A 461373-nucleotide genomic window follows, 5' to 3' on the forward strand; every position below is an offset into this window, starting at 1 on the left:
CCCCTCGCCGCCGCCGTGAGCAATGCTCCGTGCCCCGCTCCCATCAGCGCCCCGGCTCGAGGGGGCAGGTCGAGCGGCCCATCAGGGCATAGCCGAAGCAGGTCCCGGCCAGGGCCGAGAAGAGCATGTACCCTCCCAGCACGCCGAAGGTCCCGAGCCGGACGGGCAGCGGCAGGGGCACCATCGCCGCGCACGTGACCAGCACCAGCCCGCCCAGGGCCCTGAACAGCCGCTCCAAGTTCCCGACATTCCGCTTCATGACAGCCTCCTTGCACCAGGAGAAGTCACGTCGCGCCAGAAAGGATTCACGGACCCGGGCTTTTTCTCCGCCCGGCGTCTTCGTCACGAGGGCGCGAGTTCGGGGGCCCGGGACGGCCTGCGCGAGAGGAGGTAGGCCACGCCGAGGTTGGGGACCCAGCAAAGCCAGGCGACGATTCGATATGCCGGGATGAAATCGCCCAGGGCATGCATCAGGACAGGCATCCAGAGTCGCAGCGTGACCGCCGCGAAGCAGACGGAATAGCTGTAGGTCATCATGAGCCGGTGTGCTTCGAACCGCCGGCGCATGACGAGCCACCAGGCGGAGGCCGTGGTGGAGAGCCAGACGGCCCCCAGGCTGACGAAGCCCGCCGCGGCGATGACGCCCCCCGTGGCGAAGAAGCCGACGTAGACGCCCGCGAGCCCGCTCAGGAAGACGGCGCCGACGTAGACCTTCCCCAGGAGCCGGTGTGCGCCCGGGCGCGCGAGTCGCAGCCTCGCGACGAACTGGGTCCAGCCGATGGCCAGCGCGAGCCCTCCCAAGGCGATGTGCGTGTAGAAGGCGGCGTTCCATGCGGGGTCGGCCAGGAGCTCGCCGCCCTTCATGGCACGAAGACCGGAGACGTTCGAGGCCTCGAGGAAGTAACAGCTGGGATAGAGGCCCACCGCCAGACAGAGGGCGGCGAAGAGGACCCAGCATGCCTTGCTTGCCATCGTGGAGACTCGGGGTTCGGAGTGGAGCGGCGCCGCGCGGGAGATGAGGCTCCCGCGGTAACGGACCGTGCGCCTCCCGATTGCACCCGGAAGGGCCGGGAACGGCGGCCCCTGTACGCCTCGACGGGCGTCGGGTGGCTTCGCCGAGCGCTCCCGTCCCCACGCGGGCCGACCCGACGGGCTACGCCGACCGGGCCAGCGCCACCGCGTCGGGCCCCGCGGGAAAGCGGAGCGTCCCCGACTCGTCGTTCGCGGCGCGCCAGACGGCCTCGGCCACGTCGGACGGACGCGTCACCGCGCCCAACTGTCCGAACGAGGCGAAGATGTGCTGGGCGAAGGGCGCATACGGTTCGGGAAACAGCCCGTCCATGCGGGAGCTGCCGTTGCTCGTGAAGCGGGTGTCCGGGCAGTAGCCCGGCTCGACGAGCTTCACGCGCAGGTGGAAGGCCTCGAGTTCGAACGCGAGCGACTCGGTGAACCCTTCGATGGCGACCTTGCTCGCGGTGTAGACGGCCACCAGGGGCATCGGCGCCAGCGTCGCGCTGGAGGTCACGTTCACGATGACCCCCGACCGTCTGGCACGCAATTGCGGCAGCACCGCCTGCGTCACCGCCATGGAGCCGAAGACGTTGGTCTCGAACACCTCGCGCACCGTGGACATCGGCGTCGCTTCGAAAGCGCCCATCAGCCCGATGCCCGCGTTGTTGACCAGCACGTCGATGGGGCCGCTCGCCTCCAGCGCCGCGGCGATGCTCCCGGGCTTCGTCACGTCGAGCGACACCACCCGCAGCCGGTCCGAACGAGGGAGGACCTCCTCGCGCGGCGTCCGCATGGTCGCGACCACGTTCCAGCCCTGGGCGTGGAAATGGCGCGCGGTCTCGAGTCCATAGCCAGACGAACACCCCGTGATGAACACCGTCTTCATGCCGCCTCCTTGCCGCGATTCGCGCGGCGTCGATGGTCTCAAGGTACGCGCGGCCATCAGGACTCTCCACCCTGCGGAGTCCGTATTTCTTCTGCTAGAGTCCAGCCATGACCGACCCTCTCTCGGAAGTCATCGCGCTCCTCCAACCGAGGGCCGTCTTCTCGAAAGCCATCAGCGGCGCTGGCGGCTGGGGCGTCCGCTACTCGGACTTCGGTCAACCCAGCTTCTGCGCCGTGCTCGAGGGGCGTTGCCGGCTGGCCGTCGCGGGCCAGTCCCCCATCACCCTCGAGGCGGGCGACTTCGTCCTGCTGCCCGCGACGCCGGGCTTCACCATCTCCGGCTTCGAGCCGGTGACACCCGAGCGCATCGACCCCAAGGTCGCGCCCTCCGCCAAGGGGGAGGTGCGTCACGGCAGGAAGGGCGGCCCGCCGGACGTGCGCCTGCTCGGGGGCTACTTCGTCTTCGACTCGCCTGACGCCGCCCTGATGGTGTCGCTCCTCCCCGCGCTGCTGCACGTGCGCGGCGTGGAGCGGCTCGCCACGCTGGTGCGCCTCGTCCGCGACGAGACGAGCGAGCAGCGCTCGGGCAGCGACCTGGTCCTGACGCGCCTCGTGGAGCTGCTGCTCATCGAGACACTCCGGTCGACGGCGAGCGAGGACACACCTCCGGGGCTCCTGCGGGGACTGGCGGACGCGCGGCTCGCGCCTGCCATCCGGCAGATGCACCGCCACCTCACGCGTCCGTGGACCGTGGCGCAGCTCGCGAAGAGCGCGGCGCTCTCACGCTCGGCGTTCTTCGACCGCTTCACCCGCACGGTGGGCCTGCGGCCCATGGAGTACCTGCTGGGCTGGCGGATGGCCGTCGCGAGGGGCCTGCTGCGCGACCGCGAACTCAGCATCACCGAGGTGGCCGAGCGCGTCGGCTACAGCTCGGCGAGCACCTTCACCACGGCGTTCAACAGGCACGTGGGACAACCTCCGGGGCGCTTCGCGCGCGCGAGCTGACACCGCCCCCCGCGTCCCCGCCCCCCCAGGAGATGAAGCACTCCCGGGTGGACGACGCGGGGGCCCGCCGGTGAGCGGGCGCGTCCGTGAGGTCGAGCCCTCGGGGCCTCCAGCGCGAACCGTCGCGACCGAGCGCCACGCTCACGGCGGGCGACCCGGGAGCACCGCGCGCCCCGGCTTCACGGCCGGATGCCGGTGAGCGCGAGGCGCAGCACCCGGCGCGCGGTGAGCGGATCGTCTTCGTTGGCGATGGCAATCGAGTTCGCGAGCACCATCAGGTCCTCCGTCGCGACACCGGAGTGGATCGCGCCCGCCGCCGCCGCCCGCGCCACCAGGACGCGCAACACGTCGAGCAGCATGTCGGTGCAGCAGATGTCTTCGGCCGAGAGTCCCTCCGGACCGGCCATCAACGCCGCGGCGAGCCCACGGTGCGTCGCGGTGTAGACCGTCACCTCCTCGAGCCATGCCGCCAACTCGGCGGCGGGCTCGACGCCGGGTTGGGCGGCGGCCCGCGCACAGAGCTGCGCCACACCATCCCGGAAGACCACCTCCAGGAGTGCCTGCCGCGACGGGAAATGGCGGTGCAGGGTCGCCGACCCCACGCCCGCCTTCCGGGCAATCTCCTCCAACGACACCTGCGCGCCATCCCGCGCGACCAGCTCCATCGCGGCCGCGACGAGCCTCTCGCGGTTGCGCCGCCCATCCGCTCGCAACGGCTTCACCTTCTCCACTTCACGCCGCTCCTCGGCCCACCTTCCTTGACAAGTGGGGGCCCCCTCCGTATCTAACCACGAAACTAAACGGTGGGGTCCCCCACTTACAAGAGGAGCTGCCCATGAGCAGCAAGCAGACCGTTCTCGTCACCGCGGCCACGGGGCGCCAGGGCGGCGCCACCGCCCGGACCCTGCTGGCCGAGGGCCTCACCTCGGTGCGCGTGCTGGTGCGCAATCCAGACGCGCCGAACGCCCGGGCCCTCGCGGCGGCGGGCGCCGAGGTGGTCGTCGGAGACCTCGACGACGCGGCGTCGTTGCGCGCCGCCTGCGTGGGGGCGCAAGCGGTCTTCTCGATGCAATCCCCCATCATCTCCGCGACCGGTGTCGACTACAGCAAGGAGCGCCAGCAAGGGAGGAACCTCGTCGAGGCGGCGCTGGCCGAGGGCATCGAGACGTTCGTGCACACCGCGACGTCCGGCGTCGGGGACCACCGCCACATCGAGGGCTGGGCGGAGGGGCGCTGGAAGGCCCACGAGGTGTACTGGGAGAACAAGCTCGCCACCTGCGACCTCGTCCGTGGCGCGGGCTTCCGGAGCTGGACCCTCATCCTGCCCGCCACCTTCATGGACCATCCCATGTTGGACCCCGCGGGCTTCGTCGATGGACGCTGCTGGGTCACGGTGCTCGACGCGGACCGCCCCATCCCGTTGATTGCACCGGAGGACATCGGCCAGGCGGCCGCGGCGGCCATCCAGCGTCCGGCGACGTTCCACGGCGTGACGCTGCAACTCGCCGGGGACATCCTCACGCCTCCGCGGATTGTCGAGGTCCTCTCCCGCGTCGACGGCAAGGAGTACACGGCTCGGTCCGCCACCGTGGAGGAAGCCATCGCGGCGGGGCTGCATCCCGGCATGGCGCGGGGCCTGACGTACATGAACGTCGCCCCGGTGCTGGCGCGCCCCGAGCTCGCGCGCGCCTACGGGCTCTCCCCCATGAGCTTCGAGACCTGGGCGAGCCAGCGGCGCGAGCGGCGCTGACGACCCTGGGCGCCTGTTCGCGGGACCGCGGAGCCATGCCCGCCCGCTCCACCCGGATGAACGTGTCTACCCGAACGACCCGGAGGCCATCCCAGCCGCGCTTCGCTCGGGGCTCACCCAGGAAGAGGTCGTCGAGCTGCCGTGGCGCGGAGGGAGCGTCCCGGAGTGGATGGACCTCGCGGTGCGGAGAGAGGACGATGACTCGCAGCTGAGGACCGCGGTGAACCACGAGGGACTCGCGCCCTTGAAGAAGCTCCCAGGGCTCCAGCACCTCGTCCTCGACCACACGCGACTCGGCGACGAGATCCTGCCGGACCTGTCCCGACTGGAACTCTCGTACGTCTCCTTGCCCGGGACCCAGGTGACACAGGAGGGTGTCGCACGGCTCCGACACCGTTGTCCCACGTTGAAGCTCCAGTCCGCGTTCAAGCAATACACCGCGCCCCAGCCCGAGAAGACGAGGCGAGGGGGCCTTGGACGGTTCGTCCGAGCGCTGCTGAAGCGCGGATGACGCGCGAGGGCTCGACCTTCGAGGCGCCCTCGACGTCAAACCTTGCGGCGCACGCCTGTCGCACCCGCGAGGAGCATGTCGCGCAGCGGCTGCGCGCGCTCACGCGCGACAGGCACATGGATACCGCGGCCGTCCTTCACGAGGCCCTCCCCCACCCACACCCGGGTCTCGCTGTCGCGTTCGAGTTCCTTGATGTGCGCCGCGTTGACCAGCCAGTTGCGATGAACCCGAGTGAACGCGCGGCCGAATGACGCCTCGATCGCGGACAGCGACAGGTCGACGTCGAAGACCCCCTGGGACGTGTGGACCCGGGTCAAGCGTTCCGCCGCCTCGAACGCCCACACCTCGTCGCGGTCGAAGAAGACCAGACTCTTCTGCCGCCGCGCGGCGATGCGCGGAGGCCCCGGTGGCCGTGGGTGCGGACCGCGCGCGCGAAGCCTGAGCAGACACTGCTCGACGCGCTCCTCGGTGAAGGGCTTGAGCAGGTAGTCGGCAACGCCGAGGTCATACGCCTCGAGCGCGTGCACGGTGAACGCGGTCGCCAGCACGACCCATGGCGCCGTGGGCAGCGCCGCGAGCGCGCGCGCGAGGTCCAGTCCCTCGTTTCGACCGCCCGACAGCCGGACGTCGAGGAACGCGACGTCGAACGCGAGGCGCCCGTCGCCGAGCAGGAGCTCCCGCGCGTCCTCCGCCGACGCGACGGCCCCCGTGACCTGGGCCAGGTGGGACTCCTCCAGCAATTCGACGAGGTAGTTTCGCGCGGCCCACTCGTCGTCCACGACGAGGGCACGCAGCTTCTCGCCACTCCCGGTGCTCATGCCGCGCTCCCTGGCGTCATCGGGAGCTCGATGACCGCCGAGGTCCCTTCGCTCGAAGACTGGAATCGCAAGGCCGCCCCAGGGCACCGGAGCTCCAGCCGCCGACGCACCACGCGCAGACCGAGCGCGCCAGGACGCGGCTCGCCGGTCGAAAGCCCGGGGCCGTTGTCCGACACCATGAACACGAGCCTCGACTCGGCACCAGCCCCTCGGAGGCCGGCACTCACCGCCACCCGGCCGCCGCCAGCTCGACACAACGCCCCATGCTGGACCGCGTTCTCGACCAGCGGCTGCAGCAGCAGCTTCGGCAACACCACGCTCCCCACCTCCGGAGGAATGTCCCAGTCGAAGCGGAGCGCGTCACCGTGGCGGGACTCGAGGATCTCCGCGTAACGCCGGAGCCAGGTGACCTCCTGGTCGAGCGTCTGCATCTCCTCCTGTCCCTGCAGCACGTCACGCAACAGGTCGCCGAGACAGCCAATCAGGCGCCGGGCCTCCCGGGGATTCTGCGTCACCAGTCCGGCGATGGTGTTGAGCGTGTTGAGGAGGAAATGTGGCTCGAGCTGCGAGCGCAATCGCGCCAGCTCCGCGGAGACTCGGAGCTGCTCGGCCTCGATGCGGAGCTGCTCCGTCTCGAGCGCACGCAGCTGGGCCTGCTCGGACACGTGCGGAGACACGAAGGCAAGTCCCCAGACACCAGCGATGGCGACCCCCACCATCGCGCCGAATCCGCCCGCGAGCGGAAGCGAGAGCGGCCCCTTCTCATCGAGTTCGAAGCCCAGGAGCCCTTCCACCACGAACACGAAGGCGAGGGCGAAGAGCACCCCGATGACCACGGCGACGAGAAGGCTGGCAACCACGCCCCTCGTCGTCCCCAACCGCCGCTCGACGCAGGCATTGAACGTGACCGACAGCGCGACCAACTGCAGTGGAGTCTCGACCACCCAGAGCAAGAACCGGAGGGCGATGCTCGCGACGCGCTCGCCTTCACGGAACTCGGGGGCGGTCTGCAGCAACCCGATGCCCACGACCAGGGCCATGCCGACGAGCCAACGCCGCCACGCGAAGAGCATCGGATGTTGCACGGCTGAGTCTTGCAAGAGGCATCCAGGCTAGCCACCGGCCACGCGGATTGGCAAGGTCACGCCCGCAGCCTCCGGTTCGTGCGCACGCCGCGACAGCTCGTCGCACGCGCACGACGGTTCGTCGGGAGTGAATGGAATCACGCCACGCCCGATGCGAAAGCCTGTCCGCCACACTCCTCCCTCACGCAGGCGGACGCCGGATGCTCCCACCTCCATTTCGCAGACATTCCCGGAGACCCGCCGGCGCACGTCGCCGGCACCTCGTCGGTCCCCCTCCCTCCCGCGCCATCACGGTCATCGCGTTGGTCACGCTGGGCGCTTGTCGCACCGAGAAGGAGGAGGAGCCGCGACGCGGCGACCTCACGGGGAAGCAGCTCTTCGAGCAGCCCTTCCCCGGAACCAACGGTCGCTCCTGCGCGACCTGCCACGTGCCGGAGGACCACTTCACCCTCACCCCCACGCACGTGGCCCGATTGCTGGAAACGTCTCCGGACGATCCACTGTTCAACGCGATCGACGCCGACGACCCCACGGCCACGACCTTGACCTTCGAACACTTGAAGAAGGGCCTCGTGCGCGTGTGGCTGCCATTGCCGGACACCATGGACTTGATCGACGACGAGGGCCACGTCACGACGCCGCCCGACCGCAGGCTGTTCGTGTGGCGGGCCGTTCCCTCGATTGCCGACACCGCGATGAGCGCGCCCTTCCAGCTCGACGGGCGCATGGCGACGCTGGAACAGCAGGCGCAAGCCGCCCTCACCTCGCACAGCGAAGGCGGCACGGCGCCCGCGAGCGAGCTCGCGCGCATCGCCACCTTCGAGCGCGACGTGTTCTCCTCGGACCGGGCCCGCACCATCGCGGCGCGGCTGGCGCAGGGAGCCGACCCGACGGGCTTGCCCGACGTGGAGGACGGGCTGAGCCTCTCGCCCGCCGAGCAGCGGGGCCGGGAGGTGTACGCGGCCGCCTGTGCGGCGTGCCACGGAGGGGCCACCAAGCAGACCCTCACGAAGCGAGAGGTCCACGATTCGTTGTTTCCCGCCCTCAGGCCCGACGGCACCGTGCAGTACGAGGTGCCCGCGACCACCCCGCCGACCCCGGTGCTCGCGTCCACTCCGGGCAACGGGTTCATGAACATCGGCTCGGCGTTCGTCACGTACCTGGGACAGGTCGACCCCGAGTCGGAGATCTTCACCAGGACGGTCCACTTCCCCCGCTACCGATACCGCTTCTACACGGACGGCTCTCGTACGCAGAAGGTCGTCGATCTACCGCCCAAGCCTCCGCCCTTCGCCGGGGGAGACCTGTCGGACTTCGAGCCGGAGATCGACGCCGATGGCAACCCCATCGCCGGCCCCAACCGGGTCCCCCAGTTCTTCTCGTCGGACCCGGGGCGCGCCATCATCACGGGAGAGCCCAACGACTTCGAGGCCTTCGACGTGCCCACGTTGCGTGGGATAGGCCGCACGGCGCCCTACTTCCACGACAACAGCGCCGTGGAGCTCCACAAGGTGGTCGACTTCTACAGCCAGTTCGTCCTGGGGAGGTTCGCCAGCCTCGACCTGCCTCCCGTCCATCCGCCGGAGCATGAAGGCCCGCCGGAATCCCTCACGCCCGACCAGAAGAGCGATTTGATCGCCTTCCTGCGTCGACTCTGAGTCGTCCGGCGCGGCCGAGCGGGCCATGCCCTGGAGCGTCGTCGAGGGCTCGAGCAAGGTCGTTGATGGATGGGCGCTTTCTGTCCGAGACATCCGTCGGCTCTCCCCTGAAAACCTGAAAGGCTGTAATGGGGGAGCCATGACGACTCGCTCGAGCATCTTCATGGCGGCAGTGGGATGGGCTGTCCTGGTCGTGGGGTGTGGAGGGGACACGGAGCGCCGCGCGGACACTCCCGGAGACGCGGGACAGGAGTCAGACGCGGGGCAGGTCCCCGACGCGGGACACGAGCCCGACGCGGGGCCCCTGGCGGACTCGGGGACGCCCGAAAACCCCGGGCCGACGGTGGGGGTGTCGTGCTCGCCGGGCGGCGGGTGCTCGGAGTTCATCGGCTCGGGCAGCGGCTACATCTGGGTGGACGGCACCAAGGCAGCGCCGGACCGCTACGCGGGAAAGACGTTGTGCATCAGGCCCGGGACGTATGAGTACCTGGCCCTGCACGGGGTCAAGGGGACGGCCGAAAAGCCCGTCACCATCACCAACTGCGATGGCCAGGCCGTGTTCAACAACACGAAGAGCAGCCCCGTGGGAATCACCGGGGCCAGCCGCTACCTGCGGCTGACCGGGACGGGGAGCACGAACCTCTACGGACTGGTGGCGGGGACCGCGGGCGGCAACCAGGCGCACATCGACCTGCGCGAGGGTACGTCCGACGTGGAGATCGACCACGTGGAGGTGCGCGGCAATCCCCAGGGAGGCGTGGGCATCGCCTTCCGCACCTATCCGACGTGCGCCGGCGTCTGGGCGCGCGGCACCTGGGCCCAGTACAACACCCGCATCCACGACACGTACGTCCACGACACCGTCTACGAGGGGCTCTACATCGGCCCTTCGCACCATGGCTGGGAGAGCGGGCTGTCGTACACGCCGGGAGTCGACTGCGGCGGCGGGAAGCGGGTGTTCGAGGCGGATGTGATTGGCGTCGAGGTGGTGGACAACCAGGTGGAGAACACCGGCAACGACGCCATCCAGGTGGGAGGCGCGCTCCAGGGGATGACCATCCGGGGCAACGTCATCCGGAACTACGGCTTGAACAACAACAGCAGCCACTCCGGCGGCATCACCGTGAACCCGGGCAGCATGGGCGTCATCGACGCGAACTGGATCGAAACGGCGCAGCCGCGCTCCACCCAGGGCATCCTGTTCCAGGGCCTGGGTGGCACCCTGATGATGAACAACGTCATCCTCGGCGCCAACACGGGCACCCTCTTCAATCGCACCACCGACGTGAACCTGCAGCGCGCGAGCCCGCCGCCGGTCGCCTATCACCACAACACGGTGGTGAGCTCCGCGACCGAGGGCATCTACGTCTTCTGCAACCTCATCAAGGACAACACCGTCACCTTCTCCAACAACGTGGTGGCGGGCGCGCCGGTGACACACGCGGGCAATGGAAACAACACGGCGTGCCTCAGCCTGTTCGCGACGACGAACCTCGTCTCCACCCAGGTGGCGGCCGCGGGCTTCGTGGACGCGGCGGCGAAGAACTTCCACCTGCGGCCCTCGTCGCCCGCGGTGGACAAGGGCGTGAACCTGGCCGGGGTGGTGGACTTCGATTACGACGGAGCCCAGCGCGTGCCCCCCCATGACCAGGGCGCGTACGTGGCGGCCGCCGGGCTCCCCTTCGCCCCGGCGCGGCCCGAGCCCGCGCGCTGACGGGCCGGGCCCGCCGCTGGGACGTGGACACGAAGCAGCCCCGGTCCCCTCTCACGGGCACCGGGGCCACGGGCTCGTCCCAGCGGTGGGGTCACTTCCTTGCGGGCACCGGGCTCCCCGAGGTGGCCTCCATTGGCGCCTGGAGCGGAGGAAGCGACGCGGTCAGCGCCCCCAGGTAGAGCCGGCCGTGGAAGCCGTCCGGCCGCGGGGAGGTGAAGAGCACCAGCCCCGCGGCCTGCTTCGAGGACTGCCGCGCGTCGAGCGTCGGGCTGATGCCGAAGACGTTGCACTCCACCTCCTCCTCCCAGACGCTGTAGCGACAAGCGAACTGGGTGCCTCGCTGGAAGCCCACATCCAGGACCCGCACCGCCGACAGGGCCCGCGCCACGCGAGCGCCCATGGGCTCCAGGTCGCCATCCCAGCCCACCTCCGTGGTGCGCGCGTGGACGCTGCCCGTGAGCACCAGCGTCCAGGCCTGGGGGCGCTCCGCCCGGGCCTTCAGCAGGTGCTGGGCCATCTGCTCCTCGCGCTCGTTGCCGTGGGCCTTGTCGGAGTCGATGGCGGCCACGGCCACGTCCCCTCCGGAGACGCGCAAGCGGCGGACCTGCTCGACGAGCCACAGCATGGCACCGCTGCTGCGCCCGTCCTGGTAGGCCCGGCGCCAGAACGCACTCTCCGAGAGGAGCTCCTGGACGGCCATGGCGCCGCCGTCGCTGGCGAGGTAGCGCTCGAGGAGCGGCTGCTCCGAGGCGGGAATGGACAGCCCCAGCGTCACCGGCAACCGCTGGGATGCGGCCTCGCACACCATCCGCAGCGCCGCCGAGGGGACCTCCTGCGTGCCCAGGGGGTCCGCGACCAGCACGACGCCTCCCGCGGCCAACAGGGACGAAGCCCCCTCCAGGGGCGCACCACACGCGGGAGCGAGGGCGGGGGCCCCACCCTCCTCCCGTTGGCCATCCATCACCACCGAGCGCATGGGGACGGGGGGATTTCCTCCCACCAGCTCCAGCGAGGGCGCCATCTCCAGTCGCTCCAGGAGCTTCTGCTCGACGTCCATGTCGCGATAACCGAACGCCGGCCGGTAGCTCTCCAGCCCAGGAACGTTGAGGAAGGCATCCGCCACGTTGAACAGCGGCGTGTTGGCCCACTCGGGTGTCTCCGCGCTGGAGGTGCCCCCGTGGACGTACCGGACGCGAAAGACGCGAACGAGCGCCTGCCGGGGCCCGAGCCGCTCCCCCTTGATGTAGTAGCGCTCGGGGGGCGCGACGTCCGGAATGAAGGAGGAGTACATCTCCAGGCCCCCCTCCTTCTCCATCACGTCGAGGCGGCTCTTCCCCAGGAGGTAGCGGACCGTCATCAGCGCGTCCTCGACGGGCACCTGATAGACGAGCTCGTGCGTGGGCGCCTCGTATTGTCCGGTCTCGGGATTGTACCGGGTGTAGAGCCCCTGCGTGACGCTGGCGCATCCCACGCACCCCAGGAGCCCCAACGTCATTCCAAGCCGTCGCATCACATCCTCCATGCGCCACAGGCCTGGAGGAGGGTTGGGGGCCTCCGGGCCGCGCACCGCGGAAACGATGGGAGCGCGGAGGACATATCCCCCCACCCCGACGTTTCTCGAGCCACCGCGAGGAGATGTACTCGCCAGGGAGGGTCCGTCAACGGGCCGCGCGTCGCTGCGACTGATGCGGTGCCCTTCTCGTCCTGGACTTCGTCACCAGGGTGGGCACGGGCAGGGCGCCCCGCACGGGCTCCGCGCCGAAGCCTCGTCGGTAGAGGCTCGGCGCCACGCCGAAGCGGCGCTCGAAGGCCCTGCGGAAGACGTCCGCGCTCTGGAACCCCACGGCGAGCGCCACCTGTTCGATGCCGCCATCGCCCTCCACCAGCCTTCGACGCGCCTCCTCCATCCGGAGCTGCTCCACGTAGGCGGCCGGCGTCTGTCCGAAGGCGCTCCGGAACTGGCGGGCGAAGTGTCGCGGGCTGAGGCACGTCCGCTGCGCCAGCGCCTCGACGGAGAGGTCTCCCGCGAGATTGACCAGCATCCAACTGGTCAGGTCCCCGAACCGGCTCCCACTCTCCTCCTGGAAGCGCAGCGGTTCGGAGTACTGGGCCTGTCCTCCCGGGCGCTTGAGGTACATCACCAGCTCGCGCGCCACGGTGAGGGCCGCGCGCGGCCCGTGGTCCTCTTCGATGAGCGCGAGCGACAGGTCGATGCCCGCGGTGATGCCCGCGGACGTGTAGAAGGCGCCGTCCTTGATGAACAAGGCATCCGGCTCGAGGCGGACCTTCGGAAAGCGCGCCGCGACGTCCTGCGCGAACTGCCAGTGGGTGGTCGCGCGCCGGCCGTCGAGGAGCCCCGACGCCGCGAGTGCGTAGATACCCGTACAGACGGAGACGACGCGCCGGACCGTGTGTGCGCGGGCACGGAGCCAGCGCACCACCTGCGCATTCGTGTCCGGCACCCGCAGGCCCGCACCTCCGCAGATGACGAGCGTGTCCAGCCCCCGGGCGTCATCCAGCGAGAGGTGAGGCCTGAAGACGAGCCCCGACTCCGACCGGAACTCCCCTGGATGCAGCCCCACCATCACCGCCTCGTAACGGCGCTGCCCGCCCGTCTGGACCTTCGCGAAGGCCTCCAGCGGCCCCACGAGGTCCAGGGCCTCCACGCCCTCGTAGCCGAGTACCCCCACCCGTTGCGTCGACGCGGTCATGTGTACCTCTCGACGCCGCATCGTAGTCCTGGAAGCCGGCTCGCGGGGCTCCACCGCGGGGCGCCAGGGGGCCGCCAGGCTGGCGCTCACGTGCTCCGCAGCGCGATGGCCGGGTCCACCCGCGAGGCGCGCACCGCGGGTATCAGGCACGCCACCGCGCCAGTGCCCCCGAGCAGCACCACCACCCCCACGAGCGTCACCGGGTCCGCGGGCGCCACGCCGAACAGCATCCCCTCCAACAGGGAGGACAGCCCCAGCGCGCCGGCCGTCCCCATCACGAGTCCGGAGAGCACCAGCGCCATTCCCTGGCGCAGGACCAGGCCGAGCACGCGGGAGGGCTCGGCGCCGAGCGCCAGCCGGATACCGAGCTCGCGCACCCGCTGGCTCACGGAGAAGGCCACCACGCCCGACAGTCCCGTGCAGGTCAGCACCAGCGCGAGCGCCGCGACGAAGCCGAGCAGGAGCGTCACCAGCCGTGGCGCGGCCAGCGACTCGCTCCGCAGGCTCGAGAGGGGGCGCACGTCCGTGACGGGCTGCACGGAGTCCAGCTCGTACACCAGGGCTCGCACGCGTGACGCGAGCGCCATCGGATCCCCGTCCGCGCGGAGGAGCAGCCGCACGTCGCGCAGGGGCTGCAACGTGAAGGGGAGATACACCTCGCGCGGTGGCTCCTCCCCGAGTCCGCGCTCACGCACGTCCCCCACCACGCCCACCACCGTCACCCAGCTCTGCCCGGCATCGAACGAGAGGCGCCGGCCCACCGGGTCCTCACCGGCGAAGTACGCCCGCGCGAAGGCCTGGTTCACCACCACGACCGGAGCGGCCCCCGGACGATCTCCCGCCTCGAAGAGGCGGCCCTTCATCAGGGGCACGCCCAGCGCGCGGAAGTAGCCCGGGGTCGCGCTGCGCAGGTCCGCCTGCGGACGCACCTGGCCCACAAGCAGCTCCTGCCCCTCGACCTGGAGCGAGGTCGTCCAGGGGCTGTTCCCTCCCAGCGGCAGGTCGTTGGCGAGCCCGACCGCCGTCACCCCCGGCAAGCCCTCCAGGCGCGGCACCAGTTGCTCGGCGAAGGCGCGGACCTTCTCCTCCTCGCGGTAGCGGTCCCACCCGAGGTCCACCCGCGCGGTGAGCACGTTCTCCGGGTCGAACCCCGGGTCCACGCGATGGAGCCTCGCCATGCTGCGCAGCATCAACCCCGCCCCCACCAGCAGCACACACGAGAGGGCCACCTGCGAGACGATGAAGAAGCCGCGCAGGCGCGGGCTCACCCGGGAGGCGCCCCCTCCCTGCGGACGCCCCGTGCCGAACACCGTGCGCGAGGGGAGCGCGGGCAACAGCGAGAGCACCAGGCCCGTGCCGAGCGACAGGGCGAGGTTGATGAGGAGCATGGGGGCCCCCACCTCCACCTCCACCGCGCGCGACGTGTAGCGCGCCACGAACGCGACGAGCAGCTCCATCCCGGAGACCGCCACGGCGAGCCCCAGCAGGCCCCCCAGGAGCGACAGCAGCAGGTGCTCCGTCAACAGTTGCCGGACGAGCCGCCCCCGGCCAGCGCCCACGGCGGCCCGGACCGCGAGCTCGTGCTCACGGCGGGACAGGCGCGCCAGGGTGAGGTTGGCGACGTTGGCGCAGACGACGAGCAGCAGGAAGACGGCCGTGGCGAACAGGAGCAACAAGGTGGGACGCGCGCGCGCCACCAACCGGTCCCGCATGCTCGACGCGGAGGCGGAGAACCCCTCGGTCGCGGGGTAGGCATCCGGGTATGCCTGATGGAGGCCCGCCGCCACCATCGCCAGCTCGGCGCGGGCCTCCGCGAGCGACACGCCGGGCGCGAGTCGACCGAGGACGGTGAGCCCACGGCTGGTGCGGGTGTGCGTCCACTGCGCCCCCGAGCGGAACGGGCAGGCGGAGACGGGCATGTACACGTCGTTCTCGCCCGGGTACTGGGGGACGGGGGGAAGCACCCCGATGACGGTGTGCGTGCGCCCGTTCATGGTGAAGGTCTTCCCCACGATGGCGGGGTCCCCACCGAGCACGCGCTGCCAGTACGCATGGCTGAGGATCAGCACCGGCGCGGCGCCGGGCTGCTCCTCCTCGGGGAGGAAGGTCCGACCGAGCAGCGGACGGACGCCCAGCGTGTCGAAGAAGCCGGAGGACACCACGGCCGTCTGGACCCGCTGCGGCTCCCCGTGCCCCACGATGTTGAAGGGCATGGAGTGGTACTCCACCAGCCCCCGGATGCGCGTGAGGCGCTGACCGTAGTCCTCCAGCTCGACCGGGGAGAAGCCCGCGTTCTCGATGTCCGCCCGCGCCACGGGCTGCTCCAGGTGCACCAGGCGCTCTCCGTCCGCATAGGGCAGCGGCCGCAGCAACACGCCATGGATGACGCTGAAGATGGCGGTGTTCGCGCCAATGCCGAGCGCCAGCGTCACCAGGATGGCCGCGGTGAAGCCCGGGCTGCGGGCGAGGATGCGCGCGCCATAGCGGAGGTCCTGCCAGAGGGTCTCGAACATCGCCTGCCTCCTCGGCCGGGGCCCCCCGGCGCGGCGGCGGCCTCCCCTCGTGGAAGCCCATGAGCCGGAGGCGCCGAGGCTCCAGGGATAGGTGGACGCCCGGGGCGGGACAAGGACGTTGTCCCGACGTTTCCGGCCACCCGGGGTCCACCCCCAGCCATCGCCTGCCGGGTCGCCGTGGCGTCCCCGGACCGCAGGCGTCGACGTCGCTACACGGCCACCGTCGACTGCGCTCGCTCCCGGGCCACGGCGTTCTCCCGGGTGGAGGCGCTGATGAGGCCCTCGAGCGTGGACGCGATGGCGGCGCGGTACCGGTCCATGGCGTCGACGCTCTTGGGCACGTCGCAGAAGATCGAGTTGAGGTAGAGCCCGTCCGCGTTGCGGAGGAACCACATGTTCGCGGTGTTGGAGTGCGAGGTGTTCGGAATGGTCTTCGACTGCCAGACACCGAACTGGTCGGCGCCGGGCAGCTTCCGGTAGTCGAGGAAGGAGAAGAAGTTGACCGGGTACGGCCAGGTCCGCAGGTGGAAGTACTGCGGCGCGAGGAGCTCCCAGACCTTCACGAAGGGCACGTCGACGTTGCGGATGAGCTCCTTGAAGCCAGACTGCACGCCCTCGACCACCTGCGGGAACGACATGCCGTCGGCGATCGGGAACGTGATGGCCAGGGTGTTGACGAACCAGCCGAACGACTTCTGCCAACGGGGGTCCTGACGTTCGCTGACCGGGAGGAAGCCGTGGTACTTCTGGCACCCGGAGATGTCGCGGAGCGACATGCCGACCACCGCCAGCAGGCCCATGAACAGCTTCGTGCCGTGCTGCCGGCAGATGCGCTCGAATTCCAGGGCGCTCGCATCGTCGAGCAGGCGGACGGTGTGGTTGCGCGCCGGATACATGTGGCCGTACTCGAGGCCCAGGTCGAGCGGGATGCGCGGAAACAAGTCGCCCGCGTCGGAGATGAAGGACCGCCAGTACTCCAGGTCCGGGCTGTTCGCGGCGAGCGTCGCATAGCGGTGGCGCTGCGCGTCGCCGAAGTCGAGGTAGCTCCCCCGCTCCGCCAGGTCCAGCGGTTCGCCCGCCGCCAGGGCCGCGTAGTCCCGCTGCACCTCCTCGACCGCGATCACCAGGGAGAGCCCGTCACACAGGATGTGGTCGAACCCCATGTAGACGGTGGACTGCGTCGGTTCGATCACCACGCCCATCAAGAACAGGGGCCACGACAGCGTGTCGATGTCCCGGTTGAACGTGGTCCGGATATGGGTGGTGACCTCCGCGGCTGAGGAGAACGGCCCCAGGTCGGTGTGCACCAACCGGACCTCCTCCGGGGTCATGACGTCGCAGCGCAGATCTCCCGCGATGAGCTGCTCGAACCCGCATCGCAGCACCTCGTGCCGCTTCACGAACATGAGCAGCGCGTTCTCCAGGGCGGGCAGGTTGAGTCGGCCGGGAATCTTGAACGACAGCCCGATCCAGTAGTTCTCCGCGACGTGCTCCTTCCGTGCGGACACCGCGGCGGAGAAGTGCTTCTCCTGGTTGTAGGACGCGGGCCTGTCATCCGCCGTGAGGCTGTCGAAGGTGTTCGGCGGCGGGCTGAGACGCCATTCGTGGATGTGACCGGCGTTGAAGCCCGCCTCTGCGAGGGGAATCTGGTGCATGAAGACAATCCTCTATGTATTTTTCCGTATGGATATGTTCTCGACGAACTCGACGAAGGGATTGGAGCCTCCCCGTCGACTCGTCCGCTGCCAGCCCTGCCCGCATACCGGCGGCATGGGTACAAGCTCGCGAACCGCGCGGCACAGGGTGTATCTGACCCCAACCTTGGACAAGCCCCACTGGGGCTTCTGTCCATTGAACGGAGCTGACCGAGACGCTGGCACCACGCCAATGATTGCCATTGCGTCCGTGGAGCCGTGGCATGGAACCCCAGACCAGGGACACTGTGGTGAAGCCTCCATTCCGGGCTGGCTCACCACCGACGCTCGCCGGCAATGGCAGCCATCGACATGGACCTCCGCCCCCCCTTGGGATTGGCGGTGCGCCCCAGCGGATGTGGGTCCCCGGCCGCACCTGTGGCCGCCCGCCCGCGCGAGCCCCCCTGGAGAGGCGGCATGCCGCTTGCTTTCTCCGGCGGCCCACGCGCCCCCTCGACTCATGGGGCGCAGCACCCCGTTCGAGGAGAACCGCATGCTTCGAGGTACGAGCCGACGAGAGGTCCTGCTCCAGGCGCTGGCGGGCCATGCCCTGGTCCGAACGCTCCTGTCGCGAGACGCCCTCGCCGGGCCCGTGAAGGCGGAGGCACAGGCCTGGCTTTCCCGCACCCATGAACTCTGTGCGGACGTCCGAGGACGGAAGCTGGCGCCACGGGAATGGCAGCGGCAAGTCGAGGCGCTCTTCTCCCACGTCCCCCTCCCAGACCTCCTCCGGGCCATCGACGCCGACCGGCTGAAGCCGAGCCTCGAGTTGCCGGATGACCGCGCGGGCGCGATGTCCGCGCCGCTGCCCAGAATCGAGGGGCTGCCGCGCGTGTTCGGCTCGAAGCTCTTCGGACTGGCCCAGGGCCGGGCCGTCGTCCCCCACGGGCACCAGAACATGGTGTCCATGCACGTGGTGCTCGCCGGAGCGTTCCACCTGCGCCACTTCGAGCGGGTCGAGAGCCAGCCGGAGCACCTGGTGCTGCGCCCGAGCATCGATCGCATCTCCGGCCCCGGGGACCTCTCCAGCATCTCGGACCAGCACGACAACGTGCACTGGCTGGTGGCCACCAAGGGCCCCGCCTACACCTTCGACCTCATCGTCGACCGCATCGACCCGGCGCTCGGCTTCGCCTGGAAGATCGACCATGTGGACGTCGACGGAGCCGAACCCCTGGCGGGAGGGCTGCTGCGCGCACGCCGGATCGAATTCGAGGAGGCCCTCCGCCGCTACGGAAAGACCTGACCGCCTCCGGTCGCGTCGTGGGAAGCCCGTAGTCCTGGTGGGCCGAGGCAGGGGCGGCGGTGTGGAGCCCGGGCAATGCCTCGTCGCGCCCAGCGTATGGCCCCCTGTCCTGGGACATGTGAGTCACGGGACGAGCCAGGGGACATCCCATGCGGGCGCGAGGGGGCAAGATGAGGACGGAGTCGTGGCTTTCGCTGGCGGTGCTGCTCCTGGGGAGCCTCCAGGCACGGGCCCAGGAGACACCGGGCCCCCGTCACCGGACCGAGGCCACCCAGGTCATCGCGGAGCTCCGCAGAATCGTCGCACCCGAGGGGGCGGAACGCACCGAGAAGCTCCGCATCGGAGGCATCGACCAATGGGTTTCGGTCCGCAGCCGCGACCTGCGCAACCCCGTGCTGCTCGTGCTCCATGGCGGCCCCGGCTGGGTGGCGATGCCGACGAGCTGGTATTTCGCGCACGGCTGGGATGAGTTCTTCACGGTCATCCAGTGGGACCAGCGCGGCGCGGGCAAGACGTATGTCGCGAACGATCCGGCCACGGTCACCCCGACGCTCACCGTCGAGCGGATACACGCCGATGCCGAGGAGCTCGTCCAGTGGGCGCGCAAGCGCTTCGGCAAGGAGAAGGTCTTCGTCCTCGGCCATAGCTGGGGGAGCCTCCTCGGGCTCACCCTCGCGGAGAAGCACCCCGAGTGGCTCCATGGCTATATCGGCGTCGGCCAGGGCATCGACGCGCGGGAGAGCGAGCGGCGCGGCTGGGCCTGGGCCATGGCACGGGCGCGCGAGACGAAGAACGAAGCAGCCATCCGTGACCTCGACTCGATTGCGCCCTACGCCGTGGGCGAGAAGCCCTTGTCGCTCGAGGACATCCTGGTCCAGCGGCGCTGGCTCAACTTCTTCGGGGGTGCCGCCTACCGGCGCCCCGACGCGAGCTTCGAAGGCGCGGCGGTGCTCCTGTCACCCGAATACACCGAGGAAGACGTCCGCCAGCGATGGAAGGCGGAGGAGATCTCCGTCGAGAAGCTCCTTCCCACCATCCTGACGACGGACCTGTCACACGTGAAGCGGCTGAAGACGCCGCTCATCCTGTTCCTCGGACGCCACGACTACAATGTCTCGGCGACGGTTGCCGCCGAATGGTTCACGGGTGTCAAGGCGCCGTCGAAACAGCTCGTCTGGTTCGAGCAATCCGCGCACGAGCTGATGGCCGAGGAGCCAGGCAAGGTGCTGCTCTCCCTCGTCCGTCATGCCCGTCCCCTCGCCGAGCGTGTCGGCGATGTCGCCCCGTCCAATTCCAGATAGAGCAGACCCCGGCGAGCGAATTCACGGGCGTGGCAGCTCGCGCTGTTCGCGCTCGGGGAGGTGTTCTACAACCGTGGAGACAACCCAGGATTCACCCGACCATCGCAGCGGGTGTCCCCCTCCACGATGGAATGAACATGACCCGCCCGACCTCGTCTCAGCACTTCGACCCGCAGCTGGCGCCCCTCCTCGCTCCCCTGGCGGGATATGTCCCCTTGCAGATGACGCTGGAGCAGCTCGAGCACTTCCGCCGGCTGAGCCATGTGACACGGGAAACCCTCATCGGGGACGCGCAGGTCACCTGTGTCGACTACAGCATCCCCGGGTATCAGGGGGCCGACATCGTCGTCTCCGTCATCGCGAGGAAGGACCACTCGACACCCGGGCCGGCCGTCTATCACATCCATGGTGGCGGCATGGTGATGGGGACCCGCTTCGCCGGGGCCAGGCCGCTGGTGGACTGGGCGCTCCGCCATGACGCGGTCTGCGTGACGGTCGAGTATCGACGGGCGCCCGAGCACCCCGCCCCGACCCTGGTGGAGGACTGCTACGCCGGGCTCAAGTGGATGGCGGCGCACGCGGACATGCTGCGGTTCGACCCGGACCAGCTCGTCATCTTCGGAGGGAGCGGCGGTGGAGGGCTCGCCGCGGGAACCACGCTCCTGGCGAGGGATCGGCAGGGGCCTCGGCTGCTGGGCCAGCTCCTGCAGTGCCCGATGTTGGACGACCGGAACGAGACGGACTCCGCGCATCGCTACGAGGGCGTCGGGGTCTGGGACCGGACCAGCAACCTGACCGCCTGGCGGGCCGTGCTGGGTGACCGCCAGGGCGGACCCGAGGTCTCGCCCTACTCGGCCCCCGCGCGGGCCTCGGACCTGGGCCGCCTGCCGCCCACCTTCATCGACGTCGGGGGCGCGGAGACGTTTCGGGACGAGGCCGTCGCCTACGCGCGCGGAATCCTGGCGGCGGGGGGCGAGTGCGAGCTGCACGTCTGGGGCGGCGCCTTCCACGGCTTCTATGACATCGCCCCGCAGTCGGAGCTGGCGCGGGCCTGCATCGCCACGCGGGACTCGTGGCTCGCGCGGATGTTCGCTCGCGGCGCCATGAGCTCACGCGCTCCGTGACGACGGCGCCCCGTCACCCGCCGCGAGTCAGGGTGTGGGCGTCCCCGTGCCTGCCTTCGCCGCGCCCGCCGCGGGTGGCGCGAAGGAAGGCAGGGGGAAGCCCGGCAGCGGCAGGGTCACTTCGTGCGGGAGGCCCGCCGTCTTGCCCGTCCTGAGGAATTCGTAGACGGCCGTCTTCGCGGCCGGCTCGTTCCGGAGCAGATAGAACGTACCGTCATGGCCGCCCCGGTGGATGAGGATGGCGTGCCCCTTGGGGAAGTACGGCAGCAGGCCGAGGGTGTTGTCGACAGGGGTCGAGGTATCCCAATCCCCATGCACGAACACGACCGGAATCGCGCTCGGGACAGGCTTGCGCAGCGCATCGCCCATGTCCCGGGTGGGCCAGTCCGGCGCTGACGCGATGTTCGCCTCGAAGTTCCAGGTCCCCAGCAGGTCGACCGCGGGGTCGGTGCGCAGCAGGTGCTCGCGCTCCGCGGTGACGCCGAGGCTGCTGTCGACCAGCGGGCCAATCAGCTTGGACTTGCTGGCCGACCGTCCCTCGATGACCTCGCGCGCCCAGGCCTCGTAGTGCCCGTAATAGAGCGAGAGGATGAAGGCCGGCCATTGCTCGCCCTCCTGGGTGTGTGAGGCCAGCGCGAGCTGGAGGTCCTCGGCGCCCAGGACCACGGTCTGGCTCCGTCCCGCGTCGTCACGGACCTGGACTCGCACGGGCCCCACGGCGAAGCGGCGGTGGAGGGCGCGCACGGCCTCCATCATTCCGCCCGTGGGAAGGTAGGGCGCGAGGCCGGGGTCGCGGTCGGCGTCGTAGGCGATGCGCTGGAGCGCCGCGAAGACGTGCGACGGCAGGTCGTAGCCATTGTTCAGGGGCTCCACCCCCGACAGCACCGCGCGCGCCACGATGTCCGGGTGCAGCCTCATCACCGCCAGGCTCCACTGAGACCCGAAGCTGCCACCGAACAGGCTGATCTTCGGGTACCCGAGCGCGCGTCGCAGGGCGTCCACGTCGGCGGCGAACTCGGTGATGTCGTAGCCCGCCAGGTCCTTCCCCGCGTTCTCCGCGATGGCCTTCCGGGCCAGGGAGCGCATGGCCTCGGCATCCGCCCGTACGGAGCCGGGCCGGTCCAGGGGCATGGCTTCATTCGAGGACTCGAGCATCTCGCCCCGCCGGGTGAAGCCCCGCTGTTCGATGACGACCAGGTCTCCCACGGCACCGAAGGTCAGCCAGGAGCGCAGTCGCCCCTTGCCGGCCGCGTCATCGTCGAGGAGCGAGCCGAGGACGCTCAGGCCGGGACCTCCCGGCAGCCAGAACACCGGCGGCGCGCCCGTGGGCTTCGGCGCCTTGAGGCGAGCGAACCCCACCCCGATGAGACGGCTCCCCGGCTTCTGCCGGTTCTCGGGCACGTAGAGCGTCCCCAGCTCATAGGAGACCCGGGTGCCGGGCTCGAGCTCGACGGTGCCGCGCTCCAGCACCACCTCCCCTGGCTTGCGCTGGGCCCATCCCTCCGTCGGAGCGGCGAGCAACAGCCCCAGCAAGGCACACCACCACGACGACTTCGACGAGAGCACGCGCATACGTTGGATCCAGCCCGGAGATGGCACATCGCCTCATGCTGCCGGCGCAAGAAAACGCCAGCGCCCGGAATATTCCGAACATCCTGGGGTCAGGCGAGCGGGCCGGAATCCGGGGCGGACGCGGCGGAGCCGGAGAGGCCCCGCCGCGCCCCGGACGGGTGGGACTCAGTACGGGCTCGCGGTGGGCCGGATGATGATTTCGCTGACATCGACGTCCGCGGGCTGGCTGATGGCATGGCTGATGGAGCGCGCGACGGCGTCCGCAGGGATGGCCACCTTGCGGAACTCGCGCATCACCTCGCGCGCGTTCGCGTCACTGATGCTCTCCGCCAGCTCCGACGTCGTGACGCCCGGGGAGATGACCGTCACGCGGATGTCCGCGCCCACCTCCTGACGCAGTCCCTCGGAGAGGGCCAGCACGGCGAACTTCGTGGCGCAGTAGACCGCCGCCGTCGGGCTCACCGCGTGCCCGCCGATGGAGGACACGTTGATGAACTGCCCCGCCTTCTGGCGCTTCATCACGGGGAGCCCCGCCGCGATGCCGTGCAGCACCCCCCGGATGTTCACGTCGATCATCCGGTCCCACTCATCCACCTTCAGCATCTCCAACCGCGACAACGGCATCACGCCGGCGTTGTTGACGAGGACGTCCAGCCGTCCGAACGCCTCCAGCGCGAAGCCCACGAAGGCCTCCACGTCGTCCCGCTTCGTCACGTCCACCGCGCGCGCCCGCGCCTCGCCGCCCGCGGCCTCCAGCTCCGCGGCCAGCACCTTCAGTCGCTCCTCCCGGCGCGCGCCCAACACCACCTTCGCGCCCTGCTGGGCGAGCAGACGCGCCGTCGCCTCTCCGATGCCGCTGCTCGCGCCGGTGATGGCCACCACCTTGCCCTGGATGTTCGTCGCCATGTGCATGTCCTCGAGGGATTGCCCGGTACCGGGGGGAACCGGGGACATGCGCACCCTCTCAAGCCAGGGCTCGGGGGCGGTATCCGGATACTCGCGGACTCTTGCCCATTCCTGCGCGGGCGCGCCGCGCGCCCCGGCACTATAACCGACGCCGCATGAAGCCCCCCCGCCCCCCAGCGCCCACCCCAAGCCCGAACCTGGACGCGCTGGCGACGCTCCTGGAGCGCCACACGCCCTCGGACGGCATCCACGCCACGGCCATCCCCCGGCTGGTCCTCATCCGCGCCTCGGAGCCCACCACCCCGCTTCATGCGCTGCATGCGCCCGCGCTCTGCATCGTCGCGCGGGGTCGCAAGCAGGTGCTGCTCGCGGAGGAACTGTATGTCTATGGGCCGGACCAATGCCTCGTCGCGTCCGTGGACCTTCCCGTCACCGGGCAGGTCGTGGAGGCGTCCCCGGACACGCCCTATCTCTGCTTCCGGCTGGACCTGGAGCCCGGGCAGTTGGGCGACATGATGATGGAGGCGGCGTTGGAAGCCCCCCCCGACGGCGAGCTGGCGCGCGGGCTGGCGCTGGGCCCGGTGGGAGAGCCGCTGCTGGATGCGGCGACGCGGCTCGTGCGCCTGTTGGACACGCCACGCGACATCCCGGTGCTGGCACCGCTCGTCATCCGCGAAATCCTCTACCGCCTGTTGGCCGGAGACAACACCGCGAGGCTCCGGCGGATCGCCATGGCCGACAGCCGCCTGCACTCCGTCACCCGCGCCATCCATTGGATCAAGGAGCACTACGCCGCGCCCATGCGCATCGACCATCTGGCGCGCACCGTCCACATGAGCCCGTCGGCGCTCCACCACCACTTCAAGTCCGTCACGTCGATGAGCCCGCTGCAATACCAGAAGCAACTGCGGTTGCAGGAGGCCCGCCGCCTGATGCTCGCGCAGCCCATGGACGCGGCGATGGCCGGGCACTCCGTGGGCTACGAGAGCCCGTCTCAGTTCAGCCGCGAGTACAGCAGGATGTTCGGCGCCCCGCCGTCCCGCGACATCGCCCGGCTCCGGGAGTCGCTGGGCGCCACGCCCTGACGTGCGTCGAGGACGGTGCCCATGAGTCCCTGGGTGAAGACCTTCGAGGGCGGCAGGCCGAACATCCCCCGGAACAGGCGGGAGAAATGGGCTGAGTCGTAGAAGCCGGCGGTGTGCGCGACCTCGGTGAGGCTTCGGCCCCCGAGCGCGAGCGCGGTGGCCGCTTGCATCCGGTGCCAGGCGCGGAATGCCCCCATGGGGACCCCCACCTGGTCCCTGAAGCGGTGCTCGACGAGCGACGTGGAGGCGCCCACCCGCCGCGCCACCCGCACCGCATCCGCGGGTTCACCGTCGGGCGTGGAGAGGAACGCGGCGACGCGAGCGATGCGCGTGTCGACCGTCAGCGGACAGGGGCCCAGGTTCAGGGCGTTCTGGAAGAGCTCGGTCCAGGGCTCTGGCTGGCGCGCGACCAGGGCGGTCTCGATGGCACCACGCACCACGCCCGCGTCGACGCGATGGCGGAGTCCCACGCCAGGCTCCAGGAACAACACGGCGGCGCGTCCACCATGGAAGTCCAGCGAGTGCCACTGCCACCCGCGCACGAACGCGGCTTCGTGCTGTTCGACACGGCCTTCGTCGTCGACGACGTCGAACGCATCATCGAGCCCCACGAGGACGGCGTTGGCGGCGAACCGATGCCTGGGCAACACGTGGAAGCGTCCGACGTACAGCGCTCTTCCTCCGCCCAGCAACAAGTGGCTCCGCATCTGCAGAATCATACAAGCGGGGACGTGGCGCCGCACCTAGCGTGATGTGTCGAAGCCCACCCCTGTCCCATCCCATCCCCGAGACGCTTCGTTCACCCAGAGGAGGCCGCATGGCCGATGAGCACCCGTCCCTCCCCCAGATGATTCTCGACCGGGCGCGCGACACGCCGCACCGCGCCGCGTTCCGCGTGCGACGAGACGCGGCCTATGTCGACGTCCCCTGGTCGGAGTTGCCCGCACGCCTCGGCGCCCTCGCGGCGGGGCTGTTGAGCGCGGGGCCCCTGGACGATGGCGCGTGTATCAGCATCGTCGGAAACACCACGATGGAGTCGTGCCTCGTCGACTTCGCGGCCTTGAGCGTCGGCCTGGAGACGGTCCCCGTCTACGCGAGCCTGCTGCCGGAAGAGGTGGGCTACATGCACGCGGACACCGCGACCCAGCTCATCGTCGTGGACGACGGGAGTCAGCTCGACAAGGTGCGCGCCTTCCGAGCGGGCTTCACGTTCTTCGGAAAGCACTACGCGCCCGCGGAGGTCGCGCCCCGGGCCAAGGTGGTGGTCATCCGCCCGGAGGGCCTCGCGCCCGCGGACGACTGGGAGAGCCTGGAGAGCCTCGAGGCCCGGGGGCGCGCCCGGCAGACCTCGATGGAGGACGAGATGCGGCGACGCGCGTCGCGGATCCGACGCGAGCACGTCGCGACCTTCACCTATACCTCGGGGACCACGGGCCCACCGAAGGCGGTGATTCAAACCCACGACAACATGCTGGCGATGCTCGAGGACGTCGCGGACGCGGGGCTGTTGGATGACGACGTGGTCGAGCACGGGTTGTTCCTCTTCCTGCCCGCCGCGCACTCCTTCGGGCGGATGGTGGAGTTCGCGGGCCCGTTCTTCGGCGCGCCGCTGGTCATGTCGTCCGTGCCCACGCTGGCGACGGATCTCCTCGCCGCGCGTCCGGGGTTCGTCCCGGCGGCTCCGCGCGTCTTCGAGAAGATGATGGCGAAGGTCACGAGCGCCATCGAGAGCGAACACGGGTTGCGGCGCTGGGTCCTGGACTGGGCCGTGGGGGTGGGCCGTCGAGCCGCGTCCCATGCCGCCACGGGCAAGCCCCTGCCAGTGCTCCTGGAGCTCCAGCGTGGCCTGGCGGACCGCCTCGTCCTGGCGAAGCTCCGCGCCCGGCTGGGACTGGACAACGCTTCGGTGCTCCTCTCGGGGGCCGCCGCGCTTCGCGTGGACGTCCAGCGGTTCTTCCTCTCCCTGGGACTGACCATCCTGGAGGCCTATGGGCTGACGGAGACGTGCCCGGGATTGACCATCAACCGCAAGGAGGACGTGCGGCCGGGGACCGTGGGCAGGCCGTTCAAGCGGTGCGAGCTCAAGGTCGGGCCCGACGGCGAGCTCCTCGCGCGCGGGCCGAACATCTCCCGAGGATACTTGAACCGTCCGGAGGCCACGGCGGACGCCTTCGATGACGACGGCTGGTTCCGGACAGGGGACCTCGGCTCGATCGATGCCGAGGGGTTCGTCCGGATTACCGGGCGGAAGAAGGAGCTGCTCAAGACGAGCGGCGGGAAGTACATCGCGCCGCTGAAGATAGAAGCCCGGCTCAAGCGACATCCCCTCGTCCAGGAGGCGGTCGTGCTCGGCGACGGGCGGAACTACTGCACGGCCTTGTTCGCGCTCGACGCGGAGATCCTCGCCGCGCTGGCTCGACGTGAGGGCATCCCGGCGGACCCGGCACACCCGCGAATCGGCCACGTCCTCCGAACAGTCGTCGCGGAGGCGAACTCGGGCCTGGCGTCCTTCGAGAGCATCAAGACCTTCCGCGTGTCGCCGGGACCGTTCACGGTGGAGGGCGGCGAACTCACGGCGTCGCTCAAGGTCAAACGCCACGAGGTCGTTCGGAAGTACGCGGCGTTGATCGAGTCGATGTACGCGCACTCCGAATGACGAGGCGAAACCCAGGGCGGGTCATCCCTGAACCCGCCCCTCGAGGTGACAGCCTATCGACAGCCATGGCACGCTCCCAACGACAGTCGGAGGCAGTGGTGCATCCACGACGCGCCCACCTCCGCGAGGGGAAAGGAAATCGCCATGCTGGCAACGCTTCTCGTCATCGTGCTCTCCGCTGCCCGCTGTTCTCCGGGCGAAGCCCGTGATGCCTGTGATTGCAGACAGGGGAAGGCCGCCGCATGCAAGGCCTTGCGCAAGTCCGACCCGAAGCTGGCCGCGGAGTTGGAGAAGGCCCACGCGAAGCAGGCCAAGGAAGAGGCCCGCGAGGAGGCGGCGGCGAAGCAGGTGGCCACGACGGGGCAGGAGCACCACGTCATCTCCAAGAAGATCGCCAAGGCGTTGGACGACCACCCGACCCTCAAGGGGCACTACAAACCGCGAGACTCCCGCTTCGTCACGAGAGCTGTGGACTTGCCCGCCCATCGCGGCTACCAGGACTGGCATCGCAAGGTGGACGACGAGGTCATCGAGTGGATCCAGCGAAACCCGAAGGCCACCCCGAAGCAGTTCGAGGCCTATCTGCGCGCGGTCTACGCACAGCCGAAGTTGAAGGAGCGATTCCCCGATGGATTCTGAGCCGCACGCCTCCCCGGCCTTCTTCGTCCTCGGAAGCCAGCGCGGCTCTCACCACGACGCGGAGTTCTCCACGGTCGAGGACCGCGAGCGCGCGGACGCGAAGCGGTGCCCGGAGTGTGGGGGCGTCATCGGGATGCGGACGTGGCTCCCCCCCTACCGGGTCGAGCTGCGGCTGCTCGGCGCGACGCCCGGCGATTTCCTCCAGTCCCACGGCGCGGGCGCGGACCTCATCGTCTCCCAGCGCCTCGCGGATGCATTCCGCGCGGCGGGGCTCGTGGGCCTGAAGGGCTTCGACCCGGTGGAGGTCGTCCGCGTCCGGGGCAAGCGCGGCACGTCCAAGGACGCGGACGTCGCCATGCCCCGCTACTTCGCCGTCACCACGACCTTCGGCTCGGCCCTGGTGGACGAGGCGCGAAGCCACATCCTCCGACCAGGCCCGTTCGACTGCGACTACTGCCGCGCCGTGGGGACGGACGGCATCAACGGCTTCACCCTGGAGCCAGGGAGCTGGAACGGCGACGACGTCTTCGAGCCCCGTGGCCTCCCGGGCGTCCGCGTGGTCTCCGAGCGCTTCGCCCGCTTCGTCACCGAACACGGCCTGACCCACATGACGCTCACCCCCACCGAGCGCTACGTCTGGGACCCGCTGGGTCGCTTCTCCCCGGCCTCCGGCGAGTAGCGGCCCGCCGCGAGCCCGCGTCCTCAGGGAATGAGGACCTGCGTATCCGTCTTGACCCGCTCCAGCGCGATGAGCGTGCGGTACCTGGCGACGGCTTCGTTCTGTTCGAACAGGCGGCGCGCCGTCGCCGCATAGGCCTTCATGTTGGGCGAGACGATGACCAGCGCGAAGCTGGTGCCGCCCGTGACGTAGTAGCACTGCTGGACTTCCGGGTCGTCGCGGAACTGGGCCTTCACCCGGTCGATGGTCGCGGCCTTCTCGTCGTGCAGGTAGACCTCCACGATGGCGGTGATGGTCAGGGGAATCGCATCGGGGTCGACGATGGCGGCGTTGCGAAGGATGACCCCGTCCTTCTCCATGGCGGCGATGCGGCGCTGGACCGCCGCCGTGGACAGGTGCACCGCCTCGGCGATGACCCGCTGGGGCGTCCGATTGTCTCGCTGGATGATGCGGAGAATCGCTCGGTCGAAGGAGTCGAGCTCGCGCGGAGGCTGGGAGTCCTGGTTGTCCATCGCGTGAGAAAATATTGCATTCGCACGGGCCATTGCGGGCGTTTTTCTCGCCTTCGCGATGCTAGTTCTCGCCACCGTCCTCGCTCGTCAAGGATGGGGCCACGTGGAACGCAAACCAGACAACGGAGCAACAGGGCTCGGTATCGCGTGCGGAATCGGGGCCGGCGCGATGTGGGGGTTGGTGTTCCTGGCCCCGGAGCTGGCGCGCGCGTTCGGCCCGCTGCATCTGGCGATTGGCCGCTACCTTTCCTACGGAGCGCTCTCCGCCGTCCTCATCGCGCCCCGCTGGCGCACGCTCGTTTCCCGACTCACCCGTCGTGAATGGGGGGCGCTGGCCTGGCTGGCCCTCGCGGGCAACACCCTCTATTACGTCTTCCTGTCCAGCGCGGTGCAGTGGGGTGGCATCGCGACGACCTCGCTCGTCATCGGACTCCTGCCGGTCGCCGTGACAATCATTGGGAGTCGCGACCGCGATGCGGTGCCGCTGCACAAGCTCGCGCCGTCCCTGCTGTTGTGCGCGGCGAGCGCCCTCTGCATCGGCTGGCAGAGCCTGGGCGCGCCATCATCGGGGACGTCCGGGCCGCGCATGGCCGGCCTGCTCTGCGCGTTCGGCGCGCTCGTCTCCTGGACCGCCTTCGCCGTTGGCAACAGCCGGTGGTTGCGGCGCCTCGAGCACGTGTCGGTCCACGACTGGAATCTGCTGACCGGGCTCGTCACGGGTGCGCAAGCCCTCGTCCTGCTCCCCGTGGCGCTCGCGCTCGACACGACGTCACACGGCCGTGCCGCCTGGGTGGGGCTCGCCGGTGTTTCGATTGGCGTCGCGGTGCTGGCCTCGCTCGTCGGCAACGCGCTCTGGAACCGGATGAGCCGTCTGCTGCCGCTCACCCTCGTCGGGCAGATGATCCTGTTCGAGACGCTGTTCGCGCTGCTCTACGCCTTCCTGTGGGAACGCCGACTCCCGGCCCCCCTGGAGGTCGCCGCCTTCGTCCTCGTGGTCTCGAGTGTCTTGGCGTGCATCGCCGCGCATCGGAACGCGCGCGCGTGACGCAGGCCTCCCGGGTCAATCAGACACATCTGCGGGGAGGACTCCCGGGAAAGCGATCATCCTCGCCAGCTCCACCGCCCCTGATGAAACAGGAGAGCCAGCTCGAATCGCGGGCCGTCCCAGTCGAGACACACTGCTCGTGACTTGTGCTCCGGGACCCGCCGCCACCGAAACATGCTGGGGGGCTTCGGGAGGGGCCTTCAGCGCGTCACCACTGTCGGCCCCAATGAAACAAGGCTCATCGATGACGCAGCGAGTCGGTTCCTCTCGCATCCGTGTAAAGAACCGGTGACAATCCCCGAGATGAACCTGCGACGCTCGATTCTCTCCCTGTTGGTTGTCTCCCTCGCAACCGTTCACACTCTCGCTGGCTGTGGTTCCGACGACGATACATCGGCGCCGACCACGGGCCCGGATGCGGGTATCAAGCCCGACGCGGGCACCACGCCCGACGCCGGCTCCGAGCAGGACTCGGGCACCACGACTGACGCGGGCTCCGAGCAGGACGCGGGCTCCGAGCAGGACGCGGGCTCCGAGCAGGACTCGGGCACCACGACCGATGCGGGTTCCGAGCAGGACTCGGGCACCACGACTGACGCGGGTTCCGAGCAGGACGCGGGCACGACGACCGACGCGGGCTCCGAGCAGGACGCGGGCACCACGACGGACGCGGGCTCCGAGCAGGACGCGGGCACCGGAACCGACCCGTTCACTTCGTGCGAGGGGAGCTGCCAGGAGACCGGTGTCACGGTGGAGATGAATGGCGCCCAGCGGGTCCTGACCAGCGCGTACTTCGGCTACGAGGAGCCCGCGGTCCCCGGTCAGCCGTGGGAGCTGTGGATCGAACTCAACAACGGTGCGCCGGGCCAGTGCCCGAGCCCGGACTCCGACGTCCCTCCCCAGCTCGTCAACGTCTACTCGGTGAAGGTGCCGGTGGACACGACGCCGCAGAGCGGCTCCCTTCCGGGTGAGCCCCGCGCGACGCTGGTCGACTTCGAGGGCGTACTGACCACGGCGTTCTTCCTCCACAGCACGGGCCTCACCTTCACGCCCGTGGCGGCCTCGCTCTGCCCCACGTGCGCCAAGGAAGGCTCCGTCCCGACCTCGCACTTCGTGGCCTTCGATGTGAATGGCACCTACGAGGACGGCGCCATCGCCGGGCACGGGTACGCCACGTATTGCCCCGACCTCAACTACTTCCAGGACCCGTGAGCATGACGGCCTGGCCCGTGTGACCCTGGGCCAGGCCTCACTGGAAAGCACCGGAGCCGCCGTGATGCCTCCCCCGGGGCACACGGTGGCTCGGGAGTCCTACGGTGGACGACCGAGCCCACTGTCTGGCTCGGGCCACCAGCGTCGCTCGTGAGAGCAGCGTCCCGCGAGGATGGCGGGACGCGCCATCGAGACGATGGCCCTCGTCAGGACTGCGTGGACGTGGGGGCCGTCTGTCCTTGCGAGGCCAGGCCGGCTCCACTTGGCACCCCACCGGGGCCGGACTCATGGCGGCCCATGCGCCGTTGGCTCTCACGACTCACGCTCCTGCGCCTCGCGCTGCCTGGCTGCCGGAGCCCTCCCAACGCCGACGCACGTTTCTGGCATTGGTTCGAGCGCAATTCGGCACGTCTTCTTCAGTCCGAGGCAGGCCAGGATCCCCTCCTGGATGAACTCCATCAGGAGCTGCTGAAAGCGCACCCCGGGCTCACGTTCGAACTCGGTCCTTTGTCGGATGGGCACCGCGAGCTTGCCATCAGCGTGGACGGCACCGGCAGGCGCTTCACCTCCGTGAAGACGCTCGTCGCCGCCGCGCCCGCGCTCCCCGGATGGCGTGTGGTCGCCTTCCGCCGGAGAAAGGGCGCGGACTTCGCCATCACCCTTGGCAAGGTGACCCTCAAGCCCGAGGATGTCTGGTTCAGGGCGGAGACGCAGCCACGTCAGCCTGTCGAGGTCTCCGTCTACCTCAACGGCTTCACCGAGGACGACCGTCCGTATTTCTCCTTGGCGGCGTACCTCGTACTGGACGACGTCCTGGGGGAATACGATGTCGAGACGAAGGTCGGAGGCATCGGATTCGAGGCGTTCCCGAAGAATCCCGTGGAGAGCGGCTTGCGGCCGATTGCCGAGCTGGCCGCCGTGGTCGACGGGAACTTCGCGCCGGAGCCGTAGTCGCGGGGGCTCGGAGCACCCGCTCCGGTGAGTCCCCACGACCTCGTGAACCAGGCCGTAGGGCGGAGCCTCTTCGGACACGCGCGACGAGGGCTACGGACACTGGCCCTGCCGCTGGTGCTCGTGACATGGGTGACCTTCGTGGTGGCCCCCGTCTGGCTCCAGGCTTCGCATGCCTGCTTTCCGCACTTCGACCTCGGCATCTACACCCAGGCCCTGGCGCGCATGTCCCTGGCGGAGCCGAATCCCTGGCTGAGCGCCCGGCGGGTCTCCATCTTCAACGACCACTTCGACCCCATCCTGTGGACGGCGCGCCTGTTCGTCACGCTCGTGCCCCCGATGTGGGCCGCCCTGACGACGGAAGCCCTCTTCCTCCTGTTGGCGGTCCTTCCCCTGCTCTGGCTCCATGCGCGCGGGATGATGAGCCGCACCGCCACGGTGCTGCTGGCCGCGTTCCTCCTCCTGACCCCGAGCGCGGTGGAGGCGCTTCGATTTCCTGTCCATCCCACGACCTGGTCCGCGCTGCCATGGGTGCTGGCGGGCGTGGCCTTCCACTTGCGCCGCCGGGGGCTGCTCTTCTGTGCCTTGCTCTTGCTGTTCGCCTGCAAGGAGGAGTTCGCCTTCGCGGGCATCATGGTCGCCCTGGCGCTGGCGCTGCGCGGAGAGCGCCGCTTCGCGCTGGTCGTGGGGACACTGTCCCTGGTCTGGCTCGTCGGGGTCTACGGGGTACGCCCCTGGCTGATGGGGCCGTCCGAGGACTATCGCGTCCGGCTCACGCAGGGTCTGGACGAGGGGCTGGCGCACTATCTCTCCCTTCGCCTGGCCCCCACCCATCTGTCACGCATCGGCACCCTGCTGGCCCTTTTCCTTCCCCTGGGCGTCTGGGCATGGCGTGAGCGCTTGAAGCCAGACTGGACGTGGTTGCTGGTCCTGCTCCCGCTGCTCGGCATCCGGTTCCTGGGCATGGCGTGGCGATTCCACTATGGGGTGCCGCTGATGACCGCGGCACTGATGGGTTTCCTGCCCGTCCTGCGTGCCCGCCGTCTCCCCGCGTGGGTCATCGTCTCCAGCGGAGTGATGCTCCTCGTCAGCAATGAGCCGAACCTCCGCAAGCTCACGAGGACGCTGGTGTCCTCGCGAACGTATCCGGACCATTGCCCCGGGGCGCCCGAGCGCCTGGCGAGCATTTCGCGCGGAGTGGAGACCCTGACGAGAAACCCCGAGGGCCTCGCGCTGTTGGGCAGCAACTTCGTCTCCCTGCTCGCGGCACGGGACGAAATCTACGCCGTGGGTGGCCCCCAGCCGGACGATGGCCGCATCTACACGTGGGTGCTGGTGGAGAAGCCACCGCATGGCGACGCCTGGCCGCTGACCTCCACGCGGCTGTCGGAGCTCATCGACGTCTGGCGCGGGGATGCCGCCACACACGTCCTCATCGACGACGCGAACGTCTTCATGGCGCGCGGCCGGTTCACCGCGCATCGCTGACCCGGCCACCCCCTCCGAAGAAGTCCGTCTCCACCCATCCCCACGGAAAAATGGCGGCGGTGTCGATCCCCGTGCGCGTCGTTCGTCGTCCGCGTGAAGGCCCCTTTTCCTTCGCAGCAGACGAACCCATTCCCCCGGAGGGGAGACCCCATGTTCCGCACCATCCTCGCTGTCGCGATGCTGCTTCTCGCCGTCCCCAACCTGGCCAGCGCCCAGGCGAAACCCAAGGGTGCCCGCGTCACCGTGAACGGGATGCAGATGTATTACGAGGTGTCCGGCAAGGGCGACCCGCTCATCGTCCTGCACGGCGCCTATATGAACATCCCGTCGATGGGCGCCATCATCACCCGGCTCGCCAAGACCCATCAGGTCTACGCGCTCGAGTTCCAGGGACACGGGCGCACCACGGACATCGACCGGCCCATCACCTACGCCCACCTCGCGGATGACGTCGCGGCCTTCATGAACGCGGTGGGGCTCGAGAAGGCAGACGTGTTCGGCTACTCCATGGGCGCGGCCGCCGGATTGCAGCTCGCCATCCGCCATCCGGAGAAGGTGAACAAGCTCGCCGCCGCCTCGGTCGCCTACGACATCGAGGGCTGGCAGCCCGAGTTCAGGGCGTTCATCCCGCAGATGAAGGTGGAGATGTTCCTCGAGATGCCGTTCGCGAAGGAGTACCGGAAGCTCGCCGCCAATCCCGAGGGGTTCCCGGAGCTGGTCCGGAAGCTGATCGCGCTCGAGAAGGAGCCGATGGCGTGGGCCGAGCAGGTGAAGGCGCTGAAGACCCCGGTGCTCATCATCACCGGTGATGCCGACGTCGCGACCCTCGAGCACTCCGTCGCGATGCTCCGGCTGCTCGGCGGTGGTGGCGCGGGCGACATGGGCGCGCCGCTGCCGTCCTCGCGCCTCGCGGTCCTGCCCGCCACGTCCCACACCGCGGTCATCACGCAATCGGAGCTGCTGCACGCCTTCATCGAGCCCTTCCTGAAGGGCAGCGCGCCGAAGGGGATGTTCGCGTCGCCGTAGCGACGTGCGGCCCCCTGCCCTCGCCACGTGCCGCTGGCGAGGGCGGAGTGGCTGCCCGCGAGCACTCGCGCCCGGAGGCCCCTCAGGCCCCGGGCAACACGAAGATGCGCACGAGCCCGAAGTTGTCGGAGACCTGGCTGTCCGCGAAGCGCACCTGCAGCGGGACCTCCTCCCCCGTCACGTCATAGGTGTACCGGTGCTCGGTCGCGTTGAAGGCCGCCGTGGACGCCGGGTGCTTCCAGGTCTTCCCTCCGTCCAGGCTGAGCTCGATGAGACTCGCTCTCGATGGCGCGGTCCCCGGGGCCTTCACACCGGCGAAAGCGAACTCGGGGTCGAGGCCGACGTTGCGGTTGGCGATGTTCGGGTTGGGAAACATGGGCGCGGGCTCCGGTTGACCGGACTGCGCGCCGGCGACGATGTCGTTCTTCCAGACGTTGAAGGTGCCCTGCATCGTCACGCGGTAGGGCTTGCCCTTCTGGAGCACCAGCTTGCTGGGAACGGCGGTAGCGCTCCGGGTGTCGAGCCACAGCTCCTCGGCGGGTACCACGACGACCTTCAGGCGGCCCGTGTTGTCCGTGACGGGCTTGTCCGCGATGCGGACCTGCAGCGCGGCGCTCGCGCCGGTCACCTCATAGCCATAGGCGTGCTCGGTGGCGTTGAAGGCCGCCGTGGACGCCGGGTGCTTCCAGGCCTTCCCTCCGTCCAGGCTGAGCTCGATGAGGCCGGACCGCTGCGCACCAGGCTCCGGTCGCTTCTCCAGCGCATGCCCCTTGGACCAGGCGAAGACGAACTCGGGGTCGAAGCCGACGTTGCGGCTGGTCCCCTTGGGGCTCGGAAACATGGGGGCGGACTCGGGCTGGAGGGATTTCACGCCTGGAACGATGGTGTTCCCCCAGACGTTGAAGGTGCCCTGAATCGTGACGAGGTAGGGCCACCCGGGCTTCAGCACGGTCTGGCCGGTCACCGGCGCGGCGCTCTGGGTGTCGAGCCACAGCTCCTCCTGCTGCGCCCAGGCGGGAGATGCCGCCAATACCCATACCCCTGCACACCCGATGGCCCATCGCGAAAAACCTCTCATACCAGCTCTCTCCATTGCCTTGAACAGGAACGCGGGTGCTCCCACAGCACGACCGCGATGACTTGGATTGCAAGCGGAGGACCACGCAGCGCATCTTCCGCGCTTTCCCTGTCAGCCCCCCGCCCATGAATGGATGTGAATGCGAGGCGCTCACGCCGAAGGGGGCCTGACATGTCAGGCGGCACCGGCTGACACGAAGGCTGACGCGTCAATGACGACCATGGGCGAGCACCACGCCCGGCATCCCACCGTCCGTCCTCCTACCCGAACGCCTCCTGGGGTACGGTGCCGCGCATGTCGATGCATGAAATCGAGGACATGGTGGAGGGGGCGGTGCGGGTCCTCGACCGTCGGGCGCCCGCTGGCGACGACGCCCCGCGCAGTCAGTTCGCGCGCCTCCTCGCGTTCCAGGGAGAGTGCGACTGTTCGTTCACCCATTTCCGGATGATGGACATCCTGCTCGCCCGTCGCTTCACGTACCGGTTCGACGTGGCCGACCACCCCGACCATGCGACCCGTCGCGAGTTCTTCCAGGGCATCACGGAGTTCACGTACCTCCACGAGGACCTCACGGACGACCCGGACGCCTCCGAGGGTGAGTCCCGCCCGCTGGCCGGGTACATCGAACCGCCCGACCTCTATTGCGACGCCGGCAGTCCGCTGTGGCGCCGCATGGTGGAGGCGGGGAAGCTGACGGGGCCAGATGCCGAACCGCCCGCGAAGCTCCTCCTCATCGACGTCGTGCTCGAGGTCCTGCGGGGCGCCGAAGCCGCGGGAGACGCGGAGCTGATCGCCATGTGGTTCAACCTGGGGCCGTCCACCTTGTTCGGGGACCTGTTCACGCGCCAGATTCGCAAGGGAGACGTCCTGGCCAGGAACCCCTTCACGGGCGAGGACGTCGTCGCCAAGGAGGACTTCATCGCTCCGGGCCGGTTCACCCTCGAGGAGCTCCAGGCCACGCCGCAGGCCTCGAGCGTCCGCGACATCGTGCGTCGCACGCGGGCGCTCGCCACGGAGCTCGCCTATGACGAGCGCCCCTCGGAGGAGTCCCTCGCGCGCAACCCCGCCAACGCCTGGTGGTGGGAAGGCCTCTGAGCACCGGTGCGCGGCCGGCGACGGAGGGATGGCGTGCACCGGTCCGGCGGCATATACGCGCGGCATGACGTCCCCCGAGCCTCGACCGACGACACCGCTGTGGTTCGGGCTGCTACCCCTGCCCGCCATCCTCCTGGGGGCCTTCGTCGCGTGGCGAAGTGACGTGCCGGTCACGGCGTTCGCCACCAACGCGATGGCGACGGTGCTCGGTGCCGGGGTGGCGGCCCTGGTGGGTCGCCTGTCGGGCACGGCGCTCCAGCGCGCCGCCCTCCCCATCGCCGTCACCGCGGTGCTGCTCACCGCCTCGACGCTCGTGTTCCCGGGACTCGACGGGGTCCATCGCTGGATCCAGGTGGGCCCGGTCCGGCTCCTCGCATCCGCCATCGCCGTTCCGTGGGTGCTGCTGGGGATGAGCGTCGCGCGCCCCCAGCGCTTCGCCAGCTCCGTCGCCCTGGCCCTCGGGCTGGCGGCCGTCCACGCCGCGCAACCCGACGCCGGTCAGGGGACCGCCTTCGCGTTGGCGGCGAGCGTCCTGTTCGTCCGCGCGCGCTCGGGGCCCTGGCTCCCGCGCGCCCTCGCTTGCGCCGGGGTGCTCGCCCTCGGCTTCGCGGCCTGGCTCCGGCCCGACCCGCTCGACGCGGTTCCCCACGTCGAGCGCATCGTCCAACTGGCCACGCGGCTGGACCCGGTGCTCGGCGTCGTGGCCGTCGTGACGCTCGTGCTCCTCCTCGTGCCGGCCGCGCTGGGCGCCACACGGGCACGGACAGGAGGGGGCGACGACGGGGGCTTCTCCATCAGCCTCCTCGCCTACCTCGCCGCGACGCTCGGCGTGACGGCCCTCGGCAACTTCCCGGTCCCGGCGATGGGGGCCGGGGCTGGTCCCCTCCTGGGGTGGTATGCGGCGACAGGCATCCTCGTCGCGACCCTGCGACGTCGGGGCAATCCCTCCGGAGCAGCCCTGTAGACTGGAGCCATGCCCTCCCGCGTGGGCGAGGCGGGCCTGGAGGAGCGGCGCTCCGCGTGAGTCACCAGGCGTCGGCCAGCATGTGGAGCAGCAGGTCCGCACAGCTCCAGCCCATGGCGCGTGCGGCGATGGCGCTGAGGCTGTCCTGGTCCTCGCGCCCCGGGCGTCCGGCGCCGGTCATGTTCGGCTTCAGGTTGAGGTCGAACAGCCGGAACACGCCCTCGGCATCGGCGCGGCAGTCGATGCGGATGGGCGCGCGCGCTTCGACGCACCTGGCGGCCTCGACGCAGTTCGCGAGCAGCGCGGCGACAGCGGGCGCCTCGCGCTCCTCGGGGCTCAACGCCCGGCTGTTCTGGACGACGGCGACGACGCCATTGTAGGACCCGCGTCACGCCCTGGCTGCCGCGCCCGCGCACCGGCTTGACGACCAGCGGGAACTCCAACCCCAGCGCGGCGAGCCGCGCCCTGGTCAGCGACGACCACGGCTCGATGCCGGGCCGGGCGTCCACCGCGGCGAGCACCGCGCCCGGTGTCGGGAGTCCGCGACGACGGAGGAGCGCGTTGGTCGCGAACTTGTCGTCGAACCGCTGCACGGTCGACGGCAACTGCCCGACGACCGCGAAGCGGGGGATGAAGGCCTCGAGAGGATGCCCCGAGAACAGCACGGTGTTGGCCCAGAGGACGGTCGCGCCCCGCGCCCCCGCCAGTTGGATGCCCTCGTCGGTATCGGGGAAGACCCAATCGAGCGCGACGCCAGGGTCCGGACGCGCGGTGGGCGTCACCACCCGCACCCCGGCGTTCGCGAGCGCATACGCGATGTCGGCGCCGCTGTCCGAGTAGCCGCCCGGTTTCGGCTCCTTGCGCAGCCCCTCGACGGGGGGTGGAGCCACCGCCTGGAAGAGGACGGCGACGACGGGGTCTCGGGTCGGGTGCGCCATGGGGGTCGCTCCTCGCAGTGGCCTCACGGGCGCCCGCGCGACCGGCGGCGCGGCGAGCACGGCGGGAAGATACCTCGCCTGCCCGCTCTCCTGTCTCCTGGAGAGCGCCACCCCAGGTGCGGGAGAACCACGGAACCAACGTAACTCCACGTTCGGCGTAGTAGGTTCCCGCGCATGGTACGTCCCCCAGTCCTGATGTTGTTCGGGTTGCTCACCCTCGCCTCCGCCCAGGCGGTCGCCGCGCCTCCCGAGGCAGGCGCCGCGAAGTCCGTCGCCGAGGCCTCGAAGCGCGTGGAGAGCGCTCGCGCCACCCTCACGACGGCCGTCCAGCGCATCGAGAAGGAGCCGCCCAGCAACACCGACCTCGACGCCGCCCTCGCCGCGGTGGAGGCGCTGAAGAGCGCGCTCGATTCGGGCGTGAGCTTCGAGACGGAGGACCTCGACTACGCCAAGACCGTGCTCGCCGCGCGCAAGCAACTGCGCACGCAGCGCGAGTACGTCGAGGAGCGCCGGGCCAAGGTCCACATCCACGACTTCCGCCGGCGCATCGACGGCGCGCTCGCGGGCCTGAACGAGCGCATGGCGAAGGTCGCGGACAAGGACCTCGACCCCAAGGCCATGGACGAGAGCCGGGCGGCGGTCGACGCGGTCAAGAAGCTGGCGGAGGAGGGCCGGCCCTTCGCGAGCCAGGATCCGAAGTTCGCCGCGTACCTCACCGAGGTCGACGCCACGCTCACCCGCCACGGGAAGACGCTCGACGACCGGTGGCTGCAGCAGTCGGCCCAGAAGCAGCGGGGGCTGCTGGACGAGCGCCGCAAGGCCCTGTCCACCGCGCTCGCCGAGCTGAACCCGGGGTGGTCCGACGAGAAGTTCGGGGCCGCCGACAAGGCGGTGACGGCGCTGCAGAAGCAGCTCGACGAGGGCAAGCCGCTCGAGGAGCGCGACCGGGCCTACCGCGCGGAGACGGAGAAGGCGCGCGCCGAAATCACCCAGGCCCGGCGCCGGATGGAGGAGCTGGTGGTCCAGGCGGGTGTCTCGCGGGTCAAGGCGGAGATGGGCCCCGCCCACGACGAGCTCGTCGTGGCCGCCAAGGCGCTCCGCGCCAGGAAGCCCACGCCGGAGCAGTTCGCGGAGGCCAAGACGGCCGCGTTCGTCGTCCGGAAGCTGGTCGAGCGGTACGAGCCGCAGGCCGCGCGCAGCCAGCCCATCGGCCAGTACATCGCCGAGGTCAAGAACACGCTCACCGAGGTGGAGGTGGCCCTTCAAGTCAAGGGCCTCGACACGGCTCGCGCCGACGTCACCCAGGCGCTGCGGAACGTCGAGCGACGGTCCGCCACCGCCGAGCAGTTCGAGGAGGCGAAGACGGCGCTCGTCGTCCTGGAGAAGACGCTCGAGACGGTCCAAGCCAAGAACCCCGCCGTCAGCCCGTCCGCCGCCGAGGCGCGACAGTTGCTGAAGGACGGCCGGGCGACGCTGGAGCGCCGCCGCTACGAGGTCGACCTGCAGCAGCAGCGCGCGAAGGTCGACGAGGCGCGCAAGAAGGCCGCGGCCCTGGTCACCCAGGTCCAGCAGGAGAAGCCCTCGGAGGCGCTGCTCCAGGAGGCCGACAACGCCATCCAGCAGATCGGCGCGGTGCTCGAGGCCGGCGCCGCCTTCGTCAAGAAGGACCGGGACTACGCGGTGTACGCCAAGGAGACCAAGGAGCGCATGGCGGAGCTGGGCGACCGCGTCAACCGGCGCAAGGTCGTGCTCGCCGCGGCGGACGCCCGCGTGCAGATCGCCGAGCGGCTCGCCACGACGAAGCAGACGCTCGAGTCCGCGAAGCTCGTCACGGCGACCGACGGCGACGTCGAGACCGCCTCGAAGAGCGTGGACGAGGTCATGAAGCTGTTCGAGACCCGCGCGGAGCTGGAGCGGCAGGACGCGGGCTATGCGGCGTACGCGGAGCGGGCGCGCGCGGAGTGGCTGAAGCAGGTGGAGGCGCTCGAGTTCGCGAAGCAGGCGCGCGCCCTGCGCCGGATGACGGGAGAGGCCCTGACCGCGGCCGGCGCGGCGGCGGAGGCGGCGGCCGCCGCCGGGGACCTGCGCAAGCGCAAGGACCTGTACGCGAGCGCGCTGGAGAAGCTCAAGGCCTGCCAGGACGACGGCGCCCGCATGGTGAAGGAGAACGCCAGCCTCGCCGCCATCGACGTGCTCGTGGCGGGTGCCCCCGCCCGGCCCCAGGAGGTGATGGCCCAGTGCGCCCAGAAGGCGGAGACGCTGCAGGAGCCGCAGAAGCGGGCCGACGTCCAGCTTCGCTTCCAGGACGGCCCGAAGAAGGCCTACGACGCGGCGAAGCCGCTCATCTCCAAGGGGCGCAAGGAGGACGCGCTCACCAAGCTCAACGAGTGCATCGCCGAGGGCCGCATCCTCGAGAACCGCTACCCCGACTTCAAGGACCAGAAGTTCGACGTCGAGGGGACCCGCATGAGCGTGCTCGACCTCATCCAGCTCTGCGTGAAGGAGCGCAAGCCGCTGCAGTCGTCCCCCTGAGGTCCCTCGACTCCGCGCGGACCTGCTCCACCCTCATGGAACTCTGACCGCCCAGGCGGACTTCGCGAGGCCCGTCCCCCGCCGTGACCTTTCCGTCACCTGGGGACGGCGCCCTCGTGGCGGGAAACGGCAGCGCCACCGCCGTTCCTGAGAACATGCTTTCGATGTAATACGAGACTTCACCGTCAGCGCTCACGCTCCCCCAGTGTCCGCGTGAGCCTGTCCAACCGGGAGAAGTCACGATGACGTCACAGCCCAGAACAGGTGTACGAGCGGGGTGTCCCCAACCGCGCTTCGTCGTGTGCGCGATGCTCTCCGTCGTCGTGGGCTGCTCGGGGGGGGCGCCCCCGCAGCCCCCGGAGCTGGAGGCGGAGCGCGCGGGCGCGGTCATCCAGGACGCCAACTTCGCGGACTCCGTCTTCGTCAGCGGCCTCCAGGGCCCGACGACCATGACCTTCGCGCCCGACGGGCGTTTGTTCATCTCCGAGAAGAACGGCGCGCTGCGCGTCGTCGCGAACGGCCAGCTCCTGTCGACGCCGTTCGTGACGCTCACCGTGGACAACGGCAACGAGCGCGGGCTGATGGGCGTCGCGTTCGACCCCAACTTCGCCAGCAACCAATACCTGTATGTCTATTACACGTCGACCGACGGCAGCATCCACAACCGGCTCAGCCGCTTCACCGCCAACGGCAACGTGGCCGTCGCCGGAAGTGAGCTGGTGCTCGCCGACTTCCCGACGCTCGACGCCGCCAACCACAACGGTGGGGCGGTGCGCTTCGGGCTCGACGGCAAGCTCTATGTCTCGGTGGGGGAGAACGCGGTCTCCTCCAACTCGCAGAGCCTGAGCACGCCGCTCGGCAAGATGCTGCGCTTCAACCCGGACGGCAGCATCCCCACGGACAATCCGTTCTACGCGACCGCCACCGGGCTCGCCAAGGCGACCTGGGCGATGGGGCTGCGCAACCCCTTCACCTTCGACATCCAGCCCGGCACGGGGACGATGTTCATCAACGACGTGGGTGAAGGCGGCTGGGAGGAGATCAACCGCGGACAGGCGGGGGCCAACTACGGCTGGCCGATGACGGAGGGCTATTTCACGAACCGCCCGGGGCTGACGCAGCCGTTCTTCGCCTATCCCCATGGCTCCGGCACGGCCGCGGGCAACTGCATCGCCGGCGGCACGTTCTACAACCCGCCGATTCCGGCGTTTCCCGGCGCCTACGTCGGGCAGTACTTCTTCGCGGACTACACCAACGATTGGATCGCCCGCATCGACCCGGACTCCGGCGCGCGCTCGCTGTTCGCGACGGCCGTCGCGGGGCCCGTGGACCTCGACGTGGGGCCGGACGGGGCCCTCTACTATCTGGCGCGTGGCACGGGCCAGGTGGGTCGCATCGCCTACACGGCCTCGCTGCCTCCGAGCATCTCCCAGCAGCCCGCGAACACCCTGGTCTCCGTGGGGACTCCGGCGACCTTCACGGTGTCTGCGAGCGGCGAGCCCCCGCTCACGTACCGGTGGCAACGCAACGGCGTGGACATCGCCGGCGCGACCGCGTCCACCTATGTGCTGAACGCCGCGCAGCTCGCAGACAGCGGCGTGCGCTTCCGCGTGGTCGTGAGCAACGGGATTGGCTCGGTCACCAGCGCGGAGGCGGTGCTGACGGTGACGTCCAACAAGCCCCCGGTGGCCACGATTTCGACGCCGGCCGTGGGCGCGACCTACACCGCGGCCACCGAGCTGCTGTTCTCCGGCTCGGCCAGCGACCAGGAGGATGGCGCGCTCCCCCCGAGCGCGATGACCTGGAGCATCGTCTTCCACCACGACACGCACACGCACCCGGCGATGCCCGACACGTCCGGCATCGCCAGCGGGAGCTGGCCCATCCCGAACATCGGCGAGAGCTCGGCCAACGTCTGGTATCGCGTCTACCTCACGGTGCGCGACTCGGTCGGCCTCACCCACACGACGTCCCGCGACGTCTTCCCGGTCACCGTCCCCCTCACGGTGACCAGCGTGCCGGGTGGACTGCAGGTGCTGATGGACGGGCGACCGTTCCCGGCGCCGCACGAGACGCTGGGCGTCGTGGGCGTCCTCCGTTCGGTGGGCGTCGAATCGCCGCAGTACGCGAACGGGAAGTTCTGGACGTTCTCGTCGTGGTCGGACGGCGGCGCGCAATCGCACGCCTTCACCACGCCCGCCAGCGCGGCCACCTTCACGGCCCAGTTCGTCGAGACCTCGGGAGGGAGCTGCTACCGCATCCAGGCAGAGCGCAGTGACAAGTGGCTCACCGTCGACGTCGCGGGCAAGGTCGTCGCCGGCAGCACGACGCAAGCCGGAGGGCAGGTCTTCCAGCTCGTCCCGACCGGCACCCGGTTCAAGCTCAAGGGTTCGGGTGACGCGTTCCTGGCGGTCGCGGCGAACCAGCTCTCCATGAGCGCCAACTTCTCGAGCGCGGAGACCTTCACGCAGATTCCCTGCGGCTACGGTGGCCGCAACCGGTTCGGCTTCCAGGCCGCGTCCGGGAGCGCGCCGCATTGGAAGGAGACCGCGCTGGGCGAGCCCATCCAGAGCGGCGACGGCGGCAACGGCGGCGCGTGCAACCCGGCCGATGGCGGCGCCTGGGAGGGGTTCTACCTCGAGCCGGCGACCTGCCCGGACGGCTCTTCCGGCCCGGTCTGCGGCAACGGCACCGTCGAGGCCGGCGAGCAGTGCGACGACGGCAACACCCAAGCCGGTGATGGCTGCGACGCGACGTGCCGCGTCGAGAGCGGGGTCAGCGTGGGGTGTTTCGTCATCCAGAGCGAGCGCAGCGACAAGTGGCTCACCGTCGACGGCGCGGGCAAGGTGGCCGCCCTCGGCACGGCGCAGGCGGGGAGCGAGGTCTTCGAGCTCTTCACCAGCGGCACGAGCTACAAGCTCAAGGGCGCGGGCGGTGCCTATCTGGCGGTGGTCACCGACCAGCTCACCCTGAACGCCACGCTCGCCACGGCGGAGCCGTTCACACGCCATGACTGCGGTGTCTTCGGGGGCCGCAACCGCTATGGCTTCGCGTCGTCGACGGGGACCGCGCGCAACTGGAAGGAGACCACCACGGGCGCGCCCATCCAGAGCGGGAACGGAGGCAACGGCGGCGTCTGCAATCCCACCGACGGTGGCTCCTGGGAGGCCTTCTACCTCGACCCCGTGAGCTGTCCGGTGACGGCGCGCTGAAGAGACCGGAGCCTGTCTCCTCCGACCGGTGGAGAGCGCCTCGCGGGACCCGCGAGGCGCCTCCCTATCCCCGGTGTCCTTGACAGCGTGAGACACGCAAGCTCCAGTGACCTCATGCACTTGTCACCGCTGACCCCCGCGCCCGAGAGGCTGCCCGCCGGGGCGCCACCACCGTGGCCTGCCCCCGCGCTGCTGAAGCCGCCGCCCGCCCCCAAATCCCACAGACTGGGGCTCATCCTGACGGGGTTGGTGATCGCGGCGGGCCCGCTCATCGCGGGCGTCGCCATCTGGATCGGCACGAGGGGGGGCGAGTCCATCGGTGGCGCCGTGATGACGTTGCTCTCGGCGGGTTTCCTGGTGGGCATGGTGGTCTACGCACAGCGGCAGCAGAGCACGCTGCCGGCCCGACAGGGCGAACACGAGGAACTCCTCGAGCAGCTGACGACCTGTTGGGCACGGGTGCTGGACTGCGCCATCGTCGGCTCCGAAAGCGCTTCGGAGGGGGGAATCACCCACTACGTGCTCGACCTCGAGCTCCAGCCCTGGTGCGACGAGTTCGCGCTCACCGCGGGGCACGCGCCGGACACGTCTCAGCACTGGCGCGTGAAGTGGCGGATCCCCGCCGCGGTGGCCGCGAGCGTCGTACCGGGGACCTGGTTCGCCGTCGCCTATGACACGCGAGCCCCGGAGCGCGGTGAGACGCAGTTCATGCAGTTCCTGGTGAGCATGCCGGGCGCGGCGCTTCCCCTGGAGTGAGCGCGGCGACCTCGGGACTCGGCGGCTCCCGCCCCCCGGCTCAACGCCGGAAGCACACGACGCGCACCTCGAGCCCGCTGGACTCCGCGTCCAGGACCTGGCGCATCAACGCCAGGGCCCGCGCCTCGTCGAACCCACCCGAGCCCGCGCCGATGACGGGGAAGGCCACGGAGCGCACGCCCAGCTCGCGCGCCCGCGTCAGGGCATTGCGGACGGAGTCCTGGATGGACCGCGCCGAGGCCCGCCAGAGCATGTCGATGCCCGCCACGTGGATGATGGCCTTGAAAGGCAGACGCCCGGCGGACGTCACCACCGCCGAGCCCAGCGGCATGGGGCCGGCCTTCGCCACCTCCCGGAAGGGTCCTGTCCCGCCCCTGCGCTTGATGGCCCCGGACACCCCCTGAGGCAACAGCAGCCACCAGGGGATGATGTTCCGGTTCCAGGCGTTGACGATGGCCTCCACGGGCTGGTCGAGCAGGTCGCCTTCGACGACGGAGATGGGCATGTCCCCACTCTACCGCCAGCCCTCCACGGAGCGCCCCGCCTCAGTTCTCGAGGAAGACCGTGTTGGGGCCGGTGGGGGTCCCCGGAAGCTGCGGGAAGGAGAGGTCGTTGAGCTGCTGATAGGTGCCGAACGCCAGGTAGGGGGCGTTGCTGTAGCAGGCCATCCGCGTGGTGTCACAGGTGGCCAGGTTCCCCGCGTCCACGCCGGACCACAGGCTCCGGACCGCCGCGGTCCACGTGTAGATACGCGGCAGCGGGCTGCCCGGCACGATGTACCGGATGATGGACCCCAGGTTGATGAAGGCATACGTATCGACCGGGTTCTTGTAGAGGCACAACTGCCGCCCCAGGCGATTCGGCTGGTCGAAGAGCCACAGGCTCGAGCCGGCACAGCCGTCGTCGATCACCAGGCTCTCCATCATCTGCTGGGGCATGCCGCTCCGCAGGCGCCGGGCATACTCCTCCCGCGCGTCGAACTGCGCCTGACGCTCCTCCGGCGTGATGTAGCGCGTCTCCTGGGTGACGGTGCCATCCGGGAGCTGGCGGAGGATGGTCTGCGAGATGAGCCCCTCCTGCTCCTCGGGTGCCCCTTCCTGCCCCTGCTCCTCGGGCGGCCCTCCGCACCCCATCCACAGACCGACCACACCCGCCAGCATCCACGGCAACGAGCGCTTCATGAAAGCCTCTCTCGACGCGAGTCATACGCGAACAACGGATGGATGAACCGCGAGGATTCTGCGCAATCCCGTCCTTTGATTGCAAACGCCTTGGATTCACATTGGCAACAGCCGCGTCTGGTTCGAATTTTCGGCGGCCATGGGAACGTCCATGCCGCACGGGGGGCCCGGCGCCGAAACGGCCCGCGCCGTGGAGAGGTGTCCGCTAGCGGAGCACTGGCTGGATGACGGCGCCGTCGTCCAGTTCGGCGGGCAGGTCGCTGGCGACGAGCTGTCCGGGCTTCAGGCCGTCCTTCACCTGGGTCCGGGAGCCGTCGCTCGTCCCCACCACGATGGGGACCAGGCGGATCTTGTCGTTCTCGACGACCGCGGCGCGCACCTGTCCCGAGCGGACGATGACGGCCGCGTCCGGCACCGACGGGAACGGCGGCGTGGGGACCTCCAGCTCCACCTGGAGGAAGGTGCCCGGCAGGATTCCCACCTCGCGGTTGTCGAGCCAGATCTCCGTCAGCATCGTGCGGGTGCTGGGCTCCAGTTGCCCCGCGACGCGAGAGACGCGGGCCCCGAGGCGGCGGTTCGGCTGGTCATCCGTCCACACGGTCGCCTTGTCGCCCACGCGAACCGACGCGGCGGCGTTCTGTCCCAGATACACGGTGATGCGCAGCGTGCTCGTGTCCGCCAGGTCGACGATGGGCTGCGCCGCCTGCGTGGAGCCCGTCGCGGCGGGGATGAGCGCCCCGGGGTCCGCGTAGCGCGCCGTCACCAGCCCGGAGAAGGGCGCCTCGATGACCTGGTAGCTGTGGATCTCCCGCGTGCGGCGGAGCGTCTCCAGGGAGGTGCGCAGCTGGGCATCCGCCACCTCCCGGTCCTGGCGCGACATCACCCCCACCTTCGACAGCGCGTTGGCCCGCGCGGCCAGTTGACTGCGCAGCTTGTAGTCCGTCTCGGCCGCGCGCACGTCCTGCTCGGTCTCCGGCGACCAGAGGATGGCGAGCACCTCCCCCTTCTCCACCCGCATCCCCTTGTCGATGTGGATCTCCTGCAGGAAGCCCGGAATCTTCGCGTAGAGGGTGGTGGACAAGAAGGGCCTCGCCTCGCCGGGGAGCGTCACCCTTTGGGAGGCCTTGCCCTCCTCCACCTTCGTCACCAGGACGGTGGGGCCCCGGTCCACCGCGCGCCTGCGCGCGTCGGCCCCCGCCTGGTCCACGCTCCGGCGGTGCAGGGCCAGCAGCACCACGGCGAGCACGGACGCCAGGACGAGACAGACGCCCACGACATGCACCTTGCGGCGGCTCATGACCGGGGCTCCATCTCCTGCTTCAGGCGGACGTCATGGAGGTGCTTCGAGGGCTCCTTCTTGCGCAGCCGCGAATAGACGAGCGGCACGACGAACAGCGTGATGAAGGTGGCGACCAACAACCCGCCGATGACCGCCCGCCCCAGGGGCGCGTTCTGCTCGCCCCCCTCGCCGAGCGCGAGCGCCATGGGGAGCATGCCGAGGATCATCGCGAGCGCCGTCATCAGCACCGGGCGCAGCCGCGTCTGCCCCGCCACCACCGCCGCCTCCTGGGGACCGAGGTTGCGCTCCACGCGCAGGTCGTTGGCGAAGTTCACCAGCAGGTTGGAGTTCGACACGGCGATGCCAATCACCATGATGGAGCCCATCAGCGACTCGACGTTGATGGTGGTGCCCGTGGCCGCCAGCATCCACACCACGCCCATCAGCGCGCCCGGAATCGCGACCATGATGATGAACGGGTCCAGCCAGGACTGGAGGAGCGTCACGAGCAGCAGGTAGACCAGCGCGATGGCGACGACCATCCCGAGCCCCATGACGGAGAAGGAGTGGAACATCGCCTGGCTCTGCCCACGCAGCGTGATGCTGGCGCCGGGCGGGAGCACCTTGCGCGCCTCCGCGATGACGCGCTCGACGTCCCTCGCGACGTTGCCCAGGTCCCGTCCCTCGACGGTGGCCAGGACGTCGACGAGCGGGCGCGTCGTATACTGGTCGAGGCGCGCGGCGTTGGTCGTCAGCCGCGTGGTCGCGATGGACCCGAGCGTCGGCGCGATGCCCGCGGTGGACAGGACGTTCGCGTAGCTCCCCGAATTCGACGTCATGTTCGTCGTGGAGGCCGCCGTCTTCGGGTTCAGCGGCGTGGCCGCCACGCCATCGACGTCCCGGATGGCCAGCACGGGCGTCTGCACCACCACCTGGTAGTTCACGTTGTTCTTCGGGTCGACGAAGAAGTTGGGGTTGGCCAGGCTGGTCCCCGTCAACGAGGTGAGCAGGCTCGACGCGGCGTCCTGGATGCTCAGCCCCACCTGCATCGCCCGGGCCCGGTCCACGTCGACGGCGATCGCCGGGTGCTCCAGCACCTGGGGGATGCGGACGTCCTCGATGCCGGGGATGAGGCGAATCTCATCGAGCATCTTCCGGGCGATGGCATACAGGGGCTCCACCTTCGGCCCCTGGAGCTGCACGTCGATGATGGCCGCGGAGCCGAAGTTGAGGGCCTGGGTGACGACGTCGCCGGACAGGAAGTAGAGGACGGTGCCAGGGAACCGGGGCGCCACCTCCTCGCGGATGCGCTTGCGGTAGAGGGCGCTCGGCTGGTGGTCCGGCTTGAGCTGGATGAGGATGTCCGCGTCCTGCTCGCCGATGTTGTCGCTCTGCACGTACGCGAGGTTGATGGGGATGGGGACGCCGATGTTGTCGTTGATGGTCTCCAGCTCCTCGGCGGGGATGACCTTGCGGATCTCCCGCTCCAGCTCGGCGACCATGCGCTCGGTGTCCTCGATGCGGCTGCCGATGGGCGCTCGGAAGTGGAGCTTGAGCTGGCCGGTGTCCACCGTGGGGAAGAAGTCGAGCCCCACCAGCGTGGCCAGCGCCCCCGACGCCAGGCACAGGAGCAGGAACGCCACCAGGACGAACACCGGCATGCCGAGCACCGTCCGCAGCAGCGACGCGTAGCCGTTCTCCAGGCGCTCGAAGTTGCGGGTGCGCCAGGCGTTGAAGCGCTGCCACCGGGTGTGGGCCTTCGTCGGGTCCCATTCGCCCGTCTCCGGGGGCTCCTTTCCCAGCAACAGGTGGGACATGGAGGGGACGAGCGTGCGGGAGAGCAGGTAGGACGCCACCATCGCGAAGACGACGGAGAGGGCGAGCGGCACGAAGAGGAAGCGCGCCGGCCCCGTCAGGCCGACGACGGGACAGAAGACGATGCAGATGGTCAACGTGGTGGCCAGGGCCGGCATCGCGACCTGGCGGGCGCTGTTGAGCACCGCCACCGCCAGCCGGGGCTCGTGGACGCGGTTGCGGTTGATGTTCTCGATCTCCACCGTCGCGTCGTCGACGAGCATGCCGATCGCCAGGGACAGCCCGCCCAGCGTCATCAGGTTGAGCGTCTGGCCGGTGAGGAACAGGCCGATGATGCCGCAGAGGATGGACAGGGGGATGGACGTGCAGACGATGAGCACGCTCCGCCACGAGCCGAGGAAGCCCAGCGTCATCAGCGCGACGAGCAGCGCCGCCGTGGCGCCCTCCCGGACCACGCCCCACACGGCCGCCCGGACGAAGACGGACTGGTCGAAGTCCAGGCGGATCTCCATCCCCTGGGGCGCGGCGGCCTTGAGCGCCGGAATCATCTCCTTCACGGAGTCGACGACCACCAGGGTGGACGCGGTGCTCTTCTTCAGGATGGCCAGGTAGGTGGCGCGCCGTCCGTTGACCCGGACGACGTTCTCCTGGACGGCGTAGCCCGAGTGCGCGAGCGCGACGTCGCCCAGATAGACGATGGCCCCGTTGACCTGCTTGATGGGGATCCGGTTGAAGTCGGCGTAGTCGGACGGGCTGGAGTTGAGCAGCACGTCGATCTGCCGGTGGCCGATGCGGGCCGACCCCGCCGGCAGGATGACGTTCGAGACCAGCAGGGCGTTGACCACGTCCTGCGGCGACAGGTGCTTGGTGGCGAGCTTCACCGGGTCGATGTCGATGTTCACCTGGCGCAGGGCGCCGCCATAGGGCGGCGGCACCTGGAGGCCGGGGATGGTGAACAGCCGCAGGCGCAGGAAGTTCTGCGTGTAGTCGAAGACCTCCAGCTCCGACTGGGCGGCGCTGGAGAGCGTGAGCTGCGCGACGGGGATGTTGGACGCGTTGAACTGGAGGATGTTGGGGGTGGTGATGCCGGGGGGCATGAACCGCAACTGCTGCTGCGTCTGGGCGGTGATCTGCGCGATCGCCGCGTTCACGTCCACGTCCCGCGTGAAGTAGAGCTTGATGATGCCGATGCCGAGGATGGACTCGGCCTCCATGTGCTCGATGCCGTCCACCGTCGTGGAGTAGCCACGCTGCGCGACGAGCAGCACGCGGTTCTGCATGTCGGACGCGGTGAGCCCCGGGTAGTTGAAGACGACGATGACCACCGGGATGTCGATGGGCGGCAGGATGTCCGTGAGCATGCTGCGCACGGACAGGACGCCCAGCAGCACGATGACGATGCAGAACGCCGCCACCGAGTACGACCGCCGGAGCGCGAGGAGGACCAGCCACATGCACCGCCTCCTAGGGCGCCAGCTCCGCGGGAGGGAAATGCCCCGTGGCGATGAGCAGGTCCAGTTGGGCCTGCCGCGCGTCGTTCTCCGCGAGCGCCGCGGAGATCTCCGCGTTGCGCGACGCGAGCTGCGCGTCGATGACCTGGATGTCGTTCGACAGGCCGCTGCGGTAGCTCACCGTCGTCAGGTGGAGGACCTCGCTGGAGAGGCGCGCGGCCTCTCGCGCCAGCCCCACCGCGGCGCGGGCCCGCTCCAGCTCCGCGAGCGCGGTGCGGACCTCCGAGCGGACCTGCCTCAGCGTGGCGTCGAGCTGGATTCCCGCCTCGCCCTCCAACGCCCGTCGCTCCCGGACCAGGCCGAAGCGCAACCCTCCGTCGTAGACGGGGAAGCCCACGTTCAGCATCAACTGCCAGCTCTCCGTGGGGAGGCTCTGGGTGGGCGGCGTCTGGTAGATGAGCTCGAAGCTGGCGGACGCCGACGGCATGAAGTCGGCCCAGGACTCCCGGTACACCTTCTCGGCGACGGACAGGCGCTCGCGCGCCAGGCGCAGGTCGCTGCGCAGCCGGTCCGCGTCCTCCAACGCCGTCTTCATGTCCCCTGGCACCCCCGGGAGCTCGACCTCCATCACGGCGTCGACGGGCGCGCTCTCCCCCAGGAGGACGCCGAGCTGCTCCTGCAGCCGCACCAGGAGGAAGCGGGTGCGCTCGAGGTCGGCGCGGTCGCTGTAGTAGAGGGCGGAGGCGCGCTGGAAATCGACCAGCGTCCCATTGCCGGCGTCGAGGCGGGTGCGGGTGTACTCCACGTGCGCGGCGGCGTTCTGGACGGCGTTCTCGTCGGCCTGCACGAGCTTCCGCTGCACGGCCACGGACAGGTAGACCTGCCCCACGGTGACGGCGAGCTGCCGGCGCACGTCCCGGGCCGACAGCCGGGCGACCTTCACGTTCTCGCGGGCCTGGGACCACTGGACCCAGCGCCTGGGGTCCAGCGGGAGCGCCAGGGTCCCCGAGGCGTTGAAGCCGATCCGGGGCAGGATGACGGAGGGCGGGGCGCTGGTGGTGAGGCGGGCCGTGTTGAGCTGGGTGTACGCGGTGGTCGCGGTGGCGGTGGGCAGGGACCCGGCGCGCACCTGCTCGACGATGGCGCGGGCGCGAGCAATCTCCTCGGAGGCGATCAGCGCGTCGGGGTTGCGCGTGAAGGCCCGGCGCATCGCCTCGGGGAAGGACAGGCGGAGGGGCTCGTCGGAGGGCTCGGGGAGCCCGCGAGCGGGCGCGAGCAGCGCGAGGACCGCACCGAAAGCCGCGATGTGCCAGTGCTGGCTCGCTCCGCCCCCTGACCCGCGCATCTGCGCACGCCGCTCCCGCCCGCTGGCGCTCCCTTGACGGAGCCACCCGCGCCACATCGCCCGAATGACCGCATGAACCCGCGCCGCCTGGGGCTTCGCCCGGTACAGGGTCAGCAGGAGGCCGCGGACATGTTAGTCCCGCCCACGGGGGCGACAATCGACCCGCGCGGGCTGGAGAGTGTCCGCGAGGCCGCAGAGAAGACTCGGGCCATCCCCTCGCCGTCGAACGCGGGGATGGCCCGGAGAAGCGCCATGGCTCAGAAGAGGTTGGCGATGTCCTTCACCGGCTGCGGGGCGGCTTCGGTGGCGCCCAGCGCGCCCATGGCGCCGCCGAAGAGCAGCGAGGCCGGGTTGGGGCGACCGCTCGTGATGGCGCCGACGACGCCCTCCGCCGCGCCCTTCAGGGTCTTGAGGTAGCCGGTCGCCGCGCCCTCGAGGACGCCCTTGAGGCCCCCCTCCGAGTTGCCGATGCCCGTCAGGACGTTGCTGACGGCCGGCACGAACCACAGGTGCTTGCCCGCCTCACCCGCGAACCACTGGAAGTTGTCCTTGTTGCTCCCGTCCGCCTTGACGTGGGTGTCCTTCGTGGTGGGCAACTGGTGCGAGCCCAGGAAGGAGTAGCCCTGCTCGGCGAAGTCCTTGACCATGCCGGCCTCGGTGCCGTGCCGCGCGTCCCCGCTCTTGGTGATTCCCTCGATGTTGCCGTCGCCCTGGCCGTTCTGGACCTTGTTCGAGCGGTCCCCGCCAGTGGAGGCCTTGGCGCTGTCGATGAACTCCAGCACCTTGGCCAGCCGGTAGACGGCGTCCGGGTTCTGCTTCGCGTCCTTCAGGTCGAGCTTGGGGTCGATGCCCGTCTGCTTGCAAAGCTGGTCGAACTTGATGTCCTTCTGGCGCCCCAGGTTCTTCAGCACGGGGCTGTCGTCGACGATCTGCGCCGCCGAGCGCTTGTCACCCGCGGGCCGCTTGTCGTTGGCGCTCGGGATGCCGGAACCGGAGGCCTGCGCGGGCTGCGCGAGCTGCCCGGGCTGGGCGGACTGCGCGGCGGGCGTCAGGTTCTGGAGCTCCGGCGGGAGGCCGCGCGGCGCGAAGGTGTTGACCAGCTCGCCGGCGGTCCCCATCACCCCCAGCGCGTTCTCCAGCCGGGACGAGGTGCTGGACTGCCGGCGGTTGGCGCCGCTCGCGTCGAACGCATCCGCCGGCTTGCCCCCGCGCGAGGGCCCAGGCTGGACGCCCTGCGAGGCTCGACCGCCCACGTCCTGGACAGGCCCCGCCGAGAGCGGCTGCTTCGGGTTGGCGGACGTGGTGGACTGCGCGGTGCCCGAACGCATCATGGGGTTGGAGCGGGCCGTGGCCTTGGCGTTGATCATGGGGATCACCTGGTTCTAGACAGCGGTGGAGGACTGCTGCGGCGAGACCATCCCGCCCGTGTCCACCCTCCACTGCAGCGCACATGCCATCCCCGGCGGCCACGCAACCCCTGGATTTCCCAGGGAGGAAGTGGAGAGGGCGCCCCCCATCAGGCGCCCCGCCGATGACCGCAGTCATCAGGGAGGATGGCATCAGTCATCAGCCCGCGGCCCTCGCCGGGCGGGCCGCCGCGTCCCTGGCGCGGCCGCCCCCGGGTGAACGCGGGCGGCTACTCCAGCGTCATGTACTCGGGCTGGAACACCGACCGGCTCCTCAACGGCGAGGGGCCACCGCTGTTCACGCAATAGCCCGTGGGGTTGTCGCAGCCGCCCTCCGGGTTGCCCCAGTACGCCGTGAGGTTCATCCAGGACAGCGAGCCCGTGTAGCTCCCCGCCGGCTGCCAGGGGATGGACACGAGGTGGTTCCACGTGTCCCACGCGAGTCCGGCCCCGGTGTCGTCGGCCAGGAAGTCCCCGTTGAAGATGGTCTCGTAGATGTGGCGGGCCGCGTCCGGGTAGAGCCCGTGGGAGCCCTGGGCGGAGAACACCTCGGGGTGCCACCCCGCGAGGAGGAGCGCCTTGTCCCCGAAGGCGAAGGCCTGCCCGTTCGCGTGCTGGCTCAAGTAGACCTGCGCGGGGCGTCCGTCGACGAAGCGCACCGTGAGGTGCTCCCAATCCCCCACGTGGTTGCCGAAGGTGGAGTAGCCCCCCACGCAGCCCCAGGGGGAATACCAGCCGATGCACACCCGCTTCCCGTTGTTGTAGGGATAGAAGGTCCAGTACAGCACGTCGGTCACGTTCGTCGGCTGCCCGCCCTGGGTGCGCGGGATGATCGACGCGTAGACGGGGACGGACGTCTGGTTGGGGCGCTGGCCATCCAGGAACTGGGGATCCGTGCAGGAGTCACAGCCCAGCGGCTGGTTCGTCACCAGGTGCCCGTTCTCCTCGTGGACGTTGGCCAGGTGGAACTCGGTGGAGGACGGGAAGTAGGCCTCGTCCGGGTGCAGCCACACGCGGGGCGCGAACGCCGCCACCGTCCACGCCTCCACCGGCCCGCCCCGTAGCTCCGCGTTGGAGGTGGTGCTCTTGTTGAGCACCCAGTAGCGGCTTCCGCCGGTATCGCCGTGGCTGGGGCGGGAGACGAAGGTGGAGGCCGGCAGGCCCCGGTGGTCGCGGGCCACGGCCTGCCATACCCCGATGTCATCGTTCGCGCCGGAGCCACTGTCGTCCCAGACCCAGGCGGGATTGGCGGGGAGGACATACTCACTCCTCACGCAGCGGATGAGGTCCGTGGACGGCTTGGAGTAGCCCAGCACCGCGACGTGCCCCAGGCAGGTGTAGCCCGAGGGGGCGACCGGCTCCCAGAACGAGACGTCGTGCGTCCCCCCCGAGCCGGTGTCGCGCCAGGTGCGGAGGTAGTCGGTCGGCCGCGCCAGCAGGTCGCCCTCCCCTCGCACCAGGAACGTCGTCACCGGAGCCTGCCCTCGGTTGGGCATCGCGACGTCCCCCAGGGAGAAGAACCCCGGCGACTGGGAGAGGTCGGGACGCCAGACGGAGACGTCGTTCGTCGCCCCCGTGCCATGGTCGTCGTAGATCCACGAGAACCGGCTCGTGGGCTTGACCTCCAACGCGCGCGGCGGACGCAGCATGGCCCCGTCCGCGTTCAGGGTGAACTCCGCGCTCTGCCCCGACACCGCGGTCGCCGCGACCAGCTTGTAGCTGCCCGGTGACAGCGCGACGGACAGCCGCGCGTTCGTGCCTCCGGCGCCGTTGTCGTCCTGCGCGAGCACCGTGCCGTTCGCATCCAGCAGGTACAACCACGCATCCGCGGAGGACGTCAGCGTGAAGGTCATCGGCTGAGCGGCGGACGAAACGTCCAGCAGGAACTGCCTGTTGTTCGGGCTGGAGGTGCTCTGGCCACCCGACCCCATCCAGGCGCCATAGAGGGTGTTGGCCCGGGCGGGGTTCACGACGGACGACGTCACGGCGAGCACGAGAAGGAATTTCCGGAGAGTCAAGAATGCCTCTTTGAACGAGGAACTCATGAGCCTACCCCGCTCCGTGGTGCGCGATGGGCATGACCTCGAGGGGACACGGGAGCCACCGTGATTCGTGGCGGGAAGCAGGTCGGTGGAGGACCAGGCTGTCTTCGAAGCGGCTCCCGCCGGCGTGAGTGCCGCCCGTGGGGCAGGTGGAGCCAGGGTTGCCGCCATGGAACAACCCCTGGCACTGGCTGCACCACCGCCAGCCGGACCCGGGAAGCAGCGGTCTCGCGCTCCCGAGGACACGTCCTCCTCGCGGTGACGAGCGGCGTGCAGGCCCCCTCCCGAGCCGCTCCGACCGCTGTCCCGGCGTCACGTCGTCGCGACCAGGAACTCCTCGGAGTCCTTCGGCGGGCGGAGCCCATCGCTCCTCCCGGCGAAGTAGCGCTCGGCGAGGGCCTCCGCGGAGACGTGCCAGGCGTCTCGGAAGTGGGCTTCGCGGGCCAGCGCGAGCAGCTCCTCCGGCCTGAAGAAGCTGATGAAGGGCGTTCCGTTCGCGCGCGCGCCATCCGCCGCGCGTTGGACGCCCGGGCGGATTCCGGGGTCGGTGAGGGCGAGCGGCCACATGAACGTCATCGCGAGCGTCGAGCCGCGCGCGAGCGTCGCGACCTGACGGAGCGTGGCGGAGATCGTCTCCTTCGTCAGGTACATGCTGACGCCCGCGGAGGCCACGACCGCTGGCCGCGAGGCATCGAAGCCCGCGTCCACCAGTCGCACCCACCAGGCCTCTCCCGCCTCGAAGTCGACCGGCACGAGCTTCAAGTTCGGCGGGACCCCGAAGCCGAGTTCGAGCAATCGCCTCCGCTTCCACTCCTGGGGACCGGGTCGGTCGACCTCGAAGATGCGCAGGCCGGAGGCGAGGGCCGGCTTTCGCTGAGCGAACGTGTCCAGCCCCGCGCCCAGGATGACGTATTGCGCGACACCGCGAGCCGCCTGGTCCACGACCAGGTCTTCGATGAAGCGCGCGCGCGCCACGATGGAAGCCCGGAAGGGCCGCGTGAACGGGCTCATGTCCGGCCGCTCGCGCCACCCCTCCCCCGGCGACACGAGCGCGAGGCCGACCTCGTCCTCGAGCACGTGCGGCGGCGGGTCAGCCTGGACGTGCAGGGCCCGCCACAGCGCCACACGCACCGCCGTGTCCTCTGCCTCGACCTTCGACCGCTCAACCATGGCGTTCGCGCTCCCTGTTCACCGTGGCGATGCTAGTGCGCGTCCGCCAGGCAGGCGACGACCCACCGGTCCGGACCCCAGGGGTTCCCGCATGTCCCACCCGGCGGTGATGTGTGGTGGCGGGGACACCCGCACGGGTCCATTGGTCGGTCAGGACGCAGCTTGCGTCGGGTTGGGACGCAGCCGCGCCACCGGACGGCGCATCTCCCGGAGCCTGGACATGGCACATCCGTTGCTCTCGGGGGGTGCCCACACACGAAGAGGCACGGATGATCTTCTTCATCGTTCCCCGGTTCGAAGCGGAGGGCATCCCCCGCCCGCTGGAGCCCATCTCCTTCATCGACCCTCGCACCGAACCCCTGGAGGGGGCGACGCCGGAGGACCTGTGCTTCGTCGCCTGGATGGAGGTCTACCCGACCCTCCGGGAGATGCTGGAGCACATCCTCGCGGCGGCGCTCGAGGACCCGGTCTGCCTGGGGATGCTGGGCACGTTGGAGCAGGAAGGTGGACTGGCGCTGCTGCGTCCGGGGTTCCTGGGTTCACGCAACCATCTGCGGCGCACGGCGGCCCTGTTCTGGGAGGTGCTCGCGGACTGGTCCGACCCTCGCGTGGGCAATCCGCAATCCCCCACGCCCGCGCCCCAGGACCCCCAGAAGCTGGTGGGCATGTGGCGGGAGTTCTTCAACCTCAAGGAGGAGTCCGTCAAGGCGATGGGGCAGTACCTCAAGGACCAGCGGGGCGTGTACCGCCACTCGGCCGCCCCACGCGCCCAGGTGCGGGCGTTCCACAACATCATCGACCTGGCGCGCGCCATCCTCGGAGAGGTCACCACCCAGCCGGTGAAGCGGCTGGACAAGCTGCTCGCGCTCAAGCTGAGCCAGAGCCGCAAGCTGGCGGAGCGCCAACGCGTGCTCATCTCCCTCTACTGGATGCGCAAGGGCGCCGCGCTCCTGAAGAAGGTGGACGAGGGCAAGGCCACGATGCTGGGGACGCAGTACCTGCGGTACTACTTCGGCACCCAGCTCTCCAAGCTCGTGGATGGCGACCCGAAGCGGGTGAGAGCGCTGCTCGAGGCCCTCATCGACATCGCGCTCGGAAAATCTCCGGCCTCCTCCGAGGACGAGGCGCTGCGCCGGTGCCTGGACATCTTCCGGAGGCTCCCGCCGACCGTGCGCTGCACCATGTTGTTCAACGACCTGCGCAAGTGGATGGAGAGCAAGGAGGAGCAGACCTTCGTGCGCGCCAGCCTCGTGCTCGGCGGCCCGCTGACGCCCAACAGCCAGGGCTTCCCCCACCTGTGGCCGCTCGACTACCGGGCGATGGACCCGGGTGGCAATCCGCCCGTCTATCCCGTGAACAAATCCACCTTCCTGCGCGCCTGGAATCCGGATGAGCGGGCGCCGTACGCCATGGCCTACCGGATGAACCTCTGCCCCATGTGGGCGGGGCCGTCCGGGCACACGGTCAACGCGCTCATCCACTGGACGGACTCGCTGGGCGACGACGCTCCCGCCGACACGGCGACGGTGGTGGCCTGCAGCCTGTTCCTGTTCTGGCGGCTCTATTACGACAAGCGCGTCAGCGCGGCCCATACCCTCACCGAGACGTTCGAGGCCACCATCGTCGCGGCGCTCGACAAGGAGGAGCGCAAGCGCCTCAAGGAGGGCTTCGTCGTCGAGCCCGCGCCTCCACAGCGCCGGCCAGGCCGCTCCAGCGGCTCGGACGGAGACGAGCTCTCCGGGGTGTCCCTTCGGGGCTCGGACGGCCCTTCGTCCCAGGGAATCGTCCTCCCCGACTTCGATGACGCCTATGACCTGGTCCGCGCCTGCGCGCTGACCTCGGGGAGCGCGAAGGGGGCCATCCATCCCATCGGGCTGGTCCGGACGCTCTTCCGCGCGCTCTGGCGAAGCTCCGCCTTCGCCGCCTACGACGACCTGAGGTTCCAGGTCGACGAGGAGCGCGAGCGACTGACGCGCGCGGGCTACGTGCTCCAGCAATGGTCCCACGACGGCTCCACGGAGAGCGGCATCGCGGTCAAGAGCTACGAGCCCTCCGACGACGAGGACCTGCGGCCCGTCCCCCTCGAGATGATGACCCTCGCGATGGAGCAGTTCGGCGAGGTCTTCGCGGGGATCCGGGACGAGGAGGATCGACTCGGGCCCGGGAAGTCGACCTGGCACCACCGCGCCGCCCTCCTGGAGGTCGTCCCCGAGCTCCCGACGATGCGGGACATCAACCGGGGGAACAGGCTGATTCAGCTCGGACACCAGCTCGACCAGTTCGCGCTCCTGATCCCCCCGCTCCTCACGGATGTGCAGGGAGCCTTCTTCTCCTGGAACCGGGGCGCGCTCAACGCGTACGTGCCCCAGGGCATGGAGGAGCTCGTCGCGCGGCTCATCGCCCAGACCGGGCAGTGCCGCAACCTGGTGCGCACCGCCACCCTGGAGCGCGCCGCGCGGGCCATCGACCAACTGGAGCAGAGCCTCGCCGCCGTGACGGCGCCCCTCTGGCGGAAGATCCGGAGCCCGCTTCGCGAGAACGTCCCCCAGGCGACCCGGAAGCGGATGCTCGCCCATGTGAAAGGGCTCGACGGGGCCTGGGCGCCCATCCGGACGCTGCTGCCGACACCGCCGAGGGCACGCGCGCTGCCCTTGCCCATGGCGTCCTCCGTGAAGCGGGCCCGGACCCGAGGCCTCGCGCTGGTGCTCGACCTGGAGGGGCTGTTCGACTACCTGCTGAAGGACCTCAAGGGCAAGCGCGTGGGCACGTTCTTCTCCGAGGAACGGCGGGCCGAAATCCGGGAGATATGGCGCAACCTCAAGGAGGACGCCGCCTACCTGCAGAACATCACGCAGCCCTTCCATCAGGGCGGCATCCGGATGGAGCTGACGGACGAGGCCTACGAGCTCGCCGTACGCCAGCTCGCGCGTGCGCTGCTGGCGGGACTCACGACCATCCGGGAGATCCTCCGCGCGGTGTACTCCGAAATCCCTTACGAGAAGGAGGCGCGCAAGGAGATCGAACGCTACGTCAACCTGCTGGCGGGAAAGCTGGCCAAGGCCAAGGACGTGGGAGGGGACCTCCAGCCGCCCTCCATCGACGTCCCCGACCAGCGCATGGTGCCGCCACGCGCCCTCACCCACGGCCCGCTGACACCGCAGCCGCTCCCGAGCCTGAAGGGTTCGAGCAAGCCTTCCCCCGTGAAGAAGGAGAAGGTGTCGAAGGAGCCGCCCCCCTCCTCCTCCCTGCGGCCCCTGCGCGCCCTCGCGGATGACGAGGACGACGACACCCATTGGTACTCCGGGGACAAGATTCGCCTCCTCTTGCGGCTCTACTTGCGCACGCAGCGCCACCGGGTCGAAATCCTGGAGGGCATCAATGCCCACCAGCACGGAGGACTGACGCTGGAGGACAACCTCCATGAAGCCACCGTGCGAATCCTCGGCACCGCGGTGGAGACACTCCTGCTGCCCGTGCATGTCGGCGGAAACCACTGGACGGCGCTGTCCATCCACTTCGACCTGACGCAGGTCGCGCCCTACGTGTCACCGACGATTGTCTACGCAGACCCGCAGGGCACGCGGGACATGCCCACCACGCTGCGCAACACGCTCTCCACGGAGTTCCCCCAGGCCACGTTCCGCCCCCGCTCGACACGCGTCTACCAACCCAGGGGCGACGGCCACAACTGCGGTCCCTGGACGGTCGCCTTGCTGGAGCACCTCGCGACGAACCAGGGCGTGCTGCCGGCGGTGAGCGACATCGACATCCAGCAGCGCCGTCGGGCTGACACCCGCCACGTCCTGGGCTCGCTCTAGCAGGGGTTCGCGGCCCCGTCGCACCGCGTCCGCGAGTTCAGGGTCTTCTCCGGGGCGGCGCCCACCGCCTACGAGCCCCGGGCGGAGGAGGCTCGCCACCCCGTGCCGCTCGACACGCGGCAATTTTCCTCGAGACAGCGCGGCGCCTGCACGGCACCGTGCGCCCATGACTTCCAGCCAGGGGTACCCGTCGTGAAGGTCCTGCGCATCGTCGCCAATGTCGGCACGCCAGCGCCCGATGAAGCCAGACGCTTCTACCGGGACGTCCTCGGGCTCGACGTGCTGATGGACATGGGGTGGATCCAAACCTACGGCTCGGGAGAGACGATGGCCGTGCAGTTGAGCTTCATGTCGCAGGGGGGGTCGGGCACGCCGGTGCCGGACCTCTCCATCGAGGTCGACGACCTGGACGCGGCCATCGCCCGGGTGAAGAAGGCGGGAATCCCGTTCGAGTACGGACCGACGGACGAGCCGTGGGGCGTGCGGAGATTCTTCGTGCGCGACCCGTTCGGCAAGCGGGTGAACGTGCTGTCGCATCTCCGGTGAGAGGAGCACGCCCGCCCCGGTGGGCAGTCCCACCACGAGACATCGCTGCGCACCGCTCGTCCGCGAGGTGTTGGTGCTAGGGGTTCCGGGTCGAGAACGGCAGATACGCATCGACGTCCCGGGTTGCACGGGACCGGAGCAGGAGCATCGGCATCTCCGGTCCCAGGTCGAAGCGCTCCGCGGCGAAGAAGAAGAGACGGTCCTTCGTCCTCGCCCGGATCTCCGACCAGGGAATGCGCAGCGACGGATGAAAGGCTCGGAACAGCCACATCGGGACGAGGTAGAGCCCGTGCTCATCCACGCCCACATTGAGGCAGGCGCGATAGGACATCACCCCGAGCTGGGCCGACGCGAAGCGCCGCAACGAGCGGGGAGCGGGGCCCGTCGCCCGGTAGCGGCTGGCGAGTCGTATCCAGCCGCCCCCGTGGGCGATGATGTAGCTGACGAACAACCACATCCCGAAGAACAACACGAGAACGCCCCACCCCATCCAGCCGTTCGATGCCACCCGTACGCTCATGGTCCGAGACAGTATCCGACCGCGACGGGCCCTCACACGGGAACGAAGCCCCCAGCCCCTTCAGAACCCGCCGACGACGTTGATCACCTTGCCGTCCCGCGCGACCACGCGAAGGTGGCTGAAGCCCCAGACCCTGCTCGTCTGGACGGCCTTCACGTACAGCACGCCGTCCTGTTTGCTTCCCGAGCATCTCGGCGACGGCGTCATCGGCGCGAGACTGCGTCTTCCCCGAGAAGAAGAAGCCGCCGCGCACGGGCGAGCCCAGCGCCTGGACCACCTGGTGGTGATTCACCACCCGCGCCAGGGCCTCCTCGTGCGGAAACTGGCCCCGGAACCACAGCCCCCGCAGCCACAGCACATCAACGGAAGTCCCACCAACGCCCCGAGCACCCACTTCATCGTCGGCGACCTGTCTGGCCTCCCGGCCCCCCTGGGACTGACAGCACGGCAGGCTTCACGCCAAGTGCATGCCGGCCTGGGCAAAAGCAGACCTGGACCGCCGTGGCGGAGACGCCGGTGTTCGGAACACGCGTGGAGAGGGTCAGGGACGCAGGCGGAAGGGCACCTTGACCACGCGGTAGACGGAGATGGGTCGTCCGTCCAGCATCGCCGGCTGATAGCGCCAGGTGCGCACCGCGCGCAGGGCGGCGGAGGCGAAGGGCTCCTCTCCCCGCATCACCGTGACCTCTCGCACCTCGCCACGCTCCGTGACGACCAGCTTGAGGACGACCAAGCCCTCCCGGCCCGCGGCCCGCGCTTCCTGGGGGAACTCCGGCTGGAGGTTCCCCGCGAGCTCCACGGGGGCCTTCGCGTGCTCCGGCAGTTGGACAGGTCCCCCCTCCACCACCGGCCTGGGCGGCTCCGTGGAAGGCTTCGACGCGGCCGGGACCTCCAGGGGCATGGGGGCGCTGAGCGAGTCACCCGTCGACCACTCGGAGTCCTCCACCGGCTCCGCGCCGGGTGACGCCGCGCCCGAACCCGAGGACGGGCGTCCGCCACGCTCGCGCTGCAGGCGCTGGTTCAGGATCACCTCACCGGAGCCGCCCGCGAGCACCCGGTCAGACCGGTACCCGTCTCGCACGAAGGTCAGCTCCGCGGTGGCCATGCCTCCCGTGTCTGGCGGCACCTCCAGGACGAACGGCGTGGTGCCCCGCTCCACGCCCTTCCAGAAGACACGTGCCCCCGCCGGCTGGCTGGAGACGTGGAAGCGCACGGGCCGCGTCGGCGGCGGTGACGCCACCGGGGGCGCCTCCTGGCGCACCGGCACGGGCGACGGAGCGGGCGCGGCCACCGGCGGCGGTTCCACGGGCGCAGGAGGGCGGCGTGCGCCGAGCACATAGGCCCCTCCCGCGAGCACGAGCAGCGTCCCCACGCCCAGTCCCACCATCGCGGCCCCGCGCCGGCGTTTCGCTCCCGAGGCGTGCGCGGAGGCGTCGTCCAGACTGATGTCGAGCACCAGGGTGCCCTGGGCGCCGCTGGGAGAGGCCTGCGCCGACAGGGACGGAGGCACGCTCGCGGGGCCGGTCAGGACCTCACCCGGGCCCGTATCCGGAGAGCCGCCCGTGCGCCGCCCCGTGGCCGCGCGCAGCGCCTCCAGGAGCGCCTCCATGGAGTCATATCGATGCGTGGGCTGCTTCTCCAGGCAGCGACGCACCACGGCTTCCACGGACTCGGGGATGACCACGTCCGGGCGCACCTCCTGGAAGCGAGGGGGCACCTCCTGGTGATGCGCGAAGATGAGCTCCAGCGGGTCCTTCATCAGGAAGGGAGGACGCCCCGTGAGCATCTGGTACAGCAGGATGCCCAGCGCGTAGACGTCGCTGCGCGCATCCGCCATGTTGCGCGCCTGCTCCGGGGCCATGTACGTGGGCGAGCCCAGGAACATGCCGCCCTGGGTGATCTCCGGCATCGACGCCAGGTGGCCTGAGCCCTCGACGACCAGGGGCTTCACCAGACCGAAGTCGAGCACCTTCACGTGGTCGCGCTCCGCGCGTCCCTCCTCCGCCAGCAACATCACGTTGGCGGGCTTCAGGTCGCGATGCACCACCCCGAGCCGGTGCGCCTCCCGGAGCGACCGACACACCTGCTGGGCGATGTCCACCGCGCGGGGCCAGGGCATCGCTCCGGCGGCGAGGTGCTCCCCCAGCGTGCGCCCCTCCAGGTACTCCATGGCGATGTAGAACGTCCCGTCGTCCGTCTTCCCGTAGTCGATGATGGTGACGGTGTTGGGGTGGCGCAGCTTCGCCGTGATGCTGGCCTCCAGGAGGAAGCGCCGCTGGAACTCCGGGTCGTTGGCGGTGGGGAACGTGGGGCTCAGGACCTTGAGCGCCACCACCCGCTCCAGCGGGAGTTGGAGCGCGCGATACACCCGGCCCATGCCTCCCGCCCCCAGCGGCGACAACACCCGGAAGCGCTCATGGAGCACCTGGCCGAGGAGCGGGTCCACCTGCGAATGCGGCGAGGTCGAGGGGCGCGGATCGGTCTGCATGGCGAACACCTGGCCCGGACCGTCGCATGCAGTCGTCACGACGGCGTGCCGGCCACATCACGTCCCGGCCAACACCCCGTCACAGCTCTCCGCACGACGCCCCCAAGGATGCGGCACGCGAGCGAGTCCCCGGAGGCCACGACGATGGAGCCTCCTCAGTACTCCTGTGCCGTGGCCGTCGCGCCCGTGTCTCCCGCGAGGAGCCAGGTCACCACGGCGCCGGCCACCGCCAGCCCCGCCGTCCCGAAGAGGACGTTGGCCGTCGTCGCGTTCCGCCGGGCCTGCGCGTGTGAACCCGCCATCTCGTCGACGAACCGCATCCCCCGCCCGCTGTCGAGCTGGCTCCGGGACGTCAGGCCGTAATACGTCCCGACACCGCCCGTGGCGGCGCCCACGCCCAGCAACACCATGCTCAGCACGGGCACGCCGCGCGTCGTCGACCGCTCCTCCACCGCCATCTCCGCCATCGAGGTCCCGTCGGGGCGCACCGGCATCAGGTCCACGCGCGCGACCTGCGCCGGGGCCTCCGACGAGAACGGGGCAACCGCGTCGGACTCCGGAGACATCAGGTGCTCCGGCACCGGAGGCCGCGTCTTCGCGAGTCGGGAGGTGTCCGTGCGCTTCCGACCTCGCTCCGCCCGGACCTTCGCGAGCTGCGACTCGAACGCCGCCACCACCTTGGGCGCGGTGCGGACCGGCAGCCGGGCATCGAGGTCGAGGATGAGCGCCGCGCGGAACGCGGCCCGGGCCGCGGCCCACCTGCCGAGGTCGGCGCTGATGAGGCCCTTGTAGAGCGAACGGGTGACCTCCTCGTCCGCGCCATGACTCACCTTGCCGGCGAGTTCGAGTTGCTCCAACGCCAGTTCGTACTCGAGCTCCTCGTAGAGGCGCACGGCCTCTGCGAGATGGCCTGCGAACGCGGCTTCGGCTCGGGCGGCGCGCGAGGGCAGGACCACCAGCAGGCCCACGACGAGCGGAAGGACTCTCATCCAGGTGCGAGCGTGTGACATGGGCAGTCATCTCCAGACAACGGACTCCAGGGACAGCAGGGGACGGGCGCGCGTTCGAGCGCGTCAGTCATTCCCCATCGAGTAGTTCAAGGCAGGCACCTCGGTGGGAACCGTTCGGTCGACCTTCGTTCCGTCCCCGACCTGTCCGCACTGATTGCGGCCCCAGGCCCGGAAGGTGCCATCCCGCTTCACCGCCAGGGTGTTCGACCCACCCGCGGCAAGGGAGACCACGTCAGCGACGCCGGTCAACTGCATGGGCTTCCAGCGACTGGAGGACGAGCCCGACCCCAGTTGGCCGAACGCGCTGCTTCCCCAAACCCAGACGTTTCCGTCTCTATCCAGGGCCACGGAGTGCCGGCCGCCTCCGAAGACGGCGGTGAACTCGACGCCCGTCGGAATCAAGACCTGCGCGGCGCCTTCTTCTACGGGCATGTTCGTCCCGTTCCCCAGTTGCCCCGAGTCGTTCCGCCCCCAAGCCCACACCGTGCCATCCCACCGCAGGGCCAAGGTGTGGTCGCCGTGGGAGTCCACCGCGGTGACCCCTCCCATCAGTCCCCAGACCTCTCCTGGCACGGGGCGGTCCTCCATCATCCAATCCCCGAGCTGGCCCTCCCCATTCTCCCCCCAGGTCCACACCATGCCGTCCCGCAGCAGGGCCACGGAGTGGGAGGAGCCCGCGGAGATCGACACGACGTCCGAGAGGCCAGTCACCCGCAGGGGCTTGAAGCGGTGGGTCAGGGTCCCGTCCCCAAGCTGTCCGCTGGCGTTGTACCCCCACGTCCAGACCGTGCCGTCGCGCTTCAGCGCCATCGAGTGGGAGAGCCCCGCGGAGATGGCCATCACCTCCGTGAGTCCTGGAACCAGGGAAGGCACACTCGCCGAGGACACCGACGTCCCCAATCCGAGCTGTCCCCAGGTGTTGCTCCCCCACGTCCACACCGTGCCATCCTGCTTCAACGCCACCGTGTGGTAGCGCCCCGTCGCGACGGCGATGACCTGGGAGAGTCCGGGGACCGCCATGGGCACCTCACGGCTGACCGTGGTCCCATCCCCCAGTCCGCCCGAGGTGTTGCATCCCCACGAGAGCAACGTCCCATCCTGGCGCAACGCCACTGCGTGCTCGTCCCCCGCGGAGAAGAACGCCTCGTCCACCGTGCCCGAGCAGTTGTTGTCCAGACCATCGAGCCGCTCGAACTTGCCAGGGGCCCGCCTCGAGTCGTTGTCGTCGCAGTCCCCCGCGACGGCGACATGCGCCGTGGGTGGAAAACAGGCCAGCACCGGCGCCCCCGCCCCCACGCCGTCGCCGTCCTTGTCCGGGTAGAAGGTCTTCATGACGCCCTCGTCGACCCGGCCATCACAGTTGTTGTCGACGCCGTCACACACCTCCTCGACACCCGCCAGGCCCTCGTCGACCTGACCATCACAGTCGTTGTCGAGGCCGTCACACACCTCCGCGACGCCCGACAGCCCCTCGTCGACCTGCCCATCGCAGTCGTTGTCGATGCCGTCACACACCTCCGCGATGCCCGACAGCCCCTCGTCGACCTGCCCATCGCAGTCGTTGTCGACGCCGTCGCACACCTCCTCGGCGCTCGACAGGCCCTCGTCGACCCGGCCATCACAGTTGTTGTCGAGGCCGTCGCACACCTCCGCGACGCCCGACAGGCCCTCGTCGACCTGACCATCACAGTCGTTGTCGAGGCCGTCACACACCTCCTCGGCGCCCGGATGGCGCCGCGCCCCCGCACCGGGCTGGTCATCGCAGTCGTCCGCCACCTTGGAGTAGCCCTGGGGCACGCTCCCGCAGACCTCGCGTCCCTGCGAACCCACGGCGCCATGTCCATCTCCGTCCGCGTCGGGATAGACCTGGATGACCGCCTCCGGGCAGAGGAAGGTGGGCACCACACAGCCCGTCCCCAGCAGGAGCAGGGCGCCTGTCAGCCATGCGATGCGGGTCATCGCTCAGCCCTCTCCATCCAACATCTTCAGGGTCGGGGTGTGGACGTACTTGAAGTAGTCCGGGCTGGGCAGCGGACGGAGCTTGGCGCCCTTGCTGCCCGAGTTGTCGTAGATGTAGTGGACCCCGTTGATCTTCCCGGCGTACAGGCCCCCGTGCCAGTTGGCGCCCCAGGCGTGCCCCTTGGCCGTGGAGAGGACGGCGCCCGGCTTGAGCTTGTCCCAGTCGATGCGGCTCCAGTTCTTGCTGCCCACGTCGTTCACCGGCAGCTTGGACTTGCCCTTCGCCTGGAGGATGGGGTCCCACACCCTCCGCACGAACCCGTAGCAGTCATTCTTGCCGTCGAAGCGGTAGCCGCCGGTGCGGTTGATCTCCGCCGCCTCCTTCTTCGCGTGCTTCATCACGTCCGAGCTCTTGATCGCCCCCGCCTTCCCGCCCTTCTTCGCCGGAGAAGACGTGTCGGTCTTCGTGGCCCCGTCGACGAAGGTGTCCTCGGTCGCGCGGCCCTTGGACGTCCGCTTCGCGGACGCTCCCTCGAAACCATCCGTCTTGCCCGGAATGCGCAGCGAGTCGCCCGCGCGGATGAAGTTCGCGTCCTGGATCTTCGGGTTCGCCTTCATCAGCGCGCTGACGCTGGTCTTGTGCTTCGCGGCAATGCGAGACAGCGTGTCCCCTGGCTTGATGGCGTAGCTCATGCGTGACTCCCAATGAGTTGCGGTTCAAAGCAACGCCCTCGCGGAAATCTCTCTTCGCGTTGGAATTGCATTGGGGTCCTCAGCACCTGGATGAGGGCGGCCCCTGGCTTCTGGTGGGAAAAGAGGGAGCCCGGCGCGCCGCGTCCCAGAAATCTTCGATCGCCCACGGAGCCCTGCCCCTACACTTGAAAGGAAAGGGTGCCCCGCGGAGAGGGACATGGACGCGTGCCCGCAAGAAACGACGCTGAGTGACTTCCTGGCGGGTGTGCTCTCCGACGAGAACCGAAGCCTCGTCATGGCCCACGTGGAGCACTGCGCCGACTGCCAATGGGTGCTGGCGGCAGGTGATGGGGCCCGCGCCCTGACCGGCCCCTCCTCGGTGCTGCCGCTCCCGCCGCCGCTGGAGCGCGGCACCCAGGTTTCCCGCTACGTGGTGCGCGAGCGGCTCGGCGCCGGGGCCATGGGGGTGGTGTACGCGGCGGACGACCCGGAGCTGGGCCGGCAGGTGGCGATCAAGCTGCTGCGCCCGGAGGGACGCCAGCGGGAGGACCTGCGGCAACGGCTCCTCCGGGAGGCCCAAGCCCTGGCCCGGCTGTCCCACGTGAACGTCGTCACCCTCTACGACGTGGGCCCCCACGGCGACGGCATCTTCCTGGCCATGGAGCTCATCGAGGGCACCACCCTGGCCGAGTGGATGAGGACGCCGCATCCCTGGCCCGAGGTCCTGCGGGTCTTCCTGGCGGCCGGTCGCGGACTGGCGGCCGCGCACGCCGCGGGGCTCGTGCACCGCGACTTCAAGCCCGCCAACACCCTGCTCGGACGCGAGGGGCGTGTGTGCGTCACGGACTTCGGCATCGCGCGGCTCCTCCACCAGGACGACGCCCCCGTGACGCCGGCGAGCCTCGACGCGCCCACGGGAGGCCTCACGCGGACGGGCCTGGTCCTGGGCACCCCGGCCTATCTCGCCCCGGAGCTGCTCCAGGGCCAGCGCGCCGATGCGCGCTCGGACCAGTTCAGCTTCTGCGTGGCGCTGTACGAAGCCCTCCACGGCGTGCGCCCCTTCCAGGGCGAGACCCTGAAGGAGCTGGCGGAGTCCATCCAGCGGGGACAGGTGCATCCGCCGGAGCGGGAGGTGAAGGTCCCCGCGCGCATCCGCCAGGCGGTGCTGCGGGGGATGCGGGCGGAGCCGTCGGAGCGGTTTCCCTCCATGGCGTCGCTCCTGGAGACGCTCACGCCCCCGCCTCGCCGGGTGCTCGCGCGGGTGGTGGCCGCGGCGGCGGTGGCCTCGGTGCTGGGAGCCCTCATCGCCTATGGCGTGACGCATCGGCGCGAGGCGCGCTGCGAGCAGGAGGCCGACAAGCTCGCGGCGGTCTGGAGTCCCACGCGGCGCGAGAAGGCGCGCGCCGCCTTCCTCGCCACGGGGTCGCCGTACGCGACAGCGGCCTGGGAGCGGATCGCCTCGGCGTTGGACGACTACGCGGCCCAGTGGCACACGCTGCGGACCGAGGCGTGCCTCGCCGCGAACCACGACGCGCCGGAGCGCACCTGGCAGACCACCGCGTGCCTCGACACCCGGCTGTGGCAGCTCGCCGCGATGACGGCGGTGCTGGAGCAGGCGGACGTGCAGACCGTGCAGAACGCGCCCCAGATGGCGGTCTCGCTCGAGGGACTCACCAGTTGTCGGGACTCCCCCGAGCTGACCAGCCGTCCGCAACCTCCCGACGCCCTCCGTCCCCGAGTGGACGCCGCGCGCCACGAGCTGGCGCGGGCCCGCGCCCACCTCGTGGCGGGCCGAGTCACCGACGGCCTCGCGGTGACGTCGGCGCTCCGCGAGGAGGCGAAGCAGCTCGACTACAAGCCGCTGGAGGCGGAGGTGCTGCTGGTCCACGGGGAGTTGCTCTCCCGGGGCGACCGTCCGAAGGAGGCGGAGACGTTCCTCGACCAGGCCCTCTGGGCCGCCGAGGCCGCGCGGGACGACGAGACGGCGGCGCATGCCTGGCTGGAGCTCATCTGGGTAGTGGGTGAATCGCTGTCCCGCCACGAGGAGGCGGAGAAGCTCGTCCAGCACGCCCGGGCCGCCGTCGAGCGGTTGGGGAGGGAGCGCTTCCCCGACATCACCGAAACCATGCACCTGCGCATCGCCTCGCTGCGGGACCAGCAGGGACGGCTCGACGAGGCGGAGCAGGAGGCGCGGCAGGGCCTGGAGTTCTCGCGTCGGAGGAACGCCCCGGACAGCCTCCGCACGGCCAGCCTCCTCCACGAGTTCGGCCGCATCCGCTTCGTCCAGCGTCGCTTCCAGGAGGCGTTGGAGTTCCACCTCCAGGCGCTGGAGATACGCAAGCGCCTGCTGGGCCCAGACAACCCCTCGCTCATGGCCTCCTACGAAAGGGTCGCCTCGGCCTACTCGGAGCTGGGCCTGCGTGAAGAGTCCACCAACGCCTTGCGCACGGCGCTGGCCATCCAGGACGCGGCCTCCGCCCCGGAGACCACGCCCCTCGCGACCGTCCTGATGAGCCTCGCCATCGACCTGCGCACCCAGGGGCGACTGGAGGAGGCACGTCCCCTGCTCGAGCGGGCGCGCGCCATCTTCGAGCGGGCCCGTGGCCCCAACCACGTCACCGTCGTCCAGGTGCTCACGGAGCAGGCGATACTCCACGGTGAAGCGGGCGACCACGTGAAGACCATCGACCTCACCACCGAGGCCCTCGAGCGAATCCAACGTGCGATGGGCCCTTCCACGCCCCGCGCCAACCACCCGTTGACCATCCGGGCCTATGCGTACCTGTACTCGGGCCGCTACGCCGAGGCGCGCGGAGACCTGCTGGACGCGCTGAAGCGCCTCGAGACCGCACACGGCCCGGGCACCGCGAGCCTGGTCCAGGTCCTGCTGCCCCTCGCCGAGGTGGCCATGGCGGCGCGGGCGCCGAAGGAAGCCATGGAGCACTGCGAGCGTGCGCTGGGGCTCACCGAGAAGGCCCAGGGCCTGGAATCGGAGGATGGCGCCAGCGTGCTGAGCTGTGCCGGAGAGGCGCACCTGGCGCTCGGGGCCGCGGAGAAGGCGGTGCCGCTGCTCGAGCGCGCCCGAGCCATCCAGACACGGAGGGGTGAACCTTCGGACCCGTGGGTCGCGGGCAAGACGGTCTTCGCGCTCGCCCGGGCGCTCTGGGAACGACGCTCCCCATCGGACCGCACGCGGGCGCTCGCGATGGCGGACGAGGCCCAGGGCCGGCTGAAGCCCCTGGGTCCACGGGGGAAGGACGACCTCGACAAGGTGCTCGCCTGGCGGCGGCGCGAGACGAAGCAATGAGCGACGAACAACCCCCGGGAACATGGGTCGCCCTGCTGCTTCGGCACGCCTCCCGCGAGCAGCGCGGGGAGTGGGCCGGCATCGAGGGCCTGGAGGAGCTGCTACGTCAGCACGTCGATGCGGCCCGCGCCGCATGGCCCACGTTGCAGCTCCCGGCCGAGACCTTCCTGGGCCACCTGGCCCGGCACCTGCCCGCGGGCAAGGCCCTGGAGATGCTGCGCATCATCCACGGCGCCGACCTGTACCTTGCTTGCGCCTGCGCCACCGGGGAGCCCACGGCGCTCCGGGCCTTCGAGCAGCACGTCGTTCGCCATGTCCCCGGTCGACTCGGGGCCCTGTCCCCCAGCATGGTCGACGAGGTGTTGCAGGTGCTCCGCGAACGGCTGTTGGTCGGCCACGAGCAGACGCCGCCTCGAATCGGGGGCTACGCGGGCCGGGGGCCCCTGCTGACGTGGGTGGGCATCACCGCCGCGCGCATCGCCGGTGAGCTGGTGGAGCGCAACGGCCGCGAGGTCCTCGTCACCGAACCCCAGGAGGCGTTCGCCCGGATGCTGGCGACGAGCACGCCCGAGCATGACGTGCTCCGGGAGGACACGCGGCAGCTCCTCGGAGAGGTGCTCCAGAAGGTGGTGGCCTCGCTCCCCGAGCAAGAGCGCGCGTTGCTGCGCCTGCACCACTTCCACGGCTTCACCATGGACCGGCTCGCCCTGATGTACGGCGACTCGCGCTCCGGCATCGCGCGCAAGGTCGCCCACGCGCGAGAGCGGCTGCTCAAGCGGGTCCACACCGAGCTGGCCACCCGGTTGAAGGAGGACCCCATCACCCTGGAGAGCCTCCTGGGCGTGGTGCGGAGCCAGTTGGACCTGAGCATCCAACGCATGCTGGGGTGAGGGCCCCGCCCCCAGCCGGCATCCTCCTGACCGTGCGCCCCGTCAGGGACTCCCGGCCCTATTCGAGTTCCACCCTCAGGTTCGCCCCCTCGTGCAGGAAGCGCACGGGGCGCTGCATCCCGACCTGGAACAGCGGGGCGTCCATGGGACGCACGAGGCGATCCGCCGTGGCCTGGAACTCCGAACCACCGCCCCGGGGGCGAATGGCGAGCGAGAAGCGGAGGATGTCGTTGCCCCCGTGGCTTGCCCCCGTCCGCTCCCAGCCGAGGATGCGCGCCGTCCCCTCCGCGCCCTCGGCGAGCACCTTGTCGCGACGCGCGTCGCTCCCCACCGTCCAGCGGAGGAAGACCACGAGGCCCACGACGACGACCAGACCGACGCCACCGAGCATGACGATGAGGGACACCATGACCGGACACTACCAAACGCGACTCCCGGAACTCGAAAGTCGCCCGGGTTCGGCGACGCGTGAAATCCCTCAGGGCGCCTTGGGCCCGGACGCACCAGGGTCGACCTGGAGCCAGCGACGCACCTCGTCCAGGGACTCCCGTGGGAGCGCATGGCCGCTGTCGAAGGTCTTGTGCGCCTTGCGGCGGGACGGGGCGGCCTCGAACAGGGCGCGGCTGTCCGCCACCGGCGCGAAGTCGTCCTGGTTCGCCGTCAGGAGCAGCCAGTCCTGGCGGACCGTCGACATATGCCGCGAGGGAGCAACCTCCTCCATGACGAGCCAGGGGCGCATCGTCATCCACGTCGAGCCTGCTGGAGCATCTCCGACACAGGCGTGGGCTTCGGCCAGGGGGAGCCCGCGCAGACGGGCTTCGGCATCGGCCTGTCCCTGGTGGAACGACTGGCGCTCCGGTTCCGCTGGGCCATGACCATCCAGCCCAACGCGCCGCATGGGACGCAGGTGCGTCTCACCTGGACTCCGTGACGCCCCCGTTCCCACGGGGATGAGTGCGCGCGGGAGCTGGTAGAACGCGGCCCATGGGATTCGATGCGCTCTATCAGGCCATTCCCGGCGATTTCCCGCTCGTGGAGCTGGCGCGACGGGACCGGGGCATGGGCGAATGGCTCTCCTCCCTCCCCTGGCTGCTCCAGGACCCGCGCGTGGAGAGCCTGGCCCCGGGTGAGCCAGAGCCCGGCGAGCTCCGTCTCCTGGAGCTCTCGAAGGAGCTATCGAGGGCCCGGCCCGACCTCGCGACGCGACAGGTCCTGCTCCACCGCAGGTGGGACCACCTGCACTTCGTCCTATCCGCCCGGCGCAGGGAAGCGCCTGACGCGGAGGACGGCTCCCTGGCCAGAATCGCCATCCGTGGAGAGACGGAGATTGCTCCACACGTCGTCGCCGGCCAGGGCGTCCCCTTGCGCTTCACACGACCGGAGACGGTGAAGGACATCGCCAGGATGCTGGACGCACTTCACCTCGAGCCCCTCCGGACGCACTTCACGTTCGAGCGGCTCACCCAGGCCCACGTCTACAAGTGTCCCAGCGAGGATGCCGTCGAAGCGGACTGGGAGTGGCTCCGCGAGCACTTCGAACAGTTCCGCGCGTTCCACGCCACCGCGGCGGCGCATGGAGATGGCGTGCTCGTCCGTATCGACTGAGACATCCACGCGCGGCCCCGGCAATTTCCGCCAAGTCGCAAGCAGCCCTTCTCTCTACAGGTGGAGGAATCAACCAGAGGGAGAAGGCGTGCGAGCGAGCGAATTCGGGGTGCGTGGAGCAGGAGCGGTCGTCGTGTTCGGTGCATACGGACACACGGGGCGCTTCGTGGTCGACGAGCTGCGACGACGAGGCCTCACGCCCATTCTCGCGGGGCGGGACGTCGCGAAGTTGAACCTGCTCGGCGCACGACATGAAGGGCTGGAGGTCCGGCGGGCATCGGTGGACGAGCCGGAGTCGCTGGTCCGGGCCCTCGCGGGCGCCAGGGCGGTTATCAACTGCGCCGGGCCGTTCGTCCGGACGGCGGAGCCCCTCATCGCTGCGGCCCTCTCGGCACACGTCCACTACGTGGACGTCGCGGCGGAGGTCGAGGTCGCCGCCACCACCCTGGAGCGATACGCCGCTCGCGCGCGAGACGCCGGCATCGTGGTCCTCCCGTCGATGGCCTTCTATGGGGGACTGGGTGACCTCCTGGCCACGGCTGCCATGGGGGACTGGCCGGCCGCGGACGCGCTCTGCCTCGCCATCGCCCTGAGCAGCTGGAGACCCACGCTGGGAACACGTGTGACGGGCCAGGTCTCGAGGCAGCGGCGCAACGGCCAGCGCCTGGTCTTCTCCGAGGGCACGTTGAAGCTGAGCGGGGATGTCGCGCCGATGCGCCAATGGAACTTCCCCACGCCGGTCGGCCCCCAGACGGTCGTGGGCGAGTACACCACGGCCGACAGCGTGACCATCTCGCATCACCTCACCATCAAGGCGCTGAGCACCTATCTGACGGCGGCCTCGCTCCGGGACCTGGCGGACCCCGACCTCCCGCCCCCGGTGGCCGTCGACGAGCGCGGGCGCTCGGACCAGACGTTCCTGGTCGAAGTGGTTGCCCGGTCCGGTAATCAGCTCCGCCGCGCCATCGCCCGGGGGCAGGACATCTACGCCGTCTCCGCGCCGCTCGCGGCAGAGGCCGTGAGCCGCATCCTCTCGGGGCCGCGGCGGGCAGGGGTCTTCACCGCGGGCCAGTGTTTCGACGCTTCGGACTTCCTGACGTCGCTCTCCCCGGTGCACCTCTCGTTCGAGACCGCTTCCATCCACCTCACCGAGGCTTGATACGTTTCCGACCATGGAGACTCCCCAGGTCGAGTTGACGGAGCCGGGCGTCGTGCTCACCACGGCGGTGTTCGACGCGCCGCGCGAGCGGGTGTTCGACGCGTGGATTCATGCCCCCACCCTCGCGCGCTGGTGGGGACCGAACGGCTTCACCAACCTCTTCGAGCAGCACGAGCCGAAGCCGGGCGGACAGTGGCGCTTCGTGATGCGCGGGCCCGACGGCAAGGAGTTCAAGAACCACTGCGTCTACCGGGAAGTCTCCCCGCCCGAGCGGCTCGTGCTCGAGCACGTCAATGGCCCGGCCTATCTGGCCACCGTCACCTTCGAGGACCTGGGCGGGAAGACGCGCGTGCATTGGCTCACGAAGTTCGAGAACGAGAAGTTCCTCGCCAGCAACCAGGCCCTCATCCTGACGAGCAACCGGGAGAACCTCGAGCGGCTCGGGGCGCTCCTGTAGCCCCCCGAGCCCCGGGCACGACTACTCCGAGCGCAGCACCTCGGCCGGGTCCACGCGCGCGGCGCGGCGCGCGGGCCCATAGCTGGCCAGCACCGCCAGCGTGACGAGCAGGGCGCACACCCCCGCCAGGACGAAGGGGTCCGTCGCGCTCACCTCGAAGAGCAACGCGCTCAGCACCTTGCCCATCGCCAGCGCGCCCAGCAGGCCGAGCACGAGGCCCAGCCCGGTGAAGCGCAGCGACTGGAGCACCACCATTCCAGCCACCTGCGCCGCCCTCGCGCCCAGCGCCAAGCGGATGCCCAGCTCCCCCCGCCGCTGTCCCACGATGAAGGAGATGACGCCGTAGAGGCCCACCGCGCTCAGCAGCAGCGCCATGCCCCCGGCGATGCCGAGCAGGAACAGCGTGAAGGACGCCCGCGCCACGGAGGGCGACTTCGCCACCACCCGCTCCATCGTCTGCACGTTGGCCAGCGGCACCGCCGCGTCCATCTCCGCCAGGATGCGGCGCACCTCGGGCGTGAGCGACTCCGGCCGCGAGGTCCCCGTGCGCACCACCACCGTCGGCGAGCGGCGCGGACCCCACAACGGACGGCCCTCCGCCGGAGCGAGCGGGAAGAACACCGCCTCCGAGGGAGGCTGGTCCAGCCCATCCGCCCGCAGCGCGCCCGTCACGCCGACGACGCGGTAGTACGGCGGCGCCCGTCCGTTGCCCCGGATGCCCTTGCCCAGCGGGTCCTGTCCTGGCCACAGCCGGTCCGCGAGCGCCTTCGTCACGACCACGCCGTCCGCCTTCTGCTCCAGGTCGTCCCACGTCAGCTCGCGCCCTTGAATCAACGGGACGCCCAGGGCCTTGAAGTACCCCGGCCCCACCGCCGGTGACGTGATGCAGGGCTGCTTGTCCGTGTCCAGCGACATGCCCTCGGCGAACATCGCCGCGCACCCGCCGAAGCGCCGCAGCGGGAGGTGGGTGGACACGCTGGCGCTCGTCACGCCCGGCAACGCCTCGAGCCGCGCGAGGAACTCGCGGTGGAAGCGGTTCACCTCGTCGTAGCTCGTGTACCGCGTCCGGGGGAGCACGATGTCGAACGTGAGCACGTTCCTCGGCTCCAACCCCGGGTCCACGCGGTGCAGCGTCCAGTAGCTCCGCAGCATCAACCCCGCGGCGGCCAGCAACACCACCGCCAGGCCCACCTGCCCCACCACCATCCCTCCACGCACCAGGTTGCGCTGACGCGAGGACGTCAGCCCCCGGCCCGACTCGCGCAACCGCGCCAGGTCCTTGCCGCTCCACAACAGCGGCAGGAGTCCGAAGGCCGTGCCCGCCAGCACCGCCAGCCCTCCGGCGAACACCACGCCATGCCACCCCAGGCCCACCTCTCGCAGGCGAGGCAGCCCCGACGGCTCCAGCGCCACCAGGAGGCGCAGCGCGCCATACGCGAGGAGCAGCCCCAGCACGCACGCCACCAGGCACACCAGCAGGCTCTCCGTGAGCGCGTGCCACGCCAGGTCCCAGCGTCCGGCCCCCAATGCGGAGCGCACCGCCAGCTCGCGCCTGCGCGCGTCCGAGCGCACCAGGAAGAGGTTGGCCACGTTGGCGCATGCGATGAGCAACACCAGCCCCACCGAGCCCAACAGGATCCAGAGCATCCGGTCCACGTCGCCCACCACGTGGCGCGCCAGCGGGGTCGCCTGGGTCCGGAACCCCGTCTCCCGCATGAAGCTCTCCTTGTACGCGCTGGGGAACAACTCCGGCAGGCGCGTGGTCAGCGCGGCGAGCTCGGCCTGGGCCTGCTCCAGGGGAACGCCCTCCTTCAGCCGGCCGATGGCGCGCACCCAGTGGGAGTTCTCCGGCGGGCTCGACGGGTCCAATCCCAGCGGCCTCCAGACGTCCACGGCGTCATCCGGGAGTTGGAGCCCCTGCGCCATGACGCCGATGACCTCCGTGGGCTCGTCGTCCAGGCGCACCATCGTCCCGATGACGCGCGGGTCCGCGCCGTACTGCCGCACCCAGAAGTCGTAGCCCAGCACCGCGACACGCGGCGCCCCGGGCGTATCGACGTCCGGGGTGATGAGCCGGCCGAGCGCCGGCCGGGCCCGCAGGACCTCCATCAGCCCGGCCGACACCAACGCGACGTCCACGCGCAGCGCGCCCTCGTCGGCGACGAGGCTGCCGTTGTACGTGTCCAACGCGCCCAGCGCGGCGAACCCCCGGGCCTCGCGCGTGAAGTAGAGGAAGCCCGCCTCGGACAGGTCCCACCGCGCGTCCGGCGCCAGGCCGGGCACGGGGCTGTCGAGCCAGACGAGCCGGTCCGGGGCCGCGTACGGCAACGGGCGCAACACCACCGCGTCCACCACCGAATACAGCGCCGTCGTCGCGCCCAGCCCCAACGCCAGCGTGAGCACCGCCATCACCGCGAAGGCGGGGCCACGCGCCAGGGAGCGCAGCGCCTGACGTGTCTCCCGTCGCACCATGTCCCAGAGTTCCGTGAGACGCCGCTGACTCGCCATCGCCTCGTCGATCATCCGTGTCTCCTCGCGGTAGGCCTCCACGCAACCGAAGCGCTCCAGCGCCTCCGCGCGCGCCGCCTCGGGCGTCATCCCCTTCGCGATGTATTCCTCGGTGCGCATGGCGAGGTGGAACTCCAGCTCCTCCGCCACGTCCGCCTCCAACTGCCCGCGCCGCAACAGGGTGCGCAGCGCGTGGTAGCGATCCTTCATCCAGCGCATGGCGTATCCCCCCTCAAGCGCCCTGCGCCACCGGACGCGCGTGGAGCACCTTGGACACGGCCTCCGTCAGCCGCGCCCACGACGAGGACTCCTCGTTGAGCTGCCGCCGCCCCTCCGCCGTCAGCGTGTAGAACTTCGCGCGGCGGTTGTTCTCCGACACGCCCCAGTCCGCCCTCACCCACCCCCGCCGCGTCATCCGGTGCAGCGCGGGGTACAGCGAGCCCTCCTCCACGCACAGCGCGTCGTCCGTCGTGCGCTGGAGCCAGCTCGCCACCGCGTAGCCGTGCATCGGCCCGCCCGTGAGCGCCTTGAGGATGAGCATGTCCAGCGTCCCCTGCAGCAGGTCGATCCGCATCGAGTCCCCTAGATTGTCTAGGGGAGAATGCCGGCCCTCCCCTAGAACGTCAAGGGGAGAGGTGGCGGGGTCGCGGGGACTCCTCGCCAGGCAGGCGGGCACGGGGCCTTCATCCCAGACGCAAATATCCATCGCGGCTCATGATTGAGCAGACATTGGACGTCTGAGCTTGAACGCTCCGCCCCGCCGCGTCTGGCCAAGCATTGACAGGACACGCACCCCGAACCCCAATCCGCGCCGCCGTTCGCGACAGTCCTTGCAGAGGAGCGTTCCCATGCCGAAGCAGAATCCGTCCGCGTCGCCCCGCACCCATCGTTGGTCGTCCGTCCTCGCCGGCCTCGCCCTGGCCCTCGCCGCGCCCTCCGCCCGCGCGGACTCGGCCATCTACGGCGGCGGCCCGTTCTACTCCGGCGGCACCGCGGTGATGGACGACCTGCGCGGCTCGGGCTTCACCACCATCATCCTGTGGAGCTTCCACATCGAGGACAATGGCGACCTCGTCTACAACGACATCCCGGTGGTCAGGAATGGCGCGTACATGGGCGACGCCGGCTGGCCCACCCGGCTGGCCACGCTGAAGACGCCGCCGACCTCGGTCAACCGCATCGAGGTGTCGATTGGCGCGTGGAGTGTTCCGGACTTCGAGCGCATGGCCCGGCTGGTGAATGGCACCGCCGCCGGCTGCGGCACCACCCTCGTCTGCGGCACCGGCACCAACAGCATCCTCTACCGGAACTTCCAGGCCCTGAAGGGCGCCACCGGCGCGGACGCGGTGAACTTCGACGACGAGAGCGCCTACGACCTGGCGCCGACCACGGCGTTCGGACAGATGCTGGTGGGGCTCGGCTACAAAATCACCTTCGCGCCCTACACCCAGCAGGCGTTCTGGCGGAGCCTCAAGGACAACCTCGGAGGCGCCGTCGACACCATCTACCTGCAGGTCTACGACGGCGGCGCCGGCAACAATCCGGCGAGCTGGAACACCGCGATGGGGATGACGGTCGACCCGGGGCTGTGGTCCAGACATGGCACGAGCTGCGCGTCGGGAGACAGCCCCGCCTCGGTGCAGACCCGGATGAGCGCGTGGAAGAGCAGCGCCGGCATCAGCGGCGGCTTCATGTGGCTGTACGACGACATCCAGAAGTGCACCGCGCAGGGGACGACGGCGCAGTACGCGGCGGCCATCAACGCCGCCGTCAGCGGCAACTCCCCGCCGGTGGCGAACTTCACCGTCACCGTCAGCGGCCTCACCGCCGTCTTCGCCGACGCGTCCACCGACGCCGACGGCACCATCACCGCTCGCAACTGGAGCTTCGGTGACGGGAGCGGCTCCACGGCCACCAACCCCTCACGCACCTATGCGGCCGGCGGCAACTACGACGTCGCCTTGACGGTCACCGACAACGGCGGCGCGAGCCACACCCGGAGCCAGACGGTGTCGGTGGGCGCGGGCTTCGTCAACCTGGCGCTGAACAAGCCCACCACCAGCTCCACGGCCTGCAACGCCAACGAAGGGGCGGCCAAGGCGGTCAACGGCAGTGTCTCCGGAGGCACCACCGACAAGTTCTGTTCCCTCGTCTCACCGGCGTGGATGCAGGTCGACCTGGGCTCGGCGCAGACGGTCAGCAGCTTCACGCTCCGGCACGCCGGCGCGGGGGGTGAGTCGACGAGCTGGAACACCCGGGCGTTCACCCTCCAGACGTCGACGGACGGCCTCGCCTGGAGCACGCCCGTCACCGTGACCAGCAACACCGCCAACGTGTCGACCCACGCCATCAGCCCGGCGGCGGCGCGCTACATCAAGCTCAACGTGACGACGCCGACCCAGAACGGCGACCCGGCGACCCGCATCTACGAGCTCGAGGTCCGCTGACGCCCCGCCGACGGGGCCGGCCCACGCCACCGCGCGGGTCGGCCCCCGCCGCTCATTCCCGGGCGCGCGGCGGCTTCAACGCCGACACCAGGTCCCCCGCGGCCAGCCGGGCGACCTCCTCCGCGGACGTGTGCTGGAAACGCAGCGCGTAGCCCTCACTGCCCGCCGGGAGCGCGGGAGGGTCCGTCAGCCCCGCGAAGAACGTGGGCGCCGTGCCGGGCGAGAAGGCCTGACGGGTGGCGTCCGCCTGGATGCCGCGGAGCCTCCGGAGGAAGGCCGCGGTCTCCTCGCCCGGTGCCCGGTTCAGGACGGACACGGTGCCGTCCCTGCGCCGGACGTGGACCGTGCGGCTGCGCGCGGCGGCGTGGAGGCAGGCCAGCTCCCAGAGCGTGGGGCGGGCGCCCGTGCCGAAGTAGGTCAGGGTGTCCTTGCCCAGGTGCGCGAGGTCTCCCCGCGAGCGGCGCACGGACAGGAAGCCATCGTCGGGAGGAATCTTCACGTCCACCCAGCGGAGCTGCTTCGCCACGAGGTCGATGACGAGCGGGACCGATATCTTCGCGCTCCCCTGCAGGTCGAAGCGCTGCTCCACGGCGCGCGCGTCGAAGTGCGGCCCCTCCACCCCGTCCCGGACCATGAAGCCCGCGAACGCGTCCTCCATGCGGTCGAACGGGACGCTGTTGTAGGAGAACACCACCGGGATGGCGTAGCGGACCTTCTGCGCCAGCAGACGCGCGGCGTGGACGTCCAGGAACTCGGCGCCCCCCAGCGGCGGCGCGCCGGAGGTGACATCCCCCGAATGCACGGCGGCATCGTCCGGCAGCCGCAGCTTCGTGAAGTCACACAGGTTCACCAACCACCAGTCCTCGTCGTAGAAGGCGACCGACAGGTCCAGGTCCACCCGGGTGTTCTCGGGCTCCGTCCAGTGGACGAAGAAGCGCAGGGTCTGTCCCTCCGGCAGCGGCAGCACGCTGCCTCGCGGCACCGCCACCAGCGCCCGCGACGCCGTCTTCTCCGCCAGCGGCACCAGCAGGTCGCCCAGGGCCTCGTCGAGCACCGCCTGGGGGAAGGGCGGCAAGCCCTCCGCCCGGCGCAGCAGCTCTCGCTCCAGCGGCGCCACGAGCTGTCCGATGACGTCTCCCGACAGGAGGGGGCGGTGGTCCTCCATGCCCCACGCGTGCGTGGCCTCGCCCTTGGGGAAGAAGACGCGCTTGCCGAAGGGCTTGTGCCGCTGGCGGAGGTGCGCCGCCGCGGTGAGCAGCAGCGCGGGCGCGGCGCGGGGCAGGACGGCGTCGAGCGTCGCGAGCAGCTCCGGGTCCAGAGTGGCGGAGCCGGAGCGGGACACCACCAACCGGCTCACGTGGTCCAGCCGGCGCAGCATCTCACCGGGCCGCTGCCGCAACAGCTTCAACGCGCCATGGACCTCCCGCGCGGCCAGCGCCGATTCGACGTGCGAGCCCCACGAGCGGAACCGCAGGCGGACGCCCCCCTCGGCCTCTTGCGTGGAGAAGGCCGCCGGGTGTTCGCGGGCCTGGGTCAGCAAGGCCGCTCCGAACGGCGTCCCCGGAGACAGCACCGTGCCCCGGAGGACGGCGAACGCGAGCGCGACCTTCGGATGGGTCCGCCACTCCTCGAAGACGTGCAGGAGCCCCGCGTGGGCCTTCCACAGACCGGGGTGGCGCCGGAGGTCCTCGGTGAGGTTCAGGACGGAGAAGCCCTCCAGCATCCGCAGCACGGCGCGTCGCACGCCGCGCGGAGGGCTCCTCAACGGGACCTTGACGGAGAGGTCGGGGTTGCCGCCCGCCCGGGCCACCAGCACCCGGAGCACGTCCGTGGCGGTCTTCACATGCGTGGCGGCGCTGGCCAGCACGTCTCCCGCCACGCGCGCGTCCCGCAGCAGCAGCCCCAGGACGTGCGCCAGGGTCTCCTTCACCGGGATGCGCGGTGGCAGCCAGGCCAGCACGCGCACGCCGAACGCGGCCACCAGCATCGTCAACAGCTCCACCTCGTTCGGGCGCAGCACCGTGGCCCGGGACACCAGGCGCCGCAAGACGCTACTCGCCGCGGCCTCCGGGTCGGAGCCCAACGACAACCGGGTCAGCCTCCCGGCGCGCAAGCCATACACGGGCCCGGGGACCTTCAACTCCCTCGGCTGGAAGAAGGGCTCCGAAGGCGACAGGCGGCGATGGCAGATGGGGCAACCACTGTAGTCGCTTCCGTCGAAACACCGGGTGCAGACCAGGTGCGCGCACGGAGACACCGCGACCACCGTCTCTTCCGCGCCACAGTGGATGCACGGCTGCTGGGGCCACTGGTACAGCCACCCCAACATCCGCTGCACGTACAACCGCTGGGTGTCGCGCGGCACGCTCGCGGGGAAGTTCCGGAACAGGGGGACGAAGGGCCGGTTCTGGCCCAGGCTCGCCGCGCAGGTGTCGTAGAGGAAGCGCCCGGACGCGGCCAGGGCCTCCGTCGGAAGCGCGAGCAGCGCCTCGCGCAGGGGACTCGCCAACAGGTAACCGACTCCCGCGAGGTCCGCCTCCAGGGCATCCAGGGCGGCCTCTCGCTCCCCGGCGTCACCGTCCGCGGAGAGCCCCGTGGGAAGGAAGACGAGCCCCGTGGTCCGCAACAACAACGCGGCGGTCGCGCCCGTGAGGTCGAGCGAAGCGGCGCCCATGACGACTCCATGGAAGGAGGAAGAATGGGGCGGAGAGCGGATGCACTACCCCTAGAGAGTGAGAAGGAAGCACACCCAGAGCCGCCCCGCGCAGACCCTATCAGGGCCCACGCTGGACCGCCACCGAGGCGCGCGTCCGGGACCTGCTAGGCTCCCCGCCGCGAACTCCAGACAGGAGCTGTCGATGGCCACGAGGTCCGCTGTGTTGGCAGGGGTCTGTTGCGTGGGGTTGTCCGGCTGCGGCGTGGAGTCCGACACGGTCCATGAGACCGTCTCCAATCTCCAGGAGGCGGGCTTCCCCGCCAACGACATCCAGGTCGTCGACGGCACCGTCTATGTCGGGCAGGACGTGGTGGTGAGCCTCCTGGCCTCGCGCGAGCTGCTCGACGAGCCGTCGGATGCCCCGGAGCTCTACCGGACCTCCAACCTGGTCTCGACCTCCATCCAGACCATCTACGTCCGTCCTGTCAGGCCCCTGGCGGCGACGGTCGTGGCCCAGCTCCACGAAGCCATCGCGAACTACAACGACCTGGGGCTCACGTTCGACTTCGTGTTCGCGCCCAATCCATGTGAGCTGGACCCCAACTGCCCGCCCCGCCCGCCCTACGCGAACATCGACCTGGTCATCAACCCGGTCCTGCCGGCTGGCGCGAGCGCGACCAGCTTGTTCCCCTCCGGAGGCAACCCGGGCGCGAGAATCGAACTGGGCCCTGGCGTCGCGCAGCTCGCGCCCAACATCCTCAAGCACCTCCTCACCCACGAGCTGGGCCACACCATCGGCCTGCGCCACGCGGACTACTTCAACCGGGCGATCAGTTGTGGCGGGACCAGCGTCAACGAGGGCAGCGGGAGCGTGGGCGCCATCCACATCGCGGGCACCCCGACGGGCGCATCACCCGGTGGCTCGATCATGAACACCTGCATCCCGGCGAACACCCCCGGAGAGTTCACCTCGACCGACATCACGGCACTGAACTTCTTGTACTGACAGATGCGTCCCCGTCCCCCCGGGGCGGGATGTGCGCTGCGTCCGGAGAGGACGCCACCGCGTGCGACTCCGACGCGGGCCTGGATGTGGTGCGCCCGGAGCCCCTGAGAACGAGGCTCCCGGGAGCAGGCGCGCGGCGGCGCGGAGACGAGGCGCACCGCTTGCAAAGTGGGGGCTCGACCTCGCCGAGGTGTGCCGGGTCGGGGCCCGTTCCCGAGGCCCGCGACACACAGGGGTCAGCCGGTCGGGGCCGGCCCTGACACGCCCGCGCGGAGCCATGCCCATGTCATGCATCTGGTGTGACCGAGGTACCTGCATCATCCCTGGACACGCCATCGTCCGGGAGTATCGCGTTCCCGAACCCGACGACGACCTCCCGCCCCTCGTCGACGAGCCCGAAGCCGAGCCCACGCCCATCCCCATCTTCGACCTGAGCGGGCGGAGCATGCGCCGGTTCCTGGGCCCGCCGCCCACCACCCCGCCCGTTCTCGAGCCGCTGCTCCGGCCACCGGCCTACACCCGGTTCTGGGACCTGCATCTGACCGACAGCAAGGGCTGGTACGACTTCGCCCTGAACATCCTCCCGGAGGTCCACTACCAGGAGCGCAAGAACCAGGACCGGCCCGGGTGGGTTCCCGGTGACGGCCGCATTCGCGTGTCGTGGCGCCTCGCGCACGCCTTCCGCGCCAGCCTCCGGGAGCAAATCCAGGCGCTACAGCGGATGATCGACTTCTGCCAGGCGCGACTCGACGAGGTCGCGCTGCTCGACAACACGCCCGCCCGCCGGCTGACCGTCTATCTCCAGAACGACTTCGCGAAGGCCCTGGCCGCGCTCACGGAGCTTCCCAAACAACCCGAGGTCCAGAAGCAACTCTCGGTGTTCGGCCAGGCCATGGGTGACTTGCAGGCGCTGTTGCAGGCGTGCTGGAGAAACCCCCAGAGCAGGGCCCTGGAGATCACCGCCATCCGGCAGCGGCTCGATACGCAGGGCTTCCTGCTGCGGGAGTTCCGCAACGAACTCACCCGACTGGAGGGGCGGCTCGAGGACTTCGACCCGGACGACGACGACGCGCCGGCCTCGAGCTACTTCTCCACCATCATGTCGATGGAGGACATCGCCCGGCGGATGCCCTCCGGGCTCGGCGCCAGCATGGTGCGCTGGATCTCCGACACGAATCACCGCTGCAAGCTGCGCGTGAGCTCCCATGGAGATGGCAAGGGCAACCTCTTCATGGAGAACGACAGCATCCGGGGCGCGCTCGTCGGGGAGTGGCTGTACCAGAACGGCCTCGAGCCGGACCGCCAGCCCACCGGTCAGCGCCAGGACCGGGCGGGCACGAAGGGCATCCTGGGACTGGTCACCATCAACCTGTCCATCTGCATGGGCGGACTCGGCTACGACACCCAGTCGAGCACGCACGTCGCCGGAGCACTCCAGGTGCCCACGCAATACACCCGGCCCGGCGCGGGCTCCGCCGTGGAGCAGCTCGCCCAGTCCCTCGCCCACCACGGGGTCCACGGCATCGAGGTGACGGGCAGCAACCTCGTCGTCCGTGACGAAGGAGGTCGCCTGGGCGAGGTCGAAGGCGACAACTGGACGCCCCTCGCGCATTCACCGCGCAAGGTCCGAGCCATCACCTGACGCCGTCCACTCCGTGGGCGATTGCCCTCGGCGTCCCAGGACGCGCGGCCTATCTTCCCGCGGTCGAAGACACCTCGCTCCTGGAGTGGACGGATGCCCGGACAGACGACGAAGAAGTCGGCGAAGGTCGCGAAGAAGGCGGTCGCGAAGCGCGCCGTGCGCAAGGCCCCGAAGGTCGCGGCGTCCAGGTCCGCCACGACGAGGCGCAAGGCCCCGAAGGCCGCCGGGGGCGCCGTCCTCCTGTCGGGTGGCAATCCGCAGATCGCCAAGGGCTACGGAGATACGCCCGTGCAGGCGTACATCGCGGCCATGCCGGGCTGGAAACGCGACGTCGGGCTCCGCCTGGATGCGCTCATCTCGGCCGCCGTCCCGGGCGTGAGCAAGGCGGTGAAGTGGAACTCGCCGCTGTATGGAGTCGAGGGCCAGGGTTGGTTCCTCGGCATCCATTGCTTCGCGAAGTACATCAAGGTGGCGTTCTTCCGCGGCACCTCGCTGCGTCCCGTCCCACCGGGTGAATCCAAGAGCCAGGACACGCGCTACCTCGACATCCGCGAGGACACCTCGCTCGACGCGGCGCGGTTCACCGCCTGGGTGAAGCAGGCCAGCCGCCTGCCCGGCGAGCGGATGTGACCGCCCCCCCACCGACGACCTCCGCCGCGCGGGCGGGGGCTACTTCACCCGCTTCCGGCTCGCGCTCCGCGCCTTCGGCTTGCTCTTCTTCTCGACGTTGAGCGCCACCGCGGCGCGGATGAGCGCCTTGAAGGCCGCCTCGTTGACCTTGCCGCCTTCGGGGATGTCGATGGCGCGGCGGACGTTCCCCTCGAGGCTGGAGTTGAAGAGCCCGGAGGGGTCCGGGAGCGCGGCGCCCTTGGCGAACGTCAGCTTGACCACGCTCTTGTAGGTCTCACCCGTGCAGAGGATGCCGTCGTGGGACCAGACGGGCGTCCCCATCCACTTCACCTCTTCGACGACCTCCGGGTCCGCCGCGTGGATGAGCTTGCGGAGCTTCGCGAGCGTGATTCCACGCCAGTCCCCCAGGGCCTGGATCTTCTCGTCGATGAACGCGGATGCGGATTCAACGGGGGCGGGGCTCTTCATGGACTGCTCCAACTCTCACAGGGGGGTGGACGGACAACATCCCCACTCCGACCGCCTGACGCAACCCGCGCGGTGGCGTCAGGACAGGCCGTGTGGAATCACGCGCTCGCCGTCGTGGTCTGCAGGCGGCGCCAGAAGAAATACGAGAGGCCCCAGAGCACGCTGGTGCCCACCACCCAGCCCCAGGCCTCAGGCCCGTCCCCCACCGCGACATGGGCGATGAACGCCGAGGCGAGGTTGATGGCGAAACCGGCGTAGGCCCACTCCTTGAGCCGCGCCGGCACGGGCGCGAGCACCAGCACCACGCCGAGCAGCTTGGCCCACGAGAGTTCGACCCGGAAGTAGTCGGGGAAGCCGAGGTGGGTGAACGCCTGCGCCACCTGCGGCAGGTTGAGCTGCGCGTAGGCCGTGAAGCCCATCTGCAGGCAGAACAGCGCGGTGACGATCCAATAGGCGACCGTCATCCCCTTGGCGGTGGGCTTGGTGGCGACGAGGGCCGGATTGCGCAGGGTCGATTCCATGGTCTTGTTCCTTCAGTCGTTCGAGGTGTTGGACGGCGTCGGGGACTCCGAGCCGAATTGGTGGGCGTACTCGGAGACCAGGCGCTGCCAGCCGCTGGACTTCATGGCCTCCGCGCCCGCGATGCGACCGAGCGGCTCGTGCGCCAGGAACGCCTCCAGGACGTCGAAGCAGATGTGCCATCCCGCGGCGCCCCACGAGATGAAGCCGCGCTGGATGTTGTGCCAGAGCGTCAGGCGCGTGCCGTCGCCGAAGGGCTCGAGCTCCCACCGGAGGTCTCCACCTCCCCAGCTGAACTCGAGCAGCTTCGGCGCCTCGGCCCGCTTCACGGTGGTCTCGGTCACCTGCGGCGTCGGCGCGCCGAGGGTCGACAGCGCCACCGGCCCCACGAAGGCCAGGCTCCGGCTGGCGTCGAAGGGCGCCCACTCGGACAGGTGCTCGGGCTCGGTCAGCGCCTCCCACACGAGCGCGGGCGGATGACGGAGGTCCCGCACGAGGACCAGCGTCCACTTCTCCCCCTCCTTCTGGACCCTCGCGCCCTTCGCGGCACCGGGGGCATACCTCTCACGGAGGCTCCTCGACTCTTTCTTGGTCTGGCTCATCGGCTCCCACCCTTCTTGGGGGTCTGCGCCATGCGATCGAGATGGCGTTCGAGTGCGTCCACGTGCGTCGCCCAGTAGCGCCGGAAGGGCGCGAGCCAGGCGTCGACCTCCATCAGCGGCTCCGGTCGAATCCGGTAGACGCGCCGCTGGGCTTCGACTCGCGACTCCACGAAGCCCGCGTCACGCAACACCCGCAGGTGCTTGGACACCGAGGTCTGCGGCATCCGCAGCTGACGCTCGATCTCCCCGACGGACTGCTCCGACGCCGCCAGCAGGCTGAGGATGGCCCTGCGATTCGGCTCCGCGATGATCGCGAACGAAGATTCCATGCCTTCATATATACTCATCGATTCATATGACCGTCAATTCATATGAAGGGTCCGGCCTCGCTCCGGGGGTGGCGTCGGCCGGAATAGCGGCGGGCGGGCAGCCGTTCGCCCTGCCCTGTTCCGGGCGACGCTGGGGGCCGTCCACGCCCGCCCCTGGCGAGCCGCCCCCCCACACCCCTTGGAGCCACACGCCATGAGCGAGCGCCTGCCTTCCGCCAGTCCCCGTCCGCACCCCGCGGACAACCACGACCTGATTCGCGTCCGCGGAGCCCGGGAGAACAACCTCAAGGACGTGAGCGTCGACATCCCCAAGCGACGGCTCACGGTGTTCACCGGCGTGTCGGGCTCGGGCAAGTCGTCGCTGGTGTTCGGGACCATCGCCGCGGAGTCGCAGCGGATGATCAACGAGACCTACAGCACGTTCGTGCAGGGCTTCATGCCGACGCTGGCGAGGCCGGAGGTCGACGTCCTGGAGGGACTGACGACGGCCATCATCGTCGACCAGGAGCGGATGGGCGCCAACTCCCGCTCCACGGTGGGGACGGCGACGGACGCCAACGCGATGCTGCGGGTGCTGTTCAGCCGCCTGGGCAAGCCCCCCGTGGGCGCCTCCAACGCGCTGTCCTTCAACGTCCCCTCGGTGCGCGGGGCCGGACAGATCTCCGTCGAGAAGGGCGACGGGAAGAGCGAGGTCCGTGAGTTCTCCTCGGCGGGCGGCATGTGTCCACGCTGCGAGGGCATGGGGTCGGTGACCGACATCGACCTGGCCCAGTTGTTCGACGACACGAAGTCGCTCGCCGAGGGCGCGCTCACCATTCCGGGCTACACCGTGGATGGCTGGCAGGTGCGCATCTTCGCGGCCTCGGGCTTCCTCGACCCGAACAAGCCCATCCGGGAGTACACGAAGCAGGAGCGCCAGGACTTCCTCTACCGGGAACCGACCAAGGTGAAGTTCGAGAGCCTGAACCTGACCTACGAGGGGCTGGTCCCGCGCATCCAGAAGTCCTTCCTGTCGAAGGACAAGGAGGCGATGCAGCCGCACATCCGTGCCTTCGTGGAGCGGGCGGTGACCTTCACCCCCTGCCCCGACTGTGGTGGCACCCGGCTCAACGCGGCCGCGCGGGCCTGCCGAATCAACGGCCTCAACATCGCCGACGCCTGCAAGATGCAGATCAGCGACCTGGCCCAGTGGGTGCGTGAGCTGAAGGAGCCGTCGGTCGCGCCCCTGCTGGCGACGCTGGGACAGACGCTCGACTCGTTCGTGGAGATTGGCCTGGGGTACCTCAGCCTCGACCGGCCCGCGGGGACGCTGTCGGGCGGCGAGGCGCAGCGCACCCAGATGGTCCGCCACCTCGGGTCGTCGCTCACCGACGTGACCTATGTCTTCGACGAGCCCACCGTGGGTTTGCACCCGCACGACATCCAGCGGATGAACGTCCTGCTGCTGCGGCTGCGCGACAAGGGAAACACCGTGCTGGTCGTCGAGCACAAGCCGGAGGTCATCGCCATCGCCGACCACGTCGTGGACCTCGGCCCCCGCGCGGGGACCGCCGGCGGGCAGGTCGTGTTCGAGGGCACGCTCGACGGGCTTCGCGCCAGCCAGACGCTGACCGGACGCCACCTGGATGACCGGGCCACCTTGAAGCCGTCGGTGCGGACCTCGACGGAGGTGCTGAAGGTACGCGGCGCCAAGGCCCACAACCTGCGGAGCGTCGACGTCGACATCCCGCTCGGCGTGCTGGTGGTGGTGACCGGCGTGGCCGGTTCGGGGAAGAGCTCGCTGATCCACGGCTCGGTGTCGGGCCGGGAGGGCGTGGTGTCCGTCGACCAGAGCGCCATCCGCGGCTCCCGGCGGAGCAACCCGGCGACGTACACCGGCATGCTGGAGCCGATCCGCAAGGCCTTCGCGAAGGCCAATGGCGTGAAGCCCGCCCTGTTCAGCGCCAACTCCGAGGGCGCCTGTCCGACGTGCAATGGCGCCGGGGTCATCTACACCGACCTGGCGATGATGGCCGGCGTCACGACCGTCTGCGAGGAGTGCGAGGGCCGGAGGTTCCAGGCCTCGGTGCTGGAGTACCGACTGGGTGGACTCAACATCGCCGAGGTGCTGGACCTGCCCGTCACCGACGCGCTCACCTTCTTCGGCGGCGCCAAGGCGCGGACGCCGGCCGCACACGACATCCTGAAGCACATGGCCGACGTCGGGCTCGGCTACCTGCGGCTGGGGCAGCCGCTCACCACGTTGTCGGGCGGCGAGCGGCAGCGGCTGAAGCTCGCGACGCACATGGGCACGGAGGGCGGCATCTACGTGCTCGACGAGCCGACCACCGGCCTGCATCTGGCGGACGTCGAGCAACTGCTCGGCCTGTTGGATCGACTGGTCGACGCCGGGAAGTCGGTCATCGTCATCGAGCACCACCAGGCGGTCATGGCGCACGCGGATTGGCTCATCGACCTGGGGCCGGGCGCTGGCCACGACGGCGGGCGAATCGTCTTCCAGGGCCCGCCGGCCGACCTCGTCGCGGCCCGGTCGACGGTGACCGGCGAGCACCTCGCGGCCTACGTCGGGGGCAAGGCCACCGCCGGAACGACACCGGCACGGGCCGAGACACCGAGGAAGCGCGCGAAGTGAGGCGGACGCCCACCCACCGCGCCATGCAGCTCCGCCACGTGCGTCCCGCTCGATGACACGGTGACCCTCGCGGCGGGGCGTGCGCCCACGCCCCCATCGAGGACACTCACGGGGACCTGGAGGGGCGCCGGGACGATTCCACGCCCCTCGGACGTCGCTCGACGCGAAGGAACACGGTGGAAGAGAATCGCGCCATGTCCACGCCCCCGCCACTGGAACGCCCACCCCGCAGGTGGCCCCTCGTCCTCGCCCTCGTCCTCCTGGGCGTGGTCGGCACGTGGCTGTTCAGGAATCGCGAGGCGATGAGGCGCATGGGGCGAATCACCCAGGAGTCCCAGCGCATGGCCCGCGAATCCGTGAACGCGCCCGGGGCCGCCGAGCTGCGCGCGCTCGGTTGCAACCGCGCCGACATCATGGACATGCGGCGCATCTACGACATCGTCGGCATCGCCGACGCGGGCCCCGGAGGAGAGCTGGCCATCACCTGCAACCTCCGCGTCGGAATGGGCGAGCCTTCGTGTGCGCGGGTCGCCGCGGTGTACATCCAGGCCGTGGGAACGGCGGCCCAGCCTTTCACGGCCCGCGTCCGCCGGGAGGAGACGAACCAGGACCTCTGCAGTGAGGTGTATGCGCGCGACGGCTCGCGGCTGTAGCCGCGGCGCGTCTTCCGTCAGCCACGCCAACGGGCCCCTGGGCCGCCACCCATTCGCATCGCCCGGCAGACTTCACTCCCAGTCCGTCATAGTATGAAGGGGTGTCCCGCCTTCGCCCCTACCGCGATGTGGCTGACCTCGAGGCCATGGCCCGCCTCGTGACACGGGCGTGGGCGGAGCGTGGCCCCCACGTGGAGTGCACCGTGGGAGATTTGACCTGGCGACTGCTGCGCAACGCCCGGGTCCTGCCCCAGGAAGACATCGCCCTGTGGGAGCAGGCCCCCGGGGAACTCGCCGGCTTCGCCTGGGCCTACGGGAACGGAGATGTCGACCTGCTCGTCCACCCGCTCTCCCATGCGGAGGCCTTCGCGCAGGATGTGCTGCCCTGGGTCCGTGCCCGACATGGACAGACCTCGCGCCCGACCACCGTGTGGGCCCTGGAGAGCAGCGAACCCTTGCTCATGGCGCTGCGACAGCGAGGCTGTCGGCGTGCGACGAACGGGTGCTATCTGCACCTCGCGATGCCATTACACGCCCCACTCGCTCCAGCACCGCCGCTCCCTCCGGGCTACCGGATACGCGAGGTGCTCGGCCCCGACGAGGTGGCCGCGCGGGCGCTCGTGCACCGGCGAGGCTTCGGCTCCGAGCGGGTGACGACGGAGGTCTATGCGCGGCTCATGGCGGCACCGCGCTATCAGCGCGCCCTGGACCTCGTCGCGGAGGCGCCCGATGGGAGCCTCGCGGCCTGCGTGCTGGGTTGGCTCGACGACCCCCACGCCGTGGGCGAGTTCGAACCCGTGGCCTGCGCCCCGGAGCACCGGCGACGCGGTCTCGTACGCGCGCTCCTGCACGAGGGGCTGGAGCGGATGCGGAGGATGGGCGCCCGCCAGGCCATCGTGTACGCCTTCGAGGGCACCCCGGCCTCCGTCGCGCTCTACCGGTCCGCGGGCTTCACGGTGGTGGACCGCAACCTCGGCCATATCCCCGAGGCCGCCTGAGCCCGCGCTCCGTCACGGCGCGGGCCCGGCGCACTCAAAGCGCCAGGAGGACCTCCACCTGGGCCTTCAGGACACGAGCCTCCTCGTGTCGGCCGAGCCCGGTATAGAGGGCCTCCGCCGCCCGCCGCTCCCGGACCTCTTTCTGGATGAGGGCGTCCACCGCCTCGGGTGACAGCACCAGGCGTGGCACTTCCCCACTCCCGAGGCCGCCCGCGCTTCCTGCAATCACGCCCCCCACCTGGGCGGGGGCGACACTCACGTCGGGAGCCTCCGCGTTGTCGAGGGCCGCCAGCGTCTCACGGAGCACCGCCGCGGCAGGCGCGTTTCGCGCCTTCATCGCGTCCTTCATCGCGGCACGCAGCACCGACTTCCATTCATGAATCGTCCTCATGCGGCCACGATAGGGACACACACCCCACCAAGAAAGTCACGAGCATCACGCCTTCCCGGCGAGCAACCGCTCGGCGGGGCCACCCGCCATGGTTCGTGTACCATTGACACCAAGCAGCGACCTTGCGAGAGTCGCCCAGGCATGGAGACCGCTTTCGTCGCATTCATCCCGCTCTCGAACTGGCTGCGCGGGTTCGATCGCTACCGCATGCGGTATTCGAAGGCCTCCATCTCGGAGTCCACCTTCCCCGACGCGTTCTACATGCTGAAGGAGGACGAGCCCTGGGCACCCGGGCTCGCGAAGGCGCGGCGGTTGGTGGCGAAGCTCGGCCGCGCGAAGGACCGCGTCGTCGCCTTGCGCGCACAACTGCCGACCTCGGGCGCCCAGGCGATGCGCCCCAACGACACCACCGGGACGGGCATCGGCTGGCGCTGGCCCGCCCCCGAGGTGCCCCTGAGCGGGGTCGCCTGGGTGGGCGACGACGACACGCTGCGGCCCACGTTCCACGAAGAGGTCACCGCCCAGGCCTTCCTGCTCGACGACACGGGGCTCGTCCCGTGGGCCGACTGCCGGCCCCGCTCCTTCTCCGTGCTGCCCGTGGCGAAGGCCTGCCAGGCGACGTGCGCGTTCTGTTTCTCGAAGGCCAGCGTCTCGGACCTCGCGCGGCAACGGAGCGCCTCGCTCGAGCAACAGCTCGAATGGGCGGACCTCGCGCGGGAGCGTGGGGCGGAGCGCGCCGTCATCACCGGCGGAGGCGAACCGACCCTGCTCCCTCCCACCACGCTGCGCTCCCTGGTCCGAGGACTCGCCGAGCGGTTCCCGAAGACGCTGCTCATCACGAACGGCGCGAGGCTCGACGCCGGGCACCTGCGGGCCCTGCGCGACGAGGGGCTCACCACGCTGGCCCTCAGCCGCCATGGCGTCACCCCCGAGGACGACGCGCGCATCATGGGGTTGTCCGTCGACGCGGGCGCGCTCGCGCGGGCCTTCGGCCTCCGCAGCCGCGCCATCTGCGTCCTGCAGCGCGGCGGCGTCGATGACGTCTCCAAGGTCCTGGCCTACCTCGAGCGCAGCGCGCGCGACGGATTCGACGAGGTCTGCTTCAAGGAACTCTACGTCTCCAGCCTCTCCGAGAACCCCTGGGCCCCGAGCGCGGTGAACCGCTACTGCGAGACCCACCAGGTGCCGCTCGGGGTCGTGCTCCGAGCGATGGACGCCGCGGGCTTCACGAAGGTCGCCGAGCTGCCGTGGGGCAGCCCGGTCTTCGAGGGCGAGGTCGCCCACCGCGTGCTGCGTGTCGCGGCCTACACGGAGCCGTCGGTGGGCTGGGAGCGGACGCATCGGCTGGTGCGCTCGTGGAACCTCATGAGCGACGGGACCTGCATGGCCTCGCTGGAAGACCCGGCCTCGGAGGTGCGCCGATGAGGCTCGACGCCTTCCTCGCGCTGCGGGACCCGTTGCGGAACGAGCGCCCCGAGCTCGTCGACCTCTCGGAGCTCAACGTCTACCGCAGCCTGGCGCCGACGTTCGCCGCCATCGCGCCGTCGGCCCATCCCGAAGCGCCGTACCGGTGCCACCTCGCCGAGCGGTTCCTCTCGCACCTGTCGCTCGACGCCGGCCTCAAGTCCCGGACGCAGGTCAGTCACGGCGTGCGCCGCTCCCTCCGCGCGTTGTTCGGCTGGCTCGCCTCGCGCAACGCGCGTGTCGGGGTTCCCGACGACGTGTACCCGGTGTACCTCCAGCTCGCCGCCGAGGCGGGCGTCGACGTCGTGCGATTCCCCGCGCGACAGGGACTGCCGGAGCTCGAGGCCTGCGACGCGCTCCTCCTCTGCGAGCCGCTCAAGCCCTGGGGGCGAACACTGACGGACGAGGAGACGACGCGGGTGGAGGCCTGGGTTCGCGCCGAGCCCTCCCGTCGCGTGCTGCTCATCGACTCCGCGTATGCGACGCCTCCGACGCCCTGGGCGCTCCGACTGCTGCGCGAGGAGCTGGCGTTCGTCCTCGTCTCGCTGTCCAAGGGCTGGCTGCTCCCGGACCACGCGGGGCTGTGCATCGCGCCCTCGCGCTGGAGCCAGGAGGCGCGGGCCGTGTTCGCGCCGCTGCCCAAGGATGAACAGAGGCTGCGCATCGGCTACGCGGCCCTCACGGAGCACGCGGCCCGGCCCCGGCGGGTCGGCGAGGTCCTGACCGGACGAGCCCTCGCCCTGGACGCCTTCACCACCCGCCGCCCCGAGCTGCGCGCCGCCCCCTGCATCGGCTACTTCGCCACGTCGCGCTGCTCGTTCGACGCGCTCCTGGCGCAAGGCATCCTCGGAGTGCCCGCGTCCGTCTTCGGAGGCCCCGAGCACCTGAGCGTCCTCTCCAGCCTGGAGCCCGTCATGCGCTCCGCCGGGCAGTCCTCGAAAGAAGCGAGCCGACCATGAACGTCGTCATCACGGGTACGAACCGGGGCATCGGCCTCGAGCTGGTGCGTCAGTGCCTCTCGCGCGGAGACACGGTGCACGCGGGGGTCCGCGCCCCCGCGCAGGCGACGGACCTCACCGCGCTCGCCGAGGGCGCCGGTGGGCGACTCCGGGTCCACGCGCTCGACGTGGCGGACGCGGCGGGCGTGCGCGCCTTCGCGGAGTCACTCCCCGAGGTCATCCACCTGCTCATCAACAACGCGGGCGTGCGCACCCGCCCGGACGACCTCGCGGACCTCGACGTCGACGACCTCACGCGGACCTTCCAGGTGAACGCCGTGGCGGCGCTGCGCATGACCCTCGCACTGCTGCCACGGTTGCGCGCGGCGGGCGGCGCGAAGGTCGCCAACATCAGCTCCAACCTGGGCTCCATCACCGACAACAGTTGGGGTGGCGCCTACGGCTACCGCATGTCCAAGGCGGCGCTGAACATGGCCACGCGCTCGCTGGGGCACGACCTGAAGGACGCCGGCATCCTCGCCTTCGCGCTCAGCCCCGGCTGGGTGAGGACCGACATGGGCGGCAGCGAGGCCCCCACGGCGGTGGAGACCTCGGTGGCGGGGCTGCTCGCCGTGCTCACCCGCCTCGGCCCCGACGAGACCGGCGGCTTCTTCGACTTCGAGGGTCACCGCCTCGACTGGTGAGCCGCGTCCCCCGCGACGCCCCGGACTCGGTCCAACGCGAGGTCCGGGGCGCGGCTCCAGGACACCTCAATCGTCGTTCTGGGTCCGGGCATCCGGCTTCTTGCAGCCGGGCGTCATGCACAACTGCCCCACGACGAAGGTCCCCCCGACCCCGGACTGGACGCCCAGGTTGAGCGCATGGAGCCGGATGCGGACGAAGGGATGACGGCAGCGCAGCGCCATGTCGGTGCGGGGGTCATGGACCTCCGGAGACAACGGCAGTCCTGCCACCCGGAGCGCGGGCCGGACTCCCTCCTCCTGTCGTTCGAGGAAGTGGCTGTATCGCCACGGGACGAAGCCCGAGGGGAGAGGCGCCGCCAGGGAGGACGCCGTGGGGTACTCGAGGAACGCCCGCACGGGCGTCTTCGTGGCCCGGACCGGAGTCACCGCGCGGGCGAGCAACGCGGGCCCGTCACACGACCCGCACTCATAGAGCCGGAGCGTGCGCGCCTGCATTCCCTCCTCGAGGGTGGGGAGGTGGAACACGGTTCTCGGCGTCAGCCGCCTGTTGCACTCGGGGCAGGCGACGCGGGCCTCGAGGTCCTCCGCGGAGAGCCGCCCAGGCTGGACGTCCCAACACGGGGCACCGGCGATTCCGAACGGCGCGGGCTGGCGGCGCGCCTCCTCCGCGCGCTGGAGGATGACCTCGGGAAAGGCCTTCGCGCGCCGCAGGGCGTTGAACTGGCGCACCAACCCACCCGCCTCCACGTCCGCGACCTCCGGCGGACGCGCATCCACCAGCCACTCGACCGCGGCCCGCGACAAGCTCTTGAGCGTGCTCCGCGAGAAGTCATCCACGTCCGGGTCACCCGCCTCTCCGAGCACCGAGGAGAGTCCCTGGACAGGTGACTTCGCCTTCGCGGCCCGGCGGCCCAGGAAGTCTCCGAAGCCGGTGCCATGCTTGATGGCGCGTGCATCGACGTACCCCTCGCAGTGCTTTCGCTCCTTCGCGGTGAGCAGGTCCGGCGCGATGCGCTGGAGGGTCGTCAGGTATTCGTCCACCAGCGCCACGCGCGCTCCGGCGAAGCGACGGATGCAGTCCAACGCCGGGCCGACGTCCGCGGGACTGAAGTAGCACGGCAGCGAGCTGCCACTCACCTCTCCCGCCGCCAGCCACCCCGGGGATTCGGAATCCACGGCCAGGAGGTCCTGGAACCAGTGCCCCTGCTCCCGGGCCAATCGCTCCAGGACCTTCCGCGCCGCAGGCTCCGCATCCTCGAGCCCGTACCTGCACCAATGGTCGAAGCGCTCGCCGGACTGGGGCTTCGCCCTCCTCGGGAAGGCATAGCGCTTCGGCCACGTCTGGACCTCCGACAGCAGCTCCACACGGCGGCGCAGCTCATCGGGCTCCAGCGCGACGAGCCCCGCCTTCGGCATGAGCGCGTCGTACGTCAGGGCGTCGAACGCGTGGCGCGGGTGGAACACGTTCGCCTCGAAGACGTCTTCCTCGGGGAGTGGAATCTTCAGCTCCATCAGGCGGGCACGCAGCGGACGCAGACGCGCGAGGTCCCGAGGCCGGCGCTCGATGGCGATCGGCGCGGTGAAGTCCCGCTCACAGTCGGCGCACGTCGTGGCCTCCGGCGTGACGGGCGCGCCACACGAGCAGCGCAGCGCGGCAGTCTTGGCGGGCTTGTACTTCCGCCCCGCCTCCTGGAGGCGTCGCTGGAAGAGGAGGAAGTCGGTCTTCACACGCGGGTCGGAGGGACGCGCCGCGAGCGCGCGCTTCTTCTTCTCCCACAGGAAGCATCGCACCTGCCCCTCGAGGGCGAACTCCGCCAGCTCCCCCCGTCCGCCCAGCTGCACGGCCAGGTCGAGGAGCGCCTCGAACAACACACGCCGCTGCGCCGCTTCGGCCTCGGGGACGGCGCCGTAGAGTTCGAACGGGTAGTGCGCACTCACCATCTCGTGGAGCGGCCGCTGTCGCAGCGCATCGATCAACCCGGCGACGGACTGCGTCTGCCCCTCCAACCGGCTGCGCAGCCACTTCTTCCGGCCCGCATCATCGAGATCGATCCGTACCGCCAACCCTGACAGCCCCTTGATTCGCACGCACGAGCCCCCGCTGAAGACTTCGGCGACATCCTCTATCCGATGGCAAATGCCACCGTCCATCATCAACCTCTCGACGCCGGTGCCCACGCGCCCTCCCGCCGGGTGGCCCACCGACTCAGGCATTCCGGGACCTCCCGGCCAACCGCACGGCGACGTCGGCCGGTTCGTCCGGTTCCCAGGAGAACCGCGCGGGCGATGAGCGGGCCTGGACCTAGACTGGCGCCTGAACTCGCAAGCCACGGAAGCATCCGCACATGAAGCCCACGCCTGGAGACATCTTCGCGGTCTACAACCCTCGGTTCGGCGCCTATACCGCGGTCCAGGTCACCGCCCTGAAGGTCGACGGGAAGTCCGAGATGGCCTCCGTGCTGGTGCTGGACTGGCTGGGCTCCGCCCCGCCGGATGCCGCCGCGGTCGCGGCCATGGCGCCCGCCCGAATCAACTTCTTCTTCTGGAAGGAACACCACGTCCACGACTGGGTCCCCGTCGACGTGCCCCGTGGGTACACCCACGTGGGCCACCGCCCCCCCCTCGTCGTCGAGGGCACCAACAGCTACGGCGGCTGGCCCGACGGCAGCCCCCTCCACGCGCAACGCCACTGGGAAGCCATTCCCCAGGCGCAGCGCGACCTCTTCAAGCAGATGGACGCGGAACGCGACAAGAGCGTGGTGTTCGCGCGAGGCGACGTGGAGGTGCACCGCTCGACCCAGCGTCTGGACACGGCGCAGCTCACCGCCGCCCCCGTCCTGTCGGTGTTCGAAGCCCTCCCCATCCTGACCTCCGTCAACGCCGACGCTCCGGTGCCAGGCCTGTTCGACTTCATCCGCCGCCGCCCCTTCGTCTACGAGTCGGTGGTGCTCGGCCATGGCGAGCGCCACGTCGACGTACGGGGAGCCGCGTTGACCCGCTTCACGGTCGACGTGACGGGGGTCCACGAGCTCCACCTGAACGAGGGCCTGGATTTCCTCATCCTCGTCGGCAAGGCCCGCCCTGGACTGAGGATCCACGCCGAGGCCGGAGGTCGCTGGCTGACGTTGACCACGAGCGAGCCGACCCTGACGGGGACGGGCCTGGACGACCTGGGCAACCTGCACGTGACCGCCGCGCGGGAGGTGGACGTCGCGGGCATCGTCCGACGATTCCCTCGGCTGACGGAGCTGCGCATCTGGGGCGCCCCCGGCTACCTGCGCAACGTCGCCGAGCTGGCGGCGCTCCCGGGCCTGGACACGCTGACGCTCAGCGACATGTTCGGCATGGCCCCCGACGAGTTCCCCGGTCCGGAGCGCCTCCCCGCCCTGGGGAGGCTCTGGCTGACGAGCATCCCCGCCGATGTCGCCGCCCAGGTGAAGAAGGTCTACAAGGCCGCCACCCGCGCGGGCCTCGACCTGTCCGTGAGGCAGCCTCGCAAGGCGGACTGGCTGGCGGAGAACCTGGACAACCCCTTCCGCGTCTGGGACGGGGCCGACCACATCACCGCGACCCAGGCCAAGAAGGCGGCGGCGCTGTATCGACAGGCGCGCTCCGCGGCGCTCCAGGCCGCCGCGGCACACGCCTCCCCCACCGACCTCGCCTCCGCGCTCGAGCCCATCGTCAGGGCCTATACCGAGGGCTTCAACAAGCTGGATGCCCGGCAGACGTTCATCTACACGGAGGAGCGCGAGCACATCCACGAAGCGCTGATGACCGTCCTCGACGCGGTGGACGAGGAGCGCGGGGCCACCGGCGCATCCATGGAGCCGGTGGGACGCGACGCGTTGATCGAGGTGATGGACTCCATCCGCGACTTCTAGCCGCTACTTCGCGCTCGGCTTCTTCTTCATGACCTTCTGGCCCAGCGTGAGGAGCAGCACCAGCACGGCGCCAGCGCCCAGCCCCACCGCGCCGTTGAGCAACATGGGAGCCAGGCCGCCCAGGACGCTGCCCACGCCGGGCACGGAAGCGGCCCATTCGGAGAAGGACTGCTCCGCGTGGTGCAGGCCGGAGACGCCGTGCACGAGGATGCCGCCGCCCACCAGGAACATGGCGGCCGTCCCCGCCACGGAGAGGAACTTCATCAGCCACGGCGCCGCGCGGAGGATGCCCGCGCCCAGGCTGCGCTGGAAGGCGCCGGACTGGCGGCTGAGGTACAGGCCCGCGTCATCCAGCTTCACGATGCCCGCCACCAGCCCGTACACGCCCACGGTCATGATGATGGCGATGCCCACCAGCACCATGACACGGGTGGTGAAGTCCGCCGTCGCCACGGTGCCCAGCGAGATGGCGATGATCTCCGCGGAGAGGATGAAGTCGGTGCGCACCGCGCCCTTGATCTTGTCCTTCTCCAGGGCCACCAGGTCCACGGTCGGGTTGGACAGCGCCTCGCGCAGCTCCGCGCGGTGCGCGGTGTCCTCCTCGGCGCCGTGCAGGAACTTGTGCGCGAGCTTCTCGAAGCCCTCGAAGCAGAGGAAGGCGCCGCCCACCATCAACAGGGGCGTCACGAGCCAGGGGGCCAGCGCGCTGATGGCCAGCGCCGCGGGAACCAGGATGGCCTTGTTGACCAACGACCCCTTCCCCACCGCCCACACCACCGGCAGCTCGCGGTCCGCGTTCACGCCCGTCACCTGCTGCGCGTTGAGCGCCAGGTCGTCTCCGAGCACGCCTGCCGTCTTCTTTGCCGCCACCTTCGTCAGGATGGAGACGTCATCCAGGATGGTCGCGATGTCGTCGATGAGCGCAATCAGACTGCTGCCTGCCATGAAGGTCTTGTCCCGCGGGAGGGTGGTGAACCGCCTTGCGACCCGGGCGGATTAGCACAGCGGGACCCACGGGGCACGGCTCGCGCCATGCGACACCATCCCACCCCTGAGAAGCCCCGGGCCGTTCAAGGACAGGACGGGACGCAGTCGACCGCGGTGAATCCCCACGTCCCACCGGAACAAGACCAGCAGCCCCGCGCGGAGCAGATGTCTCCGCACTGGTGACCGCAGCGGTAGTCGCAGCCCTCGCGGCACGAGGGAGCGCTCGGGGAAGCCGGAGGCCCGCCGGCACAGTCGCCTGTCCCGGAGTCGCCCCCCGTCCCAGGGGTCGAGGCATCCAGCGATGCGTCCATGCCCGAAGTGGAGGCATCCGGTGAGGCGTCCTCGCCAGGGTCGTCGTCCGTGCAGGAAACACACAGCGTCACGGCGCACCAGGCCCACCAGGCCGCCCTGCGGGTCCTCGTCATGGTCGTCGTCCTCTCTTCCAGGAGGTTGCCACCGCGGAAACCAGACACGTCTCGCGTTCGACTCTCGCCTGGGAGACAGACACGACGCAAGTCATTGCCAGACACCGCCAGGGGCGGCACGAGGCCCCTGGCGGCGGACCCGCTCAACTCACAGGATGCCGGTGACGAGCTGGGTCTTGCAGGAGACCTGGTCGATATAGGACAGGGCCGCGTCGATGGTGCAGGTGGCGCCGCCGAACGACGCGACCTGATAGGCCGTCGCCGAGCAGATACCGGCCGCGTCGACGACCTCCAGCCGCCAGATGCACGTCTTCACGCCACCCGGGTTCGCCGGGTCGACCGTCCAGTAGTACTGCTGGACCGCCGGAGGCGTGGGCGCGGCCACCTGGTACCCGCCATAGGAGCCAGAGGTCAGGGGATAGGGGGCGTATACGCCGTTGAGCGTCCCGGTCAGGATCTGGATGCCCAGGGAGACGTTCGCGCCGGTCTGGTTGAGGACGAGCAAATCCTCCGTGGCGGGACCGATGGACTGCACCGGCTCCCCATTCCGGACGGGGAGCGGGATTCCCTCCGAGCGGAGGGTGACATACTCGCCACGCTGGGAGAGCACGTCGGGGAACCCGAACTCAGTCTGCCCGGCGAAAGCGATCGACGGAGCGAGAGACAACAGCGAGCCAGCCAGGAAACGCTTCACGTTCCTCGTCATGGACTTCTCCTGTGTTGTTTGTACGGGATTGGCCGAAGCCAGGAATTCACTAACACTCCCGGCAAACCCTTTTCAAATCAAAACTTCCTGACATTGAAATACAATACACGCAAACCTTTGCACCCGGGTGGGCCGCGCCCTCATGCATTGCATTTCGCCATTCCGCGCGGTGAGACGTGCGCGAGGGTTCCATCCCGTCATGAGGCGGTGCTGATCCACCGGACCGAACGCCGCACCCCACGCCCCGTCCCCTCAGGATCCACAGGGAGTGGATTCTTACAGTTCTGTAAACACTCCTAGAAAGTGGGAACGGGGCAGCAACTCATGCGGGGAAGCCCCGAGAATGGGGCAGGAGCTTTCATGTTCAACTACCGCACGCGCCCCTCCGACCGCCGCACCCCTCCTGGTGAGTACCGCATCCGTCCTGGCGACACCCTCACCCGGCTGGCGGCCCGCTTCGGCACCACGGTGAAGAAGCTGGCCCAGGACAACAACATCTCGAACCCCGACCTCATCTACTCGGGGAACACGCTGCGCCTCGGGCACTCCACCCGTGACAGCTTCGAGGCAGGCGGGGCCCGCCGGGGCTTCCGCCACGGGGGCCGGACGGGCGACACGACCGGTGGGATGGACGTGGGGGGGCCGAAGGAGGCCGGCCCCAGCAACGCGAGCGGTGCGATGCGGCGGCTGGCGCAGGCGGCCCGCCAGGCGGCGCTGGGCATGGGCGGCTACAACAGCCAGGGCCTGTGCGCCACGGGCGTCAGCCGGGCCCTCCGCAACGCCCTGGGCATCAGCGTGTCCGGCAACGGGAACCAGATCGACAACAACCTGCCGCGCAACAAGTTCAAGCAGGTCGACATGTCCCTGGAGCAGGCGCTGAAGATCCCGGGCCTCGTCCTCACCTGGGAGAGCACCTCCACCCGCCTGGGCAGCATCTACGGCCACACGGCCATCACCCTGGGTGACGGCCACTCCTCCGCCAGTGACTTCATCGAGCGGAACACGACCAACAACGGGCGCCGGGGCTTCAAGGTCTTCATGCCCATCTAGCGCCGTCACGTCCCCGTGACGTCCCCGGAAGCCCTCGGCCCCTCGAACGGGTCGGGGGCTTCGTCGTTTCCAGGCACCGGCTCACGGCCGGGTCCCACGCGACACACCGCATCATGGACCCTGAGAAAAACGCCAACACGGCGGGTGCGTCCCCACGGAGCGGGGCCTAGCCATGGCGGTAGCAGTCCTGGCAAAGCGGCTTCGCCAGCGAGGTGTCACTCTCCTCGCCACAGGCATGGCAATACTCTTCCATGTACGAGGGGTCCCCATAGCGTCGCCAGACGCCGTAACAGTCCAGACACAGGGGCTTCTCGACATCGAAAGCCAGGTCCTCTCCGCACCGGATGCAGTGTCCGTCCTCGCCAAAGACAATCACTTCGTCCCGCTGGGAGCGCTGACGTCGCGGCGCCTCCCTCGGGGCAACTGTCGGTTGCCGGGGGGCCGGGGACGCCACCTTGACCGACATCGGGAACACGTCTGTGTTCAAGACCTCGACGAGCCGCAGGTACTCGGGCGTGTTCGCGGGGAGCCAGGCGCTCACCTCGATGCTGTTGTTGATGGAGGACTCGAGCAGGTTGAGCGAGGTCAGGAGCGCGCACTTCTCCGAAAGGTAGACCTTGGCATGGAGGTCCGCGAGCAGGCGCACCTCCATGCCCGCGGCGCGCAACCCCTGGAGCGCCTCCGAGGCGAGCGGCTCTCCGGTGCCCGTGCTGACATCCTTCGCACGCAGCACCAGCTTGACCTCCACCTTGCGGGCGAGTGCGCCATGCAAGGCGCGCACGAGCGAGCGCAGCTTGTCGATGCTCAGATAGGGGCTCACCAGCACCAGTTGCCGCTCCGCCTCCTCGATGAGCCGATGGAGCTGGGAGACCGTCTCCCGGTGGCCCAGGATTCCGATGCGCGGCGACTCCGCACCCGCTGCTGCCAAGGTATCCCTCCCGTTCGTTGGCGGCAGCCACCCTATCAACGACCCGTGAGGCATTGCAGCCCTTCTGTGATGGCCGCCTGCGTCGCGTCACTCCTCCGGCACGAGGATGGTGACCAGCTCCGGCGTCGCCGACACGACGAGCTGCTGCAGATCATCCGTCGCGCCTCGTTCGTTCGGCCCGATCCAAGGACCCAGGCGCATCCTGCCATCCAGGTCGAACGTCGCGCCGTGGCCTGAACAGGCCAGGTGGTCTCCATTTCGCGACACCTTGAACCCGGCGTGCGTGCACAGCGCATTCACGGCGACGACGCTCCCATCCCCCCGCCGGGAGACATAGATGGGCGTCTGACGTCCACGAGGTGTTCCCGCCACGCCGCCTCCAGGGAGGCTCAACTGCGGATACGCGTCGAGCCCCAGCGCCAACGTGCCGTCCACGATCGCGGGCAAGCGCGCGTCGGCGACCTGGATGGTCAACACCCCGGACAGATAGGTCACCTTCTCGGCGCCGACCACCTGGAGCGCCGTCCTGGCCGGCCGCAGCGTCGCCTCGCCCGTCGCCGAATCGAAGCGCGCGGCATGACAGGGACACACCACGTCGCGGCCGTCGTAGCCCAATGGACACCCCATATGCGTACACGTGGCATCCATCACGGAGAACCTGCCCTCGCTCCGGTGCATCAACAACAGCGGGTTGATGCCCGGCCCACGCAGCGTCACCGCTCCGCCCACTCGCGCCAGGTTCGGATGCTGGGCCACCTCCAGGGTGACGGCCCCCGTGTCCTCGTCGGGCGTGACGTCCAGCACGGGGGCCGGGTCCACGTCCGGAGCACAGCCCGACGAGGTCGTGACCGCCACCCCACTGCCCAGGACTCCCGCGAGGAAGCCTCTTCTCGATGTGCTCACAGCTCCTCCGGTTCAAGCCATGACGTCGGGGACGGAGTACGGGCTGTCAGGAGATGTCGCGGTCGAGCTGTCGCCCAGCGGTGCAATCAGGGCCCCGTCTGGCGTCAGGGTAGCCGGCCTCGACGTGGCGGATGACACGGCCTCGTCAACTCCTCGCAATCACCGGGTGACACGCTGACGGGCGGCGACCGCCGTCAGCCGGGTGGCTGACCCCGGCCCTCGCCTCCGGGGCGCCGGCTGATGACACCAGACATCACCGTTGATGCTCGTGAACATCAGGGACGAGGACGGTGGAGCCCCCTCGCCGGGAGCGCTTCAGAGGGAAACCGAGGCGAGGGACCCGCCGCGAAAGGCTGGCATGGGCCGTGCTCCAGGGAAGCCACATCACGGGCCGGACGAACTCCGGCCCCTCCCCTACCGACCCCCGCCGTCTCCCGGAGCACTCCCATGCGCGTCTCCAACCGCCCCACGTCCACGCCCGCGTCGACTCCGCCCGCGACCCAGTCGGCCTCCAGCACCGACAAGAAGGGCGGCGTCATCGACAAGAACCAGCCGGAGACGAAGTGGAGCCAGCAGTGGGGACAGGACATCTTCCTGGACCCGCGCAAGGGCGACAAGGCGGAGAGCAGCGCCGCGAAGAAGGACGGGCGTCAGGTCACCCAGGGCAACACTGGCCCCGGCCAGGTGGCGGGCAACGAGAGCGGCAACTACGTCTCCTGGCAGCGGGACCTGGCCGAATTCAAGACGGGCACGGGCTTCAACGCGGAGGGCACCGGCGCGCAGTTCGAGGCGAGCGCGGCGGAGGTCCAGGGTGATGCGTCCTACCGCATCATGCCGTGGGAGATTGGCGGCCGGGCCGGCGCCGAGGCCAACCTCGTCAGCCTGCGCGGCGACGCTGGCGTCGGCAAGGACCTGAAGGACATCAAGGGCCTCGACAAGGTCGACGGCAAGGTCTACGGCGGCGTGCACAGCGAGGTGCTGGTGGGCGCCAACGCGGACGCCAAGGCCAAGGCCGACCTGAACCTCAAGGACGGCGACGTCGGCCTCGAGGCGGGCGCGGGCGCGCTCGTGGGCGCCGAGGCGAGCGCCACGGCCCGCGGCGAGTTCGGCCCCGTGCAGGGCTCCGTGACGGGCAGCGCCATCGCCGGCGTGGGCGCGTCCGTGGACGGCAAGGTCGCCTTCGAGGATGGCAAGCTGACCATCGGCGGCAAGGCCAAGGCGGCGCTCGGCGTGGGGCTCGGGGTCGGCACGTCGTACACCATCGACTTCAACAAGCTGAAGAACACCGTCGACAACGTCACCCACGGCAAGGCCTCCGAGGTCGTCAAGGAGGCCAAGGACAAGGTCGCCGAGGGCGCCAAGGACGTGACGAACAAGGTCGCCGAGGGCGCCAAGGACGTGGGCAAGAGCATCAAGGACGGCGTCTCCAGCCTCTTCAAGTTCTGACGTCCGGCACGAGGCCCCGAACGCCGAGCGACTGGACCGCCTGCGTCGCGAGGAGTCGGTCCGCTCTCTATGCCTTCGCCAGGAGGGGGCCGAGCGCCTTGAGCAGTTGCTCGGGCGCTCCGGAGACCCAGTCCGGAGAGACCTCCACGTATTCCTCGCGCAGCACCTTCACGATGCGGTCCGCCAGCGCGCGGTCCTCCGGCCAGGCGGGGACGAGGTACTCGCGAACCAGGAGTTCCACCGCGGCCCGCTGCCGCCAGATGACCGGCGCCAGGTGCTCGACGACTCCGGGCGGCTCCACCTTCATGCCCCGCGCCATGGCGCGGTACGCGACCGGGTCCTCCACCTTGGACAGGCAGGCGTAGATCCGCCCTCGCACCGCGTCGTCCTGCTCCGTTTCGAGCCCGGCGAAGAGCAGCGGCCGGGTCTTCTCCGGCCAGCGATGGAACAGCTCCTCGTAGAGCGAGTCCCGCACCGAGGCGAATCCAGCCCCCGCGTTCTCCGGGCCCCGCAGCGCGGCCTCGAGCTGCTCGAAGGCCCCGGGCGTCTCCACGAAGGTCCTGTTGCCATACTCGGTGCGATTCATGACGGCGGCAGCCCAGACGCTGCCCAGGCGCGCCTTCAGCGAGCCCGTGGTGAAGGGCCGCTGGAGGTCCCGCTTCGAGCCGCTCTGGGCTCGCGCCACCTTCGGACAGGGCTCGAAGGTCGCCGGCGGCGGAGTCCCCACCGCCGCGCGCAGGTGCTCCCGCACCTCGCCCCCCTCCACCCACTCGCCATCGCCATCCCCCACCCAGGGGTAGAGCGGCGCCAGGGCGACCCCCTTCTTCCGCTCCAGCGTGGCCAGGAAGTAGTGCCCGGCGATGTCCACGATGACCTTGAACTGCTCGGGCGCGAGCACCGCGGCGACCTGCGCCAGCACCTGCCGCGCCTTCGGGAGCGAGGAGAAGCACTCGGGCAGCGTCAGCAGGCGCTCCTCGGCGGAAGCATCCTCATCGCTTTCGAAGAGGTCGAGCAGGCCGTCCGCGTCGATGGAGAGCGGAACCCTGGCCTCTTCCCCGTGTGGCACCTCGAACCCGACCAGCTCCTCCTCCGACAAGGACCAGGAGATCTCTGCCTCCTCCAAGTGGCCGTCGAGGAGGAGGAACACCTTGTGCTTGAACGTCCAGGAGGTGTCCTGGAACACCACGCAGATGGCCCCCTCCGGGCAGTCATCCAGGGTGTCGTCCAGCAGCGCGTCCTCGAGTTCCTCCTTGTTGACCGACTCCGGGCCGACGGAGAAGCCATGCCGCTCCAGCGTTGCACGCACCTCTTCCGGGGCCTCCAGGCCACGAATGATCACGTATTCGACGTCATGGTTGGACATCCCGGCAGGATAGCCGCAGCCCTGTCCTGATGGGGTGGCGGCGCGCGATGAGCAGCGCGCCTCCCACTGCCTGGCGGTGGTCCACATCACCACCGCCAGTCGTCGCTGACGCTGTTCTACCTACACGACCTAGTCCTTCGTGCAGACGACGTCATCGACCTGGAGGTGGTCGCGGTCGGCCTCGCTGCGGCTGGGGTAGAAGAACAGGCGCCAGTCGCGGACGTTGCCGGTGAAGCGGAAGAAGACCGCCTGCCACTCGTCGCTGTCGACGGTGAGGAAGTCCGTCTGGGGGCTCCAGCCGCCGCTCGAGTAGCTGCGGTGACGGAGGGTACCGTGACCGCGCACCCGGTACGAGCAGGAGTAGGTGCCGCTCGGCACGTTGAACTTCTCGGTCGAGAAGCGCTCGGCCACCTGGATGGGCACGACGAACTGGAGCGCCGTCGCACCGCCGTGCACCGCGTTCGTGTAACGCACCAGGCGCGAGGGCTTGATCTCCGTCCCCGGGTCCGTGAGGCCGTTGTCGATGCCGTACCAGTAGTCGGGGATGAGGTGCTCCCCCTGATAGGGAATGGAGTAGACGTTCCAGGTCTCGAAGCCACCGTTGCGCAGGATGTTCGCCGGGTGCTCGGCGGCGACGCAGCGCCGCGTCACGGGGTCGCAGGCGGGCAGCGCGCCGACGCAGTCGTAGGTCGTGAAGCAGGCCCCCTCGGCCAGTTCGCACGTGCCCGTCGTGGGGTTGCAGCTCGTCGCCGGGTTGCTGCACGTGACGCCGGCGCACGGGTCGCCCGCGACGCACAGGTGCGTGGAGGTGTTGCAGACCCGCGTGTCCGGGGTGTCCGCGCAGTCCGCGTGGCGGACGCAGCGATTCTCGGCGACCACACACGTGTGGGTCTCGTCGCAGGCCTGCCACTCGCTGCAGTCCATGCCGTCGTTGCAGCGACCGGAGAGCGGCTCGCAGGTCGCGGAGGCGTTCACGCAACGCTCCCAGGACTCGCAACTGATGGCATCACACGGCTCCGCGGCCCGGAGGCAGCGCACGTCGTCGACGACCAGGCCCTCACCGCTCGTGTTGCGGATGCTGAAGATGAGCTCGAAGGTGTCGAAGACGTCGTTGGCGAGGTTGAAGGTGTACGACACCGGCTTCCACGCGCTGCCGCTGACGGAGGTGTAGGAGGAGTACGACGAGTAGTCGTCGGAGAAGAAGGCGTTGCGGATGTCGCCGTTGCCACGCACCTGGTAGGTGCAGGAGTAGCGGCCCGCGCGCATCGACTTCGCCTCCGTGGTGAAGCGCTTGTGCGTCGACGACGCATTGGAGAGCCGCGCCGCGTTCGTGCCTTCATAGGCGCCCGTCGTCACCTTCTGCACCGCATCCGCGGTGAGGTTCGACTTGCTCCCGAGCCACCGCTCCGGAAGCGCGCCAGACCAGGTCTCGAAGCCCCAGTTGTCGATGACACTCACCACCGGCGGCTCACCGGCGTCCGGCGTCTCACCGCCAGCGTCCGGGCTGCCCGCGTCCGGCGTCTCCGACCCCGAGTCCGGCGTCTCGTTGCCCGCGTCCGGCGTCTCCGAACCGGAGTCCGGCGTCTCGTTGCCTGCGTCCGGCGTCTCCGAACCCGAGTCCGGCGTCTCCGAACCCGAGTCCGGCGTCTCGTTGCCTGCGTCCGGCGTCTCCGAACCCGAGTCCGGCGTCTCGTTGCCCGCGTCCGGCGTCTCCGAACCGGAGTCCGGCGTCTCGTTGCCCGCGTCCGGCGTCTCCGAACCCGAGTCCGGCGTCTCGTTACCCCCGTCCGAGGGCTCCCCACCCGAGTCCGGCGTCTCCGAACCCGAGTCAGGGGGCTCACCGCCAGCATCCGTCGCGGCATCCCCCGCGTCCGGGCGGACCGGCCCGGCGTCAGGGGTCCCCATGGGCTCCGAATCATCGCCACCACAGGCGACCAGCAAGACCATCAGCGAAACGAGACATCCTCGGAACAACTTCACAGCCAGCCTCCAATTTTCCAGGGGCAGTCGTCGTACCACACTTCCCAGGTAGCGAGGGTCGAGCCCCCGTCACGAGGCACGTCCCCGCCGCTGCTCCACGGCGCGGGAAGCGCCCGCCGAGACACGCGGGGCGAGGAACCTCGGCGGGCGCCCATGGGCTTCAATCAGGCCTCGGGCTGAACTAGAAGGAGCACCTTGGCGGCGGGCAGAACGTCCTCCCAAGGGTCCCGAGCGTGCAGACCACCACTCCCCCACGTCGTCGTGAGCCGCTGGAGCCACCGCGTACCCGGTGGCAGCGATTCTGGGACTTCATGGAGCTGTCGACGCCGCAGGCCTGGGGCGGCCTCGGGCTCGTCTTCGGGCTGCTCGTCGTCGGCTTCTGGCCGCTGGTCCTGCTGGCGGTCCTGGACGTGAGCGGGACGCCTCGCAAGGCGTTGATCGCCACGGGGCCGGCGTCCATCTGTCTGGGATTCGCCCTGCTCGTCCTGGTGTGTGGCTACCGGTATGGCGAGTCGCTCAAGTGGTCGCGCCGCCAGACGTGGTCGCTGGCGGTGATGTTCCTGGGCATGGGCCTCCTGGGAGGCCTGGGCCTGTGGTTCAGCGAGTCGTGACGGGACGCGCGCCCCGGCATGGGCGCGGGTGAGCGACCTCAGCCCTCCTCCGCGCCCTCGAAGGTGACCTTCGCCTTGTTCATGACGTGCTCCACGGCGAGCAGGTACCAGCCCAGCTCGGTCAGGCGCCGGGTCGTCTCCGGCGACTCGCGCAGCGCGGCGTGGACGTCCTCCGCGGAGAACCCGAAGGGCTCGGCGTGGTCGAAGATCAGGTGCTCGAGCTTCTCCGGGGTGAGCTGCAGCTTCTCCGCCTCGGTGACGGCCTTCAGCGCGATGCCGATGTGCAGCCGGCGCTCGGTGTCCGCGCGCGTGGTGGGGTCCGTGAGCCAGCCCCGGAGCGCCTCCTGCTGCTCCTCCACGTCGAACTGGTAGGCGACCATGCCCTGGCCCTCGGCCTGGACCCAGCGGCGGCGCAGCTCCTCGTCCACCAGCGCGCGCGGCACGTCCACCGGGGCGCGACGGGCCACCTCGTCCAACACCATGTCCCGGGCCTGCACCCAGAGCTGCGCCGCGAGCTCGTCCTCCAGCTCCTCCCGGATGTTGTCCATGACCTCGTCCAGGGTGCCGCCCATGCCGAGCTGCGTGAGGAACTCCGGGGCGCTCTCGGGCTGCATCGTCACCTGCTCTGCGGCCACGACGTCCACGAGGAAGCGCGCGGGCTTCCCCTGGAGCCCCTCCACCGGATACGCCTCCGGCAGCTCGAGGGCGATCTGCATGGACTCGCCCACCTTCCCGCCCTCCGCCACCGCCTCGCAGAAGCCGGGCAGCGCCTCGATGGGCGCCAGCTCCGTCGACATGCCGAAGCGCGCGGAGAACGGGATGAGCGCCCCGTCGCAGTAGCCCACGATGTTGAGCTGCACGTTGTCGCCCATCTCCAGCGACTCGCCCGGTTGACGCTCGCGCGTGGCGGCGAGCTCCCGGCGCTTCTCGTGGAAGCGGCGCAGCAGGTCCTCCTCCGTCAGGTCCTCCGGGGTGGGGACCCGCACGGAGAGCCCGTCGAGCGGGGGCGCCTTCACGTCGGGGAGCTTGAGGCTCTCCGCGGACGCGGTGCTCACCACCGGGCTGATCTTCAGGAGGCGCTCGACGCCTCGACCAGAGCCTTGGGTTCCTTGGTTGCCGCTCACGAATCCTCCCGGGAGATAGCTGTGCCAGCGTCCGCGCCAGTGGGGGACAAAACGACGGCTCGGCATGGACCAAGGCTTAGTCCACCCGAGCCGCGCTGACAAACCACCAGGAGGTGTCGGCTACTTGAAGAAGGCGCCCACGATGCTGGACACCGTGGAGACGGCGGCGCCCACCTGGCTGACCACCGGGATGTTGGTGGCCGCGGCGATGGAGCCCACCGCGGTGATGACCGACGTCACCTTCTTGCCCACCCCCGCGTTCTTGTCCATCAGCGTCGCGCCCGCGTTCGCCACGTCGACGGCCGCGATGGCCACGTTGACGCCCGGAGCGAACCGGCCCAGCGCCTTGGCGGCGGTGCCCGCGGCGGCCTTCGCGCCCTGCTTGATGGCGGCCTCGCCGGCCTCGCGACCCACCGCGGACAGTGCGGCCTTCGCGGCCGAGCGCGTGCCGCTGCCCAGGATGCCCTTGGCGAGGGTGCTGCCCGCCTTCGCGGCGTCGCCGGCGGCGGTGCTGATGGCCCGGCCCACGGTCTTCGCGGTGCCGGACTCGAAGATGCCCTTGGTGGCGGCGTTCTTGACGGCCTTGAGCACGTCGTCGCTGGCGTGGGGGAGCGCCTTCTGGAAGGTCTCCAGGGCCTTCTTCCCGGCGTCCAGCTTGCCCTTCATGATGCTGCCGCCGAGGACACCCCCCATCACCTTGCTACCGACGATGCCACCCGTCGCGGCGGTGACGCCGGCCTTGGCCGCGTCCAGGCTGGAGCGCGTGGCCGTGAGGATGTCGTCCTTGCTGCCCGTGCGGATGGCCTGACGGATGTCCTTGACGGCCGTGGCGCCCGCCATCGCCGCGCCGGGGATGCCGGCGTAGCGCAGCGCGGCGTTCATGTTGGCGCCGAACTTGGTGAGGCCCTTGAACGCCCCCTGCGCGAAGTTGGGGTTGCGGACGAAGTCCAGGTTCGTCTTCCCCAGCAGGCCCTCGGCGCCGGTCTTGAGGTTCTTGATCTGCTGGAAGGCGTCCTTGCTGAAGTTGAAGGCCTTCACGCCCTGGCTGGCGACCGCGACGCCGCCCTTGATGAGTTCCTTGTTCTCCTGGACGGTCTTCTGGACGTTGGCGCGGACGGTGTTGAAGGTCTTGCGGATGTCGGGGAAACCCATGGGGGCCTCGCGAAATTGAAGGAATGGAACCTGTCTGATTATCGCGCCAGCCGTGAAAGGGTTGCGTCCGGCTGGAGCCATCGTCGGGCAGGGCCGGTGCGGGCTAGATGGCTCCGCAACCCGCTGAACTCCTTGCACTTTTTCGCGCCCTCGAAGAGACGGGCCTGGGTCCGGGAGACCTCCCCTCGGGCCTCAGCGCCCCGTGCGGGCGACGGAGGACAGGCGCACCGTGAGGGCCGCCAGCGCCGAGCCCACCGCCAGCACCGTCACCGCCATCCAGCCCCACCGGGCCAGCACGAGGCTGCCGCTCGCCGCGCCGATGGCCATGCCGATGAACATGCACACGAAGAGCACCGCGTTGAGCCGGCTGCGCGCCGCGGGGTCGATGCCGAAGACCAGGGTCTGGTGCGCCACGAGCGTGACCTGGACGCCCAGGTCGAAGCCGATCGCGCTGGCGCCCAGCAGCCACAGCCTCGACTGCGGCTCGAGCCAGGGTGAGGCGAACATCGTGGCGAACGAGACCGCCGTGAGGCCCGTCCCCAGGCGCGTGACGACCTCCGGGCCGTAGCGGTCCGCCACGCGCCCGGCGATGGGTGCGCCCAGGGCCCCGGCGGCGCCCGCCAGGCCGAAGGCCCCCGCCGCGGCGCTGCCCAGGTGGAACGGCGCGCCATGCAGCATCACCGCGAGCGTGGACCAGAACGCGCTGAACCCCACCGAGAGCAGCCCCTGCGCCAGCGCCGCCCGACGGAGGGCGCCGTGCCGACGCCACAGGCCGGCGAGCGACCCCAGCAGCGCGCCATAGGACAGCGTGCTGGTCGGCCGGAAGCGCGGCAGCCCCCGCCAGGCGGCGAGCCCCACCAGGGCCACGCTGCCCGAGGCAATGACATACATGGCGCGCCAGCCGAGGTGCTCCGAGACCACGCCGCTGACGACGCGGGACAGCAGGATGCCGAGCAAGAGGCCCGTCATCACCGTGCCCACCACCCCGCCCCGCTCGTGCTCGGGGGCCAGCGTCGCGGCGGCCGGGACGATGTCCTGCGCCACGGTCGCCGTCAGGCCGATGACGAAGCTCACCGCCAGGAGCACGCCGATGCCCGGCGCGAGGCTCCCCAACGACAACGCCACGCTCAGCAGCGCGGCCTTGGCGAGGATGATGCGGCGCCGGTCGAACCGGTCTCCCAGCGGCGTGAGCAACAGGATGCCCAGGGCGTACCCCAGCAGGGTGAGCGTGGGCAGCAACCCCACCACCGTCTCCGAGGCGCCGATGGTGGACCCCATCACGCCCAGCATCGGCTGGCTGTAGTAGAGCGCGGCCACCGGGACACCCGCGCTCGCGGCCAGCAGGAGTCGCAGGCCGCGCGACATGCCCTCGCCGCGCTCGTGACGGGTGGCCGCCCGCCGGAGTGGAGTCTCCGGGGAGGCCGGGCTCCCCACGGGCATGGCGCCGGTGCCGGCGTTTCCATGTATGGCGCGAATGAAGGACATGATGTTCACCTCGGGACCGCGAGACGGGGGAACAGTGCGCCCGAGGAGCGGTGGGCTGTAGTGGCACCCCACGCACAGCGGCTATACGTTCTGCGTATAACCCCGCGTGACGTGAGCCCCATGCCCCAACGCTCCAAGACCCCGAGGCCCCGCGCCGTTCCCCGGCGCCCTGCCCTCCCCGCCGCCGCGGGGGTCGACCGGCTCGAGCTGATGCAGACCTTCCTGCGCATCGTCGACGCGGGGAGCCTGTCATCCGCCGCCGCGCAGTTGGGCACGACGCAGCCGACGGTGAGCCGGCGTTTGCAGGCGCTCGAGCGCTCGCTGGGTCTGCGGCTGTTGCAGCGCTCCACCCACGCGATGAAGCTCACCGAGGACGGCGTGCGTTGCTACGAGCGCGCGAAGGAGCTGGTCGCGAGCTGGCAGCAGCTCGAGGCCGACCTGCGGGGCGCGAGCGACGAGCCGGAGGGCACGCTGCGGGTCGTCGTTCCCCACGCGTTCGGCCAGCAGCTCCTGGTGGAGCCGCTGACGGAGTACCTGAATCGCCACGCGCGGGTCTCGGTCGAGTGGCTCCTGCACGACCGGGGGGCGGACTTCATCGAGGGGGGCATCGACTGCGCCATCCACGTGGGTGAGGTGCTCGACCCCAGCGTGGTGGCGGTCCGCGTGGCCCAGGTGCCGCGCATCGTCGCCGCCGCGCCGTCACTCCTGGAGGGCCGCCCCGCGCCCACCCACCCCGACGCACTGGCGCGGCTCCCCTGGCTGTCGCTGCGCACGTTCTACCGGACCGAGCTCTCCCTCACCCACGTGGACACGGGCGAGGTCCAGCGCATCACCTTCCAGCCGCGCCTGAGCACGGACAGCCTCTACGCCATCCGCAGCGCCGCGGTGAAGGGGCTCGGCGTCTGCGTGGGCTCGGCCTGGGTCCTCCAGGAGGAGATTTCACGCGGTCGCCTGCGGCATCTGGTGCCGCAGTGGCAGGCCTCTCCCCTGCCGGTGTCCCTGGTGTATCCAGCCGCGCGATTCCATCCCGCGCGACTGCGCAAGTTCGTCGCGCTGATGCGGGAGACGATTCCCTCCGCGCTCGCCGTGGCCACGCACACGCGCGGCGGCTAGGACTCCCGCAGCGGGACCGCCGGCCCCATCCAGAGAATGGAATCGAACGCGCGCGGCTCGTCGACCACGCGGCGCCCTCGCTCACCACAATGAAGCAGGAGCCCCTCCGAGGAGACCTCGAGCAGGGTCGCGGTGAAGTGCCGCACCGAGCCCAGGTACTCACAGACCAGCATCGCCTGCCCCACATAGGGCGCGAGGTGCTCGAGACAGAGGTCAGGCCCTTGAATGAACACGGGGTCCGCGCGGTAGTGCGAGACAGGCAGCGTGGGGTACGCGTAGCGCTCCAGGGGACCCCACTTCTCGTGGCGCGCCTCCCTCTGCCCCGCTGTCTCGCCCTCGGGCACGGGGACGCGGTGCTCCGCGAACGGAGCCACGTCCCCGGTAGCGCGCGAGGCGGGCCGAGCGAGCCCTTCCTCCAGACGCGTGTGTCGGGTCCCCACCGCCCAGCGCCAGGGCCAGGCATGGCGCCCGTCGACCGCGAACATCAACCGCGACGCGAGCTGCCCCCGGACCTCCGGCGGACAGACCACCGTGCCGTCCTCCAGCACGCGGGTGAAGGTCCACCCGTCTTTCGTCGGGAGCCCCTGGGCACGTCCATCCGGTGAGGGATTCCACGACGCGGGAGGCGGCACGCGCCCTGGCTCGGTGGCGAACGAATGGCGGGCACGCAGGTGGCCGGTCGACACGTCCCAGAACGCCACCCCCTCCTCCTCCAGGACCACGAGCGTCTCGTCCGCGGCCCAGACGAGCCCCTCGATGCGGCCGACGCTCTCGAGCTCCCAGAGCCTTCGAGGTTCATCCGCCAGCGCCCATCCCCTGATTCGCCGCTCGTCCACCTTGCACGCCGCCTGGGAGCCATCCGGCGACCAGGCCCAGCCATGGAGGTCGGGCCGCCGGGAGTCCGCGAACCAGTAGGACTCCATCCGCAGGACGTACCGGAACCGCCCCTCGTCGAAGATGAACACCGCCGGGTGCTCGTGCCCGAGGGGCGGTCGCCGCGGGTCGCCATCATCGGGGTGATGTCCGAGGTTGCTGACCACGGCCAGTCGCCGACCGTCCTGGGACCAGGTGAAGGATTCGACACGGGGCCTGCACGGCGCCAGTTGCTCGCCCAGCTCCGCCACCGTCCGACCAGTGCGCCCATCGGCGAGGACGAGGCGCTCGGTGGCATGGGCCAGGAGCGAACCGTCCGGTGAGAAGGCCAGGGGGAACTTCAGGTCCTTGGAGGCGAACTGGAGGTCGCCGCTCTGGACGTCGGTCACGGAGACGAAGTCGTAGGCGACTTCATCCCCCTGGACCGGCGGCTCCCACCAGTCGACCGAGTGCTTGCCATGTCCGAAGACCCGAGCGCCATCGGGGCTCCAGCGGACCCACGTGAGGGGATGGTTCCGCGAGTGCGTCCCCGCCCACCGGGCCGGGCACCAACGCACACCTTCACTCTCCTCGCGGATGGCCGCCCGCTCCCGGAAGGGAACGATGCACCCACGCGCATGGTCCGGCCCACGCGTGGAGATGAAGAGGGATTGCTCGTCCGGAGCCCAGCACCAGGCGGGCATGTGCCCGAGGTCGACCGCGTGCTCCGGATTCTTGACGCTCCAGGGGGGTGGAGAGCCCCATCGCCGCGTGACGTCGACGGTGAAGGAAGGAGCCGTGCCCGCGAAGGCCCGCATCACCCCGACGGCGATACCGAGGTTGACGCCGAGCCAGGAGCCCGAAGGCGACCACTGGAGCTTGGAGCCCTCACCATAGCCCCCCACGTTCCCCTCGCACTCGACCGTGTCGACGACGAAGCCCGACGCCAGCTCCCAGAGGTGGACGGCGCCCCCCAGTTGGGACGTCTCGTCGCGATCACCCGCGATGGCCAGATGACGCCCGCTGGGGCTGAGCGCGAAGGCGCGTCGCTTCCCCGCGTAGCGCGGGGTCTCCACGAGCCGCGTCCCCTCGGACAGGACCTTCTCGGAGACCCGCCGGTGGAGCTGCGTGAGGCCCTGCTCCCGCTCGAGCCGGAGCAACCGCTCCCGCAGCGGCGCCAGGTCCCTGCCCGCCACGAAGCGCCCGAAGTCCGCCTGCTCCACCCACAGCGCCAGCTCCTCGTCGGAGCAGCCAGCCAGGTGCGCGAGGTCCACGAAGTGCCCGGACATGCGTCTGAGGCCCCACCTTTCTTGCAACCAGACTACAACTACCCCCTCCCTCCTCCAAGCGCCCTGGAGGCCGGCCAGCACCACCTGCCCGCGGAGTAGGTCCACCCGTGGACCGAGCCTCCGGACACGAGGAGCGGATTCGGATACGAAGGTGCATGCGCATCGCGGTGACAGGGACACACCGGGTAGGGAAGTCGACGCTCATCGAGGCGCTCGAGGAGCAGCTCCCGGAGTTCCGGACCCTCGACGAGCCCTACCGGCTCCTCGAAGAGGACGGCTACGAGTTCACCGCCCCACCGACGCTGGAAGACTTCCTCGAACAACTCCGCCGCTCCCTGGAGCTGCTCGAGGAGGACGACGGGAAGAGGGACGTCCTGTTCGACCGCTGCCCCCTCGACTTCCTGGGGTACCTCCTGACGCACGAGGACTCGGACGCGTTCGACCTGGAGGAGTGGCTCCCCCGGGTTCGTGCCACGGTGGCGACCCTGGACCTCGTCGTCTTCGTCCCCATCGAGGAGAGGGATCGCATCCGGCTCCCCTCCCACGAGGACGCGGAGCAGCGGGCCGAGGTCGACGAGAAGCTCGCCTGGGTGCTGCTCGACGATCCGTTCGAGCTGGGCATGGAGGTGCTCACCGTGCAGGGGACCACCGCCTCACGGGTCGCCCAGGTCCTCGACCACCTGCGACACACCTGACGTCGCCGCGCGTCGCGCCCAGGCCAGCGCGCGTCTGACGACAGCGGTTTCGCGCGGAGGCCTCTCACCATCCGCCAGGTCCGACTCCCGGCGGAGCGCCGCGAGACCGACCGCCGCGCCCGACGGACGTCCCGCGTCCCAAAGCCTCTCATCCCCGACGAGATGTCTCGGGTTTCTCTCACAGCCCTCACCCGTTGAGCGCTCACCGCGCATGGACGTGTCATGCCGCGTCGCATGGTCTCGGTGTGTCAGACCAGGGCCCTAGTGTCCCGCGGGTCTCGAACCAATCACAGCCACTCGCCCGCACGCGGGCAGCGCCGCGCCCACGGGTTGAAATCGATTCGCACTATCCAAATCGGGTTGGAGGAAGCGAAAATGCAAACAGAAGCAGACCAGGGGAACCAGGGCGCGGAGATGGCGCCCCGGTGGCCCCGTCGTCCCTCGGCGGTGCTGGCCGGCACTCGCGAGGGTCTGGCCGCGGTGTCCGCGGCGCTGACTGGGGCGGTGGGCAGCGCGCTGGCCATCGCGCGCTGGCCCACGGGGCCCTTGCGCGCGGGGACGCCGCGGGAAGTCCTGGCCGCCGCGACCAAGGCGCTCGGCGGGCAGGGCATCCCCGAGGAGGGCATGGGCGGAGAGGCCGCGCTGGCGCGGCTCGGACGGGTGATGGTGGAGTATGGCCTGCACCTGTCGCACGCCCATGCGGTGGCCCACCTGCAACCGCCCCCGCTGACGGTCGCCGTGGCGGCGGATGCGCTGGCCAGCGCGAGCAACGCCTCGCTGGACACGTACGACTCCGGCCCCAGCGCCATCGCCATCGAGCGCTGGCTCATCGACGGGCTCGTGTCGTTGGCCGGGCTCGGCGCGAAGGCGGACGGCGTCCTCACCCCGGGCGGCTCCATGTCCAACCTCCTGGGCCTGCTGCTGGCGCGTGATGCCAGCGCGCTGCGCCGGGGCGTCGACGCGCGTCGACAAGGCGTGGGGTTGCTGCCGAACCCCGTCGTGTTCTGCTCGGAGCTGGCGCACTTCTCCGTCCAGCGGGCCTGCGCGGCGCTCGGGCTGGGTGAGGACGCGGTGCGGCTCGTGCCCACCGACTCGCGCCGGCGGATGCGGCCGGACGCGCTCGCCACCCTCCTGGAGACGTTGCCCGCGGACCACACCCCGCTGGCCATCGTCGCGACGGCGGGGACGACGGACTTCGGCAGCATCGACCCGCTGCCCCGGCTGGCCGAGCTGGCCGCCCGCCACGGCGTCTGGTTCCACGTCGACGCCGCCTACGGCTTCGGGGCCCTGTTCTCCGAGCGGCTCGCGGGCCGACTGGAGGGGCTGGCGCTCGCGGACTCCATCACCCTCGATTTGCACAAGCTGGGATGGCAGCCGGCCGCCACCAGCGTGCTGCTGGTCTCCGACGCCCAGGCCTTCTCCGCGCTGGACCGGGAGGTCGCCTACCTCAACCCGGTGGACGACGCGGACGCGGGCTATGAAGGGCTGCTCGGCCGCAGCCTCCAGACGACGCGCAGGCCGGACGCGGTGAAGGTCGCCGCCACGCTGCTGGCCTTCGGCCGTCGCGGCCTGGGTGACATGGTGGACACCTGCCACGACCTGGCCCGGTACGCCGAGCAGCGCATCGCCACCGAACCCGCGCTGGAGCTGGTGTCCCCCGCGGAGCTGACCACCGTCGTGTTCCGCTTCCGCTGCGAGGAGACGCCCGCGCGAGAGGACGACCTCAACGGCGAGCTGCGCCGCCGGTTGATGGAGACCGGGGTCGCGTTGATCGGCCGCACCGCCGTCCGCCTGGACGGCCCGGACTCACCCGCGCGCGTCTGCCTCAAGTTCACCCTGCTCAACCCCACCACCACGCCCGAGGACCTCGATGCCCTCGTGGACGCGGTGCTCGCGGCGGGCCGCGCGTGCACCTCCCGCCACCAACAGGAGGTCGCATGAGCGCCGCCCTTCCCCTGGACGCCCCCCCGCGCCCGGAGCCGCTGGACGACGCGGAGCCGCGCCGCGCGGCCGAGCATGCCCACCTGGAGGCCCTGCTGCGTTGCTGGCTCACGGAGACCCGGACGCCGGTCCACGCGGGGCCCCTGCGCGTGGTGCTCCCGAGCACCGGGCTCGCCCTGCGCACCGAGGTCACCCACCGCTCCCCCACGGGCTGGCACCGCTTCGGGCCCGTGCGGCTGGAGGGCCCCGGCGGCGCCACCTCCGCCGTCGACCCCGTGCTCGCCGTGGCGCTGGTGGCGCACGAAGCCGTGAGCCGAGGAGGCGCCCGCCAAGGCGGAATCCCCTCGGGACAGCTCGCCGACCTGGTCGAGCGCACGAGCGAGTCGGTCCGGCGGGTGACGGACTTCGTCGCCCACCGTCGCGCGCATCCCCAGCCCCCCCCCGAGGTGGACGGCTTCCTCGCGGCGGAGCAGGCCCTGCTGCTCGGGCACCTGCATCACCCCGCGCCCAAGAGCCGGGACGGACTCTCCGACACCGACAACGCGGACTTCTCCCCGGAGATGCGCGGCGCCTTCCGCCTGCACTGGTTCGCGGCCGCTCCATCCGTGGTGTCGCATGACGCCGTCTCGGGCTCACCCTCGCTCGCGGGGCGGGACACGGTGGCGCTGCTGGCGGACCTCGCGGAGGTGTCCCGGCGCGATGGCCGCGTGCTGGTGCCGGCGCACCCCTGGCAGGCCCGCGACCTGCTCCGCCGTCCTCGAATCGCCGCGCTCATCGACGCGGGCCTGCTCACGCCGCTCGGCGAGCAGGGGCCGCGCTGGTGGCCCACCTCGAGCGTTCGCACCGTCTACCGACCCGACGCACCGGTGATGTTGAAGCTGTCGCTGGGCCTGCGCCTGACCAACTCCCGCCGCGAGTCCACGCGCACGGAGCTGCGCCGGGGACTGGAGATCCACCGGCTGCTCGATGCCGGCCATGCGGAGGAGACGTACGCGGCCTTCCCGCGCTTCTCCATCGTGAGGGACCCGGCGTGGCTCGCCGTGGACGAGCCCTCTCGACCGGAGGGGCCGGACGTGACGGGCCTCGACGTGGCGGTGCGGGAGGTGCCTGCGCACGTCGCGGGCCTGCGCTGCCTGGTGGGCTGGGTGGCGCCTCGGCCCGGCATGGGGCGCAGCCTCTTGGGGACGAGCGTGGCCCGGCTCGGAGCGGGCGCCGCAGCGCGGTGGGTGGCGGACTACACGGACCTCGTGCTGGTGCCCATGCTGCACCTGTACGCGTCGACCGGCATCGGCCTGGAGGCACACCAGCAGAACACGCTGCTCCAGCTCGACGCGGAGGGCCGCGTCGTGGGCTCCGCGTTCCGGGACAACCAGGGCTACTACCTCGCGGCGTCCCATCTGCCCCGGCTGCTCGCGCGGATGGGCGGTGACGCGTCGACCCTGGCCGTCGTCGAGGACGCCATCGTCGACGAGCGGCTCTCCTACTACCTGCTGCGCAACCAGGCGCTCGCCGTCGTCGGGTGCCTCGGCGCCGAGGGGCTGGGCGACGAACGCGAGCTGCTCGCGGTGATGGCCGAGCGGCTGCGGCACGCACTGCCCATCCTCGCCGCCGCGGGCCCCCGGGGAGACCGGCTGGCCCGCCGTTGGTTGGAGGCGGAGACGCTGCCGTGCAAGAGCAACCTGCTCACCCGGCTGCACGGCATCGACGAGGTGCTCGCGCCGCTGGACGCGCAGTCCGTCTACCTCGACGCCCCCAACCCGCTGAGGGAGGCGACGCGATGACGACCGCCCCCCACGCAGGACTCGAGGTGCCGCCGCCGCCCGTGCCCCGGCTCTCCGCGCCATGGGCCATCCGGCCCGCGAGCGCCACCGAGGACCTGCCGCGCATCGTGCGGTGGATGCAGGCCCCCCACGTGGCCGCGTTCTGGAAGCAGGCCTGGCCCGAGGCGCAGTGGCGGGCCGAGCTAGAGCGACAGCTCGCGGGAGACCACTCCCTGCCGTGCATGCTCATCCACGAGGAGACGCCCCTCGCGTACCTCGAGGTGTACCGCGTGACGAGGGACCGGCTCGCCGGGCACTACGCGGAGCGCCCCCATGACCTGGGGGTCCACGTGGCCATCGGTGAGCCGGCCAGCACCGGGCGCGGCCTGGGGCGGCTGTTGCTGCGGGAGGTGGCCCGGGGGCTGCTCGCGGCGGACCCCCGGTGCACCCGCGTGGTGGCCGAACCCGACTCCCGCAACGCGCCCTCGCTGCGCGCCTTCACTGCCGCCGGCTTCCGGGTCGTCGGCCCCATCACCCTTCCCGACAAGGCAGCGACGCTGCTCGTCCATCCCCGCTCCGAGGAGGACCTCCCATGAACACGTCCACGAACGATGACTCCCCGCGCGACACCGACCACGACGTGGTCGCGGCGGGCTGTGGCCCCTTCAACCTCGGGCTGGCGGCGCTCGCCTCCGTAGTGGAGGGGTTGGACCTGGTGGTCCTCGAGTCCCGCCCCGAGCTGCGCTGGCACCCGGGGCTGATGTTCGACGAGGCCCTGCTCCAGCTCAGCTTCCTCGCCGACCTGGTCACCCTCGTCGACCCCACGCACCCGCTCTCCTTCCTCGCGTACCTGCGGGAGAAGGACCGGCTCTACCCGTTCTACATCCGCGAGCGCTTCCACCCCACGCGCCGCGAGTACGAGGACTACCTGCGCTGGGCCGTCTCGAAGCTCACGTCGGTGCGCTTCGGCCACCAGGTGGAGTCCATCGACTGGGACGCGGAGCGCCAGCGCTTCCGCTTGAAGGTGCTGCGCGCGGATGGCCGCCGCCTGGGCCTCACGGCCCGCGACGTCGTCATCGGCATCGGCACGGAGCCCACGGTGCCCGGGGCACTGGCCTCGCTGCCCGCGGACCGGCTCGTCCACACCGGACACTTCCTGCACCGCCTGGAGGACGTGGAGGCGGCGCGGCACGTGACGGTGGTCGGCTCCGGCCAGTCCGGAGCGGAGGTGGCCCTGCACCTGCTCCAGCGCAACCTGGGCGGCGGGGCCGCGATGAGCTGGCTCACGCGGACGGTGTCCTTCGCGCCGCTGGACTACACCAAGCTGACGCTGGAGATGACGACGCCGGACTACGTCCGGTACTTCCACGCGCTGCCGCAGCCCACGAAGGACCGGCTCGTCGCCGAGCAGTGGCGCCACTACAAGGGCGTCTCCACGGAGACGCTGGAGCAACTGCACGACCTGCTCTACCGGCGGGAGCTGGAGCAGGGGCTCGCCGACGTGGAGCTGCGCAGCGGCGTCGCGGTGGAGGCCGCGGCGGTGAACGACGCGGGTGACGTGGTGCTGCGCTGCCGCCACCTGGACACGGGTGGTGTCTTCGAGCACACGACGGCGCTGGTGGTGGCGGCCACGGGATACAAGCACCGCGCCCCCACCTTCCTGGGGCCCATGGATGGGCTCCTGCGCTGGGACGACCAGGGGCGCTACCGGGTCCGACTGGATTACTCGGTGGAGCTGGCGCCCGAGGTCCGTGGGCGCATCTTCGTGACCCACGCGGACCTGCACAGCCACGGCGTCGCCGCGCCCGACCTGGGCGTGTCCCCGTTCCGCAACGCCACCATCCTCAACGCCGTCATGGGACGCGAGGTGTTCGCCCTGCCCGCGCGCACGGCCTTCTCGCGCTTCGGCCTCCCCGCCCCCCTGGCGACGACACGCGCCGCCCGGCGACCGGAGGACGCATGAGCGCGCGGGCTCCGGGTGCGCCCGAGCCGCCGGAGGGGCCGGCCCCACGGCAGCGCCCCGACGCGCGCCGTGCCGCGGCGTGGACGTTCGCGCTGGTGAGCGCGGGCGGCGTGGTGATGACGCTGGACGTGACGGTGGTCAACGTCGCGCTGGCCGCCATCGCCAGGGACCTGGGCGCGGGGCTGCACCAGGTCCAATGGACCGTCTCCGCCTATTCGCTCGCGTTCGGCGCGCTGCTGCTCACCGCGGGCGCGCTCTCCGACCGCGTCGGCCGGCGGAGCGTCTTCGTGGCGGGCATCACCCTGTTCACCCTCGCCTCGGCGCTGTGTGGCCTGGCGCCGGATGCCGGCACGCTGGTCGCGGCGCGCGTGGCCCAGGGACTCGGCGGGGCGATGGTGTTCGCCCCGGCGCTCGCCCTCATCGCCGCCGTGTACGAGGGCGCCGAGCGACAACGGGCCATCGCCACCTACGCGGCCATCGCCTCCGCCGCGGGGGCCCTGGGCCCCGTGGTGGGGGGCGTGCTCGTCGAGTGGGTCGGCTGGCGGTGGATCTTCCTCGTCAACATCCCCATCGGCGTGGGCGTCGTGCTGGGGGCGATGAGCCGGATGCCCGCGCTGACACCCCAGGACACCTCCCGGCGGTTGGACGTGCTCGGCGCGCTGCTGGCCGTCGGCATGCTGCTGTCGCTCCACTACCCCCTCGTCCGGGGAGCGGACGTCGGCTGGGGCTCACCCCAGGTGCTCGTGCCCGCGTTGGCGGGCTTCGTCCTGCTCGCGGCGCTCGTCGCGAGCCAGCGTCGTCCGGGGGGAATGCTCGACCTGGAGCTGCTGCGCATCCCCGCGCTCTCCGGGGCCGCGGTGCTCGGCTTCCTCGCCCGCATGTCGGGCCTGGGCGTGCTCGTCTTCACCACGCTGTGGCTCCAGCGCACGGCGGACGGTTCTCCGCTGCGCGTGGGGCTCCAGCTCCTGCCGCTGACGGGGAGCCTCCTCGTCGTGGGCCTGTGCATGACGTGGCTGCAGGCGCGCGTCTCGGCCGCGGTGCTCGTGGCGGGGGGCTTCGTCTTCCAGGGGGCCGGGCTGGGGATGCTGGCGCTCGCGACCCTCTCCGGCGCGTCCTCGTGGACGGGCCTCGGCGGGCTGGTGCTGATGGGCGCGGGCGGCGCCCTCATCTTCCCACCGCTGATGGGCGTGGCCGTCGGCGTCGTTCCCTCGGAGCGCGCGGGCATGGCCTCCGGGTTGACCAACGCCTGCTATCCGCTCGGCACGGCGACGGGCGTGGCGGTCTTCGGCGCCGTGTTCTCCTCGCGGCTCACCGCCATGCTCTCCCAGGCGTCACTCCCACGGGACGTCGCGCGACACCTGCGCACCACCGTGGAGACCGGGCAGTTCGACGCCATCGTCCCCACGTTCCTGCCGTTGGCCCACGCGGCCTTCGGCCACGCGTACTTCGCGGTGTGCGTGGTCGCCGCCGCGGTGTGCCTGGGGGGCGCCGTGCTCGCCCTCCATGTCCTCTCCAACCTCGCGTCCCGGGCTCCGCGCTCGGCACGCCCCGACACCTCCCTTTCCATGAAGGAGTCTCCGTGAGCCCCCGAAGCGAAGTCCTGGACCTGGATACGTCCGCCGCCCCCGCCGCCCCCGCCGCCCGGGGCCCATCGTCCGACGCGAGCCCCGACCACCCGATTCCCCCGCTGCCGGAGGTGGGCGCCGCCGCCTGGCGCGAAGCCAACCGCCGGCTCCTGGCCAAGGCCCTGGGCGAGTGGTGTTTCGAGGAGATGCTCGCGCCCATCTCCGAGGGCGAGGGGCGCTATCGCGTCGACCTGGGCAGCGGTACGTCGTACCGGTTCGCGGCGCGGCCGGGCGCCTTCGGCTGGATGAAGGTGGACCCCGCGTCCCTCACCCGGAGCGCCACCAGCATGCTCGGCAACAGCATCGCGGAGCCGGCGTGGGACGCGCTGCGGTTCCTCACGGACGCGGCCTCCACGCTGGGGACGGACCCGTCCACGCTGGCCACCTACTTCAACGAGCTGTCCTCCACGCTGGCGGTGGACGCCGCGCGCCTCTCGCGGGGAGGCCACACCGCGGCGGAGCTCCGCGCCGTGGGCCACACGGAGCTGGAGTGCCACATGACGGGGCACAACTGGCTGGTGGCGAACAAGGGCCGGGTGAACTTCTCCGCGTCGGACGTGCGCCGCTACGCGCCGGAGTCCCGTCAGCCCGTGCGGCTGCTGTGGGTGGCGGTGCATCGCGGCCTCGCCGAGTTCCGGGGCACGTCCACGCTGTCCGAGCGCGAGGTGCTCGCGCGCGAGCTGGACGACGCGACGCGCGCCCGGTTCGCCCGCGTCCTCACCGCCCGGGGGCTCGCCCCCGACGCCTTCGTGTGGATGCCCGTCCACCCGTGGCAATGGGAGCACGCGGTCCTGGTGCTGCACGCGGCGGACGTGGCGCAGCAACGCATCGTCCCGCTGGGAGACAGCCCCGACCTGTACCTGCCGGGCCAGTCCATCCGGACCATGGCCAACGTCACCACGCCGGGCCGCTACGACGTCAAGCTGCCGCTGCGCATCCTCAACACGCTCGTCTGGCGAGGGATTCCTCCGCACTGCACGCTCGGCGCGCCCGTCGTCACGCAGTGGCTCCAGTGCCTGCTGGACGCCGACCCGTTCCTCACGGAGGAGTGCCGCACCGTGTTCCTCGGAGAGGTCGCCTCCGTGACGGTGCGCCACCCGTACCTGTCCCAGGTGGAGGACGTGCCGTACCAGCACCTGGAGACGCTGGGCTGCATCTGGCGCGAGCCGGTCGCGGCGCGCCAGGCGCCGAAGGAGCGGGTGCGCACGTTCGCCTCGCTGCTGCACGTGGACGGCGCGGGCACGGCGTTCGTCGCGGAGCTCGTGCGCGCGTCGGGCCTGGACGCGGAGGCGTGGCTGCAGCGCCTGTTCGACACGCTGCTCGTGCCGCTCATGCACGTGCTGTATCGCTACGGCATCACCTTCAACCCCCACGGACAGAACACGCTGCTGGGCTTCGACGAGCGCGACGTCCCCCACAGGCTGTACCTGAAGGACTTCGTCGACGACGTGTGCGTGTCCTTCACGGACGTGCCCGAGCGGGGCCCCGAGCCCGACGGCCACGACCACGTGCTGCCACGCAAGCACCCCTCCGTCATCCGTCAGCACGTGGTGGACCAGGTGTTCGTGGGCCACTTCCGCTACCTCGCGCCGCTGTGCGAGGAGCAGCTCGGCGTGCCCGAGCGCGCCTTCTGGAAGCGGGTGCGGCGGACCATCCTGGACTTCCACCAGCGCTTCCCGGCGCTGCGTGAACGCTTCGCCGAGTACGACCTGCTCGTCCCGGAGATTCCGCGCTACGCGCTCAACCGGGACCGCATCGTCGTCACCCGCTACACCGACCGGGCGCTGCGCCACGCGCTGTACCCGAACGGCACCCTGCCCAACCCGCTCGCGCACGACTGACGCCAGGAGTCCGCCCCCGCCTCGTCGGGCGGGGGCCGGGCCTCGTCAGAAGTCCGCCGTCACCTTGACGGACAACGAGCGGCCGGGGCGCTGGACGCCGAAGAAGTCATACGTCTTGGCGTTCGTGAGGTTGAGCACCTCCAGCGTCCCACCCAGCGAGGGCGAGCCCTGCCGGACATAGGAGAGCGCCACGGAGTGGGTGAGCTGCGCGTCGACCTGCTGCTTGTACTCGCGCAGGCCCTGGCTCTCCCAGCCCCGGTAGAAGCCGTGCACGTAGCGTGAGGTGAAGCCCAGGGAGGCGGAGTCGGTGGGCAGGAGGAGCGCGCGCCGCTGGAGCCGGGCGGAGACGTTCGCGAAGAGCCAGGGGCGGTTCGGGATGCGGTCGCCGTCGAAGGCCGAGAAGGCACCCTGCCCGCCCGCGTTGCGGAAGTCCTGCCACGTCCCGTTGGCGTCCAGCGCCAGCCAATCCCCGGGCACCGTCCACCCCACGGACGCCTCGACGCCCAGCGAGCGCGCCGCGTACACGTTCTGGTAGCTCAGCGTGGTGTCGTTGCCGAGCAACACGATGAGCTGGTCCGCCAGCCGCGCGAAGCCGCCCACGCTCCCGCGGAAGCTCCCGATGCCGGTGCGCCAGTCGTCGGCGGAGAACTCCAGGTTGGCGTTGTGGCTCAGCTCGGGGCGGAGGGACAGGTTCGAGAGGATGAGCACCCCGTCGCCGAACAGCTCGTCCGGCCCCGGCAGGCGCGTGGTGTACTCGTAGGAGAGCTTGGCCAGGATGCCGCGCGGCAGGAACACCCGCAGGCTGTCCCCCACGCCCACGCGCTCGCTGGACTGGTCCTGCTGGCGGAAGACGTTGCCGGGCAGCACCTCCTCCGACCTGGAGCGCATGACGTAGCCCTTCACGAAGAGCACGTTCTCCATCCGCCCGCTCATCAGCTTCAGCTCGTGCTCGAGCCCGCCCACCAGCGTGAGCAGGTCCCGTTGCGCGCTGAGCGGGTCGCGCTCCTCCGAGCCCTGCTTGAGCCGGTCCTCGCCCTCGCGCGTCACGAAGGTGGGCGCCAGCGTGAGGCGCACCTGTTGGTCCGGGGAGAGCGCGTAGCCGGCATGCACGCGCGCCAGCACGCTGTGCTGCCAGAGCACCTGGTCCGCCGGCGTCGCGCCCAGCTCACCCGGCTGGCGGCGCTCCACGCCCCGGTTGCCGTACCAGTCGTAGACGTACATCGCCAGGTCGCGGAAGTCCGTGTCGCGGCGGCTGTAGCCCCCCAGGGCCTCCAGGCGGAGCCTGCCGTCGAGCAGCCCCTGGTGCGCCCACGTCGCGAGCGCGCCGTAGCCCGACTCGGCGGAGCGCGCCTCGCCGTACGGCACGGTCATCACGACGTTGTTCTGGAGCTCCTTGCGCGAGCGCGTGCCGAAGACGCGCAGCGAGAGCCGGTCGGCGAAGGGCTTGTCGACCACGCCGACCTCCAGCCCGGCCCCGCCCGCGGTGAAGCCGTCATGGAAGCGCGGCACACGCGCCGCCTGGAGCCGGCCCCGCTCGTCGGGGACCTCCACGTCCACCTTGTAGTCGTTGCGCGCCAGGTCCCCGAAGACATGGCCCTTCACGAAGAGGCCACGCTCGCCCAGCCGATACTGTCCCGCCGCGGAGCCCCGGTACGTGCCGAAGGAGCCGGCCTGCAGCGAGAGCGAGGCGCCACTGGGCTCGTCGCCATCCGCGGAGACGAGGTTGACCGCGCCGCCCAGCGCGTCCGCGCCGAAGCGGACGGGCACCACGCCCCGGTAGACCTCCACGCGCTGGAGCAGGTTGACCGGCACGTTGGCCAGCCCCAGCCCGAAGCCCGCGAGGTCCAGCGGCACGCCATCCAGGAAGAAGCGGACCTGCTCGCCGGAGAAGCCGTTGAGCGAGAAGCGGCTGGCGGACCCCAGGCCTCCGGTCCGCTGGACGCTGACGCCGCTGTTGCGGCTGAGCACCTCGCCCAGGTCCGCGGTCTGCTGGCGCGCCTCCTCCAGCTCCACCACGTGGACCGCCTCCGACGACAAGGCGCGCTCCTCCGCCTTGCGGAGCTTGCGGCCCTCCACCTCGATGGTGGACTCCAGCGTGAGCGTCTGCGCCAACGTGGCATCCACCTGGGTGCGCTCGCCGGCGGACACCTGGACGCGCCAGGCCTGTGGCTCACAGCCGGGGACCAGGGCGTGCAGTTCGTAGGTGCCCGGCGCGAGCCCCGACACCGAGAAGCGCCGCTGCCCGTCGAGTCGCGGCGTCTGCGTGGCGCCGTCGGGCGACAACAGCAGGACCTCCGCCTGGGACAGGTCTCCGCCCTCGCAGGCGGACACGCGCCCGGCGATCTCCCCCACCGTCGGACGAGGCTCCGCGGCGGGCGTGGCGGGAGGCGCGGAGGACGGCGCGGACTCCTGCGCCACCGCGGGCGCCGCCAGGGACAGGGCCATGAGGCCCACGGCCTTCCAGCCCGGGCTCGCACACGAGCCACCGCTTCGGCGGGAGAGGAGCCCCTTGGCCCGGGCCAGGCTTTCGACGAACAGACGCATGATGACTTGCACGAATCGAGGACTCACCGGCTCTCGTGTGCCGCGACCTGCAGCGGCACCTCGGAGTCCCGGGGGTCTCTCGGGGAGATACGCCCGATGACCCAGGCGGAGACGAGGAACATCGCGCCCAGCAGCGCGAGCCCCACGTCCGCGCAGAAGACATAGGGCGAGCCCACCGGGTCGAACACGCGGCGCGCGTGGCGCCAGGCGTCCAACCAGGGGAGCACCACGAAGATGGCGCCCGACAGCCCGAGCAGTTGCTGGGCGCAGGCCTTGGCGCGGGGATAGACGAGCGCGCCCAGCACGCAGGCGCACCAGCTCGCGTAGAAGACGCCGTGCTCCCAGTCGGGCCGGCGAGGCAGGGCCTCCGGCAGCAGTTGGTTGGCCAGGAACGCGGCCGCGAGCGCGAAGGCCGCGCCACCGCAGCCGCCGGCCGTGAAGCGCGCGAGCGCCACGTCCACCCGGCGCATGCTGCGCGAGCGGCGCTCCAGCCACACCAGGTTGCCCGTCACGACACACAGCGCGCTGAAGATGCCCAGCAGCGCGTAGGCGAGCCGCACGCCCATGCCCGCGTAGAGCCCGGAGTGCAGCACGTACGCGGCCTCGAGCAGCTTCGCCGTGGCGGCGGGGCCTCCGGCCTCGCGGACGTGGCGCACCTCGCCGGACTGCGACACGCGCACGGCGGTGAACTCGTGGAGCCCCGCGCGCGCGTAGCCACGGACGTCGACGTACGCGGAGGCATCCCCCAGGTTGCGCAGGGAGAAGCGGTAGTGCCGCACGCCCGGGAGCGCCTCGCGGGCCCGCGCCAGCACCGTGGCGACCCGGGGCGCCTCGGCCGGCTGCTTCGACGGCTTGTCCCCCCGGGGATAGCCGAGCGTCGCGAGCCCCGCCTCGAGGTTCCCGTCGAACGCGGTGCGCACCATCACCGGCTGGAGCACCGCGGCGTTGATGCAGATGATGGCCGCCGTCCAGGCCATGACGGCCTGGTAGGGCAACCCCACGCTGCCGAGCACCTTGTGCAGGTCGCCCCACATCGTGCGCAGCGCCTCGCGCGGGCGGAAGCGCACCAGGTCCTTGCGGAAGCGCCCCACCTGGATGACGAGCCCCGTGCCCACCACCAGCAGCAGCACGATGGCCACCAGGCCGGCCACGAACATCCCGCCGGGAAGCGGGTAGAGGAAGTGCACCAGGAACAGGAAGTAGCTCAGGTCGCTCTGCTCCGGCGCCTGCTCCCCCGTGCCGGGCTCCAACCACACGGCGGTCTTCGCCCCGCCCTCCTTCCACTCGAGCCGGAGCCAGGGGGAGTACGGCGCGGGCAGGTCCACGTCGAGCTGGGTCGGCAGGTCCTTGCCCGCGCGCGCGTCCAGCCAGCCCTGCAGCGTCTCCAGCGCCTTCGCCTCGTCGATGACGGCGCTCGCGCCCGTGCGCAGGCGGGGCTCCTGCCAGGGCATCAGCTCGTGCCGGAACAGCGAGACCACCCCGAGCAGGAACATGCCCACCAGCAGCACGGAGGCCACGGCCCCCGCCCACGCGTGGGCCTCCCAGAGGATGCGGTAGGTCCCGGACTTGAGCCTCATGTGAACGCTCTCCAGAGGACGACCAGCGCCGCCGTGCTCGCCAGGGCGATACCGCCCCAGGCGCGGGCCGTCGACCGGGCCAGGAGCACCGCACAGGGAGCCGCTGCCATCAGCGGGATGACGACGATGCAGGCGGCCAGGTAGCGCACGTCGGACGAGGCCGGCACCACCGCGGGGAGCGCGAGCGACACCAGGAGCGCGGCCAGGGGCGCCCCCAGCACGGCGGCCAGCAACCGGCTGACGCCCGGGCGGTGGCGCGCGGCGGCGCTCATGACACCCGCTCCAGCACGCCGAGCACCAGGCCCACCGGCGCCAGGAGCGCCATGGCCCAGACGGGCCTGCGCACCAGCGGCGAGACGAGCGCCAGCACCGTCCCCGCCGCCATGACGTACATCAGCGCCGACGCCAGGGCCGCCCCCGGATGGACGGCCCCCACCAGCGACACCCCCAAGCCCCCGAGGAGGAGCACCAGCCCCCCGCCCCGCAGCCCGGCGAAGGCACGCGCGGGCCCCGGCCTCCGCTCCGCGTGGCGGGACCACCACGCGCCGTAGAGACCCACCACTCCGAGCCAGAGCAGCGAGGGGGCCAGGACATCCATCGAGGAGACCTCATGCGCTCCGACGGCGCGAGGTGCCAGGCACCCCGCGCCACCAGGCGCTCAGCGGATGCGGGAGACGTCGAGGACGAAGCCCGGGAAGGACACGGTGGGCTTCGGCGCCCCGGTGGACAGGTCCATCAGGGTGGAGGTGGAGTAGTCGGACGAGCTCTGGCTCACGAAGAAGTTGGAGCCGGACGTGAGCGTGAAGCTGCTGTACGCGCCCGGGTCGCCCTGCACGCGCGTGGCGGCGGTGGTCAGCGACGCGAAGGGCACCTTCCACCAGCTCCAGCCCTTGCTGTACCACTCGCTGTAGGTGGTGCCCGGCGCCGTCGGGGTGATGGTCTTGTCCGCGACCTGGAGCCACGCGGTGCCGTCCTCCGACACGGTGATGACGAAGCCGACGTGCTTGTCGTCGAGCGCCTTCGACACGGTGCCCACGAAGTCCGAATCGAACGCCTTCTTGCCCGAGGAGATGCGCAGGAAGCAGTCCTGCTGACCGGCCTCGTGGGTGCCCTTGACCGCGTAGCCCAGGCCGTTGATGACGCCGCTGAAGAAGTAGAGCGTGTCGCCCTGGCGGAGCGTCTTCGTCAGGTCGCGGCAGCGGTCGTCCTGGGTCCAGGTCAGCGCGTCCGTGGCGGTGTCGATGCGCACGAGCACCGTCCCGGGCAGGACCGCGTCATACGTCGTGGAGGACCAGCCCACGGAGAAGAACGCCTCGCCGTCGCGGCTGGCCCACTGGCTCATGCCCGTGACGTAGCCCTGCTTGACCAGCTCCGCCGGCAGCGGCAGCGTCTTCTCGATGACCATCTCCTGGGGGTTCCAGACGATGATCTGCGCCTGCGCGGTGTCCTTGTAATAGGCCTTCGTGGCGCTCACGAAGAGCACCGCCTGCGCGCCCAGCGACCGCACGCCCTGGGCCTGGAACGACACGCTCGCCCCCGCCACCAGCGCGCCGTCCTTCACCTCGTAGCGAGTGATGGTGGGCGACTCACCGGAGCCGATGGCGAAGAACCCCACGCCCTGCGCCGCGTAGAGCCGGGGACGCCCCGGCAGCTCCAGCGACTTCGCGTAGTCCAGCGTCCGGGCCTCCCCCAGCGAATCCACCAGGGTGAAGTAGTTCATCCGGCTGCCGTTCGTCTCCACGGCGGAGTGCACCATGAACAGCTCGCCCTCCCCGTTCCCGTCCGGACCACCACCCGGCGGGGTCGGCTCGTCGTCCCCGCAGGACGCCAGGACCAGGGCCGCGCTGGCGGCCACCAGGCCCCGCGCGATGCTGCTCATGCCGAATCTCACTCCACGTCGCATTACTCGCTCCTCGAGCCGGGCTCGCATCGGGCGTCGTCCGCCAACCATCCACCGGTCGGCTCGCCCTCTGAAATTGACATTCACTCTCAAAATCAGAGATGGCGAATGGAGTAGCCCGCCCCCGCTTCCCCTGTCAAGCAACGCACCCGGAACGTTGGGGGCTCGACCCGACCTCCGGAGAATCCCGCCTGGGTTTGCTGGAGATCCACCGGCTGGGACGCGCGCCGCCCGGGAGCGTCCGCTCCACCCGTGCGACGCAGAGCCAACCCACCAGTATGGCTCCGCGCGACCCAGGCCCCTTGGGAGGTCCTTGCCCGTCGACACGTCCGGCGCCGGGTGCCCCCCAGGGCGCTCCCTCGGCGCTACATCGCCTACTGCCTGGAGGGGCTGCGGGTGCTGGATGTCTCCATCCCACCCCGCCCGCGGGAGCTCGCCTGCTTCAACACCTTCCGCGAGTCCGACCCGGGCCGGACGCCCCACCTGCTCGAGGGCGCCATCGGCGTCCGCGTCCCGGGAGACGGCCACGTCTACGTCGTGGACACCTCCCGGGGCCTGCTCGTCCTCGACGAGCTGTGACGGGACGGCCCGGCGCGGCCCTCAGCCGAGGGTCGTCGACAGGTGCAGCGGGCCGGCGGGGACACCGACGTCTCGGCCAGCGGGGTCGTCCGACGGCGTCTGCCAGGCGTTGGCCTCCGTCACGGTGTGGCCGTTGGCCTCGTTGCGGATGGACATGCGGCCCTGGTGTCCCGCGGGGCTGATCTGGCTGGTGTCGTAGCCGCTCCAGCCCGTGGCGCCGTTCGCGAACGTCGCCTCGCCCCAGGTCTGACCGTAGTTCGCGCCGGCCTTCGACGAGCCATCCTTCGACACGCACCACGCCACGCTGGTGTTGCTGTCGAACGCCACCATCTGCGACTGCCCGGGCTGGAGGGTGAACGTCTTGGGCTTGCTCTTGTCGAAGTGCTGCCCGTCGTTCGGGTTCCCGTTCTCCCCCGTCTTGTTCCAGAGCGTGATGGTCTGCGGCTCGTTCGTCGTGTTCTTGAAGGTGTTCGTGAACTTGAACTGCCCCTTCTGCCCGGGGTCGATGAGCTGCATGTTGCTGTTGTAGGGCGCGCCGACGTTGTTGCGGGCGAGCCATGGCTGGCTCGGGTCCACCTTCTCCGTGGAGCCCGCGGAGTGAGCGCCGAAGCCCGGCCCCGCGTCGCTGGACGACTTCGACGACACCGGAGCACTCGACGCGCTGGCGAGGCTCGGAGCGGAAGGGGCGTTGGCGAGGGCCGGGGCGGAGGGAGCGTTGGCGGCGCGAGCGACTCCGGACGGAGCCGCCGGGGAAGCGGCTTCGGTTCCGCCCGTGTTCCCGAGGAGCCCCTGCGGCTGCATCCCCAGGGACTGCATGAGCTGCATGACCTCGCCCAGCACCTGCGACATCTGCTCCAGCGTCTTCTCGATTCCGCCAGCCCCAGTGCCCAGTTTCTTCGAGGCCGGCTCGAAGGAGTCGGTCATCAACTGCTGGCGCACGTCGTTCACGGGACTCCGTGGCGCGACGGCCTTCGCGCACCCCGCACGCGAGGCGGGCTGCTCGGCGCCCACGAGGCTCGGACGCGGCGAGGAGAAGGACGGGCGGCTGAGGGAGGAGATGGACATGGCAGACCCGGAGGGTTCGAGGAGGGACGGAGGCGCCGTGAAGTCCGGGCCCCGCTGCACCACATGCCCCACCACAAAGCAGGGCTCGTGCCACCGCGCCCTCGCGGGTAGCAGCGGCGTCACCGCCGGGAAATCAGCCACTTGGAGCAAGGGCGAGCACCCTTCCGAGCCAAGCCCCGATGACGGCACTCCTGCCCTGATGTCTCCAGTCATCAGGGCGGAGGCCGCCGCCGCGCTCACGCCTCACGGTCGCATTCGTGACACGATGGCGCGCCAGGACGCCAACGGGGGCAAATGGAATGAGCGCGCAATACGACGACATCGGGGAGAAGGTCGCGGACTGGGACGTGCTGCCGGTGCGTTCGGAGTTCATCGAGGGGCACACCTTCTTCAAGGCGCTCGGGTCCGTACGGGAGCAGGACGTCCTCGACGTGGCGTGTGGCGACGGGCTCTACACGCGACAGTTGAAGCTGCGCGGCGCCAGGAGGGTGGTCGGCGTGGACATCTCGGAGGAGATGATTCGCGGCGCGCGGCGGCAGGAGGCGGAGCATCCGCTGGGCATCGAGTACCACGTGTCGGACGCGGCGGCGCTGGCACCCCTGGGCGACTTCGACTGTGTGACGGCCATCTATCTGCTGCACTACGCGGAGTCCCCCGAGCACCTGCGGCGCATGTGCCGGAACATCCACGACCACCTGCGGCCCGGGGGGCGCTTCGTCACCTACGCCTTCAACCCGGAGTTCAGCGCGAAGGGCCCCAACAGCACGAAGTACGGCATCACGATGCTGGACTACCCCGCGGCGCCCCGTGAGGGACAGGCCATCTCCGCGGTGCTGCACACGAAGAGTCCCTTCACCATCCACTTCTCCCACTGGAGCCAGGCGACCTATGAGCAAGCCCTGCGAGAGGCGGGCTTCAAGACGCTCACATGGTCGCGCCCGGAAGCCTCGCCCGAGGGCCTGCTCGCTCGGGGGCAGGCCTTCTGGCAGGACTACCTGGACAACCCCCACGCGGTCGCGCTGCGCTGTGAGCGGTGAGTCCACCCACGTCGCCTCACGCTCCGGCATGAGACGACGCGGGCGAGGTGCCCTTCGTCAGCGGGCGGTTCCGGTCGACACGGACAGCTCGGACCCCAGGTCGCCCGTGTCGATACACTGCTGGCGGCAGCTCGCCTCACAGGCCTGGAACGCCGTCGAGTGGGTGTACCCGCCGGCCGCGCACGAGTCCGGCCAGGTGTATGCGTAGCGGGCTCCGCCCACGCCACACTCGAACCAGGCGCTCACGCAGGAGGACTGATGAACCTCCCCGGCACTCTCGGAGCCGGTGTCCTGCGGCGGCCCGCCACACCCCACCAACGACAGCAACACGACAACGAGACCGCGCGCGACCTTCCCCAGTTGCATGAACGCCTCCAGGGCCGACCGACGAAGGAGTCGCCGGAAACATGCCCGGCGCGACTATTCTACGAAACGCAGGCTTATCGCCATCGCATTGCAACTCTCATCATGAAACCCGGAGGTTCGATACAGCCACCGTGAGACATCACCCGCTTCTTCGGGTCACCGGAACGCGGCGACGTTGCGACCGACCCACGCGGAGAACGGGTTCGCGGGTCGTCCCAAGACCCGCTCCACGTCCGGGCTGATGCGCCGCTCGTCGTCCGTTGGCGTTCCCAGGATGTCGAGCGTTCCCTCGGCGACCGGCTCGGGCATGAACCGCCGCATCATGGCGAGCGCCTCCTCACGGCTCCACTCCATGAAGCGCAGCGGCGCCCCCAACGCCTCGGAGATGACGGCGGCCTGCTGACGCGGAGAGATGGCCACCGGGCCGGTGAGTTCGTACACCTTGCCGGCGTGACCCTCCTCGAGGAGCACGCGGGCCGCGACGGCCGCGATGTCCGCCGGGTCCACGACGGGCAGCGCCACGTCGGCGAAGGGCGCGGCGATACCGCGCTCGGTGCGAACCGAGCCCACCCAGGCCAGGGCGTTCGACGCGAAACCTCCAGGTCGCAGGAACGTGCACCGGAGTGACGAAGCCCTGAAGACCGCCTCGAGGTCGCGAAGAGGCGCGTGAGAAGGGGCCGAAGGTCGCGTGCCGACGGCCAGGGACGACAGCACCACCAACCGCGTCACTCCCGCCGCCTCGAACACCGTCCGCAGGGCGCGTGCGTCCAGCCCCATGCCCCCGCCGGGAACGAGCAGGAAGACCCCCGCGGCGCCTCGGAGATGCGGCACGAGCGTCTCGGGAGCCGACACGTCTCCCTGGACCGGACGAACCTTCGACGAAGTCACCGGCGCCCCCGGATGGCGCGACACCGCGACCACCTCCTCCCCTGCCTCCGCCAGCAGTTGGACCAGCTCACGTCCCACGTTGCCCGTCGCACCAATCACCACGATCATCCGACCGCTCCTCGGAAAGGGTTCGCGCTATCGATAGCGACCGGTAGGACGAAGAGACAGTGGACAACGAAGGGGCGATGGACTTTCCAGTAACCCTCCGGTTACCGACATGGCACTCAAGGTCAGGAAGAATCCAGCGACACCTCCCGTCGACATCGACCGACGGCGACGCGGCAAGGGCGAGGCGGCGGCGGAGGAGTGCCCGCTCAACCGCTCGATGGCGCTGCTCAGCGGAGCCTGGGCCACCCACGTCATCTACTACCTGAGCGCGCGCACCCGGCGCTTCGGTGAGCTGCGCATCGACATCCCCAGCGTCTCCGCGCGAGTGCTCAGTCAACGGCTCAGGGAGCTCGAGGCCCGGGGCGTCGTCGCCCGCACCCTCACGTCCACCGCGCCCCCCTCGGTCGAGTACGGCCTCACCGACCTCGGCCGAGAGCTGCTTCCCATCGTCCAGGCCATCGCGGAGGTCGGCCGGCGACTCGACAGCCGCCCGGTCGCGCAACGAAGAGGGCGCGGCGGCGTCCGCACGGGAAACACCCGCGCCGGATGAGGGCTCACGGGCCCTCGCCCCACCCACGCCTCCGACCTCACGCCACGCGCTGCAACCGCCGCTTGTACTTCTCTCCCCAGTCGCGCAGCCCCAGGAGCACTGGCTCGAGTGAGCGGCCGAAGGCGGTGAGCTCGTACTCCACGCGCGGAGGCACCTCCGGGTAGACGGTGCGCTTCACCAGCCCGTCCTCCTCCAGCTCGCGCAGTTGCAACGTGAGCATGCGCTGGCTGCAGTTGGGCAGGCGCTTGCGCAGCTCTCCGAAGCGGTGCGTGCCCTTGAGCAACCAGTACAGCACCACGCCCTTCCAGCGCCCGCCGATGACTCCGAGGGACGCCTCCACGGCGCAGTTGGACTTCGAATCGTCGTCGCGCTTTCGGGTCATGGTTCCCTTTTTGTGCGTACTGGCCAAACTTGTGCGTACTTGCGGAGAAATACCCAGAAACGTACGTCTGCGCCATGAAGACATGGGAACTGCAGGCGAAGCCGGGGTTGGATTCCCTCACGCGGGCCGAGCGTCCCTCGCCCGTCGTGGGCGCGGGTGACGTGAAGGTGCGGGTGCGCGCGGTGTCGTTGAACTACCGCGACCTCCTCGTCGCGAAGGGCGCGGAGAAGAGCGGCGGAGCGCCGCGCGTGCCCACCTCGGACGGCGCGGGAGAGGTCATCGAGGTGGGGCCGGGCGTCACCCGCTGGAAGGTGGGCGACCGGGTGATGGCCAACTTCCTCCCGCACTGGGTCGATGGGGAGCTGAGTGACTCGCACCAGGCCAGTGTGCTGGGCAGCTTCGGGGCCGATGGCATGCTGCGCGAGGAGGTCGTGCTGCCGGAGCATAGCTGGGTCCGGATTCCCGCCGGGTACTCGTTCGAGGAGGCGGCCACGCTCCCTTGCGCCGGGCTCACGGCCTGGCAGGCGCTGTTCGAGGTCACCTCCCTCAGGCCGGGAGAGACGGTGCTCCTGCAGGGCTCGGGCGGCGTCTCGGTCTTCGCGCTCCAGCTCGCGAAGGCGATCAACGCGCGGGTGTTGATGACGTCGAGCAGCGCGGAGAAGGCGAAGCGGCTGCGGGAGATGGGTGCGCAGGAGGTCATCGACTACCGCGCGGAGCCGGCGTGGGGGAAGCGCGCCAAGGAACTCACCGGAGGTCGCGGCGTGGACCTCGTGGTGGAGGTCGGGGGGCAGGCCACCTTCGACCAGTCCTCCACGGCGCTGCGCTTCGGCGGCGCGATGAGCCTCCTCGGCGTGCTCACCGGCGGACGCGGCGAGGTGAGCTTGAGCACGGTCCTCCACCGCCGGCAAACCGTGCATGGCGTCTACGTGGGCTCGGTCTCGATGTTCGAGCGCTTCGTCCGCGCGATCGAAGCCACCGGCATCCGTCCCGTCATCGACCGAGTGTTCGACTTCGAGGACGCCCGCGCCGCCTATGCGCACCTCGAGAGCGCGCAACACCTGGGCAAGGTCGTCGTGAAGCTCCCGACGCCGTAGGTCGACCTGTCACGGCCCGAAGGGACTCCATCATGAACATCCTGATCGTCTACGCCCACCCCGAGCCTCGCTCTCTCAACGGCTCACTGAAGGACCTGGCGGTGCGACACCTGACCGCCCAAGGGCATCGAGTCCAGGTGTCGGACCTGTACGCCATGGACTGGAAGGCCGTGGCAGACGGTGACGACTTCCAAGGCCACGACTCCCGGGAGCGGCTGTTCTACGCCCGGGCCTCGAAGACCGCCTTCTCCTCCGACACCCAGCGCGCCGACATCGCCGTCGAACAGGAGAAGCTGCGCTGGGCCCAGGCCCTCGTCTTCCAATTCCCCCTGTGGTGGTTCTCCATGCCCGCCATCCTCAAGGGCTGGGTCGAGCGCGTCTTCGCCTACGGCTTCGCCTATGGCGTGGGCGTGCACGAGGGAGAGCGCTGGGGGGACCGCTATGGAGAAGGCACGCTGACGGGCCGCCGCGCCATGCTGTCCGTCACCATGGGCGGGCGGGCGCCGCACTACTCCGAGCGCGGCGTCAACGGCGCGCTCGACGACCTCCTGTTCCCCATCCACCATGGGGTGCTCTTCTATCCTGGGATGGAGGTGCTCCCGCCCTTCGCCGTCTTCCATTCGGACCGGCTCGACGCCGAGCAATGGCCCGCCATCGCGGCGGCCTTCACCGCCCGACTCGATGGATTGTTCACCGACGCCCCCATCCCGTTCCGCAGGCAGAACGGCGGGCACTACGACGGCCAGCAGATGCTCAAGGCCGGGCTCGGCCAAGGGGCGGCGGGCACTCGGCTCCACCTCCTGCAGCCCGGTGAGCCGGAGCAACACCCCCTCCCGGACGTGGCGCCCATGACGGCGTCGCGCTGAAGGCCGGAGCGGGTCAGCGCAGCCACGCGAAGGCCTGTTCGAGCCGGGCCACCGCATCCTCAAGATAGCAGCGCCCGTGCGCGACGAGCACCCGCCGCGGGCGCCACCCGAGCAACCGCTGGCAGCACTCACGCGCCAGGGCGGTCCGCCCCCAGGTGGTGAGCCGAACCTCGCGCGGGGTCTGCCCCGGCCAGAGCGTGTCCCCGAGCGCCAGCATCCACCGGAAGCGCGGGTGGACCCGCTCGCGCTCGAGCGTCATCACCAGGTCCGCCACGATCAACGTCGCCGAGGCCTGGTGGAAGAACACGACCTCCTCCACGTAGCGGCTCCCCCGGAAGATGAGCTGCCCCAGCTCCTGACGCCAGACCGTGGGCGACTCCTCGCCGAGGTCCTCGTCGAACGGGACGTCGAGCTCCTGCGAGCGCGCCCGCTCCCTCACCCCGGGCGAGGCCCAGGCGGTGGCCCGCGGGTAGCGGGCCTTCCAGGCGGGGATGGACGCGTAATGGAACCGGTTGGGTGAGACGAGGTGCTCGACAGGTCCGAGCGCGTCGAGCTGGGAGAACAGCTCGGGAGTGGGCGCCGTCGGAGACCAGAGCCACAACCCACCCGAGCGCAACCGGACGACGACCATGCGCGTGGGAAATGGCAGGGTGACCGGCCCGAAGCGCATCTTCGCGACAGGCCCGTCCACCCACCAGATGTCTTCGGCGAGGGGCTTGAGCGTCGAGAGCGGTGCGTAGGGCAGGATGCCGTCAGACCACTCGGCGGAAGCAGGCAGGTGCTGGTCGGTTCCCGCGGTCATCCACCCGCCATCCCAACCGCGCCCGCCCCGCCATGGGGAACGCGCCCCACCTCCGCGACGCCCCAGTGATTGAAGAATGGCCGGGGCCCCGTCACGGGACGACGTAGAGCCCCACGACGTTCGGGTCCAGGGTGGCGCTGGACAGCCGCAGCCCCCTGGCGCCACTGACGCTGGCGGCGTCACTCACGCCCAGGTCCGCGAGGGAGAACGACACGGCGGCCAGCTTCGATGGCACCGTGCCCGGAGGGTTGCCCGTGAGGCTCGCCACGCCGCTCGTATACGAGAGCGTCGCCAGGGCCGTGGAGGCGCTCCCCGCGGCGGAGGGCGTGAAGTCGCTCGCGAGCAGGGACAGCGAATACGTCCCCACCGGCTGATTCGCGGCGTCGACCAGCGTGACGGTGACGTCGTCGCCCGTCGTCGTGGCGGTCGTCGTGCTGTCGACGATGAAGAAGCGCGTCTTCGCGCTGAAGCTCGTGCCGAACTGGAAGGTGCCCGTCCCCATGTTGTTCGCGCCATCGTGGGCCCCCAGGCCCGTGGCGGCGCCATTGGCGTGCGCGGGCACCGTCCCCACCGAGCTGGGAAGGTTGGTGCCGGTGATGCCGCTGGCCGTCGCGCCCACCAACTGGGTGAAGGTGCCTTCCGCCGTGGTGAGCGACGCCAGGGATGCCAGCCCCGTGAGGCGGACTGGAGTCCCCGCCGTCACCGCCCCGGTGAACGTCGCGCCCGTGACGGGCTGGCGCGTGGGAACCGCGGCCGGGGGCTCCGCGAGCGCGGTGACCTCGAAGGCGATGCGGTGGAGGTTCACCGCATCCGTCGCGCTGATGCCCAGCTCCGCCGCCGCGCTCCCCGCCCCCGTCGCCAGGGTCCTGGGGTCGACCTGCGTCAGCCGGGCAAAGAGCACCGTCGCGGAAAGGTAGCTCCCATACCGGCTCGAGTGGCGGCTGTCCTGCGCGCTCCACAGGTCGAACATGCCCGGGGTGATGCCATCCGCGGGGTTCGGGTCCGCCAGCCCCTGGTCGACCGCGCGCAGGAACCCCTCTCCCACGCGGGCGACGCCTGCGAAGCCCAGCTCCCGGGACGCCTTGAAGTAGGCATCGCGGAGGTCGACCTGCATGGCCTGGAGGCCCGCGACGCCGCTGGGATAGCCCTGAGTCCCCACGGAGGCCGGCGAGGCCCAGGTCTCGTACAGGAACAGGTTCGCGGCGGGGTTCTTGGCGAGCACCAGCGCGCGCAGGCTCCGCGCCGCATCCATGAACCCCGTGGGCGAGCCTCCACGCGCGACGGGCAGCGGCATCAGGCTCTGCTCCTGGAACACCACCGTGTTCCACTTCGCCTGCCCGATGATGGCCGCACGGTTGGCGGCGTGCCATGCCAGGCTCTGTCCACTGGCGGCCTCGACGCTGACGTCGAACGACAACCCTGCCTGCACGGTCAGCTTCTTGAAGATGCCAGGGATTCCCCCCATGCCCGTGCCGTTCGTGTCGGTCACCGCGGCCTTGTTGTAGGAATACGCCGGCTCCTCGTTGCCGTGGGTGAAGCTGTTGCCCACGAAGAGGATGCTCCCGCCCGTCACCGCCACGGAGGCGCCCTCCGCCCCCTCGCCGTCCTCTTCCGGCTCGAAGGCTGGAATGGCGGCGCAGCCGACGCCGACGACGAACACCCAGAACGCCATCAGCCCGGCGTGCTTCCGGGTGACGGGACACGACCGCGCGGCGAATGACGAACGATGCATGGCGCCTCCTGGCGATGACGCATGCGGCGCCCGTCAGGATATCGCCAGGGGACACGCACCTCCAGGACGTGCGACCTCCGGCGCCGCCGCGGCCCTGCCTGCCCCCTCAGCGAACGACCTCCCGGGCGAGGAGGGCACACAACAGCCCCGCGACGTCCTTCATGAAGGCGTAGTCCAGCGTGTCCGGCGTGTCGCTCGACCGGTGGTAGTGCGGGTTGCGGAAGTTCGCGGTGTCGGTCCACATCACCGCCGGCCGCCCCGCGTCCCAGTACGGGGAATGGTCGCTGCGCGCCAGGTCGGGGAGGACACGATAGAGGGGGCCCCAGGTCTTCAGGGTCATCACCCGGAGCTCCGGAGAGGCCTGCGTCCGGATGACCCGGTCGACGACATGGTTGGAGCACCCCTTGGCGATGACCCCGATGTAGTCGGGGACCGTCAGCCCTTCCGGCACCCACGGCAAGGGCACGGATTGCCGCGCGCCCGCGCCAGCGCGGAACCCCACCATCTCGAGCACGTGCGTCACCCCCACCTGACAGGGCAACCCGGAGAGCCCCCGGGTGACGAAGTCACGACTGCCCAGCAGGCCGTCCTCCTCCGCGTTGAACGCGATGAAGCCAATGGGCGGCGCGACCGAGGACCTCGCGAGCACCCGCGCGCACTCGAGCATCACCGCCACCCCGCTCGCGTTGTCGTCCGCCCCCGGGCAGTCCGGCACGCTGTCGTAGTGAGCCGCCACGAACGTCACGGGCGTCCGCGCATCCAGGCTCCGCGGGAGCGCCACGACGTTCTGGTAGGGCCCCTGCAACCGCACGGACAGGCCCAGACCCGCGAACTCGGCGCGCAACGCCTCTCGCACCCACGCATTGCCCCGGGCGTTCGCGACGAAGTGCCGAGGCACCGCGAGATGCTCCACCCACGCGCGCAGACGCGCCTCGCACGGCGCTGCGCCTCCCCAGGAATCCTGGGCGCCCACCGCTGCCACTCGCTCTCGTATCCACATGATTGACTTACACCGTAAGCTTATGGCGTAAGTCCGTCAAGCCGCCCCCATGAAATCGACGACCCGACGCCCGCCTCTCTCGAGGGAACGCATCCTCCGCGCCGCGCTCGACATCGTCGACGAGGAGGGGCTCGAGGCCATCTCCATGCGCCGGCTGGGGCAGGCGCTGGGCGTGGAGGCGATGTCGCTCTACAACCACGTCCCCAACAAGGCGGCGATCCTCGACGGGGTCTTCGAGGCCGTGCTCGCGGAGCTGCCTGCCGCGAAGCCGGAGGCGTCATGGCAGGCGTTCGTGCGCGCCCGCTCGCGGGCCTTGAGGAGCGTGCTGCGCGCGCACCCGGACACGCTGCCGCTGTTCGCGACACGCCCCGCGGTCACCCCCGCGTCCATCCACCACGTCGAGACCGTGCTCGAGGCCCTGCGCGGCGCCGGGTTCGAGGTCGACGAGGCGCTCAGCGCCCTGCAGGTGATGATGGCCTTCGTCGTCGGTCACACGGTCGCCACCCACGCTCCGACACGACCCGACGAGGAGTCCCATCCAGCCTACCTCCAGCTCAGCGAGGAGGCCTTCCCGCGCGTGCGCGAGCTCGCGCGCGTGCTGGAGCGCCACGACGTCGAGGCGGAGTTCGAGTTCGGTCTGGAGGCCATGGTGTCCGGACTCGAGGCCCACCGGAAGCGGCGCCCGCCGGCGCGAAGGTAGGCCCGCATCCCGGGTCCGGAAGCGCCGTCCGGAATGCCACAACGCCAGACATGGGCGGACCACGGCCCAATCGTTTTCCAAGAACATGCACCCGGATGGACAGGCCTGGGCAGGCCATGGGTGCGAGGCAATGGTCGATGCGCGGCACATCACCGCACGCGATGACCTGCGCGGTACATGAGGGGTTTCACTCAGCGCGACGAGTCGCTATAGGTTAGGCCGCGTGCGCGGCATGTCACCGCGGGACGCGCCGTCGGAGTGGGCTCGAAAGAGATGTCGATGTCACCCCCTCGCATCGCGTTCGCCATCGAGACGACACTCGGCAACGCCGTCTTCCTCCAGAATCTCAAGCGCGCGATGGCTCGCCGCACCGACGTCACGCCGGTGTGGTTGCCCATCGACGAGCACGCGGACGACATGTGGGAGCACCTCCCCCTGGTCCGCTCGCGGCTGTCCATCCGGGGAGGACTGCGGGCGCGTTCGGCGTTGCAGCAGGCCATCGCCACGGAGCCGCTCCGGGCGGCCGTGGTCCATACCCAGCGGATGGCGCACCTGGCGCATGACTTCATGAGCCGGGTGCCGAGCGTGATTTCGACGGACGCGACGCCCAGCGGCCTGGAGGACTACCTCCGGTACTACGGGCTGCCCTCGCAGCACGCAGGTTGGATGGGGCGGGCGAAGAACGCGTTGCACCGCCGCACCTACTCCGTGGCGCGCGGGATGTTGTCCTTTTCGGAGTTCACCAAGCGCTCCCTGGTGAGTGAATACGGCGTCCCCGACACGCGGGTCCATGTCGTCTGGCCCAGCGTCGACACCGAGTTGTGGCATCCGAAGCCGGAGCGCAAACCCGGCGACGGCCAGGTGCGGCTGCTCTTCGTCGGCGGCGACCTGGGGAGGAAGGGCGGCCGGCTCCTGCTGCGCTGGGCCCGCGAGACGCGGGTGCGTGGCTGGCGATTGGACATGGTGACGTCCTCGGCCTTCGAGGCGCCGCCCGGCGTTCACATCCACGTCGGGGTGAAGCCCAACTCCCCGGAGCTCATCGACCTCGCCCAGGCGGCGGACCTGTTCGTGCTCCCGACCATGGCGGACATGTCGTCCTGGGCCATCGCGGAGGCCAAGGCCGCGGGGCTGGCCGTGGTGACGACGCCCACCGGAGGCGTGGGGGAGCTGGTCCGGGACGGCGTGGACGGGCGGCTCGTCCCGGTGGGGGACTACGCGGCGCTCTCCAGCGCGCTCGACGCCCTGGTCTCGAACCGGGACACCCTCCACGCCATGGGGCGCGAGTCCCGGCGCATGGCCGAGGAGAAGATGGACCTGCGCACGACGTGCGACCGGATGCTCACCTTCATCCGCTCCGTGACGGGCTGCTGACGCCCGGCTCCGGCGCTCAACGCCTGCGCTGGTAGCGAAGCCAGAGCAGGTCTCCCGCGCGCTTCTCGAAGGAGACCAGCTTGAGGTGCCGGGTGGGGCCCTTGCCCGGCTTCGCATCGAACAGCGACGGCGTTCCCGTGGAGCCGTCCGCGATGGGCGCCAGCAGCAGGCTCAGCTCGTCGATGAGGTCGGCGGCCAGGAAGGAGCCGTTGATGCCTCCGCCTCCTTCCAGCAGGAGCTTCCGGATGCCGAACGACTCGCGCAGCTTGCGGAGCACCTTCTCCAGGTCCACCTCCGCCTTGCCACCGAACACGTAGGAGATGCCCTTCGCCTGGAGGAAGGCCAGGTAGTCGTCGGAGACCTGCTCGGTGAGGACCGTGATGACGTGCTCCCCGTCGATGTCGCTCGCCTTCCAGGTGAGCTTGCCCGAGGGGTCGAGCGCGATGGCGTAGGAGTCCGCGTCGTGCGGGGCGATGAAGTCCTCGCGCGGAATCGGCCGCGCCGTCTTGCGCTTCGGAACCCGCGCCTTGCCGGCGTAGGGCTCCATCGAGACGCGGCCAATCATCCACGCGTCCGCGTCGTACGTCCGGGCCGTGCGCTCGTACTCGCCCAGGACCTTGGGAGGCAGCTTCCAGTGCCGGGTGACGATGCGCCCGTCGATGGACGGGACCATGTGGCAGACGACGTAGGGCCGCTTCGTTCGCTTCATCTCCCATTCCTCCCATCAGGACGGAGTCCCGCCATACCGGGCCCCCGCGCAAAGGTCACGAAGTCCCTGCGGTGGAGTCGGGGACGAGGTGTTGCAGCTCCAGCTCCTCCACGTCGAGCTCCTGTTCGATGCGCTGGAAGGCGGCATCGCCGATGGTGCCGCTGGACCTCAGCGCGAGCAGGCGCTTGCGCCCGGCGGAGGTGACGGTCCGGACGATGGCGCCATCGACCTCGCTCGCGTGACGCGCACCTGACGTGTCCGCCTTCGGCACCTGGCCCCCGCTGACCTCCTCCTCCTCCGCGCGCAGGAGCATCACCTCGTAGCGACGCCGCAGGAGCCACGTCATCTCCTCGGCGGGTTGCCCGGACGTCGCCTCCAGCGACGCGCGCAGCGTCTCCACGCGGGCGAGCCGCACCTCCCGCTCCACGGAGCCATCGTCCTCGAGCCGGAGCAACGCCAGGAGGGGCCGCAGGGTCACCCCCTGCACCACGAGCGTGCCGAGCACGACGGCGAACGCGGTGAACAGGGCCAGGTCGCGGTGGGGGAAGCCCGGGCCGTCCGGCCCCGCGGTCGGCAGCGCGAGCGCCGCGGCGAGCGTCACGATGCCCCGCATGCCGCACCACCCGACGATGATCGACGAGCGCTTCGACACCCCCACGGTGTCGCCATCCCGAGCCGCGCCCCGCGACCTGACGCGGCGGCCCCAGCGACGGAGCGCCGCGGTCCCCGTCACATAGAGCATGCGCACGACCATCGTGGTCAGGCAGACCCACGCCGCGATGCGGATGAAATCGAGCAGCGTGCGGGAGTCGATGCGGCCGAGGATGCCCTTGAGCTGGAAGCCCACCAGGATGAAGGCCAGCACGTTGAGCGTGAACACGGCGAAATCCCACACCGCGTAGGAAGGGAGGCGCACCCGCGCGGAGATGAGGCCTCCGGCCCGCCGCGCCGTCGCCATGGCGAAGACGACGACGGTCAGGATGCCGGAGAGGTGGAGCCGCTCCGCCAGCATCCAGACGGCGAACGTCCCGCCGAACTGGACGACGACGGCGGTGGCGACGTCCTGGATGCGCGCGTTCATCCGGATGACCACCCGGGACAGCACCAGCCCCAGCACCACGCTGCCCACCGTGACGACGAACAACACGGGGATGGCGCGCCCGGGCGACAGCGTCCCCGCGACCGCCGCCGCGGCGGCGAGGCGGTAGACCAGCAGCGCGCTCGCGTCGTTGAAGAGGCTCTCCCCCTGGAGGATGACCAGCAGCCGGTAGGGCGGCCTCAACTGCGAGAGCACCGCCGTCGCCGCCGCCGCATCCGGCGGAGCGACGATGGCACCGAGCGCGATGGCGGCGGCCCACGACATGTCCGGTACGAGCAGACGGAGCACGACCGCGACCGCGGCGATGGTGGCGACCACGGCGCCGATGGCGAGCCCCACGACGGAGCGCCAGTTCGCGCGCAGGTCGCGAGGGGACGCGTCGAACGCGGCGTCCAGGAGCACGGGGGCGACGAAGAGGGTGAGCGCGAGCTCCGGGTCCAACACGAGCGTCGGCGCGCGGGGGATGAGGGCCAGGCCCGCGCCCGCCAGCGCCACCAGCGCCGGGTAGGGCGTCTTGATGCGCCGGGACAGCGCGGCGAGCCCCGCGCCGGCGAGCAGCAGGGCGATGGTGATTTCGAAGACCAGCATGTCTCAGGACACCCGCCTCGCCGGCCACCGGCCTCCGTCGGCCCCCTCGTGACGCGCGCTCCGGCTGGACGCACGGCTCCGGTGACGCGGCGTGGCGCCCACCTCCCGGGCGCCCGCCCGCCTTCCCGCCCACAGGCTGTCGCCCCCCCCAGACGCGAGGCGGCGCGGACACCGTGCGCGAGCGAGCACCCGGACACCCTGGGAGGCCAGGCAGCAGGAGGTGGACGTCCCCCCCAGGCCCGCGCCCCCTCCCGTGATGACGCCCCCCTTCGCTCGAATGCCCGACATCGCGCCGTCCCTGGCCATGGGGCCCTCCCCTCTCCTGGAGAGGAGTAGGGCCTGTCCTCACGAATGACCACGCGACCGGGGTGGCCGGGAGCCCCGCCACGGCGGCGGCTGGGAGCTGCCCTCGGGTCCCGCATAATGTCCCGCTGGCTTCCCCCCACCCCACGAGGTCCCCGTGCTGACAGAGCAGGTTCGCCAGGCGCGCCAGAAGGTCGTCCTGGACCACTTCCGAGACGAGGTCCGGCAGGCCTGGGATGACGTCCTCTCGACCTTCCCCGAGCCCCATTACGAGCTGGTCCCCACCATGACGGTGCACGACGGCGACAGCGCCGTGCGCGCGTACTACCGGGAGACCCGCGTCGCCTTCCCCGACCAGCGCCACGAGCTCATCTCCCTGCGGCACAGCGACGACGCGGTCATCGTCGAGTTCTGGCTGCTGGGGACCCACCTCGGGCCACTGGGGAGGATTCCCCCCACGGGCAGCCGGTTCCGGGTGCGCATGTCCGCGTACTTCATCTTCGACGAAGCGGAGACCCTCGTCTGCGAGCGCGTCTACTTCGACACGCTCAGCATCCTGAAGCAGTTGCTCGGCGGCCTCGACATGAAGAACCCGAAGAACTGGCTGCTCGCCGTCCAGTGCTTCAAGGGCCTGCTGAGCATGTCCAGCGGACAGCCCGCGCGCGACCTGACCGAGACCACGCCGCCCACCCTCGTCGACTGACGAGGTGTACACGACAGGACTCCCCCACTCCGGTGCCCATGCACCCGGCCTGGCCCATTCATATACCTGGTATATGAATATGGTATACCGGGTACATCATGTCGGACCTCCGCGGCCGGCCCCGGGACCCCATCGAGTTCATCGAGACCTTCGGCGCGCTCTGGCGCTGTCTCATGTCCGTGTCCGACGACACCTACGCCGCCGAGAAGCTCTGGAGCGCCCAGGCCCACTTCCTGCGCCACCTGGGCCGCCAGCGCGGGATGTCGCAGGCGCAGCTCGCGCGGGCGACGGACATGGCGCCGACGTTGGCTGGACGACTCCTGCGGACCCTCATCCAGCGCAAGCTGGTGCGGCGCACGCGCAGCGAGGAGGACCGCCGCGAGTACGCGCTGGAGCTCACCCCGAGCGGACAGCGCATGCGCGAGCGCGTGGAGGAGGCGCGGGCCCGCTTCGCCGCGCGCGTGGTCCGCGTGCTCGACGAGCGCGACCTCCAGGACTTCGAGCGCATCGCGAAGAAGCTCTTCGACGCCTTCGGCGGAACGCCCCGCCCACCCACCAGGAGCCCTGACGAATGACCCGGAGAATCGCCATCAACGGCTTCGGCCGCATCGGCCGTTGCATCGTCCGCGCGATGTTCGAGCGTGGAGTCTCGGACATCGAGGTCGTCGCGTTGAACGACCTGACCAGCGCGGAGACGCTGGCCCATCTCTACAACTACGACACGGTCCATGGTCGCGCCGAGCACCGGGCGACGACGGTGGACGGCAACCTCGTCATCGCGGGCAGGACGCTCCGGGTGGTCGCGGAGAAGGACCCCGCCCGGCTGCCGTGGAGGGAGCTGGGCGTCGACGTCGTGCTCGAGTGCACCGGCCTCTTCACCGACAAGGACAAGGCCAGCGCGCACCTCGCCGCGGGGGCGAAGAAGGTCATCATCGGCGCGCCCGCGAAGGGACATGACGCGACCATCGTCCTGGGCGTGAACGCCCGGGACTACGACCCGGCCCGGCACACGGTCATCTCGTGTGGCTCCTGCACGACGAACTGCCTGGCGCCCGTCGCCAAGGTGCTCCTCGACGCCTTCGGCCTGGAGCGGGGCCTCATGACGACGACGCACTCGTACACGAACGACCAGGCGCTGCTCGACGTCCCCCACCGCAAGGGCGACCTGCGACGGGCCCGGGCCGCGGCGCAGAACATCGTCCCCACCTCGTCGGGGGCCGCCCGGGCGCTGAGCGAGGTCCTCCCCTCGCTCAAGGGGCGGTTCGACGGCCAGTCGCTGCGCGTGCCGACGATGGACGTGTCGCTCGTCGACCTCACCTTCGAGAGCACCCGGCCCGTCACCCAGCAGGCCATCCACGCGGCGATGAAGCAGGCGAGTGAGGGCGCCATGCGCGGAATCCTCGGGTACACGGAGGAGCCGCTCGTCTCCAGCGACTACCTGGGGGACCCGCGCTCCTCCATCTTCGACGCCACGCTCACCCAGGTCATGGGCGAGCGCTTCGCCAAGGTCTTCGCCTGGTACGACAACGAGTGGGGCTTCTCCAACCGGATGATCGAACTGGCGCAGCTCGTCGCCGCCGGGTGACGGCGAGTCCCCGCCAGCGGGTTGGAAACCCGCCGCCGCGACATGCTATTGCCAGACACATGTGCCAGCGATTACCCGTCATGGGCGGAGTGGCCACCAGGTCACTCCCCGGCCTGCGCCGCGCGCTCCTGGGTGCCAGCGTGACGCTGCTCGCATGCGGCCCCTCCCCTACCGGGCCGAAGCCCCTCGCCTGGGTGACGATTCCCGCCCACGCCCCGGAGGTGCAGTACATCGGCAGGACCCATGTCTCCGACGAGGGGGTCGTCTTCTCCCATCCGGGCGTGACCATCCGCACCTCCTTCTGGGGCGACGCGCTGCGGATGCGGCTCCATGACGCGGGAGCCGGTGGAGAGACGGGGACCAACTACTTCGACGTCTCGATTGACGGCGCGCCGCCCACGCTGCTCGGGGTGCGGAGCGACGAGCCGCTCTATCCGCTGGCCTCCGGCCTCGCGCAGGGGCTGCACACCGTGGAGCTGACCAGGCGGACCGAGACCCTCGTGGGCACCAGTGAGTTCGTGGCCTTCGAGGTCCACGGCGAGGTGAGGATGCCTCCGGCGCGCTCGCCGCTCCGGGTGGAGTTCGTCGGCGACTCCATCACCTGTGCCTACGGTACCGGCCGCGTCGTCTTCCCTCGACCTCCGCCGTGGAGCGCCCCCACCTTCACCTCGAAGAACCAGGACCCGAGGCTGGGCTATGGCTGGCTGACGGCCCAGGCGTTGGGCGCGGAGCCCTCGTTCGTCTGCTATTCGGGCCACGGCGTCTACCGGAACCTGGACCAGACGACGACCGGGCTGATTCCCGCCATCTACGAGCTGGCCGTGCCGGACACGACGGTCGCCTGGGACTTCACGGGCCCGTCCCCGGACGTGATTGTCGTCAACGCCGGCACCAACGATACGTTCGCCGGGGCGGGCACCGACGAGGACCTGCCGGACGAGACCGCCTTCAAGACCGCCTATCGGACGTTCCTGGCCCGGCTCCGCGCACTCCATCCGCGCGCGCACATCATCTGCACGCTGGGCTCCATGACGAACGGATACAAGGAGGTCCAGGTCGGCGGCGAGGTGCGCTCGGTCCACGTCGGGGAGTGGATTTCGCACCTCGTGGAGGAGCGCCGCCAACAAGGCGACACCCGGGTCCACCGTCACGTGATGCAGGTCCAGAACCCGGACGTCGATGGCGTCGGCGAGGACTGGCATCCCTCCGCCGCCACCCATCGGAAGATGGCCGTGGCGCTGACCGAGTTCATCCAGGCACTCCTGAATCCCTGAGGCCGGGACCTGACGGTCGCGCTTCCGCCAGCATGCGGCGCAGCGTCTTCTCCAACCACTCCAGGTCCTCGCGCGCCATGCCCGCGCCCACGCCCGTCACCCCACCCTCGTGCTCGAGGGCGAGCTCGAGTTCCCCGACGGATGCGTCGTCCGGGCGGTTCGTCAGCCTCCTCTCGGAGCGGCTCGAGTCACGCAGACGGACCTCGACGTCCTTCAACCTCGCCCTGGAGATGCGTTCGATGCGCTCGCGAATCCAGCGCCCGCTTCGGATGACCTCCAGCCCCGAAGTCGACACGCGGATGCGCCAGCGCACGGCCCCGCGCGCCCAGGCCCGCCACAGCAGGAATCCCCCGCACGACAGGGCCGCCAGCCCCACCAGCGCGAAGATGACCGCGTCGACCGGGTCGGCCCCCGGACCGAACTCCTGGAGCCAGATTCCCCAGGGGATGGTGACGCCGCCCACGGCGATGATGAGCGCGACGAAGGCCTCCGCCCTCAGCGCGGAGGTCCACCCCGCGACCGGCAGCTCCAGCAGATAGCTCTCGCCGCGACGGGCGAGCTGGATGCGGCTGTCGGGACGTGGCTGTGGCAGGCTGTCCTCCGCCAGCGGCGTCGCGGACAGGCGCTCCGCCACGGCCCGGGCCTGGCCTCCATCCACCCCCAGGGGGAGCCGGAGCTGCCGCGACACGGCCTCCGCCAGGGCCTGCGCTTCGCGTCGCTCGGCGGTGTCCGCCAGCTCCACGGTCGCATGCGGACCGGAGAGCAGGACCGAGGTACGCGTCGGCTCGGTGCCCTTCTGGTGGGACTTGCCCACGGAGAACAGGCGCACGCTGTCGAATGACTCCAGCGCGTATTCACTCCGGAACCACGGCGCGAAGGGGCCCGACGCGCACCGCACCGTTCCGGCCTCCCGGTCCAGGACGACCTCCCGATGCCAGGACAGGCGATACAGGCCTTGGAGGGCCCCGATGACCAGCAACACCAGCAGGAATGGGTCGAACGAGCCTCGACCGAACATGACGATCGCGACCATGCCGCAGACCGCGAGGATGCCTCCTCCCTCCAACTGCGCGCGGGGCCCCCGCTCCCGCTGGATGCTCAGCTTTTCGCCCAGTTGCTCCCACCGGTCAGTTCCACATCGCATGGACGAGCGCTATAGAACGCGACACGCGGGCTGGGAAGAGAATCCAAGACATTCCGGGGAAGCGGTCCGGAGCCCTTCTCTACGTCGCCAGCATGCGGCGCAGCGTCTTCTCCAACCACCGTCACGCCCCCTTGGTGCTCGATGGCGACCTCGAGGTCTCCGGGCGCTGCCTGCTGCACGGACTCCACCCGGTGGATGGTCAACGTGTCGCCCTCGGACGTCCATGGGTATCCACCGCATCGCATGGGCAGACACATAGAACGCGCCACGCGGCACGGAAAGACAATCCCAGACACCACCGCTCCGTGGCACGGCAGGCGCCGGGCTCACGCAAACAGTGCGCCGGCGGCCCCGCCGCGCTCCGTACACCGCTGGACACCACACCCTGCCTGACAGGGTGTCTGGGCCTTCCGCTGAACGCCAGACCCTGGCAGGTGTTCGGTCCACCTGGGGCCTGTGCGATGATTCGTGGATGGCGGATACGCTCGAAGCGCAGCCGGAGTCGCCCGGGGAATGGGGCCGGCGCCGGTTCCTGACGTGGGTGGTGGCCGCGCCCACGCTGATGGTCGCGGCCCGGCTGGGACTCGCCCCCGCGGACGCCGAGGCCGCGCAGGCGCCCACGGAAGCATCCCAGACACCGCTGAGCCTCTACATCGCCATCCAGGAGGATGGGCGCGTCATCGCCACCCTGCCGCGCACGGAGATGGGCCAGGGCATCACCACGGCGGTGGCCATGCTCGTCGCCGAGGAGCTGGACCTGCCGCTCGACGCCGTCGACGTGCGCAGCGCGGGCGCGGACTCGCGCTGGCTCGTCCAGCTCACCGGGCTCTCGTCCACGATGCGCCTGCTGGCGGGTCCACTGCGCGCGGCCGCCGCCGACGCGCGCGCCCGGCTCGTCACGGCCGCCGCGTTCCGCTGGCGGGTGCTGGCCCTCTCGCTCACCACCGCCCAGGGCGAGGTGCGCGCGCCCGACGGCCGGCGGGCCAGCTACGGCGAGCTGGCGGTGGCCGCGTCCCAGGTGCTGCTGCCGGCGGTCTCCCCCCTGCCCAAGTCCGTGGGCGAGTACACCCTCGTGGGCCGCCCCACGGGGCGCGTCGACGCACGGGACATCATCACCGGCGCGGCCCGCTACGCCCTGGACCTCGACCTCCCCGGGGCGCTCCCCACCGTGGTGGCGCGGCCCCCCACGCTGCGCGGCACGGTGCAGTCGTTCGACGACACCCCGGCCCGTTCGATGCCGGGCGTGGTGGGCGTGGTCCCCTTGAGCTCGGGCGTGGCGGTGGTGGCCCGGACGTTCGCCCAGGCCTTGGCGGCGCGCGACGCCCTGCGCATCACCTGGGCCCCCGGCCCCGCGAGCGCCCTGTCGGACGTGGACATCCGCGCGCGGCTGCGCGAGGCCATCGGGCCCCGGCCGCTGCCCCCGCTGCTGACGACGCGGACGCTGGAGGGGCGCTTCGACTTCCCCTACCTCGCGCACGCCCCCATGGAGACCCAGAGCTGCGTGGCCCGCGTCCAGGGCGACCAGGCGGAGGTCTGGCTGGGCGCGCAGGACCCGAAGTACGCGCAGCGCGTGGTGGCCCGGGCGCTCGGGTGGGAGCTGTCGCCCCAGCGCGTCACCGTGAACGTCACCCGCGCCGGTGGCGGCTTCGGCCGCCGGTTCTTCTCCGAGGCCGCCGTGGAGGCCGCGCTCGTGTCCCGCGCGCTCGGGCAGCCGGTGAAGCTCCTGTGGACCCGCAACGACGACATGCGCCACGGGCACTTCCGCCCCGCGAGCCACCACCGCATCCTCGCCCACCTGGGGCCGGGCGGGATGCTCCTCGGGTGGAACCACCGCGCCGCCATCCCCACCCTCGAGCTCCCCCACGGCTTCGGCGATGCCCTCACCGCCCTGGCGGGGGAGCTGCTGCCCCAGGTGACCAGCACCGTCTTCTTCGCGCTCACCCAACGCAGCCCGTACCACTTCGGGCTGGTGAGCCACGAGCTGCGCGAGGTCTCGGTTCCCATCCCCACCGGCTCGTTCCGCTCGGTGTTCACCAGCCAGGTGGGCGTGGCCAACGAGGTGTTCGTCGACCAGCTCGCGCGCGAGCTCCAGCTCGACCCGGTCGCGCTCAGGCGCTCGCGGCTCGCCTCCAGCCGGCTCCAGGCCGTCCTGAAGAAGGTCGTCACCGTGGGGCAATGGGGCCGCGCGCTCCCCACGGGCGTCGCCCAGGGGGTCGCCGTCCTGGAGGAGTGGGACAGCGCCATCGCCCACCTCGTCGAGGTGGACGTCACCGGCGCGGTCCCCCGGGTGCTGCGAATCATCATCGCCGCGGACGTGGGCCTGCCCATCAACCCCAAGGGCATCGAGGCCCAACTGCAGGGCGCCGCCGTGGACGCGATGTCCACCACCCTGAGCGCGGGCCTCCACATCGACGCGGGCGCGGTGCGCGAGGGAAGCTTCGCGGACTACCACTGGCTGCGGATGAAACACGTCCCGTCGGACATCCAGGTGCACCTCGTCCGCTCCGACGACCGCGTGGGCGGGGTGGGCGAGCTCGGCTACCCCAGCGCCGCGGCGGCCCTCGCCAACGCCATCGCTCGGGCCCGGGGGACGATGCCCACCCGCTTTCCCATCCTGGACGAGGGAGCATGACCATGCCGGCGCACCAGTTCATCCTCAATGGCCGGACGGTGTCGGTGGAGTCCCCCGCGGACCTGCCCCTGCTGTGGGTGCTGCGCGACGTGCTCGGCGTGACGGGCCCCAAGTACGGCTGCGGCGTGGGCGTCTGTGGCGCCTGCACCAGCCACCTGGATGGCGAGGCCTTCCGCCCCTGCATCCACCCGGTGGGAGACACGACGGGCCGCGCGGTGACGACCATCGAGGGCCTGGGGGCGCAGGGCCTGCACCCCGTGCAGGAGGCGTGGCTCGAGGAGGACGTGGCCCAGTGTGGCTTCTGCCAGCCCGGGCAGATCATGGCCGCGGTCGCCCTGCTCCGGCGCAACGCCCACCCCACCGACGCGGACATCGACGCCGCCATGAGCGACAACGTCTGCCGCTGCGGGACCTACGTGCGCATCCGGGCCGCCATCCAGCGCGCCGCGCTGCTCCTGCGCGCCTCCGCCCCCACCGGCGGCGCGTCGCTCGAGGGCGACCCCGGGACAACCGGCCGCCCGTGAACGTCACGAGGCCTCGCGCCGAGGTGCCCTGACGGGCCGCTGCTCGCGCGCGGTCAGGATGCGCCCGAGGTTGGCTTCGATCCACTCGGCCAGGCCCTTCACGCGCCCGGCGACCTCGTGGCCCAGCGGCGTGAGGGTGTACTCCACGCGCGGCGGGACCTCCGGGAACACCTCGCGCTGGACGAAGCCGTCCGCCTCGAGCGCCTGGAGCGTCTGCGAGAGCATCTTCTCGCTCACCCCCGCGACCTTGCGCCGCAGCGCGCTGAAGCGGTGCGTGCCGCCCTCCAGCAACGCCACCAGCGCCAGCACACCCCAACGGCTCGTCACGTGCTCGAGCACCCCACGCGAGGGGCACTGGGGCGCGTACAGGTCGCCTCGCAGCGCGTCCTGCGCCCGCCCGCCCGTCCGCCGCGCCGTCTCCGACCGCTTTCTCATCGCCATATCAGGTAAGTACCTTACCTCAAGGTGGGTACTTACCAACAGAAAGCAAGGCCGTTAGGGTGTCCTGACTCTTTTCCCACCGGAGCATGCACATGATCGTCGTCACCGGAGCCACCGGCCACCTCGGCCGCCACGTCATCGACCAGTTGTTGCAGAAGGTGCCCGCCAGCCAGGTGGTCGCCGCGGTCCGCTCGCCCGACAAGGCGAAGGACCTCGCGGCCCGTGGCGTCCAGGTCCGTCACGCGGACTATGACCAGCCCGCGACGCTGGAGTCCGCGTTCCAGGGGGCCCAGCAGCTGCTCCTCATCTCCGCCAACGAGGTGGGCAGGCGGCTGCCCCAGCACGAGGCGGCGGTGAACGCGGCCAGGAAGGTGGGGGTGCGGCTGCTCGCCTACACCAGCGTCCTCCACGCGGACACCTCCGGCATCTCTCTGGCGGCCGAGCACCTGGGGACGGAGAAGGCCATCCGGGCCTCCGGCCTGCCCTTCGTGCTGCTGCGCAACGGCTGGTACCTGGAGAACTACACGGAGAACCTGGGCTCGGCGCTCCAGCACGGCGTGCTGCTGGGCGCCGCGAGGGACGGGCGCATCGCCGCCGCCGCCCGGGCGGACTACGCCGCCGCCGCCGTGGCCGCGCTGACCACGCCCGGCCAGGAGGGCAAGGTCCACGAGCTGGCGGGAGACGCGCCCTTCACCATGTCCGAGCTCGCGGCGGAGGTCGCGCGACAGGCCGGCAAGCCCGTGGCCTACAAGGACCTGCCGGAGGCGGAGTACGAGAAGGCGCTCCAGGGCTTCGGCCTCCCCGGCCCGGTGGCCCAGATGCTGGCGAGCGCCGACGCGGGCATCGCCCGGGGAGAGCTGGACGACCGGAGCGGCCAGTTGCACCGGTTGATCGGCCGGGCCACCACGTCGCTCGCCCAGGCGGTGGCGGCGGGGCTGAAGCGCGCATAGCGCCCGGCGTCTCCAGGGGACGCACCTGCTTGCAGGCAGGACGCGCGCCCCGCCTCGCGGAGCCAGGCCACTCGTGGCTCCGCGAGTGGAGGGGGCAGCACATGTAGGCATGAAGGCTGCACCGGGCAGGACACCGGCTGGGAATCACCCGTGTCCGACACCTCGACGAGCCCCCTCACATGCCCTTCCCCCAAGACCTCCATTTCATCTGGGTCGGCGGTCGCCGCCCCCTGAAGACCCCGACGAAAGGCGAGTGGTTCTCCTCCTGGGTCGACCTGGCGAAGGCCTGGAAGAACTGGGCGCCGACGGTGGACTACAGCCACCTGCTGCACCGCATCCTCGAATGGAAGAAGCGGGTCAAGCCGTGGAACGTCCACCTGTGGGTGGAGACGGACCGCTCCATCACCCCGGAGGCCGCGAGCACGCTCACCTCCGCGGGGGTCCAGATCCACGACATCACCGAGGTGGCCGGCGACTTCAAGGCCCCCTGGGCGCGCTACCTCCACGACGAGCTGTGCGGCCAGAACGCCAACTTCGGCGCCGCCAGCGACCTGCTGCGCGTGGCCATCCTCCTGCAGCGTGGCGGGCTCTACACGGACCTGGACAACTTCCCCGACAAGCGCATCCAGCAGCTCAACACGCTGTCGCTGAACACCGACCTGTGCATCGGCGTGTTCACCAATCCCGAGGTGCCCAACAACGCGGCGCTGGCCTCGAACGCTGGCAACGCCTTCATGCAGGACTACCTCGACAGCATCGTGACGCAGTACGAGCGCCTCTACGACGCGCAGGGGGAAGAGGACCTGGTGAGCCTCTACGGATACGACGCGGAGTCCGCCGGTCCCACGGGCCTCACGCAGGCGCCCACGGCGGACCAGATGCGGAACTGGCGTGTCCACCACCACCGCATCGTGGACCGGCTCGACACCACGCTCAACATCTCCGGCCCACGCCTGCTGCGTTGGTGCCTCGCCCGGCACTTCTACGACTACACGGACACCCTCGCGAACTACCTGCAGGAGATGGGCGACATGATGTGGGCGGACCAGACCACGGACCTCATCCGCCGCGGCATGGGCATCCCCACCGACGTCATCCGCATCACGTCCGAGAACTCGTGGGGCGGCGCGGGCACGAAGAAGGAGGAGCGCCGCGAGGCGCTCTCGCGCCAACTGTTCGACTGAGCAGGCCACGCCGTCGCCCGGGCCGCCGGGGACTCCGCATCCCGGCGGAGGAGGCCCCTTTGCCACATCGGAGTGGCCTCACCGCGGCTCGAGGAACTTCACGGCCCAGGTGTCGTGCAGCGCCCCCATGGTCACCCGGACGTTCCTCCCGGTGTCGACGTCATGGACCACGAGCCCCCCGGAGCCCGCCAACGCGAGGTAGCGGCCATCCACGCTCACGTCATGCATCTTCGTGACGTACCCGACGGGGAGCTCGCGCACCGAGTCGTCGTCGAGGGAGTACTCGAACAGGTGCGGGTCCATCTTCCAGGGAATGAGCCCCTCGATGAAGAACACGGTCCGCCGCGTGCGGTTGGCCCCGCGGAGGTCGTTCACGCACCACCCATCCTGGCTGCGGAAGATCCGCTCCTGGCCCGTCTTCAGGTCGACGCGCCGGTAGGTGCCCGGGTCGTCACAATCCGCATAGGTTTGGGTCCCCTCCTTGTAGAAGACGAGCGTGTCACCCACCACGAACGGGGTCACCACGCCGCGCCGCGCCTTCTGGATGACGGGCCCCACCTTCCACGGCTTCGTGCCAGACGGGTCCATCGTCACCAATCGCAGCCCCTCCTTGTCGTTCCGGGCCAGGATGCGGTTGTCCCCTTGTACGAAGTGGAGCCCCGCGGTGTCCGTCACCCCGCGAGGCAGCACGCGGATGCCCTCCGGCTTGCGAGAGAAGCTCCAGCTCCACTGTTCGGTGATGGCGCTGTTGCTGTTGCTGACGAAGACGCGGGAGCCATCCTCCGTGAACTGCTGGGGCATCTGGGCGTACTGTCGGCTCTCGGCGTTCCAGGTCTCCAGGACCCCGGGCGTGAAGCCCGCGATGCCGTCCAGGTCGCCCATGACGAGCAGGGTGCCGCCCAGGGGCCTGCCGGCCTTCGACTTCGGCGTGGTGATGTCGCGCCCACCCAAGGAGAAGCGGATCATCCGGGAGAACTGCCCGTCGCCAGGAACCCCCGCCGCCACCATCCACTTGCCCGTCGGAGGATGCACCGCGAGCGACCAGAACCGGCACCCCTGGGTATACTGCTTCACCTGGCCCCGCTCGGGCCCAGCCAGCATCTTGCGCTCCTCGGTGTGCGAGCACTCCGCCAGCACGCGCGTCTCGCCCGACGGCTCGACGAGCACGACCTTCGAGCCGTCGGTATCAATCCCAATCAACGGCACGGGAGGAGGCCCATCCTCGATGGGAACCTCGGCCAAGGCAGACGTCGCCCCCAAGGAGGCGGCCAGGGCCACCCCCAGAAAACCTCGCAGTGTCTCGAGCATGCGGGGAATGACGCGCCCGCACTCCCTGTATTCACGGAGGGCGCAAAGTTCCACCGAGCCCTGGCTGGCCCCTACACGGCTCCAATCCTCGAGACCTGAGAATCCGGTTCGCGGCACCGACGCAGACGCTGGAACGGGAGGCGAATCCAGCCAGGGCCCTGGCGAAGCCCGACCCGACCGTGGCGGCGGTATCACCCTCGGCCGCCGGAGACGGCGCGTCGCCCCCGGAGCACCCATCCCTGCACACGCGAGGGCCGTCTCGTCCCGCATGTCTGGATTTGTCCCGCGAGGACGTTATTCGTGGCATCCACAACCCGAATGAAAACGTGTCTGCGTATCCGGTCTGCCCGACGAATCGGGCAAAGCCAACTCAGTGCATCGCACCTTGACCGGAGATTCCCTGTGCGTGTCGTCACGTTCCTCAACACCCTCTCCCGCTGGCTCGTGCTGGGCCTGGGCCTCGTCGGGCTCCAGGCCTTCGCGGGCTATGCGCCCATCCCGGACGGCTACGTCCTGCTCGCCACGGACACCACGAATCGCTACGTCGTCGCGGGCGGCGCGCGGTTCTTCATCCCCCCGGCGCAGTGGAGCCAGTACAGCGGCGCCACCACCGTGGCCCTCTCCCAGGCCACCATCGACTCGTATACGCAGATTCCCCAGGAGGGCACCCTGTTCCGCCAGAAGGGCACGACGGCCATCTACGTCGTGGTGGGGCAGACGTTCTGGTGGATCCCGAGCCCCACGGAGCTGGACTACTGGGATGACTTCCGCGTCGTGAACGACATCCCGAACACCAACTGGAACGACCCCTTCATCAGCTATTCGTACGGGGTCCTCGTCCAGGAGCGCTCGACCAGTCCGGTCTACCTCTGGACCTCTGGCGCGAAGTACCTCGTCACCGACCCGACGGAGCTGGCCTACTTCGGAGGCTGGAGCGCGGTGAAGACCATCCCCCTGGGGACGCTCGCCAGCACCACGCAGCAGCCCTGGTGCGGCGCCATGCTGCGCGAGCGCTCGAGCAGCACCGTCTACGCGCTGGGCTACGTCAACAGCAGCACGCCCACGTTCTTCAAGTTCCCCTCCACCTCCACCACGTATGCCGTGGTGCCGGACGGCGCGCTCAGCGGCTTCTCGACGTTCTCCTCCGGGTCGCCGAGCTGCATCTGGTAGTCGTTGCATCCCGGGGGCCGTGCTCCGGCCCCCGGGCCTTCCTCGACAGCACACGCGTGTCCCGAGACCTGTCTTGGAAAGAGGTCGCCCGACCAGGGATTCCCTGGTTGGATGCGGGCCTCTCCTCGGGTGCCCCGGTGAATGGAATGACCGCTCCTCGTCTGCTGGCCCGGCTGTGTCTCGGAGTCCTCGCGGTCGCGACGGGGGCCTGCCGCTCGGAGAGCCGCGAGCCCGCGCCCACCGAGCCCACGCGAACCGAGCCCGCCCACTCCGAGGCACCACCCCCCGCGAGGCCGTCCTCCGCGCCGATCCACGGCGTCGGCGGCGTCGAGGGAGAGCGGGCCGCGTACGACGAGTCCCGCCAGCCGGCGAAGTTCATCGCGGCGCTGGGGCTGTCCCCCGGCCAGCGGGTCGCGGACGTCGGCACGGGGCTCGGCTACTTCGTGCCGCGGCTGTCGGACGCGGTGGGCGCCACGGGACAGGTCGTCGCCACCGACGTCGACGACGAGGCCCTCCAGCAATTGCGGGAACGGATGCTCGGGCGAAAGAACGTCACCGTGCGCAAGGTGGGGCCGGACGACCCGGGGCTCGAGGCGGGCACCTACGACCTCATCCTGTTGTCGGAGGTGGACCACTTCTTCCAGGACCGCGCCGCGTACCTGAACCGGCTGCGTCCGGCCCTCACGCCACAGGGCCGCATCGCCGTCACGCACCTGCGAGCGATGCGCGCGCCGCTCGTCGAGGCCTCCCGGGCCGCGGGCTACACCATCGTCTCCGAGTACGACGAGCTGCCCGCCCACTACCTGCTGTTCCTGCGGCCCTCCGTCAGCCGGTGACGCGCCGGCCCGGGCCGGGGCCGATGTCGCGAAACGGAAGGTGCATCCGACGACCAACGGACGCTCGCGGTGTCGAACAGACGTCGCGCGGCGCCGGGGATGCTCACTGTCGACGGCGGTCCCTCCCCACGGGGCCGGAGCGGCGCTCGCGCCTGTCCTGACGCGCACAACATCCCGGGACCGCGGGCGGCACACGCGTGCAGGGGGCGGTTAACTGCCTCGCGCTGCCCACCCGCGCGTTCCGAGGAGCCCCATGCGCCTGCGCATCCTGTCGACCTCCCTGCCCTGTCTCGCCCTCCTCTTCCTCCCAGGACAGCCCCGAGCCCAGGGCGTCACGACCGGAGCACCTCCGCCGGCGGAGAAGACGGCGGACACCGGCGCCCCCGCCACGGCCTCGCCGTTCCCTCCCGCGTTCCCCGGCCAGACGAACGCGCCCGCCGTCACCTCCCAGACGCGCTACCAGGTCACCACGATTGCCTCCGGCTTCGACTTCCCGTGGGCCATCGCCTTCCTGCCGGACCGGCGGATGCTGGTGACGGAGAAGCACACCGGCAACCTCTTCATCGTCACGCAGGCCGGGGAGAAGTCGCCGCCCATCGCGGGCCTGCCGCCGGTGGACGGGCGGGACCAGGGCGGCCTGCTCGACGTGGAGGTCGCCCCCGACTTCGCCACCAGCCGCCTCATCTACTGGACGTATTACGAGCCCCGCGCCACCGGCAACGGCCTGGCGGTGGGCCGCGGGAAGCTCAAGGAAGGCGCCCAGCCGCGCATCGAGGCTTTGCGCATCATCTTCCGCATGAAGCCCACGCTCGACTCGACGATGCACGCGGGAGGGCGGATGGTCTTCCATCCCGACGGGACGCTGTTCGTCACGCTCGGCGAGCGCTCCATCCTCCCGGGGCGCGTCCAGGCGCGCCAACTGAACAGCCACTTCGGCAAGACGGTGCGCATCAACCCCGATGGCACCGTGCCCGACGACAACCCCTTCGTGAACCGCGCGGGCGCGCGGCCCGAAATCTTCTCGCTGGGGCACCGCAACGTCCTGTCCGCGGCGCTCGACGGCCGGAACCGGCTCTGGGAGGTGGAGATGGGGCCGCTCGGGGGCGACGAGCTCAACCTCGTCGAGGCCGGCAAGGACTACGGCTGGCCCACCATCGGCTACGGCCGGGAGTACTCCGGCGCGCCCATCCACGACAGCGCCCAGGGCCCGGGCATGGAGCAACCGGTGTACTTCTGGGACCCGGTCATCGCGCCGTCCGGGATGACCATCTACTCCGGCAACCTCTTCCCGGAGTGGAAGGGCAACATCTTCATCGGCGCGCTCGCCGGCCACGCCCTCGTGCGGCTCGTGATGAAGAACGACCGCGTGCAGGGCGAGGAGCGGATGCACCCCGTGGGCAACGCCCGCATCCGCGAGGTCGTCCAGGGTCCCGAGGGCGCGCTCTACCTGCTCACCGACGAACCGAGCGGACGGCTGCTCAAGATGACGCCACGCTGAGGCCCCGGACCATTACTGAGCCCTTGCGCTAAGTATCCCTGGATGAAACTTCGCCTCGTGGAACAGCATCCCGAGCGACTGGACGGCATCTTCCAAGCGCTCGCGGACCCCACCCGTCGCGCGGTGTTGGAGCGACTGGGCCGAGGGCCCGCGAGCGTCAGCGACCTGGCGGAGCCCTTCGACATGGCCCTGCCGTCGTTCATGAAACACATCCATCTGCTGGAAGGCAGCGGATTGATACGCACGCACAAGGAGGGGCGTGTGCGGACGTGTGCCTTGGAGAAGCGGGCCTTCGCGCCTGTCGACTCCTGGCTGTCCGCGCAGCGGGCCCTCTGGGAAGGCCGCACCGATCCCTGCGCGACCACCCCACGGGTATCGAGTACACCGCGCACGTGATGCACAAGAGCCCCGGGGACCCGGCCCAGCACCTGGACATGGGCTTCCACGAGGGCTGGGGCACCGTCACGGAGCAGCTCGCCCGGCTCGTCGAGCGCCGGGCGTGACGCGCGCAGGCCCGAGCCCCCGCCGGGTCGGGCTCAGTCCGGCTCGACGGCGGCGAGGATGTAGCGGGGCAGCAGCTCCTCGCGGAACTTCCGCCAGATGGCGACGTGGTTGTAGTTGGCCGCGGTGAACATCACGACGAGGTCGAGCTCGGGGACCACCATCACCAACTGGCCTCCGTTCCCGCTGCCCTCGTACTGCGAATACACCCGGTCGCCCACCCGCAGCTCGTGCCGCCACCAGGCGTAGCCGTAGGTGCGACCGTCCGACATCGTCGACTGGTTCGCGGTGGAGCGCTCGACCCAACGCGCCCCCACCACGCGCCGGCCGTTCCAGGTGCCCTTGGACAGGTAGAGCTGGCCCAGCTTCAGCGCGTCGCGCGGGCGCATGTAGATGCCTCCCCCCAGGTACTGCTCGCCGTCCGGCATCAGGTCGACGTGGTAGTCGCGCAGTTGGAGGGGCACGGCCAAGTGCTGGTGGAAGAACTCCGGGATCCACGTCCGGGTGGTGTTGCGCAGCACGCCGCCCAGCAGGTTGATGTTGGCCGAGCAGTACACCCCCTTCTTCCCGGGCGCGCCCACCATGGGCAGGTCCAGCGTGTGGCGGTACCAGTCCGGCACCGAGTCGTCGAGCCGGTCCTCGTTGCCGGGAGAGGCGGGGTCGTCGTCGTCGCAGGCCAGCCCGGTGGACATGGACATCAGGTGCGCGACGGTGAGGGCGCGCTTGCGCGCGTCCAGGTTCTGGAGCTTGCCCTCGTACTCCGGGAACAGGGAGACCACGGGCGTGTCCACCGTGAAGGGCGCGCCGCGCTCCAGCGCGATGCCGATGAGCACGGAGGCGTAGCTCTTCGCCATGGAGCGCAGGTCATGCGGACGCTCCTTGTCGAAGCCCTGGAAGTACTCCTCGACCACGAGCTTGCCGTGGCGCGCGACGAGCAGCCCCTGGATGGCCGGCGCCGACTCCGGGCCGGGCTCCTGGTCGAGGATGCGCTGCACGAGCTGACGCACGGGCTCCACCTTCATGCCCACCTCGCCGAGCGAGGCCGTCTTCCAGCCGTCGTCCTCCGCGATGGGGGCCTGGTAGACGTACGGGCCCGGCGCGGGCGTGCGCGCATAGAGGCCCACGGCCTGGTCCCGCTCCCGCCGCGTGAAGTCGAACACCCGGTCCAACGCGGGGACGAGGAGCGACAGCCGGCCCGACTCCGCGTCGTACGTGCCCTCGAGCCGGACGTTGCCCGACACGGGCGTGAGGCGGACGACCCCCTCCTGGAGGCCGACGCGGAACACCAACCTGTTGCCGAAGTTGCGCTCCGGGTTGCGGACGAACGCCTCCACGGCGCCGTCCTGTCGCTTGCGGACGACCAGGTACAACGAGAAGCGGTCCTCCAGGGGCGCCACCGCGCCGCGCCAGACGCCCGGCTGGAGCGCGCTCAGCGACACGGGCGTGGCGAACTTCATCCCGCTCATGTTCACGCGCGGTTGGAGCCAGTGTCCGGTGACGCGCCGCCCGTCCTCCGACAGGCTGCCGCGCAGCGCTCCCTGCCCACCCGGGAGGAGGAAGTCCACCTTCTGGCCTTCCACGCGCACCGGGACGTCGAAGCCCGCGATGCGCGCGCGCCACGTGCCCTCGCGACGTATCAGCGTCAACTCCCCCCGGACCTGCGGCCCGAGGACCTGCTCGCTCCCCCAGAGCCCCACGAGCGCGTCCTCGGGCGCGGGCACCGCGAAGGCGAACCAGGGAACCAGCACCAGGAGGCCCACCACCACGCCGCGCCCCCCTGCCACTCCATTGCACATGTGATGCATGTCACACGAACCTATCCCCCTCGGCCGCGTGCGGATATCGAATGTTCGGGCGCCACGAGGAGTGAACACACCGTCACGATTCCGTGAGCCGTGATGACGGACGGTGCGAGCGACGCTTCGCGAACTCCCTCCAAAGCGGGCAATCGGAGCGGCGAGCGAGGGGACAGGGCCTCACCGCGAAGCCTCCGCGCAGGCGCGCCCCGGAGGGTGGTGGCGGTCCTGGAGCGCCCCCGGAGGCGAGGAGCCGGGCGGGCGATCGACCCACCCTGCCCTCGCCCGCGTCGGGAGGCTTCGAGGGCCGCCTGCTTCAGCCCCACTTCGAGTTCGACGGCCGCAGTCCCCCCCGACGTGCGGGGGCTCGGCGCGGTGGCCGCGGCGGCGTGGGCGCCGGAGCGCAAGTTCGGCGCGGCCGACCCCGTCGCTCCGCTCGTGGAAGCCGAGACCTCACACCCGGAATGGCCGCTGGCCGGGGTGGCGCGCCTGTCCATCGTCCGCTACCCGCCTCGAGGCATTTCCTGCACACTCGCGGCATGGCAACCCAGCAAGAGGTCTCCGCGTTCATCACCGCGGAGTTCCCTCAGACACGCGTCCATGTCCTGGAAGTGGGCAACCGGTCCTCGAAGGTGGCGCACGACATCACCGTCTCGGAGCTGCGGCCTGGCGGCACGGTTTCGGGACCGGTGCTCATGGCCACCGCCGACCTGGCGCTCTACGCCGCGCTCCTGGGAGAGATCGGCATCGTCCCGCTCACCGTCACCACGAGCCTGAACTTCAACTTCATGCGCAAGCCCTCCGCGGACCGCCGCATCATCGGCGTGTGCAAGCTGCTGAAGGTGGGGCGGACCCTCGCGGTGGGGGAGGTGTCGCTCTACTCCGAGGGACTGCCGGAGCCCGTGGCCCACGCCGTGGGCACCTACGCGATTCCGCGCTGAGCCCAAGGCCGCCACGCCCCCGTGGCCGGAGCGCGGGATGCGTCCGTGCGACCGAGCGGGAGGAGGGCCCGTCACCTGCCCTCTCCCCAGCCACTTCGCGCGACGTGGCGCATCGACGCGATGCGCCCGTCCCCGCCGTCTGTCCTCCCCTGGGAAAAGACACACGAACCCACGCATGTGAGGACTTGGCGGATGGAGTCACGAGTCCCACCCTCGGCCAGTCACGCAGATGCCGAGGGGACGATGCGCGCAAGACAAGGGTTCGCCGTGTTGTGGTTGGGGCTCGTCGCCTGTGACGAGGGTTCGGTGTTGGAGCTTCGCGGTATCGAGGCGGCCCCGGTCGCCGCGGCGCATGCCCGGCAGGTCTCCGCCTGGGACGACGCCATGTCCGGCTGCCGACCTGGAAAACCCACGCGCTTGAAGGTCGCCCTCCCTCCGGGCTCCGGGGTCTCCGTCAACGGGCCCTTCCCCGAGGCGTTCGTCGAAGCGCGGGGCACGCTCTACTTCGCCACCAACCTGTTCGACGGCAGCGCCACCCTGTGGCGCAGCGACGGCACGGAGCATGGGACCCTGCCGGTGAAGTCGTTCCCCCCCGCCCTGGTGGGGTCACCCGCGCTGCGGGGCCTCACGGCCGTGGGCTCACGGGTCTTCTTCCAGCTCGATCAACCCTCGACGGGCCTGGAGCTGTGGGTGAGCGACGGCACCACGAAGGGCACGCGGCTCGTCGAGGACCTGACGCCCGGTCCGGCCCCCACGCGGATCGCGTTCACCGCGGCCCAGGGCGGCCGGCTCACGTTCGTGCGCGAGGTGCCCGTCGCGCCTGGAAGCACCCGGGTGGAGCTGTGGCGGACGGATGGCTCCAGCGAAGGCACCGTGCGCCTGCGGGACTTCGGAAGCACGGCGCGGCTCGGCAACGCGGCGCTGGCGCTGGGCGACCACCTGCTCTTCTTCCTCGGCCCGCCCGGACAGGGGACCCTGCTGTGGCGCACGGATGGCACCTCGAAGGGCACCGCTACCGTGAAGCGGCTCGACGCGGACGTCGTCGCCATCACGGACTCGATGCAGTGGGGTGGGCAGGGCGTGTTCCTGTTCCCCGACGGCCCCAACACCGAGGTCTGGAAGACGGATGGGACGACCGCGGGGACGATGCGCCTGGACGCGTTCGGCAAGTACGTCGGGCTGCTCGGGGTGCTGGACTCCACCGTCTACGTGGCCTCGGGAGACACCGCCACGCGGCGGCTGCGCATCCAGAGCCTCTCGATGAACGGCGGTGGCAAGACCTCCATCACGACGCTGCCCAACCCGTATGCCGACGAAGCGGATGCGTATCCCTACGTGCAGCGGTCCGCCGTCTCCGGGGGCAAGCTCTACTTCACCGTCGCCATCTCGTCGCCGGGTCCGGCGCCGAGAGCGGCCCAGTTGTGGGTGTCCGACGGCACGGCGCAGGGCACGGAGCAGCTCGCCGAGAACCTGAGCCTCAGCGACGAGTACGCCTCCCCCTTGTTCTCGCTGGGTGACGGCGCCGCCCTCTTCGCGGGGGCGACGCGGAGCGCCGGCCTCGAGCCCTGGTTCACGGCGGGGACCCTCGCGACGACCCGTGGCCCGCTGGCGGACGTGCGCCCCGGCCCCGCCCCCTCCCTCTCGGATGGCTTCACGCGCGTGGGGGACCGCGTCTACTTCCGCGCCGGGGACGACACGGGCGCCATGCAGCCGTGGTTCGTGCCCTGCGGCGCGTGGTGACACGAGCTTCGTCTCCCCCCGAGTGGGCAGACGACCTCGTGAAGCGTGAGCGCCCTCACCGGTGAAACATGGGAATCCAGGGCCCGCTCCGGTGTTGGCCCGGCGATTGAAAGCCCCTTCCGCCACATGGTAGGACGGCCGGGGCCGACCTCGACCGACCGAACACCATGCAATCCCCTGGAGCTGGACGGCCTCGCCGGCGGTTGGCTCGAATCATCGCTGGCGTGCTCCTCGTGCTCGTGGGGCTCCCCGCGCTGGCGCTGCTCGCGGCGCTCATCGCCCTCCATCACCTCGACGCGCCCTGGATGAAGGCGCGCATCCTCCCGCTCGTGGAGGAGGCCTCGGGGCTGCGGGTGGACTACCAGCAGGCGCGCGTCTCGCTGACGTCCGGCGCGCGGCTGGAGGGCGTGGTGGTGCGAAACCCCGCGCCCCTCGACGTCGTCGCTCCGGAGCTGCTGCGCGTCGCCGTGCTGGAGGCGAAGTGGTCGCTCGGCGACCTGCTCGGCGGACCGGTGCGGGTCTCCCACGTGGAAGCGCACGACGTGGCCATCGCCCTGGTGGAGGACGACGCGGGCCACACGTCGCTCGACGCGCTGTCGGGACCGCCTTCGGCGTCGCCGCCTCCTCCCGTCACGGAGGAGCCGCTCGGCACCTCGCAACAGCCCGCGGCGCTCCTCGGCGCTGGCCTGCCGGTGGGCCACATCACCCTCTCCGGCGTCTCGCTGGAGTCCGTGCGCGTCCGACGAGGCGCGGTGGTCGAGCGCTGGAAGCTGCGCGGGCTGGCGGCCGCCATCGACGTGGAGCCAAGAGACGCGGCCTGGGTGGTGCTGGCGCGGCTGGGACAGCCCGGCGCGCCGCTCCCGCTGGAGGTGAGCCGCGAGGGTGACGCCATCGCTCCGGCGCAGGCGCAGTTGGAGCTGGCCCTCTCCGCGGAGCTGGGCGCGAGCGCCGCGCGCGTGCGTGTGGACCTCGATGTGGCGCGGCAGACCTTCGACACGCGCTTCGCGGTGCGCCCGCTGCTGCACGGAACGGTGCTGGCGACGTTCGACGGCGCCCGGCGGCACGTCGCCGTCGACGTGGAGCGCCTCCAACTGGCCGACAGCGCCGAACTCCAGGCCCAGCTCCTCCTCCCGGACGCCTCCGATGCGGCGCCCGTGTTGACGCGGGCCCTGGCGGACATCGACCTGGAGCGGACGCTGCGCGTGCTCCCCGCGGACTGGCGGCCGTTCACGCTCGGACGGGGCAAGCTCCACCTGGAGGCGCGGGACATCGCGTTGAGCGCGATGCCCCGGTTGGGCGCGCAGGGCCACCTCGGCCTGGACGTCGAGGCCGCCGCGTTCCAGTTCGCGCGCGACGACCTCCGGGTCTCGCTCGGTGACGGGCGCGTCTCGCTGGTGGCCACGCCGGATGCACGGACGGGGCTCGACGCGCGGCTCACGTTCACGCTGGGCGGCCTGGACGTCGCGGGCCCCACCGCGGTCCGGATGCCCAAGGCGTCGGGCAAGCTCGAGGGACACCAGTTGCGGCCCGACCCCGGCTCGCCCCTGCAGGTCGCGGGAGACGCCTCCCTGTCCGCGCAGGTGGAGTCGCTGGACGTGCGCGCCGCCGGGCTTCGCGCCACCGCGGAGCGGATGGGCCTGAAGCTCGACGCCCCCCTCGCGGGTGAACCGCCCTTCACCTGGAAGGCCGACCTGCCCGTGGGCGTGCTGCGCGTGGTGACGGCGGAGGGGCGCCAGGTGCTCGACGGCCCCGTGCGCGTGCAGCTCGACGCGTCGGAGGTCCGTCCGCGGATGGAGGATCCCCGGACGAGCCAGGGACGCGCCCGGCTGGTGCTCGACGCGGGGGCGATGCACGCGACGCTGAACGCCACCAAGGAGGCCGACGCGCTGGCGTACACCCTGGACCTCCAGACGCCGGACCTCACCGCCGCGCGTCCCTTCCTGCCCGACGACGTCGCCGCGCGGCTGCCCTGGCAGCACCTGGGCGTGAGCGTGGCCTCCACGGGGAAGCTCACGGCGCTCTTCTCCGCCGCGCCGCGGGTGGACCACCGCACGGAGGTGCGCCTGCAACGGCCCGGCTGGGAGGACGTGGGCGCCCGCAGCGCCGCGCTCGTGCTGCGCTCCCGGGGCGATGCCTGGCGGCACCAGGGGGACCTGGACTTCCGCATCGAGGCCCTCCGCGTGGGAGAAACCGACACCGGGGCCCACCAGCAGACGGTGACGTTCGACGTGGACCGCCGCAAGCCGTCGGTGCGCCTGGGCATCGCGAGCCAGGAGGGGCTGAAGGTCTCCGTCGACGCGTCGTTGTCCTTCGACCGCAAGGCACGCGCGCTCCGCACGGAGCTGGTGGCGGACCTGCCCGAGCTCGGCCCCTTGTCTCCCCTCCTGGCCAAGGCCCGCGTCCCCCGGGAGCTGGAGCCCGCCAAGCTCGCGCTGAAGTTCGACGTGAAGGGCACGCTGCGCGGCGTGCTCACGGACTTCACTTCGGACGGGATGCCCAAGGTGGCACCCGACCCGGCGCGCACCGCCAACTTCGACGGGACGGCGCTGGTGGACGCGCGCGGCATCCGCTGGAGGCAGGACGGCCTCTTCATCAACCTGCCCGGGATGCGCTGGAGCGTCGAGTCGCGCGTCGACGGCCCCAAGCGCGCCGTCCACAGCAACCTGACGGTGGAGAAGCTGACCGTCGCCATGAACGACCGGCGGCTGTCGCTCGCCGCGCTGGCCAGCGACACGGACATCGACTTCACCGACAAGCTGGAGGAGGACGAGGTCGCGGTGAGGCAGCACCTGAAGCTCGGCTCCTTCGAGCAGAAGCCGGCGCTGCCCTACCCCATCCAGGGCGTGGAGGGGACGTTCACGGCGCGCCGCACGCCCGAGGGCATCATCCACGTCCCCGACCTGCAGGTGACCCACGTGGGCACGGGCACCGGGCTGAAGGTGAAGGGCCAGCTCGACCTGAGCAACCACGGGCGGCGGCTGGCGATGCGCGGGGAGCTCACCCAGGAGCTGGCGAAGCTCGCCCAGCCCGGCGTCTTCGAGGGGGACGGCAGCGTCGCCATCGACTTCCGGCTGTCCTCGCCGGACCTGGTCATCTTCCGGACGCTCTCCAACGTCCTCTTCCAGAACGTCAACCTGAAGCTGCCCCAGTCCGGGGTGACGCTCGAGACGCTCGACGGCAACGTCCCCCTCAACGAGAACGTGGCCATCACCGACGACGGCGTGAAGCTGCTGAGCGACAGCGACCTCAACCCGTACTCGATGCTGCGCTTCGCCGACCAGCACCCGCTGATGTCGCGCAGCGGCTACATGTCCGTGGCGCGCATCACCACGCCGCTCCTCACCATCTCCCCGCTCGCCGGCAACCTCTCCATCAGCCAGAACGTGTTCTCCATGAGCCAGTTGGAGATGGGCGTGCGCGGCGGCCGCATCACCGGGCAGTGCATGCTGGACTGGCAGGGGCGCAACTCCACCCTGGAGGCCCACGTGCGGGCCACCGGGGTGCAGTCGTCGCGAGGCGAGCCCTTCGACGGCAACATCGCCGTGGTCGTCTCCGCCAAGGACCGCAGCGTCAACGGCCGCGCGGAGATATTGCGCATCGGCAACCGCCACCTGCTCGACCTGCTCGACCTCGAGGACCCGCTGCACGCGGACCCGGCGACCAACCGCGTGCGCTACGCGCTGCGGCTGGGCTACCCCGAGCACGTCCGGGTGAGCTTCAACCACGGCTTCGGCAGCCTGCGCATCACCATGGGCGGGCTGGCCAAGCTCATCAGCATCGACGAGATCCGGGGCATCCCCATGGGCCCCATCGTCGACCGCGCCATCAACACCATGACGCCTCCAGGGGCCATGCCATGAAACTTCGCGGACTGCTCCTGCTCACCGCCCTCTGCGCGCCCGGGTGCATCCGCGCGCCGGAGATCGTCATGGTCGACCGCGCGACGGCGCTCGAGGAGCAGGCCGCCGGCTCGTTCCAGGAGATGGAGCAGCGGCTGGCCCGCGCCGGCATGAACCCCACGCCGGTGCCCTTCACCCCCAACCAACTGGAGGAGCTGGGCATCCAGCCCACGCCGCTGGTGGAGAACATCGGCAAGACGCAGGCGGACCGGCTCGACGACCTGCTGTGGCGGCACTGCGTGGGCGAGGGCAAGGACGGCCTGCTGGCGGTGACCCGGCGCGACTGCCGCGCGGGCCGGCTGTCCGTCGACGACGTCGCCCTGGTCGAGCGGGTGAACCGCTCCCGGATGCAGTTGTGGCAGTGGATGCACACCGTGCGTCCGGAGGTGCCGGAGGAGGCGCTGCGCCGCAACTGGCACCAGGCGCACGCGGCGGGCGTCATCTGCGGCGGCTGGGTGGAGGCCGCCGACGGCACCTGGGGAGAGAAGAAGTGCTGACGCCCCGGGCCCGCGGCCTGCTGCTCCTGTCCGTGCTCGTGGCCGGCGTGGGGCACGCCCAGGACGACGCGAACGACGGCGGCCTGCGCACGCTCACCCGCCTCACGGTGGGCGTGGGGGACCAGTTCCTCGGACAGCTCGCGCCGGACGGGAACACGCTGCTGTTCGTGTCCAACCGCAACATCGCGACCGAGATCTACACCCAGGACCTGGAGAAGGGACGCGAGCGGCGGCTCTTCGACGAGGGCGCGGACGTCACGTGGCCTCGCATCAGCCCCGACGGGAAGCACCTGCTCTACGTCTCGTTCCGGGAGCAGGCCAGCGGGCAACTGTGCGTGCGGGACCTGCCGAGCGCGGAGAACCGCCGCTGCCTCGACGAGGAGACCAGCGCGCTCCAGGCCGAGTGGATCGACGCGGGCCACATCGCGCTGGTGAGCCGGGCCACCATCCAGGGCGACCTGCGGCTGTCGCGCGTGACGGTGTCGCCCCGGATGAGCGTGAGCCCGTTGCTCGACCGCAACCTCACCAGTCCCACCCTGTCTCCGGATGGGCGGTGGCTGGTGTACGTCCCCGTGGAGCGCTCCGTGCGGCAGGTGGGGCCCGGCTTCGCCGCGCGCGCCGCGTCCCACCTGGAGGCCCTGCGGCTGGACCAGCCCGGCGCGAAGCCCATCGCCCTGGAGCTGGACCTGCCGGGACAGTCCGGGCAGCCGGCGTTCTCCCGCGACGGGCGATTCGTGTACCTGGTGCAGTTCTTCACCGACTCGAACGCGGACGGCGTCATCGACGCGAGCGACCGGGGCGTGCTCTTCCGCGCGCCCTTCACCCCCGCGCGTGACGACGCGTCCACCCAGGCCACCAGCGCCGGGCCGGACCAGCTCACCAGCGCCTCCTGGAACTGCCAGTACCCCACGCCCGCCGCGTCGACGCTCGTCGCGACGTGCTCGCGGGACCAGTCGTTGGACGTGTACCAGCTCCCGTTGGATGGCCAGGTGCCCAGCGACTGGGACGTGCCGCGCCTCAACGAGGAGCTGGCCATGGTGGGGCGGCGCACGGACCAACTGCTGCTCTACCGCCAGCGGCTGCTGCGCGAGGCGCGCCCCAAGCCGCGCCGGCTGTTGATGATGCGGCTGAGCCAGTTCCACCTCGCCTCCGAGGACTTCGAGGCGGCGGAGTTCTACGCGCACCACATGCGCGACGTGAACGACCCGGCCACCGCCGGGCTGGCGGAGCCGCTGCGGCTGCTCATCGAGCACCGGCGCGACATGAAGGAGCACGAGCGCGGCCGCATGGTGGAGGAGCTGCGCGCGGTCATCCGCCGACGGCTGGCGCAGTTGGACCCGGCCGCCGCGCCCAGCCCGCCCTCGGCCGTCTTCCAGCACGTGGTGCGCAGCGAGATGGCCCAGGCCATGGGTGACTTCGTGCTGGCGCGCCAGGAGTTCGAGGCGGCCCAGCCCACCGACACGTCGACCCGCGCGGTGCTGGAGGCCTGGTACGAGCGCGCGGATGGGTTGTTTCGCGCGCTCGACGACCGGGAGGCCCTGATTGCCGCCGCCCTCCGGCTCTCCGTGAACACGGCCTTCAAGGCGGACGACCAGCTCGACTTCGCCCGCTCCGCGGTGCGCACCCTCTACCGGGGGCTCCCGTACGACGAGGCGGACGCCGCCATGGCGAAGGCGCTCGCCGCGGCCACGCCCGGCTCCGCCCACGCGTTCGCGCTGGAGCTGGGCCGGCTCGTCAACGCCGTGCACGAGGAGCGCCCTCCCCGGCCCGTCCGGGACGCGCTGCTCGCGTTCTACCACCAGCAGGAGGACCCGCTGCGCCGCCGGGCCGTGGTGCAGGACGGCGTCGAGCGCGCGGCGAGCCTCGGCGCGGATGGGATGCTGGAGGCCCTGGCGACGGCCTACGTCGACGACGTGCCGACTGGCACCGAGGAGCGCCGCCGGGCCGAGCGCCTGTTCCGGCGCGCCATGTTGGGCCGCGCCTACCGCCGGCTCGGTCGACAGCGGATGGACGACGCGAGGGCGGACTTCGACGTGGTGACGAAGCGCACGGGCTTCCTGGAGAGCGCGGTCGAGTCCATGAGCCTCCGGCTGCGCGCGGGCGTCAGCCCCGACGTCATCGAGAAGGAGGTCACCACCACCTCCAAGAAGATGGCCGAGCCCCTGCGGCACTTCGTGAAGGCGTACCTCATGGCCCGGCAGCTCTCGAAGCTGGAGGACGACGAGGCCCACGCGAAGACGGTGCAGGCGGCGGTGAAGGAGCTGCGCGCGTCGTGGCAGGAGCTCAAGAACGACCGCGCGGTGCACGCGCTCTACGGCGCCATCCACCACGAGGACTTCCTGCGCAGCCGCAACCCGGCCGCCGCCGAGCGCGCCAACCGCCACTACATGGTGGCCCTGGACCTGGTGCGCAACAACCTGCGCTACAAGGCCATGCTGCTGGGCGCGCTGGGTACGCTGCACACACAGGTGGGCAACTTCCACATCGCCCTGGGCTACCTGGAGCAGCGCGACAAGCTGCCCTACGTGGACAACGGCGCGGGGCTGTCCGTGTCCCTCGCGCGCGCCCGGGCGCTGCTGCACGTGGGCCGCGAGAAGGAGGCCGCGGAGGCCGCGGAGCGGGCCCTGGCCATGGTGGACGCGGCGCCGAAGCTGACGGCGCGCTTCCTGCCGCTGGCCGTGGACCGCGCCGCCCTCTACAACCTCGCGGCGGGCCGCTTCGAGCGCGCGCTGGCGCTCTATGACCGGGAGCTGCCCCTGCTCGAGACCGCCACCGACGCGGCCGGAGCGCGCAACCGGCTGGTGGTGCGGCTGGCACGCAGCGCCGCGGCCTCGGGCGCCGGGCAGCCCGCGCGCGCCCTGGCGGACCTGGACCAGGTCGACCGCGAGCTGGCGACGCCCGCCGTGAAGGACACGCTCCGCTGGGCCCACTCGACGCCCGAGCACGTGCAGCGCGGCTACCGCATCATCTCCGCGGGGCTGCGCGCCAACGTGGAGACTCAGCTTGGCCACCTGGACGCCGCCGCGCGGGCGCTCGAGCAGCGCCGCGCCCTGTTCCTGGAGCAGTTCGACGACACCGACCGCGACGAGGACATCCGCGCGGTGACGCTGGCGGAGCTGCGCCTGGCGGAGAACGCCGTGGACCGCGAGGACCCGGCCCACGCGGCCCGCTGGCTGGGACAGGCGCTGGAGCACGCGGACGCCCTGCTCGAGCGCACCCACGCCCCCGTCGACGTGGGGCAGTTGGACGTCCTCTGGTTCGCGGCGCAGTTGCACGCGGCCGGCGACGCGAAGCTCCCTTTCGATGTGACTCAACGCGTGGAGGAGGCCCACCGCGTCCTCCTGGAGCGGAAGGACCGGGCCTGGCGCATGTATCAGGCGTGGTTCGAAATCTACGTGGCGCTCGGCGCGAAGCCCGCCCCCGAGAGCCCGGAGGTGCTGGTGCACCCCGCCCAGCCCTGACCGGGAATTCCGGTCGAAATCAGGCGGGGCTCCGTCCAGCTCATCGGGTGTCACCCACCCGCTGTCAGGAGGCCCGCCCTCGAGCCTGCTGCTCGCATCGAGTCTCGTCGCGCAGGCTCCCGCCTCGCCTCGCACGGCCGCGCAGCTCGCCTCGCCGGCCGCGAGGCTGGCGCTGCTCGCGAGCGGCCAGACGTCGAGCCCCGACGCGCCTCTCAGGCTCCTCCACGCGTGCGACGGGCGGAGCCACATGACGGGGGCGCTCACGCCCCCCGACACAGGACGGCACGGCGCGGAGACTACGGACGCACCATGTTCCCGGGCACCGCGCCGGTGAGGTCCTCCACGCTGTCGAACAAGAGCTGCCCCACGTAGTTGAAGTTGTGGGCCCAGGCCCCCTTGTCCTTCCGGCTCAACTGGTAGTTGTGGGTGGCCTTGACGAGCGCGGGGGTGAAGGGCGCGAACCCGTTCGCGGAGACGGCCTCCGTCGCGCTGCACGTGCCGTCCTTGTCCGTGTCCTTGAAGAAGTACGGATTGACGTCGCCGTTGTAGCAGAGGCCATTGGCCGTCACGCCGCGCATGGCGGTCATCAAGCGCGCGGCCATGCCATCCACCTCGGCGCGGAGCGACTCGGAGGTGTTGCCGTCGCCGTCGTAGTCCAGGAGGTGGACGTTGCGAATCTGGTCCGCCGAGTCCTGGTCGGCGTGACACGTCTCGCAGCGCGTGTTCCACACGTCGGCGATGCGGAAGGTGTGGTTGCTCACGCCGGGGACGTGGCAGCTCGTGCACTGCGCCCCTCCCATGTGCGAGAGCCGCCCGGCGTACGTCCGGCCCGGATACTCGTAGCCCGCGCGCGCCAGCGTGCCCTCACGCGTCCCGGCGGCCGGCATGTAGTGGACGTTCTGGAACCGGGGCGTCCCACCGGCCGCCAACGCCGTGTCGATGGTGGACTTCGAGGCGCGGCCGATGTGGCAGTTCGCGCAGAGATTGTCCTGGCCGGGCAGGGTCACCGTGGTGCCATCCGGCAGCCACACCTTCGCAGGCACGTAGACGGCATAGTCCGGCGCGAAGCTCTCGTGGCACGTGGAGCACTCCAGCCCGTTGGCCGTCTCCGGCACCGTCTGCCCCACGCCGTACTGCACGAAGAACCGGTAGCCCTGCGCGCCGCTGTGGCAGCGCGAGCACCCCGCCTGCACGGACTCACTCGAGTCCCAGTTGCGCGCGGCCTTGCTCGCGCCGTTGAAGTGGCCCGGGTCGTTGCGCACCAACAAGGACGTGTCGAAGGGGTCGACCAGCACACCGTTGAGCGACTGAATCGAGTCGTGCAGGAGCTGGATGATGTACTTCGCGTTGTGCGCGAACGCGCCCGGATCGACGCGGGCCAACTGATAGTTGAACGCCGCCTTCTGGAGCCGGGGCGTCCAGCTCGCATACGCGTTGGTGCTCACGGACTCGGCCGTGGAGCACGTCCCGTTGCCGTCACCGTCGCGGAACCAGTAGGGATGGGCATTCCCGTAGCAGAGCGACTGCGCCCGCTCCGCGCCGTAGCGCTGGATGGTGGCGAGCAGCTTCTCGCGCAGCCCCTGGATTTCGTAATAGATGCCCTCCGTGCGGTTCTTGTCGCCGTCGTAGTCCTGGTTGCGAGAGGCCATCTGCCGGATGTTCCACGCCTGGGTGACGTCCGTGACGCCCGGGTGGCAGGTCGCGCAGGCATCCCACCGGACGCGGGTGGAGTGCGGGTCGTGGCACTCGTTGCATTTGTCGAAGTCCGGCACGTGGCGGAACCGCGTGTCATAGACCTGTCCGGCGTACTGGTAGCCCCCGGCCGCCTGACCGGCGAAGAGCGTGGCGGCGGCCGGGTAGTAGTGGATGTTGGTGAAGCCCAGGGCCGGCGAGGCCGTGTCCTCCCCCACCACGCCCGCGTCGGCGACCGCCGCGTCGATGTCCCTCCCGGAGGCGCGTCCCTGGTGGCACACCATGCACCGCGCCTCCGCGCCCAGCCCGGTGACCTCCTTGCCCGAGGGGAACTCGACGGCCGTCAGCCCAGACGCCGCGCTGTCGTGGCACGTCTCGCAGCGCACCACGGACTGCGTCTTTCCCGGCGCATCCACGCGCCCCGGAGCGGACCCATCCCCGCCCAGGAAATCGATGTAGCCCTCCGAGCTGTGGCAGCGCGCACACGTCGTGGGCACGAGCCCCTCCGCGTTCCAGTGCGAGAAGGCCTCCGCCGTGGTGTCCGCGTGCGGAGAGCCCGCCCAGGCCACGAAGTAGGGCACCTGAGAGGGGTCCACGCCGGCGTCTCCCGCCGACGGGCCGACCACCACCACCGCGTGACGCCCCTCCAGTCGGGAGCGAGTCCCCACGACCTTCACCGCCGTCTCGCCCACGCCGACGCCCGTCACCAGGCCGGTGTCGTCCACCGTGGCGATGGCCGGGTCCTCGCTCTCCCACGTGTAGCCGTCGTCCGTGGCCTCGCGCGTGGCGGCGGTGAGCTGGAGCGTCTGCCCCACGAGCACCGAGTGCGCCCCGGTCGTGGTGATGCCCGGGTTCGCCGTCTCCAGCTTCGCGCAGGCCCCCAGCGTGAGGAGGCAGGACACCCCGGCGACCAGGAGCAGTGGCGTTCGTCTCATCGGGTCCCTCCCGGGAAGTGCGTGTGTCATGGCTGCGCGCCTCCGGCGATCCACGCCAGGAGCGTCTGGTACTCGGGAGTGCCGTCCGCGTAGATGGCGCCTCCGCCGTGTCCCGCCCCGGACGCCTTGCGCAGCAGGCGGCTGCCCGCGGGAGCCGCGGTGTCGGTCAGGGCGCTCGCCGCCTGGAAGTCCCCGTCGGCATCACCCGTCAGCACGAAGCCGGTGTTGCCCGCGGCGCCGCCAGCGCGATGGCAGGACTGACAACCCGATAGCAGCAGGGGGTGCGCGTCGGTGGCGAAGGAAGGCGCGTCACCTCCGCCATCCCCCGCGCCGCCACCATCCCCGCCGGACGGAGTGCCCGCGTCGGCGGTGGGGTCTCCCCGGTGGAAATCCGCGCAGCCCTGGATGAACAGGAGCGGGAGCAATGCGACCAGGGGTCGGAGCCTAGAACTCATACGCCACCACCAGTCGCGTGAAGTCGTCCGCAACCTCGTCCACCTTCTCCAGGTTCCAGAACTGGAAGAGGCCCACGCTCAAGCCCTTCCACCGGGCGACCGCGCCCACGTTGTGGGCGGAGGCGTCCTCACGCGTGAGCGCGGTGGAGTCGAGAATCTGCCCGCGCTGGTTGCCGAAGGTGCGGAGCCCCTGCCGGTATTGCAGGTAGAGCCAGTCGGTGGGATGGAAGCGCAACTGGAAGTAGCTGGCGAAGTGGTAGTAGTCCGCGCCGGGACCGCCATACCCCTCCGCCTCGCCGCCGGAGACGTCCGCGCGGAGGAACCCCGCCGCCAGGGAGAAGCGCTCCAGCACCGGCAGGCCCCGGGGGCGCCACGACGCGACGTCCAGCGACTGGAGGAACAGCCTCCGGCCGAACCCGAGCGAGTTGTAGTAGGCCGAGTACCACAGGCTGAGCGGCCCCCAGGAGCCCCCCAACCGCGTCCCGAGGCCCAGGCGCGTCTGCTCCAGCGGGGCGAAGTCCGACTGGAGGTTGAGCACGGAGTCGGCCCGCCGCAGTTGGTAGCCGGCGATGACGTAGACATCCGCGGAGAGGAGGAACGGCCCTTCACGGCGCTGCACGTTCGCCGTCACGCCCTCGCGCGCGAACACGGGCGGCAGCACCTTCTGGTCGAAGCCCGCGAGGCCGCCGTAGCTGTGGTGGAACAGCGGCTCCGCGCCGAAGGGCACCAGCACCTTGCCCGCCTTGGCGGAGACCTTCACCGGCCAGTCCTCGCCGCTGACGCGGTAGCCGACCTCCCAGAACTGGAGCGACAGCATCTCCAGCGTGAGCGTCACCGGGTCCGACGTGGACTGACGCGTCAGGAAGAGGAAGTGGTGGTAGCTGCGCAGCGCGTTCGACGCCCCGCCCTGGAACGGCTGGTCGTTGTAGCCCAGGCGCTCGTAGTTGAGGTCGAAGCGCCCGTTGAGCGTGAGCGAGCCGAGCACGGGGAAGGTGCCGAGCTGGACACCCGGCGGAGGCCCACCCGAGGACGCGGCGGGGCGCTCGGCGGGGGGAGGCGCCGCCACGGCGACGGCCGGAGCGGGAGACGGAGCGGTGGCCACGGCGGGCTTCGCGGCCCCGTGCGCGCCCCCGTCGATCCATCGGGCCAGGAGCGCGAGCTCCGCGCTCCCCTGCTCCCACACCGCGCCGCCCTGGTGGGCGTCACCGCGCGCGCGTTGATACAGCAGGCTCGTGGCCACGGAGCCGGGCGTCACCAGGGCCAACACGGTCCGCAGGTGCGGCTCGGGCTCCGAGCCGGCCACGTAGCGCGTGGACCCGGCGAAGCCATCCGCCGCGTGGCAGCCCGCGCAGCCCGCCAGGAGCTGCTCGTGGATGCGGGGAGCGAACCGGAGCGTATCGTCGGAGACGGCGGGCGCCGCGGGAGCGTCCACCGCCTGTGCGACGGGAGCCGCGGGAGCGTCCACCGCCTGTGCGACGGGAGTCGGCGGCGGAGGGGAAGCCTCCGCCACGCGCGCGGGCGCGGACGGCTCGGAGGAGGTCGCCACCGTCGAGGGGCGCGCGGAAGCGGAAGGGGCCGGAGGCGGTGGGGCCTCCACGGCCACGGCGACGGCACGACCCGCGGGCGCGCCGGCGTCGATCCACTTCACCAGCGTGGCGTACTCCGGTGACTCCGCCGCGAGCGACTTCTTGCCGCCATGGAGGGTGGCGCCGGTCCCCTTCTTGAGCAGGGGACTCTGCGCGGCGGCATCCACCTTCACGAAGCGCAGCGTGCTCTCGAGGTCCGAGCCATCACCGCGCAGCACCCAGCGCGTCTTCCCGGCCATGCCCTCGGGGCGATGGCAGGAGCCACACCGGGCCGCGAGGATGGGCCGGGCGTCGTCCGCGAACGTCGGGCCACGAGGTCGCGCCGCGGCGCCTGGCCGGGGCGCGGACGGGGTCGCCACCGGTGGGGTCGTCGCCCCGGTCGGCGCGGTGGGCGCCCCCGGTGACTCGGGGGAGCCCGCGTCCGCGCTGCCCTGGCCCGAGGGCGCGGGCGTGGGAGGTCGCTGGATGCCCAGCCGCTCCTGGAGCTGCCGGCGCTTCTCCTCCTGGGTCTGCGCGCGCGCGGGCGTCGCCGTGGCGAACAGGAGCACGCACATCCCCAGGGAGCCCAGGTCAACGAGGCGCATGGCAGGCCTCGCAGCGCATGGAGGCCGGCGCCTTGGCGGCCCGGCCATCGTGGCAGCTTCCACAGTAGCGGCCCTCCCGCATGTCCTGGTGGGTGAAGCCCAGCGGAGCCTGGGGGAACACCCCGGGATGACAGGTGTAGCAACGCTGCGTCTCGTGAGCCCAGTGCGAGAACCGCGCGGGGACGGGCGCCGCGCGTGGCTCGAGCGGCGGGAGCCGGACATCCTGGGGCGTATTGACCGCCAGGATGGGGGACGCGAAGAGCAGCGGCACGACGAGCGCCACCCACCATCGCCAGCGCTGAAGCACGGCCCGCGCACCCTGGGCCCCGGGAGTCCGAGTGCTCATAGCGCCTTGCGCTCCTGGAGGATCTTCCAGACGGTCACCCCGTAGAGACAGACGCCCAGCAGCACCAGCGGCACCCCGACCGCCGTGAACACCACGAAGGTGATGGGCGACCAGAACAGGGTGGTGAAGAGCTGGACCAGGAGCCCCGCCAGCACGAGCAGGGCCGCCCTCCGGATGCGCTTCTCGTGGGTCATGGTCGTCGCTCCGGCAGCCAGAAGTTCTGGGCCTTCACGCCCTCCAGGTCGTGCGCGAGGTCGTGGCAGCCCAGGCACGACTTCGCGCCACTCTGGAGCTCCGCCTGGAGGTCCTGGTGTGGGGGGGCCTCCAGGAAGCTCCGCGCGTCGCTGTGGCAGTGCAGGCAGTTGTAGTTGGGGTACGGCTGATAGAGCTTGGGCCGCTCGGGGATGGTGCCGAAGTAGTGGACCCAGACGTGCTTGAGGCCGTTGAGCTTCGCCTTCGCGTCACCGAAGAGGGCGTAGTCCGTGTGGCACGCGTAGCAGGTGGTGTCCCGGCTGATGAGCCGCTTCTGGTAGTGGACCGCCGACAGCGCCGTGGGGTTGTCCACGAAGAGGCTCTTGCCGTACGGCTCCATCTCGTGACAGCTCATGCAGAACTGCGTCTGGGACGATTCGCGCACGCCCACCGCCACCCCGGCGCCGGTGACGACCAGCGGGAGGATGGCCAGGCCGGCGAGCAACACCAGTCGCCCCAGATGGCTCGCGGTGAGGACTCCCGCCGCGGAGGCAATCAGCGCGACCAAGACCGCCACGGCGATGACAATCACTATCAAGAGGGTGGGCAGGCGGCACCTCGCTCCCACCTCTCTACAGGAGCCTCATGGCCGCGTGAACCCACAATGACGTCTCAACGCCAAATCATGCGTCGCCACGCCAGATGCCCGGCCAATGACACGCAAAATCTGCACGACGTATCCGGTGAGCGCAAAACCTGCGCGCCATCCGGCTCCGAGGCTCGACGTCGTGGGAAGGCCCGCCCGCGAATCCAGCGAGGCGGGCCCTCGACCACCGGAGCCTCAGGGACTCACGCCGCCCGCGAGTTCGCCTGGTGCTCCCGCATCACCTTGTGGCGACCGAGGTAGCGCTCGAAGGCGCGCAGCAGCGCGTCCGGGTCCTGCAGCTTGCTCAAGCAGATGGAGCGCTTGAGCTTGGAGCGCCCCTCGCCGGAGATCTGCAGGTCCAGGTACTTCTTGAACATGCGCTCGGCGGTGGCGGCGGAGGCCACCTCGTCGAAGTGGACGGGGGCCTCCCACTCCTCGTAGCTCACCTGCGCGAAGTCCATGCGGGCCTCGAACCCGGGCTCCTTGCCCTCGAAGGTGAGCGGCGGGAAGTGCTTCTCCACGTGCTCCCGCTCCGCGTCCGTGGCCGGCTCGTAGCGGTAGGCCAGCGCCAGGTCGTGCGCCTCGGAGAAGCGCGCCTCGTAGACGCCCCACAGCCGGCCCTCGATGCCGTCCGCGTCCAGGATGGTGGTGGCCCACGAGGACGCCACGGGCTCGAGCAGCACCTGGGTCATGTCCTCCGACGACAGGCGCGCGCCCACGTTCTCCATGCGCACGGCGAGGGGCGGATGGGAGTCGAACGGGTGCGGCGTCACGGCGCCGATGAGGTCCTCGTTCACGGCGTCCGACTGGGCATACTCGGAGAAGCCGTGGGAGACCCGCTGCGCGATGGCCACCGCCTCGTGCTGCGCGTCGTGGGCGAAGAGCTTCGCCTCCACGCGGTCCCGGAAGCTGGAGTAGGCGCCCACCTTCACCAGCGAGCGGGCGATGTCCTGCCCCGACGTGACCCCCGCCGCGAGCCGGTCCGCCGCGAGCTCGCTGGCGCGCCGGCTGCGGCCCAGCGACAGCTCGAACAGCCCGCGATAGGCACGCATGAAGTAGAAGACGGGCCGCGTCAGCCCCCCCTCATGCAGCGCCCGGAGGTAGTCACCGAAGTGCGCGAGCATCGGCGCCAGGCGCTTGCTGTGGCCCGTGTCGCCGCCCAACAGGTGTCCCATCTCGTGCGCCAGCACGGCCTCCGCCTCCGAGCGCTCGAGCAGGCGCAGCAGGGAGATGCTCACGAAGAGCGTGCGGCCGGAGAGGGTGCGCTCGCCCACGCGGACGTCGTGCTCGGTGACGAAGAAGTTCGCGTCGATGCCCGCGAGGATGTGGTCGGGGGGACGGGTCTGGAGCTTGCGGCACAGGTCCCGCACGCAATCCCACAGCTCCGGGGCGCCCTCCTCGGTGACCTCCTCCGCCTCCACGTCGAAGTCCATGGACGGGCGGCGGAAGATGGCCACCACCACCATGAACACGGCGGCGCCCGCCAGGAGCGCCATGCAGAGGATGAGCTTGGGGGAGTAGCGCTGGAGCCACAGCGCCGTCACCCAGTACGACAGCCACACGAGCAACGCGCCCTGTCCCAGCACCTGCAACGCGCCGGTGATGCGCAAGAGCACCCAGCCCACCACGAAGCTGCCGTACTGGAAGGGGCGCGAGACGAACGCGGCCAGGCCGCACAGGAGCGCGATGAGGGTGGAGGCGAGCGCCAACCCCAGCAAGGCCCAGGAGCCGCTGTTCGCCCACCCGTACTGCTTCACGTCCGAGCAGGCCTCCCCGAGGCTGTTGCGGAGGTTCGTCAGCTCCTCGTCGTCACCCAGGCACGCCGCCGAGGCGGGCACCGCGCGGAAGAAGGCCAGGGCCTCCTGGCGCTCCGTCTCACTGGATTTCGTGTCCTGGGCAATCTGCTTCTCGACGGCCTCCAGCACCTGCGCATCGAACCGGTTCGTCGCGTGAGCGGAGAACCAGAGTCCGAAGAGCGGCAGCGCGAAGAGCCACAGGACGGGCAACACATAACTGCGAACGACGCCGGGGGATTTGGGGGACGAGGACATGGCAGAGCTCGCCCGCGAGGATACCGCACCGCACATCACGCGCCCTACTCCCGCTCGTGTGTCCCCGAGGCTCGACGGGACACGGCCCCCGCACACCCGGACATCCCGGGACACCTCTCCGGAAGCCAGGGCACGCGGGGAACGCCGCTGCCCGGGCCGCTCGACGGGGCCCGGGCAGCGCGAGGGTGACTCAGAGGCCGTCGTGGTAGCAGAAGCCGTAGCCGCGGTCGAAGCCGCCACCGGAGAGCGGGTAGCTCATGTAGCCCAGCTCCTCACCCGCGCCGCACTCGGAACGGGCGCGGCGGTAGGGGTGGCACTCGCCGAGCCCGTCGCGGTTCAGGTCCACGCACACGCCGCGGGCGCCCTCGGCGCCGCAGAACTCGGCGAAGTTGACGCTGCAGTTCTGGCCGATGGGCGCCGGGTCGAACGCGAAGCCGATCGGCTCGAGGACGGACTGCTCGATGCACAGGCCATACACGCCGCAGACGGTGCCGGAGGGGCAGCCGGGGTTGGCCGCCATGAAGTCACACGTCTTGAGGCACTGGGCGTCGTCCGACAGCAGGTCGGTGCAGGCATAGCCCTGCTCGCAGTCCGTCGACGCCAGCTCGTACGCGCTCGGGGCGGCCGTCTTGGTGCAGGCCTCGCCCTGGACCTTGGTCCCCAGCGCGCGCTCCAGCGTACCGTCCGTCGCCGCGTAGTCGTCCGGGACGCAGGCGGTGTCCGGCAGGTTGGCCGTCAGCGAGCCCTGGCGGGGATCACACCCGCCCTGGCGCACCGTGTTCCACGTCGCGAAGCGGAGCCACCGGCACTCGCCGCCCGGCACCACCGCGCTGCCGAAGTAGGGCGCGTTGAACGGCGCGGCGTCCGCCGCCTCGCGCAGCGTCACGTTCGCCAGCGCGCCGATGGTCTGCTGCGGCGACAGCTTCACCGCCAGGAGGAGCGTGCCGGAGTCGGCGACGAAGAACTTCTCCCCCGGGCTCCCCACGTCCTGGTAGCCATAGACACACCGCTCGCACGTGAAGAGGTTGCCGCCCCCCACGGACAGGTCATACAGACCGGGCGCCGTGTTCAGGTCCAGGCGGATGCGCGCCAGGTCCGCGAACGCCGGGTCGCCGAAGCTGTTGAAGTTGCCCCGATAGGTCGGCTGCTGCGCGTAGATGGTCGGCGTCAGCTCGATGCCGTTGGCCAGCTCGCCCATCGTGATTTCGGTACAACCCGCGGGGGGCTGGAGCAACTGCGCCTGCGCCTCCACCGACTTGATCTCCTCCTGCTCGGGAGCGGGCTTCTGGGCCGGCTCCTGACCACAGCCGACCAGACCCGCCACGAGCATCGCGCCCCAACCCCAGCCCTTCATTGACCTTCCACCGATGAACGACATGCCACGTCTCCGATTCCTCTCAGACTCGGTCCGAGATGTTGTTGCCCGAGGACACGGCCCCTCCAGGAGCCCCGTGTCACGGGTCACGAGGTGAAACGACACTTCGGCCGCCAGCGGGCGGAACGTGCGTCCCAGACACCCGATTCGGCCTAAGCATGGAATTAACGAAATCCCTCGTGGAATGTCGCATTTCGATTTGTGAAAGGCGGCACGGAGCAGCGGCCGGCTGGGATTCGGACGCGCATTCACTTGCAGTGAATGCGCGCCAGACGCCCATCGGAGATACCCGTCAAAAAGCAACGACTGTCGCGAGCTGGGCGCAAGTCATTGCTTCGCGAGGATGGGGCGCGGATCGAAGGTGACGCGGATGCGGGTGATGCGCCCGTGCTCGACATGGCTCCAGTTGGCCACCGGCACCGCGTCACCGCCGAAGGGTTGGATCTCGAACCAGGTCAGCACGTCGTCGCCGTCCACGAAGCGGCGCACCACCGTCACGCGGGGCGAGACCTTCCACATGCCGTTGACGAGCCCCTTCACGCACGCCTCGACGCCCTCGGCGCTCCCGAGCGCGCCCACGAAGTGGACCTCGGGCGCGAGCGTGCCCCGCAGCTTCGCCTCGTCCCGGGTGTTCCAAGCATCGAAGTACGCCTGCACGACCTCCCCTGGATTGCCTGCCATGCGCCACCTCCTCGAGCCCCGACGGTGAGGTCCGTCGTGGGTGGGCACAAGGTCGCGCCGGGGCGGGACAGCGGTCTGTCAGGTTTCTGGACCGGTGCGCGGGGAGCGGGACCAGCGCCCGCTCTCCTGGCCCGCCGGGCAGCCGTGCGCCCGGGCCTCCCGAGGCGCCTGGCCCTCATCCGCCCTCGCCGGTCCCCACCTTCTTCCGAGGACCCGAGGTCGGCGCAGGCCGGCCTCCCATCTCCACAGGGGGGAACGAAACCATGGCACGCGCCATCATCAAGCGAGTCAACGAGGCGGACGAGCGCCGCCCCTTCGCCGCGCACGGCGAGGCCTCCATCCTGAAGCTGGGCGAAATCACCGTGGGCCGGGGCATCTTCGAGCCCGGCTGGCGGTGGTCGAAGGACGTCAAGCCGATGGCGGGCACCGAAAGCTGCGAGGTCGTCCACACCCTCTACATCGTCTCCGGGAAGCTCCACATCCAGATGCGGGATGGCCAGGAGTTCGACCTGGGGCCGGGGGACGTCGCGTTCATCCCGCCCGGCCACGACGCCTGGGTCGTGGGCAACGAGCCCTGCCGCGCCGTGGACTTCACCGGCGCCGAGGACTACGCGCGCCCCCACGCTCGCCGCGGTGAGGAGGCCCAGCCCACGATGCAGTGAGCCCCACGCGCTCACGAAGCCACGAAGCCGTGGCTGCGGACCTTGTCCGGCGTGGTGCCCGTCATCCGCCGGAACATCGCGATGAAGGACGAGGCGCTGGCGTAGCCCAGGTCCAGGGCGATGGACTCCACCGAGCGCCCCTGCTCCAGGAGCGCCAGCGCCTTGACGACCCGCAGGCGCTGGCGCCACTCGCTGAAGGACAACCCCAGGTGTTGCTGGCAGCGGCGCTCCAGCGTGCGCTCCGTGGTGTGCAGCCGCTCCGCCCACGCCTCCAGGGAGCGCGCGTCCTCCGGGTGCGCCTCGAGCGCGGTGAGCACCGGCCCCAGCAGCGGGTCGTCGGACATGGGCAGGTAGCTGCCCTGGGCGGGCGCCCGCGCCAGTTGGTCGATGAGCACCCGTAGCAGCCGGCGCTCGGCGCTGGTGCGGGGCTGGTCCACGCCGTTGGCGCGCAGGTGCTCCAGCAGCGCCTTCACCAGCGGACTCACCGCCAGCGCGCACGTCGTCTTCGGCAACGCCCGGCACCACTCCCGCGCGAGGTAGAGCGAGCAGTGGCTCGCCTCGGAGCGGTTCATGCCCAGGTGCTCCACGTCCGGCGGCAGCCAGATGCCGTACTGCGGCGGCGCCAGGTAGTGGCTGCCCGCCAGCTTCAGCTCCATCACCCCGCTGAAGGCGTAGACGAACTCGCCCCACGGGTGGCGGTGACGGGGGTACGTCGCCGCGTCCGGCAGGCTGGCCGTCCGGAAATACACGGGGTGTGGAAGCTTTGAGGTGAAGGGAACCTGGAGCTGTTTCGCCATGGCGGCTTCTCCGCATGGGTTGTCGGAACTTCGCTATATCAATCAGCCCCGTCAGCCGCAGGATGGGCGCATGAGTTCTCATCGGAAACCCGTGGATGGCTTCGCGCTCGGGACCATGCTCGTGCTGTGCGCCATCTGGGGAATGCAGCAGGTGGCCGTGAAGCTGGCCGCGCCCCATGTCCCGCCCATGATGCAGATGGCGCTGCGCTCGGGCGCGGGCGCGCTGCTGGTGGGGTTGTTGTGCTGGGTCCGGGGCGAGCGGGGGCTCCTGCGCCACGGGCCCTGGCGGCCCGGGCTGCTCGCGGGCGCGCTGTTCTCCGCGGAGTTCCTCTTCGTGGGTGAGGGCCTGCGCCACACGAACGCCTCGCACATGGCGGTCTTCCTCTACACCGCGCCCGTCTTCGCCGCGCTGGGCCTGCACTGGTGGGTGCCGTCGGAGCGGATGCGGCGCACGCAGTGGCTGGGCATCGCCGTGTCGTTCGCGGGCATCGTGCTCGCGTTCGGCGGCGGCTGGCTGCGCGGCGGCATCAGCCCGGACGTGCTCTGGGGCGACCTGCTGGGGCTGTTGGCGGGGCTGGCCTGGGGCGCCACCACGGTGGTGATTCGCGTCTCCGCGTTGTCCGACGCGCCGCCGACCCAGACGCTGCTCTACCAGTTGGCGGGCGGCGCGGCCCTCCTCTTCCCGGTGGCCCTGCTCACCGGACAGGCCGGCCCCCTCGACCTGGCGCCGGTGGCCTGGGCGAGCCTGCTCTTCCAGGGGGTCGTCGTCTGCTTCGCCAGCTACCTCACCTGGTTCTGGCTGCTGCGGCGCTACCTGGCCGCCAGCCTGTCCGTCTTCTCCTTCATGACGCCCCTGTTCGGGGTCACCGCGGGCATCCTCGTGCTGAACGAGCGCGCGGAGCTGTCCTTCGCCGTGGGCGCGGTGCTGGTGCTCACCGGCATCCTCATCGTCAGCGCGGCGGGGCTGCTGCGGCCCCAGCAGGCGCTGGAGACCGGGACGACCTGAGCCCCGAGCGAAAGGCGCGCGCCCGCGGCTCAGGCGTCTCCCGGCGCGGCGGGCGGCTTCACCGGGGTGGGCACCGACAGCGGCAGGCGCACCGTGAACGTCGACCCCTCCCCGGGCACGCTCCGCGCGTCGACCGTGCCCCCGTGCGCGAGCACCACCTGCTGGGTGATGAACAGGCCCAGGCCCAGGCCGTGGTAGCGGCGCTCGGACACGGCTCGCGCGAAGCGCTCGAAGATGCGCGGCAGGTCCTCCCGCGAGATGCCGATGCCCTCGTCCGTCACGCTCAGCACCACGGTGTCCGCCTCGAGCCCCAGGCGCACGAGGACCGGCCTGCCCGCGCCATACTTCAGCGCGTTGGCCAGGAGGTTCGTCACCACCTGGTCCAGCCGCTCGCGGTCCCACCGTCCGGGGACGGGGGACACCGCCTCCACGTCCACCCGGCTGCCCGCCTGGGTCGACAGGGGGGCGTTGCGCGCCACGACCTCGTCCACCAGGGCCGCGAGGTCCATGGGCGCGGGCGACAGTTGCAGGCGCCCCGCGCTGATGCGCGACACGTCGAGCAGGTCCTCGATGAGGTCCGTCAGCTTGCGGACCTGACGGCGCGCCAGCTCCAGGTCCTTCGCCAGTCGCGAGCCCGGAAGCCCCGCCTCCGGCGCGCCCTCCGCCAGGCGCAGCAGGGACGACAGCTTGAGCTGGAGCGAGGTGAGCGGCGTCTTGAGCTCGTGCGAGGCGACGGAGAGGAACTCGTCGCGCGCCTGGAGGGCCTCGCGCAGCCGCTCCATCTCCCGCACCTCCTCCGCGCGCTTGCGCTCGGTGAAGTCGCGCGTCACCTTGCCGAAGCCCACCAGGCGGCCGGTCGAGTCCCGCAGCGCGGTGATGACGACGTTGGCCCAGAAGCGGCTGCCGTCCTTGCGCACCCGCCAGCCCTCGTCCTCGAAGCGGCCCTCCCGCGTGGCCACCTCCAGCTCCCACGCCGGCTTGCCCCACGCCACGTCCTCCGGGGGATAGAAGCGGCTGAAGTGCTGTCCGAGGATCTCCTCGGCCCGGTAGCCCTTGATGCGCTCGGCCCCTCCGTTCCAACTGGCGATGCGCCCCGTCACGTCGAGGGTGAAGATGGCGTAGTCGCGGACGCTGTCGATGAGCAGGTGGAGCTGGGCGGCCGTATCGAGGGTGGCCTCGCCCGTCTCTCGTTCGGTGGCGTACGTGACGCCGGACATCGGGTGTGAATCGACGTTCTTTTCCAATGGACGACCCATGGAGACGACACCACACGAACGGGAGCCAGTGAACCCTTTCCCCGCCCTCCTGATGGATGGACAACGCACGTGAACCGTGCATGCCAGCCACGTCGGGCGCAGCGTGTCGGAAAGGCGACAGACGGCCTGCCTGCCCGCCAGCCGGGGCGCGTCAGGGCTCGCGCAGTTGCACGGTCGAGCGCAGCAGCTCACCCTCCGGGCCGAACTCCCGCACGATGCGGCGGTCCCCTTCGGTATAGGCAATCACCTTCACCACCGGCACGATTCCCTCGCGCGTCGTGGCGAAGCGCTCCGACTTGGGGAGCTGGGCGCTCTTCACCCGGGAGACCTCCTGCCGGGTCTCTCCGTCGATGTAGACGATGGTGCCGAGATGCCGTGTCGACCTGGCCATGGCGCAACCTCCAAAGGCTCAGCGGGTCCGCGGCTCCGACAATAGCCGTTCGATGAGGCGGAAGCGCTCCGGCATCATCGCCCGGAACTCCCGCTCCTGGGGCGTGCCCCGGCTGCGGTGGTAGAGCACCAGCGCCTCCGAGAAGTCCTCGGCCGGCGTGGAGGCGCCATACCGGGAGGGGCGGATGCCGTCGCGCTGGATGGCGGAGCGCCACGGCGCCCAGCCCCGGTCCCTCTCGCTGTCGTTGCCCCAGCGCCCGAGCGCCAGGATGTGCCCCGTCTCGTGGATGAGGCTGTCGTTCATGACCGCCTGGGACTGGGGCTGCGCCGTCGGGTAGATGCGGATGACGCCGTCCGCGCCCGCCGTCATGTACGAGCGGAAGTTCGGGTCGTTGGACCGGCCCGCCCACCGCGCGTCCTGCGGGTTGCGGCCCGGCTCCACGTTCACCTCCGTGACGGAGGCCCGGCTGGAAGGGGGCATCACCGACAGGCCATGCACCACCTGGCCGATGGTGGGCAGGTGGCCCTGGGCGGGGTCCGGGTTGCGCGGCATGAAGATGGGGACGCGGCGCCCCTCCAGCTCCACCTCGTAGCGGTCCGCGTCCGCGCGCCCGGAGTTGAAGCGGTGGTTCCGCACCGCGGTGGGGCCGTGGAAGATGCCCGGTTGCCAGGGCCGCGTCTGGCGGTCCTGCTCGAGCCCCGCGACGAGCCCGGGCGTGCTGGGCTGCTGGGTGAGGAACGTCCCCAACCGGGCCTGCTGTCCCGCCGCGTCCGCGCCCTGGAAGCCGGGGTCCGCCAGCAGCCGGCCCAGCTCCCGCCGGGCCGGCGTGGACTGGCTCGGGTTGGTGCCGCCGACGAAGTGGAGCAGCCGCTGCTGGTCGTCCACGGGCAGCCGCGCGAAGCCTGGCGCCGTGGCGAGCCGCGAGAGCGTGTCCTGGGCGCCCCCATCCGTGGGGTGCTGCGAGAGCTGCGCCAGCACGTTGCCGCGCACCGCCTCGTCCAGGCCCTGGAACTGGGGGCTGTCCGCCAGCCCCTGGAGCCGCTCGGTGTGCTGCCGGTCCAGCGGCGTGCGCCCCTGGAGGTCCAGGAGCGAGCGCTGCTGGGCTTCAGGGAGTCGGGCGAAGCCGTCGCTCGTCGCCAGGTCCCTCAGGTTCTGCCGGGCGATGGGCTCGTTCCCCACCGCTCGCGCGCGCTCCAACACCGCCGCCTGGGTGGGCTCGCCCAGGCGGCTGAAGCGCGGGTCGGCGCGCAGCTCCTGTTCCAGCGGCCTGGCGGGCGGAGGCGGGACGCGGAGGGGATTGCGGCGCGAGGCCCGGCCGCTCGCGCGGGGGGTGAACGAGTCCTCCGGCCCCGTCGACGCGGGCGAGGGCGAGGACACCGGGGTGGCCGCGGGGGGGGGTGGCGGGCCCTGGACCTCGGGCGCCAGCACGTTCTCTTCCGGCGCCGCCGGTGCCATCCGGACGCGCCGCTCACCCACTCGCAGATTGGAACCCATCGCGCCCCCTCGGTTCGTGTCCAGGACGTCCTTCGGACACTTCCAGATTATCGGGAGTTCCGACGTGGAGTTTCGCCGCGGGCTCAGGCCGAGGCGCGGGCGCGACAGCGTGCCTCCGAGGCGCGGGCGCGGGCGGCGTCCTCCAACCGGCCGATGGACTGCATCAGCGCCGCGGCGCGGGCGTAGTGGTCCGCGGCCTGCTCCGGGGGGAGGACCTGCTCATCCGAGTGGGCGGACGTGAGCAGGTGCGGCAGGGCCCGCTCCACCTGTCCCGCCTCCAGCCAGTGGTGCGCGAGCAGGATGGCCGGGGCGCGCTCCGACTCCAGCGCGGTGGCGAGGTGACCGTGGAGGGTGCGCATGTCCGCGGCGGACATGCTGGCGCGCACACCCTCCAGCACGAGGTCATGACTGAACCGCTCGTCCATCAGGACCTGGGCGGCCTCCAGTTCGCCGAGCGCCCCGCGGAGGTCCTCCGAGGTGGCCTGGAGCACCGCGGGCGCGAGGGAGACGCGGAAGGCGCCACCGGCGAGCGCCGCCAGGCGCGCGAGCTGGAGGGCCAGGGGGGACAACCGCTCCAGGCGCCGCTGGATGAGGTGCCCCACCCGTCCCGGCGGCGGCAGCCGGTGCGGCCAGTCCTTCTCCAGCGAGTCCGTCTCCAGCAGGTGCTTCAAGGTCTCGACCACGTACAGCGGGTTGCCGCCCGTGTAGCGCGCCAGCGATTCCGCGTGGGCCTCCGCGCCGGGCAGCTTCATGCTCGCCACCATCGCCCGGACATCCTCGGGCGTCAGCGCGTCCACCTCCACGATGCGCGCCATGCCCAGCTCCACGAGCTGCTGGATGTGCATCTGCGCGTAGGGCGCGAGCTCTCCCCGGCGATAGCAGTCGATGAAGCGCAGCGGCTTGACGCCGGAGGCCACGGCGTCCGGCAGGCGGGAGAGGGCATAGGTGAACGCCTTCGAGCTGGCCTTGTCCCAGTACTGGATGTCGTCCGCGACGCTGATGTCCTCGTGCTCGTGGAGCATCTGGAGCGCCACCACGTGGGCCTCGTAGAAGCGCAGCATCGCGGGTTCGGAGTGCAGCGGCGGCAGCAGGTACGGGTCCCCCAGCTCGGGGAGGATCCGGGACAGCTCCGTGCGCACCCAGTCCGGCAGCCGGACGCCGGGCCAGCGCGTCAGTTGCGTCCGGAACGCGCGCGCCTGGGAGGCGAAGGGCACGTCCTGGTCGCCGATCCGCGCCTCGATCCGCCCCCAGCGCCCCCGCGCCGTCGCGAACTCCTCCGCCAGCCGGCTCTTGCCACTGCCCGGCACGCCGGAGATGAACAGCATCTGCCCCCGCTCCCAGCCCTCCTCCAACTGCCGCCACGTGGCCTCGCGGCCCACCAGCACCGGGGGGCGGAGCACCGTGAGCGGCAGCAGCACGCGCAGGCTCGGGGAGGTGCGCGGACGTTGGGAGCCCTTCTCGATGTCGCGCGCCAGCTCCAGCGTCTCCGGCAGCGGCGAGACATCCAGCTCCCGCGACAGCGCGGCGCGCAGCCGCTCGAAGGCCGCGAGCGCCGCGCCGCGATCCCCCTGGAGGTAGAACAGCCGCATGACGTGGCGTCCGGCCTGCTCGGACTCCGGCTCCAGCCGCGCCCACTGCTGGGCCAGCTCCAGCGCGTCCACCCAGTTGCCGTCCAGCGTGAAGCCCGCGATGCGCGCCTCCCGCGCCTCGCGCACCCAGCCGTCGACGCCCGCGCGCGCGCCCTCCAGCCAGCGCTCCAGCTCCGGGCAGTCGTCGAAGTCATAGCCCGCCAGCAGCGAGTACTCCTCGGACCACAGCGCCTCCAGGACCTGGGCGGCCTGACGGGCCTCCGCGGCGCCCTTCATCACCGCCACGTCCACCCGCAGCGCCTCCGCCAGCGCCAGCCGCTCCGTGTCCGCGTCCACCAGCGGGGCCCCGCCGCTCGCCAGCCGCAGGCGCCGCAGCAGCTGCCGCATGTTGTTGCGCGCGGTGGAGGGAGGCGAGTCGGGCCACAGCAGCGCGGAGAGCGAGGACTTGAGAGAGGGCCCGTTCAACGCCAGCCAGGCGAGGGCCACCGCGGCCCGGCGCTCCAACCTGACCCGCTGCCCGTCCGGGCCCCAGAGCTGCGCCAATCCCAAGACCTGCGCCCGCCATTGCGATCCATCCACCCGGGTCGCCTCCTACCGTCACAGTTCCGACAACCGGCCCGAGTCTATCCAAGACGTCCGGATGACCCTCGCGTTCCTTGCACGGGAGATGACCCCGAAGCCTGACATTCGCTGGCAGTGCGGATGTCGCGGCGCTCACCCGCATCCTCGCTGCAAATATCCGTGGATGCGTCATCCCGACCGGCGGCGCGCCCGCGTCTCACCGGAGCGCGAACCGACGACGGTAGGCATCCGGTGTGAGGCCCGTGCGCGCCTTGAAGCGGCGCCGGAAGGACGTGGGGTCCGCGTAGCCGACCGCCTGGGAGATGTCCTCCACGGTGCGTGGCGTCGTCTCCAGCAGGCGCCGCGCGGACTCGACGCGCAGGCGCTGCACGTAGTCCAGGGGTGTGTCTCCCGTGGCCTTGCGGAAGCGGCGCAGCAGCGTGCGCTCGCCCAGGTTCGCCGCCCGGGCCGCCTCCGCCAGCGTCACCGGGCCGCACTGGTGCGCCTCCAGCCAATCCTGCGCGCGCAGCACCGCCGCGTCGCCATGGTCGCGGGGCGCGGCGTGCACCGCGTAGGGCGCCTGGAAGCGGCGGCCCGGCTCCACCAGGAACATCTTCGCGCACAGCGCGGCCAGCTCCGGCGACGCCAGCTTCGCGACCAGGTGGAGGCACAGGTCCAGGTACGCGGTGATGCCCCCCGCCGTCAGCACGTCGCCGTGGTCGATCAGGAGCAGCTCCGGCTTGAGCGTCACGCGCGGGAAGCGCGCCTCGAAGGCCCGCGCCAGGCCCCAGTGCGTGGTGGCCTCGCGACCGTCGAGCAACCCGCTCCGCGCGAGCAGGAACGTCCCCGCGCAGACCGCGGCCACCTTCGCGCCCCGCGCGTGCTGTCGCGCCAGCCAATCCACCGTGGCGCGCTCGTCCACGTCGGACGCCAGGTGCCCCACCATGGCGGGCACGAGGACGACGTCGAAGCGGTCCTCGGGGGCCGCCATCCGGGCGGAGGAGAGCTGCAACCCATGGAAGCTGAGGGGCGCGCCGGGACGCGAGGTCACCAGCTCCGCGCGGAACGGCTCCGCCCCGCCCTGCTGGCGGCTGAGCAGGTTCGCCATGGCGAACACGTCCAGGGGCCCCGTCACGCTGGAGGCCACGCACCCCTCCAGGGCCAGCACCGCGATATGGAGGGACGACGGTTCGGCGCGCATGGTCGCTTGTCGTTTTCCGCCCGGACTTTGTCAATCCAGACACTCCTGCCCCGCCCCGGGGCAGGCCATCTTGCGGCCCTCGCGCTAGGACAGGCCATCCAGGAGGAAGTGCCCATGGAGAAGACCACCGCCCTGCTGCTCATCGACATCCAGAACGACTACTTCCCGGGAGGTCGGTTCGAACTGGACCGCACCGAGGCCGCCGCCGCCCAGGCCCGGGTGGCCCTGGACTTCTTCCGGGAGCGCGGCCTGCCCCTCGTCCACGTGCGCCACGAGTCGCTCCAACCCGGGGCCACGTTCTTCCTGCCGGGCACGCCGGGGGCACAAATCCATCCCCAGGTCGCGCCGCGCCCGGGAGAGAGCGTCGTGCTCAAGCACTTCCCCAACAGCTTCCGCCAGACGGACCTGGACGAGCGCCTGCGCGCCCAGGGCATCCAACACGTGGTCATCGTGGGGGCGATGACGCTCATGTGCGTGGACGCCACGGCACGCGCGGCGGCGGACCTGGGCTACGGCGTCACCGTGCTCCACGACGCCTGCGCGGCGCGGAGCCTGGAGTTCGACGGGCAGGCGGTGCCCGCGCCCCAGGTCCATGCCGCGTTCCTCGCGGCGCTCGGCATGGGCTACGCGAAGGTCGTGTCCACCGCCGACTTCGTGGACCAGGCCGGCCGCTGAAGCCCTCGCCTACGCGGGCTGGAGGAAGCGCCCGTCCACCAGGTGGTCGATGACGTCGCGCGCGGAGCCCGGGTCGAGCCGCGCCTTCGCGCCCAACTGGGACACCGCGGCGGAGACGGTGGTGGGCCGCTCGAAGGCGGCGAGGGCGGCGAGGAGGATGGCGCCGTCCTCTCCCTGCACCAGCGTCGGGTCCGAGAACCTGCGCGGCGCGACGGAGGGCGCGCAGGACATGGTGATGCCGTCCACCGACCGCACGACCGTGACGGGCTCCTGGGCGAACTTCGTGGGGGCGCGATGGGAGCCCAGCCAGTCTCCCAGCGAGAACCGCCGCGTCGAGGGCGCGGTGTTCATCAGGCGCGTGCGCCCCTGGAGGTCGACGCGCTTGCGGCCGTCCCGGTGCTTCCAGGCCATGGCGTCGATGCGGTCGGAGGTGCGCTGCACGGCGGCCTCCAGCTTCGCGTCGCGGAAGCGAATCATGGGCACCGACACGTCACCGGGCGCGCGCCGCTCGAAGTACTGGAGGAACTCCGTGAACGTCCGCGCCTCCGACACCATGTCGAACCGCGCCGGATGTTCGGTGGCCAGCGCCCCGGGCTGGGACTCGAGCCGCTGATAGCCGATGACGCAGTCCATCCCGATGATGCGCTCCACCAGCCGCACCTCCTCCGCCAGCGTGGCCTCGCTCGCGAAGGGCAGGCCCCCGATGCCCGAGACCTCGATCGCCAGGTTCGCGTGGCGGCGGGAGGCCTCGATGAGGTCGAGCAGCTCCCGGTCCTTCGCGCACGGCTTGAGCAGCCCCCGGCTCATCTGCTCGAGGCGCTGCTGCTCGGAGAAGCAGCCGATGTCGACCACCATGTAGACGCGCTCGAAGGTCCGCGCGAGCGCGTCCACCAGTTCGACGCGCGGCACGCCCCAGAGGAAGTACGTGCAGCAGTGTCGCGAGAGGTCCACGCCCGCCCAGGTGTTGCCGAGGAACTCCGCCGAGCTCCCCGCGAAGTCGTAGCGCATCTGCCACGTGTGGCGCGCAATCTCGCCGTGGTCGCGGCGCACGTTCTCCTCCGCGCGGAGGAAGGGCTTCGCGCGCCCGAAGGCCGCCTTCTGGTTGCCGCGCGCCCCACCGCAATACGAGCAGTTCTCGCCACAGCCCTTCCCGGGCGCGACCCAACCGGAGAAGGAGTTCAGGTCGAGCTGGCTCAGGAACATCTCGTCGAAGTGCGAGTAGTAGAGGTCCTCGGTGTTGGTGGCCTTCTGCACGTACCCCAGGGGAAGCCGGGTCGGTTGCCCGTTCGCGTTGCGCGTCACGCGGTTCGGGACCTCCTCGTCGCCCCGACAGAGGGCCAGCAGCGGCGCCTCGCCGTCGCCCAGGATGAGGTCGTCGACGCAGTCGTAGCCGCTCAGCTCCCGCCACCAGTACGACGCGGAGTTGCCGCCGAGGACGATGCGGATGCCGGGGTCGATGCGTCGCAGGGTCCGCGCGATGAGCAGCGCGCGGTCCACGTGGTGGAACCACTTGAGGCTGATGCCCACCAGCTTGGGCCGCACCCGCCGGACGAGGCCCTCGAACGAGCGCTGCACCTCGGCGGGCGTCTCGTCGCCGTCATAGAGGCGCACGAAGGCCTCGATGCCCCCGCGTCGCAGGTAGCTCGCCAGGTACAGGATGCCGCACGTGGCTTCGCCCGTTCCGGCGCCGACGAGGAGGACTGGCGAGAGGACACGACCACCCATGTGACGCACACCGACCTTTCAGGAGGGGCGTCACAGTAGACGATTCAGTGCATCCCCAGTGCGGAAGTGTGGGCGGCCATGACCCGGGCGTCCGTGCGCCTCCAGGGCCGCCTGGCGTCCACCCGGGGATTTCCTGTTCCCGGACAATCGATGCGAGGCTTGGCCCTGCCCGGGGGTGGACATCCCCCCCCTCGCCAGGAGCAGGGACATGCCCCGATTCCAGAAGGCCGCGGCTCCGCGCGGAGGGTGGCCGGCGCTGTTGCTCCTCTGCGCGCTCGGTTGCGCGTCACGGCCGCTCCCCGTCGCCACACGGACCGACGCGGCCAGCGAACCTCCCACGGACGCCTGTGAACAGGCGCGCGGGGTGGTCTTCCTGGAGACGGAGCAACACCGCGCTTGCGTGGTGGACGACGACTGCCGCGCCGAGCGCATCCCCATCCTGTCCGACAGGTGCTGCCTCCCCATGAACAGCGACTGGTTCCACGGACAGGCGAAGCGCCTGTTCCTCGCGGAGGCACTTCGCCCGTGCGAGCGCGAGAACACGCCCGAGGCCTGTGGCCAGGCGCCCTGTGTCGCCGCGTGCGTGGACAACCGCTGCGTCGCGAAGCCGTCCCAGTCCCTCACCCGCTTGGACTGCCGCTCAGAGGCGTTGGAGTCTGCTCCCCCTAGCGCGCGACCGGGGAGCGGGAGGCGCCCACCCGGCTGAAGACGGAGGCCGCCGAGCGGAGCGAGATGCGTCGATAGCGCGCGTAGGCCGCGACGAGCGCGGCGCGCAGCGCCCGGGCATCCGAGGGGCCGTGGCGGGAGACCGTGGAGGCCAGGGCCTCCAGGAGATACGCCTCGGGCGCCATGAGCGTCCAGGTGAGCACGACGGGCGGGGCCCCCAACCGCTCCAGCACCGGACCGAAGTACTGCTCGCTCATGCACGCCAGGACGGCCACGGGCCTGGGGGTCGCCCCTCACCTCACTGCCACTTGTACACGAGCCCCTGCGCGTCGAGCCCCCACACGGAGCCATCCCCCGCGGCGGAGATGTTGCGCAGGGCTCCAGGGACCTTCTGCCAGGACGTCCCGGCCCACTGGTACACCTGGTCCGAGCCGTCGAGCGCCCAGATGTTCTTCGCGCTGCCCACGCTGACGAAGGTCATGCCCGTGGGGATGTTCCAGGTCCACTTCGCGCCATCCCAGCGCAGCACGCGCTGGGAGTCCGCCGGGTTGGTGGCCCACAGCTCGCCATCCGCGCCGACGGACAACTGGCTGACGCAGCAGCCCTTCTTCTCCCAGGCCGAACCCGTCCAGCGGAACAGCGCGCCCGCGTTGTCCAACCCCCAGGCGGCGTTGGCGTTGACGGCGGTGACCTGCTTCATGCCGGTGGGGAGGTTCCACGTCCACTTGCTACCGGTGGCATCCCACTTCAGCACGCGCAGGGAGTCCGGCGGGTTGGTGGCCCACAGCGTCCCGTCGGATGCGGTGGAGATGTTGCTCACCGTGCCGCCCATCTTCTGCCAGCCGGAGCCGGTCCACTTCCAGTTGAAGCCCGCCGTGTCCAGCCCCCAGACGGCGTTCGCGCTGCCCACGGAGATCTGCTTGAGCGTCGCGCCCACGGGGAGCGGCTGTCGCACGAACTGCGGCGAGGGCGGAGTCGGAAGCAGCTCGCTCCACTTCACGGAGATCTTCGCGTCCGCCTGGCCCGCGAACGTCACCGTCTTGTCCGCGGGGTTCACGGTGACGGCGTACACATAGCGCGCGCCCGGCTTCTCCAACGTCGCCACGACCTTGCCCGCCGCGTCATACGCGACGATGGCCATGCCCACGCGGTTGTCCATGTAGCTGAAGGCCCAGAACGTGTAGCCCTTCCACTGGATGACCGGACAGGTCGCCGCCGCCGCGCCGGTCCCCGGTCCCTGCGTGCACGTCACCTTCATCCCGGCGGGGACCGCGGGCGCCGGCGAGGGCGGCACCTGGACGACCACGGGGGGCGGCACCAGGTCGTCCCAGGCAACGGCGATCTTCGCGTCCGACTGCCCCGCGAACGTGACGCGCTTGTTCGCCGGGTCCACCGTGATGCCGTACACGTAGCGGGCCCCCGCCTTCTCCCACTGCGCCACGAGCTTGCCCGAGGCGTCATAGGCGGCGATGGCCATGCCCACGCGGTTGTCGACGTAGCTGAGCGCCCAATACGAGTACCCGTCATACCGGAGGACCGGACAGGTGGCCGCCGCGGCACCGGTCGCGGGGCCCTGGGTACACGTCACCTTCGTCCCCGCTGGCAGCACGGGCGCGGGGGTCGGAGGGACCTGCACCACGGTGGGGGTCGTCTGGGCTTCCGCCCGGGGGCTGGCCGTGAAGGTCATCAGGCCCAGGCACATCGCTGCGAGGTGGGTGGACGTCGAGCAAGCTCTCATGGGGCGGGGCTCTCTTCCTGTTTCGGGAGACTGCGCAGGCGGCCGTGAGCAACAAGCACGCCACCCCTCGGCTCGATGGAGGCACCGGCACACCGGGCGCACGTTGTCGCGTCAGCAACCTCGCGCCGCGGCGCCTGACACGTCCGTTGACGCGTCAGCGAGGCGCGGGGCAGGGTGTCGACGACGAGCGAGGAGGCGGGATGCGGTCAGGTCTTTGGAGGCAGGCGTGGGTTCCTCCCCGGGACCTGGCCAGGTGGGCACGCCATGCCTGTGTCGGCGCGGCGCTCGTCGGCTGCGGGCTCGCGGCGGCGCAGACACCGCGTGACGCAGCCGGTCGCCCTGCCCCCACGGCCGTCTCGCTCACCGTCAGCGGCGGTGTGTCGCTGGGCGCGTACGAGGCCGGGTTCCTGTACTACGCCGCCTCCTCGACGCAAGGCGACCGGGTCATGGACCTGCGGCTCGTCACGGGCGCCTCCGCGGGAGGGCTGAACGCGCTGCTGGCCGTCCTGGCGACGTGCGGGGTCGACGCCACCTCCCCGGGTCAGTCCCTGTTCTGGTCCACCTGGATTCCCGTGGGCTTCGACCGGCTCTTCGTCCCCGAGTCGACGACGGCGCTGGGCGTCTTCTCGCGCGAGTGGCTCGCGCGGGGGGCGCAAGACATCGAGCAGGCGTGGAACCGCGGCCTCCCGCGCTCGTGTGACGTGGTGCTCGGGGTGTCCACCACGCGGATGGAGCCGCGCGTGCTCCAGGCCGCCGGGGGCCGGCTCGCCCTGCCCCGGCTCGAGGAGAAGTTCGCCATCCGCATCCAGGGGCAGGGCCCGGGGCGCCCGCCGCGCGCGACGAACTACACGACCCCCGACGCCCAGCGCATGGAGCTGATGCTCGTCACCCACGCGGACGGCACCATCGGCTTCCCCCAACTGCGCGACCTGCTCTTCGCGTCGATGGCCTTCCCCATCGCCTTCCCGCCCCAGCCGCTGGACACCTGCGTGCCGGGCAGCACCGCCACCGCGGGGGTCTGCCTCCCGTCGGAGGCGCGCGAGGACCTCTTCATCGACGGCGGCGTCTTCGACAACACGCCCCTGCGCCTCGCCGTGGGGCTCGCCCGCGACGGCCTGCGGGAGACGCCCGACGGGCACCTGGAATGGAGCACCACCCCGCGCTCGGGGACCCGCCGCACGCCCACGAACATCGCGTTCGCGTTCATCGACCCGGACGCCACCGAGTACCCCGTTCCCCCGTCCACGCCGACGAAGGCCGAGACGGCCTCGCTCCCGGCCACGCTCGGCGAGCTGCTGGCGGCCTTCGTGGACACCGCGCGCTCCAAGGAGCTCGCGCTGCTGCTGGAGGAGGAGCCGGAGATCTCCCAGCGGCTGGCGCTCCCTCGCCGGCACTTCCCCGCCGCGAGCGCCCCGCTCTTCGCGTTCCTGGGCTTCTTCGAGACCGAGTTCCGCGTCTTCGACTTCTACCTGGGCATGTACGACGCCCGCCGGATGCTGGAGGACGCCTTCGGCGCGGACCGCGGCCGCTACTCCCATGCCCACACCTCGCCGAAGGGTGGCATCGGCGGGTGGCGGCCGTTCGCCTGCATGCGCGCCGTCTACGACTCGACCGGGGACGCCGAGCGGCTGTGCCAGGGCGAGGACCTGGCGGACTTCCGCGCGCTGCTGCAGGTCTCCCTGGACCAGCTGTATTCGGCGTGCAGCGCCGTGGGCGACAAGCCCCAGGCGACGACCTGGCGCAACGCGCACTGCGACCGGGCCATCGCCGGCGCGTCGCCCCCGCACGTGCCCGGCGTCACCCCCAAGCGGTGGCCGGACTGGAAGCGGAGCGAGAAGGAGACGGAGCTGGACTACACCATGCGGCTCCTCGGCGCGTATGGCTTCCACTTCCGCGACCTGGGGGTCGCCCCGGGACGCGGGGACCTGGCCATCACGCACATCCGCCGCACCCTGGGGCACGCCCTCGGCAAGCTCGCGGACGCCCAGCCCGGGTCGGACAAGGCGACGGTGCGCTTCGCGGGGAAGGTGGCGGCGGACAGCGTGACGTACGAGCCGCAGCAGGTGGTCATCCACGTCACCATGGGACCGACGCAGAGCGAGGTCGGCTTGAGTCTCGGGCTCTCACGGCTGCCGCTGCCCATGGGACTGCGGCTCGCGAGCGCCATCGACTTCCGGGGCCTGGAGGACATCTTCTCCGCCGCCAGCAGCGACCGCTTCGGCATCGAGGTCGTGACGGGGCTCGAGTTCCAACCCCAGGCGGAGCAGTCCATCCTCGCGCAGAGCCGCCTGGGCCTGCGGGGCGGGTGGCTGTTCAGTTCGAACGACCACTACGCCACCCAAGGCTGCGAGGAACGGGGCGCGCGCAGCGTCACGGCCTGCTCCCGCCCGGTGTTCCAGGCGTTCGCGGGCCTCACCTTCCTGGAGCGCTTCCGCGTCCAGGTGGTGGGCGAGTGGTATCCGGGCAGCACGTCGCGCAAGTCGCTGTGGGCCGTGGCGCCGGGCATCGGGTTGGAGCTGGGGCTGTAGCGGCCGATCCTCCGGCGTCCGTCAAGAACGTGCCCCGGTCGGGCCATCCCGCCCGAGCTGGCGGGTCTCACGCCCACTCTGCGGAGCAGGCGGGATTACCGATTTATCATACACAGACGAGCGCCACGAATTGACGCCCCAGGGGTGCGTTGTTCCAATCCGACAATCACACCCATCCACGGGAGAACCCGGTGTTCTCTTCACGCGTCACACGATGCCTCCAGGCCTGTTTCATCCTCTTCCTCTGGGCGGGCTGCGCGGAGCCGCCCGGGCCGGAGGAGGAGTCGCCCCTCCAGCCCGCGGTCGCCGCGCGCCCGCTGGAGGAAGAGGCCCCGCGGCCCCGCTTCGTCCCGGGCCGCGTCGTCGTGAAGTTCCGCGGCGGGACGAAGGCCCCCGCCGCGCGGACGACGCTGAGCCTGACGGGAATGACCTATCAGCAGGCGGACGTGCTGGCCGAGGGCGCGGAGATCTGGACGCTCGCGGCCCCCGACGCGCTGAAGGGGCAATCCGTGGCGGAGCAGGAGCGCCTCACCGAGGCGGCCCTCGAGGTGCTGCGCGGACGCGATGACGTCGAGTACGCCCACCTGGACTACTACCTCGCCTACACGGCCGAGCCCACGGACGCGCTCTATCCCTTGCAGTGGAACTACCCCGCGGTCCGCATGGCCGAGGCGTGGCAGTCCCTGGAGTACGCGGCCACCAACACCAGCACCGTGAAGATCGCCGTCCTGGACTCCGGGCGGCTGGAGCACCCGGACCTGTCCGGACGCTGGGGCGCCGGCATCGACTACGGCTACGAGACTCCGGGCATGTCCGACCCGAACCCCGCGGCGGACGGGAGGTGGCACCATGGCCTGCACGTGGCGGGCATCCTCGGGGCGAGGTGGGACACCGAGGGCATCGCGGGCATCTGCAAGGATTGCCCCCTGCTGCCCGTGAAGATTTCGTCGACGGGTGACGCGCCCATCATGAGCAACGTGGCGCGGGCCATCCGCTGGTCCGTCGACAACGGCGCACGCGTCATCAACATGAGCTTCGGGACGCTGGCCCCGAACGTCGTCCGCTGCTCCACCACCGTCAGCCTCCAGGAGGCCATCACCTACGCCGTCAACTCCGGCGTCGTGGTGGTCGCCGCCGCGGGCAACGACGCGCGCGACCCCGCCGAAGTGATTCCCGCCTCCTGCCAGGGCGTCCTCGTCGTGGCCGCCACCCAGCCCAACGGACAACTGGCGGGCTATTCCAACCGGGGCGCCTCGGTGTCGCTCGCGGCGCCCGGTGGCGGCCCGGATGTCTACGGCAACGGCATCGGTTGCGTCGACCCCACCCCCCTGGCCCCGTACAACGGGCTGGGAGGCGTCGTCTCCACCTGGGCCGTCTCCAAGCCGGGCGGTTCGATCGGCAGCGGGGACTACTGCCACCGCTACCTCAGCGGCACCTCCATGGCCGCGCCCCACGTCGCGGGCGTCGCCGCGCTCCTCATCGCCCAGCGCCCCACCTGGAGCGTCGCGCAGGTGAAGCAGCGCCTCCTGTCGACCGCCACGCCCGTCGCCCTTTGCCCCGCGTCCCAGTGCGGCGCGGGCCTGCTCGACGCGGGGAAGGCCGTCATCCGCTACCTCAACTTCCCCGGCGCCCAGTGCGCGTTGGGCGCCACCATGAGCGGGGGCACCTTCTCCTGCACCGTCGAGGAGGCGACCGGTGGAATCGCGCCGTATGCCCACACCTGGTCCATCGTCTCCAACGCGCAGCTCACCGCGTCCACCCCACTCACGGCGCAAGGCACCTGCACGCCGAACTCCGACTTCGTCCTGCGCCACATGGTGGTGGATGCCGAGGGCGCCAACCTGTCCAGGGACCACACGCTCCGCTGCCCACGGCTTCCCCTGGACGCGAGCGTCTCGTTCCAGCAGCTCCCCTCCTCCGCCCTGCGCCCCGAGCGCGTCTACAGCGTCTCCGTGACGATGCAGAACACGGGCAGCGAGCCGTGGACCGCGGCGGGTGGGTTCAAGCTGCAGGCCATCGCCCCCGCGGGCAATCCCCACTTCTGGGGCGTCAGCCAGGTCGAGCTGGCTCCGGGTGAGAGCATCGGCCCGGGGCAGTCCAAGCAGTTCCTCTTCGCCATCACCACGCCGTACGAGCTGGGGAGCTACCCGTTCCAATGGCAGATGGCGAAGGCGGGGCACGGCCTGTTCGGAGAGGCCTCGCCGCTGACCTCCCTGCAGGTCACCCTGCCCTCGCGCGACGCCGTGTTCGTGCGACACGTGGTGCCCACCAGCGTCGTGGTGGGGAGCCCCTTCACCGTCTCCGTCACCCTGCGGAACACGGGCAGCGGCACCTGGAGCCTGGCCAATGGTGACCGCCTGGGCTCGCAGAACCCGCAGGACAACACCACCTGGGGGACGAACCGCATCCTCCCCGCCCCCGGCGCCTCGGCCGCGCGCGGTGAGGAGATGACCTTCACCGCCACGCTCACCGCCCCCTCCACCCCGGGCCCCCGCTCCATGCAGTGGCGGATGGTCCAGGACGGAACCACGCCCATGTGGTTCGGCGCGTGGACGGAGAACCCCACCATCCAGGTCGTCCTGCCGCCCCATGACGCGGCGTACGTCCGGCAGTCCGGCCCCACCACGGTGATGGGGAACACGCCGTTCCTCTACACCGTGACGATGCGCAACACGGGCACCGAGGCGTGGCGCTCCGACACGGGCTTCACGCTGACGGCGCAGCACCCCGCGTGGTCGAACGCCGTGGGCACGCTGTCCCCTGGCGAAATCGTGCTCCCGGGCCAGGAGAAGATCTTCCAGGTCCAGGTCACCCCCACGGGCATCCCGGACTCCTATCCCCTCCAGTGGCGGATGAGCCAGACCCGGACGGGCGGCTTCGGGCAGCCTTCGTCGAGCGTCCCCATCAAGGTCATCCCCCAGTTCCAGGCGGAGTTCGTGAGCCAGACGGTGCCCACCCAGGTGCTCCCGGGGCAGGTCTTCCCCGTCACCCTCACCCTCCGGAACTCGGGCACCACCACGTGGGGGGCCTACTCCGGCTTCCAGCTCGCGCCGCTCGTCGAGAAGCCGAACGGCAGCAACTGGGGCATCGCTTCGCTGCCCCTGGCCCCGGATGAGGTCGTCCCGCCGGGCCAGTCGAAGACCTTCTCCTTCGACGCCACGGCGCCCCAGGACCAGGGCGGCCGGGTGTTCCAGTGGCGGATGCGGTTGGAGGTCTCTCCGCAGACGTACATCGCCTTCGGGGCGCCCACGCAGGAGGCGGAGATCCTCGTGGCGGGCCCCTGCTACTGCCCGCCCGGCACGATGTGCCCGGACGTGCTCTGCGAGGAGCCCCAATCCGAATAGCGGCCCCTCGCGCGACCAGGCGCCCGAGGCGACGAGGCCCCGGGCGCCGCGGCGGCTAGTAGCGGTACGTGTCCTGCTTGAAGGGACCCGTCTTCTTCACGCCGATGTACGCGGCCTGCTCGTCGGACAGCTCCGTGAGCTGGGCGTTGAGCTTCTTGAGCTGGAGCCGGGCGACCTTCTCGTCCAGGTGCTTGGGCAGCACGTAGACCTTGCCCACCTGGTAGCGGTCGCTCTGCGTGAACAGCTCGATCTGCGCGATGGTCTGGTTCGCGAAGGAGCTGGACATCACGTAGCTGGGGTGACCGGTGGCGCAGCCCAGGTTCACCAGCCGGCCCTTGGCCAGCAGGATGATGCGCTTGTTGTCCGGGAAGATGATGTGGTCGACCTGGGGCTTGATCTCCTCCCACTTGTACTGCTCGAGCGCGGCGACCTCGATCTCATTGTCGAAGTGGCCGATGTTGCAGACGATGGCCTGGTCCTTCATCCGCTTCATGTGCTCGTGGGTGATGACGCCCTTGTTGCCCGTCGCGGTGACGAAGATGTCCGCCTTGTCCGCGGCGTAGTCCATCGTCACGACGCGGTAGCCCTCCATCGCGGCCTGGAGCGCGCAGATGGGGTCGATCTCCGTCACCCACACCTGGGCGGACAGCGCGCGCAGCGCCTGGGCGGAGCCCTTGCCCACGTCGCCGTAGCCCGCGACGACGGCGATCTTCCCCGCCACCATCACGTCGGTCGCGCGCTTGATGCCGTCCACCAGCGACTCGCGGCAGCCATAGAGGTTGTCGAACTTGCTCTTGGTGACGCTGTCGTTGACGTTGATGGCGCGGAACAGCAGCGTGCCCTTGGCGGACATCTCCTGGAGGCGGTGCACGCCCGTCGTCGTCTCCTCGGTGACGCCGATGATCTTCGCGGCCTTGCGCGTGTACCAGGTGGCGTCCTGGGCCAGCTTGGCCTTGATGGAGGCGAACAGCTCGCGCTCCTCCTCGCTCGAGGGAGCGGAGATGACGCTCGGGTCCTTCTCCGCGCGCTTGCCCAGGTGCATGAGCAGCGTCGCGTCACCGCCGTCGTCGAGGATCATGTTCGGACCCTCGTGGTCGCTGCCCGCGGGGCCGAAGTCGAAGATGCGGTGGGTGAAGTCCCAGTACTCCCGCAGCGACTCACCCTTGTGGGCGAACACCGGGGTGCCGGCCTCCGCGAGCGCGGCGGCGGCGTGGTCCTGCGTGGAGAAGATGTTGCACGACGCCCAGCGCACCTGGGCCCCCAGCGCCTGGAGCGTCTCCACGAGCACCGCGGTCTGGATGGTCATGTGCAACGAGCCGGTGACGCGGGCGCCCTTGAGCGGCTGCTGCTTCGCGTACTCGTCGCGGATGGCCATGAGGGCGGGCATCTCGCTCTCGGCGATCTTGATCTCCCTGCGGCCCCACCCGGCGAGCGAGAGGTCGGCGACGGAGAAGTCCTGGTTCTTCTGCTGGGTCACGGCGGTCATGGTCATGGCTCCTGATTCGAGTGGCACAACGCGCCCTCGCGAGGAACCACCGAGCCGCCGGAAGCGGACCCACCCTCGCAAGCTGCGCGTTCAGGTGAGTGCCGTTGGTCCAATCCTCTTCGAGCCTGGGGCCGGGAGGCCTCGCAACACTCCTCGAAGTCGGTGGGGAAACTACGCAAAGCCGCCCCGACTTTCAAAGGGAGAATGCCTCCCTGGAGGGCAGGCCCGGGTGCCTCCCGAGACGCTCCAGGGCCTTGCCTCCGCGCGGTGGCAGGAGGTGGGAGCAGGCGGCCGGGCCCACCGCCCCATGCGTGTGCTTCTGGACAACCGCCGTCCCCCGCCGTAGTCGCCCGCCAGGGTTGGGAGAGGCTCTCCCACCTGTCGTACCGGAACGAAAGGGACGTCATCCATGGATGCACGCATCGGCCGCGTGGCGCTGGTCGCGCTCATGCTGTCCGGCTCCGCCTGCAAGCGGAGCGAACCGTCGGAGGGGGCGAAGGCCACGGAGGGCGGACGGCACGTCATCGCCCTGCTGCTGCCGGAGTCGAAGACGGCGCGGTACGAGTCGCACGACCGGCCCCTCTTCGAGGGCAAGGTGAAGGCCCTGTGCCCCACGTGCGAGGTCCTCTACGCCAACGCGGACCAGGACGCCGCCCGGCAGCAGTCCCAGGCCGAGGCCGCGCTCACCAACGGGGCCCAGGTGCTGGTGTTGGATCCGGTGGACTCGGCGTCCGCGTCGGCCATCGTGGCCCGCGCGAAGCAGTCGCGCATCCCGGTCATCAGCTACGACCGGCTCGTGATGAACGCGGACGTCGACTACTACATCTCGTTCGACAACGAGCAGGTCGGCCAGCTCCAGGCCCAGGCGCTGGTGGACAAGCTCATGGCGGACGGGCGGAAGATGGGGACGCTGGTGGCCATCCACGGCTCGCCCACCGACAACAACGCGCGGATGTTCAAGGCGGGCGCGCACCCCGTGCTGGAGACGAGCGGCTACCTGCTCGGCGCGGAGTACGACACGCCGGACTGGAGCCCGGACAAGGCGCAGCAGCAGATGGAGCAGGCGCTCACCGCGCTGGGCAAGAAGAGCCTCATCGGCGTCTACGCGGCCAATGACGGCACCGCGGGCGGCGCCATCGCGGCGATGAAGGCCGCGGGCATCTCCCCGCTGCCTCCGGTGACGGGGCAGGACGCGGAGCTGGCCGCCATCCAGCGCATCGTCGCCGGCGAGCAGTACATGACCGTCTACAAGGCCATCCGGCCGGAGGCGGAGGCCGCCGCCGAGCTCGCGGTGACGCTCGCCCGCGGACAGCGTCCCCCGCCGGAGCGCCTCACCGGCAAGGTGAACAACGGCCGCAAGGACGTGGCGTCCATCCTCCTGACGCCCGTGGCGGTGACGCGGGACAACGTGAGGGACACCGTCGTCGCGGACGGCTTCTGGAAGCCGGAGCAGATCTGCGTCGGGGTGTACCAACAGGCCTGCGCCACCGCGCGACTGCCCTAGCGAGGAGCGGGACGCAATGGCCGCCACGCCGCTGCTGGAGCTGAAGGGAATCACCCGGCACTTCGGCGCCATCCAGGCGCTGCGCCAGGTCGACTTCGAGGTCCACGCGGGCGAGGTCGTGGCGCTCGTGGGCGACAACGGCGCCGGGAAGTCGACCCTGGTGAAGACGCTCGCGGGAATCCTCCCCGTGGAGGAGGGCCAGGTCTTCTTCGAGGGCCAGCCGGTGCGCCTCACCGGCCCGCAGAGCGCCACCGCGCTCGGGGTGGCGACCGTCTACCAGGACCTCGCGCTGTGCGACAACCTGGACGTCGTGGGCAACCTGTTCCTCGGACGCGAGCTGACGGCGCGCGGCCCTGGTGGGTTGGACGAGACGACCATGGAGGTCCAGGCGACGCAGCTCTTGCGGAGGCTGTCGGTGAGCCTGCCCAGCGTGCGCACGCAGGTGGCGGCGCTGTCCGGAGGTCAGCGCCAGTCCATCGCGGTGGCGCGGGCGATGATGGGCTCGCCGCGGGTGGTGCTGCTGGACGAGCCCACCGCGGCGCTCGGCGTGGCCCAGACGCGGCAGGTGCTCGACCTCATCCGCCGGCTGCGGGAGCAGGGGCTGGGCGTGGTGGTCATCAGCCACAACCTGGTGGACGTGTTCTCCGTGGCAAACCGCATCGTCGTGATGCGGCTGGGCAGGCGCGTCGCCACGTTCGACACGAAGGCGGCGCGGGAGGTGGACGTGGTGGCGGCCATCACCGGCGTGGACACCACCGAGTCGAACCCGCGACTCACGGCGGAGGCCCCATGAGCGCCCAGGTCCCCGTGGATCCACGCCTCGTCTCCGATGCGCCGGGCCCGAAGGGGGCGTGGGTGGCCTGGCGACGTCGCCTGGCCCAGGGCGAGCTGGGCAGCCTGCCCGTCCTCGTGGGGCTGGCCTCCATCTGGCTCCTCTTCTCCTTCGCCAATCCGCGCTTCCTGTCCGCCGTCAACCTCACGAACCTGATGCTCCAGATATCGGCCATGGGCACCCTCTCCGTGGGGCTCGTGCTGGTGCTCCTCCTGGGGGAGATCGACCTGTCGGCGGGGGCGGTGAGCGGCCTGGCCGCGGCGGTGATGGCCACCCTCAGCGTCCAGCGCGGCTGGGCCCCCGTCCCCGCGTTGCTGGCGGGGCTGGGCACGGGCGCGGCGGTGGGCCTGTTCCACGGGCTGTGGATGACGTGGCTGCGCGTGCCCTCGTTCGTCGTCACGCTGGCGGGCCTGTTGGGCTGGCAGGGCGCGCTGCTGTCGGTCCTCGGCGCCACCGGCACGGTGAACCTCACGGACGAGGTCATCCTGGCGCTGACGGGGACGTTCTTCCCGCCGGCCGTCGCCTGGGGCGCCGCGGGGGTGGTCATCGCGCTGCACGGGGCGACGGTGGCGCTGGGACGCCGTCGCAGGGCGGCGGCGGGACTGCCGCTGCCTCCCTGGCGACACACGCTGATGACGGTGGCGGGGCCCGCCGTCGTCATCGTGGCGGCGGTGGCGGTGTTCTCGTGGGACCGGGGCCTGCCGCTCGCGGTGGTGCTGTTCGCGGGGCTGGCGTCGGGGGTGGAGTGGATGTTGCGCCGCACGCGCTTCGGCCGTCACGTCTTCGCGGTGGGCGGCAACGCGGAGGCCGCCCGGCGCGCGGGCATCCGGGTGCGTGGGGTCCGGGTGGCCGTCTTCACGCTGGCCTCCACGCTGGCGGCGGCGGGCGGCATCCTCGCGGGCTCGCGGCTGATGGCGGTGAACCAGTCCTCGGGCAGCGGCGACGTGCTGCTCAACGCCATCGCCGCGGCGGTCATCGGGGGGACCAGCCTCTTCGGCGGGCGCGGCTCGGCGTGGTCCGCGCTGCTGGGCGCGCTGGTGATTGGCTCCATCTCCAACGGCATGGACCTGCTGGCGCTGTCGTCCTCGGTGAAGTTCATGGTCACCGGGGGCGTGCTGCTCGTCGCCGCGTCCATCGACGCGCTCTCTCGACGGGAACGACAGGCGGCGGGTCGCGCGTAGCGGGCGGACCGCGCATCCCGGGGCCGGCCTCTTCGGTGAGACGAGGGCCCCGGGAAAGCGGCCCACTCACACCTTGCGGTCCACCTCGGGGTCCTTGACCCAGTTGCCCTTGAACCAGTCGTGCTGGCCGTAGCGGTACGCGGCGCGGTCCACGCCGCCGTAGTTGCCGGTGACGATGTCGGCCAGGTTGGCCAGGGACTCGGAGCCCGCGCGGTAGTACTTGGAGTGGTCCGCGATGTTGCTCTTGTCGCCACGGTCCGGCGCCTCGGCGGTGAAGCGGTTCGCGCCGAACTTGTCCTCGGACGGGTCCTGCCCCAGCGGGTCTCCCGGCATGTTGCTGCCGTTGAGCCAGGACACCACGTCGCGGCTCGCGGAGCCGGACCAGGTGTGGCCGTTGGCGAGCGCCCCGTCGTAGTCCTTCACGCTCTTGGCGCTGCCGGCGCCGGGGCTGCCGATGAGCACCAGGTCGTCGGCCTGCAGGCCGTTCTTGTCCGCGGCGATGGAGGCCGTGGTGCTGCCATAGCTGTGGCCAATCACCGTCAGGTGGGGCTGGTTGCCCTGGCGGCTGGCGCGGATGCCGGCCACGTCCGAGGCGAGCAGCTTGGCGCCGTTCTCCGCCGCGTTGTCCGACGCTACGTTCTGGAAGCCCGGCGCGTCGTAGCCCATCCACGCCACCGTCGCGACCTCGCCCTGCGCCGCGCCCGCCTGCTTGCGCAGGTTGAGCGCGTCGCGGGTGATGTTGTCCATGTAGCCGCGCACGTCCGAGTTGAGCCCCGGGACACTCACGGACACGTGCTTCGCCGTGTCCAGGTTGCCCGCCACGATGGCCGCGCGGCCCTCGCCCTTCACGAAGGCGGAGTCATAGACGAGCAGCTGCGCCGTGCCCGCCTCCTTCTCGACGACGGCCAACTGCTGCTGGACCGCCTGCGCGTTCTCCAACTGGCGCTGCTTCTCCTTGGAGAGGAAGCTCGCCGCGGGCTTGTCCGCGTCACTGCCCGGCGTCACCTTGTCCTTCATCTTGTCGAAGAGGCTCCGGTCCGCGAGCGCCGCGGCCTTCGCCTTGTTGGCCTCGCCGGCGAGCTGCGCGATCTCCTTCTTCAGTTGGAGCCGGTTCGCGCCGTCGCGCACGGAGGCGGGCAGGCCGTCCATGGCGCCCACCTTCTTCGGGTCCGCGTTGAGCGCCTGCATCTGCTGGGTGGGAGACAGCCCCTTCCACCAGCCCGCGCGCGCCTTCGGGTCCGCCGGCGCGCTGTCCGCGGGATTGGCCGAGACGGCCCGCGCCGCGACGCCCGTCAGCTTCTCGCCGCCCGTCTTCCGGGGCGCCTCGAACCCCGTCGCGACCTCGCGGGGCTGGGCCTTGGCCTTGGCGACGGAGACCTCGTTGCGCGGGGCGGGAGCCACGACCGCGCGCCGACGGGTTGCTTCAGCGGAGCTGTTTCCAACGGGGCCCAGGGCCATGACATCGCCTCATGTGGGATGGGGGATGCCTTAATCTTCGGATGTAGGAGAAAAGAGTTTCCTGGGGTTTGGGAAAATGTGATGACGCACCGGGCCAGGGCGGACACCCGCTCAGCGGGGGTGTCCGCCCGTCGAGCCTCAGCGCAGGGAGGAGCCCGAGACGACCGTCACGGTCGACGTGGCATGCCCCACGAAGCCGTACTCGTCCTTGAACAGGTCGAAGTCGACGACGTAGCTGCCCGGCGGCGTGTTGGCGGGGATGGACTTGGTCAGCGTGAAGGAGAAGTCATCTCCCGGCGCCAGGTTCACGCCGTGGTCGGAGAAGGTCGCGGGCCAGGCCGCTGGTTCGGCGTTCAGGAAGTCGTACCAGGCCCACCAGCACGACGCGGAGTCGTTGTTCTTCACGTAGAGGGAGAACGTGACGTCGGAGCCCGCCGTCGCCGTCACCGTCTGCGGAAGGAAGGTCAACGTGGGCGCGGACAGGACGCACGGGGGGACGACGTCGATGGTCGTCGCGCCGCTGACGGTGAGGCCGTCGCGCGTGACGTTCAAACCCACGAGGTACGCGCCGAGCGGCGTGCTCGAGGGCGTGTAGTACTGCAGGCCGAACTCCACCGTCGACGCCGCGGCGATGGTGCGCTGGGCGCCCAGCGGGTCTGCGCTCCAGGGCGGGGTGATGATGCGCGCGAGCTGGAAGGTGCTCGGCAAGCAGCCCGCCGAGTCCCGGTTGGTGATGCTGACGTCGACGATGGGGCGGGCTCCCGGGCTGACCGTGGGCTCCCACGTCGAGGCGACGACGCGCGGCTCGGCGCGGATGCACGCGGAGGCGCGGTACTGGATGGTCACCGGGAGACCGGCGGGCGTCGCCGTCCCCACCGTCACCGACAGGTTGCTGTACGGGTCGTCCCACGTCTGTCCGGACGGCAGCGCGGGATCCAACCAGGACTCGGTCGCGGTGAAGTCGAGCAGGTCGCTGGTGGAGCCTCGCGTCTGGGAGTCCTGGTAGTGGATGAGCGCGCCACCGAAGACCTGGGGGTTCAACGCCCAGTCATAGCCACCCAACGGCTGGCGGTACTCCAACCACAGCCACGCGTCGTTCGCACTCCCCCGGCGGACCTTGAGCGCCTTCACCCCGCCGCTCCCCTCCACCGGGGCGAGCGTGAAGGTGCCACCCACGCCGTCCACCTGCGTCATCTGGGACGAGGCCAACCAGCCGAGGCGAGCCTTGTGGGGCACCGCATAGTGGCCCAGGAGCGAGCTGCCCATGGTCGAGAACGCGTCGCCGTACTCGACCCAGCTCCCCGCCCTGCCGAGATAGCTCAGCGGCTCCGCCCCGAAGTCACGCGTACGCCCGTGGTCCAGTGACAGGTTGTGCCCGCCCTCGTGCGTGAGCAGCCTCACCATCGAGTCGGTGCCCGAGGAGGACCCGCTCGCGACGATCCATGACGTGGATGCCTGGACGAGGCCGTCGGGCGTCGTCAGGGATGAGCACGACAGGGTCCCCAGCCCTCCGTAGTGACATCCCTCCACGGGGGAGGGGTGGATGACGAAGATGCGGTTGAACTGGGTGAGGTCCACATCCGGGGCCGCCGCCTGGATGGCGGCATCCCGCATCGCGTCGCTCTCGTTGCAGGCATAGGCACGGTCCAGGGTGTACCAACCCGCCACGCTGCCCGTCGTCGACGTGCGCCCCTCGGAGACCTCGTTCCAATAGCCATTCAGCGACCGGCCCTGGGTGGCGAAGAACACGGACTCGATGGCCTGGGGCGTCCAGTCCGGACGCGCCTGCCCCGGGAAGTCCACCAGGATGGCCAGGGTGCGCTGCACGCCCGTGGTGCGACACCCGTCCGCGCCGGACTGGGCCGACACCGCGCGCGGCTCGACCTCCGCGGACCGCGCCACGAACCCCCGCGCCTCCTGGCGCCCCTTCAACTTCACCCGGTCGCCGCTGACCAGCCCCTCCGGCGCGCCTCCGGAGAACGCCACGGGCCTCCGGCTCCGCCCCTCCACGAGCGAATACTCCACGTACGACGACTCGAACGTGGGCGAGTCCACGACCCGGACCTCCAACTCCCCTTCCCGCGTCTCCTCCGGCGCCACCGACTCCGACGGCGGAGCCTCCGGGGACTTCGACCCCTGCGTGCTACAGGCCGCGAGCAACACGGCCGCCACCATGCTCCAAGTGCGCGACATTTCGCCTCCGGTGAATGGCCTCCCGGGGCCACAGCTCCGCCAGCCGGGCGCCGCGCGCGTTGTGCCCCTACCCGCACACCCTGGCAACAACGGTGAAACACGGAAACGAACAATTCACGGGGGTGGCGGCGCTCGCGCGTCCCGTCATCCACCGACGACGGGCGCCGCTCACCGACGACGGGCGCGGCTTCGCAGATGAGCGCCCCCTCGAGCCGCGCGGCGCCCCTAGCTTCCTGTTCGCGCTGCCTCGTTCCACCCCCAGCGCGCGGGAGAAACGCCGTGTCCGACTTCAGCCCCACTCGAAGGACCCTCCTCGCCGGCGCCGCGGCGTCCACCGCCGGGTTGGCCCTGGGCCCGCGGCTCGCGCTCGGCGCACCGGGCGCCCGCGCGCGGCCGGGCTCGGAGCCCGTCCGGCTCTTCTCGAACGAGAACCGCTATGGCCCCTGCGAAGGGGCGCTGCGCGCCATCCGCGAATCCGTCCACCTGAGCAGCCGCTACACCGCGCTCGATGCCCTCCAGGCCTTCCGCCAGCGCGTCGCCGAGGAGGAGGGCGTCGCGCCGGAGCAGGTGCTCGTCACCGCCGGCTCCCTCGAGGCCCTGTCCGCCGTGGCCGGGCGGTACGCCCTGGGCGGTGGAGGCGTGGTGTGCTCGGAGCTGACCTTCCCCGCGCTACCCGAGTACGCGGAGACGCTGGGCGGCAAGGTGACGCGCGTCCCACTGGACGCGAACCTGGCGCACGACCTGGACGGGATGGAGGCGCGCGTGGGCCCGGGCACGAAGCTCGTCTCGGTGTGCAACCCCAACAACCCCACGGGCACCATCGTCGACGCGAAGCGGCTGCGCGACTTCTGCGAGTCGGTGTCCCCTCGCGCCACGGTGCTGGTGGACGAGGTGTACCTGCACTACCTCGAGCCCTCTCCCGCCAACTCCATGGTGGACCTGGTGCGCGCGGGGCGAAACGTCATCGTCGTCCGCTCCTTCTCCAAGATCTACGGGCTCGCCGGCATGCGCGTGGGCTACGCCCTGGCCCAGCCGGACGTCGTCAAGGCGCTGTTCCAGTGGCGCATGGCCCTGCCCAACCCGCTCTCCATCGCCGCGGCGAGGGCGAGCCTGGACGACAAGCAGTTCGTGCCGCGCATGCGCAAGCACACCCAGGAGGCACGCCGCGTCACCTCCGCCGTCCTGGACGAGCTGGGGCTGAAGTACGTCGCCGGCCACGGCAACTTCATGTGGATCTCCCTCGCCGCGGACCAGCTCGACCTGCCCGCCCGGCTGGCGCCTCACGGCTTCCACGTGGCGACCGTCCCCTCCAACCCCATCCCCGCCAACATCTCCGCGCTGCGCCTGACGCTGGGGACGGTGGAGGAGATGCGCGCGTTCGCCCCCGCGCTGCGCGCGACCCTGAAGGGCCGGGGCTGACGAGGCACGGCCCGCTCGTGCCCGGTCGCCGCGACAGCGCCAGTCGCTCTGGTAGGTTGAAGCCCATGGAACACCGGCCGGCCACGCTCCCCTCCTTCTGGACCCTGCAGTTCGGAGGGTGGGGGCTGTACGCCGCGCTGCTCATCATCACCTTCATGCCCATCGTCGCGGCCGAGGGAGGCGAGCTCCGGTTGATGATGGCCAAGGGCGTGCGCGCGGGGTTCGGCCTCGGGCTCACCAGCCTCCTGCGCCTGGGCTACCGCCGCGCCTTCCCCGGCCCCATCAAGCGACAAGCGGCATGGTCGCTGGTCGGCGGCACCGTGTTCGGCCTCGTCTGGGCGCTCCTGGGCGAGGCGTGGGCCGCGTGGCTCTACGCGGGCACCTACCAGTGGGCACCGAAGCTGGTCCCCCGCTTCGCGCTCGAGTACGCCATCACCCTGACGGGCTGGAGCGCGCTCTACTTCGGAATCAAGCACGCGCGCGCCTGGCAGGAGGAGCGGGAGCGGGCGTTGCGCGCGGACGCGCTCGTCCAGGAGGCGCGGATCGCCTCGCTGCGCCACCAGATGCACCCCCACTTCCTGTTCAACGCGCTCAGCTCCCTTCGGGCCCTGATTGGCGAGGACCCCACCCGCGCCAGGAGGATGGTGACGGAGATGGCGGACTTCCTGCGCTTCTCGCTCCAGAAGGCGGACACGCCCCACGTCCCGCTGGAGGAGGAGCTCGCCATGGTGCGCAGCTACCTGAGCATCGAGTCGGTGCGCTTCGAGGAGAAGCTGGACGCGAGCCTGGACGTGGCACCGGGCCTGGAGCACCAGCGGGTCCCCGCCTTCCTCATCCAGCCCCTGGTGGACAACGCGGTGAAGCACGGCATGGCGTCCGGGGTGCTTCCGGTGCGGGTGCGGGTCAAGGCGCACCGGGAACACGGGTCGCTCCGGGTCCTCGTGTCCAACACGGGCCACTGGGCGCCCACGTTCCGGGAACCGGACCCTCGCGGCACGGGCACCGGCCTGCGCAACGTGCGCGAGCGGCTGACGCAGTTGTTCGGAGCGCGGGCCCGACTGACGACCTCGGAGACGGAGGGCTGGGTCCACGTCCTCGTCGAGCTGCCCGCCGAGGCGCCATTCCATTTCGAGGAGAGCCATGACGACGCCCCAGCGCGCCCTGCTCGTGGATGACGAACGCCTGTCCCGCGCCGAGCTGCGCGAGCTGCTCCTGCCGCACCCGTGGGTGAAGGTGGTGGGCGAGGCGGACAGCGTCGCGTCCGCGCTCGCGCGCATCGAGGAGCTCCGACCGACGCTCCTGTTCCTCGACGTGCAGATGCCGGGGGAGAGCGGCTTCGACCTGCTCGGTCGACTGCCCGAGTGCCCCTTCGCCGTCATCTTCGTGACGGCCTATGACGCCCACGCGCTGCGGGCCTTCGAGGTCAACGCGCTGGACTACCTGCTCAAGCCCGTGCACCCGGAGCGGCTCGCGCGCACGTTGGGTCGAATCACGCCCCGGGAGCCGGGCCGCGCAGAGCCGACACCGGGTCCCAGCCGGCAGAAGCTGGCCGAGGGAGACCTGCTCCTGCTGGAGGACGGCGCGAGGTCGCGCTTCGTGCGCGTGGAGCAGCTCGTCTGCGTGCGCGGCGCGGGGGACTACTCGGAGGTCGTCACCGTCGATGGCGCGTGCGTCCTGTCCCCCCGGCCGCTGAAGGACTGGGAAGCCCGGCTCCCGGAGCGGTCCTTCGCGCGCATCCACCGCTCGGCGCTCGTCAACCTCACCTTCGTCGAGCGCGTGGACCGCGGCCTGGGCGGAGGCGGCCACGTGTACCTTCGAGGCGTGGCCGTCCCCCTCCCGCTCAGCCGCCCCCACGCGGCCGCGCTGCGCGAGCGCTTCGGTTGAACCGGGGCAGCGCGGCTCAGCGCCCCGAGGCCTGGGCGTCGACCGCGGCCAGCTCGCTCTTGTCGAGCTTCAGCTCGGCGCCCGCGAGGTTCTCCTCCAGGTGCTTCACGGACGAGGTGCCGGGGATGGGCAGCATCACCGGCGAGCGCGCCAGCAGCCAGGCGAGGGCGATCTGCGCGGGCGTCGACTGGTGCTTCTTCGCCACCGAGTCCAGGGGACTCCCGGGCTTCGCCAGCCCTCCCGTGGCCAGGGGGAACCAGGGGATGAAGCCCAGCTTCTCCCGTTCGCAGTAGTCGAGCACCTGCTCGTGCACGCGGTCGGTGAGGTTGTAGCGGTTCTGCACGGAGACGACGTCCACCACCTTCCGCGCCTGCTCGATCTCCGCCACCCCCACCTCCGACAAGCCGATGTGGCGGATCTTCCCCTCCTTCTGGAGGGCCTTCAGCTCGCCGAGCGACTCCTCCACGGGGACCTTCGGGTCGATGCGGTGGAGCTGGTACAGGTCGATGCGCTCCAGCTTCAGCCGCCGGAGCGACATCTCCAGCTCCTGGCGCAGGTACTTCGGCGCGGCCACGGGGAACCACTGGTTGGGCCCCGTGCGCACGAGCCCCGCCTTGGTCGCCACCACCACCCCCTTGGGATACGGGTGGAGCGCCTCCGCGATGATCTCCTCGCTGACGTAGGGGCCGTAGGAGTCCGCGGTGTCGATGAAGTCCACGCCCAACTCGACCGCGCGGCGCAGCACGCGCACGGCCTCCGCCCGGTCCTTGGGTGGCCCCCAGATTCCGGGGCCGGTGAGCTGCATGGCGCCATAGCCCAGGCGGTGGATGGGCAGGTCGCCGCCCAGCTTGAAGGTTCCACTCTTTTCGACGGGACGCGATGAGGTGCCGCTCATGACGTGAGTCCTCCTGGGACGAAAGGTGGGGCGTGTCCTAACGAGGGGCACCGCGTTTCGCGCGTCCTCACGCGGAGGGTCATCACGGCCCCGGCGCCAGCGGATATTCCCGGGAGCGCGACTTTTCACCGGGGACCGGGTTGAGGACGGGATGACCACCCGCTCCCTGTTGCTGTCATTGACCTGTGTCCTCTGGTGTTCCTGTGCGCCCGCGCCCGTCGAGGACGCAAAGGCCCCCACCCCCACGACGTCTCCGGAGGAGCACGCGCTCTCTGCCGGGCTCGTGTTCCCCCAGGACGACGCGAGCTGGCCCACGGTGGACCCGGCCACCGCGGGCTGGGACGTGGCGAAGCTGAACGCGGCGTTGGACTTCGCGGGCTCGCGACAGACGCGGGGGCTCGTCATCCTCCAGGACGGCCGGCTCCTCGCGGAGCGCTACTGGGCCGCGACCCCGAACTTCATGCGCGACATCGCCTCCGCGCAGAAGAGCGTCGTGTCGGTGCTGGTGGGAATCGCGGTGGACAAGCAGTTGCTCACGCTGGACCAGTCCGTCACCAGCCTCCTCGGCGTGGGGTGGTCCAACACGGGCCCGCTGCTGGAGGCGCGCGTCACGCTCCGTCACCTGCTGACGATGACGAGCGGCCTGGACACGTCGCTCCAGTACGACGCGGCGCCGGGGACGAAGTGGCTCTACAACAACGACGCCTACCACCGCCTGCGGCTCGTCCTGGAGCGGCGCACGGGCCTGGACATCGACACGCTCTCCCGGGCGTGGCTCTTCCAACCGGTGGGAGCGACCCACAGCCAGTGGAGCCAGCGCGCGGACACGGACAGCAAGGGGCTGCCGCTGTGGGGGCTGGAGATGAACGCCCGGGACCTGGCGCGCTTCGGCCTGCTGACGCTGGCGAACGGCCTGTGGAACGGGACACGCGTCGCGCCGGCCACGTGGCTCGCCGCGGCGACGGCGCCCTCGCAATCCCTCAACCCCTCCTACGGCCGGCTGTTCTGGCTCAATGGCCAGCAGTTCGCGCTGATTCCGCCCCTGAGCGCGCGCATCGACGGCCCCCTCATCCCCAGCGCGCCCCAGGACCTGTTCGCGGCGCTGGGGAAGGATGACCAGAAGGTCTACGTGAGCCGCGCGCTCGGGCTCGTGGTGACGCGCATCGGCGCCCAGGCCGGGACCCGCACGGCGGAGACCCTCTCCGACTTCGACGAGGAGTTCTGGGTGAGGTTGATGGCCGCGCGCAACGCCTCGAACATTCCTTGACAGGAATATATCCAATCAGGAATATATCGGCCATGTTCGAGACGTTCGCGGCGCTGGCCGAACCCAACCGTTTCCGCATCGTCGAGCTGCTGCGCTCCGGGGCTCGACCGGTGAGTGACATCGGTGAGCAGCTCCACCTCAATCAGCCCCAGGTCTCCAAGCACCTGAAGGTCTTGAAGGAGGCGGGGCTGGTCGAGGTGCAACCTCGTGCCCAGCAGCGGCTCTACGAACTGCGCGCGCAGCCGTTGCGCGAGCTGCACGAATGGTTGGAGCGCTATCGCCAGCTCTGGGACGCGCGCTTCGATGCAATGGACGAGCTCCTCGAGGAGCTCCAGCAGAAGGAGAAGCCCCATGGCCGAAAACCGAGGCACTGAGTTCCCCCTGCACGACACCGCCATGACGACGCCTTCGGATCGCGAAATCGTGCTCACCCGCACGTTCCGCGCGCCGCCCCGCCTCGTCTTCGAAGCCTGGACCCAGCCCGAGTTCGTCAAGCGTTGGTGGGCCCCGAAGTCCCGCTGCGTCGAAATCGTGGAGTGTCGCGCCGACGTCCAGGTGGGCGGCGCCTATCGCTACGTGCTGCGCGCCGAGGGCAATGAAATCGGCTTCAACGGCAAGTACGTCGAAATCAACCGCTACACCCGGCTCGTCTACACGCAGATCTTCGAGCCCTTCCCCGACTCGCCCCTGCTCATCACCGTCACCTTCGAGGAGCACGAGGGCAAGACGCGCCTGCGCTCCCACGAGCTGTACCCGACGAAGGAGGCCCGCGACGCCACCATCGCCGCCGGCATGGAGCACGGCATGCGCGAGACGATGAACCAGCTCGACGACCTCGTCGCCTCGCTGCACTGAATTCGTCCAAGCCCGCTCGAAGCGTCCTCGGTACACGTCAGCGCAGGCATCGCCATCCCGGCGCGTGCCGCACACCAGGACGCCCCCATGCCCCATCCCATCCCCGTCCGTGACGTCCCGTCTCCAACGGGCAGGCCCCGCTCCGCCCATCCGGGGAGCGGCGGCCTCGTGACGCTCGCGCTGCTCACCCTCGTCGCCAGCGCGGGCTGCGCGCATTCCGCCGCGACGTCCTCGAACCCCGACACCACGGACCCGACCATGGACACCTTCGTCATCCTCTTCCGCCAGAACCCCCACCCGCTGTCGGAGGCGGACAAGGCGCTCCGCCAGGCGGAGGTCGCCACGTGGGCCCGGGCCCAGAACGCCGCGGGCCACGCGCTCGAGCCCCGCATCCTCGCGCCCGACGTGGCGCGCCCCGGCGGCCAATCACGCGTCGACGACGGCGCGTGGCCCGTCACGGCCCTGTTGTTCCTCCAGGCCCGGAGTCTCGAGGAGGCGGCCCAGGTCGCCGGCTCCCACCCCGCCACCCGGTTTGGTTCGGAGATCGAGGTCCGCCCCTGGGCCCCGCCCGCCGCCCCCGCGCCCCGCTGACGCCTCCTGGTACGTCGGTCGCGGGGCGGGCGGGCACCCGGAGAGCGGGCAGCCTCCTCGCCCCGGTCGCCACCTCCGACCCGTTTGCCTACCTTTCGGGGGATCCGGCGCGCCCGACGCAAGGCGCAGCACCCTGGCTTCTACCCGCGAGCACGCGCGCGTCTGGGCGGGGAGCTGGCGTGCTTGACCGGCTGGGGCCGGATTGCATCTCTGGCCCCGGAGGATGTGAACCGCGAATGTCCGCCCCCGAGTCATCGCCCCTGGGACTCGACCGAGCCCGGGTGGCGCACGCCCTGCGCCTGGCGCTCGCCGCCTGGCTCGCCTTCGTCATCGCCGTGCTGCTGCACGTGCCCAACCCGTACTGGGCCGCGATGCCCGTCTGGGTCGTCGCCCAGCCCTCGCGGGGGCTGATGCTGGAGCGAGGCTTCTACCGGGTCGTCGGGACGCTGCTGGGCGCGGGCCTGGGGCTCGCCATCCTGCACGCGGTGGACAACCCCTATCTCCAGTTGCTCGGCCTCGGCGGGGTGGTGGCGCTCGGCGCCGGCCTCACCCACGTGCTGCGAGGTGTCCAATCCTACGGCGCGATGATGGCGGGCATGACGGCGGCCATCGTCGTGCTGCCCTCGCTCTTCGCTCCCAGCCACTCGCTGGAGCTCGCGCTGGCCCGCATCGCGTGCACGCTGATTGGCGTCCTGGTCGTCACGCTCGTCACCGGCCTCTTCACCCCGGAGGCACGACGCGAGGACTTCTATGGCCGCGTCCAGAAGCTCGCGAGCGAGGCCGTCACCTTCGCGGCGCGCAGCCTCGCGCCCCTCGCCCCCAAGGCGCTCGAGGACGTCGAGCGACGCATCCTCGTCGAGCTGAGCGACGTCGACGCCTCCTCCAGCCTCGTCTCCGCGGGCTCCATCGAGGGCTACCGTCGGCTGCGCCACGTCGAGGCGCTCGTCGCCGCGTCGCTCTCCGTGATGGCCGCCGCGAAGGCGGTGCAGGCCCGGGTGCGCAGGGGCGAGGCACCTCCCCCGGAACTCGCCGCGACCCTCGCCACCCTGGCGGAGCGCCTCGCGACCGGAGCCCGACAGGCCCTCTCGTCACGCCTCGCCGAGGCGGGCGAAGGCCCCGAGCTGACGCGCCTGCGCCAATCCGTCCAGGAGCTGGCGGACGCGGAGCGCGCCCTGTTCGGAGGCCACGCGCCCGGCGGCGAGCGTCCGCCGGGGGACGCACGCGCCCTGGCGCTCGCGCCCCATCGGGACTGGTCCCTGGCTCGACGCACGGCGCTCGTCGCGGGCCTGGCCACCCTCGTCGCGGGGAGCCTGGGCACGGCCTCGGGCCTCGCCCCCGTCGGTCTCGGCGCGTTGGGCATCTGCATCTTCTGCATCGTGCTCGGCTCCATGGCGATGCCACAGAAGGTCGCGCCCCTGCTGTTCCTCGGCGTGTGCACGGGCGTCCTGTTCGCGACGCTCTACCGCTTCCTCATCCAACCGCACCTCACGACCCCGCTGGCGCTGGCGCTCTCCGTGCTCCCCTTCCTGCTCCTCGGGGCGGTCGCGCGCACGGCGGCGCGCACGGCCCTCCCCGCCATCGACGGCAACATGTGCTTCCTGCTCGCGAGCCAGGCGGGGATGCCGGCCGCGGGCGCCAGCGCCATCCTCGGCGGGGGCGCGGCGCTGGTGCTGGCCGCGGGGCTCGTCAGCGCCGGCTTCGTCTTCCTGCCGCGAGACTCCGAACGGCAGGCCCGGGGCGCCGCGCTGCGCGTGCGCGACGAGCTGGAGCGGCTGCTCACGCGGGGCAGCGCCGCCAACCTCCAGGCCTGGCAGGCCGACACCGCGCGCCAGCTCTTGCGGCTGCTGCAACACCTCGGGCGGGCCGGTCAGCTCGGCCGCGAAGGGCTGGACGGCCTGCTCGCGACGCTCAACCTGGGCGACGCCATCACCCGGCTTCGCACGCTCGCCACCTCCGCGGCCCTGGCCCCTGGACCAAGACACGCCACGGAGGAGGCCCTGCGGACGCTCGCGCGGCTCGCCCGCGAGCCCGAGCGTGTCGCCGCGGAGCTGTCCGCCCTCGTCGCCCACACGGAAGCGGGCCCGGCGCGACGGGCCATCGAGGCGGCCACGGACGCGCTCGCGGAGAGCCAGGGCCTGCTGACCTCGACGGGGCTCACCGCGAAGCCGGGGCCCCGCGCCCTGGCCAGGGCCTGACGGGAGGTCAGCGTCGGGTGGACAGGTAGCGCTCCAGGTCCGCCTGCTGCGCGTTCCGGAAGGCCAGACACACGTCGATGCCTTCCAGGATCTGGGCCAGCACCCGCGCGCCGCCCGGGGCGTGGGGGGTGCGCTCGGTGAAGAGATCAGCCGCGCCCTGGCGCGTCTTCGCGTCGCAGGCGCCCTCCACGGTGTAGGCCAGGGAGCGCACCAGCTCCGAGGGGAGCCTCGCGGCCAGGGCGTCGTAGTGCGCCTTCACGAAGTCGACGACGGTGCCGCGCGTGCGCGGGTCCGAGGAGCTGAAGGCGATGACGGAGAACAACGTCTCCCGGGGGTCGAAGTCGTCCGACAGCAGCAACACCGGCAACTGGGTCGCCACCAGCGCCGGGTCCGTGACACGCCCCAGGGCCTGGAGGAGCTGGTTGCGCACCACCCGGTCCTTCTCGGCGCGCGCCGCCGCGAGCAACCGCCCGTGGAGGGACGCGTCCACACGAGGCCCGGCGATGGCGAAGATGGAGTCCACCATCTCCGGGTCGACGGACGCGCGGTCCACGAGCCACCGCTCCAGCAGCGCGAGCGCCTGGGCGCCGAGCTTCGCATCCCCGCCGTCGCGCCCCACCAGCCACGTCAGCCGCGCCCGGAGCATCCGGACCTCCTCCGAGTCTCCCTTCGCGGGAGCGAGCCCCAGCTTCAGGGCCCGGGCGCCATAGAGGCTCCGCATCAGGCGGGCCCGGTGGGTCCACCCGTCCTCGGAGAGCAGCGTGGGACGGGCCAGGTCCAGCAGGGAGAGCGAGGCCAACAGCTCCAGGGGCTCCGAATCCTTGAAGCGCCCGAGCAGGGCCAGCGCCTCCGACACCGGCAGCGTGCCCGCCTCCGCGAGCGCCTGGGCGTCACCGAGCAGCGCCACCCGCTCGGTGCGGGACAGCTTCCCCAGTCCCTCCGACACGAGCCCCTTCCACGCGGGCCCCGTGACGTGCACCCGCACGTAGCCCGCGCCCTCCGCGTTCGGATAGAGCCACGTGGGGCACGACTTCGCCTCCGGCAGCGCCAGCTCCGCCTCCGGCTGCTCCAGCAGCGTGCACGCGCGGAGCGTCTGCCCCTTCACGCCATACTTGAGGCACAACGGCACGCGCCACGTCCGCGCGGCGGCGCCCGTCGAGCCGAGCGGCAGGTAGCGACGCTGCGACAGCTTCACCTTCGGCACCGCGCCCGCGCAGTCCAGCGAGGCGGAGATGAGCGGCGCGCCGCCCTGGTCGATGAAGCTGCCGACCACGGGGGCCACGTCCCGCCCCGCCTCCGCGGAGAGCGCCGCCAGGAAGTCCTCGGCCGTGGCGTTGCCTCCCGCATGGGCCCGGATGTAGCGCTGCACGCCCCGGCGGAACACGTCGCGGCCCAGCCACTCCTCCAACATGGTGAGCACCGCGCTGCCCTTGCCATAGGTGATTCCGTCGAAGGCGTTCTGGATGTCATCCGAGCCATCGATGGGCTGGCGCATCCGACGCGCGGACACCAGCCGGTCACTGCGCAGCGCGCGCGAGCGGACCTTCATCTGGTCGAGCCCGGCCTCCCACTCCGGCCGCCAGGCCTCCACGGTGCGGAACGCAATCCAGGACGCGAAGGACTCGTTGAGCCAGAGGTCGTCCCACCAGCGCATCGTGACGACGTTGCCGAACCACTGGTGCCCCAGCTCGTGGGCCTGGATGTTGGCGAAGTTGCGCTGGCGCTCGGGGGTGTCGTCCTCCGGCCTGGCCAACAGGATGTTGGAATGGAAGGTGATGAGGCCCGGGTGCTCCATGGCGCCGACGTGGAGCGACATCGCCATCAGGTCCAGCTTCTCGTAGGGGAAGGGCGACCCGAAGTAGTCCTCCAGCCGCGCGAGCAGCTCCGGCGTCACCTGGACCGCGAAGGCCCCCTCCGCGCCGCGTCCTCGCGGGGTGATGACGCGGGTCTTCACGTGCTGACGCCCGGAGGTCCCCGCGTCCACGATGTCGAAGGGCCCCACGCCGAAGGCGATGAGGTAGGTGGGCAGGGCCTGCGTCCGCGCGAACTGGACCTTCCGCCCACCGTCGGGCTCCGCCGTCTCGCGGACCACGGGCGTGTTCGACACGGGCTCGACCCCGGCGGGCACGCGCAAGGTGAGCTGCCAGGGCACCTTGAAGGACGGCTCGTCGAAGGACGGGAACACCCGCCGCGCGCCCAGGGGCTCGAACTGGGTATAGACATACCAATCCTCCCCCTCCTTCACCCGGAACGCGCCGTGGATCTCCTGCGTCGAGAGCGTGCCTTCGTAGACGAGCCGCAGCTTCGCGGGGCCGACGGCGAGAGGCGAATCCACCGTGAATCCCAGCCAGGGCTCCTCCACCTTCGCCAGCGTCACGGGCCGCGTCCGGCCCTCCTGCGCGAGCGTGGCCTCCTTCACCGTCAGCGCCACGCCGTGGAGCCAGAGCACGGAGGTGGGCGCCGTCACCTCCAGGTCGATGTCGATGACGCCCGCGAAGACCGGCGACCTGGGGTCCACCGTCAGCTCGGCCGCGTAGCCCGTGGGGCGAATCCCCTCGGGCAATCGCAAGCGCGGGACAGCGGGCGGAGCCTGCTCCACGCGCGGGGAGGGCACCGGAGCGGAGGGGCCTGAGGGAGCGATGCCTGGGTTCGCGCGACACGCGGCCAGGAGCGGGAGGAGCAGGATGAGGCGTCCGAGCGAAGTCATGGCCCGAGCGCGAGAGCAAGGGATACGCCACGTGCCACAGGTGACAACCCCATGAAATCACTCACTCGCCGATGAACGGACCTGTCCACCCCTGGGAATGGCTTCCCGAAGCCGGACACGCGAGCCCGCACGCCCATCACAGACGTCCGCCCCACCCCGTCATCACTCCCGAGTGCAATCTCCGCAAATCGATGCGGAGTCTGCATGCCCACGCGGCGGCAGGGTCGACACACCCGCCCTCGGCCCCGAACAACCCCAGGCAGTTGGGTGCACGGAAGCCAGACAGCACCGCGCGCGGGAACATCGGGTGTGTTGGAATGGAGGTTGCTAGTGTGCCACCGCATGACAAAGCAGACTTGGCTCCTCGCGGTGGTGGTGTCGCTGAGCAGTGGTTGCACCACCAGCATCCGGTCCAGCAGCGCCACCCACCTGGCCGCGAAGGACTCCGAGGTCTTCCTCCAAGGAGGAGTGGACGATGCGGCGCGCCGCGTCGCGGAGCTGCTGAGCAAGCGCGGCCTCAACATGACGAGCAAGCAGGCCCTCAAGGACGGGAGCCTCGTCTACACCTTCAAGGGGAAGCGCACCGACCTGACCACCGTGACGGGCGGAGACGCCTTCGTCTTCGGCAGCACGAATTCAGTGGGGTCCGCTGTCTTCGCGCGCTTCGCGCCCAAGGAGGACGGCGTCACCCAGGTGCTCTTCCATGGCAAGCCCTCCATGGATGGGCGCATCGTCTGCAGCACCGACGCCCCCACCTGGGTGCCGGCGTGTGGGGATGACGTCTACGCCGGCTCCATGTGGCAGGGGCGGGACCAGATGACCGGCAAGGACGAGGCGGAGATCATCCGCGGCGTCATGCTGGAGATGGAGCTGGGCCAGCCGGACGGACCCGGCGCGATGGTCGCCCGGAAGGCGGAGGCGGCCGCCGAGGCGGCGAAGCCCGCCTGCGTCGCCTCGGAGCATCCGGCCTGGGCCACCTCCAGCGCCGTGGAGAAGAAGCGGCTGCTGGAGCAGTGCCGCACGCCGGCCAGCCAGGTGGTCGACACGCGCTGAAGCCGCCCACGCCCCTGGCTCACTCCAGGGGCTCGAGGATGAACCGCTCGAGCTGGGCGCGGTCTCCGACCAGCTCGAGCGCGCGGATGCGCCCCGCCTCCATCGTGAGGTGGATGACCCCGCGCAGCGGCCCGCCCCCCGGAGACCACATCACCCCCACCACACCGTCCACCCGGGCGAGCCGAGCCCCACGCGCGCCGCCATTGAACATGCGGGCCACGGCGTCCGCCCCGCGCAGCTCCGCCGGCGCGCCGGACAGGACCGCCGCGCTGTCGGCACGCAGCACGACGTCCGGGGCCAGCACCGACAGCAGGGCCTCGAAGTTCCCCTCGCGAGCGGCCGTGAGGAAGGCGGAGACCAGCACCCGCTGGGCCCCCTCCTCGACCTCCGGAGCGGGCGCCTCGCCCTGGAGCCGGCGACGGCCCCGGCTCGCCAACTGACGCACCGCCTCCGGTGTCCGCCCGAGGATGTGGGAGATCTGCTCGAAGGGCACCGCGAACAAGTCGTGGAGCACGAAGGCGAGCCGCTCGGCGGGAGCCATCGTCTCCAGCACCACCAGCAACGCGGCCCCCACGGAGTCCGCCAGCTCCACCTCCCGCTCGACCGGAGGGGGACCGACACCGGCCTCCCGCAGGAGCGGCTCCGGCACCTGCAACCCCAGGTGCTCCTCGCGTCGTGCCTTGCGCGAACGCAGCATGTCCAGGCACACGCGGGAGACCACCGTGGTCAACCACCCGCCCAGGTTGTCGACGCCCCGCGCGTCCGCGCGGCTCAGCCGGAACCAGGCCTCCTGGACCGCGTCCTCCGCCTCGCTCCGGGACCCCAGCATCCGGAAGGCCACCGAGCGCAGGTGCGCCCGATGCTCCTCGAACCGCTCCGCCCGCCAGTCTCGTTCGTCCATCGCGCCCGTCTCCTCGCACGGATTTCCTCGCGGCGGTGACGAAACGATTCCGGCCGGTGTGACAGCCCACCGAAGAAAGCCCGGCCAAGGCCGCTGGACGCCCCCCTTGCCCGCTCGCGCGAGGACCGGCCTCGCGGGTTCCAGTCACAGGTCCGCGCCCCATTTCGTCACGCCGGTGAAGCACCTCACTCCGTGACGAAGGACACACCCATGCAAGCCCGAATGAAGCACCCCGCCATGCTCATCCCCGACACCATGAAGGCCCTCCAGGCGCTGGGCGCCTCCGTGGCCCAGGGCGGCGTGCCCCAGCGGACCCTGGAGCTGGTCAACCTGCGCGCCAGTCAAATCAACGGGTGCAGCCTCTGCGTCGACATGCACGCCCACGCCCTCGAGAAGGGCGGCGAGTCGAACCAACGCATCCACGCCGTGGGCGCCTGGCGCGAAGCCCCCTGGTTCACGGACGCGGAGCGCGCCGCGCTCGCCCTCACCGAGGCCGTCACCCGCCTGAGCGACACGTCGGACGCCGTCCCCGACGCGCTCTGGCAGGAGGCCGCGCGCCACTTCGATGAACGCGCGCTCGCGGCGCTGCTCGTGACCATCGCCCACGTCAACCTGTGGAACCGCCTCAACGTGGCCACGCGGCAGGTCGCGGGCTCGTTCCGCTGAAGCCCTCGTCGCCGCGCCTCCGGGGCTCGGTGGCCCCCTCTCGAATTGCCAGGGAGGAAGAACGCCGGGGCCCCGGGCGCAAGGCGTCGGAGGCATGGGGCGCCGATGGTAGAACGTCGTATGGCTCGCGCCCAACCGACGTCTCCCCGCTGCCCGCGCTGCAACGCCCCGTTCACGTTGGAGCCCGCGCAGGTGCTGTACACCTGCCACTACTGCAACGCCTCCATCGATACGCGGGGAGAGCAGGCACCACGCCCCCTCTATGCGGCGGGCACGGCGCAGAGCCAGAAGACGATGATCGTCTTCTGGGTCGCGTTGTCCGCAGTCCTCTTCATGGGCGGGGGAGCCGCCCTCGTGCTGTCGGCGTCCCCCTCCGACCCGGCCCCCTCCGCCCCGACGTACACGCCACCGCCGGAGCCCACCCAGCCCCCGACGCCCCAGCCGCCCCCCGCGCCGCCCGTCCCGCCACCGCCGTCGAAGGAGACCTACGACTGGCGTCCCCAGGTCCCGCCCGTCGTGGTGGACATCACCGGTGACGGGACGGACGACATCATCGGCGTCGCCTTCACCTCGCACCGCCCCCTTGGAGGCTCCGACACCGAATATGCCTACCGGGTGGTCGCGTTCGATGGCGTCTCGTTCGAGCTGCTGTGGGAATCCCCCATCGAAAGCGCCAATCCCCACACCACGCCCCCCACGCGGCTCATCCGCCAGGGTGAGCGGCTCCTGGCCAGCAACCACGGCGAGGTGGCCCTCCTCGAACTGGCCACCGGGAAGCGGCTGGGGCGCATCCCCCTGTCGGACGCGCCGGGCCGCCTCTGCATCCCCCAGGGGGACTCCGTGTCGGTCTGGGTCGAGGTCGTGGACGGGCGCGACCTCCTGGTCGACACGAAGACGGGCACCGCCCTGCCCGCGAAGCAGACGCCCGCCAACTGCCGGTCCCAGGCCTGGAAGGACGGGAGCTGCGAGCCCATCCAGGACGAGGAAGGCCATCCCCCCTGCACGCTCGCGCGCCACGTGCCCGCCATCCGCGGGTTCAAGGCCAACAAGGTCTACAAGGCCCATGACCTCGAGCTGGTCATCGGCCACCAGAGTCCTGGCACGCGCGTCCCCATGGCCGCGGTGTTCCAGCGCGCGGGGAAGCAGCCGCTCTGGCACGGCCTCGTCTCGGAGCTGTCCGCCACGAGCGTCCGCGACTTCGAGCCCGCGCTCGTCGAGATCTCCGAGGACGCCGTCTTCGTCGCCTACGAGCTGGTGGAGGGCGGCCTCCAGCTCATCCGCCGGGATGCCCGGACGGGCGCCGCGGAGTGGGACGTGGCCATCCCCGGGACGCGACACGCGGGGAAGCCCACCGGGCTGTGGTGGAACAAGGACCGCCTCTACGTCCCGCATCGGCGCTCGCTGTACGTCTTCGACGCGAAGACGGGCAACCTCGTGACGACGCTCGGGCGGCAGTGACGCGCCCCCCGGGGGGCGCGCCTCCGCCTCCGCCACGCCTCAGGGGAGCCGCTCTCCCGAGGGTTGGCCCCAGGTCGTCGCGACCTTCGTCAACAGCGCCAGGAGGTTCTGATCGATGAGCCGCACCGCGGCCTGGAGCTCCCCGAGCATGTTGGTCCGCGTGCGCAGCGCGTCATGGTCGTAGCGCCCCCCCGCGCCGAAGAAGGGCCCCGCGCCATCCGCCTCCACATAGCCGAAGGCAATCCACCGGGAACGGACGTTGTGCGCGATGGAGTGGCGCTGCTCGTTGCTGAAGTCCTTGTGGCGCAGCACGTACCAGAGGGCCGGGGGGAAGTCCTCGGAGTGCACCGGCTGTCGCCACACGTCCGCGAGCAGGTTGCGGGGGTGGTCGAACTGGATGGAGGGAGAGAAGACCAGCGCGGCGATTCCCAGGCCCGCGCTCGCCGCGCCGCCCGTGATGTCGATGATGTCGTTGGCCGTGTCGTCGTTGGAGATGGCGGTGGCGATGGTCGCCAGGGACCCCACCACGATGGAGGAGACGGTGAGCAGCGTCTGATTCCGTGATTCCATTCCGCCGAGCAGGCTCGCCACCTGCCCGGTGCGCTTCACCTCGCAGTCCAGCTCCGCGGCCACGCTGGAGAGCGCCGTCGAGAAGAGCAGCAGCCGCAGCTCCACCTCGCCCAGCAGCACGTCGCGCCGCGCCAGGGTGTCCGGCCCCTCCCCCGTCCGCTCCAGCGCCTCCAGCGCGCCCATCACCCCCGCCACGTGCGCCAGGAGCAGATCCTGCCGGGTGAAGCGCCGCCGCAGCCCCTCCGACACCTCGAACGGCCTGGCCAACGCCTCCGTCCGCCACGCCTCGTACCGGACCGGCTGCGCCGGGGCGCAGTAGTCCGACTCCGCGCCGCGTCGTTCGATGTGCCGAATCGACGAACACCCGGCGGAGATGACGCACGGAAACACGAGGAACACCCACCCCCGCTTCGAGCGCGAAGACGCCATCCCCTCCCGCTACGCCTGAGAGGGATTGGAGCGCCAGCGTCACACCTCGGAGGTATCACGCACGTGACACAACCCGCGCCCCCGCTGCGGGGCACACACCAGCCGCCGCTGACGCGCTGCGTATTGTGAGGGTTCACCCGCAGGCCTAAATAGCTCCTTGTTGTCACCCTGCTAATAAGCCCCCCTGGAGGGATTCACGCATGAGACCGTGGTGGAATCGAACCTTGGCGTTCTCGGGTTCCCTCGTCGTCGCGATGTCCGTCTCCCGAGCGACCGCGGACCCGCTGCCCCTGCTGGACAGCACCGCGAAGCGCTCACCGTTCGCGGCGGCCTGTGACGGCAAGCCGGACTCGACGCCGCTCCCCGTCGACCCGCGCACGCTCGTCGTCCCGGGCGTCAACAAGGCGGGCGCGGCGGTGCAGTTCAACGCGTACTGGGTGGACCTGCACACGTCCCCGGCGCCCTACGTCTCCAACCTGCCGGCCAACCCGACGACCTGTGGGCAGTTCCGAGCGAGCGCGAGCCGGGGCCGGTCGAACATCGAGACGCGCCCCTACTTCCAGCCGTTCACCACGTCGCTCGCGTACTACAACATGTTCACGCTGTGGGGTTACCTCATCCGCCCCTCGGACTTCGACGAGCAGATCATCAAGCGCTTCGGCCTGACCAAGGCCCCCTTCCGCAATCCCTATCCCTATCCGTGGGAGAACCCCAACCTGACCAACGGCGGCAGCGGTCAGCTCCCGCTGGGCATCATGCAGGAGAAGGACGACAACGGCCGCTGGACGGGCAACATCACCTCCGGGTGCTCTGGCTGCCATGATTCGCGCCTGGGCACGGAGTCCGAGGCCGCCTTCGTGTGGGGTCGCTCCAACGACGCCATCGACGCGGGCCTCATCCAGTCCGACTTCTTCCGCTCCACCGGCATCGGCAACATCCTCCACCTGGCCCCCGTGCCCTGGAGCGTGGGCCGTGGCACCAGCGACGCCATCGGCATCGTGGACCTGCTGCCCGCCCTCTTCGACATGGACTCGCTCGCGCTCGCGCCGAGCCTGCTCGAGTACTTCCCCACCCACGCCGGCGGCATGTCCCGCGCGCCCAACTGGTGGTACCGCGCGTGGAAGACGCGCCAGTTCTGGGACGGCGCGCTGACGTCCGACAACGTCCGGTCGGAGATGGCCTTCGGCATCGCCAACCTCGGCCGCTCGCCGGAGAAGCGCCGCGCCCTCACGATCGAGTTCGAGGACAACGACAACTTCTTCCTCTCCCTCTCGCCGCCCCTCTTCCCCAAGAGCATCAACACCGCGCTCGCCGAGCAGGGCGCCATCCTCTTCCACGAGCGGGACCTGTGGGCCAACGGCGCCAACGCCAACATCCCCAAGGCCGCCGGCAACGGTTCGTGCGCGAGCTGCCACGGCGTCTATTCGCCGCGCCACGCCGCCAACCCCGCGTTCCTGCCGGACCCGCGCCTCAAGGGCATCGCCGGCGTCATCACCCCCATCGAGACCATCCGCACCGACCCGGCCCGCAAGGAGCTCATGCAGGACGAGCGCAAGCGCCGGGCGTGGAACACCTCGTTCCTGGGCTACAACGACCAGCACCCGGACCATGGGCCGTACTACGACGACATCATCATGAGCGCCCTGCGCCGCGTGCCGCGCCGCGCCTATGACGTGGGCGACGGTCCCGTCTATTCGCCGGTGGGCCCCAACGAGTGGATCCAACCCTTCGGCTACGTCGCCCCGCCGCTGTACGGCGCCTGGGCCTCCGCGCCGTACTTCCACAACGGCAGCATCCCCACCCTGTGGGACGTGCTGAAGCCCTCGGACCGCCCCAACGTGTGGAAGCGCCAGCAGACGTCCACCAACATCCTGGGCACCAACGCCGGCTATGACTCCAGCTTCGCGGCGTTCGACTTCGACAAGCTGGGCTGGAAGGTGACGAAGCTGGCGTGCGGCGACGTGCCCGCCAACGACCCGTTCATCCCCTGCAGCCAGGAGATGGCCACGCCGGACATCCTGTTCGCGAACATCGCCAACCTGGTGGCCGACTACAACTCGCTGGCCTACCAGTCCCCGCCGCCCATCACCAACAAGCAGATCCGCTCGCGCATGATCTTCAACTCGCACCTGTACGGGCTCGGCAACGAGGGCCACGACTTCACCCAGTCGCTCACGGACGCCGAGCGCTGGGCCATCATCGAGTACATGAAGACGCTCTGACGCCGCGGCTCCCCGTGTGACGGGCGCGGTGCCGGCCCGTCACACCCGGGGAGGAGGCCTTCTCAGAGGAAGCGCTTGAACAGGCCCAGCTTCCCGGAATACGGCGGGTAGCGCAGCTTCATGTCCAGCGCGAAGGGCCGCTTCACCACGCTCTTCTTGTGGCTGAAGGCGTCGAAGCTGGCCTGGCCGTGGTAGCCGCCCAGGCCGGACTCGCCCACGCCGCCGAAGGGCAGCCCCTCCACGGCGAAGTGGACACACACGTCGTTGGTCACCGCGCCGCCGCTGGACGTCTCCGTGAGGACGCGCTCGTTCACCGCCGCGTCGCTGGCGAAGCTGTAGAGGGCCAGCGGCTTGGGCCGCGAGCGCACGAAGCGGATGGCCTCGTCCACGCTGTTGCAGTCCACCAGCGGGAGCAGCGGCCCGAAGATTTCGTCCTGCATCAGCGGGCTCGTCACCGGCACGTCGGTGATGACGGTGGGCGCGAAGTAGCGGCTGTCCGCGTCCCGCTCACCGCCGAAGGCCACCTGGCCGTCCTTCGCCAGCGCGCTGATGCGCTCGAAGTGACGCGTGCTGATGATGCGGCCGTAGTCGCTGCTGGCGCGCGGGTCCTTCCCGTAGAACTCCTGGACGGACTTCTGCACCAGCGCGGTGAAGCGCGCCTTGAGGTCGGGCGGAATCAGCACGTAGTCCGGCGCGATGCACGTCTGGCCGGCGTTGACGTACTTGCCCCAGGCGATGCGGCGCGCGGTGACCTCCAGGTCCGCGCTCCGGTCGATGATGCAGGGGCTCTTGCCGCCCAGCTCCAGCACCGTGGGCGTCAGGTGCTTGGCCGCGGCCTCCGCCACCACGCGCCCCACCTGGGTGCCGCCGGTGAAGAAGATGAGGTCCCAGCGCTCGGCGAGCAGCGCCTGGCTCGCATTGGCGTCGCCCTCCACCACGGAGACGACCTCCGGGGGGAAGGCCTCGTTCACCAGCTTCGCCAGCACCGCGGACGTCGCCGGCGCCAGCTCGCTGGGCTTGAGCACCGCGGTGCAGCCCGCCGCCAGCGCGCCGATGAGCGGCGCGATGGAGAGCTGGTAGGGGTAGTTCCACGGCGCGATGATGAGCGTCACGCCGAGCGGGTCCGAGTACTGCCAGGCCCGCGCCGGCTGGATGACGAGGGGGGCGGAGCCCTTCCTCGGCTTCATCCACGACTTCACGTGCTTCGAGGCGGTCTTCAGCTCGCCGTAGATGCTCCCCACCTCCGTGAGGTAGGCCTCCTCCGGACTCTTGTTCAGGTCCGAGCGGAGGGCGGCGAGGATGTCCGCCTCGTACTTGCGAGCGACACGTTCGAGCGCCCCCAGCTGCTCCCGCCGCCACTGCAGCGGGAGCGTCACGCGGGTTTCGAAGTACGCACGCTGTTTCTCGACGAGCGCCTTCGCGTCGAGCGAGGGCGGTACGGCGGAGAGGCGGGCACCCTGAGCCATGGACTGCTCCTTCGTTGGGAGTGACTACTTCAAGAACTCACCCTTCTCGGCCTTCTCCACCAGCGAGGCGGGCGGCAGGAAGTGCTTGCCGTAGCGCGCCGCCAGCTCCCGCGCGCGGTTGACGAAGCCCCTGGGTCCCGTCCCGCTCGGCCCCTCGTAGCCGTTGATGAACTGCGCCACGCCGCCCGTCCAGGCCGGGAAGCCGATGCCGAGGATGGACCCGATGTTGGCGTCCGCCGCCGAGCGCAGCACCCCCTCGTCGAAGCAGCGCACCGTGTCGATGGCCTCCGCGAACAGCATGCGCTCCTTCATGTCCTCGAAGGGGATGGTGTAGCCCGGCTTCGTGTAGTGCTGAACGAGTCCCGGCCAGAGCTGGGTGCGCTTGCCGTCCGCGTAGTCGTAGAAGCCCGCCCCCGTGGAGCGGCCCTTGCGGCCGTGCGTGTCGATGAGCGCGTCCACCACCGGGTAGCTGCCGTGCGGGTCCCACGTCTTGCCCGCCGCCACCGCCGCGGCCTGCGTCTCCTGGCGGATCTTCCGGGGCAGCGTCAGGGTGAGTTCGTCCATCAGCTGCAGCGGCGCCGCGGGGTAGCCCGCCTGCAGGCCCGCCTGCTCCACGGACGCGGGGTGGATGCCCTCGCCCACCATGGCGATGGCCTCGTTGAGGAACGTGCCGATGACGCGGCTGGTGAAGAAGCCCCGGCTGTCGTTGACGACGATGGGCGTCTTGCCGATCTGCACCGCGATGTCGATGGCCTTCGCCAGCGTCGCGTCGCTCGTGTTCTTGCCCGCGATGAGCTCCAGCAGCGGCATCTTGTCCACGGGCGAGAAGAAGTGCATGCCCACGAAGTCCCCCTGCCGCTCCACGCCCTGGGCCAGCAGGGTGATGGGCAGCGTGGACGTGTTGGACGCCAGCACCGCGTCCTGGGCGACGACGCCCTGGATCTCCTGGAACACCTTGTGCTTGAGCTCCGCGCTCTCGAACACGGCCTCGATGACCAGGTCGCACCCGGCCAGCGCGGCGGGGTCCGCGGCGGGGGTGATGCGCGCGAGCAGCGCGTCCCCCTTCTCCTTCGTGGAGCGGCCCTTCGCGACGGCCTTCTCCACCAGCTTGACGGAGTAGCCCTTGCCCTTCTGGGCCGCCTCGAGGCTCACGTCCTTGAGCACCACGTCGATGCCGGCCTTGGCGCACACGTACGCGATGCCCGCGCCCATCATGCCCGCGCCGAGCACGCCCACCTTCTTCGCGGCGTGCTGCGGGTAGCCCTTGGGGCGCCCGCCACCGGAGGAGATGTGCTGCATGTCGAAGAAGAACGCCTGGATCATGTTCTTCGCGACCTGGCCGGTGACCAGCTCGGTGAAGTAGCGCGACTCGATGGTGAACGCGGTGTCCACGTCCACCTGGGTGCCCTCCACCGCCACGGCCATGATGGCGCGCGGCGCCGGCATGTTCGCGCCCTTGAGCTGCTTGCGCAGGTTGGCGGGGAAGGCCGGCAGGTTGGCCGCCAGCGCGGGCGTGGACGGCGTGCCGCCCGGAATCTTGTAGCCCTTCGCGTCCCACGGCTGCTGCGCGGTGGGGTTGGCCTTCACCCACGCCCTGGCCGCCGGCAGCAGCGCCTCCACGGAGTCCACCACCTCGTGGACCAGGCCCTTCTCCCTGGCCTCGTGCGGGCGGTAGCGCTGGCCCTGGAGCAGCACCTGCATCAGCGCCTCCACGATGCCCAGCATGCGCACCGTGCGCACCACGCCGCCGCCGCCCGGCAACAGGCCCAGCGTCACCTCCGGCAGGCCCACCTGGGCGCCCTTCACGTCCGCGATGATGCGGCGGTGGCAGGCGAGGGCGATCTCCAGGCCGCCGCCCAGCGCCGCGCCGTTGATGGCGGCGACCACGGGCTTGCCCAGGGTCTCCAGGGCGCGAAGCTGGGATTTGATCTCCTGGCCCAGCTCGAAGACCTGCTTCGCGTCCTCCTTCTTCACCGCGCGCAGGTCGTTCAGGTCGCCGCCGGCGAAGAAGGTCTTCTTCGCGGAGGTGATGATGACGCCGGTGATGTCCGCCTTCTCGCGGACGAGCCGGTCCACCGTCGCCCGCATGGACTTCACGTAGGCGGCGTTCATCGTGTTGGCGGACTGGCTCGGGTCATCCAGCGTCAAGATGACGATGCCGTCGGCGTCTCGTTCCCAGCGGATGGTGTTCGTGTCACTCATGGTTTCGCTCGAAGCTCTTCGGAAGGAAGGTCAGGGAATCAAACGCGCTCGACCAGGGTGGCCACGCCCATGCCACCGCCGACGCACAGGGTGATGACGGCGCGGCGGGCCTTGCGGCGCTCCAGCTCGTCCACCACCGTGCCCAGGATCATCGCGCCGGTGGCGCCCAGCGGGTGCCCCATGGCGATGGCGCCGCCGTTGACGTTGAGCTTCTCGTCCGGGATGTCCAGGTCCTTCTGGTACTTGAGCACCACGGAGGCGAAGGCCTCGTTCAGCTCGAACAGGTCGACGTCCTTCACGGACAGGCCGGCGATGGACAGCAGCTTCTGCGTCGCCGGAATCGGGCCGGTGAGCATGATGGTGGGGTCCGAGCCGGAGGTGGCCACCGCGCAGATGCGCGCGCGCGGCGTCAGGCCCAGGTCCTTGCCCACCTTCTCCGACCCCACCAGCACCAGCGCCGCGCCGTCCACGATGCCGGAGGAGTTGGCCGGGGTGTGCACGTGCTCGATGCGCTCCACCGCGTGGTACTTCTGGAGCGCCACCGCGTCGAAGCCGCCCGCCTCGCCGATGCCGGCGAAGGACGGGTTGAGCTGCCCCAGCGACGCCACGGTGGAGTCGGGGCGCATGTGCTCGTCGCGGTCCAGCACGGTGAGGCCGTTCTGGTCCACCACGGGGACGACGGACTTCTTGAAGTAGCCCTCCGCCCACGCCTTGGCCGCGCGCTGCTGCGACTGCACCGCGTAGCGGTCCACGTCCTCGCGGGTGAAGCCCTCGATGGTGGCGATGAGGTCCGCGGAGATGCCCTGCGGCACGAAGTACGTGTCGTAGTTGGTGGCGGGGTCCAGGGCCCACGCGCCGCCGTCGGAGCCCATGGGCACGCGGCTCATGCTCTCCACGCCGCCGGCGATGACCAGGTGCTCCCAGCCGGAGCGCACCTGCTGCGCGGCCATGTTCACCGCCGTCAGGCCGGAGGCGCAGAAGCGGTTGAGCTGCACGCCGCCGGTGGTCTCCTGCAGGCCCGCGGCGAGCACCAGCGTCCGGGCGATGTCCGCGCCCTGGTCGCCCACCGGCGACACGATTCCCAGCACCACGTCGTCGATGCGCTTCGGGTCGAGGCCGGGGTGGCGCTGCTTGAGCGCGTCCACCAGCCCCACCAGCAGGGAAATGGGCTTGATGCCGTGCAGCGACCCCTTCTTGCCCTTGCCGCGAGGGGTACGAACGGCATCGAAGATGAAGGCTTCCTGGCTCACCGGGTGACTCCTTGGGTGACGTGCTGCTGGGTAGGTAGGCGGGTTAGAGGGAACGGGCGACGAGCTCTTTCATGACCTCGTTCGCGCCGGCGAGGATTCGAAGGACGCGGGTGTCCGCGAACAGGTGCGAGATAGGGTACTCCTTCATGTACCCATAGCCTCCGAAAAGCTGGAGGCAGCGGTCCGCGACGATGCAGGCCTGGTCGGTGACCCAGTATTTGGCCATGGCCGCCGTCGTCACGTCGAGCTTCCCCTCGAGGTGAGATTCCACACACTCGTCGATGAAGCTGCGGCACACGCGGCGCAACGTCGCGCATTCCGCCAATTCGAACCGCGTGTTCTGCAGGGCGAAAAGGGGCTTGCCGAAGGCGTGCCGCTGCTTGGTGTATTCCACCGTCAGGTCCACCGCCCGCTCGATGCTGGCCATGGCGATGAGCGCGGTGCTCAGCCGCTCCTGGGGCAGCTGCTGCATCAGTTGGATGAAGCCCTTGCCCTCCTCGCCCCCGAGCACGTTGACCACCGGCACCTGGAGCTCGTCGAAGAACAGCTCCGTCGTGTCCTGGCCCTTGCCGCCCAGCTTGTCGAGGATGCGGCCCCGCTCGAAGCCGGGGGTGGTGTCGGAGACCTCGGCACACAGCAGCGAAATCCCCGCGTGGCCCGGACCGCCGGTGCGCGCGACGATGATGAGGAAGTCGCACACGCGGCCGTTGGAGATGAACGTCTTGGCCCCGCTCACCTTGTAGAAGTCGCCGTCACGCACCGCGCGGGTCGAAATCGCCTGGAGGTCGGAGCCGGTGCCCGGCTCGGTCATGGCGATGGCGCCCACCCACTCGCCGCTGGCGAGCCTGGGCAGCCACTTCTGCTTCTGCGCCTCGGACGCGTACGACAGCACGTAGTGCGCGACGATGGAGCAGTGCACGGCGAAGCCCATGGACGGGTCTCCGGCCTTCACCTGCTCCTCTGTGAGGATGGCCTCGTGGGCGAAGGTGCCGCCGCCGCCGCCGTAGGCCTCCGGGACGGACATGCACAGGAGGCCCAGCTCGCCCGCGCGGCGGTAGAGCGCCTTGTCGGGGTGGCCCTGGGCCACGTGCTTGGGGACGTTGGGGATGACTTCCTTGGTGAAGTAGGTGGCCGCCAGTTGGCGCACCTGCTCGAGCTCGTCCGAGCTCCACCGGGGACGTGCCGTCATGATGGGTCTCTCTTCCGTGGAAAGGGTGCGCCCTACAACCCGAACGTCTTGCCGATGATGTCGCGCTGGATTTCGCTCGTGCCGCCGAAGACGGTGGAGATGACCGTGGCGCGCAGGTGCGACTCCATGTCGTATTCGAGGGCGTAGCCGTAGCCCCCCATCATCTGCATGCCCTCCAGCGCCACGCGCTTGGCGGTCTCCGTGGTCTTCAGCTTCGCCATGGAGGCCTCGCGGGGCAGCATCCGGTCGGGCGCCTCGTCGGCCATGGCCGCCACGCGGTAGACGAGCAGCTCGCAGCAGTCCAGCTCCGTGGCCAGGTCCGCGACGCGGTGCTTGAGCGCCTGGAACGACCCCACCGGCTTGCCGAACTGCTTGCGCTCCTTCACGTACGCGACGGCGTCGTCGAAGGCCCGGCGCCCCCGGCCCAGCATGGACGCGGCGAGGATGAGCCGCTCGCTGTTCAGGCCCGCCATCAACTGGGGCCAGGCCTGGTCCACCTTCCCCACCACCGCGTCCTCCGGCAGGAAGCAGTCGGTGAAGAAGACGTCGTTGACCTCCTTGCCGCCCATCGTCGGGATGCCGCGGATCTCCACGCCCGGGGTCCCCGTGGGCACGCAGAACATGGTCAGGCCCTCGTGGCGCGAGCCGTGGGCCTGGGTGCGCGCCACCAGCAGCATGTGGTCCGCGAGGTGGGCGTTGGAAATCCAGGTCTTCTGGCCGTCGACGACGTAGCCGCCGGAGACCTTCTTCGCGCGGCAGGTGAGCGCGGCCACGTCCGACCCGGCGCCGGGCTCCGACATGGCGATGGCCTCCACCCGCCCCCGCGCGATTCCGCCGAGCACCTTCGCGCGCTGCGCCTCCGTGGCGAACTTGAGGTAGGGGCCGGCGGCGACGGCGGTGGTGATGTAGCCCCCCACGGGCGCGAGCCCGTACGCGGTGCGCTCGGCGAACAGGCAGATTTCGGTGAGGCCGCCGCCGGAGCCGCCGTACTCCGGGGGCAGGCCCACCCCCAGCCAGCCCAGCTCGGCCATCTGCGCGTAGAGCGCGGGGCTGTGGGCCTCCTTCCCATGGTCCGTGAGCGCGTCGCGCTGGGCGCGCGTGCCCGTCTTGGCGCGACAGAACGCGTCGATGGCGGCTGCGAACGAGGCTTGCTCGGGGGTTCGGACGTGCATGGGGGGCTCAGTCGTTGAGGTAGAGCGTGGCGATGCGCTCGGCGTACTGACCGAGGATGACGCGCCGCTTGAGCTTGAGCGTGGGCGTCAACTCCCCCGTCGCGGGGCCCCACGACTCCGTCACCACCTGGAAGCGCTTGAGCTGCTCGGCGCGCGACAGGCGGGCGTTGCTCGTGGCCACCAGGGTCTCCAGCTCCGCGAGCACCGCCGGGTCCTTGGCCAGCTCCGCGACCGAGGACGCGGTGAGACCGCGGGCCTTCGCCCACAGGGGCGCCACCTCCGCGTCCAGCGACACGAGCGCCGTCAGGTACGGCCACCCGTCGCCGATGGCGATGGCCTGTCCCACCAGCGGGTGGGCGCGCAGCATGCCTTCGATCTTCGACGGGGCGATGTTCTTGCCGCTCGAGGTGATGAGCAGCTCCTTCTTCCGGTCGGTGATGGTGAGGTAGCCCTCCCCGTCCACCGTGCCGATGTCGCCGGTGGCCAGCCACCCGTCCGCGTCCAGCGGGCTGACGATGTGTCCGTCGTCCGCGAGGTAGCCCAGGAACACCACGGGCCCGCGCACGAAGATTTCACCGTCCTGCGCCAGCTTGACCTCGAGCCCGGGGATGGGGCGCCCCACGGAGCCCACGCGGAAGTCCGTGGGCGTGTTGATGGTGGCGCAGCCGGTGGTCTCGCTCATGCCCCAGACCTCCAGCACCCGGATGCCGTAGCCGCCCAGGTACTCCAGCACCTCCACGGGGATGGGCGCGGAGCCGCTGCTGGCCCACTCCAGCGCGTCCAGGCCCAGCACGCCGCGCAGCGGCTTGAGCACCTTCTCCTCCACCACCGCGACCTTCTGCGCCAGCTCCGCGGGGACGGCCTTGCCGGAGCCCTCCAGGCGGAAGGCCTCCAGCGTCAGCGCGTGGGCCGCGAGGATGGCGTCGCGCTTGACGGGCTCCAGGGCCCCCACCTTCGCGCGCAGCCCTCCCGCCAGCTTCTCCCAGACGCGGGGCACGCCGAAGAACGCGGGGGGCCGCACCTTCGCCATCAGCGGCACCACCCCCGCGGGGTCCGAGCAGACGTGCACGTGCAGCGCCTTGAACGCGGAGCGGTACAGCCCCAGCTCGCGCTCGGCGATGTGCGCCAGCGGCAGGTAGGCGATGGACGGCGTGCGCATGGGCACCGGCGCGGCCATGTCCACGGCGATGGCTTCGTAGAAGGCGTTGCGGTGGCTGAGCACCACGCCCTTGGGGTCGCCCGTGGTGCCGGACGTGTACATCATCGCGATGGGGTCCTCCGGGCGGATGGACCTCCACCCGTCCTCGAAGACCTCGGGGTCCGCCGCGTGCAGCGCGCCGCCGGACGCCTCCACCTGGTCGAAGGAGACGAAGCGCGAGTCCCCGGGAGGGAGGGCCGCCGCGTCGACCACCACGATGCGCCGCAGCGCGGGCAGCGACTCCAGCACCTGCCGCCAGCGCGCCACCTCGTCCGCGCCCTCCAGCACCACCACCGTGGCCGCGCTGTGCCGCGCGACGTAGCCTACTTGTTCGGTGCTCAGGGTCTGGTAGGCGGTACAGGGGATGGCACCCAGGTGGACCGCCGCGTAGTCGATGAGCCAGTGCTCCGGCCGGCTCGACATCATGATCATCATCCGCTCGCCCTTGCGCAGGCCGAGCGCGCCCAGGCCCCGGGACAGCGCCGCGGCCCGCTCGCGGATCCGCGCCCAGGTGAGCGTGACGTCCCCCGCGGAGAGCGCGGGCAGGTCCGCGAACTCCTCCGCGTTGCGTTTGAGGAGGAGCGGCAGCGTGAGCTTGTCCGCCAGGGATTGGCACTGCGCTTCCAGGTCTGCGAGCGGCGTACCCACGGGCACCTCCTCCGGTTCGATGGAAAGCGAGCTGTCTGTCTACTGCGTCTGCTTCTTCAGGGGTCGACGTACAGGTCGAGCAGCACGTCGGGCCCACCCCCATAACGACTGAAATCCGTGAGGCCCTCGGCGCGCAGGACGTCCTCGTCGATGAAGCTCTGTCCCGTGCAGTCGCGGGGAGGGCGCAGCAGGATGGCCGTGGCCGCGTCCGCCATGATGTCCGGCGCGCGCGCGCGCTGCATCGAGTCGTCGCCGCCCAGCAGGTTCTTCACCGCCGCGGTGGCGATGAGCGTCCGGGGCCACAGCGTGTTGGCCGCGATGCCCGCCTCGGCGAACTCCGCGGCCCAGCCCAGCGTGAGCAGCGACATGCCGTACTTGGCCAGGGTGTAGGCCGGGTGCTTCCCCATCCAGTGCGGCGCCAGGTTCACCGGCGGGGACAGCGAGAGGATGTGCGGATGGGACGAGCGCCGCAGGTGGGGCAGCGCGGCGCGCGTCAGCAGGAAGGTGCCCCGCAGTTGGATCTGCTGCATCAGGTCGAACTTCTTGACCGGCAGCTCCTCCGTCTTCAGCGGGGCCAGCGCGCTCGCGTTGTTGACGACGAAGTCGATGCCGCCGAAGCGGGCCACCGTCTCGTCCACGGCGCGCTGCACGTCCGCCTCGTCGCGAACGTCCCCCACCACGGCGAGCGCCTGTCCGCCCGCCGCGCGAATCTCCTCCGCGGCCGTGTGCACCGTCCCGGGGAGGCGCGGGTCGGGCACGTCCGTCTTCGCGAGCAGCGCGACGTTGGCGCCCAGCCGCCCCGCCGCCACGCCGATGGCGAGGCCGATTCCCCGGCTGCCTCCGGACATCAGCAGGGTGCGCCCCTCCAGGGGCCTCTTGTCCGTCGCGCGCGTGCTCATCGTCGGGGCCCCGCCTTGGGCGCCCGGCCCTCTTCGCGCGCGGCGGCCTTGGCGAGCTGCGGGAACACGTCGCGGACGATGGAGATGAGCGCCTCGCTCAAGAGCAGGTGCGCGTCCTCGCGGGAGAGCGTCCCCCCGCGAATCCACTCGCGGATGGTGGCCTTCACCAGGCCGCCGTAGGAGCGAATCATCGCGCGGTGGCGCGCGTCGCTGCCCACCTCCACCTTGAGGCCCAGGAACTCGAGCGTCTTGGAGGCGGAGATGTCGTCCGCCTCCGCGATGATGCGCTCCACCTCCGGGTCCGCGCCGATACCGCCCGCGCCCGTCACGGCCACGTACGTCTTGCCGTGGGTGGCGACCGTGTCGAGGTACCACTCGACGCTGCGCTCCACGCGCTGGCGCAGGGTACCGGTCATGGGCACGCTCTCTTCCAATCCGGGCATGAGCAGCATCCTCTTCACGACCTTCAGGTAGAGGTCCCGCTTCTGCCCGAAGTAGTGGTTGAGCAATCCCCGCGCGACCCCCGCCTCCTTGGCGATGTCCGTGGTGGACACCGCCGCGTAGGGGCGTTCGCCGAACAGGCGCGCGGCGCATTCGAGGATCTGCTCCCGGCGCTGGTCGGGCTCCAGCCGCTTCCAGCGCGGCGCGGCGGCGGGGCTCATGACTGGCCCTCCCGCCACGGCAGGAAGGGGGGCAGGTCCTCGCGCAGGGTGCGCGAGAAGTTGGCCGGCCGCTTCTGCAGGAACGACATCACGCCCTCCACCGCGTCCACGTTCTGTCCGAGCGTCGCGATGAGCTGGCTGTCGAGTTCGAACGCGGCCTCCGGCGAGGCCAGCGCGCTCATCCGGTAGAGCGACTGCCGGATGACCGCCACGGAGACGGGCGCCGTGGACTCCACCAGGTCGCGGGCGAGCGCCTGGGCGGCGCCGAGCAGCTCCCCGGGCTCGTGGAGCGAGCGCACGAGCCCCGCGGCCAGCGCCTCGTCCGCGGGAATCAACCGCCCGGTCACCATCCAGTCGAGCGCGCGCCCCATCCCCACGAGGCGCGGCAGGAACCAGCTCGAGCCCGCCTCCGGGTAGATGCCCCGCCGGCTGAAGACGAAGCCGAAGCGGCTGTCCTTCGCGGCGAGCCGGAAGTCCGCGGGCAGCACCATGGTCGACCCCACGCCCACCGCCGCGCCCTGGATGGCGGCGATGATGGGCTTCTGGAGCGCGAACATCCGCCGCGTCACCCGCGTCGCCGGCTCCACCCACCCGCTCGGCGGCGGCGTCGCGCTCGCGGCCTCGAACGACTGGCCGCTCAGGTCCGCGCCCACGCAGAAGTCGCGCCCCGCCGCGCTGAGGATGACGACACGCACGTCCTCGTCCGCGTCGGCCCGAGCGAGCGCGTCGCTCAGCTCGTCCGCCATGGTGATGGTGAAGCCGTTGCGCGCCTCGGGACGGTGCAGCTCCAGGGTCGCGACCCGGTTGGCCACCGAGGACCGGATGTGTTGGTAGCTCATGACAGGAAGCCTCGCTGCTCCGCTCCTTCTGAAGGGATGATGGGAACTTGTTGGCGGAGTGTCAACAACAAGAGGCGATGGGCTCGACCTCTCGGGTCCCCTCGAAATCTCGACATCGTGCGTCAACATGGTGCTGCCTCCTGCCGTGACGATGCCAAAGGCGGAGGGGCGCGACCAGACGTCAGGGTTTTCCATGGGCGCCCCCAGGTCGCGTCAGGGCTTTCACGCGCCCGACAATCATTGCCGTCCGGTCCGCTCCGCGCTCGACGTCGCGCTCACGAAGCGGACCGCATGCGTGGGAGTCAGGGGGGCGCGCGGATGGGTGCGGGGCACCTCCTGGCGAGTCGCGCCCGCCCGGGCTGGTCAGGTTCACGCGCGGGCAGGAGTCCGCGAGGAGGGGGTGGGACATCGCGGCCCACCGCCCTTCGACATGAGCCCGACGGATCCTCCTCATCCTCGACCTGGACGAGACGCTCATCCACGCGGCGGCCAGGCCCCTGGAGCGCGCCCCGGACCTCCAGCGCTTCGGCTACTCGCTCTACGCGCGGCCCCACCTCGCGTCATTCCTCGCCGCGTGCGCCGCCCGCTTCCAACTGGCCATCGGGTCCTCGGCGGATGACGCGTACGTGGCCGGCGTCGTCCAGCACCTGCTCCCGGCGAACCTGCCGCTCGCGTTCGTGTGGGGGCGCAGCCGGGCCACCTTCTCCGTCGACCGCCGTCGGTTGATGGAGGACGGGTTCCTCGACCCGTCCTCCCATGACGAGTACGCCAAGAAGCTGAAGAAGGTGAAGCGCCTGGGCTACCGCCTGGAGCGGATGCTCATCGTCGACGACACGCCCGCCAAGTGCGTCCACAACCACGGCAACGCCATCTACGTGAAGCCGTACCAGGCAGCGGCGGACGACGCGGAGCTTCCGCTGCTGGCGAAGTACCTGGCCACGCTCGCGGACGTCCCCAACGTGCGCACGCTGGAGAAGCGCCACTGGCGCAGCCAGGTCACCGGGCCGGCGTAGCGCGCCGCGCCCGGGTGCCTACTCCGACCAGGTCATCACCTCGATGAAGCGGACGTAGGCCCGGTCATCGCTGACGGACGCGACCACGTAGCCGCCGATGTCACCCGGGCCGGTCCGACCATACGGGTCCGACCACGAAGCGACGTAGTAGCGCGCGCCCGTTCCCACGTTCTCGGCCAGGTACGCGACGGCGCCGCTGACCTCCGCCGCGGTCGGAGCCTGGCCGAAGACGGGCGAGGACAGCTGCGCCGTCAGCTCCGCGAGCGTGACCACGCGGAAGTTGCTCGGGGCCGGACCGAAGGAGCCGTAGTACGTCCACTGGAGCGTGCCCTGGTTGGCCAGTCCCTCGTCCTCGGGGATGCCCCCTTCCTGGACCCAGGCATGGTCCGCGAGTCGCCCGGCCGCGCCGAAGAGCTGCGCGGGCGTCTGCCCCGGCGTGCTCACCTCCAGCGGCGCGGAGACGGAGACGCCGTCGTTCAGCTCGTGGTAGCGGAACAGGTAGTCCTGGGCCGCGGGCTCGATGCCCGACAAGAAGCCGGCGTCCGCGACCTTCGCCGCCAGATAGGCATGCTCCGCCGCGTCGGTGCGCCCGTCATCCTCCGACAGGAACGCCTCCAGCGCGGTCCTCATCTCCGCGCGTACCACCGAGCTCCCGCCCACGCTGCCACTGGAGCGAGCCGTCACCATGCGCGATTCGAACAGTGGAATGGAATACGTGCTGCCCCACGCAAACGCCGCCGGGGCGGCCAGGAGCGCGCAACCACACACCACGAGCCGCGGAGAGAGAGACACCATGGACATTCGACCTTTCTGGAAAATGCCGGCCCCAAGCCAGCACCAATCTCTCTAGCAAATCCTGCTCGTCTTGATTAGGCGTTCACACTCCTGTTTCACCCAGACATCCTCGCCGCCCGGAATCCACCCCATGCGCTCTCGGAAGCCGCGTCTGTTTCATCCAACCTCCGTGACACTTTCGTCACTCGCGCTGCTCTTCGCCACGTCCTCGACGGCCGCCGAGTCACTCGACCTGTCCGCCGCCAATCGACGCGCGCCCCTGAGCGGACTGTTGGACTGGTCGAGGGCGGGCTACCGCGGCGGACAGGACCTGCCGGGTGAAGCAGACATCAACCCGGATCCGAATTGTCGGGTCACCCCCGCGGAGCTGGCGTCGAGCTTCGGCGTCATCCCCAATGACAACCTCGACGATACGACGGGACTCCAGGCCGCCATCGACCACCTGCGTGCGACGTGCTCCGCCGGCGCGTCGTTCACGAAGCTGTCGTTGTTGAGCCTCCCCGCCGGCCAGCTCGATGTCTCGCGTCAGCTCGGGGTGGACGCCGACTACCTGGTCATCCGCGGCGCGGGCTCCGAGCCCTCCACCGGGACACACCTCGTGTTCCGGCCGGACGCGAACACCCGCTACGACACCCTGACGTCGGACGGAGGTGACTGGGACGAAGACGCCATGACCCACGGCCAGGGCAAGGGGGGATGGCTCTGGCCGGGACGCGGCCTCTTCCGCGTGCAGTCGCGCGGCGTCCATTCCTCCTACGCCAGCGACTACGCCTCGGCGCCCGCCAACCGCAAGGACCTCTTCGAGGGCACGGTGAACGTGCACTGGAAGGTGGGCGTGAAGCTGCGCGAGAAGCCGGGCGACGCGGGGTTCTCCGCCCGCGCTGGCGACACCGTGGTGTACCTCAACGCCAACGCGGCGACGCTGTCGGTGGGCGCGCTCGTCAACATCCGCGCGGCGAACAGCCTCGCCTTCTACGCCGAGCAGGAGGCGTACCCCACCGCGCACACGCTGGCCAACCTGCACATGCGGCAGCAGCTCTTCCGCATCGTCGCCGTCGACACCACCAACAGGACCCTCACCCTGGACAAGCCGCTCGAGTACGACGTGCCGGTGACGTCCACGTCGGACGGCTCCGCCCCCATCGACGGGGACGTGTATGAGTCCAAGGCGTCGCCGCTCGTGGACCCGGTCGTCGGCGTCGGCATCGAGCACCTCTCGTTCACGCAGGAGGTCCCGGGCATCACCCCGCCCCTGGCGAAGCACAACTACGGCAACCTGGCGCCCGCGTACGAGATGCACGGCATCGTCTTCAAGTGGGCCGCCGACTCGTGGGTGCGTGACATCCGCGCGGAGATGACGGGCTCGCACCCCATCGTCACGGAGGAGGCCAGGAACCTCCAGCTCGTCGACAACGTGCTCGACGGCGCCTGGAACAAGGGCAAGGGCGGCAACGGCTACTTCCGGGGCTCGCGTGTCTGGGATTCGCTCTACGCCGGCAACACCTCGCGCAACCTGCGGCACTTCACGTTCCAGTGGTCCGCGTCCGGCAACGTCGTCATCGGCAACGACTTCGACTCCGACCTCAACCTGCACGGTGGCTGGGAGCGGAGGAACCTGTTCGAGCGCAACGTGAGCGCCGTGCCCTACGCGCACCGCTCCGGCAACTGCACCATCCACTGTGGTGAGGAGGGCGGCGGCGGCCCGGACGCGTCCAACTGGTATCCCATCTGGTGGGGCGCGGGGCAGAAGGCCGTGAAGTGGTCGGGGTCCTCCGGCCCGCGGAACGTGTTCTTCAACAACACGCTGAGCAAGCAGTTGGGGTCGGACACCGCGCCCTACCAGCCGTTCTATTCCGTGCCCTCGCGCATCTATCAGTTCGGCTGGTCCGGCTCCGCCTGGCGGCACCTGGACATCGCCGGGACGCCCATCACGGACTGGGCGAACAACGAGACGGTGAACTACGCGGGCGGGCACGGCGTCGACGAGTCCCTGTCCGACCCGGGCCCGTCGCTGTTCCTCGTCAGCGTGAGCCCGCCGCCCCCGCCGGACACGGTGCCGCCGACGGCTCCGCTCAACCCGCACGTGACGGCGGTGACGTCCAACAGCATCACCCTCGCGTGGGACGCGGCGACGGACAACGTGGCCGTCACCGGCTACACCGCGCTCGTGGCGGGCGGCACTGGCACGGGCAGCTCCGGCCCGAGCGTGACGCTCCAGGGGCTGGGCCCCTCGACGACCTACACCCTGACCGTCACGGCCCGGGACGCCGCGGGCAACGTGTCTCCCCAGAGCACGAGCGTCACCGCGACGACGTCCGCCGCGCCGCCCGTCCTGGGGCTCACCGCCACGTTCGCCATCAGCTCCTCCTGGGCCGGCGGCTACACCGGCCGCTACACGGTGACGAACAACACCGCCGCGAGCATCACCGGCTGGCAGCTCGAGTTCGACGTGCCGGCCGGGACGGTGCTCTCCAACCCGTTCTCGTCGACCATGACGCGCGTGGGCGACCACTACGTCTTCGTCCCCGTCAGCCACAACACCACCATCAAGGCGGGCACGAGCAAGGACTTCGGCTTCTCCGCCACCGGGCTGGGCCTGCCCTTCAACTGCACGCTCAACGGCAACCCCTGTGAGTAGCGCGAGGCTCCTGACGTGAGCAGGTGAGGCCCACGCGGGGAGAAGGACTCCCGGCGTGGGCCTCGTGCGTCAGGACAGTACCACCCACAGCGCGACGGCAAGCATGCAGGCGCCGAACACGCGGCCCTGGATGCGCAGGGCCCGCTCCGAGTGGAAGCGCCCCAGGGTGAGCTTGCCGCCGTAGATCCACGGGAAATGGCAGACCACGCACACCCCGAGGAAGGCCAGCGTCAGTTGCGCTTGCAGGTGCTGCTCTCCCCCGCCACCGCGCCCCACGTCGTCCCGGGCGCCTACTTCGGCGTGATGTCCGACCCGGAGAAGCCATGGGTCGTGCCCCAGTGCGTGCTGAGCCTGCAAGGCGCCCAACTGCCGCTCTGAGCCTCGATACACAGACACCCGGGGCGGCTGTTTCACGAGCCCGTCTCACCCCCACCCCACGTCACGGTGAAATCGTAAAACTCCACGGGTCTTGGTCTCGTTGCTCCGGATGCCACCTCGCTGGTAAGTCCGTCGAGCATCGGTCAGGACCGACCCCTATCGAGAGGGCGGCGCTGGCCCTTCGATAGGGAGTCTCGCGATGTCGACACACCGCAACGTCCGGCGCCAGGTGCTCGTCCTGGGCTGCGCGCTCCTGCTGTCCTGCGTGAAAGAGGGCGCGCCCACCCCGGAGGTTGGCGCACGGGTGGTGCAGCGTGCCTCCTCGCCGGTCGTCGTCGCCGCGGCCGCCAGCGGCGTCGCGCCCAAGGCCGTGCTCCCCGCGTGGACCACGACCGCGCCCATGGCCACGGCGCGTGGCCAGCACACGGCGGTGTTGTTGGGCTCCGGCAAGGTGCTGGTGCTCAACGGAGTCAACCGGCTGGGCTTCGTCGACGCCGCCGATGTGTACGACCCCGAGACGGGCACCTGGTCCTCCGTTGGAACCACGGGGCTGACCGGCAACATCTCCCAGTCCCTGCTGCTGCCGGATGGCAGGGTGCTGCTGCTGGCCGACGGTTCCCCGACCGGACGGATCTACGACCCCGCCACCAACACCTGGACCAGCACCGGCCCCATGGCGACCACCCGGTCCATTCCCACCCTCACCCTCCTGCGCGCGGGCCGGGTGCTGGTCGCTGGTGGAACCAACAGCGTGGGTAGTCGCCTGACGACGGCGGAGCTGTATGACCCAGGCACCAACACCTTCCTCCCCACCGGCGCGATGAGCATGGCGCGCGGCGCGCATACCGCCGCCCTGCTGAGGGATGGGCGGGTCCTCGCGGTGAGCGGCTTCAACGCCTCGGGTGAGGTCCCGGGCGCGGACATCTACGACCCGGCGACAGGCACCTGGTCCGCCGCGGCGCCGCCGCTCGTGCCCCGCCACTACGCCACCAGCACGTCCCTGCCGGACGGACGGGTGCTGCTGGCGGGAGGCTTCGGGGTCGCGGGTGCGCTCGGCGACGCGGAGCTGTATGACCCCACGAGCAACACCTGGACGGCGACCGGGAGCCTGGCCCGCGTGCGCTCCGGACACACGGCCACGCTGCTCACGAACGGCAGGGTGCTCGTCGCGGGCGGCGCCCCCTTCAACGCCGCGCCCCAGACCGTCGCGGAGTCGTTCGACCCGGCCACGGGCACCTGGAGCGACGTGGGGACGCTGGCCATCGGCCGCGAGAACCACACCGCGACCCTGCTGCCGTCCGGCAAGGTCTTCATCACCGGAGGCTTCGACACCACCGGGGGGACCACGTTCTACGCGGAGACGGAGCTGTACGACCCCGCCATCAACAGCTGGAGGCCGGCGGGCACGCTCTCTGTCGCGGCCGAGGGCCCCCTCTCGGCCCTGCTGAGCACGGGGCAGGTCCTCGTCGCGGGGGGACGCGACACGGGCGGCACGGCCCAGGCGAATGCCCGGCTCTTCGACCCCGCGGGCAACACCTGGAACCCGGTCGCGTCCCTCTCCACTCCGAGAGAGACCGCGACGGCGACGGTGCTCGCCTCGGGCCAGGTGCTCGTGGCGGGCGGCCGCAGTGGCGGCGCCTCCGTCGCATCGACCGAGCGGTACGACCCGGTGTCCCGCACGTGGTCCCCGGGTCCGGACCTGACCACGGCGCGCCATCAGCACACCGCCACGCGCCTGGCCGACGGCCGGGTGCTCGTGGCGGGTGGCGAGCGTGACGGCGGGGTCTTGGCCACGGCCGAGTTGTACGACCCGACCTCGAATACCTGGGCGCCCGCGGCCGCCGCGTCCGTCGCCCGGGCCGAGCACTCCGCGGTCCTGCTCCCGGACGGACAGGTGCTCGTGGTGGGAGGTCGCGACGGCAGTGGAGCCGCGCTGGCCTCCGCCGAGCTGTATGACCCGGCCACGAACACCTGGACACCCGCCGCCGCGTTGCTCCAGGCCCGGACGGCGTTCTCCTTGACGCTCCTGCCCTCCGGACGGGTGGTCGCCGCGGGCGGCTTCGACGGCGTGGCCGACCTCGCGAGCACGGAGCAGTACGACGCCGCGTCGGATGCGTGGGTGACGGGCGGCCCCCTGCCCCAGCCCCGCGGCCAGCACACCGCGACGCTGACGGCCTCGGGGCAGGTGCTCGTCGCGGGCGGAGAGAGCGCCCCCGGGGTCGCCGCCACCACGGCGGTGGTGCTCGACCCGACCACGGGCGCCTGGACGCCGGTGGCCAGTCCCCAGGCGCGCGGCACGCTCGCCGCGGTCGCCCTGCCCTCCGGCGAGGTGCTGCTGGCGGGCGGCGTCGGGCCGACGCGCGCGGAGCTGTACGACGACACGGGCGCGAGCCCGGCATGGCGCCCCGTGGTCACCCGGCCCGACACGCTCTTCGCGTCCTGCGCCATCACCCTCGAGGGCCAGCGCTTCCGCGGTGTCTCCCTGGGAAGCGGAGGGAACTACGAGAGTTCCCCCACGGACTTCCCGCTCGTCCGGCTGCGCTCGGCGGAGGGCGGGCGCCTGTGGACGCTCCCCGCCACGGACATGTCCGACACGCGCGCGACGGTGGTCGTCCCCGCCGACACCCCGCTCGGCCCCCATGCGCTCTCCGTCTTCTCCAACGCCATCCCCGGAGGCCGCATGGTGAACGTCGTCGCCAACACCGCGCCCACCGCGGTGGCGCAATCGTTCGACGTCCGGCTGGGCACGCCCATCGCCGTCACGCTCGAGGCGACCGACCCGGACCCGGGGCAGGTCCTCACCTGGACCATCGTCACCCCGCCCCGACACGGCACGCTCAGCGGCACGCCGCCCGACCTCACCTACACGCCGGACCCGGGCTACACGGGGCCCGACAGCTTCACCTTCCAGGCCCGCGACTGCGGAATGGACAGCAACGCCGCGTCGGTGGACGTCACCGTGGAGGACGACACCACGCCGCCCCTCCCGCTCGAGCTCGCCTGCCCGGGCGAGGTGGTGGTCGACGCGACGGGGCCCGACGGCGCGCCCGCGACGTGGCCAGCCGCCACCGTGACGGAGGGCGCGGACCGAAACCCCACCCTCACCTACGACCCGCCGCAGGGGAGCACCTTCCCCGTCGGGACCACCCAGGTGACGGCCACCGCGGAGGATTCGACGGGACAGCGCGCCGAGTGCCAGTTCGCGGTCCGCGTGCGCCCCATGGTGACGACGGTCATCGAGCTCAAGGGCGGTGGCTGCCAGAGCACGGGAGACGGCCTCATGTCCGCGCTCGCGCTGCTGTTCGGACTGACTTCGTGGCGTGGCCTGCGTCGTCGCCGCGCCGCTTGATTCCCCACCCCTCGCCCCCTTCTTCGAATGGACTTCTCCTTGCGTACACGGGTTCCAAGCTGGGCGTTGACCGCGCTGCTCTCCACCGCCCTGATGTCACAGGCCTTCGCGCAGAGCACGGGGGGTGACGTCGTCCCCATCGACCTGGAGCGGCTGCGCTTCAGCCCCGCCGCGACCGACTCGATGCTGGTGGACACCGGCCGGTTGCTGCACGAGGGCGGCTATCGCCTGATGCTGCTGGCCAACTACGAGCGCGGCATCCTGCTGCTCGAGGGCAGCGACGGCGTCGAGCACGAGCTCATCAACTACCGCGCCGCGGGCTGGCTCGCGGGCGCGTGGTCCCCCATCGCCCACCTGGAGCTGTCCGCGCGAGTGCCCGTCATCATCGCGCAGGGGGGGCATGACACCAGCGGCCTCGCGGGCGTGCGGGAGCCGGACTCCTTCGGGCTCGGCACGCCGGAGCTGGGCGCGCGCTTCGCGTTGCTGGACCGCGAGGACGGAGCCCCCGTGTCCCTCGGGGTGGGATTGGACGTGGGGCTGCCGGGTGGCACCTCGGACGCGTACGGGCGACAGTTGGGCTGGTCCGGGTTCCAGTTCATGCCGCGCGTGTCCCTGGGTGTCGACGTGGGGCCCGTGACGGTGGGCGCCAACATCGGCGCGCGGATTCGCGACAACCAGCCGGAGCCCGGCCGTGACGTGGGCACCGAGTTGGAGCAGGGACTGGTGGTGGCGACCCGAGGCAAGGGGCTGCGCGCGGAGGTCGCGCTGCAGGCCGCCGAGTCCCTGGTGGAGTCCGACCTCGCGTTGGAGCTGCTCGGCGGCGTGCGCCTGCCGGTGGGCAAGGGCTTCGAGGCGTTCGCCATCGCCGGGCATGGCTTCACGGACATCCCGGGCACGCCCTCCCTCCGCCTGGGAGCGGGCCTCGCCTGGGCACACGAACCCGCGCGCGGGGACGCGTGCTCGGCCGGCCAGAAGCACAGCCCCGAGCAGTGCCCCGACCACGACGACGACGGTGACACCGTGCCCAACGGCAAGGACCGTTGCCCGCTGGAAGCCGGGCCCCCGGAGAATGGGGGATGCCCGGACACCGACTCGGACGGCGACGGAGTCGTGGACCGGGAAGACGCCTGCCCGAACGAAGCCGGCGACCCCGCGCACAAGGGCTGCCCTGTCCGCGACGCGGACGGCGATGGCGTCCCCGACGACCAGGACGCCTGCCCCAACGAAGCCGGTGATGCGGAACACAAGGGCTGCCCCGTTCGCGATTCGGATGGCGACGGCGTCTCCGACGACCAGGACGCGTGCCCCAACGAGGCCGGCGACCCCGCGCACGAGGGCTGCCCCGTTCGCGACGCGGACGGCGACGGTGTCCCCGACGACCAGGACGCCTGCCCGAACGAGGCCGGCGACCCCGCGCACAAGGGCTGCCCCGCGCCGAAGGAGCCCCAGACGACTGAACCGGCCGCCCCGACGAGCCAGCACATCCTCTTCCCCGTGGGCCAGGCGACGCTGGAGGCCCCGGAGAAGCACCAGCTCGACGCCATCGCCGCGTACCTGAAGAAGCACCCGAAGCGCTCACTCCGCATCGAGGGCCACACGGACAACACGGGGCCGGAGGAGCTCAACCGCACGCTCAGCCAGCAGCGCGCGGACATGGTGCGTCAGTACCTCGAGCAGCAGAGCATCGCCGGCTCGCGCCTGACGGCGACGGGGTACGGCCCGGAGCGCCCCTTCGAGTCCAACGACACCCCCGAGGGGCGCGCCGCCAACCGCCGCGTGGAGTTCGTCGAGCAACCCGGCGGCGGCACGCCATAGCGAGTGAGACGGGACGCGGGCATCGGTGGCCTCACAAGGCCCTGATGCCCGCCACCAGCAACCCCACGCCCGCCGACACCAGCCCGACGGCGAGCGCCAGCGCGCCCACCCACAGCAACGCCATGAGCCGGTTCGGCCGCTCGGGCTCCTTGCCGAGGACGGACAAGAAGAAGCCCGCCGGCATCAACAGCGCGGCCACCGGCACGCCGTAGCGCGCCGCGAGGTCGAAGGCGAAGGGCAGCCGCGCGGCGTCGATGACGCCGAGGATGGCCACGCTCAACACCAGCAACACCGCCGCGTGCGCGTGCCCGGCCCGGAAGAAGTTCTTCTGGAGCGCGTTCGCGGGCACCATCCCCCGACCGACACGGACCAGGAACCACCCCCCCGACTCCACCGTGACGAGGGACAGCAACAGGACGCCGATGAGGATGAGGGTGTGAGCTTGGATAGTCATGGTATCCAATATTGGATACCTGTAATATCCAACGCAAGGAAACCGTGATGCGAATCTCCGAACTGGTGGAGCGGACCGGGGTGCCACTCGCGACCCTGAAGTACTACCTGCGCGAGGGGCTGCTGCCGTCCGGAGAGGCGACCTCTGCGACGCGGGCCGCGTACGGGGAAACGCATGTGCGGCGCGTCGCGGTGATTCGTGCCCTCACGGAGACGGTGGGGCTGAGCGTGCAGAAGACGCGAGACGTGCTCCAGCTCATCGACCACCCCGAGGAGGACCTGGTCGGGATGCTGGGGAAGGCCATCGAGGCCCTGCCACCGAACGTCACGCCGGACGCGCGGGCGGACTACCCCCGGGCACGGGCGGTGCTGGAGAAGCTCGGGCAGGTCTATGAGCCGCGCTTCGCGGCGGTGGCCCAGTTGGAGCACGCGCTGGCGGCGGCGGAAGCGGCGGGCATCCCGCTGGATGACGAACGGCTGGCCGTCTACGGGCCCCACATCCGGGCCATCGCGGAGTTCGACGTGCGCAACGTCCCCCGCGAGCCCGCGGCGGCCGTGGAGTACGCCGTGCTGGGCACGGCCGTCCACGAGCCCGTGCTCGTCGCGCTGCGGCGGCTGGCGCACCAGGACCTCGCGTCCCGGCGGCTCGGCCCAGGCCGCGACGCGACGAAGTCCCCACGGGGAAAGCCCCCGAAAGCCCCCTCGGCGACGAAGGGGCGCTCCTGGAAGAAGGACTGACCGCGCGCGTCAGGCCAACACGGGCTTCTTCCCGCGCAGCAAGGCGAAGACCTTGTCGCGGTCCAGCCCGTCCGGGGAGAAGGCGGCCGGGACGAAGACCTTCTTCAGCGCCGCCGCCGAGGCGTCGAACCTGCCGTTCTTGTAGTGGCGGGAGGCCTTCACGCGGGCCTGGACGTCGTGGTCGTCCTCGATGACCACCTCCGCCCTCAGCGCGCCCCCCACCCGCAGGGAGGCGTCGTTGTGGTGGCCCCAGACGACGGGCGACTCCAGGTCCTGGCCCACCACCAGCTCGCCGTCCGAGTCCACTCCCGCCGCATGGAGGGAGCCGCCCACCACCAGCAGGGCCTCCGGTCCCACGTTGCGAACCACGCCCGAGACCTCCAGGTCTCCCGTCACGAGCAGCGGCCCGTGCAGGGTGAGGTCTCCCTTCACGGTGAGGTCACCTCTCACGAAGCGCGGGGCCTTGGAGAAGGTGGGGGTCCGCGGCTCCGGGGGCAGTCCCTCTCGCGCCAGCGTCACCACCGCCATCGCCACGCCCGGGTGCTCGCCCTGGAGCGCGCTCGCCGCCTGGTCCCACGACGTCGCGCCTCCCAGCGCGAGGCTCCTCAGGACGCGCTCGACCGCGGCCACGTCGTCCTCCTCGAAGTACCACGCCCCGAGCACCTTCTTCTTCCCACGCGCCAGCGCGTCCAGCAGGGGCTGGACGTCGAGCCCCTGGGCGCCGCCACCCTTCTTCGCGGGGGCCTTGGCGCCCAGGAGTTGGGCGAGCTGGGGATGTTTGTGCGCCAGGGCTTCCTGGGCCGCCGTCGCCCCGCCGGAGTCCTTCCGGGCAGGGTCGGCCCCCGAGGCGAGCAGGAGCTCGATGACCGGGCCTCGCTCGGCGAAGCGCGCGTGCTGGTGCAGCGGCGTCCAGCCCTTGCCCGCGTTCGGGTTCGCCTTCGCGGCGAGGAGCGCTCGGGCCACCTCCACCGTCTTCGCGTTGAACAGCGCCGTGCGGCCGTCCTGGTCGAGCGCATCCACCCAGACACCGCCCTGGGCGAGGACCGGGATGCAGCTCACGGCGCCGTACTCCGCGGCGACATGCAGCGCCGTGGCCTTGTCGTCGTCGATCGCCGTGGGAGACAGGCCCAGCGCGAGCAACGCCTTCACCAGCACGGCGTCGTCCACCAGGGTGGCCAGGTGCAGGAGGCCGTGCTGGCTGTCATCCCGCACGTCCAGGTTCGCGCCCAGGGCGCGCAGGGCCAACACCCGCCCCACCCGACCACCGCCGCCATAGCCCGGGCCGAAGTGGGGGGCACCGTCCAGCCCCGCCGCGAGCAGGAGCCCCGCGTCCAGGGACTTGCCGCGTGCCCCCTTCGGCCGCGCCGCGGGCTTGCGCTTCTGGAGCCACGAAAGGAAGCCCTCGTGCGAGAACACCCCCTCCAGGCCGTGGAAGCTGAGCGGGTCGTCGTCGCCGTCCTCGCAGTACACGCGGAGCTCGGGGGACGCCTCGACCTGGGCCAGCAGCGCCTCGTAGCCCTTCTCCGGCTTCGCTTGTCGCAGCGCCCGCCAGGCCTCGAGTCCTCGTCGTCCCCGGGAGTGGTCCACGATGTCGCGGAGCGCCTCCGCCTCGTCCAGCGCCGCCTCCACCGCGTCGAGCTGGGCGGCCGTGGGCTGACCCATCACCTGCGCTTCCGCCCACTGGCTCAACGCGAGGGCGCGGGCCCGCTGGGCATCGCTCAAGGCACCGCCCGTGCGCGTCCCGCGCGTGAGCTCGAGGAGGCGGTCGCGGATGCCCCAGTGCTCCGCCTTCATCTCCCGCGACCACGTCGTGGGGTCGCTTCGTCGGTGGAGGTTGAGCACCCAGTTGAGCGAGTGCAACGCGCGCAAGTGCTCCGGGTGTACAGCCAACACCTGGCGCAGGAGCGCCGTGGCCTTCTCGAGGTCGGGGATGGACTGGTCGAGCAGCCGGTCCGCCTTCTTCATCCAGGCGGAGACCTCTGTCTCACTGGACTTCCGCGTGTCTTGGGTACGAGCCATGAGCGAGACACTCTGGCACCCGCCTCACGGCCCTTCACCGGAAAACTCCCTCGCCTGGGAGCGCTCGGGCACGGCAGCCAGGCCTTCCTGGACAGCTCCGTGAGGGCATGGCTGGCTGGCGCCATGCACCCGACCGAGAGCTTCTTGCAGGGGCTTCGTCTTCAGGGCTTCGCGCTCGCTCCCCAGGCCGCGTCCCCGACCCTGCTGGAGATATTGGAGCGGGCCTTCCCTCCCGCCATCGCCCCGGAGTCCACGCGTCGACGCGGAGGCCAGCGCAACGTGCTCGACGAGCCCGCGGGCGTCACCGCCGCCCGGGACACCGCCATCCGGGGACTCGCCCGCGCGGTGCTCGGGGAAGACTGCTTCGTCGCGAGGGCCCTGCTCTTCGACAAGACGCCCGACGCCAACTGGAAGGTGCGCTGGCACCAGGACCTCACCATCGCCGTGCGCGAACGGCACGAGGCTCCCGGATTCGGGCCCTGGACGCACAAGGAAGGTGTCACCCACGCGCTCGCGCCCACTCCCTTGCTCACTCGCATGCTGGCCCTGCGCATCCACCTCGACCCCTGCGGCGAGGAGAACGGCCCCGTGAAGGTCCTCCCTGGCACCCACCAGCAGGGGAAGCTCACGGAGGCCGACATCGCGGAGCACAAGTCGCGTGTCGGGGCCGTGGCGTGCCTCGCCTGTCGCGGCGACGTGCTCGCGTTCCACCCGTTGCTGCTGCATGCGTCCTCTCCCGCGACGAAGCCGGGGCATCGACGCGTCCTCCATCTGGAGTTCGCCGCCGAGGCACTCCCCGTCGGGCTCGAGTGGCGCTGGGAGGTCTGAACCGCCGGCAATGCCCCTTTGCGTCTTCGCTGGAATACGCGGCCCCCCCGTGTCGGCGCACGCCCGCCGCCGACGCGGCTGGAGCGCCAGGAAAGTGTCGACTCGCCGCAAGCGCAAGCGACCGAGGGCGGGGCTTTGCCCAGACGCGAGCCTTCCCCAGCTTGCCGCATGCCTGCCATTTCCGGTCTGGCACCGAGGCCACGGACAACCGCCGCGCCCCGAGTGAGCGAGGAACGCTGGCACGCCTCGCAGCGACAGGAGAAACCATGAAGCGACTCATTGGATGGGTGGCATTGTGCGTGGCATTGCTTGGCGCCACGCAGGGCCATGCGACACCCATCGAAACAGTGGAGACAGCCACTCCACAGCCGCTCGCGACGAGCTGGATTTATCGTGACGGCATGGTTGCACCCTGGGTGGACTACTCATGGACCACCCGGAACCTGAAGAACACGTCACCCGTGTCCGCGGGCCAGTATTCCCTCGCGGCGACGATGAAGGCCACCGAGGCGCTCTTCTTCTACACGCCCTTGATTGGCGCCAGCGCCGACGCGGCGTTGACGCTGCGCGTGCATGGCGGCACCTCGGGCACCAACTCCGTGGTGAAGGTCCTCGTCGTGGCGGACGGCGTCTGGAGCGCGGGCGTCGAGTTGGGGAGGTACTGCACCGGCGGCCGCATCCAGGCCAACCAGTGGGTGAGCTGCCGCGTCCCCATCGTCGACCTCGCCCCGGCGGGCTCGGCGCTGTCGGGCATCGCCTTGCAGGAGGGCCGCAGGGTCAACCTGCCCACGCTCTACTTCGACGAGCTGAGCGTCCAGGGAGCGACAGCGCCGCCCCCCGTCGTGGTGACGGTCAGCCCCACGTCCGTCTCCCTGCCGACGGGCGGCTCGAAGACTTTCACCGCCACGGTGAAGGGCAGCCCCGTGACGACCGTGGCCTGGTCCGTCCAGGAAGGCAGCGCCGGCGGCACCATCACCTCCGCGGGTGTCTACACGGCGCCGACCCGCGCGGGCACGTATCACGTCAAGGCGACCAGCACCTCGAACCCGACCTCGTCCGCGGTGGCCACCATCACCGTGGGCTCCCCCCAGCCAGGGAGGCTCTGGGTCTCCGGCTACTACACCGGCTGGAACTCCGACTTCTATCCTCCGGAGAAGGTGGACTTCAGCGCGATGACCCACATCATCGTCGGCCGTGTCACCCCCAACCGGGACGGCACCGTCAACACGCAGTTCGACAACTCGAACGGGCCGCAGATCGCGCGCACCCTCGCCCAGCGCGCGCACGCCGCGGGGCGCAAGGCCATCATCATGGTGGGCGGCTCCGGTGAGCACGACGGCTGGGTGGGCGCCGCGTCCAACGCGAACCGCGCCCGCTTCGTCCAGAACCTGATTCGAGCCATGGACACCTTCGGCTACGACGGCCTGGACATCGACTGGGAGCCCATCGAGTCCGTCGACAAGCCGTTCCTGCTGTCGCTGGTGAAGGAGCTGCGCGCGGCGCGGCCCGGCATGCTGCTCACCATCCCCATCGGCTGGGTGAACGCCAACTTCCCCGAGGACGCCGACCCGTGGTTCGCCAACCTGGTGCCGTACATGGACCAGATCAACGTCATGACGTACGAGATGACGGGCCCTTGGGACGGCTGGCAGTCCTGGTACTCCTCCGCGCTCCGGGGCGATTCGGGCAACCGCCCCTCCTCCGTCACCGCCAGCCTCAACGCGTGGGTCGCCGCGGGCCTGCCCAAGGCGAAGCTGGGCATGGGCATCCCGTTCTACGGCATGGCCTGGCGCCACATCACCGGCCCCTATCAGAACTACACGGACTGGTCCGACTACGTGGGCAGCGACAACGACTTCACCTATCAATACATCCAGGAGCTGTCGTCGCGCGGTGTCTATCATTGGGACGAGGCCGCGCAGTCCAGCTACATCACCTTCGCCACGCCCGTGGTGGATGGGACCGTGCGGTGGATCTCCTATGACTCGCCCCAGGCCATCGCCGCCAAGGGCGCCTTCGCGCGCAACAACGGCTACGGGGGCACCATCATCTGGACCATCAACCAGGGCTGTACCAACCCCGCGACGGGCGCGAACCCGCTGCTCGACGCGGTGAAGAGCGCCTTCCAGCCGTAGCCCCCCGGGCGGCGGCGGGACGCTCTCCACCGAGCGTCCCGCGCACGCGTCCGGAGAAGCCTGCGGGCCTCCCCCCCGGGTTCGCGTCAACCGCGCTGCGCGTAGTACTCGACGATGAACGGCTCGTTCACGTCGACCGGAATCTCCTCGCGCTCCGGCAGGCGCACGTACTTCATGCCCTCGCCGTCCCCGAGCAGTTGGAGGTACGGCGGGACCAGGCGGCCCTTCATGCGCTCGAAGGACTCGCGGACGATGGTGAGCTTCAGGTGCGCGGGACGGAAGCGGACCTCGCTGCCCGGGCGGACGCGGAAGCTGGGGATGTCCGTGGCGGCGCCGTCCACCTGCAGGTAGCCGTGGCGCACGAACTGCCGCGCCTGGCGGATGCTGGTGGCCAGGCCCGCGCGCAGCACCAGCGCGTCCAGCCGGCTCTCCAGCAACTGCAACAGCACCGTGCCCGTGTTGCCCGGCGAGCGCCGCGCCTCCTGGAACGCGCGGCGGCACTGCTTCTCCAGGAGCCCGTAGTACAGCTTCAGCTTCTGCTTCTCCCGCAGCCGCCGGGCGAAGTCGCTGTTGCCCATCCGGGCGGTCGCCCCGTGCTGCCCCGGGGGATACGGCCTCCTCAGCACCGGATCCTTGTCCGGGTCCTTCCCGCTGATTCGCGACAGCGGAATGCCCAGCCGCCGGCACATCCGACCCCTCGGTCCCAGTTCTCGCGCCACGTCCCGTTCCTCCGTCCTACTCGATGAATCGAGCAAAGATGATTTTGATAATCACTATCAATTTCAATAGCGGAAAACGCGGCGCGGATCAAGCCCCCCGAGCGGGGAGGCGACACCGGCGGTGAGGCGCCTGGAGGGCGGGGCCGGTGTCGGGAGGGGGCTGGCTCAGACGAGGCGGTGGCCTCCGTCGACGTGGAGGACCTCGCCGGTGGTGAAGCCGTTCTCCATGAGGAAGCGCGCGGCCCGGGCCACCTCCTCGGGGCGGCCCACGCGGCCCACGGGGAGGCGGCGCGCGTGGGTGTCGAAGGCGCGGGACTTGTCGAGCCCGGGCGTGGCGTCCCACAGGGGGGTGTCGACCCAGCCGGGGGACAGGGCGTTGACGCGCAACGGGGCAAGCTCCAGCGCGAGCGCGCGGGCGAGCGCGTTGACGGCGCCATTCACCGCGGCGATGGCCGCGCCGCCCGGCGAGGGCCGCTCGGAGGCGACGCCGGTGACGAAGGTCAGCGAGCCGGCCGGCTCGAACCGCGCGTAGCGGGCGAGGTGGAGCGCGGCCAGCAGCTTGGAGTCGAGCGTGCGCCGGGCGCGGGCGAGGTCGAACTGGCGGATGGGCTGGTAGTAGGGGTCCACCGCGGTGAGGACGATGTGATGCTGGGGGACGAGGCGCTCGAGCGCCTCGCGCGTCCGGGCCTCGTCGGTGATGTCCAGCGCGAGGGTGCGCACGCGGTCGGGGGTCGCCAAGCCCGCCGCCGCCCGCGCGAGCTTCTCCTCCGAGCGGCTCGCCAGCGTCACGTGCGCCCCTGCCTCCAGGCTGGCGCGCGCCACCGCCAGCCCGATGCCCGAGGAGCCACCCACGACCAGGACCTGCTGTTTGTCGAGTGTTATGCCCCAGGAGTAGTGCGGTGGCCCGCGGGGAGCCATGGGACGGTGTGGCATGCTCCATCCCATGAGCGGGATGATTTCGACGGAGGACGTGCGCCTGTTCCTGGCCGTCGCCAGCCACCTGAGCTTCGTGGAGGCGGCGCGGCGCACGGGCATCCCCACCAGCACGGTGAGCCGGCGGGTGGCGAAGCTGGAGGAGGCGCTGGGCACGCGGCTCCTGCAGCGCACGTCGCGGCAGGTGGGGCTGACGCAGGAGGGCGCGCGGCTGGTGGAGCGGGCGGGGCCGCTGGTGGAGGAGTTGGAAGGAGTGCTCCAGCGCTCCGCGGAGCGCGACGACGAGCCGACGGGGCGGCTGCGCGTCACGGCCCCGCTGATGACGGGGGCCCAGCGCATCGCGCCGGCGCTGTTCTCCTTCGCGGCGCGCCACCGCGGGGTCCAGGTGGAGCTGCACCTGACCAACTCGCTGGTGCCGCTGGTGGACGAGGGCTTCGACCTGGCGTTCCGCACGGGCCCCGTGCGCGACGCGGAGCTGGTGGCCCGGCGCGTGGGGAGCGTGCCGTTCTCGCTCGCCGCCTCACCGGGGTTCGTGAGGCAGGCGCTGAAGCAGCGCCCCCGGCTCTCGCGGGAGCGGCTCGGCGAGGTGCCGGCCATCCTCCCCCGCCCCGGCGCCGTGTGGCGGCTGCGGCGCAAGGACGGCTCCGCGGACGAGGTGCGCCCCCTGGAGCGGTTCTGCGCGGATGACCCGCGGGTGATGATCTCCGCCGCGGTGGCCGGGCTGGGCGTGGTCTGCGCGCCCACGGAGGTCATCGCCCAGCAGGGCTCCCAGCTCGTCCCCGTGACGGTGGCCTCGCGCACGGTGGAGGCGCGGGAGCTGTTCGCGGTGTACCCCTCGCGCCGCCAGCTCCCCGCCCGCGTGAGGCTCGCGCTCGACTGGATTCTCGCGCGGGACGGGTGAGCGGCGGCTACTTCCAGCCGCGGCCACCCCGGCCCGCGTCGCGCTTCACCAGCTCCACCTTCATGCCCAACAGCTCGCGGCTCTCGCCCTTGGAGCCGCACGGCGCGCCATTCGTGTACGGGCCGATGGGCGCCTTGTCCCCCGCCACGAGGCACCAGTAGCGGACGGTGTAGTCCTTCGCCGCGCGGCCCGTGAGGCGGAAGGCGAAGGCCTCCAGCCGGCGCGACTCGCCCGTCGTCCCGCAGCGCGCGCCCGCCTTCAACCAGGGCGAGTCGCCCACGTCCTGGAGGTGGCACATGTACTCGAGCCCCGCCTCCCGTGCCGAGTGGGGCACGTCGAACACGAACTGCTCGATGCGGCGCGGCGCGTCGGGCAGCCAGGCGCCCGCGACGTAGGGCTGGTCCCCCACGTCCGCGCTGTGGACCACGCCCACCAACCGCACGGCGTCCGCAGACCGGACGGGGTCCGCCAGCGCGGAAGTCGGGACGACGGCGAGCAGCGTCAGCGAGGCGAGCAGGGTCTTCATCGCGGGAATCCTCATCTCTGCGGGATGCCCGTTCCGACCGACCCTGCGCGGGAGATATTCACCCGCGGCGTGTCACTTGTCCTTGGACAGGATGACGACGCTGTAGGGCCCCAGGTTGTTGAGGGCGCCGCTGGCGGGCAGGCCGTCCTTGCCGCCCCAGTGGCCGCCCACGTCGAAGCTCTGGGCGTTGCCGAAGTCCCCGGAGTAGCCCTGCCAGTCGCTGTTGAAGCGCACCTTCCACGTGCCGTCGGAGGGCAGGCCCAGCTCGTAGTTGGAGAGCTGCTTGCCGCCGAAGTTGACGACGACGATGGTGTCGTCGCCCGCGCCGCCCTTGTCCCAGCGGTGGAAGGCGATGACCTTGTCGTTGTTGTTCACGTGGTGGACGTTGACGTTCTCCCCACGCAGGCCGGCGGTGTCGTCGTTCCAGTTGCGGCGCAGCTTGATGAGGTCCGTGTAGGCCTGGTTGATGCCGCTAAAGGACTCCTTCTTCTTCCAGTCGAGCGGGTCGCCGTCCTGGAAGTGGCCGTCCTCGAGGAACTCCTGGCCCTGGAAGATCATCGGGATGCCGGGGCTGGTCATCGTGAGCGCGGCGCCGATGAGCGAGCGCTTCTTGGCGTGGTAGCCGCCCGCGTCCCAGCCGCCCACCTCGCTGGGCAGGCGCTGCTTGCCGTTGGCCACCTCGTCGTGGCTCTCCGTGTAGATGACGCGCTGGGTGGCGGAGCCGTTGTACTTGAAGGAGATGGCCCGGGCGACGGCGTCCATGTCCCGGTCGTTGTCGGAGAACGCGGTGAGCGCGGCGCGCACCGGGTGCACGAAGTTGGAGTCCCACTGGCTGTCGAAGCCCGCGCCCTGCGCGTGCGTGACGGCCGCCTCGTTGCCCAGGTCCTCCGCGATGATGATCTTCTGCGGGAACTCGCGGTTGACCGCCTCGTTGATCTCCTTGAGCAGCTGCCAGCCCTGCGGGTTGTCCGCGCCGCTGGCCTGGCGGATCTCCTTCGTCGCGTCCAGGCGCAGGCCATCCATGTGGTAGTCGCGCAGCCACATCATGGCGTTGTCGCGCAGGTAGTCACGCACCTCGTGGCGGCCGTAGTCCGGGCGCGTGTCGCCCCACGGCGTCTTGGCGCGCCAGTCCGTGTAGAAGTAGCTGCCGCCCTTGCCGTACGTCTCGCCGTCGAAGTCCCACTGCGGCAGGTCGCTGGGGCCCAGGTGGTTGTAGACGACGTCCATGACCACGCCGATGCCGCGCTTGTGCGCCTCGTCCACGAAGCGCTTGAGGTCGTCCGGCGTGCCGTACGCGCTCTCCGGCGCGTTGGGGTACGCCGGGTTGTAGCCCCAACTGAAGTCGGCCGCGAACTCCGCGGAGGGCATGACCTCGATGACGTTGATGCCCAGGTCCTTCAGGTGGTCCAGCTTGTCGATGGCGCTCTGCCAGTTGCCGGGGCCCCAGCCGGGCTCGTCGTTGAACGTGCCCACGTGCATCTCGTAGATGACCGCCTCGTTCCAGGGCGGCATCTTGAAGTCCCAGTCGTGCTCCCACTGATAGGTCTTGTGGTCGACGATGACGGAGTTGCCCGTGGAGTTCGTCACGTCGTTGGCGCGCGGGTCGCCCTTCCAGCGCCAGTCGCCGTACTTGCCCTGGACCACGTACTGGTACTGCTCCCCCGCCTTGGCGCCGGGGACGTCGAGCGAGAAGTTGCCGCTCGCCTCGCGCTGCAGCTCCACCGTCTGCCAGTTGCTGAAGTCACCCGCCACCTGCACCCGCTGCGCGTTGGGCGCCCAGACGCGGAAGGTGGTGCCCCCGTCGTAGGGGATGGCGCCCATGCCCGGACGGCTGGAGGGCTGCGTGGGCATGGGGACGGCGCTCTTCGACGGCAGCTCCGCGACGAGGGTGCCATCGCGCCGCGGCAGGTCGCGCGAATGGGGGCCGTGCGTCTGCGGGGCCTGGGGCGCGCGGAGCTGGACCTCGGCGCTCTTGCGCTGGCGGACGTCGTCGAAGAAGTCCTTGCCTCCCGCGCCGCGCGCCCCGCCGGACGTGTTCGCGCCGGAGGACTGCGACGACTTCGCGCCCGCCTCGTTCGAGGCGCGCGACGTGGAGGACGAGGAAGCGGGACGGCTCGGTGGGGGAATCCGGGTGGGCATGTCTCGGCCGTTGTCTGGGGAAGTCCAGACTCAGTATCGGCCACGCGCGCCCAAGGTTGCGTCACGGATGAGACAGCGCTCGCACCAGCCCGTCCCGGACGGGGCCCACCCCTTCCTGAAACATGAAACACGCGACAAACGTGCCCCCGGTCCCCGGGGACCCGCCCACGAACACACTCCCAGGCTAGCGGGACCCGGACCAGGAGCGATGGCTCGGCGGAGCCGCGGAGCGGGTGACGAGGACCTCCCCCACTTCGTCCACGGGCGCGAGCGAGCCGCCGCCCCCCAGGCTCCGGGAGCTGCCGGGCACCGACCGGTGCGCCGCCCCGCGCGGGGACTCGGCCTCCGCGACGCGCTTGATGTCGGCCAGGCCCTGCTCGAAGTCGCGGCCCATGGACGCGTCCTGGTCCGCGAAGAAGGACAGCGCCTTGTCCACGAACGTGTTGCGGCCGCACATCACCCACGTCAGCAGGACGCCGCCCGGGGCCGGCTCCAGCCGGTACTCGGAGGTGTTGGTGGCGTGCATGGGGTCGGTGAAGTCCAGCCGGATGCGCACGTACTCGAGCGGCCGGCTCTCCACGATCTCCATCCGCCCCGAGCCCGTCCGCGTGCCGCGCCACTCGTAGGTCGCGCCCACACCCGAGGTCGTCTCGCCGAGCGTCACCAACTGCGAGGGCTCCACCTTCCACCACGGAGACCAGCGGTCCCAGTGGTGGAAATCGTTGACCAGCGTGAACACCACCTCGGGAGGCGCCGCGATGGACTCGCTGCGTTCGATGCGGAACGTATCGGGCCGCGTCCCGACGATGGCGACCAACCCGGCCATGACGGCGACGATGGAGACTCCCGCCAGCTTCTTCATGAATGGACCCCCGGGAACGGACGAATTTCTCCCCTTCCAAAAGCGGCGACGAACGAGCCCTCGTCGGATCGACACGCGGTACGCAAATTTTTCCGGACTTTCCAAGTCTGCAGAAGGATTGAGGGTGGCGATGGCGGCGGGAGGCCACTAGAAGCGGAGCGCCCCGCGACGTCGACCCGACAACATGAGAACCACGCATCGTCCGCTGACCACCCTGGCCCTGGCGCTGAGCCTCTTCATGGCCGCGCTGGAGGTCACCATCGTCTCCACGGCCATGCCCACGGTGGTGGGCGAGCTGGGAGGCATCCAGCGCTATGCGTGGGTGTTCACCGCGTACATGCTGTCTTCCACCATCACGGTTCCCATCTACGGGAAGCTGTCGGACCTCTACGGCCGCAAGCCCATCCTGATGTTCGGAATCGTCCTGTTCCTGGTGGGCTCCATCGCCAGCGGGCTGTCGCCGTCGATGGACATGCTCATCGCCTTCCGGACGTTGCAGGGGCTGGGCGCGGGGGCCATCCAGCCGGTGGCGCTCACCATCATCGGGGACATCTACACGCTGGAGCAGCGCGCGAAGGTGCAGGGCGCGTTCAGCGCGGTGTGGGGCGTGGCGGGGCTGGTGGGGCCGGTCACCGGCGGGCTCATCGTGAAGCACCTGAGCTGGCACTGGATCTTCTTCATCAACGTCCCCGTGGGCCTGCTGGCGCTGGCGCTCATCTCCGTCTTCTTCCACGAGCAGGTGCAGCGCCGGCAGCAGCAACTGGATTACGCGGGCGCGGCGCTGTTGAGCGTGGGCGTGGTGGCGCTGCTGTTCGGCGTGCAGGGCGTGGGGACGAACCTGTGGGGGCTGCCCATCGGGTTCGGCGTGCTGGCGCTCTTCGTCTGGGTGGAGCGCCGGGCGGCGGCCCCGGTCATCCCCATGACCATCTTCCGGCAGCCCGCCATCGCCATCTCCTCGGTGGCCGGGGCGCTGTTCTCCGCGGCGATGTTCGGGGCGACCACGTACGTGCCGCTCTACGTCCAGGCGGTGCTGGGCGCGTCCGCCACGACGGCGGGCGGGATGATCACCCCCATGATCGTCGGCTGGCCCCTGGCGGCGCTGTTCGCCGGGCGCCTGCTGCTGCGCACGGGCTTCCGGCCGCTCATCGTGGGCGGCCTGGGCCTGACGGTGGTGGGCACGGCGTTGATCGCCCTCCTGCTCAAGCCGGACGCGCCGCTGCTCGGCCTGCAGGTGGCGATGGCGCTCTTCGGCGTGGGCCTGGGCTTCTCCTCCACGGCGCTCATCATCGCGGTGCAGACCAGCGTGGGCTGGGAGCTGCGGGGCGTGGCCACCGCGAGCAACATGTTCTTCCGCACCATCGGCGGCGCGCTGGGCGTGGGGTTGATGGGCGGGGTCATGGTGTCCCGGCTGATGGAGGACCCGACCATCCCCCTGTCCGCCGCCAACGCCCTGCTCGGGCCCGAGCGCGGCCAGCACCTGCCGGAGCCCCTGCTCAGGACGCTGAGCGGCGCGCTCACCAACGGCCTCACCTTCAACTTCTGGCTCATCTGCGGCTTCACCGTCGCCGCGTTCGTCGCCGGACTGTTCTTCCCCCGCGTGTCGCGCGCGCCGGGAACGGCCGTCCCGAGCGAGCCCACCGCCGCGCCGCACTGAGGGGCCGCCCGGGAACCTCCCGCCTCCCCGAAACAGAAGTAACACGGTTTCGAATCCCAGGTGTTCTCCGGGAACCACGGTGGGCCGGGCCGTGGCTCTCCGGGAGACACCTCATGTCGAAGTCGTTCTTGGCCGTCCTCGCCGTCGCCGTCCTCGCCCTCACGGGCTGCTCGGAGGACCCCGAGCCCCCCGCGCCGCCGGTGGACCGGTGGTTCACCGCGAGCGACGGCGTCCGCCTCCACTACCTGGAGGTCGCGGGACGGGGGACGCCCATCATCCTCCTGCACGGCTTCATGGGCGGCGCGGAGCCCTCCTGGATTGCCCCCGGCATCGCCCAGGTGCTGGCGGAGGAGGGCTACCGGCTCGTCATCCTCGACCAGCGGGGCCATGGAGCGAGCGACAAGCCGCACTCGGCCGCGTCCTATGGCGAGCGCAACGTCACGGACGTCATCGAGCTGATGGACGCGCTGGGCCTCCACCGCGTCCACCTGGTGGGCTATTCCATGGGCGCGTCCATGACGCGGGTGCTGATGGCGCGCATCCCCGAGCGCATCATCAGCGCCAGCCTGGGTGGCGCGGGCGTGGAGGAGCTGGACGACGCCATCCGCGCGGAGGCCGAGTCACGCGACCCTCGGGGCACCGACCCGGACGAGGAGCGCATCCTCGAGGCCGCCGCCGACGGCCCGCCGCCCGACATGGAGGCCATGCTGGCGCTCACCCAGGCGTGGGGGGCGTGGTGGCCGCAGGCCATCGACCTGGACTCCATCGACTTCCCGGTGCAGGCGGTGAACGGGGAGTTCGACGCGCCCCACTCCAAGACGGTGAGGCCGGAGCGGGAGCTGGCGCGCTTCGAGAACGTCATCGTCCCGGGTCGCACGCACCTGACGACCCTCATCGACCCGCTGTACCACTCCCGCCTGCGGGACTTCCTCGCGGCGCACGACACGCCTTGAGGCCCCCGCGCCGGCGCGCGTCCCACGTCACGCCGGCGCGGCCGTGGCAACGGCTCAGTGGTGGTAGCCGGACGCCTCTTCACGCGTCATCGGCTTGCTCACCGGGTGCCGCTTGAAGTGCTCGATGGCGCCGAGGATGTCCGTCACCAGCAGCGTCGCCAGGTCCCGGCTGACGCCGTGGCGCACGAGCACGCGCTGCACCACCATGTCCTGGAGGTTGGCCGGCATGGGGTAGGCGGGCACCAGCCAGCCGCGCTCCCGCAGCCGGTCCGCCAGGTCGTAGAGCGTGAAGCCGGGCTTGAGGCCGTCCTTCATCTTCCAGCACACGCCGGGCACCCCGCCGCGCCCGTCGTACACGATGTCGAAGAGGCCGATCTGCTCGATGGCCTTCGCCATGAAGTTCGCGGTGTCGCTGCACGCCTGCTGGAGCCGGCGGTAGCCTTCCTTCCCGAGCCGCAGGAAGTTGTAGTACTGGATGACGACCTGCCCGCCCGGCCGCGAGAAGTTGAGCGCGAACGTCGGCATGTTCCCGCCCAGGTAGTCCACGCGGAAGATGAGCTCCTCCGGCAGGTCCGCGGCGTCGCGCCACACCACCCAGCCGCACCCCAGCGGCGTGAGGCCGAACTTGTGGCCGGAGGCGTTGATGGACTTCACGCGGGGGAGCTTGAAGTCCCAGACGACCTTCGGGTGGATGAACGGCGCGAGGAAGCCACCGCTGGCCGCGTCCACGTGGAGGGGGATGTCCAGGCCGGTGCGCTTCTGGAGGTCGTCCAGCGCGGCGGAGATCTCCTGCACCGGCTCGTAGATGAGGCTGTAGGTGATGCCGAGGGTGGGCACCACGCCGATGGTGTTCTCGTCGCAGTGCTTGAGCACCTCGGCCCCGGTCATCGTCATGCGGCCGGGCGCCAGCGGCACCTGCCGCAGCTCCACGTCGAAGTAGCGCGCGAACTTGTGCCAGCAGATCTGCACCGGACCGCAGACGAGGTTGGGCTTGTCCGTGGGCTTGCCCGCCTTCTGCCGCGCGAGCCTCCAGCGCCACTTGAGGGCGAGCCCCCCCAGCATGGCCGCCTCGCTGGAGCCGGTGGTGGAGCAGCCCATGGTGTTCGCCGCGTTGGGGGCGTGCCACAGGTCGGCGAGCATGTTCACGCAGCGGGTCTCGATTTCGGCCGTCTGCGGATACTCGTCCTTGTCGATCATGTTCTTGTCGAGGCACTCGTCCATGAGCTTGTGCACCTGCGGCTCGGACCAGGTCTGACAGAAGGTGGCGAGGTTCTGCCGGGAGTTGCCGTCGAGCAGCAGCTCGTCGTGGATCACCGCGTAGGCGTGCTCCGGGCTGTGCTCGTCATCCGGGATGCGGAACTTGGGCATGGGGACGGACAGGTCCGGCGACGCGTAGACGTCGTCGTTGATGCGGTCCCGGATTTCGTCTCGGCCGTGCAGGGGCATGGGCCCTCCTCGTGGTGAGCTGGGAAGTCATCTCTCCCGACGAGAAATGACGCCGACCGGAGGATGGGGCCTCGTTCCCGGGACCGGGGCAGGCAGGGGGGCATCCGCCCGGTCCACCTGGAGGAAGGGACTTGCCGGCCTGGAGCCGGACCCGCGACACGGGACCTCGGCTCCAGGCGCCACGCGCGGGGACTACTTCACGCCCACCGCCGCCCAGCTCTCCAGCACCGTCTTGGCCTCCGCGGAGTCCTTGCCGTAGAGGTCCTGCGCGGCCTTGTACGTGGCCTCCTTCGCCTGGGCGAAGTTGGTGGTCGGCGTCATGTAGAAGTTGAGGGCGCGCGAGTAGATCTTCAGGCCCTTCTCGATGCCGATGCCCTCCGTCACCCCTTCACCGGACGTCTTGTTCTTGCCGCCCTCGGACAGCAGGTAGAAGGCGTTGTTGGCGATGCCGGAGTTGATGTGGACGCCGCCGTTGTCCTGCGGGCCGCGGTAGCGCTTGGAGTAGTGGTCCGGCGACATGCCGTCGCTCGACGGGTCGCTCAGGTCGCGCAGGCCGTCCGTGGGGTCGCCGTTGTTCGGCGTGTACGTGTCCTCGCCCACGGTCCAGTCGAACTTCACCGCGCTGTTCTTCTGGCTGGCGTACCACTCCACGCCCACGCCCATGATGTCGCTCATCGCCTCGTTGAGGGCGCCGGACTCGTTGCGGTACTGGAGGCCCGCGGTGCGCTCGGTGAGGCCGTGGGTGATTTCGTGGCCGGCGATGTCCAGCGTGGTGAGCGAGCCGAACGTCTCGCCGTCACCGTCGCCGTAGTTCATCTTCTCGCCGTCCCAGAAGGCATTGGCGAAGTCCTCGCCCACGTGCACGTCGGAGATGAGCTTCTCGCCCTTGCCGTCGATGGAGTCGCGGCCGAGCACGTCCTTGTAGAAGTCGTAGGTCGTCTGGGCGCCGTACTGCGCGTCCACCGCGTCCTTGTTGCGCGCGGAGTCGGTCGCCTCGCCCCAGACGTCGTTGTCGTCGGTGATGGGGGCGTTGGTCTCCCAGTCCGTGTCCGGGTTGCGGTTGAGCGCGTCGCGCGTCACCACGCCACCGCCGCGCGAGGTGTCCTCGAGCGAGTAGGTGCCGTCCTCGTTCTTCGTGCTGCCGATCTCCACCTTGCCGCTGTACTGGGTGGTGTCGTCCGCCTTGCTCGTCGTCGGCTCGGTGGGCTCCGGGGTGGGCTCGGCGCCCTCGGCGGCCAGCGTGCGCTGGGTGGACGTGCCGTGCGCGTGGTCGCCCTTCGCGTGGTGCCCCACCCCGCCCATCTGGTTGTACTGCTCCAGCAGCTTGCCGGTGTTGGCGTCGACCAGGTAGTGCATGCGGCGCGGGTCCTTGCCCTGACCCACGTCCGTGGTGTTCGACAGCTCCACGTGGAAGGCGGCGCGGTACTGGCCGTCCGCGTCCTTGAAGATGACGCGCTCGGAGACGGGCGCGCGGTCCGTGGCGCCCCCGAACTCCTTCTTCGCGAGGTCCAGCGCGTCGTCCGCGGACAGCTTCGTGGGGTTCTTGCCCAGGCCGGCGGGGACGGTGGAGACCTCGCCGGTGATGCTGTCGATCTGCCCCTGGCGGTCGAGGTGGCCGACGACCTGCTCACCGAAGACGGGGACACCCTCGCTCTTGCGGTCCATGCGGACGTGGGTCATGCCCAGGTCGTCCTGCTCCACCGCGCGCGGCGCGAAGTCCGCGGCGTTGAGGCCCGACTTGCCCGCCAGCAACTGGGACACGGTGGGCGCGGCCTGCTTCTGGAGGAAGTTCACCGTCGCCTGGACCGCGGCCTTGCCCTCGGCGCTGTCGACGGGGACGGGACCGGACTTCACCGGCGGCGTCAGCGCGGCGGCGGTCGCCTTCACCTGCGCCGGGCGGACCTGCGCCTCGAACGAGGAGCCCTGGGAGAAGCCCACGGCCTTGTTCTTCACCTCGGAGGTCGCGGAGGAGCGCGCGTCGGAGGTGCGCGTGACGGGAAGCTTCGGGAGGTCGGCGCGAATCTTCATGGCGGGGGTCCGGGGGGAAGTAACGAGTCCGTTTCAATTCTCGGCTTCCGCGAGCCCGGGTTGTGTCCCCATGAGAGGAAAATGCACACACGCCCCGTGACGCCCGCCAACCCGCTGGAATCACAGGGTTGGTGAGCGGTGGGGCACGTGCTCGTCCAGGCTGGAGTCGTTGCAGAGGATGCAGCCGGTGGCGTGCAGGTAGACCTGATGCAGCTCGCAGCGCCCGTCCTCCGGGGGGCCGCAGGGCCAGCGGAAGTCGTCGCCCTCCGGGAGGGGGACGACCTCCCGGGGGAAGCGGGCCACCATGTCCCGGACCTGCCAGAGCAGCTCCGTGAGGCGCGGACTCCCCTGGCGCAGGGCGGGGGGCAGGTGCTCCCAGCCCTCCCGGTCCAGCGCCGCGTCGAGGAGCGCCACGAGGAAGCGCTGCTGGGCCTCGAAGTCGGGGGCCGTCCAGCCCAGCTCGGACACGTCGAAGCCCACCGTGCCCAGGCCGAGGAGGAGCTGGTCGCTCTCGACGATCCAGCGGGCCAACCGCAGCTCCCAGTCCGTGCGCGCGCGGGGCATCACCGCCACGGCCAGGACGTCGAAGAAGACGGACAGGGCCCCGTTGCCGAGGTGCAGCGACGGCGCCCCGGGGCCCAGCCTGCTGGAGATGGTGTCGCCCATGGGCGACGAGGCTACTCCGCCGTCAGGCGCGCTGGAGGGGCCAGGGCTGGGGACGCGAGCCGGCCTCCCAGTTGTCGTTGCGGCCATCCCAGTACTGGATGCTCAGCAGGGCCAGGTCCACGCCATCCAGGCAGCCCACGTTGATGGTGGCGAAGTCTCCCCCGAGCACCTCCACGTAGCCCCCGCCGAAGCACTGCACCCCGCAGCGCTGGCAGAACTTCCGGTAGTTCACGCTGGCGCCGACACGGTAGTCGCCCAGGTGCGCCTCACCGGAGATGACGCGCAGTGTCTTGGGCGGGACCTGGGTCGTGGTGCCGCCCATCTTCGTGCAGACGGTGCAGTTGCAGCGGTTGAGGGGCTGGGACAGGTCGACCTCACACTCGAACCGCACGGCGCCGCAGTGGCAACCGCCGACGTGCTTCTTCAGGTTCGGGGAGAACAGGGAGGAGGTCTCGCTCATGACAGGTGCTCCGGGGTGGGTGCGTCGTGTGAGGAGACTTATGGCCCCGGGCCGTGACAGGAGTATGTCAGGTTTCCTCCAGGCCTCCCGCGCGGCACTCGCGGAGCAGGGCCAGCAGCTCCTTCGTGGCCGCCGCGCGGAGGGCCTTGTCCTCGGGGTCCTGGCCCGCGTGCAGCACCCACGCGGTGACGAGGGCGTGACTGGCGGCGCGCGCGCGGGCCCAGGGGTCGGACTCGTCGTCCGCCGGCCCCTTCGTCGCTGCGGCCCACACCTCCGCCAGGTCACTGGCGCCATCCGCGAACGCGGCGGCGGCCGGCCGGCGCGCGAGGATGGACGCGTTGCGCAGGTCACCCAGTCGCCCCGCGACGACGTTCGCCTGGTGTGGCCCCTGGGAGGTGTCGGCTGCCTGGGCGAAGAGGTCGGCGGCGGGCTTCGCCTCCGGGATGCGCTCGGCGAGCCGGGCGAGCCAGTCCGCGCAGACGCGGAAGGCGCGCTCCTCCGGGAAGCGGGCCGCGACCCAGCCCACCAGGGGCGCGAGGAACGCGGAGCGCCGCCAGGCGTCCTCGACGGTGTCGTAGGGGAGGTCGGAGCGCTGGAAGAGCGCGAGCAGGGCGGCGTCGACGGAATCGGGCATCGTGGAGGCGTTATGCCCCAGGGCCACGCGTACCACTACGTGATGTTCGCCTCCGCGGACCTCAACGACGTCAACGGCTACTGCTTCGGAAAGAGCGCCACCGACGACACGCTGGTCGTCTGGTCCGTGGAGGACAGCCTGCCCACGCTCGAGCTGGAGCCCTTCGTCCCATGGCTCGCCAGGCAACTGGCGCCCCTGGTCAAGCAAGCCGCCACCGTGCGCAAGGTCCGCGCCGACGCGCTGGGGGATCCGCTCGCCCTGCTCCAGAACTCGCATGGCGAGGCGGCGACCCGGGCCCACGAGGAGAACGCGGCGGCCCTCGTCGCCTCCCACCCGCGGGCCCTGACGTTGTCCGCTCCTGGGAAGGCCATTCCCAGGAGCGGGCAGGAAGCCGCGCCCGGGAATGGACCGTTCCTTCTGCGGCCAGGGAGCACCTCTCGCTGGCTCGGCCCTTGCTCAAAGGAGGGCCTCGACCCCTGTCTTCCCCCGGAGCCACATGGCAGACGTCATCCAGGAGCTTCGCCACGCGCTGCGCATGCACGCCCGGCACCCCGGCTTCAGCCTCATCGCGGTGGCGATGCTGGCGCTGGGCATCGCCGCGAACACGGCCATCTTCAGCGTGGTGAACGCCGTCCTCCTGTCGCCCCTGCCCTTCCCCGCGCAGGACCGGCTGGTGCTGGCCTGGACGCGCCTGGCCGGCACGCCCCGCTGGACGGTGTCCCCGGCCAACTTCCTCGACTGGCGGCGGCAGAACGACGTCTTCGAGTCGATGGCCGCCTTCTCCCAGCTCTCCGTCAGCCTGACCGGCGACGGCACACCCGAGCGCCTGCGCGCCGCGAGCGTCTCCTCGAACTTCTTCCAGGTGCTGGGGGTCGCACCCGCGCTGGGCACCACGTTCCAGGCCACGGGCGAGGACACCGGTCCCCGACAGGTCGCGGTGCTCGGCCACGCGCTGTGGAAGAATCGCTTCGCGGCCGACGCCCACATCGTCGGAAGGCAGGTCCGGCTCGATGGCCGGAGCTACGAGGTGCTCGGGGTCATGCCGGAGCACTTCCAGCTCCCCGCGGTGGGCCCGACGCGGACCACCCCCACCGAGGCCCCGCAGCTCTGGATTCCCGCGCCCCTGCACGACATCCCACAGCTCGGTCCCGACCCGATGGTGGACCTGAGCCAGTCGCGCGACACGAGCTACCTGCGGGTGCTCGGGCGGCTGAAGCCGGGCGTCACGCTGGAGCGCGCCTCCGCCGCGATGGGCGTCGTCGCGGACGGGCTGAGCCTCCTGCATCCGCAGACCAACACGCGCTCCGGCATCGCCCTGGTGCCCTTGCGGGAGCAGCTCCTGGGCGACGTGCAGCCCGTGCTCTGGCTGCTGCTGGGCGCGGTGGGGCTCGTGCTGGCCATCGCCTGCGCGAACGTCGCCAACCTCTTCCTCGTGCGGGCGTCGGCGCGTCGTCCGGAGATGGCGGTCCGCGCCGCGCTGGGCGCCGCGCGCTGGAGGTTGGTGCGCCAGTTGCTCACGGAGAGCGTGCTCCTGTCGCTCGTCGCGGGCGCGCTCGGCTTGCTGCTCGCCACGTGGGGGATGGAAGGGCTGTTGAAGCTGATCCCTCCCGAGCTGCCTCGGCTGGAGGACGTCGGCGTGGACGGCCGCGTGCTGGCCTTCACCTTGTGCATGTCCCTGGGCACCGGGGTCCTGTTCGGACTGCTGCCCGCGCTCCAGGCCTCCACCCCCGACCTGAACGGCGTGCTGCGACAGACGGGAGGCGGCAAGCTGGCGGGCGGGTATCGCTCGCGCAACGCGCTGGTGGTGGGCGAGGTCGCCCTGGCGGTGGTGCTCCTCATCAGCGCCGGGCTGCTGGTGCGCAGCCTGTGGCGGCTCCAGGCGGTGGAGCCGGGCTTCCAGCAGGAGGGCGTGCTCACGTGGAGCCTGTCCCTGCCTCCGGAGCGCTATCCGGACGAGGCCCGGCAGTCCGCCTTCTTCCAGCAGGTGGTGGAGCGCGTCGCGCAAGTCCCCGGCGTCGAGGGCGCGGGGGCCATCTCCGACCTCCCGCTGGGAGGCGCCAACATCTGGCTGGAGCTGGAGGTCGAGGGGCGGCCCGTACCGCGAACCGAGCGACCCTCGGTGGGCTTCCAGTCCATCACGCCCGGGTACCTGGGCGCGCTGGGCATCCCCCTGCTGCGCGGGCGGGACGTGGCGACGACGGACACGTCGAAGTCGGAGCCGGTGGTGCTCCTGAACCAGGCCGCCGCGCGCCAGCACTTCCCGGGACAGGAGGCGGTGGGGCAACGCATCCGGCTGGGGGACGAGACGAGCCCCATGCTCACGGTGGTGGGCGTGGTGGGCGACGTGAAGTACGACGGCCCGGCGAAGGAGGCCCGGCCCGAGGCCTACGTCGCGGCGCTCCAGCGCACCCTCTTCTTCTCGTCGTTCGTGGTGCGCACGAGGGGCGAGCCGGCGACGCTGATTCCCGCCGTGCGCGCGGCGGTGGGTGAGCTGGACAAGGACCTCCCCCTGACGGACCCACGCACCATGGAGCAACGCGTGACGGAGGCCACGGCGCGCCCGCGCTTCATGTCCGTGCTCGTGGCGATGTTCGCGTGCATGTCCCTGCTGCTGGCCGGCGTGGGCCTGTCCGGGGTGATGGCCTACACGGTGCGCCAGCGCACGCGGGAGCTGGGCATCCGCATGGCGCTCGGCGCCAGCCCCGCGGACGTGCTGCGCATGGTGTTGGGCCACGGCCTGCGGCTGGCGCTGGTGGGCGTGGCCATGGGCATGGTGGGGGCCTTCGCGGTGACGCGCGTCATGTCCAGCCAGCTCTATGGCGTGAGCACCACGGACCCGCTCACCTTCGGCACGCTCGCCGCCGTGGTGATGGCCGTCGCGCTGGTGGCCACCTGGCTGCCGGCCTATCGCGCCACCCGCGTCGACCCCCAGGTCGCCCTGCGCGGCGAGTGAGCCAGGAGGCGTCCTCCTCGGACGCCCCCCGTCCCCCAGTCACGGCGCGTCCGCGAGCGTGTACTCGAAGTCGTAGGAGTGGTTCCCCTTGTCGTCGATGATGATCTTCATCGACCCGGCGAGGCCCGTCAGCGCGCCCGCGCCCGAGTCCGGCACCACCGTCACCGACAGCGAGTACGCGCCCCGGTCCATCGTCCCCGAGTGCTGGAGGATGAAGCTCCCCTGGCGCCCATCCAGGGTGCCCGTCACGTGCTCCAGCGCGACATAACCGCCCGAGCCCTTGTCGGGGGAGCGCGTGGCCAGCATCTGGCCCTCGCTGGTGGCCTCCAGCGCGCCGTGGAACCGCTTGTCGATTCGCATGCGCCCGAGCACGGACCGGGCCGCCTCCGCGTCCGGAGCCATGGGGAGGAGCTTCACGTCAAAGGGGCCACTCACTCGCTTCGTCATCCGCGCCTCACTCCTGGTTTCTCCACGGGACTTCGCCGCGCGGGTCTCCGCGCAGCCCTGCACGAGTGCCACGCCGGCGACCCATGCCAGCACCTTCATCCGCGTCATCGCCATCCGCCCGCTCCTTGGCAAGTGGGCGAGGGATACGCCCGCGTGAGCGCGCTCGGATTGCAAAAACGCGACACCCGGACAGAATCCGTCCCGGTGAGCCGTCCTCGCATCGACGCGCCTCGGGGCGTCCTCCAGCGGTCCGCCCCCCCGGGCCGCATCCACCACGAGCGCTTCGCGCCGTCGCCCGCGCTGGAGGCGTTCATCCAACACTTCTGGACGGTGCGCTGGGACCTGCGCGGGGAGGCCCCCGTCGTGGCTCGCACGCTGCCGCATCCGTGCGTCCACCTCCTCTTCGAGCGAGGTCGCGCGCGCGTCGCGGGCGTGCACGAGCGCAGGTTCCAACGCCGGCTCCAGGGCGTGGACCGCGTCTTCGGCGTCAAGTTCCGCCCCGCGGCCTTCCAGCCGCTGCTGCGCGCGCCCGTGTCCAGCCTCACCGGTCGCACCGTGGGGCTGCGCGCCGTCTTCGGCCGGGAGAGCGACGCGCTGCGAGACGCCATCCTCGAGGAGCCGGACGCGCGCCGATGCATGCGGCTGGCGGAGGCGTTCTTCCAGGCGCGACTGCCGCCCATGCCCACCCCCATCGCGCGGTTGAGGGACCTGGTGGAGCGCCTCGCCTCGGACCCGGACATCACCCGCATGGAGCAGGTGGCCGCGCTCGCCGGGCTCGACCCGCGCACCCTCCAGCGGCGCTTCCGGGCCGCCGTGGGTGTCAGCCCCAAGTGGGTGGTGCAGCGGTACCGACTGCACGAGGCCGCCGAGCTGCTCGCGCGCCCGGACGCGCAGGACATGGCCGCGCTCGCGCTGAGCCTGGGGTACTTCGACCAATCCCACTTCATCCGCGACTTCAAGGCCGTCGTGGGCCAATCCCCGGGACGGTACATCGCCGAGGCAGCCGCCCGGGAACCGCGTCGATGAATTCCATTCAAATCTCGTTTTGCAGCTCCCGCTTAGGATTTGCTTAAGGTCCTCGCCCTACCCTCCTGGGGCAGTCATTGGAGGGAGTGCACATGCACGACGACGAGCGGAGCCATCACCAGGGGCTCCAGCAGGACCTGCGGGTCCTGCGGACGATGGCGGACCGGCGGCAGTTGTTGCGCTGGATGGCGGGCGCCAGCCTCATCCCGTTGATCGGATGCGGCGGAGAGGAAGGCGACCAGACGCTCCCTCCGGGAGAGTCGACCAGCGATGCGACGGCCTGCACGCGCATCCCCGAGGAGACGGCGGGCCCCTATCCGGGGGACGGCTCCAACGGCGCGAACGCGCTGGTGCTGTCGGGCATCGTCCGGAGCGACATCCGCGCGAGCCTCGCGGGGGCGACGGGCGTGGCGCAGGGTGTGCCGCTCACCATCAACCTCACGCTGGTGAACAGCTCGAACGGGTGCGCGCCGCTGGAGGGGTACGCCATCTACCTGTGGCACTGCGACCGGGCGGGGCTCTATTCGATGTACTCGGCGGGCGTCACCAACGAGAACTACCTGCGCGGCGTGCAGGTGACGGACAGCGCGGGCAAGGTGTCCTTCACCTCCATCTTCCCGGGGTGCTACGCGGGGCGCTGGCCGCACATCCACTTCGAGATGTATCCCTCGGTCTCGGCGGCGACGAACTCCCGCAACAAGGTGGCCACCTCGCAGCTCGCGCTGCCGAAGGCGACCTGTGACGAGGCCTACACCGCCACGGGCTATTCGCAGAGCGTCACCAACCTGCGCAACATCAGCCTCGCCACGGACAACGTGTTCCGCGACGGCTACGCGAGCCAGCTCGCGACGGTGACGGGCAGCGTCGGCGCGGGCTACGTCTCCGAGCTCGTCGTCGGCATCGCCCGCTGACGACGAAGACCGGGCGGGAGATGGCCCATTCCACCTCCCACCCGGCCCCGGCCCGACCACCACACACAGCGAGGGGCGCACCGGCCCGCGCCCCTCAGGCCCTCACAGCCCGAGCAGGCAGAGCGTGTCGAGCTGGTAGAAGTCCGACGGGACGAACGGGTTCCACGTCTGCCGCACGAAGTAGAGGCGGCGGCCGTCGACGCTGAGCGACGGGTGGAACTCGTCCTTCTCCGTGTTCACCGACGGCCCCAGGTTGACGGCCTTCAGCCACCGGCCGCCCACGTTGACGCTGGCGTAGAGGTCTCCCAGGCCGTACCCCTCCGGCCGGTTGAGCGACGCGAAGATGAGCACGTGGCCGTCCCAGGAGATGTGCGAGTTGTATTCCCAGTAGTCGTCGCTGTTCACGCCCGTGCCCAGCTTCTCCCGGGGGGCGTAGCCGGGGCCGCGGCGCTCCGCCTTGTAGATGTTGAAGTCCGAGTCGAACGTGCCGCTGGCGAAGTACAGCGTGCCGTCCTTCGTCGCGCTGACGTACAGCTCCTGCTGGTCGGAGTTGATGTTCGGCCCCAGGTGCTCGGGCGTGCCCCACTGGCCCCCCGCGCCACGTCGCACCACCCACAGGTCCGTGTCCGAGCGCTGCGGGCCCTGCCCCCCCACCGGGCGCGCCGAGGAGAAGTACACCGTGCTCCCGTCCGGCGTGACGAACGGGTCGGAGTCCTGGAAGGTGCCGGAGAAGGGGACGATCTCCCCCGGGGTGAAGTGGCCGTTCACCTTGTGGGTCACGAAGATGGCCTGGTAGGGCTCCTCGTCCAGGTCCACGTGGTAGTACGCGGTGTTGCCGTCGCGGGTGAAGGACAGGCGGTACTCGGAGCGCTCGGGCAGCGACACCTCGCCGGGCGCGAACATGCTGCCGCCCACGGGGCAGCTCAGCGAGCGCAGGGACGCCTCGGACACGGCCTCCGTGCCCACGAGCGCCTCCGCCACCTGCGTCGACTCCGGCTCACCCGCCGCGCACGCCAGCGACGCCGACGACAGCGCGACCGCCAGCCCCAGGGACCACGACCTCTTGGAAATGAAGCGATGCATGTGACCTCCCCTTTGATGGAGCCAAGGTCGCTCGGCATCGCGAGGGAGGCGACGGGGATGTGACGAACGGTGGAGGTCCCGGGGCGAACCGTGGACGCCGGGGACGGCGCCCTCAGGACGGCAGGTCCAGGGCCCGCTGGAGCCGGGCGCGGTAGCTGCGTCCGGAGGTGAGCTTCGTGCCGTCTCGCAGGGTGAGGACGTACTCGCCGGGAGGCAGCGGCTCCACCTCCTCGATGCGGTCCACCCGGACGATGAGCGAGCGGTGCGCGCGCACGAAGTCCTTCGGGTCCAGCTTCGCCTCCAGCGCGTTCATCGTCTCACGCGTCAGGTAGGACTGCTTGCCCAGGTGGACACAGGCGTAGTTGCCCTCCGCCTCCAGGTAGTCGATGTCCTCCACGCGCAGGAAGCGCATGCGCCAGCCCACCTTGGCCACCAGCTTCGTCGCGTAGCGTTCGGCCGAGGACGGCAGGCGGTGCGACAGCGACTCCAGCCGCTCGATGAGCTCCGCGTCCAGCTCCGTCGCGCCGGTGCGCCGACGCTCGCGCACCCGGGTGAGGCTCTGCTGGAAGCGCTCCCGGTCGAAGGGCTTGAGCAGGTAGTCGAGCGCGTTGGCCTCGAAGGCCTGCACCGCGAAGTCCCGGTGCGCCGTCACGAAGATGACGGCGGGCTGGTGGTCGGCGGCGGTGGCCCGCAGGACGCCGAAGCCATCCGGCTCCGGCATCTGCACGTCGAGCAGGACGAGGTCCGGCCGCTCCCGGCCGATGGCGGCGACCGCCTCCGTCCCGTCCCGACACTCTCCGATGACGGCCATGTCCGACTCGTCGGCCAGGAGCTCCTTCAGGCGCTCCCGGGCGAGCGGCTCGTCATCGACGATGAGCACGCGGATGGGCGTCGTCACGCCACGGGCCCCGTCCGGTAGGGGATGCAGAGCGTGACCGAGGCGCCGCCCCCCGTCGCGCCCCGCAGCTCCATGCGGTGGTCCATGCCGTAGAGCTGCACCAGCCGCTCGCGGGTGAGCCACAGGCCCTTGCCGCTGCCCGGGCCCGTCCTCGGGGCGCCGTCGCGCAGGCCCACGCCGTCGTCGCGGACCTCCAGCAGCAGCTCGGCGCCCTCCCGTCGAGCGGCCACCGTCACGGTCCCCGGCGCGGAGCGGGGCGCGATGCCGTGCTGGATGGCGTTCTCCACCAGGGGCTGGAGCAGCAGGTGCGGCACGTGCGCGCCGAGGGCGTCCGGCGCAATCTCCTGTCGCACCTGGAGCCGGTCCGTGAAGCGCACGCCCTGGATGTCCAGGTAGAGCTGGAGCGTGCGCAGCTCCTCGCGCAGGGGGACCTCCTCGTGGGCCGCGTCCAGCGTGCCCCGCAGCAGGTCGCTCAGCCGGGCGATCATCCGCTCACTGCCCCGGGGGTCGCGGTGCACGAGGGCGGAGATGGAGTTCAGCGTGTTGAAGAGGAAGTGCGGGTGCAGTTGCGCCTTGAGCACGTGGAGCTGCGCGCGGGCCAGTTGCGTGTCCTTCAGCCGCACCTGCTCGGCGAGGTACACCGCGTGCGCGACGCCCAGGAGGATGAGGTAGATGAACGGGTTGTAGAGCAACGCGTGCTGGAGCACCTCCCCATAGGCCGGCGGCACCTCGTACCAGTGGACCCACGGGTCCAGCGCGTAGATGACGGTGGCCCGGCTGAACGAGACGGCGAGCGCCCCACCCGCGTGCAGCAACGCGTGCGCGCGCCAGTGGCGCCGCTCCAGGGGGAAGCGCAGCCCCATCCAGAGGATGGCGATGGCGATGGGCGCCCAGAGGACGTTGGCGAAGCCCTCCGTCACCAGCGCGTGGCCCCACGTCACCCCTCGGACGGAGTGCGCCTCGCTCGCCGCGGCCACGCCCTGCAGCGTCCAATAGGCGAACGAGAGGAGCCACCATCTCCAGGAAGGGCCGCGTGTCATGGGCGGGCAGCGTACACGGCGTCACCCTGCTTTCGACAACCCCGCCCCTCCGCCCCTCTGTCGAAGCGCCGTCCAGGACGTCCGCGTCATCGCCCCAGGCGCGTCTCTTCCGCCCGCCCCCTCATCGTCCGGGCCGGCCTTTCCTTTCTTCCGGCAACCAAGTGACAATAGACACATGTCACTGCTCCGCCCGCTCCTCGTGTGTCTGGCCGTGGTCCTCACCGCCTGTGGCGCCTCCGATGCCGGAGAGAAGGAGACGGGGCCCGACCCGACCGGGCCCGGGTTGGTCGGAGACAGCGGGACGACGGACTCCGGCGCGGCGGACGCCGGGGCCGCGGATGCGGGGACCTCGGACGCCGGGGCCGCGGACCCGCTGGCGGGGCTGACACGCATCGCGACGGCGGAGTACCAGCTCTTCTACCTGGTGAATGGCCGGGTGCTGGGCATCGGCTCCAACCGCGCCGGGCAGCTCGGCATGGGGCACGCCAATCCGTACAACCAGGTGCCACCCAAGGACATCGCGTTGCCCGCGGACCTGCGCTTCAAGGACGTGGCGGGCGGCGGCTTCCAGAGCCTCGCGTTGGATACGACGGGGCGCGTGTGGACCTTCGGGCAGAACCTGTACGGCCAGAAGGGCGACGGCACGACGGTGGACCGCCCCAACACGAGCGCGCCGGGCAACAACGGCGTCCCCTACCTCGTCCCCCAGGACTCCACGGGCGCGGTGTTCGACGGCGTCGTCGCGGTGCGCAGCGCGCTCGTGTTCAACATGGCGCTGAAGACGGACGGCTCCGTGTGGGTCTGGGGCATGAGCGGGACGGCCATCGGCAACACGCTGGGCATCGCGGGCGACGGCGACACGACGGCGCGCAACCTCACCCGTCCCACGCGTGTCCCGCTCCCGGCGGGCACCCGCATCACGACGTTCACCACCAACGACAGCGCCATCTTCGCGCTCGATGACACGGGCAAGCTGTGGGCCTGGGGCGGCGCCGGCTCCGCGGAGACGCTGGGCACCGGCAAGTTCACGGAGTACGCGAGGCCCAACCCGCTCACCATTCCCGCGCGCGTGAAGGAGGTCGCCGCCGGTGGCAGCCGCTGGGCCGTGGCGCTGGACGAGACGGGCACGCTGTGGGGCTGGGGCATGCAGGGCACCTTCCTGGGCCTGGGCAAGCCGGAGGGTGAGTGGTTCCCGGTGTCCACGCCGCGCAAGCTGTCCTTCCCGGAGTTCGGCACGCGCAAGATCGTCCACGTGTCGGCCAACGGCCACGCCACGCACGTCATCCTGGATGACGGCACGCTGTGGGGCTGGGGCGACAGCGCGATGGGCGAGGTGGGCAACGGGGTGATGCTGGACTTCGCCACCTACCACACGCCCTACCAGTGGGACTGGTCCAACTACCAGAAGATGGTCTTCCGTCCCGTGCAGATCGCCCCGGGTGTGACGTTCAAGGCGCTGCACGACACCGCGCAGTCCTTCTACGGCTACGCCACCGCGACGGATGGGACCCTCTACTCCTGGGGACGCAACAAGACGGGCGTGCTGGGCAACGGGGTGCTGCCCACCGGCGACGTGGCGAACCGGCCGGACAGTTGGAACGTGGCCACCGCGACGCCCGTGCCCGGGCACGAGCTGACCTTCGGCACGCCCACGCCGTCGAAGTAGGTCCGCGCTCAATCCGGGAGCAGCACGACGGCCCGCCCGTGGGAGAAGGGCTGGGCCGTGGCGAAGCGGGGCGTCAGCGCCCAGCTCCCGTCCGGGCGGATGTAGCCGAACAGGCCGCCCTCCTTCACGGCGGCCAGCCCCTCGGAGAACCCGCCGTTCACCGCCTCGAAGCGAGGCTCGATGACCCGCGCGCCCGTCTTGTCGATGAAGCCATGGCGACCCTGCTCGTTCACCTGCGCGAGCCCCTCGTGGAAACAGCACTCCGACAGCCCGCGGTCCCACTGCGGGAGGGTGGGCTCCAACACCCACGCACCGGATTCGTCCACGAAGCCGAACTTCCCGTCGCGCGCGACGAGCGCCAGGCCCTCCGAGAACGGCCGCATCGTCTCGAAGGGATAGGTGGCGAGGCAGGCCCCTGTCGGGTCGATGAGACGCCAGTGCTCGCCCTTCGGCCGCTTCTTGATGGCGACCAGCGCCTTGCCGTCCTTGAAGACACGCGCCAGACCTCCGCCGAAGCCCTCCAGCACCACCTCGCCGTGAGGATTGATGTAGGCATCCGACCCGCGCGCCCCGAAGCGCATCACCGGCGCCAATCCGGAGCTGAACCGGCCCACGTTCGCGTAGGTCGCGCCCGCGATGACATACCGGGTGAAGTTCGCCTGGAACGTCACCTGCAACACGAGCACGCCCTGCGGGTCGATGAAGCCCTGGTCGGTCAACGCCAGCCCCCCGTTGAAGCCCGAGAAGGCGCGCCGCACCTTCAATTGTTGCGTCCCCTCCACGTCGATGAAGGCCCAGCCATCCCCCGTCGGCATCCGGGCCCGCCCCTCGTTGAAGGAGAAGGGCGTCCCGTGCGGACTGGGGATGACCAACGCGCCGGTCGTGTCGATGAAGCCGTATCGAGAAGCCATGGGGCACCGTAGCCACCCCGCCCCCTCCGGTCCATGACCAACGAGCCTCCAGCGGTCAGCGCAACAGGTCCTCGCCTCGCGTCGCTCACGAGTTCCGGTTCACTCAGCGCAGTCGCCGTGCCCACGAGCGCGCTCGAGTGGCGCGTGTCCGCGCGGGTGGCGTCGTCGTCGGAGCAGACGAAGAGCAGGACGGGAGCGCGAGGAGCGACGCGAGGAAGGACGTCTTCGGAGGCGATGCGCCGCTCCCCGACCAGGCGAGTCGAATGTCCTGGGTGGGACACAACAGCCGGGGCACCCTCGAGAGGAACACCCGGTATACTGGGGGCTCCGCCGGCAGAATGGTGTGAGGTCACCGTGTCGCCACCCAGTCCCCCCGTCCGAGCGTCGTCCCTCGCCCACCCCCACCCTGGGCGTGCGGGAGTTCACGGTGTGTTCGCCTGCGGCATGCTCCTGTTCGCCTGGGGCGCGAGCGCCCAGACGATGGAGGACCGGGCCCACGTCGGCGTCACCTTCGCGGGAGGGACGGCCATCGGTGCGCACGGCACCGAGTTGGACGCGCGCAAGCAGCTCGACCTGCGCCTGCCGCTGCCGCCGGTGTTCATGGGCCGCACGGTGCTCGTCCCCTCGTTGGGTTACGAGACACGATGGATCGGGCTGGAGCAGCGTGGGCCCATGGCGAACGTGTCGGAGGAGTCCCTGGGCCGACGCTTCCACCGCTTCCAGTTGGGCCTCACGCTGGTGCGCCCGCTGGCGCCACGCTGGATGCTGGTGACGGGCGTCTCGTCGAATACGCGAACGGACTTCCGCGACGGCTTCGACTTCGCGCTCGACACCTCCTGGGCGGGGTTCGTCATGGCGACGTACCAGGTGGGGGGAGATCCGGACGTCCGGCTGACGTTCGGGCTCGTCGGCCTCTATCCCTTCACCACGACGCCCGTGGTGCCCATGGTGGGCTTCGTGTACCGCAAGGGGGCCTACATCATCGAGGTGGGCCTGCCCCGGACGTCGTTCCTGTTGAAGGTGGGAGACGGACTCGAGCTGGGCCTCTCCGGCATGTTCGACCAGCAGATGTTCCGGACGCCCCTGCCGGACGAGGGGCGGACGACGGGTGCCCGCTACGTGCGCGAGACGGCCCTGCGCGTCGGTCCCATGGTGAACACGCGCCTGGGTGGAGGCAACCTGTGGCTCAGCTCGTCACTCGGGCTCGACCTGCTCAACGACTACGCGCTGCTCGACAAGAACCGGGACCGCATCGACCTGGACAACCTTTCGGACACCAAGCCCGCGCCCTACCTGCGGGTGTCGCTGGGCTGGCGTCCGCCGCGCCGTCCCGTCTCGACGCAGCGGTCCTTCGTCGCGCCGGGCCTCGCTCCGAGCCCCATGTCCCCGTCGGGGACTCCGTCACTCATGGAGTGACGGTCCCTCCCGAGCCCCGATAGCGCTCAATGGACGAAGGGGGTGAGCGCCTTCAACCAGACGACGACGGCGGCGGCGCCCGCATCGGGGACGCCCACGGCGCGGGCGCCCAGGTAGCTGGCGCGCCCCAGGCGCGGCGTCATCCGCGCGGTCGCCTCCGCGCCCTGTTCCCCCTCGCGCACGGCGATGGCCCAGGCATCGGCGGTGGGCCTTCCGGACGCCAGCTCGCGCGCGAAGGCACCCGCCGCGGGCCGCAGCGCGTCCAGCATGGTCCTGTCGCCCGGGCGCGCGCCGCCCAGCTCCGCGATGGCGTCGACGGCGAGGACGAAGGCGTCGGCCCAGGCGCTGGCCGTGGGCTCCCCCTCCGAGAGCCTGCGCGCCGCGCGCAGCAACGCCGTCGCGTAGAACGGACCGGAGCTGCCACCGATGGCCCGGCGCAGCGCCTGCCCCACCGCCGTGAGCGCCTGGGCGGGCGCGGTCCACGCGTCCTCCGGAAGGGCGCGAATCGCCGCCGCGCCGCGTGACAGGCTGATGCCCAGGTCTCCGTCTCCCGCCGCGCTGTCCAGCTCGGTCAGCCGCGCCTCGCTCGCCTCGAAGGCGCTCGCCACCGCGAGCATCGCCTGATGGACGCGCTCCATTCCCGGCCGCCGCGCCGCCGCGACCTGCGCGCCCTTGGAGGGTGCGCCACGGGGACGCGGCGCACGCGCGTTCGCGGCCCGCCCCTGCCCCGGCCACGCGGGCGCGGCGGTGGGCGCATCGAGCCAGCGCAGCCGCGCCTCGTCGACCTTCAACACGGACAGCGAGCAGCCCGGCATCTCCAGCGCGGAGAGGAACGTCCCCGTCCAGGCGCGCTCGACCTGGAGGCCCCGCTCGCGCAGCACCGCGAGCGCCCGGCGCGCGACGATGGCCAGCTCCATGGGCGGAGTGCCACCCAGCCCGTTGACGAGCAACGCGACCCGCTCCCCCGCGCCCAGCCGCTGGTCCTCGAGGATGGAGGCGAGCAGCGTGTCCACGAGCGCGTCGGCGGGTTGGAGCGGGACGCGCCGGACGCCCTGCTCTCCGTGGATGCCCAGGCCCAGCTCGATTTCGTGCGCCTCCAGCGTGAAGCCCGGCTTGCCCGCGGCAGGCACCGTGCAGGGCCCGAGCGCGACGCCCATGGTGCCCACGGCCGACGCGGCCGCCTGCGCCTCGCGCACCACCTCCTGGAGCGACAGGCCCGCCGCCGCCGCGGCGCCCGCGACCTTGTGCACGAGCACCGTGCCGGCGATGCCCCGGCGCCGGGAGGGCTCCACGGTGTCGCGCAGGGCGACGTCGTCCGCCACCACCACGACCTCCACGGGGATGCCCTCGGCGCGGGCGAGCTCCGCGGCGAGACCGAAGTTGAGGCGGTCCCCGGTGTAGTTCTTCACCACGAGGAGCGCGCCCGCCGGGCCGGCGACCTCGCGGATGGCGGCGAGCACCGCGTCCGTGCTGGGCGAGGTGAACACGTCCCCCGCCACCGCCGCGTCGAGCATGCCCGCGCCCACGTAGCCCGCGTGCGCCGGCTCGTGTCCGCTGCCACCGCCGGAGAGCACCGCCACCCCGCGCTGGCTCGCGTCCGCCGGAGTGTCGCTCCGGACGACGACCGTCTCCTCCTCCAGCAGCACCTGCCCGGGGGCGAGGGCCACGAAGCCCTCCAACATCTCCCGCACCACGGCCTTGGGCGCATTGACGAGTTTCTTCACCGGTTCCCGCTCCTTGGGTGCACGGACGACGACTGGGGCGGGAGTAGAGCACGGGCCCCCGGGGCCGGCACCCGCGCCCGTCTCCGGGGCGCGGGAATCGTCCTGCACAGGGCGCTGGCCACGCCCCCACCGCGACGTGGCCAGCGCGCCCGACGGCTACGCCCGACGACGGCGCGCGAGCACCGCCAGGGCGAGCAGCACCGCCAGGGAGACGGCGCTCGTCCCACCTCGCGCGCTGCAACCGCCGCAGCCCGACTCCGCGTCCATGCCCGCGCCCAGCTCCTCGAGCCGCGCCGGCGCACCCATGCCCGTGGTGGCGAGGCAACCGGGGTCCGTGCCCGCGTCGCTCGGAGTCCCACCGTCCGCGGGCGGCGCCACCTGGCCACCGACCTGCCATGCGAGCAGTTGGCCGGGATAGAGGCTCAGGCCCTTGCCCGTGGTGACGGTCTGGCTCACCCGGTCCGTGATGGGCTGCGTCTCGCCCGGGAGGGTGACGTCGACGCCCTGCTTGGACTGCATGGACGTGTTCACCACGGCGTAGAAGTTGCCCTGCGCGGTGGAGATCTTCCGCACGACGACCTCCGCGTCCGACGCCGCGCCCGCGACCACGGCGCTCGGCAGGGCCGGCAACGCGAGGAACGCCGCGTGGAAGGCGCGCGTGTACTCCGGGAAGCCGCGGCTGATGGACGACGGCTCCAGGTAGCCCAGCAGCGTCGGGTCGCCGTTGGCCACCGCGCGCGCCTCCGCGAGCATGGAGTACGGCCCCTGGCGGTCCACGGCCATGGAGAGGTAGCCCCAGAGGCCGCCCATGGGCCAGTTGCCATAGCGGTCATCGGTGACGTCGTTCGCGTAGTCCCCCTTGCCGTCGTCCTCGTTGAGCGGGAAGTGGTGCACCGCGGCCAGCCCCGAGGCGCCGCGGAACCGGTTCATCAACGTGGGGTCCGCCACGCTGAACAGCCGGCCGAAGGGATACGTCAGGAAGATGCCCTCCGTCGTCTTGTAGGCATCCGGGTCGGCGGGCGGGACGCTGTTGAAGGGCTCGCCCCACTCGTTGGAGAGATGCGCGCTGGGAGGCAGCTCGTCCGTGGTGATGGCCCTGCGGTAGACGCCGCCCTGGAGGAACTCGGCGGGGGTCACCGAGGGATAGCGCCATTCACAGCAGCGCTCCGTCGTGTCCCCCGGCTGGCAGCAGTTCTGGTCGATGGGCTCCCAGAGGGCGGGGTCGTCCGTCACCACCCGGGACATGTCCTCCAGCAGCTCGGGCGTGGGGAGCGGCTCCTCCATGTACGGCGTGAAGAGCACCTGGGCATTCGCGACGCCGTTCTGCCGGAGGTAGTCCCGGATGGCCACGAGGAACGCCTTCCGCTTTCCGAGCCACCACGCGTAGTACTGGGCGCGCAGCGTGAGGTTCGTCTGCAACATCGGCTTCGACACGCTCTGGCCGGTGTCGCTGGAGAAGCGCGCCAGCGTCTCCGGACCGAAGCTCACGGGCAGGTCCGTGGCGCGTGTGCGGAACCACGCTCCGAGGAAGGTCACCTGGCTCTTGAAGTGGAGGAGGGTGGCATCCATCACCTTCTTCACGTCCGCGAGCGCCTCCGGGTCGGTCACGTCCACGCAGTTCGCGTCCGAGTGGTTGTAGGCGCTGTAGAAGGAGTTGTTCTGCTCGTTGAACAGCCGCTCGCAGCGGCGCTGCTCGCCCAACGGAGGGAGCCCACACGTGTAGGGCTGCATCCACGGCTGCCTGCAGGAGTGCCACTTGGAGACGCCCTTGCAGGTGACCTGGTCGTCCTCGCCCGCGCAACGGACATTGCCGAAGACGGGCTCGCCCCCGATGGCGCCGGTGTACTCGTAGTAGGGCAACACGGAGAAGCCGTTCGCCGCGGCGCGAGCCACCGCCGAGGCCCAGATGGTGGGGTCGCTGGGCTGCACGTACCAGGGCGGCGCGGAGAAGGGCTCCGCGTTCCAGCCCTCCGTGTGGCCGAACTCCATGAGGTCGTGGCTGTACGTGTCGATGCCGAGGAACTTCGCCTGCTTCATGCGGTAGTCGAACCACGTCGCGGGGGAGGCCCCGGGCTCGCAACCGGTCCCCGCGCCCTGGCTGCAGATGGCCAGGTCGTCGTTCATCTCCTCGCGCCAGAAGACGTGGCGACGAGGCAGGGGCGCGGGGGGATAGTTGATGGCCACGTTCAGGCTCGCGGGGTTGGGCACCTCGAACAGGCGGATGCGCGAGACGGCCGTGCCCTTCTCGATGGGGGAGCCATGGCGGGCGAAGTGGCCCACCGAGACCCAGAACCCGTCAGCGGGCGAATCCGGGCGCTGGGTATCCGCCAGCTCGCGCTGCCCCACGACGGGCGCGAAGCGGTCGTGCAGATAGAAGAACTGGCGGAACTGCTGCCACTTGCGCGACAGCGGGTACTTCAGGGACTCGGGGTTCGGGTAGGCGTACTGCTCGCGGAAGTCGCCAATGGAGTTGCCGGTGCTGAAGCCGCGGAACTTGTCGGCGCCCTTGTTGGCCACCGCCATCATCCGCGCCTCGTCGTCCGGGTACTCGACCACCAGCAGGTACGCCTTGCCGGCCTGGAGCCCCTTGCCGGCGCCCAGCTTGTAGGAGAAGGACTTCGCCTCCTGCCCCATCGTCATCGAGCGCACGGTGCGCGTGACGCCATCCAGGGTGAGCGAGCGCACCTGGGAGGTGCTGTTCGCGCCATGGACCACCGGGTGCGGGTCCGACGGGTTGCCGCAGTTCACCTCGTCAATCAGTGGCAACAGGCCGAACGGCGGTCCCGCATCCACCAACTGTTGCGCCAACGCGGGCGCGGATAAACCTAGGATAAGAAGACATAGCCATACATGAGGGGGACGTTGCATCCGACACTCCGGGAAGGGGCCGAACTGGCCGGTGGCACCGGGAATATCGGCAACACAGATACAGTTGTTTCCTGAAAACCCGAATTCACCGCCCCTGCCCTGAACAGCGATTCATTTGCAGTTCGGTCAAATTCCGTCCCTGGTGAGCGCCGCAATTCCTCTCAAGTCGCGTTCCGGCTGTGTGGCATTGCCCCCACAAGGCCCCGACAGGTCGGGTCCGGGTCTCCAGGGGACCCGGACCCGGGGCGAACCCGGGGGAAACGGAGCGGCGTTCCGCGGCCTCCGTGGAGGTGACCGAGCGTTGACAGCCTCGTCACGCGGGCGGTCTCATCGCCGGAGCCCATGACGAAGACGAAGAAGAAGAAGCAGCAGCAGGCCAAGCGGATCGAGCGGGCCCGGAACTACCAGGAGCGCATGGAGCAGCGGCAGGTCGACGCGAGCATCGGCTCCGCGGAGCGCGAGGTCGCGTCCATGCCCGCCGTCCAGGCGGAGCGGGACTTCACGGCCGTCGTCTTCGAAGGGGACGCGGAGGCCTACGAGGCCTTCGAGGAGGCGCTCTCGCTCGTCACCGTCATCCGGCTGCACCGGACCTTCGGCGGCCGGGACGGCATCTCCGTCATCGCGGGCATCCTCGAGGACATCTGCCACGGCGACGTCGCGACCTTCGCGGCGCTGCTGAAGGGGCTCGGCGGCGAGCGGGCCTTGCGGCACATGCTCGTCGTCTTCAACGGCGAGACGACCCGCATCGCCTCCGTCATCCACCGCGTGGGCACGACGGGCGCCTTCACGGACTACTTCAAGGAGCAGGCCCGCGCCCGGGCGGAGGCCCGCCGCATCCAGGACCCGGGCACCCCGCTGCCCCACATCGCGGTGCGCGTCGAACGCATCGCCTCCGACAGCCGCACCCAGCTCGCCCAGAAGAAGGCCCAGTCCGAACAGCAGAAGCTGAACGTCCAGCACCCCGTCGCCCAGGACGTGATGAAGCGGTGGTACCTGCTCGAGGCCGAGCTGGAGGACCTCGAGAGCTCCGGCAAGCCCTCCACCCCCGCGCTGCTGGCCGCCATCGAGTCGCTCTCCCACTTCATCCAGGTCGCGGAGCAGGCGCGGGCCTCCGTGGAGAAGGAGTGGTTCCACTGGGCGAAGTACCGGGACAGCAAGGGGAAGATCGACGCGCTCATCCAGGCGGCGAAACAGAAGTCCACGGACCTGGCCCAGCTCCTGGTGAAGCGCTCCGGGCCCATGCCCTTCCCCGCGCAGCGCATGATTCCCAGCGCGAAGAACCTGGAGGAGGTCCAGGCGCGGATGAAGGAGGAGCCCTCCCTGCGCACGCCGAACCAGGCCTGGGCGCTCATCTCCGCCGAACACAAGGGCGCCTACGAGAAGGCCTTCTTCCGCATCAAGGCGCTGCAGCGCATGGAGGAGTTCAACACGGACTGGGGCACGGACTACGACGAGGACGACCTGGACCTCATCCTGCGGCGCCTCGTCTCGCTCCCGCTCGCGACGAACTACACGTTCGCCAAGAAGCCCGGTGACAACCTCGACAAGCGCGCCAAGAAGGTCGCGGGGACACCCCTCAAGAACCTGCTGATGCAGAGCACCCAGTTCAAGCAGGTCTGGGAGACGGGCGCCAGCCAGGCGTCGACGGACCTGACCAAGCGCGGCGCCGTGGAGGAGCAGATGGGCTACGGGCCCGCGCTGAACCGGACCCAGGGCAAGTTCCAGGACTACAACGACGCCACCAGCAAGTTCGGCCCCAGCGACATCACGGAGATGCCCAAGTACGCGGCCCTCGTGTCGCCCACGCAGGCGCACGGCGTCGCGCGGCGCTACGGGGAGAGCTACGTCATCTGGAAGGACTCGCTGCACGAGCGGATGACCCACACGCCCGGAGACAGTTGGAACCAGTTCGACCAGGGCGTGAAGTACTTCACCAGCCCCAAGCACCCGGAGGTCCTGTTCGCCAACTCCGACGAGCCCATCATCCGCCTGGCCGCCGCCGAGGCCACGGGGAAGGACGCCGCCTGGCTGAAGAAGCAGCGCGCGTCCGGGGCGGACTTCGGAGGCCCCTACATCGAGACGCAGCTCCACGGGGACGTCGGCTGGAAGGACGTGGCCGCCATCGTCATCGGCGACGACGAGGTGGACTCGGAGGCCATGATGGAGGAGTTCCGCGCGTTCGCGCGCAAGCATGGCTACGACTTCATGGTCCGGGGCAAGGCGCAGCGCCAGAACCTCCCCAAGGTGGGCGCGAAGCTCCCGCCCAAGCCCAAGCCGAAGGTCGGCGGGCCGCCCTCCGCCTCCGCGCGCACCGTCACGGTCGTCACCGACAAGCCGATCCAGAAGTTCGCCTTCGTCGACAAGCCGCTGGGCCAGGTGCCCGCCGGCAACCGGTACTTCCTCTCCGGCGCGCAGAACTCCCGGCTCGCGCGGGCCGGCTTGAAGAACATCCCCATCGCCCCGGACGGGGACTGCCTCTTCGCCTCCCTGATTCGCGTGGGCGCCTACAGCGGCACGGTGCAGAAGCTGCGCCTGCGCGTGGCGGGGCTCGTGGAGTCGGGGCAGATCGACGTCACCGGCTTCAACCTCGACCCCGTCCGGACCGCGACGGACATCCGCCAGCCCGGCTCGTACAACAACCTGGCGGGGGACGCGACGCCCGCGCTCATCGCGAACGCGCTGGGCATCAACATCATCATCTACAACGAGGACGGCAGCACCACGACGCTCGACAGCGGCGGCAACCAGACCTACCACGTCATCCGCTTCCTCAACCCCGCGGCGCACTACCACGCGACCGCCCCCAACTGAGCACGGGGGCGGGGAGCTCAGGACGCCGGCCGCGTGTCCTCCGGCGAAGCGGCGCTGGCCGCCTCCTCCTCGGGCGGCAGCGCCACCACGTTGAGGACGGGCCGGGCGTCCGCCAGGGACAGGGTGAAGAGCGATGGCTGGCCCGGGTCCTCGAACACGGTGACGAAGTCCCCGGGGCTCAGGCCCCTCACGAGCCGCGCGGCGAAGGTCTCCCTCAACAGCCGCACGTAGTACTCGACGTCGTAGTCGCGCGGGTCGACCTCCCCCTGCGCGCCGCCCACGTCGTCCCCGTCCGGCTCCGGCAGCAGGCCCGCGCGCCCGCCCACCGCGCGGTAGACGCGGAGGTGCTCCCCCACCGCCCAGGACGTGCGTCCGGACGCGAGCAGCGCCTCGTAGGGCAGCTCGCGCCGACGCTCGCGCACGGCCCGGTATTGCGCCGGGTCCTTGGTCAGCCGCACGTTCGCCGTCACCTCCAGCGTCCGCACCTGCCGCCGGCGCAGGGCCATCACCGTGGCGACATACACCTCGCGCACGCCGGCCACGTCACCCGCCAGGAGGCAGCGCAGGGCCCGTCGCAGGAAGGCCTCGCCGAAGGGCTCCGCGCGGCTGGAGCGGAACGCCACGCCCTTGAGGGACAGCGTGCCGTCGTAGGACTGGAGCGCGTAGTTCTTCGGTTCGTGCGACAGCATGGCGGCGTAGCGACCGTCGAACTCCAACTGCACGCGGCGCGGCAGCAGCGTGGCGACCTCCGACACGACGCGCCGCTCGTCCGCCTCCGTCCACGCCTCCGGCACCGCGAAGTACACGCCGTCCGTGTCCGCCTCCAGCAACGTGACGCCGCGCCGGGCCAGCTCGCGGCACAGGAGCGCCAGCACCTGCCGGCCCCGCCGCGTCACCTCGTTGGCCGCGTGGACGTCCGAGAAGCGCGTCAGCCCCCCCGCCCCCATGTAGCCATAGGCCGAGTTGACGATGATCTTCATCGCCGCCGACAGGGCCTCGTTCTCGTGGCGCTCCGAGGAGCCCGCGGCCGCGGCGCGCGCGCGCTTCTTCGCCCCCAGCCGCTGGTCCACCAGCCGGTCCACCAGCGCGAGCAGCGCCCCCAGCCGGTCCCGCTTCGGCCCGATGCGGTACTCGCGCATCAGCGACGGGTAGAGGCTGGCCACGTCCGCCTTCACCACCCGCCTGGCCACGCCGCTGGCGAACAGGTGCAGCGCCGCGCCGCTGTGCGACGTGCCGTCCCCCGGTTCGTGCGCGGGCAGCGCGGCGCCCGCGCGCAGGTAGGCGCGCACGAGCAGCGGGTCCAGCACCCCGGTGGCGGGCCCCGCGTCCGCCAGCCGCTCGTAGCGCCGGGGCGCCATGCGCGCGAGCGCGAAGGCCGCGCCGCCCATGAGCCGCGCCAGGCCCGCCGCCTCCGCCACGTCGTCGTGGGCGTAGCGCCGCACCCGCTCGGGGTCCGTGCGGAACGTCTCGTACACGCGGGCGCCGGGGATGTACTCGCGCTCCGGCCCGGCGATGCCGAAGTGCTTCGCCACCACCTTCAGGCCGTGCCCCGGCAGGTCCCGCGCGGAGAAGTCATGGCGCAGCACCGCGTCCAGCGTGTCGATGCACTCGCGCCCCGGCACCGTGTAGCGCGCGCGCCGCATCGCGTCCGACTGTCGCTCCGCGCCCCGGCCCAGCGCCGACCCGCGCGCGGAGGGGCGGTGTCGCAGCCCCGGCGCCCCCGCGCGCCCCAGCGGCAGCGCGACGCGCAGGTGCCGCGCCCGCCGGGCCACGAAGGGCAGGTCGAAGCCGTGCAGGTTGTGGTTCTCGATGACGTCCGGGTCCAGCGCGCGCACGCGCTCCACGAACCGGGTGAGCAGGTCCGCCTCCGCCGCGTCCCCCTCCCCGTGCGCCTCCAACACCTCCGACCCGCCCCCGGGGCCACGCACCGCGATGAGGAAGACGCGGTCCTTTCCCGGGTCCAACCCCGTCGTCTCCAGGTCGAACTGGAGCCGGTGCAGCGCATCGAAGGACAGCCCCTTGAAGTACGTGCGCCCGGAGGCGGTGAGGTACTGCTCCTCCGGCGGCAGGGACAGCACGGTGTTCGAGTCCAGCTCGCGCAGGTTCGCGAAGGGCCGCCCCAGCCTGCGCGAGGCGCCCTCCAGCACGTCCGCCGCCAGCGCGCGACCGTCCTCCGCGCGGATGAGGAAGCGCAGCGCGCCGGGCCCCTCCAGCTCCTGGTACGTCACGCGCCGGGGCGCGTGCCCCTCGCGCTCCGGCCGCAGCCGGGGGCCCAGGTGCTCCAGGTCCTCCAGCGACGACAGCACCAGCCACGGGCGGAAGCGCACGTCCTCGCGCACCAGCGCGCCCGTGTCCGGGAGCCTCCGCCAGACGAAGGCGCGCCCGTCGGGCTCCGCCCACACCGAGACGATGCCCGGCGTCGGATCCCACCCCCACAGCCACTCGTCCTCCGCCATTGCGCCCATCATGCCCCACACCTTGTCGCGCGCGCGTGTCAGCGGTATGTCAGGTTTCCTCCATCATGCAACGCACCGAGCGGCTCTTCGCACTCGCCGAGTACCTGAGGGGCCGCCGCACCGGCGTCACCGCGGAGACGCTCGCCGAGCGCTTCAACGTCACGGTGCGGACCATCTACCGGGACCTGGACGCGCTGCGCGCCGCGGCCATGCCCCTGGCGGCCGAGCGGGGCCGGGGCGGCGGCTACGCGCTGGACCGCAGCTACAGCCTGCCCCCGGTGAACTTCACCGCCCGGGAGGCCGCGCTGCTCGTCGCGCTGGGGCGCTTCGCCATCGACATGCGCCTGTTGCCCTTCGCCGGGACGCTCGAGTCCGCGCTCGACAAGGTGCGCGCGGCGCTGTCCACCTCCGCCCAGCGCGAGCTGCTCGACCGGCTCAAGGAGCTGACGTTCCTGGGCGTCCCGTCGCTGCCCAGCAAGGCGTCGGTGCGAGCGGCCATCGAGCGCGCCTGGTTCGAACAGCAGACGCTGCGAATCACCTACGTCGACAGCAACTTCCTCGAGTCCACCCGCGAGGTGCGCATCCACTCCGTGGTCATGGACCGGCACGAGACGCGCCTGGACGCGACGGACGTCGCCACCCGGGAGCGGCGCCACTTCCGGCTGGACCGCATCGTCCACGCCGAGGCGGGCCGCGCCTTCGGAGACTGACCACCTGCTCGCTCCGTGCGGATGCCGCGGTGCGGCAACGACAGACAGCGGGCCAGCGCGGCGGATGATGCGGTGCGGCAAAGACAGACAGCGGACATCGCAGGGACTGTGCCCTGATTGACGCCACAATCAGGCTACCATCCGCGCTCCCCCACCCACCCGCACGCGACTTGGAGGCGAGCAGATGGAGAAGCCCTGGCTGAAGAATTACCCCGCGGGTGTCCCCGCGGAGGTCGACACGAAGCAGTATCAGTCGCTCGTCCACCTGATGGAGGAGTCGTTCAGCAAGTACGCGGAGCGGCCGGCCTTCAAGTGCATGGGGAAATCCATCACCTACCGGGAGACGGACGCGCTGTCGCGCCGGCTGGCCGCGTGGCTGCAGGCCCAGGGACTGCAGAAGGGCGCGAAGGTCGCGCTGATGATGCCCAACGTGCTCCAGTACCCCGTCTGCATCGCGGCGGTGCTGCGCGCCGGCTACGTGGTGGTGAACGTCAACCCGCTCTACACGCCGCGCGAGCTGGAGTACCAGCTCAAGGACAGCGGGGCGGAGGCCATCGTCGTGTTGGAGAACTTCGCCAACACGCTGGAGCAGGTGGTGGCGAAGACGCCCGTGCGGCACGTGCTCGTGGCGACGATGGGTGACCTGCTGGGCGGCCTCAAGGGCACCCTGGTCAACTTCGTGGTGCGCAAGGTCAAGAAGATGGTGCCGGCCTACAACCTGCCGCGCGCGGTGGGCTTCAAGCAGGCGCTGGCGGAGGGCGGTTCGCGGACGCTGCAGCCCGTCAACGTGGCCCCGGACGACATCGCCTTCCTGCAGTACACGGGCGGCACGACGGGCGTGTCGAAGGGCGCCATGCTGCTGCACCGCAACGTGGTGGCCAACCTGCTCCAGGTGGAGGCCTGGTTCCAGCCGGCCATCAAGGGCCGCAACACGGAGCAGGCGAACATCGTCTGCGCGCTGCCGCTGTACCACATCTTCGCGCTCACCGTGTGTGGCCTGATGGGCATGCGCATGGGGGCGATGAACATCCTCATCCCCAACCCGCGCGACATCCCCGGCTTCATCAAGACGCTGTCGGAGCAGCCGTTCCACATCCTCCCGGCGGTCAACACGCTCTACAACGCGCTGGTGAACCACCCGGACTTCGGCAAGCTGGACTTCTCCCACCTCATCGTCGCCAACGGCGGCGGCATGGCGGTGCAGAAGGCCGTGGCGGACAAGTGGTACGCGTCCACGCGCTGTCCGCTCGTGGAGGGCTACGGCCTGTCGGAGACGTCGCCGGTGGCCACCAGCAACCCGGTGCTGGCCACGGAGTACTCGGGCACCATCGGCCTGCCCATCCCCAACACGGAGATCGCCATCCGCGACGACGACGGCAAGGACCTGCCGCTGGGCGAGGCGGGAGAAATCTGCATCCGTGGGCCCCAGGTGATGGCGGGCTACTGGAACCGCCCGGACGAGACGGCCAAGGTGATGTCCGCCGACGGCTTCTTCAAGACGGGTGACATCGGCATCATGGACGAGCACGGCCACACCCGCATCGTGGACCGCAAGAAGGACATGATCCTCGTGTCCGGCTTCAACGTGTACCCCAACGAGGTCGAGGGCGTGGTGGCCATGCACCCCGGCGTCCTCGAGGTGGCCGCGGTGGGCCTGCCGGACGAGCACTCGGGCGAGGTGGTGAAGCTGTTCGTGGTGAAGAAGGACCCGAACCTCACCGAGGCCCAGCTCATGGACTTCTGCCGCGAGCAGCTCACCGGCTACAAGCGGCCCAAGTTCATCGAGTTCCGCACGGAGCTCCCCAAGACGAACGTGGGGAAGATCCTCCGCCGCGAGCTGCGCGAGAAGAAGGTGGCCTGAGGGCCCACCCCACGCGGGCCTCAGCGCCCCTGGACTCGGGAGACCGGGCCGGGGGCGTCCGCCCGCGTCAGCGCGAGCACGTTGTCCCCGCGCTCGCGCTCGATGCGCAGGAAGAAGGGGTCCACGCCCACGTGTGTCGGCGGGGTGTCCACGACGAAGGACACCCGCACCGGCGCCTCCTGGAACCGGACCCGCGTCACCGCGAGCGGCGCCGCTCCCCCCGAGGGGAACCGGTCGAAGACGGCGACGTCGAGCTGCTCGTCCATGGGCAGCGCGACCTGCCGCCCGTCCCGCCGGGCGTGCTTCGCCGCCCGCACGCGCGCCTCCACGTCGAAGCGCCCGTCCGGGCGCGCGGTGACGGTGGCCGACTCCACGGCCAGGTCGTAGAGCACGACCTCCTTCAGCCACTGGTCGACGAGCGGGTGGTACCGGGCGGGGACCTCCTCGTGGAGCGCCGCGAGCAGGTCCAGCGACGTGGCGCCCCGCTCCGGCGCGTGCGCGCGCAACAGGCGCCGCAGCGCCGCGTCCAGCGCGTCCTCCCCCACCAGGTCGCGCAGCGCGTTCATCACCAGCGCGCCCTTGCGGTAGGCGAGGTACGACTGGCTCGTCACCTTGTAGAGGGCGGGCTCGACCTCCCGCGCCTCGGTGCGGTCGGACAGGTAGCGGTCCAGCTCGAACTCCAGCACCGCGTCCAGCGCCCGCTCGCCGCGCGCCTGCGCCAGCACGCGCTGCTCGGCGTACTTGGTGAGCGACTCCACCAGCATCGTCGCGCCCTCCACCTCCGCCGGGACGAGCTGGTGGCCCCACCACTGGTGCGCCACCTCGTGCGCGGTGCGGCGGAGCACCAGGTCCACGTCCTCGTCCGAGGACGCCGTGAGGAAGCCCCGGTCCTCCACGAAGAAGACGAGGTTGGGGGTCGCCAGCGCGCCGAAGCCCCAATAGGACGGAAGCTCCGCGATGCGCAGCGCCGCGTGGGGGTATGGGCCGTAGCGCGTCCCCATCACGTCGAGCGTGCGCGTGGACGCCTCCAGCATGCGCCGCACGTTCGAGGCGTGAGCCGGGTGGTGGTACACCTCCACGTCCACGGCCCCGTGCCGCACCTTCTCCACCGCGTACCGGGCGGACGCGAAGGCGAAGACGGGCGCCATGGGCCGCTCCATGACGTAGTGGAAGTGGCTGCGCCCGCCCTCCTTCCACTGGCGCCGCAGCGTCCCGGACGTCAGCGCCACCTGGTCCTCGGCCGTGGACACCGTCGCCTCGAAGGTGATGGCGGCGGGAGGGGGCTGCTGTCTCCCCGCGCCGCGCTCGTCCAGGGCCGGCATGCGCGGCGTCGGCGGCAGTCCCCGGGCCCGGCGCTCCACCGCGTCCCCCAGCTCGTACGTGTGGCGGTAGCCGATGGAGGGGAACGCCTCGTCGAACGAGAGGAACGAGCCGTTCTCCACCACGGACAGGTCGAAGCCGGAGGCGCGCACGCCCCGCTGCTCGCGCAGCACCTCGAACGCCAGCTCCGACCCGCCGCCCGGAGCCAGGGGCCGCTCCAACCGGAAGCGATACACGCCGAAGCGCCGGTCGTGCTCCACCAGCTCCGCGCCCCGGAGCGACACCATGGCGCTCCCCTGCCCCCGGGGTACGACGACCCACACCGTGGCGAGGGGCTCCGGGGTCCGGTTCTCGAGCCGGTAGGTGCCCGCCACGCGGTAGCGCGCCTCGCCCGGGAACAGGTCCACCGAGGTCTGCACGCCGACGATGCTCGGCTGGGCCTCCGCCGCGTGGACCCGGAAGGTCCGCTCGTAGTCCGCGCGCCACGCCAGCCGCTCCTCGCGCGTCTCGTAGACGTCCACCCCGTGGGTGTCGTGGAAGAGGACCCCACCCAGGCCCACGAACACCCCGGCGCAGAGCCCCGCGCCCACCAGTCCTCCACGCCCCCACTCGCGAGGCAGCGCGCGCAGGCGCTCCGTCAGGCGGGGGGACAGACCCCGCCGCCAGAGCCCCATCGTGACGAACGCCAGCACCCCCGCGAAGGCGCCCCAGTACGCCATGAAGGCGGAGAAGGACGCGGCCATGGGGCCGAAGCCGTTGAGGTCCGTGTGCGGCACCGGGGGCGCGCCCGCGTAGCGCAGCAACGGGTGCTCCAAGCCCATCGCCTCGCCCCGCTGGACGATGCCCCACAGGAACAGGCTCGCCACCATGCCGACATAGCGGTGGGGACACAGCGCCTGGAGGAGCAGCGTCGCCACCGCGAAGAGCCCCAGCGGCAGGCCGCCGAGCCAGAGCAGCGACACGAAGAGCGCGGGCTCCGGACGCGCGCCTCCCTCGACGAGGGGATAGCCCCACCCCACCCCCGCCGCCAGGGCGACGAGCGCGACCACCAGGGCGAGCAGCGCCACGGCCTTGGCGAGGTAGAAGACGCGCCCCGGCGCGGGCGTCGCGTCCAGCAGCGCGTCGAAGCGCGTGGCGCGCTCGCGCCAGACCAACTCCGCGCCGAAGTAGATGACCGTCAGCGAGCCGAGGAGCATCAGCGGCTGCAGGAGGCAGCGCAGGAGCAGCCCCAGCGAGAGCACCTGGCGCGTGCCGTACTCACCGCCGTGGGCCGTGGCCACCAGCTCCATGCCCACGACGAACAGCCACAACGCCAGCAGCGCCAGCAACGGCCGGCTGCGCGCGAGGAACCCCAGCTCCAGGCGCAGCGCGGAGACGAACGCGGCGAGCCCCGGCGCCCCGGGCTCCACGCGGACCGCCGCCACGACGGGCCCTCCCGCCGCGTCCCTCGCCTCCCCCTCCGCCCGGCGGCTCGCCCGGGGCGGCGCGCGGAAGGAGAAGCGCCAGGACACGAACCCCAGCACCGCCACGGCGACGCCGAGCCACAGCAGCCGGTTCCACAGCAGGTGGCCACCGAGCACGAGCAGCCGGGTGGCCCGCTCGTCGTCCGTCCAGTAGCGCGTCTGCTCGAAGAAGGCGGACAGGCCGAACGGGTCGAGCAGCGCGGCCCGGGCCAGGGCCTCGGGGCGAGGGGGCGTGGAGCCCGCCATCAGCGGCGAGTTCCCCCACAGCGAGCCCACGAAGTACAGCCCGTAGACGAAGACGCCGCCCACGTAGCAGGCCAGGGTGCCGCGCACGAGCGCGGACACGGCGAACAGCAGCGACGCGGCGAGCACCACGTTGGGCACCACCAGCACCGCGAAGGCCCACAGGTAGCGCGAGACGTGCAGCCCGTCGAGCCGCGCCGCGTCCACCGGGACCAGCCAGGGCGCCACCATCAACCCCACCGTCCCCACCGCGAGCACGGCCAGCGCCGCGAGGAGCGCCCCCGCGAAGCGCCCGAGGAGATAATCGCGCTTGGAGACGGAGGTGGTGAAGACCAGCTCCGTCATGCGGTGCTCGGCGTCGCGCTGCACCGTGTTGGCGCAGAACAGGCTGAGCACGAAGAGGGACACCAGGGACAAGAGCCCCAGCGACTGCGCCACGGTGTAGGGCGAGTTGACGGCCAGGTTGTCCGGCCCGTAGCCGGTGGCGACGAACACGCCGCCCAGCCAGAGGAAGATGCCAGCGGAGAGCAGGAAGGTGGCCTGGCGCGTCTGGTGACGCCACTCGAAGCCGATGATGCCCCGGAGCATGGACGTCCCTCAGGCCGCGCGCCGCCCGGACAGGGCGCTGAAGTAGACGTCCTCCAGGTCCGGCGCCACCGGCTCGAACCCGTCCTCCGGCCGCGCGTCCGCGAGGACGTGGAGGCGCGTGCGGCCCGCGTGCAGCCGCTCGGAGAGCACCGGCAGCGAGGCGCGGTAGCCCGGCACCGCCGCCTTCTCCACCGTCTTGCGCCACACCCGCCCCTCCAGCCCGTCCACGAGCCGCTGGGGTTCGCCCTCGCACAGCACGCGCCCCTGGGACAGCACGGCCATGCGCGAGCACAACTGGCGCACGTCCTCCACGATGTGCGTCGACAGCAGGACGACGACCTGCTCGCCCACCTCGCTCAACAGGTTGTGGAAGCGCTGGCGCTCCTCCGGGTCCAGCCCTGCGGTGGGCTCGTCCACGACGAGCAGCCGCGGCGCGCCCAACAGCGCCTGGGCGATGCCGAAGCGCTGCCGCATCCCCCCGGAGAAGCCGCTCACCGCCTGCTTCCGGTGGGGATGGAGGTGGGTCTGGTGCAGCAGCGCGTCCACCTGCTCGCGGCGCGCGCGCGCGTCCGTCAGCCCCTTGAGCAGCGCCAGGTGGTCCAGCAGGTCCACGGCGGACACGCCCGGGTACACGCCGAAGTCCTGGGGCAGGTAGCCCAGGTGTCGGCGGTGGACCTGCGGGGAGGCCAGCACGTCGACGCCATCGAACGTCACCTGCCCCGCGTCCGGCGCCTGCAGCGTGGCGAGGATGCGCATGAGCGTGGACTTGCCGGCGCCGTTCGGCCCGAGCAGGCCGAACAGCCCCCGGTCGATGTTCAGGTCGATGCCCTGGAGGGCCTTCACCCCGTTGGGGTAGGTCTTCGAGACGCCAGCGATGTGGAGCACGGGGAGGCTACGCCCCTGCCTCGCCGCCGATTGCGCGCCTCAGTCGATGGCGCGGACGTTCGAGGCCTGCAGGCCCTTGGGGCCCTTCTGCACGTCGAACTCCACCTTCTGGCCATCCCGCAGGGTGCGGTGCCCCTCCGCCACGATGGCGGTGTGGTGGCAGAACACGTCTGGACCGCCGTCATCCTGGGCCAGGAACCCGAAGCCCTTCGAATCGTTGAACCACTTCACGGTACCCGTCGCCATACGCGGCTTCCTCCGTCGCGAGCCATCGTGGTCGCCTCAGGCCCGCATGCGCGGGCGTGGGCCCAGTGCCTAGCGTGGTCGGGGAACCCCTGTCGACGGCCTGCGCCCCGGACTATCCACGGGTGAGCGATTGCCCCGGGAAGGCCCGGATACGACGAGGCCCACCACGACGTCGACGTGGTGGGCCCAGACAACCCTCAGGGAAGCCCCGCTCAGTACTCAATCTGAGGCTGGGGGCCAGGGATGATGTCGGCGATGTCCGGGTCCACATCTCCCGGCTGGCGCTGGGGCTTTTCCGCCTTGGCCCGCTTGCGCTCCTCGCGCTTGGCGTCCTTCTCCTGCTGATGCTGCTTTCGCGCCTGCTCCTTCTGGCGCTTCGTCGACCTTCCTTGCATGTCGCCTCCCTCCTGAAAGCAAACGGCCCGGCCCCTGGACAGAGACCGGGCCACGGGCTGCTGGAGCGACCCGCTCAGCCGACCGGACGGACGTTCGACGCCTGCAGGCCCTTGGGGCCCTTCTGCACGTCGAACTCCACCTTCTGGCCCTCGGCCAGGGTCCGGAACCCGTCCGCCTGGATGGCGGTGTGGTGGCAGAACACGTCAGGGCCGCCATTGTCCTGCGCGATGAAGCCAAAGCCCTTCGCGTCGTTGAACCACTTCACGGTACCAGTCGCCATATGCGTCTTCTTTCTTCCGCGGCATGAGGCCGCCTCAGGTCCCAAACGCGGGACCAGGACAGCCTCTAACCTGACAAGGGGCCCCTGTCGATCACGAGGGCCTCAAAAATCCGCCCGACCCGCCTCCGGCGAAGAGAACTCCCAGGCCCGGCGAACAATTCTCGCCTCAATCTAACGGCAGTCTGGTCATGCCGCCGCCCCTCTGGCGACCTGTCCCGCTATCCAGGATCCTCCCGGAGCGCCTGCTCGGATGCCCTCCGGACGGACGGGCGGGGCCCCCCTGGGACTCGAATCCCGAGTACGACCCGGGGTGACGACGCGTGTGCGTCCCCCGGGGCCCCCCGGACGGGCCCCGGGTGTCCACCACTCAACCCCGGACCCGCCCCTCGGGGCGGCGGACGCGGCCTGGCGCGGCGCGCGACCCCGGGGCGGGCCCGGCGGTGACGGGGCGGGCCCGCCGCTCGAGCGACAGGGCCTCCAGGAGGCCTCGCTTGCCGCCGAAGTGGTAGCGCGGCGCCCCCCGGCCCACCCGGGCGCGGCGGGCGACGGCCTCCAGCGTCAGCGCCTCCAGCCCCTCCTCCTGGACGAGCCGCCGCGCCACGCGCAGCAGCCGCGCGCGCGTGCCCTCCGCGACGCGCGCGCACGGCGGCGCGACGATGAGGTCGAACCACGGCCACCCCAGCATCAGCATGACGTTCCCCCTTCCGGGACGTGGATGGGCCCACCCGCGCCGGATGCGCTCGCGCGCCGCGTCGGCCCTGTGACGGCCCGGTCCTACGTCGCTTGCCCGTGTTTCCAACAGTGATGGCTCGTGATTCCGGACATCACCGGGGAAAATCTCCATCCGAGGCCATTCCCAGCGATGGGGGGCCCATGGAAAGAAGCCACCGGTGAGCCCACCCCCGGCCTCCTCCCCGCGTCGACGGCGCGGACGCAAGCGCCCCTCCGTCATGGCGGCCACGTCCCTGGTGCTGGACCCGCGCGCGGGCGCGTCGCTCCAGGCGCAGTTGGCGGAGGCGCTGCGGTCGGCCATCACCGCGGGGCGGCTCGCGGCGGGCACGCGGCTGTTGTCGACGCGCGCGCTCGCCGAGCAGTTGGACCTGTCACGCAACACCGTGCTCAACGCGTACTCGCGGCTGCTGTCCGAGGGCTACCTGGTCGGACAGCTCGGCTCCGGCACGTACGTGGCGCGGGAGCTGCCGGAGCGGCTGCACACGACGCGGCGCGCGCGGCCTTCGCGCGCGAGCACGGCGCCGTCCACGCCGGACCTGTCCCGGCGCGCGCGCGCCCTCACCCAGTTGCCGGACCTGCGCATCGTCGCGCCGGGCATCGCCCCGAGCCAGATGGCCTTCCGCATGGGGACGCCCGCGGTGGACGCCTTCCCGAGCGACCTGTGGGGCCGGCTGCTGCACACGCGCTGGCGGCGCTCGTGGGGCGACCTGCTCGGCCGCGCCGAGCCCGCGGGCCATCCGCCCTTGCGGCGCGCGGTGGCGGACTACCTGGCCACCTCCCGTGGGGTGCGGTGCGTCCCGGAGCAGGTCCTCATCGTCAATGGCGCGCAGCAGGCGATGAGCCTCGCGGCGCAGGTGCTGCTCGACCCCGGCGAGCCCGCGTGGGTGGAGGACCCGGGCTACTTCGCCGGCCGGGGGGCGCTCGTCGCCGCGGGCGCCACGCTCGTGCCGGTGCCGGTGGACGCGCACGGGCTGGACGTGGAGGCCGGGATGCGGCTCGCGCCCGCCGCGCGGCTGGCCGTCGTCACGCCCGCGCACCAGTTCCCGCTCGGCGTGGCCATGGACGAGGCGCGGCGGCGGGCGCTCCTGGACTGGGCCACCCGGGCCAACGCGTGGATCGTCGAGGACGACTACGACAGCGAGTTCCACTACGTGGGCCGCCCACAGCAGGCGTTGCAGGGGTTCGCGCCGGACGCGCGCGTCATCTACATCGGCACCTTCAGCAAGGTGGTGTCCCCCGCGCTGCGGGTGGGCTACCTGGTGGTGCCCGAGCCGCTGGTGGAGGCCTTCACCGCCGCGCGCCGCTTCGCGGACGGGCACACGCCGGTGACGGAGCAGGCGGTGCTGGCGGACTTCATCACCGAGGGCCACTTCAGCCGCCACGTGCGCCGCATGCGCGTGCTGTACGGCCAGCGGCAGGAGCTGCTGCTGGACTGCGCCAGGCGCGAGCTCACCAGCCAGCTTGCGCTCTCGCCGCTGCACACCGGCATGCACCTGGTGGGCTGGCTGCCCGGCGGCGTGGACGACCGCGCCGCCGCCGAGCAGGCCGTGCGGGCGGGGGTGATGACGATGCCGCTGTCGTCCTTCCGGGTCCGGAGCACGGGCCAGGGCGCGCTGCTGCTGGGCTACGCCGGGGTGCCCGAGGCGCAGATTCGCGAGGGCGTGCGGCTGCTCGCGCGGGCCCTGCGCTGAGGCCCGTGGGAAGTGGCCCCGAGTGGCCCCAATCCCCGACGTGGAAGTGGCCCTCGCGCCCGCGGGCGGGCCCGGTTACTTCACGGGCCAGACGAGAGACCCCGCGGGCCTCCCGCGAAAGGACAGGACCATGGAATCGCAGCGCTTCGACGTCACGAAGGTCGCCCCCGGCATCTACTCCGCCCTGCTCGGCCTGGAGAAGTACCTGCACCAGTGCGGCCTGGAGGAGCGGCTGCTGCACCTCGTCAAGCTGCGCGCGTCGCAGCTCAACGGCTGCGCCTACTGCATCGACATGCACTGGAAGGACCTGCGCGCGCTGGGCGAGTCCGAGCAGCGGCTGTACGGCCTGGACGCATGGGAGGAGAGCCCCTACTACACGGACCGGGAGCGGGCGACCCTGGCGTGGACGGAGGCCGTCACGCGGCTGACGGAGGGCCACGTGTCCCAGGCCGTGTACCAGCAGGTGCGCCCCCACTTCACGGACAAGGAGCTGGCGGACCTGACGGCGGCCGTCGCCACCATCAACGCGTGGAACCGGATGGCCATCGCGGCGCGGGTGCTGCCGGGCACCTACCAGCCGCCCAAGGCCGCGCAGAAGGCGGGCTGAGGCGGAGTCGACGCGCCTCGCGCGGCGCACTAACGTCCCGCGCACCATGGCAGACACCCGTCAAAAGTCCGCCCCCGCGCGCTTCTCCGAACGGGAGGCGGCGGACATCATCCGCGAGGCCAGCACGCTCTCCCTGGCCGAGCGCGGCGCGGACCGCTCGCTCACGCGCGACGACCTGCTCGCCATGGCGAGGGAGATGGGCGTGAGCGAGGCCGCGATGAAGGACGCGCTGGCAGCCCGGGCCCGCAAGACGAAGTTCCGGCGGCAGACGCACCGCGCCCTGTTCGGGCTGGCCACCCATGGCCTGAGCTACACCATCGTCATGGGAGGCCTGACCCTCATCAACCTGACGACGGGGACGGAGTGGTGGGTGCAGTTCCCCGCCATCAGTTGGGGCATCGGGCTGGCCTTCCATGCCATGGGCACGCTGATGGGCGTGGCCAAACGCATGACGCTGCCCGAGGACCCGTAACCCCGCCGCGCTCAGCCCTCCGGCGGCCTGGGCGCGTCCGAGGCGAACAGCGCCTGGAGCAGGTCCATCAACCCGGGCCACGCCTCCGCGCCCAGCCACAGCCCCTCCGGGACGTGCTCGATGGCCATGATGAGCGAGGCCTGCTCGAAGTTCCGCGCGGACACGAGCCCCTCCGAGGGCAGGCGCCCCTCGACCTGGAGCACCTGGCCGTTCCACGTCAGGCCCGGAGGAAGCAGCCGCTCCGCCAGCGCGCGCAGCCCGGCCCGCCCCGCGCCCGCGCGCAGGACGCCCATCACCAGCGACGACGCCGCGCGAGACTCCTCCAGCTCCACCGCGCCCGGCGTGCGCAGCCACAGCCGGTAGCGCCCGGAGGACAGCTCCACGCGCTCCAGCGTCGTCTCCACGCGCACCTTCCAGCCCTTCACCGACAGGCGCACGTCATAGACGCCGTCGCGCGCGCTCCACTCGCGCAGCTCCAGGTGCTTCACGTTGCGCACCAGCTGGCGCACCACCGTCTCCACGCGCGAGTGGGACAGCCGCAGGCGCCGGCCGCCCACGTCCACCGCCACGTCTCCCGCGAGCGCGGTGGGCAACCGCCGGGCCCACTCCCGGGCGCCCTCCAAGAGCTTCATCGCCAGCGACTGACCCGACATCCACGTCCTCCGGAGCGCCCACCCGCCTCCCTCGGGGGCGGCGCGGCGCGCCCCGGAGCATGCCCCGGAATCGCCCCGCGCGGCGCTCGTCTCCCGGGGCTGGCGCGTGTCCGGCGCTCCGCTCAGGGGGCGAGCGGGGGGAAGCGACCCGCCTCCCAATCCGCCAGGCGCGCCCGGCCCTCGGCCACGCTGTCCACCACGAAGTTCCACCAGATGACGAGCGGCTCCGGCAGCGGCTCGCCGCCCAGCACCACCGCCCGGCCCCCGGAGGTGGAGTGCAGGGACACCACGCCGGCGCCCTCGTCGAGGTGGGCGAGCACGCCGCGCGCCACCGGGCTGCCCCCCACCGCCACCTCGCCGTCCGCCACGTACACCGCGAGCGCATGGGCCGGGGCCACGGGCAGCGCCACGGTGGCCCCGGCCTCCAGCTCCACGTCCAGGTACGTCAGGGGGTGGTAGGTGGGCACCGGCGACACGTGCTCCGCCAGGGCGCCGGCGATGACGCGCACCCGGGCGCCCTCGAACTGGCACAGGGGCAGGCGCGACGCGGGGATGTGCTCGAAGGCGGGGGCCACCTGGCGCGCGGCGCGGGGCAGGGCCACCCAGGTCTGGATGCCGTGCAGGGCCTGGGCGTCCGGGCCCGTGTGCACGTCCTCCGCGTGGACGATGCCGCGGCCCGCGGTCATCCAGTTCACGTCGCCGGGGCGGATGTCCTGGACGGAGCCCAGCGAGTCGCGGTGCCGGACGGCGCCGGAGAACAGGTACGTCACCGTCTGGAGGCCCACGTGGGGGTGGGGGGGCACGGACATCGTCTCGCGGACGGCCGGGGCCGGTCCGAAGTGGTCGCAGAAGACGAAGGGGCCCACCCGCCGCAGCTCCGCCCGGGGCAGCGCCCGGAGCACGTGCGAGTCCCCCACCAGGGCCGTGGCCTTCGCGGGCAGTTGGCGCACCACCTCCCGCTCCCCCGGCGCCACGCTCGCCGCCGCTGACACGTCCGTCCTCATCTGAAGTCGCTCCTCACCGCGCCCGGGGACCAGGCCCGGGCCACGCCATTATCCCCGGCGTACCACCCGAGGGGTAGGACGCCACGGGGAGCCGCCAGTGGATGCCAGGCGCCGGGGGACCGCATCACCCGTCGGGGGGAGGGATGGCGCGACGGGGCGCGCGGGGAATGCGGCGAGGGCAGGCGGGGGATGCTACGGTCCGGGCCCGTGGCCCTGTTCGACGGAACCGACGCGCGGGTAGACCGGTTGGAGCTGCCCTTCAACGAGTACGGCGTGGACCCGTACGGCATCTCCAAGCGGCACGTGAAGGAGGCGCTGCGCGTCTTCGCGCTCATCTACCGCCACTACTTCCGGGTGCGCTGTCACGGCGCGCACCACATCCCCGCCCGGGGCCGGGGGATGCTGGTGGGCAACCACTCCGGCGGCGTGGCCGTGGACGGCGCGATGGTGCTCACCTCCACGATGCTGGAGATGGACCCACCCCGGCTCGCGCAGGGCATGGTGGAGCGCTTCCTCCACCAGTTCCCCGTCTCCTCGCTGTGGGCCAGCCGCACCGGCCAGTTCACCGGCCTGCCCGAGCACGCGCGGCGGCTCCTGGAGGACGACCGGCTGCTGATGATCTTCCCGGAGGGCGCGCGCGGGACGGCGAAGCTCTACAACGAGCGCTACTCGCTGGTGGACTTCGGCACGGGGTTCGTGCGGCTGGCGCTGCAGACGCGCTCGCCCATCATCCCCTTCGCGTTCCTGGGGGGCGGCTCCGCCATCCCCACCGTGTTCAACGCCTACACGCTGGGCAAGCTGCTGGGCGTGCCGTACATCCCGCTGACGCCGTACCTGCTGCCGCTGCCGCTGCCGGTGCAGCTCGAAATCCACTACGGAGAGCCGCTCGTCTTCCGGGGGACCGGGGACGAGGAGGACCATGTCATCGAGGGCCATGTGGCGAAGGTGAAGGAGCGCATCGCGGGGCTCATCGAGGTGGGCCGGGCCCAACGCCATCAGCGGATGTCGCCCAGGAGGCTGCTGCCATGAGGGTGCTCATCCCGGGAATCGCCGGCGGCATCGCGCGCAAGCTGGCGCTGCGGCTGAAGAACGAGGGCCACGACGTCGCGGGCGTGGACATCCGCCCGTGGGAGAACGCGAAGGAGTCCGGCATCGAGGTCTTCCGGGGCGACGTGCGCAAGCGCGCCGCGGAGGACGTCTTCCGGCGCTGGCGCCCGGACGCGGTCATCCACATGGCCACGGTGACGGCCTTCACCGTGCCGGGCGCCGAGCGCGGCCGCATCAACCTGGACGGCACCAAGGCGGTGTTCGACCACTGCGCCACGCACGGCGTGAAGCAGGTGCTGTTCGTGGGGCGGCACACCTTCTACGGCGCCGCGCCGGACTCGCCGCTGTACCACTCCGAGGACGAGCCCCCGCGCGCGCTGGAGTCCATCCCCGAGCTGGCGGACCTGGTCGCCGCCGACCTCTACGCGGCCACCGCGCTGTGGCGACTGCCGGAGGTGACGACGGCGGTGCTGCGGCTGCCGTACACGCTGGGCGCGCCGGGCACGGGCACGCTGGCGTCCTTCCTCAAGGGCCGGCGCGTGCCGCTGGTGCTGGGCTACGACCCGCTGTTCCACGTGCTCCAGGAGGACGACGTGGTGACGGCGCTGTCGCTGGCGCTGGAGAAGAAGGTCCGGGGCATCTTCAACATCGCCGGGCCGCCGCCCATCCCGCTGTCCGTCATCGTCCGCGAGACGGGGCGCACGGGCGTGCCGCTGCCGTCCCAGGTGCTGTCCCTGCTCCTGGGCCGCGCGGGCTTCCCGCGGCTGTCCACCGGCGCGCTGGACCACCTGCGCTATCCCATCGTCGTGGACAACCGCCGCTTCTTGGAGGCCACCGGCTTCGAGTACCGGTACAGCGTCGCGGACACCCTGCGCATCTACCGCGAGGCCGCGCCCGTCCCCACGCAGGGGCTGTAGCCGCCCCCGAGGCCTCGTCCTCGCGACGCCAGCCACGTCCCAATGACTGGCGTCTCCCGTGCCCCAGCGGCGGTCCAGGCGGACCCAGCGGGTGCGCCCGTGTATGCCATTGAATGGTGGCCCCCGGGAGGCTTGCCAGTCCATGACGTGAAGGCGCAGGCTTCCACCCCAGCACGATGGGTCCCCAGCGGGTGACCCCTGGGGGAGCGCCGCGTGTCGTCGCCCGAGGACACAGCCTTGCTGGACGCGCTGGACCGGCACTCCCGGCGGCGCGCACAGGGCATCCCCACGCTCACCGTGCTCGTGGGTCCTTCGGAGCGCGCGCTCGGGCTCTGGACACAATGGGTGCAGCGCCAGGGGTTGCGCGTCGCCGTCGCGGAGGGTGATGAGCCCCGCGCCATGGTCCGGGCGTGGGCGACCGCGCTGTCCGCCGAGCGGGACCTCGCGGGCGACGCGGAGGCCTTCGTCCTCCAGACGCAGCCCGCGCGGATTCGGCGCACGCTCCACTTCCAGGGCAAGGGCACCCACGAGCGCCGCGTGCTGCTCGAAGGCCTGACGCCTCCCGCCGGGCAGACCTCCGCCTGGGAGCTGTGCCGTTACCTGCTGGAGCTGCCCGCCCCCACGCGCGACGGAGCGCTCACGGACGCGGTCGAGCACGCCATCATGCGAGACCCGCTGGAGGCACTCAGGGACCTGCTGACGGTGGTCCCGGACGGACGCGCGCCGGCCCTGCGCATCCCCGCTGACTTCCGCGCCTTGCGCGCCGTCGCGACGCTGGCCACCGCGGCACCACGACTCACCACCGTCTGCGTGCTCACGCCCCAGGCGCTCACGGAGCACCTGCGGCGCACCGAGTGCACGACGCTGGCGCTGCTGCGTGAGGGCCGGCTCGACGTCCCAGAGGAGCCCGCGTCGTCCAGCGCGCAGGCTCGCGCGGAGACGGTGAGTGTGGACGTCACGCTGAAGCGACTGCGCCAGGAGGGGACTCCGGCACCGCTGCTCACGCGCTACGAGAAGGCCGCGCGCGCCATCACCGGGGCCCAGGAGGAGTCGGACCAGCGGGCGCGCAGCGAGGCGGAGTCCTTCCTGTTCGACCTGCTCGAGCACCTCCCTGCGACGCGAGGGCACTTCCAACTGAACGGGGTGCTCGACCTGGGTGACGGCAGCCGCCCGCTGGAGGTGGACCTGCTGTGCCGCGAGCTGCGGCTCGCCATCGAGATCGACGGGTTCCACCACTTCCGTGAACCCGAGCGCTACCGCAGGGACCGGCGCAAGGACCTCGACCTCCAGCGCGCGGGCTACTGGGTGGCCCGCTTCCTCGCCGACGACGTCGTCGCGCGGCTGGAGGTCATTCGCGAGACGGTCGAATCGATGATTGCCGCCCGGCGACGTGAGGCCACCGGGCAGGAGACACCTCATGGACACCGCTGACGAGAGGCTGGCGGGGCTCGCCCTGTCATGGCTGCTGACCCGTGGTCCCCAGGGCGACTCACGCGTGGAGCTGGAGGCCGCGCTGCGTCCGCTCGTGGAGCACCGCCTGTCCCGCGCCGAATGGAAGACACGCGCGCAAGGGCTCGTGGACGCGCTGTTGGCCGAAGGACTCGTGGAGGCGCGAGGCCGCAGCCGGCTGGCGCTCACCGAGGAGGGGCGCGCGCGGGTGCAGGCGTTCCTCCAGGTGGAGCAACTGCCACGCAGCCTCACGTGGAAGAAGCTCAAGGCCACCCACCTGCTGGCCCGGGGCCTGGGACTGCCGCCCAGCCGTGCCGTGCTCACCCGCCTCTCGAAGGCAGACGGGGTGCGCACCGCCGTGCTCCGACGGCAGCATCCGGACGTCGGTACGGACGAGCTGAGCCTGGCGCAGCTGAGGGACCGGCTCCTGTGGCGCCAGTTGGGCGTGGAGACGGAGCGCCCCTTCTCGCTCTCGGCGGTGCAGGCGCACCTGCTCGGCCAGTTGCTGGAGGCAGACGTCAAGGACCCCCGTCGAGGCCTGGAGCAGTGGGTGGCCCGCGCGGCGGGCTCCACGCGCGTCGACGCCGAGGCGGTCCGCCAGACGTTGCTGCGAGGCTGGCTGCTGCCTGAAGCGACCTCCGCTCCCGTCGAAGAGCGGGCAGCACCCACGGCCCCCCGAACCCGCCCGCCGCCGGCCCGGGTGTCCGTGGAGGACTTCGCCGAGCATGTCCTCGACGTCGCCCGCGCCCTGCCCACGGGCCGCTTCGGTCACGACAAGGTGTTCATCTCCCACGTGTGGCGCGCACTCCAACCGGAGTGGCCCCACCGTGAGGCGTTCGACGCCGCGCTGCTGGAGGCCAATCGGACCCGACACCTGTCGCTGACCCGCGCGGACCTCGTGTCGGCCATGGACCCGACCGACGTGGCCGAATCCGAGGTCCGCTCCTTCGGCGCCAGCTTCCACTTCGTCGTCGTCTGACCCCCTGCCCCAGGAATCACCATGTCCACGGACGCGCGACTGTCGGTCTTCCTCGACGATGACGGCGAGGTGTTCAGCGGGGTGCAGCAGGGGCAATACCTCTGGCAACCGGACCCCTTCGACGTCGAGACGCTCAACGCCCCCGCGCGGCGGGCCTTCCACCGCCTGCTGACGCGCGCCTCCGCCGCCACGCCACCGGGCTCGGGCAAGCTGCTGCTCCTGCTCGGCGAGTCGGGCAGCGGCAAGACGCACCTGGTGCGCGCCTTCCGCAATCACGCGCATGGCCAGCGGAAGGGGTTCGTCGGCTACATGCCGATGACGGTCGATGAGTCCAACTACGACCGGTACGTCCTGAACAACCTCATCACGTCCCTGGAACAGCCCTACGACCTGTCCGTGGACGACGACAGCGGGCTGATGCGGCTGTCGGACGCGCTCATGGAGCACTGCCGGAGCGCCTTCGCTCCCCTCATCCCCGACGAGAAGGTGCTGGAGGAGGACGAACTGCACGGGACCATCCACTCGGTGGCGGACGAACTGCTCGCCGACCCCCGCTTCCGCAGCGTGGAGGTGGACCTCCTGCGAGCCCTGCTCTACCTCCAGCGCAAGGACCCGCGCATCAACCGACAGGTCTTCCACTGGCTGCGCTGCGAGGAGCGCTCCGCCAGTGACCGGAAGCTGATTGGCGACCTGGTCCCACGCAGGGGGGACGACGCGCACAGCCGGATGGTCGAGCAGCTCGGCCGGGTGATGGATGCCCTCGGGCATGCGCTGGTGGTGTGCGTCGACCAGGTCGAGGACCTCAGTGACTTCGAGCAGCGCCCGCAGATGGAGACGTCCTTCCGTCGGGCGATGGCCAGCCTCATCTCCATCACCAACAAGGTGCGTCGCGCGGTGGTGGTCGTCTGCTGCCTCTCTGACTACTGGGTGAAGATGCGGCCCCAGTTGCTGCTGCCGATGATCGACCGCATCGAGAACGACCCGGAGCCCGTGACGCTGGAGCGCACGGTGACCGCGGACATCGCCCGGGACATCGCGGTCCGGCGGCTGCGTGCCCTCTACGAGCCTCGCGGCGCGACCTTCGACCCCGCGGACCCGACGTATCCCTTCCCCACCGCGGGCTTCGAGGCCCTGAGCGGACAGCGTCCCCGAGACGTCCTGAACACCTGTCGTCGCTATCGGGACCGGGCCATCCAGGACCAGCGCCTGCCCGCGGAGTTCCCGCTGCCCGAGGCCCACCCCATTCAGGGGAAGACACCTCCCGTGCGGCCCCCGGTCCTCGAGGACGTCGAGCAGGAGTGGACGAACTTCCGCGCCCGCTTCAGCCCCATCCTCCCCGAGGAACCCGCGGACATCACCGCCTTGCTGGCATGGGCCGTCGAGGTCAGCGGTGATGAACTGGGCGGCACGCAGCGATTCACGGCGAAGAAGCGGGACGACGAAGTCCTGGACGTGGGCATCCAACCCCAGGGAGAGAAGCTCGTCGTCGCGCTCTGCGAGATGGACCCGCGTGGCGGAGGGCTCGCTCGACAGCTGCAGCGCGCCATCAAGGCCGCGGCGGGGAGCACGCCCGTCATCATCCGGACGTCCGAGTTCCCCGCCACCACGGGCACCAAGGTCGCCGAGCAGATTGCGCTGCTCTTCAAGAAAGGCGGGCGTCGGGTGGTGGTCGGCGACAGCGAGCTGCGCGACCTGGTCACCCTGCGCGAGTTCCGGACCCTCAACGAGGGCAAGCCGTCCTTCCGGGAGTGGAGTCAGACGCTCCGCCCCGTGTCGCGGATGAAGGCCGTGGGAGACATGCTCGGCCTTCACCTCCGCTCCGGTGCCACCCCCTCCGCGCCCCGATTGCCTCCGCCCGCGCCAGTTCCCGTCGCCAAACCGACGGGCCGCGCCTCCACGAGTCAGTCCACCCTCTTCAACGATGCACAGGTCTCCGTTCCGAACTCGGGGAAGAAGACCTCGAAGACGACGCCATCCCATCGGGATGGCGCGACCTCCTCGACGACGACACGAGGAACGACCTCCGCTGGGCTGTCACAGCCCTCCGCCGGAGCGACCGACGCCGGTGAATTCCGTCTCACCGCCGTGAGTGCCATCCTCACGTCTTCGCACTCGGACAAGCCCGCCTCTCGTCCTGGGGGCTTCGAGCCCCAGGGCGTGGCCTCGAACGGCACATCACCTCCGTCGGCGTCGCCCACCGGGCATCCGGGGCTACCGCGTGACGGTTCTCCCCCATCAGCCTCGCCGCGCGGGGGCCCCGCGGCCCATCGAGCCGGCATGCCGCCCCCGAGCACCGAGGAGCTCGCGATGGATGGGCTCCGGTTCGACGACGTGACGGGCGCCGAGCTGCTTCCGCTCGAGCGCGGCGCGAACAGGGAGAGCGACGCCAAGGTCCCTGGACTCAGGCCACGCGTCCCCACACCTCCGAAGGTCACACCTGTCCCGCGCGCGGCCCTCACCGGGCCGGTGCGCCTGGGCGTCACCGAGGGCATCCGCTCGCAGCCCGTGTTCGTGGAGCCACTCGAGCTGACGCGTCACAGCGCGTTCCTGGGGGGCTCGGGCAGTGGCAAGACGACGCTCGCGCTCAACATGCTGGAGCAGCTCCTGCTGCGCGGCATCCCCGTCATCCTCGTGGACCGCAAGGGCGACCTCGCCGCCTACGCTCGCGCCGAGGCCTGGGACGAGCCGCTGGAGGACGCCGCTCTGCTCGAACGCAGGCGGCTGCTCAAGGAGCGTGTCGACGTCGCGCTCTACACGCCCGGGCGCTCGGACGGCAGACCGCTGGCGATTCCCGTCGTCCCCCATGGCCTCGAGGCGCTGCCGGTCGAGGAGCAGGAACAGGGCGTCCAGCAGGCGGCGGACGCCATCGCGGGCATGCTCGACTACAAGAGCAGCCCCAACGACAAGGCCGCGCGAGCCCTGTTGGCCCAGGCGCTCCGGCTCCTCGTGCAACAACCGTTGGACCGAGAGCTGACGCTGGAGGTGGTCCAGCAGTTCGTCGCGTCCCAGGACCCCGCGCTCATCCAGGAAGCCGGCGGCCTGTCGGCGAAGACCTACGACAAGCTCGCCATGGACCTGGAGGTGCTGCGCCTCAACCTGCGCTCGCTCCTGAGTTCAGGTGGGGAGCGCCTGGACCTGGACGAGCTGCTCGGACGTGGCGCGAGCGCCGTCCCCGGCCGCACGCGCCTCAGCATCATCAGCACCAAGTTCCTGGGCGACAACAACCGCATCCTCTTCTGGGTGTCCCAGTTGCTGCTGGAGACCCATCGCTGGGCGAGCCAACACCCGTCCAGCCAGCTCCAGGCCGTGTTGCTGTTCGACGAGGCCGACGTCTATCTCCCCGCGACGAGCAAGCCGGCCACGAAGGAGCCCATGGAGAGCTTGCTCAAGCGGGCGCGCTCGGCGGGTGTGGGAATCATGCTCGCCACCCAGAGCCCCGGGGACCTGGACTACAAGTGCCGGGAGAACGTGCTGACGTGGAGCGTGGGCAAGATCAAGGAGGACAACGCTCTCAAGAAGCTTCGCCCGCTGTTCTCCGATGCCCGGGTGGACGCGGACGCGAGACTCCCCTCCCAGAAGCAGGGCCAGTTCCACGTGCTGCGCGACGGCAAGGTGGAGCAGCTCAAGGCCGACCGTTCGGTCATCCGCACCGCGCAGCTCTCCGAGGATGAAATCCTGCGACTCGCTCGGGCCGCCCGTCCCCCGAAGCCAGGGGGAGCCCGCTGACTTGCCGGCCCCGCCTCGCGAGGCTTCCTGCTAGGAAGCGCCCGGAATGAGTTCCCGGACGCTTCCTGCCCTGCCCGACCGCGCGCGCTTCGAGGCCCTCGTGGCCCAGGGCCACAATCAGGTGCCGGTCATCCGGAGGCGGGAAGCCGGGGCGCTGCGCCCCGTGGACCTGTTGCGAGCCCTCCCCGAGGGACACCGCTTCCTCCTGGAGAGCACCCGTGTCAGCGAGGAGGGACGCTACTCGTTCGTGGGCACGCGTCCCTTCCTCCGCTTCTCGGCCAAGGGCGCGCAGTGCTTCATCGACGGACAGCGGCAGGACGGCGCGCCGCTGGAGGTCCTGGGGGGACTGCTCCAGCGCTGGAAGGGCGTGAGCCTCCCGGGTCTGCCCCGCTTCCTCGGCGGCGCGGTGGGCTTCTTCGCCTACGAGGCCAACCACTACTTCGAGTCCCTCCCCCGCCACCCACGCGACGACCTGCGCCTGCCGGACATCGCCCTCTCCTTCGTGGACACGTTCCTCGCCGTCGACCACCTCGCGGGGGACCTGCTCCTCGTGGCCACGGGCTCGGACTGGGACGACTGCTCGCGCCGCCTCGACACGCTGGAGTCCTGGCTCCAGCACGCGCGACCCTCTTCTCCGCCCAGCGCGCCGGACCCGCACGCACCGCTCGCGTCGTGGCGCTCCAACTTCACGCAGGACGCCTACCTCGCGGCGGTGGAGCGCGTGCGCGAGTACATCCGCGCGGGTGACACCTACCAGGTCAACCTCTCGCAGCGCCTGGAGGTGGACTTCACCGGCGACCCGCTCGCGCTCTACGAGACGCTCTCCGCCACCAGCCCCGTCCACTTCGCCAGCTATCTCGAGGGCGACGGCTTCCAGGTGGTCAGCGCCTCTCCGGAGCGGCTGGTCCGCGTGGAGGACGGCCTCGCCATCACCCGCCCCATCGCCGGCACGCGGCGCAGGGGTTCCCCCGAGGAGGATGCCCGCTTCGTCCAGGAGCTGCGCACCAGCGAGAAGGAGCGCGCCGAGCACGCCATGCTCGTGGACCTGGAGCGCAACGACCTGGGCCGCGTCTGCGACTACGGCACCGTCGAGGTGCGCAAGCTGATGGAGATCGTCGAGTACGCCCACGTCCTGCACATCGAATCCGAAGTGACGGGGCGGCTCGCCGAGGGCGTGGGGCCGCTCGACGTGGTGGCCGCGCTCTTCCCCGGAGGCACCATCACCGGCGTCCCCAAGATTCGCACCATGCAGCTCATCACCGGGCTCGAGCCCCAGACGCGCGGGCTCTACACGGGCTCGCTCGGCTACCTCGCGTTCTCCGGAGACCTGGACCTGAACATCGTCATCCGCACGCTGCTGGTGAAGGACGGTCGGGCCTACGTCCAGGTCGGCGGCGGCATCGTCCACGACTCGCAGCCGCGCCAGGAATACAAGGAGACGCTCAACAAGGCACGCTCGCAGCTCCTCGCGCTGGCCTCCCACGGGGGGCGCACGTGATCCTCCTCATCGACAACTTCGACTCGTTCACCTTCAACCTCGTCCAGGCGCTCGGAGCCCAGGGCGCGAGGCCGCGCGTCGTGCGCAACGACGCGCTCACGGTGGCGGACATCGAGGCGCTGCGTCCCGAGCGCATCGTCATCTCCCCGGGCCCCGGCACACCGGACGACGCGGGCATCTCGCTCGAGGTCATCCGCGCGTTCGGAGGACGGGTGCCGCTGCTCGGCGTGTGCCTGGGCCATCAGTGCCTGGGACAGGTCTTCGGAGCGAGGGTGGTGCGCGCGCCCGTCCCCGTGCACGGCAAGACGGCGGAGGTGGAGCACACGGGCCAGGGCGTCTTCCAGGGTCTTCCACGCCCCTTCATCGCCGCGCGCTATCACTCGCTGGTGGTGGCGCGGGAGGGGCTGCCGGAGTGCCTGGAGGTGACGGCCTGGCACGAAGGGCTCATCATGGGCATGCGCCACCGGGAGCTGCCCGGACTGGAAGGCGTCCAGTTCCATCCCGAGTCGTTCCTCACGACCCACGGGCCCCGACTGCTCGGCAACTTCCTGGGCACACGACGTTAGGCGGACGGAGGCGGCGATGTTCTCCACGGTGGCGGTCAATGGCGAGGTGACGCGCTGGGAGGCGCTGCACCTGAGCGACTTCGCCCAGGGCTACTTCTTCGGCGCGGGCTTCTTCACCACCTTCCGCGTCGAGGCGGGCAGGCCCCTCTTCCTCGGCCGGCACCTCCGGCGACTCGCCCGGAGCCTCGCGGTCTTCTCGAAGTCGGTGCGCGCGCCGCCCGCCGAGCACCTCCGCGAGGCCTCCGTCCGGGAGACGCTGCGCATGTGCCTGGAGGCGGACGCCGCGCTGGGCCCCGGCTTCACGGGCGTCGGCAAGCTGGCCGCGAGCGACGGTCAGCTCCTGCTCACCTTCCGGGACCTCCCGCCCGACACGGAGCGCCTCCAGCGCGAGGGGCGCGTCATCGACATGGTGATTCCGGGCGCCTACCGCCGTGGAGACTCCCTGCCCAACCACAAGGGCCTGTCCTACTTCCGCCAGTACAGCCTGATGGCCGACCTGCCCCTGCTGGGCAACGAAGCCGGGCAGGCCTGTGAGCTGCCCACCGCCAACATCTTCGTCCTCATGGGCGACGTGCTCGCCACGCCGCCGCTGGGCGCGCCCTGCCTGCCCGGCATCGTCCGGGAGCTGCTCCTCGAGGAAGGCCACCTCGACGGAGTCCCCGTCGTGGAGCAGGACCTCCGACTCACGGACCTGGTGGATGCCCGCGCCTGCGTCTTCACCAACTCCGCCGCGGTGGCCACGGGCGTGACGCGGCTGCTGGGGCGCGACCTGCCCGACAGCCTGTCACTTGCGGTCCGGGTCCGTGAGCACATCAAGGCCATGGCATCACGCGAGGAGTGAGGCAGATTCGCACGCCATGAGCCGCTCCCTCGTCGCCGTGCACCGCTGGGCCGGAGGCCCAGACACCGATTTCTACCCCTGGCTCTCGAGTCAGGTGCTCGAGGCCCCCGCGCTCTTCGACGAAGTCCGCACCCTGGAGATGCCCGAGCCGGGCTCGCCCACCATCGAGCGTTGGGTGCCCGCGCTCGCGAGCGCCGTGGGCCCCGTCCCCGCGCCCTCCACCGTCTTCCTCGGACACAGCGTGGGCTGCCAGACCATCCTCCGGTACCTCGCCTCGCTGCCCGAGGGACACCGCGTGGAAGGCGCCCTGCTCGTGGCGGCCTGGTTCGAGGTAGACCAGCGCTGGGGCGCCGTGGATCCCTGGCTCGACACGCCCATCGACTTCGCGCGGGCGCGCGCGGCGCTGGGCCGATGCGTCGTGGTCATCTCCGACAGCGACCCCTTCACCTCCGACTGGCGACGCAACACCCAGCTCTGGGAGGAGCGCATGGGCGCGGAGGTCGTCGTCGTCCCCGGCGGCCGGCACTTCAACAACCCGCGCGAGCCCGCCATCCTGGAGACGCTGCGCACCCGCTTCGGCCGTCCGTCGCCGGGCTGAGCGCGTCACTCCGACCTGAACCCCAGTCCCTCCTGGACCTCCTCGGCGCGCAGCTCCCGCCACGCGCCCTCGACCACGTCCAGCGCGACGCCGCCCACCGACTCCCGGTGCAGCTCACGCACCGGGTGGCCCACCGCCGCCAGCATCCGCTTCACCTGGTGGTGACGCCCCTCCGTCAACGTCAGCTCCACCACGTCCGGAGCGCGGAGCGTGGCCCCCGCGGGACGCGTGGGCCCATCCTCCAGCGCCAGCCCATCACGCAGCCGCTGGAGCGCGACCTCCCCGGGCCGTCCCGCCACGCGCGCCACGTAGCGCTTGGTCAGGTGCGTCTTTGGTGCCGTGCCGTGCCGCACCACCCGCTCGTCGTTGGTGAACAGCAGCAGCCCCGTGGTGTCGCGGTCCAGGCGCCCCACCGCGAGCCACTCGTACCCGAGCAGCACCTCCGGGAGCACCGCGCGGAGCCGCTCGAACACCGTGCCCACCCCCTCCGGGTCCGAGCCGTGCACCACCGGGCCGGAGGGCTTGTGGAACATCAACACCCGCGTGGCCAGGGACAGCTCTCGCACACGGCCATCCACCTTCACCTGACTTCCGGTGTGCACGGGGGCGAAGGGTTCCCGCTCCACCCGACCGTCCAGCTCGACGCGCCCCTCGCGAATCGCGACCTCCGCGTCGGCGCGAGGCAGCACGCCCGCGCGCCCCAGCGCCCGCGACAGCCAGTCCGCGCGTCCGTCCGGTGAAGGCGCCTCGCCGCCCCGGCGCCTCGCGGCCTCCAACCAGCGGGGCGTCTTGTGTCCTCGCGCCATCCTCTCGCCTCCTCGCTCCAGTCCGAACCAGCCCGACATCCCATGTCTACCTTGGGGAACCAACGAGCACGTGTGGCTCCAGGCAGGCGGACGTCACGGTGGCGCCATTTGACTCCACCCGGCCCGCTCTGCCATTGCGCCGTCGTGGCCGTCCCCCCCGAAATCGCCGCCTCGCTGTCCCCGCATCCGCCGCTCCCGGGTCCCGCCGTTGCCTTCGCGCTGCGCCTGGGGGAGGCGCTGCACCGCTATGGGACTCCCGCGCACCGCCTCGAGGGGCTGATGCAGCGCGTGTCCGAGCGGCTGGGCCTGGAGGGGCGCTTCTTCTCCACGCCCACGTCGCTGTTCGCGTCGTTCGGGCCGCCCGAGTCGCTGCGCACATGCCTCATCCGCGTGGAGCCCGGGGACATGGACCTGGAGCGGCTGACGCTCCTGGACATCCTCGCGGACGACGTCATCCACGCGCGCCTCACGCCCGAGGAGGGCGCGCTGCGCGTGGAGGCCATCCTCGCGCGTCCGCCGCGGTTCGGCCCCACGCTCCAGGTGGTGTGCTGGGCGCTGGCGGGGGCCGCGGGGGCGCGGCTGTTCGGCGGTGGCCTGCGGGAGATGGCGGTGGCCATGGTGAGCAGCCTGCTCATCGGCATGCTCAGCGAGCTGACGCAGCGCCAGCCCACCACGGCGCGCGTGCTGGAGCCGGTGGCGGCCATCCTCTCCTCCGCGCTGGCGGTGCTGGCCACGAGCGTCGTGGGGCCCTTGCAGGTGCAGGTCGCCACGCTGGCGGGGCTCATCGTCCTGCTCCCCGGCCTGACGCTGACGGTGGCGCTCAACGAGCTGGCCACCCGCAACCTCATCTCCGGCACCTCGCGCCTCACCGGCGCGGCCGTGGTCTTCCTCCAGTTGGGCTTCGGCGTGGCGCTGGGCAGTCGGCTCTCGGTGGTGCTGCCGCCGCCCGCCATCCTCCCGCCCCCCGAGCCGCTCCCCGCCTGGACGCAGGGCCTGGCGCTGGCCATCGCGGGGCTGGCCATCGGCGTGTTGTTCCGCGCGCGTCCGCGCGACTGGGGTTGGATTGCCGCCGCGGGGACGTTCGCCTTCACGGGCGCGCGCTATGGCTCCGAGCTGCTGGGGCCACAACTGGGGGCCTTCGTGGGGGCGCTCCTCCTGGGCATCGGCGGCAACGTGCTCGCGCGGCTGCGCAACAAGCCCTCCGTCACCGTCGTCGTGCCGGGGCTGATGCTGCTGGTGCCCGGCAGCGTGGGCTTCCGCAGCCTGTCGTCCCTGCTGGAGCGGGACGTGGTGGCCGGGGTGGACACGGCCTTCAACATGCTGATGGTGGCCGTGGCGCTGGTGGCGGGCCTCCTGTCCGCCAACGCCCTCGTGCCGCCGCGCAAGGTGCTCTGACTCAGCCCTGGCGGGTGAAGTAGAGGGCCGCCAGCGCGAGCAGGAAGTACGGGACGAGGCCGCCCGCGCCCGCGTAGTCCTTGGCCATGCGCTGGCCGAAGAACAGGCACACCAGCGACACCGCGGACAGGAGCGCGCCGAGGAAGGCCAGAAACGCGGAGCCCGTGAAGACGAGCGCCACGACACCCGCGGCGCTCGACGCGCCCGAGGACAGCTCCAGCAGGGTGATGACGCCGAGCATCAGCGGCACCACGCCCCGCAGGGGGCTCTTGGCGAAGTGGCCGGTGAGCCAGCCGAGGTTGCCCTTCCAGTCCACCACCTTGTCCAGCCCGGACTGGAGGAAGAGGATGGCGAGGAAGGCGGCACAGAGCGCCTGGAGCAGCCACACCGTGAACTGGGTCGATTCGAATGCCGGCATGGCGCGGCACTCTAGCCGCCCGGCGCCCGGGCCCAAGTCTTCTGCGTCGGAGGGCAGGCGGCCGAGCCGGGGGGCCGTCCCCCCCTTCCCTCCCACGGAACCGACCCTAGCTTCACGGGCATGGCTTCCGAGCAGACCGCCCGCCGGGTGTTCACGGGCCTCATCCTGCTGTCCATCGTCCTGCTGGCCCTGGTCATCCAGCCCTTCGCCAAGGGCTTCTTCCTGGCGGCGGTGCTGGCGGGGGTCCTCCACGGCCTGCACGAGCGGCTGACGCGCAAGCTGCGCGGCCGCAAGAACGTGTCGGCCGGGCTCATCTGCGCCGCCGTCATCCTGGCGCTGCTGGTGCCGGTGGGTGGCCTCACCGCGTTCGTCGTGGCGGAGGTGTCCGCGGGCGCGCAGTTCGTGACGAAGACGGTGCAGCAGGAGGGCGTGGAGGGCCTGGTGCAGAAGCTGCCGGGGCCGGTGCGCGACGGCGCCGAGCGCCTCATGGCGCGACTGCCCGTGGAGGAGGTCCACCTGGACGAGACGCTCCAGCAGCAGGTGAGCAGCCAGGGCGGGACGGCGGCGCGCGCGGTGACGGGGGCGGTGGCGGCCACCGGCTCCATCGCCTTCCAGACGGTGATGATGCTCATCGCCCTGTTCTTCTTCCTCACGGACGGCCGCGAGCTGGTGCACTGGCTGGAGAGCGTGTCGCCGCTGCGGCCGGGCGAGACGCTGGAGATCATGCGCGAGTTCCGCGGCGTGTCCGGCGCGGTGCTCGCGTCCTCGCTGGCCACCGCCGGGGTCCAGGCGCTCGCGGCGCTCATCGGCTTCCTCATCGTCCAGGTGCCCGCGCCGCTGTTCTTCGCGGGGGTCGCCTTCTTCATGGCGCTCATCCCCGCGGTGGGCGCGGCCATCGTCGTGCTGGTGGCCGCCGCGCTGATGTTCTTCAGCGGTCATCCCTGGGCCGCGCTGTTCCTCGCCGTCTGGGGCACCGTGGTGGTGGGGCTGGTGGACAACATCGTCAAGCCGCTGCTCGCCAAGCGCGGCATGCACCAGCACGGCGCCATCGTCTTCTTCGCGCTCCTGGGCGGCCTCGCGGCGTTCGGGACGGTGGGCCTCCTGCTCGGCCCGCTCATCGTCGCCTTCTTCCTGGCCCTGGTGCGCATCTACGAGCGCGACTACGGCCGCGACCACCCGCCTCCGGAGAGCCCGGCCACGCCCGGCCCGGAGACAGCGCCCGACGGGCCCGGCGCGTCGCTGGCGCGCGAGGGACCACCCTCCCGGCTCTCCGGGCCCGACGAGCGTCACTGACGACCGCGCGCCCCGGACACCGGCCAGGATGCCGGAGCCCGGGACACGCGGAGGACCTCAGAACGCCGCGCCGCTGGTGCGCTTGCCCGGCGAGGTGGACAGGCTGGACAGGCTGGTGTGCAGCACGAAGGACGCGCCGGCGGAGAGGTCCGGGCTGCGGTTCGCGGAGACACCGTCCGTGCCCGACACGGCGGAGGACAGCGTGGCGGTGTCCACCACCGTGCCCGACGCGTTCTTCACCGTCACCGTGTCACCGCTGTTGCCCAGGCTGAGGGTGCCCGTGGACGCCGCCACCGCGCCCGGGGTGCCGGAGGGGATGCCCGACGCGCCGCCGAACACCACCACCACGCCACCCGCGGCCACCGTCGTCCCGGAGGGGAAGGTGTGCCGCACGCTCGTCGAGTCGGACACCGTCCATCCGCCGATGTTCACCGCCGCCGAGCCCGTGTTCACCAGCTCCACGAACTCGCCGTTGACGTCGGAGCCCAGCTCGTTCACCAGCACCTCGTTGATGAGCAGCGTGCCGGTGCCGCCCCCCCCGGAGGAGGTGATGGTGAAGGCCGCGTCGCTGGTGTCGGTGGTGCTGGCGTTGGCCGTGTCCGTCACGCGCACGCGCGCGGCGGTGCTCGTGGTGGACGGCAGCGTCCACGACAGGCCGCCCGCGGAGGCGGACACGCTGGAGGACAGCGTCGTCCAGGTGCTGCCGTCGAGCGTGTACTCCACCTTCACGGTGGAGATGCCGGAGGCCGTCCAGGTGATGGTCCGCGCGCTGCCCGCCGTCCAGCTCTCGCCGCCGTTGGGCGAGGTCACCGTCACGCTGGACGACACCGTGTCACCGGGGATGAGGAAGTCCTTGATGATGGCCATGTGCTGCATGCCGGAGGCGCCGCTGTCGGCGGCCAGCGCCGGGGACAGCTCGGAGATGGGCGAGTACACCCGCGTGTCCGCGACCAGGCCGTTGGCGAACGAGCTGCCGCCGATGACCACCGCCGTCTGGTAGGGGCGCAGGTCGCCGTCCACGAGGACGTGGTCGTACGGCGAGCTGCGGCCCGCGTTGGTGTTGGTGTTGCCGTTGCGGTCCGCCGGGTACGGGCTGGCCGTCGACACCACCTGGGAGAACGTGCTGAACGCCGCCTCGCTGCGGCTGCCGGTGTTGAAGTCACCGCCGATGACCAGATAGTCGGACGCGGGGACCTTGGACTGGATGAAGCCGACCAGGCTCGTGGCCTCCGCGTTGCGCGTGCTCGCGTTGGACGTCAGCAGGTGCACGCTCACCGCCCATAGGTCCTTGGGGCCCGGGATGTCGATGCGCGCCCACGCGAAGTCGCGGTTGGAGACCTGGGGGTCGTCCCACTCGCCCGACTCGAGGATGGGATAGCGGCTGATGATGCCGTTGGGAATCTGCGCGCCGGACTCCCGGTAGTAGGAGAAGCCCGTGCCGAACGCGGTGTCGACGAAGCTGCGGATGTCCGCCGCGGAGTCCGTCTTGTAGTTGAACTCCTGGATCATCACGATGTCGGGCGCGGTGCCCTGGAAGATGCGGATGCCGTGGCCCGGGTCATAGTCCTGCCCCGTTCCACTGGAGAGGTTGGCCGCCATCAGCCGGAGGCGGACGTTGGCGAGCGAGTCCTCGCGCTCGACCAGCCCGGAGGATTCCGCGGCGGGGTCGACGCCCCCACACGCGGTGAGCACGAAGGCGAGCGCGGCCGCCCAGGGGCGCCACGACGATACGGCACTCGATGAGACCACGGTGTTTCGCACGATGTCCGGTCCTGCTCCCGGGAGGGGAGCCGTTGAGGGTCGGAGACGACTGCTGAACGAGTGGCCCCAGGCAGCCGCTGCCCGGAGCCACGCCCTCAACTTAGCTGGCGAATGCAGTCACGCGGCGCGTGAAACACGATTGAAACAGACTTCGCGCTACGGAGAGAGGGCCGCGGCGGTGGACATCGCGACGAAGACGTAGCGCAGGCCCTTGCCCAGCGTGACGAACACGACGAACGGCAGGGGCCTGACGCCCACCACGCCGCCGGCGATGACGAACGCGTCACCCACGATGGGCAGCCACGACATCAACAGCGCCGGCGCGCCCCACGTGCGGAGTCGGGCCTCGACGCGCGCCATGCGGGGCCCCTCGCTCTCGCGGCGCCGCGCGTACCACCGTCCCAACGCGCCACCGCCCCCACGCGCCACCCACTGCCCCAGCACGTAGAGCGAGAGCGCGCCCAGGACGTTGCCCACCGTGGCCACGCCCGTGGCGACCAGGGGCGACGCGCCCCCATAGATGAGCGCCGCCAGCAGGGCCTCGGACGGCACGGGCACCACCGACCCCGCGAGCACCGCGACCAGGAAGAGGCCTGGGAGACCCCAGGCGGCGAGAAGGGAGGCGTCGGGCATGGAGAGGTGGGCAAAAGGAGCCACGTCAGTGTGCCACGACCACATCCCGGACCCGAGCGATTCCCACCGGGCCCCGCCACCCCGGTCCGTCCGGGGCCGGGCGGGCATCCACGGGCCTCCCGCCCGCGTCCGGGAGGTGCTTCGTCCGCACGTTTTGCGCCCCTCCCCATCCCCGCGCACGAAATGCAGCCATCCGCGGAGCGTGTCGCTCGGGTCACGAGGGAGCGAGGGCGACGGCGCACGCCTTGCTATGGGCAGGGGGTGTCACCCCCCACGCGTGAAGGACCTCCGAGACATGAGCAGCAGCGGCCACACTCCCGTACCGGGCCTCAGCAACGACCTCCGAATCGTCCCGGTGGAGATCGCACCCGAGACGTTCTGGGTGGGAAAGCGGGAGCCCGGAAACATCTTCTACGCCAATCCCTATCTCCGGCGCTTCCGCGGCACGGACGCGAAGACGCAGCGCGCGTCGGAGTTCAATCTCCTCATCGACCCGGGCTCCAGCAGCGACTTCTCCACCATCCACACGAAGGTGACGTCGCTCATCGGGGGAATGGAGCGACTGTCGGCCCTCTTCATCAACCACCAGGACCCGGACGTGGGTTCGTCCGCGAGCATCATCTCCGCGCGGTACGCGCCGCGCGCGGGCATCCTGTGCTCGGAGGACACCTGGCGGCTCATCGTCCACCAGAACCTGCCGCGCCACCGCTTCATCCCCACGGAGAAGTTCGCGCAGGGGCTCAGCGTCCCCACCGGCCACAAGCTCCTGCCGGTGCCCTCGCCCTTCTGCCACTTCCGCGGCGCGGTGATGCTCTACGACCCGCAGACCCGCGTGCTCTTCACCGGAGACCTCTTCGGTGGCCTCACCGACGCCAACGCCAAGGGCCTGTGGGCGGACGAGTCGGACTGGGCGGGCATCCGCGCCTTCCATCAAATCTACATGCCGGTGAACGCCGCGCTGTCCCGGACGGTGGCCGCCATCCGCAAGCTCACCCCCGCGGTCGAAATCATCGCGCCCCAGCATGGCCGCGTCATCCGGGGCCCGCTCGTGCAGCAGTTCCTGGAGCGGATGGAGCGGCTCCAGGTGGGCCTGGACATCATGGACGAGGCGCAGGACCGCACCCACCTGCAGGCGTGGAACGCCGTGCTGGACCGGGTGATCGCGCTGGCGCGTGGCTACCTGGGTGAATCGGCGGACGTGAAGCTGGGCTCGAGCACGGAGCTGCCGGACACGGCGACGTTCGAGGGCACCCGGCTGGTCGTGAACAAGATGGGCAAGTGGACCGTGGAGCACGTGGTAGACCTGCTGTGCAAGGGAGAGCCCCCCGAAATCGCGGGGCCCATCATGGTGGAGGCCACCAGCGCCGCCGCCGAATACAACCTGCCCACGCCGCACCTGGACATCGAAGGCGCGGGAGCGCCGTCGCACATCTCGCTGCTGGACCCGTGACGCACGTCGCGGAGCCGAGGGACGCCGAGGGAGGGAGCGTTGGCTTCGACGGAAGAAGACTCCGGTGGAGTGATGTACCTGGGCACGCCACCGGAGCCCGCGGCGCGGGAGGCGCCGGAACGACCCGCCGTACACGAGGACCATCCGTGGGGCCCCGCGCCGGTGACGCCGCCGCCAGCCGTGTCCCTGGCGGACACGCTGCGTCCGGTGACGCCCCTGGCCCCCGTGTCTCCGCACGGCACGCTGCTGCAGGGCATCGCCACCCCCGCGCCGCCCCCCTCCCAGGTGCGGGGCCTGGTGCCCGGGCAGCTCGTGGCGCAGCGCTACCGCGTGGAGCGGTGGCTGGGCGCGGGGGGCAGCTCCACCGTCTACGAGGCCACCGACCTGTCGTTGAACCTCCGCGTGGCGCTCAAGGTGCTGGCCACGCCCCATGCGGAGGCGAACACGGTGGCGCGCTTCCGCCAGGAGGTGGAGCACGCGCGGGCGCTCGAACACGTCAACATCCTGCGCGTCTTCGACGTGGGCATGGACGGCGACCGCCACTTCCTCACGGTGGAGTTCCTGGAGGGCATGGACCTGCGCCAGCGGATGCTGGAGCGGCGCCCCACGCTCGGGGAGGCGCTGCGCTGGCTGACCCACGCCGCGGTGGCGCTGGAGCACGCGCACGGGCGCGGGGTGCTGCACCGGGACGTCAAGCCCGCCAACCTCTTCATCACCCGCACGGGCGTGCTCAAGCTGATGGACTTCGGCCTGGCCAAGAGCACCCACGTCGCGGGGACGACGACGCAGGGCGCGGTGCTCGGGACGCCGGAGTACATGGCCCCCGAGCAGGTCATGGGCAGCCCTCCCCTGTCCCCCTCCACGGACCTGTATGCCCTGGGCGTGGTGGCCTACGAGCTGTGCACCGGTCAGCTCCCGTTCCGCCACACGGACCCGGTGCCGCTGATGTTCCTGCACGTGCAGCAGCCGCCAGTCCCTCCCCGCACGCTGTGCCCCGGACTGCCGGAGCCCTTCGAGCGCGTCATCCTGAAGCTGCTGGAGAAGCAGCCGGAGCATCGCTACGCGAACGCGGGCGAGCTGCGCTCCGCCCTCGCGAAGCTGTGGCCCTGGGCCTTCAACGAGGCGGCGGCAAGAGGATGACGGGGACGGCGGTCCTCGGTGGCCGCGTCACGCGGGGGGCGACGCCCGGCTGCTGACACAGCAGGACCGAGCGCCCCCCTCCCGGATGGATCCGGCAGCACCACGCGCTTCCAGCCCGGCTCCTCGGCCACCACCCTCCAACACGGAGGCGGCGCCGCCGAGAGCCACAGCACGCCCACCCACGGCAGGACGGGCACCATGTCAGCGCCTCCCACGGCCGCGCCCTGGAGCGACGAGGGAGACCTCGACTCCGTTCCGATGCTCGTCCCCGGTCGTGGTCGTTCCGCGCATCCGTCCCTCCCGCCCCATCGTGGCGTGTGGAGGGGACGCGATTGCACGGGGCCGGCCAGCACCTGACGTCGTGTCGCTTCGCGGGGTTGGTCGCGGGCACGGCGACGTCCGTGTGCAGCACCGCGCACACCGCGCCCTCCGTCCTGCACACCGCGAGCGGGTCAGGACTCCAGGGCGGCCTTGCCAGGGGCCAACAGGAACAGCCCCAGCGACACCAGCGCCGCCAGCGAGCCGGCGAGGGCGAACTGGGCGGCGAAGTGTCCTCGCGCCAGCGCGAGGGCGGCCACCGTCAACGAGCCCCCCAGGAGGCGCGTCGCATAGAGGCTGCTGGTGACGATGCCCCGATGGTGCCAGGGCGCGCGCGACTGGGGGCCGATGAGCGACGTGCTCGCGGCCGGCCCCAGGCCCATGCCCAGCACGGCCAGGGAGACCAGCGCGGCGAACATGCCCAGCTCCAGCGCGGCCGTCAGGGCCAGCAGCGCCGCGCCCGTGGCCGCCACGGCGAAGCCCACGCCCGCGCTCAGCCGCATCCCACCGCGCACCAGGAGCTTCACGCCGAACGACGAGCCCACCGACCAGCCCAGCAGCATGGGCAGGAGCGCCACGCCCGCGACGAGGGGCGTCTGTCCGCCCTTCTCCGTCATCCACAGGGGCACCCACGCGGCCATGCTGTAGAGCAGCGCGCCACCGGCGATGCCACCCGCGACGCCGCACAGCACCGTCCGGTCCGTCAGCAGCTCCATGGGCATGAGCGGCGCCGTCGAGCCGCGCTGCTGACGCACCAGCACCGTCCCCAACACGAGCGCACCCGCGAGGCAGACCCACCGCAGCCCGGCCTGTCCCGGCTCCAGCGAGAACAACAACATCGCGGCGGAACTCCCGGCGAGCACCGGCCCCCAGCGGTCCAGTTGCACGTCCGTGCGGCGCGGTGGGTCGCGGTAGGAGATGTACAGCAGCAGGGCCGCGAAGAGGCCCACGGGCACGTTGACCAGGAACACCCACCGCCACGAGGCGTGCATCACCAACCAGCCGCCGATGAGCGGCCCCACGGCGTTGCCGGCGCCCCAGGCCCCCGTGAAGAGGCCCTGCACCGCGGCGCGCTCGCGCAGCGTGTAGAGGTCCGCGCTGATGGTGAGCGTGGTGGGCTGGAGGGCGCCCGCGCCCAGGCCCTGCAGCACGCGGAAGGCGATGAGCCCCTCCACGGACTGGGAGAGCCCGCAGAGCGCGGACCCCACCAGGAACAGCCCCATGCCGGCGAAGAACACGGGCTTGCGGCCGAGCCGGTCCGCCAGCTTGCCGGAGATGAGCACGCCCACGGTGGACGCGAAGAGGAAGGCGGAGAAGACCCACGAGTAGAGGTGCTGTCCGCCCAGCTCCCGGGTGATGGTGGGCATGGCGCTCGTCACGACCGTGCCCTCGAAGGCGCTGACCACCAGGGCCAGCAGCACCGCTCCGGTGGCCATCCGCCGCGCCGTTCCAGGCTGGCCCGAGGTCACCGGCTCCACCGACACGCCACTTCCATCCATGGCCCCACGTCTAACCGGAGGGCCCCCATGCGGAAACCGCAACTTCCGCATAGACTTCTTGCGAGTTCCGCATGACCCACGAACAACTCCAGGCGTTCCTCCGAGTCGCCCAGGAAGGCCGCCTGTCCACCGCGGCCCGAGGGCTGGGCCTGTCGCAGTCCGGCCTGTCGCGACAGCTCCAGGCCCTGGAGGCCGAGCTGGGCACGCGCCTGCTCGTCCGCACGCCCGTCGGCACCGTGCTGACGGACGCGGGCGAGCGCTTCCTCCCCCATGCACGACGCGCGGTGGATGCGCTGGTGGCGGGCAGCGCGGAGCTGGGGCGGCTGTCCGGGACGCCCCGGGGCTCGGTGACGCTGGGCACCCTGCACACCGTGGGCGCGTACCTGCTCCCCGACATCCTCCCCGCGTTCGCGCGGGAGTACCCCGAGGTGCGCCCCCGACTCAGCGAGGGCATGGCGGCGGTGCTGGAGGAAGGGGTCGCGCACGGCACGCTGGACCTGGCCATCCTCTCCCTGCCGGTGCGCCGCGCGGACCTGGTGTCCCAGAAGCTGTGGGAGGAGCCGTTGATGCTGGCGGTGCCGCGGGGTCATCGCCTGACGAAGGTGGGCGGGCCGGTGGCGCTGGCGGACGTGGTGGAGGAGACGTGGGTGGTCATCCCCAGCATGAGCGGCACACGCGCGCTGGAGGCGGCGTGCGAGGCGCGCGGGGTGACGCCCCGGGTGGCGCTGGAGACGGACAACGCGGAGGCGATGCGCCGCATGGTGGAGCAGGGCCTGGGCGTGGCGCTCGTCCCGGAGCTGATGGCGCGCAAGCACCCGTCCCATCGGTTCGACGTGGTGCCCCTGGTCCGCAGCGGGCTGAAGCGCCAGGTGGCGCTGGTGCACCGGGGCGAGGGCTACCTGACGGCGGCGGCGCGGGCGATGAAGTCCTTCATCGTGGAGACGGTGCGCGCGATGCCGGAGCCCTGGGGCACGGGCAAGCGCGGCGCGGCCTCCCCCACCCAGCGCACGCGCTGAGCCTCCCACCCGCTCAAATCGCGTCGAACAGGTCCTCGACGAAGCGCCACCAGTCCCGCCACTCGTCGTCCGAAGCGGTGCGCGTCGGCTTCGCGGCGCCCTCCACGGGTCGCTCCCGGTGGCACGGAGCGGGTGCGGGCGGGAAGCGCTCCGCGCAACGGGCACAGGCGAGGCCGGGCACGACGCGCTGGCATTGGGTGAGCGGGTAGCGGTCCTTGCACCCCACGCAGACGAACTCCAGTCGAGGCAGCGCCTTGCGCGCGGCGCCCTCCTGCGTGGCGCGCGCGAACTGGGCATCCGACACGGAGTTGCCGCCGCACTCGATGCACGCCAGCAGCTCACACGCCCCCAGGCGGGCGAACCACAGCATCCCCGCACAGGCCGGGCACTTCGCTGCGGGCTGCTCCCGCGTCATCTCCGGCGTGCCCTGCGTCCCCGCGACGAGGCCCAGCTCGCCCGCGTCGAACCACATCGCCTTGCAGGCGAAACAACGGTCGAGCAGCACCCGGTCCGCCAGGAGCGGCTGGAGCGGGGCGCGACAGGAAGGACATGCACGGGCGGGCATCGGCGCGGAGCCTAGGCCATCCCGGACACACGCGCCGCTCCCGCGAAGGGCGCCGGCCCGCTGCTAGAGTCCCCCGCATGAAGCGGCTCCTCCCCGTCCTCCTCGCGGTCCTCGCGGGCTGCGCCACCACGCCCACACGCGCCCCCGCGCACGCGGTGTTCATCCAGAACGACTACGCCGCGGCGCTCGCCCAGGCCCGCGCGGAGGACAAGCCCCTCTTCATCGACTACCACGCCATCTGGTGCCCGCCGTGCCGGACCCTGGAGGCCCAGGTCTTCACCGCCCCCGCCTTCGTCGAGCGGGCGCGGGACTACGTCCTCCTCTCGGTGGACGTGGATGACCCGGTCAACGAGCCGTTCCTCGAGCGCTTCCCGGTGAACAACCTGCCCACCCTGCTCGTGCTCGACGCCGAGACGGAGACGCCCGCGCTGCGCTGGATGGGGGGCGTCGGCCTGGAGGACGTCCTGGCCCTCCTGGACGATGCCCAACGCGCGCTGCACGCGCGCCTGTCGGGACCGGAGCAGCTCCTGCTCGAGGGAGACCGCGCGTACGCCCGGCGGGAGCACGCGCTGGCGGCGGCGAAGTACCAGGAGGCGGTGGCGCGGAGCGCCAGGGATTGGAACCGGCGAGGCCGGGCGGTGGAGTCCGCGCTCAACGCGCTCTGGAACGCGGAGCACTTCCAGGCCTGCGCGGAGTACGCGGTCCAGGAGGTCCCAGGCCTCGCGGCCGAGGAGCAGGTGGACGCGGCGAGCTTCGGGTACGCCTGCGCCCGGTACGCAGAGGAGCCCAAGCCATGGGCGGCTCCAGCCCAGAAGGCCCTGGAGCCCGCTATCGAGAAGGCCTTCGAGCAGGCCCAGCGGAGCGGCGCGAAGAGCCAGGTCTGGCTCTATGGCTCCATGGCGGAGCTGCTCGGGGAACGCGGGGACGAGGAAGGCGCCAGACGACTCTCCGAGAAGCACTACGCGGAGGTCCTCGCGCACCGTGCGAAGGAGACCACCGCCCAGGGCCGAGCGGCCTGGGACCCGCAGCTCTACAGCGCCGCGGAGTCGAGCGGACACCTGGCGGACACCCTCGAGCTCTTCGCCCGGAGCGAACACGAGCTCCCTGGCGACTTCTCCGCCAGCACCCGCGTGGCCGCGAACCTCCGCGAGCTCGGCCGCTACGACGAGGCGCTGGCCGCGACGGACCGCGCGCTGAAGCTCGCCCAGGGTGGACGCAGGCTGGCGGTCTGGCTGAGCCGGGCCCGCACGTTGGAGCGCGCGGGACGCAAGGCCGAGGCCCGCGCGGACTTGAAGACGGCGCTCGCGGAGGCGGAGCGGCTGCCCAGGATGCAACGCGAGTTCTCCCAGTACGCGGTGGACGCGGTGCGGTCCGCGCTGTCCGGGCTCGAGGAGGCGAAGTAGCCCCCCTCCCCTACCGCTGCAGGCTCTTCGTCTTCTTCGCCTTCGTCGGCGCCGCGGGACGGGGAGCCTCCTCGACGGGGGCCCGGGCGGAGGCGGCCTCCTCCTTCATCACGTTGGCCTCCTTCCGGTAGTACTGCTTGAGGTGGTCCTTGAGGTAGCGACCGGTGTGCGACCCGGCGGTCTCCGTCAGCGTCTGCACCGGCCCGGCGAAGACCACGTCGCCGCCCCGGTCTCCCCCCTCCGGCCCCATGTCCACCACGTAGTGGGCCTGCCCAATCACATCGAGGTTGTGCTCGATGATGATGACGGTGTGGCCCGCCTCCAGCAGTTGGTTGAACAGCTTCAGGAGGTGACGGATGTCCGCGAAGTGCAGCCCGCGCGTGGGCTCGTCGAAGATGAACAGGCACCGGTTCTTCTTCTGCCGCAGCAGCTCCGCGGCCAGGTTGAGCCGCTGGGCCTCTCCGCCCGACAGGGTCACCGTGGAGCTCCCCAGCACCAGGTAGCCCAGCCCGAAGTCCCGCAGGTACGTCAACGCCTGGACGATGGTCGCGTCCTGCTTCGGCGTGAAGAACGACAGGGCCTCCTCCACCGACAGGCTGAGCACCTCGTGGATGTTCCTCCCGTTCAGCTTCACCTCGAGCACGGGCTCCTGGAACTTCCGGCCGCCGCAGTCGTCGCAGACGACGTACTCGCTCTCGAAGATGGACATGTCGATCTCGAGCGAGCCCTGGCCCTTGCACGTCTCGCAGCGTCCCCCCGCCACGTTGCTGCTGAAGTGCGTCTTGTCGAAGCCCTTCTTCGACGACTCGGGCAGCGAGGCGAACAGGTCGCGGATGGCGTCGCTGATGCCCAGGTACGTCACCAGCGTGCTGCGACTGGAGCGACCGATGGGCTTCTGCTCGACGTACGTCACCTCGTCCAGCCCGTCGAGCCCCTTCAACGACGCGCCCACGTCCCGCTTCGCCGCCCGCGCGGTGAGCACCCGCAGCGCCTCGTCTCGCAGCGAGCCGATCAACGAGCTCTTGCCGGAGCCGGACAGCCCCGTGACGCAGGACAGCGCGTTGAGCGGGAAGGCGACCTTGGCCACCTTCAGGTTGTTGCGCTGGAAGTCCGTCATCGTCAGCCAGCCTTGCAGGTCCGGCCGGCGCTCCAGCGCGAACTGGCGGTTCTTCATGCACGCGGCCGTCTGGGAGCGGGGGCTCGCCATCAGCTCCTCGTACGTCCCCTCGAAGACCAGCTCCCCTCCCCGAGCCCCCGCGCCCGGACCCATCTCGATGAGCCAGTCCGCCGCGCGAATCAAAGTCTCGTCGTGCTCGATGACGATGACCGTGTTGCCCAAATCCCGGAGCCGGCGCAGCGTCTCCAAGAGCTTCACCGTGTCGTGCTCGTGGAGCCCGATGGTGGGCTCGTCCAGCACGTACATGACGCCGGTGAGGTCGGACGCCACGTGCTGGGCCAGGAGCAGGCGCTGGAGCTCACCGCCGGAGAGCGTGTTCACCGCCCGATCCAGCGCCAGGTGCCCCAGCCCCACGTCCTCGATGTTCTGGCACTGCTTCTGGATGGCCTGGGCCACCTCGCGGACCTGGGCCGGGAACTTCCCACCCTGGAGGCGGGAGACCAGCTCACCGATGGTCATGTGCTGGAAGTCGCCGAAGCGCAGCGCTCCCACGGTGACGGCCATCGACTCCTTGCGCAGCCGCCCACCCTCGCACGCGGCGCAATGGGCATCGCCGATGTAGCGCTGGAGCGCCTGCTGCCGCGCGGGCGACGAGGTCGACTTGTACAGCCGCTCCATGTACCCGAGGATGCCGTCGTACGAGAACTCGTTGGTCACCTTGCGCACCTGGATGCGGTAGACCTTGTCCGAGCCGCGCAGCACCCGGTTCTTCTGCGCCGGGGTGAGCTTCGAGAAGGGCACGTCCAGGCGGATGCCCTCGTCCTCGCACATGGCCTCGAAGACCTTGCGCTGACTGGGGATGCTGAACGTCCCCGGCTCCGCGTTGTCCCAGATCCACTCCAGCGACTTGGAGGGGTCCGGCACCAGCAGGTCCGCGCTGAACGACGGCAGCCGGCCCAGGCCGTTGCACGTCAGGCACTTGCCCTCCTTGCGGTTGGCGCTGAACTGCCGGGGCGTGAGCGGCTCGGCGAAGCAGCCACAGTCGCCACACTGGAGCTTCTTGTCCACCGGCCCCAGACACGCCGGGCACACGGGCGTCCCGCCACGCGCGAAGAACAGGCGCATCAGCCCGTCCATGCCGGAGAGCGTGCCGATGGTGGAGCGGGGGTTGCTGAGCCGGTTGACGGACTGTTTGAGGGCCACCGGCGGCTGCGTGCCGCTGACGCGCTCGACCTGGAAGTCCCCCTCCCCCATGTCGAACGAGCGGCTGGAGAGCGCGCCGAGGTACAGCGACTTCGAATAGTAGAAGAGCGTGTCGATGACCAGGGACGACTTCCCCGAACCGGACACGCCCGTCACCACCACCAGCTTCCCCTTCGGGATGGAGACCGAGAGGTTCTTCAGGTTGTGGGTGTTCACGCCTTCCAGACGAATGTGCTCACTCGACATCGCGGCTGCCCTCCGGGAGCTGGGCTCAGCAATCCTTCAACGACTCGAACGCGCGCTTCTCCAGTTGGCTCACCTTCTGGAGTGACTCCACCAACGGTTCGACGAGCGCCTCCGCCCGCGCGCGGCGCCCCTCCGCCCCCAGCGACATCAACTGCTGCCCCAGCGCGCTCCACACCTCGCCGCTCTCCGCCAACGTCCGGGCCGCGCCCGCATAGACGTCCCGGCCGGTGGCCTCGCCCACCGCCGTCAGGAAGCGGCTGAGCATCGGCCGGAACAGGCCACCCCCCGTGCCGAACAGTTCGATCTGCCGCCCCAGGTAGACGAGCTGCCGTGTCAGCGCGTCGCACTCCACCTGCTTGCCGCGCAGGTCGACGTCGACCACGTCCCCCACCTTCGTCGCCGGCCACTTGCGGGCCGCGTCCTGCAACATCTTGATGCCGGGAAGGCCGAAGTTGCGCAGGTCCGGGCGCAGCACCTCGCGGCAGATGTTCCGCACCGCCACCGGCCCCACCTTGTCCAGCTTGGGCGCGCCCTTGGGCGCGTTGACGACGTAGCAGCGGTTCTCCGGGTTGATGGGCGGCGACAACCGGCTGGAGCGCGCCCGCACCAGTTGCTCCGCGTCCACCCACTGCGGCTCCGCGAAGGCCGGGTCGGACACCTGGAAGCTGCCCGCCCCCGGGTCGTACCCGACGATGTTCACGAAGTAGCCGCCGAAGGAGACCTTGCCCTGCAGCTTCCAGTAGTCGAGCTGGCCGATGTCCAGCCGCGCCACCACCACCTGGCGCTTCTCCAGCAAGGAGATGAGCGGCGCGGCGCCCGCGTCCTTGTGCTGGTCCACCTGGATGCCCATCAACCGCGCGGCCTGGAGCGGGAAGAGCGTCTGCTTGCCCACCACGATGTCCGGCTCGTCGAGCGGCGAGGCGAAGTAGGACAGCCCGAACGCGCCATCCAGCCCGAACAGCACGCTCTCGTCCACCTCGGTGCCCAGCGCACTCAGGATGTTGCGCTGGCAGGCGGACTCGCAGTGAAGACCCTGCTGGTGGCGGTAGCGCTCCAGGACACTCGAGGCATTCATGGTCAGTGCTCCAACGTCATCAAGGACTTCCGTTGCTTCTCGTCCAGCCGCTCGATGGCGTAGCGCAGCGTGTCCCGATGAATCGTCTGGATGTGTGACTCGATGAACTCCACCACCGCGGGGCGGTGATGGTCCGCCGCCACCTTCAGCAGCCAACCCACACTCTTCTGGACGTATGGCTCCGGGTCTTCCAACAGGCGACGCGCATTCCCGAGGATGTGGTCGAGCGGGAGCCGATACGGGGTCGAGCCGATCTTCCGGCTCACGAACTTCACCAGTGCCACGTTCGCCGCCCGGCGACACCAGGGGGACGACGACTCAGTCCAGTCCTGAATCCTGCCCAGCGACTCCACGCGGGAGAGGAAGAACGGATAGAGCACCGTCAGACAGAGGTCGTCGCACTGTGCCCAGTTCCGGACGTAGCGCTCCAGCCAGAACCGGAAGCGCGCCAGCAGCGCCTCGTCATAGGAGCGCCGCACCAGCTTGCGCAGGAGCGCGAAGCCCAGCAGCACCTCCTCGTGATGGTACGACCGGGCCAGCACCGCCTCCGCCAGCGCCAGGCGCACCTCCGGCCCCAGGAGGTGGTGCTCCGCCACGAAGTCGTCCGCGAGCACGCGCACGCCCGCGTTGGTGACGCCCAGCGCGTGGATGTCGTCCGGGAAGTAGCGCCGCGTCGACGCGGCCACGTGGGGGGCCGCCCGGGCCCGCAGAGCCGCGAGCAGCCGCTCCACGGTGGCCTCCAGCGGGGCCGCCTCCGGCGCCTCCTTCCGCGCGCTCCGGGCCCGCGTCACGTGCAGTTGCCCGCCGCGCTGCGCGCCTGCGCGACCGTCCGGGAGAAGTCCCCGCTGGCCTTCAGCACGGGCAGCTTCGTCTCGGAGGAGGGCTCGTCGGCCTCGCCCCAGACCTCCAGGCGCGGCAGGCTCTTCATCACGTAGTTGTACTCCTCGTGCATGTCGCGCACGCGCTTGACGACCTCCACCGAGCGGTCCACCAGGCGCTGGCCCTTGATGCCCCACCACAGATACCAGTTCTTGTGGCGCAGGTAGGCGTTGCGCACGTAGTCGAGCGTCTCCGGGTCCGCCAGCGTGTCCGGCTCCACGTAGAACGTGGGGATGAACATGTTGTGGTTCTCCGAGATGATGCCCGCCTTGATGGCCTGCCGCTGCAGCTTGGTCTTGCTCAGGATGCGGATGCCCAGGTTGGCGTAGATCTGCGCGGGCCGCAGGTACTTCTCCGTGAAGTCGATGGACTCGCGCAGCGCCTTGGGCGACTCCCCGGGGCCTCCCAGGAAGACGCAGTGGGTGTGCTCCAGCTTGCTCTTGGTGAACAGCTGGTCGATCTCCAGCACCCGGGCCATGTCGAAGCCCTTCATGAGCTGCTCGAGCGCCTCGTCGGTGAAGGCGTCCGTGCCCAGGTCCACGCGGATGCAGCCGGCGCGCTCCAGCAGGTCCACGAACTCGGGGGTTATCGCGTTGGGCGTGAGCTGGCAGTACCAGGGGACCTTGAGCTCCGCGCGAATCATCTCCGTGCAGACCTCCATGGCGTAGTCGAGCGGGTAGTTGAACGTCGCGTCGACGATCTCGAACTCCCGCACCTGGGGGTTGTCGCGCATCGCCCGCTTGATTTCGTCCACCACCTGCCGCGGCTCCTTGAAGCGGTTGCCGCGCCCCTCCGTCTTCTTGATGATGCAGTACGAGCAGTACATCTTGCAGCCGCGCTTGGTCTGCAGCGTCTCGATGGCGGGCTGGTAGTCGCGCGTCAGGTCGCTGGCGGCGGCCACCGTCTCCTCGAAGTAGCGCGGGTCGTAGATGCTGCGGTCGGGCTCCAGCCGCGTCACGTCCACCGTGCCGGAGGGTGGGTTGAGCGCGAGCTTGCCGTCCCGCATGTAGCAGAGGCCGGCGATCTGGCCCAGGTTCCCCAACCCCGTCTCCAGATAGGACGCGAGCTGGACGATGGCGTCCTCCCCCTCTCCCGCGATGCCGTAGTCCGGACGCGAGTACTCGAAGAAGGAGCGGGGCTCCACGGAGAAGCCACTGCCGCCAATCACCACCTTGGCGGACGTGTACTTGCGCACCGCCTGCACGATTTTGTGCGTCATCGGCCCGAAGAAGATGGGGTCGATGAAGGTGAGGTTGTCGAGGTTGCGCACCGCGACGCCCACCAGGTCGTAGGGGGTCTGCTTGAGCTTCTCGCAGACGGCCTTGAGCTCGCGCGACTCCCACAGGAGGTCGAGCACGTGGACCTCGTGCCCGGCCGCCTTGAGCGCGGCGCTGATGTACGCCATTCCAATGGGGAGCGCGGGCCGGGGCACGCGAATCTTGTTCGTGGAGATCAACAATACGCGCATGGGAGTCCTCCGCTCCGTGTCTTCAGCTTCCCAGGCGGGCCACCGCGGCGGCCCGCGTCTCCCGCCAGTACGTCCGGGGCTCGAGGTCCCCCAGCAACGAGCGCTCCTTGCGGTACTTGCGCAGCCGGCGCACGTCGAGCTCGACGGTCCGCAGGCCCTCGTCCCGCTCCATCACCAGCAGGTGCTCGTCCCCGTCGACGAAGTCGAACTTCTCCTGCTCCAGGAACAGCGGGTCCGCGAGCACCTCGCTGCCGCCCATGTAGCTGAAGCCGGCGAAGGTGTTGGACCCCAGGCCGGAGACGAAGAGCAGGTAGCTCTGCGACTCGATGACCCGCGCCGGCAACAACTGCCGGGTGACGTACGCGTACTGCTCCGGAATCAGCGCCGAGCAGACGATGATGTCCGCCCCCCGGCGGTACAGCTCGCGGGTGGCCTCCGGGAAGTTCACGTCGTAGCCCTGGAGCATCCCGATGCGGCCCACCGGCGTCTCGAAGACCTCGAAGGTGTCCCCCGTCGCCAGGTACTGCTTCTCCAATTCGAAGCAGTGGACGCGGCGGTACTTGCCCAGCAGCTCCCCCGTCGGCCCGATGAGCACCGACGTGCTGTAGTGTGTCTCGCCGTCCTTCTCCAGGAGCCCCGCCACGAGGTGCACGCCGCCCTGCCGGGCCAGCTCGCCCAGGCGCGCCGTGCACTCGCCCGGAATCGTCACCGCGACCTCGGACACCTCGAGGATGTTCCCCGAGGTGAGGAACGCCTCCGGCAGGCAGACGAGCTGGGCGCCCTCCTCGATGGCCTGGAGGATGTAGCGCTCCGCCCGCTTCATGTTCCCGGCGCTGCGGCTCAGCTTGCACTCGAGCTGGATGACCGCCGCCTTCACCGTCCCGACGGATTCCATGGGCGGCTCACAGGTCGAGGGACCGGGAGGACACGATGAGCCCCAGGTCCTCCTCGTAGATGCGCCAGTCCGGGAGGCCCGCCTCGTTCAGCAGCTGCCGCACGTCCTCCGGCGAGTACGAGGCGCCCAGCGCCGTCATGAAGTCCCTGGCGCCGTCCTTGAGGAACTGGAGCACGAAGGTGATGTGCCCCTCGTCCGCCAGGCGGTTCATGTCCTCGATGAGGACGATGCCGTCGGGCTTGCAGATGCGCTGGCACTCCTTGAGCGTCTCCACGGGGCGCTTCCACATGTGCAGCGACGAGAAGGAGAACACGATGTCCGCGGACTGGTCCGCGAAGGGCAGCTTGTTGAGCTTGCCCAGCTCGAACTCCACGTTGGCGCGCGTGTTCGCCCAGACGGACAGGTTGAGGTTCTCCTCCGCCACCTCCAGGAGGTTGCGGTTCTCCTCGATGCCGGAGACGGCGATGCCCGGGTTCTTCCCGCCGATGTAGAGCGACAGCAGGCCCGTGTTGACGCCCACGTCGACGATGTCCGTCATCCCCGCCTTGACGAGCTCGAGGATGCGCTTGGCGGGCTTCTGGTAGGCCATCAGCGCGGACTTGCGCATGCTCAGGTCGTACTGCCGCACCCCGTTGATGTCCGAGAACGGCTGGGACTCGGGAATGCGCTCACGCAGGTTGTACATGCTTTCCATGTCAGGCTCCTCTCCGGTCCTCAGCGGGCGGAGGCGTTCTTCAGGAACGGGGTGATGTCCGCTCCCAGGTGCTGCGGGAAGCGCTTGAACTCCTCCGAGTAGAAAGCCTTCGAGATGTTGTCGAGGAAGTACCAGCCCTTGGGCCCGGTCACCTCCAGGCCGTGCTCCGTCATGGTGACGAGGCCCTTCTCCTGGAGGTCTTCGATCTCCTTCTTGAACAGCGACGCGAAGTCCACGCCGTGCAGCTCCTTGAAGCGCTTGCGGTCCACGCGCGAGGCCTTCACGCCCAGCACCATGGCGCGGCGGATGGCCTCCTCCTTGGAGATGTGCTGCCCCATGGAGATGGGCAGGCGGCCGGAGTTCACGATGTCGATGTAGCGGTCGATGTTCGGCTCGTTGAAGTACCAGTGCTTGCGCAGGTGGCCCGTCGCCGTGGGGCCCAGCGGGATGATGGGGATGTCCTCGCTCCAGGACAGGTGGCCGTAGCGCGGCTGGAAGCCGGGCTTGGCGAAGCAGTCGCCGTAGTAGCCCGCGAAGCCGTTCGCGGAGAGCTTGCGCGCGGCGAACAGGAACATCTCGTCCACCATCTCCCTGGACGGCACGGGCGGCAGCTTGCGCCGCTTGGTGCTCACCTGCGCGAACTCCATGTACGTGTAGAACGAGACGCAGGTGACGCCCAGCTCGATGGCCTTGTCGAGGCTGTACTCCCAGCTCTCCATCGTCTGGCCGTTGAGCCCGTGCATCAGGTCGATGTTCACGTTCTTGAAGCCCGCGTCCTGCACCAGCTTGATGGCGTCCATGATGAGCTGCGGGTCGCCGGGCCGGCCGATGTCCTCCAGCTCCTGCTTCACGAAGGTCTGCACGCCCAGGCTGATGCGGCGCACGCCCTTCTCCACCAGCGTGCGGGCCTTCTTCTCGTTGATGTCCACGGGCGTCGTCTCGATGGACAGCTCCACGTCCGGGCTCATGTTGAGCTCACCGAAGAGGTGGTCGAGCATCTCCGCCAGTTGCTTGGAGGAGAACGACGTCGGGGTGCCACCGCCGATGTAGCCCAGCGTGATGAGGTGGTCCTTGATGTACGGCCGCCGGGCGTAGTTGGAGATCTCCAGCTTGAGCGCGTCGAGGAAGCGCTGCGTGATTCCGGAGTCCGTCTGGTGCTTGATGTACGGACAGGAGAAGCACAGGCGGTTGCAGAAGGGGATGTGCACGTAGACGCCCATGGGCGACTGCGTGAAGACATCCTCCTCGCGCACGGCCGCGTGCTTCGTCGGGTACTGGCGGACCCATTCGTTGTCCCGCTCCGGGTATTCCTTCCAGAAGGGAAGACTGTGCTTCGTCATATGAACTCCTTGGGTCCGACTTCAGGGGTGTGGGGTGTTCGGGTCAGCTCTGCGACGATTTCGGCGAGGGTGGGTTCGTAGCGGCGGACGGAGTGGAGCCGGATGCGGTGCCTCGCCAGCATCGCCACGGCCCGGGGGAGGGGGTCCGCGCCATCCTTGGCGCAGTACAGGCGCACGCGCTCCGGTCCGCGGTCCACGCGCAGGACGAAGTCCGCCGGCCCCTCGTCGTCGAAGAGCGCCCCCTGGACGCGCTCGGCGTCCAGGTCCGGGTCCTGGAGGCGCAGCTCCAGGCAGTGCTCGTCCGCCCGGGACGACGTGAGCGCGGCCACGGGGGCGAGGGCCACCTGCCGGCCCTCGCGGAGCACGAGCGCGTGCTCCGCCAGCGCGCGCACCTCCTCCAGGTGGTGCGTGGCCACCACCAGGCTCATCCCGCGGCCCTTCAGCTCCCGGATGAACGCCAGCAGCGTCTCGCGCGTCGGCGCGTCCAGGCCGCTCGTGGGCTCGTCCAGCACGAGCAGGTCCGGCGCATGGGCGATGGCGCAGACGATGTGGATCTTCCGCTGGTTGCCGCCGGACAGGCGGGTGGCGGGCTGGTCCTCATAGGCCTCCAGGCCCGCCAGGCGCACCAGGTCCGGGTAGCGCTCCGTGGGCACCCGCCGCATGCGCAGCTGGTGGCGCACGTAGTCGCCCACGGTGAGGTCGTCCGGCAGGCCCTTGAACTGCTGGACGAAGCCCACGCGCGTGCCCAGCTTGTTGAGCCAGCGTCCGGACGACGTGCCGCAGACGACGACCTCGCCGCTGTCCGGCCGGGTCAGCCCCGCCAGGATGCGCAGCAGGGTGGACTTGCCCGCGCCGTTGGCCCCGATGAGGGCGAGCCCCTGCCCCCGCTCCACCCGGAAGCCGATGGCCTCCAGCCGGAAGGCGGGCCCCAGCACCTTGCCGAGCCCCTCCACGCGGAGCACCTCGGGCGTGTCAGCCGTGGACATGGCGCTCATCCCTTCTGCACGCGGTGACGGAAGACGGCCATGGCACCCACCACCGCGACGAGCGCGTACACGGCGGACAGCCACAGGCTGCCGTGGATGAAGCGGGAGGGCTGGCCCGTCATCGCGTCCCGCAGGACGTCGATGTTCACGGACAGGGGCAGCCGGGCGACGACGGGCCCCAGCCGGCCGAAGCTCTCCAGCGGGAAGAACACGCCGCAGAAGTACGTGAGCGGGACGATGACCACGTTGGTGAGCAGCGAGAAGGACACCTCCGTGGTGAAGGTGGCCACCAGGATTCCCAGGCCCGCGAAGGCCAGGCTCTGGGTGAGCATCCCGTACGCGAGCAGCGGGTACGAGGCGACGTCCACGTCGAAGAGCGCCAGCGCCAGCGCCATGCTCACCACGAACTGCAGGGCGCACTTGAGGACCATGCCCACGAGCCGCCCCACCACGAAGCCCGCGAACGACAGGGGCGACAGGACGATGTCCTCGATGGTCCGCCGCTGCCGGTCCACGATGACGGCGTAGCCAATCGTGTACGTGCAACTGAACATGATGCCCACGCCGAGGATGCCCGGGAAGATGAAGGCGAAGTAGTTGTCGCCGCTCCCGGCGAAGCCCGGCATGCGCGCGGAGCCCAGCCCGAAGGAGAGGATCATCGACACCGACGTCAGGAGCGTGGCCACCACCACCAGGCGGTTGCGGAAGAACTGCACCAGGTCCATCCGCACCAGGTCCACCACGCCGCCCAGCCAGTCCCAGGCATTGGAGACGGCGGAGGTCATCTCGCACGCTCCAGGACGGGGTCCGGCTCGTCCATCCACAGCCGCTTGTAGTCCTCCAGCAGCGGCAGGTCCTTGCGCCGCTTGCGCAGCTCCCGCGCGAAGAGCGGCGCCTGGAGCACCTCCTCCCGCGTGCCCGCGCGCGCGAGCACGTCCGGCGCGCCCTCCCCGTCCTCCGCGTCCACCGTCCCGTCGACGATGAGGCTGCGCCCCATGTACTCCATCATCGCCAGCCGGTTGGCCCCCAGGCCGCTGGCGAAGACGAAGCCACACGAGTTCTCCGCCGCGCGCGCCCGGCACAGGCTCTCCACCGCCAGCGCGTAGCGCGAGAAGAGGCTGGCCACGCAGACGATGATGTCCGCGTCCTGGGCGAAGTAGCCGCGGCACGCCTCCGGGAAGCGCAGGTCGTAGCTGACGAGCAGCCCCAGCCGGCCCAGCTCCGTCTCGATGACGTGCCCACCCTCCCCCCGCGAGATGAAGTCCCCCTCGCCCTCCCACACGCAGGCGCGGCGGTAGCTGCCCGCCAGCCGGCCGTCCTGCCCGATGACGACCGCGCTGTCGAAGATGTCCCGGCCCGCCGCCTCCAGGAGGCCCGCGCACACGACCAGCTTCAGCCGCTGGGCCTGCTCCTGGAGCGCCTCCACGATGTGCCCGTCCAGCGGCTCCGCCATGCGCTTGACGCTGGGGAAGTTGAGGCCGGTGGCGAAGGTGGCCGGGAGGCAGATGAGGTTGGCCCCCTGGCCAGCGGCGCCCTGGATGAGCTGGGTCGCCGTGGCGAGGTTCGTGTCCCGGTCGTCCTGGAGGACCTTGAACTGGATGACGGCGACGTTCGTCGCCCGCCCCTTGAACAGGCTCATGTGCCGGACCTCCGCCGCGTGGCCTGGGACACCAGCGCCAGGCCGTCCTCGCCCTCGCCGAAGCGCGTCACCGTCCACTCCCCCGCCCACTCGCGGATGATGACCTCGAAGGCGGCGGTGTGCGTGGGCAGGTTCGCGTCGTGGTAGATGATGGCCTGCGTGCACTCCTTCAGGAGCATGAAGGCGTTGATGGAGCTGCTCGTGCGGTGGTCCCCGTCCACGAAGGCGACGTCGTAGGTGCGCGTGGGCACGAAGACGGGCACGTCGACGGCGTTGGCCCCCGGGCGGGTGCTCTCGTCGGACAGGTGGCTCGTCGTCACCGAGAACGCCTGGTTGTTGCGGCTGCCGAAGTACGCGCGCGTCTTCGTCACGCGCTCACGGAAGGGAGACACCATCACGTCGAAGATGGACTCGGTGTCCACCACCCCGTCCGACAGCCACGGGTCCACGCACTCCACCCGGGCGTCGGGCAGGCAGGACAGGAGCCACCGCGTGGAGACGCCGCAGTAGCTGCCCACCTCCAGCACCGTGTGGGGCGCCAACCAGCCCAGGAGCGATTCCAGGCGGGCCGCGTCCTGCTTCTTCAACGACGTCTGGAGTATCAGGCCGGCCGCGGAGGGGTAGCCCATCTGGAACTCCGTGGTCATCGATTTGAAGCGTCGCTTGCTCGCGAGCGTCGGCTCGAGCGCGGCGATGGGTCCATGCATCGGAGTTCCCCTCTCAATCCGTCCCGCAGGAGACGAGGCCCAGTTCGGTCATCGCGCCGTCCAGCGCGTCGATGAACGCATCGACGACCGGGCGGGTGACGTGGGCCGTGACCACGAGACGCAGGCAATTCGAGTAACGTTTGGACACCGAGATGATCCAATCCCAGCGCTCCAACAACTCCATCACCTGTACGGCAGCGGGCAGGTCGACGATGGCGATGTTCAGTTCAGGAGGGAGGAGCAGCGAGTAGCCGCGCGCGTTCAGCCGGTCGAGCAGGTAGCCCATGGTGTCGTAGTTGGTGCGCGTGGCCTCGACGAAGCCCTCCCACCCCAGGTGCTCGAGCACGGCGTAGGTGGCCAGCGCCGCGCCTCCGGGCCGGGTGCCCAGGAAGGTGCGGTGGGTGGGCGTGCGCGCGAAGAACGAGTCCAGGCTGATGAGGGATTGCAGCGCGGGGTCGCGGAAGAAGACGGCGCCCGCGGGCACGTTCACCAGGCCGTACTTGTGCGGGTCCAGGGTGATGGAGGTGACGCCGGGCAGCGAGAAGTCGAAGCGCGGCAGCGGGTGGCCCAGCTCGCGGGCGAACGGGATGATGAAGCCGCCGGTCGCCGCGTCGACGTGGAGGTAGAGGTCGCGCTCCAGGGCGAGCTGGCTCAACGCCTCGATGGGGTCCACCGACCCGAACTCGCTCGTCCCGGCCGTGCCGATGAGGGCGATGGTGCGCTCGTTGACGAGCGCCTCCGCGGCCTTCACGTCCATGCGCAGCCGCTTGTCCACCGGCGCGGTGCGCGGGGTGAGGCCGAGCAGGTCGAAGATCTTCTGGACGGAGTAGTGCACCGTCTCCGCGACGATGACCTCCGGGGGACCTGTGAGCCCGCCCCGGCGCTGGGTGGCGAGCTTGCGGGCCACGTACATCGCGAGCAGGTTGGCCTCCGTCCCGCCCGACACGAGGCTGCCCGCGCACGACTCCTTGCCGAGCAGCGTCCCCATGAGCGCCACGGCGCGGCGCTCGATGTCGTGGGTGCCCCGGAAGATGCGCACGTCGCCCAGGTTGGTGTCGATACCGGCCTGGAAGGCCTCCACCGCCAGCGGGTGGGGCCGCGTGCAGATGGAGTTGAGCACCCGCGACCAGGGCACGTCCTTCTCGCGCAGCGACCGGATGGAGGAGAGCACCTCTTCCTTCGGCAGACCCTTCCTTCTCATCACGCACCTCCTCTCAGGCAGCCTCGGTGGAGCGGTCGGCCGGGGCCGTCAGCGGCGCGTACAGCTCCGGCCGCCGGGCCCAGAGGCCGAACCAGAGCGTGTTCTTGAAGGACAGGTCGGCCTCGCGCTGGAGGGTCATGGTGTCGTCGGCCCACTCGGCGGTGAGGACCCCGGGCGCCTCGTCCGCCTGGGCCACGATGCGCTGCGGGAGCGCGAGCGTGCTGCCCCCGCCCACGGTGCTGGCGAAGGCCACCGCGACGCAGTTGAGGGTGGCGATGCCCCAGATGGCCGCCTTCTTCGACTCGCGGTTGCGCGTGCCCAGCGTGCCCGGCACGAGCACCAGGTGTGCCCCGCGCAGGCTCTGGATGCGCGAGGACTCCATCACCCAGAAGTCGTGGCCGAGCAAGAGCCCCACCTTGCCCTTGTCCGTGTCGAACAGGGGGAAGTCGGTCCCCGTCACCGGCGCCCCGCCCTCGTGGGGCTGGCGGACCGTGGCGCAGACGCGGCCGGCGCGGTCCAGCACGCGGGCGACGTTCACCACCCGGCCCTCGTGGTGCTCCAGCCACGAGCCCGTGGCGACGTACACCTCCAGCTCCCGGGCCAGGTGGGTGAACAGCTCCAGCGCGCGCCGGGAGCGCCCGGCGTCCGGCGGGGTGCGCGCGGGGTCGCCGAGCACGTGCTCGGGCAGCACGACGAAGTCGGTGCCGCGGGTGACGGACCGGCGCAGCTCGCGCTCGACCGCCTCCAACGTCGCCCCCGCGTCCGGAAGCCACGGGCTCTGGTGCACCTGCAATCTCATGGGACCGCCTTCCTCGTTCGTTGGGGTGTCCGCGCCAGGGGCCCTACCGGGCGCCGCTCGCGGTGGTCTGCGACATGCTCGTCCGCGTCTCCGCCACCAGGTCCCGCCCCTGGCCGACGAAGCCCTCCAGGACGCCGCCGTAGGCCTCCGGCCGGCGCAGGCCCAGGCCCTGCCAGGTGTCGTCGTCCGCGCGGCGCTCGCGCAGGGACAGGACGTGCTCCGCGGACAGGTCCACCACGAGCGAGTCGGAGCGGTCCTCCGCGCCTCGAGCCAGGAGCCCCAGGGGCGAGGCGGCGAGGCTCGTGCCCGCGAAGGCGACGCGAATCTGGCGCCCGCCGCGGATGCCGGTGATTTCTCCCACCGGGCTGGCGTAGACGAGGTTGACGCAGTTGAGGAACGCGGTGGCCCGGAAGGCGTTGATCATCGCGTCCAGGTTCTGCTTCAAGGACCCGCCGGGGATGAGCACGGTGTGGGCGCCCTTGAGGGCCAGCATCCGGATGGTCTCCGGCACCCAGAAGTCCGAGCAGACGGCGATGCCCAGCCGGCCCAGCTCGCAGTCGATGACGTCCACGCTGTTGCCCGGCCTGCACACCACCACCTCGTTGGCGAAGGCGTGCACCTTGTGCGCCCGGCCGACGATTTCACCCTGGCGGTCGAGCAGCACGGCGGTGTTGCAGTACCCGCCGTCCGGCAGCTCCTCCACCATGGAGCCCAGGAGGATGTGGACGCGGTGCTTGCGCGCCAGGGCGCGGAACAGCGTGGTGACGGGGCCGGGGATGCGGGTGTCGGTGATGCCCTTCAGGTCCGCCTGCCCCGGCATGTACCAGGCCGGCCCGAGGAAGAACTCGGGCAGGCAGACGAGGTCCAGCCCCATCCCCTGGCAGATCTCCTCGACCTGGTCGTAGACGAAGAAGACGTTCTCCGTCGGGTCCGCCCGCCACTGCGTCTGAACGATTCCGACCTTCATTGGGATGCTCTCCTCGACGTCGTGTGGGTCGCGCTCACCGGCCCAGCGCGCTGCCTGGTTTGGACGAGTTGTCGATGCGGTTGAGCCACGGGCCCTCGTCCTCGACGACGAGGTGGACGTGGACCCCGAACCGGGCGCCCAGCCGCTGCTCCAGCGCCGCGACGACCTCCGCGCGCGTGCGCCCCCTGCCCTCGCGGACCGCCGGGGAGAGCACCACCGAGACGCGCAGGCCCTCCGCCTCGCGCGCGACGGAGAAGAAGGGCTGGATGTCCGGCTCCGACAGGAGGATTTCGTCGAGCTGGTGGAAGTACGCCGTGCCCATGCGCGTCTGGAACGTGTCCGTCACGCGCCCCAGTTGCTTCACCACGCGGAACGGGTTGCCGCACGCGCACTTGGTGCTCAGCTCGCGCACGAGGTCCCCCGTGCGGTAGCGCAGCAGCGGCATCGCCCGGTGGGTCAGCGTGGTGAGCACCAGCTCCCCGGGCTCGCCAGGGCGCACCAGCGCGCCGCTGTCCGGGTCCACCAGCTCCCCGTGCAACCGGTCCTCGCACAGGTGCAGGGCCTGCCGGCTGCAAGGCACCGCCACCGCCAGGGCCTCCGTCATGCCGTAGTGGTTGTAGACGCGCGCGTCCCAGGCGCGCGCCAGGTGCTCGCGGCGCGCGTCGGAGCAGTGCTCGCCCACGCAGATGATCTTCCGGACCTGGAGGTCCTTGCGCGGGTCCAGCCCCCGCTCCCGCGCCAGTTGGGCCAGGCGGATGGCGCGCGTGGGCGCGCAGAAGAGCGCCGTGACGCCGTGGGACTTCATCAACTCCAGGACGCGGGGCCAGGGGCACAACGTGTTGTTGGTGCCCACGGAGATGACGGCCACGCCGAGCAGCTCCGCCACCCGGTCGATGTCCGCGCCCACGTACGTCAGCTCGTACGGGACGGCCACCGCCAGGGTGTCCTCCTTCGACAGGAGCGTGGCCCAGCTCAGGGCGACGCTCAGGTTGTTGGTGAGCCAGTCCTCGCGCGTGACGAAGCCCGCGCAGCGGGGGCCCGTCGTCCCGGTGCTCTCCGCGTAGCGCACCAGCGTCTCCGCCGGCGCGGCCAGCAGCCCCAGCGGGTAGGCCTTCTGGAGGTCCTGCCGCGTGGTGAAGGGCATGGCGGACAGCTCCTCCAGCTCGTCCACCGCGCGCCAGTGGGGCGCCGTCCGGTAGTAGGGGCTCTTCTCCAGCGCGTAGGAGACGGCGTCCTTCAGGCGCGCCACCCGCTCTCCGGGCGACAGGCGCCTCGCGCCGGTGACGCGGCTGAGCAGGGCGCGGTGTTCGAGGTAGTTGCGGCTGACCGGCTCGCCTTCGAGCGAGAGGTCCGCGCGCGCGGCGCCCCCCGGGACGTGTGCACTCACGAGAGGAGCTCCTTCACCTTCGCCTCGCAGGCCGCGCGGTCGAAGTAGTTTTCGTAGAGGGCCATGTGCGTGCGGACGACGTCTCCGCGGTTCCAGTACTCGTAGAGTTCCTGGCGCAGGCCGAAGCGGTCGCCCACCAGCTCGAAGGCGAGGCGGAAGAGGCGGGCCTTGAAGTCGACGCCCACGTCCTTGCCCTTCATGTACTGCTCCAGGTACGGGCGCAGCTCCGGGTTCTCCAGGTCGCGCTGGCTGGGCTGCATCACGATGCCGGACCCGCCGATGACGCGGAGGATGTCCGTGATGCGGGAGGAGATCTGCGCGGCGAACGCGTCGAGCGCGAGCGTGGAGCCCGGGGCGATGAGCCCGCCCACCGTCGGCTGGGGTTCGGCGTTCATGGCCACCAACCCCAGCCGCACCAGCTCCACGTAGGAGGTCAGCTCCCCCAGCTTGCTGGCGATCTCCCGGAACTGGCTGACGCCGATGGCGCGCGCGACGAGGGATGCGACCCCCAGGAACGTGCGCAGCCGGTGGTAGAAGCGGATCTGCCCCGCGTAGAGCGACCACTTGTTCACTTCGTGGAAGCCCCGGGCCGCCGTGGCCGTGTCCTCCAGCAGGAACACGCGGTTCATGGGGACGAAGACGTGGTCGAAGAACAGCATCGCGTCCTGCTCGTCGAAGCGCGACGAGAAGGCGTGGTCGAAGTGGTTGAGGCTCTCGCCGTGTGACTCGCGGCACAACAGCTTCAGCCCCTTCGTGGCGATGGGGACCGCGAACCAGGCGACGTACTCTGGCTTCGCGCGGGCGTAGAAGGCCGGCGACAGGTAGATGAGGGCCTCGTGGCAGTAGGGCGCCAGCGTGGCCAGCTGCTTCGCCCCGTGGACGACGATGCCGTCGGGCCGGCGCTCCACCACGCGCAGCGCGTACTCCGGATGCTCCACCGGGCTCGAGGAGCGGTCGATCTGCGGGTCCCCCAGGGCGTGGGTGAGCGCCAGGTCGTGCTCGCGGCAGTACAGGTAGTAGCGCTCCGCGTTCTCCCCGAAGCGCGGGTCCACCTTCGCCAGCTCGCCGCGGAAGTCGTACAGCCCCACCACGACGTTGGCCATGAAGTCCGGCACGCGGGCCAACTGCCCGTGGCTGCGCTCCATCCACAGGTGGCTGTTGCGCCACTTGCGGTTCAGGTCCTCCGTCGTGCGAGGCGCCAGATAGGAGTAGCTGACCGGGTGCTCGTGCTCCGGTGAGCGCCACAGCATCTGCTCGCGCGTCGGGGCGGCGTGCTGCGCGTCGTACAGGCCGGCCAGCGTCCGCAGCGCGCCCGCGAAGGCGGGGTGCCGCGTGACGTCGACGCGCTCGCCGTCGTACCAGAGCTCCCGCCCGTCCTGGAGGCTCGCGACGTAGTCCTCCCCATGCCACGCGCCGCGCGCGCCGGCGGTGGACAGCGCCCCCTCCCGGTCCGGAGACCATCCGCTCCTCGAAGAGGGGGGCGGGGAGTGGGTCTTCAGAAGCCCCTGCTGCATGGTGACGTCCCTTTCTTCGTGGGTGGGCGCTGGAGGGCGGAGCGGGGCCTCAGGGCTTGCGCACCGGGTGCTGGGAGCGGAACGGACAGAACTCCTTGCCCTGGACCTCCGGGAAGAAGTCGCGGGTGATTTCGCCGGTGAGGCTCTTGAGGAAGGTGTCGAGCGACGTCGCGCCGCGGTGGTACGCGCCGAGCGGCGCCTTCTCCTCCGTGCCGCCGAGCTTGAGGTCGCGCGCCTTGTGCAGGCGCTTGAGGGAGGGCTGCGCGTTGGCCGTCTCGCGCATGCGCATCACCGTCTCCAACCCGTCCGGCACGCCAATCATGGACTTGGTGCCGCCGCTGCCCAGGCAGTTGCGCGGCATGTGCAGGTGCTCGTGGCGCCACTCCTCGTGGAGCTGGTGGAGCCGGAACGCCTCCGTCAGGAGCGCGTGCTTGAGCCACGCGGGCGCGCTCTCGTGCCGCTGGTGGGTCAGCTCCCGCGTCGCCGCCTCCGCGTGCAGTCCGCCCCGGGCCGTCCACGCCTCCAGGTCGTTCCACAGGCAGGAGAACAGGTCCCGGAACATGTGCTGCCGGATGGCCAGCGAGTGGATGCCGCTGGCGGGCCCGAGGTTCTCCCGGAAGAAGTGGTACTCGGTGGTCGCCAGGCACTCGACCATCACCCGCTGCGACTCGACGACGGCGCCGAGCAGCGCGCGGGCCTGGGCCAGCTGCTCCACGGCCTGGCTGAGCGCGTCCGCGCGGAAGTGGCGGATGGCGGCCTCGACGTGGTCATTCGCCTCGTCACACAGCAGCTCCGGAATCTGGTGGAGGCAGACGAACTCGCCGTAGAACGTCTCCCCCGCCAGGGACGCCGTCTTGACGGCGGAGGCCAGCAGCAAGCCCCCCACCGCGTCCTCGTACGGAGGCATGCCCGGCTCGGTGGGGACGGCGTACAGGTCCGCCTCCCACTTGCTCCCGTCATGGGCGACGAGCCGCAGGCTGTGCAGCAGCGAGTAGAGCGCGTCGTCGTGGGTGCCCTTCCCCAACGACAGCTTCACCCGCTCCAGGCCCTGTCCGGAGAAGCTGCCCATCAGCACGCCGTCCATGCGCTGGACGGCCTCGACGTAGCCCTGGAGCGCGGTGGAGCTCTTGATGCTCATGGACTCCGGCGGCGAGGCGTCCGGCCCCTCGTTCGAAGCGGCGCAGGCGTGGAGGATGCGCAGCTCCGCGGCGGTGGTGCCCAACCGCCGGAGGATGGTGTGCAGCCCCACGAGCCAGCGGGCAAAGACAGACGCGCGCGCGGGGTTGCTCCGGGCGACATGGCAGGAGACCCGGTCCGTCAGCCGGGTGAGGTTGAGCAGCGCCACCTCCGCGCCCTGGAACACGGTGCGCACCGCCGAGTTGTACGAGGCGATGGGGAGGTTGCCCTGTCTGCGGGCCGCGTTCAGCGAGGGGATGTTGTGGAGGATGTCGTAGCTCTCGGCGATGCGGCCCAGCGCATTGCACTGCGGGCCGGGCGCCGTGCCCGCCTCCGGCTGGGGTAATGGCTTTTCCATGCGTGTCCCTGCCCCCGCGGTTCGTTTCAGCCAGACTCGGACTGGTGTTGGAATTCACTCCCCGGAGGGAGTCGCGTCACCGTCGTCGCCGATACACCGGCTGGGACAGGACTCGAGTGCGTCGACGACCTGCGCCAGCTCGTCCGCGGTCCGAGGCTGACGGCTCACGTAGTGGTATTCCTCTTCCTCGTTGCAGGCGAAGTTGTTCGGCGCGAGGTCCTGACATAACTGGCAATCGATACACGTGCTATCGACATAGAATTTGCCGGGTGCGTTATCCGGGCGCCGTGTCTTCAAGTCAGCCATTGGGCGCCACCTCCTGTCTTGCTATTCGATGAGAAAGCTCTTCATGGTGGGCTTGACGGCCGAGCGGATGGATTGCTCGAAGGTCTCCTCCGACATGAGCGTGAATGAAGCGGGGATGCGGAAGCGCCCGTCGAGGTCCGCGCGGATGGCGTTGCGCACCCGGTCCGTCATGTTGCTGGCCGTGAGGCCGACGAGCAGCTCCGCGCCGCTGGACTTGAAGGCGAAGTAGAACGGCGCGTCCGTCAGGTGGGACATGATGACGTCCTCCAACTGGAGCTGGCTGATGGGCGTCTGGTTCACGAGGACGCGGTCCGCGAGCCGCCCCTGGTGGCGCACGGTGCGCAGGGCGCTGCCACAGGGGCAGGGCTTGTCTTCGATGCGACACAGGTCGCCGGTGCGGTAGCGCACCAGGGGCATGGCCTCGCTGCGCAGCGAGGTGACGACGAGCTCGCCCACCTCGCCCCCCTCCACCGGCTCGCCCGTCTCCGGGTGCACCACCTCGAACCAGGAGCGGTTCTCGATGAGGTGCAGGGCGTCCTGCCGGCAGAACATCCCGAGCGTGTTCGTCTCCGTCATGCCGTACATGGCGTAGCTGCGGGCGCCCCAGACCTCGTGGAGCTTCTGCCGCTTGGCGGGGGAGGCGCCCTCGCCGGCGAAGAGGACCTTGGAGACCTTGAGGTCCTGCCGGGGCTCCCACCCCCTCGCCCGGGCGACCTGCGCCAGGTACAGGGCGCGCGTGCCGGAGCAGACCAGGGTGGTGACGCCCGTCTCCCGGAGGATGTCCACCATGCGCTCGGGCGGACAGAACTGGGTGAGCGCGCCGAGCGCGACGACGGTGCACCCCACCAGCTCCAGGGAGCGGTCCAGGTCCTGCCCCACGCCGGCCAGCTCGTAGGGCACCGCCACCGCGGCGACGTCCTCGCCGGTCAGCACCTGCTTGAGGAAGTGCGCGACGGTGCAGTTGTTGGTGATCCAATCCCGGGAGGTGAAGTACGCGGCGATGGACTTCCCCGTGCTGGTGCCCGAGCTCTCCCCGAAGCGGGCCACGTCCCGGCGCGGCACCGCGAGGAAGTCGAACGGGTACCCGTCATGGAGGTCCTGGCGCGTGGTGAAGGGCAGGCGCGTCAGGGCCGTCACGTCGCCGTGCTCGGTCAGCGCGGTGGCGGCCTCGCCCAGCCTCCGTCCATAGAAGGCGGAGCCCCTTCGGGCCCGGGCGACGGCCTCCACCAGCGCGCGCTCGCGCCAGGCGCGCAGGCCCTCGCGGTCCAGCCGCAGGACGCTCTCGACCTCGGTGGCGACGGCGACGCGCCAGTCGAGCAACTCCGCCAGGTGGGTGCCCAGCCGCTCCAGCTCAGTTGACATGCGCCATCCTCCGCCCCGTCCGCACGGCCCGCGCGGGGCCACGGCCACGGCGCCGCTTGCCGGAGGCCTCGGCGTGGAGCGCCTCCATGGCCTGCTCCTCGTCGTCCGCCAGGTCCACCATGAGGCCGGCGGCCTCCTCCAGCAGCGCCGGCTCGCGCTTGACGGCCGCCGCGTCGAGCAGCTGCGCGACCTGTGTCCAGCGCCCGGCCATGTCGTGGTAGCGGGCGGCCACCTGCCGGTAGAAGGCGTTGCCGGTGAGCTGCGCGCTCTCCTCCAGGAAGCGGGAGTACAGCGCCCGGAAGTTGCCGCCGCCCGTCCCCGCGCGCTCCATCAACGTGGAGAGCGTCCGGAGGTTGCGGCCCGGGTCGTCCAGCGTCTCCATCCAGCGGGGCATCAGCTCGCTCGTCTTGCGGATGCCCTTGAAGCCCATGTTCTTGATGGGGGGATGGAGGAAGGCCTCCGCGTTCCTCGCGATGGCCTGGGGCACGCGCTCGCGCAGGTCCGGCAGCCGGGCGGGCGGCGTCAACGTGAAGGACAACGACTTGGAGGACATGGGGCCGCGGTACGCGCGCGCGTCCGCCAGGCTCTCCAGCGAGGTGGTGTGCACGCCCTGCTTGTTCTTCGTGTCGACGAGGTAGGCCTTGTGCTCGTCGTAGCCGTAGCAGGCGACGTAGTGGGCCGCGAAGTGGAAGTCCTCGTGGCAGTAGTCGAGGAAGTAGCTGTCGAGCTTCAGCCCGACCATGTGGCCCGCGTCGAGGTCCTCGGTGAGGTTCTGCCAGGCCTTGAGCTCGGAGTCGGTCCGCTTCGATTGGACCTTCAGCTCCAGCGCCTCGGCCACGTTCTCCGTCAGGCTGTCGGGCCGCGTCCGCCCGCCGATGAAGGGGTACTCCATCGAGTCGGTCTTCCAGTAGACGTAGTTGAGCCCCCGCCCCAGGCCGAAGACCATGGCTTCGGAGAACGCGTGCCCGTGATGGTTGAGCAGGTTGACCAGCGTGGTGGACTCACAGTGCTGGCCCACGAAGGGCTTGACCTTGAGGACAGTCATTCAGACGACCTCCGTCGGCTTGGGCAGCCCCTGGTGGACCAACTCCACCACGCGGTGGTTGCGGTTGTTGCGCACGTGGCCGTAGGTGTGGCCGAGCGAGTCCCGCTCGGTGAAGGCGATGGCCTCCAGGTTGGCGTGGCCGCGAGCCAGCCGGTCCAGGGCCACGCGCACCGCGTCCTCGGAGCGGATGGCGAGCGCCAGGTGCGACATGAGGTCCACGCGCTCGCTCGGCGCCCGCTCCGTCCAGGTGCCGTAGGCGCGGCAGCAGAACATCTCGATGACGAAGCCGTCGTCGAGCGTGACGGAGAACCACCAGCCCGGCGTCCCGTACTGGCGCGGCGCGATGTACGACGGCCCCATGGTCGCCTCGCGCAGCGCGCCCTCGGCGAGCAGCCGCTTCAGGAAGGTGAACCAGTCGAAGACGCGTTGGTCCTGCTCGTAGTCCCCCAGGTAGAAGGCCACGTGGTGGACGCCGTTCACCAGCTCGTGCACGCCTCGCCAGGCGCCGGAGCTTTCACCGCAGAACTCCGCGAGGAACGTGTCGGTCTCCACGGTCCGCCACGCGGACGCCTGCGCGCGGATCTCCGCCCACGTCTTGCGGAACCGCTCCTCCTGGGGAAAGGGGAGCGGCGTGTGTTCGTTGGGCTCACCGACATAGAGCCGCAGTCCCTCGCCTGGTCGCATCATGTCTTCGTGTCCTCGCGCTACTTGGTTCCCGTCAGGTAGAGCCCCAGCTCCAGCTCACTCATCACCGCGTCCCGCAGCGCCGTCTTCCCCGCCAGCGCGCGCAGCTCCTGCAGCGTGTAGGAGGAGCGGACGGAGCTCATGAAGCCCGCGCGCAGCTCCACGTCGATGTTCACGCGCATGAAGGTGAGCGCCTGGCGGTCCAGGTCCCGCCGCAGGTCGATGACGCAGTAGCGGCCCCCGGGCTTGAGGACCCGGTGCACCTCGTCGAGCACGGCCTCCGGCCGGCTCCACTCGTGCAGCGAGCCGTAGCTGAAGACGCAGTCGAAGCGCCCGTCCTCGAAGGGCAGCGCCTGCGCGTCGCCCAGGCAGAAGGTCGCGCGCTCCTGGAGGCCGTACTCGGAGCGGTTCTTCTCCGCGCAGGCCACCATCTCCGGGGAGATGTCGAGCCCCACGAGGGATGTGCCCCGCGTCGCCTTCAGCCACTCCAGCCCGAGGTAGCCGGGCCCCATCCCCACCTCCAGGGCGACGCCGCCCAGCCCCCGCGCGACGAGCAGGTCCACCTTCTCCTGGAGCCAGCCCCGGTCCCGGATGTGGCGCTGCATGAGGTCGTAGCGGTGGGCGATGAACTCGCCCTGCTGGCCGTTGTCGGTCTCCGGCACGCGTTCGCCGAGGCGGGCTTCAAGGGGCATGACGTGGGCCTTCGAGTTCGAGGGTGAGGTGCTCGGACCGCGCCGCCTTGGACAGGGCGACACGGAAGCCACGCAGCGGCGTGCTCCCCATGGCGGGGTTGCGGTCGTCCGTGCGGGTCAGCGCGTTGATGTTGGAGCGCAGCGCGTCCGTCAGCGTGGCCGCCGCCGGGTACCACCAGCAGGAGTCCACGTAGACGACGTCGGGGGCCACGTCGCGGGACAGGCGCGCCTCGAACTCCACACCCCACTCCCGCCCCGCCACGTGGACGAAGACGCGCTCCCCCGCATGGAGCCCCTCGCGCGCCGCCGCCTCCGGGTGCAGCGTCAGCAGCGGCCGAGCCTGGCGCCCGTGCAGCGCCGGCACCTGGTGGTATTCGGAGTTGTAGAAGAACGGCGAGTGGGCGCTGGTGAGCAGGTAGGGCAGCGGCCGCGTGTCGTCGCGGGGCGGGTCCGGGACGTACTCGGGCAGGGGCGAGTACCCCATCTTCTGGAGCCCCACGTGGAACAGGCTCAGCTTCCCGGAGGGCGTGCGGAAGCCCCGCTCCCGGTACTTCCGGTAGCGCTTCTGGTTCGGGATGAAGCCCACGTCCTTGAAGCTCTCCCAGGTGTGCCCCAGGCCCTTGAGCTTGTGCGCCAGCGCGTCCTCGACGGTGGGCCAGAAGTGCTCGGAGAGCCCCAGGCGCGCGGCCAGCTCGAGGATGATGGCCTCGTCGGACCGGCTCTCCCCCACCTGCGCCAGCTTGCGGCGCGCGCCGACGTAGGCGTTGAACTCGACGACCTGGTCGCGCTCCAACCAACTGGAGGTGGGCAGCACGACGTCCGCCATGCGCGCGGTGGGCGTCATGAACAGGTCGCAGACGACGAGGAACGGCAGGCGCGTGAGGGCGCGGTGGACGCGCTCGGTGTCCGCCTGGGTGGCCAGGAGGTTGCTGCCGAAGACCACCATCGCGGCGACCGGATATGGCGTGTCCGTGAGGAGCGCATCCCAGACGGCGTCCGGGTGCGCCCAGCCCGTCATGGACAACACGCGGTGCCTGTCGCCGCCCAGCCGCCTGGCCTGCTGTGCCTGGGGGAGCAGCTCCGTCAGCGGGAAGGTGCGGCGCCCATCCACCGCCATGGGCTCCCAGATGACGTCGCCCCCTTCCGCGTCGAGGTTGCCGCAGAGGGCGGACAGCATGAAGACGGAGCGCAGCGTGTCGAAGGCGTTGCGGTTCTGCGACAGGCCCGTCCCCGCCTCGATGGTGGCGCGGGCCGCCGTGGCGTACAGCCGGGTTGCGCGCAGGATGTCCTCGTGGGCCAGCCCCGTGAGCCGGGCGCAGGTCTCCAGGTCGTACGCGCGGACATGGGCCCTGAGCGCCTCGAAGCCCTGGGTGTGCTGCTCGACGAACGCCCCGTCGAACCACCCGTTCTCGATGACCAGGTGGAGCATCCCGAGCGCCAGCGCGCCGTCCGTGCCGGGGCGGATCTGCAGCCAGCAGTCCGCCTGGCGCGCCAGGGCGGTGCGCAGCGGGTCCACCACGATGAGCTTCGCGCCCCGCTTGAGCGCCTTGGCCAGCTTGATGCCAATCACCCCGTCCGAGTGGGTGTGCAGCTTGTTGCTCCCCCAGACGAAGATGGCCTCCGGGTCGCCCTCGTAGTCGCTGAAGGTGAAGGCGCCGAACGTCAGGATGGAGGCCATCACCCGGGGGTAGAAGCAGATGTGCGCGGGCCCCAGGACGTTGGGCGTCCCGAACACGTTCCCCAACCGGAAGACCCACTCCTGGTAGTTGCGGTCCGTCCCCTGGGCCAGGACGACGGACTCGGCGCCGTGCGCGCGCTTCGCGTCCTGGAGCTTCGCCGCGACGAGGTCGAGCGCCTCCGCCCAGGAGATGGGCTCGAAGTCCGCGCGGCCCCCGCGCACCACCCGCCGCAGCGGCGTGGTCAGCCGCTCGCCTCCGAGCAGCCCGAGCGCCGCCTTGCCCTTGGCGCAGAAGAAGCCCTCGCTCACCGGGCTGGACGCGTCGCCCCGGATGTCCACCGGCAGGCCGTCCGTGAGCGTGACGATGGCCCCACAGCCCCCGTGGCACATGCGGCAGAGGGTCTTCACCTCCGCGACGGCCGCCCCGGCGTGGACCGCGTGCGCGCCCCCCCCCGTCGCCCCCGGAGGCGTGGACCGCCCGCGGGTCGCGGCCAGCAGCCGCCCCATGGCCTGGGACTCCCGCTCCGCGAGGTGGGCGAAGCGCTGGCCCGCCCGCTCCAGGTGGGACGTGTCGCCGTCCCGCCCGTAGGTCATCAGCCCGTCGATGACGGCATCCCAGTCCTGGACGATGGGCTCGAAGTCGGCCGCGGCCTCGTGGAACAGCGGCCGGTCGAAGCGGCGACCACACTCCTGCAGGAACTCGCGGTACAGGCGCCGGAAGTTGGCGCCCCCCGTGCCCGCGAAGCGCCAGAAGTGGGCGATGCCGTTCACCACGTCGCGGGGGTCGTCGAAGGCCTCGTGCCAGCGGGCCATCGCCCCCGCAAGGCGCCGCATGCCCGAGGGGCCGCAGTCCACCGGGCGCTCCGCGAGGAAGTTCCCCGCGCACTCGCGGATGGCCGCCAGGAGCGAGTCCAGGGGGATGGCCTCCAGGTGGCTGCCGTCGCCCAGCGAGGCGGGGACGCGGTCGACGTACATGGAGAGGTTGCGAGAGGGTTGGAAGCCCTCGCGCGAATCGCGGGCCAGGGCGAGCTGCTCCACCGACAGGCGGTGCGTCCCCCCCTGCTGCGCGGTGTCCACCACCAGGGCCTGTCCCAGGTCGAGGCCGTGCAGCGCGACGTAGTGGGCGGCGAAGTGGCGGCGCGACTTGAAGTAGTGGAGGTGGAAGATGTCGAGCTTCAGGCCCGCCACGCGGTTGCGCCCCAGGATGGCCTCGACGTGCTCACGCGCCTGCGCCGGGGTCTCCGCCTCCTGGACGACGAGCTCCACGCCGAGCCGGTCCGCCGCGTTCCGGGCGACGCGGCCCGAGTCGATACGCCCGGAGGCGATGGGCATCGTCCGCCGGGGTTCCGGCACGGGCCACAGCTTGAAATCCAACCCCGCGCCGAGCCCGAAGAGCATCGCCTCGCTCAACACGAGCCCCTCGTGCGCGAGCATCATCCCCAGGGTGCTCGTCTCGCAGTGCTCGCCGGGGCGAGGACTGAAGTTCTTCAAGTGGAGACTCATCGGACGTCTGGTGCCCCTCTGCGCGCTACGGCGTGGCGTACGACCGGCTTCCTCAGCTCCTCCCGCCCAGGACCTGGTGGTAGCCCTCCAGGTCCAGGAAGCCGCTGCCGCTGGCGAGCAGCACGATGACCTTCCGCGTCTGCGTGCCTCGGACCCGCAGCGCGGAGTCGATGGCGGCGGCGACCGCGTGCGAGGACTCGGGGGCGACGAGGATTCCCTCGGTCTTCAGCAGCAACCGGCCCGCCTCGAGCGCCACCTGCTCGTCGAACGCCATCGCGTCCAGGAGCCCCTCGCGGCGCAGGAGGCTCACCAGCGGAGAGCTGTTGTGGTTGCGCAGCCCGCCCACGTGCACCGGCTCCGGGACGAAGTCCTTCCCCATGGAGTAGGCGAGCACCTCCGGCGTGTAACCGGCCACGTCCGAGCGGCAGTACTCGTAGGTGCCCTGGGTGAGCCGGGGCGCCGCGGTGGACTCCACCGCCAGGAACCGGATGGGCGCGCCCTCCCGCTTCTCCCTCAGGAAGGGCAGCATCAGGCCACACAGGTTGCTGCCCCCGCCCGCGCAGGCGATGAGCTCGTCCGGGCACGCTTCCCCCGCGAGCGCCAGTTGCTTGCGCACCTCCAGCCCGAGCAGCGTCTGGTGCAGGTGGACGTGGTTGATGTTGCTGCCGGACAGGTAGGCCGCGCCGGGCGTCTCCAGGCTCGCCTCGATGGCCTCGCTGATGGCCGAGCCGATGCTCCCGGGGTGGCCCGGGTGGCGCGCGAGCAGCTCGCGCCCCACCCGCGTGCGCCCGGAGGGCGAGGGGTCGACGTGTGTCCCCAGCAGCTCCATGAAGTACTGACGGTAGGGCTTCTGCTCCAGCGAGCAGCGGGCCATGAAGATGTGACCGCGCAGGCCGAACATCTGGCCGGCGAGCGCCACCGCCATGCCCCACTGCCCCGCGCCCGTCTCGGAGACGAGCACCTCGCGACCCTCCTCGCGCGCGTAGTGGGCCTGGGCCAGCGCGGTGGTCAGCTTGAAGCTCCCCGTCACCAACTGGTCCTCGCGCTTGCAGTAGATGCGCGCGGGCGTCTGGAGGTACTGCTCCAGCTGACGGGCGCGCCGCAGCGGCGTGGGACGACCACACTGGATGAGCCGGTCGATGACCGTCTCCGGAATCGCGACCCAGGGCTCGGTGGGCTGGTTCTGCGCGAGCAACGCGCGCGGGCGGATCCTCGCGGCAATCTCCGCGGGCGTGGGCCGGCCCACCTGTCGCGGCTCCGGCAGCGGTGCGGGCAGGTCCGGCAGGAAGTTGTACCAATGTGTCGGCAATTCCTCATCACGCAGATGGAAATCGACGCTCCCGCCCCGCATGGATGGCATTGAGCCCGCGGGCGACTCCGGTGGACGTACCAGGTTCCGTTGCGCCGGCGCCTGGCCATGAGACACCGAGTCAGGCTCGAGACTCTTCCGAGGTTCACGGGTCAAGCGTCCATCCTCCCCAGGGATGTTGCGTGGCGGGCTCGCCCTCGCGCACTCAGCCCAGGCATCCGGGACACGCGATGATGCAGGAGGGTACAGAGACGGAATTCCAAGTCAACGCGACTAACCCAACAGGTCCCCTGCGTCCCCGGTGACTGTCCGTGTTCGGACGACGTCTTGGATTGATAGGCAATACTCGCGCGGCGCATGCGGGAAGGGCGTGCCCCGCAGAAAAGACATCCATCGTGGTTCCTGAGAAATCCAACAAATGCTCCGCGCGCCCGCAGCGCTTCCTCGAGGATGCGGACGGTGCTAGCCATCGGCTCCAGGCGAAGGGCCTGTTCGCGACACGGGGCCCGGGAGGCGCACGGTGGCGAAGATGGACAGCTTCGTGGAGTACGTGGTGGAGCTGCTGGAGAAGCTGGGAACCGTCCAGGTGCGGCGGATGTTCGGCGGCTGGGGCGTGTACTCCGGCGGACGGATGTTCGGGCTCATCGCCGCGGGGCAGCTCTACCTGAAGACGGACGACGTCACCCGCCCCGACTTCAAGGCGCAGGGAGGCCAGCCCTTCATCTACGAGAGCGGGACCAGGCAGGTGGAGCTGGGCTATTGGACCCCGCCACCGGACGCGTCGGACGACGCCTACGCGATCCTCCCGTGGGCCCGCCGCGCGGTGGACGCGGCGAACCGGGCCGCCCTGAAGAAGCAGGCGGTGAAGAAGAAGGCGCCCGCGAGGAAGGGGCCGGCGAAAGAGGCGGCGGCGAAAGAGGCGGCGGCGCCGAAGCGCCCCGCGCCGGGATGGAGCGCGCCGGCGAAGAAGCGGGCCACGGCGAAGAAGCGGGCCACGGCGAAGAAGCGGGCCACGGCCCGGAAGCAGGCGCCCGCGGAGAAGCGCGCCGCCGCGAAGAAGATGCCCTCCACGCCCGCGAAGCGCGGCGCGAGGACGCCCCCGCGCCGGCCCGGCCGGCTCACGCGGTCTTGATGGCGGCGGCGGTCTCCAGGCCCAGCTCCGCCACGGAGACCTCGCGCATCCGGAACTTCTGCACCTTCCCCGTCACCGTCATGGGGAAGGCGTCCACGAACTTCCAGTAGCGCGGCACCTTGAACGTGGCGATGCGCCCCGCACAGTGCTTCTTCAGGTCCTCCTCGCCGAGGGTGAAGCCGGGCCTGACCCGCACCCAGGCCATGACCTCCTCGCCGTACTTCACGCTCGGCACGCCGATGACCTGCGCCTCGCTCACGCCCGGATGCGTGTGGAGGAACTCCTCGACCTCGCGCGGGGAGATGTTCTCTCCGCCACGGATGATGAGGTCCTTGATGCGGCCGACGATGCGCACGTAGCCCTCGGCATCCATCGTCGCCAGGTCGCCGGTGTGCATCCACCCCGCGGCGTCCACGGCCTTGGCGGACGCCTCCGGGTTCGCCCAGTAGCCCAGCATGACGCTGTAGCCGCGCGTGCACAGCTCGCCCGCGGCGCCCCGGGGGACGACGGCGCCCGTCTCCGTGTGGATGACCTTCACCTCCAGGTGCGGGTGCACGCGGCCCACCGTGGACACGCGCTTGTCCAGCGGGTCGTCCAGGGAGCTCTGGGTGGACACCGGCGACGTCTCCGTCATGCCGTAGCAGATGGTCACCTCGCGCATGTTCATCCGCGACTGCACCTGCTTCATCACCTCCACGGGGCACGGCGAGCCCGCCATGACGCCGGTGCGCAGCGACGTCAGGTCGAACTCGCCGAAGCGCGGGTGGTCCAGCTCCGCGATGAACATGGTGGGCACGCCGTACAGGGACGTGCAGCGCTCGGCCTGGACGGTCTGCAGCACCGCCAGCGGGTCGAAGGCCTCTCCCGGAATCACCATGGTGGCGCCGTGGGAGGTGCAGGCCAGGTTGCCAATCACCATGCCGAAGCAGTGGTAGAAGGGCACCGGGATGCAGACGCGGTCGTCCGGGCCGTAGCGCAGCGCCTCGCCGATGAAGTACCCGTTGTTGAGCACGTTGTGGTGCGACAGCGTGGCGCCCTTGGGGAAGCCCGTCGTCCCGGACGTGTATTGGATGTTGATGGGGTCGTCGAACTGGAGCGTCGCCTCGCGCGCCTCCAGCGTGGCCAGGCTGACGTGCTTCGCGTTGGAGAGCAGCAACTGCCAGTCGTCGTCCAGCACCAGCGACACGCGCAAGGAAGGACAGCGCGGGCGCACCTCCTCCAGCATGGCGCGGTAGTCCGTCTGCCGGAAGCCGCGCGACAGCAGGAGCACGCTGGCGCCGGACTGGTTGAGCGAGTACTCCAGCTCCGCCGTGCGGTACGCCGGGTTGAGGTTGACGAGGATGGCGCCGATGCGCGCGGTGGCGTACTGCGCCACCACCCACTCGAAGCGGTTGGGTGACCAGATTCCCACCCGGTCCCCCTTCTCCACGCCCAGCGCCAAGAGCCCCAACGCCACCTGCGTGGTGGTGTCCCAGAGCTGCCGGTACGTGGCGCGGTAGCCCTGTGAGGCGACGACCAGCGCCTCCCGGTCCGGGTAGCGCTCCACCGTCCCGCGCAGGTTCTGCCCGATGGTCTCTCCGAGCAGCGGGGTGGCACTGGTGCCATGGACATACGAGGGCGTCTGGCTCATGCCCCCATCGTCACGCCGCCCCCGGGGGTGGGCAAGCGGCACCTGGGGCCCACGGGCCCGCCCGCCTGGAGGCCCCGGCCCTCGACTTGTCCCACACCGGACGGGAATTCCGCCCGGAGCCGGGCAATCCCCTGGTGCGGCGTCACACCGCACTGCATTAAATGGAGGGGCTCATGGATGACTCCAACGCCAGGCTGGTCGCGGCGCTGCTCGAGGCCCGCCAGCGCCACTGCTTCCCCCCGGACGTACGCCGGGCGGCCCCCGAGTTCGTGTCGCAGGTGCTCGGGCTGCTGTTCCCCCACTTCGCCGAGCGCCTGGAGTGTACCGCCGCCGCCGTCCGCCGGGACGTGACGACCGTGGAGGCCAGCCTCCACCGCCTGCGCGAGACGCTGATGCCCCTCTACCCGGACATCAACGCCAGCATCCCCGCCCGCTTCATGGAGCGGCTGCCGGAGCTGTACGACTGGCTGCGCCAGGACTCGCAGGCCATCTTCGAGGCCGACCCCGCGGCGCGCACCGTGGACGAGGTCATCCTGACGTACCCGGGGTTCCTCGCCATCGCCATCTTCCGGGTGGCCAACGCCCTGCACACGCTGGGCTTCCCGCTGCTCCCCCGGCTGCTCACGGAGTACGCCCACCAGCGCACGGGCGTGGACATCCACCCGGGGGCGACGATTGGGCGGCGCTTCGTCATCGACCACGGCACCGGCGTGGTGATTGGCGAGACGACGCTCATCGGCAACAACGTGAAGCTCTACCAGGGCGTCACGCTGGGCGCGCTCATGGTGGAGAAGGCGCTGGCGGACAAGAAGCGCCACCCCACCATCGAGGACGACGTGGTGGTGTACGCCAACGCCACCATCCTGGGCGGGGAGACGGTGGTCGGCCGGGGCAGCATCATCGCCGGCAACGCGTGGCTCACCCAGAGCATCCCCTCCTACTCCGTGGTCACCCGCCGCAGCGAGGTCCGCGCGCGCGGCGCCGATGGCGCGATGGACGCCATCGAGTTCCACATCTGATTCCCCGAAGCACCCACCGCGCAGCCCACCCGACGAGGCCCGACATGACGAAGGTGAACAACATCCTGGACACCATCGGCAACACGCCGCACGTCCGCATCAACCGGCTGTTCCCCAACCGCGTCACCGTCCACATGAAGCTCGAGCGCGCCAACCCGGGCGGGAGCATCAAGGACCGCATCGCGCTGTCGATGATCGAAGACGCGGAGAAGCGCGGCATCCTCAAGAAGAACAGCATCATCATCGAGCCCACCAGCGGCAACACGGGCATCGGCCTGGCGATGGTGGCGGCGGTGAAGGGCTACAAGCTGGTGCTGGTCATGCCGGAGTCGATGAGCATCGAGCGCCGCCGGCTGATGGCGGCCTACGGCGCGACGTTCGAGCTGACGCCCCGCGCCCAGGGCATGAAGGGCGCCATCGCCCGCGCCAACGAGCTGGTGGCCCAGGTGCCGGACGCGTGGATGCCGCAGCAGTTCGAGAACGAGGCCAACATCGAGGTCCACAAGCGCACCACCGCGCAGGAAATCCTGAAGGACTTCCCGGACGGGCTCGACTACCTCATCACCGGCGTGGGCACCGGCGGCCACATCACCGCGTGCGGCGAGGTGCTCAAGCAGCACTGGCCCAAGCTGAAGGTGCTCGCGGTGGAGCCCGTGAAGTCGCCCGTCATCAGCGGCGGCCAGCCCGGCCCCCACCCCATCCAGGGCATCGGCGCGGGCTTCATCCCGAAGAACCTCCACCCGGAGATCCTCGACGGCGTGGTGCAGGTGGCGGAGGAGGACGCGTTCGAGTTCGCCCGCCGCTCCGCGCGCGAGGAGGGCATCTTCGTGGGCATCTCCTCCGGCGCGGCGCTGGCGGCGGTGAACCAGAAGCTGGGGGAGATGCCGGACAACAGCCGGGTGCTCTGCTTCTGCTACGACACCGGCGAGCGCTACCTGTCCATCGACGCGCTCTTCCCCGCGCAGGGCTGACGCCCCGCTTCGTCAGCCGGGCCAGGCCCGCACCAGCTCCACCAGCCGGTCCAGCTCCGCCGGCTGGTTGTAGAAGTGGGGCGACAGGCGGATGCGACCCCGGCGCACGGAGTGGGCCACCTGGTGCCCGGCCAGGTACGCGCCGAGCGCCCGGGCCTGGGCGCCGGGCGGCAGGAAGGTGAGGATGCCCGCGCGGTGCTCGGGCGCGGGCCCCACCTCGCAGCCCAGCGCCCGCAGACCGGTCTCCGCGTGCGCGAGCAGGTCGCGGATGCGCGCCTCGATGGCGGGGATGCCCACCTCCTGGAGCAGCGCCAGCGAGGCCCCCAGCGCGTAGAGGCCGGTGTACGCGGCGCTGCCCTCCTCGAACTTGCGCGCGTCGGCGCGCAGCTCGAAGTGGGTGCGGTTGAAGTTCCACGCGTCCGTGGTGCTGCGCCAGCCCACCAGCACCGGCCGCAAGCGGGGCAGCACCTCCCTGGAGACGTAGAGCAGGCCGATGCCGGAGACGCCGAGCATCCACTTGTGGCTGTCCGCGCTCAGGAAGTGGATGCGGCTCTTCTTCACGTCCACCGGCACGCACCCCACGCTCTGGATGCCGTCCACGCAGAACAGCACCCCGGCGCGCTCGCACAGCGCGCCCACCGCGTCCAGGTCCGTGCGGTAGCCGGTGGCGAACTGAACGGAGGACACCGCCACCACGCGCGTGCGTGGCGTGAGGGCCCGGGCCACGGCCTCCGGCGTGACGCCGTCGTCGGCCACCTCGATGTCGCGCACCACCACGCCCCGGTCCTTCAGGTGCAGCCAGGGGTAGACGTTGGACGGGTACTCCAGGGACGTGGCCACCGCGACCTCGTCCCCGGGCTTCCAGTCCAGCCCCTCCGCCACCAGCCCCAGGCCGTGGCTGGTGTTGCGCACGAAGGCCACCTCGTCGGGCTCGGCGTGGAGGAGCCTCGCGGCCAGCTCGCGCACGCGCTCGCAGTGCGCCTCCCAGCCGCGCTCGTGGCGGATGCCGTGGTAGACGAGGTCGTCCATCCACTCCCGCACCGCCTCCGCGGCCCGGAGGCTGGTGGGCGCCACGCCCGCGTGGTTGAAGTAGAGCTGCTCCCGGAGGACCGGGAAGAGGGCGCGGTAGGACTCGAGCGGGTGCGTCATCCCCCGAGTGTAGCCACCGCCCGTCGGGAGGGCGCCAGGACTCGCGCCCTCCGGGGCGTGGAGGCGTTCACCGCGTGGCAGGACGTCCCCGGCGGGAAAAGCGGGCGGAAATTGCCCGGCAAATCCGGCCTCGCCGTATCCGGGATGGAAGTTCCCCGGAGCCGCCATGGTGGTGGCCCCGGGGCACGTGCCATCCCGGTGCGAACCGGCCCCTGCCCCGGGGTGGCGCGTGTAATCTTCCGAGCGTCCGCTGGGGCGTGCGCACGCGCAGAGGCTGCGTCCGGGGCACGGCTCGCATAGCGTGCGCGGCATGACGGAGTGCCTCCTCAACATCGACCTGGGTGAGCTGCCCGAAGAGGACGAGCGCCTCTACGCGCTCGCGCGGGTGGCCAACATCGCCTGCGGAGGACACGCGGGGGACGAGGCCTCCATGCGCCGTGCGCTGACGCTGTGCGCGCGCCACGGCGCTTCCGCGGGCGCACACCCGTCCTACGAGGACCGGGGGCACTTCGGCCGCCGCGCGCTCGAGGTGGCGCCGGAGGTCCTGCGTGGACAGGTGGCCGAGCAGTGCGCCCGGCTCGCGAGGCTCGCGCGCGAGGCCCAGGTCCCCGTGCGGTTCGCCAAGCCCCACGGCGCGCTGTATCACGCGGCGAACGCGTCGCCCGCGCTGGCCCGGGCGGTGGTGGCGGGGCTGGTGGAGGCGCTCGGCGCGGACCTCACCCTCATCTCCCCTCCCGAGGGCGCGCTGAGGGACGCGGCGAATGAAGCGGGGCTCACGCACGCGCGCGAGGGCTTCGCGGACCGGGGCACGCGGCCGGATGGTTCGCTGATTCCCCGGGGGCAACCGGGCGCCGTGCTGACGGACGCCGCGCGCATCCGCGACAACACGGTGCGACTGGCCACGGGAGGCACGGTCGATACGCTGTGCGTACACGGCGACACGCCGGGCGCCGTGGAGCTGGCGCGCGAGGTGCGCTCCACGCTGGACGCGCTCGCCCTGCGCGTGGAGCCGCTGGGTGAAGGCGCGCTGCGGCTGCAACTCCCCCAGGCCCTGGAGCGCAGGCTGGCGCGTGAGGCCCTGCGCGCGGTGCCTCACGTGCTCGACGCGGTCATCACGGAGGAGCACGCGTGTGTGTACTTCGACCCGGCCGCGCCTCCGGAGGAGCCTCGACTGGCGCTGGCGGAGCTGCTGCGCGCCCCCGCCTCCACCGCCGCCACCCCGCTCGTCACGCTGCGGGTGAGATACGACGGACCTGACCTGGACAAGGTGGCCGAGCGCGCCGGGCTGACGGTGGACGCGGTGGCCCGGCTCCATGCGGCGCGTGAGTACACCGTGCGGTGCGTGGGCTTCCTGCCGGGCTTCGCGTACCTGGGTGACGTGGACCCGCGCATCGCCGTCCCCCGCCTGCCCTCGCCCCGTGTCCGCGTGCCCGCGCTCGCGGTGGGCATCGCGGGCGAGCGCACCGGCATCTACCCCTTCACGTCGCCCGGGGGCTGGAACCTGATTGGCACGGCGCTGGACTTCACCGCCTTCCACCCGGACCGGGGCGCGGTGCTGCAACTGGGTGACCGGGTGCGCTTCGAGCGGGTGGGCTGATGGCGGGCTGGCTGGAGATGGCAGGCGGGGGGGGCCCCGCCATGGTGCAGGACGGCGGACGCGCGGGGCAGATGCACCACGGCGTGCCTCCAGGCGGGGCGCTGGTGCCCGAGCTGCTGGCGCAGGCGAACCTCGCCGTGGGCAACACCTGGGGCGCGGCGGCGCTGGAGTGCCTGGGGCGGCTGGAGCTGCGCGTCCGCGGCCGTTCAGCGCGCGTCGCCGTGGATGGGCGCGTCTTCAGCGTCGCGGAGGGAGAGGCCTTCACCGTCCCCCCTCCCGAGCACACCAGCGTGCGCTACGTCGCGGTGGACGGCGGGCTGGAGGTCCCCGAGGTGCTCGGAGGACGCGGCACGCTGCTGGTGGCGAAGCTGGGAGGCCACGAGGGCCGCCTGCTCCGAAACGGTGACGCGCTGCCGCTCGGCCACCCACGCGGCCATGCCCGGACCCTCGATGTGACGGCGGCGCTCGACGCCGACGCGGCCGTGCGCGTGCTGCTGGGGCCGGACACGGAGCGCTTCGACCCGCTGATGGCGGCCTCGCTCCAGGGGAGCGCCTTCGCCGTCTCTCCCGCGACGGACCGCGTGGGGATGCGGCTCCACGGCCCGGCGCTCTCGCACGGAGACGAGGGTTCGGGGACCTCGCGGCCCATGGTGCGCGGCGCCATCCAGGTGACGCTGTCGGGAGAGCCCATCGTGCTCGGCCCGGACCACCCCACCACGGGGGGCTACCCCCTCATCGCCACCGTCATCCGCGCGGACTGGGGACGGCTCGGCGCGCGACGTCCCGGCGCGCCCGTCCGGTTCCACGCGGTGAGCCTGGAGGAGGCCCGGGACGCGTGGCGAGCACACACGCGGCTCCTCCACGGCGGCGACTGACGACGCGGGCTCAAGGCGCGTCGAGCTCCGGGGGCCACAGGGCCCCCAGGTCGAGCAGCAGGGACTCGAAGGGCTCCACCCGGACCTGCTGCACCCCGGCGTAGCGCCCTCGGGGGAGCCATCGGTCGTCGACACGCTGGAGCACCTCGAGCGTCCGCTCCTCGGGGTCCACCAGCCAGAGCTGGCCGACACCTTCTCGCGCGTAGAGCTCGCTCTTGCGTCCCCGGTCCAACCGCTGCGTGGAGGGCGAGGGGATTTCGCAGACCCAGTCAGGCGCCTGCGTGAAGAACCGCGCCCTCAACGCACGGGGAGAAAGCCGCTCCGCGCTCCAGGCCGCGATATCCGGCACGAGCACGTTCCCTCCAAGATGCAGCTCCGGCTCGGACATGAAGCGCCAACCACCCGGCCCGCCATGTCCGCGCTGGAAGCGAGCGTACAACTCGCCGACCAGCGTCACTTGCGCGTTGCCATGCGGATTCGCCGGCCTCGGCGTGGCGATGAGCCTCCCGTCGATGAGCTGCCCCACCACGTCCTCGGGCAAGGCCTCGAGGTCCGCGTACGTCGCCGGGCGCTTCGTCTCCTGCCCCATCTCCAGCTCCCCACTCCCCCATCATCCGCCTCGCCTCCCCCAAGTGGAACCCCACCTGTCACCGCGTGTCCACCCCTTCCTACTCCAGAGGTCCGACACGACGGGCGGGACCCGACTGGGCCCGCGGTCCTCGAGCGGGCAGGATGGCCCCATGGAGTTGCACACCGAGCGGCTCACCCTCCGGGACTTCCGCCCCGAGGACGCACCGAGCGTCGTCGCCTACCAATCCCAGCCCGCGTACCTCGAGCACTACGGCCAGCCTCCACCCACGACCGAGGAGGTCCGCGCCTTCGTGGAGAGGCTGTGCCGCTGGGCCACGGAGGTGCCACGGACGAAGTACCAGCTCGCCATCGTCCGGAAGGGGCGCGTCATCGGGACGTGCGGCGTACGACGGGAGTCCCCGGGCGACCTCGTCGCCGAGTACGGTTGCGAGCTGGACCCGGCGGCCTGGAAGCACGGCTACGCGCTGGAGGCCTCGCGAGCGCTCATCGCCTTCGCGTTCGCCACGCTCGGCATCGAGGGCCTGTTCGCGCGGACCCGGCCCGCGAACGTCGGCGCCATCCGCCTCGCGGAGTCCCTGGGCTTCCACCGCGTCGCGGACGGACACTACACACTGTCCCGTCCCCAGGCGCGATGAGCCGGTGACAGGGGCTCAGTCCCTCCGTGGCAGCGTGAACGTGAAGGTCGTCCCACGCCCGACCTCGCTCGCCACCCGGACCGTACCGCCGTGCGCCTCGACGATGCCGCGGGTGATGGAGAGCCCCAGGCCCACGCCACCGCCCGGGATGCGCGCCGTCGGACGCTGGAAGCGGTCGAACAGGACGGGCAGCAGCTCCGGCGGAATCCCCGAGCCCGTATCGGCCACGCTCAGCTCCACGACCCGCTCCCCGACCTCCGCGGTGATGGTGATGGAGCCACCCGCGGGCGTGTAGCGGACGGCGTTGCCCACCAGGTTGGAGAACACCTGATGGACGCGGTCGGGGTCGCACTCGACGTCGACCTCCCGCGCCGGAGGCTGCAGCGCCAGGTCGATGCCCCGCTCCTGCGCGAGCGGCCCCAGGTCCGCGGCCTGCTCCAGGAGCTGACCGAGCGGATGCGACACCCGGTTCAGGCGGAACGCCCCGCCCTCGATGGCCGCGAAGTCGAGCAGGTCATGGATGAGCCGCTCCATGCGCAGCGCGGAGCGGTTGAGCGTCTCCAGGTGATGCCGCGCCCGACCGCTCAGCGGCGCGAGCAGCGGCGCCAGCAACGATGACGTCATCGCGATGACGCCCAGGGGATTGCGGAGGTCGTGCGACACCATCGCCAGCAGCTCGCCGCGCAGGCGCACCTCGGCCTCCGCCGCGCGCCGGGCGGCCCGCTCCGCCTCGTAGAGCCGCCCGTTCTCCACCGCGACGGCCGCCGAGTCCGCGAGCGTCTGGAGCAGCGACACCTCGCGGGCGCCCGGAGTCCGGCGCTCGGCCCAGTAGGCCCCGATGGCCCCCACGGGGTCGGAGCGCCGCACCGGCACCATCACCAGGCTCTTCACGAAGGTGGTCCGGTACGCTTCGTGGGGGATGCGTTCGTCCGCGTAGATGTCCTCGATGACCGCCGGCGCGCGGTTCAGCATGGACCAGCCGGAGATGCACTGCTCGATGGGGAAGCGGCGCCCCTTCCACAGGGGCGCGATCGCGTCCTCGTCCGCATAGTGGACCCGGTCCTCCTCCCGGAGCACGAACGTGACGCCGTCCGCGCCGCTGAGCCGTCGCGCGGCGCGGCGCACCACCGCCATGACGTCCTCCAACGTCCTCAGGTGCGCCAGTTCGCGGACGACCTCCAACAACACGAGGGCGTCGTCATGCGACAGCACCTCGAGCGGGAGGGGATCCTCAAACCTTCGCAAGGACGACCTCCTTGGGAGAGGGACTCAGTCAACACACCCGGGAAGCAGGTCGTTCACGCGCCTGCTGTACCCGCCAGGAAACGCCCCCACCATCCTACCTCCCGCCCGCCTGGCCCCTGGTATAGGGAGGCCGCGCTCCGCTGGCCAGCGGGACCGACACGCCGCGCGCATCCACGCCACGCAGTGCCCACGCGTCGACACCCCACGTCCACCCGCGCGCCCACACGTTCCACGGCGGACGGATGGCTGTATCACTCGTGAATACCAGGGGTTGGGCGCGCCGCGCGCGGGGGTGAGGGAAACCCTGGGGGAGTTCCGTTCAAGGGACGGGCGCGACCGCGGCTCGCCATGGCGGCGACGTGGCCCATGCCTTCGAGGAAGTCCCATGTCCGCTCATTCCCGCTCCCTCGGCCGGCTCGCGGCCGCGGCGATGCTCGCGTCAAGCCCGGTGGCCCTGGCGCAGTACCCCTTCCCCGGCTCCAGCGCGGACCTCCCCGCTGGGACCTATTGGTGGATTGCCAGCGACCACGCTGGCACCCCTCCCCGCGACCTGGAGGCGGTGCGCTTCCATCCCACGGAGAAGCGCTTCACGCGCATCTGGCCGGACTTCGCGGACTACGCCACCGACCCCAAGAACATCGACTGGATTCTCTACGGCGTCCCCGTGCAGGCCATCGCCGATGGCGTCGTCATCAGTTGTTGGCGCAACGCCCCCGAAGGCCTCAAGCCAGACGTCCACGGAGGCGACAGCGTGCCCCATCCCGGGCGCACGTCGAACCCGCTGCGAATCCCCCGCTCCGGCAACCACCTGGTGGTCCGGACCGATGACGGCAAGGACATCCTCTACGCGCACATGCAGCCGGACTCCGTCCCGACGGAGCTGTGCCCCCACGACGCGCAGTTCGTGAACGACGCCGAGGACCGCATCGGCGACTACCCCCGGGAGACCCTCGTCCCCATCTCCCTCCGGGCCCGCGTGGAGCGGGGGCAGGACATCGGACGCGTGGGGAGCTCCGGCGCGTCGGCCCATCCCCACCTGCACATCCACATCGCGCCCGTCATCGGCACCTACAGCGTCGACTCCGCCATCCCCCTGCCCTACCACGAAGCCTGGCAGAAGCCGGGTTCGGTGAGCCACGACTCCGCGGACGACTTCGTTCCCCTCCAGGACGAGCCGCTCATGCTGTTCCCGGCCGCCATCCACCCCGACCCGCTCCTGCGCCGGGGTGACGTGACGGGCGCCGTCGCCTCGGAGGTGGAGGTGACGGCCTCGAGCGACACGGTGGTGACGGCCACCCGGAACGCCGCGGGCCAGCTCGCGGTGAACACCTGGCGACTGGCCGGGGACGGGACCTTCACCCCCTTGGGTGGAGCGGTCTCCACCGCGGGGACCCAGGTGGCGCTGGCCCGACCGGGCGTGGGGCGGGACGTGGTGACGGGGTTGAGGACCAGCGCGGGCAACCTCCAGCTCACCGCGTGGCGCGTCGCCACCAATGGCGCGCTCGAGCGCAAGGCCGAGACTGGCGGCGGGGCCGCGAGCGAGGTCGCGCTGGCACCTCTCGGATCCACCTTCGGCGTGGTGAGCGCGGTGCGCAACGCCAGCGGGCGCCTGCAGCTCACGACGTGGGACCTGACCACGGACCTGGCGAGCTTCAGCCCCATCGGCACGGTGTACGGCCCGGAGGGGACCCGCGTCGCCCTCACCTACGTCACCCTGGGACGGGGACAGAACGACACGGGAGGACAGTTCAGCGGGGCCGTCACGGCCGTGCGCAACGCCGCGGGCAACCTGGAGCTGACCACGTGGCAGCTCGGCGCGGACCAGAAGCTGGTGCAGAAGGGGAGCTTCGTGGCGGGCACGGTGTCGGACGTGGCCCTCTCCACCGTGTCCGTCTCCAACTTCCGGGAGCTGGTGGTCGCCTCGGTGAGGACGGGGTCCGGACTGCTGCGCAACATCGCCTTCGAAATCGACTCGGCCGGACAGCTCACCCGCCGGGAGGACGCCGACGGCGGCCATGTCACGGAGGTCCGCTCCGCGCGTGTCACGGGCAAGCACCTGGTGACGTCCGTCCGCGACACGACGGGTCGACTGCGGCTCTACACGTGGGACGTCGACGCGGCGGGGGAGATGCGCCGCACCGGCGAATCGCTGGCGGGGGGAATCCTGTCGTCGAGCGTGGCGAGCACCTACGTCGGAGGCCGCTTCGTGGTGTCCGCGGTCCGCCTCACGACAGGCGAGGTACGGCTCATCGCCTGGGATGCCGCGTTGCAGTAGCCACCGGGCTCCCACACCGGGAAGCCGTGCCTCCGCACCTTTCCGGTGCCGCTCAACCTCCTGATGCCCCCTTGTCGTGGTGAGGAGCTTTCGATGACCATCAGCACCTCTCGGAGGTCCGTTCATTTGGAACCGCGGCAGCGGCAGACCCCCGACGCGGGTCCAGCGCTCGATGGCGAGCTCGAATCACTCCGGGAGGCGTTGAGCCGCGCCGTGGCTCGGGTGTGCCCGCCCCACCTGGTGGATCGCCGGGACGACCTGGTGCAGACGGCGATGATGCGGCTCATGGAGCTCCAGCGGCGCGAGCCGGACCGCGAGCGGTGGACGGCCTCCTACCTGTATCGCGTCGCCTATACGGCGCTGGTGGATGAAATCCGGAACGTGGAGCGGCGCAAGGAAGTGGGGTTGGAGGTGGTGGAGGCGCTGCCCGAGCCACCCGTGGCCATGGGCAACCCGGAGCAGTCCGCGCGGGCCTCCCAGATTGCCCGGGCGGTGCGGGACTGCCTGCGCAAGCTCGTCGAGGACCGCCGCCTGGCGGTGACGTTGTACCTGCAGGGCCACACCGTCCCGGAGGCCGCGGAGTTGCTGGGCTGGGACGGCAAGCGCACCGAGAACCTCGTCTATCGCGGGCTGGGCGCGCTGCGCCTGTGCCTCTCGACCAAGGGATTCGAGCCGTGAGCGGACCATCACGCGACGACAAGAACCTGCCGGACGACGCCACCGTCGAGCGCCTGCGCGCCGCGGTCCGGGGCGAGGAGCCGCTCGAGGGTGGAGCGCCGGTGGACGCCGACCTCGTGTGGCGCGCGGTGAGCGGGGAGCTGCCACCGGAGGAGCGGCGCGCGGTGGTGGCCCGCGTGGCGGCGGACCCCGCCTGGGCGACGGCATGGCGGCTGGCCCACGAGTTGTCGCGAGCCGCGCAGGAGGTCCCCAAGACGGAGACCCCCGCGCCCGGGGCGCGCTCGCGCCGGAGCGAGCGGCCGGCGCGCGAGGCCCGGCGCTTCCGCTTCGCCTGGAGCCACCCGGCGTGGGGCTCCGTGGCCGTCGCCGCGCTGGTACTCGTCGTCCTGGGAATCACCCTGCGGCCGGAGGTGGAGCCCCGGCTGCGCGGCATGGATGGCAGGGAGGTCACCTCCCTGCTCCCCGACGACATGGCCCTTCCGCGGGAGGCGTTCATCCTGCGTTGGAGTGGCGGGCCCGACGGCACCCTCTGGTCGCTCCAGCTTTCCTCGGAGGACCTGGGCGTGACGCACCGGGTGGAGACGCAGCAGCGGGCCGAGTACCAGGTCCCCGCGTCGGTGCTCGCGCCCTTGCCGGCGGGAGCGAAGGTGTTGTGGCAGGTCGAAGCGAGGTTGCCGGATGGGCGGGTGCGTCGCAGCGCGACGTTCGTCAACCGGCTGGAGTGACGTCGATTCCGTGGAAGGTCCAAGGGGGAGTCCGATGCAGACGCGACATGCAGTGTGGTGGTCCTGGGGGAAGATGTTGGGAGGAGCCCTGGCGCTCCTCGTGGTGGTGGGCGTGGCGCGCGAGGGCGCGCACGCGGCGGCCACGGTTCCACAGATGACGTCGACCACCCCCGCGCTCTCCGGTCAGGTCGGAGACCAGGTGGTCGCCTCGGTGGTGGAGACGGGCGTGCGCACCGGGGCGAGCGTGATGGTGCTCCTCCAGCTCCGCGACGCCGCGGGCACCGTGGTGGCCCAGACGTCGGGGCTGGTGAGCGAGGGGGCTCCGTTGCGGGTGTCGTACCAGGCGACGTCCGCGGGTGGCCTGCGCGCGTTCGCCAGCGCGCCCAAGGACGGCCCGCAGTTCTCCGCGGCGGTGCTGACCATCGAACGTTGGTCCACGTCGCCCACGCCACCGACCCCGCCCCAGCACTGCGTCTATCCGATGCCCGAGCCGACTCCACGTCCCAACGGGCCGGTGACCGTGGGTTACTGCCTTCCCCCACTGCCCGAGGACGGGTAACGCTCACGGTGGGACGGGATGGGTCGAGACTCCGTCGTTGGCTCGCGCTCGCCGGGTGGGGAGCCGCGTTGCTCGTCGCGTCCGCCCGGGCCGCCGAACCTCCGGCCTCCAACCTGGGCGCGCTGGAGCAATGTCATCGGCGGTTCCTCGAACACCCGGCGGAGCGCGAAGCCGCCATGTGCTTCTACCGCCACGCGCAGGGGTCCGTGGCGGGCCGCGACGAGGTCCTGCACAGGCTGGCGACACTGCGGGAACGACACCCGGACCAGCCCTGGCTGACGATGGTCCAGGGGCACGTCGTGCAGCTCTCCGACGCGGAGGCGGCGGAGGCGCCCTATACGCAGGCGATGGAGTCCTTCCACCGGCTCGGTGACGCCGAGGGTGAGGTGCTGGCGAGCATCAACCTGCGCACGGTCATGCGGAGCCAGCGGCGCATGGACGAGGCACGCGCCTTGACCCGGCGCGTGGTCCAGGTAGCCCGGAGCTCCGGACGGACGGACCTGCTCGCACGCGCGTTCATCATCGAGGGGACCGAGCTCTTCGAGACGGAGAAGGACCTGGGCCGCGCGTTCCGGCTCCTCAAGCGAGCGGAGGCCTTGACGTTCCCCTCGGGCAGCGACGGGCAGAAGAAGCAATGCCTCGCGGCGCTGGCGTGGGCCAGCTCCCGCCTCGGGCGCCTGGAGGACGCGACGGACGCCAACCAGCGACTCGCGGCGCTCGCGCGCGACACGGGGGACGTCCACCTGGAAGCGCGCGTCTCCTTCACGATGGCCAACCTCGCGGTGCAACGCATGGGGCGAGGCTCCGCCCCGAACGACCGGGCCCGCGCGCTCGCGCTCGCCCGTCGCGCCCTGGCCGACGCGGAGCGCACCCGCGACAAGGACCTGGAGACGAAGTCCCTGCGGCTGGTCGTGGACCTGCTGGGAGACGCCCCGGAGGCGCGCGCCGAGGCCGATGACCTCATGGCCCGATGCATGGCGCTCGCCGAAGCGTTGAACTCCGCCGAGCATCGCATCGCCTGTCTGTGGACCCGCGCGGAGCGCCGCGCCGCCCTCGACGCGGCGGGGGCCCGCCAGGACTCCGACGCCGCGCTCTGGTTGGCCTACGAGCACGGCGACCCGCTGTACCTGGCGCTGGCGCTCCGGGGGCGCGGCACGGTGGCGTACCTGACCGGGCCACGCCAGGAGGCGCTCCACCACGCCACCCGAGCGCTGGACGGCGTGGAGGCGCTGCGGGGAATGCAGGGCGACGCCGCCACCCAGGCCGAGCTGTTCGCGGACTGGGCCAGCGACTATCACCGTCTGGCGGGATGGACCCTCGAGGCCAGCGAAACGGGGGGGCCCGACACGCCGCTGCCTGTCCGGGAAGCCGTGGTGCGCGCCTTCGCGGTGAGCGAGCGACTGCGGGCGAGGACGCTGTTCGATGTCCTCCTCGCCTCGAGCGCCGTCGCGCCAATCCCTCCCGAGCCACCAGGACGGAAGGCCGCCCGAGCGGTCCTCTGGAAGCGACTGGCGGCCGTGCAGCGGCGCTTGTTGACGGCGTCGCTTCCCCAGGCGGACCGCGAGGCCGCGCTGACGGAGCTCCAGGCGTTGGAGCGCGACGAGAGCGACCTGCGTCCGCCGCCTCACCGGGGCCCCGCCGCGTTCGCCTCGCTGGAAGAGGTCGAGCGGGGACTCTCCGAAGACGAGGCGCTGCTGGCCTTCCTCGTGGGCAACGACCACGATGCCTATGGCACGCCCTCTGGAGGAGCCTGGGTGCTGGCGGTGACTCGCGCCGGGACGCGGGCGTACCGCATCCCCGACCGCGCGCGGCTGACCACCGCCATCCCCTTGTTCTCCGGGCTCGTGGAGCGGAGGGACGGCTCCGAGGCGGGCACCGCCGCCGCGCTCCATGCCTGGCTTCTGGGCCCCGCGCTGGCCGGGCTGCCCTCCACGGTGCGCCGGCTGCTGCTGGTGCCCGACGGGCCGCTCCATGACCTGCCCTTCGCCGCCCTGAGGGCCAGCCCCGAGGGCCCGCCCCTCATCGCCCGCTTCGAGCTGGGGCTCGTGCCGTCCGCCAGCCTCTGGCGGCACTGGCGCGAGGAGCCCGGGCACGAGCCACGCGGCGAGGCCTTCATCCTGGCCGACCCCACGCCGCCCCAGCAGGAGAGGTGGGCCATCGCCGCCGAGCGCGCGGGCGTGTTCGACGAAGCGGCCCGACTCGGCGCACTCCCCGAGGCACGACGCGAAGGACACATCGTCACCCGAAGCCTCGACGACACCCAGGTCACCCCGCGGCTGCTCATGGGCCCCGAGGCCTCCGAACACGCCCTCAAGCGAGCGGACCTCTCGCGCGTCCGGGTGCTGCATCTGGCGGCCCACGCCGTCGTCGACGAGGAGACACCGGAGCGCTCGGCCCTCGTCCTCGCGCCCGGCGCGGACGACGAGGACGGCATCCTCCAGCCGCGGGAGATCGCGGCGCTGCGCCTGTCGGGGACGCTCGTCGTGCTGTCGAGCTGCCGCGGCGCCTCCGGCGTCGTGCTCCCGGGAGAGGGCGTGCTGAGCCTGGCGCGGGCCTTCTTCGAAGCGGGCTCCCACGCGGTGGTGGCGAGTCTGTCGCCCTTGCGCGACGACGAGGCGGCGGAGCTGGTGGAGCGCTTCTATGCGCACCTCGCCACGGGCCAGGGCGCATCCGCCGCGTTGAGAGCCGCGCAGCTCGCGGCCATCGAAGCGGGACAGCCCACCGCCGCGTGGTCCGGGCTGGTCGTGCTGGGAGACGGCGCGCTCGTCTCCGTCGCGCCCTCCCCCGCCGCCCCGCCGTCCGGCCCACGCCTGCCGTGGCTCGTCGTCGCCGTCGTGACGAGCCTCCTCGTCTCCTTCACCGTCCTGGCCCGGCGGCGCTCGCGACGCTGAGGCCCGGGAGTCCGGTGCCCGCCGGGTCTTCAGCGCTGGAGCAGGCGCGCCAGGAACTCGCGGGTGCGAGGTTGCTGGGGGTCGCGCAGCACCTGCTGGGGACTGCCCTGCTCCACGACCCTGCCCCCGTCCATGAACAGGACGCGGTGGGCGACGTCGGCGGCGAAGCCCATCTCGTGTGTCACCACGCACATGGTCATGCCCTCTCGCGCCAGCTCTCGCATGACCTCCAGCACCTCGCCCACCAGCTCCGGGTCCAGCGCGCTGGTCGGCTCGTCGAAGAGCATCAGCTCCGGCTTCATCGCCAGCGCGCGGGCGATGGCCACGCGCTGCTGCTGACCGCCGGAGAGCTGTGACGGATACGCCTGCGCGCGCTCGCCCAGGTGGACCATCGACAACATGCGCTGGCCCAGCGCCTCCGCCTCCGCGTCGGAGAGCCCCAGCACCTTGCGCGGCGCCAGCGTCACGTTGTCGAGCGCGCTCAGGTGGGGGAACAGGTGGAAGCGCTGGAACACCATGCCCACGCGCCGGTGCAGCACCTGGAGCGACTTCGGGTCGTCGCGCACGGGCTGGCCACCCACCACGACTTCGCCCTCGGAGGGCACCTCCAGCCCGCACAGGCACCGCAGGAGCGTGGACTTGCCACAGCCGGAGGGCCCCACGAAGACGACCACCTCACCGGGCTCCACGGTGAGGTCCACGCCTCGGAGGACCTCCAGGGCCCCGAAGCGCTTGTGCAGATTGCGGACCTCGACGAGCGCCATGTCGACCCTCATGCCTGACGGTGGAGGCGCTTCTCCAGCGCCGAGGCCAGCCGCGTCAGCGGCAGCGTGGCCAACAAGTAGAACAGTGCCACCATGGGCCAGACGGCGAGCGGCGCGGCCAGTTGGCTCGCCAGCTCCTGTCCGGCACGCGTCAGCTCGGCCATGCCAATGATGGAAACCAGTGACGAGTCCTTCAGCAGGGCGATGCCCTCGTTCGTCAGGGGCGGCAGCACGTTGCGCACGGCCTGGGGGAGGATGACGTAGCGCAGGGTCTGCGCGTGGCTCAGCCCCAGCGCCCGCGCCGCCTCCTCCTGCCCCGGGTCCACCGAGCCGATGCCCGCGCGGAAGATCTCCGCCACGTACGCCGCGCTGTTCAGCGTCAGCGCGAGCACCGCCGCCAGCATGGGCGCCAGGTCCACGCCCAGCAACTGCGGCAGCGCGTAGTAGATGAAGATGATCTGCACCAGCAGCGGCGTACCGCGCAGGCCCTCCACGTACGCGGCGCACAGCCACGACAGCGGCTTGAAGCGCACCCGCCGCCCCAACGCCACCACCAGCCCCAGCGGCAGCCCCGCCAGCAGCGCCAGCACGGTGAGCCCGAGCGTCAGCCCCAGCCCCTCCGCCAGCCGCTTCGCCACGCGCGTCCAGGGCACGCCTCGAGCGGCCTCCACGGGCGCCTTGCGCGCGGCCTCGCCGAAGTACTTCTCCTCCAGCGCGGCGAACCGGCCGCTGTCGCGCAGGCGCTGGAGGGCGCCATTGACGGCCGCGCGCAGCTCCACGTCGTCCGGCCGCATGGCGATGCCGTAGTGCTCCTCCGTCAGCAGGTCGCCCACGGCGCGCAGGCCCTGGAAGCCGTGGGCGAGGAAGTAGCGCAGCGTCGGCCCGTCCCCCACCACGCCGGCCAGGTTGCCGTTGCGCAGGTCCTGGAGCGCCAGGTCGATGCTCGGGTACTGGCGCACCTGGATGTCCGGGAACTTCTCCAGCACCAGCGTGGCGCTGGTGTTGAGCTGGATGCCCGCGACCTTGCCCCGCAGGCCCTCGATGCCGGTGACGGCGGTCTCGTCCGCGCGCACCACCACCAACTGGCCCGCCGTGTAGTACGGGGCGGAGAAGCCCAGGCGCTGCTGCCGCTCGGGCGTCACCGTGACGGCCGACATCACCAGGTCGAACTTCCCCGCCATCAACGCGGGGAACACGCCGTCGAAGGACGTGTTCGTCCACTCCACCCGCGCGCCCAGCTCCTCGGCGATGAGCCGCCCCAGGTCGACGTCGAAGCCGACCAGCTCGCCATCCTGCATCGACTCGAAGGGGGGATAGGTGGCGTCCGTGCCGATCCGCAGCGTCCGGCCCTTCCAGTCGCCGCGGGAGGCGGGGGCCTCGCTCCGGCCACACCCGAGTGACGCCAGGAGCCCCCATGCAAGGACCAACACGGCCAGCCCTGGAATCCGGGCACGGCGACACGAGGAGCGGAGACGCGGCATTGAGCGGCTGTCTCACATGCCCAACATTCCCGGACGCGGCAAGCGATTTGCGCCCACCGCGCCCCGGGAGTCATCCAGTCCCCGTCCGCTCACGCTTCGTCGACGACGAACTGCTCCTGTCGGGCGATGCCCAGCTTCTTCATCCGGCTCTGCAGCGTGGAGGGCTTCAGGCCCAGCAGCGCCGCGGCGCCGCCCGGCCCGTAGACGCGGCCCCGCGTGAGCGTCAGAACCCGGAGGATGTGCTCGCGCTGCACGGCCGCCAGCGTCAGCACCGCGCCGGGCTTCGACGCGGCGTCGGCGGGCAGCGCGGGCAGCTCCGTGGCCGCCGTCGCCACCGCCGCGCCCCGCGTCGGCAGGTCGAAGGTGGTGGGGCCCAGCTCCGGTCCCGGGGTCAGGATGGTGGCGCGCTCCAGGGCGTTGGCCAGTTCGCGCAGGTTGCCGGGCCAGTCATACCCCTCCAGCCTCGCCAACCCTGCGGGCGTCACCCGCATGCCGCGACGCCCCGTGCGCTGGGCCTGCTCCGACAGGAGGAAGGCGCACAGCTGCGGCAGGTCCTCGCGCCGCTCGCGCAGGGGCGGCAGCTTCAGCGGGAAGACGCTGAGCCGGTAGTAGAGGTCCTCGCGGAAGCGCTTCTCCGAGATGGCCTTCTCCAGGTCGACGTGTGTCGCCGCGAGGATGCGCACGTCCGAGCGCACCGTGCGGTCGCTCCCCACCGGCTCGAAGGCCTTCTCCTGGAGCGCGCGCAGGAGCTTCGCCTGGAGCTCGACGGGCAGCTCGCCCACCTCGTCGAGCAGCAGCGTGCCCCCGTTGGCCATCTGGAAGCGGCCCGCGCGGTCCTTGGTCGCGCCCGTGAAGGCGCCCTTCACGTGGCCGAACAGCTCGCTCTCCAGCAGCCCCGCCGGAATCGCCGCGCAGTTGAGCGTGACGAACGGCTGGTCCGCGCGCGCGCTCCAGCGGTGGATGGCGCGCGCCAGCCGCTCCTTGCCCGTGCCCGTCTCGCCGGTGATGAGCACGGGCGTGTCCGTCTCCGCCACCTGCTTCGCGCGCCGCGCCAGGTCCCGCATCACCGGACTCAGGGACGCCGCGAGCACCCCCTCCGAGTCACCGCCCAACTGCGACTCCAGCAGCTTCGCGTGCTCGTGGTCCTGGCGATGCAGCCGCTCGAACGTGGCGCGCTGCTCGGCGGCCTGGAGCGCCGTGGCCAGCATCTGCCCGTACACCTCCACCAGGTCCACCACCGGCTGCGGATACGTCTCGCACTCCGCGCGGTCCAGCGTCAGCACGCCATAGCTGCGCTCACCCGCGCACAGCGGCACCACCATGCACGCGTGACCCGGGGGCAGGTCGAGCACGCCGTCGAAGGGGTCTCCATCACCGTGCGAGTGGTCCTCCTCCGTGAAGGCCCGCGCGCGCCGCGTCTCCAGCGCCTGGCGCAGGGACGGGAACTCCGACAGCGGCAGCGCGTGGTGGCGCACCTTCGCGTTCGCCAACGGCCCCCGCGCCGCCACCGACACCAGCTTGCCGTCCCGCAGCAGGAACAACGTCGCCAGGTCGAAGCGCACCACCCGCGTCAACCAGTCGAGCCCCCGCCGCAGCAGCTCGTCCACGGAGTCTTCCGTGGCGGCCAGCTCGACGAGGTCCCGACCATCCTTCGCCCCCTCGGAAGGGCCTGACAATTCATCCGACATGTCCCACGAATAATAGCGTTCCACCGAAATTGCAGTGGCCTGCCCACCGAGATTTCGTGGTCCCCGGCGAAACGAGCCCCCTGGCCCGCCTCTGGCGTCACAACCCCTTGAAATCTCGAGGAAACCCGAGCACCGCCCCGGCAGCGGCCCAGCGCCCGGTGAGCAGGCGGCCGGGCCCCTCCGGTGTCACGAGGCCTGCCCCCCGTCCGTGAGGGGGTCGGCGTCGAGGAGCGGCTTCGGGTCGCCACGAAGCTCCGCGTCGAGCTTGTCGCGGTCCAGTTCGTTCTCCCAGCGGGCGACGACGATGCTGGCGACCCCGTTGCCGATGACGTTGGTGATGGCCCGCGCCTCGCTCATGAACCGGTCGATGCCCAGGATCAACGAGAGCCCCGCCACGGGGACCGAGGGCACCACCGCGAGCGTGGCCGCGAGGGTGATGAAGCCCGCGCCCGTCACCCCCGAGGCGCCCTTCGACGTGAGCATCGCGACCGCCAGCAGCGTGAGCTCCTGGGTGGTCGTGAGGTCGATGTCGAGCGCCTGCGCCACGAAGAGGGCCGCCATCGTCAGGTAGATGTTCGTGCCGTCCAGGTTGAACGAGTAGCCACTGGGCACGACCAGCCCCACCACCGACTTCGAGCAGCCGAGCGCCTCCAGCTTCTGCATCAGCGGGACCAGCGCCGACTCGGACGAGGAGGTCCCCAGCACGAGGAACAGCTCGGCGCGGATGTAGCGCAGGAATCGCAGGATCGAGAAGCCCGTCAGGCGGGCGACGAGCCCCAGGCCCCCGAGGACGAACATGCCGCAGGCCAGGTAGAAGCTGCCCATGAGCTTCAACAAGGGGCCCAGGCTGCTCACGCCATAGGCGCCGATGGTGAAGGCCATGGAGGCGCCGGCCCCGATGGGGGCGAGCTTCATCACGGTGCCGATCATGGAGAAGAACACCTTCGACAGCACGTCGCAGAACTGGACGACGGGCCGGGCGCTCTCCCCCAGCTTCGACAACGAGAACCCGAACAACAGCGCGAGCAACAGCACCTGGAGCAGGTCGCCGTTCCCCGTGAAGGCGTCCACGAACGTCTTCGGCACGATGTGCAGGATGAACGAGACCGCGGAGGTGTCGTGGGCCTGCTGCGTGTAACGGGCGACGGAGGAGCCGTCGAGCGTGCGGGGGTCCACGTGGAACGCCCCGCCGGGGCGGAGCACCTTGACGACGACGAGCCCCACCATCAACGCGAGGGTGGAGATGAGCTCGAAGTACAGCAGGGCCTTGCCGCCCACCCGGCCCACCTTCTTGATGTCGGCGACGTTGGCGACCCCCAACACCACCGTCAGGAAGATGACCGGGGCGATCAACATCTTGATCAACGCGATGAAGGCCTCGCCCACCGGCTGGAGCTTCACCGCGAAGCCCGGCGAGAAATGGCCGAGCAGCCCCCCCGCGAAGATGGCGGCCAGGACCCAGAGGTAGAAGCGAGACATCTTTCGGGGTGCTGCTTGTTCGCTGAAGGGCATGCGCGGGCTCTTGCTCCTTTGCGACAGGCTGACAGGCGTTCCGGGGCGCCGCTATAACACCTTCGCATTAGCGTCGACTGACGGCATGGTGCGTCACACGCGGGCCGCTCGGCACCTCGCCCTAATCCTTTCTGGTTATTCCTGACGCAAGCACGTGCCCCGTAGCGTGACGGGATGTCACCTGCATCGGTCGTCGTCGGAGGGGCGCGCGGCCTCGCCGTCCTGCTCTGTCTCATGGGAAGCCTGGCCGCCGCCACCGAGGTCTCCACCGAGGGAGGCCTGTCGGTCCGCTCCGACGACGGGCGCTTCGAGTTCAAGCTGGGGGGACGCATCCACTTCGACCTGGACCTCGTCCACGACGACCCGGAGGCCCCCTTCGGCTCCTCGCTCACGCCGGAGAACAGCACCCTGTTGTTCCGGCGCGCCCGGCTCAGCTTCTCGGGCAAGGCCTTCGGCTGGGAGTATCTGTTCGTCCCCGACTTCGCCCAATCCTTCTCGGGCAACCTGCGACTCCAGACGTGCACGGAGACCCCATGCACCTTCCCGACCCCGGGCGTCGTCTTCCAGGAGCTCTCCATCTCGCGGTCGCTGCTGGGGGGCCGGCTCATCCTCGGGCAGTTCACGCCCGCCCGCTCCATCGAGGACCACACGGGCTCCAACGACCTCACGATGATGGAGCGCGCCATCACGAGCGCGCTCGGGGTGTACCGGGCCGGGGTCCTGCGCCTGTTCGTCATGGGGGGCGGCTACGAGGCGAATCCCACGCCGGAGACGCGGGTCGAGGTCTCCGTCTTCGGCCTCCGCCGGGACGACTCGCTCGCCAGCGAGGGCTTCGGCGGCGCGGCGCGCGTCACCTGGCGGCCGTTCGTCGCGGAGCGGCGCATCCTGCACGTCGGCGCGTCGGTCAGCGCGGAGAACCCGGACGGCCCGGGTCCCACGGGCAACGTCGGAGCCTCCCTCTCCTATGTCGGAATCCGGGGGCCCCAGGCGAGCATGGGGGGCACCACCGGAGGCCGCTCCGCGCGCCATGCCACGGCGGAGCTCGCGGGCACCTGGGGGGCCTTCTATTTCCAGGGAGAGGGTGTGCTCGCGTCGTTCGGGCAGGTCGGGCAGCGCGTCGACCGCACGACGACCTGGCTGCACCACGCGACCTGGAGCTGGAACGTGTTCGGCGAATCCAAGCCGTATGATTCACGGCGTGGGTCCTTCAAGAACCTCACGCCCCGGCATTCGTTCGGAGCCCTGGAGCTGGCCCTCCGCCATGAGTTCGCGCGGAACCTCACGCCCCTCTCGCCCGCCTCCGTGGAGAGCGTGCTCATCCAGACCGTGGGCGCCAACTACTACTTCACGCCGAACGTCCGCATGATGGCGAACGTCATCTTCGCGAGGGCGCGGCGGCTCGACGGGGCGCTCGACCAGCCACGCTCCGCGACGTTCCGCATGCAGATGAGCTGGTAGGCGGCGAGGAGCGACTCCCCATATGGTCAGGTCGTTCTCCCGGATGAGCGCGCGGCGACTCCTGTTCCTCCTCGTCACCCTCGGCGGACTGGCGGCCGTGACGACCGGGGCGGTCCACCTCGGCGCCCGGCGCGCGCTGCGCCTGGACGCGCGACGAGCCCAGGAGCAGCTCCTGCTCTGCGCGGACGCGCTCCAGGGCGCCATCGACCGCTACCGGATGTTGCCCTCGGTCCTCGCGCTGGACCCCGCGCTCCGCGCGGCGTTGTCGGGAACGCTCGATGCGCCCCAGCGCGCCCTGCTCAACCAGAAGCTGGAGGAGGTGAACGGGGTGACCCACTCCTCCACGCTCACCCTCCTGGACCGGGACGGGGTCGCCGTCGCGGCGAGCAACTGGCGGAGCGCGGGCAGCAACCTCGGGAGGAACTACGCGTTCCGCCCCTACTTCCGCCAGGCGCTCGACACCGGCGAGGGGCGATTCTACGGCGTGGGTGTCACGACGAGCGAACCCGGCTACTTCCTCTCCCAGGCCGTCCGCGACGACTCGGGCGTGCTGCTGGGCGTGGTCGTCATCAAGGTGGACCTGAGCCCGCTCGAGCGCGAGTGGTCGCGCAACCGCGACGTCGTCCTGCTGTCCGACCGCGACGACGTGGTGCTCCTGGCCAGCCATCCGGCATGGCGCTATCGGGCGCTGTCTCCGCTCTCCAGCGCCGCTCGCGCGCGGCTGCGCGAGAGCCGGAAGTACGCGGGGACCGAGCTGACGCCGCTGCCCTGGCGAGAGGTGGAGGCACTGGGAGGAGACGGAGTGCTCGTCTCCGCGCGGCCGGAGGCCTCCGCCCCCGCGAGGACGTATCTCTGGCGGTCCATGCCACTGGAGAGCGGGGAATGGACGCTGCATCTGCTCCGGGATGGCGAGCCCGACCCGGTGGCGGCGGGGCTCGCGGGCCTGGCCGCGGGTGGCGCGTGGGTGGCCACCGTCTTCCTGGCCCTGTTCGTGCGCGGCCAGAGACGGCTCTCCCGGTTGAGAGAGCGCAGCCGCAGGGAGCTCGAGCAGCTCGTGGAGCAACACGCGCTGGCGCTGCGCACGACCCAGGACGGGCGCTTGCAACTCGCCTGGGAGACCGCGACCGGGCGCGAGGACAGCCTCGAGCACCTGCCCCAGGGCGTCAGCGTCGTCGACGCGGACCTCCGGCTGGTGGCGTGGAACCGCCGCTACGTGGAGCTGTTCCGCTTCCCTCCGGAGCTGATGCGGGTGGGGCGGCCCATCGAGGACCTGTTCCGCTACAACGCCCGCCGGGGCTGGCTGGGGCCGGGGGATGCCGAGGAGGCCATCCAGCGCCGGCTGGACCACCTCCGGGCCGGGACGCCGCACATGCACGAACGGGAAGGGGCGGATGGTCTCGTCCTGGAGATACGCGGCAATCCCCTCCCGAACGGTGGGTTCGTCACCAGCTACACCGACATCACGAGCTACCGGAACGCCGCCCGTGAGCTGCGGAGCCTGGCCACCACGCTCGAGCGACGGGTCGAGCAACGCACACACGAGCTCCGCGACGCGACCGCCGAGGCCCAGCGTGCCAATCGCGCCAGGAGCCGGTTCGTCGCGGCGGCGGTCCACGACCTGCTCCAACCCCTCAATGCGGCGCGGATGTTCGCGTCCGCGCTGCGGGAGTCGTTCCGACGCCCGTCGCTCCCCGGAGGACGGCCCCAGGGCGAGCCCGCCCTGCTCGACGACATCGAGGAGGCGCTCACGGCCCAGGACGCGATCCTCAACGGGTTGCTGGACATCTCCCACCTCGAGTCCGGCACGTTCGAGGTGAAACGGCGTGACGTCCCACTGGGGCCCCTGTTCGAGTCGCTCGCGCGCGAGCTGGGCGTCCTCGCGAAGGCGCGCGGGCTCGAGCTGTGCATGGTTCCGTCGCGGGTGGTCGTGAACACCGACGAGCACCTGCTCCGCCGCGTGCTCCGGAACTTCCTGTCGAACGCGCTCCGCTACACCCCCCACGGCCGGGTCCTCCTGTGCTGCCGCCGTGAGGGCGCCGACGTGCGCCTGGAGGTCCGGGACAGTGGCCCCGGCATCCCCGAAGCGCAGCACGCCGCCATCTTCGAGGAGTTCCGAAGGCTCGAGGGGGCTGGCGCCCGCGAACGGGGGACGGGGCTCGGCCTCGCAATCGTCGAGCGCATCTCCCGGCTGCTGGGGCATCGGCTCGCGCTCCGCTCCGCGCCCGGGCGAGGCAGCGTCTTCTCGGTCGTGGTGCCCCGGGGCGACGCATCACGTGTCGCCGCCCCCGAGCCTCCCCCGGACGAAGGACAGGGCTCGCTGCTGCGCGGATGTCACATCTGGTGTCTCGACGATGACCCCCGCGTGCGCGAGGCCACGCGGACGCTGCTGCAATCCTGGGAGTGCCGGGTCGTCGTGGTGGGCGGCGAGGAGGAGGCGGCCCGGCTCGCGAGCGCCCTCGACGTCCCGGAGCTCCTGCTGCTCGACTACCAGCTCTCTCCCCGCACCGGCCCCGAGTGCCTCCCGGCGTTGTTCGAGCGTTGGGGACGCGCGGTGCCCGTCATCGTCGTGTCCGCCGAACGCGACCCGAAGCTGCGTGAGCGCGTCCGAGCCTCGGGCTGGGGTTTCCTGGCGAAGCCCATCCGCCCCGCGGCGCTGCGAGCGCTCGTCACCCAGGTCATCACTCGGGAGGGACATCCACTCCATCCGGTTCCAGTTGGGAATCGGGTTGGAGGGACCTGACGATGACGGCCGCCTGGGTGCGGCTGTCGCACTCGAGCTTGCGGAGGATCGCCGTCACGTGGACCTTGACGGTGTTCTCGGCGAGGCCCAGCTCGGTCGCGATCTGCTTGTTGAGCAGCCCGTCCGCGAGGCACATCAGCACGCGCACCTGTTGCGGCGTCAACTGGGCGAGCTTCGTCGCCAGGCGCGCGTCCTCCGCGCTCTTCTCCGCCGTCAGGGCTGGGAACCAGGTGCCGCCCGCCAGGACCGCGCGGATGGCCTCCAGCAGTTGCTGCACCGGCGCCGCCTTGGGGATGAAGCCCGCGGCTCCGAACTGCTGGGCGCGGCGGATCGTCCGCGGATGGTCGTTCGAGGAGATGACGATGACCGGGATGTCGGACCACTCCCCCCGCAGGGACACCAGGGAGGAGAACCCACGCGCCCCCGGCATGTGCAGGTCCAGGAGGACCAGCTCGATGTCGGCGTGCTGCATGAGCGCCTCCTCCAGCGTGCGGAAGCTCGACGCCTCGAGCGGCGGGTCGTCTCCGAAAATCTCCCCCAGGGCATGTCGCACGGCGGCACGGAACAGCGGGTGGTCGTCGGCGATCAAGACTCTCATGGGGACCTCCACGCGACGTTCGGCGGGTACATTCTCTAGCAGACTCGGGCCAGGGGCCGTCGCCCCCGAGGCGCCCTCGAGGAAGCGGCCGAGCGACGTGAATCCCGGGTAGACTTCGACCTTCGCGCGCAACGGGTGGTTGGCGCATCGGTCGCGACGCCCAGGAGCCCCTCCACGACATGTCAACGGCACGCTACTTCGACTGGCCCTGGGGCTCGGTGGAGGTCGACCCTTCGACCCAGGTCCTCGAACTCGAAGTGGCCCAGGAGGAGGCCTTCTACGCCATGGTCGGAAGGCGTGACCTCGAGAGGGTTCCGGTCAACCCCGCGGACCCCTCCATGGGGGCGGTCTACGCCATCCCCGCGAGCATCGGTCCGCGGCTGTATGCGCGGCTCTCGGAGGTCTCGAACCACGCCCCCATCATGTGGGCGCCGGCCCAGGCCTTCGCCGTCAAGGCCCGGGCCTTCGATGACGGGCTCCTCGCGACGGTGGCGAACCTCGTCCAGGGCGGGACGCCCCGCTTGCCGGGGAAGCGCGGGCTCGTCGAGGACCTGTGGCAAGCGCTGAGGGCCCGTTGGCCCCAGGAGTCCTCGAGCGGACTCCGCGAGACGTTGTCCTTCCTCCAGGCCGCGCTGTCGATGACGGGGCATCACGAGGAGTCGAGCCGCACGCTGAGCCAGCACGCGAAGCGCTGGCGCCAGGACTTCGAGGCGGACGCCTCCCGGTCGACCCCCACGGGTGTCCATGCCTGGACCGACGCGGCCCGAGCCCTGTTCAAGCAGGACCGCCTCCTCCAGGAGGAACTCGCCCCGGAGTCCGCGGAGCTGCTCGCGTGGGCGCTGGGGGAGGACCCTTCGAGGCGGGCCCTCTACCAGCGGCACCTCGCGTTCATCGCGCGGTTGACCAACCCCTCGTCGAAGCCCGCGGTCCACGAGGTGGGCGCGAAGCGCTGCGTCCTGCCGCCCTCGGATTCGCACGCGGGACGGCTCGTGCAGGCGCTCCTCGGAGAAGTGCCCCCGCCCCTCGAGTCCGAGGTCATCGAGGAGGTCCTCCAGCGGATCCGCGACGGACGGCTCGACACCACCCCCGGGCCTGACTCCGGGCTGCACGACCACCAGCTCCACACGCTCGCGCCGCTGCTGTTCCCCGAGCGAACGCCCGAGTCCGAGCGGCTGGTCGTCGGCCCGAGGTATCGCGCAGAACTGGAGGCGCAGTTCCGAGGCTTCCTCGTCCAACCCCGGCAGCCCCAGCTCAAGCCGGTCGAGGTCCCAGCCCACCAGGAGCGGGGGCGGGAAGCACAGGTCTCCATCACCGTCCCGCCCCGCCTCACCCTCGAGCCGCTCGCGGAGCACTATCGGCGGCGCGCGGACACCTACCGGTTCCTTCGACACATGCTCGACGAGTTCCTCGGCGCGGACCGCCTGAACCAGGAGCGCCGCACCCTGGTCGAGGGCACCTCGCACGAACCGTTGTTCGACGAGCTGGTCTGGATGGAGCAGCTCTTCCGCGGGGCGCATGCCATCGTCCGGCGAGAGCTCGGCTGCGCTCCCATTCCCGACGCGGACGTGCCCGCGGCCATGCTCACGCGGAAGTGGCTGCACGCCTGGCGGGACGACGTGGACCTCGGGACGGATACCCGCCGCGTGGTGCCCCTGGCCTTCGACCAGGCGCGTGAGCGGACCCGGGTGGTGGCGATGATGGGGTTCCTCTCCACCAGCGTGGAGGCCCGCTTCCTCCAGCCGCCCCAGGTCCGCGCCTTCTCCGGGAAGGGTCACCCCCGCGCCGCCCCCACGCCGTCGTACCCCTCCATCAAGTACCAGACCCTCTGTCCCGTCGCGGAGGAGGTCTACGTGCGCCGGGTCCCCGAACCAGACGAGTTCCGCAGGCTCTGCGACACGTACGTCTCGCGCGAGGCCATCCTCCGCGCCCTGCAGGAGTGAACCGGAGGAGCCCGTTCGCTGCACCCAGGGCCTGGTTGGCTGCATGGGCTCCTCTCCACGAGGACGCGGGCGTAGACTCCCCGAGCCGTGGAATCCACCTCGTCCGCCGCGAGTCCCCTCCCCTCGACTTCCGCCCTGAGGCCACGGGTGGAGGTCTCCGCGTCGGCCCCGCACACGCTGCTCCGCCGCGCGCGGCAGTTGGGGCTGTTCCTCCTGGCCTACTCCGTCCCCGGCCTGCTCGCCGCCAGCCAGGCCTACTACTACGCGCAGGCCAAGGACCCCACGTACCCCTTCAGCCGGACGCTGCTGATGAACCTGCCGCCCTGGTGGTACTGGGCGCTGGCCACCCCCGTCGTCCTCGCGCTCGGTCAGCGGTTCCGCCTGGAGCGCGGGACCGTGCGTCACTCCCTCCGGGTACACGTCCCCGCCGCCATCGGGCTGATGCTCCCCCACCTCCTCCTGCTGGTGACCGTCAACCGAATCACGGGGGAGAAGTGGTTCGTCGAGAACTCGCTGGGCTTCATGCTGCCCCTGCTGGTGAGCAAGTACGGCATCACGGACGTCCTCATCTACGGAGGCATCCTCGCCGTCGGCACGGCCCTGGAGTACCACCGCCGCTATCTCGAGGGGGCGCTGACCCAGTCCCAGCTCGAGACGCGCCTGGCCCACGCGCAGCTCGACTCGCTGCGCGCCCAGCTCCATCCGCACTTCCTCTTCAACACGCTCAACGCCATCTCCGTCCTGGTGCGCAAGCAGGACACCGCCGGCTCCATCCGCATGCTCACCGGCGTCAGCGAGCTGTTGCGCATGGCCCTCCACACCACCAACCGCCAGCAGGTCCCGCTGCACGAGGACCTCGACTTCCTGGAGCGCTACCTCGACATCGAGCAGACCCGCTTCCAGGACCGGCTCCAGGTGGTGCGCACCATCGACCCGGCGACGCTCGGCGCGCTCGTGCCCAGCCTCATCCTCCAGCCGTTGGTGGAGAACGCCATCAAGCACGGCATCGCCACGCGCTCGGGCGCCGGACGCGTGGAGCTGCGCACCTCGCGAGAGGCCGACCGGCTGGTGCTGGAGGTGCTCGACGACGGCCCCGGGCTCGCGCCCGACTGGGACAGCCGGGGAGACGGCATCGGCGTGGCCAACGTGCGCGCGCGCCTGCATCAACTCCATGGCTCGCGCCACGTCTTCACCCTGGAGAACCGCGACGGCGGCGGCGTGTGCGCGCGCCTGGAGCTGCCGTTCCAGCTCGCGACGTCCGAGGCCCCCGCGCCATGAACGCGACCGCGAGCATCCGCACCCTCATCGTCGACGACGAGCCCCTGGCTCGCGAGGGGCTGCGCCTCTTGCTCGCCACGGACCCCGACGTGCGCGTGGTGGGCGAGGCCGGCAATGGCCCCGAGGCCATTCGCCTCATCCGCGAGCAGCGGCCGGACCTGGTCCTGCTCGACGTGCAGATGCCCGAGTTCAACGGGTTCGAGGTGCTCGCCCGCTTGACCCCCGGCGAGGTCCCCGCGGTCATCTTCGTCACCGCGTACGACAGCTACGCCCTGCGCGCCTTCGACATCCACGCGCTCGACTACCTGCTCAAGCCCTTCCGCGACGACCGCTTCCAGGACGCCGTGGGCCGCGCCAAGGCGCAGATTCGCATGGCGCGCATGTCCGACCTCAGTCAGCGGCTGATGTCCGTCATCTCCACCTATGGCGAGCGCGACGTCACGCCCCCTCCCACGCCCGCCGCCGCGTCGCCGGAGCCCTGGGCGCACCGGCTGGCCATCCGCGACACCGGTCGCGTGGTGTTCCTGGAGGTGGACGAAATCGAATACATCGAGGCCGCCGACTACTACGTGCAGATTCACGCGGGCGGTAAGGCCTATCTCCACCGTGAGACGATGCAGCACCTGGAGACGCGGCTGGACCCCGAGCGCTTCATGCGCATCCACCGCTCGGCCATCGTCAACGCGCGCCGCATCCGCGAGCTGCGCAGCGAGGGACGCAGGGACCTCATCGTGGTGCTGACCAGTGGCGTCGAGCTGCGCGTGGCGCGCAGCCACCGCGAGAAGTTCCAGCACCTGGCCTGACGCCGCGCGCCCGTTCGCCGGCCCACAGGCCCCGTTCGCCGCACGCCGGGCCCCGCCGACAGAAGACTCCGCCGCCGGAGCACGTGGATGGGCACTGTTCCTCCCGTACCCCGCCCCCCCGGAGGCACCTCCCATGCCGCGAAAGTCCCTCGTCCTGTCGGCCCTGGCCCTCGGGCTGACGTTCACCCCCACCGTGGCCACGGCGGGTGAAGGCGCCGCTTGCACCCAGGGCCAGCCGACCCTCCAGAACTTGAAGGCCCTGGGCGGCCGGGAGCGGCTCCAGGCCGCGAAGACCTTCCAGCTCACGGCGGTCCTCCGTGAGGGCGACCAGGTGACGACGATGACCCTCCGCCGCGCGAGGCCCAACCTCCTGCGCACCGAGACGGACGGCAACGGCACCCACGTCAGCAAGGTGTTCGACGGCCGCCAGGGCTGGCTGGAAGAAGGAGCCGCCGCGCCTCGGCGGCTGGACGCGGAGACGAACGCCATCGTGGCCGACACCGCCACCTTCGACGATGCCCTGCTGGACCCCAAGGCCCGGGGCGTCACCGTGACGATGGACGGCGTGGAGGCGGTGGACGGCGCGCCCGCCTTCAAGCGGGTCCTCACGCGGGGCGCCGACACGGAGGTCCGCCTCATCGACCAGAAGACCTTCCTGGAGGTGAGCCGCAGCTACGCCGGCACCTATCAGGGCAAGGCGTTCCGGAAGACGGTGGCCTTCTTCGACTACCGCCCCGTGGACGGCATCCTGGTGAGCCACCGCGCGCGATACGCGAGCGACGACGGCGAGCAGGGCGAGAAGACCGTCCAGAGCGCCCGCTACGACGCGCCCATCGACGCGGCCACGTTCAAGCCGACGGCGCCGCGGAGCTGACCTCCTGCCTCACCGCGCCCCCTCCTCCACGAGGGGGCTCGAGCACCCGCCCGGGTCGAAGCCCCGACCCGTGGGCGAGGTGCGCCCTTCCTCCCATCACGTCCGGCGCATGGCTCCTCCGTCCCTCCTCCTCTTCGCGCTCGCCACCTCCCCGGTCCAGGCCGAGCCGCCCCCCACCGACACGCCCACCGTCACCCTCCAGCCGCGGGTGGAAGACGCGATGCTCACGCCCGTCCCGCCCGCCGCTCGGAACGTGAAGCAATGGGAGGAGGCCGTCGCGCTGATGCGTGAGCGCTCCACGGACCTGCGCGGCGCCGAGGCGGGCGTGGAGCGCGCGACGGGGCGCTGGCGACAGGCACTCGCGGCGCTGCTGCCCACGGCGCGTGTCCGGGCCGGCCTGGGCCAGGACCTCCTCCATCCCTCGGTCCCCACGGGCGTGCTCGTCGGCGCCGTGGGAGATGGGCGCACCGTCACCACTCCCACGGGCACGCTCACCGCGACGCTGACCCAAACCGTGGTGGACCTGGGGGCCTGGAGGGGCGTGGCCTCGGCGCGAGAGGCGGAGACGGGCGCGGTGGCCAGCCTCCAGGACACCCGGCGTCGCCTCACGCTGGGACTGGCACGCGCGCTGGTCGCCACCGTGGCCTCCGAGCGCGCCGCTGAAATCAACCGCGTGGGGCTGAGGCGCGCGCTGGAGCGCGCGGCCCTCGCCCGGCGCGCCTTCGAGCTGGGCGCCGGTCACCAACTGGACGTGGTGCGCGTCGAACAGGACGTCGCCGTCGCGCGTGGCATCCTCGTCGCCGGGGATGAACAACTGCGCCGGACGCGCGAGGCGCTGGGCCTCGCGCTCGGATACGGCGAGCCCTTCGGCGTCACCCCGGCCTTCGACCTGCGCGGCCTCGTGGAGCGGACGCGCGCGGACTGCGCGCCCCTGGACGATGTCGACGCACGCGCCGACCTGGTCTCCGCGCGCGCCCAGGTGGCGTCCGCGCGCGAGAGCCGGGACCAGGCCAGCGCGGGCTACCTGCCCACGTTGGGTCTCGACAGCACCCTCTCTGGCCTCACCACGACCCCGGGCTTCGGCAGCTTCTCGACATGGAGCGTCGCCGCCGTGCTGTCCGTGCCCCTGTGGGAAGGCGGCGGGCGCGGCGGGCTGGTGCGCGAGCGCGCGGGCGTGGAGGCCCAGGCGGAGGCCACGCTGGAGAGCGCCCGTCGGGACGTCGCGCTGGAGGTGGCGCGAGCGCGTCGAAGCGTCGAGGTCGCGGAGACATTGACGAGGACCTCGGTGGAGTCGCGAGACCTCGCCGAGCGCACCGACCGGCTCACCCGCCGCGCCTTCGAGGTGGGCCGTGGCACCAGCCTGGAGCTGGTGCAGAGCGGCGCGGCCCTTCGCCAGGCGGAGCTGGACCTGGTGCTGCGCGAATTCGAGCTCGTCCAGGCGCGCCTGGATGCCTTCCTCACGCAAGCCCGATGCGACGGGTGAAGCGAGTACGCCCCATGGAGAAGCGGATGAAGCGGTTGTGGAGTCTGGTGATGGTGGCGGCGGTGACCGGCTGCTCGCGGACGGCGACGCCGCCAGCGGCGCCCGAGCCCCGCGAGGTCGAGGTCGTGTCGTTGGAGCCGCGCGAGGTGCGCGACACGGGCGAGTACCTGGGCAGCCTGCTGTCCCGGCAGAGCGTCACGCTGCTGCCCCAGGTGGACGGCTACGTGCGCCGCATCCACGTGCGGCCCGGACAACACGTGGATGCGGGCGCGCCGCTGGTCGAGGTGGACGCGCGCGCGGAGACCGCGGCGCTCGACGGCGCCCAGGCGGAGCTGAACACCGCTCGCATCGACCTGGAGCTGGCCCGCCGCACGCTGGCGCGCACCCAGGCACTGCACCAGGAGGGCCTCGCCAGCGCGCAGGAGCTGGAGAGCGCGCGGGCACGGCAGGAGTCCGCCGAGGCCTCGTCGCGCGCGTCGTCCGCGCAGGTGGCGCAGCGACAGGTGCGGCTCCAGTTCCACGTCGTGCGCGCGCCCTTCGCGGGCACCGTCGGGGACGTGCTGGTGCGCGTGGGGGACTTCGTCGGCGCATCGACGGTGCTGACCAGCGTGGCCCAGGCGGAGGTGCTCGAGGTGAGCGTGTCGGTGCCCGCGCATCGCGCGCGCGCCATGAAGCCCGACACGGTGATGGAGGTGCTCGACGCGCGAGGGACGGTGGTGCTCGCCGCTCACGCCTTCTTCGTCGCGCCCCAGGCCGACCCCCGCACCCAGTTGGTGGAGGTGAAGGCCGCCTTCCGCAACACGCCGGGCCTGCGCCCCAACGAGATGGTGCGGACCCGCCTCGTCTACGCGGTGCGGGACGCGCTGCAGCTTCCGGCGGTGGCGGTGGTGCGCCAGAACGGCCAGCCCTTCGCCCTGGTCATCCGCGACAAGGACGGCCAGGCCCAGGTTCAGCGACAGCCCGTCACCCTGGGTGCGCTGGGGGACAGGACCTACGTCGTGGAGCAAGGGCTGTCGCCAGGAGACAAGGTGGCCGTGTCCTCCCTGCACGCGCTGCGCGACGGCACGCCCGTGAAGGTGAAGGCCGCGCCCTACGCCCAGGTGACGCCCGCCCCGACCTCCCTCGTGAACACCCCACTGAAGAACAGCCCCTGAGCCGAGGCAGCAAGCGCCCCATGTTCGTCGACTTCTTCATCCGCCGCCCCGTCTTCGCCATCGTCTGCTCCATCCTGCTGACCCTGGTGGGGGCCATCGCCATCCCCACGCTGCCCATCGCCCAGTACCCGGACCTGGCGCCGCCCCAGGTGACGGTGACGTCCACCTACGTGGGCGCCAGCGCGGAGGTGGTGGAGAGCGCCGTCACCATCCCCCTGGAGCAGGAGCTCAACGGCGTGGAGGGCATGCGCTACATCTCCTCCACCAGCGACAACGACGGCGTCAGCCAGATCACCATCACCTTCGAGGCGACGCGGGACCTGGAGGCCGCGGCGATCGACGTGCAGAACCGCGTCAGCCGCGCCGCCGCGCGCCTGCCGTCGCAGGTGAACCAGACGGGCATCGTCGTCAACAAGGCCTCCAGTCAAATCCTCCTCTCCGTCGCGCTGTTCAGTCCGGACAACCGCTATGACGTGAAGTTCCTCAGCAACTACGCGGACGTCAACCTGAAGGACGCCATCAAGCGCGTGCGCGGCGTGGGTGAGGTGCGCATCTTCGGCGAGCGCAGGCTCTCCATGCGCGTGTGGCTGGACCCCACGGAGCTGGCGCGCCGCAAGCTCACGCCCCAGGACGTGACGCGCGCGCTCCAGGAGCAGAACCTCCAGGTGGCCGCAGGCCAGGTGGGGCAGCCTCCCTCCCTCGCGGACCAGCCCTACCAGCTCGCCGTGCGGGCCCAGGGCCGGCTGGTGGAGCCGGAGGAGTTCGGTGAAATCATCCTCATGCGCGACCCGAGCGGCAAGAGCGTGCGCATCCAGGACGTGGGCCGCGTGGAGATGGGCGCGGAGAACTACAGCACGCTGCTGCGCTTCGGCGGGAAGCAGGCGGTGGGCATCGCCACCTTCCAGCTCCCCACCGCCAACGCCCTCGAGGTCCGCGACGCCATCTTCGCGGAGCTGACGCGCCTGTCCGCGTACTTCCCCGCCGGCATGGAGTACCAGACGGGCACCGACACCACCCTGGCCGTGCGCGCCACCGTCCACGAGGTGCTCCGCACGCTGGTCGAGGCCATCGTCCTGGTCGTCCTGGTCATCCTCCTGTTCCTGCACGGCTGGCGCAGCGTGCTCATCACCGCGCTCACCCTGCCCGTCTCGCTGGTGGGCACCTTCGCCTTCGTGAAGCTGATGGACTTCTCCATCAACACGCTCACCCTGTTCGGCCTGACGCTCGCGACGGGCCTCGTGGTGGACGACGCCATCGTGGTCATCGAGAACATCGAGCGCCTCATGACGGAGCGGAAGCTGTCCGCGACGGAGGCCGCGCGCGCGGGCATGCAGGAGGTGTCGGGCGCGGTCATCGCCATCTCCATCGTGCTGGTGGCGGTGTTCCTCCCGGTGGCCTTCTTCCCAGGCACCACGGGCGCCATCTACCGCCAGTTCGCGCTCACCATCGCCGCGTCGGTGGCCCTCTCCACGTTCTGCGCGCTCACGCTCACGCCCGCCCTCTCCGCGCGGATGTTGTCGGAGCACGCCGGAGAGAAGCCGTGGTTCTTCCGCCAGGTGGACGCACTCCTCGACGCGACACGCCGCGTCTACGGCCGCTGGCTGCGGCGGCTCCTGGGACGCCCCGGGCTCATCCTGCTGGCGTTCCTCCTGTGCATCGCCGCCACGGTGGCGCTCGTCCGGGCGACGCCCACGGGCTTCATCCCCGACGAGGACCAGGGCTACATCATCGTCTCCGTGCAGGGACCGGAGGGCACGTCGCTCGCGCAGACGGAGCAGGTGATGGCGGAGGTGGAGCGGCTGCTCGCCGCCCAGCCGGAGGTGCGCGCCATCTTCGCCAACGGCGGGTTCTCCACCCAGGGCACCGGCCCCAACATGGCCAACATCTTCGTCCTCCTGAAGCACTGGGACGAACGCCCCGGCAAGGACCAGTCGGTGGCGGCGCTCGTGGAGCGCCTGCGCGGTCCGCTGAACCGCATCGGCGGCGCGCGCATCATCCCCTTCCAGCCCCCCGCCATCCGCGGCGTCGGCGCCGTGGGTGGCTTCCAGTACGTCCTGCAGGACGCCGCCGGCACCAGCTCCCTGGACGAGCTCACGACGGCCGCGCAGCAGCTCATGGCGGTGGGCAACGACGATGCGCGCCTGCGCGGCGTCTTCACCGGCTTCAACGCCAACACCCCCCTCCTGGAGGTGGACGTGGACCGGCAGAAGGCCAAGGCCCTGGGCGTCTCGCTCGACCAGGTGTTCGGCACGCTGCAGGTCTACCTGGGCAGCCAGTACGTCAACGACTTCAACTACGCGAACCGCGCCTATCGCGTGTACGTCCAGGCCGACCAGCCGTTCCGCGACAGCCCCTCCGACATCAGCGCCTTCTACGTGCGTGGCGAGGGCGGGGACATGCTCCCGCTGGAGTCGCTGGTGACGGTGCGGCCCACGGTGTCCGCGCAGGTCATCCGCCACTACAACCTGTTCCGCTCCGTGGACCTCAGCGGGCAGCCCGCGCCCGGCGTGTCCTCCGGCCAGGCGATGGAGGCGATGGAGGCGCTGGCCGCGCGGCACCTGCCCCAGGGCATGAGCGCGGAGTGGTCCGGCATCAGCCTGGAGCAGAAGCAGAGCGGCGGCCAGACGCTCCTCATCTTCGCCCTGGGCCTGCTCTTCGTCTTCCTGGTGCTGGCCGCGCAGTACGAGAGCTTCATCCTCCCGCTGGTCATCATCCTCTCCGTGCCGTTGGCGCTGATGGGCGCGCTCGGCCTGCAGCTCTGGCGCGGCTTCGCCAACGACGTGTTCTGCCAGTTGGGCCTGGTGATGCTGGTGGGGCTGGCCAGCAAGAACGCCATCCTCATCGTCGAGTTCGCCGAGCAGCTGCGCGAGCAGGGCCGGAGCGCCGTCGACGCGGTGGTGGAGGCCGCCGAGGTCCGCCTGCGCCCCATCCTCATGACGTCCATCGCCTTCCTCCTCGGCGTGGTGCCGATGATGACGGCGCAGGGCGCGGGCTCGGCGTCCCGGAACTCGCTGGGCACCGCGGTGTTCGGCGGCATGCTCGTGTCCACGGTGGTCAACTTCGTCTTCATCCCCGGGCTCTACGTGCTGACGCAGAAACTGCGCGCCCCCCCGAAGGCCGTGGCGCGCGACGCACGAGCCCTGGCGACGCCCTCTCCCTGAGCGGGTCCCTCCTCGGAAGCGTTCGCGACCGACCTGTCGGGTCGCCTGCCCGCCCGCCCCGGATGCATCCCCTCGGGCCTTCTCGTATCGTGCGCGCCCGCTCGTACGAGCAGGGTACGAGCGTCGCATCGCCGTCAATTGGCCGGCTCCACCGAAATTGCAGTGGCGGTCGGCACCGAGATTTCGTTATTCACCGTCCCGGCGGCACCGTCAGGTCGAGGGAACAGCATCAACCCCTCGGAATCACTTCAGTCGAGGTCCTGGCACGAGGCCTGCTCTAGCAACTGGCAGAAGAACTTTCTCGAGGGACGGCGAGCAGCCATCCCCCCATCCCAAGGAGCTGTAACGACATGCTGACCGTTGGCGACAAGATCCCGAACTTCAAGGTCAAGGCCACCGTGAGCCTGGAGAAGGGCAAGGAGTTCCAGGAGATCACGAACGAGACCTTCAAGGGCAAGTGGCTGGTGCTGTTCGCCTGGCCGAAGGACTTCACCTTCATCTGCCCGACGGAGATCGCGGAGTTCGGCAAGAAGAACAAGGACTTTGCCGACCGTGACGCGCAGGTGCTGGGCCTGTCCACCGACAGCGAGTTCGTGCACCACGCGTGGCGCACGCACCACCCGGACCTGAAGAACCTGCCCTTCCCGATGCTGGCGGACCTGAAGCACGAGCTGTGCAACGCGCTGGGCATCCTCCACAAGGAGGAGGGCGTGGCGCTGCGCGCGACGTTCATCGCGGACCCCGAGGGCATCATCCGCCACGTGACGGTGAACGACCTGTCCGTGGGCCGCAACGTCTCCGAGACCGTGCGCACCCTGGACGCGCTGCAGACGGACGAGCTGTGCCCCTGCAACTGGAACAAGGGCGAGGAGACCCTCACCCAGAAGCTGGCGAAGGCGGGGTAACGCGTCATGGCTTCGCTCGAAGTCGTCCGCTCGGAGCTGGCGGACGCCCACAAGGACACGCGCCTCAACCTCCAGGCCGTCCTGGAAGGTGGCAGCCTCACCCCGGAGCAGCGTTGGGGCGTGGCGGTGGCATCGGCCTTCGCCGTTCGTAACGAGCGGCTGAAGGAGGCGATGCTCGAGGAGGCGCGCAAGGCCCTCGCGAACCCCGAGCCCGTCATCGAGGATGCGCGCGCAGCGGCCTCGCTGATGGCGATGAACAACGTCTACTACCGCTTCCGGCACATGATCGGGAAGGAGTCCTACTCGACCAAGCGCGCCGGCCTGCGGATGAACAGACTCGCGCAGGTGCTGACCACCAAGGTGGACTTCGAGCTGGTCTGCCTCGCGGTCAGCGCCATCAACGGCTGCGAGATGTGCATGCAGTCCCACGAGAAGGTCGTCCTCGACGGCGGCCTGTCGGAGGACCAGGTGCACGACGCGGTCCGTATCGCGGCGGTCGTCCACGCCGCGGCGGTGGGCCTGGAGTCCTAGCGCTCCGGTTCCGCGAGTCACTCGCGAGACGTACCCGCGCCCCCTGGTGGAAACGCCAGGGGGCGCTCCTTTTTCCAACGCCGCGCATCTGAAGTGGCGTGAAGAACGAAAGCGAAAGGAAGACCGCCATGTACCGCAGCCCCAGCCCCCTCCCCGAGAAGACCCGCTCCGCCATCGTCGACTCGCTCAACGCGCGCCTGGCGGATGGCCTGGACCTGCACTCGCAAATCAAGGTGGCCCACTGGAACATCAAGGGCCCGCAGTTCGCCGCGCTCCACCCGCTGTTCGAGACCTTCGCGGTGAGCCTGGCCAACCACAACGACTCCATCGCCGAGCGCGCGGTGACGCTGGGCGGGAAGGCCTACGGCACCAGCCGCCACGTGGGCAAGGCGAGCCGCCTGCCGGAGTACCCCCAGGAGACGACCCGGGACCTGGAGCACGTGAAGCTCCTGGCCGAGCGCATCGAGGTCTACCTGGAGGGCCTGCGCGACAGCCGCAGGCTGTTCGTCGAGGTGGACGACGCGGACTCCGAGGACCTGGCCACCGGCATCATCGTGGAGTTCGAGAAGCACGCCTGGTTCCTGCGCGCTTCGCTCGAGGGCTAGGCGGACGCCCCGCTCCCGGCGTCGAGGAGCGCGCGGGGAGCGGCGCTTTCGGCTAGGGTGCGGCGACGTGAGCGACGACGTCACGATTCCAGCGTTCCGCGCCGTGCCCCGCACGGGCGTCATCTACGTCACCACCGAGGCCACGCGCCGCGGCTACCGTTCCAGCGACCCGGACTGGTGCAACCTGGGCCAGGGCCAGCCGGAGACGGGGGACCTGCCCGGCGCGCCGCCTCGCCTGAACACCGTCTCCATCGACGTGGCGGACATGGAGTACGCGCCGGTGGCCGGCCTGTGGGACATCCGCGAGGCCATCGCGGGGCTCTACAACCGGCTCTACCGCCGGGGCATGCCCAGCCAGTACAGCGCGGAGAACGTGTGCCTGTCCGGGGGTGGGCGCGCGGCGCTCACCCGCGCGGCGGCGAGCCTGGGTTCGGTGAACCTGGGCCACTTCCTGCCGGACTACACCGCGTACGAGGAGCTGCTGGACGTCTTCAAGGCGTTCACGGCCATCCCCATCCTCCTGGAGGGGGAGCGCGGCTACACCTTCACCCACGAGGACCTGCGGCGCGAGGTGCAGGGCCGCGGCCTGTCCGCCCTGCTCTTCTCCAACCCCTGCAACCCCACCGGCAAGCTGGTGCAGGGCGACGAGCTGGCGCGCTGGGTGGGCGTGGCCCGCGAGCTGGAGTGCACGCTGCTCATCGACGAGTTCTACTCGCACTACATCTGGACGGGCCGCCCGGGGCACCTGCCGGTGGAGAGCGCCGCGCGCTACGTGGAGGACGTGAACCGCGACCCCATCGTCCTCTTCGACGGCTTCACCAAGAACTGGCGCTACCCGGGCTGGCGCATGACGTGGACCGTGGGCCCCCGGCAGGTCATCGACACCGTCGCCAGCGCGGGAAGCTTCCTCGACGGCGGCGGCAGCCGGCCGCTCCAGCGCGCCGCCATCCCCCTGCTCCAGGAGGACGTGGTGGTGGCGGAGACGCACGCCATCCACACCACCTTCCGCGAGAAGCGCGACCGGTTCCACTCCCGGCTGGAGCGGCTGGGCATCCGCACGGACCGCGCGCCGGACGGGACGTTCTACGTCTGGGGCAACGTGTCGGGGCTGCCGGCGCCGCTCAACGACGGCATGGGCTTCTTCCGCGCCGCGCTGGAGGAGAAGATCATCGCCGTGCCCGGCGAGTTCTTCGACGTGAACCCCGGCAAGCGCCGCGCGAGGCCCTCGCGCTTCCGCAACTACGTGCGCCTGTCCTTCGGTCCGTCGATGGAGGTGCTGGAGAAGGCGCTCGGACGGCTGGAGAACCTCATCCTCCGGCACTCCCGCGGCTGACGCGAGCGGCCCGGCCCCCATGCCGGCCCGTCCTCACCGCTCGCGACAAGCCCCGGAGGCGGGGACGACCTGCCTCCGGTGGAACCGCTCAACCGCGACTCAGAGATTCTTCTCGAAGAGGTGGACGATGCGCTGACGGCGCTCGTTCACGTAGTTCTCGATGTTGCTGAAGTTGTGCCGGTACGACAGCGTCTTGTTCTCGAACCGGTAGAAGATGCGGTCCTCCGGCTCCTTGCCGCTGAAGAAGAACTTCTTGAAGCCGTCCCGCAGCGCCTGCTTCGCGAAGTCGTCGATGGCGATTTCGCGAATGGCCAGCTCCAGGGGCTCGAAGTAGATGGCGTTGAGGCCCTTCTCCATGATGTGCGCGCAGTCCTCCGCGCCCAGGGTGTCCCACTCGGCCTCGATCTCCAGCTCGTAGCCCAGCAGCTCGCTGAGCTTCTTCTGCCAGACCGGAAGCACGTTCTGCCGGTACTGCATGATTGCGCGTCGCTCTGCCAATCCCATTGCGTGTCCTCGTGAACCTCGTTGACGGGAGAACGTCACGATTCAATGACGCCCAGGAGGGTGTCAACACTCTCCGTATGAGCCACGGAGCGGGCGCCGAGGGGCCCTGGGCACCGGGGGACACGGAGGCTCTATGCTGTGGCGCGCCATGAGACTCCCGTCGCTCCGGCTGGTGTTGCTCTGCGTCCTCTACTTCGTGCAGGGGCTGCCCTTCGGCTTCCAGGCCACGGCGCTGCCCGTCTACCTGCGCGAGCAGGGGACGTCGCTCGCCGCCCTGGGGTTCATCGGGGTGCTGGCCCTGCCGTGGGGGCTCAAGGCGACGTGGGCCCCGCTGGTGGACCGCTATCACTCCCCGCGTTGGGGGAAGCGCCGCTCGTGGATCCTCCCCATGCAGGCGGGGCTCACCGCGACGTGCGCGGCGGCGGCGCTCTTCACGTCCCCGGACGCGCTGCCCCTCCTGATGGGGCTCGTGCTGGTGATGAACTTCTTCGCCGCCACGCAGGACATCGCGGTGGACGGCTACGCGGTGGACACGCTGCGCCCGAATGAGCTGGGCCTGGGCAACGCCATCCAGGTCGTGGGCTACAAGCTGGGGATGCTCACCGGGGGCGGGCTCCTGGTGTGGGCCAGCAAGTACATCGGCTGGCCGGGGCTGTTCCTCGCCATGTCCGCGCTGTGCCTGGGCGCCTTCCTCGTGACGCTGGTCGCGCGCACGGAGTCCGCCCCGCCCCAGCCGACGGCCGCGTCCCCGGAGGCGCCCGCGAGCGAGCCGGCCGTGACGTGGGCGGTGTTCAAGGCGCACCTGTGGACGGTGGTGCGGCGGCCGGGCACCGGCTGGCTGCTGCTCTTCGTGGGCACGTACAAGTTCGGCGAGACGATGGCGGACGTGCTCTACAAGCCCTTCCTCCTCGATTCGGGCATCCCCTCCTGGCAGATAGGCCAGTGGGTGGGGACCTGGGGCAACGCGGCCTCCATCCTCGGGTCCGTCACCGGCGGGGTGCTGGCCACGCGCATGCCCGTGCTCGGGGCGCTGGCGCTCACCGCGTCGCTGCGCGTCTTCCCGCTGGTGGGGCGCTGGTGGCTGGCCACGCACGGGGTTTCGGACGAGGGCGTCATCAGCGTCACGCTGTGTGAGGAGTTCGTCGGTGGCGCCCTCACCACGGTGATGTTCGCCTTCATCATGTCGCGGGTGGACTCCACCATCGGCGCGACGCACTACACGCTGCTGGCCAGCATCGAGGTCTGGGGCAAGGCGCCCGCCGCGCCGCTCGCGGGCTGGCTCGCCGACCCGAAGCACGGACTCGGGCTGGGCTACGCCTTCGTGTTCCTGCTCGGCGCCGCGCTCTCCGTCGCCTTCCTCGCGCTGCTCGTCCCCATCGCCCGACAACGACAGCCCGCTCCCCCCCACCTCGCCCCCGCGAGCTGACGGGGGGCGCCGCATCGCCCGTGGAGTCCGGGACACGGGCGCCGAGACTCAGCGCCGAGCCCTGAACTCCAACCCGAGCGGCGCGAACGTGCCGCCCAGGTGCGTCCACTCGACCCGGACCTCGCGCCGGCCCGAAGCGGGGACGTCGAGCACGGCCAGGACCCGCCCCTCTCCGCGCCGGTCGAGCCGGACGTCCAGCCTCCGCCCCTCCACCCGCATCGCGAGCACCACCACGCCCGACTGCGGGAAGAAGCGCTCCGTGGCATGGGCGCGAGGAGCAGTCATGAGCAGCTCCACCTCGAGGGCCTCCGGGGCCGCGTTCTCCAGGACGTAGGTCAGGTCGAACGACGTCCCGCGCGCGCCATCGTTCGTCCGCGCGACCTCCGAGCGCGAGGTCCGCGAGACAGTGCCCGCATCGTGCCGGGCCTCCGCGTGCCGCGTCGACGTGGACATGACCAGGTCACCGGTGGTCGACCCACGAGACAGTGGGAGCGTCCGGCCGCCCTGGAAGAGGCTGCCGGCGTCCACCACGCCCTGGAGCGTATCGAAGCCATCACCGCGAAGCGGCGCGGCGTCCGTCCCCGCGCTCGCCAGGGGATGCGCGCCTCGCACGAGGGCCGACAGGTCTTCGTCGGTCAACGAGCCGGCGCTCGCCACCGTCGCGAGCCGGAACCGCGCGCCGGCATCCACGCCGCCCTTGCCGTCCACCGCGGTGAAGTCCACGAGCGCGCAGAGGGTGCCGCCCTTCTCGTGTCGCGCCTCCAGCACCACCACGGTCGCCCCGGGCTTCACCACGAGCGCGCCCTCGAAATAGCCCCGCGTCCCCAGCCGCGCGGTGTCCAGGTGGGACAGGTCGAGGTCCTCGCGCACGAGCGGCGCGCGCCCGCGCTCCATGTCGGGACGGTCGTCGGCGAGCGCATCGAGCCAGCCCGCGGACATCACCGCGTGCGGCCCCCGGAAGAACAGTCCACGCGGGTCCGGCGCCTTGCCCTGCCCGTCTTCCGCGTCCACCAGGCCCGTGAGGTCTTCGTCGAGGGGCTGCTCGCCCCTGGGGTTGAAGGGCGTGGTCCCTTGCGTCGGTCGGGGGAACTGCGGGGTGAGGTACTTCGAGAACAGACAGCCCTTCACTCGAAGATGGATGGGCCGGCCCGACGTGTTGCGCAGCACCACGGAGAACCGCTGGTCCGCGGAGGGAGGCGTGGCCGGCTCACGGCGGCCCTCGACGGCGTCCACGAACGCCTCGCCCACGCGGTTGACGACGCGGGTGAACAGGCGCGCCGCGCCCGGAAAGGTCGGGCCCGCTTCACTCTTGCCCGGCACCGTCTTGCCTATCGTCGAGCCGAGCACCCCGGGCGTCCGGTACACCTCCGGCTCCGCGAGGATGAGCAGCGGCGCGCCGCGAAAGGTCCCCTCGATGGGGGCCAGCAGGGAGAGGGGCAACACGTCGGCGTCGACGTCCCCCTCGTTCAACGACGGACGGGTGTTGGGGACGACGGCAGGTCGTCGCGAGCGCAGGTCCTCCGTGGAGTCCGGATGGGGGTCCACGACCGGAGCCCTCACCGCTCGCGACGACTGGCTCCCTGGAGATTGCCGCAAGGGCAGGAGCGTGCCGAGTCGTTCGGGAGAAAGGCGCGTGGCCGCGTCCGAAGCCTCGAGTGGCCCTCCCGCGAGGGCCTTGCCATTCCGCCCGTTCCCGGCCCGCTGGGGCGCAGGAGGAGCCTCGACAGAACCTCCGGCCAGCAACGCGTCGAGGTCTTCATCCGTGGGTCGCGCGGACACCTCCGCGGCTTCGCTGGACACTCCCGTGAGAAGCACGTCGAGGTCATCGCCCGCGGCATCCTCGGATGCATCCGATGCGTCGCCGAGGGCGTTCGCGACCCGCGCGTCGCGAGCCCTACTCGTGGCGGTCTCGTCCCCATCCGAGCCATCCATGCGGGCCCCCGCGACCCGCGCATCGAGAGCCCTACCCGTGGCGGCCTCGTCCCCATCCACGGCATCACCGAGGGCTTCCGCGACCAGCGCATCGAGAGCCCCACCCGTGGCGGCCTCGTCCCCATCCACGGCATCGCCAAGGGCTCCCGCGACCCGCGCATCGAGAGCCCTACCCGTGGCGGCCTCGTCCCCATCCACGGCATCGCCGAGGGCTCCCGTGACCAGCGCATCGAGAGGTCCTCCCGCGGTCGGCTCGCCCCCGTCCGATGCATCGTCGACGAGGGCATTCGCGACGAGGGCGCCGAGGGCGCCGCCCCCGACATCCACCGAAGCACCCTTGGTGGCCGCTCGACGGCCCCCCGCGGTGCCTCCGATGGGAACCGCCGGACCTCGGCCCCCCTTGCCGGACACCGCAGTGGAGCCCACGGGCGTCCCCGCGCCGGTCGCGCCGGCGGCCTTCGACGGAGCACGCTTCGCGGCGGCGGGCGCCTGCTCGACACCGGATGGCTTCGACTGCGAGCCCCGACCGCTCGATGGCGCTCCCGACGGCTTCGCCTTCGCCCCCTTGGCGGAGGCGCCCACGCCCGCGGACTTCGCCTGCGGAGCCCGCCCCGCCGAAGCGGCCTGCTTCCCCGGAGCCTTGCCCGCGACGGGCGCCGGCGTGGCCTTCGCCGGCGTGGGAGCCTCCGGCTTCCGCCCGGCCTTGCGGACCTCCGCCTTCTTCCCGGCCTCCGCGCCCTGCTGCGCGGCGGGCTTCTTCGGACCCGAGGGTTCCGACGGCTTCGGCGCCGGGACGGGGGGTCGAGAGGCCGGACGTTTCGGGGGAGGCTTCGCGGGCGACATGGGGCGATCCTCACAGAGAACGCGTCACAAGTCGCCCCACCTCCGCCCGCACCCCTTCCACCACGGGGTGGGAGTCCGTCGGCTCACCGCGTCGTCAGCTTGCGCAAACCCCAGGCCGAGAGGGACAGGACGCCCAGGACGGGCAGCCCCCATGAGAGCCCTCCGCGCAGGCGGTGCTCCCAGACATCGACCCGGTCCGCGAACATCAGCGTCAGCCAATGTCGCGCCAGGTGGTCGGGGAACCGGTACGCCTGTTTGCGCAGCAGGCCACTCAACCCGCGAGGCGGCTGCGCGGTGCCGAAGACCGGCGGGAACCGCGCGCGCCCCACGTGCTTGAACACGAGGACGTCCGAGCGCTGGGGAAGGATGGGGACCCGCGCCCCGGGCAACGGCTGGGGCGAGTGCTCCATGGGAACCCCCGGGCGGCTGGCGAAGTCCAGGTCCGCGGCGGCGCCAGGAATGGGCGTGTGTTGCATGGCTCGACTCCTTGCTGTCTGGGCTCGAAGGTCACTGCGGCGTGAGGACACACTTCACGCAGCCGTCCTGCTTGTTCGCGAACAGGTGGTAGGCCTCGGTCGCCTGCTCCAGGGGGAAGCGGTGGGTGATGATGCCCTTCGTGTCGATGAGCCCATCCCGGATGTGCCCCATCAGGTGCGGCATGTACCGGCGCACGTTGCACTGGTTCATCCGCAGCGTGAGCCCCTTGTTCATCGCCGTGCCGATGGGCATCAGGTTCCACGGCGGCCCGTACACGCCGACGATGGAGACATTGCCCCCCTTGCGCACCGCCTCGATGCACCAGGTCAGCACCGTGGGGGCGCCCGCCTGGAGCTTCAACCCCAGCCCGAGCATCCGCTGCGCACGAGAGCCCGACGCCTCCATCCCCACCGCGTCGATACAGACGTCCGGCCCGCGTCCGTCGAACAAGTCCTTCAGGAAGAGGACCACGTCGTCCACCTCTCGGAAGTCCAGCGTCTCCACCTTCGCGTACCGCTCCGCGAAGTCGAGCCGGTACTTCACGCAGTCCACCGCCACCACGCGCCGGGCGCCCATCAGCCACGCGGAGCGCATGGCGAACAGGCCCACGGGCCCCGCGCCGAACACGACCACCGACTCGCCGCCTTTGATCTCCCCCATCTCCGCGCCCATGTAGCCGGTGGGGAGGATGTCGCCGAGGAACAGCGCCTCCTCGTCGTCCATCCCATCCGGAATCTTCATGGGCCCCACGTCCGCGAAGGGCACGCGCACATACTCCGCCTGCGCGCCGTCATAGCCGCCCGTGGTATGCGAATAGCCATACACACCACACGCGATGTCGCTCTCGGGGTTGCTGTTCTCGCACAGCGCCGTCAGGCCCCGCTGGCAATAGAAGCAGCCGCCGCAGGAGATGTTGAAGGGCACCACCACCCGGTCGCCCTTGCGCAACTGCGTCACCTCCGAGCCCAGCTCCACCACCTCGCCGGTGAACTCGTGGCCGAAGGTGTGGCCCACGCGCGTGTCCGGCACCATGCCGTGCAGCAGATGGAGGTCCGACCCACAGATGGCCGAGCGAGTGACCCGGAGGATGACGTCCTGCGGATGCTCGATGATGGGGTCCGGCTTGTCCTCGACACGAACCCGGAAGGGCCCCTGGTAGGTCAGTGCGCGCATGCGGTCCTCTCTTCCCGTGTTCCTACGGGTGAGGATTCACGCGCGGCGTCGCAAGGCACGCGGCCCTCGGGCCCCTGCCCGCCCCCTCGCCACCCAGGACGACCCGGGCACGCTCAGCGGGCTACGGCTCCCATGACAGCTCCGCCGCGCGCCACAGGTACCAACTGGCCACCGTGCGCCAGGGGCGCCAACGCTCACCGTGCTCCAGCAGCGCCTTGGGACGGGGCATCTCCGGCAGGCCGTACGCGAGCATGAAGCCCTTGCGCACGCCGAAGTCGTCCACGGGCAGCACGTCCGGCCGACCCAGACGGAAGATGAGCAGCATCTCCACCGTCCACTGGCCGATGCCCCGCACCTGGGTGAAGTGCTCGATGAGCGCCGCGTCGTCCATGCGCCGCACCTTCGACAGCGGCGGCACCGTTCCCTCCAGCGACTTGCGCGCCAGGTCCTGGACGGCGGCGAGCTTGTTGGCGGACAGCCCCGCCTCGCGCAGCTCGGCCTCCGAGGTGGAGAGCAGCGCCTGGGGGGTGAAGTTGCGCCCCTTGCCCACGCGCTCGCTCACCCGCTCGAAGATGGCGGCGGCGGCGCGACCATGTAGTTGTTGGAACACGATGGAGCGCGCCAGCGCCGCGAAGGGACTCTGCAGGGGCGTGAGCTCGAGGCGGAACGGCCCCACCCGCTTCATCAGCGCGCCCAGGGTCGGGTCGGCGCGCCCCAAGGCGCGGCGGACGGCGGGAGTGAAGGCATCAGGCAGGCGCGGAGCGGCGGGAGCGGAACGCGGCATGGAGGGGCTGAATGCTGCCGTTCCCACCGCTCCGCGCAACCCGTTTCTTGCGGGAGCGACACACGGCACGACGTGGTGCGCGTTCCGCGCCGCGAGCCCCCGCGTCTTCGCGCTGGACCCCGGGTCATCCAGCTCCATCTGGAGCAGGTCCGCGATGCCGCGCTCGGCGGCCAGGCGCTACTCCGGGAGCTTCGGGAGCTGGCGCGACGGGAGGTCCTTCATGGCCGGCCCATTGAGGACCTTGCCCGTGGGGCTGTAGCGCGCCCCATGGCAGGGGCAGTCCCATGAGCGCTCCGCGCCGTTCCAGTGGACGTGGCAGCCCAGGTGCGTGCACACCGGGGACACCGCGTGCGCCGTGCCGTCGGGTTCACGGTAGACGGCCACCTTCTGCCCCTCCACCTCCAGCACCTTCGCCTCGCCCGGGGCCACCTCGGACAGGTGCTGGGCCTCCGGGCGCGAAAGCCGGTCCGCCACGAAGCGGAAGGCCACGTCCGCGTTCTCCTGGAGGAAGTCCCTCACGCCCGCCAGCGGCTTCTTCCGGGACGGTGAGTACAGCGCGGTGAAGGGGCTCTCGTTGCCGAGGATGAGGTCGGTGAGGAGCATGCCCGCCAGCGTGCCGAAGGTCATCCCCGTGCCGGAGAAGCCGGTGGCGACGTGGACATGGCGGCTGCCGACGTTGCGCCCGATGAAGGGGAGCCCGTCCACCGGCTCGATGACCTGTCCCGACCAGCGATGGGTCAGGCTCCGCACCGGGAAGCGCTTCAACGTGTAGTCCTCGAGCGCGGCATAGCGCCGGTCCGTGTCCTGCTCCGCGCCCACCTTGTGGTCCTCTCCGCCGACGATGAGATACACGCGCCCGTCCACCCGCTGCGTGCGGAGGTAGTGATAGGGCTCCTGGGAGTCGTCGTACTGCGCCGCCTCCAGCGGTGACTCCAGCGGGCCGGCCACCGCGTAGGTGCGGTACGGGTACAGCCGGGTCTGGAGGGCCACGCGGTTGAGCGGGACGGTGGTGGCCTCCACCACGTCCGTGGCGGTGACGACGCCGTGGTCGGTGACGACGCGGCACGGCGTGCCCTCGTGAATCTCCGTCACCCGCGTCTGCTCGAGGACGTGGCTGCCATCCCCGGGGATGCGGTCGGCGAGCCCCAGCAGGTACTTGCGCGGATGGACCAGGGCCTGGTCCTCCACCCGCATGGCGCCCTTCACGGGGAAGGGCAGCGGCACGCTGCGCACCAGCGACGCGAGCAGACCGGCGTCACGCGCCTCGGTCAGCTCCTGCTCCAGCGCCTCCAACTCGCGCGTCGTCTCCGCGAAGCGGAAGGCGGGCACCCGCTGGAAGTCGCAGTCGAGCCCGAGTGTCTCGACGAGCGTGGCCACCTGCTCCAGCGCCACGCGGCTGGACGTCGCCGCCAGCCGCGCGCCCTTCTCGCCGAAGTCCCGGCGCAGCGTGGAATAGGGCGTATCCAACAACTCCGTGAGGTGGGCGGTGGTCTGCCCCGTCTGTCCCGACAGGACCCGGTGCATCTCCAGCACCGCCACCCGCTTCCCCGCGCGCTTCAACAAGAAGGCCGTCGTCAGCCCCGCGATGCCTCCGCCGATGACCGCCACGTCGACCGTGAGGTCGCCCCGCGCCACCGGGAAGTCGCGCGGCGGCGCCGTCACCGTCCAGAGGGACCTGTGGTTGCGCGTGTCATCCATGAACCAAGGCTAGGGACGCGGGCCAGGAGCGATAACCCGACGGATGTCCACGCACGGCCCGCCTGCCTGCCCAGCTTCGAAGCGCTCCAGGATGTACACGAGCGGACAGAGTCGGGGCCCGGGTGTTGGCAAGTCGCGCGGGGGCGTGAAGCTGCTGTGGGGAGGCCCTGAAGGCCACGCTAGAAGGGGGTCGGGTCGGCCCTGGGGAGCGATAGCGGATGCCCGTGGATAAACTGGCTGGGAGCGCCAGCCTCGTCGACGTGATGGATCGGATCCTCGACCAGGGGCTTCGCTGGGACGAAGCCACCGCGAGCACCCTCCGCCACGTCCCCTGGTCTTCCGCGCGCGTCGTGGTGACGTTCGTGGACGTCCGGGCCGATGACACCTCCGACGGTTCGGCACCTCGACCTTCTTCCGGAGTCTGACGCATTGGCCTCCTTCGCGCCCCTGGCTCCCTCGCCCCCGACCTCCACCGCCGAAGCACGCCTCTCCCTGACGGAGCTGCTGTTGGCCTGCGACGCGGCGCGACCGTGCGCCGAGGCGGTCGTGGAGTGGCTGACGGTCCATGCGCGGGCCGCCGCCGCCGCGTGTGTGGCGCGAGAGGAGCCCGGTGGACGGCTCGTCTGTCTCGCGGCCCGGGGGTTGTCGGAGGCGCAGTGCGCGTCGCTCGAGCCCCAGCAGGACGACACGCGCCACCCCCTGGTGGAGGCCCTGACCCGGGACGCGCCCCACTTCCTGCCGTCCCCGAGGCCGCCGCTGCCGCGGGGGGAGACGGCGGAAGGCCTGTTCACGGTGCCGCTGGGACATGCGGGCTCGCCGCCGGTGGGGCTGCTGCTGGTCTGGGCGAGCGGTCCGGCGCTGCCCTCCGAGGTCTCCTGGGTGGCCAGCCACGCGGGCCCCTTCCTCGCGCGTCAGGCCACGGGCCCCCGGGGGACGGGCGGCAGTGACTTGTTCCGCCGCATCATCGACGCGGTGGTGGACCCCATCCTCCTGACCGACCTGGTGGGGCATCCGCATCTGGCCAACGCGCGCGCGGAGGCGCTGCTGGTGGCCAATCCCGGCTCGAGCGAGGGGCGGCGGCGCGCGGTGCGCCTCAACCAGCGCGTCCTCGCCGCCGCGCTCGCGAGCACGGCCAGCGGCGGCGTCCCGGGCCCGAGCCGGCGCGAGGTGCCGCTGGTGGACCCGGTGGAGGGCATGGACCTGCTCTTCGAGCTCGTCACCCAGCGGGTGTACGAGCCGGACGGGCGCGAGGCCATGGTGAGCGTGCTGCGCAACGTGACGGACCTGGGCCGGGCGACCCAGGCGCTCGGGGAGAGCTACCGGCGGCTGCGCGCCACCGAGCGCGAGGCGCGCAGCGAACGGCACCGGCTGGACCGGGTGCTCGACTCGGTGGCGGACCCCATCATCCTGTCGGCGCCGTCCGGGGGCACGGTGATGATGAACGACCCGGCGGAGAAGCTCTTCACGCCCCCGCCCAACGCCGGGCGCCCCGCGCAGCGCCGCGTGCGCACCAACCACGCGACGTTCGCCTCGTTCCTCGCCAACCTGCTCGGCGCGGAGGGCAGCCTGCGCTGGCGCGGGCAGTTGAGCCTGGTGGACCCCGCCAGCGGCGCCACGCGGCCCATGGAGGCGGTGGCCAGCAAGGTGATGGGCGACGGCGGCGAGCTGACGGGCATCGTCACCCTCTTCCACGACCGGAGCGAGGCGCTGGAGAAGGCGCGGCTCCTGGAGCGGCTGCGGGAGGTCTCCACGCTGCTGGAGGCGCGGGTGCAGGTGGCCACCGCGGAGCTGGCGGAACAGAACGAGAAGCTGCGGCGGCAGGCCATCCAGTTGGAGCAGGCCAGCGCGGCCAAGTCGCAGTTCCTGGCCAACATGTCCCACGAGTTCCGCACGCCGCTCAACGCCATCCTCGGCTACACCAACATGCTCCTGCAGGGTGTGTCCGGGGAGCTGTCCCCGGCGCAGAAGCGCAACCTCACCCGCATCGACTCCAACGGGCGGCACCTGCTGGAGGTCATCAACGAAATCCTGGACATCACCCGCATCGAGGCGGGGCGGATGCCGCTGAACCTGTCGGACTTCCGGATTCCGGAGCTGCTCCAGGAGGTGATGGCGGAGATGGACCCCATCATCGCGCGCAGCAAGCTGGCGGTGAGCACCCACCTGGCGCCCAGGCTGCCGCAGGTGCATGGCGACCGTCAGAAGGTCAAGCAGGTCGTGCTCAACCTCCTGTCCAATGCGTTGAAGTTCACGCATGAGGGGGCGGTGAAGGTGTCGGCGGAGTACGCGCCGTCCACGGCGATGCTGTCCATCTCCGTGTCGGACACGGGGATTGGCATCGACCCGGCCCAACAGGAGAAGATCTTCGAGGACTTCCAACAGGTGGACAGTTCCCCTACCCGCGCCTATGGAGGCACCGGCCTGGGGCTGTCCATCTGCCGTCGACTGGCCACTATGCTGGGGGGCCGCGTCTCCCTCCAGAGCACCCCGGGACAGGGGTCGACCTTCAGCTTGCACTTCCCACGACGCACGAGGCGGACATGACGAACTCCTCCCCGACCCTCAAGCCGCTCGTGCTCGTCGTCGACGACTACGACGACGCGCGAGAGATGTACGCGGAGTACCTGGAGTTCTCCGGCTTCCGCGTGGCGCAGGCGAGGAACGGCCAGGAGGCCCTGGACCAGGCGTTCGCGCTGACGCCGGACATCATCCTGATGGACCTGTCGTTGCCCATCATCGACGGCTGGGAGGCGACGCGGCGGTTGAAGAACGACGCGCGCACCCGCGCCATCCCCGTCGTCGCCCTCACCGGCCATGCGATGACGGGGCAGTCCGACGAGGCGAAGGGCGCCGGCTGCGACTCGTTCGTCACCAAGCCGTGCCTGCCGGACGAACTGGTGGCGGAGGTGCGTCGCATCCTCGCCCTCCAGGGAGGCGCCCAGGCCCGCTAGGAGCGCGCATGCCCCGGTCCTCCCGTCCCAAGGCGCCCGCACACAAGTCGGGCAAGAGGAGCGTCGCGACGCGCGCCAGTCCCAAGCGCGCGCCGGAGGCGAAGCCCCGCCCGGCGCCCGAGAGGGCGCGCGCGGAGGCACCGGAGGGGCCGCGCTATCTGTACGGCGTGGTGCGCGCGCGGGAGCCGCTGGACTTCGGGAGCATCGGGTTGGGGGTGCCGCCCGCGCAGGTGCGCGCGGTGACCGAGGGCGACCTGGCGGCGCTGGTCTCCGCGGCGCCGGGGCTGGCGGTGGGGCCGACGCGGGCGAACCTGCTGGCGCACCAGCGGACCACGGAGGTGGTGTTGCGCGAGCACACGGTGCTGCCGGTGGCGTTCGGCACGGTGCTGCCCTCCGAGGCGCAGGTGCGCGCGCTGCTGCGCTCGGCCCGGGACGTGCTGGTGGGCGCGCTGACGCGGTTGGAGGGCAAGGTGGAGTTGGGGTTGAAGGTGCTCTACCACCGCGAGCACCTGGCCCGGCGGCTGGAGGGTGAGGACGCCCGGCTCAAGCGCCACGCGGACGAGTCCGAGTTGGAGCACGAGCGCCGGGTGGGGAGCGCCGTGGAGACGCGGGCCTCGTTGGACATGGCCGCGATGCTGGAGGGCCTGCGCTCGCTGTCGGTCGCCTCGCGGACGGCGTCTCCCGTGGGCGAGCGGATGCTGCTCAACGCGGCGTTCCTCGTGGTGCGCGAGCACGTGCAGGACTTCGACGCGAAGGTGCGGATGCTGGCGGCCCGCTCGGACTTCTACGCGTTCCGCTTCACCGGACCGTGGGCGCCGTACAGCTTCGTGGACATCCGGCTGGGACTGGAGCTGGACTCCGGCGCGGCGGCCTGAGGGACGCCGCCGCGTCCGCCTTCTCCTGTCCGCTCAGCGCAGCCCCGAATCGTGGGCGTCGAGGTCGTTCTCGGTGACCTTCGTGTCCACGGCGACGACGAGGTAGTGCCGCTCTCCCTGGAGGAAGACGTTCACGTGCCGCGAGTCGACGTCCGGGCGGAAGACCGTCTGCAGTCGCGAGAGGTCACTCACGAATGGCGGAACGAGCTGGACCTCGCCGAGCGTCGTCGGCAGCTCGAGGTACTCCACGCCCGAGAAGAGGATGTCTACGTTCTTTGGATGCTGCTCGCTCTTCGCGGCACGAACGAGGAGCTGCTTCTGCCTGACGCGGTACTCCAACACCTGGAACGTACGTCCGGGAAATCTCATGGAGCGGTCTCAGCGGTCGAACGGTGTGACGAGGTCCGGGCCTCATTCAACCGCGTCGGAGCGCATCGACGCCAACTCCATCCCTGGGCGCCACCTCCCGGACGGAATCGATGGCAAAGAGGGCCTGTCGCATCGTGTCAGCGGCAACCACCATCGCCCTCCGAGCGACGGGACATCCTGACGAGGCTCCCCCTGCCCCCAGAGCCGACTCATCGCTCGGACTGCTGAACCGCGAGGGACACCGCCAGACACGCGCAGCTCGCGCCCGGCGGCACCCGGCGTTCACGGCCCCGTCGCGGAGGACACGGGGCTCGTCACCCGCGCGGCCTCGGTCACCAGCGGGTCCACGCCCGCATGGAGGCGGGCCCAGCCGCTGGTGTGCTCGGTGCGCGCGAAGAAGCCGTCCTCCGCTCGCGCCACCACCACCTCGCCCACCACCTTGCCCGCGCGGCGGTACTCCACACGGAACGACTCCTTGGGCTGGCCCCCCGCGGGCAACTCGTCGCGCCCCAGCAGGTCCAACGGAATCAACCGCCACACGCGGTCATGCCAGTTGCGCGCGAACTCGTCCGACTTGTCCGGCGCCTCCTCGGGCGCGAGCGCCACCGGCCCCGGCGCCTTGCCGGTCGCCACGAACGTGCGCGTCACCCCCGCCGACGAGACCACCACCGAATCGAAGTCCCCCAGGTCGAAGACGTGCAGACGCCGGTCGACCAGGCGGGTGTTCGCGTTCTCCAGGTCCGGCAACAACGCCGGCCCGAGCAGGAACACCTGTCCATCCGACTCACGGCGCAGGTACGGCGTGCCCCAGCTCCCCGTCGTCGAGGCCAGCGAGAAGGCCTCCGGCTTGCCGGCGAGGGTGAGCGTCAGCTTGCGCGGCGTCGAGGCCAGCCCCACCTCCTCCAGCTTCTTCGCGTCCAGCACGCCCAGGGCCCGCATCGCGCGCAACGGTCCGAACTTCGGCAGCAGCTTCTCCGCCACCTCGTTCGCGCGCAGCTCGCGCGGAGGCGGAGGCGGCGTCTGCACGGCGGCAACCGCCGGTGTCCCCGCGTCCCCCACCGGAGGCGTGCCCCCATCCGCGACCGGCTCGCCACCCACCGGCTTGGATGGCTTGAAGCCCAACCGCACCCAGAGCTTGTCCCGGTCCTTCGCGTCGCGGAACAGCTCCACGTAGCGCGCGTCGTCCTCGTAGCGCACGACATCCAGCGCGCGCGAGGGCGCGTCCACCACCGTCACGTCGGTGGGCGCGCCCACCGGCTCCCGCTGCCACACCGCATAGGCGGCCACCAGGGCGAAGGCCGCGAGGCCCCCCTGGATGGCGAGGTCCCGCACCTTCATCGCTCACCTCCCGCCACCGGAGCAGGGCGCGGCGCCCGTCGTCCCCGTCGCCGCGTCGTCACGAAGCCCACCGCCAGCACCAGCGCGGGCGCCAGGAAGACGGTGACGTAGAACCAGGCCACGTCCTGCTCGCGCGTGTGCTGGATGGGCACGTCCTCCTCCGACGACACCGTGCCGGAGATGGCCTCCTCGCCGGTGAGCCACCGCAGCGTGTCCGCCGCGAGGTACGCGTTGCCCATGTTGGTCAACACCCCGTCACTCACCGCGTCCGCGTCCGCCATCACCACGGCCCGCATCGGCGGTTTGCCAGCGGTCGCCGGCTGCTCCACCGCCACCACCAGCGGCCACGAGCGGCGCATCTCGCCCGGGTCCGGCGCGAAGTTGCCATTGGCGTCCGCGAACGTGGCGCCGTGCGCGCGCACGGAGATGTCCTGCATGACGCCGTTGGGCAGCGGTTGGAGCTGGTCCAACGCCCCGGCCCCCAGGAAGGCCACCGGCGCCTGCCCCGCCATCGCCGACAACGACGTGACGGACGGGTGCGAGCTGTAGCTCGCCGTGCCCAGGTTGGCCCGGTCACTCAGCTGGCGCGACGTGCGGAAGAAGACCTGGTCGTTCGCCAGCGGCGTCTTCAGGTACTTCAACCCCATGGGCGTCAGGAGCTGCTGGAAGTCCGGCCCCTCCGGCTCCAGCGCCAGCCACAGGCGCCCTCCCCGTCCCACGTACTCACGCAGGGCGGTCATCTCCTCGGGGAGGAAGTCCTGCGTGGCCCCCAGCACCACCACCACGGCGGCGTCGGCCGGGACCTCGTGCCCCAGCCCCTCCGCCGCGCCCAGGGGACGCACGTCCACGTTCTGCGCGCGCAGCATCTCCTTCAACTGCGCGACGGGGGGACGGGGCAGCTCGCCCGGCACCGGCCGCGTCTCCGCGCGCTCGCCGTGGCCCGCAGTGAAGTAGATGACGCGCCGGGGCTTCGCCACCGTCAACAGCCGCTTCTGGACCTCCTGGTCCAACCGCTGCAACTGCCCGCGCGCGCGGTCCAGCTCCAGGCCCACCGTGAAGGGCTCCTTCCGGTCTCCCCGAACCAGGACGATGGTGCCGTTGTTGCTCACGCCCAGCGTCCGCGCCCGCGCGGGCTCCACGGCCTGGTCCATCCGCTCCACCGTGAGCAGCTGGGGGCTCTCCACGGAGAGGTCGCGGAAGTACTGCCCCACCGCCTCGCCCACCTCGTTCGCCGGGGGGAAGAAGAGCGTCACCGTCAGCGGCTCGTTCAGGCCCCGCACCACCTTGCGCGTGGAGTCCCCGGGCTTCGCCGTGCGGAAGTACGACAGGTCCCACGTCGTGTTCGCCTGCGTGGCCACGAACATGGACGCGAACGCGAACACGAGCACGAAGGCCAGCCCGAGCCCGGAGAACAGCGCGCTCTTCGCGCGCCCCGTCTCCAGCACCGGCGCGCGCTCCATCGCCGCGCACGCGGCCTCCACCAGCGCGAGCGGCATCAGGCCACACGCCAGCAGCGCGGGGAACAGCGCCGCCAGCACCACCGCCAGCTTCGGTGCCTTCTGCGCCACGGGGCCGCCCAGGAGGATGGCGCCCACGTCCGCCTGGAGGAAGTAGAGCGCCAGCGCTCCCAGCCCCAGGCCATACAACCCCAACACCCAGCCATCCACGGTGCGCCGGTCCGCGCTGGCCTTCCGGCGGAGCACGAACCGCCACGCCACCGCGCCCACCGCCACCGCCACGCCCAGGGCGGACAGGAGCATGCGCCCCGTCCCCACGCCCAGGATGCGCTCCCCGATGAAGACCGCGAGCAGGCCTCCCACGAAGGCCAGCGTCACGGGCAATCCACTCGTCGGACGCGTGCTCATCGCCACCTCCGCGCCTCGAGCACCCGCGTGGCGGCGAACAGCGCCACGTAGGTGACGAGCAGGTAGTAGACGACGTCGCGCACGTGGACCAACCCCGACTGGAACGGCGGGAAGTGCTGGTTCCACAGCGACATCGCGCTGAAGACATCCGCCAGCGGCTGCTCGGTGATGCGCGCCAGGAGCCAGCAGAGGATGAGCGCCACCAGCATCACCGCGGAGGTGATGGCGGCCAGCAACTGGTTGCGCGCCAGCGCCGAGCCGAACGTGCCCACCGCCAACGACGCGCTGCCCAGCAGGAGCAGGCCCAGGTATCCGGCCGCGACGTGCCCGAACGACACCTTGCCGTTCACCAGCACCAGCAGGGGCATGTACAGCGTGCACAGCACGTACAGCGCCAGGAACGCGAACCCCGCCAGGAACTTGCCCAGCACGATGTCCCGGTCCCGCAGCGGTGACGAGTACAGGAGGGGCAGCGTCCCCGTCTGCCGCTCCTCCGCCAACAACCGCATGGAGATGAACACCGAGGCGACGATGGTGAAGCCGCTCGAGTAATAGAAGAACTGCGACAGCACCTCGGCGGAGCGCTTGCTCGCGCCGCCCAGGGCGTACGCGTTGAAGAACAGGCCGTTCAACGCGAGGATGACCGCGATGACGACGTAGCCGCTGAGCGTGCGCAGGTAGCCGGACAGCTCGCGGCGGGCGATGAGCAGCGCCTTCACGCTCGCACCTCCTGGCCATGCGTCAGCCGCAGGAAGATGGACTCCAACTGGCCGGCGCCCTGGTCCAGCCGCAGCAGCTCCAGCCCCGCGCCCACCACGGCCTTCGCCACGCGGGGCCGCTCGTCCGGCGAGGCGCGCAGGGTCAGCGACACCACGTCGTCCACCGCGCGCTCCACCTCCACCGCGCCGAAGGGCGTGAGCACCTCCACCGCGCGCGCCCGGTCGCCTCGGACCTCGACCTCGATGGAGCCGCCGCCGCCCATCTTCCGCGCCAGCTCCTCCTCCGTGCCCTGCGCCACCAGCGCCCCCTTGTGGATGATGAGGAGCCGGTCACACGTCTGGGAGATCTCCGGGAGGATGTGGCTGGAGACGAGCACCGTGTGCGCGCCCTTCAGCCCCCGGATGACGTCGCGCATCTCGACGATCTGCCGGGGGTCCAGGCCGCTCGTCGGCTCGTCGAGGATGAGCAGCGCCGGCCGGTGCACCAGCGCCTGCGCCACGCCCACGCGCTGGCGATAGCCGTGGCTGAGCGTGGAGATGAGCTCGCCGTCCACCTCGCGCAGGCCCGTCTTCTCCTCCGCCTCCCCCACCCGCGACGCCGTGTCCCGCGCCGCGACGCCGCGCAACTGCGCGACATAGGCGAGATACTCGCCCACCGTCATCTCGTCGTAGAGCGGTGGGACGTCGGGGAGGTAGCCGATACGCTGCCGGACCTCGTGGGCATTGCTCACCACGTCATGGCCGTCGATGACGACACGGCCGGCGGTCGGCAGCAGCACGCACCCCAGGATTTTCAGCGTCGTCGACTTGCCCGCGCCGTTGAGGCCCAGGAAACCGATGACCTCGCCCTGGCCGATGGTGAAGGCCAGTTCCCGGATCGCCGCGTGCTCACCGTAGTACTTGGTCAGCCCTTCGACCTGGATCATAAGGCGCAATCCATCAATCCCAGCAGGGGGGATTGTCAAGCGCCGAACTCCTCAGTCGTGCCGGTATTCTGGCCCCGCCGTGGTGCGGCCGAGCGTGAAGCGCAGCGCGTCCTCCAGTTCGGGCAGCAGGAAGGAGTAACCGAGTTGCTCCGCCGCCTGGGGGAGCACCCGGGCCCCCGCCAGGAGCGCCTCCTGCCCCATCTCCCCGAAGAGGGTCCGGAGGACCACCGCCGGGACGGGCAGGGAGGCCGGCCGCCGCAGCACCCGGCCGAGCGTCCGGGCGAAGTCCGCCTGCCTCGTCGCCCCCGGCGCCACCGCGTTGAGGGGGCCTCGGGCCGCGTCCTCGAAGAGGCAGAAGTGGATGAGGCCCACGATGTCCTCCATCCCCACCCAGCTCATCCACTGTCGCCCGGAGCCCAGCGGTCCACCGCCCCCGGCGAGGAACGCGGGCAGCATCTTCGCCAGCGCGCCCTGTCGCGCGTCGAGCACCGGCCCGATGCGCAGGTGGACCACCCGGATGCCCGCGGCCTCGGCGGGCGCCGCCGCCGCCTCCCACGCGCGACACACGTCCGCGAGGAAGCCCTCCCCGGGCGCGCTCTGCTCCGTGAGGGGCTCGTCGCCCCGGTCGCCGTAGATGCCCGCGCCCGCGGCGCACACCAGCACCCGCGGCTTGCGCGCCATCCGCGCCAGCGCCTCGGCCAACGCGCGCGTGCCCTCGGTGCGACTCTTCAGGATGGCGTCCTTGTAGCCGGCGGACCAGCGCTGCCCCGCGACGTTGACGCCCGCGAGGTGGACCACCGCGTCCACGCCCTCCAGCGCGGCGACATCCACCTCGCCCCGGTCCGGCGCCCAGGACACCTCCGAACGGGAGGCCTCCGCGCGCCCGCGCACCATCCGCCGCACCGCGTGGCCGCCCGTGGTGAGGAACGGCACCAGCGACGAGCCGATGGAACCCGAGGCGCCGGTGACGGCCACCGTGAGCGGCCCGCGCGACGCGTAGGCCGCGTGCCTGCGCAGGTCCTCGCGTGTCACCCGGTGGCGATAGGCGAACATCCGCTCCAGCGTGCGCCGCGCGTACCCGGCGCCGAGGAGCCGGCCCGGCGGACCGAACGGCAGGACGTACTCGACCTCGTCCTCCAGCACGGACGTCCCCTGGGACGGCTCCGGCCACATCCGGTGGGTGTGGACCCAACGGGAGAACGGCCCCGAGCGCTGCACGTCCTGGAACAGGGAGTCCCGCACATAGGCGGTGTGCTCGGCCACCCAGCGCCGGGGGAAGGGCCCCACGCGCATGCGCATCACCACGCGGGCGCCCGGCTGGATGCCCTCACCGGAGCGCTCCAGCAACTCCATGCGCTCCCAGGGGGGCGTCAGCCGGGCGAGCGCCCCTTCCCGGGCATGCCAGCCGAACAGCTCGCTGGCCGACACCGGCATCCGGCTGCGAGCATCGAAGACGTGCGACTTGCCCATGCCTTCCTCCGGCGCGACAGTGCGGCCGCGCATGCTTAATCCGGAACTCGTCGAGCGCGCAGTGGAAATGCTGCGTCGCGGCGGCGTCATCGCCCTGCCCACGGAGACCGTCTACGGCCTCGCCGCCAACGCGGAGGACGAGCTGGCCGTGCGCCGCGTCTTCGCCATCAAGGGCCGCCCCGCCACCCACCCGCTCATCGTCCACATCGCCGGCGTGGAGCACCTGTCCTCCTGGGCCCGGGACGTCCCGGAGGGCGCGCGTCGCCTCGCCGCCGCGTTCTGGCCCGGGCCGCTCACGCTCGTGCTGCCCCGCACGCCTCGCGCCACCGACGCCGTCACCGGCGGCCAGGACACCGTCGCGCTGCGCGTGCCGGGACATCCGGTCGCGCTCGCGGTGCTCCAGCAACTGGGCGGCGGCGTGGCCGCGCCGAGCGCCAACCGCTTCGGCCGCGTCAGCCCCACCACCGCGGAGCACGTGCGGCAGGACCTGGGCACGGACGTGGACCTGGTGCTCGACGGCGGGCCCTGCCCCGTGGGCGTGGAGTCGACCATCGTCGACCTGAGCGCGGACGCGCCGGCCATCCTGCGCCCCGGCGGCCTCGCCACCGAGGACGTGGAGCGCGTGCTCGGACACGCCGTGCCGGTGCGCACCGAGTCCAAGGTCCGCGTCTCCGGCTCGCTCGCGTCGCACTACGCGCCACGCGCAGGCGTGGTGCTGACCGAACCCCACGAGGCCGCGGCCCGCGTGGCGGCGCTGCGCGGACAGGGCCTGCGCGTGGGCGTGCTCGGACCGGCGGGCCTCGCGCTGCCCGTCGACGTCCCCCGCTTCGACGTCCCGAGCGACCCCGCGGGCGCGGCCCGCGTGCTCTACACGCGCCTGCGGGAGGCGGACGCCGAGGGCCACGACGTGCTCGTCGCGTGCCTGCCCGCGGCGAGCGGGCTCGGCCTCGCCGTCAGGGATCGGCTCTCCCGCGCCGCCGCGCCCCGCGACCGCTGACGCCAGGACACGCGCGCGTTCCCCCACCGCCACGCAAGCATCCCCTCACGCGCCGATATGCGCCGGGGGACCTCCCGTTGACGCCTCGTGCACCACCGACCCACCACGGGTCCGGGGGAAGCCCCGCTCACGGGGAGACAGGACGAGGACCATGCCGACCCAGCGCTGGCACCGGGTGATGTCCGTTTTCGTTGGAGCCCTCACCATGACGGGGTGCGCCACCCCGCAGAAGGGCCTGCTCGAGCGGACCTCGAGCTACGTCCTCTACGACCTGCCGACCGGGACGGTGATGCAGGCGGCGGCGGAGGTGCTCGGCGAGCGGGGCTACACGCTCCTGCCCAGCACGGATCCGCGCCTCCTGCACACGCCCTGGAAGGTGGACGGCAACTTCGACATGGGCTCGCGGTGGTCGCGCCTCTACATCGAGAGCCGCCCCCGGCCCGACGGACGGGTGCGCGTGCGCGCCTACGAGCTGTATGCCTCCACGTACGGGCGCACCCAGTTGTTGCCCGCCATGCCCGCGGACCAGGCGTACGCGCCGGACGAGCAGTCCCACACCACCCCCACGGTCCTCATCGCCTCCGAACCCTCGCTCCCCATCCACTCCTCGCGCCCCGTCATGCGGCGGAACCTGGAGCTGGAGTGGGCCATCCTCGAGCGGCTCAACCCCCAGTTCGCCGGGCGCGTCAAGGAACAGGTGGACCGCTACGTCGCACAAGGTGGCCACTGAACGCGGCAGGGTGACGGACTTGAAAAGCCCTCCTGGGCTTCGATATCCCGCGTGTACTCCCAGAGGAGCGTCCCCGCGTGAAGCGAAGCCTTGTCGGCCTGGTCGTAGCCCTGTCCTTGTCCGCGTGCAGCGAAGAGCCGCGCGGGCAGCTCGAGCCCATTCCCCGTCCGCCCGGCCTGAAGGAACCTCCGAAGCCCGAGGCCGCCGCGAAGCCGACCGAGCCCCCGGTCGACCCGTCCAAGCTGGCGCTGCGCTGGAAGGTCGCCGAGGGCGCGCCCATCACCTACCAGCTCACCCTCGAGCTCGGCGGCGCCGCCGCGTCCGACGAGCCGGCGCCGGCCGCCGCCAAGGACAAGAAGGGCAAGGGCAAGGAGGCACCGAAGGAGAAGCCCGCGGCCACCACCGCGAGCACCGCGCTGCCCGGCGCGTTCACCTTCGTGCTCGAGCAGGGCAACTCCGGTGACTACAAGCTGCGCGTCATCCCCACGGGCAAGGGCGCCGTCGAGGACCTGGGCACGGTGAGCGAGCGCGGCTTCGTGCTCGACGGCCTCCAGGGCGTCACGCGCAACCTGGCCACGCTCGTGCTGGAGCTGCCGCACCCCGCGGTGGGCCCCCAGGACACGTGGCAGTTGGGCACGGAGCTGCTGACACACGGGGCGCTCGGCCCCCAGTTCGCCATCGTCAAGGAGGGGCGCCGCAACCGCGTGAAGCTCGCGTCGCTGACCCCGGGCGAGGACGGCGAGCAGGTGGCCCGCGTGGAGTACGACGTCATCGAGCAGCTCCAGGGCAAGTACACGCCGCGCCCCAAGCCCCCCACCGTGCCCGCGCGCGGCGGCGACGAGGAGGAGAGCGACGGCACGCCGGAGCATTCGCTCGACCCGGTGGACGCGAACGCCGAGGTGAAGATCGTCGGCGTGGGCGAGTTCCTGGTGAAGGCCGGCCGCTGGCGCACCTGGGAGGGCAGCATCTCCACGACGACGAAGGGCCCCTTCCCGGTGCCCGCGCTCCAGGTGCCGCCGGGCACGCTCAAGCTGCGGCTCACCGCGCTGGAGGCCCCGCCACCGCCGGCGACGCCTACCGCGAAGCCCCAGCCGTAGGCGCGCCGTCGGACTCGCGCACCATCTGGACCACCGCGTCCACCCACGCCGGGTGGGCGTTCAACGAGGGGACGAGCGTCAACGCCTCGCCCCCTTCCTCCACGAACTGGTCGCGGGCCCGCAGGCCCACCTCCTCCAGCGTCTCCAGGCAGTCCGCGACGAAGGCCGGGCACATCACCGCCAGCCGCTTCACGCCGCGCTTCGCCAGCTCCGGGAGCACCAGGTCCGTGTAGGGCTTCACCCACGGCGTGCGCCCCAGCCGCGACTGGAAGGACACGCTCCACGCGTCCTTCTCCAGGCCCAGCCGCTGCGCCAGGCCCCGCGCCGTCGCGAAGCACTGCGCGCGGTAGCAGTGGCGGTTGGCGTCCGTGAGCGCGTCGCAGCACCCCGCGGACGCAAGGCAGTGTGTCCCCGTCGGGTCGCTCTTGCGGACGTGCCGCTCCGGCACGCCGTGGAAGCTGAAGAGGACGTGGTCCGCCCGCATGTCCGTGATGACCGGCCGCGCCACCTGGGTGAAGGCGTCGAGGAAGGCCGGATGCGAGTGGAAGGCCGGCACCGCGCGCACGTTGGGCACGTCCCAGCCGGCCGCCGAGAGCTCGTACACCCGCGCCAGCGACGAGGCGGACGACGACGCGGCCTCGTGCGGATACAGGGGCAGCACGGTGAAATCCGACACGCCCCTGGCGCGCAGCGACGCCAGCGCGTCCGGGATGGACGGGTTGCCGTAGCGCATGGCCAGGGCCACCTCGTACTCGCCGCCCAGCCGCTCGCGCACCGCCGCCTCGAGCGCCCGGCTGTACACGAGCAGCGGCGAGCCCTCCGGCATCCACACCTTGCGGTACGCCTCCGCGCTCTTCGCCGGCCGCACCGGGAGGATGATGAGGTTGAGCAGCAGCCAGCGCCCCACCGGATGGATGTCCACCACCCGCGGGTCGCTCAGGAACTCGCGCAGGTAGCGACGCACCGGACCACTCTGGGGCGCGTCCGGCGTCCCCAGGTTGACGAGCAGGAGCCCCCGCTTGGTCGCCGGCGTCGTCATCAGTGCAGGGCGTTGGGAAGGGTGAGCGCGAACTCCGCGATGCGCGCCACGAAGTGGGAGCCGTCCGGCCGCTCCATGTCGTACGTGCCCCGCATGGTGCCGAACGGGGTGCGCAGCATCGCCCAGCTCGTGTACTCGAAGCGCTCCCCCGGGGCGACCCGAGGCTGGCGGCCCACCACGCCCTCGCCCTTCACCTCCTCCACCTTCCCGCTCGCGTCGGTGATGACCCAGTGCCGCGCCTTGAGCTGCGCCGGGGCCTCGCCCTCGTTCACGATTTCCACCGTGTACATGAAGGCGTACTGCCCCGACTCGGGCGAGCTGCGCTCGGGCCAGAAGGCCGGCTTCACGGTGATGCGGATGCCATCGGTGGTGGCGGTGGAGGACATGCCTCCACATTTGGCGGCAAGGCCCCCCGGTTGCAAGGAAAACCCCGAGCCTCCCCGCCTGGCGGGGCTCAGGTCTTGGCGCTCTCGCTGCCCTCCCCGGGCTCGGGCGCCTTGGGCCACACGAGCGAGGCGAGGATGGCGAGCAGGAGGATGCCGCCAATCACCCCCAGGGAGATGCCGATGGGGACGTGGATGTCGAAGAAGGTGATGAGCATCTTCACGCCCACGAAGGCGAGGATGGCGCTCAGGCCCAGCTTCAGCAGGTGGAACTTCTCCATGAGGCTGGCCACCACGAAGAACAGCGAGCGCAGGCCCAGGATGGCGCACACGTTGGACGTGTAGACGATGAAGGCGTCCTGGCTGATGCCCAGCACCGCGGGGATGGAGTCCAGGGCGAACAGCAGGTCGGTGGCCTCCACCACCAGCAGGACGATGAACAGCGGCGTCACCTTGAGGCGCCCGTCCTCCCTCAGGAAGAAGCGGCTGCCCTCGCCCTGCCGGGCCACCGGCAGCGCGCGGCGCGCGAACTTGACGACGCCCTGCTGCTCCGGGTCGATCTCCTCGTCCTTGGAGAAGAGCATCTTCACCGCGGTGAAGACGAGGAAGGCGCCGAACAGGTAGATGAGCCAGTGGAAGCGCTGCACCAGCGCCGCGCCCGCGACGATGAGGCTGGCGCGCATGAGGAACGCGCCGAGGATGCCCCAGTACAGCACCCGGTGCTGCAGCTCCGGCGCCACCCGGAAGTAGCTGAACACCATCAGGAAGACGAAGAGGTTGTCGACGGAGAGCGCGTACTCCACGACGTACGCCGTCACCCACTGGAGCGCGGGCGTGCGGCCCGCGAAGTACCAGATGCCTCCGCAGAACGTGAGGCTGAGCGAAATCCACACCAGCGTCCAGACGCCCGCCTCCTTGGGCGACACCACATGCTCCTTGCGGTGGAACAGCCCCAGGTCCAACGCCAGCATGGCGAGGACGAAGACGTTGAAGCCCACCCAGAGCGCGACTTGCGTATTCACGTGTGATTCCTGTTTCAGGGGACGGCCGACGCACCCTACCGGCGGCGCGCCCGGGCGTCGATACTTCCGTGAATCCCTCGGGCCGTCCCCACGCCCCTCCCGCTACTCCGTCGCCGGGCGCCGCAACACCACCAGGGAGCGCCCCGCCACCTGCACCCGGCCCCCCGCGGGGGTGTGCGTGCGCACCGACTCCGCCGACGTGGTGGTGTCCACGACCAGCTCCCAGTCCGCGCCCCACTCCAGGGCCGGCAGCAGGAAGCTGATGGGCTCGTGGTGGGCGTTCGTGAGCACCAGCAGGGTGTCCCCGACGATGCGGTTGCCCTCCTCGTCCGGCGCCGCGATGGCGTCCCCGCCCAGGAGGAAGGCGAGCGAGCGCACATAGGGCTTCTCCCAATCCTCCTTCTTCATCTCCTTGCCGTCCGGCCGGAACCACGCCAGGTCCTTCAGCTCGCTGTCCCACATGTGGGCGCCACGGAAGAAGCGGCGCTTGTGGAGCACGGGCTGCTCGCGCCGCAGCCGCGTCAGGCGACAGGTGAAGTCCAGGAGCGCGCGCTGCGTCTCGTCCAGCTCCCAGTTCACCCACGACAGCGCGTTGTCCTGGCAGTAGGCGTTGTTGTTGCCGCGCTGGGTGCGCCCCATCTCGTCGCCGGCCACCAGCATGGGCACGCCCTGCGACACGAAGAGCGTGGCCAGGAAGTTGCGCTTCTGTTGCTCGCGCAGCGTGTTGATGCGCGCGTCCGTCGTCTCGCCCTCCACCCCGCAGTTCCAGGAGTGGTTGTCATTGGCCCCGTCGCGGTTCTCCTCGCCGTTGGCCTCGTTGTGTTTGTCGTTGTAGGTGACCAGGTCGTGCAGCGTGAAGCCGTCGTGGGCGGTGACGAAGTTGACGCTCGCGCTGGGCTTGCGGCCGGACAGCGCGTACAGGTCCGAGCTGCCGGTGAGCCGGTAGCCGATCTCCGCCGCCTGCCGGTCGTCCCCCTTCCAGTAGCGGCGGATGGTGTCGCGGTACTTCCCGTTCCACTCGCTCCACAGCACCGGGAAGTTGCCCACCTGGTAGCCGAAGTCGCCCACGTCCCAGGGTTCGGAGATGAGCTTCACCCGGCTGAGCACCGGGTCCTGGTGGACGATTTGGAAGAACGCCGCGCGCGTGTCGTAGCCGTGCCGGTCGCGCCCCAGCGTGGTCGCCAGGTCGAAGCGGAAGCCGTCGACGTGCATCTCCTCCACCCAGTAGCGCAGCGAGTCCGCGACCAGCTTCAGCGCGTACGGGTGGGTGGCGTTCCACGAGTTGCCCGTGCCCGTGACGTCCATGTAGTAGCGCGGGTCCTTCTCCGTGAGCCGGTAGTACGCGCCGTTGTCCACGCCCCGGAAGGACAGCGTGGGCCCCTGGTGGTTGCCCTCGCAGGTGTGGTTGTAGACGACGTCGAGGATGACCTCGATGCCGGCGCGGTGGAGCGCCTTCACCATGCCCTTGAACTCGTCCACCTGCCCACCGCGCGTGCCGGAGGCGCTGTAGCGGCCGTCCGGCGCGAAGTAGCCCAGCGTGCTGTAGCCCCAGTAGTTGGTGAGCCCGCGTTCGGCCAGGAAGGGCTCGTCCACGATGTGGTGGATGGGCAGCAGCTCCACCGCGGTGACCCCCACCTTCTTCAGGTGCTCGATGACGGCCGGGTGCGCCAGCCCCGCGTAGGTGCCGCGCAGCGCCTCCGGCACGCGCGGGTGCAGCTTCGTGAAGCCCTTGACGTGCAGTTCGTAGAGGACGGTGCGGTGCCAGGGCACGCGCGGGTGCGCGTCCCCCTCCCAGTCGAAGGTGTCCTCCAGCACCACGGCCTTGGGCACGGCCGCCGCGTCGTCGCGCTTGTCGAGGACCTGGTCGTCCTCCTTGCCCCCCTGCACGTGGCCGTAGATGGGCGCGCGGTGGTCCACGCGGCCATGGAGGGCCCGGGCGTAGGGGTCCACGAGCAGCTTGTGGGCGTTGAAGCGCAGGCCCTTCTTCGGGTCGTAGGGGCCGTGCACACGCAGGCCGTAGAGGGTGCCGGGCCTCAACTCCGGGACGTAGCCGTGCCAGACATGGTGCGTGGTCTCCAGGAGCGGGAAGCGGCGGGTCTCCCGCGCCGGGTCATCCGGGTCGAAGAGGCAGACCTCCACCTTCTTCGCGTGCTCGCTGAAGACCGCGAAGTTGACCCCGTGCCCGTCATACGTGGCGCCCAGGGGGAACGGCCTCCCTGGCAGCACCTCGGCCCTCCTCATCCAGTGCTCCTCTCCAGTAGCACCACCGGGAACCCCGCCAGGAGCGGCGCGAGGGGCAGCACCACGCCGCCCGGCCCACGCTCGGGCCGCACCTGACGCCCGGTGAAGGCATCGCGGAACATCATGCCCGCATATGCCTCCGGAAGGTCGAGGAACGTGCGCTCGTACGCCCCGGCGAACCCCTCCGGGGACTCCAGCGCGGACAGCGTGAAGCGCGGGGCGCACGCCACCACCGCCGCGTCCCCCAGCTCCCGGGTGAAGGCCACCGCCGCCGGGGCCCGGGGGCCGGACAGCTCCAGCGCCCGGTAGCCGCCACCGCGGAACAGCTCCGCGTGGCGCTGGCGCAGCCTCAGGCCGGTGGACAGCAGGAAGAGCTTCGCCCGGCCGTCGTCCAGGTCCCCGCGGAGCCGGGCGCACAGCCCCTCCCGGTCCTCCTCCGCCTGGGCGTCCAGTTCGTCCAGCAGCCGCACGCGCTCGGCGAAGTCCACCGGCCGGCGGTTGTCCGGGTCCACCAGCGACAGGTCCCACAGCTCGCAGCCCTGGTACGTGTCCACCACGCCGGGCGAGGCGAGCTTGAGCAGGAGCTGCCCCAACGCGTTGTGCTGACCGGCCCGCTCGATGCGGCGCTTGAAGGCGCGCACCTCCTCCAGGAACGCGGCGCCCTTCTCCGGGTGGAAGCAGGTGTCCACGAAGCGCGCCACCGCGTCGTCGTAGGCCCCGTCCGGGTTGGTCCACGACGTGTGGACCTTCGCCTCCTTGATGGCCTTGGCCATGTACTCGCGCACCCGGCGGTGGAAGTCCGCCAGGCCCTCCGCGGGCAGCGTGGGGCCCATGGGCCAGGCCCCCACCACCGTCTGGAGGAGGAGGTACACGTCGTTGCGGCTGGGCGCCGGACCGGACGGCAGCGGCATCACCCACTTCTCCGTCAGCCGCATCCACCGCCGCGCCGCCTTGCGCCAGTCCTCCGGTATCTCCGTCAGCACGTTGATGCGGGCGCGCACGTCCTCGCTGCGCTTGGTGTCGTGGGTGCTGGTGGTCAACTGGCTGGCCGGCCAGTGCTCCGCGCGCTCCTGGTTGCGCAGGTGGAAGGTGTCCGCGCGCACGCCGAAGCGCTCCGGCTCGCCCCCCACCTCGTTGAGGCTGACCAGCCGGTTGTAGATGTAGAAGACGGTGTCCTCCAGCCCCTTGGCCATGACCGGCCCCGTCACCTGCTGCAGCTTCATGGCGAAGCGCAGCATGACGGCGCGCTCGCGCTCGTCCGAGTGGGGCGGGTAGCGCCGCAGGAGGATGTCGCGCAGGAAGTCGAAGATGGAGGCGTTGGTGGTGGCGTTGCGCTCCTTGGCGCGCTGGATGGTCCACTCCACGTACTGCACGTCGCGCGCGTCCAGCCCCGGGCGCCAGCCGTCCACGTACGTGCGGTAGACGGGGAACAGCGCGACGAACTCCACCAGCGCGCGCCGCAGCGAGTTGAGCGTGAAGTCACGCGTGCGCCGGCTCATCTCGGAGATGCGGTTGAGCTCGTGCGCCAGCACGTTGATCTCACTCGACATCGACACGCGCATGATGAGCAGCTTCTTCTGGTACACCAGCTCCGCGAAGTCCGGGTGCTCACCCGTCAGCCGCTCGTACGTCTCCGTCAGGTGCGCCTCCGCCGCCGGGTGGACGAACAGGCCGCTCACCGCGTTGGCGAAGCGGTAGCCGGTCGTCCCGTGCACCACCCACGCCTCCGGGATGCGCTCGCGGCCTCCCTGGATCTTCTCCACCACCACGTAGAGCGCCTTGCGCAGCGGGCTCGAGACGTCCTGCATCACCTCCGCCCGCCACCGCTCCCGCAGCGACGCCTCCACGCCGGGCCAGCGCGTGTCGTCGCCGGCCTGCGCCTGGAGGAACAGCGCGTGCGCGCGCTCCACGAAGTAGCGCTCCTGCAGGTCCAGGAAGTAGGCGGTGGGGTCGAACAGGCCGTCCGGATGGTCGATGCGCAGGCCGGTGACACACCCCTCCCGCAGCCAGCGGAAGACGAGCGCGTGCGCCTCCAGGAAGACGTCCGGGTCCTCCACGCGGATGGCGGCCAGCCCGTTGATGTCGAAGAAGCGCCGGTAGTTGATCTCCTCCCCCGCCACGCGCCAGTGCGCCAGGCGGTAGCTGCACGCGGACAGCACCGCGTCCAGCAGGTCGAACGAGCGGGGGTTGCCCGGCTCCCCGTTGAAGACCCGCAGGTTCTCGGAGACGTAGGCGGCCAGCGCCTCGCTGGACGTCACCACCGCGGCCAGCCGCCGCTTGATGACCTCCTTCTCGCGGTGCCGCTCGACGACCCGCGCCTTCTCCACGTCCGTGCGCAGCGGCAGGTGCTCGATGGCGGTGAGGATGGAGAGCAGCTCCACCATGGGCGGCGCGTCCGTGCCCAGGCGCGCCTCCAGCCGCTCCAGGCCGTGGCGGAGGATGCGGCCGTACTGGCGCGGGGCCACCGGCAGCAGGTGGTCGTAGTAGTGCAGGAAGAACGCGCCGCCCTGGTACGACAGCCTCAGCTCGCCGCGCTCCAGCACGACGCCGTACTGGTCCCCCAGGATGGGCAGCAGCACCTTGCCGTGCAGTTCGTCCTTCACCGGCGCCCAGTCGATGTCGAAGTACTTGGCGTAGACGGACGACGGGCCGTTCTCCAGCACGTCGAACCAGAGGCGGTTGTCGCGCTCGATGCCCATGTGGTTGGGCACCACGTCCAGGACGTGCCCCATGCCGCGCTCGGCGAGCGCGGCGCACAGGGCGGCGTGGGACTGGGGCGTGCCCACCTCCGGGTTGAGGTGCTGGTGGTCCACGCAGTCGTAGCCGTGGGTGCTGCCCGGCGTGGCCTTCAAGTAGGGGGATGCGTACAGGTCGCTGACGCCCAGCCGCGCCAGGTACGGCACGACGCGGCGCGCGTGGTCGAAGTCGAAGCCCTTGTGCAGTTGCACCCGGTACGTGGACAGCGGCGTGCGTGGCCGCGCGCCCAGCTCCCCGCGCACGCGCGCGAACAGCCCCTCCGCGAGGGCCTCCGCGCTCGAAGTGGCCCCCGACGCTCCCGCGGGAGCGCTCCCCGTTTCTTCCAGCCCGTCGAGCAACATGGGGACCAGAGGTAGGGCGCCAGCGCCCCATCCGCCAGCACGAGGTCGCGCATCCGCCCTCTTTCCAACGCTCCAGGTGCCCGGAGTCACGAGGGATGCGCCCGGAAAAACAAAGGGCCCGCCGGGGAAGTTCCGGCGAGCCCTCGCTGTGTGCCGGCCAGGCGTGCCCGGCGGCGGACGTCTCAGCTCAGCTGCTTGTTCACCAGCGCGGTCATCTCGAACATGGTGACGTTCTTCTTGCCACCGAAGATGGGCTTGAGCTTGTCGTCGGCGTTGATCTGCCGCTTGTTCTTCGCGTCCTGCAGGCCCTGCTTCTTGATGTAGGCCCAGAGCTTCTTGACCACCTCGGTGCGAGGCAGCGGCTTGGAACCGACGATCTCAGCGAGCGCGGCGGAAGGAGTCATCTCCTTCATGAACGACGCGTTCGGCTTGCGCTTCGCGCCAGCAGACGACTTCTTCGCGGCGGGAGCCTTCTTCGCAGCAGCTTTCTTGGCGGCCATTCGTCTTGAGTCTCCTCCCCTCCGAAGGGGACGTTGTTCGGCCTTGCTTGGATGAGAGCCAGTGCCGGTGGGGCGTAGGTAGCACGCCCAAGCCCGAAAAACAGCCCTCTCCTGCGATTTTCCCTCGGGAAACGCCCTACGCAACGCGTTTCATGCCCGAAAAACAGCCTCCGCAGCGCCCGTCCCCTCGGGGAGAAGCCCCGTCGGGACGCCTCCGAGGCCCGGGGTTGCGCCCCGCCGGGGCCATTTCTCCCTCGGAGGACGCCTCGCGGAGCCTAAATCCGGCCCACCCGCCGGGGAGGCCCGCCCGAACACGTCCTGGCCGGGACCGGGGGATTCCTCTTGCGGACGAGGTGTACTTTTTCGGATGAAACGCCTTCATGAGAGCCCTCATCACCGGAGCAGGTGGCTTCCTGGGAATCTGGCTGGCCCGCGCCCTCGCCGCGCGCGGCGACACCGTGACGTGTCTCCTCCGCCGAGGCTCCGACGCCTCGGGGCTGAAGGACGTCCCCCACGTCCGCGTGGAGGGGGACGTGACGGACGCGGCCTCGCTGGCCCCGGCGGTCGCGGGCCAGGAGGTCGTCTTCCACCTGGCGGGGGTTCGCCGCGGCGCGACACGGGACGACTTCATGCGCGTCAACGCGGAGGGCACCCGCCTGCTGTGCGACGCCATGGTGGCCACCGGCCAGCGCCCGCGCCTGGTCCTGGTGGGCTCGCTGGCGGCCATGGGGCCCTCATCCCCCACCCGGCCCCACGTCGAGGAGGACGCCTTCGCGCCGCACGAGTGGTACGGCGAGAGCAAGGCGGAGGCCGAGCGCATCGCCTTCTCCTACAAGGACCGGCTGCCGGTGACGGTGTCCCGCCCGCCGCGCATCCTCGGCCCCGGCGACCGGGAGAACCTCACGTTCTTCAAGCTGGTCCAGAAGGGCATCCGGCTGGAGCTGGTGGGTGGCCCCCGGCCGCTCACCATGGTGGACGTGGAGGACGTGGTGGACGCGCTCATCCTCCAGGCCGAGCACCCCGCCGCGGTGGGCGAGGCCTTCTTCTGCGCCGGTCCCGGCGGCCCCCTGTCGCTGGAGGCGGTGCAGGACCTGGGCGCGAAGGCCCTGGGCCTGAAGCCCCGCACGGTGCGCCTGAGCCCCCGGGTGCTCACCGCCCTGGCGTCCGCGGCGGACGGCGTCTCCCGCGTGACGGGGCGCAAGCTGCCCCTGAACCGGAAGCTGGCGCGGCAGCTGCTCGCCCCGGCCTGGACGTGCTCCAGCGCCAAGGCCGAGCGGCTGCTCGGGTTTCACCCCCGGAGGGATTTGGAGGACTCCATCCGGCGGAGCGCGGAGTGGTACCGCCAGCAAGGCTGGCTCTAGCCGTGCTAGCAGGGGTGGGGGAGGTGCTCCCCCGTCCCAGTGTCGTTGACCTCACCCCCCCTGGAGTGTCAGGAAGCCCGCTGCCACATGCCCTCGAAAGCCGCCTTTTTCGATGTCGACGGGACGCTCGTGAAGACGAACGTCGTCCACGTCTACGCGTACTACGCGATGAACCGCGGCTCCGTGCTGGGCATCGCGGGGCGCACCCTCAGCACCGCCTTGAGCGTGCCGCTCTTCGGCGCCATGGACACGTTGGACCGCAAGACCTTCAACGAGTTCTTCTACCGGTATTACGCGGGGTTGAGCGAGGACCGCCTCGTCACCATCGCGGAGGACATGTTCGAGGACGTGCTGAAGCCGGCGCTCTTCGAGCAGTCCCAGGACCTCATCGACCAGGCGCGCCGCAGCGGTTGCAAGGTGGTGCTCGTCACCGGAGCGCTGGACTTCACCATGCGCCCGCTGGCCCGCCACCTGGGCTGTGACGACCTGATCGCCAACAAGATGCAGTTCGTGGGGGGCAAGGCCACCGGCAAGGTGATTCCGCCCATCATCGAGGGCGCGAACAAGGCCAACGCCATCCGCGCCTACTGCACCAAGGAGGGGCTGACCCTGGACAAGTGCCACGGGTACTCCGACAGCGCCTCCGACTACGCCATGCTCGCGGTGGTCGGCCGACCCACCGCGGTGAACCCGGACCTGCGGCTGCGCTCCATCGCGCGCGCCTACAACTGGCCCATCCTCGACCTCAAGTAAGGCAGCACCGCTCCCCCATGCGCCCGTTCAAGACGCTCCAGAAGCTGTACGACGAGGAAAGCCAGGTCGTCATCACCGAGAAGGGCAGCCCGCCGCGCGCGCTGTTCTACGGTGAGGGCTTCCTGCAGGAAGACCTGCCCGTGGGTACCCGGGTCATCTTCCCCCGCCCGCCCCTGGCGGGCGTGCCCAACGTCAAGGCCGCCATCCGCTGGGCCATCAACCACCCGGAGGGCATGGACCCGCTGCACGCGCTGCTCAAGCCGGGCATGCGCCTGACATGCGTCATCGACGACATCAGCGTGCCGCTGCCGCCCATGGTGACGCCGGACGTGCGCCAGTCCATCCTGGAGGTGGTGCTGGAGCTGGCCGCCGACAGCGGCGTGGACGACGTCCACCTGGTCATCGCCAACGCCCTGCACCGCCGCATGACGGAAGCGGAGATGCGGCGGATGGTGGGCACGAAGATCTTCGACGCGTACTACCCGGACCGCTACTACAACCACGACGCGGAGGATCCGGACGGCATCGTCGCCCTGGAGCGCACGTCCCACGGCGAGGAGGTGTCGGTCAACCGGCGCGTCGCGGAGAGCGACCTCATCATCTACGTGAACGTGAACTTCGTGCCCATGAACGGCGGGCACAAGTCCATGGGCACCGGCGTGTCCAACTACGCCTCGCTGCGGCACCACCACAATCCGAAGACCATCCGGGAATCGGACAGCTACATGGAGCCCAAGGCGAGCGCGCTCTACCGCAGCAACGAGCGCATCGGCCGCAACATCGACAAGCACCTGAAGGTCTTCCACATCGAGACCACGCTGAACAACCGCATGTTCGGCGCGCCCGTGGACTTCCTCGCCAAGAAGGAGGAGGACTACACGGAGGCGGACCGGCTGAAGTTCCAGGCCATGCGCTACGCGCTGTCGAAGATGCCGCGCGCGGCGGCGCGCAAGGTGCTCAACGCCATCCCCGCCCCGTACGACGTGACGGGCGTGTACGCCGGGGCCACGGAGCCCGCGCACCAGAAGACGCTGGAGACCAGCTGGAAGCAGTACGTGGTGCCGGTGGAGGGGCAGAGCGACATCGTCATCTTCCCCATCCCCTTCATCTCCCCGTACAGCGTCAACTCCATCCTCAACCCGCTGCTCGTGCAGGTGATGGGGCTGGGCTACTTCTTCAACCTCAACCGCGGCGTGCCGCTGGTGAAGAAGGGCGGCTGCCTCATCCTGCTGCACCCGGCCTACGACGAGTTCGACCCGGAGCACCACCCCAGCTACATCGAGTTCTTCCACCGGCTCTTGCCGGAGACGCGCGACTCCATGAAGCTGGAGCACAAGTACGAGAAGGAGTTCGCGGAGAACCCCAGCTACGTGCACCTGTACCGCAAGGGCAACGCCTACCACGGCGTGCACCCCTTCTACATGTGGTACTGGGGCGAGAACGGCCGCCAGCACGTGGGCAAGGTCATCGTCGCGGGCGCGGAGAACAACCACGTCCCGGCGCTCCTGGGCTGGGACCGCACGGACACGCTGACGGAGGCCATCGAGGAGGCGCGCGGCTTCATGGGCCGCTCGGCGACCATCAGCCTCCTGCGCATCGCCCCCACGGTGATGGTGGACGTGAAGTGAGGACGCCCATGGCACCCCTCCCCGAGCTGGACGTCTCCCGAGTCTTCACCGGCAAGCGCCTGTTGTTCGCCGGCGCCACGGGCTTCGTGGGCAAGGTGACGCTGTCCATGCTGCTGCACCGCTACGGGCAGGAGCTGGAGCGCGTCTACGTGCTCGTGCGCAAGGGCAGCGCGGCCTCCGCCGAGCGCCGCTTCTTCGACAAGGTGGCGACGAGCGAGCCCTTCCAGCCGCTGCGCGACACCTACGGCGACGAGGGCGCGCTGGAGTTCCTGCGCGCGAAGTGCGAGGTGCTCGACGGCGACATCACCGACCCGTGGGTGGGCCTGGACGAGGCCCGGGTGGCGGAGCTCACCGGGAAGGTGCACGCGTTCGTCAACTGCGCGGGCCTGGTGTCCTTCAACCCGTCGCTGGAGGTGGGCCTCAACGTCAACACCCACGGCGTGAAGTACGCGGTGGAGCTGGCGCTGCGCTGGGGCGTGCCCCTCATCCACATGTCCACGTCCTTCGTGGCGGGCAACCGCAACGGGCTCGTCTTCGAGGACGAGGAGGTGCGCGGCTACTTCCCGCGCAAGGACGAGCTGGACGGGCGCGACTTCAGCCTGGAGCAGGAGCTGAAGGACGCCGAGCGCATCGTCGCGCGGCTGCGCGAGCAGGCCGACGACCGGGCCCTGACGTCCACCTTCCGCAAGAAGGCGCTGGACCGGCTGGCGGAGGAGGGCCGCGACGTCAACGACGAGAAGACGCTGCGGCTGGCGGTGGGCCGCGAGCGCAAGCTGTGGCTGAGCGGCGAGCTGGTGCGCGCGGGCATGGAGCGCGCGGCGCACTGGGGCTGGCCCAACACGTACACGTACACCAAGTCCCTGGGCGAGCAGGTCATCGCCGGCACGCCGGGGCTGCGCTACGCCATCGTGCGGCCCTCCATCGTGGAGAGCGCGAGGCACTACCCGTTCCCCGGTTGGAACGAGGGCTTCACCACCTCCGCGCCGCTGGCGTTCGCCGGCATCAAGGGCCCCGGCGGCATCCCCGCGGGCGACAGCACCATCCTGGACATCATCCCGGTGGACCAGGTGGCGGGCGCCACCATCGGCATCACCGCGCACTCCATCGACGTGGAGGAGCGGCGCGTGTACCAGCTGGCGTCGGGTGACGTGAACCCGTTCTACGCCAGCCGCTCCGTGGAGCTGGTGGGCCTGTACCGGCGGCGCTTCTACCGGAACAAGGAGTCGGGCAACAAGCTGCTCAACTCGCTGCGCTCGCGGCTGGAGCCGCAGCCGGTCAGCAAGCGCGAGTTCGAGCTGTTCAGCGCGCCCATGCTGGTCCGGGGCGCCCGCTTCCTGAAGAAGGCCATCGACGAGGTGCGCCCCGCGTGGGGCGCGCCGTCCGTGCAGGCGATGCTGGACAAGGCCAAGGTGTCGCTCGACGAGGTCGAGGACAACAACGCCGGCCTCATCGCGATGACGGACCTGTTCCTCCCCTTCCTCTACGAGAACCGGTACGTCTTCCGCTGCGACAACACGCGCTCGGTCTACACGCGCATGGCGCACGGGGACCGGCTGAAGATTCCGTGGGACCCGGAGCACATCGACTGGCGCGCGTACTTCATGGAGACGCACCTGCCGGGCCTGGAGAAGTGGGTGTTCCCGGGCCTGGAGGAGGAGCGCGAGAAGCGCACCGTCATCCCCGCGCACCGAGACCTGCTGGAGATGTTCGAGGCGGTGGTGCACGCATACCGCCACCGGGTGGCCTTCCGGATGGTGGCCGGCGAGAAGGAGGAGCGCTTCACCTTCGGCGAGGTGCACCGCTACGCGGCCCGGGTGGGCAGCTTCCTGACGCTCTCCGGCGTGAAGCCGGGGGACCGGGTGCTGCTGGTGTCGGAGAACCGGCCCGAGTGGTCCACGTCCTTCTTCGGCATCCTGCGCGCGGGCGCCACGATGGTGCCGGTGGACCCGGGCCTCTCCGAGGCCGAGGTGCTCAACATCGCCCGGCGCTCCCAGGCGCGCGCGTGCCTGATGTCCGAGGACGCGGCCCGGGACTTCCCCGGCCTGTTCGACGCGCTGGGCGAGGGCGTGGTCATCGCCAGCCTCGCGCAGGCGATGACGGGCGACCCGGCGTACCCGGACCGCATCGGGCCGGTGCGCAAGTCCGCGTCGCCGGACGACATCGCCAGCCTCATCTTCACGTCGGGGACGACGGGCACGCCCAAGGGCGTCATGCTCACCCACCGCAACTTCGCCTCGCTGGTGGCGAAGCTGGCCGGCGTGTTCGACGTGGGCGTGGGTGACGGCGTGCTGTCCGTGCTGCCCCTGCACCACACCTTCGAGTTCTCCGCGGGCTTCCTCACGCCGTTCTCCCGCGGCGCTGAAATCACGTACATCGACGAGCTGACGTCGGACCGGCTGGGCGAGGTGTTCGAGACGGGCCGCATCACCGCGATGATCGGCGTGCCCGCGCTGTGGCAGCTCCTGCACCGGAAGATGACGCAGGAGTTCGCCAGCAAGCCGCCGCTGGTGGAGCAGGCCATCAAGGCGATGATGGCCACGCACGGCGAGCTGCGCAGCCGCGCCAACGTCAACCTGGGCAAGCTCCTGTTCTGGCCGGTGCACCGCAAGTTCGGCGGTCGCATCAAGGTGCTCGTGTCGGGTGGCTCCGCGCTGCCGGAAGAGGTCCACAAGGCCTTCCACGAGCTGGGCTTCAACATCACGGAGGGCTACGGCCTGACGGAGGCCGCGCCGGTGCTGGCGGTGGCGGAGCCGGGCAACAAGCGCACGCCGGGCTCGGTGGGCAAGCCGCTGACGGGCATCGAGGTGCGCATCCTCCAGCCGGACAACGACGGCATCGGCGAGGTGCTGGCCAAGGGCCCCAACGTCATGGCGGGCTACTTCGGGGACCGCGAGGCGACGGACGCGGTGCTCAAGGAAGGCTGGCTGTACACCGGCGACCTGGGGCGTCTGGACGCGGAGGGCCGGCTGTACCTGGTGGGCCGCGCCAAGGACGTCATCATCGACCACAACGGGAAGAACATCTACCCGGACGAGCTCGAGGAGCTCTACCAGGAGCACACGCACGTCAAGGAGCTGTCCATCGTCGGCCTGCCGGACGAGGCGGGTGGCGAGAAGGTCGCGTGCCTGTGCGTGCCCGACTACGGCGACCGGCCGCGCGAGGAGGTGCGCCGCGAACTGGAGGAGCACTTCCGCAAGGTGGGCGCGGGCATGCCCTTCTACCGGCGCATGAAGGTGCTGCGCTTCTGGGACGGCGAGCTGCCGCGGACGTCGACGCGCAAGGTGAAGCGCAAGCTGGTGGTGGAGGAGCTGCAGCGGCTGGAGCGCATGGCCCAGAGCGCCACCAAGGCGCGCGAGAAGGTGCTCGCGCCGGGCACGGGCGGCGCGGCGGAGTGGCTCTATCCGCTCATCGCCGAGGTGTGCCACCGCTCCCTCGCGGACGTGCGGCCGGACGCGCACCTCACCGGGGACCTGGGCTTCGACTCGCTGATGCTCACGGAGCTGTCGAGCGCGCTCGAGGGCGCGGGCGTGCCGCTGCCGGCCATCGAGGACCTGACGCAGGTGCAGACGGTGGAGGACCTGCGCAAGGTGGTGGTGGCCTCCGGCCGGAGGCCCTCCGCGGAGACGCGGGCCAAGGACATCCTCAAGGAGAACGCGAAGGCGGAGGAGGTGGAGATTCCGGTGCCGGACGTCGTGGCGGACGTGGGCCGGCAGCTCATGGCCTTCGGCCAGAAGGTGCTCTACGGCGGCGTGTTCGACGTGAAGGTGACGGGCCGCAGCTTCGTGCCGCAGAACCGCAACTTCCTGGTCATCGCCAACCACGCCAGCCACCTGGACGCGGGCCTGGTGCGCGTGGCGCTGGAGGAGCAGGGAGAGAAGATCGTCTCGCTGGCCGCGCGCGACTACTTCTTCGACACGCCGCTCAAGCGCGCGTGGTTCGAGAACTTCACCAACCTGATCCCCATCGAGCGGCACGGGTCGCTGCGCGAGTCGCTGCGGCTGGCGGGCGAGGCCCTGCGCCAGGGCTTCAACGTGCTCATCTTCCCGGAGGGCACGCGCTCGGTGACGGGGGAGCTGTTGGAGTTCAAGAACACGCTGGGCTACCTGGCGCTCACCTTCCGCGTGGACGTGCTGCCGCTGTACATCCACGGCACCTACGAGGCGCTGCCCAAGGGGAGCGTGTTCCCCAAGGCGAAGGACCTGAAGGTGAGCATCGGGCCGGCGCTGGGGCACGACGCGCTGCGCGCGCGCACGCAGGGCATGTCTCGCTCGGAGAGCTACCGCTACGCCACGCGCATCGCCGAGGACGCGGTGCGCGAGCTGCGCGACGGCCGCGTGTTGAACCTGGACGCGCTGGCCACGACGACGGTGGACGCGAGCGCGGAGCCGGCGCCCGCGCGTGTCCGCGCCGTCACGGGAGGGAAGGACCAGTGAAGCTCTTGGTGACGGGAGGGACGGGGTTCCTGGGCGCGCACCTGGTGCCCAGGCTGGTGGCGGCGGGCCACACGGTGCGGCTCATCGGCCGCTCCAAGCCCACGGGCGCCGCCTACGCGGGCACGGAGTACGTCGCGGGCGACCTGAAGGACCGGGACGCGGTGCGCCGCGCGCTGGACGGCGTGGACGGCCTCTACCACCTCGCGGGGCTCGTCTCCTTCCAGCCGAAGGACGCGCGGAAGATGTTCGAGCTGCACGTGGACAGCACGCGGGAGCTCCTGCGCGACGTGCGCGAGGCGGGCCTCCAGCGCGTGGTGCTGGCCTCCACCTCCGGCACCATCGCGGTGTCCAAGGAGGAGGCCGTGCTCGACGAGACGGCGGACTACCCGCTGACGGTGGTGGCGCGCTGGCCGTACTACCTGTCGAAGATCTACGAGGAGAAGCTGGCGCTGGAGTACTGCCGCAAGCACGCCATCCCCCTGGTCGTGCTCAACCCCAGCCTGCTGATGGGCCCGGGCGACGACCGGCTGTCCTCCACGTGGACGGTGGTGAAGTTCCTCAACCGCGAGATTCCGGCCATGCCGGGTGGCGGCATGTCCTTCGTCGACGTGCGCGACGCGGCGGAGGCGTTCGTCCAGGCGCTGACGCGGGGCGAGCTGTACGGCCGCCACCTGCTCGGCCTGAACATGACGATGACGGAGTTCTTCCACCGGCTGGAGCGCCTCACCGGCGTGAGCGCGCCGAGGCTGCGCCTGCCCGCGCAGGTGAACATCCTGGGCGGCAAGCTGCTGGAGCGCTGGGCGAAGGCGCGCGGCACGCCCCCGCCGTTGGATCCGCAGGAGGTGGAGATCGGCGAGCACTACTTCTGGCTCGACGCCTCCAAGGCCGAGGCGGAGCTGGGCTTCCGCGCGCGCGACGCGCAGGAGACGCTCGCGGACACCGTGAAGCACATCTACGGGAAGCTGCCGCCGGGGAGCCTGCCGGGTACCAAGGGCCGGCTGGGCGACCTGCGCGAGGGGACCTGACGTCCGGCGTGGAGTCGGGCGGGAGGTCTTCTTCCTTCCGCCCCTCCGCGGACTAGCGCCCCACCGTCTGACGGGCGCGCTCCACCATCTGCCCGGCCCACGGCTCCGAGCGGTGGCCCCACACCCAGGCGGCGCCGAGGAAGCCCAGGCCGAGCAGCACGAGCACCAGCCGCGCCAGCGCCGAGGGCCCCGCTTCGGTCTGCGCCATGACTAGCCCACCACCCGATTGCGGCCGGTCTTCTTCGCCTTGTACAGGTTGGCGTCCGCCACCTTGATGAAGTGGGTGGGCTCCGTCATGTCCGCCGCCATCTCCGCCACGCCGAGGGAGATGGTCACCGGAATCTCCTTCTCGTCGTAGACGAAGGACTTCTCCGCGATGAGCTTGCGGATCTTCTCCGCGAACAGGCGCGCCTTGTCCGGCCCGTCCTCGGGCATGACCACGGCGAACTCCTCGCCGCCGTAGCGCGCGAAGCACTGCTCGCGGCGCACCAGCCGCTTGATGGTCTGCGCCAGCTCCCGCAGCACGTAGTCCCCGGCCAGGTGGCCGTGGACGTCGTTGATCTGCTTGAAGTGGTCGATGTCGAACATCATCAGCGACAGCGTGCGCTGGTACCGGCTGGAGCGCCCCATCTCCCGCTCGAGGTACTCGAGGAAGAAGCGCTTGTTGTTGATGCCGGTGAGACCATCCGCGATGGTCAGCGTGTAGATGGTCTCGTGGTACTGGGTCTCGATGTTGTCGCCATCGAGGAACTTGAAGATGGAGCCGCCGACCTTGATGAGGTCGCCGCTGCGCAGCGGCTGCGCCTGCAGCACCTCCTGGTCGTTCAGGTAGGTGCCGTTGGTGGAGCCCAGGTCCTCCACGAGCATCTTCCCGCCCCGTCCGAGCACGCGGGCGTGGCGTCGGGACACGTTGTCCAGGTCCACCACGATGTGGTTGTGCTGGTCCCGCCCGATGGTCAGCTCGGAGTCGTCGAGCAGGTACTTCTTCCCCAGCTCGGGCCCGTGAATCTGGACCAGGCAGCACTCGGTGCTGCGCTCGGGGCGCAGGTTGAGCGTGGAAATCTTGGTGACGCGCGTTTCGTCGCCTGACATCGCCCCACGAGGCTAGCACGACCCCCTTTTCGGAAGCCAAGCAACCCAAGCAGGAACGGCGCTTCCCGCTCCCCTTCCGGCCATGGAGGGAGCCGATGTCCCACATCCGACGCGCCCTGCTCCGGGAAGGGTCCTGTCGGGGCGGTTGTGCACTCAACGAAGGCGTGCGAGCAGGCACGGGTGGGCTTGTGGTGCCCGGGTGGAGGACTAACGTCCGGCGCACCTATGTCCAAAGTCCTGGCGATGATTCTGGCAGGAGGCGCGGGCACGCGCCTGGAGCCACTGACTCGCGAACGAGCCAAGCCCGCGGTGCCGTTCGGCGGGCGCTACCGCATCATCGATTTCGTCCTCTCCAACTTCGCGAACTCCGGCGTCTACCGGATGAAGGTGCTCACCCAGTACAAGAGCGACTCGCTGAACAACCACCTGTCGCGCGCCTGGCGGATGACGGCGTTCCTGGGGCACTACGTCGAGAGCGTGCCGGCGCAGATGCGCACCGGGGTCGACTGGTACAAGGGCAGCGCGGACGCCATCTACCAGAACCTCAACATCATCACGGACGAGGAGCCGGACTTCATCTTCGTCTTCGGCGCGGACCACGTGTACCGGATGGACACGCGGCAGATGCTGGACTTCCACGTGCAGAAGAAGGCCGCGTGCACGGTGGCCGCGATTCCGGTCCCCATCGAGCAGGGCCGTGAGTTCGGCATCATCGACGTGGGGCCGGACGGGCGGATGCGCCAGTTCCTGGAGAAGCCGCGCGACCCGCCGCCCATGCCGGGCAACCCGAAGATGTGCCTGGCCTCCATGGGCAACTACCTGTTCACCACGGAGGTGCTGGTGCAGGAGGTGGTGCGCGACGCGGCCAACGAGACGAGTGCGCACGACTTCGGCAAGTCCATCATCAGCGAGCTGTACAAGAACGCGCCCGTCTACGTTTACGACTTCGCCCAGAACGAGATCGCCGGGCAGGAGGCGAAGGAGCGCGGGTACTGGCGGGACGTGGGGAACATCGACGTCTACTACCAGTCCAACATGGAGCTGGTGGAGGTGGACCCCATCTTCAACCTCTACAACGACCGCTGGCCCATCCACACCCAGGCCAACAACTACCCGCCGGCCAAGTTCGTCTTCGCGGACAAGGAGAACGAGCGCGTGGGGCACGCCACGGACTCGCTGGTGGCGGAGGGGTGCATCATCTCCGGAGGACACGTGAACCGCTCCGTGCTCTCCCCGAAGGTGCGGGTGAACTCCTATTCGGAGGTGGAGTCCTCCATCCTCTTCGAGAACGTCACCATCGGCAGGCGCTGCCGCATCCGCAAGGCCATCATCGACAAGAACGTGGAGATTCCGCCGGGGATGACGATTGGCTATGACTCGGTGGAGGACAAGCGGCGCTTCCACGTCACGCCCGAGGGAGTGGTGGTCATCCCCAAGGGCATGAAGGTGACCTGAGGCGGCCATGAGGTTGGGGGGGCTCTACCTCAGACCGGCGCGGGACTCGGACCGGCGCGCCCTGTGGCGCATCCACACCGAGGCGGTGGGGACGCTCTGCCAGGGCGCCTACGCGCCCCACGAGCTGACGACGTGGGTGCGGCTGCTGCGCCCGGAGGGCTACCTGCAGCCGGACAAGCCTCGCACCGTGCTGGTCGCGGAGCGGGAGCGGCGGCTGGTGGGGTTCGGGCAGTTGGACTCGCGCGCCGGCGAGGTGGAGGCCCTGTACGTGTTGCCGGAGGTGGTGGGCACCGGCGTGGGCTCCCAGTTGCTGGCCGCGCTGGAGTCCGTCGCGTGGGGTGGCGCCATTCCCCTGCTCAGCCTGGACGCCAGCCTCAACGCGGAGGCCTTCTACCGGCACCGGGGCTACGTGCCGCTGCACCCCGCCCGGCGGCCGCTGACGCCGCAGGTGCAGTTGGCCTGCGTGCGGATGCAGAAGCGGCGGCCGGCCCCCACCAGTCGATGGGAGCCCGCCGCCGGCGCGGCGACGCTCAGGTGAAGCGCGCCTTGACCTCCGGCTTGCTGAGCACCACGAGCGCCCAGATGCCCAGGGGGAGGCCCAGGCAGTAGCAGGGGCCGCAGCACGGCACGAGCGCGGCGATGGCACCCGTCATCGCCATCCCGTAGCTCTGCAGGGACTTCATCTTCAGCGCACCCACGAAGGTGAGCGCGTTGAGGACGAGCATCGGCGCCGCCGCCGCGAAGCGCCCCGCGCCCGAGGACAGGAACTGGAACGTCCCCTCGAACTCGCGCAACTGCGGGTTGCTCATGAACTGGTCCATCAACGCCTGGTCCATGGGACGCAGGGTCGACACCAGCGCGTAGAGGAACGTCAGGGCGGAGGTGACCATCAGCAGGATGGCCGGAATCGACACGGCCTCCTTGGCCTGGGTTCCCGGCCCCGCGGGCTGGCCCGCTCCCGGTGGTACTCCGAAGTTGTTCTCCATGTTCCCCTCTCCCGTGAAGCGTGGACGAGGACGGGAAGACCCGAGTCCCACCCGCCATCGGCGCGCATTCCACATGGAGGCCGGCCTCCACGCCAAGTGAATTGACGCGGAGACCGCCCTCCCCGGCCGTCACGCCTTGAAGGTGAGCAACGGCGTGAGCCGGGCGACCTCCTGGACGATGCCCGCCTCCACCTGGGAGTCCACCACGGGGCGGATGGGCTTGTACGCCGCGGGGGCCTCCTCCACGCGGCGCTCGGCCCGCAGGCTGATGCAGTCCACGCCGGTGAGCCCCAGCGCCGCCTCGCTGTGGTCCGCGCCCTCCCGCGCCAGGGAGAAGCGCGAGCGGGCCCGCCCCGCCCCGTGAGAAGCGGACTCCAGGGAGCGCGCATCCCCCATCCCCACCATGAGGAAGGACGAGGCGCCCATGGAGCCGGGGATGATGACGGGCTGCTCCGCCGTGGCGGGGCATGCCCCCTTGCGCGCCAGCCACCCGTCCTCGTGAGGCAGCGTGAGGTTGTGGGGGACGTCGTAGACGAGCGGCGCCTCCACGTCCCCGAACAGCTCGCGCAGCGTCTGGCGCAGCAGCTCCGCCAGCAGCAGCCGGTTGAGGAACGCGTAGTTGGCCGCGGTGGCCTCCGCCTCCAGGTACCCCGCCACGAGCGCCTCGTCCGCGAGCGGGAGGATGCCGCTGTCCGGCCGCGGCACGCCCTGGGGCCAGGCGTCGCGGGTCTTCTGCTGCCACGCCACGCCCACGTGCTTGCCCACGTCGCGGCTGCCGGAGTGGACCATGAACGCGAGCTGTCCCTCGCGCACGCCCCATTGCCAGGCCCGCGCCCGGTCCTTCACCTCCTCCACGCGCAGCACCTCGACGAAGTGGTTGCCGCCGCCCACGGTGGCCAGGCCCGCGTCGCGCACCACGCCCTCGCGCACGAGCGCGTCCGGCGCCCAGCGGGGATGTCCCGCCAGCGCGCCCCCCAGGTGCACCCGGCCCAGCTCCGCGTCGAGCTGGCCCAGGTCCGCGCGGCCCGCGCAGCCCAGCGGCGCGTCCAGCGTCTCCACGAGCCACCCCGGGAGGCCGTCGCGCAGCAGCGCCTCCGAGGCACGCGAGGACATGGCCACGTCGCGCGTGCCGAAGAAGTAGTGGCCCTTCATGCGCTCGACGAAGTCGTCGCGACGGGACAGGAAGTCCCCCACCGCGAGGTCGGCGACGTGCAGGCGCATGCCACAGTTGATGTCGGTGCCCACGGCGCCGGGGACGACGAGGCCCCGCGTGTGCAGCACCGAGCCGATGGCCACACCGGAGTCACCGGGGTGGAAGTCGGGGGTGGCGCGCACGCGCAGCACCTGGCCGCCGCCCGGGTGCTTCAGGGAGGCGAGGTGGGCGAGCTGCTTGAAGGCCTTGCCCTCCACGGGCAGGTCCGGTGGGAGGAGGACCTCCGCGGGTGGCGCATTCGCGTCACCCAGGAGGCGCACGGTGTAGAGGTGACCGTCATAGGTCACCTCGAGCCCCTCGCGGACGAGTGCCCGCAGGAGCCGATTCAGGTTCGGCTGCATGACCCAACTCAGGAATGGCCCTGGCGCGCCCGGAGAGGGACGCGAGCCAGGGGGACGTGGCGGATTGAGATGGTGGACCTCGGGTCAGCAGCCGCGGTCGCCGGAGGGACACGGGGCCCCTCCTCATCTCGCTCCGGACGGGAGCGGGTCACCGCCCTGACAGCGGGGCACTACACGGCGGCGGACAGGCCCCCGTCCACGTTGATGGCGGTCCCCGAGACATAGGCACCCCGAGGAGACACGAGGAAGGCCACCAGGTCGGCGAACTCCTCCGCCCGGCCCACGCGCCCCAGGGGGATGCCCGCGTTGCGCGCCATCTCCGCCTGGAGCACCTCCACCGGCTTCCCCAACTCCTGGGCGCGGCGCGTCCACTGGCCGCTCTCGATGATGCCCACCAGCACCGCGTTCACGCGGATGTTCTGGGGGCCCAGCTCCTTCGACAGCGCCTTGGTGAGCGCCATGCCCGCCGCGCGCGACACCGACGAGGGCGTGGACTGGGCCCCCGGCGTCTTCGCGCCGATGGCGAGCACGTTGACGATGGCGCCACCGCCCGCCTCACGCAGGTGGGGCAGGGCGTGCCGCGACGCGCGCACGGCGGCGAACAGCTTGAGCTGGAGGTCGGCCTCCCACTCCGCGTCGGAGACGGACGCGAAGGGCCGGGCCGAGGCGGTGCCGGCGTTGTTCACCAGCGCGTCCACCCGCCCCCAGCGCGCGTGGGCGGCGTCCACGAAGTGCTCCACCTCCCAGGCCCTGGAGACGTCCGCTTGAACCGTGAGGACGTCGCCGCCTTCCTCCCGGAGCGCCGCCGCCGTGGCCTCCAGGCGCTCGACGCCCCGGGCGCACAAGGCCACCTTCGCCCCTTCCCGCACGAGCCGCCGCGCCAGCGCCGACCCCAGCCCGTCCGAGCCCCCTGTCACCAGCACCACCCTGCCACCCAGTTCCAGGTCCATCCGCGTCCTCCCCGCCGCACGCGCTCCAGGCCCGAACTCAGGCCGTCTGCTTCACCGCGCCGCTGCGCTTCTTGTTGTCGAAGGCGGCCAGCGTGGCGGCGATCTCCTGGTTCACCGCCCGCAGCATGTCCTGCTTCTCCCGGAACGGGAGGAAGGCGCTCTTGAAGCCGGAGACGATGATGGTGGCCAGGTCGTCCAGCGACAGCCCCAGCTCCTTGTGCGCCGTCCACAGCTCCTTCGTCACCGTGGTGTCGGTGATGAGGCGGTTGTCGGTGTTGATGGTCACCCGCAGGCCGTAGTCGAAGTAGAACTTCAGCGGGTGCGCGGCCAGGCTCGACACCGCGCCCGTCTGCACGTTGGACGTGGGGCAGACCTCCAGCGGGATGCGGTGGTCGTTGACGTAGTTGAGCAGGTCGCCGTCCTCGCGCAGCCGCGTGCCGTGGCCGATGCGGTGGGCGCCCAGGTTGTGGATGGCCTGGGAGATGGACTCGGGGCCGTACGCCTCGCCCGCGTGCGCGGTGCAGTTGACGTTGTTCTTGAGGATGAGCTGGAAGGCGTCCTTGTGGTCCTTGGCCGGGAAGCTGGCCTCGGCGCCCGCCAGGTCGAAGCCGATGACGCCGCGGTTCTTGTAGGCCACGGACAGCTCGGCCAGGCGCATGGACGTCTGCGGGTTGATGTGCCGGATGCCACAGACGATGACGCCGCACTTGATGCCCGTCTCGCGCTTGGCGACGCGCAGGCCCTCCAGCACGGAGTCGATGACCGTGGTCATCTTCAGGCCCTTCTGCAGGTGCAGGGCGGGCGAGTAGCGCACCTCCAGCCAGCGCACGTTCTCCGCGGCGGCGTCCACCGCGAGCTCGTATGCGGCACGGTAGAGGGCGTCCGCCGTCTGGAGCACGGAGAGCGTCACGTCGAACGCGACGAGGTACTCCTCCAGGCTCTTGCAGACCTCGCCCATGTGGATGGCGCGGGCCAGGCCGTCCTCGGTGTCCGCGGGCAGCTTCACTTCCTGCTGCTCGGCCAGTTCGAGGATGGTCTTCACCCGCATGGAGCCATCCAGGTGGCAGTGCAGGTCCGTCTTGGGGAGGGCGTGGAGCAGCTCCTCCGTCACCGTCAGTGTGGGCGGCGGCACGAAGTCCGTCCGGCGGGCGCCGGAGGGGATGCCCGTGGCGCTGGGAATCTCGTCGTCGCTAATCGTAGGCATGGTCGAATTTCCTTCCTTACGCCATCCTCCAAACCATGTCGCCCCGCGCGTGTCCATGCAGGCGCTTGCTTCCCACCCTCGTGCTGACAGTGGTGGCGGCCGTGGGCTGCCGGGAGCCCGCGGAGACGGCGTTCCGGTACTCCACGGATGCATCCTCCCGCGCGGGGCTGACGGCCCTGTCGGACGGCGTCCTCACCGGTAACGAGGCCGGCGCGGTGCTGCGCGTCAACCGGGCCGGGGACGTCGTCTGGCGGGTGGAGCTGGGCCGGGAGGTGGCGACCCGGCCGGTCGTGGCGGCGGACAGCGTCGTCGTGGGGACGGTGGCCGGAGACCTGGCCCGGCTGGCGCTCTCCGACGGGACGGAGCGCTGGCGGCTCACCGGCGAGGCCCCCGTGCTCACCCCTCCCGTCGCCGAGGAGGACGGGACGGCGGTGTACGTGGTGGCGCCGGATGGCGCGGTGCGTTCGCACGCCGTGGACACGGGCAAGGTCCGTTGGCGGACACCCGCCCCCAAGGCCGACGAGGCCCACCTGGACCCCGCCCGAGGCCTCCCGGCGCCCGTGCTGTCGGAGGGGCTGCTGGTGGTCGCGCTGGGCGACGTGGGCCTGGTGGCGCTGTCCACGGCGGACGGCGCCCGCGCGTGGCGTCAGGAGGTCCGCGGGGTGCTCGGCCTGGCGGCGACGAAGGACGTCGTCTTCGCCACCACCCGGGAGCACCGCGTCCGGGCGATGCGTTTGGAGGATGGGAGCCCCTTGTGGGAGCAGTCGCCAGCGCGGGCCCTCACCAGCCCCCCGTCGCTCGCGCTGGGAACGCTGTGGGTGGGCGCGCGCGTGGACGACACGGACGTGCTGGTGGGCTTGTCGCCCTCGGAGGGGAAGGAGGTGGCCCGGCTCCCCCTGCCCGCGCCGCTCGTCACCGGCGTGGCGGAGGCCCACGGGGAGCAGCTCGTGGTGCCCACCAATGGCCGTCAGGGACGGCTCGTGGTGCTCGCGCCGCGGGACCCGGCACACGCCATCTCCCTGCGCACGGACACGCCGCTGCGCACCCGGCCCGTGGTGCTGGGAGGGCAGGTCTTCGTGCTGGGGATGGACGGGCGCGTGCTGTCGTGGCGCCTGCGTCCCCCGAAGTCCTGAGGCCCGTCGTCAGATTCCGCGCCCACCGCGCGTCCCTTTTCGCGCGCCCGTCAGCCGAGGCCCGACACGCACTCATCTCGCTGGTTCGAATCCAGCTCCCTCCTCGCGGAGGGATGGCCGAGTGGTCGAAGGCACCAGACCGTTAATCTGACAGACACCGGCTCCGGCACTCGGGCGCACCCTTCTCTCCCCCACTACCCTGGCAGCAGGAAGCGGGCGATGACGCGCTTGAGGCCCACGGCGCCCCCGAACTCCACCGTCACCTTGGCGTTGGGCCCCGTGCCATCCGTGGCGACGATGCGGCCCACGCCGAACTGCTCGTGGCGCACGCGCATGCCGCGCACGTCCCCGCCGATGCCCTCCATGTCCGAGGCCTGCGAGTACGAGCGGTCGATGCGCGGCCCGTCGTCCTCGTCCCAGGTGCGCCTGCGCGGCGCAACCGGGGCCGCGCGCGGGGGCTCCGGTACGTCCTGCTCGCTGATGCCGAACAGGGCCGGAGGCACGTCACGCAGGAAGCGGCTGGGCGGGTTGTAGCGCAGCTCGCCGAACAGCGAGCGGCACTGCGCCAGGCTCACGAAGAGCCGCTTGCGCGCGCGGGTGAAGCCCACGTAGCAGAGCCGGCGCTCCTCGGCCATCTCCTCGCCGTCGTCCGGGTCCTCGCCCTTGAGGGCGCGCGAGTGAGGGAAGACGCCATCCTCCAGGCCGGTGAGGAACACCGCGTCGAACTCCAGGCCCTTGGCCGCGTGCAGCGTCATCAGGGCCACGCGCCCCTCGCCCACCTCGGCGTCCGCGTCACCCACCAGGGAGATCTGCTCCAGGAACGCCTGGAGCGGCGGCGTGTCCGCGGACAGCGGCGCGGCGTCCACCTCCGGCGGCACCTCCGCGGGGGGGGTGCTGGCGGCGGCCACGGCGGCGGCGGCGCGGTTGAGGTCGAACTCCTGGGCGGCGCCCAGGAACTCGCGAAGGTTCTCCGCGCGCGTCTGGGCCTCGTCGCTGCCCTCGGCCATCAGCGTCTCGACGAGCTTCGTCTCGCGCAGCATCTCGTCCACCGCGCTCGCGGCGTCCGTCGTGCCCTGGGCGAAGCCGGTGAGCGACTCCAACAGCGCGCGGAAGGTGCGCAGCCGCTTGACGGCGGTGGCGTTGAGCGCGGGGATGCGCTCCGGCGCGGCGAGCACCTCGTAGAGGCTCTGTCCCACGGTGTTGGCGTGGTCCATCACCCGCTCCACCGTGGTGTCGCCGATGCCGCGCGCCGGGGTGTTGATGATGCGCAGCAGGTCCGCGTCCGAGCGAGGGTTGACCATCAGCCGCAGGTACGCGGACGCGTCGCGCACCTCCGCCCGGTCATAGAAGCTGCGCCCGCTCACCAGCGTGTACGGCACGCGCGCCAGCCGCAGCGCCTCCTCGAGCACGCGGCTCTGCGCGTTCACCCGGTAGAAGACGGCCATGCTGGAGAACTTGATGAAGCCCTCGCGCTGCAGCGCGAGAATCTGGCGCGCCACCTCCTGCGCCTCCATCCGCTCGTCGCGGTTGAGCAGCAGCGACAGCGTCTGGCCCGCCGGCCGGTCCGACCAGAGCTTCTTCTCCATCCGCCGCGTGTTCTTGCGGATGACCTCGTAGGCCGCGTCGAGGATGTTGCGGTCCGAGCGGTAGTTCTGCTCGAGCTTCACCACCCGGGCGCCGCGGTACTCGCTGGGGAACTCGAGGATGTTGCCCACGTCCGCGCCGCGCCAGCGGTAGATGGACTGGTCGTCGTCGCCCACCACCACCAGGTTCGCGGACGGGGGCGGCGCCAGGAGCCGCAGCAGTTCGTACTGCACCGGGTTGGTGTCCTGGAACTCGTCCACCAGCACGTGGTGGAAGCGGCGCCGGTAGTTGGCGAGCACGTCCGGCTTCTTCTTGAAGAGCGACACCAGCAGCAGCAGCAGGTCGCCGAAGTCCACCGCGTTGGCCGCGCGCAGCCGGTCCTGGTAGGCGCGGTACACCTTGCGCACCAACTGACCGCGCTCGTCACCCGGCTCCACCACCATGTCCTCGGGAAGCCGCGCCGCGTTCTTCTCCTGGTCGATGCGGCTGAGGATTTCGCGCGGCTGCATGGACTGCTCCAGCCCCGCCTCGCGCATGGCGCGCTTCACCACGTTGAGCTGATCCCCGTCGTCGTAGATGACGAACGAGCGGGTGAGCCCCACGTGCTCCGCCTCGCGGCGCAGAATCATGGCCGCCGACGAGTGGAACGTGCTCACCACCAGGTCGTTCGCCTGGGGCCCGAGCAGTTGCACCAGGCGCTCGCGCATCTCCCGCGCCGCCTTGTTGGTGAAGGTGACCGCCAGGATGCGCCACGGGAAGACCCCCCGGACCTTCACCAGATGCGCCACGCGGCGGGTGATGACGCGCGTCTTGCCACTGCCGGCGCCCGACAGGACGAGCAGCGGGCCCTCGCCGTGCAACACGGCCTCGCGTTGCGGGGGATTCAGGTCTTCGAGGAGTGCGGATTCGTGGGCGTTCACGGGTGACTCAGGAGGAAACGCCTGCTTCTAACGTCTTTCTCCGTCGAGTGGGGACCCTTCCACCACCCCGGCCCGCCCGCCCGTCCCCTGGCCCCGCCCCGCTCGGATATAAAGGGAGCCATCCCATGTCCGACTCCCCGTCCGGCCCCCCCTCACGGCCGTCCCAGGCCGACCTGGACCGCTACGCCACGCTCTTCAACCAGAGCCTCACCCTGCGTCACTTCGGCGCGCACCTGTCGTTCCCGGAGGGACGCAAGGTGGTCATCTCCCTGCCGGAGGTCCGTCCGGAGCACCGGGGCGGGGTGGGCAGCGCCGCGGCCGTCAACGGCGGCATCCTCGCCGCCCTCTTCGACCTCGCCATCGGCACCAGCGGCGCGCTCGTGGACCCCAGCCGCCGCTGCGCCACCGTGCAGCTCTCCATGAGCTTCGAGCGTCCCGTCACCGGCGACCACCTGCGGGTGGAGGCCGAAATCGACAGCCAGGGCCTCACCCTGCTCTTCGCCACCGCCCGCGTGTACGACGCGCAGGGCCGCATGTGCGCCCGCTGCCAGGGCGTCGTCCGCCTCTCCAACCTCCCTTGGGCCTCGGGGGAAAGCCCCGCCGTCAACTGACCCTTGACCACCCGCACCCACACATTCCCCACCGACGACGATATGTCCGCCTCGGACACACGTTACTCGGGCACCGGGGAGCGGCCGCATCCCGGCCACGCCACGGAGCGACGGGAAGACGGCATGGGTGCAGCCGTGCAGGGCCTGCGGATGACGACGGTTCGACTGTCGAGGGAAGCCGAGGAGCCGATGGAGGAGCCGGCGCGCGCGGGGGACGAGGAAGCCCTGGCGCGCCGGGCCCTGACCGGCGACCGCGCGGCCTGGGACGCGTTGGTTGCGCGCCACCACCGCCGCGTCGTGGTATCGCTCCTCGCCCGAGGCGTCCGGGTGGACCGGGCGCATGAGCTGGCCCAGGAGACCTGGGCGCGGCTCATCCAACAACAGCAGCGTGGGCTGCTGACGGAGCTGCGCCTGCCCAACCTCGCCCTCACCCAGGCGGCCTTCCTGGCCGCGGACGATGCCCGTCGCGCCCGGCGCGAATCCATCTCCGGGGCGGTGGAGGAGCTTCCCGAGCGCCAGCACCCGGTGGACCCTTCGGTCTCCGCCGAGCGCCGCCTCCTGTCGGAAGAGCAGCTTTCCCGCGCCCACGCCGCGCTCGCCCAGGTGTCGCCGAGCGCGCGGAGCGTTTTCCTCCTGGCCTGTGACGGCCAGGAACTCCCCCATGCCGAAGTCGCCGCGCGCGTCGGCCTGTCCGTGCAGCGCGTACGACAGATCCTGTGCGAGGTCCGCAAGAAGCTGCGGACCGCGCTCGAGGAGGAAACCCATGCTTAAGCCCCACCTGACCCGCGACTCCGCGGAGCAATACATCCTGGGCGCGCTCGCCCCGGAGCGGGCGGCGGCGCTGGAGGCCCACACACTGGAGTGTGAGCCATGCGCCCGGCTGCTTCAGGAAGAGGCCCTCCTGTCCGAACAGCTCCACGAGGTCGCCCAGGCCCTCCCCGGCGAGGAGCGCGTCGTGCGCCCCGCCCGCTGGAGCGCGCGCTACAGGGCGGCGGGCACGGCCGTGGCCGCCATCGCCGCGGCGGCCGCGCTGGCCCTGGTCGTGGCGCGCGTGCAGCAACCGGCACGCGGCGGCGCGTCCGTGCCGCGCGTGCTGGACGCCCAGCCCCCCACGGTGGCACTGGGTGAGGAGGAGCCTCCCACCAACATGGTGGCCTGTCCGGACCTGGCCACGCAGGAAGCCTGCACGCGCAAAGCCGCGGAGCGGGGCCTGCTGGTCATGAACCCCTGGGGCACCGCCGAGGTGCCTCGCTACGAGGCCCGCACGGGCCTCCCCGAGGGCGCGCTCAGCGCGCGCCAGCCCGTGTCGCTGTGAGGACGGCCACCATGGACTTCCGGAAGAAGCTCGTTGCCCTGCTGCTCGCGCTGGCCGCTCCCATGGCCCACGCGGGAGCGTCGGGCAGCGCCCAGAAGCTGCCGGTGGGCTGGTACGTCACGGAGAGCGCGCCCAAGCGCTACGAGGCGGGTGTGGACACCAGGTCCCCTTGCGAGGGCACCCGCAGCGCCTTCCTGCGCTCGCTCTCCACCGACGAGAACGGCTACGGCACCTTCATGCAGGCCTTCGGCGCACAGGACTTCCGCGGCAAGCGGCTGCGCTTCTCCGCCGCCGCGCGCGTGAAGGACGTGGAGGGCTGGGCAGGCCTGTGGATGCGCGTGGAGGGCCCGGACCCGAAGCAGCCGCTCGCCTTCGACAACATGCAGTCGCGCGCCCTGGTCGGCACGCGGGGCTGCAAGCGCTACGAGGTGGTGCTCGACGTGCCCCCCGAGGCAACCACCATCATGGCCGGCCTCATCATGAGCGGCACCGGCCAGGCCTGGCTGGATGGGGTCCGCTTCGATGTGGTGGATGGTTCGGTGGCGGTGACGGATCTGCTCGCCTCGCGGCAGTTGGTGGCCTCCACCGGCCCCGCCAGCCTCGACGACGCCGAGCCCGTCGTCTCGAGGAACGACCAGGTCCCCATCGGGCGCGTGGGCGACGTGTGGTTCAACCACGGGCGCGTCGCGGCGGACAAGCCGTACACCCGCCGCACGGACGGCGTCTGGGTGAGCATCCTCGGAGAGGAGCTCTACGAGCACGGCATCGAGGTGACGGGGACGTTCGGCCAGCGTCAGGTCGATCTCAAGGTGAAGGCAGGCGGGCCCCGCACCACCATCGAGGGGACCTGGGGCGGCGAGCCGGTGCTCATCCAAGTCAACGCGGACGCGCTCACCATGAAGTGGGGACGGCTGACGCGGGAGATGCTGCGAGAGAAGACCGCGCAGGTGGAAGCGTCCTGCAACCGCTACCAGCGCACGGATGGCCCCCGGGTGATGGACCAGCTCGACGTGTGCGGCGCGGCGCTGGGCACGCGGCCTCCGGCGACCCAGTTGGTCATGGCATTCCTGGCCACTGGCTTCCGCAACACGCTCCCGCCGCGGAGCTTCCCCATCCCGCAGCCGCCCATCCGCAGCCGCCAGGCGCTCGACACGGCGGAGCGCGGAGGCGGCCCCGAGATCCAGTGACGACGCGCGGGGGCCGCGCCTCGACGCGGGTCCCCCGTCCAACGTCCGCCTCCGTCAGAAGGCGAAGTCCTTCTCCATCGTCTCGTTGCCCGCCTGCACCGACAGGTGGGCGGAGCGCGCGCCGGTGGAGGACGCGGTCGTCAGGTCGAAGGACAGGCCCTCCGGACCGTTGGACGGCTTGAGCGAGGGACGTCCCGGACTGAGGAACACCGCCGCCGTCACCGTGCGCCCCGCCAGGGGCTGCACCAGCAGACGGACGCGCTGACGCTCCCGCACCAGCACCACGCGGAACTCCCGCCGCTCCTCCAGCACCTCGCGGTGCTCCGGGTGGCGCGCCGCCAGGGGGCGCTGCGACACCGGGGCACGGGACGTACGCGCGGCGGGGGACAGGCCCGCGTCGCCCTCCTCCATCTCCAGGGCATC

Annotated in this window: 373 protein-coding genes, 1 tRNA gene, 1 pseudogene and 1 riboswitch (2 of these 376 running past the window's edge); of the genes and pseudogenes, 177 read left to right on the forward strand and 198 right to left on the reverse strand. The window is 70.8% G+C overall.

The window, feature by feature from the left end; genetic code table 11:
• From LZ198_RS02875 to LZ198_RS02890, 4 genes are all read right to left on the reverse strand, one after another.
• A protein-coding gene (locus LZ198_RS02875; RefSeq protein WP_253970302.1) for an RNA polymerase sigma factor crosses the window boundary here: on the reverse strand, positions 1-44 show its beginning. It extends 523 nt beyond the left edge of the window; 44 of the gene's 567 nt are visible here — the first part of the coding sequence; it begins with the start codon at positions 42-44; its stop codon lies off the left edge, out of view.
• Positions 44-259, reverse strand: a complete 216-nt coding sequence (locus tag LZ198_RS02880) for a YgaP family membrane protein (RefSeq protein ID WP_253970303.1) — start codon at positions 257-259, stop codon at positions 44-46. The genes LZ198_RS02875 and LZ198_RS02880 overlap by 1 nt, the downstream gene beginning before the upstream one ends.
• An 83-nt stretch (positions 260-342) precedes the next feature.
• Positions 343-972 (reverse strand): DUF2306 domain-containing protein, encoded by a 630-nt coding sequence (locus LZ198_RS02885; protein WP_253970304.1) that lies wholly within the window; start codon positions 970-972, stop codon positions 343-345.
• Positions 973-1153: 181 nt separating this feature from the next.
• Positions 1154-1897 (reverse strand): SDR family oxidoreductase, encoded by a 744-nt coding sequence (locus tag LZ198_RS02890; protein ID WP_253970305.1) that lies wholly within the window; start codon positions 1895-1897, stop codon positions 1154-1156.
• A gap of 107 nt (positions 1898-2004) precedes the next feature.
• On the opposite strand from LZ198_RS02890, the gene LZ198_RS02895 reads away from it, so the two are divergent.
• A complete protein-coding gene (locus tag LZ198_RS02895; RefSeq protein WP_253970306.1) occupies positions 2005-2901 on the forward strand; it encodes an AraC family transcriptional regulator in 897 nt (298 codons plus the stop codon).
• 179 nt (positions 2902-3080) lie between these two features.
• Here the strand turns inward: LZ198_RS02895 and LZ198_RS02900 are convergent, their stop codons facing one another.
• Positions 3081-3632 (reverse strand): TetR/AcrR family transcriptional regulator, encoded by a 552-nt coding sequence (locus LZ198_RS02900; RefSeq protein WP_253970307.1) that lies wholly within the window; start codon positions 3630-3632, stop codon positions 3081-3083.
• 104 nt (positions 3633-3736) lie between these two features.
• Here LZ198_RS02900 and LZ198_RS02905 point away from each other — a divergent pair, with 104 nt between their 5' ends.
• Entirely contained in the window at positions 3737-4651 is a 915-nt protein-coding gene (locus LZ198_RS02905) for an NmrA family NAD(P)-binding protein (protein WP_253970308.1), read from the forward strand.
• A gap of 244 nt (positions 4652-4895) precedes the next feature.
• Positions 4896-5162: a hypothetical protein gene (locus LZ198_RS02910; protein ID WP_253970309.1), complete on the forward strand. Its 267-nt coding sequence runs from the start codon at positions 4896-4898 to the stop codon at positions 5160-5162.
• Between the two features lie 35 nt (positions 5163-5197).
• Here the strand turns inward: LZ198_RS02910 and LZ198_RS02915 are convergent, their stop codons facing one another.
• Together LZ198_RS02915 and LZ198_RS02920 are read right to left on the reverse strand one after the other, a co-directional pair.
• The gene (locus tag LZ198_RS02915) at positions 5198-5941 is read right to left on the reverse strand and encodes a LytR/AlgR family response regulator transcription factor (RefSeq protein WP_253970310.1); all 744 of its coding nucleotides are present in this window, start codon (positions 5939-5941) and stop codon (positions 5198-5200) included.
• A gap of 35 nt (positions 5942-5976) precedes the next feature.
• Positions 5977-7065: a sensor histidine kinase gene (locus tag LZ198_RS02920; RefSeq protein ID WP_253970311.1), complete on the reverse strand. Its 1089-nt coding sequence runs from the start codon at positions 7063-7065 to the stop codon at positions 5977-5979.
• Positions 7066-7367: 302 nt separating this feature from the next.
• Between LZ198_RS02920 and LZ198_RS02925 the strand changes: the two genes are divergently transcribed.
• Both LZ198_RS02925 and LZ198_RS02930 read left to right on the forward strand, forming a co-directional pair.
• Positions 7368-8723: a cytochrome c peroxidase gene (locus LZ198_RS02925; protein ID WP_253970312.1), complete on the forward strand. Its 1356-nt coding sequence runs from the start codon at positions 7368-7370 to the stop codon at positions 8721-8723.
• Positions 8724-8862: 139 nt separating this feature from the next.
• Positions 8863-10437 carry a right-handed parallel beta-helix repeat-containing protein gene (locus LZ198_RS02930; protein WP_253970313.1) on the forward strand — a complete coding sequence of 525 codons (1575 nt, stop codon included), beginning with the start codon at positions 8863-8865 and terminating at the stop codon, positions 10435-10437.
• 91 nt (positions 10438-10528) lie between these two features.
• On the opposite strand, the gene LZ198_RS02935 is transcribed toward LZ198_RS02930, so the two are convergent.
• The 4 genes from LZ198_RS02935 to LZ198_RS02950 form a co-directional block, all read right to left on the reverse strand.
• Positions 10529-11947: a hypothetical protein gene (locus LZ198_RS02935; protein ID WP_253970314.1), complete on the reverse strand. Its 1419-nt coding sequence runs from the start codon at positions 11945-11947 to the stop codon at positions 10529-10531.
• Between the two features lie 148 nt (positions 11948-12095).
• Positions 12096-13148, reverse strand: a complete 1053-nt coding sequence (locus LZ198_RS02940) for a GlxA family transcriptional regulator (protein ID WP_267145454.1) — start codon at positions 13146-13148, stop codon at positions 12096-12098.
• Between the two features lie 86 nt (positions 13149-13234).
• A complete protein-coding gene (locus tag LZ198_RS02945) occupies positions 13235-15661 on the reverse strand; it encodes an ABC transporter permease (protein WP_253970315.1) in 2427 nt (808 codons plus the stop codon).
• Positions 15662-15870: 209 nt separating this feature from the next.
• Positions 15871-17316: a condensation domain-containing protein gene (locus LZ198_RS02950; protein ID WP_253970316.1), complete on the reverse strand. Its 1446-nt coding sequence runs from the start codon at positions 17314-17316 to the stop codon at positions 15871-15873.
• A 532-nt stretch (positions 17317-17848) separates the two neighbouring features.
• Between LZ198_RS02950 and LZ198_RS02955 the strand changes: the two genes are divergently transcribed.
• The 3 genes from LZ198_RS02955 to LZ198_RS02965 all read left to right on the forward strand — a co-directional run bounded on the left by LZ198_RS02955 (position 17849) and on the right by LZ198_RS02965 (position 21026).
• On the forward strand, positions 17849-18601 hold the full coding sequence (locus tag LZ198_RS02955) for a hypothetical protein (RefSeq protein ID WP_253970317.1): 753 nt from the start codon (positions 17849-17851) through the stop codon (positions 18599-18601).
• 170 nt (positions 18602-18771) lie between these two features.
• Entirely contained in the window at positions 18772-19902 is a 1131-nt protein-coding gene (locus LZ198_RS02960; protein ID WP_253970318.1) for an alpha/beta fold hydrolase, read from the forward strand.
• Between the two features lie 137 nt (positions 19903-20039).
• On the forward strand, positions 20040-21026 hold the full coding sequence (locus LZ198_RS02965; protein ID WP_253970319.1) for an alpha/beta hydrolase: 987 nt from the start codon (positions 20040-20042) through the stop codon (positions 21024-21026).
• Between the two features lie 27 nt (positions 21027-21053).
• Here the strand turns inward: LZ198_RS02965 and LZ198_RS02970 are convergent, their stop codons facing one another.
• Both LZ198_RS02970 and LZ198_RS02975 read right to left on the reverse strand, forming a co-directional pair.
• Complete coding sequence (locus tag LZ198_RS02970; protein WP_253970320.1) at positions 21054-22598, reverse strand: alpha/beta hydrolase; 1545 nt, start codon at positions 22596-22598, stop codon at positions 21054-21056.
• A gap of 165 nt (positions 22599-22763) precedes the next feature.
• Entirely contained in the window at positions 22764-23504 is a 741-nt protein-coding gene (locus LZ198_RS02975; RefSeq protein ID WP_253970321.1) for an SDR family oxidoreductase, read from the reverse strand.
• A 155-nt stretch (positions 23505-23659) separates the two neighbouring features.
• Here LZ198_RS02975 and LZ198_RS02980 point away from each other — a divergent pair, with 155 nt between their 5' ends.
• The gene (locus LZ198_RS02980) at positions 23660-24589 is read left to right on the forward strand and encodes an AraC family transcriptional regulator (protein WP_253970322.1); all 930 of its coding nucleotides are present in this window, start codon (positions 23660-23662) and stop codon (positions 24587-24589) included.
• Here the strand turns inward: LZ198_RS02980 and LZ198_RS02985 are convergent.
• On the reverse strand, positions 24499-25308 hold the full coding sequence (locus LZ198_RS02985) for an AraC family transcriptional regulator (protein WP_253970323.1): 810 nt from the start codon (positions 25306-25308) through the stop codon (positions 24499-24501). The two genes, LZ198_RS02980 and LZ198_RS02985, sit on opposite strands and share 91 nt — an antisense overlap.
• Positions 25309-25406: 98 nt before the next feature.
• On the opposite strand from LZ198_RS02985, the gene LZ198_RS02990 reads away from it, so the two are divergent.
• From LZ198_RS02990 to LZ198_RS03000, 3 genes are all read left to right on the forward strand, one after another.
• Positions 25407-27245: an AMP-dependent synthetase/ligase gene (locus LZ198_RS02990; protein ID WP_253970324.1), complete on the forward strand. Its 1839-nt coding sequence runs from the start codon at positions 25407-25409 to the stop codon at positions 27243-27245.
• Between the two features lie 144 nt (positions 27246-27389).
• Positions 27390-27884 carry a Wall-associated protein precursor gene (locus LZ198_RS02995; RefSeq protein ID WP_253970325.1) on the forward strand — a complete coding sequence of 165 codons (495 nt, stop codon included), beginning with the start codon at positions 27390-27392 and terminating at the stop codon, positions 27882-27884.
• Positions 27874-28563 carry a hypothetical protein gene (locus LZ198_RS03000; RefSeq protein WP_253970326.1) on the forward strand — a complete coding sequence of 230 codons (690 nt, stop codon included), beginning with the start codon at positions 27874-27876 and terminating at the stop codon, positions 28561-28563. Before LZ198_RS02995 ends, LZ198_RS03000 begins: the two co-directional genes overlap by 11 nt.
• Positions 28564-28586: 23 nt before the next feature.
• Here the strand turns inward: LZ198_RS03000 and LZ198_RS03005 are convergent, their stop codons facing one another.
• A complete protein-coding gene (locus tag LZ198_RS03005; RefSeq protein WP_253970327.1) occupies positions 28587-29075 on the reverse strand; it encodes an Lrp/AsnC family transcriptional regulator in 489 nt (162 codons plus the stop codon).
• 103 nt (positions 29076-29178) lie between these two features.
• On the opposite strand from LZ198_RS03005, the gene LZ198_RS03010 reads away from it, so the two are divergent.
• From LZ198_RS03010 to LZ198_RS03030, 5 genes are all read left to right on the forward strand, one after another.
• Positions 29179-30120 (forward strand): DMT family transporter, encoded by a 942-nt coding sequence (locus LZ198_RS03010; RefSeq protein WP_253970328.1) that lies wholly within the window; start codon positions 29179-29181, stop codon positions 30118-30120.
• A gap of 303 nt (positions 30121-30423) precedes the next feature.
• Positions 30424-31332: a hypothetical protein gene (locus LZ198_RS03015; protein ID WP_253970329.1), complete on the forward strand. Its 909-nt coding sequence runs from the start codon at positions 30424-30426 to the stop codon at positions 31330-31332.
• A gap of 297 nt (positions 31333-31629) precedes the next feature.
• Positions 31630-32283 carry a hypothetical protein gene (locus LZ198_RS03020; protein ID WP_253970330.1) on the forward strand — a complete coding sequence of 218 codons (654 nt, stop codon included), beginning with the start codon at positions 31630-31632 and terminating at the stop codon, positions 32281-32283.
• Between the two features lie 27 nt (positions 32284-32310).
• Positions 32311-33771, forward strand: coding sequence for a DUF2079 domain-containing protein (locus LZ198_RS03025; protein WP_253970331.1), 1461 nt, complete (start codon positions 32311-32313; stop codon positions 33769-33771).
• Positions 33772-33921: 150 nt separating this feature from the next.
• The gene (locus tag LZ198_RS03030) at positions 33922-34797 is read left to right on the forward strand and encodes an alpha/beta fold hydrolase (RefSeq protein ID WP_253970332.1); all 876 of its coding nucleotides are present in this window, start codon (positions 33922-33924) and stop codon (positions 34795-34797) included.
• Positions 34798-34879: 82 nt separating this feature from the next.
• On the opposite strand, the gene LZ198_RS03035 is transcribed toward LZ198_RS03030, so the two are convergent.
• Positions 34880-35827: a hypothetical protein gene (locus LZ198_RS03035; protein WP_253970333.1), complete on the reverse strand. Its 948-nt coding sequence runs from the start codon at positions 35825-35827 to the stop codon at positions 34880-34882.
• A 342-nt stretch (positions 35828-36169) separates the two neighbouring features.
• Here LZ198_RS03035 and LZ198_RS03040 point away from each other — a divergent pair, with 342 nt between their 5' ends.
• Together LZ198_RS03040 and LZ198_RS03045 are read left to right on the forward strand one after the other, a co-directional pair.
• Positions 36170-36970 (forward strand): hypothetical protein, encoded by an 801-nt coding sequence (locus tag LZ198_RS03040; protein ID WP_253970334.1) that lies wholly within the window; start codon positions 36170-36172, stop codon positions 36968-36970.
• Positions 36971-37034: 64 nt separating this feature from the next.
• A complete protein-coding gene (locus LZ198_RS03045) occupies positions 37035-37934 on the forward strand; it encodes a hypothetical protein (protein WP_253970335.1) in 900 nt (299 codons plus the stop codon).
• Between the two features lie 61 nt (positions 37935-37995).
• Here LZ198_RS03045 and LZ198_RS03050 read toward each other — a convergent pair whose 3' ends face one another.
• The gene (locus LZ198_RS03050; protein WP_253970336.1) at positions 37996-38274 is read right to left on the reverse strand and encodes a D-alanine--D-alanine ligase; all 279 of its coding nucleotides are present in this window, start codon (positions 38272-38274) and stop codon (positions 37996-37998) included.
• Between the two features lie 772 nt (positions 38275-39046).
• On the opposite strand from LZ198_RS03050, the gene LZ198_RS03055 reads away from it, so the two are divergent.
• The 3 genes from LZ198_RS03055 to LZ198_RS03065 all read left to right on the forward strand — a co-directional run bounded on the left by LZ198_RS03055 (position 39047) and on the right by LZ198_RS03065 (position 45372).
• The gene (locus LZ198_RS03055; RefSeq protein ID WP_253970337.1) at positions 39047-41404 is read left to right on the forward strand and encodes a hypothetical protein; all 2358 of its coding nucleotides are present in this window, start codon (positions 39047-39049) and stop codon (positions 41402-41404) included.
• Positions 41405-41712: 308 nt separating this feature from the next.
• On the forward strand, positions 41713-44616 hold the full coding sequence (locus LZ198_RS03060; protein ID WP_253970338.1) for a PQQ-dependent sugar dehydrogenase: 2904 nt from the start codon (positions 41713-41715) through the stop codon (positions 44614-44616).
• A 114-nt stretch (positions 44617-44730) separates the two neighbouring features.
• Positions 44731-45372 carry a hypothetical protein gene (locus LZ198_RS03065; RefSeq protein ID WP_253970339.1) on the forward strand — a complete coding sequence of 214 codons (642 nt, stop codon included), beginning with the start codon at positions 44731-44733 and terminating at the stop codon, positions 45370-45372.
• Between the two features lie 40 nt (positions 45373-45412).
• Here LZ198_RS03065 and LZ198_RS03070 read toward each other — a convergent pair whose 3' ends face one another.
• The 8 genes from LZ198_RS03070 to LZ198_RS03105 all read right to left on the reverse strand — a co-directional run bounded on the left by LZ198_RS03070 (position 45413) and on the right by LZ198_RS03105 (position 57061).
• Positions 45413-45877 carry a macro domain-containing protein gene (locus LZ198_RS03070; RefSeq protein WP_253970340.1) on the reverse strand — a complete coding sequence of 155 codons (465 nt, stop codon included), beginning with the start codon at positions 45875-45877 and terminating at the stop codon, positions 45413-45415.
• Between the two features lie 40 nt (positions 45878-45917).
• Complete coding sequence (locus tag LZ198_RS03075) at positions 45918-46553, reverse strand: hypothetical protein (protein WP_253970341.1); 636 nt, start codon at positions 46551-46553, stop codon at positions 45918-45920.
• A gap of 205 nt (positions 46554-46758) precedes the next feature.
• The gene (locus LZ198_RS03080) at positions 46759-47850 is read right to left on the reverse strand and encodes an efflux RND transporter periplasmic adaptor subunit (protein WP_253970342.1); all 1092 of its coding nucleotides are present in this window, start codon (positions 47848-47850) and stop codon (positions 46759-46761) included.
• The gene (locus LZ198_RS03085; protein WP_253970343.1) at positions 47847-51101 is read right to left on the reverse strand and encodes an efflux RND transporter permease subunit; all 3255 of its coding nucleotides are present in this window, start codon (positions 51099-51101) and stop codon (positions 47847-47849) included. The genes LZ198_RS03080 and LZ198_RS03085 overlap by 4 nt, the downstream gene beginning before the upstream one ends.
• Positions 51102-51111: 10 nt before the next feature.
• Complete coding sequence (locus tag LZ198_RS03090) at positions 51112-52443, reverse strand: TolC family protein (protein WP_253970344.1); 1332 nt, start codon at positions 52441-52443, stop codon at positions 51112-51114.
• Positions 52444-52700: 257 nt separating this feature from the next.
• Positions 52701-53810 (reverse strand): hypothetical protein, encoded by a 1110-nt coding sequence (locus tag LZ198_RS03095; protein ID WP_253970345.1) that lies wholly within the window; start codon positions 53808-53810, stop codon positions 52701-52703.
• A gap of 269 nt (positions 53811-54079) precedes the next feature.
• Positions 54080-55867, reverse strand: a complete 1788-nt coding sequence (locus tag LZ198_RS03100) for a Vps62-related protein (protein WP_253970346.1) — start codon at positions 55865-55867, stop codon at positions 54080-54082.
• A gap of 336 nt (positions 55868-56203) precedes the next feature.
• Complete coding sequence (locus LZ198_RS03105) at positions 56204-57061, reverse strand: class I SAM-dependent methyltransferase (protein ID WP_253970347.1); 858 nt, start codon at positions 57059-57061, stop codon at positions 56204-56206.
• Positions 57062-57330: 269 nt separating this feature from the next.
• Here LZ198_RS03105 and LZ198_RS03110 point away from each other — a divergent pair, with 269 nt between their 5' ends.
• On the forward strand, positions 57331-60879 hold the full coding sequence (locus LZ198_RS03110) for a C48 family peptidase (RefSeq protein ID WP_253970348.1): 3549 nt from the start codon (positions 57331-57333) through the stop codon (positions 60877-60879).
• A 192-nt stretch (positions 60880-61071) separates the two neighbouring features.
• Entirely contained in the window at positions 61072-61425 is a 354-nt protein-coding gene (locus tag LZ198_RS03115; protein WP_253970349.1) for a VOC family protein, read from the forward strand.
• A 76-nt stretch (positions 61426-61501) separates the two neighbouring features.
• Here the strand turns inward: LZ198_RS03115 and LZ198_RS03120 are convergent, their stop codons facing one another.
• The 5 genes from LZ198_RS03120 to LZ198_RS03140 all read right to left on the reverse strand — a co-directional run bounded on the left by LZ198_RS03120 (position 61502) and on the right by LZ198_RS03140 (position 68095).
• Positions 61502-61945 carry a hypothetical protein gene (locus LZ198_RS03120; protein WP_253970350.1) on the reverse strand — a complete coding sequence of 148 codons (444 nt, stop codon included), beginning with the start codon at positions 61943-61945 and terminating at the stop codon, positions 61502-61504.
• 541 nt (positions 61946-62486) lie between these two features.
• A complete protein-coding gene (locus LZ198_RS03125; protein ID WP_253970351.1) occupies positions 62487-64433 on the reverse strand; it encodes a TonB family protein in 1947 nt (648 codons plus the stop codon).
• A gap of 155 nt (positions 64434-64588) precedes the next feature.
• Positions 64589-65422: a hypothetical protein gene (locus LZ198_RS03130; RefSeq protein ID WP_253970352.1), complete on the reverse strand. Its 834-nt coding sequence runs from the start codon at positions 65420-65422 to the stop codon at positions 64589-64591.
• A gap of 84 nt (positions 65423-65506) precedes the next feature.
• On the reverse strand, positions 65507-67402 hold the full coding sequence (locus tag LZ198_RS03135) for an RCC1 domain-containing protein (protein ID WP_253970353.1): 1896 nt from the start codon (positions 67400-67402) through the stop codon (positions 65507-65509).
• A 3-nt stretch (positions 67403-67405) separates the two neighbouring features.
• On the reverse strand, positions 67406-68095 hold the full coding sequence (locus tag LZ198_RS03140; RefSeq protein ID WP_253970354.1) for a LysM peptidoglycan-binding domain-containing protein: 690 nt from the start codon (positions 68093-68095) through the stop codon (positions 67406-67408).
• A 217-nt stretch (positions 68096-68312) separates the two neighbouring features.
• On the opposite strand from LZ198_RS03140, the gene LZ198_RS03145 reads away from it, so the two are divergent.
• Both LZ198_RS03145 and LZ198_RS03150 read left to right on the forward strand, forming a co-directional pair.
• Complete coding sequence (locus tag LZ198_RS03145; protein ID WP_253970355.1) at positions 68313-71402, forward strand: protein kinase domain-containing protein; 3090 nt, start codon at positions 68313-68315, stop codon at positions 71400-71402.
• On the forward strand, positions 71399-72292 hold the full coding sequence (locus tag LZ198_RS03150; protein ID WP_253970356.1) for an RNA polymerase subunit sigma-70: 894 nt from the start codon (positions 71399-71401) through the stop codon (positions 72290-72292). Before LZ198_RS03145 ends, LZ198_RS03150 begins: the two co-directional genes overlap by 4 nt.
• A 58-nt stretch (positions 72293-72350) precedes the next feature.
• Here the strand turns inward: LZ198_RS03150 and LZ198_RS03155 are convergent, their stop codons facing one another.
• Both LZ198_RS03155 and LZ198_RS03160 read right to left on the reverse strand, forming a co-directional pair.
• On the reverse strand, positions 72351-72701 hold the full coding sequence (locus LZ198_RS03155) for a hypothetical protein (RefSeq protein ID WP_253970357.1): 351 nt from the start codon (positions 72699-72701) through the stop codon (positions 72351-72353).
• A gap of 69 nt (positions 72702-72770) precedes the next feature.
• Positions 72771-72986 carry an alpha/beta fold hydrolase gene (locus LZ198_RS03160; protein WP_253970358.1) on the reverse strand — a complete coding sequence of 72 codons (216 nt, stop codon included), beginning with the start codon at positions 72984-72986 and terminating at the stop codon, positions 72771-72773.
• On the opposite strand from LZ198_RS03160, the gene LZ198_RS03165 reads away from it, so the two are divergent.
• From LZ198_RS03165 to LZ198_RS03180, 4 genes are all read left to right on the forward strand, one after another.
• Positions 72987-73223, forward strand: a complete 237-nt coding sequence (locus LZ198_RS03165) for an ATP-binding protein (protein WP_253970359.1) — start codon at positions 72987-72989, stop codon at positions 73221-73223.
• Positions 73224-73276: 53 nt separating this feature from the next.
• Entirely contained in the window at positions 73277-73897 is a 621-nt protein-coding gene (locus LZ198_RS03170) for a DUF1877 family protein (protein ID WP_253970360.1), read from the forward strand.
• Between the two features lie 133 nt (positions 73898-74030).
• Positions 74031-75056, forward strand: a complete 1026-nt coding sequence (locus LZ198_RS03175) for a saccharopine dehydrogenase family protein (protein WP_253970361.1) — start codon at positions 74031-74033, stop codon at positions 75054-75056.
• 13 nt (positions 75057-75069) lie between these two features.
• A complete protein-coding gene (locus LZ198_RS03180; protein ID WP_253970362.1) occupies positions 75070-75513 on the forward strand; it encodes an SRPBCC domain-containing protein in 444 nt (147 codons plus the stop codon).
• A gap of 21 nt (positions 75514-75534) precedes the next feature.
• On the opposite strand, the gene LZ198_RS03185 is transcribed toward LZ198_RS03180, so the two are convergent.
• Together LZ198_RS03185 and LZ198_RS03190 are read right to left on the reverse strand one after the other, a co-directional pair.
• Positions 75535-78240, reverse strand: a complete 2706-nt coding sequence (locus LZ198_RS03185; RefSeq protein ID WP_253970363.1) for an ABC transporter permease — start codon at positions 78238-78240, stop codon at positions 75535-75537.
• 13 nt (positions 78241-78253) lie between these two features.
• Entirely contained in the window at positions 78254-78595 is a 342-nt protein-coding gene (locus LZ198_RS03190) for a PadR family transcriptional regulator (protein WP_253970364.1), read from the reverse strand.
• 274 nt (positions 78596-78869) lie between these two features.
• On the opposite strand from LZ198_RS03190, the gene LZ198_RS03195 reads away from it, so the two are divergent.
• Positions 78870-80468, forward strand: a complete 1599-nt coding sequence (locus LZ198_RS03195) for a PKD domain-containing protein (protein WP_253970365.1) — start codon at positions 78870-78872, stop codon at positions 80466-80468.
• Between the two features lie 52 nt (positions 80469-80520).
• Here the strand turns inward: LZ198_RS03195 and LZ198_RS03200 are convergent, their stop codons facing one another.
• Positions 80521-83142 carry an MXAN_6230/SCO0854 family RING domain-containing protein gene (locus LZ198_RS03200; RefSeq protein WP_253970366.1) on the reverse strand — a complete coding sequence of 874 codons (2622 nt, stop codon included), beginning with the start codon at positions 83140-83142 and terminating at the stop codon, positions 80521-80523.
• 184 nt (positions 83143-83326) lie between these two features.
• Here LZ198_RS03200 and LZ198_RS03205 point away from each other — a divergent pair, with 184 nt between their 5' ends.
• The 3 genes from LZ198_RS03205 to LZ198_RS03215 all read left to right on the forward strand — a co-directional run bounded on the left by LZ198_RS03205 (position 83327) and on the right by LZ198_RS03215 (position 86402).
• The gene (locus LZ198_RS03205; RefSeq protein WP_253970367.1) at positions 83327-84130 is read left to right on the forward strand and encodes a M57 family metalloprotease; all 804 of its coding nucleotides are present in this window, start codon (positions 83327-83329) and stop codon (positions 84128-84130) included.
• A gap of 283 nt (positions 84131-84413) precedes the next feature.
• Positions 84414-85772, forward strand: coding sequence for a hypothetical protein (locus LZ198_RS03210; protein WP_253970368.1), 1359 nt, complete (start codon positions 84414-84416; stop codon positions 85770-85772).
• 93 nt (positions 85773-85865) lie between these two features.
• A complete protein-coding gene (locus LZ198_RS03215) occupies positions 85866-86402 on the forward strand; it encodes a DUF1801 domain-containing protein (RefSeq protein ID WP_253970369.1) in 537 nt (178 codons plus the stop codon).
• Positions 86403-86441: 39 nt separating this feature from the next.
• On the opposite strand, the gene LZ198_RS03220 is transcribed toward LZ198_RS03215, so the two are convergent.
• The 4 genes from LZ198_RS03220 to LZ198_RS03235 all read right to left on the reverse strand — a co-directional run bounded on the left by LZ198_RS03220 (position 86442) and on the right by LZ198_RS03235 (position 88320).
• On the reverse strand, positions 86442-86870 hold the full coding sequence (locus LZ198_RS03220; protein ID WP_253970370.1) for a DUF1801 domain-containing protein: 429 nt from the start codon (positions 86868-86870) through the stop codon (positions 86442-86444).
• 98 nt (positions 86871-86968) lie between these two features.
• Positions 86969-87391, reverse strand: a complete 423-nt coding sequence (locus LZ198_RS03225) for a DoxX family protein (RefSeq protein WP_253970371.1) — start codon at positions 87389-87391, stop codon at positions 86969-86971.
• Positions 87392-87403: 12 nt separating this feature from the next.
• Positions 87404-87991: an SRPBCC family protein gene (locus LZ198_RS03230; RefSeq protein WP_253970372.1), complete on the reverse strand. Its 588-nt coding sequence runs from the start codon at positions 87989-87991 to the stop codon at positions 87404-87406.
• Positions 87988-88320: an ArsR/SmtB family transcription factor gene (locus LZ198_RS03235; RefSeq protein WP_253970373.1), complete on the reverse strand. Its 333-nt coding sequence runs from the start codon at positions 88318-88320 to the stop codon at positions 87988-87990. Before LZ198_RS03235 ends, LZ198_RS03230 begins: the two co-directional genes overlap by 4 nt.
• Positions 88321-88513: 193 nt before the next feature.
• Here LZ198_RS03235 and LZ198_RS03240 point away from each other — a divergent pair, with 193 nt between their 5' ends.
• The 3 genes from LZ198_RS03240 (at position 88514) to LZ198_RS03250 (ending at position 92603) form a co-directional block, all read left to right on the forward strand.
• Positions 88514-90952, forward strand: coding sequence for an ATP-binding cassette domain-containing protein (locus LZ198_RS03240; RefSeq protein WP_253970374.1), 2439 nt, complete (start codon positions 88514-88516; stop codon positions 90950-90952).
• Positions 90953-91293: 341 nt separating this feature from the next.
• Positions 91294-91605 carry a hypothetical protein gene (locus LZ198_RS03245; RefSeq protein WP_253970375.1) on the forward strand — a complete coding sequence of 104 codons (312 nt, stop codon included), beginning with the start codon at positions 91294-91296 and terminating at the stop codon, positions 91603-91605.
• A gap of 146 nt (positions 91606-91751) precedes the next feature.
• Positions 91752-92603: a GNAT family N-acetyltransferase gene (locus LZ198_RS03250; protein WP_253970376.1), complete on the forward strand. Its 852-nt coding sequence runs from the start codon at positions 91752-91754 to the stop codon at positions 92601-92603.
• A gap of 34 nt (positions 92604-92637) precedes the next feature.
• Here the strand turns inward: LZ198_RS03250 and LZ198_RS03255 are convergent, their stop codons facing one another.
• Positions 92638-92994 (reverse strand): GatB/YqeY domain-containing protein, encoded by a 357-nt coding sequence (locus tag LZ198_RS03255; protein ID WP_253970377.1) that lies wholly within the window; start codon positions 92992-92994, stop codon positions 92638-92640.
• A gap of 141 nt (positions 92995-93135) precedes the next feature.
• On the opposite strand from LZ198_RS03255, the gene LZ198_RS03260 reads away from it, so the two are divergent.
• Genes LZ198_RS03260 through LZ198_RS03270 form a run of 3 tightly spaced genes read left to right on the forward strand, consistent with a single transcriptional unit; the run spans position 93136 to position 96100 of the window.
• On the forward strand, positions 93136-94419 hold the full coding sequence (locus tag LZ198_RS03260) for a radical SAM protein (protein WP_253970378.1): 1284 nt from the start codon (positions 93136-93138) through the stop codon (positions 94417-94419).
• Positions 94416-95417, forward strand: coding sequence for an aminotransferase class I/II-fold pyridoxal phosphate-dependent enzyme (locus LZ198_RS03265; protein WP_253970379.1), 1002 nt, complete (start codon positions 94416-94418; stop codon positions 95415-95417). Before LZ198_RS03260 ends, LZ198_RS03265 begins: the two co-directional genes overlap by 4 nt.
• Positions 95414-96100 (forward strand): SDR family oxidoreductase, encoded by a 687-nt coding sequence (locus LZ198_RS03270; RefSeq protein ID WP_253970380.1) that lies wholly within the window; start codon positions 95414-95416, stop codon positions 96098-96100. Before LZ198_RS03265 ends, LZ198_RS03270 begins: the two co-directional genes overlap by 4 nt.
• Positions 96101-96166: 66 nt before the next feature.
• On the opposite strand, the gene LZ198_RS03275 is transcribed toward LZ198_RS03270, so the two are convergent.
• Positions 96167-98164 (reverse strand): hypothetical protein, encoded by a 1998-nt coding sequence (locus tag LZ198_RS03275; protein ID WP_253970381.1) that lies wholly within the window; start codon positions 98162-98164, stop codon positions 96167-96169.
• A 281-nt stretch (positions 98165-98445) separates the two neighbouring features.
• On the opposite strand from LZ198_RS03275, the gene LZ198_RS03280 reads away from it, so the two are divergent.
• The gene (locus tag LZ198_RS03280) at positions 98446-99981 is read left to right on the forward strand and encodes a gliding motility protein (RefSeq protein ID WP_253970382.1); all 1536 of its coding nucleotides are present in this window, start codon (positions 98446-98448) and stop codon (positions 99979-99981) included.
• A 3-nt stretch (positions 99982-99984) separates the two neighbouring features.
• Here the strand turns inward: LZ198_RS03280 and LZ198_RS03285 are convergent, their stop codons facing one another.
• Both LZ198_RS03285 and LZ198_RS03290 read right to left on the reverse strand, forming a co-directional pair.
• Positions 99985-100926 (reverse strand): DUF808 domain-containing protein, encoded by a 942-nt coding sequence (locus LZ198_RS03285; protein ID WP_253970383.1) that lies wholly within the window; start codon positions 100924-100926, stop codon positions 99985-99987.
• Positions 100927-101541: 615 nt separating this feature from the next.
• Positions 101542-102099: a hypothetical protein gene (locus tag LZ198_RS03290; protein ID WP_253970384.1), complete on the reverse strand. Its 558-nt coding sequence runs from the start codon at positions 102097-102099 to the stop codon at positions 101542-101544.
• 360 nt (positions 102100-102459) lie between these two features.
• Between LZ198_RS03290 and LZ198_RS03295 the strand changes: the two genes are divergently transcribed.
• Positions 102460-103149: a LysM peptidoglycan-binding domain-containing protein gene (locus LZ198_RS03295; protein ID WP_253970385.1), complete on the forward strand. Its 690-nt coding sequence runs from the start codon at positions 102460-102462 to the stop codon at positions 103147-103149.
• Positions 103150-103315: 166 nt separating this feature from the next.
• On the opposite strand, the gene LZ198_RS03300 is transcribed toward LZ198_RS03295, so the two are convergent.
• The gene (locus LZ198_RS03300) at positions 103316-104077 is read right to left on the reverse strand and encodes a phospholipase D-like domain-containing protein (RefSeq protein WP_253970386.1); all 762 of its coding nucleotides are present in this window, start codon (positions 104075-104077) and stop codon (positions 103316-103318) included.
• A gap of 87 nt (positions 104078-104164) precedes the next feature.
• Complete coding sequence (locus tag LZ198_RS03305) at positions 104165-104932, reverse strand: Rieske 2Fe-2S domain-containing protein (RefSeq protein ID WP_253970387.1); 768 nt, start codon at positions 104930-104932, stop codon at positions 104165-104167.
• Positions 104933-105427: 495 nt separating this feature from the next.
• Here LZ198_RS03305 and LZ198_RS03310 point away from each other — a divergent pair, with 495 nt between their 5' ends.
• Entirely contained in the window at positions 105428-106426 is a 999-nt protein-coding gene (locus tag LZ198_RS03310) for a hypothetical protein (protein WP_253970388.1), read from the forward strand.
• Between the two features lie 67 nt (positions 106427-106493).
• On the opposite strand, the gene LZ198_RS03315 is transcribed toward LZ198_RS03310, so the two are convergent.
• Together LZ198_RS03315 and LZ198_RS03320 are read right to left on the reverse strand one after the other, a co-directional pair.
• Positions 106494-107765 (reverse strand): hypothetical protein, encoded by a 1272-nt coding sequence (locus LZ198_RS03315; RefSeq protein WP_253970389.1) that lies wholly within the window; start codon positions 107763-107765, stop codon positions 106494-106496.
• A gap of 153 nt (positions 107766-107918) precedes the next feature.
• Positions 107919-109736: an invertase recombinase-like protein gene (locus LZ198_RS03320; protein WP_253970390.1), complete on the reverse strand. Its 1818-nt coding sequence runs from the start codon at positions 109734-109736 to the stop codon at positions 107919-107921.
• Between the two features lie 266 nt (positions 109737-110002).
• Here LZ198_RS03320 and LZ198_RS03325 point away from each other — a divergent pair, with 266 nt between their 5' ends.
• On the forward strand, positions 110003-110380 hold the full coding sequence (locus LZ198_RS03325; RefSeq protein WP_253970391.1) for a hypothetical protein: 378 nt from the start codon (positions 110003-110005) through the stop codon (positions 110378-110380).
• Positions 110381-110418: 38 nt separating this feature from the next.
• Here the strand turns inward: LZ198_RS03325 and LZ198_RS03330 are convergent, their stop codons facing one another.
• The 3 genes from LZ198_RS03330 to LZ198_RS03340 all read right to left on the reverse strand — a co-directional run bounded on the left by LZ198_RS03330 (position 110419) and on the right by LZ198_RS03340 (position 114141).
• Positions 110419-111504 carry a trigger factor gene (locus tag LZ198_RS03330; protein WP_253970392.1) on the reverse strand — a complete coding sequence of 362 codons (1086 nt, stop codon included), beginning with the start codon at positions 111502-111504 and terminating at the stop codon, positions 110419-110421.
• A gap of 120 nt (positions 111505-111624) precedes the next feature.
• Entirely contained in the window at positions 111625-112656 is a 1032-nt protein-coding gene (locus LZ198_RS03335; RefSeq protein ID WP_253970393.1) for a hypothetical protein, read from the reverse strand.
• 192 nt (positions 112657-112848) lie between these two features.
• Positions 112849-114141, reverse strand: a complete 1293-nt coding sequence (locus LZ198_RS03340) for an MFS transporter (RefSeq protein WP_253970394.1) — start codon at positions 114139-114141, stop codon at positions 112849-112851.
• 120 nt (positions 114142-114261) lie between these two features.
• On the opposite strand from LZ198_RS03340, the gene LZ198_RS03345 reads away from it, so the two are divergent.
• Positions 114262-115254: a LysR family transcriptional regulator gene (locus LZ198_RS03345; RefSeq protein WP_253970395.1), complete on the forward strand. Its 993-nt coding sequence runs from the start codon at positions 114262-114264 to the stop codon at positions 115252-115254.
• Here LZ198_RS03345 and LZ198_RS03350 read toward each other — a convergent pair.
• Entirely contained in the window at positions 115251-117395 is a 2145-nt protein-coding gene (locus tag LZ198_RS03350; RefSeq protein ID WP_253970396.1) for a WD40 repeat domain-containing protein, read from the reverse strand. The genes LZ198_RS03345 and LZ198_RS03350 overlap by 4 nt on opposite strands.
• A gap of 155 nt (positions 117396-117550) precedes the next feature.
• Between LZ198_RS03350 and LZ198_RS03355 the strand changes: the two genes are divergently transcribed.
• The 7 genes from LZ198_RS03355 to LZ198_RS03385 all read left to right on the forward strand — a co-directional run bounded on the left by LZ198_RS03355 (position 117551) and on the right by LZ198_RS03385 (position 127220).
• The gene (locus LZ198_RS03355; RefSeq protein WP_253970397.1) at positions 117551-118090 is read left to right on the forward strand and encodes an AAA family ATPase; all 540 of its coding nucleotides are present in this window, start codon (positions 117551-117553) and stop codon (positions 118088-118090) included.
• Between the two features lie 375 nt (positions 118091-118465).
• Positions 118466-120031 carry a pyridoxal phosphate-dependent decarboxylase family protein gene (locus LZ198_RS03360; RefSeq protein ID WP_253970398.1) on the forward strand — a complete coding sequence of 522 codons (1566 nt, stop codon included), beginning with the start codon at positions 118466-118468 and terminating at the stop codon, positions 120029-120031.
• Positions 120028-121812, forward strand: a complete 1785-nt coding sequence (locus tag LZ198_RS03365; protein ID WP_253970399.1) for an IucA/IucC family protein — start codon at positions 120028-120030, stop codon at positions 121810-121812. The genes LZ198_RS03360 and LZ198_RS03365 overlap by 4 nt, the downstream gene beginning before the upstream one ends.
• The gene (locus LZ198_RS03370; protein WP_253970400.1) at positions 121809-122387 is read left to right on the forward strand and encodes a GNAT family N-acetyltransferase; all 579 of its coding nucleotides are present in this window, start codon (positions 121809-121811) and stop codon (positions 122385-122387) included. The genes LZ198_RS03365 and LZ198_RS03370 overlap by 4 nt, the downstream gene beginning before the upstream one ends.
• On the forward strand, positions 122384-123754 hold the full coding sequence (locus LZ198_RS03375; protein WP_253970401.1) for a lysine N(6)-hydroxylase/L-ornithine N(5)-oxygenase family protein: 1371 nt from the start codon (positions 122384-122386) through the stop codon (positions 123752-123754). The genes LZ198_RS03370 and LZ198_RS03375 overlap by 4 nt, the downstream gene beginning before the upstream one ends.
• The gene (locus LZ198_RS03380; protein WP_253970402.1) at positions 123751-125337 is read left to right on the forward strand and encodes an MFS transporter; all 1587 of its coding nucleotides are present in this window, start codon (positions 123751-123753) and stop codon (positions 125335-125337) included. Before LZ198_RS03375 ends, LZ198_RS03380 begins: the two co-directional genes overlap by 4 nt.
• On the forward strand, positions 125334-127220 hold the full coding sequence (locus LZ198_RS03385; protein ID WP_253970403.1) for an IucA/IucC family protein: 1887 nt from the start codon (positions 125334-125336) through the stop codon (positions 127218-127220). Before LZ198_RS03380 ends, LZ198_RS03385 begins: the two co-directional genes overlap by 4 nt.
• Positions 127221-127265: 45 nt before the next feature.
• Here LZ198_RS03385 and mxcH read toward each other — a convergent pair whose 3' ends face one another.
• The 5 genes from mxcH to LZ198_RS03410 are packed head-to-tail and all read right to left on the reverse strand — an operon-like array spanning position 127266 to position 133220.
• A complete protein-coding gene (gene mxcH / locus LZ198_RS03390) occupies positions 127266-129764 on the reverse strand; it encodes a TonB-dependent siderophore myxochelin receptor MxcH (RefSeq protein WP_253970404.1) in 2499 nt (832 codons plus the stop codon).
• A 23-nt stretch (positions 129765-129787) separates the two neighbouring features.
• Positions 129788-131341, reverse strand: a complete 1554-nt coding sequence (locus tag LZ198_RS03395; protein WP_253970405.1) for a PepSY-associated TM helix domain-containing protein — start codon at positions 131339-131341, stop codon at positions 129788-129790.
• Complete coding sequence (locus LZ198_RS03400) at positions 131338-131613, reverse strand: hypothetical protein (RefSeq protein ID WP_253970406.1); 276 nt, start codon at positions 131611-131613, stop codon at positions 131338-131340. Before LZ198_RS03400 ends, LZ198_RS03395 begins: the two co-directional genes overlap by 4 nt.
• A complete protein-coding gene (locus tag LZ198_RS03405) occupies positions 131610-131939 on the reverse strand; it encodes a hypothetical protein (RefSeq protein ID WP_253970407.1) in 330 nt (109 codons plus the stop codon). The genes LZ198_RS03400 and LZ198_RS03405 overlap by 4 nt, the downstream gene beginning before the upstream one ends.
• A gap of 60 nt (positions 131940-131999) precedes the next feature.
• Positions 132000-133220, reverse strand: coding sequence for an MxcI (locus LZ198_RS03410; RefSeq protein WP_253970408.1), 1221 nt, complete (start codon positions 133218-133220; stop codon positions 132000-132002).
• 381 nt (positions 133221-133601) lie between these two features.
• Here LZ198_RS03410 and LZ198_RS03415 point away from each other — a divergent pair.
• Positions 133602-133820 (forward strand): annotated as a pseudogene (locus tag LZ198_RS03415) (LVIVD repeat-containing protein); the annotation flags it as partial.
• Positions 133821-133841: 21 nt separating this feature from the next.
• Here LZ198_RS03415 and LZ198_RS03420 read toward each other — a convergent pair.
• A complete protein-coding gene (locus LZ198_RS03420; RefSeq protein ID WP_253970409.1) occupies positions 133842-134885 on the reverse strand; it encodes a hypothetical protein in 1044 nt (347 codons plus the stop codon).
• A 299-nt stretch (positions 134886-135184) separates the two neighbouring features.
• Here LZ198_RS03420 and LZ198_RS03425 point away from each other — a divergent pair, with 299 nt between their 5' ends.
• Positions 135185-135922, forward strand: coding sequence for a class I SAM-dependent methyltransferase (locus tag LZ198_RS03425; protein WP_253970410.1), 738 nt, complete (start codon positions 135185-135187; stop codon positions 135920-135922).
• A 57-nt stretch (positions 135923-135979) separates the two neighbouring features.
• On the opposite strand, the gene LZ198_RS03430 is transcribed toward LZ198_RS03425, so the two are convergent.
• Both LZ198_RS03430 and LZ198_RS03435 read right to left on the reverse strand, forming a co-directional pair.
• On the reverse strand, positions 135980-136288 hold the full coding sequence (locus LZ198_RS03430; RefSeq protein WP_253970411.1) for a hypothetical protein: 309 nt from the start codon (positions 136286-136288) through the stop codon (positions 135980-135982).
• A 156-nt stretch (positions 136289-136444) separates the two neighbouring features.
• Complete coding sequence (locus tag LZ198_RS03435; RefSeq protein WP_253970412.1) at positions 136445-137284, reverse strand: SDR family oxidoreductase; 840 nt, start codon at positions 137282-137284, stop codon at positions 136445-136447.
• Positions 137285-137393: 109 nt separating this feature from the next.
• Between LZ198_RS03435 and LZ198_RS03440 the strand changes: the two genes are divergently transcribed.
• Positions 137394-137834, forward strand: a complete 441-nt coding sequence (locus LZ198_RS03440; RefSeq protein ID WP_253970413.1) for a winged helix-turn-helix transcriptional regulator — start codon at positions 137394-137396, stop codon at positions 137832-137834.
• Between the two features lie 37 nt (positions 137835-137871).
• Here LZ198_RS03440 and LZ198_RS03445 read toward each other — a convergent pair whose 3' ends face one another.
• Complete coding sequence (locus LZ198_RS03445) at positions 137872-138216, reverse strand: winged helix-turn-helix transcriptional regulator (protein WP_253970414.1); 345 nt, start codon at positions 138214-138216, stop codon at positions 137872-137874.
• A gap of 74 nt (positions 138217-138290) precedes the next feature.
• Here LZ198_RS03445 and LZ198_RS03450 point away from each other — a divergent pair, with 74 nt between their 5' ends.
• Both LZ198_RS03450 and LZ198_RS03455 read left to right on the forward strand, forming a co-directional pair.
• On the forward strand, positions 138291-139310 hold the full coding sequence (locus LZ198_RS03450; RefSeq protein WP_253970415.1) for a zinc-dependent alcohol dehydrogenase family protein: 1020 nt from the start codon (positions 138291-138293) through the stop codon (positions 139308-139310).
• Between the two features lie 32 nt (positions 139311-139342).
• Positions 139343-140176 (forward strand): NAD(P)H-dependent oxidoreductase, encoded by an 834-nt coding sequence (locus LZ198_RS03455; protein ID WP_253970416.1) that lies wholly within the window; start codon positions 139343-139345, stop codon positions 140174-140176.
• Between the two features lie 13 nt (positions 140177-140189).
• Here the strand turns inward: LZ198_RS03455 and LZ198_RS03460 are convergent, their stop codons facing one another.
• From LZ198_RS03460 to LZ198_RS03470, 3 genes are all read right to left on the reverse strand, one after another.
• On the reverse strand, positions 140190-140978 hold the full coding sequence (locus LZ198_RS03460; protein WP_253970417.1) for a DUF4336 domain-containing protein: 789 nt from the start codon (positions 140976-140978) through the stop codon (positions 140190-140192).
• 91 nt (positions 140979-141069) lie between these two features.
• The gene (locus LZ198_RS03465) at positions 141070-142710 is read right to left on the reverse strand and encodes a cell division protein FtsK (protein WP_253970418.1); all 1641 of its coding nucleotides are present in this window, start codon (positions 142708-142710) and stop codon (positions 141070-141072) included.
• Positions 142711-142816: 106 nt separating this feature from the next.
• Complete coding sequence (locus LZ198_RS03470) at positions 142817-143608, reverse strand: M20/M25/M40 family metallo-hydrolase (protein WP_253970419.1); 792 nt, start codon at positions 143606-143608, stop codon at positions 142817-142819.
• Positions 143609-143759: 151 nt separating this feature from the next.
• On the opposite strand from LZ198_RS03470, the gene LZ198_RS03475 reads away from it, so the two are divergent.
• Together LZ198_RS03475 and LZ198_RS03480 are read left to right on the forward strand one after the other, a co-directional pair.
• Positions 143760-144410 carry a TetR/AcrR family transcriptional regulator C-terminal domain-containing protein gene (locus tag LZ198_RS03475; protein ID WP_253970420.1) on the forward strand — a complete coding sequence of 217 codons (651 nt, stop codon included), beginning with the start codon at positions 143760-143762 and terminating at the stop codon, positions 144408-144410.
• Between the two features lie 279 nt (positions 144411-144689).
• Positions 144690-145781, forward strand: coding sequence for a glycosyltransferase family 4 protein (locus LZ198_RS03480; protein ID WP_253970421.1), 1092 nt, complete (start codon positions 144690-144692; stop codon positions 145779-145781).
• Between the two features lie 16 nt (positions 145782-145797).
• Here LZ198_RS03480 and LZ198_RS03485 read toward each other — a convergent pair whose 3' ends face one another.
• Complete coding sequence (locus LZ198_RS03485; RefSeq protein ID WP_253970422.1) at positions 145798-146490, reverse strand: RibD family protein; 693 nt, start codon at positions 146488-146490, stop codon at positions 145798-145800.
• Between the two features lie 55 nt (positions 146491-146545).
• On the reverse strand, positions 146546-148177 hold the full coding sequence (locus LZ198_RS03490; RefSeq protein ID WP_253970423.1) for a Na+/H+ antiporter: 1632 nt from the start codon (positions 148175-148177) through the stop codon (positions 146546-146548).
• A gap of 460 nt (positions 148178-148637) precedes the next feature.
• On the opposite strand from LZ198_RS03490, the gene LZ198_RS03495 reads away from it, so the two are divergent.
• From LZ198_RS03495 to LZ198_RS03510, 4 genes are all read left to right on the forward strand, one after another.
• The gene (locus LZ198_RS03495; protein WP_253970424.1) at positions 148638-149183 is read left to right on the forward strand and encodes an ester cyclase; all 546 of its coding nucleotides are present in this window, start codon (positions 148638-148640) and stop codon (positions 149181-149183) included.
• A 98-nt stretch (positions 149184-149281) separates the two neighbouring features.
• On the forward strand, positions 149282-149758 hold the full coding sequence (locus LZ198_RS03500) for a MarR family winged helix-turn-helix transcriptional regulator (protein ID WP_253970425.1): 477 nt from the start codon (positions 149282-149284) through the stop codon (positions 149756-149758).
• Entirely contained in the window at positions 149755-150768 is a 1014-nt protein-coding gene (gene gap, locus LZ198_RS03505) for a type I glyceraldehyde-3-phosphate dehydrogenase (protein ID WP_253970426.1), read from the forward strand. Before LZ198_RS03500 ends, gap begins: the two co-directional genes overlap by 4 nt.
• A gap of 140 nt (positions 150769-150908) precedes the next feature.
• A complete protein-coding gene (locus tag LZ198_RS03510) occupies positions 150909-152042 on the forward strand; it encodes an SGNH/GDSL hydrolase family protein (RefSeq protein ID WP_253970427.1) in 1134 nt (377 codons plus the stop codon).
• Here the strand turns inward: LZ198_RS03510 and LZ198_RS03515 are convergent.
• On the reverse strand, positions 152017-153186 hold the full coding sequence (locus tag LZ198_RS03515) for a hypothetical protein (protein ID WP_253970428.1): 1170 nt from the start codon (positions 153184-153186) through the stop codon (positions 152017-152019). The two genes, LZ198_RS03510 and LZ198_RS03515, sit on opposite strands and share 26 nt — an antisense overlap.
• Before the next feature lie 472 nt (positions 153187-153658).
• Here LZ198_RS03515 and LZ198_RS03520 point away from each other — a divergent pair, with 472 nt between their 5' ends.
• Positions 153659-155818 carry a xanthine dehydrogenase family protein molybdopterin-binding subunit gene (locus LZ198_RS03520; protein WP_253970429.1) on the forward strand — a complete coding sequence of 720 codons (2160 nt, stop codon included), beginning with the start codon at positions 153659-153661 and terminating at the stop codon, positions 155816-155818.
• A 2-nt stretch (positions 155819-155820) separates the two neighbouring features.
• Positions 155821-156342, forward strand: a complete 522-nt coding sequence (locus tag LZ198_RS03525; RefSeq protein ID WP_253970706.1) for a (2Fe-2S)-binding protein — start codon at positions 155821-155823, stop codon at positions 156340-156342.
• Positions 156343-156345: 3 nt separating this feature from the next.
• On the opposite strand, the gene LZ198_RS03530 is transcribed toward LZ198_RS03525, so the two are convergent.
• Complete coding sequence (locus LZ198_RS03530; protein ID WP_253970430.1) at positions 156346-156777, reverse strand: winged helix-turn-helix transcriptional regulator; 432 nt, start codon at positions 156775-156777, stop codon at positions 156346-156348.
• Between the two features lie 98 nt (positions 156778-156875).
• Here LZ198_RS03530 and LZ198_RS03535 point away from each other — a divergent pair, with 98 nt between their 5' ends.
• Positions 156876-157733 carry an SDR family oxidoreductase gene (locus tag LZ198_RS03535; RefSeq protein ID WP_253970431.1) on the forward strand — a complete coding sequence of 286 codons (858 nt, stop codon included), beginning with the start codon at positions 156876-156878 and terminating at the stop codon, positions 157731-157733.
• A 179-nt stretch (positions 157734-157912) separates the two neighbouring features.
• Positions 157913-158917: a glycosyltransferase gene (locus LZ198_RS03540; protein WP_253970432.1), complete on the forward strand. Its 1005-nt coding sequence runs from the start codon at positions 157913-157915 to the stop codon at positions 158915-158917.
• 78 nt (positions 158918-158995) lie between these two features.
• On the opposite strand, the gene LZ198_RS03545 is transcribed toward LZ198_RS03540, so the two are convergent.
• The gene (locus tag LZ198_RS03545; protein WP_253970433.1) at positions 158996-160159 is read right to left on the reverse strand and encodes a hypothetical protein; all 1164 of its coding nucleotides are present in this window, start codon (positions 160157-160159) and stop codon (positions 158996-158998) included.
• A gap of 468 nt (positions 160160-160627) precedes the next feature.
• Here LZ198_RS03545 and LZ198_RS03550 point away from each other — a divergent pair, with 468 nt between their 5' ends.
• The 4 genes from LZ198_RS03550 to LZ198_RS03565 all read left to right on the forward strand — a co-directional run bounded on the left by LZ198_RS03550 (position 160628) and on the right by LZ198_RS03565 (position 164125).
• Positions 160628-161395: a hypothetical protein gene (locus LZ198_RS03550; protein WP_253970434.1), complete on the forward strand. Its 768-nt coding sequence runs from the start codon at positions 160628-160630 to the stop codon at positions 161393-161395.
• Positions 161396-161541: 146 nt separating this feature from the next.
• Entirely contained in the window at positions 161542-162231 is a 690-nt protein-coding gene (locus LZ198_RS03555) for a class I SAM-dependent methyltransferase (protein WP_253970435.1), read from the forward strand.
• Between the two features lie 253 nt (positions 162232-162484).
• Positions 162485-163729: a PQQ-dependent sugar dehydrogenase gene (locus LZ198_RS03560; RefSeq protein ID WP_253970436.1), complete on the forward strand. Its 1245-nt coding sequence runs from the start codon at positions 162485-162487 to the stop codon at positions 163727-163729.
• Positions 163730-163771: 42 nt separating this feature from the next.
• Positions 163772-164125: an ArsR/SmtB family transcription factor gene (locus LZ198_RS03565; protein WP_253970437.1), complete on the forward strand. Its 354-nt coding sequence runs from the start codon at positions 163772-163774 to the stop codon at positions 164123-164125.
• 140 nt (positions 164126-164265) lie between these two features.
• Here the strand turns inward: LZ198_RS03565 and LZ198_RS03570 are convergent, their stop codons facing one another.
• Positions 164266-165996, reverse strand: a complete 1731-nt coding sequence (locus tag LZ198_RS03570) for a serine hydrolase domain-containing protein (RefSeq protein ID WP_253970438.1) — start codon at positions 165994-165996, stop codon at positions 164266-164268.
• Between the two features lie 569 nt (positions 165997-166565).
• Between LZ198_RS03570 and LZ198_RS03575 the strand changes: the two genes are divergently transcribed.
• The 5 genes from LZ198_RS03575 (at position 166566) to LZ198_RS03595 (ending at position 176564) form a co-directional block, all read left to right on the forward strand.
• On the forward strand, positions 166566-166967 hold the full coding sequence (locus LZ198_RS03575) for a PaaI family thioesterase (protein WP_253970439.1): 402 nt from the start codon (positions 166566-166568) through the stop codon (positions 166965-166967).
• 243 nt (positions 166968-167210) lie between these two features.
• Positions 167211-168707, forward strand: coding sequence for a hypothetical protein (locus tag LZ198_RS03580; RefSeq protein WP_253970440.1), 1497 nt, complete (start codon positions 167211-167213; stop codon positions 168705-168707).
• 203 nt (positions 168708-168910) lie between these two features.
• A complete protein-coding gene (locus tag LZ198_RS03585) occupies positions 168911-172567 on the forward strand; it encodes a hypothetical protein (protein WP_323381888.1) in 3657 nt (1218 codons plus the stop codon).
• Positions 172564-173103 (forward strand): DUF1318 domain-containing protein, encoded by a 540-nt coding sequence (locus LZ198_RS03590; RefSeq protein WP_253970442.1) that lies wholly within the window; start codon positions 172564-172566, stop codon positions 173101-173103. Before LZ198_RS03585 ends, LZ198_RS03590 begins: the two co-directional genes overlap by 4 nt.
• Entirely contained in the window at positions 173097-176564 is a 3468-nt protein-coding gene (locus LZ198_RS03595; RefSeq protein ID WP_253970443.1) for a hypothetical protein, read from the forward strand. The genes LZ198_RS03590 and LZ198_RS03595 overlap by 7 nt, the downstream gene beginning before the upstream one ends.
• A 296-nt stretch (positions 176565-176860) precedes the next feature.
• Here LZ198_RS03595 and LZ198_RS03600 read toward each other — a convergent pair whose 3' ends face one another.
• The 9 genes from LZ198_RS03600 to LZ198_RS03640 all read right to left on the reverse strand — a co-directional run bounded on the left by LZ198_RS03600 (position 176861) and on the right by LZ198_RS03640 (position 187107).
• Positions 176861-179191 carry an Ig-like domain-containing protein gene (locus LZ198_RS03600; RefSeq protein ID WP_253970444.1) on the reverse strand — a complete coding sequence of 777 codons (2331 nt, stop codon included), beginning with the start codon at positions 179189-179191 and terminating at the stop codon, positions 176861-176863.
• Positions 179192-179217: 26 nt separating this feature from the next.
• A complete protein-coding gene (locus LZ198_RS03605) occupies positions 179218-179646 on the reverse strand; it encodes a hypothetical protein (RefSeq protein WP_253970445.1) in 429 nt (142 codons plus the stop codon).
• Positions 179636-181816, reverse strand: a complete 2181-nt coding sequence (locus LZ198_RS03610; RefSeq protein ID WP_253970446.1) for a hypothetical protein — start codon at positions 181814-181816, stop codon at positions 179636-179638. The genes LZ198_RS03605 and LZ198_RS03610 overlap by 11 nt, the downstream gene beginning before the upstream one ends.
• Entirely contained in the window at positions 181803-182162 is a 360-nt protein-coding gene (locus LZ198_RS03615; protein ID WP_253970447.1) for a c(7)-type cytochrome triheme domain-containing protein, read from the reverse strand. The genes LZ198_RS03610 and LZ198_RS03615 overlap by 14 nt, the downstream gene beginning before the upstream one ends.
• The gene (locus tag LZ198_RS03620; protein ID WP_253970448.1) at positions 182159-182356 is read right to left on the reverse strand and encodes a hypothetical protein; all 198 of its coding nucleotides are present in this window, start codon (positions 182354-182356) and stop codon (positions 182159-182161) included. Before LZ198_RS03620 ends, LZ198_RS03615 begins: the two co-directional genes overlap by 4 nt.
• The gene (locus tag LZ198_RS03625) at positions 182353-182931 is read right to left on the reverse strand and encodes a NapC/NirT family cytochrome c (RefSeq protein ID WP_253970449.1); all 579 of its coding nucleotides are present in this window, start codon (positions 182929-182931) and stop codon (positions 182353-182355) included. Before LZ198_RS03625 ends, LZ198_RS03620 begins: the two co-directional genes overlap by 4 nt.
• A gap of 272 nt (positions 182932-183203) precedes the next feature.
• On the reverse strand, positions 183204-185051 hold the full coding sequence (locus LZ198_RS03630; protein WP_253970450.1) for a M48 family metallopeptidase: 1848 nt from the start codon (positions 185049-185051) through the stop codon (positions 183204-183206).
• 190 nt (positions 185052-185241) lie between these two features.
• Positions 185242-186405 (reverse strand): hypothetical protein, encoded by a 1164-nt coding sequence (locus tag LZ198_RS03635; RefSeq protein ID WP_253970451.1) that lies wholly within the window; start codon positions 186403-186405, stop codon positions 185242-185244.
• 348 nt (positions 186406-186753) lie between these two features.
• Complete coding sequence (locus tag LZ198_RS03640; RefSeq protein ID WP_253970452.1) at positions 186754-187107, reverse strand: nuclear transport factor 2 family protein; 354 nt, start codon at positions 187105-187107, stop codon at positions 186754-186756.
• A 263-nt stretch (positions 187108-187370) separates the two neighbouring features.
• On the opposite strand from LZ198_RS03640, the gene LZ198_RS03645 reads away from it, so the two are divergent.
• Positions 187371-187769, forward strand: coding sequence for a cupin domain-containing protein (locus tag LZ198_RS03645; protein WP_253970453.1), 399 nt, complete (start codon positions 187371-187373; stop codon positions 187767-187769).
• Between the two features lie 11 nt (positions 187770-187780).
• Here the strand turns inward: LZ198_RS03645 and LZ198_RS03650 are convergent, their stop codons facing one another.
• Positions 187781-188566, reverse strand: coding sequence for an AraC family transcriptional regulator (locus tag LZ198_RS03650; protein WP_253970454.1), 786 nt, complete (start codon positions 188564-188566; stop codon positions 187781-187783).
• Between the two features lie 70 nt (positions 188567-188636).
• On the opposite strand from LZ198_RS03650, the gene LZ198_RS03655 reads away from it, so the two are divergent.
• Entirely contained in the window at positions 188637-189572 is a 936-nt protein-coding gene (locus LZ198_RS03655; RefSeq protein ID WP_253970455.1) for a DMT family transporter, read from the forward strand.
• A 29-nt stretch (positions 189573-189601) separates the two neighbouring features.
• On the opposite strand, the gene LZ198_RS03660 is transcribed toward LZ198_RS03655, so the two are convergent.
• The 5 genes from LZ198_RS03660 to LZ198_RS03680 form a co-directional block, all read right to left on the reverse strand.
• On the reverse strand, positions 189602-190789 hold the full coding sequence (locus tag LZ198_RS03660; RefSeq protein WP_253970456.1) for a PAS domain-containing sensor histidine kinase: 1188 nt from the start codon (positions 190787-190789) through the stop codon (positions 189602-189604).
• A gap of 190 nt (positions 190790-190979) precedes the next feature.
• Positions 190980-191219, reverse strand: a complete 240-nt coding sequence (locus LZ198_RS03665; protein ID WP_253970457.1) for a hypothetical protein — start codon at positions 191217-191219, stop codon at positions 190980-190982.
• 18 nt (positions 191220-191237) lie between these two features.
• Positions 191238-192713, reverse strand: coding sequence for a hypothetical protein (locus tag LZ198_RS03670; protein WP_253970458.1), 1476 nt, complete (start codon positions 192711-192713; stop codon positions 191238-191240).
• 83 nt (positions 192714-192796) lie between these two features.
• On the reverse strand, positions 192797-194881 hold the full coding sequence (locus LZ198_RS03675) for a BTAD domain-containing putative transcriptional regulator (protein ID WP_253970459.1): 2085 nt from the start codon (positions 194879-194881) through the stop codon (positions 192797-192799).
• A gap of 199 nt (positions 194882-195080) precedes the next feature.
• Positions 195081-196064 (reverse strand): GlxA family transcriptional regulator, encoded by a 984-nt coding sequence (locus tag LZ198_RS03680; protein WP_253970460.1) that lies wholly within the window; start codon positions 196062-196064, stop codon positions 195081-195083.
• Positions 196065-196178: 114 nt separating this feature from the next.
• Here LZ198_RS03680 and LZ198_RS03685 point away from each other — a divergent pair, with 114 nt between their 5' ends.
• Positions 196179-196739: a cysteine hydrolase family protein gene (locus LZ198_RS03685; RefSeq protein WP_253970461.1), complete on the forward strand. Its 561-nt coding sequence runs from the start codon at positions 196179-196181 to the stop codon at positions 196737-196739.
• Positions 196740-196748: 9 nt separating this feature from the next.
• On the opposite strand, the gene LZ198_RS03690 is transcribed toward LZ198_RS03685, so the two are convergent.
• From LZ198_RS03690 to LZ198_RS03700, 3 genes are all read right to left on the reverse strand, one after another.
• Positions 196749-198464 (reverse strand): B12-binding domain-containing radical SAM protein, encoded by a 1716-nt coding sequence (locus LZ198_RS03690; protein ID WP_253970462.1) that lies wholly within the window; start codon positions 198462-198464, stop codon positions 196749-196751.
• A 665-nt stretch (positions 198465-199129) separates the two neighbouring features.
• On the reverse strand, positions 199130-199405 hold the full coding sequence (locus LZ198_RS03695; RefSeq protein WP_253970463.1) for a hypothetical protein: 276 nt from the start codon (positions 199403-199405) through the stop codon (positions 199130-199132).
• A gap of 23 nt (positions 199406-199428) precedes the next feature.
• On the reverse strand, positions 199429-200868 hold the full coding sequence (locus LZ198_RS03700) for a tectonin domain-containing protein (protein WP_253970464.1): 1440 nt from the start codon (positions 200866-200868) through the stop codon (positions 199429-199431).
• Between the two features lie 200 nt (positions 200869-201068).
• On the opposite strand from LZ198_RS03700, the gene LZ198_RS03705 reads away from it, so the two are divergent.
• Positions 201069-203396: a patatin-like phospholipase family protein gene (locus LZ198_RS03705; RefSeq protein WP_253970465.1), complete on the forward strand. Its 2328-nt coding sequence runs from the start codon at positions 201069-201071 to the stop codon at positions 203394-203396.
• Positions 203397-203587: 191 nt separating this feature from the next.
• Entirely contained in the window at positions 203588-206740 is a 3153-nt protein-coding gene (locus LZ198_RS03710; protein WP_253970466.1) for a S8 family serine peptidase, read from the forward strand.
• Between the two features lie 55 nt (positions 206741-206795).
• Here the strand turns inward: LZ198_RS03710 and ahcY are convergent, their stop codons facing one another.
• On the reverse strand, positions 206796-208226 hold the full coding sequence (gene ahcY, locus LZ198_RS03715; protein ID WP_253970467.1) for an adenosylhomocysteinase: 1431 nt from the start codon (positions 208224-208226) through the stop codon (positions 206796-206798).
• Between the two features lie 89 nt (positions 208227-208315).
• Positions 208316-208387, reverse strand: a riboswitch (S-adenosyl-L-homocysteine riboswitch).
• A gap of 248 nt (positions 208388-208635) precedes the next feature.
• Between ahcY and LZ198_RS03720 the strand changes: the two genes are divergently transcribed.
• The 3 genes from LZ198_RS03720 to LZ198_RS03730 are packed head-to-tail and all read left to right on the forward strand — an operon-like array spanning position 208636 to position 211743.
• Entirely contained in the window at positions 208636-209730 is a 1095-nt protein-coding gene (locus tag LZ198_RS03720; RefSeq protein ID WP_253970468.1) for an ABC transporter substrate-binding protein, read from the forward strand.
• 16 nt (positions 209731-209746) lie between these two features.
• Complete coding sequence (locus LZ198_RS03725; protein ID WP_253970469.1) at positions 209747-210523, forward strand: ATP-binding cassette domain-containing protein; 777 nt, start codon at positions 209747-209749, stop codon at positions 210521-210523.
• A complete protein-coding gene (locus LZ198_RS03730) occupies positions 210520-211743 on the forward strand; it encodes a sugar ABC transporter permease (protein ID WP_253970470.1) in 1224 nt (407 codons plus the stop codon). The genes LZ198_RS03725 and LZ198_RS03730 overlap by 4 nt, the downstream gene beginning before the upstream one ends.
• Positions 211744-211809: 66 nt before the next feature.
• Here the strand turns inward: LZ198_RS03730 and LZ198_RS03735 are convergent, their stop codons facing one another.
• Together LZ198_RS03735 and LZ198_RS03740 are read right to left on the reverse strand one after the other, a co-directional pair.
• On the reverse strand, positions 211810-213144 hold the full coding sequence (locus LZ198_RS03735; protein ID WP_253970471.1) for an alpha/beta hydrolase: 1335 nt from the start codon (positions 213142-213144) through the stop codon (positions 211810-211812).
• A 195-nt stretch (positions 213145-213339) separates the two neighbouring features.
• Complete coding sequence (locus LZ198_RS03740) at positions 213340-215394, reverse strand: hypothetical protein (protein WP_253970472.1); 2055 nt, start codon at positions 215392-215394, stop codon at positions 213340-213342.
• Positions 215395-215673: 279 nt separating this feature from the next.
• Between LZ198_RS03740 and LZ198_RS03745 the strand changes: the two genes are divergently transcribed.
• The 3 genes from LZ198_RS03745 (at position 215674) to LZ198_RS03755 (ending at position 218697) form a co-directional block, all read left to right on the forward strand.
• Entirely contained in the window at positions 215674-216813 is a 1140-nt protein-coding gene (locus LZ198_RS03745; protein WP_253970473.1) for a pyridoxal phosphate-dependent aminotransferase, read from the forward strand.
• A gap of 65 nt (positions 216814-216878) precedes the next feature.
• The gene (locus tag LZ198_RS03750) at positions 216879-217988 is read left to right on the forward strand and encodes a sensor histidine kinase (protein ID WP_253970474.1); all 1110 of its coding nucleotides are present in this window, start codon (positions 216879-216881) and stop codon (positions 217986-217988) included.
• Positions 217954-218697 carry a LytR/AlgR family response regulator transcription factor gene (locus LZ198_RS03755; RefSeq protein ID WP_253970475.1) on the forward strand — a complete coding sequence of 248 codons (744 nt, stop codon included), beginning with the start codon at positions 217954-217956 and terminating at the stop codon, positions 218695-218697. The genes LZ198_RS03750 and LZ198_RS03755 overlap by 35 nt, the downstream gene beginning before the upstream one ends.
• A 16-nt stretch (positions 218698-218713) precedes the next feature.
• On the opposite strand, the gene LZ198_RS03760 is transcribed toward LZ198_RS03755, so the two are convergent.
• A complete protein-coding gene (locus LZ198_RS03760; protein ID WP_253970476.1) occupies positions 218714-219592 on the reverse strand; it encodes an aldo/keto reductase in 879 nt (292 codons plus the stop codon).
• 151 nt (positions 219593-219743) lie between these two features.
• Between LZ198_RS03760 and LZ198_RS03765 the strand changes: the two genes are divergently transcribed.
• The 5 genes from LZ198_RS03765 to LZ198_RS03785 all read left to right on the forward strand — a co-directional run bounded on the left by LZ198_RS03765 (position 219744) and on the right by LZ198_RS03785 (position 224500).
• A complete protein-coding gene (locus tag LZ198_RS03765) occupies positions 219744-220859 on the forward strand; it encodes a serine hydrolase domain-containing protein (RefSeq protein ID WP_253970477.1) in 1116 nt (371 codons plus the stop codon).
• Between the two features lie 32 nt (positions 220860-220891).
• Entirely contained in the window at positions 220892-221233 is a 342-nt protein-coding gene (locus LZ198_RS03770; protein WP_253970478.1) for an ArsR/SmtB family transcription factor, read from the forward strand.
• Positions 221211-221714: an SRPBCC family protein gene (locus LZ198_RS03775; RefSeq protein ID WP_253970479.1), complete on the forward strand. Its 504-nt coding sequence runs from the start codon at positions 221211-221213 to the stop codon at positions 221712-221714. The genes LZ198_RS03770 and LZ198_RS03775 overlap by 23 nt, the downstream gene beginning before the upstream one ends.
• An 87-nt stretch (positions 221715-221801) precedes the next feature.
• Positions 221802-222305 (forward strand): YciI family protein, encoded by a 504-nt coding sequence (locus LZ198_RS03780; protein WP_253970480.1) that lies wholly within the window; start codon positions 221802-221804, stop codon positions 222303-222305.
• Positions 222306-222541: 236 nt separating this feature from the next.
• The gene (locus LZ198_RS03785) at positions 222542-224500 is read left to right on the forward strand and encodes an FUSC family protein (protein WP_253970481.1); all 1959 of its coding nucleotides are present in this window, start codon (positions 222542-222544) and stop codon (positions 224498-224500) included.
• Positions 224501-224507: 7 nt separating this feature from the next.
• Here LZ198_RS03785 and LZ198_RS03790 read toward each other — a convergent pair whose 3' ends face one another.
• Positions 224508-227069, reverse strand: a complete 2562-nt coding sequence (locus LZ198_RS03790; protein ID WP_323381899.1) for a M1 family metallopeptidase — start codon at positions 227067-227069, stop codon at positions 224508-224510.
• Positions 227070-227549: 480 nt separating this feature from the next.
• Here LZ198_RS03790 and LZ198_RS03795 point away from each other — a divergent pair, with 480 nt between their 5' ends.
• Positions 227550-228260: a hypothetical protein gene (locus tag LZ198_RS03795; RefSeq protein ID WP_253970483.1), complete on the forward strand. Its 711-nt coding sequence runs from the start codon at positions 227550-227552 to the stop codon at positions 228258-228260.
• A 19-nt stretch (positions 228261-228279) separates the two neighbouring features.
• Here the strand turns inward: LZ198_RS03795 and LZ198_RS03800 are convergent, their stop codons facing one another.
• Positions 228280-229161, reverse strand: a complete 882-nt coding sequence (locus tag LZ198_RS03800) for a sigma-70 family RNA polymerase sigma factor (RefSeq protein ID WP_253970484.1) — start codon at positions 229159-229161, stop codon at positions 228280-228282.
• A gap of 210 nt (positions 229162-229371) precedes the next feature.
• On the opposite strand from LZ198_RS03800, the gene LZ198_RS03805 reads away from it, so the two are divergent.
• Positions 229372-229827, forward strand: a complete 456-nt coding sequence (locus LZ198_RS03805) for a carboxymuconolactone decarboxylase family protein (RefSeq protein ID WP_253970485.1) — start codon at positions 229372-229374, stop codon at positions 229825-229827.
• A 120-nt stretch (positions 229828-229947) separates the two neighbouring features.
• Positions 229948-231285, forward strand: a complete 1338-nt coding sequence (locus LZ198_RS03810) for a hypothetical protein (RefSeq protein ID WP_253970486.1) — start codon at positions 229948-229950, stop codon at positions 231283-231285.
• Positions 231286-231324: 39 nt separating this feature from the next.
• Here LZ198_RS03810 and LZ198_RS03815 read toward each other — a convergent pair whose 3' ends face one another.
• The gene (locus LZ198_RS03815; RefSeq protein WP_253970487.1) at positions 231325-232284 is read right to left on the reverse strand and encodes a hypothetical protein; all 960 of its coding nucleotides are present in this window, start codon (positions 232282-232284) and stop codon (positions 231325-231327) included.
• A 200-nt stretch (positions 232285-232484) separates the two neighbouring features.
• On the opposite strand from LZ198_RS03815, the gene roxA reads away from it, so the two are divergent.
• Entirely contained in the window at positions 232485-234506 is a 2022-nt protein-coding gene (gene roxA / locus LZ198_RS03820) for a rubber dioxygenase RoxA (RefSeq protein ID WP_456094070.1), read from the forward strand.
• Between the two features lie 62 nt (positions 234507-234568).
• On the opposite strand, the gene LZ198_RS03825 is transcribed toward roxA, so the two are convergent.
• From LZ198_RS03825 to LZ198_RS03865, 9 genes are read right to left on the reverse strand one after another with little or no spacing between them, the layout of a single operon-like run.
• Positions 234569-235972, reverse strand: a complete 1404-nt coding sequence (locus tag LZ198_RS03825; protein ID WP_253970488.1) for an aldehyde dehydrogenase family protein — start codon at positions 235970-235972, stop codon at positions 234569-234571.
• A 24-nt stretch (positions 235973-235996) separates the two neighbouring features.
• Positions 235997-238174: a 3-hydroxyacyl-CoA dehydrogenase NAD-binding domain-containing protein gene (locus LZ198_RS03830; protein WP_253970489.1), complete on the reverse strand. Its 2178-nt coding sequence runs from the start codon at positions 238172-238174 to the stop codon at positions 235997-235999.
• A gap of 38 nt (positions 238175-238212) precedes the next feature.
• Entirely contained in the window at positions 238213-239424 is a 1212-nt protein-coding gene (locus LZ198_RS03835; protein ID WP_253970490.1) for an acetyl-CoA C-acetyltransferase, read from the reverse strand.
• A gap of 43 nt (positions 239425-239467) precedes the next feature.
• Positions 239468-240613 carry an acyl-CoA dehydrogenase family protein gene (locus LZ198_RS03840; protein WP_253970491.1) on the reverse strand — a complete coding sequence of 382 codons (1146 nt, stop codon included), beginning with the start codon at positions 240611-240613 and terminating at the stop codon, positions 239468-239470.
• A gap of 32 nt (positions 240614-240645) precedes the next feature.
• Positions 240646-241785 carry an acyl-CoA dehydrogenase family protein gene (locus tag LZ198_RS03845; RefSeq protein ID WP_253970492.1) on the reverse strand — a complete coding sequence of 380 codons (1140 nt, stop codon included), beginning with the start codon at positions 241783-241785 and terminating at the stop codon, positions 240646-240648.
• A gap of 7 nt (positions 241786-241792) precedes the next feature.
• Positions 241793-243631 (reverse strand): AMP-dependent synthetase/ligase, encoded by a 1839-nt coding sequence (locus tag LZ198_RS03850; protein ID WP_253970493.1) that lies wholly within the window; start codon positions 243629-243631, stop codon positions 241793-241795.
• Between the two features lie 56 nt (positions 243632-243687).
• Positions 243688-244530, reverse strand: coding sequence for an SDR family oxidoreductase (locus LZ198_RS03855; protein ID WP_253970494.1), 843 nt, complete (start codon positions 244528-244530; stop codon positions 243688-243690).
• The gene (locus tag LZ198_RS03860; RefSeq protein ID WP_253970495.1) at positions 244527-245192 is read right to left on the reverse strand and encodes a TetR/AcrR family transcriptional regulator; all 666 of its coding nucleotides are present in this window, start codon (positions 245190-245192) and stop codon (positions 244527-244529) included. Before LZ198_RS03860 ends, LZ198_RS03855 begins: the two co-directional genes overlap by 4 nt.
• A complete protein-coding gene (locus LZ198_RS03865; RefSeq protein ID WP_253970496.1) occupies positions 245189-246031 on the reverse strand; it encodes an enoyl-CoA hydratase-related protein in 843 nt (280 codons plus the stop codon). The genes LZ198_RS03860 and LZ198_RS03865 overlap by 4 nt, the downstream gene beginning before the upstream one ends.
• Positions 246032-246483: 452 nt before the next feature.
• Between LZ198_RS03865 and LZ198_RS03870 the strand changes: the two genes are divergently transcribed.
• Entirely contained in the window at positions 246484-247044 is a 561-nt protein-coding gene (locus tag LZ198_RS03870; RefSeq protein ID WP_323381934.1) for an HAD family hydrolase, read from the forward strand.
• A gap of 18 nt (positions 247045-247062) precedes the next feature.
• Here the strand turns inward: LZ198_RS03870 and LZ198_RS03875 are convergent, their stop codons facing one another.
• Positions 247063-247731 carry a hypothetical protein gene (locus LZ198_RS03875; protein ID WP_253970497.1) on the reverse strand — a complete coding sequence of 223 codons (669 nt, stop codon included), beginning with the start codon at positions 247729-247731 and terminating at the stop codon, positions 247063-247065.
• Positions 247732-248008: 277 nt separating this feature from the next.
• Here LZ198_RS03875 and LZ198_RS43370 point away from each other — a divergent pair, with 277 nt between their 5' ends.
• The gene (locus tag LZ198_RS43370; protein WP_253970498.1) at positions 248009-250477 is read left to right on the forward strand and encodes a cellulose binding domain-containing protein; all 2469 of its coding nucleotides are present in this window, start codon (positions 248009-248011) and stop codon (positions 250475-250477) included.
• A gap of 69 nt (positions 250478-250546) precedes the next feature.
• On the opposite strand, the gene LZ198_RS03885 is transcribed toward LZ198_RS43370, so the two are convergent.
• Positions 250547-250684, reverse strand: coding sequence for a hypothetical protein (locus tag LZ198_RS03885; protein ID WP_253970499.1), 138 nt, complete (start codon positions 250682-250684; stop codon positions 250547-250549).
• On the opposite strand from LZ198_RS03885, the gene LZ198_RS03890 reads away from it, so the two are divergent.
• From LZ198_RS03890 to LZ198_RS03900, 3 genes are all read left to right on the forward strand, one after another.
• Positions 250673-250855 (forward strand): hypothetical protein, encoded by a 183-nt coding sequence (locus LZ198_RS03890; protein ID WP_253970500.1) that lies wholly within the window; start codon positions 250673-250675, stop codon positions 250853-250855. The two genes, LZ198_RS03885 and LZ198_RS03890, sit on opposite strands and share 12 nt — an antisense overlap.
• 199 nt (positions 250856-251054) lie before the next feature.
• Positions 251055-254204, forward strand: a complete 3150-nt coding sequence (locus LZ198_RS03895) for a kelch repeat-containing protein (protein ID WP_253970501.1) — start codon at positions 251055-251057, stop codon at positions 254202-254204.
• Positions 254205-254243: 39 nt separating this feature from the next.
• Positions 254244-256019 carry an OmpA family protein gene (locus LZ198_RS03900; protein WP_253970502.1) on the forward strand — a complete coding sequence of 592 codons (1776 nt, stop codon included), beginning with the start codon at positions 254244-254246 and terminating at the stop codon, positions 256017-256019.
• A gap of 31 nt (positions 256020-256050) precedes the next feature.
• Here LZ198_RS03900 and LZ198_RS03905 read toward each other — a convergent pair whose 3' ends face one another.
• Positions 256051-256473, reverse strand: coding sequence for a hypothetical protein (locus tag LZ198_RS03905; protein ID WP_253970503.1), 423 nt, complete (start codon positions 256471-256473; stop codon positions 256051-256053).
• A 47-nt stretch (positions 256474-256520) separates the two neighbouring features.
• On the opposite strand from LZ198_RS03905, the gene LZ198_RS03910 reads away from it, so the two are divergent.
• Complete coding sequence (locus LZ198_RS03910; protein ID WP_253970504.1) at positions 256521-257210, forward strand: MerR family transcriptional regulator; 690 nt, start codon at positions 256521-256523, stop codon at positions 257208-257210.
• 9 nt (positions 257211-257219) lie between these two features.
• Here LZ198_RS03910 and LZ198_RS43150 read toward each other — a convergent pair whose 3' ends face one another.
• Positions 257220-259229, reverse strand: coding sequence for an ankyrin repeat domain-containing protein (locus LZ198_RS43150; protein WP_267145455.1), 2010 nt, complete (start codon positions 259227-259229; stop codon positions 257220-257222).
• A 123-nt stretch (positions 259230-259352) separates the two neighbouring features.
• Here LZ198_RS43150 and LZ198_RS03920 point away from each other — a divergent pair, with 123 nt between their 5' ends.
• Both LZ198_RS03920 and LZ198_RS03925 read left to right on the forward strand, forming a co-directional pair.
• Positions 259353-260057, forward strand: coding sequence for a phytanoyl-CoA dioxygenase family protein (locus LZ198_RS03920; RefSeq protein WP_253970505.1), 705 nt, complete (start codon positions 259353-259355; stop codon positions 260055-260057).
• A gap of 401 nt (positions 260058-260458) precedes the next feature.
• Complete coding sequence (locus LZ198_RS03925; protein WP_253970506.1) at positions 260459-262192, forward strand: glycosyl hydrolase family 18 protein; 1734 nt, start codon at positions 260459-260461, stop codon at positions 262190-262192.
• An 86-nt stretch (positions 262193-262278) separates the two neighbouring features.
• On the opposite strand, the gene rpsD is transcribed toward LZ198_RS03925, so the two are convergent.
• Together rpsD and LZ198_RS03935 are read right to left on the reverse strand one after the other, a co-directional pair.
• Positions 262279-262911 carry a 30S ribosomal protein S4 gene (gene rpsD / locus LZ198_RS03930; RefSeq protein WP_253970507.1) on the reverse strand — a complete coding sequence of 211 codons (633 nt, stop codon included), beginning with the start codon at positions 262909-262911 and terminating at the stop codon, positions 262279-262281.
• Positions 262912-263076: 165 nt separating this feature from the next.
• Positions 263077-263844 carry an SDR family oxidoreductase gene (locus LZ198_RS03935; protein WP_253970508.1) on the reverse strand — a complete coding sequence of 256 codons (768 nt, stop codon included), beginning with the start codon at positions 263842-263844 and terminating at the stop codon, positions 263077-263079.
• Here LZ198_RS03935 and LZ198_RS03940 point away from each other — a divergent pair.
• Positions 263843-264745 (forward strand): LysR family transcriptional regulator, encoded by a 903-nt coding sequence (locus LZ198_RS03940; RefSeq protein WP_253970509.1) that lies wholly within the window; start codon positions 263843-263845, stop codon positions 264743-264745. The genes LZ198_RS03935 and LZ198_RS03940 overlap by 2 nt on opposite strands.
• A gap of 7 nt (positions 264746-264752) precedes the next feature.
• On the opposite strand, the gene LZ198_RS03945 is transcribed toward LZ198_RS03940, so the two are convergent.
• The 3 genes from LZ198_RS03945 to LZ198_RS03955 form a co-directional block, all read right to left on the reverse strand.
• Complete coding sequence (locus LZ198_RS03945; RefSeq protein WP_253970510.1) at positions 264753-265271, reverse strand: hypothetical protein; 519 nt, start codon at positions 265269-265271, stop codon at positions 264753-264755.
• A 72-nt stretch (positions 265272-265343) separates the two neighbouring features.
• Positions 265344-267410: an alpha-amylase family glycosyl hydrolase gene (locus LZ198_RS03950; RefSeq protein WP_253970511.1), complete on the reverse strand. Its 2067-nt coding sequence runs from the start codon at positions 267408-267410 to the stop codon at positions 265344-265346.
• A gap of 184 nt (positions 267411-267594) precedes the next feature.
• Complete coding sequence (locus tag LZ198_RS03955) at positions 267595-268272, reverse strand: SRPBCC family protein (RefSeq protein ID WP_253970512.1); 678 nt, start codon at positions 268270-268272, stop codon at positions 267595-267597.
• A gap of 184 nt (positions 268273-268456) precedes the next feature.
• Here LZ198_RS03955 and LZ198_RS03960 point away from each other — a divergent pair, with 184 nt between their 5' ends.
• Positions 268457-269926, forward strand: a complete 1470-nt coding sequence (locus tag LZ198_RS03960) for an MDR family MFS transporter (protein WP_253970513.1) — start codon at positions 268457-268459, stop codon at positions 269924-269926.
• A gap of 113 nt (positions 269927-270039) precedes the next feature.
• Positions 270040-270879: an alpha/beta fold hydrolase gene (locus LZ198_RS03965; protein WP_253970514.1), complete on the forward strand. Its 840-nt coding sequence runs from the start codon at positions 270040-270042 to the stop codon at positions 270877-270879.
• Between the two features lie 54 nt (positions 270880-270933).
• On the opposite strand, the gene LZ198_RS03970 is transcribed toward LZ198_RS03965, so the two are convergent.
• The 5 genes from LZ198_RS03970 to LZ198_RS03990 all read right to left on the reverse strand — a co-directional run bounded on the left by LZ198_RS03970 (position 270934) and on the right by LZ198_RS03990 (position 276113).
• On the reverse strand, positions 270934-272325 hold the full coding sequence (locus tag LZ198_RS03970; protein WP_253970515.1) for a glutamate decarboxylase: 1392 nt from the start codon (positions 272323-272325) through the stop codon (positions 270934-270936).
• Positions 272326-272517: 192 nt separating this feature from the next.
• On the reverse strand, positions 272518-274353 hold the full coding sequence (locus LZ198_RS03975; RefSeq protein WP_253970516.1) for a M4 family metallopeptidase: 1836 nt from the start codon (positions 274351-274353) through the stop codon (positions 272518-272520).
• A gap of 120 nt (positions 274354-274473) precedes the next feature.
• Positions 274474-275019 carry a hypothetical protein gene (locus LZ198_RS03980; protein WP_253970517.1) on the reverse strand — a complete coding sequence of 182 codons (546 nt, stop codon included), beginning with the start codon at positions 275017-275019 and terminating at the stop codon, positions 274474-274476.
• A gap of 22 nt (positions 275020-275041) precedes the next feature.
• The gene (locus LZ198_RS03985) at positions 275042-275479 is read right to left on the reverse strand and encodes a GFA family protein (RefSeq protein WP_253970518.1); all 438 of its coding nucleotides are present in this window, start codon (positions 275477-275479) and stop codon (positions 275042-275044) included.
• Between the two features lie 67 nt (positions 275480-275546).
• On the reverse strand, positions 275547-276113 hold the full coding sequence (locus LZ198_RS03990; RefSeq protein WP_253970519.1) for a hypothetical protein: 567 nt from the start codon (positions 276111-276113) through the stop codon (positions 275547-275549).
• A gap of 496 nt (positions 276114-276609) precedes the next feature.
• Between LZ198_RS03990 and LZ198_RS03995 the strand changes: the two genes are divergently transcribed.
• Entirely contained in the window at positions 276610-279066 is a 2457-nt protein-coding gene (locus LZ198_RS03995) for an ABC transporter permease (protein WP_253970520.1), read from the forward strand.
• Between the two features lie 39 nt (positions 279067-279105).
• On the opposite strand, the gene LZ198_RS04000 is transcribed toward LZ198_RS03995, so the two are convergent.
• Positions 279106-279513, reverse strand: a complete 408-nt coding sequence (locus LZ198_RS04000; RefSeq protein WP_253970521.1) for a DUF3224 domain-containing protein — start codon at positions 279511-279513, stop codon at positions 279106-279108.
• A gap of 204 nt (positions 279514-279717) precedes the next feature.
• Here LZ198_RS04000 and LZ198_RS43375 point away from each other — a divergent pair, with 204 nt between their 5' ends.
• Positions 279718-280539: a DUF6597 domain-containing transcriptional factor gene (locus LZ198_RS43375; RefSeq protein ID WP_253970522.1), complete on the forward strand. Its 822-nt coding sequence runs from the start codon at positions 279718-279720 to the stop codon at positions 280537-280539.
• 92 nt (positions 280540-280631) lie between these two features.
• Positions 280632-281450, forward strand: coding sequence for an intradiol ring-cleavage dioxygenase (locus tag LZ198_RS04010; RefSeq protein WP_253970523.1), 819 nt, complete (start codon positions 280632-280634; stop codon positions 281448-281450).
• 102 nt (positions 281451-281552) lie between these two features.
• Here the strand turns inward: LZ198_RS04010 and LZ198_RS04015 are convergent, their stop codons facing one another.
• The 3 genes from LZ198_RS04015 to LZ198_RS04025 all read right to left on the reverse strand — a co-directional run bounded on the left by LZ198_RS04015 (position 281553) and on the right by LZ198_RS04025 (position 284471).
• The gene (locus LZ198_RS04015; RefSeq protein WP_253970524.1) at positions 281553-282533 is read right to left on the reverse strand and encodes a TolB-like translocation protein; all 981 of its coding nucleotides are present in this window, start codon (positions 282531-282533) and stop codon (positions 281553-281555) included.
• A gap of 112 nt (positions 282534-282645) precedes the next feature.
• Entirely contained in the window at positions 282646-283431 is a 786-nt protein-coding gene (locus tag LZ198_RS04020) for a LytR/AlgR family response regulator transcription factor (RefSeq protein WP_253970525.1), read from the reverse strand.
• Entirely contained in the window at positions 283428-284471 is a 1044-nt protein-coding gene (locus LZ198_RS04025) for a sensor histidine kinase (protein WP_253970526.1), read from the reverse strand. Before LZ198_RS04025 ends, LZ198_RS04020 begins: the two co-directional genes overlap by 4 nt.
• A 175-nt stretch (positions 284472-284646) precedes the next feature.
• Here LZ198_RS04025 and LZ198_RS04030 point away from each other — a divergent pair, with 175 nt between their 5' ends.
• Complete coding sequence (locus LZ198_RS04030) at positions 284647-286137, forward strand: RCC1 domain-containing protein (protein WP_253970527.1); 1491 nt, start codon at positions 284647-284649, stop codon at positions 286135-286137.
• 8 nt (positions 286138-286145) lie between these two features.
• On the opposite strand, the gene LZ198_RS04035 is transcribed toward LZ198_RS04030, so the two are convergent.
• Complete coding sequence (locus tag LZ198_RS04035; RefSeq protein ID WP_253970528.1) at positions 286146-287048, reverse strand: WG repeat-containing protein; 903 nt, start codon at positions 287046-287048, stop codon at positions 286146-286148.
• A 444-nt stretch (positions 287049-287492) separates the two neighbouring features.
• On the opposite strand from LZ198_RS04035, the gene LZ198_RS04040 reads away from it, so the two are divergent.
• Positions 287493-288464, forward strand: a complete 972-nt coding sequence (locus LZ198_RS04040) for a hypothetical protein (RefSeq protein WP_253970529.1) — start codon at positions 287493-287495, stop codon at positions 288462-288464.
• A gap of 26 nt (positions 288465-288490) precedes the next feature.
• On the opposite strand, the gene LZ198_RS04045 is transcribed toward LZ198_RS04040, so the two are convergent.
• A complete protein-coding gene (locus LZ198_RS04045) occupies positions 288491-290188 on the reverse strand; it encodes a dihydroxyacetone kinase family protein (protein WP_253970530.1) in 1698 nt (565 codons plus the stop codon).
• A gap of 156 nt (positions 290189-290344) precedes the next feature.
• A complete protein-coding gene (locus tag LZ198_RS04050) occupies positions 290345-292996 on the reverse strand; it encodes an MYXO-CTERM sorting domain-containing protein (RefSeq protein WP_253970531.1) in 2652 nt (883 codons plus the stop codon).
• Positions 292997-293398: 402 nt separating this feature from the next.
• On the opposite strand from LZ198_RS04050, the gene LZ198_RS04055 reads away from it, so the two are divergent.
• The gene (locus LZ198_RS04055; protein WP_253970532.1) at positions 293399-295867 is read left to right on the forward strand and encodes an OTU domain-containing protein; all 2469 of its coding nucleotides are present in this window, start codon (positions 293399-293401) and stop codon (positions 295865-295867) included.
• 17 nt (positions 295868-295884) lie between these two features.
• On the opposite strand, the gene LZ198_RS04060 is transcribed toward LZ198_RS04055, so the two are convergent.
• Positions 295885-298332, reverse strand: coding sequence for a DNA polymerase domain-containing protein (locus LZ198_RS04060; RefSeq protein ID WP_407667377.1), 2448 nt, complete (start codon positions 298330-298332; stop codon positions 295885-295887).
• A 56-nt stretch (positions 298333-298388) separates the two neighbouring features.
• Here LZ198_RS04060 and LZ198_RS04065 point away from each other — a divergent pair, with 56 nt between their 5' ends.
• Complete coding sequence (locus LZ198_RS04065) at positions 298389-299033, forward strand: helix-turn-helix transcriptional regulator (protein ID WP_253970534.1); 645 nt, start codon at positions 298389-298391, stop codon at positions 299031-299033.
• A gap of 184 nt (positions 299034-299217) precedes the next feature.
• The gene (locus tag LZ198_RS04070) at positions 299218-300894 is read left to right on the forward strand and encodes a long-chain fatty acid--CoA ligase (RefSeq protein WP_253970535.1); all 1677 of its coding nucleotides are present in this window, start codon (positions 299218-299220) and stop codon (positions 300892-300894) included.
• Between the two features lie 20 nt (positions 300895-300914).
• Here LZ198_RS04070 and LZ198_RS43155 read toward each other — a convergent pair whose 3' ends face one another.
• The 6 genes from LZ198_RS43155 to LZ198_RS04105 form a co-directional block, all read right to left on the reverse strand.
• Complete coding sequence (locus tag LZ198_RS43155; RefSeq protein ID WP_267145456.1) at positions 300915-304508, reverse strand: M1 family aminopeptidase; 3594 nt, start codon at positions 304506-304508, stop codon at positions 300915-300917.
• A 9-nt stretch (positions 304509-304517) separates the two neighbouring features.
• Positions 304518-305393, reverse strand: a complete 876-nt coding sequence (locus LZ198_RS04085; protein WP_253970536.1) for an ABC transporter ATP-binding protein — start codon at positions 305391-305393, stop codon at positions 304518-304520.
• A gap of 39 nt (positions 305394-305432) precedes the next feature.
• Complete coding sequence (locus tag LZ198_RS04090; RefSeq protein WP_253970537.1) at positions 305433-305639, reverse strand: cold-shock protein; 207 nt, start codon at positions 305637-305639, stop codon at positions 305433-305435.
• 212 nt (positions 305640-305851) lie between these two features.
• The gene (locus LZ198_RS04095; RefSeq protein WP_234066801.1) at positions 305852-306034 is read right to left on the reverse strand and encodes a hypothetical protein; all 183 of its coding nucleotides are present in this window, start codon (positions 306032-306034) and stop codon (positions 305852-305854) included.
• A gap of 74 nt (positions 306035-306108) precedes the next feature.
• Positions 306109-306315, reverse strand: a complete 207-nt coding sequence (locus tag LZ198_RS04100) for a cold-shock protein (protein WP_234066800.1) — start codon at positions 306313-306315, stop codon at positions 306109-306111.
• A 367-nt stretch (positions 306316-306682) separates the two neighbouring features.
• Positions 306683-307006, reverse strand: coding sequence for a helix-turn-helix domain-containing protein (locus tag LZ198_RS04105; RefSeq protein ID WP_253970538.1), 324 nt, complete (start codon positions 307004-307006; stop codon positions 306683-306685).
• A 259-nt stretch (positions 307007-307265) separates the two neighbouring features.
• Between LZ198_RS04105 and pdxR the strand changes: the two genes are divergently transcribed.
• From pdxR to LZ198_RS04120, 3 genes are all read left to right on the forward strand, one after another.
• Positions 307266-308738 (forward strand): MocR-like pyridoxine biosynthesis transcription factor PdxR, encoded by a 1473-nt coding sequence (gene pdxR, locus LZ198_RS04110; protein ID WP_253970539.1) that lies wholly within the window; start codon positions 307266-307268, stop codon positions 308736-308738.
• Between the two features lie 130 nt (positions 308739-308868).
• Positions 308869-309345, forward strand: coding sequence for a carboxymuconolactone decarboxylase family protein (locus LZ198_RS04115; protein WP_253970540.1), 477 nt, complete (start codon positions 308869-308871; stop codon positions 309343-309345).
• Positions 309346-309391: 46 nt separating this feature from the next.
• Complete coding sequence (locus LZ198_RS04120) at positions 309392-309817, forward strand: 2TM domain-containing protein (protein ID WP_253970541.1); 426 nt, start codon at positions 309392-309394, stop codon at positions 309815-309817.
• A gap of 11 nt (positions 309818-309828) precedes the next feature.
• Here the strand turns inward: LZ198_RS04120 and LZ198_RS04125 are convergent, their stop codons facing one another.
• Together LZ198_RS04125 and LZ198_RS04130 are read right to left on the reverse strand one after the other, a co-directional pair.
• On the reverse strand, positions 309829-310470 hold the full coding sequence (locus LZ198_RS04125) for a hypothetical protein (protein ID WP_253970542.1): 642 nt from the start codon (positions 310468-310470) through the stop codon (positions 309829-309831).
• Between the two features lie 122 nt (positions 310471-310592).
• Positions 310593-311474, reverse strand: a complete 882-nt coding sequence (locus tag LZ198_RS04130) for a pirin family protein (protein WP_253970543.1) — start codon at positions 311472-311474, stop codon at positions 310593-310595.
• A 189-nt stretch (positions 311475-311663) separates the two neighbouring features.
• Between LZ198_RS04130 and LZ198_RS04135 the strand changes: the two genes are divergently transcribed.
• From LZ198_RS04135 to LZ198_RS04175, 9 genes are all read left to right on the forward strand, one after another.
• Positions 311664-312503 carry a 1-acyl-sn-glycerol-3-phosphate acyltransferase gene (locus LZ198_RS04135; RefSeq protein WP_253970544.1) on the forward strand — a complete coding sequence of 280 codons (840 nt, stop codon included), beginning with the start codon at positions 311664-311666 and terminating at the stop codon, positions 312501-312503.
• A complete protein-coding gene (locus LZ198_RS04140) occupies positions 312500-313438 on the forward strand; it encodes an SDR family oxidoreductase (RefSeq protein WP_253970545.1) in 939 nt (312 codons plus the stop codon). The genes LZ198_RS04135 and LZ198_RS04140 overlap by 4 nt, the downstream gene beginning before the upstream one ends.
• A gap of 213 nt (positions 313439-313651) precedes the next feature.
• The gene (locus LZ198_RS04145; RefSeq protein WP_253970546.1) at positions 313652-314869 is read left to right on the forward strand and encodes an endonuclease domain-containing protein; all 1218 of its coding nucleotides are present in this window, start codon (positions 313652-313654) and stop codon (positions 314867-314869) included.
• Positions 314856-315866 (forward strand): hypothetical protein, encoded by a 1011-nt coding sequence (locus tag LZ198_RS04150; RefSeq protein WP_253970547.1) that lies wholly within the window; start codon positions 314856-314858, stop codon positions 315864-315866. The genes LZ198_RS04145 and LZ198_RS04150 overlap by 14 nt, the downstream gene beginning before the upstream one ends.
• 21 nt (positions 315867-315887) lie before the next feature.
• Positions 315888-319592 (forward strand): ATP-binding protein, encoded by a 3705-nt coding sequence (locus tag LZ198_RS04155; protein WP_253970548.1) that lies wholly within the window; start codon positions 315888-315890, stop codon positions 319590-319592.
• 46 nt (positions 319593-319638) lie between these two features.
• Positions 319639-321090, forward strand: a complete 1452-nt coding sequence (locus LZ198_RS04160; RefSeq protein WP_253970549.1) for an anthranilate synthase component I family protein — start codon at positions 319639-319641, stop codon at positions 321088-321090.
• Complete coding sequence (locus LZ198_RS04165) at positions 321087-321656, forward strand: anthranilate synthase component II (RefSeq protein ID WP_253970550.1); 570 nt, start codon at positions 321087-321089, stop codon at positions 321654-321656. The genes LZ198_RS04160 and LZ198_RS04165 overlap by 4 nt, the downstream gene beginning before the upstream one ends.
• 16 nt (positions 321657-321672) lie before the next feature.
• Positions 321673-322497, forward strand: coding sequence for an aminotransferase class IV (locus LZ198_RS04170; RefSeq protein ID WP_253970551.1), 825 nt, complete (start codon positions 321673-321675; stop codon positions 322495-322497).
• 16 nt (positions 322498-322513) lie between these two features.
• Complete coding sequence (locus LZ198_RS04175; RefSeq protein ID WP_253970552.1) at positions 322514-323095, forward strand: RBBP9/YdeN family alpha/beta hydrolase; 582 nt, start codon at positions 322514-322516, stop codon at positions 323093-323095.
• Positions 323096-323100: 5 nt separating this feature from the next.
• Here the strand turns inward: LZ198_RS04175 and LZ198_RS04180 are convergent, their stop codons facing one another.
• The gene (locus LZ198_RS04180) at positions 323101-323901 is read right to left on the reverse strand and encodes a pseudouridine synthase (protein WP_253970553.1); all 801 of its coding nucleotides are present in this window, start codon (positions 323899-323901) and stop codon (positions 323101-323103) included.
• Between the two features lie 144 nt (positions 323902-324045).
• On the opposite strand from LZ198_RS04180, the gene LZ198_RS04185 reads away from it, so the two are divergent.
• A complete protein-coding gene (locus tag LZ198_RS04185) occupies positions 324046-325296 on the forward strand; it encodes a threonine/serine exporter family protein (protein WP_253970554.1) in 1251 nt (416 codons plus the stop codon).
• Between the two features lies 1 nt (position 325297).
• Here the strand turns inward: LZ198_RS04185 and LZ198_RS04190 are convergent, their stop codons facing one another.
• Positions 325298-325714 carry a DoxX family protein gene (locus LZ198_RS04190; protein ID WP_253970555.1) on the reverse strand — a complete coding sequence of 139 codons (417 nt, stop codon included), beginning with the start codon at positions 325712-325714 and terminating at the stop codon, positions 325298-325300.
• A 120-nt stretch (positions 325715-325834) separates the two neighbouring features.
• Between LZ198_RS04190 and LZ198_RS04195 the strand changes: the two genes are divergently transcribed.
• On the forward strand, positions 325835-327007 hold the full coding sequence (locus tag LZ198_RS04195) for an AI-2E family transporter (protein ID WP_253970556.1): 1173 nt from the start codon (positions 325835-325837) through the stop codon (positions 327005-327007).
• 57 nt (positions 327008-327064) lie between these two features.
• Here the strand turns inward: LZ198_RS04195 and LZ198_RS04200 are convergent, their stop codons facing one another.
• Complete coding sequence (locus LZ198_RS04200; RefSeq protein ID WP_253970557.1) at positions 327065-328768, reverse strand: lamin tail domain-containing protein; 1704 nt, start codon at positions 328766-328768, stop codon at positions 327065-327067.
• Positions 328769-328924: 156 nt separating this feature from the next.
• Positions 328925-329401, reverse strand: a complete 477-nt coding sequence (locus LZ198_RS04205) for a YqaA family protein (RefSeq protein ID WP_253970711.1) — start codon at positions 329399-329401, stop codon at positions 328925-328927.
• A gap of 295 nt (positions 329402-329696) precedes the next feature.
• Between LZ198_RS04205 and LZ198_RS04210 the strand changes: the two genes are divergently transcribed.
• Positions 329697-330851 (forward strand): oxygen-binding di-iron domain-containing protein, encoded by a 1155-nt coding sequence (locus LZ198_RS04210; protein ID WP_253970558.1) that lies wholly within the window; start codon positions 329697-329699, stop codon positions 330849-330851.
• A 72-nt stretch (positions 330852-330923) separates the two neighbouring features.
• Complete coding sequence (locus LZ198_RS04215; RefSeq protein ID WP_407667379.1) at positions 330924-331991, forward strand: serine/threonine-protein kinase; 1068 nt, start codon at positions 330924-330926, stop codon at positions 331989-331991.
• A 452-nt stretch (positions 331992-332443) separates the two neighbouring features.
• On the opposite strand, the gene LZ198_RS04220 is transcribed toward LZ198_RS04215, so the two are convergent.
• A complete protein-coding gene (locus tag LZ198_RS04220; protein ID WP_253970560.1) occupies positions 332444-333808 on the reverse strand; it encodes an MFS transporter in 1365 nt (454 codons plus the stop codon).
• Positions 333809-333879: 71 nt separating this feature from the next.
• Here LZ198_RS04220 and LZ198_RS04225 point away from each other — a divergent pair, with 71 nt between their 5' ends.
• Positions 333880-334824, forward strand: a complete 945-nt coding sequence (locus LZ198_RS04225) for a LysR family transcriptional regulator (RefSeq protein ID WP_253970561.1) — start codon at positions 333880-333882, stop codon at positions 334822-334824.
• 13 nt (positions 334825-334837) lie between these two features.
• On the opposite strand, the gene LZ198_RS04230 is transcribed toward LZ198_RS04225, so the two are convergent.
• Entirely contained in the window at positions 334838-335389 is a 552-nt protein-coding gene (locus LZ198_RS04230; protein ID WP_253970562.1) for a TFIIB-type zinc ribbon-containing protein, read from the reverse strand.
• A 77-nt stretch (positions 335390-335466) separates the two neighbouring features.
• Between LZ198_RS04230 and LZ198_RS04235 the strand changes: the two genes are divergently transcribed.
• Positions 335467-336792 (forward strand): thioredoxin family protein, encoded by a 1326-nt coding sequence (locus LZ198_RS04235; protein WP_253970563.1) that lies wholly within the window; start codon positions 335467-335469, stop codon positions 336790-336792.
• 10 nt (positions 336793-336802) lie between these two features.
• On the opposite strand, the gene LZ198_RS04240 is transcribed toward LZ198_RS04235, so the two are convergent.
• Genes LZ198_RS04240 through LZ198_RS04355 form a run of 24 tightly spaced genes read right to left on the reverse strand, consistent with a single transcriptional unit; the run spans position 336803 to position 365073 of the window.
• Entirely contained in the window at positions 336803-339328 is a 2526-nt protein-coding gene (locus LZ198_RS04240) for an excinuclease ABC subunit UvrA (RefSeq protein ID WP_253970564.1), read from the reverse strand.
• Positions 339329-339383: 55 nt separating this feature from the next.
• On the reverse strand, positions 339384-340433 hold the full coding sequence (locus LZ198_RS04245) for a BtrH N-terminal domain-containing protein (RefSeq protein ID WP_253970565.1): 1050 nt from the start codon (positions 340431-340433) through the stop codon (positions 339384-339386).
• A 2-nt stretch (positions 340434-340435) separates the two neighbouring features.
• On the reverse strand, positions 340436-341224 hold the full coding sequence (locus LZ198_RS04250) for a DNA alkylation repair protein (RefSeq protein WP_253970566.1): 789 nt from the start codon (positions 341222-341224) through the stop codon (positions 340436-340438).
• Positions 341221-342780, reverse strand: coding sequence for a B12-binding domain-containing radical SAM protein (locus LZ198_RS04255; protein ID WP_253970567.1), 1560 nt, complete (start codon positions 342778-342780; stop codon positions 341221-341223). Before LZ198_RS04255 ends, LZ198_RS04250 begins: the two co-directional genes overlap by 4 nt.
• 22 nt (positions 342781-342802) lie before the next feature.
• The gene (locus LZ198_RS04260; protein WP_253970568.1) at positions 342803-343675 is read right to left on the reverse strand and encodes a carbon-nitrogen hydrolase family protein; all 873 of its coding nucleotides are present in this window, start codon (positions 343673-343675) and stop codon (positions 342803-342805) included.
• A gap of 7 nt (positions 343676-343682) precedes the next feature.
• On the reverse strand, positions 343683-344369 hold the full coding sequence (locus tag LZ198_RS04265; RefSeq protein WP_253970569.1) for a class I SAM-dependent methyltransferase: 687 nt from the start codon (positions 344367-344369) through the stop codon (positions 343683-343685).
• Positions 344370-344389: 20 nt separating this feature from the next.
• Positions 344390-345709 carry a coproporphyrinogen-III oxidase family protein gene (locus tag LZ198_RS04270; protein WP_253970570.1) on the reverse strand — a complete coding sequence of 440 codons (1320 nt, stop codon included), beginning with the start codon at positions 345707-345709 and terminating at the stop codon, positions 344390-344392.
• The gene (locus LZ198_RS04275) at positions 345706-346695 is read right to left on the reverse strand and encodes an ABC transporter ATP-binding protein (RefSeq protein WP_253970571.1); all 990 of its coding nucleotides are present in this window, start codon (positions 346693-346695) and stop codon (positions 345706-345708) included. Before LZ198_RS04275 ends, LZ198_RS04270 begins: the two co-directional genes overlap by 4 nt.
• 5 nt (positions 346696-346700) lie before the next feature.
• Entirely contained in the window at positions 346701-347480 is a 780-nt protein-coding gene (locus LZ198_RS04280; protein WP_253970572.1) for an ABC transporter permease, read from the reverse strand.
• Entirely contained in the window at positions 347477-348334 is an 858-nt protein-coding gene (locus LZ198_RS04285) for a carbon-nitrogen hydrolase family protein (protein WP_253970573.1), read from the reverse strand. The genes LZ198_RS04280 and LZ198_RS04285 overlap by 4 nt, the downstream gene beginning before the upstream one ends.
• Entirely contained in the window at positions 348331-349041 is a 711-nt protein-coding gene (locus LZ198_RS04290; RefSeq protein ID WP_253970574.1) for a class I SAM-dependent methyltransferase, read from the reverse strand. The genes LZ198_RS04285 and LZ198_RS04290 overlap by 4 nt, the downstream gene beginning before the upstream one ends.
• Positions 349042-349054: 13 nt before the next feature.
• The gene (gene mfnA / locus LZ198_RS04295; RefSeq protein WP_253970575.1) at positions 349055-350242 is read right to left on the reverse strand and encodes a tyrosine decarboxylase MfnA; all 1188 of its coding nucleotides are present in this window, start codon (positions 350240-350242) and stop codon (positions 349055-349057) included.
• A 13-nt stretch (positions 350243-350255) separates the two neighbouring features.
• The gene (locus tag LZ198_RS04300; protein WP_253970576.1) at positions 350256-351041 is read right to left on the reverse strand and encodes a carbon-nitrogen hydrolase family protein; all 786 of its coding nucleotides are present in this window, start codon (positions 351039-351041) and stop codon (positions 350256-350258) included.
• A 43-nt stretch (positions 351042-351084) separates the two neighbouring features.
• A complete protein-coding gene (locus LZ198_RS04305) occupies positions 351085-352008 on the reverse strand; it encodes a carbon-nitrogen hydrolase family protein (RefSeq protein WP_253970577.1) in 924 nt (307 codons plus the stop codon).
• A 34-nt stretch (positions 352009-352042) separates the two neighbouring features.
• A complete protein-coding gene (locus LZ198_RS04310) occupies positions 352043-353395 on the reverse strand; it encodes a phenylacetate--CoA ligase family protein (RefSeq protein WP_253970578.1) in 1353 nt (450 codons plus the stop codon).
• A complete protein-coding gene (locus tag LZ198_RS04315; RefSeq protein ID WP_253970579.1) occupies positions 353392-354909 on the reverse strand; it encodes a 4-hydroxyphenylacetate 3-hydroxylase family protein in 1518 nt (505 codons plus the stop codon). The genes LZ198_RS04310 and LZ198_RS04315 overlap by 4 nt, the downstream gene beginning before the upstream one ends.
• A gap of 49 nt (positions 354910-354958) precedes the next feature.
• A complete protein-coding gene (locus LZ198_RS04320; protein ID WP_253970580.1) occupies positions 354959-356443 on the reverse strand; it encodes a hypothetical protein in 1485 nt (494 codons plus the stop codon).
• 54 nt (positions 356444-356497) lie between these two features.
• Positions 356498-356749: a ferredoxin gene (locus LZ198_RS04325; protein ID WP_253970581.1), complete on the reverse strand. Its 252-nt coding sequence runs from the start codon at positions 356747-356749 to the stop codon at positions 356498-356500.
• A gap of 21 nt (positions 356750-356770) precedes the next feature.
• Positions 356771-358111: a phenylacetate--CoA ligase family protein gene (locus tag LZ198_RS04330; RefSeq protein WP_253970582.1), complete on the reverse strand. Its 1341-nt coding sequence runs from the start codon at positions 358109-358111 to the stop codon at positions 356771-356773.
• On the reverse strand, positions 358101-359156 hold the full coding sequence (locus tag LZ198_RS04335; RefSeq protein WP_253970583.1) for a BtrH N-terminal domain-containing protein: 1056 nt from the start codon (positions 359154-359156) through the stop codon (positions 358101-358103). The genes LZ198_RS04330 and LZ198_RS04335 overlap by 11 nt, the downstream gene beginning before the upstream one ends.
• Positions 359157-359843 (reverse strand): hypothetical protein, encoded by a 687-nt coding sequence (locus tag LZ198_RS04340; RefSeq protein WP_253970584.1) that lies wholly within the window; start codon positions 359841-359843, stop codon positions 359157-359159.
• Positions 359844-359860: 17 nt separating this feature from the next.
• Positions 359861-360532: a class I SAM-dependent methyltransferase gene (locus tag LZ198_RS04345; RefSeq protein ID WP_253970585.1), complete on the reverse strand. Its 672-nt coding sequence runs from the start codon at positions 360530-360532 to the stop codon at positions 359861-359863.
• Complete coding sequence (locus tag LZ198_RS04350) at positions 360522-363713, reverse strand: molybdopterin-dependent oxidoreductase (RefSeq protein WP_253970586.1); 3192 nt, start codon at positions 363711-363713, stop codon at positions 360522-360524. Before LZ198_RS04350 ends, LZ198_RS04345 begins: the two co-directional genes overlap by 11 nt.
• 52 nt (positions 363714-363765) lie before the next feature.
• Entirely contained in the window at positions 363766-365073 is a 1308-nt protein-coding gene (locus LZ198_RS04355; protein WP_323381914.1) for a TrpB-like pyridoxal phosphate-dependent enzyme, read from the reverse strand.
• Positions 365074-365551: 478 nt separating this feature from the next.
• Here LZ198_RS04355 and LZ198_RS04360 point away from each other — a divergent pair, with 478 nt between their 5' ends.
• Positions 365552-366154 carry a TfoX/Sxy family protein gene (locus LZ198_RS04360; RefSeq protein ID WP_253970712.1) on the forward strand — a complete coding sequence of 201 codons (603 nt, stop codon included), beginning with the start codon at positions 365552-365554 and terminating at the stop codon, positions 366152-366154.
• On the opposite strand, the gene LZ198_RS04365 is transcribed toward LZ198_RS04360, so the two are convergent.
• Positions 366141-367784: an AMP-binding protein gene (locus LZ198_RS04365; RefSeq protein WP_253970588.1), complete on the reverse strand. Its 1644-nt coding sequence runs from the start codon at positions 367782-367784 to the stop codon at positions 366141-366143. The two genes, LZ198_RS04360 and LZ198_RS04365, sit on opposite strands and share 14 nt — an antisense overlap.
• Before the next feature lie 173 nt (positions 367785-367957).
• Between LZ198_RS04365 and LZ198_RS04370 the strand changes: the two genes are divergently transcribed.
• Positions 367958-368803, forward strand: coding sequence for a serine O-acetyltransferase (locus tag LZ198_RS04370; protein ID WP_253970589.1), 846 nt, complete (start codon positions 367958-367960; stop codon positions 368801-368803).
• 44 nt (positions 368804-368847) lie between these two features.
• Positions 368848-369774, forward strand: a complete 927-nt coding sequence (gene cysK, locus LZ198_RS04375) for a cysteine synthase A (protein ID WP_253970590.1) — start codon at positions 368848-368850, stop codon at positions 369772-369774.
• A gap of 12 nt (positions 369775-369786) precedes the next feature.
• Here the strand turns inward: cysK and LZ198_RS04380 are convergent, their stop codons facing one another.
• Complete coding sequence (locus LZ198_RS04380) at positions 369787-370923, reverse strand: aminotransferase class V-fold PLP-dependent enzyme (protein ID WP_253970591.1); 1137 nt, start codon at positions 370921-370923, stop codon at positions 369787-369789.
• A gap of 310 nt (positions 370924-371233) precedes the next feature.
• On the opposite strand from LZ198_RS04380, the gene LZ198_RS04385 reads away from it, so the two are divergent.
• A complete protein-coding gene (locus LZ198_RS04385) occupies positions 371234-372520 on the forward strand; it encodes a LamB/YcsF family protein (RefSeq protein WP_253970592.1) in 1287 nt (428 codons plus the stop codon).
• Complete coding sequence (locus tag LZ198_RS04390; protein ID WP_253970593.1) at positions 372520-373395, forward strand: 5-oxoprolinase subunit C family protein; 876 nt, start codon at positions 372520-372522, stop codon at positions 373393-373395. Before LZ198_RS04385 ends, LZ198_RS04390 begins: the two co-directional genes overlap by 1 nt.
• A 10-nt stretch (positions 373396-373405) precedes the next feature.
• Here the strand turns inward: LZ198_RS04390 and LZ198_RS04395 are convergent, their stop codons facing one another.
• Complete coding sequence (locus LZ198_RS04395) at positions 373406-373984, reverse strand: Uma2 family endonuclease (protein ID WP_253970594.1); 579 nt, start codon at positions 373982-373984, stop codon at positions 373406-373408.
• Between the two features lie 151 nt (positions 373985-374135).
• Between LZ198_RS04395 and LZ198_RS04400 the strand changes: the two genes are divergently transcribed.
• On the forward strand, positions 374136-374621 hold the full coding sequence (locus LZ198_RS04400; protein ID WP_253970595.1) for a GNAT family N-acetyltransferase: 486 nt from the start codon (positions 374136-374138) through the stop codon (positions 374619-374621).
• A 15-nt stretch (positions 374622-374636) separates the two neighbouring features.
• Here LZ198_RS04400 and LZ198_RS04405 read toward each other — a convergent pair whose 3' ends face one another.
• A complete protein-coding gene (locus LZ198_RS04405; protein WP_253970596.1) occupies positions 374637-375866 on the reverse strand; it encodes a sensor histidine kinase in 1230 nt (409 codons plus the stop codon).
• Positions 375867-376251: 385 nt separating this feature from the next.
• On the opposite strand from LZ198_RS04405, the gene LZ198_RS04410 reads away from it, so the two are divergent.
• From LZ198_RS04410 to LZ198_RS04430, 5 genes are all read left to right on the forward strand, one after another.
• Positions 376252-378141 carry a M23 family metallopeptidase gene (locus LZ198_RS04410; protein WP_253970597.1) on the forward strand — a complete coding sequence of 630 codons (1890 nt, stop codon included), beginning with the start codon at positions 376252-376254 and terminating at the stop codon, positions 378139-378141.
• A 201-nt stretch (positions 378142-378342) separates the two neighbouring features.
• Positions 378343-378819: an RNA polymerase sigma factor gene (locus LZ198_RS04415; RefSeq protein WP_253970598.1), complete on the forward strand. Its 477-nt coding sequence runs from the start codon at positions 378343-378345 to the stop codon at positions 378817-378819.
• Entirely contained in the window at positions 378816-379544 is a 729-nt protein-coding gene (locus tag LZ198_RS04420; RefSeq protein ID WP_253970599.1) for a hypothetical protein, read from the forward strand. The genes LZ198_RS04415 and LZ198_RS04420 overlap by 4 nt, the downstream gene beginning before the upstream one ends.
• A gap of 73 nt (positions 379545-379617) precedes the next feature.
• Positions 379618-380103: a Gmad2 immunoglobulin-like domain-containing protein gene (locus LZ198_RS04425; protein ID WP_253970600.1), complete on the forward strand. Its 486-nt coding sequence runs from the start codon at positions 379618-379620 to the stop codon at positions 380101-380103.
• Positions 380104-380171: 68 nt separating this feature from the next.
• Positions 380172-382994: a CHAT domain-containing protein gene (locus LZ198_RS04430; protein ID WP_253970601.1), complete on the forward strand. Its 2823-nt coding sequence runs from the start codon at positions 380172-380174 to the stop codon at positions 382992-382994.
• 29 nt (positions 382995-383023) lie between these two features.
• Here the strand turns inward: LZ198_RS04430 and LZ198_RS04435 are convergent, their stop codons facing one another.
• The 4 genes from LZ198_RS04435 to dctA all read right to left on the reverse strand — a co-directional run bounded on the left by LZ198_RS04435 (position 383024) and on the right by dctA (position 388406).
• Positions 383024-383758: an amino acid ABC transporter ATP-binding protein gene (locus LZ198_RS04435; RefSeq protein WP_253970602.1), complete on the reverse strand. Its 735-nt coding sequence runs from the start codon at positions 383756-383758 to the stop codon at positions 383024-383026.
• Positions 383759-383766: 8 nt separating this feature from the next.
• On the reverse strand, positions 383767-385188 hold the full coding sequence (locus tag LZ198_RS04440; protein ID WP_253970603.1) for an ABC transporter permease subunit: 1422 nt from the start codon (positions 385186-385188) through the stop codon (positions 383767-383769).
• 140 nt (positions 385189-385328) lie between these two features.
• Entirely contained in the window at positions 385329-386927 is a 1599-nt protein-coding gene (locus LZ198_RS04445) for a sigma 54-interacting transcriptional regulator (protein WP_253970604.1), read from the reverse strand.
• Positions 386928-387113: 186 nt separating this feature from the next.
• Entirely contained in the window at positions 387114-388406 is a 1293-nt protein-coding gene (dctA, locus tag LZ198_RS04450; RefSeq protein ID WP_253970605.1) for a C4-dicarboxylate transporter DctA, read from the reverse strand.
• A 207-nt stretch (positions 388407-388613) separates the two neighbouring features.
• On the opposite strand from dctA, the gene LZ198_RS04455 reads away from it, so the two are divergent.
• Together LZ198_RS04455 and LZ198_RS04460 are read left to right on the forward strand one after the other, a co-directional pair.
• Entirely contained in the window at positions 388614-389897 is a 1284-nt protein-coding gene (locus LZ198_RS04455) for an OprO/OprP family phosphate-selective porin (protein ID WP_253970606.1), read from the forward strand.
• Between the two features lie 22 nt (positions 389898-389919).
• Positions 389920-392637: a hybrid sensor histidine kinase/response regulator gene (locus LZ198_RS04460; RefSeq protein ID WP_253970607.1), complete on the forward strand. Its 2718-nt coding sequence runs from the start codon at positions 389920-389922 to the stop codon at positions 392635-392637.
• Here LZ198_RS04460 and LZ198_RS04465 read toward each other — a convergent pair.
• Positions 392576-393235, reverse strand: coding sequence for a LuxR C-terminal-related transcriptional regulator (locus LZ198_RS04465; protein WP_253970608.1), 660 nt, complete (start codon positions 393233-393235; stop codon positions 392576-392578). The two genes, LZ198_RS04460 and LZ198_RS04465, sit on opposite strands and share 62 nt — an antisense overlap.
• A 179-nt stretch (positions 393236-393414) precedes the next feature.
• Between LZ198_RS04465 and LZ198_RS04470 the strand changes: the two genes are divergently transcribed.
• The 11 genes from LZ198_RS04470 to LZ198_RS04520 all read left to right on the forward strand — a co-directional run bounded on the left by LZ198_RS04470 (position 393415) and on the right by LZ198_RS04520 (position 407302).
• Positions 393415-395175, forward strand: coding sequence for a hypothetical protein (locus tag LZ198_RS04470; RefSeq protein ID WP_253970609.1), 1761 nt, complete (start codon positions 393415-393417; stop codon positions 395173-395175).
• 147 nt (positions 395176-395322) lie between these two features.
• Positions 395323-396453: a sensor histidine kinase gene (locus LZ198_RS04475; RefSeq protein ID WP_253970610.1), complete on the forward strand. Its 1131-nt coding sequence runs from the start codon at positions 395323-395325 to the stop codon at positions 396451-396453.
• Positions 396450-397256: a LytR/AlgR family response regulator transcription factor gene (locus LZ198_RS04480; protein WP_253970611.1), complete on the forward strand. Its 807-nt coding sequence runs from the start codon at positions 396450-396452 to the stop codon at positions 397254-397256. The genes LZ198_RS04475 and LZ198_RS04480 overlap by 4 nt, the downstream gene beginning before the upstream one ends.
• A gap of 133 nt (positions 397257-397389) precedes the next feature.
• The gene (locus LZ198_RS04485; protein WP_253970612.1) at positions 397390-398130 is read left to right on the forward strand and encodes a hypothetical protein; all 741 of its coding nucleotides are present in this window, start codon (positions 397390-397392) and stop codon (positions 398128-398130) included.
• 109 nt (positions 398131-398239) lie between these two features.
• Positions 398240-399613 carry a TolC family protein gene (locus LZ198_RS04490; protein ID WP_253970613.1) on the forward strand — a complete coding sequence of 458 codons (1374 nt, stop codon included), beginning with the start codon at positions 398240-398242 and terminating at the stop codon, positions 399611-399613.
• A gap of 14 nt (positions 399614-399627) precedes the next feature.
• Positions 399628-400767, forward strand: coding sequence for an efflux RND transporter periplasmic adaptor subunit (locus LZ198_RS04495; protein ID WP_253970614.1), 1140 nt, complete (start codon positions 399628-399630; stop codon positions 400765-400767).
• A 20-nt stretch (positions 400768-400787) separates the two neighbouring features.
• A complete protein-coding gene (locus LZ198_RS04500) occupies positions 400788-403928 on the forward strand; it encodes an efflux RND transporter permease subunit (protein ID WP_253970615.1) in 3141 nt (1046 codons plus the stop codon).
• Positions 403929-404278: 350 nt separating this feature from the next.
• Positions 404279-404833 (forward strand): peroxiredoxin, encoded by a 555-nt coding sequence (locus LZ198_RS04505; protein WP_253970616.1) that lies wholly within the window; start codon positions 404279-404281, stop codon positions 404831-404833.
• A gap of 6 nt (positions 404834-404839) precedes the next feature.
• Complete coding sequence (locus LZ198_RS04510) at positions 404840-405364, forward strand: carboxymuconolactone decarboxylase family protein (RefSeq protein ID WP_253970617.1); 525 nt, start codon at positions 404840-404842, stop codon at positions 405362-405364.
• A 98-nt stretch (positions 405365-405462) separates the two neighbouring features.
• On the forward strand, positions 405463-405969 hold the full coding sequence (dps, locus tag LZ198_RS04515; RefSeq protein ID WP_323381921.1) for a DNA starvation/stationary phase protection protein Dps: 507 nt from the start codon (positions 405463-405465) through the stop codon (positions 405967-405969).
• A gap of 67 nt (positions 405970-406036) precedes the next feature.
• Positions 406037-407302, forward strand: a complete 1266-nt coding sequence (locus tag LZ198_RS04520; protein WP_253970619.1) for a pyridoxal phosphate-dependent aminotransferase — start codon at positions 406037-406039, stop codon at positions 407300-407302.
• A gap of 99 nt (positions 407303-407401) precedes the next feature.
• Here the strand turns inward: LZ198_RS04520 and LZ198_RS04525 are convergent, their stop codons facing one another.
• Positions 407402-407779, reverse strand: coding sequence for a hypothetical protein (locus LZ198_RS04525; protein WP_253970620.1), 378 nt, complete (start codon positions 407777-407779; stop codon positions 407402-407404).
• A gap of 175 nt (positions 407780-407954) precedes the next feature.
• Between LZ198_RS04525 and LZ198_RS04530 the strand changes: the two genes are divergently transcribed.
• Positions 407955-409232, forward strand: a complete 1278-nt coding sequence (locus LZ198_RS04530; protein WP_253970621.1) for an MFS transporter — start codon at positions 407955-407957, stop codon at positions 409230-409232.
• A gap of 48 nt (positions 409233-409280) precedes the next feature.
• On the opposite strand, the gene LZ198_RS04535 is transcribed toward LZ198_RS04530, so the two are convergent.
• From LZ198_RS04535 to LZ198_RS04555, 5 genes are all read right to left on the reverse strand, one after another.
• The gene (locus tag LZ198_RS04535; RefSeq protein WP_253970622.1) at positions 409281-412007 is read right to left on the reverse strand and encodes a hypothetical protein; all 2727 of its coding nucleotides are present in this window, start codon (positions 412005-412007) and stop codon (positions 409281-409283) included.
• An 83-nt stretch (positions 412008-412090) separates the two neighbouring features.
• Positions 412091-412483 carry a hypothetical protein gene (locus LZ198_RS04540; RefSeq protein ID WP_253970623.1) on the reverse strand — a complete coding sequence of 131 codons (393 nt, stop codon included), beginning with the start codon at positions 412481-412483 and terminating at the stop codon, positions 412091-412093.
• A 31-nt stretch (positions 412484-412514) separates the two neighbouring features.
• Positions 412515-413657 carry a zinc-dependent alcohol dehydrogenase gene (locus LZ198_RS04545; RefSeq protein ID WP_253970624.1) on the reverse strand — a complete coding sequence of 381 codons (1143 nt, stop codon included), beginning with the start codon at positions 413655-413657 and terminating at the stop codon, positions 412515-412517.
• 121 nt (positions 413658-413778) lie between these two features.
• Positions 413779-414441 carry a DNA-3-methyladenine glycosylase family protein gene (locus LZ198_RS04550; protein WP_253970625.1) on the reverse strand — a complete coding sequence of 221 codons (663 nt, stop codon included), beginning with the start codon at positions 414439-414441 and terminating at the stop codon, positions 413779-413781.
• Between the two features lie 177 nt (positions 414442-414618).
• A complete protein-coding gene (locus LZ198_RS04555; protein ID WP_253970626.1) occupies positions 414619-416139 on the reverse strand; it encodes an FAD-dependent oxidoreductase in 1521 nt (506 codons plus the stop codon).
• Between the two features lie 429 nt (positions 416140-416568).
• Here LZ198_RS04555 and LZ198_RS04560 point away from each other — a divergent pair, with 429 nt between their 5' ends.
• The 3 genes from LZ198_RS04560 to LZ198_RS04570 are packed head-to-tail and all read left to right on the forward strand — an operon-like array spanning position 416569 to position 419965.
• Entirely contained in the window at positions 416569-418683 is a 2115-nt protein-coding gene (locus tag LZ198_RS04560; protein ID WP_253970627.1) for a PAS domain-containing sensor histidine kinase, read from the forward strand.
• Positions 418680-419090: a response regulator gene (locus LZ198_RS04565; RefSeq protein ID WP_253970628.1), complete on the forward strand. Its 411-nt coding sequence runs from the start codon at positions 418680-418682 to the stop codon at positions 419088-419090. The genes LZ198_RS04560 and LZ198_RS04565 overlap by 4 nt, the downstream gene beginning before the upstream one ends.
• A gap of 8 nt (positions 419091-419098) precedes the next feature.
• Complete coding sequence (locus LZ198_RS04570) at positions 419099-419965, forward strand: GvpL/GvpF family gas vesicle protein (RefSeq protein WP_253970629.1); 867 nt, start codon at positions 419099-419101, stop codon at positions 419963-419965.
• A gap of 33 nt (positions 419966-419998) precedes the next feature.
• Here LZ198_RS04570 and LZ198_RS04575 read toward each other — a convergent pair whose 3' ends face one another.
• The 6 genes from LZ198_RS04575 to LZ198_RS04600 all read right to left on the reverse strand — a co-directional run bounded on the left by LZ198_RS04575 (position 419999) and on the right by LZ198_RS04600 (position 426652).
• Entirely contained in the window at positions 419999-420334 is a 336-nt protein-coding gene (locus LZ198_RS04575; RefSeq protein ID WP_253970630.1) for a hypothetical protein, read from the reverse strand.
• Positions 420335-420616: 282 nt separating this feature from the next.
• Positions 420617-421672, reverse strand: a complete 1056-nt coding sequence (locus LZ198_RS04580) for a hypothetical protein (RefSeq protein ID WP_253970631.1) — start codon at positions 421670-421672, stop codon at positions 420617-420619.
• Positions 421669-423537 (reverse strand): Gldg family protein, encoded by a 1869-nt coding sequence (locus tag LZ198_RS04585; RefSeq protein ID WP_253970632.1) that lies wholly within the window; start codon positions 423535-423537, stop codon positions 421669-421671. Before LZ198_RS04585 ends, LZ198_RS04580 begins: the two co-directional genes overlap by 4 nt.
• Entirely contained in the window at positions 423534-424256 is a 723-nt protein-coding gene (locus tag LZ198_RS04590; protein WP_253970633.1) for an ABC transporter permease, read from the reverse strand. Before LZ198_RS04590 ends, LZ198_RS04585 begins: the two co-directional genes overlap by 4 nt.
• Positions 424253-425182, reverse strand: a complete 930-nt coding sequence (locus LZ198_RS04595) for an ABC transporter ATP-binding protein (protein ID WP_253970634.1) — start codon at positions 425180-425182, stop codon at positions 424253-424255. Before LZ198_RS04595 ends, LZ198_RS04590 begins: the two co-directional genes overlap by 4 nt.
• Before the next feature lie 51 nt (positions 425183-425233).
• Positions 425234-426652 carry a TIGR01777 family oxidoreductase gene (locus tag LZ198_RS04600; protein ID WP_253970713.1) on the reverse strand — a complete coding sequence of 473 codons (1419 nt, stop codon included), beginning with the start codon at positions 426650-426652 and terminating at the stop codon, positions 425234-425236.
• Between the two features lie 31 nt (positions 426653-426683).
• On the opposite strand from LZ198_RS04600, the gene LZ198_RS04605 reads away from it, so the two are divergent.
• The 3 genes from LZ198_RS04605 (at position 426684) to LZ198_RS04615 (ending at position 429476) form a co-directional block, all read left to right on the forward strand.
• Entirely contained in the window at positions 426684-427649 is a 966-nt protein-coding gene (locus tag LZ198_RS04605) for an L-threonylcarbamoyladenylate synthase (RefSeq protein WP_253970635.1), read from the forward strand.
• A gap of 205 nt (positions 427650-427854) precedes the next feature.
• Positions 427855-428379, forward strand: coding sequence for a hypothetical protein (locus LZ198_RS04610; protein ID WP_253970636.1), 525 nt, complete (start codon positions 427855-427857; stop codon positions 428377-428379).
• Positions 428380-428456: 77 nt separating this feature from the next.
• Complete coding sequence (locus LZ198_RS04615) at positions 428457-429476, forward strand: hypothetical protein (protein ID WP_253970637.1); 1020 nt, start codon at positions 428457-428459, stop codon at positions 429474-429476.
• Here the strand turns inward: LZ198_RS04615 and hemH are convergent.
• From hemH to LZ198_RS04645, 6 genes are all read right to left on the reverse strand, one after another.
• Positions 429454-430515, reverse strand: coding sequence for a ferrochelatase (gene hemH, locus LZ198_RS04620; protein ID WP_253970638.1), 1062 nt, complete (start codon positions 430513-430515; stop codon positions 429454-429456). The genes LZ198_RS04615 and hemH overlap by 23 nt on opposite strands.
• Complete coding sequence (apaG, locus tag LZ198_RS04625) at positions 430515-430901, reverse strand: Co2+/Mg2+ efflux protein ApaG (protein ID WP_253970639.1); 387 nt, start codon at positions 430899-430901, stop codon at positions 430515-430517. The genes hemH and apaG overlap by 1 nt, the downstream gene beginning before the upstream one ends.
• A 68-nt stretch (positions 430902-430969) precedes the next feature.
• A complete protein-coding gene (locus LZ198_RS04630) occupies positions 430970-431920 on the reverse strand; it encodes a TerC family protein (RefSeq protein ID WP_253970640.1) in 951 nt (316 codons plus the stop codon).
• A gap of 102 nt (positions 431921-432022) precedes the next feature.
• On the reverse strand, positions 432023-434161 hold the full coding sequence (gene glgX, locus LZ198_RS04635; RefSeq protein WP_253970641.1) for a glycogen debranching protein GlgX: 2139 nt from the start codon (positions 434159-434161) through the stop codon (positions 432023-432025).
• Positions 434158-437259, reverse strand: coding sequence for a malto-oligosyltrehalose synthase (treY, locus tag LZ198_RS04640; RefSeq protein ID WP_253970642.1), 3102 nt, complete (start codon positions 437257-437259; stop codon positions 434158-434160). The genes glgX and treY overlap by 4 nt, the downstream gene beginning before the upstream one ends.
• A gap of 182 nt (positions 437260-437441) precedes the next feature.
• Positions 437442-437759 (reverse strand): SWIB/MDM2 domain-containing protein, encoded by a 318-nt coding sequence (locus tag LZ198_RS04645; RefSeq protein WP_253970643.1) that lies wholly within the window; start codon positions 437757-437759, stop codon positions 437442-437444.
• A gap of 380 nt (positions 437760-438139) precedes the next feature.
• On the opposite strand from LZ198_RS04645, the gene LZ198_RS04650 reads away from it, so the two are divergent.
• The 5 genes from LZ198_RS04650 (at position 438140) to LZ198_RS04670 (ending at position 446959) form a co-directional block, all read left to right on the forward strand.
• On the forward strand, positions 438140-439120 hold the full coding sequence (locus LZ198_RS04650; protein WP_253970644.1) for an NAD-dependent epimerase/dehydratase family protein: 981 nt from the start codon (positions 438140-438142) through the stop codon (positions 439118-439120).
• 87 nt (positions 439121-439207) lie between these two features.
• Positions 439208-439873, forward strand: a complete 666-nt coding sequence (locus LZ198_RS04655) for an HAD family hydrolase (protein ID WP_234066684.1) — start codon at positions 439208-439210, stop codon at positions 439871-439873.
• A gap of 17 nt (positions 439874-439890) precedes the next feature.
• Positions 439891-441501 carry a lactate racemase domain-containing protein gene (locus tag LZ198_RS04660; protein ID WP_253970645.1) on the forward strand — a complete coding sequence of 537 codons (1611 nt, stop codon included), beginning with the start codon at positions 439891-439893 and terminating at the stop codon, positions 441499-441501.
• 8 nt (positions 441502-441509) lie between these two features.
• A complete protein-coding gene (locus tag LZ198_RS04665) occupies positions 441510-445934 on the forward strand; it encodes an AMP-binding protein (protein ID WP_253970646.1) in 4425 nt (1474 codons plus the stop codon).
• Positions 445931-446959 (forward strand): NAD-dependent epimerase/dehydratase family protein, encoded by a 1029-nt coding sequence (locus LZ198_RS04670; protein WP_253970647.1) that lies wholly within the window; start codon positions 445931-445933, stop codon positions 446957-446959. Before LZ198_RS04665 ends, LZ198_RS04670 begins: the two co-directional genes overlap by 4 nt.
• A gap of 52 nt (positions 446960-447011) precedes the next feature.
• Here the strand turns inward: LZ198_RS04670 and LZ198_RS04675 are convergent, their stop codons facing one another.
• On the reverse strand, positions 447012-447167 hold the full coding sequence (locus LZ198_RS04675; protein WP_253970648.1) for a hypothetical protein: 156 nt from the start codon (positions 447165-447167) through the stop codon (positions 447012-447014).
• A 2-nt stretch (positions 447168-447169) separates the two neighbouring features.
• On the reverse strand, positions 447170-448051 hold the full coding sequence (locus tag LZ198_RS04680) for a diguanylate cyclase (RefSeq protein WP_253970649.1): 882 nt from the start codon (positions 448049-448051) through the stop codon (positions 447170-447172).
• A gap of 225 nt (positions 448052-448276) precedes the next feature.
• Here LZ198_RS04680 and glgC point away from each other — a divergent pair, with 225 nt between their 5' ends.
• Both glgC and LZ198_RS04690 read left to right on the forward strand, forming a co-directional pair.
• On the forward strand, positions 448277-449506 hold the full coding sequence (glgC, locus tag LZ198_RS04685) for a glucose-1-phosphate adenylyltransferase (protein WP_253970650.1): 1230 nt from the start codon (positions 448277-448279) through the stop codon (positions 449504-449506).
• A gap of 7 nt (positions 449507-449513) precedes the next feature.
• The gene (locus LZ198_RS04690; protein WP_253970651.1) at positions 449514-450044 is read left to right on the forward strand and encodes a GNAT family N-acetyltransferase; all 531 of its coding nucleotides are present in this window, start codon (positions 449514-449516) and stop codon (positions 450042-450044) included.
• Here the strand turns inward: LZ198_RS04690 and LZ198_RS04695 are convergent.
• The 4 genes from LZ198_RS04695 to add all read right to left on the reverse strand — a co-directional run bounded on the left by LZ198_RS04695 (position 450037) and on the right by add (position 454200).
• On the reverse strand, positions 450037-450492 hold the full coding sequence (locus tag LZ198_RS04695; protein ID WP_253970652.1) for a hypothetical protein: 456 nt from the start codon (positions 450490-450492) through the stop codon (positions 450037-450039). The genes LZ198_RS04690 and LZ198_RS04695 overlap by 8 nt on opposite strands.
• A 129-nt stretch (positions 450493-450621) precedes the next feature.
• The gene (locus LZ198_RS04700) at positions 450622-452046 is read right to left on the reverse strand and encodes an RtcB family protein (RefSeq protein WP_253970653.1); all 1425 of its coding nucleotides are present in this window, start codon (positions 452044-452046) and stop codon (positions 450622-450624) included.
• 170 nt (positions 452047-452216) lie between these two features.
• The gene (locus LZ198_RS04705; RefSeq protein WP_253970654.1) at positions 452217-452996 is read right to left on the reverse strand and encodes an SDR family NAD(P)-dependent oxidoreductase; all 780 of its coding nucleotides are present in this window, start codon (positions 452994-452996) and stop codon (positions 452217-452219) included.
• Between the two features lie 37 nt (positions 452997-453033).
• The gene (gene add / locus LZ198_RS04710; protein WP_253970655.1) at positions 453034-454200 is read right to left on the reverse strand and encodes an adenosine deaminase; all 1167 of its coding nucleotides are present in this window, start codon (positions 454198-454200) and stop codon (positions 453034-453036) included.
• Between the two features lie 65 nt (positions 454201-454265).
• Between add and LZ198_RS04715 the strand changes: the two genes are divergently transcribed.
• Together LZ198_RS04715 and LZ198_RS04720 are read left to right on the forward strand one after the other, a co-directional pair.
• Positions 454266-455333: an outer membrane protein assembly factor BamB family protein gene (locus LZ198_RS04715; protein ID WP_323381928.1), complete on the forward strand. Its 1068-nt coding sequence runs from the start codon at positions 454266-454268 to the stop codon at positions 455331-455333.
• A 107-nt stretch (positions 455334-455440) separates the two neighbouring features.
• Positions 455441-455527 (forward strand) — tRNA-Asn (locus LZ198_RS04720).
• Here LZ198_RS04720 and LZ198_RS04725 read toward each other — a convergent pair.
• Entirely contained in the window at positions 455528-457837 is a 2310-nt protein-coding gene (locus LZ198_RS04725; protein ID WP_253970657.1) for an ATP-dependent helicase, read from the reverse strand.
• A gap of 125 nt (positions 457838-457962) precedes the next feature.
• Between LZ198_RS04725 and LZ198_RS04730 the strand changes: the two genes are divergently transcribed.
• The 4 genes from LZ198_RS04730 to LZ198_RS04745 are packed head-to-tail and all read left to right on the forward strand — an operon-like array spanning position 457963 to position 460950.
• Entirely contained in the window at positions 457963-458448 is a 486-nt protein-coding gene (locus LZ198_RS04730; protein WP_253970658.1) for a PaaI family thioesterase, read from the forward strand.
• Between the two features lie 3 nt (positions 458449-458451).
• Positions 458452-459219 carry an RNA polymerase sigma factor gene (locus LZ198_RS04735; protein ID WP_253970659.1) on the forward strand — a complete coding sequence of 256 codons (768 nt, stop codon included), beginning with the start codon at positions 458452-458454 and terminating at the stop codon, positions 459217-459219.
• Entirely contained in the window at positions 459212-459763 is a 552-nt protein-coding gene (locus LZ198_RS04740; protein ID WP_253970660.1) for a zf-HC2 domain-containing protein, read from the forward strand. Before LZ198_RS04735 ends, LZ198_RS04740 begins: the two co-directional genes overlap by 8 nt.
• Positions 459764-459774: 11 nt before the next feature.
• A complete protein-coding gene (locus tag LZ198_RS04745) occupies positions 459775-460950 on the forward strand; it encodes an AraC family transcriptional regulator (RefSeq protein ID WP_253970661.1) in 1176 nt (391 codons plus the stop codon).
• Between the two features lie 54 nt (positions 460951-461004).
• Here LZ198_RS04745 and LZ198_RS04750 read toward each other — a convergent pair whose 3' ends face one another.
• Positions 461005-461373, reverse strand: the 3' end of a protein-coding gene (locus tag LZ198_RS04750) for a hypothetical protein (RefSeq protein WP_253970662.1). The gene runs 819 nt beyond the window's last position; 369 of the gene's 1188 nt are visible here — the last part of the coding sequence; its start codon lies beyond the right edge, outside the window — the gene reads right to left on this strand; its stop codon occupies positions 461005-461007.

The organism is Myxococcus dinghuensis (genome assembly GCF_024198235.1).
Taxonomy (GTDB): domain Bacteria; phylum Myxococcota; class Myxococcia; order Myxococcales; family Myxococcaceae; genus Myxococcus; species Myxococcus dinghuensis.

Excerpts from the sequence above, each read along its gene's own strand:
- LZ198_RS03040 (WP_253970334.1), top strand. The coding sequence starts at position 36,170 with ATGTCGATGCATGAAATCGAGGACATGGTGGAGGGGGCGGTGCGGGTC.
- LZ198_RS04025 (WP_253970526.1), bottom strand. The coding sequence starts at position 284,471 with ATGACACGCGGCCCTTCCTGGAGATGGTGGCTCCTCTCGTTCGCCTAT.
- LZ198_RS03130 (WP_253970352.1), bottom strand. The coding sequence starts at position 65,422 with ATGAGAGTCCTTCCGCTCGTCGTGGGCCTGCTGGTGGTCCTGCCCTCG.
- LZ198_RS03705 (WP_253970465.1), top strand. The coding sequence starts at position 201,069 with ATGCGGTCAGGTCTTTGGAGGCAGGCGTGGGTTCCTCCCCGGGACCTG.
- LZ198_RS03190 (WP_253970364.1), bottom strand. The coding sequence starts at position 78,595 with ATGCGGATCGACCTGCTGCAGGGGACGCTGGACATGCTCATCCTCAAG.
- LZ198_RS04595 (WP_253970634.1), bottom strand. The coding sequence starts at position 425,182 with ATGATCCAGGTCGAAGGGCTGACCAAGTACTACGGTGAGCACGCGGCG.
- LZ198_RS02885 (WP_253970304.1), bottom strand. The coding sequence starts at position 972 with ATGGCAAGCAAGGCATGCTGGGTCCTCTTCGCCGCCCTCTGTCTGGCG.
- LZ198_RS03335 (WP_253970393.1), bottom strand. The coding sequence starts at position 112,656 with ATGGGTTTCCCCGACATCCGCAAGACCTTCAACACCGTCCGCGCCAAC.
- hemH (WP_253970638.1), bottom strand. The coding sequence starts at position 430,515 with ATGACGACGCCGGCGACCAAGCGGGGGCTCCTGCTCGTCAACCTGGGG.
- LZ198_RS04300 (WP_253970576.1), bottom strand. The coding sequence starts at position 351,041 with ATGAGATTGCAGGTGCACCAGAGCCCGTGGCTTCCGGACGCGGGGGCG.
- LZ198_RS03975 (WP_253970516.1), bottom strand. The coding sequence starts at position 274,353 with ATGAAGATTCGCGCCGACCTCCCGAAGCTTCCCGTCACGCGCACCTCC.
- LZ198_RS03065 (WP_253970339.1), top strand. The coding sequence starts at position 44,731 with ATGCACTTGTCACCGCTGACCCCCGCGCCCGAGAGGCTGCCCGCCGGG.
- LZ198_RS04745 (WP_253970661.1), top strand. The coding sequence starts at position 459,775 with ATGGACTTCCGGAAGAAGCTCGTTGCCCTGCTGCTCGCGCTGGCCGCT.
- LZ198_RS04205 (WP_253970711.1), bottom strand. The coding sequence starts at position 329,401 with ATGCCCGACGCCTCCCTTCTCGCCGCCTGGGGTCTCCCAGGCCTCTTC.
- LZ198_RS04655 (WP_234066684.1), top strand. The coding sequence starts at position 439,208 with ATGCCCTCGAAAGCCGCCTTTTTCGATGTCGACGGGACGCTCGTGAAG.
- LZ198_RS03905 (WP_253970503.1), bottom strand. The coding sequence starts at position 256,473 with ATGACTATCCAAGCTCACACCCTCATCCTCATCGGCGTCCTGTTGCTG.
- LZ198_RS02895 (WP_253970306.1), top strand. The coding sequence starts at position 2,005 with ATGACCGACCCTCTCTCGGAAGTCATCGCGCTCCTCCAACCGAGGGCC.
- LZ198_RS03265 (WP_253970379.1), top strand. The coding sequence starts at position 94,416 with ATGAGGCTCGACGCCTTCCTCGCGCTGCGGGACCCGTTGCGGAACGAG.
- LZ198_RS03340 (WP_253970394.1), bottom strand. The coding sequence starts at position 114,141 with ATGTCCTTCATTCGCGCCATACATGGAAACGCCGGCACCGGCGCCATG.
- LZ198_RS03215 (WP_253970369.1), top strand. The coding sequence starts at position 85,866 with ATGCCCGGACAGACGACGAAGAAGTCGGCGAAGGTCGCGAAGAAGGCG.
- LZ198_RS03995 (WP_253970520.1), top strand. The coding sequence starts at position 276,610 with ATGGCAGACGTCATCCAGGAGCTTCGCCACGCGCTGCGCATGCACGCC.
- LZ198_RS03255 (WP_253970377.1), bottom strand. The coding sequence starts at position 92,994 with ATGAGGACGATTCATGAATGGAAGTCGGTGCTGCGTGCCGCGATGAAG.
- LZ198_RS04395 (WP_253970594.1), bottom strand. The coding sequence starts at position 373,984 with ATGGGGCAGGAGACGAAGCGCCCGGCGACGTACGCGGACCTCGAGGCC.
- LZ198_RS04465 (WP_253970608.1), bottom strand. The coding sequence starts at position 393,235 with ATGAGAGTCTTGATCGCCGACGACCACCCGCTGTTCCGTGCCGCCGTG.
- LZ198_RS04255 (WP_253970567.1), bottom strand. The coding sequence starts at position 342,780 with ATGCGCGTATTGTTGATCTCCACGAACAAGATTCGCGTGCCCCGGCCC.
- LZ198_RS02970 (WP_253970320.1), bottom strand. The coding sequence starts at position 22,598 with ATGCGCGTGCTCTCGTCGAAGTCGTCGTGGTGGTGTGCCTTGCTGGGG.
- LZ198_RS03795 (WP_253970483.1), top strand. The coding sequence starts at position 227,550 with ATGACAAAGCAGACTTGGCTCCTCGCGGTGGTGGTGTCGCTGAGCAGT.
- LZ198_RS02890 (WP_253970305.1), bottom strand. The coding sequence starts at position 1,897 with ATGAAGACGGTGTTCATCACGGGGTGTTCGTCTGGCTATGGACTCGAG.
- LZ198_RS04290 (WP_253970574.1), bottom strand. The coding sequence starts at position 349,041 with ATGCATGGACCCATCGCCGCGCTCGAGCCGACGCTCGCGAGCAAGCGA.
- LZ198_RS04480 (WP_253970611.1), top strand. The coding sequence starts at position 396,450 with ATGAACGCGACCGCGAGCATCCGCACCCTCATCGTCGACGACGAGCCC.
- LZ198_RS04245 (WP_253970565.1), bottom strand. The coding sequence starts at position 340,433 with ATGAATGCCTCGAGTGTCCTGGAGCGCTACCGCCACCAGCAGGGTCTT.
- LZ198_RS03895 (WP_253970501.1), top strand. The coding sequence starts at position 251,055 with ATGTCGACACACCGCAACGTCCGGCGCCAGGTGCTCGTCCTGGGCTGC.
- LZ198_RS04550 (WP_253970625.1), bottom strand. The coding sequence starts at position 414,441 with ATGCCGCGTTCCGCTCCCGCCGCTCCGCGCCTGCCTGATGCCTTCACT.
- LZ198_RS03910 (WP_253970504.1), top strand. The coding sequence starts at position 256,521 with ATGCGAATCTCCGAACTGGTGGAGCGGACCGGGGTGCCACTCGCGACC.
- LZ198_RS03500 (WP_253970425.1), top strand. The coding sequence starts at position 149,282 with ATGTCGGACCTCCGCGGCCGGCCCCGGGACCCCATCGAGTTCATCGAG.
- LZ198_RS03980 (WP_253970517.1), bottom strand. The coding sequence starts at position 275,019 with ATGGGCGACACCATCTCCAGCAGGCTGGGCCCCGGGGCGCCGTCGCTG.
- LZ198_RS04120 (WP_253970541.1), top strand. The coding sequence starts at position 309,392 with ATGGCAGACACCCGTCAAAAGTCCGCCCCCGCGCGCTTCTCCGAACGG.
- LZ198_RS04055 (WP_253970532.1), top strand. The coding sequence starts at position 293,399 with ATGACGAAGACGAAGAAGAAGAAGCAGCAGCAGGCCAAGCGGATCGAG.
- LZ198_RS02905 (WP_253970308.1), top strand. The coding sequence starts at position 3,737 with ATGAGCAGCAAGCAGACCGTTCTCGTCACCGCGGCCACGGGGCGCCAG.
- LZ198_RS04675 (WP_253970648.1), bottom strand. The coding sequence starts at position 447,167 with ATGGCGCAGACCGAAGCGGGGCCCTCGGCGCTGGCGCGGCTGGTGCTC.
- LZ198_RS03260 (WP_253970378.1), top strand. The coding sequence starts at position 93,136 with ATGGAGACCGCTTTCGTCGCATTCATCCCGCTCTCGAACTGGCTGCGC.
- LZ198_RS04730 (WP_253970658.1), top strand. The coding sequence starts at position 457,963 with ATGTCCGACTCCCCGTCCGGCCCCCCCTCACGGCCGTCCCAGGCCGAC.
- LZ198_RS04125 (WP_253970542.1), bottom strand. The coding sequence starts at position 310,470 with ATGTCGGGTCAGTCGCTGGCGATGAAGCTCTTGGAGGGCGCCCGGGAG.
- LZ198_RS04100 (WP_234066800.1), bottom strand. The coding sequence starts at position 306,315 with ATGGCGACTGGTACCGTGAAGTGGTTCAACGACGCGAAGGGCTTTGGC.
- LZ198_RS03950 (WP_253970511.1), bottom strand. The coding sequence starts at position 267,410 with ATGCCCACCCGGATTCCCCCACCGAGCCGTCCCGCTTCCTCGTCCTCC.
- LZ198_RS03170 (WP_253970360.1), top strand. The coding sequence starts at position 73,277 with ATGGGATTCGATGCGCTCTATCAGGCCATTCCCGGCGATTTCCCGCTC.
- LZ198_RS03090 (WP_253970344.1), bottom strand. The coding sequence starts at position 52,443 with ATGCGCGGGTCAGGGGGCGGAGCGAGCCAGCACTGGCACATCGCGGCT.
- LZ198_RS03965 (WP_253970514.1), top strand. The coding sequence starts at position 270,040 with ATGTCGAAGTCGTTCTTGGCCGTCCTCGCCGTCGCCGTCCTCGCCCTC.
- LZ198_RS03670 (WP_253970458.1), bottom strand. The coding sequence starts at position 192,713 with ATGGGTTCCAATCTGCGAGTGGGTGAGCGGCGCGTCCGGATGGCACCG.
- LZ198_RS03760 (WP_253970476.1), bottom strand. The coding sequence starts at position 219,592 with ATGAGCGGCACCTCATCGCGTCCCGTCGAAAAGAGTGGAACCTTCAAG.
- LZ198_RS04155 (WP_253970548.1), top strand. The coding sequence starts at position 315,888 with ATGTCCACGGACGCGCGACTGTCGGTCTTCCTCGACGATGACGGCGAG.
- LZ198_RS04175 (WP_253970552.1), top strand. The coding sequence starts at position 322,514 with ATGAGCCGCTCCCTCGTCGCCGTGCACCGCTGGGCCGGAGGCCCAGAC.
- LZ198_RS04325 (WP_253970581.1), bottom strand. The coding sequence starts at position 356,749 with ATGGCTGACTTGAAGACACGGCGCCCGGATAACGCACCCGGCAAATTC.
- LZ198_RS04305 (WP_253970577.1), bottom strand. The coding sequence starts at position 352,008 with ATGAAGGTCGGAATCGTTCAGACGCAGTGGCGGGCGGACCCGACGGAG.
- LZ198_RS03840 (WP_253970491.1), bottom strand. The coding sequence starts at position 240,613 with ATGACGGCACGTCCCCGGTGGAGCTCGGACGAGCTCGAGCAGGTGCGC.
- LZ198_RS04340 (WP_253970584.1), bottom strand. The coding sequence starts at position 359,843 with ATGATGCGACCAGGCGAGGGACTGCGGCTCTATGTCGGTGAGCCCAAC.
- LZ198_RS03955 (WP_253970512.1), bottom strand. The coding sequence starts at position 268,272 with ATGAAGAAGCTGGCGGGAGTCTCCATCGTCGCCGTCATGGCCGGGTTG.
- mfnA (WP_253970575.1), bottom strand. The coding sequence starts at position 350,242 with ATGAGAAGGAAGGGTCTGCCGAAGGAAGAGGTGCTCTCCTCCATCCGG.
- LZ198_RS43155 (WP_267145456.1), bottom strand. The coding sequence starts at position 304,508 with ATGCTCCGGGGCATCATCGGCTTCGAGTGGCGTCACCAGACGCGCCAG.
- LZ198_RS04380 (WP_253970591.1), bottom strand. The coding sequence starts at position 370,923 with ATGACGCACCCGCTCGAGTCCTACCGCGCCCTCTTCCCGGTCCTCCGG.
- LZ198_RS03230 (WP_253970372.1), bottom strand. The coding sequence starts at position 87,991 with ATGAGCCAGACCAAGAAAGAGTCGAGGAGCCTCCGTGAGAGGTATGCC.
- LZ198_RS04070 (WP_253970535.1), top strand. The coding sequence starts at position 299,218 with ATGGAGAAGCCCTGGCTGAAGAATTACCCCGCGGGTGTCCCCGCGGAG.
- LZ198_RS04160 (WP_253970549.1), top strand. The coding sequence starts at position 319,639 with ATGAGTTCCCGGACGCTTCCTGCCCTGCCCGACCGCGCGCGCTTCGAG.
- LZ198_RS03465 (WP_253970418.1), bottom strand. The coding sequence starts at position 142,710 with ATGCATCGTTCGTCATTCGCCGCGCGGTCGTGTCCCGTCACCCGGAAG.
- LZ198_RS03810 (WP_253970486.1), top strand. The coding sequence starts at position 229,948 with ATGGCTCGCGCCCAACCGACGTCTCCCCGCTGCCCGCGCTGCAACGCC.
- LZ198_RS03165 (WP_253970359.1), top strand. The coding sequence starts at position 72,987 with ATGCCGCGAGGGAGCAACCTCCTCCATGACGAGCCAGGGGCGCATCGT.
- LZ198_RS02985 (WP_253970323.1), bottom strand. The coding sequence starts at position 25,308 with ATGATTCTGCAGATGCGGAGCCACTTGTTGCTGGGCGGAGGAAGAGCG.
- LZ198_RS02990 (WP_253970324.1), top strand. The coding sequence starts at position 25,407 with ATGGCCGATGAGCACCCGTCCCTCCCCCAGATGATTCTCGACCGGGCG.
- LZ198_RS04225 (WP_253970561.1), top strand. The coding sequence starts at position 333,880 with ATGACCCACGAACAACTCCAGGCGTTCCTCCGAGTCGCCCAGGAAGGC.
- LZ198_RS03220 (WP_253970370.1), bottom strand. The coding sequence starts at position 86,870 with ATGAAGAGCCCCGCCCCCGTTGAATCCGCATCCGCGTTCATCGACGAG.
- LZ198_RS03775 (WP_253970479.1), top strand. The coding sequence starts at position 221,211 with ATGGCCGAAAACCGAGGCACTGAGTTCCCCCTGCACGACACCGCCATG.
- LZ198_RS04455 (WP_253970606.1), top strand. The coding sequence starts at position 388,614 with ATGTCACCTGCATCGGTCGTCGTCGGAGGGGCGCGCGGCCTCGCCGTC.
- LZ198_RS02965 (WP_253970319.1), top strand. The coding sequence starts at position 20,040 with ATGACCCGCCCGACCTCGTCTCAGCACTTCGACCCGCAGCTGGCGCCC.
- LZ198_RS04580 (WP_253970631.1), bottom strand. The coding sequence starts at position 421,672 with ATGAAGGTGCGGGACCTCGCCATCCAGGGGGGCCTCGCGGCCTTCGCC.
- LZ198_RS02980 (WP_253970322.1), top strand. The coding sequence starts at position 23,660 with ATGAAGCCCCCCCGCCCCCCAGCGCCCACCCCAAGCCCGAACCTGGAC.
- roxA (WP_456094070.1), top strand. The coding sequence starts at position 232,485 with ATGAGACCGTGGTGGAATCGAACCTTGGCGTTCTCGGGTTCCCTCGTC.
- LZ198_RS04035 (WP_253970528.1), bottom strand. The coding sequence starts at position 287,048 with ATGGCTTCTCGATACGGCTTCATCGACACGACCGGCGCGTTGGTCATC.
- LZ198_RS04350 (WP_253970586.1), bottom strand. The coding sequence starts at position 363,713 with ATGAGTCTCCACTTGAAGAACTTCAGTCCTCGCCCCGGCGAGCACTGC.
- LZ198_RS03135 (WP_253970353.1), bottom strand. The coding sequence starts at position 67,402 with ATGACCCGCATCGCATGGCTGACAGGCGCCCTGCTCCTGCTGGGGACG.
- LZ198_RS04105 (WP_253970538.1), bottom strand. The coding sequence starts at position 307,006 with ATGCTGATGCTGGGGTGGCCGTGGTTCGACCTCATCGTCGCGCCGCCG.
- LZ198_RS02995 (WP_253970325.1), top strand. The coding sequence starts at position 27,390 with ATGCTGGCAACGCTTCTCGTCATCGTGCTCTCCGCTGCCCGCTGTTCT.
- LZ198_RS04570 (WP_253970629.1), top strand. The coding sequence starts at position 419,099 with ATGCCCCGGTCCTCCCGTCCCAAGGCGCCCGCACACAAGTCGGGCAAG.
- LZ198_RS03245 (WP_253970375.1), top strand. The coding sequence starts at position 91,294 with ATGGCCCGCGAATCCGTGAACGCGCCCGGGGCCGCCGAGCTGCGCGCG.
- LZ198_RS03295 (WP_253970385.1), top strand. The coding sequence starts at position 102,460 with ATGTTCAACTACCGCACGCGCCCCTCCGACCGCCGCACCCCTCCTGGT.
- LZ198_RS04505 (WP_253970616.1), top strand. The coding sequence starts at position 404,279 with ATGCTGACCGTTGGCGACAAGATCCCGAACTTCAAGGTCAAGGCCACC.
- LZ198_RS04150 (WP_253970547.1), top strand. The coding sequence starts at position 314,856 with ATGGACACCGCTGACGAGAGGCTGGCGGGGCTCGCCCTGTCATGGCTG.
- LZ198_RS04565 (WP_253970628.1), top strand. The coding sequence starts at position 418,680 with ATGACGAACTCCTCCCCGACCCTCAAGCCGCTCGTGCTCGTCGTCGAC.
- LZ198_RS04060 (WP_407667377.1), bottom strand. The coding sequence starts at position 298,332 with ATGGGCGCAATGGCGGAGGACGAGTGGCTGTGGGGGTGGGATCCGACG.
- LZ198_RS04285 (WP_253970573.1), bottom strand. The coding sequence starts at position 348,334 with ATGAGCCTGTTCAAGGGGCGGGCGACGAACGTCGCCGTCATCCAGTTC.
- LZ198_RS04230 (WP_253970562.1), bottom strand. The coding sequence starts at position 335,389 with ATGCCCGCCCGTGCATGTCCTTCCTGTCGCGCCCCGCTCCAGCCGCTC.
- glgX (WP_253970641.1), bottom strand. The coding sequence starts at position 434,161 with ATGAGGAGGGCCGAGGTGCTGCCAGGGAGGCCGTTCCCCCTGGGCGCC.
- LZ198_RS04460 (WP_253970607.1), top strand. The coding sequence starts at position 389,920 with ATGGTCAGGTCGTTCTCCCGGATGAGCGCGCGGCGACTCCTGTTCCTC.
- LZ198_RS03485 (WP_253970422.1), bottom strand. The coding sequence starts at position 146,490 with ATGAAGCGAACGAAGCGGCCCTACGTCGTCTGCCACATGGTCCCGTCC.
- LZ198_RS03420 (WP_253970409.1), bottom strand. The coding sequence starts at position 134,885 with ATGTCCATCTCCTCCCTCAGCCGCCCGTCCTTCTCCTCGCCGCGTCCG.
- LZ198_RS03725 (WP_253970469.1), top strand. The coding sequence starts at position 209,747 with ATGGCCGCCACGCCGCTGCTGGAGCTGAAGGGAATCACCCGGCACTTC.
- LZ198_RS03055 (WP_253970337.1), top strand. The coding sequence starts at position 39,047 with ATGGTACGTCCCCCAGTCCTGATGTTGTTCGGGTTGCTCACCCTCGCC.
- LZ198_RS03310 (WP_253970388.1), top strand. The coding sequence starts at position 105,428 with ATGCGCGTCTCCAACCGCCCCACGTCCACGCCCGCGTCGACTCCGCCC.
- LZ198_RS04390 (WP_253970593.1), top strand. The coding sequence starts at position 372,520 with ATGGCGGGCTGGCTGGAGATGGCAGGCGGGGGGGGCCCCGCCATGGTG.
- LZ198_RS03015 (WP_253970329.1), top strand. The coding sequence starts at position 30,424 with ATGAACCTGCGACGCTCGATTCTCTCCCTGTTGGTTGTCTCCCTCGCA.
- LZ198_RS04270 (WP_253970570.1), bottom strand. The coding sequence starts at position 345,709 with ATGACGAAGCACAGTCTTCCCTTCTGGAAGGAATACCCGGAGCGGGAC.
- LZ198_RS04435 (WP_253970602.1), bottom strand. The coding sequence starts at position 383,758 with ATGGCGCTCGTCGAGGTCCGCAATCTGCACAAGCGCTTCGGGGCCCTG.
- LZ198_RS04605 (WP_253970635.1), top strand. The coding sequence starts at position 426,684 with ATGCTTAATCCGGAACTCGTCGAGCGCGCAGTGGAAATGCTGCGTCGC.
- LZ198_RS03690 (WP_253970462.1), bottom strand. The coding sequence starts at position 198,464 with ATGGGTGGTCGTGTCCTCTCGCCAGTCCTCCTCGTCGGCGCCGGAACG.
- LZ198_RS03575 (WP_253970439.1), top strand. The coding sequence starts at position 166,566 with ATGGCAACCCAGCAAGAGGTCTCCGCGTTCATCACCGCGGAGTTCCCT.
- LZ198_RS03565 (WP_253970437.1), top strand. The coding sequence starts at position 163,772 with ATGAAACTTCGCCTCGTGGAACAGCATCCCGAGCGACTGGACGGCATC.
- LZ198_RS03395 (WP_253970405.1), bottom strand. The coding sequence starts at position 131,341 with ATGAGGCTCAAGTCCGGGACCTACCGCATCCTCTGGGAGGCCCACGCG.
- LZ198_RS04400 (WP_253970595.1), top strand. The coding sequence starts at position 374,136 with ATGGAGTTGCACACCGAGCGGCTCACCCTCCGGGACTTCCGCCCCGAG.
- LZ198_RS03860 (WP_253970495.1), bottom strand. The coding sequence starts at position 245,192 with ATGAGCCCCGCCGCCGCGCCGCGCTGGAAGCGGCTGGAGCCCGACCAG.
- LZ198_RS03450 (WP_253970415.1), top strand. The coding sequence starts at position 138,291 with ATGAAGACATGGGAACTGCAGGCGAAGCCGGGGTTGGATTCCCTCACG.
- LZ198_RS02935 (WP_253970314.1), bottom strand. The coding sequence starts at position 11,947 with ATGCGACGGCTTGGAATGACGTTGGGGCTCCTGGGGTGCGTGGGATGC.
- LZ198_RS03280 (WP_253970382.1), top strand. The coding sequence starts at position 98,446 with ATGAAGCCCACGCCTGGAGACATCTTCGCGGTCTACAACCCTCGGTTC.
- LZ198_RS04645 (WP_253970643.1), bottom strand. The coding sequence starts at position 437,759 with ATGGCCGCCAAGAAAGCTGCTGCGAAGAAGGCTCCCGCCGCGAAGAAG.
- LZ198_RS04360 (WP_253970712.1), top strand. The coding sequence starts at position 365,552 with ATGGACAGCTTCGTGGAGTACGTGGTGGAGCTGCTGGAGAAGCTGGGA.
- LZ198_RS04095 (WP_234066801.1), bottom strand. The coding sequence starts at position 306,034 with ATGCAAGGAAGGTCGACGAAGCGCCAGAAGGAGCAGGCGCGAAAGCAG.
- LZ198_RS02975 (WP_253970321.1), bottom strand. The coding sequence starts at position 23,504 with ATGGCGACGAACATCCAGGGCAAGGTGGTGGCCATCACCGGCGCGAGC.
- LZ198_RS03825 (WP_253970488.1), bottom strand. The coding sequence starts at position 235,972 with ATGGCTCAGGGTGCCCGCCTCTCCGCCGTACCGCCCTCGCTCGACGCG.
- LZ198_RS02950 (WP_253970316.1), bottom strand. The coding sequence starts at position 17,316 with ATGCACCAGATTCCCCTCGCAGAGGCGGGCTTCAACGCCGGTCACATC.
- LZ198_RS04235 (WP_253970563.1), top strand. The coding sequence starts at position 335,467 with ATGAAGCGGCTCCTCCCCGTCCTCCTCGCGGTCCTCGCGGGCTGCGCC.
- LZ198_RS03270 (WP_253970380.1), top strand. The coding sequence starts at position 95,414 with ATGAACGTCGTCATCACGGGTACGAACCGGGGCATCGGCCTCGAGCTG.
- LZ198_RS03205 (WP_253970367.1), top strand. The coding sequence starts at position 83,327 with ATGGCCACGAGGTCCGCTGTGTTGGCAGGGGTCTGTTGCGTGGGGTTG.
- glgC (WP_253970650.1), top strand. The coding sequence starts at position 448,277 with ATGTCCAAAGTCCTGGCGATGATTCTGGCAGGAGGCGCGGGCACGCGC.
- LZ198_RS03855 (WP_253970494.1), bottom strand. The coding sequence starts at position 244,530 with ATGAGCACGCGCGCGACGGACAAGAGGCCCCTGGAGGGGCGCACCCTG.
- LZ198_RS04365 (WP_253970588.1), bottom strand. The coding sequence starts at position 367,784 with ATGAGCCAGACGCCCTCGTATGTCCATGGCACCAGTGCCACCCCGCTG.
- LZ198_RS04275 (WP_253970571.1), bottom strand. The coding sequence starts at position 346,695 with ATGTCCACGGCTGACACGCCCGAGGTGCTCCGCGTGGAGGGGCTCGGC.
- LZ198_RS04195 (WP_253970556.1), top strand. The coding sequence starts at position 325,835 with ATGGCTTCCGAGCAGACCGCCCGCCGGGTGTTCACGGGCCTCATCCTG.
- LZ198_RS04700 (WP_253970653.1), bottom strand. The coding sequence starts at position 452,046 with ATGCAGCCGAACCTGAATCGGCTCCTGCGGGCACTCGTCCGCGAGGGG.
- LZ198_RS03185 (WP_253970363.1), bottom strand. The coding sequence starts at position 78,240 with ATGCGCTGGATGAAGGATCGCTACCACGCGCTGCGCACCCTGTTGCGG.
- LZ198_RS04445 (WP_253970604.1), bottom strand. The coding sequence starts at position 386,927 with ATGTCGGATGAATTGTCAGGCCCTTCCGAGGGGGCGAAGGATGGTCGG.
- gap (WP_253970426.1), top strand. The coding sequence starts at position 149,755 with ATGACCCGGAGAATCGCCATCAACGGCTTCGGCCGCATCGGCCGTTGC.
- LZ198_RS03425 (WP_253970410.1), top strand. The coding sequence starts at position 135,185 with ATGAGCGCGCAATACGACGACATCGGGGAGAAGGTCGCGGACTGGGAC.
- apaG (WP_253970639.1), bottom strand. The coding sequence starts at position 430,901 with ATGTCCTCCACCGCCACCACCGATGGCATCCGCATCACCGTGAAGCCG.
- LZ198_RS03180 (WP_253970362.1), top strand. The coding sequence starts at position 75,070 with ATGGAGACTCCCCAGGTCGAGTTGACGGAGCCGGGCGTCGTGCTCACC.
- LZ198_RS03080 (WP_253970342.1), bottom strand. The coding sequence starts at position 47,850 with ATGAGCCGCCGCAAGGTGCATGTCGTGGGCGTCTGTCTCGTCCTGGCG.
- LZ198_RS03515 (WP_253970428.1), bottom strand. The coding sequence starts at position 153,186 with ATGCGATGTGGAACTGACCGGTGGGAGCAACTGGGCGAAAAGCTGAGC.
- LZ198_RS03480 (WP_253970421.1), top strand. The coding sequence starts at position 144,690 with ATGTCACCCCCTCGCATCGCGTTCGCCATCGAGACGACACTCGGCAAC.
- LZ198_RS03800 (WP_253970484.1), bottom strand. The coding sequence starts at position 229,161 with ATGGACGAACGAGACTGGCGGGCGGAGCGGTTCGAGGAGCATCGGGCG.
- LZ198_RS03600 (WP_253970444.1), bottom strand. The coding sequence starts at position 179,191 with ATGAGACGAACGCCACTGCTCCTGGTCGCCGGGGTGTCCTGCCTCCTC.
- LZ198_RS04030 (WP_253970527.1), top strand. The coding sequence starts at position 284,647 with ATGTCACTGCTCCGCCCGCTCCTCGTGTGTCTGGCCGTGGTCCTCACC.
- LZ198_RS04370 (WP_253970589.1), top strand. The coding sequence starts at position 367,958 with ATGGATGACTCCAACGCCAGGCTGGTCGCGGCGCTGCTCGAGGCCCGC.
- LZ198_RS04680 (WP_253970649.1), bottom strand. The coding sequence starts at position 448,051 with ATGTCAGGCGACGAAACGCGCGTCACCAAGATTTCCACGCTCAACCTG.
- LZ198_RS03150 (WP_253970356.1), top strand. The coding sequence starts at position 71,399 with ATGAGCGACGAACAACCCCCGGGAACATGGGTCGCCCTGCTGCTTCGG.
- mxcH (WP_253970404.1), bottom strand. The coding sequence starts at position 129,764 with ATGCGTCTGTTCGTCGAAAGCCTGGCCCGGGCCAAGGGGCTCCTCTCC.
- LZ198_RS03000 (WP_253970326.1), top strand. The coding sequence starts at position 27,874 with ATGGATTCTGAGCCGCACGCCTCCCCGGCCTTCTTCGTCCTCGGAAGC.
- LZ198_RS02880 (WP_253970303.1), bottom strand. The coding sequence starts at position 259 with ATGAAGCGGAATGTCGGGAACTTGGAGCGGCTGTTCAGGGCCCTGGGC.
- LZ198_RS03680 (WP_253970460.1), bottom strand. The coding sequence starts at position 196,064 with ATGCGCGCCGAACCGTCGTCCCTCCATATCGCGGTGCTGGCCCTGGAG.
- LZ198_RS03070 (WP_253970340.1), bottom strand. The coding sequence starts at position 45,877 with ATGCCCATCTCCGTCGTCGAAGGCGACCTGCTCGACCAGCCCGTGGAG.
- LZ198_RS03830 (WP_253970489.1), bottom strand. The coding sequence starts at position 238,174 with ATGAGTGACACGAACACCATCCGCTGGGAACGAGACGCCGACGGCATC.
- LZ198_RS04385 (WP_253970592.1), top strand. The coding sequence starts at position 371,234 with ATGACGGAGTGCCTCCTCAACATCGACCTGGGTGAGCTGCCCGAAGAG.
- LZ198_RS03520 (WP_253970429.1), top strand. The coding sequence starts at position 153,659 with ATGGCGGATACGCTCGAAGCGCAGCCGGAGTCGCCCGGGGAATGGGGC.
- LZ198_RS03125 (WP_253970351.1), bottom strand. The coding sequence starts at position 64,433 with ATGCAGACCGATCCGCGCCCCTCGACCTCGCCGCATTCGCAGGTGGAC.
- LZ198_RS02945 (WP_253970315.1), bottom strand. The coding sequence starts at position 15,661 with ATGTTCGAGACCCTCTGGCAGGACCTCCGCTATGGCGCGCGCATCCTC.
- LZ198_RS03535 (WP_253970431.1), top strand. The coding sequence starts at position 156,876 with ATGATCGTCGTCACCGGAGCCACCGGCCACCTCGGCCGCCACGTCATC.
- LZ198_RS04495 (WP_253970614.1), top strand. The coding sequence starts at position 399,628 with ATGGAGAAGCGGATGAAGCGGTTGTGGAGTCTGGTGATGGTGGCGGCG.
- LZ198_RS04485 (WP_253970612.1), top strand. The coding sequence starts at position 397,390 with ATGCCGCGAAAGTCCCTCGTCCTGTCGGCCCTGGCCCTCGGGCTGACG.
- LZ198_RS03345 (WP_253970395.1), top strand. The coding sequence starts at position 114,262 with ATGCCCCAACGCTCCAAGACCCCGAGGCCCCGCGCCGTTCCCCGGCGC.
- LZ198_RS03615 (WP_253970447.1), bottom strand. The coding sequence starts at position 182,162 with ATGAGCACTCGGACTCCCGGGGCCCAGGGTGCGCGGGCCGTGCTTCAG.
- LZ198_RS03225 (WP_253970371.1), bottom strand. The coding sequence starts at position 87,391 with ATGGAATCGACCCTGCGCAATCCGGCCCTCGTCGCCACCAAGCCCACC.
- LZ198_RS04690 (WP_253970651.1), top strand. The coding sequence starts at position 449,514 with ATGAGGTTGGGGGGGCTCTACCTCAGACCGGCGCGGGACTCGGACCGG.
- LZ198_RS03645 (WP_253970453.1), top strand. The coding sequence starts at position 187,371 with ATGGCACGCGCCATCATCAAGCGAGTCAACGAGGCGGACGAGCGCCGC.
- LZ198_RS04545 (WP_253970624.1), bottom strand. The coding sequence starts at position 413,657 with ATGCGCGCACTGACCTACCAGGGGCCCTTCCGGGTTCGTGTCGAGGAC.
- LZ198_RS03360 (WP_253970398.1), top strand. The coding sequence starts at position 118,466 with ATGCAAACAGAAGCAGACCAGGGGAACCAGGGCGCGGAGATGGCGCCC.
- LZ198_RS03120 (WP_253970350.1), bottom strand. The coding sequence starts at position 61,945 with ATGAGCGTACGGGTGGCATCGAACGGCTGGATGGGGTGGGGCGTTCTC.
- LZ198_RS02930 (WP_253970313.1), top strand. The coding sequence starts at position 8,863 with ATGACGACTCGCTCGAGCATCTTCATGGCGGCAGTGGGATGGGCTGTC.
- LZ198_RS03195 (WP_253970365.1), top strand. The coding sequence starts at position 78,870 with ATGCCGAAGCAGAATCCGTCCGCGTCGCCCCGCACCCATCGTTGGTCG.
- LZ198_RS04010 (WP_253970523.1), top strand. The coding sequence starts at position 280,632 with ATGCACGACGACGAGCGGAGCCATCACCAGGGGCTCCAGCAGGACCTG.
- LZ198_RS03960 (WP_253970513.1), top strand. The coding sequence starts at position 268,457 with ATGAGAACCACGCATCGTCCGCTGACCACCCTGGCCCTGGCGCTGAGC.
- LZ198_RS04065 (WP_253970534.1), top strand. The coding sequence starts at position 298,389 with ATGCAACGCACCGAGCGGCTCTTCGCACTCGCCGAGTACCTGAGGGGC.
- LZ198_RS03780 (WP_253970480.1), top strand. The coding sequence starts at position 221,802 with ATGCCCCATCCCATCCCCGTCCGTGACGTCCCGTCTCCAACGGGCAGG.
- LZ198_RS04140 (WP_253970545.1), top strand. The coding sequence starts at position 312,500 with ATGAGGGTGCTCATCCCGGGAATCGCCGGCGGCATCGCGCGCAAGCTG.
- LZ198_RS04660 (WP_253970645.1), top strand. The coding sequence starts at position 439,891 with ATGCGCCCGTTCAAGACGCTCCAGAAGCTGTACGACGAGGAAAGCCAG.
- LZ198_RS03445 (WP_253970414.1), bottom strand. The coding sequence starts at position 138,216 with ATGACCCGAAAGCGCGACGACGATTCGAAGTCCAACTGCGCCGTGGAG.
- LZ198_RS02940 (WP_267145454.1), bottom strand. The coding sequence starts at position 13,148 with ATGACCGCGTCGACGCAACGGGTGGGGGTACTCGGCTACGAGGGCGTG.
- LZ198_RS03105 (WP_253970347.1), bottom strand. The coding sequence starts at position 57,061 with ATGGTTGAGCGGTCGAAGGTCGAGGCAGAGGACACGGCGGTGCGTGTG.
- ahcY (WP_253970467.1), bottom strand. The coding sequence starts at position 208,226 with ATGACCGCCGTGACCCAGCAGAAGAACCAGGACTTCTCCGTCGCCGAC.
- LZ198_RS04320 (WP_253970580.1), bottom strand. The coding sequence starts at position 356,443 with ATGGAAAAGCCATTACCCCAGCCGGAGGCGGGCACGGCGCCCGGCCCG.
- LZ198_RS03365 (WP_253970399.1), top strand. The coding sequence starts at position 120,028 with ATGAGCGCCGCCCTTCCCCTGGACGCCCCCCCGCGCCCGGAGCCGCTG.
- LZ198_RS03730 (WP_253970470.1), top strand. The coding sequence starts at position 210,520 with ATGAGCGCCCAGGTCCCCGTGGATCCACGCCTCGTCTCCGATGCGCCG.
- LZ198_RS03920 (WP_253970505.1), top strand. The coding sequence starts at position 259,353 with ATGCACCCGACCGAGAGCTTCTTGCAGGGGCTTCGTCTTCAGGGCTTC.
- LZ198_RS04585 (WP_253970632.1), bottom strand. The coding sequence starts at position 423,537 with ATGAGCACGCGTCCGACGAGTGGATTGCCCGTGACGCTGGCCTTCGTG.
- LZ198_RS03440 (WP_253970413.1), top strand. The coding sequence starts at position 137,394 with ATGGCACTCAAGGTCAGGAAGAATCCAGCGACACCTCCCGTCGACATC.
- LZ198_RS03765 (WP_253970477.1), top strand. The coding sequence starts at position 219,744 with ATGACCACCCGCTCCCTGTTGCTGTCATTGACCTGTGTCCTCTGGTGT.
- LZ198_RS03935 (WP_253970508.1), bottom strand. The coding sequence starts at position 263,844 with ATGCCACACCGTCCCATGGCTCCCCGCGGGCCACCGCACTACTCCTGG.
- LZ198_RS03805 (WP_253970485.1), top strand. The coding sequence starts at position 229,372 with ATGCAAGCCCGAATGAAGCACCCCGCCATGCTCATCCCCGACACCATG.
- LZ198_RS03650 (WP_253970454.1), bottom strand. The coding sequence starts at position 188,566 with ATGGCGAAACAGCTCCAGGTTCCCTTCACCTCAAAGCTTCCACACCCC.
- LZ198_RS04540 (WP_253970623.1), bottom strand. The coding sequence starts at position 412,483 with ATGCAACACACGCCCATTCCTGGCGCCGCCGCGGACCTGGACTTCGCC.
- LZ198_RS04530 (WP_253970621.1), top strand. The coding sequence starts at position 407,955 with ATGAGACTCCCGTCGCTCCGGCTGGTGTTGCTCTGCGTCCTCTACTTC.
- pdxR (WP_253970539.1), top strand. The coding sequence starts at position 307,266 with ATGGCGGCCACGTCCCTGGTGCTGGACCCGCGCGCGGGCGCGTCGCTC.
- LZ198_RS03665 (WP_253970457.1), bottom strand. The coding sequence starts at position 191,219 with ATGGCCAGGTCGACACGGCATCTCGGCACCATCGTCTACATCGACGGA.
- LZ198_RS04220 (WP_253970560.1), bottom strand. The coding sequence starts at position 333,808 with ATGGATGGAAGTGGCGTGTCGGTGGAGCCGGTGACCTCGGGCCAGCCT.
- LZ198_RS03660 (WP_253970456.1), bottom strand. The coding sequence starts at position 190,789 with ATGTCCGGCGTCACGTACGCCACCGAACGAGAGACGGGCGAGGCCACC.
- LZ198_RS02955 (WP_253970317.1), top strand. The coding sequence starts at position 17,849 with ATGCTTCGAGGTACGAGCCGACGAGAGGTCCTGCTCCAGGCGCTGGCG.
- LZ198_RS04090 (WP_253970537.1), bottom strand. The coding sequence starts at position 305,639 with ATGGCGACGGGTACCGTGAAGTGGTTCAACGATTCGAAGGGCTTCGGG.
- LZ198_RS03655 (WP_253970455.1), top strand. The coding sequence starts at position 188,637 with ATGAGTTCTCATCGGAAACCCGTGGATGGCTTCGCGCTCGGGACCATG.
- LZ198_RS03400 (WP_253970406.1), bottom strand. The coding sequence starts at position 131,613 with ATGAGCGCCGCCGCGCGCCACCGCCCGGGCGTCAGCCGGTTGCTGGCC.
- LZ198_RS04345 (WP_253970585.1), bottom strand. The coding sequence starts at position 360,532 with ATGCCCCTTGAAGCCCGCCTCGGCGAACGCGTGCCGGAGACCGACAAC.
- LZ198_RS04280 (WP_253970572.1), bottom strand. The coding sequence starts at position 347,480 with ATGACCTCCGCCGTCTCCAATGCCTGGGACTGGCTGGGCGGCGTGGTG.
- LZ198_RS04130 (WP_253970543.1), bottom strand. The coding sequence starts at position 311,474 with ATGAGGACGGACGTGTCAGCGGCGGCGAGCGTGGCGCCGGGGGAGCGG.
- cysK (WP_253970590.1), top strand. The coding sequence starts at position 368,848 with ATGACGAAGGTGAACAACATCCTGGACACCATCGGCAACACGCCGCAC.
- LZ198_RS04355 (WP_323381914.1), bottom strand. The coding sequence starts at position 365,073 with ATGCCATCCATGCGGGGCGGGAGCGTCGATTTCCATCTGCGTGATGAG.
- LZ198_RS03140 (WP_253970354.1), bottom strand. The coding sequence starts at position 68,095 with ATGAGCTACGCCATCAAGCCAGGGGACACGCTGTCTCGCATTGCCGCG.
- LZ198_RS03720 (WP_253970468.1), top strand. The coding sequence starts at position 208,636 with ATGGATGCACGCATCGGCCGCGTGGCGCTGGTCGCGCTCATGCTGTCC.
- LZ198_RS03525 (WP_253970706.1), top strand. The coding sequence starts at position 155,821 with ATGCCGGCGCACCAGTTCATCCTCAATGGCCGGACGGTGTCGGTGGAG.
- LZ198_RS03405 (WP_253970407.1), bottom strand. The coding sequence starts at position 131,939 with ATGGATGTCCTGGCCCCCTCGCTGCTCTGGCTCGGAGTGGTGGGTCTC.
- LZ198_RS03770 (WP_253970478.1), top strand. The coding sequence starts at position 220,892 with ATGTTCGAGACGTTCGCGGCGCTGGCCGAACCCAACCGTTTCCGCATC.
- LZ198_RS04525 (WP_253970620.1), bottom strand. The coding sequence starts at position 407,779 with ATGCAGTACCGGCAGAACGTGCTTCCGGTCTGGCAGAAGAAGCTCAGC.
- LZ198_RS03560 (WP_253970436.1), top strand. The coding sequence starts at position 162,485 with ATGCGCCTGCGCATCCTGTCGACCTCCCTGCCCTGTCTCGCCCTCCTC.
- LZ198_RS04040 (WP_253970529.1), top strand. The coding sequence starts at position 287,493 with ATGCTCCTGTTCGCCTGGGGCGCGAGCGCCCAGACGATGGAGGACCGG.
- LZ198_RS04740 (WP_253970660.1), top strand. The coding sequence starts at position 459,212 with ATGCTTAAGCCCCACCTGACCCGCGACTCCGCGGAGCAATACATCCTG.
- LZ198_RS03250 (WP_253970376.1), top strand. The coding sequence starts at position 91,752 with ATGGCCCGCCTCGTGACACGGGCGTGGGCGGAGCGTGGCCCCCACGTG.
- LZ198_RS04535 (WP_253970622.1), bottom strand. The coding sequence starts at position 412,007 with ATGTCGCCCGCGAAGCCTCCCCCGAAACGTCCGGCCTCTCGACCCCCC.
- LZ198_RS03045 (WP_253970335.1), top strand. The coding sequence starts at position 37,035 with ATGACGTCCCCCGAGCCTCGACCGACGACACCGCTGTGGTTCGGGCTG.
- LZ198_RS03460 (WP_253970417.1), bottom strand. The coding sequence starts at position 140,978 with ATGACCGCGGGAACCGACCAGCACCTGCCTGCTTCCGCCGAGTGGTCT.
- LZ198_RS04575 (WP_253970630.1), bottom strand. The coding sequence starts at position 420,334 with ATGAGATTTCCCGGACGTACGTTCCAGGTGTTGGAGTACCGCGTCAGG.
- LZ198_RS04650 (WP_253970644.1), top strand. The coding sequence starts at position 438,140 with ATGAGAGCCCTCATCACCGGAGCAGGTGGCTTCCTGGGAATCTGGCTG.
- LZ198_RS03110 (WP_253970348.1), top strand. The coding sequence starts at position 57,331 with ATGATCTTCTTCATCGTTCCCCGGTTCGAAGCGGAGGGCATCCCCCGC.
- LZ198_RS04490 (WP_253970613.1), top strand. The coding sequence starts at position 398,240 with ATGGCTCCTCCGTCCCTCCTCCTCTTCGCGCTCGCCACCTCCCCGGTC.
- LZ198_RS04705 (WP_253970654.1), bottom strand. The coding sequence starts at position 452,996 with ATGGACCTGGAACTGGGTGGCAGGGTGGTGCTGGTGACAGGGGGCTCG.
- LZ198_RS03030 (WP_253970332.1), top strand. The coding sequence starts at position 33,922 with ATGTTCCGCACCATCCTCGCTGTCGCGATGCTGCTTCTCGCCGTCCCC.
- LZ198_RS03095 (WP_253970345.1), bottom strand. The coding sequence starts at position 53,810 with ATGATCAACGCCAAGGCCACGGCCCGCTCCAACCCCATGATGCGTTCG.
- LZ198_RS03590 (WP_253970442.1), top strand. The coding sequence starts at position 172,564 with ATGAAACTTCGCGGACTGCTCCTGCTCACCGCCCTCTGCGCGCCCGGG.
- LZ198_RS04555 (WP_253970626.1), bottom strand. The coding sequence starts at position 416,139 with ATGGATGACACGCGCAACCACAGGTCCCTCTGGACGGTGACGGCGCCG.
- LZ198_RS02960 (WP_253970318.1), top strand. The coding sequence starts at position 18,772 with ATGAGGACGGAGTCGTGGCTTTCGCTGGCGGTGCTGCTCCTGGGGAGC.
- LZ198_RS03580 (WP_253970440.1), top strand. The coding sequence starts at position 167,211 with ATGCGCGCAAGACAAGGGTTCGCCGTGTTGTGGTTGGGGCTCGTCGCC.
- LZ198_RS03815 (WP_253970487.1), bottom strand. The coding sequence starts at position 232,284 with ATGGCGTCTTCGCGCTCGAAGCGGGGGTGGGTGTTCCTCGTGTTTCCG.
- LZ198_RS03375 (WP_253970401.1), top strand. The coding sequence starts at position 122,384 with ATGAACACGTCCACGAACGATGACTCCCCGCGCGACACCGACCACGAC.
- LZ198_RS03475 (WP_253970420.1), top strand. The coding sequence starts at position 143,760 with ATGAAATCGACGACCCGACGCCCGCCTCTCTCGAGGGAACGCATCCTC.
- LZ198_RS04425 (WP_253970600.1), top strand. The coding sequence starts at position 379,618 with ATGTTGGGAGGAGCCCTGGCGCTCCTCGTGGTGGTGGGCGTGGCGCGC.
- LZ198_RS03350 (WP_253970396.1), bottom strand. The coding sequence starts at position 117,395 with ATGTCCGGGCACTTCGTGGACCTCGCGCACCTGGCTGGCTGCTCCGAC.
- treY (WP_253970642.1), bottom strand. The coding sequence starts at position 437,259 with ATGTTGCTCGACGGGCTGGAAGAAACGGGGAGCGCTCCCGCGGGAGCG.
- LZ198_RS04600 (WP_253970713.1), bottom strand. The coding sequence starts at position 426,652 with ATGGGCAAGTCGCACGTCTTCGATGCTCGCAGCCGGATGCCGGTGTCG.
- LZ198_RS03755 (WP_253970475.1), top strand. The coding sequence starts at position 217,954 with ATGACGACGCCCCAGCGCGCCCTGCTCGTGGATGACGAACGCCTGTCC.
- LZ198_RS03160 (WP_253970358.1), bottom strand. The coding sequence starts at position 72,986 with ATGTCGACGGTCCGCCAGGACTGGCTGCTCCTGACGGCGAACCAGGAC.
- LZ198_RS04665 (WP_253970646.1), top strand. The coding sequence starts at position 441,510 with ATGGCACCCCTCCCCGAGCTGGACGTCTCCCGAGTCTTCACCGGCAAG.
- LZ198_RS04015 (WP_253970524.1), bottom strand. The coding sequence starts at position 282,533 with ATGCATCGCTTCATTTCCAAGAGGTCGTGGTCCCTGGGGCTGGCGGTC.
- LZ198_RS03700 (WP_253970464.1), bottom strand. The coding sequence starts at position 200,868 with ATGAGAGCTTGCTCGACGTCCACCCACCTCGCAGCGATGTGCCTGGGC.
- LZ198_RS04510 (WP_253970617.1), top strand. The coding sequence starts at position 404,840 with ATGGCTTCGCTCGAAGTCGTCCGCTCGGAGCTGGCGGACGCCCACAAG.
- LZ198_RS03155 (WP_253970357.1), bottom strand. The coding sequence starts at position 72,701 with ATGGTGTCCCTCATCGTCATGCTCGGTGGCGTCGGTCTGGTCGTCGTC.
- LZ198_RS03630 (WP_253970450.1), bottom strand. The coding sequence starts at position 185,051 with ATGTCCTCGTCCCCCAAATCCCCCGGCGTCGTTCGCAGTTATGTGTTG.
- LZ198_RS03540 (WP_253970432.1), top strand. The coding sequence starts at position 157,913 with ATGCCCTTCCCCCAAGACCTCCATTTCATCTGGGTCGGCGGTCGCCGC.
- LZ198_RS03435 (WP_253970412.1), bottom strand. The coding sequence starts at position 137,284 with ATGATCGTGGTGATTGGTGCGACGGGCAACGTGGGACGTGAGCTGGTC.
- LZ198_RS03875 (WP_253970497.1), bottom strand. The coding sequence starts at position 247,731 with ATGGTGACGGCTCGCTCCAGTGGCAGCGTGGGCGGGAGCTCGGTGGTA.
- LZ198_RS03605 (WP_253970445.1), bottom strand. The coding sequence starts at position 179,646 with ATGAGTTCTAGGCTCCGACCCCTGGTCGCATTGCTCCCGCTCCTGTTC.
- LZ198_RS04610 (WP_253970636.1), top strand. The coding sequence starts at position 427,855 with ATGACGGGGTGCGCCACCCCGCAGAAGGGCCTGCTCGAGCGGACCTCG.
- LZ198_RS03490 (WP_253970423.1), bottom strand. The coding sequence starts at position 148,177 with ATGCTGGTCTTCGAAATCACCATCGCCCTGCTGCTCGCCGGCGCGGGG.
- LZ198_RS04215 (WP_407667379.1), top strand. The coding sequence starts at position 330,924 with ATGTACCTGGGCACGCCACCGGAGCCCGCGGCGCGGGAGGCGCCGGAA.
- LZ198_RS03970 (WP_253970515.1), bottom strand. The coding sequence starts at position 272,325 with ATGCCCCTGCACGGCCGAGACGAAATCCGGGACCGCATCAACGACGAC.
- LZ198_RS03455 (WP_253970416.1), top strand. The coding sequence starts at position 139,343 with ATGAACATCCTGATCGTCTACGCCCACCCCGAGCCTCGCTCTCTCAAC.
- LZ198_RS03240 (WP_253970374.1), top strand. The coding sequence starts at position 88,514 with ATGAGCGAGCGCCTGCCTTCCGCCAGTCCCCGTCCGCACCCCGCGGAC.
- LZ198_RS04315 (WP_253970579.1), bottom strand. The coding sequence starts at position 354,909 with ATGCAGCAGGGGCTTCTGAAGACCCACTCCCCGCCCCCCTCTTCGAGG.
- LZ198_RS03985 (WP_253970518.1), bottom strand. The coding sequence starts at position 275,479 with ATGAGCGAGACCTCCTCCCTGTTCTCCCCGAACCTGAAGAAGCACGTC.
- LZ198_RS03945 (WP_253970510.1), bottom strand. The coding sequence starts at position 265,271 with ATGAAGACCCTGCTCGCCTCGCTGACGCTGCTCGCCGTCGTCCCGACT.
- LZ198_RS04470 (WP_253970609.1), top strand. The coding sequence starts at position 393,415 with ATGTCAACGGCACGCTACTTCGACTGGCCCTGGGGCTCGGTGGAGGTC.
- LZ198_RS04190 (WP_253970555.1), bottom strand. The coding sequence starts at position 325,714 with ATGCCGGCATTCGAATCGACCCAGTTCACGGTGTGGCTGCTCCAGGCG.
- LZ198_RS03320 (WP_253970390.1), bottom strand. The coding sequence starts at position 109,736 with ATGGTCTTGCTGGTCGCCTGTGGTGGCGATGATTCGGAGCCCATGGGG.
- LZ198_RS03610 (WP_253970446.1), bottom strand. The coding sequence starts at position 181,816 with ATGCGCCTCGTTGACCTGGGCTCCCTGGGGATGTGCGTGCTCCTGTTC.
- LZ198_RS03925 (WP_253970506.1), top strand. The coding sequence starts at position 260,459 with ATGGTTGCACCCTGGGTGGACTACTCATGGACCACCCGGAACCTGAAG.
- LZ198_RS43150 (WP_267145455.1), bottom strand. The coding sequence starts at position 259,229 with ATGGCTCGTACCCAAGACACGCGGAAGTCCAGTGAGACAGAGGTCTCC.
- LZ198_RS03865 (WP_253970496.1), bottom strand. The coding sequence starts at position 246,031 with ATGAGCTACCAACACATCCGGTCCTCGGTGGCCAACCGGGTCGCGACC.
- LZ198_RS03685 (WP_253970461.1), top strand. The coding sequence starts at position 196,179 with ATGGAGAAGACCACCGCCCTGCTGCTCATCGACATCCAGAACGACTAC.
- LZ198_RS03075 (WP_253970341.1), bottom strand. The coding sequence starts at position 46,553 with ATGAAGCGCTCGTTGCCGTGGATGCTGGCGGGTGTGGTCGGTCTGTGG.
- LZ198_RS04180 (WP_253970553.1), bottom strand. The coding sequence starts at position 323,901 with ATGGCGCGAGGACACAAGACGCCCCGCTGGTTGGAGGCCGCGAGGCGC.
- LZ198_RS03005 (WP_253970327.1), bottom strand. The coding sequence starts at position 29,075 with ATGGACAACCAGGACTCCCAGCCTCCGCGCGAGCTCGACTCCTTCGAC.
- LZ198_RS03640 (WP_253970452.1), bottom strand. The coding sequence starts at position 187,107 with ATGGCAGGCAATCCAGGGGAGGTCGTGCAGGCGTACTTCGATGCTTGG.
- LZ198_RS04210 (WP_253970558.1), top strand. The coding sequence starts at position 329,697 with ATGAGCAGCAGCGGCCACACTCCCGTACCGGGCCTCAGCAACGACCTC.
- LZ198_RS04265 (WP_253970569.1), bottom strand. The coding sequence starts at position 344,369 with ATGGAAAGCATGTACAACCTGCGTGAGCGCATTCCCGAGTCCCAGCCG.
- LZ198_RS03210 (WP_253970368.1), top strand. The coding sequence starts at position 84,414 with ATGTCATGCATCTGGTGTGACCGAGGTACCTGCATCATCCCTGGACAC.
- LZ198_RS03355 (WP_253970397.1), top strand. The coding sequence starts at position 117,551 with ATGCGCATCGCGGTGACAGGGACACACCGGGTAGGGAAGTCGACGCTC.
- LZ198_RS04115 (WP_253970540.1), top strand. The coding sequence starts at position 308,869 with ATGGAATCGCAGCGCTTCGACGTCACGAAGGTCGCCCCCGGCATCTAC.
- LZ198_RS03750 (WP_253970474.1), top strand. The coding sequence starts at position 216,879 with ATGGAACACCGGCCGGCCACGCTCCCCTCCTTCTGGACCCTGCAGTTC.
- LZ198_RS03085 (WP_253970343.1), bottom strand. The coding sequence starts at position 51,101 with ATGTGGCTGGTCCTCCTCGCGCTCCGGCGGTCGTACTCGGTGGCGGCG.
- LZ198_RS04695 (WP_253970652.1), bottom strand. The coding sequence starts at position 450,492 with ATGGAGAACAACTTCGGAGTACCACCGGGAGCGGGCCAGCCCGCGGGG.
- LZ198_RS03635 (WP_253970451.1), bottom strand. The coding sequence starts at position 186,405 with ATGAAGGGCTGGGGTTGGGGCGCGATGCTCGTGGCGGGTCTGGTCGGC.
- LZ198_RS03785 (WP_253970481.1), top strand. The coding sequence starts at position 222,542 with ATGTCCGCCCCCGAGTCATCGCCCCTGGGACTCGACCGAGCCCGGGTG.
- LZ198_RS03530 (WP_253970430.1), bottom strand. The coding sequence starts at position 156,777 with ATGAGAAAGCGGTCGGAGACGGCGCGGCGGACGGGCGGGCGGGCGCAG.
- LZ198_RS03845 (WP_253970492.1), bottom strand. The coding sequence starts at position 241,785 with ATGCACGTCCGAACCCCCGAGCAAGCCTCGTTCGCAGCCGCCATCGAC.
- LZ198_RS03235 (WP_253970373.1), bottom strand. The coding sequence starts at position 88,320 with ATGGAATCTTCGTTCGCGATCATCGCGGAGCCGAATCGCAGGGCCATC.
- LZ198_RS04135 (WP_253970544.1), top strand. The coding sequence starts at position 311,664 with ATGCTACGGTCCGGGCCCGTGGCCCTGTTCGACGGAACCGACGCGCGG.
- LZ198_RS03285 (WP_253970383.1), bottom strand. The coding sequence starts at position 100,926 with ATGGCAGGCAGCAGTCTGATTGCGCTCATCGACGACATCGCGACCATC.
- LZ198_RS03410 (WP_253970408.1), bottom strand. The coding sequence starts at position 133,220 with ATGAGCAGCATCGCGCGGGGCCTGGTGGCCGCCAGCGCGGCCCTGGTC.
- LZ198_RS03620 (WP_253970448.1), bottom strand. The coding sequence starts at position 182,356 with ATGACCCACGAGAAGCGCATCCGGAGGGCGGCCCTGCTCGTGCTGGCG.
- LZ198_RS04410 (WP_253970597.1), top strand. The coding sequence starts at position 376,252 with ATGTCCGCTCATTCCCGCTCCCTCGGCCGGCTCGCGGCCGCGGCGATG.
- LZ198_RS03060 (WP_253970338.1), top strand. The coding sequence starts at position 41,713 with ATGCTCTCCGTCGTCGTGGGCTGCTCGGGGGGGGCGCCCCCGCAGCCC.
- LZ198_RS04170 (WP_253970551.1), top strand. The coding sequence starts at position 321,673 with ATGTTCTCCACGGTGGCGGTCAATGGCGAGGTGACGCGCTGGGAGGCG.
- LZ198_RS04500 (WP_253970615.1), top strand. The coding sequence starts at position 400,788 with ATGTTCGTCGACTTCTTCATCCGCCGCCCCGTCTTCGCCATCGTCTGC.
- dctA (WP_253970605.1), bottom strand. The coding sequence starts at position 388,406 with ATGTCTCGCTTCTACCTCTGGGTCCTGGCCGCCATCTTCGCGGGGGGG.
- LZ198_RS03290 (WP_253970384.1), bottom strand. The coding sequence starts at position 102,099 with ATGACGAGGAACGTGAAGCGTTTCCTGGCTGGCTCGCTGTTGTCTCTC.
- LZ198_RS04000 (WP_253970521.1), bottom strand. The coding sequence starts at position 279,513 with ATGACGAAGCGAGTGAGTGGCCCCTTTGACGTGAAGCTCCTCCCCATG.
- LZ198_RS03200 (WP_253970366.1), bottom strand. The coding sequence starts at position 83,142 with ATGGGCGCCGCTTCGCTCGACCTCACGGGCGCGACCGCCGCGTTGTTG.
- LZ198_RS03890 (WP_253970500.1), top strand. The coding sequence starts at position 250,673 with ATGGCAGACCACGCACACCCCGAGGAAGGCCAGCGTCAGTTGCGCTTG.
- LZ198_RS03740 (WP_253970472.1), bottom strand. The coding sequence starts at position 215,394 with ATGTCGCGCACTTGGAGCATGGTGGCGGCCGTGTTGCTCGCGGCCTGT.
- LZ198_RS03430 (WP_253970411.1), bottom strand. The coding sequence starts at position 136,288 with ATGCAACTGGGGAAGGTCGCGCGCGGTCTCGTTGTCGTGTTGCTGTCG.
- LZ198_RS04335 (WP_253970583.1), bottom strand. The coding sequence starts at position 359,156 with ATGACTGTCCTCAAGGTCAAGCCCTTCGTGGGCCAGCACTGTGAGTCC.
- LZ198_RS03555 (WP_253970435.1), top strand. The coding sequence starts at position 161,542 with ATGACCGCTCCTCGTCTGCTGGCCCGGCTGTGTCTCGGAGTCCTCGCG.
- LZ198_RS03940 (WP_253970509.1), top strand. The coding sequence starts at position 263,843 with ATGCTCCATCCCATGAGCGGGATGATTTCGACGGAGGACGTGCGCCTG.
- LZ198_RS03990 (WP_253970519.1), bottom strand. The coding sequence starts at position 276,113 with ATGCCCGATTCCGTCGACGCCGCCCTGCTCGCGCTCTTCCAGCGCTCC.
- LZ198_RS03145 (WP_253970355.1), top strand. The coding sequence starts at position 68,313 with ATGGACGCGTGCCCGCAAGAAACGACGCTGAGTGACTTCCTGGCGGGT.
- LZ198_RS04260 (WP_253970568.1), bottom strand. The coding sequence starts at position 343,675 with ATGGAATCCGTCGGGACGGTGAAGGCGGCGGTCATCCAGCTCGAGTGC.
- LZ198_RS03020 (WP_253970330.1), top strand. The coding sequence starts at position 31,630 with ATGCGCCGTTGGCTCTCACGACTCACGCTCCTGCGCCTCGCGCTGCCT.
- LZ198_RS03370 (WP_253970400.1), top strand. The coding sequence starts at position 121,809 with ATGACGACCGCCCCCCACGCAGGACTCGAGGTGCCGCCGCCGCCCGTG.
- LZ198_RS04330 (WP_253970582.1), bottom strand. The coding sequence starts at position 358,111 with ATGTCAACTGAGCTGGAGCGGCTGGGCACCCACCTGGCGGAGTTGCTC.
- add (WP_253970655.1), bottom strand. The coding sequence starts at position 454,200 with ATGCCTACGATTAGCGACGACGAGATTCCCAGCGCCACGGGCATCCCC.
- LZ198_RS03380 (WP_253970402.1), top strand. The coding sequence starts at position 123,751 with ATGAGCGCGCGGGCTCCGGGTGCGCCCGAGCCGCCGGAGGGGCCGGCC.